328 protein-coding genes, 1 tRNA gene, 11 pseudogenes and 1 riboswitch (1 of these 341 running past the window's edge) are annotated in these 353,409 nt (G+C 60.7%); of the genes and pseudogenes, 182 read left to right on the top strand and 158 right to left on the bottom strand.

Features of this window, described 5'->3' with window-relative positions; genetic code table 11:
- The first annotated feature begins 275 nt into the window (after positions 1-275).
- The 6 genes from recC (at position 276) to ACR52_RS08550 (ending at position 11,930) form a co-directional block, all read left to right on the top strand.
- Positions 276-3,728, top strand: coding sequence for an exodeoxyribonuclease V subunit gamma (recC, locus tag ACR52_RS08575; protein WP_048722983.1), 3,453 nt, complete (start codon positions 276-278; stop codon positions 3,726-3,728).
- A complete protein-coding gene (gene recB, locus ACR52_RS08570; RefSeq protein ID WP_048722982.1) occupies positions 3,725-7,399 on the top strand; it encodes an exodeoxyribonuclease V subunit beta in 3,675 nt (1,224 codons plus the stop codon). Before recC ends, recB begins: the two co-directional genes overlap by 4 nt.
- Positions 7,396-9,465, top strand: coding sequence for an exodeoxyribonuclease V subunit alpha (gene recD / locus ACR52_RS08565; protein WP_048722980.1), 2,070 nt, complete (start codon positions 7,396-7,398; stop codon positions 9,463-9,465). The genes recB and recD overlap by 4 nt, the downstream gene beginning before the upstream one ends.
- A 143-nt stretch (positions 9,466-9,608) precedes the next feature.
- Positions 9,609-10,175 carry a YfiR family protein gene (locus ACR52_RS08560; protein WP_048722978.1) on the top strand — a complete coding sequence of 189 codons (567 nt, stop codon included), beginning with the start codon at positions 9,609-9,611 and terminating at the stop codon, positions 10,173-10,175.
- On the top strand, positions 10,172-11,434 hold the full coding sequence (locus ACR52_RS08555) for a diguanylate cyclase domain-containing protein (RefSeq protein WP_048722976.1): 1,263 nt from the start codon (positions 10,172-10,174) through the stop codon (positions 11,432-11,434). Before ACR52_RS08560 ends, ACR52_RS08555 begins: the two co-directional genes overlap by 4 nt.
- Positions 11,435-11,438: 4 nt before the next feature.
- Positions 11,439-11,930 (top strand): OmpA family protein, encoded by a 492-nt coding sequence (locus ACR52_RS08550; protein ID WP_048722975.1) that lies wholly within the window; start codon positions 11,439-11,441, stop codon positions 11,928-11,930.
- Positions 11,931-12,061: 131 nt separating this feature from the next.
- On the opposite strand, the pseudogene ACR52_RS08545 reads toward ACR52_RS08550, so the two are convergent.
- Positions 12,062-12,229: pseudogene (locus tag ACR52_RS08545) on the bottom strand (DUF3077 domain-containing protein); the annotation flags it as partial.
- 171 nt (positions 12,230-12,400) lie between these two features.
- Here ACR52_RS08545 and ACR52_RS30250 point away from each other — a divergent pair.
- The 3 genes from ACR52_RS30250 (at position 12,401) to ACR52_RS08535 (ending at position 14,622) form a co-directional block, all read left to right on the top strand.
- Positions 12,401-12,733, top strand: coding sequence for a hypothetical protein (locus ACR52_RS30250; RefSeq protein ID WP_152687600.1), 333 nt, complete (start codon positions 12,401-12,403; stop codon positions 12,731-12,733).
- 93 nt (positions 12,734-12,826) lie between these two features.
- Complete coding sequence (locus ACR52_RS08540) at positions 12,827-13,675, top strand: EamA family transporter (protein WP_048722971.1); 849 nt, start codon at positions 12,827-12,829, stop codon at positions 13,673-13,675.
- Complete coding sequence (locus ACR52_RS08535) at positions 13,675-14,622, top strand: LysR substrate-binding domain-containing protein (RefSeq protein ID WP_048722969.1); 948 nt, start codon at positions 13,675-13,677, stop codon at positions 14,620-14,622. The genes ACR52_RS08540 and ACR52_RS08535 overlap by 1 nt, the downstream gene beginning before the upstream one ends.
- 44 nt (positions 14,623-14,666) lie before the next feature.
- Here ACR52_RS08535 and ACR52_RS08530 read toward each other — a convergent pair whose 3' ends face one another.
- The gene (locus tag ACR52_RS08530; RefSeq protein WP_048722968.1) at positions 14,667-14,957 is read right to left on the bottom strand and encodes a DUF3077 domain-containing protein; all 291 of its coding nucleotides are present in this window, start codon (positions 14,955-14,957) and stop codon (positions 14,667-14,669) included.
- Between the two features lie 330 nt (positions 14,958-15,287).
- The gene (locus ACR52_RS08525; protein WP_048722966.1) at positions 15,288-16,235 is read right to left on the bottom strand and encodes a LysR family transcriptional regulator; all 948 of its coding nucleotides are present in this window, start codon (positions 16,233-16,235) and stop codon (positions 15,288-15,290) included.
- Positions 16,236-16,366: 131 nt separating this feature from the next.
- Between ACR52_RS08525 and ACR52_RS08520 the strand changes: the two genes are divergently transcribed.
- Together ACR52_RS08520 and mmsB are read left to right on the top strand one after the other, a co-directional pair.
- A complete protein-coding gene (locus ACR52_RS08520) occupies positions 16,367-17,884 on the top strand; it encodes a CoA-acylating methylmalonate-semialdehyde dehydrogenase (RefSeq protein ID WP_048722964.1) in 1,518 nt (505 codons plus the stop codon).
- 15 nt (positions 17,885-17,899) lie between these two features.
- Complete coding sequence (gene mmsB, locus ACR52_RS08515) at positions 17,900-18,787, top strand: 3-hydroxyisobutyrate dehydrogenase (RefSeq protein WP_048722962.1); 888 nt, start codon at positions 17,900-17,902, stop codon at positions 18,785-18,787.
- An 84-nt stretch (positions 18,788-18,871) separates the two neighbouring features.
- On the opposite strand, the gene ACR52_RS08510 is transcribed toward mmsB, so the two are convergent.
- Positions 18,872-19,216: a cupin domain-containing protein gene (locus tag ACR52_RS08510; protein ID WP_003230905.1), complete on the bottom strand. Its 345-nt coding sequence runs from the start codon at positions 19,214-19,216 to the stop codon at positions 18,872-18,874.
- 324 nt (positions 19,217-19,540) lie between these two features.
- Between ACR52_RS08510 and kynB the strand changes: the two genes are divergently transcribed.
- Both kynB and kynA read left to right on the top strand, forming a co-directional pair.
- A complete protein-coding gene (gene kynB, locus ACR52_RS08505) occupies positions 19,541-20,191 on the top strand; it encodes an arylformamidase (protein WP_048722960.1) in 651 nt (216 codons plus the stop codon).
- Positions 20,188-21,045, top strand: a complete 858-nt coding sequence (gene kynA / locus ACR52_RS08500) for a tryptophan 2,3-dioxygenase (RefSeq protein WP_048722959.1) — start codon at positions 20,188-20,190, stop codon at positions 21,043-21,045. The genes kynB and kynA overlap by 4 nt, the downstream gene beginning before the upstream one ends.
- A 98-nt stretch (positions 21,046-21,143) precedes the next feature.
- Here kynA and ACR52_RS08495 read toward each other — a convergent pair whose 3' ends face one another.
- The 4 genes from ACR52_RS08495 to antA form a co-directional block, all read right to left on the bottom strand.
- Positions 21,144-22,544, bottom strand: a complete 1,401-nt coding sequence (locus ACR52_RS08495) for an amino acid permease (RefSeq protein WP_048722958.1) — start codon at positions 22,542-22,544, stop codon at positions 21,144-21,146.
- A gap of 72 nt (positions 22,545-22,616) precedes the next feature.
- Positions 22,617-23,624 carry an anthranilate 1,2-dioxygenase electron transfer component AntC gene (gene antC / locus ACR52_RS08490; protein WP_048722957.1) on the bottom strand — a complete coding sequence of 336 codons (1,008 nt, stop codon included), beginning with the start codon at positions 23,622-23,624 and terminating at the stop codon, positions 22,617-22,619.
- 149 nt (positions 23,625-23,773) lie between these two features.
- Positions 23,774-24,265 carry an anthranilate 1,2-dioxygenase small subunit gene (gene antB, locus ACR52_RS08485; RefSeq protein ID WP_048722956.1) on the bottom strand — a complete coding sequence of 164 codons (492 nt, stop codon included), beginning with the start codon at positions 24,263-24,265 and terminating at the stop codon, positions 23,774-23,776.
- Entirely contained in the window at positions 24,265-25,656 is a 1,392-nt protein-coding gene (gene antA / locus ACR52_RS08480; protein WP_048722955.1) for an anthranilate 1,2-dioxygenase large subunit, read from the bottom strand. The genes antB and antA overlap by 1 nt, the downstream gene beginning before the upstream one ends.
- A 312-nt stretch (positions 25,657-25,968) precedes the next feature.
- Between antA and ACR52_RS08475 the strand changes: the two genes are divergently transcribed.
- Positions 25,969-26,964 carry an AraC family transcriptional regulator gene (locus ACR52_RS08475; protein WP_048723005.1) on the top strand — a complete coding sequence of 332 codons (996 nt, stop codon included), beginning with the start codon at positions 25,969-25,971 and terminating at the stop codon, positions 26,962-26,964.
- Between the two features lie 29 nt (positions 26,965-26,993).
- Here the strand turns inward: ACR52_RS08475 and ACR52_RS08470 are convergent, their stop codons facing one another.
- The gene (locus ACR52_RS08470) at positions 26,994-27,884 is read right to left on the bottom strand and encodes a LysR family transcriptional regulator (protein WP_048722953.1); all 891 of its coding nucleotides are present in this window, start codon (positions 27,882-27,884) and stop codon (positions 26,994-26,996) included.
- A gap of 114 nt (positions 27,885-27,998) precedes the next feature.
- Here ACR52_RS08470 and ACR52_RS08465 point away from each other — a divergent pair, with 114 nt between their 5' ends.
- The 3 genes from ACR52_RS08465 to catA are packed head-to-tail and all read left to right on the top strand — an operon-like array spanning position 27,999 to position 30,401.
- Positions 27,999-29,123 carry a muconate cycloisomerase family protein gene (locus ACR52_RS08465; protein ID WP_048722952.1) on the top strand — a complete coding sequence of 375 codons (1,125 nt, stop codon included), beginning with the start codon at positions 27,999-28,001 and terminating at the stop codon, positions 29,121-29,123.
- Positions 29,124-29,139: 16 nt separating this feature from the next.
- Positions 29,140-29,430 carry a muconolactone Delta-isomerase gene (gene catC / locus ACR52_RS08460; protein WP_048722951.1) on the top strand — a complete coding sequence of 97 codons (291 nt, stop codon included), beginning with the start codon at positions 29,140-29,142 and terminating at the stop codon, positions 29,428-29,430.
- Positions 29,431-29,471: 41 nt separating this feature from the next.
- The gene (gene catA, locus ACR52_RS08455; RefSeq protein ID WP_048722950.1) at positions 29,472-30,401 is read left to right on the top strand and encodes a catechol 1,2-dioxygenase; all 930 of its coding nucleotides are present in this window, start codon (positions 29,472-29,474) and stop codon (positions 30,399-30,401) included.
- A gap of 124 nt (positions 30,402-30,525) precedes the next feature.
- Here the strand turns inward: catA and ACR52_RS08450 are convergent, their stop codons facing one another.
- A complete protein-coding gene (locus ACR52_RS08450) occupies positions 30,526-30,999 on the bottom strand; it encodes an Lrp/AsnC family transcriptional regulator (protein WP_048722949.1) in 474 nt (157 codons plus the stop codon).
- Positions 31,000-31,143: 144 nt separating this feature from the next.
- Between ACR52_RS08450 and kynU the strand changes: the two genes are divergently transcribed.
- Both kynU and ACR52_RS08440 read left to right on the top strand, forming a co-directional pair.
- Positions 31,144-32,394 carry a kynureninase gene (gene kynU / locus ACR52_RS08445; RefSeq protein WP_048722947.1) on the top strand — a complete coding sequence of 417 codons (1,251 nt, stop codon included), beginning with the start codon at positions 31,144-31,146 and terminating at the stop codon, positions 32,392-32,394.
- Between the two features lie 178 nt (positions 32,395-32,572).
- A complete protein-coding gene (locus ACR52_RS08440; RefSeq protein WP_048722945.1) occupies positions 32,573-33,979 on the top strand; it encodes an amino acid permease in 1,407 nt (468 codons plus the stop codon).
- On the opposite strand, the gene ACR52_RS08435 is transcribed toward ACR52_RS08440, so the two are convergent.
- Entirely contained in the window at positions 33,925-34,821 is an 897-nt protein-coding gene (locus tag ACR52_RS08435; RefSeq protein ID WP_048722943.1) for a LysR family transcriptional regulator, read from the bottom strand. The two genes, ACR52_RS08440 and ACR52_RS08435, sit on opposite strands and share 55 nt — an antisense overlap.
- Positions 34,822-34,940: 119 nt before the next feature.
- On the opposite strand from ACR52_RS08435, the gene ACR52_RS08430 reads away from it, so the two are divergent.
- From ACR52_RS08430 to ACR52_RS08400, 7 genes are all read left to right on the top strand, one after another.
- Positions 34,941-35,705, top strand: a complete 765-nt coding sequence (locus ACR52_RS08430; protein ID WP_048722941.1) for a sulfite exporter TauE/SafE family protein — start codon at positions 34,941-34,943, stop codon at positions 35,703-35,705.
- 117 nt (positions 35,706-35,822) lie between these two features.
- Positions 35,823-36,413, top strand: a complete 591-nt coding sequence (locus tag ACR52_RS08425) for an NAD(P)H-dependent oxidoreductase (RefSeq protein WP_048722940.1) — start codon at positions 35,823-35,825, stop codon at positions 36,411-36,413.
- 30 nt (positions 36,414-36,443) lie between these two features.
- A complete protein-coding gene (locus tag ACR52_RS08420; RefSeq protein ID WP_048722937.1) occupies positions 36,444-37,340 on the top strand; it encodes a LysR family transcriptional regulator in 897 nt (298 codons plus the stop codon).
- A 158-nt stretch (positions 37,341-37,498) separates the two neighbouring features.
- A complete protein-coding gene (locus ACR52_RS08415) occupies positions 37,499-38,392 on the top strand; it encodes an NAD-dependent epimerase/dehydratase family protein (protein ID WP_048722935.1) in 894 nt (297 codons plus the stop codon).
- Between the two features lie 207 nt (positions 38,393-38,599).
- Positions 38,600-39,775 carry an AAA family ATPase gene (locus tag ACR52_RS08410; protein WP_048722933.1) on the top strand — a complete coding sequence of 392 codons (1,176 nt, stop codon included), beginning with the start codon at positions 38,600-38,602 and terminating at the stop codon, positions 39,773-39,775.
- Positions 39,768-40,448: a hypothetical protein gene (locus ACR52_RS08405; RefSeq protein WP_048722931.1), complete on the top strand. Its 681-nt coding sequence runs from the start codon at positions 39,768-39,770 to the stop codon at positions 40,446-40,448. Before ACR52_RS08410 ends, ACR52_RS08405 begins: the two co-directional genes overlap by 8 nt.
- 117 nt (positions 40,449-40,565) lie before the next feature.
- Positions 40,566-42,011, top strand: a complete 1,446-nt coding sequence (locus ACR52_RS08400; RefSeq protein WP_048722929.1) for a SulP family inorganic anion transporter — start codon at positions 40,566-40,568, stop codon at positions 42,009-42,011.
- Positions 42,012-42,040: 29 nt separating this feature from the next.
- Here ACR52_RS08400 and ACR52_RS08395 read toward each other — a convergent pair whose 3' ends face one another.
- The gene (locus ACR52_RS08395; protein WP_048722927.1) at positions 42,041-42,421 is read right to left on the bottom strand and encodes a lysozyme inhibitor LprI family protein; all 381 of its coding nucleotides are present in this window, start codon (positions 42,419-42,421) and stop codon (positions 42,041-42,043) included.
- Between the two features lie 194 nt (positions 42,422-42,615).
- Between ACR52_RS08395 and ACR52_RS08390 the strand changes: the two genes are divergently transcribed.
- From ACR52_RS08390 to ACR52_RS08375, 4 genes are read left to right on the top strand one after another with little or no spacing between them, the layout of a single operon-like run.
- Positions 42,616-44,019: a GntT/GntP/DsdX family permease gene (locus tag ACR52_RS08390; RefSeq protein WP_048722925.1), complete on the top strand. Its 1,404-nt coding sequence runs from the start codon at positions 42,616-42,618 to the stop codon at positions 44,017-44,019.
- Positions 44,020-44,031: 12 nt separating this feature from the next.
- The gene (locus ACR52_RS08385) at positions 44,032-44,892 is read left to right on the top strand and encodes a MurR/RpiR family transcriptional regulator (RefSeq protein WP_048722924.1); all 861 of its coding nucleotides are present in this window, start codon (positions 44,032-44,034) and stop codon (positions 44,890-44,892) included.
- Between the two features lies 1 nt (position 44,893).
- Positions 44,894-46,357 (top strand): N-acyl-D-amino-acid deacylase family protein, encoded by a 1,464-nt coding sequence (locus ACR52_RS08380; protein WP_048722922.1) that lies wholly within the window; start codon positions 44,894-44,896, stop codon positions 46,355-46,357.
- Between the two features lie 29 nt (positions 46,358-46,386).
- The gene (locus ACR52_RS08375; RefSeq protein WP_048722920.1) at positions 46,387-46,755 is read left to right on the top strand and encodes a glyoxalase superfamily protein; all 369 of its coding nucleotides are present in this window, start codon (positions 46,387-46,389) and stop codon (positions 46,753-46,755) included.
- A 244-nt stretch (positions 46,756-46,999) separates the two neighbouring features.
- On the opposite strand, the pseudogene ACR52_RS31685 reads toward ACR52_RS08375, so the two are convergent.
- Positions 47,000-47,593 (bottom strand): annotated as a pseudogene (locus ACR52_RS31685) (methyl-accepting chemotaxis protein); the annotation flags it as partial.
- 261 nt (positions 47,594-47,854) lie between these two features.
- Positions 47,855-48,919: pseudogene (locus ACR52_RS31680) on the bottom strand (methyl-accepting chemotaxis protein); the annotation flags it as partial.
- Between the two features lie 251 nt (positions 48,920-49,170).
- On the opposite strand from ACR52_RS31680, the gene ACR52_RS08365 reads away from it, so the two are divergent.
- Entirely contained in the window at positions 49,171-49,788 is a 618-nt protein-coding gene (locus ACR52_RS08365; protein ID WP_048722917.1) for an FKBP-type peptidyl-prolyl cis-trans isomerase, read from the top strand.
- A gap of 180 nt (positions 49,789-49,968) precedes the next feature.
- Here ACR52_RS08365 and ACR52_RS08360 read toward each other — a convergent pair whose 3' ends face one another.
- The 3 genes from ACR52_RS08360 to ACR52_RS08350 all read right to left on the bottom strand — a co-directional run bounded on the left by ACR52_RS08360 (position 49,969) and on the right by ACR52_RS08350 (position 51,798).
- Positions 49,969-50,226: a PA4570 family protein gene (locus ACR52_RS08360; RefSeq protein WP_017735021.1), complete on the bottom strand. Its 258-nt coding sequence runs from the start codon at positions 50,224-50,226 to the stop codon at positions 49,969-49,971.
- A 158-nt stretch (positions 50,227-50,384) separates the two neighbouring features.
- Positions 50,385-50,726 (bottom strand): zinc ribbon domain-containing protein YjdM, encoded by a 342-nt coding sequence (locus tag ACR52_RS08355; RefSeq protein WP_048722915.1) that lies wholly within the window; start codon positions 50,724-50,726, stop codon positions 50,385-50,387.
- A 103-nt stretch (positions 50,727-50,829) separates the two neighbouring features.
- The gene (locus tag ACR52_RS08350; protein WP_048722913.1) at positions 50,830-51,798 is read right to left on the bottom strand and encodes a polyprenyl synthetase family protein; all 969 of its coding nucleotides are present in this window, start codon (positions 51,796-51,798) and stop codon (positions 50,830-50,832) included.
- A gap of 239 nt (positions 51,799-52,037) precedes the next feature.
- Between ACR52_RS08350 and rplU the strand changes: the two genes are divergently transcribed.
- The 7 genes from rplU (at position 52,038) to ACR52_RS08315 (ending at position 57,788) form a co-directional block, all read left to right on the top strand.
- Positions 52,038-52,352: a 50S ribosomal protein L21 gene (gene rplU, locus ACR52_RS08345; protein WP_003230856.1), complete on the top strand. Its 315-nt coding sequence runs from the start codon at positions 52,038-52,040 to the stop codon at positions 52,350-52,352.
- Positions 52,353-52,386: 34 nt separating this feature from the next.
- A complete protein-coding gene (rpmA, locus tag ACR52_RS08340) occupies positions 52,387-52,644 on the top strand; it encodes a 50S ribosomal protein L27 (RefSeq protein ID WP_003176049.1) in 258 nt (85 codons plus the stop codon).
- Positions 52,645-52,837: 193 nt separating this feature from the next.
- On the top strand, positions 52,838-54,061 hold the full coding sequence (gene cgtA, locus ACR52_RS08335) for an Obg family GTPase CgtA (RefSeq protein ID WP_048722908.1): 1,224 nt from the start codon (positions 52,838-52,840) through the stop codon (positions 54,059-54,061).
- Between the two features lie 139 nt (positions 54,062-54,200).
- The gene (gene proB, locus ACR52_RS08330; protein ID WP_048722906.1) at positions 54,201-55,319 is read left to right on the top strand and encodes a glutamate 5-kinase; all 1,119 of its coding nucleotides are present in this window, start codon (positions 54,201-54,203) and stop codon (positions 55,317-55,319) included.
- Positions 55,320-55,335: 16 nt separating this feature from the next.
- The gene (locus tag ACR52_RS08325; protein ID WP_048722903.1) at positions 55,336-55,800 is read left to right on the top strand and encodes a CreA family protein; all 465 of its coding nucleotides are present in this window, start codon (positions 55,336-55,338) and stop codon (positions 55,798-55,800) included.
- Positions 55,801-55,901: 101 nt separating this feature from the next.
- Positions 55,902-56,384, top strand: a complete 483-nt coding sequence (locus ACR52_RS08320; RefSeq protein ID WP_048722902.1) for a glutathione peroxidase — start codon at positions 55,902-55,904, stop codon at positions 56,382-56,384.
- Positions 56,385-56,684: 300 nt separating this feature from the next.
- Positions 56,685-57,788 (top strand): NADH:flavin oxidoreductase, encoded by a 1,104-nt coding sequence (locus tag ACR52_RS08315; protein ID WP_048722899.1) that lies wholly within the window; start codon positions 56,685-56,687, stop codon positions 57,786-57,788.
- On the opposite strand, the gene ACR52_RS08310 is transcribed toward ACR52_RS08315, so the two are convergent.
- Together ACR52_RS08310 and cysZ are read right to left on the bottom strand one after the other, a co-directional pair.
- Positions 57,757-58,959 (bottom strand): glycosyltransferase family 4 protein, encoded by a 1,203-nt coding sequence (locus tag ACR52_RS08310; RefSeq protein ID WP_048722898.1) that lies wholly within the window; start codon positions 58,957-58,959, stop codon positions 57,757-57,759. The genes ACR52_RS08315 and ACR52_RS08310 overlap by 32 nt on opposite strands.
- Before the next feature lie 54 nt (positions 58,960-59,013).
- Entirely contained in the window at positions 59,014-59,778 is a 765-nt protein-coding gene (gene cysZ / locus ACR52_RS08305; protein ID WP_048722896.1) for a sulfate transporter CysZ, read from the bottom strand.
- 294 nt (positions 59,779-60,072) lie between these two features.
- On the opposite strand from cysZ, the gene trxB reads away from it, so the two are divergent.
- A complete protein-coding gene (gene trxB, locus ACR52_RS08300; RefSeq protein ID WP_048722895.1) occupies positions 60,073-61,035 on the top strand; it encodes a thioredoxin-disulfide reductase in 963 nt (320 codons plus the stop codon).
- Positions 61,036-61,223: 188 nt separating this feature from the next.
- Here trxB and ACR52_RS08295 read toward each other — a convergent pair whose 3' ends face one another.
- From ACR52_RS08295 to ACR52_RS08270, 6 genes are all read right to left on the bottom strand, one after another.
- Complete coding sequence (locus ACR52_RS08295; RefSeq protein WP_048722894.1) at positions 61,224-61,562, bottom strand: HopJ type III effector protein; 339 nt, start codon at positions 61,560-61,562, stop codon at positions 61,224-61,226.
- Positions 61,555-61,851 carry a DUF1244 domain-containing protein gene (locus tag ACR52_RS08290; protein WP_048722893.1) on the bottom strand — a complete coding sequence of 99 codons (297 nt, stop codon included), beginning with the start codon at positions 61,849-61,851 and terminating at the stop codon, positions 61,555-61,557. Before ACR52_RS08290 ends, ACR52_RS08295 begins: the two co-directional genes overlap by 8 nt.
- Before the next feature lie 77 nt (positions 61,852-61,928).
- Positions 61,929-62,300, bottom strand: coding sequence for a dihydroneopterin triphosphate 2'-epimerase (gene folX, locus ACR52_RS08285; protein WP_003194073.1), 372 nt, complete (start codon positions 62,298-62,300; stop codon positions 61,929-61,931).
- A 2-nt stretch (positions 62,301-62,302) separates the two neighbouring features.
- Positions 62,303-62,863, bottom strand: coding sequence for a GTP cyclohydrolase I FolE (folE, locus tag ACR52_RS08280; protein ID WP_048722892.1), 561 nt, complete (start codon positions 62,861-62,863; stop codon positions 62,303-62,305).
- Positions 62,864-62,883: 20 nt separating this feature from the next.
- On the bottom strand, positions 62,884-63,594 hold the full coding sequence (gene folM / locus ACR52_RS08275; RefSeq protein WP_048722891.1) for a dihydromonapterin reductase: 711 nt from the start codon (positions 63,592-63,594) through the stop codon (positions 62,884-62,886).
- Positions 63,595-63,651: 57 nt separating this feature from the next.
- The gene (locus ACR52_RS08270) at positions 63,652-64,212 is read right to left on the bottom strand and encodes an antibiotic biosynthesis monooxygenase (protein ID WP_048722889.1); all 561 of its coding nucleotides are present in this window, start codon (positions 64,210-64,212) and stop codon (positions 63,652-63,654) included.
- Positions 64,213-64,427: 215 nt separating this feature from the next.
- Between ACR52_RS08270 and ACR52_RS08265 the strand changes: the two genes are divergently transcribed.
- Positions 64,428-65,387: a MerR family transcriptional regulator gene (locus ACR52_RS08265; protein WP_048722887.1), complete on the top strand. Its 960-nt coding sequence runs from the start codon at positions 64,428-64,430 to the stop codon at positions 65,385-65,387.
- Between the two features lie 2 nt (positions 65,388-65,389).
- On the opposite strand, the gene ACR52_RS08260 is transcribed toward ACR52_RS08265, so the two are convergent.
- Complete coding sequence (locus ACR52_RS08260; RefSeq protein ID WP_048722886.1) at positions 65,390-65,995, bottom strand: hypothetical protein; 606 nt, start codon at positions 65,993-65,995, stop codon at positions 65,390-65,392.
- Between the two features lie 59 nt (positions 65,996-66,054).
- Entirely contained in the window at positions 66,055-66,522 is a 468-nt protein-coding gene (locus ACR52_RS08255) for a PAS domain-containing protein (protein ID WP_048722884.1), read from the bottom strand.
- Positions 66,523-66,651: 129 nt separating this feature from the next.
- On the opposite strand from ACR52_RS08255, the gene ACR52_RS08250 reads away from it, so the two are divergent.
- The 7 genes from ACR52_RS08250 to ACR52_RS08220 all read left to right on the top strand — a co-directional run bounded on the left by ACR52_RS08250 (position 66,652) and on the right by ACR52_RS08220 (position 76,820).
- Complete coding sequence (locus tag ACR52_RS08250) at positions 66,652-67,107, top strand: flavodoxin (RefSeq protein ID WP_048722883.1); 456 nt, start codon at positions 66,652-66,654, stop codon at positions 67,105-67,107.
- 412 nt (positions 67,108-67,519) lie between these two features.
- Positions 67,520-68,302 carry a class II aldolase/adducin family protein gene (locus ACR52_RS08245; RefSeq protein WP_048722882.1) on the top strand — a complete coding sequence of 261 codons (783 nt, stop codon included), beginning with the start codon at positions 67,520-67,522 and terminating at the stop codon, positions 68,300-68,302.
- On the top strand, positions 68,302-69,204 hold the full coding sequence (locus ACR52_RS08240; RefSeq protein ID WP_048722880.1) for an alpha/beta fold hydrolase: 903 nt from the start codon (positions 68,302-68,304) through the stop codon (positions 69,202-69,204). Before ACR52_RS08245 ends, ACR52_RS08240 begins: the two co-directional genes overlap by 1 nt.
- A gap of 167 nt (positions 69,205-69,371) precedes the next feature.
- Positions 69,372-70,283: an SDR family oxidoreductase gene (locus ACR52_RS08235; protein ID WP_048722879.1), complete on the top strand. Its 912-nt coding sequence runs from the start codon at positions 69,372-69,374 to the stop codon at positions 70,281-70,283.
- Positions 70,284-70,898: 615 nt separating this feature from the next.
- Positions 70,899-72,689, top strand: a complete 1,791-nt coding sequence (locus ACR52_RS08230) for a DUF1302 domain-containing protein (RefSeq protein ID WP_048722877.1) — start codon at positions 70,899-70,901, stop codon at positions 72,687-72,689.
- 26 nt (positions 72,690-72,715) lie between these two features.
- Entirely contained in the window at positions 72,716-74,074 is a 1,359-nt protein-coding gene (locus ACR52_RS08225; RefSeq protein WP_048722876.1) for a DUF1329 domain-containing protein, read from the top strand.
- A gap of 235 nt (positions 74,075-74,309) precedes the next feature.
- On the top strand, positions 74,310-76,820 hold the full coding sequence (locus tag ACR52_RS08220) for a LuxR C-terminal-related transcriptional regulator (protein WP_048722874.1): 2,511 nt from the start codon (positions 74,310-74,312) through the stop codon (positions 76,818-76,820).
- 4 nt (positions 76,821-76,824) lie between these two features.
- Here the strand turns inward: ACR52_RS08220 and ACR52_RS08215 are convergent, their stop codons facing one another.
- On the bottom strand, positions 76,825-77,703 hold the full coding sequence (locus ACR52_RS08215; protein ID WP_048722872.1) for a helix-turn-helix domain-containing protein: 879 nt from the start codon (positions 77,701-77,703) through the stop codon (positions 76,825-76,827).
- A 138-nt stretch (positions 77,704-77,841) separates the two neighbouring features.
- On the opposite strand from ACR52_RS08215, the gene ACR52_RS08210 reads away from it, so the two are divergent.
- Complete coding sequence (locus ACR52_RS08210) at positions 77,842-78,744, top strand: DMT family transporter (RefSeq protein ID WP_048722870.1); 903 nt, start codon at positions 77,842-77,844, stop codon at positions 78,742-78,744.
- 98 nt (positions 78,745-78,842) lie between these two features.
- On the opposite strand, the gene norR is transcribed toward ACR52_RS08210, so the two are convergent.
- Complete coding sequence (gene norR, locus ACR52_RS08205; RefSeq protein WP_048722868.1) at positions 78,843-80,387, bottom strand: nitric oxide reductase transcriptional regulator NorR; 1,545 nt, start codon at positions 80,385-80,387, stop codon at positions 78,843-78,845.
- A 147-nt stretch (positions 80,388-80,534) separates the two neighbouring features.
- Between norR and hmpA the strand changes: the two genes are divergently transcribed.
- Positions 80,535-81,716: an NO-inducible flavohemoprotein gene (hmpA, locus tag ACR52_RS08200; protein ID WP_048722866.1), complete on the top strand. Its 1,182-nt coding sequence runs from the start codon at positions 80,535-80,537 to the stop codon at positions 81,714-81,716.
- Positions 81,717-81,949: 233 nt separating this feature from the next.
- On the top strand, positions 81,950-82,456 hold the full coding sequence (locus ACR52_RS08195; protein ID WP_048722864.1) for a disulfide bond formation protein B: 507 nt from the start codon (positions 81,950-81,952) through the stop codon (positions 82,454-82,456).
- A 472-nt stretch (positions 82,457-82,928) separates the two neighbouring features.
- Here the strand turns inward: ACR52_RS08195 and ACR52_RS31570 are convergent.
- A pseudogene (locus ACR52_RS31570) lies at positions 82,929-83,219 on the bottom strand (hypothetical protein).
- 27 nt (positions 83,220-83,246) lie between these two features.
- Between ACR52_RS31570 and cyoA the strand changes: the two are divergent.
- The 6 genes from cyoA to ptaA all read left to right on the top strand — a co-directional run bounded on the left by cyoA (position 83,247) and on the right by ptaA (position 89,309).
- Positions 83,247-84,188: a ubiquinol oxidase subunit II gene (gene cyoA, locus ACR52_RS08190; RefSeq protein ID WP_048722863.1), complete on the top strand. Its 942-nt coding sequence runs from the start codon at positions 83,247-83,249 to the stop codon at positions 84,186-84,188.
- A 3-nt stretch (positions 84,189-84,191) separates the two neighbouring features.
- Positions 84,192-86,210: a cytochrome o ubiquinol oxidase subunit I gene (gene cyoB / locus ACR52_RS08185; RefSeq protein ID WP_048722861.1), complete on the top strand. Its 2,019-nt coding sequence runs from the start codon at positions 84,192-84,194 to the stop codon at positions 86,208-86,210.
- Between the two features lie 3 nt (positions 86,211-86,213).
- Entirely contained in the window at positions 86,214-86,840 is a 627-nt protein-coding gene (locus ACR52_RS08180) for a cytochrome o ubiquinol oxidase subunit III (RefSeq protein ID WP_048722860.1), read from the top strand.
- On the top strand, positions 86,840-87,181 hold the full coding sequence (gene cyoD, locus ACR52_RS08175; RefSeq protein WP_048722858.1) for a cytochrome o ubiquinol oxidase subunit IV: 342 nt from the start codon (positions 86,840-86,842) through the stop codon (positions 87,179-87,181). The genes ACR52_RS08180 and cyoD overlap by 1 nt, the downstream gene beginning before the upstream one ends.
- Positions 87,182-87,192: 11 nt before the next feature.
- Complete coding sequence (gene cyoE / locus ACR52_RS08170) at positions 87,193-88,080, top strand: heme o synthase (protein WP_029300217.1); 888 nt, start codon at positions 87,193-87,195, stop codon at positions 88,078-88,080.
- A gap of 146 nt (positions 88,081-88,226) precedes the next feature.
- Complete coding sequence (gene ptaA, locus ACR52_RS08165) at positions 88,227-89,309, top strand: pyoverdine biosynthesis transaminase PtaA (RefSeq protein ID WP_048722857.1); 1,083 nt, start codon at positions 88,227-88,229, stop codon at positions 89,307-89,309.
- Between the two features lie 132 nt (positions 89,310-89,441).
- Here the strand turns inward: ptaA and ACR52_RS08160 are convergent, their stop codons facing one another.
- The 4 genes and pseudogenes from ACR52_RS08160 to ACR52_RS08145 form a co-directional block, all read right to left on the bottom strand.
- On the bottom strand, positions 89,442-90,158 hold the full coding sequence (locus tag ACR52_RS08160) for a hypothetical protein (protein WP_048722855.1): 717 nt from the start codon (positions 90,156-90,158) through the stop codon (positions 89,442-89,444).
- Between the two features lie 70 nt (positions 90,159-90,228).
- A pseudogene (locus ACR52_RS08155) lies at positions 90,229-90,735 on the bottom strand (DUF6622 family protein); the annotation flags it as partial.
- Positions 90,736-90,797: 62 nt separating this feature from the next.
- A complete protein-coding gene (locus ACR52_RS08150; protein WP_048722852.1) occupies positions 90,798-92,051 on the bottom strand; it encodes a 2-aminoadipate transaminase in 1,254 nt (417 codons plus the stop codon).
- A gap of 89 nt (positions 92,052-92,140) precedes the next feature.
- Positions 92,141-93,034: a LysR substrate-binding domain-containing protein gene (locus tag ACR52_RS08145; RefSeq protein ID WP_048722850.1), complete on the bottom strand. Its 894-nt coding sequence runs from the start codon at positions 93,032-93,034 to the stop codon at positions 92,141-92,143.
- 144 nt (positions 93,035-93,178) lie between these two features.
- Here ACR52_RS08145 and ACR52_RS08140 point away from each other — a divergent pair, with 144 nt between their 5' ends.
- Positions 93,179-94,207, top strand: a complete 1,029-nt coding sequence (locus ACR52_RS08140; RefSeq protein ID WP_048722848.1) for an amino acid ABC transporter substrate-binding protein — start codon at positions 93,179-93,181, stop codon at positions 94,205-94,207.
- Between the two features lie 9 nt (positions 94,208-94,216).
- Here the strand turns inward: ACR52_RS08140 and ACR52_RS08135 are convergent, their stop codons facing one another.
- The 6 genes from ACR52_RS08135 to ACR52_RS08110 form a co-directional block, all read right to left on the bottom strand.
- Positions 94,217-95,230, bottom strand: coding sequence for a sensor domain-containing diguanylate cyclase (locus ACR52_RS08135; protein WP_048722846.1), 1,014 nt, complete (start codon positions 95,228-95,230; stop codon positions 94,217-94,219).
- A 141-nt stretch (positions 95,231-95,371) separates the two neighbouring features.
- Complete coding sequence (locus tag ACR52_RS08130) at positions 95,372-97,267, bottom strand: alkaline phosphatase D family protein (protein ID WP_048722845.1); 1,896 nt, start codon at positions 97,265-97,267, stop codon at positions 95,372-95,374.
- A gap of 111 nt (positions 97,268-97,378) precedes the next feature.
- Positions 97,379-97,582 carry a hypothetical protein gene (locus ACR52_RS08125; protein ID WP_048722843.1) on the bottom strand — a complete coding sequence of 68 codons (204 nt, stop codon included), beginning with the start codon at positions 97,580-97,582 and terminating at the stop codon, positions 97,379-97,381.
- Between the two features lie 334 nt (positions 97,583-97,916).
- Positions 97,917-100,160 (bottom strand): ATP-binding protein, encoded by a 2,244-nt coding sequence (locus ACR52_RS08120; protein ID WP_048722841.1) that lies wholly within the window; start codon positions 100,158-100,160, stop codon positions 97,917-97,919.
- Positions 100,157-100,771 carry a biliverdin-producing heme oxygenase gene (locus tag ACR52_RS08115; protein WP_048722838.1) on the bottom strand — a complete coding sequence of 205 codons (615 nt, stop codon included), beginning with the start codon at positions 100,769-100,771 and terminating at the stop codon, positions 100,157-100,159. Before ACR52_RS08115 ends, ACR52_RS08120 begins: the two co-directional genes overlap by 4 nt.
- 195 nt (positions 100,772-100,966) lie before the next feature.
- Positions 100,967-101,347 carry a response regulator gene (locus ACR52_RS08110; protein WP_048722836.1) on the bottom strand — a complete coding sequence of 127 codons (381 nt, stop codon included), beginning with the start codon at positions 101,345-101,347 and terminating at the stop codon, positions 100,967-100,969.
- Between the two features lie 182 nt (positions 101,348-101,529).
- Between ACR52_RS08110 and ACR52_RS08105 the strand changes: the two genes are divergently transcribed.
- Positions 101,530-101,904, top strand: coding sequence for a c-type cytochrome (locus tag ACR52_RS08105; RefSeq protein ID WP_048722834.1), 375 nt, complete (start codon positions 101,530-101,532; stop codon positions 101,902-101,904).
- Positions 101,905-101,908: 4 nt separating this feature from the next.
- Here the strand turns inward: ACR52_RS08105 and ACR52_RS08100 are convergent, their stop codons facing one another.
- Genes ACR52_RS08100 through ACR52_RS08080 form a run of 5 tightly spaced genes read right to left on the bottom strand, consistent with a single transcriptional unit; the run spans position 101,909 to position 106,628 of the window.
- Positions 101,909-103,927, bottom strand: coding sequence for an LTA synthase family protein (locus ACR52_RS08100; RefSeq protein ID WP_048722832.1), 2,019 nt, complete (start codon positions 103,925-103,927; stop codon positions 101,909-101,911).
- Positions 103,927-104,526 carry a hypothetical protein gene (locus ACR52_RS08095; RefSeq protein WP_048722830.1) on the bottom strand — a complete coding sequence of 200 codons (600 nt, stop codon included), beginning with the start codon at positions 104,524-104,526 and terminating at the stop codon, positions 103,927-103,929. The genes ACR52_RS08100 and ACR52_RS08095 overlap by 1 nt, the downstream gene beginning before the upstream one ends.
- Positions 104,526-105,794, bottom strand: coding sequence for a sialidase family protein (locus ACR52_RS08090; RefSeq protein ID WP_048722828.1), 1,269 nt, complete (start codon positions 105,792-105,794; stop codon positions 104,526-104,528). Before ACR52_RS08090 ends, ACR52_RS08095 begins: the two co-directional genes overlap by 1 nt.
- A 22-nt stretch (positions 105,795-105,816) precedes the next feature.
- The gene (locus ACR52_RS08085) at positions 105,817-106,362 is read right to left on the bottom strand and encodes a cytochrome b/b6 domain-containing protein (RefSeq protein WP_048722825.1); all 546 of its coding nucleotides are present in this window, start codon (positions 106,360-106,362) and stop codon (positions 105,817-105,819) included.
- Complete coding sequence (locus ACR52_RS08080) at positions 106,362-106,628, bottom strand: PepSY domain-containing protein (protein ID WP_048722823.1); 267 nt, start codon at positions 106,626-106,628, stop codon at positions 106,362-106,364. The genes ACR52_RS08085 and ACR52_RS08080 overlap by 1 nt, the downstream gene beginning before the upstream one ends.
- A 147-nt stretch (positions 106,629-106,775) precedes the next feature.
- Between ACR52_RS08080 and ACR52_RS08075 the strand changes: the two are divergent.
- Together ACR52_RS08075 and ACR52_RS30900 are read left to right on the top strand one after the other, a co-directional pair.
- Positions 106,776-107,393, top strand: a pseudogene (locus ACR52_RS08075) (response regulator); the annotation flags it as partial.
- Positions 107,391-107,828, top strand: a pseudogene (locus ACR52_RS30900) (two-component sensor histidine kinase); the annotation flags it as partial. The pseudogenes ACR52_RS08075 and ACR52_RS30900, both read left to right, overlap by 3 nt.
- On the opposite strand, the pseudogene ACR52_RS08070 reads toward ACR52_RS30900, so the two are convergent.
- From ACR52_RS08070 to ACR52_RS31170, 7 genes and pseudogenes are all read right to left on the bottom strand, one after another.
- Positions 107,712-108,473 (bottom strand): annotated as a pseudogene (locus ACR52_RS08070) (S-type pyocin domain-containing protein); the annotation flags it as partial. The pseudogenes ACR52_RS30900 and ACR52_RS08070 sit on opposite strands and share 117 nt — an antisense overlap.
- A gap of 345 nt (positions 108,474-108,818) precedes the next feature.
- The gene (locus ACR52_RS08065; protein ID WP_048722821.1) at positions 108,819-109,190 is read right to left on the bottom strand and encodes a PH domain-containing protein; all 372 of its coding nucleotides are present in this window, start codon (positions 109,188-109,190) and stop codon (positions 108,819-108,821) included.
- Between the two features lie 87 nt (positions 109,191-109,277).
- Positions 109,278-109,607 carry a hypothetical protein gene (locus tag ACR52_RS08060; RefSeq protein WP_048722820.1) on the bottom strand — a complete coding sequence of 110 codons (330 nt, stop codon included), beginning with the start codon at positions 109,605-109,607 and terminating at the stop codon, positions 109,278-109,280.
- A 446-nt stretch (positions 109,608-110,053) separates the two neighbouring features.
- Positions 110,054-113,776, bottom strand: a complete 3,723-nt coding sequence (locus ACR52_RS08055) for an ATP-binding protein (protein ID WP_048722818.1) — start codon at positions 113,774-113,776, stop codon at positions 110,054-110,056.
- A gap of 31 nt (positions 113,777-113,807) precedes the next feature.
- Positions 113,808-114,908 (bottom strand): ABC transporter substrate-binding protein, encoded by a 1,101-nt coding sequence (locus ACR52_RS08050; RefSeq protein WP_152687598.1) that lies wholly within the window; start codon positions 114,906-114,908, stop codon positions 113,808-113,810.
- Between the two features lie 511 nt (positions 114,909-115,419).
- Positions 115,420-115,665, bottom strand: a complete 246-nt coding sequence (locus tag ACR52_RS08045) for a hypothetical protein (RefSeq protein ID WP_048722813.1) — start codon at positions 115,663-115,665, stop codon at positions 115,420-115,422.
- Positions 115,598-115,958, bottom strand: a pseudogene (locus tag ACR52_RS31170) (hypothetical protein). Before ACR52_RS31170 ends, ACR52_RS08045 begins: the two are co-directional and overlap by 68 nt.
- A gap of 173 nt (positions 115,959-116,131) precedes the next feature.
- On the opposite strand from ACR52_RS31170, the gene ACR52_RS29230 reads away from it, so the two are divergent.
- Positions 116,132-116,308 carry a DUF3606 domain-containing protein gene (locus ACR52_RS29230; protein WP_082143115.1) on the top strand — a complete coding sequence of 59 codons (177 nt, stop codon included), beginning with the start codon at positions 116,132-116,134 and terminating at the stop codon, positions 116,306-116,308.
- A gap of 69 nt (positions 116,309-116,377) precedes the next feature.
- Here the strand turns inward: ACR52_RS29230 and ACR52_RS08040 are convergent, their stop codons facing one another.
- Positions 116,378-116,593: an Arm DNA-binding domain-containing protein gene (locus tag ACR52_RS08040; protein ID WP_048722811.1), complete on the bottom strand. Its 216-nt coding sequence runs from the start codon at positions 116,591-116,593 to the stop codon at positions 116,378-116,380.
- Between the two features lie 125 nt (positions 116,594-116,718).
- A tRNA-Leu gene (locus ACR52_RS08035) sits at positions 116,719-116,803 on the bottom strand.
- Between the two features lie 108 nt (positions 116,804-116,911).
- On the opposite strand from ACR52_RS08035, the gene queA reads away from it, so the two are divergent.
- The 6 genes from queA to ACR52_RS08005 all read left to right on the top strand — a co-directional run bounded on the left by queA (position 116,912) and on the right by ACR52_RS08005 (position 123,004).
- Positions 116,912-117,976, top strand: coding sequence for a tRNA preQ1(34) S-adenosylmethionine ribosyltransferase-isomerase QueA (gene queA / locus ACR52_RS08030; protein WP_048722810.1), 1,065 nt, complete (start codon positions 116,912-116,914; stop codon positions 117,974-117,976).
- Positions 117,977-117,981: 5 nt separating this feature from the next.
- Entirely contained in the window at positions 117,982-119,097 is a 1,116-nt protein-coding gene (gene tgt / locus ACR52_RS08025; protein WP_161799291.1) for a tRNA guanosine(34) transglycosylase Tgt, read from the top strand.
- A 43-nt stretch (positions 119,098-119,140) separates the two neighbouring features.
- The gene (gene yajC, locus ACR52_RS08020; protein WP_003175975.1) at positions 119,141-119,479 is read left to right on the top strand and encodes a preprotein translocase subunit YajC; all 339 of its coding nucleotides are present in this window, start codon (positions 119,141-119,143) and stop codon (positions 119,477-119,479) included.
- Between the two features lie 62 nt (positions 119,480-119,541).
- Positions 119,542-121,410, top strand: coding sequence for a protein translocase subunit SecD (gene secD / locus ACR52_RS08015; RefSeq protein ID WP_048722805.1), 1,869 nt, complete (start codon positions 119,542-119,544; stop codon positions 121,408-121,410).
- A gap of 9 nt (positions 121,411-121,419) precedes the next feature.
- Complete coding sequence (gene secF, locus ACR52_RS08010) at positions 121,420-122,334, top strand: protein translocase subunit SecF (RefSeq protein WP_048722804.1); 915 nt, start codon at positions 121,420-121,422, stop codon at positions 122,332-122,334.
- Positions 122,335-122,458: 124 nt separating this feature from the next.
- Complete coding sequence (locus tag ACR52_RS08005) at positions 122,459-123,004, top strand: glycine zipper 2TM domain-containing protein (RefSeq protein ID WP_048722802.1); 546 nt, start codon at positions 122,459-122,461, stop codon at positions 123,002-123,004.
- A gap of 104 nt (positions 123,005-123,108) precedes the next feature.
- Here ACR52_RS08005 and suhB read toward each other — a convergent pair whose 3' ends face one another.
- Positions 123,109-123,924, bottom strand: a complete 816-nt coding sequence (suhB, locus tag ACR52_RS08000) for a type III secretion system regulator SuhB (RefSeq protein WP_048722801.1) — start codon at positions 123,922-123,924, stop codon at positions 123,109-123,111.
- A gap of 145 nt (positions 123,925-124,069) precedes the next feature.
- Between suhB and trmJ the strand changes: the two genes are divergently transcribed.
- From trmJ to ACR52_RS07895, 21 genes are all read left to right on the top strand, one after another.
- Positions 124,070-124,840 (top strand): tRNA (cytosine(32)/uridine(32)-2'-O)-methyltransferase TrmJ, encoded by a 771-nt coding sequence (gene trmJ / locus ACR52_RS07995; RefSeq protein ID WP_048722799.1) that lies wholly within the window; start codon positions 124,070-124,072, stop codon positions 124,838-124,840.
- Between the two features lie 3 nt (positions 124,841-124,843).
- Positions 124,844-125,626, top strand: coding sequence for a serine O-acetyltransferase (gene cysE, locus ACR52_RS07990; protein ID WP_048722797.1), 783 nt, complete (start codon positions 124,844-124,846; stop codon positions 125,624-125,626).
- 302 nt (positions 125,627-125,928) lie between these two features.
- Positions 125,929-126,420 carry a Fe-S cluster assembly transcriptional regulator IscR gene (iscR, locus tag ACR52_RS07985; RefSeq protein ID WP_003210305.1) on the top strand — a complete coding sequence of 164 codons (492 nt, stop codon included), beginning with the start codon at positions 125,929-125,931 and terminating at the stop codon, positions 126,418-126,420.
- Positions 126,421-126,470: 50 nt separating this feature from the next.
- Positions 126,471-127,685 (top strand): IscS subfamily cysteine desulfurase, encoded by a 1,215-nt coding sequence (locus ACR52_RS07980; RefSeq protein WP_048722796.1) that lies wholly within the window; start codon positions 126,471-126,473, stop codon positions 127,683-127,685.
- A 99-nt stretch (positions 127,686-127,784) separates the two neighbouring features.
- Positions 127,785-128,171: a Fe-S cluster assembly scaffold IscU gene (gene iscU, locus ACR52_RS07975; protein WP_003209682.1), complete on the top strand. Its 387-nt coding sequence runs from the start codon at positions 127,785-127,787 to the stop codon at positions 128,169-128,171.
- Positions 128,172-128,199: 28 nt separating this feature from the next.
- Positions 128,200-128,523 (top strand): iron-sulfur cluster assembly protein IscA, encoded by a 324-nt coding sequence (iscA, locus tag ACR52_RS07970; RefSeq protein WP_048722793.1) that lies wholly within the window; start codon positions 128,200-128,202, stop codon positions 128,521-128,523.
- An 8-nt stretch (positions 128,524-128,531) separates the two neighbouring features.
- Positions 128,532-129,053 carry a co-chaperone HscB gene (gene hscB, locus ACR52_RS07965; protein WP_048722791.1) on the top strand — a complete coding sequence of 174 codons (522 nt, stop codon included), beginning with the start codon at positions 128,532-128,534 and terminating at the stop codon, positions 129,051-129,053.
- A 51-nt stretch (positions 129,054-129,104) separates the two neighbouring features.
- Positions 129,105-130,967, top strand: a complete 1,863-nt coding sequence (hscA, locus tag ACR52_RS07960; protein WP_048722789.1) for a Fe-S protein assembly chaperone HscA — start codon at positions 129,105-129,107, stop codon at positions 130,965-130,967.
- 3 nt (positions 130,968-130,970) lie between these two features.
- Positions 130,971-131,312, top strand: a complete 342-nt coding sequence (gene fdx / locus ACR52_RS07955; RefSeq protein WP_048722788.1) for an ISC system 2Fe-2S type ferredoxin — start codon at positions 130,971-130,973, stop codon at positions 131,310-131,312.
- 14 nt (positions 131,313-131,326) lie between these two features.
- On the top strand, positions 131,327-131,527 hold the full coding sequence (gene iscX, locus ACR52_RS07950; RefSeq protein WP_048722786.1) for a Fe-S cluster assembly protein IscX: 201 nt from the start codon (positions 131,327-131,329) through the stop codon (positions 131,525-131,527).
- Positions 131,528-131,615: 88 nt separating this feature from the next.
- A complete protein-coding gene (gene ndk / locus ACR52_RS07945; RefSeq protein WP_003175956.1) occupies positions 131,616-132,041 on the top strand; it encodes a nucleoside-diphosphate kinase in 426 nt (141 codons plus the stop codon).
- Between the two features lie 29 nt (positions 132,042-132,070).
- Positions 132,071-133,219, top strand: coding sequence for a 23S rRNA (adenine(2503)-C(2))-methyltransferase RlmN (rlmN, locus tag ACR52_RS07940; RefSeq protein ID WP_048722783.1), 1,149 nt, complete (start codon positions 132,071-132,073; stop codon positions 133,217-133,219).
- Positions 133,220-133,231: 12 nt separating this feature from the next.
- Entirely contained in the window at positions 133,232-133,990 is a 759-nt protein-coding gene (gene pilW / locus ACR52_RS07935; protein WP_048722782.1) for a type IV pilus biogenesis/stability protein PilW, read from the top strand.
- The gene (locus ACR52_RS07930) at positions 133,990-135,006 is read left to right on the top strand and encodes a RodZ domain-containing protein (protein WP_048722780.1); all 1,017 of its coding nucleotides are present in this window, start codon (positions 133,990-133,992) and stop codon (positions 135,004-135,006) included. The genes pilW and ACR52_RS07930 overlap by 1 nt, the downstream gene beginning before the upstream one ends.
- A gap of 2 nt (positions 135,007-135,008) precedes the next feature.
- Positions 135,009-136,118: a flavodoxin-dependent (E)-4-hydroxy-3-methylbut-2-enyl-diphosphate synthase gene (ispG, locus tag ACR52_RS07925; RefSeq protein ID WP_048722778.1), complete on the top strand. Its 1,110-nt coding sequence runs from the start codon at positions 135,009-135,011 to the stop codon at positions 136,116-136,118.
- Positions 136,119-136,141: 23 nt separating this feature from the next.
- On the top strand, positions 136,142-137,431 hold the full coding sequence (gene hisS / locus ACR52_RS07920) for a histidine--tRNA ligase (RefSeq protein ID WP_048722777.1): 1,290 nt from the start codon (positions 136,142-136,144) through the stop codon (positions 137,429-137,431).
- A 41-nt stretch (positions 137,432-137,472) separates the two neighbouring features.
- Positions 137,473-138,105, top strand: coding sequence for a YfgM family protein (locus ACR52_RS07915; RefSeq protein ID WP_048722776.1), 633 nt, complete (start codon positions 137,473-137,475; stop codon positions 138,103-138,105).
- On the top strand, positions 138,098-139,249 hold the full coding sequence (gene bamB / locus ACR52_RS07910; protein ID WP_048722774.1) for an outer membrane protein assembly factor BamB: 1,152 nt from the start codon (positions 138,098-138,100) through the stop codon (positions 139,247-139,249). The genes ACR52_RS07915 and bamB overlap by 8 nt, the downstream gene beginning before the upstream one ends.
- 139 nt (positions 139,250-139,388) lie before the next feature.
- Positions 139,389-140,858 carry a ribosome biogenesis GTPase Der gene (gene der, locus ACR52_RS07905; RefSeq protein WP_048722772.1) on the top strand — a complete coding sequence of 490 codons (1,470 nt, stop codon included), beginning with the start codon at positions 139,389-139,391 and terminating at the stop codon, positions 140,856-140,858.
- Positions 140,859-140,966: 108 nt separating this feature from the next.
- Entirely contained in the window at positions 140,967-142,115 is a 1,149-nt protein-coding gene (locus tag ACR52_RS07900; RefSeq protein WP_048722771.1) for a pyridoxal phosphate-dependent aminotransferase, read from the top strand.
- Complete coding sequence (locus ACR52_RS07895) at positions 142,103-142,894, top strand: amidohydrolase (protein ID WP_048722769.1); 792 nt, start codon at positions 142,103-142,105, stop codon at positions 142,892-142,894. The genes ACR52_RS07900 and ACR52_RS07895 overlap by 13 nt, the downstream gene beginning before the upstream one ends.
- 188 nt (positions 142,895-143,082) lie before the next feature.
- On the opposite strand, the gene leuA is transcribed toward ACR52_RS07895, so the two are convergent.
- The gene (gene leuA, locus ACR52_RS07890) at positions 143,083-144,762 is read right to left on the bottom strand and encodes a 2-isopropylmalate synthase (protein ID WP_048722766.1); all 1,680 of its coding nucleotides are present in this window, start codon (positions 144,760-144,762) and stop codon (positions 143,083-143,085) included.
- Between the two features lie 42 nt (positions 144,763-144,804).
- On the opposite strand from leuA, the gene ACR52_RS07885 reads away from it, so the two are divergent.
- A complete protein-coding gene (locus ACR52_RS07885; RefSeq protein ID WP_236692122.1) occupies positions 144,805-144,981 on the top strand; it encodes a hypothetical protein in 177 nt (58 codons plus the stop codon).
- Between the two features lie 103 nt (positions 144,982-145,084).
- Here ACR52_RS07885 and ACR52_RS07880 read toward each other — a convergent pair whose 3' ends face one another.
- Genes ACR52_RS07880 through ACR52_RS07870 form a run of 3 tightly spaced genes read right to left on the bottom strand, consistent with a single transcriptional unit; the run spans position 145,085 to position 148,210 of the window.
- Positions 145,085-145,906, bottom strand: a complete 822-nt coding sequence (locus tag ACR52_RS07880; protein WP_048722763.1) for a peptidoglycan DD-metalloendopeptidase family protein — start codon at positions 145,904-145,906, stop codon at positions 145,085-145,087.
- A gap of 3 nt (positions 145,907-145,909) precedes the next feature.
- Positions 145,910-147,289, bottom strand: coding sequence for an exodeoxyribonuclease VII large subunit (xseA, locus tag ACR52_RS07875; RefSeq protein WP_048722762.1), 1,380 nt, complete (start codon positions 147,287-147,289; stop codon positions 145,910-145,912).
- Positions 147,290-147,319: 30 nt separating this feature from the next.
- Entirely contained in the window at positions 147,320-148,210 is an 891-nt protein-coding gene (locus ACR52_RS07870) for a LysR family transcriptional regulator (protein WP_048722760.1), read from the bottom strand.
- A 99-nt stretch (positions 148,211-148,309) separates the two neighbouring features.
- On the opposite strand from ACR52_RS07870, the gene ACR52_RS07865 reads away from it, so the two are divergent.
- From ACR52_RS07865 to guaA, 4 genes are all read left to right on the top strand, one after another.
- Positions 148,310-149,077: a sulfite exporter TauE/SafE family protein gene (locus ACR52_RS07865; RefSeq protein WP_048722759.1), complete on the top strand. Its 768-nt coding sequence runs from the start codon at positions 148,310-148,312 to the stop codon at positions 149,075-149,077.
- A gap of 59 nt (positions 149,078-149,136) precedes the next feature.
- Positions 149,137-149,685, top strand: coding sequence for a hypothetical protein (locus ACR52_RS07860; RefSeq protein ID WP_048722757.1), 549 nt, complete (start codon positions 149,137-149,139; stop codon positions 149,683-149,685).
- A 261-nt stretch (positions 149,686-149,946) separates the two neighbouring features.
- A complete protein-coding gene (gene guaB / locus ACR52_RS07855; RefSeq protein ID WP_048722756.1) occupies positions 149,947-151,416 on the top strand; it encodes an IMP dehydrogenase in 1,470 nt (489 codons plus the stop codon).
- An 82-nt stretch (positions 151,417-151,498) separates the two neighbouring features.
- Positions 151,499-153,076, top strand: a complete 1,578-nt coding sequence (gene guaA, locus ACR52_RS07850; protein WP_048722754.1) for a glutamine-hydrolyzing GMP synthase — start codon at positions 151,499-151,501, stop codon at positions 153,074-153,076.
- A gap of 74 nt (positions 153,077-153,150) precedes the next feature.
- On the opposite strand, the gene treR is transcribed toward guaA, so the two are convergent.
- Positions 153,151-153,855, bottom strand: a complete 705-nt coding sequence (gene treR, locus ACR52_RS07845; protein ID WP_048722753.1) for a trehalose operon repressor — start codon at positions 153,853-153,855, stop codon at positions 153,151-153,153.
- 348 nt (positions 153,856-154,203) lie between these two features.
- Here treR and treP point away from each other — a divergent pair, with 348 nt between their 5' ends.
- The 5 genes from treP to ACR52_RS07820 all read left to right on the top strand — a co-directional run bounded on the left by treP (position 154,204) and on the right by ACR52_RS07820 (position 161,695).
- Positions 154,204-155,646 (top strand): PTS system trehalose-specific EIIBC component, encoded by a 1,443-nt coding sequence (gene treP / locus ACR52_RS07840; protein ID WP_048722751.1) that lies wholly within the window; start codon positions 154,204-154,206, stop codon positions 155,644-155,646.
- A 119-nt stretch (positions 155,647-155,765) separates the two neighbouring features.
- Positions 155,766-157,412, top strand: coding sequence for an alpha,alpha-phosphotrehalase (treC, locus tag ACR52_RS07835; RefSeq protein ID WP_048722748.1), 1,647 nt, complete (start codon positions 155,766-155,768; stop codon positions 157,410-157,412).
- A 73-nt stretch (positions 157,413-157,485) separates the two neighbouring features.
- Positions 157,486-158,706 (top strand): maltoporin, encoded by a 1,221-nt coding sequence (locus ACR52_RS07830; RefSeq protein WP_048722746.1) that lies wholly within the window; start codon positions 157,486-157,488, stop codon positions 158,704-158,706.
- Positions 158,707-158,873: 167 nt separating this feature from the next.
- Complete coding sequence (gene ptsP / locus ACR52_RS07825) at positions 158,874-161,405, top strand: phosphoenolpyruvate--protein phosphotransferase (RefSeq protein ID WP_048722744.1); 2,532 nt, start codon at positions 158,874-158,876, stop codon at positions 161,403-161,405.
- Positions 161,406-161,407: 2 nt separating this feature from the next.
- Positions 161,408-161,695 (top strand): PTS transporter subunit EIIB, encoded by a 288-nt coding sequence (locus tag ACR52_RS07820; RefSeq protein WP_048722742.1) that lies wholly within the window; start codon positions 161,408-161,410, stop codon positions 161,693-161,695.
- Positions 161,696-161,832: 137 nt separating this feature from the next.
- Here the strand turns inward: ACR52_RS07820 and mltF are convergent, their stop codons facing one another.
- Positions 161,833-163,293 carry a membrane-bound lytic murein transglycosylase MltF gene (gene mltF / locus ACR52_RS07815; RefSeq protein WP_048722740.1) on the bottom strand — a complete coding sequence of 487 codons (1,461 nt, stop codon included), beginning with the start codon at positions 163,291-163,293 and terminating at the stop codon, positions 161,833-161,835.
- 286 nt (positions 163,294-163,579) lie between these two features.
- Between mltF and purL the strand changes: the two genes are divergently transcribed.
- The 3 genes and pseudogenes from purL to ACR52_RS31565 form a co-directional block, all read left to right on the top strand.
- Positions 163,580-167,476, top strand: a complete 3,897-nt coding sequence (gene purL, locus ACR52_RS07810; RefSeq protein WP_048722738.1) for a phosphoribosylformylglycinamidine synthase — start codon at positions 163,580-163,582, stop codon at positions 167,474-167,476.
- A gap of 4 nt (positions 167,477-167,480) precedes the next feature.
- Complete coding sequence (locus ACR52_RS07805) at positions 167,481-167,792, top strand: NGG1p interacting factor 3 protein, NIF3 (RefSeq protein ID WP_048722736.1); 312 nt, start codon at positions 167,481-167,483, stop codon at positions 167,790-167,792.
- Between the two features lie 254 nt (positions 167,793-168,046).
- Positions 168,047-168,232: pseudogene (locus ACR52_RS31565) on the top strand (DUF6124 family protein); the annotation flags it as partial.
- Positions 168,233-168,389: 157 nt separating this feature from the next.
- Here the strand turns inward: ACR52_RS31565 and nagE are convergent.
- From nagE to ACR52_RS07770, 7 genes are all read right to left on the bottom strand, one after another.
- Positions 168,390-170,087 carry an N-acetylglucosamine-specific PTS transporter subunit IIBC gene (gene nagE / locus ACR52_RS07800; protein WP_048722734.1) on the bottom strand — a complete coding sequence of 566 codons (1,698 nt, stop codon included), beginning with the start codon at positions 170,085-170,087 and terminating at the stop codon, positions 168,390-168,392.
- Positions 170,088-170,113: 26 nt separating this feature from the next.
- Positions 170,114-172,624 carry a phosphoenolpyruvate--protein phosphotransferase gene (gene ptsP / locus ACR52_RS07795; protein ID WP_048722732.1) on the bottom strand — a complete coding sequence of 837 codons (2,511 nt, stop codon included), beginning with the start codon at positions 172,622-172,624 and terminating at the stop codon, positions 170,114-170,116.
- A 50-nt stretch (positions 172,625-172,674) separates the two neighbouring features.
- Positions 172,675-173,697, bottom strand: coding sequence for an SIS domain-containing protein (locus ACR52_RS07790; protein WP_152687597.1), 1,023 nt, complete (start codon positions 173,695-173,697; stop codon positions 172,675-172,677).
- Positions 173,678-174,784: an N-acetylglucosamine-6-phosphate deacetylase gene (gene nagA / locus ACR52_RS07785; protein WP_048722728.1), complete on the bottom strand. Its 1,107-nt coding sequence runs from the start codon at positions 174,782-174,784 to the stop codon at positions 173,678-173,680. The genes ACR52_RS07790 and nagA overlap by 20 nt, the downstream gene beginning before the upstream one ends.
- A gap of 51 nt (positions 174,785-174,835) precedes the next feature.
- Entirely contained in the window at positions 174,836-175,567 is a 732-nt protein-coding gene (locus tag ACR52_RS07780) for a GntR family transcriptional regulator (protein WP_048722726.1), read from the bottom strand.
- 263 nt (positions 175,568-175,830) lie between these two features.
- On the bottom strand, positions 175,831-176,334 hold the full coding sequence (locus ACR52_RS07775; RefSeq protein ID WP_048722724.1) for a L,D-transpeptidase family protein: 504 nt from the start codon (positions 176,332-176,334) through the stop codon (positions 175,831-175,833).
- Positions 176,335-176,371: 37 nt separating this feature from the next.
- Positions 176,372-176,920 carry an NUDIX hydrolase gene (locus tag ACR52_RS07770; RefSeq protein ID WP_048722722.1) on the bottom strand — a complete coding sequence of 183 codons (549 nt, stop codon included), beginning with the start codon at positions 176,918-176,920 and terminating at the stop codon, positions 176,372-176,374.
- Between the two features lie 147 nt (positions 176,921-177,067).
- Here ACR52_RS07770 and ACR52_RS07765 point away from each other — a divergent pair, with 147 nt between their 5' ends.
- From ACR52_RS07765 to purT, 5 genes are all read left to right on the top strand, one after another.
- A complete protein-coding gene (locus tag ACR52_RS07765) occupies positions 177,068-177,670 on the top strand; it encodes a CoA pyrophosphatase (RefSeq protein ID WP_033898592.1) in 603 nt (200 codons plus the stop codon).
- Positions 177,671-177,705: 35 nt separating this feature from the next.
- The gene (locus ACR52_RS07760; protein WP_048722717.1) at positions 177,706-178,230 is read left to right on the top strand and encodes a gamma carbonic anhydrase family protein; all 525 of its coding nucleotides are present in this window, start codon (positions 177,706-177,708) and stop codon (positions 178,228-178,230) included.
- The gene (locus ACR52_RS07755) at positions 178,227-178,442 is read left to right on the top strand and encodes a DUF1289 domain-containing protein (protein ID WP_048722715.1); all 216 of its coding nucleotides are present in this window, start codon (positions 178,227-178,229) and stop codon (positions 178,440-178,442) included. Before ACR52_RS07760 ends, ACR52_RS07755 begins: the two co-directional genes overlap by 4 nt.
- A gap of 184 nt (positions 178,443-178,626) precedes the next feature.
- Positions 178,627-179,094 carry a VUT family protein gene (locus ACR52_RS07750; protein WP_048722713.1) on the top strand — a complete coding sequence of 156 codons (468 nt, stop codon included), beginning with the start codon at positions 178,627-178,629 and terminating at the stop codon, positions 179,092-179,094.
- Between the two features lie 69 nt (positions 179,095-179,163).
- Positions 179,164-180,345: a formate-dependent phosphoribosylglycinamide formyltransferase gene (gene purT, locus ACR52_RS07745; RefSeq protein WP_048722712.1), complete on the top strand. Its 1,182-nt coding sequence runs from the start codon at positions 179,164-179,166 to the stop codon at positions 180,343-180,345.
- Positions 180,346-180,454: 109 nt separating this feature from the next.
- Here the strand turns inward: purT and ACR52_RS07740 are convergent, their stop codons facing one another.
- The 3 genes from ACR52_RS07740 to ACR52_RS07730 form a co-directional block, all read right to left on the bottom strand.
- A complete protein-coding gene (locus tag ACR52_RS07740) occupies positions 180,455-181,765 on the bottom strand; it encodes an MFS transporter (protein ID WP_048722709.1) in 1,311 nt (436 codons plus the stop codon).
- A 355-nt stretch (positions 181,766-182,120) separates the two neighbouring features.
- The gene (locus ACR52_RS07735; protein ID WP_048722707.1) at positions 182,121-183,359 is read right to left on the bottom strand and encodes a transporter associated domain-containing protein; all 1,239 of its coding nucleotides are present in this window, start codon (positions 183,357-183,359) and stop codon (positions 182,121-182,123) included.
- 12 nt (positions 183,360-183,371) lie between these two features.
- The gene (locus tag ACR52_RS07730) at positions 183,372-184,184 is read right to left on the bottom strand and encodes a cytochrome C assembly family protein (protein ID WP_048722704.1); all 813 of its coding nucleotides are present in this window, start codon (positions 184,182-184,184) and stop codon (positions 183,372-183,374) included.
- 234 nt (positions 184,185-184,418) lie between these two features.
- Between ACR52_RS07730 and ffh the strand changes: the two genes are divergently transcribed.
- The 6 genes from ffh to ACR52_RS07700 all read left to right on the top strand — a co-directional run bounded on the left by ffh (position 184,419) and on the right by ACR52_RS07700 (position 188,486).
- Positions 184,419-185,795 carry a signal recognition particle protein gene (ffh, locus tag ACR52_RS07725; RefSeq protein ID WP_048722699.1) on the top strand — a complete coding sequence of 459 codons (1,377 nt, stop codon included), beginning with the start codon at positions 184,419-184,421 and terminating at the stop codon, positions 185,793-185,795.
- Positions 185,796-186,045: 250 nt separating this feature from the next.
- Positions 186,046-186,297: a 30S ribosomal protein S16 gene (gene rpsP / locus ACR52_RS07720; protein WP_003238923.1), complete on the top strand. Its 252-nt coding sequence runs from the start codon at positions 186,046-186,048 to the stop codon at positions 186,295-186,297.
- Positions 186,298-186,302: 5 nt separating this feature from the next.
- Positions 186,303-186,839 carry a ribosome maturation factor RimM gene (gene rimM / locus ACR52_RS07715; protein ID WP_048722693.1) on the top strand — a complete coding sequence of 179 codons (537 nt, stop codon included), beginning with the start codon at positions 186,303-186,305 and terminating at the stop codon, positions 186,837-186,839.
- Positions 186,821-187,594, top strand: a complete 774-nt coding sequence (trmD, locus tag ACR52_RS07710; RefSeq protein ID WP_024077235.1) for a tRNA (guanosine(37)-N1)-methyltransferase TrmD — start codon at positions 186,821-186,823, stop codon at positions 187,592-187,594. Before rimM ends, trmD begins: the two co-directional genes overlap by 19 nt.
- A 45-nt stretch (positions 187,595-187,639) precedes the next feature.
- Positions 187,640-187,990: a 50S ribosomal protein L19 gene (gene rplS, locus ACR52_RS07705; RefSeq protein ID WP_003175895.1), complete on the top strand. Its 351-nt coding sequence runs from the start codon at positions 187,640-187,642 to the stop codon at positions 187,988-187,990.
- A gap of 82 nt (positions 187,991-188,072) precedes the next feature.
- A complete protein-coding gene (locus ACR52_RS07700; protein WP_048722639.1) occupies positions 188,073-188,486 on the top strand; it encodes an acyl-CoA thioesterase in 414 nt (137 codons plus the stop codon).
- Between the two features lie 477 nt (positions 188,487-188,963).
- Here the strand turns inward: ACR52_RS07700 and ilvD are convergent, their stop codons facing one another.
- The 3 genes from ilvD to ACR52_RS07685 form a co-directional block, all read right to left on the bottom strand.
- Positions 188,964-190,805, bottom strand: coding sequence for a dihydroxy-acid dehydratase (gene ilvD / locus ACR52_RS07695; protein ID WP_048722636.1), 1,842 nt, complete (start codon positions 190,803-190,805; stop codon positions 188,964-188,966).
- Positions 190,806-191,087: 282 nt separating this feature from the next.
- The gene (locus ACR52_RS07690) at positions 191,088-192,287 is read right to left on the bottom strand and encodes an MFS transporter (protein ID WP_048722632.1); all 1,200 of its coding nucleotides are present in this window, start codon (positions 192,285-192,287) and stop codon (positions 191,088-191,090) included.
- 146 nt (positions 192,288-192,433) lie between these two features.
- Complete coding sequence (locus ACR52_RS07685; protein ID WP_003213799.1) at positions 192,434-193,630, bottom strand: class I SAM-dependent rRNA methyltransferase; 1,197 nt, start codon at positions 193,628-193,630, stop codon at positions 192,434-192,436.
- Positions 193,631-193,838: 208 nt separating this feature from the next.
- On the opposite strand from ACR52_RS07685, the gene ACR52_RS07680 reads away from it, so the two are divergent.
- Together ACR52_RS07680 and mutM are read left to right on the top strand one after the other, a co-directional pair.
- On the top strand, positions 193,839-194,651 hold the full coding sequence (locus ACR52_RS07680; protein WP_173439217.1) for an HDOD domain-containing protein: 813 nt from the start codon (positions 193,839-193,841) through the stop codon (positions 194,649-194,651).
- 21 nt (positions 194,652-194,672) lie between these two features.
- Positions 194,673-195,485: a bifunctional DNA-formamidopyrimidine glycosylase/DNA-(apurinic or apyrimidinic site) lyase gene (mutM, locus tag ACR52_RS07675; RefSeq protein WP_048722624.1), complete on the top strand. Its 813-nt coding sequence runs from the start codon at positions 194,673-194,675 to the stop codon at positions 195,483-195,485.
- Positions 195,486-195,567: 82 nt separating this feature from the next.
- On the opposite strand, the gene ACR52_RS07670 is transcribed toward mutM, so the two are convergent.
- The 5 genes from ACR52_RS07670 to ACR52_RS07650 form a co-directional block, all read right to left on the bottom strand.
- Positions 195,568-195,819 carry a YfhL family 4Fe-4S dicluster ferredoxin gene (locus ACR52_RS07670; protein WP_048722619.1) on the bottom strand — a complete coding sequence of 84 codons (252 nt, stop codon included), beginning with the start codon at positions 195,817-195,819 and terminating at the stop codon, positions 195,568-195,570.
- Between the two features lie 376 nt (positions 195,820-196,195).
- On the bottom strand, positions 196,196-196,675 hold the full coding sequence (gene coaD, locus ACR52_RS07665; protein WP_048722617.1) for a pantetheine-phosphate adenylyltransferase: 480 nt from the start codon (positions 196,673-196,675) through the stop codon (positions 196,196-196,198).
- 114 nt (positions 196,676-196,789) lie between these two features.
- Positions 196,790-198,385, bottom strand: a complete 1,596-nt coding sequence (locus ACR52_RS07660) for a GMC family oxidoreductase (RefSeq protein WP_048722614.1) — start codon at positions 198,383-198,385, stop codon at positions 196,790-196,792.
- 42 nt (positions 198,386-198,427) lie between these two features.
- A complete protein-coding gene (locus ACR52_RS07655; protein ID WP_048722611.1) occupies positions 198,428-198,973 on the bottom strand; it encodes a hypothetical protein in 546 nt (181 codons plus the stop codon).
- A 28-nt stretch (positions 198,974-199,001) separates the two neighbouring features.
- Positions 199,002-200,429 (bottom strand): coniferyl aldehyde dehydrogenase, encoded by a 1,428-nt coding sequence (locus tag ACR52_RS07650; protein WP_048722608.1) that lies wholly within the window; start codon positions 200,427-200,429, stop codon positions 199,002-199,004.
- Positions 200,430-200,576: 147 nt separating this feature from the next.
- On the opposite strand from ACR52_RS07650, the gene ACR52_RS07645 reads away from it, so the two are divergent.
- Together ACR52_RS07645 and ACR52_RS07640 are read left to right on the top strand one after the other, a co-directional pair.
- Positions 200,577-201,248, top strand: a complete 672-nt coding sequence (locus ACR52_RS07645; RefSeq protein WP_048722605.1) for a TetR/AcrR family transcriptional regulator — start codon at positions 200,577-200,579, stop codon at positions 201,246-201,248.
- A 32-nt stretch (positions 201,249-201,280) separates the two neighbouring features.
- A complete protein-coding gene (locus ACR52_RS07640) occupies positions 201,281-202,135 on the top strand; it encodes a sulfurtransferase (protein WP_048722603.1) in 855 nt (284 codons plus the stop codon).
- Between the two features lie 99 nt (positions 202,136-202,234).
- Here the strand turns inward: ACR52_RS07640 and ACR52_RS07635 are convergent, their stop codons facing one another.
- The 4 genes from ACR52_RS07635 to ACR52_RS07620 all read right to left on the bottom strand — a co-directional run bounded on the left by ACR52_RS07635 (position 202,235) and on the right by ACR52_RS07620 (position 206,873).
- On the bottom strand, positions 202,235-203,233 hold the full coding sequence (locus ACR52_RS07635) for a hydrolase (RefSeq protein ID WP_048722600.1): 999 nt from the start codon (positions 203,231-203,233) through the stop codon (positions 202,235-202,237).
- 184 nt (positions 203,234-203,417) lie between these two features.
- The gene (rsmD, locus tag ACR52_RS07630) at positions 203,418-204,035 is read right to left on the bottom strand and encodes a 16S rRNA (guanine(966)-N(2))-methyltransferase RsmD (RefSeq protein ID WP_048722599.1); all 618 of its coding nucleotides are present in this window, start codon (positions 204,033-204,035) and stop codon (positions 203,418-203,420) included.
- The gene (locus ACR52_RS07625) at positions 204,035-205,525 is read right to left on the bottom strand and encodes a M16 family metallopeptidase (RefSeq protein WP_048722596.1); all 1,491 of its coding nucleotides are present in this window, start codon (positions 205,523-205,525) and stop codon (positions 204,035-204,037) included. The genes rsmD and ACR52_RS07625 overlap by 1 nt, the downstream gene beginning before the upstream one ends.
- Positions 205,518-206,873, bottom strand: coding sequence for a M16 family metallopeptidase (locus ACR52_RS07620; protein WP_048722593.1), 1,356 nt, complete (start codon positions 206,871-206,873; stop codon positions 205,518-205,520). Before ACR52_RS07620 ends, ACR52_RS07625 begins: the two co-directional genes overlap by 8 nt.
- Positions 206,874-207,211: 338 nt before the next feature.
- Between ACR52_RS07620 and ftsY the strand changes: the two genes are divergently transcribed.
- The 4 genes from ftsY to rpoH all read left to right on the top strand — a co-directional run bounded on the left by ftsY (position 207,212) and on the right by rpoH (position 211,271).
- Positions 207,212-208,600: a signal recognition particle-docking protein FtsY gene (ftsY, locus tag ACR52_RS07615; protein WP_048722590.1), complete on the top strand. Its 1,389-nt coding sequence runs from the start codon at positions 207,212-207,214 to the stop codon at positions 208,598-208,600.
- A complete protein-coding gene (gene ftsE, locus ACR52_RS07610; protein WP_003213784.1) occupies positions 208,597-209,268 on the top strand; it encodes a cell division ATP-binding protein FtsE in 672 nt (223 codons plus the stop codon). The genes ftsY and ftsE overlap by 4 nt, the downstream gene beginning before the upstream one ends.
- Positions 209,265-210,287 (top strand): permease-like cell division protein FtsX, encoded by a 1,023-nt coding sequence (ftsX, locus tag ACR52_RS07605; RefSeq protein WP_048722587.1) that lies wholly within the window; start codon positions 209,265-209,267, stop codon positions 210,285-210,287. The genes ftsE and ftsX overlap by 4 nt, the downstream gene beginning before the upstream one ends.
- A gap of 129 nt (positions 210,288-210,416) precedes the next feature.
- Positions 210,417-211,271, top strand: coding sequence for an RNA polymerase sigma factor RpoH (gene rpoH / locus ACR52_RS07600; protein ID WP_003176698.1), 855 nt, complete (start codon positions 210,417-210,419; stop codon positions 211,269-211,271).
- A gap of 106 nt (positions 211,272-211,377) precedes the next feature.
- Here the strand turns inward: rpoH and mtgA are convergent, their stop codons facing one another.
- Positions 211,378-212,100: a monofunctional biosynthetic peptidoglycan transglycosylase gene (mtgA, locus tag ACR52_RS07595; RefSeq protein WP_048722577.1), complete on the bottom strand. Its 723-nt coding sequence runs from the start codon at positions 212,098-212,100 to the stop codon at positions 211,378-211,380.
- Between the two features lie 74 nt (positions 212,101-212,174).
- Here mtgA and ACR52_RS07590 point away from each other — a divergent pair, with 74 nt between their 5' ends.
- The 4 genes from ACR52_RS07590 to trmB all read left to right on the top strand — a co-directional run bounded on the left by ACR52_RS07590 (position 212,175) and on the right by trmB (position 214,422).
- A complete protein-coding gene (locus ACR52_RS07590) occupies positions 212,175-212,555 on the top strand; it encodes a DUF423 domain-containing protein (protein ID WP_048722574.1) in 381 nt (126 codons plus the stop codon).
- Between the two features lie 71 nt (positions 212,556-212,626).
- Positions 212,627-212,827 carry a sulfur carrier protein ThiS gene (thiS, locus tag ACR52_RS07585; RefSeq protein WP_048722571.1) on the top strand — a complete coding sequence of 67 codons (201 nt, stop codon included), beginning with the start codon at positions 212,627-212,629 and terminating at the stop codon, positions 212,825-212,827.
- A gap of 65 nt (positions 212,828-212,892) precedes the next feature.
- Positions 212,893-213,687 carry a thiazole synthase gene (locus tag ACR52_RS07580; protein ID WP_017845016.1) on the top strand — a complete coding sequence of 265 codons (795 nt, stop codon included), beginning with the start codon at positions 212,893-212,895 and terminating at the stop codon, positions 213,685-213,687.
- A 9-nt stretch (positions 213,688-213,696) separates the two neighbouring features.
- The gene (trmB, locus tag ACR52_RS07575) at positions 213,697-214,422 is read left to right on the top strand and encodes a tRNA (guanosine(46)-N7)-methyltransferase TrmB (RefSeq protein ID WP_048722568.1); all 726 of its coding nucleotides are present in this window, start codon (positions 213,697-213,699) and stop codon (positions 214,420-214,422) included.
- A 164-nt stretch (positions 214,423-214,586) separates the two neighbouring features.
- On the opposite strand, the gene ACR52_RS07570 is transcribed toward trmB, so the two are convergent.
- The 10 genes from ACR52_RS07570 to ACR52_RS07525 all read right to left on the bottom strand — a co-directional run bounded on the left by ACR52_RS07570 (position 214,587) and on the right by ACR52_RS07525 (position 222,235).
- Positions 214,587-215,393, bottom strand: a complete 807-nt coding sequence (locus ACR52_RS07570) for a pentapeptide repeat-containing protein (protein ID WP_048722566.1) — start codon at positions 215,391-215,393, stop codon at positions 214,587-214,589.
- Positions 215,394-215,486: 93 nt separating this feature from the next.
- Positions 215,487-215,810 carry a DUF3392 domain-containing protein gene (locus ACR52_RS07565; protein ID WP_034116244.1) on the bottom strand — a complete coding sequence of 108 codons (324 nt, stop codon included), beginning with the start codon at positions 215,808-215,810 and terminating at the stop codon, positions 215,487-215,489.
- An 18-nt stretch (positions 215,811-215,828) separates the two neighbouring features.
- Positions 215,829-216,968 (bottom strand): radical SAM family heme chaperone HemW, encoded by a 1,140-nt coding sequence (gene hemW, locus ACR52_RS07560; protein WP_236692125.1) that lies wholly within the window; start codon positions 216,966-216,968, stop codon positions 215,829-215,831.
- A gap of 59 nt (positions 216,969-217,027) precedes the next feature.
- Positions 217,028-217,624, bottom strand: a complete 597-nt coding sequence (gene rdgB / locus ACR52_RS07555) for an RdgB/HAM1 family non-canonical purine NTP pyrophosphatase (RefSeq protein WP_048722559.1) — start codon at positions 217,622-217,624, stop codon at positions 217,028-217,030.
- Entirely contained in the window at positions 217,621-218,055 is a 435-nt protein-coding gene (locus ACR52_RS07550) for a DUF4426 domain-containing protein (RefSeq protein WP_048722556.1), read from the bottom strand. Before ACR52_RS07550 ends, rdgB begins: the two co-directional genes overlap by 4 nt.
- Before the next feature lie 21 nt (positions 218,056-218,076).
- Complete coding sequence (metW, locus tag ACR52_RS07545) at positions 218,077-218,697, bottom strand: methionine biosynthesis protein MetW (protein WP_048722553.1); 621 nt, start codon at positions 218,695-218,697, stop codon at positions 218,077-218,079.
- A 25-nt stretch (positions 218,698-218,722) separates the two neighbouring features.
- The gene (gene metX, locus ACR52_RS07540; RefSeq protein ID WP_048722551.1) at positions 218,723-219,865 is read right to left on the bottom strand and encodes a homoserine O-succinyltransferase MetX; all 1,143 of its coding nucleotides are present in this window, start codon (positions 219,863-219,865) and stop codon (positions 218,723-218,725) included.
- A 217-nt stretch (positions 219,866-220,082) separates the two neighbouring features.
- Complete coding sequence (locus tag ACR52_RS07535; protein WP_048722549.1) at positions 220,083-220,670, bottom strand: YggT family protein; 588 nt, start codon at positions 220,668-220,670, stop codon at positions 220,083-220,085.
- A gap of 26 nt (positions 220,671-220,696) precedes the next feature.
- The gene (gene proC, locus ACR52_RS07530) at positions 220,697-221,515 is read right to left on the bottom strand and encodes a pyrroline-5-carboxylate reductase (protein ID WP_048722546.1); all 819 of its coding nucleotides are present in this window, start codon (positions 221,513-221,515) and stop codon (positions 220,697-220,699) included.
- A gap of 33 nt (positions 221,516-221,548) precedes the next feature.
- Entirely contained in the window at positions 221,549-222,235 is a 687-nt protein-coding gene (locus ACR52_RS07525) for a YggS family pyridoxal phosphate-dependent enzyme (RefSeq protein WP_048722544.1), read from the bottom strand.
- A gap of 57 nt (positions 222,236-222,292) precedes the next feature.
- Between ACR52_RS07525 and ACR52_RS07520 the strand changes: the two genes are divergently transcribed.
- The gene (locus ACR52_RS07520) at positions 222,293-223,327 is read left to right on the top strand and encodes a type IV pilus twitching motility protein PilT (protein ID WP_048722541.1); all 1,035 of its coding nucleotides are present in this window, start codon (positions 222,293-222,295) and stop codon (positions 223,325-223,327) included.
- A gap of 138 nt (positions 223,328-223,465) precedes the next feature.
- Here ACR52_RS07520 and ACR52_RS07515 read toward each other — a convergent pair whose 3' ends face one another.
- Complete coding sequence (locus tag ACR52_RS07515) at positions 223,466-224,104, bottom strand: C40 family peptidase (protein WP_048722538.1); 639 nt, start codon at positions 224,102-224,104, stop codon at positions 223,466-223,468.
- 250 nt (positions 224,105-224,354) lie between these two features.
- On the opposite strand from ACR52_RS07515, the gene ACR52_RS07510 reads away from it, so the two are divergent.
- Positions 224,355-224,783 (top strand): NINE protein, encoded by a 429-nt coding sequence (locus ACR52_RS07510; protein WP_048722537.1) that lies wholly within the window; start codon positions 224,355-224,357, stop codon positions 224,781-224,783.
- A gap of 160 nt (positions 224,784-224,943) precedes the next feature.
- Here the strand turns inward: ACR52_RS07510 and ACR52_RS07505 are convergent, their stop codons facing one another.
- The 7 genes from ACR52_RS07505 to gshB all read right to left on the bottom strand — a co-directional run bounded on the left by ACR52_RS07505 (position 224,944) and on the right by gshB (position 231,067).
- Positions 224,944-226,215, bottom strand: coding sequence for a dihydroorotase (locus tag ACR52_RS07505; RefSeq protein WP_048722534.1), 1,272 nt, complete (start codon positions 226,213-226,215; stop codon positions 224,944-224,946).
- Complete coding sequence (locus ACR52_RS07500; protein ID WP_048722533.1) at positions 226,212-227,216, bottom strand: aspartate carbamoyltransferase catalytic subunit; 1,005 nt, start codon at positions 227,214-227,216, stop codon at positions 226,212-226,214. Before ACR52_RS07500 ends, ACR52_RS07505 begins: the two co-directional genes overlap by 4 nt.
- Before the next feature lie 24 nt (positions 227,217-227,240).
- Positions 227,241-227,747 carry a bifunctional pyr operon transcriptional regulator/uracil phosphoribosyltransferase PyrR gene (gene pyrR, locus ACR52_RS07495; protein ID WP_048722530.1) on the bottom strand — a complete coding sequence of 169 codons (507 nt, stop codon included), beginning with the start codon at positions 227,745-227,747 and terminating at the stop codon, positions 227,241-227,243.
- Between the two features lie 83 nt (positions 227,748-227,830).
- Complete coding sequence (ruvX, locus tag ACR52_RS07490; RefSeq protein WP_048722527.1) at positions 227,831-228,268, bottom strand: Holliday junction resolvase RuvX; 438 nt, start codon at positions 228,266-228,268, stop codon at positions 227,831-227,833.
- Positions 228,268-228,837, bottom strand: a complete 570-nt coding sequence (locus ACR52_RS07485; protein ID WP_048722525.1) for a YqgE/AlgH family protein — start codon at positions 228,835-228,837, stop codon at positions 228,268-228,270. Before ACR52_RS07485 ends, ruvX begins: the two co-directional genes overlap by 1 nt.
- A gap of 247 nt (positions 228,838-229,084) precedes the next feature.
- Positions 229,085-229,990, bottom strand: a complete 906-nt coding sequence (locus ACR52_RS07480; protein WP_048722522.1) for an energy transducer TonB — start codon at positions 229,988-229,990, stop codon at positions 229,085-229,087.
- A gap of 105 nt (positions 229,991-230,095) precedes the next feature.
- A complete protein-coding gene (gshB, locus tag ACR52_RS07475) occupies positions 230,096-231,067 on the bottom strand; it encodes a glutathione synthase (protein ID WP_048722520.1) in 972 nt (323 codons plus the stop codon).
- Between the two features lie 239 nt (positions 231,068-231,306).
- Between gshB and pilG the strand changes: the two genes are divergently transcribed.
- From pilG to ACR52_RS07445, 6 genes are all read left to right on the top strand, one after another.
- Complete coding sequence (gene pilG, locus ACR52_RS07470; RefSeq protein ID WP_010564379.1) at positions 231,307-231,714, top strand: twitching motility response regulator PilG; 408 nt, start codon at positions 231,307-231,309, stop codon at positions 231,712-231,714.
- A 46-nt stretch (positions 231,715-231,760) separates the two neighbouring features.
- On the top strand, positions 231,761-232,126 hold the full coding sequence (gene pilH / locus ACR52_RS07465) for a twitching motility response regulator PilH (protein WP_014720320.1): 366 nt from the start codon (positions 231,761-231,763) through the stop codon (positions 232,124-232,126).
- 12 nt (positions 232,127-232,138) lie between these two features.
- Positions 232,139-232,663: a chemotaxis protein CheW gene (locus tag ACR52_RS07460; RefSeq protein ID WP_048722507.1), complete on the top strand. Its 525-nt coding sequence runs from the start codon at positions 232,139-232,141 to the stop codon at positions 232,661-232,663.
- Positions 232,660-234,711 (top strand): methyl-accepting chemotaxis protein, encoded by a 2,052-nt coding sequence (locus tag ACR52_RS07455; RefSeq protein WP_048722504.1) that lies wholly within the window; start codon positions 232,660-232,662, stop codon positions 234,709-234,711. The genes ACR52_RS07460 and ACR52_RS07455 overlap by 4 nt, the downstream gene beginning before the upstream one ends.
- Positions 234,712-234,818: 107 nt before the next feature.
- Positions 234,819-240,638, top strand: coding sequence for an Hpt domain-containing protein (locus ACR52_RS07450; RefSeq protein ID WP_048722501.1), 5,820 nt, complete (start codon positions 234,819-234,821; stop codon positions 240,636-240,638).
- Positions 240,631-241,086 carry a chemotaxis protein CheW gene (locus ACR52_RS07445; RefSeq protein WP_048722499.1) on the top strand — a complete coding sequence of 152 codons (456 nt, stop codon included), beginning with the start codon at positions 240,631-240,633 and terminating at the stop codon, positions 241,084-241,086. Before ACR52_RS07450 ends, ACR52_RS07445 begins: the two co-directional genes overlap by 8 nt.
- Before the next feature lie 251 nt (positions 241,087-241,337).
- Here the strand turns inward: ACR52_RS07445 and ACR52_RS07440 are convergent, their stop codons facing one another.
- Entirely contained in the window at positions 241,338-241,733 is a 396-nt protein-coding gene (locus tag ACR52_RS07440) for a LysE/ArgO family amino acid transporter (RefSeq protein ID WP_236692121.1), read from the bottom strand.
- A gap of 120 nt (positions 241,734-241,853) precedes the next feature.
- On the opposite strand from ACR52_RS07440, the gene ACR52_RS29225 reads away from it, so the two are divergent.
- The 11 genes and pseudogenes from ACR52_RS29225 to madM all read left to right on the top strand — a co-directional run bounded on the left by ACR52_RS29225 (position 241,854) and on the right by madM (position 249,958).
- Positions 241,854-242,237, top strand: coding sequence for a polymorphic toxin type 44 domain-containing protein (locus ACR52_RS29225; RefSeq protein WP_082143112.1), 384 nt, complete (start codon positions 241,854-241,856; stop codon positions 242,235-242,237).
- Complete coding sequence (locus ACR52_RS07435) at positions 242,215-242,634, top strand: hypothetical protein (protein WP_048722496.1); 420 nt, start codon at positions 242,215-242,217, stop codon at positions 242,632-242,634. Before ACR52_RS29225 ends, ACR52_RS07435 begins: the two co-directional genes overlap by 23 nt.
- A 175-nt stretch (positions 242,635-242,809) precedes the next feature.
- A complete protein-coding gene (gene mdcA, locus ACR52_RS07430; RefSeq protein WP_048722493.1) occupies positions 242,810-244,480 on the top strand; it encodes a malonate decarboxylase subunit alpha in 1,671 nt (556 codons plus the stop codon).
- Positions 244,481-245,329, top strand: coding sequence for a triphosphoribosyl-dephospho-CoA synthase (locus tag ACR52_RS07425; RefSeq protein ID WP_048722492.1), 849 nt, complete (start codon positions 244,481-244,483; stop codon positions 245,327-245,329).
- Positions 245,329-245,628, top strand: coding sequence for a malonate decarboxylase subunit delta (locus ACR52_RS07420; protein WP_048722488.1), 300 nt, complete (start codon positions 245,329-245,331; stop codon positions 245,626-245,628). The genes ACR52_RS07425 and ACR52_RS07420 overlap by 1 nt, the downstream gene beginning before the upstream one ends.
- Positions 245,621-246,463 (top strand): biotin-independent malonate decarboxylase subunit beta, encoded by an 843-nt coding sequence (locus ACR52_RS07415; RefSeq protein WP_048722485.1) that lies wholly within the window; start codon positions 245,621-245,623, stop codon positions 246,461-246,463. Before ACR52_RS07420 ends, ACR52_RS07415 begins: the two co-directional genes overlap by 8 nt.
- On the top strand, positions 246,460-247,230 hold the full coding sequence (gene mdcE / locus ACR52_RS07410) for a biotin-independent malonate decarboxylase subunit gamma (RefSeq protein WP_048722482.1): 771 nt from the start codon (positions 246,460-246,462) through the stop codon (positions 247,228-247,230). The genes ACR52_RS07415 and mdcE overlap by 4 nt, the downstream gene beginning before the upstream one ends.
- A complete protein-coding gene (locus tag ACR52_RS07405) occupies positions 247,224-247,820 on the top strand; it encodes a malonate decarboxylase holo-ACP synthase (RefSeq protein ID WP_048722480.1) in 597 nt (198 codons plus the stop codon). Before mdcE ends, ACR52_RS07405 begins: the two co-directional genes overlap by 7 nt.
- Positions 247,817-248,716, top strand: a complete 900-nt coding sequence (mdcH, locus tag ACR52_RS07400; RefSeq protein ID WP_048722478.1) for a malonate decarboxylase subunit epsilon — start codon at positions 247,817-247,819, stop codon at positions 248,714-248,716. Before ACR52_RS07405 ends, mdcH begins: the two co-directional genes overlap by 4 nt.
- A gap of 67 nt (positions 248,717-248,783) precedes the next feature.
- A pseudogene (gene madL / locus ACR52_RS07395) lies at positions 248,784-249,192 on the top strand (malonate transporter subunit MadL).
- A gap of 1 nt (position 249,193) precedes the next feature.
- A complete protein-coding gene (gene madM, locus ACR52_RS07390) occupies positions 249,194-249,958 on the top strand; it encodes a malonate transporter subunit MadM (RefSeq protein WP_048722475.1) in 765 nt (254 codons plus the stop codon).
- 191 nt (positions 249,959-250,149) lie between these two features.
- Here madM and ACR52_RS07385 read toward each other — a convergent pair whose 3' ends face one another.
- Positions 250,150-251,064 (bottom strand): LysR family transcriptional regulator, encoded by a 915-nt coding sequence (locus tag ACR52_RS07385; RefSeq protein WP_048722471.1) that lies wholly within the window; start codon positions 251,062-251,064, stop codon positions 250,150-250,152.
- Positions 251,065-251,209: 145 nt separating this feature from the next.
- Between ACR52_RS07385 and trhA the strand changes: the two genes are divergently transcribed.
- Positions 251,210-251,827, top strand: coding sequence for a PAQR family membrane homeostasis protein TrhA (trhA, locus tag ACR52_RS07380; RefSeq protein WP_048722469.1), 618 nt, complete (start codon positions 251,210-251,212; stop codon positions 251,825-251,827).
- A 29-nt stretch (positions 251,828-251,856) separates the two neighbouring features.
- Here the strand turns inward: trhA and ACR52_RS07375 are convergent, their stop codons facing one another.
- On the bottom strand, positions 251,857-252,759 hold the full coding sequence (locus ACR52_RS07375; protein ID WP_048722467.1) for a LysR family transcriptional regulator: 903 nt from the start codon (positions 252,757-252,759) through the stop codon (positions 251,857-251,859).
- A gap of 107 nt (positions 252,760-252,866) precedes the next feature.
- Between ACR52_RS07375 and ACR52_RS07370 the strand changes: the two genes are divergently transcribed.
- Genes ACR52_RS07370 through ACR52_RS07360 form a run of 3 tightly spaced genes read left to right on the top strand, consistent with a single transcriptional unit; the run spans position 252,867 to position 255,396 of the window.
- Positions 252,867-254,108 carry a D-amino acid dehydrogenase gene (locus ACR52_RS07370; RefSeq protein WP_048722465.1) on the top strand — a complete coding sequence of 414 codons (1,242 nt, stop codon included), beginning with the start codon at positions 252,867-252,869 and terminating at the stop codon, positions 254,106-254,108.
- Positions 254,109-254,118: 10 nt separating this feature from the next.
- Positions 254,119-254,469, top strand: coding sequence for a RidA family protein (locus tag ACR52_RS07365; protein WP_048722463.1), 351 nt, complete (start codon positions 254,119-254,121; stop codon positions 254,467-254,469).
- 24 nt (positions 254,470-254,493) lie between these two features.
- Positions 254,494-255,396 carry a transporter substrate-binding domain-containing protein gene (locus ACR52_RS07360; protein ID WP_048722462.1) on the top strand — a complete coding sequence of 301 codons (903 nt, stop codon included), beginning with the start codon at positions 254,494-254,496 and terminating at the stop codon, positions 255,394-255,396.
- 149 nt (positions 255,397-255,545) lie between these two features.
- On the opposite strand, the gene ACR52_RS07355 is transcribed toward ACR52_RS07360, so the two are convergent.
- On the bottom strand, positions 255,546-256,265 hold the full coding sequence (locus tag ACR52_RS07355; protein ID WP_048722460.1) for a 16S rRNA (uracil(1498)-N(3))-methyltransferase: 720 nt from the start codon (positions 256,263-256,265) through the stop codon (positions 255,546-255,548).
- 178 nt (positions 256,266-256,443) lie between these two features.
- Positions 256,444-257,850 (bottom strand): adenosylmethionine--8-amino-7-oxononanoate transaminase, encoded by a 1,407-nt coding sequence (locus ACR52_RS07350; protein WP_048722456.1) that lies wholly within the window; start codon positions 257,848-257,850, stop codon positions 256,444-256,446.
- 273 nt (positions 257,851-258,123) lie between these two features.
- On the opposite strand from ACR52_RS07350, the gene ACR52_RS07345 reads away from it, so the two are divergent.
- The gene (locus ACR52_RS07345) at positions 258,124-258,675 is read left to right on the top strand and encodes a cytochrome b (RefSeq protein ID WP_048722454.1); all 552 of its coding nucleotides are present in this window, start codon (positions 258,124-258,126) and stop codon (positions 258,673-258,675) included.
- A 32-nt stretch (positions 258,676-258,707) separates the two neighbouring features.
- Positions 258,708-259,286 (top strand): YceI family protein, encoded by a 579-nt coding sequence (locus ACR52_RS07340; protein ID WP_048722451.1) that lies wholly within the window; start codon positions 258,708-258,710, stop codon positions 259,284-259,286.
- Positions 259,287-259,447: 161 nt separating this feature from the next.
- Here ACR52_RS07340 and ACR52_RS07335 read toward each other — a convergent pair whose 3' ends face one another.
- From ACR52_RS07335 to ahcY, 5 genes are all read right to left on the bottom strand, one after another.
- Positions 259,448-261,337 (bottom strand): DEAD/DEAH box helicase, encoded by a 1,890-nt coding sequence (locus tag ACR52_RS07335; protein ID WP_048722448.1) that lies wholly within the window; start codon positions 261,335-261,337, stop codon positions 259,448-259,450.
- Between the two features lie 222 nt (positions 261,338-261,559).
- Positions 261,560-262,351: a substrate-binding periplasmic protein gene (locus ACR52_RS07330; RefSeq protein ID WP_048722445.1), complete on the bottom strand. Its 792-nt coding sequence runs from the start codon at positions 262,349-262,351 to the stop codon at positions 261,560-261,562.
- Positions 262,352-262,414: 63 nt separating this feature from the next.
- Positions 262,415-263,497 carry a hypothetical protein gene (locus ACR52_RS07325; protein WP_048722442.1) on the bottom strand — a complete coding sequence of 361 codons (1,083 nt, stop codon included), beginning with the start codon at positions 263,495-263,497 and terminating at the stop codon, positions 262,415-262,417.
- 78 nt (positions 263,498-263,575) lie between these two features.
- The gene (gene metF, locus ACR52_RS07320; protein WP_048722997.1) at positions 263,576-264,421 is read right to left on the bottom strand and encodes a methylenetetrahydrofolate reductase [NAD(P)H]; all 846 of its coding nucleotides are present in this window, start codon (positions 264,419-264,421) and stop codon (positions 263,576-263,578) included.
- A gap of 181 nt (positions 264,422-264,602) precedes the next feature.
- The gene (ahcY, locus tag ACR52_RS07315) at positions 264,603-266,012 is read right to left on the bottom strand and encodes an adenosylhomocysteinase (RefSeq protein ID WP_048722439.1); all 1,410 of its coding nucleotides are present in this window, start codon (positions 266,010-266,012) and stop codon (positions 264,603-264,605) included.
- Positions 266,013-266,033: 21 nt separating this feature from the next.
- Positions 266,034-266,140, bottom strand: a riboswitch (S-adenosyl-L-homocysteine riboswitch).
- Positions 266,141-266,338: 198 nt separating this feature from the next.
- On the opposite strand from ahcY, the gene ACR52_RS07310 reads away from it, so the two are divergent.
- The 3 genes from ACR52_RS07310 (at position 266,339) to ACR52_RS07300 (ending at position 268,260) form a co-directional block, all read left to right on the top strand.
- A complete protein-coding gene (locus ACR52_RS07310) occupies positions 266,339-266,743 on the top strand; it encodes an acyl-CoA thioesterase (RefSeq protein WP_048722435.1) in 405 nt (134 codons plus the stop codon).
- 75 nt (positions 266,744-266,818) lie between these two features.
- A complete protein-coding gene (locus tag ACR52_RS07305; RefSeq protein ID WP_048722433.1) occupies positions 266,819-267,706 on the top strand; it encodes a formate/nitrite transporter family protein in 888 nt (295 codons plus the stop codon).
- Between the two features lie 167 nt (positions 267,707-267,873).
- A complete protein-coding gene (locus tag ACR52_RS07300) occupies positions 267,874-268,260 on the top strand; it encodes an MAPEG family protein (RefSeq protein WP_048722430.1) in 387 nt (128 codons plus the stop codon).
- 72 nt (positions 268,261-268,332) lie between these two features.
- Here the strand turns inward: ACR52_RS07300 and mltA are convergent, their stop codons facing one another.
- Entirely contained in the window at positions 268,333-269,517 is a 1,185-nt protein-coding gene (mltA, locus tag ACR52_RS07295; RefSeq protein WP_048722427.1) for a murein transglycosylase A, read from the bottom strand.
- A 128-nt stretch (positions 269,518-269,645) separates the two neighbouring features.
- Here mltA and ACR52_RS07290 point away from each other — a divergent pair, with 128 nt between their 5' ends.
- Positions 269,646-270,095: a c-type cytochrome gene (locus ACR52_RS07290; RefSeq protein WP_048722425.1), complete on the top strand. Its 450-nt coding sequence runs from the start codon at positions 269,646-269,648 to the stop codon at positions 270,093-270,095.
- A gap of 6 nt (positions 270,096-270,101) precedes the next feature.
- Here the strand turns inward: ACR52_RS07290 and ACR52_RS07285 are convergent, their stop codons facing one another.
- From ACR52_RS07285 to ACR52_RS07265, 5 genes are all read right to left on the bottom strand, one after another.
- Positions 270,102-270,497, bottom strand: a complete 396-nt coding sequence (locus tag ACR52_RS07285; RefSeq protein ID WP_048722423.1) for a DUF1090 domain-containing protein — start codon at positions 270,495-270,497, stop codon at positions 270,102-270,104.
- 71 nt (positions 270,498-270,568) lie between these two features.
- Positions 270,569-272,233 (bottom strand): NAD-dependent DNA ligase LigB, encoded by a 1,665-nt coding sequence (ligB, locus tag ACR52_RS07280; RefSeq protein WP_048722420.1) that lies wholly within the window; start codon positions 272,231-272,233, stop codon positions 270,569-270,571.
- A 95-nt stretch (positions 272,234-272,328) separates the two neighbouring features.
- Positions 272,329-272,679: a DUF1090 family protein gene (locus tag ACR52_RS07275; RefSeq protein WP_048722417.1), complete on the bottom strand. Its 351-nt coding sequence runs from the start codon at positions 272,677-272,679 to the stop codon at positions 272,329-272,331.
- 217 nt (positions 272,680-272,896) lie between these two features.
- Positions 272,897-274,087: a methionine adenosyltransferase gene (metK, locus tag ACR52_RS07270; protein WP_048722413.1), complete on the bottom strand. Its 1,191-nt coding sequence runs from the start codon at positions 274,085-274,087 to the stop codon at positions 272,897-272,899.
- 19 nt (positions 274,088-274,106) lie between these two features.
- Positions 274,107-275,102: an ArsR/SmtB family transcription factor gene (locus ACR52_RS07265; RefSeq protein WP_048722411.1), complete on the bottom strand. Its 996-nt coding sequence runs from the start codon at positions 275,100-275,102 to the stop codon at positions 274,107-274,109.
- Between the two features lie 260 nt (positions 275,103-275,362).
- On the opposite strand from ACR52_RS07265, the gene tkt reads away from it, so the two are divergent.
- The 6 genes from tkt to fba all read left to right on the top strand — a co-directional run bounded on the left by tkt (position 275,363) and on the right by fba (position 281,679).
- Positions 275,363-277,360: a transketolase gene (gene tkt / locus ACR52_RS07260; RefSeq protein WP_048722408.1), complete on the top strand. Its 1,998-nt coding sequence runs from the start codon at positions 275,363-275,365 to the stop codon at positions 277,358-277,360.
- 234 nt (positions 277,361-277,594) lie between these two features.
- Positions 277,595-278,650 carry an erythrose-4-phosphate dehydrogenase gene (gene epd / locus ACR52_RS07255; RefSeq protein ID WP_048722405.1) on the top strand — a complete coding sequence of 352 codons (1,056 nt, stop codon included), beginning with the start codon at positions 277,595-277,597 and terminating at the stop codon, positions 278,648-278,650.
- A gap of 26 nt (positions 278,651-278,676) precedes the next feature.
- Entirely contained in the window at positions 278,677-279,840 is a 1,164-nt protein-coding gene (locus tag ACR52_RS07250) for a phosphoglycerate kinase (RefSeq protein WP_048722402.1), read from the top strand.
- Positions 279,841-279,869: 29 nt separating this feature from the next.
- Positions 279,870-280,097: a lipoprotein gene (locus ACR52_RS07245; RefSeq protein ID WP_048722397.1), complete on the top strand. Its 228-nt coding sequence runs from the start codon at positions 279,870-279,872 to the stop codon at positions 280,095-280,097.
- Positions 280,098-280,157: 60 nt separating this feature from the next.
- Entirely contained in the window at positions 280,158-280,490 is a 333-nt protein-coding gene (locus ACR52_RS07240; protein ID WP_048722394.1) for an MliC family protein, read from the top strand.
- Between the two features lie 124 nt (positions 280,491-280,614).
- Positions 280,615-281,679: a class II fructose-bisphosphate aldolase gene (fba, locus tag ACR52_RS07235; RefSeq protein ID WP_048722391.1), complete on the top strand. Its 1,065-nt coding sequence runs from the start codon at positions 280,615-280,617 to the stop codon at positions 281,677-281,679.
- Between the two features lie 124 nt (positions 281,680-281,803).
- Here the strand turns inward: fba and ACR52_RS30220 are convergent, their stop codons facing one another.
- From ACR52_RS30220 to ACR52_RS07225, 3 genes are all read right to left on the bottom strand, one after another.
- Positions 281,804-282,646 carry a hypothetical protein gene (locus tag ACR52_RS30220; RefSeq protein WP_152687596.1) on the bottom strand — a complete coding sequence of 281 codons (843 nt, stop codon included), beginning with the start codon at positions 282,644-282,646 and terminating at the stop codon, positions 281,804-281,806.
- Between the two features lie 549 nt (positions 282,647-283,195).
- Positions 283,196-283,489, bottom strand: a complete 294-nt coding sequence (locus ACR52_RS07230; protein WP_048722388.1) for a hypothetical protein — start codon at positions 283,487-283,489, stop codon at positions 283,196-283,198.
- Positions 283,490-283,993: 504 nt separating this feature from the next.
- Complete coding sequence (locus ACR52_RS07225; protein WP_048722385.1) at positions 283,994-284,659, bottom strand: polysaccharide lyase family 7 protein; 666 nt, start codon at positions 284,657-284,659, stop codon at positions 283,994-283,996.
- Positions 284,660-284,971: 312 nt separating this feature from the next.
- Here ACR52_RS07225 and ACR52_RS07220 point away from each other — a divergent pair, with 312 nt between their 5' ends.
- From ACR52_RS07220 to ACR52_RS07210, 3 genes are read left to right on the top strand one after another with little or no spacing between them, the layout of a single operon-like run.
- On the top strand, positions 284,972-287,077 hold the full coding sequence (locus ACR52_RS07220; protein ID WP_048722380.1) for a putative bifunctional diguanylate cyclase/phosphodiesterase: 2,106 nt from the start codon (positions 284,972-284,974) through the stop codon (positions 287,075-287,077).
- A gap of 43 nt (positions 287,078-287,120) precedes the next feature.
- Positions 287,121-287,621, top strand: a complete 501-nt coding sequence (locus ACR52_RS07215; protein ID WP_048722377.1) for a M48 metallopeptidase family protein — start codon at positions 287,121-287,123, stop codon at positions 287,619-287,621.
- A gap of 17 nt (positions 287,622-287,638) precedes the next feature.
- On the top strand, positions 287,639-287,935 hold the full coding sequence (locus ACR52_RS07210; protein ID WP_048722374.1) for a winged helix-turn-helix domain-containing protein: 297 nt from the start codon (positions 287,639-287,641) through the stop codon (positions 287,933-287,935).
- A 9-nt stretch (positions 287,936-287,944) separates the two neighbouring features.
- Here the strand turns inward: ACR52_RS07210 and ACR52_RS07205 are convergent, their stop codons facing one another.
- On the bottom strand, positions 287,945-288,406 hold the full coding sequence (locus ACR52_RS07205; RefSeq protein ID WP_048722371.1) for a GNAT family N-acetyltransferase: 462 nt from the start codon (positions 288,404-288,406) through the stop codon (positions 287,945-287,947).
- Positions 288,407-288,607: 201 nt separating this feature from the next.
- Here ACR52_RS07205 and ACR52_RS07200 point away from each other — a divergent pair, with 201 nt between their 5' ends.
- Complete coding sequence (locus ACR52_RS07200) at positions 288,608-289,345, top strand: substrate-binding periplasmic protein (RefSeq protein ID WP_048722368.1); 738 nt, start codon at positions 288,608-288,610, stop codon at positions 289,343-289,345.
- A 232-nt stretch (positions 289,346-289,577) separates the two neighbouring features.
- Here the strand turns inward: ACR52_RS07200 and yccS are convergent, their stop codons facing one another.
- From yccS to betI, 10 genes are all read right to left on the bottom strand, one after another.
- Positions 289,578-291,761, bottom strand: a complete 2,184-nt coding sequence (gene yccS / locus ACR52_RS07195) for a YccS family putative transporter (RefSeq protein ID WP_048722365.1) — start codon at positions 291,759-291,761, stop codon at positions 289,578-289,580.
- A gap of 220 nt (positions 291,762-291,981) precedes the next feature.
- Positions 291,982-293,160 carry a BaiN/RdsA family NAD(P)/FAD-dependent oxidoreductase gene (locus tag ACR52_RS07190; protein WP_048722363.1) on the bottom strand — a complete coding sequence of 393 codons (1,179 nt, stop codon included), beginning with the start codon at positions 293,158-293,160 and terminating at the stop codon, positions 291,982-291,984.
- A gap of 136 nt (positions 293,161-293,296) precedes the next feature.
- Positions 293,297-294,634, bottom strand: a complete 1,338-nt coding sequence (dbpA, locus tag ACR52_RS07185; RefSeq protein WP_236692124.1) for an ATP-dependent RNA helicase DbpA — start codon at positions 294,632-294,634, stop codon at positions 293,297-293,299.
- A 130-nt stretch (positions 294,635-294,764) separates the two neighbouring features.
- Complete coding sequence (gene mdtD / locus ACR52_RS07180) at positions 294,765-296,192, bottom strand: multidrug transporter subunit MdtD (protein ID WP_048722359.1); 1,428 nt, start codon at positions 296,190-296,192, stop codon at positions 294,765-294,767.
- Between the two features lie 36 nt (positions 296,193-296,228).
- Positions 296,229-297,119 (bottom strand): alpha/beta fold hydrolase, encoded by an 891-nt coding sequence (locus ACR52_RS07175; protein ID WP_048722357.1) that lies wholly within the window; start codon positions 297,117-297,119, stop codon positions 296,229-296,231.
- Positions 297,120-297,386: 267 nt separating this feature from the next.
- Positions 297,387-298,703, bottom strand: coding sequence for a TldD/PmbA family protein (locus ACR52_RS07170; protein ID WP_048722354.1), 1,317 nt, complete (start codon positions 298,701-298,703; stop codon positions 297,387-297,389).
- Positions 298,703-300,145, bottom strand: coding sequence for a TldD/PmbA family protein (locus ACR52_RS07165; RefSeq protein WP_048722352.1), 1,443 nt, complete (start codon positions 300,143-300,145; stop codon positions 298,703-298,705). The genes ACR52_RS07170 and ACR52_RS07165 overlap by 1 nt, the downstream gene beginning before the upstream one ends.
- Positions 300,146-300,432: 287 nt before the next feature.
- Positions 300,433-302,136 (bottom strand): choline dehydrogenase, encoded by a 1,704-nt coding sequence (betA, locus tag ACR52_RS07160; RefSeq protein ID WP_048722350.1) that lies wholly within the window; start codon positions 302,134-302,136, stop codon positions 300,433-300,435.
- Between the two features lie 174 nt (positions 302,137-302,310).
- A complete protein-coding gene (betB, locus tag ACR52_RS07155) occupies positions 302,311-303,783 on the bottom strand; it encodes a betaine-aldehyde dehydrogenase (protein ID WP_048722346.1) in 1,473 nt (490 codons plus the stop codon).
- Positions 303,784-303,893: 110 nt separating this feature from the next.
- Positions 303,894-304,487, bottom strand: coding sequence for a transcriptional regulator BetI (gene betI, locus ACR52_RS07150; protein ID WP_010207128.1), 594 nt, complete (start codon positions 304,485-304,487; stop codon positions 303,894-303,896).
- A 389-nt stretch (positions 304,488-304,876) separates the two neighbouring features.
- Between betI and ACR52_RS07145 the strand changes: the two genes are divergently transcribed.
- A complete protein-coding gene (locus tag ACR52_RS07145) occupies positions 304,877-306,811 on the top strand; it encodes a BCCT family transporter (RefSeq protein ID WP_236692123.1) in 1,935 nt (644 codons plus the stop codon).
- A 174-nt stretch (positions 306,812-306,985) separates the two neighbouring features.
- Here ACR52_RS07145 and choV read toward each other — a convergent pair whose 3' ends face one another.
- The 3 genes from choV to ACR52_RS07130 form a co-directional block, all read right to left on the bottom strand.
- Positions 306,986-308,164, bottom strand: coding sequence for a choline ABC transporter ATP-binding protein (gene choV / locus ACR52_RS07140; protein WP_048722341.1), 1,179 nt, complete (start codon positions 308,162-308,164; stop codon positions 306,986-306,988).
- Entirely contained in the window at positions 308,161-309,006 is an 846-nt protein-coding gene (gene choW, locus ACR52_RS07135) for a choline ABC transporter permease subunit (RefSeq protein ID WP_048722338.1), read from the bottom strand. The genes choV and choW overlap by 4 nt, the downstream gene beginning before the upstream one ends.
- Positions 309,007-309,087: 81 nt before the next feature.
- Positions 309,088-310,035 carry a choline ABC transporter substrate-binding protein gene (locus ACR52_RS07130; protein ID WP_048722336.1) on the bottom strand — a complete coding sequence of 316 codons (948 nt, stop codon included), beginning with the start codon at positions 310,033-310,035 and terminating at the stop codon, positions 309,088-309,090.
- 572 nt (positions 310,036-310,607) lie between these two features.
- Between ACR52_RS07130 and ACR52_RS07125 the strand changes: the two genes are divergently transcribed.
- Together ACR52_RS07125 and gbdR are read left to right on the top strand one after the other, a co-directional pair.
- Positions 310,608-311,984, top strand: coding sequence for an L-serine ammonia-lyase (locus tag ACR52_RS07125; protein WP_048722334.1), 1,377 nt, complete (start codon positions 310,608-310,610; stop codon positions 311,982-311,984).
- A 540-nt stretch (positions 311,985-312,524) separates the two neighbouring features.
- Positions 312,525-313,628, top strand: a complete 1,104-nt coding sequence (gene gbdR, locus ACR52_RS07120) for a choline metabolism transcriptional regulator GbdR (protein WP_048722332.1) — start codon at positions 312,525-312,527, stop codon at positions 313,626-313,628.
- 147 nt (positions 313,629-313,775) lie between these two features.
- Here the strand turns inward: gbdR and ACR52_RS07115 are convergent, their stop codons facing one another.
- From ACR52_RS07115 to ACR52_RS07095, 5 genes are all read right to left on the bottom strand, one after another.
- Complete coding sequence (locus tag ACR52_RS07115; protein WP_048722328.1) at positions 313,776-314,039, bottom strand: hypothetical protein; 264 nt, start codon at positions 314,037-314,039, stop codon at positions 313,776-313,778.
- A 315-nt stretch (positions 314,040-314,354) separates the two neighbouring features.
- Positions 314,355-314,834, bottom strand: a complete 480-nt coding sequence (locus ACR52_RS07110; protein ID WP_048722327.1) for a thioesterase family protein — start codon at positions 314,832-314,834, stop codon at positions 314,355-314,357.
- Between the two features lie 105 nt (positions 314,835-314,939).
- Positions 314,940-315,905: an L-carnitine dehydrogenase gene (locus ACR52_RS07105; RefSeq protein ID WP_048722324.1), complete on the bottom strand. Its 966-nt coding sequence runs from the start codon at positions 315,903-315,905 to the stop codon at positions 314,940-314,942.
- A gap of 86 nt (positions 315,906-315,991) precedes the next feature.
- Positions 315,992-316,879: a BKACE family enzyme gene (locus ACR52_RS07100; protein WP_048722322.1), complete on the bottom strand. Its 888-nt coding sequence runs from the start codon at positions 316,877-316,879 to the stop codon at positions 315,992-315,994.
- Between the two features lie 88 nt (positions 316,880-316,967).
- On the bottom strand, positions 316,968-317,912 hold the full coding sequence (locus ACR52_RS07095; protein ID WP_048722319.1) for a choline ABC transporter substrate-binding protein: 945 nt from the start codon (positions 317,910-317,912) through the stop codon (positions 316,968-316,970).
- 206 nt (positions 317,913-318,118) lie between these two features.
- On the opposite strand from ACR52_RS07095, the gene ACR52_RS07090 reads away from it, so the two are divergent.
- From ACR52_RS07090 to ACR52_RS07080, 3 genes are all read left to right on the top strand, one after another.
- Positions 318,119-319,063 (top strand): GlxA family transcriptional regulator, encoded by a 945-nt coding sequence (locus ACR52_RS07090; RefSeq protein WP_048722995.1) that lies wholly within the window; start codon positions 318,119-318,121, stop codon positions 319,061-319,063.
- 68 nt (positions 319,064-319,131) lie between these two features.
- Positions 319,132-320,307 carry an ATP-binding protein gene (locus ACR52_RS07085; RefSeq protein WP_048722316.1) on the top strand — a complete coding sequence of 392 codons (1,176 nt, stop codon included), beginning with the start codon at positions 319,132-319,134 and terminating at the stop codon, positions 320,305-320,307.
- A gap of 235 nt (positions 320,308-320,542) precedes the next feature.
- Positions 320,543-320,971 (top strand): hypothetical protein, encoded by a 429-nt coding sequence (locus tag ACR52_RS07080; RefSeq protein WP_048722313.1) that lies wholly within the window; start codon positions 320,543-320,545, stop codon positions 320,969-320,971.
- 6 nt (positions 320,972-320,977) lie between these two features.
- Here the strand turns inward: ACR52_RS07080 and ACR52_RS07075 are convergent, their stop codons facing one another.
- Both ACR52_RS07075 and ACR52_RS07070 read right to left on the bottom strand, forming a co-directional pair.
- A complete protein-coding gene (locus ACR52_RS07075; RefSeq protein WP_048722311.1) occupies positions 320,978-321,394 on the bottom strand; it encodes a DUF3010 family protein in 417 nt (138 codons plus the stop codon).
- Between the two features lie 42 nt (positions 321,395-321,436).
- Complete coding sequence (locus tag ACR52_RS07070; RefSeq protein ID WP_048722309.1) at positions 321,437-321,838, bottom strand: lysozyme inhibitor LprI family protein; 402 nt, start codon at positions 321,836-321,838, stop codon at positions 321,437-321,439.
- A gap of 219 nt (positions 321,839-322,057) precedes the next feature.
- On the opposite strand from ACR52_RS07070, the gene ACR52_RS07065 reads away from it, so the two are divergent.
- The 6 genes from ACR52_RS07065 to etfB all read left to right on the top strand — a co-directional run bounded on the left by ACR52_RS07065 (position 322,058) and on the right by etfB (position 329,987).
- On the top strand, positions 322,058-323,035 hold the full coding sequence (locus ACR52_RS07065) for a dipeptidase (protein WP_048722307.1): 978 nt from the start codon (positions 322,058-322,060) through the stop codon (positions 323,033-323,035).
- Positions 323,036-323,248: 213 nt separating this feature from the next.
- Complete coding sequence (locus ACR52_RS07060) at positions 323,249-323,779, top strand: DUF5943 domain-containing protein (protein WP_048722305.1); 531 nt, start codon at positions 323,249-323,251, stop codon at positions 323,777-323,779.
- 16 nt (positions 323,780-323,795) lie between these two features.
- A complete protein-coding gene (gene dgcA, locus ACR52_RS07055; protein WP_048722303.1) occupies positions 323,796-325,856 on the top strand; it encodes a dimethylglycine demethylation protein DgcA in 2,061 nt (686 codons plus the stop codon).
- Between the two features lie 171 nt (positions 325,857-326,027).
- A complete protein-coding gene (dgcB, locus tag ACR52_RS07050) occupies positions 326,028-327,986 on the top strand; it encodes a dimethylglycine demethylation protein DgcB (protein WP_048722301.1) in 1,959 nt (652 codons plus the stop codon).
- Positions 327,986-329,206 carry an electron transfer flavoprotein subunit alpha gene (etfA, locus tag ACR52_RS07045; RefSeq protein WP_048722299.1) on the top strand — a complete coding sequence of 407 codons (1,221 nt, stop codon included), beginning with the start codon at positions 327,986-327,988 and terminating at the stop codon, positions 329,204-329,206. Before dgcB ends, etfA begins: the two co-directional genes overlap by 1 nt.
- Before the next feature lie 10 nt (positions 329,207-329,216).
- Positions 329,217-329,987: an electron transfer flavoprotein subunit beta gene (gene etfB / locus ACR52_RS07040; protein WP_048722296.1), complete on the top strand. Its 771-nt coding sequence runs from the start codon at positions 329,217-329,219 to the stop codon at positions 329,985-329,987.
- Positions 329,988-330,077: 90 nt separating this feature from the next.
- Here etfB and ACR52_RS07035 read toward each other — a convergent pair whose 3' ends face one another.
- From ACR52_RS07035 to gbcA, 14 genes are all read right to left on the bottom strand, one after another.
- Positions 330,078-332,012 (bottom strand): secretin N-terminal domain-containing protein, encoded by a 1,935-nt coding sequence (locus ACR52_RS07035; RefSeq protein ID WP_048722293.1) that lies wholly within the window; start codon positions 332,010-332,012, stop codon positions 330,078-330,080.
- A gap of 17 nt (positions 332,013-332,029) precedes the next feature.
- Positions 332,030-332,515, bottom strand: a complete 486-nt coding sequence (locus tag ACR52_RS07030; protein ID WP_048722290.1) for a hypothetical protein — start codon at positions 332,513-332,515, stop codon at positions 332,030-332,032.
- The gene (locus ACR52_RS07025; protein ID WP_048722289.1) at positions 332,512-333,048 is read right to left on the bottom strand and encodes a hypothetical protein; all 537 of its coding nucleotides are present in this window, start codon (positions 333,046-333,048) and stop codon (positions 332,512-332,514) included. The genes ACR52_RS07030 and ACR52_RS07025 overlap by 4 nt, the downstream gene beginning before the upstream one ends.
- Positions 333,049-333,054: 6 nt before the next feature.
- Positions 333,055-333,621 carry a hypothetical protein gene (locus tag ACR52_RS07020; RefSeq protein ID WP_048722286.1) on the bottom strand — a complete coding sequence of 189 codons (567 nt, stop codon included), beginning with the start codon at positions 333,619-333,621 and terminating at the stop codon, positions 333,055-333,057.
- Entirely contained in the window at positions 333,618-334,343 is a 726-nt protein-coding gene (locus ACR52_RS07015; protein WP_236692120.1) for a hypothetical protein, read from the bottom strand. The genes ACR52_RS07020 and ACR52_RS07015 overlap by 4 nt, the downstream gene beginning before the upstream one ends.
- Positions 334,324-335,961, bottom strand: a complete 1,638-nt coding sequence (locus tag ACR52_RS07010; protein WP_048722271.1) for a GspE/PulE family protein — start codon at positions 335,959-335,961, stop codon at positions 334,324-334,326. Before ACR52_RS07010 ends, ACR52_RS07015 begins: the two co-directional genes overlap by 20 nt.
- A gap of 4 nt (positions 335,962-335,965) precedes the next feature.
- Positions 335,966-337,150 carry a type II secretion system F family protein gene (locus ACR52_RS07005; RefSeq protein WP_048722269.1) on the bottom strand — a complete coding sequence of 395 codons (1,185 nt, stop codon included), beginning with the start codon at positions 337,148-337,150 and terminating at the stop codon, positions 335,966-335,968.
- Positions 337,147-337,611 carry a transglycosylase SLT domain-containing protein gene (locus tag ACR52_RS07000; protein ID WP_048722268.1) on the bottom strand — a complete coding sequence of 155 codons (465 nt, stop codon included), beginning with the start codon at positions 337,609-337,611 and terminating at the stop codon, positions 337,147-337,149. Before ACR52_RS07000 ends, ACR52_RS07005 begins: the two co-directional genes overlap by 4 nt.
- A 7-nt stretch (positions 337,612-337,618) precedes the next feature.
- A complete protein-coding gene (gene gspG / locus ACR52_RS06995) occupies positions 337,619-338,053 on the bottom strand; it encodes a type II secretion system major pseudopilin GspG (RefSeq protein ID WP_048722266.1) in 435 nt (144 codons plus the stop codon).
- A 281-nt stretch (positions 338,054-338,334) separates the two neighbouring features.
- Positions 338,335-339,858, bottom strand: coding sequence for a lytic polysaccharide monooxygenase (locus ACR52_RS06990; protein WP_048722263.1), 1,524 nt, complete (start codon positions 339,856-339,858; stop codon positions 338,335-338,337).
- A 51-nt stretch (positions 339,859-339,909) separates the two neighbouring features.
- On the bottom strand, positions 339,910-340,431 hold the full coding sequence (locus tag ACR52_RS06985) for a type II secretion system protein (protein ID WP_173439200.1): 522 nt from the start codon (positions 340,429-340,431) through the stop codon (positions 339,910-339,912).
- On the bottom strand, positions 340,418-340,798 hold the full coding sequence (locus ACR52_RS06980) for a type II secretion system protein (RefSeq protein ID WP_048722260.1): 381 nt from the start codon (positions 340,796-340,798) through the stop codon (positions 340,418-340,420). Before ACR52_RS06980 ends, ACR52_RS06985 begins: the two co-directional genes overlap by 14 nt.
- Positions 340,773-341,267: a type II secretion system protein gene (locus tag ACR52_RS06975; RefSeq protein WP_048722258.1), complete on the bottom strand. Its 495-nt coding sequence runs from the start codon at positions 341,265-341,267 to the stop codon at positions 340,773-340,775. Before ACR52_RS06975 ends, ACR52_RS06980 begins: the two co-directional genes overlap by 26 nt.
- A gap of 791 nt (positions 341,268-342,058) precedes the next feature.
- Complete coding sequence (gene gbcA, locus ACR52_RS06970; RefSeq protein ID WP_048722256.1) at positions 342,059-343,354, bottom strand: glycine-betaine demethylase subunit GbcA; 1,296 nt, start codon at positions 343,352-343,354, stop codon at positions 342,059-342,061.
- A 283-nt stretch (positions 343,355-343,637) separates the two neighbouring features.
- Here gbcA and gbcB point away from each other — a divergent pair, with 283 nt between their 5' ends.
- Entirely contained in the window at positions 343,638-344,738 is a 1,101-nt protein-coding gene (gene gbcB, locus ACR52_RS06965; RefSeq protein ID WP_048722255.1) for a glycine-betaine demethylase subunit GbcB, read from the top strand.
- 101 nt (positions 344,739-344,839) lie between these two features.
- Here gbcB and ACR52_RS06960 read toward each other — a convergent pair whose 3' ends face one another.
- Positions 344,840-345,040, bottom strand: a complete 201-nt coding sequence (locus ACR52_RS06960) for a hypothetical protein (protein WP_048722254.1) — start codon at positions 345,038-345,040, stop codon at positions 344,840-344,842.
- Between the two features lie 183 nt (positions 345,041-345,223).
- Entirely contained in the window at positions 345,224-346,264 is a 1,041-nt protein-coding gene (locus tag ACR52_RS06955) for a threonine aldolase family protein (RefSeq protein WP_048722251.1), read from the bottom strand.
- Positions 346,265-346,354: 90 nt separating this feature from the next.
- On the opposite strand from ACR52_RS06955, the gene ACR52_RS06950 reads away from it, so the two are divergent.
- The 6 genes from ACR52_RS06950 to ACR52_RS06925 all read left to right on the top strand — a co-directional run.
- Entirely contained in the window at positions 346,355-347,083 is a 729-nt protein-coding gene (locus tag ACR52_RS06950; RefSeq protein ID WP_048722248.1) for a TraX family protein, read from the top strand.
- A 161-nt stretch (positions 347,084-347,244) separates the two neighbouring features.
- Positions 347,245-348,498: a serine hydroxymethyltransferase gene (gene glyA / locus ACR52_RS06945; protein ID WP_048722244.1), complete on the top strand. Its 1,254-nt coding sequence runs from the start codon at positions 347,245-347,247 to the stop codon at positions 348,496-348,498.
- Between the two features lie 22 nt (positions 348,499-348,520).
- Positions 348,521-349,771 carry a sarcosine oxidase subunit beta gene (locus tag ACR52_RS06940; protein WP_010207084.1) on the top strand — a complete coding sequence of 417 codons (1,251 nt, stop codon included), beginning with the start codon at positions 348,521-348,523 and terminating at the stop codon, positions 349,769-349,771.
- A gap of 15 nt (positions 349,772-349,786) precedes the next feature.
- Positions 349,787-350,089 carry a sarcosine oxidase subunit delta gene (locus ACR52_RS06935; RefSeq protein ID WP_048722240.1) on the top strand — a complete coding sequence of 101 codons (303 nt, stop codon included), beginning with the start codon at positions 349,787-349,789 and terminating at the stop codon, positions 350,087-350,089.
- Positions 350,086-353,103, top strand: coding sequence for a sarcosine oxidase subunit alpha (locus ACR52_RS06930; protein ID WP_048722238.1), 3,018 nt, complete (start codon positions 350,086-350,088; stop codon positions 353,101-353,103). Before ACR52_RS06935 ends, ACR52_RS06930 begins: the two co-directional genes overlap by 4 nt.
- 161 nt (positions 353,104-353,264) lie before the next feature.
- Positions 353,265-353,409, top strand: the 5' portion of a protein-coding gene (locus ACR52_RS06925; RefSeq protein ID WP_048722236.1) for a sarcosine oxidase subunit gamma. 488 nt of this gene lie beyond the right edge of the window; the window shows 145 of its 633 coding nt (coding positions 1-145); it begins with the start codon at positions 353,265-353,267; the stop codon falls past the right edge of the window.

Raw genomic sequence — 353,409 nt, 5'->3', positions numbered from 1 at the left:
CCCCTGTTTGCTAACGCAAACAGGGGTTTTGTTTTGGGCGGTCCTGTAGGAGCTGAGCTTGCTCGCGATGGGCGTTAACGATAACGCGTACTCCCTGATACCCCGCGAAAGCCCAAAAATCCGATACCGCGCTCCCTCCTGAAACACCCGCTCTTGATCCTCATAACACACCATAACCGCCTGAGCGCCCTCCGAATCTTGCATCCCAAGACGCCAATAACTGCCTTCAGTGCTAAAGTCGCACCCTCGATTTTGCTTTTCCCAAGGAAGCCGTTATGCCGGATGCGACGTCCCTCAGCGCTGGATTCATGGTGGTTCACGGCAACCGCTTGGACGAGCTGCGTAGCCTGGTGGTCAGTTGGATGCGCCGCTACCCCCTGGCGCCTTTGGAAAACGAAATCGCCCTGGTACAGAGCAACGGCATCGCCCAATGGCTCAAACTGGCCCTGGCCGAAGATCCGGAAGATGACGATATGGGCGGCTGCGGTATCGCTGCCGCAATCGACGTACAACTTCCTGGCAGCTTCATGTGGCAGCTCTATCGCATGGTCTTGGGGCGTGACGAAATCCCGCCAAAATCCCTGCTCGATAAAGCCCCGCTGACCTGGCGCCTGATGCGCCTGCTCCCTGAACTCATCAATCAACCGCACTTCGAGCCGCTGCAACGCTTCCTTACCCATGACACTGACCTGCGCAAACGCTACCAACTCGCCGAGCGCCTGGCCGACCTGTTCGACCAATACCAGGTCTACCGCGCGGATTGGCTGGAAGACTGGGCTGCCGGCCGCCACCAATTGCGTAACGGTCGAGGTGAATCCAAACCCCTCAACCCCGCTAACTGCTGGCAGGCCGAACTATGGCGTGCGCTGCTGCTGGATGTGGGGGAAGAGGGCATGGCTGAAAGCCGCGCTGGCGTTCACCAGCGTTTTATCGAGCGCATCAATACCCTCGAACAAGCGCCTCTGGGCCTGCCTTCTCGAGTCATCGTTTTCGGGATTTCCTCATTGCCCGCCCAAGCGCTCGAGGCACTCGCCGGCCTGGCTCGCTTCAGCCAGGTCCTGCTCTGCGTGCACAATCCTTGCCGCCATCACTGGTCCGATATCGTGGCCGACAAGGACCTGCTACGTAACGAGTACAAACGCCAAGCGCGCAAAGCCGGCATGCCGGTCACCATCGACCCACAAACCCTGCATCAGCATGCTCATCCGCTACTCGCTGCTTGGGGCAAACAGGGCCGTGACTACATCAGCCTGTTAGACAGCTACGACGACCCCAACAGCTACCGTGCAGCTTTCCGCGATGGTCGCATCGACCTGTTCAGCGAGACCGAGCCCACCACGCTGCTCAATCAACTCCAGGACGATATCCTCGAGCTGCGCCCGCTCAACGAAACCCGCGACTTATGGCCAGCGGTCGATCTCCAGCACGACACCTCAATCCGCTTCCACATCGCCCACAGTGCACAACGCGAAGTGGAAATTCTCCACGACCAATTGCTCCAACGCTTCAGCGCCGATCCCGCGTTGCGCCCCCGTGACATCATCGTTATGGTCCCCGACGTCGACAGCTACGCGCCGCACATTCGCGCCGTGTTCGGCCAGTTGGAAAAAAGTGATCCGCGCTTCATCCCGTTCACCCTCACAGACCAAGGCCAACGCGGTCGCGATCCTCTGCTGATCGCCGTCGAACACCTGCTAAAACTCCCCGACAGCCGCTTCCCCGTCAGCGAAATCCTTGACCTGCTCGACGTCCCGGCACTGCGCGAACGCTTCGCCATCAAGGAGCGCGACCTGCCCACGCTGCACCGCTGGATCGAAGGCGCGGGTATCCGCTGGGGCCTCAACGCCGAGCAACGCGCGGGCCTCGGATTGCCAACACAACTGGAACAAAACAGCTGGCGATTCGGCCTGCGCCGTATGCTGCTGGGCTACGCGGTGGGTACAGGCGCAGCCTGCGAGGGTATCGAACCCTACGACGAAATCGGTGGTCTCGACGCAGCGCTGATCGGCCCGCTGGTTGCCTTGCTCGACGCGCTACAAGACGCCCATCAAGCCCTATCGCAACCAGCAGCCCCGAAGGAGTGGGGCGCGCGCCTGCAGCGTTTGATGCAGCTATTCTTCCTACCCAGCAGCGAGCACGATGACTACTTGCTGGGCCAGCTTGAACAGTTGAGAGAAACCTGGCTGGAAACCTGTGAGTCCGTCGGCCTGCAGGATGCGTTACCGCTCACCGTAGTCCGTGAGGCTTGGTTGGCAGGGCTGGACCAGGGGCGTCTCTCACAGCGCTTCCTCGCCGGAGCTGTCAATTTTTGTACCCTAATGCCCATGCGCGCGATCCCGTTTAAGCTCGTCTGCCTGCTCGGCATGAACGACGGCGACTACCCGCGTGCGCAACCGCCACTGGATTTCGACCTGATGGGCAGCGACTACCGTCCCGGCGACCGTTCACGCCGTGAAGACGACCGTTATTTGCTGCTCGAAGCCCTGCTCTCGGCGCGCGACCAGCTCTACATCAGTTGGGTCGGCCGCAGTATCCGCGACAACAGCGAGCGTCCGGCCTCGGTATTGATCGGCCAACTGCGTGATCACCTCGCCAGCGGCTGGCACCACGCAACAGACGAAGGGCCGCTACTGGACGCAATGACCCAGGAACACCCACTTCAACCTTTCAGCGCCCGTTACTTCCACGAAGGCGACCCGTTGTTCAGCTACGCCCGTGAATGGCAGTTGCTGCACGAAACTACAAATCTACCCCCTGACACCCAGGCATTGTCGCCTCATCAGCAAGAAGAACCTTTGAGCTTGGGCCAGCTACAGGACTTCCTGCGCAACCCGGTCAAACACTTCTTCAGCCAACGTCTGAAAGTATTCTTTGAAGCCGCCGAAGTCCCCCTGGCCGATGAAGAACCCTTCGTCCTCGACGCGCTGCAACGGTACAGCCTGAGCGACAGCTTGCTGAACGCCGCACTGAGTCAACCCGATCATCTCGACCAGGCCCTCAACGCCCAGGCGCTGCGCCTGCAAGGCAGTGGTCTGTTGCCAATGGTCGGTTTCGGCGAGTGCCTGCGTAACGAACTGATCGAACCTTTGCCTGATTTGCTGCAGCGCTACCAGCAACTCCTGGCCCTTTGGCCGACCCCACACACCAGTGCTGAACCGATCAGTTTCGAGCATCAAGGCATTCAGTTGGAAGGCTGGATCAGCGGTCTGCATCGACGCAGTGATGGCGGATTGTTAAGCGTCACCACCATCCCCAACAGCATCGGCTCGATCAAGACGCGTAAGTGGCATCGCCTGATTCGTCCCTGGGTCAATCACGTGGTGGCCTGTGCCTGCGGCCTGCCACTGAGTACCGGTCTGGTGGCCAGTGACGACACTTTGCTGCTGGCCCCATTGGATAAATCCACTGCCCAGGACATCCTCGGCAACCTGCTGCTGGCCTGGCACATTGGCATGGAAAAACCGCTGCCCGTTGCCGTCAAAACCGCCTTCGCCTGGCTCGGCCAAACCGACCCTGCCAAGGCCCAGGCCGCCGCGAGTAAAGCCTATGAAGGCGACGGCCTGACCACCGACGGCGAACGCCGCGAAACCCCGGCGCTCACTCGACAATTCCCTGATTACGCAGCCCTGACAGCGAGCGAAGAATTCGAAGGCTGGTGCGAAACCTTGTATCGACCCCAGATCAACGCCCCTTGGCGATCCCTCACCGGTGAGGAGGCCAACACATGAGCAGCAAACCCTTGGCCCTGGCCTTCCCGCTAAAGGGCAGCCAGCTGATCGAAGCCAGCGCCGGCACCGGCAAGACCTTCACCATCTCGGCGTTGTACCTGCGCCTGGTACTCGGTCACGGCGGTGACGAGTCGGGCTTTGGCCGCGAACTGCTGCCGCCGCAGATTCTCGTCGTGACCTTCACCGACGCTGCCACCAAAGAGCTGCGCGAACGCATCCGCATCCGCCTGGCCGAAGCCGCGCGGTTCTTCCGCGACGAAGTTGAACAACCCGACGCGTTGATTGCCGACCTGCGCGATCAATACTTGCCCGAACAGTGGTCCGCCTGCGCCAATCGCCTGGATATCGCCGCCCAATGGATGGACGAAGCGGCCGTCTCGACCATCCACAGTTGGTGCCAGCGCATGCTGCGCGAACACGCGTTCGACAGCGGCAGCCTGTTTACCCAAACCCTGGAAACCGACCACAGCGACCTGCTCGGCGAAGTGCTGCGTGACTACTGGCGACTGTTCTGCTACCCGATGCACGACGATGCGCTCAACTGGGTGCGCAACAACTGGGGCGGCCCGGCTGCGCTGATGCCGCGAGTGCGCGCGCTGTTCGGCAGCGAGCGGCCCACAGACGAAACCCGCGAGCCAGCGGCGTTGATCAACGCCTGCCTGCAAGAGCGCCGCGAAGCGCTGATAGCACTCAAAGCGCCCTGGCAGCAATGGGCTGCCCAATTGCGCGATATCTGCCTGCAAGCCGTCGCTGCAAAAGCCGTTGACGGGCGCAAGATGCAAGCCCGTTACTTCGAGCCCTGGTTCGAAAAAATCAGTGCCTGGGCCGCAGACGAAACCCTGGAACAACTGGACATCGGCACCGGCTTCACGCGCTTGACCCCCGATGGCATGGCCGAAGCCTGGAAGGGCGAGCCGCCGCACCACCCCGGCATCGACGCCATGGCCGGCCTCAAAGCCAGTCTCGAAGCCCTGCCAACGCCCGACGCTGCCGTGTTGCAGCATGCCGCCGGTTGGGTGGGCAATCGCTTCGAAGAAGAAAAACGTCGCCGCGCCGAAATGGGCTTCGACGACATGCTGATCCGCCTCAACGCCGCCCTGCAAGCAGACGGCGGCGAGCGCTTGGCCAGCGTGATCCGCGAGCAGTTTCCGGTGGCCCTGATCGATGAATTCCAGGACACCGACCCGGTGCAATACAGCATCTTCGACAGCATTTACCGCATCGAAGAAAACCACCTCGACAGCGGCCTTTTCCTGATCGGCGACCCCAAACAGGCGATCTACGCCTTCCGTGGCGCCGACATCTACACCTACCTGCGCGCCCGTCAGTCCACCACTGGCCGCCACCACACGTTGGGCACCAACTTCCGCTCCAGCCATGCGATGGTCGAGGCGGTGAACCATGTGTTCCAGCGCGCGGAGAAAGGTCGCGGCGCGTTCCTGTTTCGCGAGCCGAATGGCGACAACCCGGTGCCGTTCCACCCGGTGTTGTCCCAGGGCCGCAAAGAGCAATTGCACGTCGATGGTCAAACGCTGCCAGCGATGAACCTCTGGCACCTGCCCACTGATCAGCCGATTTCCAATGCGGTGTATCGCCAGCAACTGGCCGCTGCCTGCGCCACGCAGATTGTTGCGTTACTCAACGGTGGGCAACAAGGCAGCGCTGGTTTCCTGCAAGCGGATGGCCGCTTCAAAGGCGTGCTGCCGTCAGACATTGCCATCCTCGTGCGCGACGGCAAGGAAGCCCAAGCCGTGCGTGCTGAACTGGCCGCCCGTGGCGTGCGCAGCGTGTACCTGTCCGACAAGGACTCCGTGTTCGCCGCCCAGGAAGCCCACGACTTGCTGGCCTGGCTCAAGGCCTGCGCCGAGCCTGACGTCGAGCGCCCGCTGCGTGCCGCCCTGGCATGCGTCACCTTGAACCTGTCGTTGCCCGAACTGGAGCGTCTGAACCAGGACGAACTGGCGTGGGAAACCCGCGTCATGCAGTTCCGTGGCTACCGTGCGATCTGGCGCACCCAAGGCGTGCTGCCGATGCTGCGCCGTCTGCTCCACGACTTCAAACTGCCGCAAACCCTGATCGCCCGCAGCGACGGCGAACGTGTGCTGACCAACCTGTTGCACCTCAGTGAACTGCTGCAACAAGCCGCATCGGAGCTGGACGGTGAACAGGCGCTGATCCGTCATCTGGCCGAGCATTTGGCGCTGTCGGGCCAGGCTGGTGAAGAACAAATCCTGCGCCTGGAAAGTGATGAGCAATTGGTCAAAGTGGTGACCATCCACAAGTCCAAAGGCCTGGAATACGACCTGGTGTTTCTGCCTTTCATCTGCTCGGCCAAGCCAGTCGATGGCAGTCGCTTGCCGCTGCATTACCACGACGAAAACGGCAAATCCCAAGTCAGCCTGCGCCCGACGGCCGAGCTGATTGCCCAATCCGATAACGAACGTCTGGCCGAAGACCTGCGCTTGTTCTACGTCGCCCTGACCCGCGCGAAACATGCGTGCTGGCTGGGTATTGCCGACCTCAAGCGGGGCAACAGCAGCAGTTCCGTGCTGCACCTGTCGGCGCTGGGCTATTTGCTCGGTGCTGGCGCATCGCTGGGTGAATCCGCGGGCCTTGCGCGCTGGCTGCTGGATTTGCAGGAAGGCAGCTCCGCCGTCAACTACGGGCACGTACCCGAAGCACAAGACAGCGTATTCCACCCTCCGCGTAACCAAGCCACGCTGCTCGCGCCCTTGTTGCCCAAACGCAAGGCTGCCGAAAACTGGTGGATCGCCTCCTACAGTGCTTTGCGCATTGGCGACAGCATGAGCGCCGCCAGCCTCGAAGCGCCGGAAAGCCCACAGGCCCAGAAGCTGTTTGATGACGAACGCCTCGACCCCGACGCACCGCGTGAAGTGGTTGCGTCTGGCGGTGACATTCACCGTTTTCCACGCGGTCCTAATCCTGGGACCTTTCTTCACGGGCTGCTGGAATGGGCCGGCGAGGAGGGCTTCAATGTCACCTCTGACGCTATCGAAAAAGCCGTGGGCGCCCGCTGCAACCGCCGCAATTGGGAGGGCTGGATCGTCACCCTCAGCGGTTGGCTTGAGCATCTTCTGCAAACGCCGCTGCCTGTGGATAACGACCTGGTTACCCTCAGCGGTCTGCAGCAGTACCAGATCGAAATGGAGTTCTGGTTCGCCAGCCACAAAGTCGACGTGCTCGCCCTCGACAAGCTGGTGTGCCAGTACACCCACAACGGCGTCTCTCGCGTCGCCGCTGAACCGGTGCTGCTCAACGGCATGTTCAAGGGCTTTATCGACCTGACTTTCGAACACGACGGCCGCTACTACGTGGCCGACTACAAATCCAACTGGCTCGGGCCTGACGATTCGGCCTACACCCAAGAGGCCATGGAGCAGTCGATCCTCGAGCATCGGTATGACCTGCAATACGTCCTTTACCTGCTGGCCCTGCATCGCCAACTCAAGGCACGCCTGCCGGACTACGACTACGATCGCCATGTCGGGGGGGCGCTGTACCTGTTCCTGCGTGGCACCCAGGCCACAAGCCGCGGCGCGTATTTCACCCGGCCGCCACGGGAACTGATCGAGGGCCTGGACCTGCTGTTCCAGGGCAAATCGATCCCACCCAAAGCTGAGCCCGCCTGGGAACAAGGAGTGTTGCTATGAGCCTGTTGCCGCTACCGCTGGAGGCGCTGACACCCCTCAGCCGCGCCGCCGACCTGGTGCAACTGCTCGAGCGTTGGGTTGACCGAGGCTGGCTGCGCGCCCTGGACAAAGCCTTTGTAGGCTTCCTGCATGAACTCGACCCGCAGGCCGACCCTTTGGTGCTGCTGGCGGCGGCCTTGACCAGTCACCAATTGGGCCATGGCCACGTGTGCCTGGACCTGTTCGAAACCCTCAAGGCTCCGGATTTTGCCCTGTCGCTGCCGCCTGAAGGCGACGCACAAACCGGCGCCATGCTGTTGCCGTCGCAACTGCTGGACGGCCTGGACGGCGCCCACTGGTGCCATGCCCTGGCCGCGAGCCATCTGGTTGCCCTGGCCGTCGATGGCAGTGAATCTGCCCAAAGCCGCCCGTTGGTGCTGTCCGGCAAGCGCCTGTACCTGCGCCGGTACTGGACCTACGAACGGCGCATCGACAGCGCGTTGCGCCTGCGCCTGGCCACCCAAGAGACAGTCGCTGCCGATTTGCCCCAGCGCCTCAATGGCCTGTTCGATCAACCGCCGCCCGATGGCGTGATCGACTGGCAAAAACTCGCCTGCGCCCTGGCCACACGGGGTGCCTTCAGCATCGTCACTGGCGGCCCGGGCACCGGCAAAACCACCACGGTGGTGCGCCTGCTCGCGCTGTTGCAGGCGCCGGCGGTGGAAGCCGGCAGCCCGTTGCGCATTCGCCTGGCCGCGCCCACCGGTAAAGCCGCTGCGCGCCTCACCGAATCCATCAGCCAGCAAGTGCTGTCGCTGAAAGTGCCGGCCGGCGTGCGGGAAAAAATCCCGACCCAGGTCACCACTGTCCACCGTCTGCTGGGCAGCCGTCCGGGCACCCGCCACTTCCGTCATCACCTCGGTAACCCACTGCCGCTGGATGTGCTGGTGGTGGATGAAGCGTCGATGATCGACCTGGAAATGATGGCCAACCTGCTCGACGCATTGCCGCCCCACGCACGGTTGGTGCTGCTGGGCGACAAGGACCAACTCGCCTCGGTGGAGGCCGGCGCTGTACTCGGCGATTTGTGCCGCGACGCCGAAGCCGGGTGGTACAGCCCACCTACACGGCAATGGCTGCAAGCCGTCAGCGGCGAAGACCTCAGCGCCAGCGGCCTGCAGGAGGACCTCGACGGCAGCCATCCACTGGCTCAACAAGTGGTGATGCTGCGTTACTCGCGGCGTTTCGGCGAAGGCAGCGGCATTGGCCAACTGGCACGCTGGGTCAACCAGCAGAACGCCGAAGAGGCCCGCAAACTGTTGGCCGCCCGCAGTCATGGCGACCTGTTCTGCGTCAGCCTCAAGGGCGAACACGACCATGCCCTGGAACGGCTGGTGCTGGACGGGCAGGGCGGCGGCGCCGAAGGTTATCGCTATTACCTCAACCTGTTGCAAAGTGCGCGACCGCCCCTCGACACCCCGCGCGACGACCTCGCCTGGACCCACTGGGCGCAACAACTGCTGCAAGCCTTCGACGCCTTCCAGTTGCTCTGCGCGGTGCGCAAAGGCCCCTGGGGTGTCGAAGGACTGAACCTGCGCATCACCGCTGCGTTGCGCAAAGTGCGGCTGATCGAGGGTGATGAACAGTGGTACGAAGGCCGCCCGGTGCTGATGACCCGCAACGATTACGGCCTGGGCCTGATGAACGGCGATATCGGCATCGCCCTGAAACTGCCTGAAAGCGACGGCGGCCCTCAAGTGCTGCGCGTTGCCTTCCCTCGTAACGATGGCCAGGGCGGTGTACGTTTTGTTCTGCCCAGCCGTCTGAATGACGTGGAAACGGTGTACGCCATGACCGTGCACAAGTCCCAGGGCTCCGAATTTACCCACACGGCGCTTATCCTGCCGGATGCGCTCAACCCGGTGCTCACCAAAGAGCTGATCTATACCGGTATCACCCGGGCCAAGCGCTGGTTCAGCCTGATCGAACCCCGTGGCGGTGTGTTTGAGGAAGCGGTGCGGCGCAAGGTCAAGCGCTTGAGTGGGTTGATGCTGGAACTGGGGCATACGTCTGAAAAAACTGACTGATAGGTCATGCGATATTTCTGCTTCAGGCGTCTGATTTTTCTGAAAAAATAGCGGGACCCTTCGAAGCACTGCCTCGTGGGTTTTTTCGCCGCTGTGCTATCGTTGCGGCATCATCCCTCGATATCACCTGAGAGAATCGCTGCATGAACGTGGCCGTCTCGCCCACAGAGCGTAGTTTGAGCTGGAGACGCACGCTATTGGTGGCGGTTCTGTGCCTGCTCGCGCCCGGCGCATTTGCCCAGGCACCCAGCCCTGCCGATTCGCGCGCTCAGGCGGTCACCCAGGTGGTTCTCGGTATCCTCAGTTACGCCCGTTGGCCGGTGGAACCTGCGCAACTGCGCTTGTGCATCGTCGGGCCGACCCAATACACCGACGACCTGGTCAAAGGCACCACCCAGGCTACCGGCCGTCCGGTGGTGGTGCAGCGCCTGCTGGCTGGCCATCCCGATATCGTCAGCGCGTGTGACGCCGTGTACATCGGCAAACTCACCGGCGATGAGCGCAGCCGTCTGTTTGCCTCGTTGATCGGCCACCCGGTGCTCAGCATCAGCGAAGGCGGCGACCAGTGCACCGTAGGCAGTCTGTTCTGCCTGCGGGTGGGCGATGAGCAGGTGTCGTTCGAGGTCAACCTCGACTCTGTGGCCCGCAGCGGCGTGCGCATTCACCCCAGCGTGCTGCAACTGTCCCGCCGCCGGGCGCCTGAATCATGAAGGTCGATAAAGTGCGCCCGACCCTGGGCTCCGTTATCGGGCGGGGGCACCTGATCCTGGCGTTGGTGGCAGTGACCCTGGCCAGTGTCTCCCTGACCCTGCTCGGCGTGCTGGCGCTGCGTGTATACGCCGAGCACAACCTGCACCTGATCGCGCGCTCCATCAACTACACAGTGGAAGCGGCGGTGGTGTTCAACGACAGCACTGCGGCCACCGAAGCCCTCAGCCTGATCGCCTCCACCGAAGAAGTGGCCGAGGCCCAAGTGCTGGATGCCAACGGCAAGTTGCTGGCGCAATGGGTACGCCCGGAAACCGGCATGTTGTCGCGGGTCGAACTGTCACTGGCGCACACGCTGCTCGAACAGCCCATCAGCCAGCCGATCGTGCATCAAGGCCGAACCATCGGCAGCATTCACCTGACCGGCCATGGCGGCAGCCTTTTGCGCTTCCTGCTTAGCGGCCTGGCTGGGATTCTGATCTGCACCGCCCTCAGCGCCTGGGTGGCCTTGCACCTGGCGCGGCGCCTGTTGCGGGGCATCACCGGGCCGTTGCAAAGCCTCGCCGCCGTTGCCCACGCCGCCCGCAGCGAGCGCGACTTCGACCGCCGCGTGCCGCCGGCGCAGATCGCTGAACTCGATAGCCTGGGCAGCGACTTCAATGCCCTGCTCGGCGAAATGGAAGCCTGGCAGAGCCACCTGCAAAGTGAAAACGAAACCCTCACCCACCAGGCCAACCACGACAGCCTGACCGGCCTGCCCAACCGCGCATTCTTCGAAGGCCGCCTGATCCGCGCCCTGCGCAGCGCCGCCAAGGCCAACGAGCGCGTGGCGGTGCTGTTCCTCGACAGCGACCGATTCAAAGACATCAACGACAACTTCGGCCACGCCGCCGGCGATGCCGTGCTGGTGGCCGTCGCCGACCGCGTGCGAGCGCAATTGCGTGACGATGACCTGGTGGCGCGCCTGGGTGGCGATGAATTCGCGATCCTGCTGGCGCCCTTGCACAAGGTCGAAGATGCGCAGCGCATTGCCGACAAGATCCTCGCCAGCATGGACCTACCGATTGAGGTGCCAGGCAATACCCAAGTGCTGACCTCTCTCAGTATCGGCATCGCCATTTATCCCGACCATGGCGCCACCCCCGGCACCCTGCTCAACGCCGCCGATGCGGCGATGTACCAGGCCAAGCGCCTGTCCCAGGGTGGCCAGCAAACGGCGGAATCGGAAGCCCCCGTCGTCAATGTTCATCACAGGAGTTAAACCCTTGTTCTCGACCGCACGCGTTTTATTTTTCTCATTGCTGGTGGCCTGCCTGGCCCTCGGCGGCTGCCAGACTGCCCCACCCAAAGGCCTGACCCCGGCGCAAGTCGCCGTGCTCAAACAACAAGGCTTTGAACTCACCGACGAAGGCTGGGCGTTTGGCCTGTCGGGCAAAGTGCTGTTTGGCAGCGACGTCGAAACCCTCAACCAACCCAGTACCGACATCGTCGAACGCATCGGCAAGGCCTTGCTGGGCGTGGGTATCGAGCGCGTACGTGTCGACGGCCACACTGATACGTCGGGTAAAGAAACCTACAACCAGCAACTGTCCCTGCGCCGCGCCAAAAGTGTGGCTACGGTGCTGACCCGTGTGGGCGTGAAAGAAGAAAACATTCAACTGCGCGGCCTGGGCAGTAGTCAGCCCGTGGCCGCCAACGACACAGCGACGGGGCGCACCGAGAATCGGCGGGTGTCGATTGTGGTGATTGCGGACTGACCCTGCGGGCTGATCGTTCCCACGCTCTGCGTGGGAATGGCGCCCGGGACGCTCTGCGTCTGCTCTTAAAGTCTTGATGCAGAGCGTCACAAGATGCATTTCCACGCAGAGCGTGGGACCGATCTATTCGCTTAACTACTTGGCGTCATCGCCTGTGTCAGGTCATCCACCACGGCTTTGCCCATCTCACACAGGTAATGCGCAGCCCACGCATATTGCTCGCCGCGCACATCCATGGCGGCTTCCATCGCGAGTTTCTTGGAGTAGTAAAGCAGGGTGGAGGCGTGTTCCAGCGCTTCGCCGGGTTTGACGCACCATGACCTGACCCCAGCAACGACCGTCAAGTACTTCCCCTGTAGGAAAGGTCTGCCATGACGAATTTTGACGGCTAGGTTGATGAGATTTCGCTTTTTCGCAAGTGGTGGGCTTAGTTAAATGGCCGCTCCAACTAAGCCCCGTAAAGGATTGCGATGAACATAAATGTCAGTAATTTTCGCCAAGAGGTATCTAAAACCCGATGTTCAACAGTATTGGCTGATGAGTTACAAGGCGCACAAACAGACTTTCTGGAAAAGCAGCCGATATCTATCAGTAATCCTGAGGTACTTGCTCTCATTTATTCTGGCGCTGATGTAACAGTTGATTCGTCTATGTTCTCGACGTTGCAACGTGATAGTCAGGCAATCGCGGCCCGAGATTCGAAGAGCCAAGTTACGTTCCGAAATGCAACAGTGATTGGTCAGTTGGAACGGTTAGCGCTGTCGAAAAGTGCACCCAATGCTGTGCATTTTGACTTTTCTTGAGCGCTATCTCGATACCTGGATGAGCAAGGGTTTCAGATAGGGTCTGCCAAACATTCGAAGCCTTATTGTCTCCAAAAGAAAAAGCCGAGACCCATGGACAACTCCGAAATCGCGATCACGCTGGTCTTGATCTCTGCCTTTATGCACGCCACTTGGAACGCCGTAGTCCGCGCCGGTAGCAGTCGCTTCATGACCTTGGCCATGGTGGATGGCACCGCGTTGGTGATATGCCTGTTGGCGTTGCCGCTTGTTAGTGTGCCGAGCCTGGAGGTAGGGGGCTATATCCTCGTCTCCGTGTTGCTTAATACGGTCTATCGGCTATTTCTGATCAAAGCGTACGAAACGGGTGACTTCGGTCAGGTTTACCCTGTGATGCGTGGGGTGCCGCCAGTATTGGTCGCGCTATTTTCCTACTTTCTGTTGCACGAACAGTTGTCACTCCAGGCGCTGGTGGGAGTGTTGCTGATTTGTGTGGGAATTATCAGCCTCACCTTTGTGCGCAGGATGACGGCGCAGATGTTCAAGCCGATCCTGATGGCGGTTTGCGCCGGGGTGTTTATCGCGTCTTACACGGTAGTGGACGCCAAAGGTGTAAGAGCCAGTGAGACGGTGTTGCAATACATCATCTACCTGACGGCGTTCCAGAGTATTCCGATCCCGGTGCTGGCGTTTTGCAAGGAGCGTTCGGCCTTGGCTCATGCGATACGTGGGCATTGGCGAGTCGGCCTATTAGGCGGTGTTTTTTACCTGGCGTCATACGGATTGGTGTTGTTTGCGTTGTCGCTGGACGCGGTGGCCAAGGTCTCTGCGCTGCGGGAAACCAGTGTTATTATCGGCGCCATTATTGCCGCTCTATTCTTTCATGAGCGGTTCGGTTGGCGACGGATGCTTTCGGCATTCGTCATTGTTTGCGGGATCATCTTGATCAAAGTGAGCACCTGATGGCCCAGCGTCCGCCTCCCACACCGATGCTTCAAGCGTTCGTCAGCGCTGCGCAAACCGGTAGTTTTGCGCGTGCGGCCTCTGAGCTTAACCTCACCGCCAGTGCAATCAGTCATCAAATTGCAGGCCTGGAGGAGTGGTGGGGCGTGCAGTTGTTTGAGCGGCATTCACGCGGCGTCAAGCTGACGGCAGCGGGGCAGGCGTTGTTGCCGGTTACCGATGGGTTTTTCAAGGCGCTGGATGGGGTACTGCATTCACTCAATCCCGGTAAATCCCAACCGTTGTACCTCTCCTGCACGTCTTCCCTCTGTTCAACGTGGCTAATCCCCAGAATGCATGGCTCTCACACTGAGGCCTCGTTCAACCTTGATCTGGTATTGACTAGCGCCGACATGAATAGCGCCAGTTTGGAGGCTCATCAATACGACGTCGCGGTGGTGATGGGGTACGGTGAGTACCCGGATCATCATGTCGAATTGCTGATGCGAGACGCAGTGTTCCCCGTTTGTTCTCCCGAGTTTTTGCGGTTGAAGGGTGATATTGCGCTGGAGGATATCGCCCGATATCCGTTGATTCATCGGGTGGATGATCAGGTGTGTCCGGGGTGGGAAAACTGGTTTGCGTTTCAGGGGCTGGCGGCGTCGCCTTATCACCATGGGCCTCGATTTCCGGATTCGAGCCTAGCGATCAGTCTGGCGGTGAAGGGCGGAGGAATAGCGCTGGGTAGGACTGCATTGGTGTATGACCAATTGGAAGGCGGTGCGTTGGTTGCGTTGAATAGCCCCGTGATGATGTCGCCAGCGGCCTACTACATTATTTGCCGAAAGGGACGGCAGTCGGAGCCGGATATTGCTCGGTTAATTGATTGGCTCAAGATCAGTGCGGTTGAGTTTCTGCGGGACGTTCGGGCTCGGCATCCGCAAATAGCCGGGGCTGGCGCGGTTTAAATGTGGGAGGGAGCAAGCCAATCCCACATTTAAACGGTGTTCGCTTAACTGCTTGGCGTCATCGCCTGCGTCAGGTCATCCACCACCGCCTTGCCCATTTCACACAGGTAATGCGCCGCCCACGCATATTGCTCGCCGCGCACATCCATGGCGGCTTCCATCGCGAGTTTCTTGGAGTAGTAAAGCAGGGTGGAGGCGTGTTCCAGCGCTTCGCCGAGGGGCATGCCGGCGTTGACGCGGAACAGCGGTTTTTGGTTTTCGCCGTAGTCGCCGAAGGTGACGACGCCGAGGGTGGTGAGGGAGGACAGCGGTGGATCGGGGACGATTTTGCTCATGATGATTGCTCTCTGCTGAAGTAGAGCTGCCACATCACATCGCTAAACATGAAGAGGGTGGCAGCTGTGTGCAGGTTAGCGATCCGGGCCAGAGCGCATCCCGGGTAGACTCGAAAGTCTCCCGCACACAGCCGCCATAAAACGCTAAAAGCTGACTAGAGCCAGCCAATACTGTTGGGACAGTGTCACGCCTGAAACCCGGATCGCTAAACCCGGTCGCTGATGTGCAGCGACCCAGGGAGGCTAGTGACCCAAACGGTAAGGCGCAATAGGGTGGAGAGTCTCTAGGAAACGTCCTGCAATTTAAAGCGAATCGTCGCTGCTGGCCCTTTAATCCGCGAACTTGATCTCCCGCGTTTGCCCCATCAACAACCCCTGGTTCTGCTCCGTTACCTCCCGGATGTAATCCCACAACAACGTAATCCGCTTCAACTTTCTCAAATCCTCCCGGCAGTACATCCAAAATTGCCGCGTGATCGAAATTTGCTCCCCCAGCACCGGCAACAACCGCGGATCCTGCGCCGCCAAAAAGCACGGCAATATCGCCATCGACCGGCCCTGCTGCGCCGCCACGTACTGCGCAATCACGCTGGTACTGCGCAAGCTGGCGCTGGCGCCGGGCACTACGTTTGCCAGGTACAACAGCTCCGAGCTGAACGCCAGGTCATCCACATAGCTGATAAATGGATGCTCGGCCAAGTCGGCCGGGCGCTGGATGGGCGGGTGTTGGTCGAGGTATTCCTGGGTCGCGTACAGCTGCAGTTTGTAGTCGCACAATTTGCAGCACACGTAGGGCCCGTGTTCCGGGCGCTCCAGGGCGATGACGATGTCGGCTTCGCGCTTGGACAGGCTGATGAAGTGGGGCAGTGGCAGGATGTCCACCGAGATCGCCGGGTAGGTGTCGACGAAGTGGCTTAACTGCGGGGTGACGAAGAAGCTGCCAAAACCTTCGGTGCAGCCCATGCGCACATGGCCGGACAGCGCCACGCCGGAGCCGGACACTTGCTCGCACGCCATGTGCAGCGTGCTTTCGATGGACTCGGCATAACCGAGCAAACGCTGGCCTTCGGGGGTGAGCACAAAACCGCTCGTCCGGGATTTTTCAAACAGCAGGGTGCCGAGTGACACTTCCAGCGAGCTGATACGCCGCGACACGGTGGTGTAGTCCACCGCCAAGCGCTTGGCGGCGACGCTGGCCTTGCGGGTGCGGGCCACTTCGAGGAAAAACTTCAGGTCATCCCAGTTCAGGGAGCCCAGTGATGTGATGTTTTTTTGCATATTGGACCGGCTTTTATGTGCGTTCTTATTAGAAGTTTGCACATCTATACTCCAAAAACAGTCCGAACGCCTCATCCTCAAGGTGATTCAACGCCTTGGTTCTCTGCATAAATATAAGATTTGGAGACCACATGAACGCATCTGCCGACATTTCCGTGCAACAGGTCAAGTTGCTGATCAACGGTGAATGGGTCGAGTCCAAGACCACCCACTGGCAAGACATCGTCAACCCGGCCACCCAGCAAGTGCTGGCCAAAGTCCCCTTCGCCACTGCCGATGAAGTCAACGCTGCCATCGACGCTGCCCATCGCGCCTTCCAGACCTGGAAGCTGACGCCGATTGGCGCGCGCATGCGCATCATGCTCAAGCTGCAAGCCTTGATCCGTGAACATTCCAAGCGCATCGCCGTCGTCCTCAGCGCCGAGCAGGGCAAGACCATTGCCGACGCCGAGGGCGATATTTTCCGTGGCCTCGAAGTAGTGGAGCATGCGTGCTCCATCGGCACGTTGCAGATGGGCGAATTCGCTGAAAACGTCGCCGGTGGGGTCGATACCTACACCCTGCGCCAACCCATCGGCGTGTGCGCCGGCATCACCCCGTTCAACTTCCCGGCGATGATTCCGCTGTGGATGTTCCCGATGGCGATTGCCTGCGGTAACACCTTCGTACTCAAACCGTCCGAGCAAGACCCGCTGTCGACCGTGCTGCTGGTGGAGCTGGCGCTGGAAGCCGGCGTACCGGCCGGCGTGCTCAACGTGGTGCACGGCGGCAAGGACGTGGTGGATGCGCTGTGCACCCATAAAGACATCAAGGCTGTGTCCTTCGTGGGTTCGACCGCCGTCGGCACCCACGTCTACGACCTGGCTGGCAAACACGGCAAGCGCGTGCAATCGATGATGGGCGCCAAGAACCACGCCGTGGTGCTGCCGGACGCCAACCGCGAACACACCCTCAACGCGCTGGTCGGTGCCGGTTTCGGCGCAGCGGGCCAGCGTTGCATGGCCACCTCGGTGGTGGTGCTGGTGGGCGCGGCCAAGCAATGGCTGCCGGACCTCAAGGCGCTGGCGCAAAAACTCAAAGTGAATGCCGGCAGCGAAGCGGGTACTGATGTGGGCCCGGTGATTTCCAAGCGCGCCAAGGCACGCATCCTGGAACTGATCGAAAGCGGTGTGAAAGAAGGCGCCAAGCTGGAACTCGACGGCCGCGACATCCTGGTGCCGGGCTTTGAGCAAGGCAACTTTGTCGGCCCGACGTTGTTCTCGGGCGTCACCACCGATATGCAGATCTACACCCAGGAAATCTTCGGCCCGGTGCTGGTGGTGCTGGAAGTCGACACCCTCGACCAGGCCATCGCATTGGTCAACGCCAACCCGTTTGGCAACGGCACCGGCCTGTTCACCCAGAGCGGTGCAGCGGCGCGTAAATTCCAGAGCGAAATCGATGTAGGCCAGGTCGGCATCAACATCCCGATCCCGGTGCCGGTGCCGTTCTTCAGCTTTACCGGTTCCCGTGGCTCCAAGCTCGGCGACCTCGGCCCGTACGGCAAGCAAGTGGTGCAGTTCTACACCCAGACCAAAACCGTCACGAGCCGCTGGTTCGATGACGACACGGTCAACGATGGCGTCAACACCACCATCAACCTGCGCTGATTACGGGAGACGACCATGAAGATTGCATTTATCGGCTTGGGCAACATGGGCGCACCCATGGCCCGCAACCTGATCAAGGCCGGGCACGCGCTGAACCTGTTCGACCTGAACCAGGCCGTGCTCAAGGAACTGGCCGAGCTGGGCGGCAGCATCAGCGACTCGCCGCGTGATGCGGCCCAGGGTGCCGAACTGGTGATTACCATGCTGCCGGCTGCTGCCCATGTACGCAGCGTCTGGCTGAATGAAGACGGCGTTTTGGCCGGCATCGGCAAAGGCGTGCCGGCGGTGGATTGCAGCACCATCGACCCGCAAACCATCCGCGATGTCGCCGCTGCGGCGGCCAAGCAAGGTGTTGTTGTGGCCGACGCCCCGGTCTCCGGCGGCACCGGCGGCGCCAGTGCGGGCACCCTGACCTTCATGGTCGGCGCCACCCCGGAACTGTTTGCCACTCTGCAACCGGTGCTGGCACAGATGGGCCGCAATATTGTGCACTGCGGCGACGTAGGCACCGGGCAAATCGCCAAGATCTGTAACAACCTGCTATTGGGTATCAGCATGGTCGGCGTCAGCGAAGCCATGGCCCTGGGCGACGCGCTGGGTATCGACACCCAAGTGCTGGCCGGGATCATCAACAGCTCCACCGGCCGCTGCTGGAGTTCCGACACCTACAACCCATGGCCGGGCGTGATCGAAACCGCACCATCGTCGCGTGGCTACACCGGAGGTTTTGGCGCCGACCTGATGCTCAAAGACCTCGGCCTGGCCACCGAAGCCGCGCGCCAGGCCCACCAGCCGGTGATCCTCGGCGCCGTGGCCCAGCAGTTGTATCAATCGATGAGCCAGCGTGGGGAAGGGGGCAAGGACTTCTCGGCGATCATCAACAGCTATCGCAAGCCCAAATAATGGGGCGAGCAGGCTGACTGTGATGAGTGGGCTTCTTGTGGCAAGCCCGCTCGCCACAAGAAAACAGTTCACTGTAGAAGTGGCTCAAGCAAACACAAAATACTTACGCACCGTTTCGACCACTTCCCACGTCCCCTTCATCCCCGGTTCCACCACAAAGATATCCCCAGCCCGCAAATGGATCGGCTCCATCCCTTCAGGGGTGATCACGCAGTAGCCTTCCTGGAAATGGCAGTATTCCCACTTCACGTATTCCACGTACCACTTGCCCGGTGTGCAGATCCAGGTGCCCATGATCTTGCTGCCGTCTTCGCTGGTGTAGGCGTTGAGGTTGACGGTGTGCGGGTCGCCTTCGAGCTTTTCCCATTTGCAGGCATCCAGGACCGGCAAGGGGTGGGTGTCGCGCAGTACGGTGATGGGCTTGGACATGATGACTCCGAGGCAGGGAATGGAAAGATGCACCCTAAGGCCTTGAGCGTTGTGCAGATGGTCTGAACTCGACACCGGGATGTCCAGAAGCGCAGGCGGGTGTATTTGACATACCCAATCACCCATTCGCTGTTTCCTTGTATGCGCCCGCCTCGCTCCTACAGAATGGGATACCCAGTAAGCAACGTTTTGAAAGATCCAATCACCCATTCGCCATTTCCTCGCAGTAAGTGCGAAAGATTTCCCGCTTGGCGCCAGAATTCGCAAGAAAATTCGCAGCAGGCCCTCGTATCATTCACCCCAGTAAAGACCGAGAGCCTTGAAATGAACCCAATAAAAGCGTGGTGGGACATCAGCCCGCCCTTGAGCACGGCGACCCCGACCTGGCCGGGCGATACGCCGTTCCAGGAAGAGCGTGTGTGGCAGTTCGGCCCGGAGTGCCCGGTGAATGTGGGGCGCATTACCTTGTCGCCGCACACCGGCGCGCATGTGGATGCGCCGCTGCATTACAGCGCGGACGGCGCGCCGATTGGCGAGGTGTCGCTGGACGTGTACATGGGCCCATGTCGGGTGCTGCATTGCCTGGACAGCGGCGCGCTGGTGCAGCCACATCAGTTGGAAGGGCGTGTGGATAACTTGCCGGAGCGTGTGTTGCTACGCACTTATCCACAAGCGCCGTTGACCGAATGGGATTCGAACTTCACCGCCATCGCGCCGCAAACCATTGAGCTGCTTGCCAGCCTCGGTGTGCGTCTGATTGGTATCGATACGCCGTCGCTGGATCCGCAACAGTCCAAGACCATGGATTCTCACAACGCCGTAGCCCGCCATGGCATGGCGATTCTCGAAGGCATCGTGCTCGATGACGTCCCTGAGGGCGACTACGAACTGATCGCGCTGCCGCTGCGGTTTGCCAACCTCGATGCCAGCCCTGTACGCGCAATCCTGCGTCCGCTCAAGGAGCCCACTCGATGAGCCAGTGTCCCTTTTCTCCCGATTACCAACCGCCGGAAGAATGGCATAACGCCGAACTGAATTTTTCCGAGTCCATGAGCTACGGCGACTACCTGGACCTGGGCAAAGTCCTCAGCGCCCAGCACCCGCTGTCGCCGGACCACAACGAAATGCTCTTCATCATCCAGCACCAGACCTCGGAGCTGTGGATGAAGCTGATGCTCCACGAACTCAAGGCCGCCCGCGAACACGTGCGCATGGGCGAATTGCCGCCGGCATTCAAGATGCTGGCGCGGGTGTCGCGCATCTTCGATCAACTGGTGCACGCCTGGGCGGTGCTGGCGACGATGACGCCGTCGGAGTACAAGGCGATCCGCCCGTTCCTGGGGCAGTCGTCGGGGTTCCAGTCGTTCCAGTACCGTGAGATAGAATTCATCCTCGGCAATAAAAGCGCGGCGCTGTTGGGGCCTCACGCCCATCGGCCGGAGTTGTTGAACGAGTTGAAAGTCGCGATTGCCACACCGTCGCTGTATGACGAGGCGATCAACCTGATGGCCAAGGCTGGTCTGACGATTGACCCCAAGCGTGCTGAACGCGACCCGACGGCGGCCACGGTTCATGATGAGTCTGTGGAGGCGGCGTGGCGTGAGGTGTATCGCGATCCGAGCCGTTACTGGGACCGGTATCAGTTGGCCGAAAAGTTTATCGACCTGGAAGATTCGTTCCGCCAATGGCGCTTTCGGCATGTCACCACGGTGGAGCGCATCATCGGCTTCCAGCCGGGTACCGGCGGCACCGAGGGCGTGGGTTACCTGCGCAAGATGCTCGACACCGTGCTGTTCCCCGAGCTGTGGCGAGTGCGTTCCACGCTGTAATCAAATGTGGGAGGGGGCTTGCTCCCGATGGCGGTCGGTCAGTCTCTCTGTAAGTGACTGACACACTGCCATCGGGAGCAAGCCCCCTCTCACATGGGTTACTGCGTTACTGCAACCCTGGCTTTTTTGATCCGCAACCGGTACGCGATGTAGATGATCCCCACCCACACGGGCATCGCATACACCGACGGCCGCATATCGGGGATGGCCACCATCACGCCGATGATCATCAGCATGAACGCCAGGCACAGGTAGTTGCTGAACGGGAACCAGAAGGTCTTGAACGACGGCACCACACCTTGCTCGCCCATGGCCTTGCGGAACTTGATGTGGGTGAGGCTGATCAACGCCCAGTTGATCATCAGCGAGGCAACCACCAGCGCGAACAGCAACACCAGGGCGTCCTGCGGCGCGACGTAGTTGATGACCACGCACAGCAGGGTCACCAGTGCCGAAATCGCCAGGGCGCGCAGCGGCACACCTTGCTTGTTCAGCTTCATCAACGCTTTGGGCGCATCGCCCTGCTCAGCCAGGCCGAACAGCATGCGGCTGTTGCAGTACACGCCGCTGTTGTACACGGACAGCGCCGCGGTCAGTACCACGAAGTTAAGGATCTGCGCGGCGGTGTCGTTGCCAATCAGCGAGAAGATCTGCACGAACGGGCTGCCACTGTAGGCATCGCCCGATGCGCCGAGGGTTTGCAGCAGCTGATCCCACGGGTACAGCGACAGCAAGACGGTCAGGGCGCCGACGTAGAAAATCAGAATCCGGTAGACCACCTGGTTGATCGCTTTCGGGATCACTTTGCGCGGTTCGCTGGCCTCGGCGGCGGTGATACCCACCAGTTCCAGGCCGCCGAATGAGAACATGATGAAGGCCATGGACATCAACAGCCCCATGCTGCCATTCGGGAAGAACCCGCCGTGGTCCCACAGGTTACTGATGGAGGCTTGCGGGCCGCCGGTGCCGCTGATCAGCAGGTAGCAGCCGAGTACGATCATGCCGACAATCGCCACCACCTTGATGATCGCAAACCAGAACTCGGTTTCACCGAAGAACTTCACGTTCAGGGTGTTGATCAGGTTCACCGCGACAAAGAACACCAGCGCGCTGACCCAGGTCGGAATCTCTGGCCACCAGAACTGGATGTACTTGCCCACGGCCGTCAGTTCGGCCATGCCCACCAGTACGTAGAGCACCCAGTAGTTCCAGCCCGCCAGGAAGCCCGCGTAACCGCCCCAGTATTTGTGCGCGAAGTGGCTGAAGGAGCCGGCCACCGGTTCTTCGACGATCATCTCGCCGAGCTGGCGCATGATCAGGAACGCGATGAAACCGGCGATCGCGTAGCCCAGGATCATCGACGGCCCCGCCGACTTGAGCACGCCCGCCGAGCCGAGGAACAGCCCCGTGCCAATCGCCCCTCCCAAGGCAATCAGCTGAATATGCCGGTTCTTCAGGCCACGCTTGAGGCCTACCGGGTTAACCATGTCATCCGCCATTAACATTCCCTTCTACTTGTTTTTCTCAGGGTTGATTGCACGCCGCACCAGCCCCCCAGAAGTGCTGAGGGGTCAGATATTACTCTGCGTGAACTTTTCGTAATACAGCTGAACGCCATCAAGTGCCTGATCCGCCAGCCATTGCTGGATGGATTCGACCATTGGCGGCGGGCCGCACACGTACATATCCGCCGATCTGTCCCGTAATTCGGCCAGGTCGAAGTGTTGGGTGAGGTAGCCGCGTTTGCCCGGCCATTCGGGTGAGGCGTCGCTCAGCACTTCGGTGTAGCGAAAATGGGGCAGTTTCGACGCGTAGGCAGTGATGCGCTCGGCCTCGCATAAGTCCTCGGCGCCGCGTACACCGTAGTAGAGGTGCACGGGTTGATCGCAGCGATTGGCGGCCAGCTCATCGAGCATGCCGAGCAGCGCCGACAAGCCGGTACCGCCGGCCACCAGCACCAACGGTTGGGTGACGTGGCGCAGATAGAACGCACCCAGCGGCGCCTCCATCAGCAGGTGATCGCCGACCTGGCAACGCTGCCGCATGTAGTTGCTCATTACGCCGTCGGGCAGCAGGCGGATCAAAAACTGCAGCTGATTACCTGGCCGATTGGCGAAGGAATAGGAACGCCAGCTGTCGGTGCCGGGGACCGACAGGCGCGCGTATTGGCCGGGCAGAAAATCCAGTGGCTGATCCAGCTGCACCTGCAGGATCGCCGTGCTGGTCGACACTTGCTGCACCTTGCTCACTGTGCCGCGAACCTGCACCGGCCCAGGCGCATTGCACAGGCTCGAATCAAAGTCGAAGTAGAACGCCGCGTCGGACTTCACCCGGGTCTGGCAACTGAGCATCTTGCGTTGCTGCAGGTCGAGGCTGGAGAGGGCTTCTTCGTCGACATAATCCTGGGTGTAGTCGCCCGACTCGCAGCGGCCCTGGCAAGTGCCGCATACGCCTTCGCGGCAATCCAGGGGGATCTTGATGCCATTGCGCAGGGCGGCATCCAGCAGGACTTCATTGGCGCCCACCGGGAAAAACAGGGTCTTGCCGTCGGCAAAACTGAAGGCCACTTTGTGATTCATTTGTTTCTCTCCGCGTATACATGACGTGCGCATACCTTGTGGCGAGGGAGCTTGCTCCCGCTGGAGTGCGCAGCGCTCCCAAGCTTTTTGGGGCCGCTGCGCAGCCCAGCGGGAGCAAGCTCCCTCGCCACAGGGTGTGATGTGCCTGATCAAAGGTGATAGAAATCCAGCACCGAGTTGATGGTGTCGTTGAGCAGCAACGCGTGCTTACGCGTGATCAGCCAGCTGTCGCCATTCGGCTTCAGGCGGTACGTCGCATGCCCGTAAAACTGCTCCGACGTGGTCAGCCGATAGAACAGCGTGTGCCAGTTCAACCGCACCTCCAACGTGCCGTCCGCCTGCTCGGCAATGCGCACGTTATTGATCAGGTGCAACGTGCGCGGCATCGGCGTGGCTGACGCCGCCTTGCCAGTGCGTAGGCGGAACACGCGGTCTTCCAGGCCCGAGCGGTTGGCGTAATAGATCAACGACATCTCGCGCTTGGGGTCGCGGGTGTAGACGTGTTCCGAGTCCCACTGCGGCAGGTGGAATTCGCTCTGCGGGTCAAACAACTGCACATAGGCGTCCCAGTCCTGGGCGTCGCACAGTTCGGATTTGCGGTAGAAAAACTGCTCGATCTGGTACTGCAACTGGGCACTCATCACTCCACCTCCCGCAGCTTCAGCGCTTGTTGATCCAGGCCCTTGAGCAGGAATTGCTGCCAGTTGCGGTGCTGGTTGACGTACAGGCCCTCATGGGTGAATTCGGTGCCGGTCATGGCCGGTTGGATGCCGAGCGCTTCGCTGTTCGGCGTGGGGCCGGTCTGCCAACGATGGCTGCCGCGTGAGATATCGCTCCAGCGCTCCAGCCGGCCCTGGAAACCGCGCTGGGCTTCGCGGAATTCCACCAGGTCATCCGGCGTGCCCATGCCGGACACGTTGAAGAAGTCTTCAAACTGGCGGATGCGGTTTTCGCGGTCGGCGTCGGACTCGTTTTTCACCCCCAGGCACTGGCTGATGATCTCGGTCTTGTTCCACGCCACCGGGCGGATGATGCGCAGCTGCGAGCTGATCTGGTCGAGGAAAAACAGGCTCGGGTAGATATTCAGGTTGCGCAGGCGGTGCATCATCCACTCGGCCTTTGGCTGGCCGTGTTCGCACGCAAGGCGCGGCATGATGGTGGCGTAGCCGGAGCGCACGCTGGGGTTGGGCATGTCGCTGAACAACAGGCTGTGGCCATTGTTGAAGGCGAACCAGCCGTCATCGGTATTCGCGTCGCCGGCGCCGAGCTTGCTGTAGTCCAGCGTAGTGCCGGAGCCCGTGCCGTTTTCGGTATTCACCTGCTGGCGATGCTGCACCGTGGCCACGTAGTTGTAGTGCACGGTGCTGACGTGATAACCGTCCAGGCCGTTCTCGTTTTGCAGTTTCCAGTTGCCGTCGTAGGTGTAGGCGGACTTGCCCGGCAGCACTTCCAGCTCACCGGTGGCGGACTGGGCGACCATCATGTCGAAGAACACTTTGGCATCGCCGAGGAAGTCTTCCAGGCTGTCCGTGCCATTCACATTCAGGCTGATGAATACAAAGCCCTTATAGCTTTCGATGCGTGCCTTTTTCAGGCCGCGCGTGGCCTTGTCGAAACCCTCCGGGTATTCCCCCGGCGCCTTGACCTTCACCAGCCGGCCGTCGCTCTTGTAGCACCATGCGTGGAATGGGCAGGTGAAGGTCGACTGGTTGCCCTTGCCGACGCGAGTCAGCGTGGTGCCGCGATGCTGGCAGGCGTTGATCAGCGCGTTGAGTTGGCCTTCGCCGTCGCGGGTGATGATCATCGGTTGGCGCCCGGCGCGCATCGTAACGAAGTCGTGGTTGTTGGCCAGTTCGCTTTCGTGGCAGGCGTAGATCCAGTTCTTTTCGAAGATCAGTTCCATCTCCAGGTCGAACAGTTCCGGCTCGGTGAACATGTCGCGGGCGATGCGAAACACTTCATCCACAGGGCGAAAATCCAGGCAGCTTTCGATAAAGCTTTTCCACTGCTCGACGCTTCTTGCACCACTCATGGGAGGCACCTTTTTGATAGGGGCTAATCGGTGGTTTATTAGAGGCAGCGAGGCAGTGCGCGGGCTATCCGCTTAATGGGTGAAGGTGGGCCGGATAATTGGGCAGCAAATACCCACGGCGGTGCAGGGCGGTGACGCAATGCGCTACTGTCTTGCAAGGCCATTGTCGGAAAAGTCGGGTTCTTATCCACTTAGTCGACCGTTGCTATCCACCCAGTGACAATGCCGCTGGCGTGGCGTGGAACTTGCTGTCGAACAATAACGACGCGCCGTCAGAGCGCGCATATGCCTAACCGCCGTGGGTGCACCCTGATGAGTAGCCATACACGTGATATTCATATTCAACGCTTCGACCTGGAAGGCGCCTGCAGCTGGATGTCCGGCATCTGCGGGCCCCACCGCCTGGCGACGGCCACGCCCGAGCGCCTGCGTTTCCATCACAGCGCCAACGTGTTCAAGTCCCGCGCCACCACCCTGGGCGTGATCGAATACGGCACCGACGTGACCATCGACATCGAAGACGCCGAACACTTCAGCAGCTACAGCCTGAGCCTGCCCCTGGTGGGCGAGCAGGAGTTGAGCAAGAACGGTGAGCGCCTCAGTTCCAACCGTGACCAAGGCGTGATCATCTCGCCCAACGAGCACCAGGTGCTGGCGATTTCCGGCGACTGCCGCAAGCTGCAAGTGGTGATCACCCGCGCGGCGATGAGCGAGTCGCTGGAAGGCTTGCTGCAACGGCCGATTGAGGCGCCGCTGCGGTTTGAATCAGTGATGGACGCGGTGGACGGCGCCCCGGCGTCATGGTGGCGCATGGCGCGTTACTTCATCGCGGAGCTTGAGCGCAGCAGCGAGTTGTATGAGCAGGCGGCGTTTACCCGCGACCTGGAAAGCTCGCTGATCAAGGGGCTGATCCTCGCCCAGCCGAACAATTACTCCGAAGAACTGCGCGATGTACTGGGGGTGAAACTGCCGCATTACCTCATTCGTGCGCGCCAGTACATCCACGACAACGCCCGTGAAGCCGTGCACCTGGAAGACCTCGAGGCCGCCGCCGGCGTGTCGCGCTTCAAGCTGTTTGACGCCTTCCGCAAATACTTCGCCCTGTCGCCCATGGCCTACCTGAAAAAGCATCGGCTGGGTGCCGTGCGCCAGGAAATCCTCGAACACGGCTCCATTCGCACCATCTCCGAAATCGCGTTGAGCTGGGGTTTTACCCACCTGGGGCGATTTTCGGCGGAGTACCGGAAACTGTTCGATGAGTCGCCCAGCCAGACTCTGCAACGCAACGATGCCCGGCGCCAACGCTAGCCCCCTTGTAGGCGCTGGCAAGCCGGCTCCTACAAGGGAGGTGTTTGAATCAACTCTTCCACCAGTTGCAGACAATGGCTGAGCCCCGGCGATTGATCATTCACCCGTCGGCTCAGAATAATCGGCGAGGTCGCCGTGGCTTCCACGATCGGCGTGTAGCCGATATCCGCCCGGTGCAGCACCTGCACCGAAGCGGGCACCAGCGTCACGCCCATGCCTGCGCCGACCAGGCCGATGGCGGTCTGCAATTCGTTGGTCCACTGCGCCACCTTGAGGCTCAAGCCGTGGGCGTCGAACAACGCAATCACATGGTCGGCATAGCTGGGGCGTGGGTTGCCGGGGTAGAGCACAAAAGGCTCGGCTGCCAATTGGGCGAGCGTCGCGGGCGCGGCCAGCAACGGGTGACCGGCCGGCAGCACGGCCACCAGGCGATCCTCCACCAATACGCGCTGGACGATAGCCGGATCGTCGATCCGAATGCGCCCGAAACCCACGTCAATACGCCCGGCCTTGAGCGCTTCGACCTGCTGCAAGGTGGTCATCTCCGACAGCCCCAGCTCCAGCTCCAGCGCCTCATGGTTGCGCAACCGCCGAATCAACTCCGGCAGCACACCGTACAAGGTCGACGGCGCAAACCCGATGCCCAGCCAGGTTTTCTCGCCCTGGCCGATGCGCCGGGTGTTGTCGCAAACCTTGCCCAGTTGCTCCAGCAACACATTGGCGTGCTCATAGAAAAACCGCCCGGCCTCGGTCAGCCGCAGCGGTCGGCCACGTTCGAGCAAAATCACTCCCAGCTCATCTTCCAATTGCTGGATCTGCCGGCTCAACGGCGGTTGGGCGATGTGCAGGCGTTCGGCGGCGCGGGTGAAGTTGAGGGTCTCTCCCAGCACCTGGAAATAGCGCAGGTGACGCAGTTCCATGACGGCTCCTTTCATACCTTGGAGGTATTGTTCGAGACCCATTCTATATTGGAAGCCTTTAAAGATACGGCACAGAATCGGCTACAACCTATAAAGAACCCAACGGGTATTGCCATGCCGATTTGCGCCATCGAGTCGATCGAGACCGTCATCGTCGACCTCCCCACCATTCGCCCGCACAAGCTGGCCATGCACACGATGCAAAACCAGACCCTGGTGGTCATTCGCGTGCGTTGCGCCGACGGCCTTGAAGGCATCGGCGAAGCCACCACCATCGGCGGCCTGAGCTACGGCAACGAAAGCCCCGACAGCATCAAGGTCAACATCGACCGCCACTTCGCGCCGCTGCTGATCGGCCAGGACGCCAGCAATATCAACGCCGCCATGTTGCGCCTCGAGCGCAGCATTCGCGGTAACACCTTTGCCAAGTCCGGTATCGAAAGCGCCTTGCTCGACGCCCTCGGCAAACGCCTGAACCTGCCGGTCAGCGAACTGCTCGGCGGCCGCGTACGCGATGCCTTGCCGGTGGCCTGGACCCTGGCCAGCGGCAACACCGCGCAGGACATTGCCGAGGCCGAAAAGATGCTCGACCTGCGTCGCCATCGCATCTTCAAATTGAAGATCGGTGCCGCAGAAGTCAGCCACGACCTGGCCCATGTGATCGCGATCAAAAAGACCCTGGGCGACCGCGCCAGTGTGCGCGTCGACGTCAACCAGGCCTGGGATGAAGCCGTCGCCCTGCGCGCGTGCAAGGTGCTCGGCGACAACGGCATCGACCTGATCGAGCAACCCATCTCGCGCAACAACCGCAGCGGCATGGCCCGGCTCAACCTGTCGAGCCCGGCGCCGATCATGGCCGACGAATCCATCGAGTGTGTCGAAGACGCCTTCAACCTGGCTCGCGAAGGCGCAGCCTCGGTGTTCGCCCTGAAAATCGCCAAGAACGGCGGCCCGCGCGCGGTACTGCGCACGGCGGCGATTGCCGAAGCGGCGGGGATCGGCCTGTACGGTGGCACCATGCTCGAAGGTGGCATTGGCACCCTGGCCTCGGCGCATGCCTTCCTCACGTTGAACAAGCTGGCGTGGGGCACCGAACTGTTCGGCCCGCTGTTGCTCACCGAAGACATCCTCACCGAGCCGCCGGTGTACCGCGATTTCCAGCTGCATGTCTCCACCGCGCCGGGCCTGGGCCTGGCCATCGATGAAGAGCGTCTGGCGTTCTTCCGTCGCGATAAATAACCCGAGGACGCCTGCCATGTTGTTCCACGTAAAAATGACCGTGAACCTGCCCGTCGACATGAACCCCGAACGCGCCGCCGGCCTCAAGGCCGAAGAGAAAGCCTTGGCGCAGCGCCTGCAGCAAGAAGGCAAATGGCGCCACCTGTGGCGCATCGCCGGGCTCTACGCCAACTACAGCGTGTTCGATGTCGACAGCGTGCAAGAACTGCACGACCTGCTGATGCAACTGCCGCTTTACCCCTACATGACCATCGAAGTGAATGCCCTGTGCCGGCACCCTTCGTCGATCCATGAGGACGACCGCTAGGCTGGTTTTCAAACTAATAACTACAAGATGAGGAATGCACCATGTCCACCCGACTGTCCCAGACTGCCCACGCCCAACGCTTTCTCGAAGAAGCCAGCGGCAACCTTAACGACGGCGGCAACCCGCGCACCAAGGCGTTGATTTACCGAATCCTGCGGGACACGGTAAACATCATCGAAGACCTGGAAGTGACCCCGGAAGAGTTCTGGAAGGCGGTCAACTACCTCAACGAACTGGGCAAAAACCAGGAGGCCGGGTTGCTCGCTGCCGGGCTGGGCCTGGAGCATTACCTGGACCTGTTGATGGACGCCGCCGATGAAGAAACCGGCAAGTCCGGCGGCACCCCGCGCACCATCGAAGGCCCGTTGTATGTGGCCGGTGCACCGCTATCGAAATACGAAGCACGGCTGGACGATGGCCAGGACGACGCGGTTCCGCTGTTCATGCGTGGCCAGGTGCGCGACACCGATGGCAAGCCGTTGGCGGGCGCGATTGTCGATGTCTGGCAGGCCAACAGCGGCGGCACGTATTCGTGGTTTGATCCTGCGCAATCGGAGTTCAACCTGCGCCGGCGCATCGAGACCGATGCCCAGGGCAACTATCGTTTGCGCAGCATTGTGCCGTCGGGGTATGGCTGCCCGCCAACCGGACCGACTCAGCAGTTGCTCGACCAGTTGGGGCGGCATGGGCAGCGGCCGGCGCATATCCACTTCTTCATCTCGGCGCCGGGGCATCGGCACCTGACGACGCAGATCAACCTGTCGGATGACCCGTACCTGCATGATGATTTTGCCTATGCGACGCGCGATGAGCTGATCGCCGAGATTCGTTTCAGTGACGATCAGCAACTGGCGCATGAGTATGGCGTGCAAGGGCGGTTTGCGCAGGTTGACTTTGACTTCGAGTTGCAAGCCGCGGCTGCGCCGGTAGACCAGAAACGCATGCAGCGCGTGCGCGCCCTCGAAGACTGAACCCGGTCAAAAAACTGTGGGAGGGGGCTTGCTCCCGATAGCGGCTTATCAGTAAACATTTAAGTGACTGACACACTGCTATCGGGAGCAAGCCCCCTCCCACATTTGACCGACGGTGTTGCTGTTATTTGCGGATGACCAGGTCAAGCACCTCATCCCGATCCTTGATCTTCTGCAACACAATCTCCGACCGAATATCCATCACCCCCGCCGTGCGGTTCAGGTGGTTCACGATAAAGTCCGAAAAGTGCTTGAGGTTGCGCGCCTGCACCCGCAGCACATAGTTGCTGGCGCCGGTGATCACATAGGCGCTGGCCACTTCCGGCCAGCCTTGCACCTTCTTGATAAACGTCTCATGCCAATCCTCCACATCCTGGCGCAATGACAGGTGGACGATGGCCTCAAGCTCAATCCCCAGCCGCTCGGCATTCAACACCGCGCGATAACCGCTGATGATTCCCTCAGTCTCCAGCAAGCGCAAACGGCGCAGGCAGGCAGAGGGCGACAGGGCTACTTTTTCGGCGAGTTCCTGGTTGCTGATACGGCCATCCTGTTGCAGGAAATGCAGGAGGCGCAGGTCGGTGGCGTCGAGAATCATGGTTAGAATAAATCCGCGTGTTTTCGGTTTAAATTCGAATTTCCTACAGCTTAATTAGCCTGTTGCCCGCCACTTTGCACGAAAATTCTCTAAAGCTTCGTTCATTATTTGGTCCATCTTCACTCATAAAAAGCAGGATCGCTCATGACCACCCGAAGCCATTGCCACGCCCTCGACGCCCAGGACCCGTTGGCGCCATTGCGTCACCAGTTCGCGTTGCCTGCTGGCGTGATCTACCTCGACGGCAACTCCCTCGGCGCACGTCCGGTGGCCGCGTTGGCGCGGGCGCAGGCGGTGATCGCGGACGAATGGGGCAATGGCTTGATTCGCAGCTGGAACAGCGCCGGCTGGGCCGACCTGTCCCAGCGCCTGGGCAATCGCCTGGCCCCGTTGATCGGTGCGCGTGACGGCGAAGTGGTGATCACCGATACCACCTCGATCAACCTGTTCAAGGTGCTCAGCGCCGCGTTGACTGTGCAGCGTCAACGCACGCCTGCGCGCAAGGTGATCGTCAGCGAGGCAAGCAACTTTCCCACCGACCTGTACATCGCCGAAGGCCTGGCCGAACTGCTGCAACAGGGCTATTCCCTGCGCCTGGTGAACAGCCCGGACGAACTGCCCCAGGCCATCGACCAGGACGTGGCGGTGGTGATGCTCACCCACGTCAACTACAAGACGGGCTACATGTACGATATGCAGGCACTCACCGCCTTGAGCCACGAATGTGGCGCGTTGAGTATCTGGGACCTGGCACATTCGGCGGGCGCGGTGCCCATCGACCTGCATCACGCCAATGCCGATTACGCGATTGGCTGCACCTACAAATACCTCAATGGCGGCCCGGGCTCCCAGGCGTTCGTGTGGGTCAACCCTGCGCTGGTAGACGTGGTGCGCCAGCCGTTGTCGGGGTGGTTCGGGCACACGCGGCAATTCGCGATGGAGTCGGCGTATGCGCCGAGCGCCGGCATCGCGCGTTACCTGTGCGGCACCCAGCCGATCACCTCGCTGGCCATGGTGGAGTGCGGGCTGGATATTTTTGCCCAGACCGACATGGCCAGCCTGCGCAGCAAATCGCTCGCTTTGACTGACCTGTTTATCGCGTTGGTCGAAACCCGCTGCGCCGCCCATGAGCTGGCGCTGATCACCCCACGCGAGCACGCCAAGCGCGGCAGCCATGTGAGCTTCGAACACCCTGAAGGCTACGCGGTGATACAGGCCCTGATCGCCCGTGGCGTGATCGGTGATTACCGCGAGCCGCGCATCATGCGGTTTGGTTTTACCCCGCTGTACACCAGCTTTACCGAGGTGTGGGACGCGGTGGAAATCCTCGGCGAAATTCTTGATAACGCCACTTGGGACCAGCCGCAATTCAAGGTGCGCAACAGCGTCACTTAAGAGCACCACAAATCCAATGTGGGAGCTGTCGAGCCCGGCGAGGCTGCGATCGGATCACCGCGGTGTGCCTGACCGACCGAGGCGCCTGCATCGCAGCCTCGCTAAAGCTCGACAGCTCCCACAGGGGGCAGTGCAAGTAGCCAAATAGTGCAATCACAATAATAAAGGGGCACACCACGTGACCACGCCAGACAACGGCTTTGCAGAGATCACCCACCGCGAACTGGGCCTGAGGCGCCAGCTCACTTGCGGCCAGATGAGCATGATCGCCATCGGTGGCGCCATCGGCACCGGGCTGTTCATGGGCAGCGCCTACGCCATTGGCTATGCCGGGCCCAGCGTGTTGCTGAGCTACGCCATCGGCGCGTTGATCACCTTGCTGTTGATGGGCTGCCTGGCGGAGATGACGGTGGCGCATTCCACCTCCGGCTCGTTTGGCGCCTATGCCGAGTTCTACATCAGCCCGCTGGCTGGGTTCCTGGTGCGCTATGCCTACTGGGCGGCGATTGTGTTGGCGGTGGGCGCCGAGGTCACGGCGGTGGCGATGTACATGAAGTACTGGTTCGCCAACGTGCCGGAATGGGTGTGGATCGTGTCGTTTTCCAGCGTGTTGATTGCGCTCAATGCGATCAGCGTGAAGACCTTCGGCACCTTCGAATACTGGTTCTCGACGATCAAGATCAGCGCCATCGTCGGCTTCATCATCTTGGCGGTGTATGTGGTGTTCGGCTCCGGCAAGCCGGATTACGGCGTGCATAATTACACCGCCCATGGCGGCTTTTTCCCCCACGGCTTGAGCGGCATGTGGATCGCGGTAATCGTGTCGATCTTCAGCTACCTCAGCGTGGAAATGATCGCGGTTGCCGCCGGTGAAGCCGCCGACCCGGAGCAGGCAGTCAAGAAGGCCTTTCGCGCGACCATCGTGCGCCTGGTGGTGTTCTACCTGCTGACCCTGGCGTTGATGCTCGCCATTGTGCCTTGGAACCAGGCCGGCCAGAGCCAAAGCCCGTTCGTCACGGTGATGCAGACCATCGGTATTCCCGGTGCCACCGGGGTGATGAATTTCGTGATCCTGATCGCTGCGTTGTCGGCGATGAACAGCCAGCTCTACATCACCACGCGCATGATGTTCAGCCTCTCGCGCGCCGGTTTTGCGCCCAGTGCCATGGGCGCGTTGAGCAAGAGCGGCATCCCGCTGAACGCGTTGCTGCTGTCCAGCTCGGGCATCGCGTTGGCGACTTTGCTCAACGTGGTGTATCCGGAAAGTTCGTTCACGCTGATGATGGCGATCTCGATGTTTGGCGCGATCTTCACCTGGTTCATGATCTTCCTGACGCACCTGTTCTTCCGCCGCTATCGCAAGCGCCACGGCGGGGCGAAGTTGTCGTTCCAACTGCGGCTGTTTCCCTACAGTACGCTGCTGGGCCTGGTGCTGATGGGGGCGGTGATGATCACCACGTATTTCACCGAGGCGTTCAAGATGACGCTGGTGTTTGGCGTGCCGTTCCTGGTGATTCTGTCGGCGGTGTATTACGGATTTTTCCGCAAGGGCAGGGCCAAGGCGTCGAACAAGGCCTTGGCGTAACCGGGCAGCTGTTCGAACGAGCGCGCGCATAACAGTAGCTTTCGACAGGCCCAATCTTCTTGCAGAGGTTGGGCTTTGAAGCCCTGCGCCGACGGCCAACGCTCCAGCGCCGCCAGAGGCACGATCCCCAGGCCCGCGCCACGGGAAACCATGCGAATCACGCCATCAAAGCCATCGGCACGAATGCGCGTCTGCAAGCGAAACCCGGCGTGCAGTGCCTGTTCTTCCAGGTAAACCGCCAGTGCGCTGTTGGCGGACAGGCCCACATAGTCGTGTTGCAGGCTGTCGATAAAACTCACTGTGCTGGCCGCGAGCGGATGCTCCAGCGGCATGATCAGCACCAGCGGGTCGTCGCGAAACGCCAGGGTCTGCAGGCCGTGGGTGTCTACCGAATCGGAGATGATCCCCAGGTCCGCCGTGCCCTGGCGCAAGGCGTGAGTGATACGCAGGCTCGGCAGTTCCTGCAGGTCGATATCGAGGTTGGGGTGTTCGCGCAGAAAGTCCGCCAGCAGTTCCGGCAGGTATTCGCTGAGGGCGGTGGTGTTGCACAGCAGGCGCACCTGGCCTTTGACGCCCTTGGCGTACTCCGCCAGGTCCTGTTGCAGGTGATCGGCCTGTTGCAGCAACAGGCGCGCGTGCCGGGCCAAGGCCTTGCCCGCAGCGGTGGGGGTGACGCCACGACGGCCCCGTTCGAGAAACTCGATGCCCAGCGAGGCCTCCATCGCGCGGATGCGGGCGCTGGCGGCGGCCAGGGATAAATGGCTGCGGGCGGCACCGGCGGTGATGTTGCCGGTGTCGAGGATGTGCAGGTAGAGGCGCAAGTCGATCAGGTCAAAGTGCATGGCTGATTTCTCGGGTGACTGGACTGGCCCCGATGAGGCCCTCAGCCTCACATAAAACAAGAGGCTGCCTCAGTATATGGCGAATTTCCGTCCCCCTCGAAAACCCCCACAATCCCCCCATGAATACCTTCCCAGCGTTCTACCAAAACCTCGGCCTTACCCCGACTTTGCTGGTGTTCGCCACCTTCCTGCTGGCCGGCACCGTCAAGGGTGTGATCGGCCTTGGCCTGCCCACCGTCGCCATGGGCATGCTCGGCCTGGCTATGCTGCCGGCGCAGGCTGCGGCATTGCTGATCATTCCTTCGACGGTCACCAACCTCTGGCAACTGGCGTTTGGCGGCCATCTGAGGGCCTTGCTCAAGCGCCTGTGGCCGGTGTTGCTGCTGATTTTCCTCGGCACCGGGCTCGGCACGCTGTGGCTGGGCATGGACGGCGGGCACTGGGTGGTGCGGGCGTTGGGCGGGGCCTTGCTGGCCTACGCGTTGAGCGGACTGTTCTTGCCCACGTTCAACGTGAAGCCGGGGACCGAACGTTGGCTGGGGCCGTTGTGTGGGCTGATCACCGGCATCATCACCTCGGCCACCGGCGTGTTTGTGATACCCGCCGTGCCGTACTTGCAGGCGCTGGGTTTGAGTCGCGATCAACTGGTGCAGGCGCTGGGGCTGTCGTTCACCGTTTCGACGCTGGCGCTGGCCGCCGGGCTGGCCTGGCGCGGTACGCTGGGCGGCGGTGAAATCAATGCCTCGCTGCTGGCGCTGGTGCCCGCATTGCTGGGCATGTGGCTCGGCCAGGTGCTGCGCCAGCGCATCAGCGCCGTGCTGTTCAAACGGGTATTTTTCATTGGCATGGCGCTATTGGGAGGCCATCTGCTGATTAGCGGTTAACAATACAGAAGAATTCATGCGTTTCAGTCAAATGTATTTTGCCGTGCCGCTGCTTATTCCAAGAGATCCAAGCCGATAGTCTGCCCCCAGACATTTCTAACCCTTTGGATCCCTCCCATGAAAAAAGTCCTCCTGCTTAACGGCGGCAAAAAATTCGCCCACTCCGATGGCCGCTACAACGCCACCCTGCATGAAGCCGCCGTGGCGGTGCTGGACCGTGGCGGCGTCGACATCAAAGTTACCCACATCGACGAAGGCTACGACGTGGCCGAGGAAGTCGCCAAATACCTCTGGGCCGACGTGATCATCTACCAGATGCCCGGTTGGTGGATGGGCGCGCCGTGGATCGTCAAGCAGTACATCGACGAAGTTTTTACCGAAGGCCACGGCAGCTTGTACGCCAGCGATGGCCGTACCCGCTCCGATGCGTCGCAGAAGTACGGCAGCGGCGGCCTGGTCCAAGGCAAGCAGTACATGTTGTCGCTGACATGGAACGCACCGCAGCAAGCCTTCGACGACCCGACTGACTTCTTCGAAGGCAAGGGTGTGGACGCGGTGTACTTCCCGTTTCACAAGGCCAACGAATTCCTCGGCATGACCGCTCTGCCGACCTTCCTCTGCGTGGACGTGATGAAACGCCCGGCCATCGAGACCGACGTGGCACGCTACGAGGCGCATCTGGCGCAGGTGTTCAACCTCTCGGTGTAAGCTGCGATGAACCGATAAAGAGGACCGCCCGTGAAAGCCCGATCCGATGAGCTACAGATCTTCGTCAGCGTGATCGAGTGCGGCTCGATTTCAGCAGCGGCGGAGCAGGCCGGGCAGACGCCGTCGGCGGTCAGCCGCACCTTGTCACGCCTGGAAGCCAAGCTCGACACCACGCTGATCAACCGCACCACGCGGCGCATGGACCTGACCGAGGAGGGCAAGTACTTCTTCGAGCAGGCCAAGGTGATCCTGGCGCAAATGGAAGAGCTGGAAGAACGCCTGTCGTCACGCCAGAAAAACCCGGCCGGACGGCTGCGCATCAATGCCGCCGTGCCATTCATGCTGCACGGGATCGTGCCGTACATTGCCGAGTTTCGGCGCCTGTACCCGCAGATCCAGCTGGAGCTGAACAGCGATGACTTGATCATCGACCTGCTGGAGCAGAGCACCGACATCGCCATTCGCATCGGCGCCCTGGCCGACTCTACCTTGCATGCGCGGTCCCTTGGCTGCACGCCGCTGCATATCCTTGCCAGCCCTGAATACCTCAAGCAATACGGCACACCGACGACAGTCGCCGAGTTGGTCGATCACACGTTGCTGGGGTTCACCCAGACCGAAACCCTCAACCACTGGCCGTTGCGCCACGTGGAAGGCGACCGCTGGCTGATCCAGCCCGGCATAGCCGCCTCCAGCGGCGAAACCTTGCGGCAACTGGCGCTGGAAGGGCAGGGCATTTGCTGCCTGTCGAACTTCATGACCGTCAACGACATCGACGCCGGGCGCCTGGTGCCGGTGCTGGAGGCGTTCAACAGTGGTTATCGTCAGCCGATCCACGCGGTGTTCTACCGCAACTCGCAACTGGCCTTGCGTATCCAGTGCTTCCTGGACTTTATCCAGGCCAAGCTGGCGCGGTATGCCGGCTGATTCGTGATCGCTGCGCAAGATTGAATTGGGTAATAGGGACTTATTCATCAGGAGCAGCACCGTCATCATTTGGGCACTCATCGAGTTGCACCCATCGCAGCCTCGCTTGCGCTCGACAGCTCCTACACCCATCACTTACCCAGTCAGGAGAACACTCCATGAACGTATTCATTACCGGCGCAGCAGGTTTTATCGGTGGTTCCATCGCCACTGGCCTGGTCAACGCTGGCCACACCGTCACTGGCCTGGTGCGCAGCGCCGAACAAGCCGCTGAAATGACTGTCCTGGGCATTACCCCGGTGATTGGCACCCTGGACGACAGCGCGGTCCTGACTGAACAGGCGAAGAAGGCAGACGCGGTGATCAACGCCGCCAGCAGCGACCACCGTGCTGCCGTAGAAACCCTGCTCGCCGCCTTAAAAGGTTCGAACAAGCCGTTCCTGCACACCAGCGGTTCGAGCATCGTAGGGGATGCGTCGGGCGGCAAGGCCAGCGATGTCATCTATTTTGAAGACAACCTGCCGGAACCGACCGTCGACAAGGCCGCGCGGGTAGCCATCGACGACCTGATCCTGGCGGCGGCCAAAGACGGCGTGAATTCGGCGGTGATCTGCAACACCTTGATCTACGGCCACAGCCTGGGCGTGAAGCGCGACAGCGTGCAATTGCCACGTTTGCTCAAGCAGGCGCGCAAGAGTGGGGTGGTGCGCCATGTTGGGACTGGGCAGAACATCTGGTCCAACGTGCATATCGAAGACGTGGTGGCGCTGTACCTGCTGGCGCTTACGAAGAATGTACCGGGCACTTTCTACTTTGTGGAAAGCAGCGAAGCGGCGTTTATCGACATGACCACCGCTATCGCCCAAGTGCTGAACCTGGGTCAACCGCAGGATTGGCCACTGGCTGACGCCGAAGCCGAGTGGGGTTATGAAATGGCCAACTACGGCCTGGGCTCCAACAGCCGGGTGCGTGGCAAACATGCGCGTGAACTGTTGGGTTGGGCACCGAAGCGGACGTCCGTCGTCGATTGGATTCGCAACGAGATGGTGTGACATCTACAGCTAGATGCGTCGCCATACAAACGGTCGCCCTCGGGCGGCCGTTTGTGTTAATGGCGTACGAGAAGTATTTCCTGGATTGCGTGAACGACGCTGAGCCCTGAGAATGCAACCTCGACATTGAATGCGAGTATTCGATGGCACTTGTCATCAGGCTGATACGCACCGTAGTTTTTGGTGATGGAAGACTGGGAGTCTTGAATGATTAAAACCATAGTGATTAAAGGCTTCAAGTCCATTCCTGAGCTGACCCTCGAACTAGGCCGAGTCAATTGTTTCATCGGTGCCAACGGTGTTGGGAAGAGTAATATCCTTGAGGCGCTTGGTGTGTTGGGGGCGGCAGCAAATGGGGTCGTAGACTCGGAATCACTGACTCGTCGGGGCGTCAGAGACGGGTTGCCGCGACTGTTCAAGACTTCATTTACAGGCACCAGTATTCGGCCCGAAATTCATTTAAGTGCCAAAGGGCAGGCAGGCGAAGAGTATCGAACTTCAATTTTGAACCCGATTGAGAAGCCCGAGTCTGCCTGGAGTTTTAAGACCGAATACCTGCGGGATGAAAAAACCGAAATTTTGACCAGCGGCGTTAGAAGCAGCAAAAATATGAAGCCAACGGCGGGGCTCGCAGCATTAAAACTGGTTGATTTGCCTCCGGAGAACCTCGCCGGGAAGCTGATGCAAAACTTGCAGGACTATGCGATCTACAGTCCTAATACCCCTTCTTTGCGTGCAACTGTGGCGGATCCACAAACACGCATTCCATTGGGATTGGCCGGGGGGCGTCTGGCCGAAGCATTCGATGAACTCAAGAGTGTGTTGAGCAGCGATCCCGATTTAATGGATTCGGTATTGGAGTTGATCGATTGGGTTGTTGATATTGATGCGGTCTCTACCGCCGGCAGTCTGCTTTCTCCCTCTGTCCCTCGGGGCCAGCGAGTGTTGAAGCTGACAGACCGCTTCATGAGACCAGGTCGAAATACGTTGACTGCCTACGATGCCAGCGAAGGGGCTTTGTATGTATTGTTCAGTGCGATTTTATGCTTGTCACCCACTGCTCCAATGGTCGTGGCGATTGATAACTTGGATCAGGCGTTGAACCCACGGTTGGCAATGCGTTTGACAGAGAAATTGGCGTATTGGTTAAGAGTCAATGATGCACAACGCCAGTTGTTATTTACTACCCATAACCCCGCTGTACTGGATGGACTTGACCTTTCGGATGATGAGATCCGATTGTTTGCAGTCGACCGCAACAGTGAAGGCCACACCAGCGTCACTCGCATAGCGCCGACTGAAAAGCTCTTGGAGATGAACAAAAACTATCCACTCTCCCGGCTCTGGATGATGGGGCACCTAGGGGCTCTCCCGAATGTCTGATTTGCGTATCGCGTTAATCGCCGAAGGGAAAACCGATCTGGTCGTGATAGAAGCAGCGCTTAAAGCGATTTTGCAGGCGCCCTTTGTTCTGAAGTTAATACAGCCAGAAGCTTCGTCAAGAGAGCTAGGGGAGGGTTGGGGTGGCGTTGCCAAGTGGTGCCATCAAAGTGTCCAGCGTGGAGAGGGCGTACTGCATGATGACCCGACACTTTTCATGTATGACTTTTATATAGTGCACTTGGACGCTGACGTGGCGGGCATGACGTATGCCAATTCCGGACTTGAAGCACTGGCGTTGCAAAATAACTGGGGGCCGCTGCCCTGTCAGATGCCTTGTCCTAATGCACAGGATTCAGTTACTGCTTTGCGCACGGTTTTGTTGTCCTGGCTGGGGAATGTTGTTCCAACCAATAAAACGGTTATTTGTATTCCTTCCAAGGCGATTGAGTCCTGGTTGGCTGCGGCTGTCCTCCCTGCGGGGGCCGCTGTGCTGAAGGAACTTGAATGCCATTTGAATATGAAGAGCGTGCTGGCTCATTTGGCCAAGGGATCAAAAATCAAAAGTCGTCTCGACTACATTGCGAAAGCGCCATTGCTCCAGGCTCGGTGGGCGCAGGTCTGCCTGCTCTGCGCGCAGGCCGATATATTTGATCAGGATGTGAGGGCCGTGTAGCCCTCTGGAAACTGTTAAGATAGCGACGATTTTTCATACACTTCAAAGCGACCTTATCAGGTCGCTTTTATCATCTGTGATAGCTGAATCTATTCCTGATTTACTCTTGGGTACCCCATGAACCTCACCCGTCTGCGCGCCGATGCCCTGGCCGGCCTCACCACGTCTTTCGCCTTGCTACCCGAATGCATCGCCTTTGCCCTGGTGGCTCACCTCAACCCGCTGATGGGCCTCTACGGCGCTTTCATCATCTGCACCCTCACCGCGTTGTTCGGCGGGCGGCCCGGCATGGTCTCGGGCGCGGCGGGGTCGATGGCGGTGGTGATCGTCGCGCTGGTGGTGCAGCACGGCGTGGAATATCTGCTCGCCACGGTGTTGCTGGGCGGGCTGATCATGGTCGCCTTCGGCCTGCTGCGCCTGGGCAAGCTGGTACGCATGGTGCCGCACCCGGTGATGCTCGGTTTCGTCAACGGCCTGGCGATCATCATTGCCTTGGCGCAACTGGAGCATTTCAAGAGCGGCGAGACCTGGCTCAGCGGCACGCCGCTGTACGTGATGACCGGCCTGGTGCTGGTGACCATGGCCATCGTCTACCTGCTGCCGCGCATCACCCGCGCGGTGCCGCCCGCGTTGGTGGCGATCCTCGGCGTGGGCCTGGCGGTGTACCTGCTCGGCCTGCCGACCCGCACCCTCGGCGACATGGCCCACATCGCTGGCGGCCTGCCGACCTTCGCCCTGCCGCAGATTCCCTGGACCCTGGAAACCCTTGGCATCATCGCCCCTTACGCATTCCTGATGGCCATGGTTGGCCTGCTGGAAACCCTGCTGACCCTGAACCTTACCGACGAAATCACTGAGACTCGCGGCTACCCAGACCGCGAAAGTGTGGCCCTGGGCGCGGCGAATATAGCCTCGGGCCTGTTCGGCGGCATGGGCGGCTGCGCGATGATCGGGCAAACGGTGATCAACCTCAGTTCCGGCGGGCGCGGGCGTTTCTCCGGTGTGTTTGCCGGAGTGATGATCCTGTTGTTTATTCTGTTTCTGTCACCGCTGATCGAGCGGATTCCGCTGGCGGCGCTGGTGGGGGTGATGTTTGTGGTGTCCCAGCAGACCTTCGCCTGGGCGTCGCTGCGGGTGATCAACAAAGTGCCGTTCAATGACGTGCTGGTGATTCTTGCGGTAACCGTGATCACGGTGTTCACCGACCTTGCCACAGCCGTGCTCTGCGGCATCGTGATCGCTGCGCTGAATTTCGCCTGGCAACAGGCGCGTGAGCTGTATGCGGATGAGCATCTGGAAGCGGACGGCAGCAAGCTCTATAGGTTGCATGGCACGTTGTTCTTTGCGTCGACTACGCCGTTTTTGAACCAGTTCGATCCTGCGAGCGACCCTGCCCAGGTGACGCTGGATTGTCGTCACCTGAGCTTTGTCGACTATTCAGCGATTGCTGCATTGATGACCCTGCGCGAGCGCTACAGCAAGGCCGGCAAGCATTTGCGGGTGCTGCATTTGTCCGAGCGCTGCAAAAAACTGCTCAAGCGCGCCAAGGTTCATCACGACTGATCACATACCCCTTTAGGCGCGAGTGTGTATTACGGCCCGACCAGGTCTTCCAGTTCCTGAGCGCGGGTCTGGGTCATGTCCAGCACACAGCCGGAGCCGTTGACCTGATCGATGGTGCTGCCGGTCGCCGAGCCTGCGAAGGCGCAATTGGCGTCGCGGTATTTGATCCACAAGCGCTGCACATCTTGCAGTTGCTGCCTGCGCGCGCCTTCCTGGGCGGCTAGGGCGGTTTTGTAAGCCTTGTTCAGGCGCGCATCCTGCACCTTGGCTTCCTTGGCGTTGCACGTGACCATGTCGGCGGTCGTGTTGGCGCTGTCCATGCATTTTTTCAGCGCCGGGTTATCGGCGGCCGAGGCGACGGCGCACAGGGCTAGAAGCAGGGCGCTGGCAGCGAGGGATGTGCGAATCATGGTCGATTTTCCTGGGCATGAATGGATGCGCATTCTATGACTCGATGGTAGCGGCTGAGTTTCCGGCATTCTCTGATCTTCATGTAAGAACACCCTCTGAATTTTCATCCACGAGTGTCGGGCATATCCCAACGCGACAGCGCTTATCTGTGGGCGAAAATTACTTTCATAAAAATTGAAAATATTCATCGGTAATGATTTATGAGTTTCACAACCAACTCGACGTGACCCTTTCCGAGGAGTACCGCATGGCCGCATCACCGGGCTTCGGGCTATTGGCATACGCTGCCATCGCCATCATTGCTTTGATCGTGCTGATTGCACGTTACCGGCTCAACCCGTTTATCGTTATTACGCTGGTGTCCATCGGCCTGGCGCTGATGGCCGGGATGCCGGCGGATACCATCATGGGCTCCTACGAGGCGGGCGTCGGTAAAACCCTGGGGCATATCGCCCTGGTCGTGGCGCTGGGCACCATGCTCGGCAAGATGATGGCCGAGTCCGGCGGCGCCGAGCAGGTGGCGCGCACGCTGATCAACCGTTTCGGCGAGCGCAATGCCCACTGGGCCATGGTCTGTATCGCCTTTCTGGTGGGGCTGCCGCTGTTTTTCGAGGTCGGTTTTGTGTTGCTGGTGCCGATCGCCTTTACCGTGGCGCGGCGTGTCGGGGTCTCGATCCTGATGGTCGGCTTGCCGATGGTCGCCGGTTTGTCGGTGGTGCATGCACTGGTGCCACCGCACCCGGCTGCGATGATGGCGGTGCTGGCGTACAACGCCTCGGTCGGGCAGACCGTGCTCTATGCGATCCTCGTCGGTATTCCGACGGCGATCATCGCCGGCCCGCTGTACGCCAAGTTCATCGTGCCGCGCATTCACTTGCCGGCGGAAAACCCGTTGGAACGCCAGTTCATCGACCGCGAACCGCGCACCCGTTTACCGAGTTTTGCCCTGACCATGGGCACGATTTTATTGCCGGTGGTGCTGATGATGATCGGCGGCTGGGCTAACGTGATTTCAACGCCGGGCACAGGGCTTAACCAGTTCCTGTTGTTTATCGGCAACTCGGTGATCGCCCTGCTGGTAGCGACTCTGGTGAGCTTCTGGACCCTGGGCCTGGCACAGGGCTTCAACCGCGAGTCGATCCTCAGGTTCACCAATGAATGCCTGGCGCCGACCGCCAGCATCACCTTGTTGGTGGGCGCGGGCGGCGGGCTGAACCGCATCCTGGTAGACGCGGGCGTGACCCACGAAATTCTCGGCCTGGCCAATGCGTTTAACCTGTCGCCGTTGGTGATGGGCTGGCTGTTCGCCGCGCTGATGCGTATCGCCACCGGCTCGGCCACCGTGGCCATGACCACGGCGTCCGGTGTGGTCGCGCCTGTCGCGCTGGGCCTGGGTTATCCACACCCGGAACTGCTGGTGCTGGCGACCGGTGCCGGCTCGGTGATTTTTTCCCACGTCAACGACGGCGGCTTCTGGCTGATCAAGGAATACTTCAATATGACGGTGATCCAGACCTTCAAGACCTGGACCGTGCTGGAGACCTTGATTTCGGTGGTCGCGTTCGGTCTTACCTATGGTCTTTCGTGCATCCTGTAACCCGGAGACCTCATGGACATCCTCTACCAGATCCGCGCCCGCCAGGATTCCTTCAGCGCCGGCGAAGGGCGAATCGCCAAACTGATGCTGGATGACGTGGGCTTTGCCGCGTCGGCCAGCCTGGAAGAGTTGTCCCAGCGGGCCGAGGTCAGTACTGCTACCTTGTCGCGTTTTGCGCGCAGCGTCGGCTGCCGCGATCTGCGCGATTTACGCTTGCAGTTGGCCCAGGCCAGTGGCGTCGGCAGTCGTTTCCTCGATCCGACGGGGTTGCCGGAACAGTCGGCGTTTCACCGGCAGATTCTCGGCGACATCGAAGCGACGTTGCGTCAGCACCTGTCGGGCTTTAACCAAGCCAGCTTTGTCGATGCGGTCAACCTGCTGGGCCGGGCGCGGATGATCCACGCATTTGGTATGGGCGGCCCGTCGAGCCTGTGCAGCGATGAATTACAGGTGCGGCTGGTGCGTTTGGGTTACCCGATTGCGGCGTGCCACGACCCGGTAATGATGCGTGTGACGGCCGCAACGTTGGGCCCGGAACATGTGCTGATCGTGTGCTCGCTGACCGGCCTCACCCCCGAACTGCTCGACGTGGTGGCGCTGGCCCGCAACTATAACGCGCGCATCGTCGCCATCACCCTGGCCGACTCACCCCTGGCTCAGTTGGCGGATGTCTTGCTACCGCTGCAGCCGGCCGAAACCAGCTTTATCTACAAACCCACGGCGGCGCGCTACGGCATGCTGTTGGCCATCGACCTGCTCGCCACCGAGCTGGCGCTGGCCATGCCCGACGACAACCAGGAACGCCTGCGACGGATCAAGCTGGCCCTGGACGATTATCGCGGCGGCCCCGATAGCCTGCCGCTTGGAGACTGATATGAAGTACGACACGCTGATTCGCCAGGCGCTGATCATTGATGGCAGCAACACGCCCGGTTACGTCGCAGATGTGGGGTTGCGCGACGGGCGTATTGAAAAAATCGGCGATCTGTCGGCCGCCCATGGCGTGCATGAACTTGACGCAGCCGGCCGCGTGTTGGCGCCGGGGTTTATCGACGTGCACACCCACGACGATACAGTGGTGATTCGCCATCCGCAGATGCTGCCCAAGCTCAGCCAGGGCGTGACCACGGTGATCGTCGGCAATTGCGGCATCAGCGCTTCGCCGGTCAGTTTGCGCAGTGATCCACCGGACCCAATGAACCTGCTGGGCAAGCGTGAGGCGTTCGTCTATCCGCGTTTTGCCGATTACCGCGCTGCTGTGGAAAACGCCCACCCGGCGGTCAACGTTGCGGCGCTGATTGGCCACACTGCGCTGCGCAGCAACCATATGGACGACCTGCAACGCACCGCCACGCCCGATGAAATCACGGCGATGCGTGTGCAATTGCAGGAGAGCCTCGAAGCCGGCGCCCTCGGGTTATCCACTGGCCTGGCGTATGCCAGCGCGTTCAGTGCCGAGACCGATGAAGTGCTGCAACTCAGCGAAGAACTCACGGCGTTCGGTGCGATGTACACCACGCATTTGCGCAGTGAATTCGAGCCGGTGCTGGAGGCGATGGACGAAGCGTTTCTGATCGGCCGGCATGCCAGGGTGCCGGTGATCATTTCCCACCTCAAATGCGCCGGCGCGGGTAACTGGGGGCGTAGTCCGAAACTGTTGGCGTCGTTGGAAGCGGCTGCGAAAACACATCCGGTGGGGTGTGACTGTTATCCCTATGCGGCGAGTTCTTCGACCCTGGACCTCAAGCAAGTCACCGATGCCTTTCGTATCACCATCACCTGGTCGACGCCGCACCCGGAAGTCGGCGGGCGGGACTTGCAGGATATCGCGGCCGAGTGGGACGTTTCGTTGATCGATGCTGCACGTCGCCTGCAACCGGCGGGGGCGGTGTACTACGGGATGGATGAAGCCGATGTGCGGCGCATCCTGGCGCATCCGTTGTCGATGGTGGGGTCTGACGGGTTGCCTGAAGATCCGTTCCCTCATCCGCGTTTGTGGGGCGCATTTGCGCGGGTGCTGGGGCACTTCAGCCGGGATGTCGGGTTGTTCCCGTTGCACACGGCCGTACACAAGATGACTGGGTTGTCGGCGGCTCGGTTCGGCTTGTCCGAGCGCGGTGAAATTCGCGAAGGGCATTGGGCGGACCTGGTGCTGTTCGACCCGTTGCGCGTGCGGGATGTGGCAGATTTCAAAGAGCCTCAACGCGCGGCTGAAGGGATTGAGGGTGTGTGGATCAACGGGGTGTTGAGCTATAGCGATGGGCAGGCGAACGGTCAGCGCCCGGGGCGGTTTTTGGCGCGCAGCGGGGATTTGCGTGGCGGGTTTTCGACTCTATAGTGGGCGCTCTTTTACACGGAGCGGTCGCCATGCACTTAGGAAAAGTCACCCCCATTTTGCGAATTTTCGACGAGGCCAAGGCCCTGGAATTCTACGTCGAGTTCCTGGGGTTCAAGGTTGATTGGCAGCACCGGTTCGAGGCGAATTTTCCGCTGTATCTGCAGGTGTCGTTGGGGGAGTGCGTGCTGCATTTGTCCGAGCATCATGGCGATGCCTCGCCGGGCGCAGCGGTGCGAATTCAGGCGCAGGGAGTGGACGCTTATCAGCAGCAATTGCTGGGCAAGGATTACCGTTATGCCAAGCCTGGGGTTGAGGCAACGCCTTGGGGCTCGCGGGAGATGAGCATCAACGACCCGTTTGGGAATCGGGTGGTGTTTGTGGAGGAAGGCGAGGGCTGAGCGGTAAATCGCAGGCAATAAAAAACCGCCTTAGTAGGGCGGTTTTTTATTGCAATCCCAGTTTGCGGCTGGGGTTGCTATCTTACTGGAAGCGCTGACCCGCGTCCGAAGGCTCACGTGTTCCGGTAAGTGCGCTGGAGGTAAGGCCCAACTCAGGGAGGGCCGAGTATGTCTAAGTGTGTACTTGTGGCGAGGGAGCAAGCTCCCTCGCCACAGTGATCGCGCTCAGTCGGGATGTAAGTTTTTACACCCGGAAATGACTGACCATCTGCTGCAACTGGCTACCCAAACGCGCCAGTTCAATACTCGACTTGGCCGTCTCGTCGCTCGCGGTAGCCGTCTGCTCCGACACATCACGCACGTTGACGATACTGCGGCTGATCTCTTCAGCTACGGCACTTTGTTGCTCGGCAGCCGCTGCAATCTGCTGGTTCATCGACTGGATGTTCGACACCGTCCGGGTGATGTTTTCCAGTGACACACCGGCTTTGCGCGTCAGCTCTACGCTGCTGTCGGTCAGGCTGCGGCTGTTGTTCATCACGTTGGCCACTTGCTGGGTGCCGTTCTGCAAACCGGCCACCAGACCTTCGATTTCCTCGGTGGATTTCTGGGTGCGCTGGGCCAGGCCTCGCACTTCGTCAGCCACCACGGCAAACCCGCGACCGGCTTCACCGGCACGCGCGGCTTCAATCGCTGCGTTGAGCGCCAGCAGGTTGGTCTGTTCGGCCACGGCCTTGATCACGTCCATCACGCTGCCGATCTTGTTGCTCTCTTGTTGCAGGTGGGCCATGGCATCGGTGGAGCGCGCCACTTCGGCGGCCAGGCGTTCGATCTGGGCGATGGCTTCGGCCACCACCTTGTCGCCTGCGCGGGCTTGGCCATCGGCATCGGCAGCGGCCAGGGAAGCCTGTTCGGCATTGCGCGCAACTTCCTGCACGGTGGCGGTCATTTCATGCATTGCGGTGGCGACTTGATCGGTCTCGATCTTCTGGCTGTTGACGCCTGCGCTGGTCTGCTCGGTGACGGCCGACAACTCTTCGGCAGCACTGGCGATCTGGGTTACACCGTCGCGAATCCCGCTGATCAGCTCGCGCAGGGTCGTGCCCATGCGCTGGATGCCTTGTTGCAACACGCCCAGTTCATCGCGACGGGTGACCTGGATGTTGTGGCTCAAGTCGCCGGAAGCAATACGCTCCACCACGGCCAGGGTTTCCTGGATCGGGCGGGTGATCTGGCGGGTGATCACCCAGGCAGCGATGATGCCCACCAACAGGGCCAGCAAGGTGCTGATCAGTTGCAGGCTTCGGGCCTGGGCGCTTTCGGCGTCGCGACGTTCCAGTTGGATGTCGTACAGCTTGTCGCTGATGGTGACGATGTCAGCGCCTTGGGTGGTCATTTCGGCACGGGCAGTGACGATGTTGGCATTGGCGGCCTTGTAGCTCTGTACGGCACTGCGATAGGCGCCGAGGGCGCTTTCCAGCGAAGTCAGTGCGGTTTGCTGGCTGGCGCCGAATGCGGTGCTGAGGCCTTTCAAGCCACTGATGGCTTTTTCGATCTGCGCGGCGGCACGGGCTTCAGTGTCGGCATTGACGTTGCCGGTGTAGCCACGCACTTCATAGCGGGCCAACTGGAATTCGTATTTGGCATGGGTTACGGCTTGAAACTGGGTGAAGCGCTCCGGGCTGTCGGGCATCTGCTCCACGCTGGTGTTCAGCGCGTCGATCTGTGCGTTGGCAATGTCAGCCTTGTCGCCCATGACTTGGCGCGCCGCGTTACCGTTACGGTAGGCCTCACGCATTTTGTTCAGCGACTGCTGATAGGCGGTAATGACGGCTTTCTGTTCGTTGAGCAGCTTGACGTTTTCCGGGCTCTTGAAACTGTTCAGGAGCTTTTGCTGCTGGGCGGAGAAGGCATCCAGGCTGGTCTGTACGTTCTGCGCTACTGCCTCATCGCCATTGGCCAGCATGTACTGCAGGCGCACGATACGCAGCTTGGTCAGGGAGGCATTGAGCTGGGTGATGTCGCTCATCCAGTTGCTGCGGTCGATCAGGCTGCCAAGACTGGTCCAGCCGGTCAGCGCCAGGATCGACGTGAGGACAAGCACCAGGCCGAAGCCCAGGCCGAGTTTGAGGTTGACGCTGATGTTGCCGAACCAGCTATTCATCGAATGCTCCGCAAAAAGTGATGTCTGTCTGCTGGACGGTGTTGTTGTTTGAGCCAGCCAAGGTGTAGGGCTGTATCGGCGGAGGGGCGGGAAGCTGAAATGATTTTTTGCGCAAGGCGACGCGTGGCGCCCGGTAGCGGTAGACAGGCTGTGGCGCGGGCTCATCCGGCCCCCACATTCTGTGCTAGTCTGCTGGCCCTTTTAGTTCTGGGCCGCACGGGAAACCCGCGGCCCTACAGCGGAGCCTCTTCATGTCCGACGTTAATCTGTCCACCGACGAAACCCGCGTCAGCTACGGTATTGGCCGTCAGTTGGGCGACCAACTGCGCGACAACCCTCCACCGGGCGTAAGCCTGGACGCGATCCTGGCTGGCCTGACCGACGCGTTCGCCGGCAAGCCAAGCCGTGTTGACCAAGAACAAATGGCCGCAAGCTTCAAGGTTATCCGCGAAATCATGCAAGCCGAAGCGGCGGCCAAGGCTGAAGCGGCTGCTGGCGCTGGCCTGGCTTTCCTGGCTGAAAACGCCAAGCGTGATGGCATCACTACGCTGGCTTCCGGCCTGCAATTTGAAGTGCTGACTGCCGGTGACGGTGCCAAGCCGACCCGTGAAGACCAAGTGCGTACTCACTACCACGGCACCCTGATCGACGGCACTGTGTTCGACAGCTCCTACGAGCGTGGCCAGCCTGCAGAATTCCCGGTTGGCGGCGTGATTGCCGGCTGGACCGAAGCCCTGCAACTGATGAATGCCGGCAGCAAATGGCGTCTGTACGTGCCGAGCGAACTGGCTTACGGCGCTCAAGGCGTTGGCAGCATCCCGCCGCACAGCGTTCTGGTGTTCGACGTCGAGCTGCTCGACGTTCTGTAAGACCTGTTCATCAATGCGCCTGGCTTTGTGTGGAGCCGGGCTTGTTGTGGCGAGTGAGCTTGCTCCCGCTCGGCTGCGCAGCAGTCGTCGGCTGTTAGGGGCGCTTCGCACCCCAGCGCAAGCAAGCGTGCTCGCCACAACACGCCAGCTCCCACATGAGGCAGGTGTATTCAGGTTGGCTCATGGATGAAACTTGCCATGCAGCTCCGTGGCCGGGCGCAACGCTCGGGCATAGCAGAACAGAAACAAGTTACGCACCACCTCTTTCAGCACGCCAGGTTCACTGGAACTCAGGCCGTTGACGTCCAGATCGCCCTGGTCCTGCAGTTCATTCAGCGCTTCTTCTTCCAGCACAGCGCACACTTCCCCGGTTTCCCGATGCAGGATTCGCAGGTAAGGGTGTGGTCGGTCCAGCCAGGCATCTATCAAATAAGTCATGGTCGTTCTCCTTGATGAGTTCAATGAGAATAATTCTTATTCGTAGAATAGCAAGTGCCTATTGGCGATTTCCTGGTTTTTCTGTGTGGATATTGCGTTCGATCAATGGGGAGGGCGAAACGCCATCCCGCGACGGGCGCGGGATGGAAGCAGCTTATTCAGACCTTGCGGACGAATTCGGACTTGAGTTTCATCGGGCCGATACCGTCGATCTTGCAATCGATATCGTGGTCGCCGTCGCACAGGCGGATGTTCTTGACCTTGGTGCCGACCTTGACGACCAGGGAGGTGCCCTTGACCTTGAGGTCCTTGATCACGGTGATGGTGTCACCGTCCTGCAGGACGTTGCCCACAGAGTCTTTCTTCACGGTTTCATCGCTGGCCACTTCGGCCTCGCATGCGGCGGACCACTCATGGGCGCATTCCGGGCAGATCAGCTGGGCGCCGTCTTCGTAGGTGAATTCGGAATTGCATTTCGGGCAGGGTGGCAACGTGCTCACTAAAGCTCCTTGAGAGTCAGGGATGGCTAAAAGTCGCACATTATATAGGGTTTTGACGCGAAGGGGATTTTGTAGGAGCCGGCAAGCCGGCTCCACAGAGAGATCAATGAGTACGCGCGACCGCGAACTCACTCAGCTCAACCAGGGCGTCCCGGTATTCGCTGGCCGGGAGGGCTTCCAGGCACTTGATGGCGCGTGCCACGTAGTCCCGCGCCAGTTGTGCGGTGTAGTCCAGGGAGCCCGAAGCTTCCACGGCCTCACGGATGCTTTCCAGGTCTTCGATCCCGCCTTTCTGGATCGCCTTGCGCACCAGGGCTGCCTGTTCCGGGGTGCCTTCGCGCATGGTGTAGATCAGCGGCAGGGTCGGTTTGCCCTCGGCCAGGTCGTCACCCACGTTCTTGCCCAGGGTTTCGGCATCGCCACGGTAGTCAAGCAGGTCGTCCACCAGTTGGAACGCCACGCCCAGGTGGTCACCAAAGGTGCGCAGGGCTTCAGCCTGTTCAGCCGTGGCTTCGCACAGGGCGGCGGCACTGTGGGTCGAGGCTTCGAAGAGCATCGCGGTCTTGCCGCGAATCACTTCCATGTAGGTTTCTTCAGTGGTGCTGGCGTCGCGGACCTTCGACAGCTGCAACACTTCGCCTTCGGCGATAATGCGCGTGGCTTGTGAAAGAATCTTCATCACCGGCATCGAGCCCAGCTCGACCATCATTTCAAATGAGCGCGAGTACAGGAAATCGCCCACCAGCACGCTGGGCGCATTGCCCCACATGGCATTGGCGGTCTCGCGGCCACGGCGCATGCCGGACATGTCGACCACGTCGTCATGCAGCAGGGTGGCGGTGTGCAGGAATTCGATGGTGGCGGCCAGCAGGCGCAGGTCATCGCCTTCGCGGCCAAGGGCCTTGCCACACAGCAACACTAATAAAGGACGCAGGCGTTTGCCGCCCGCCGACGTAATGTAGTCGCCAATTTTGGAGACCAACGGCACTTTAGACGTCAGCTGCTGCTTGATGATGCCGTCGACGGCGCTAAAATCGTCCGCGACCGCGCGGTAGAAAGCTTGGGGTTGCATCAGCGACAGTCGCTCCAGAAGGGTTGCGCGGCATGCTAGGACCCTGACCCCGCAGTGTCAAGGCGCGATAGACGGCCACTTGCAACGTATCAAAGGCTTGCGTACAATCGCGCACCCTGAACTTCCTGGGCAGCACCTGCCTTACGCAATTGCATTCGGGACGTCCATCCCATGCAGCCATGCCAGCCAATACCTCTTCTTATAAAGCGCTGGGTGAGCAGGATTATCGGAGAAATACCATGTCGTACGCAGTAATTGTTACTGGTGGCAAGCAATACAAGGTCGCCCCAGGTGAATACCTGAAGATCGAAAAACTGGAAATCGCTACCGGCGAATCCGTTACTTTTGATCGCGTTCTGTTGGTCGCCAATGGCGATGACGTGAACATCGGCGCTCCAGTTGTTGCTGGCGCTACCGTTGTGGCTGAAGTGATTTCCCAAGGTCGTCACGATAAAATCCGCATCATCAAGTTCCGTCGTCGTAAGCACCACATGAAGCGTATGGGCCACCGCCAGTGGTACACCGAGATCAAAATCACCGGTATTCAGGCTTAATTTCAGCCTAATTCCTCACTAGGAGAATTGACTCATGGCACACAAAAAAGCTGGTGGTAGTACCCGTAACGGTCGCGACTCAGAAGCCAAACGCCTTGGCGTGAAGATGTATGGCGGCCAGAAGATCATTCCGGGCAACATCATCGTGCGTCAGCGCGGCACCCAATTCCACGCCGGTTACGGTGTTGGCATGGGTAAAGATCACACCCTCTTCGCGAAAATCGAAGGCGTGATCAAGTTTGAAGTAAAAGGCGCTTTCAACCGCCGTTACGTGAGCGTCGTCGCAGCTTAATTGCGCGATCGCTGGAAAAGCCCTGTCTCGCGACGGGGCTTTTTCGTTTGTGGGGTGAGTCTCTTGCAAAGCTGTTTGTAATGGACTCAAGCGCTGGATTTGCGGTCGTTGATTGAGGTCGCTGCGCTCATTTTTGCAAGAGTCTTATGTCTTGGTTTCTTAAGCTCGTCCATGCGACGAGAGGCGTTTTGTTATGAAGTTCGTTGATGAAGTATCCATCCGAGTAAAAGCTGGCGACGGCGGTAACGGTTGCATGAGTTTCCGTCGCGAAAAATTCATCGAAAACGGTGGCCCTAACGGCGGTGACGGCGGTGACGGCGGTTCCATCTACATGATGGCCGACGAAAACCTCAACACCCTGGTCGACTACCGTTACACCCGGCATTTCGATGCCGAGCGTGGCTCCAACGGCGGCAGTACCGACTGCACCGGCAAGAAAGGTGAAGACATGGTGCTGCGTGTACCGGTCGGCACCACGATCATCGACTCTGCCACCCAGGAAGTCATTGGCGACCTGACCAAGGCCGGCCAAAAACTGATGGTTGTGCAGGGCGGCTGGCACGGTCTGGGTAACACCCGATTCAAGTCCAGTACCAACCGTGCACCGCGCCAGACCACGCCAGGCAAGCCGGGCGACCAGCGTGACCTCAAGCTGGAAATGAAAGTACTGGCCGACGTAGGCCTGCTGGGCCTGCCAAACGCCGGCAAAAGTACCTTCATCCGCTCGGTATCAGCCGCCAAGCCGAAGGTCGCCGACTACCCGTTCACCACCCTGGTGCCAAACCTGGGTGTGGTCAGCGTTGACCGCTGGAAAAGCTTCGTGATTGCCGACATTCCCGGCCTGATCGAAGGCGCTTCCGATGGCGCAGGCCTGGGGATTCGCTTCCTCAAGCACTTGTCGCGTACCCGTTTGCTGCTGCACCTCGTCGACATGGCGCCACTGGATGACACCAGCGCACCGGACGCCGCCGAAGTGATCGTCAACGAACTGACCAAGTTCAGCCCGGCCCTGGCTGAGCGTGATCGCTGGCTGGTGCTGAACAAGTGCGACCAGATCCTCGAAGAAGAGCACGAGGAGCGCGTCAAGGAAATCGTCGATCGCCTGGAATGGACCGGTCCGGTCTATGTGATCTCGGCCATCGCCAAAGAAGGCACCGAGCGCCTGACGCGCGACATCATGCGCTACCTGGAAGACCGCGCCGACCGCCTGGCGGCCGACCCGGTATTCAAGGCCGAACTCGCCGAGCTCGACCAGCAGATCGAAGACGAAGCCCGTGCCCAGCTGCAGGCCCTGGACGACCAGCGTGCCCTGCGCCGCAGCGGCGTGAAGTCGGTCCATGACATCGGCGACGATGATTGGGACGAAGAAGACGTGGATGATGAAGATGGTCCGGAAATCATTTACGTGCGTGACTGATCCGTTGCGATAAACTTGAACGCCGCTCCCAGGAGCGGCGTTTTGGTATCCGGGTATACCAGCAGTCACGAATGTAGCCACGAATAACGTTATGGGCGGCGCTGGGTCGCGTGCAGCCCTCAATCTAAGGTTGATGATGATGCGGAGCAAAGTGACAGGTGCGCAGCGCTGGGTCGTAAAGATCGGAAGTGCGCTGTTGACGGCGGATGGCAAGGGGCTGGATCGCGCAGCCATGAGCGTCTGGGTCGAGCAGATGGTGGCCTTGCATGAGGCCGGTGTCGAATTGGTGCTGGTGTCATCCGGGGCAGTTGCCGCCGGGATGAGCCGCCTCGGTTGGACCGCGCGACCCAGCGCGATGCACGAACTGCAAGCCGCTGCCGCCATCGGTCAGATGGGCCTGGTGCAAGCCTGGGAGTCCAGCTTTGGCGAGCACGGCCTCCACACGGCGCAAATCCTGCTGACCCATGACGACCTGTCCGACCGCAAACGTTACCTCAACGCCCGTAGCACCCTGCGCGCCCTGGTGGAGCTCAAGGTGATCCCTGTGATCAACGAGAACGACACGGTGGTCACCGACGAAATCCGTTTCGGCGACAACGACACCCTGGCCGCGCTGGTGGCCAACCTGGTGGAAGCCGACCTGCTGGTGATCCTCACCGACCGCGACGGCATGTTCGACGCCGACCCACGCAACAACCCCGATGCCCAACTGATCTACGAAGCCCGTGCCGATGACCCGGCGCTGGACGCGGTGGCCGGCAGTGTCGGCGGCGCCCTGGGTCGTGGCGGCATGCAGACCAAGCTGCGTGCAGCGCGCCTGGCCGCGCGTTCCGGTGCGCACACCATCATCGTCGGCGGGCGCCTGGAGCGTGTGCTGGATCGCCTCAAGGCAGGCGAGCGCATCGGCACACTGCTGTCGCCGGAACGCGGCATGCTGGCGGCGCGCAAACAGTGGCTGGCCGGTCATCTGCAAACTCGTGGCACTTTGGTGCTGGATGATGGCGCCGTATCAGCGTTGTCCCAGGGCAACAAGAGCCTGCTGCCGGTGGGCGTCAAGTTGGTGCAGGGCAGCTTCCGCCGTGGCGAGATGGTGGTGTGCGTGGCACCGGACGGTCGTGAGATCGCCCGCGGCCTGGCCAACTACAGTGCCCTGGAAGCACAGAAAATCATTGGGCAGTCGTCTGATGCGATTGTCGGTCTATTGGGTTACATGGCGGAACCGGAACTGGTGCACCGCGATAACCTGATCCTGGTTTGAACGAAAGGAATACACGATGCGTTTGATGAAGGGATTGCTCGGCCTGCTGTTGGCCATGCCATTGCTGGCCTCGGCCGAAGAAATTGGCCAGGTGTCGACAGTGTTCAAGTTTGTCGGCCCCAACGACCGGATTGTGGTCGAAGCGTTTGATGACCCCAAGGTCGACGGCGTGACTTGCTACCTGTCCCGCGCCAAGACCGGCGGCGTGAAGGGTGGTCTGGGCCTGGCTGAAGACCGCGCCGAGGCATCGATTGCCTGCCGTCAGGTCGGCCCGATTCGCTTCAAGGGCGAACTCAAGGACGGCGACGAAGTATTCAAGGAGCGCACCTCGCTGGTGTTCAAGACCATGCAGGTGGTGCGCTTCCTCGACAAGAAGCGCAATACCCTGGTGTACCTGGTGTACAGCGACCGTTTGATCGAAGGCAGCCCGCAGAACGCCGTGACGGCGATTCCGATTTTGCCGTGGCCGACCGCTCAGTAATCCGCAGGCGAGTTTTGTAATCGGCGTCTATGATTGCAGGCTTGCGGGTTGTAATCTCGAAGTGCCGCAATGCGAAGAACATGGGATATCTGGAGTTCGTCATGAGTGCTTTCCACGACCTGAAACTCAAAGCTTTGGACGGACAAGAGCTGCCATTGGCGCCCTACAAGGGGCATGTTGTGCTGGTGGTCAACGTGGCGTCCAAATGTGGCCTGACCCCGCAATACGCTGCGTTGGAAAACCTCTATCAGCAGTACAAGGGCCAGGGCTTTACCGTGCTCGGCCTGCCGTGCAACCAGTTTGCAGGGCAGGAACCGGGCACCGAGGAAGAAATCCAGGCGTTCTGCAGCCTCAACTACGGAGTGACCTTTCCGTTGGGCAGCAAACTGGAGGTCAATGGCCCTGATCGTCATCAGCTGTACCGCTTGCTGGCGGGCGAGGGCGCCGAGTTTCCGGGGGATATCACCTGGAATTTCGAGAAATTCCTGCTGGGTAAAGACGGCCGGGTGCTCGCACGATTTTCGCCGCGCACTGCACCGGATGACCCAACGGTCGTTCAGGCCATCGAAAAAGCCTTGAGCTAACACTCCGGCAAAAAGGGGCTTTTGTGGCGAGCGGGCTTGCCCCGCGTTGGGCTGCGTAGCAGCCCCAATAACCTCGCCGCGGTTTTCCAGGCACTCCGAGGCTAATGGTTTTAGGGCCGCTTCGCGCCCCAACGCGGGGCAAGCCCGCTCGCCACAACAAGCCCGCTCGTCACGGGTTACTAGCGACAACCGGGTTCTCCGGCTTTTACCCCTTAATCACCCAGATCAATAGTGCTACTCGGCACCGCGCACTCCCCATATTATCCACATCATAAATTCCCTCTCCAGTGGAGTGCTCCCATGCCTGTCCAAGCCTTGTTCAAACCGTTCCAGCTCGGTGCACTGCAACTGTCCACCCGTGTGGTCATGGCGCCGATGACTCGTTCGTTTTCCCCGGGTGGCGTACCCAATTCCAACGTTATCGAATACTACCGCCGCCGTGCAGCCGCCGGTGTGGGCCTCATCATCACCGAAGGCACTGTGGTCGGCCACCAGGCCTCTAACGGCTACCCCAACGTGCCGCACTTCTACGGCGAAGCGGCCTTGGCCGGCTGGAAGAAAGTCGTCGATGCGGTGCACGCCGAAGGCGGCAAGATCGTCCCGCAGCTATGGCACGTGGGCAGTGTGCGCCGTATCGGCACCGAGCCTGACGCCAGTGTGCCGGCCTACGGCCCGATGGAAAAACTCAAGGATGGCAACGTGGTCGTCCACGGCATGACCACCCAGGACATCAAGGACGTCATCGCCGCCTTCGCCCAAGCCGCCAAGGATGCCCAAGGCATCGGCATGGACGGCGTGGAGATCCACGGCGCCCACGGCTACCTGGTGGACCAGTTCTTCTGGGAAGGCAGCAACCAGCGCACCGACGAATACGGCGGCAGCCTGGCCAACCGTTCGCGCTTTGCCATCGAGCTGATCCAGGCCACCCGCGCTGCCGTGGGGCCGGACTTCCCGATCATTCTCCGCTTCTCCCAGTGGAAGCAGCAGGACTACACCGCGCGTCTGGTGCAAACCCCCGAGGCGCTGGGTGAATTCCTCAAGCCGCTGTCTGACGCCGGCGTGGATATTTTCCACTGTTCTACCCGTCGCTTCTGGGAGCCAGAATTTGAAGGCTCCAACCTCAACCTCGCTGGCTGGACGCGTCAACTCACCGGCAAGCCGACCATCACTGTCGGCAGTGTCGGCCTGGATGGCGAGTTTCTGCAGTTCATGGTCAACACCGACAAGGTCGCGCAACCGGCCAGCCTGGAGAAACTGCTGGAACGCTTGAACAACGACGAGTTCGACCTGGTCGCTGTCGGCCGTGCCCTGCTGGTTGACCCGGATTGGGCCGTGAAGGTACGCGAAGGTCGTGAGGGTGACATCCTGCCATTCAGTCGTGAGGCGTTGACGACTTTGGTGTAAGCGGCGAGAGGACGGGCGGCACCTGCTCGTCCTCGCATACTCCGCGTAACTGGTTCTCGAACTGCTCGATAATCGCCGCCCAGCCCTGGCGGCTCGCATGCTGGCGGGCATTGAGCCGCGCCCGGCGTAACGTCTCGCGTTCTTCCAGCAGCCAGATGGCCGCATCACAAAACGCGTTCTCATCTCCGGGCATCGCCAGCACGCCGTTGTAGCCATGGCGAATATGCTGGGTGGCGGCAGCCTGGTCGTACGCCACCACACCGAGCCCGGAGGCCATGGCTTCCAGTACCACATTGCCGAAGGTTTCAGTCAGGCTGGGGAACAGGAACAGATCCCCCGAGGCATAGTGCCGAGCCAGTTCTTCGCCGCGCTGGGTACCGCAGAACACTGCGTCGGGCAACTCGCGCTCCAGCAGCGAACGTTGCGGACCATCGCCGACGATGATCAGCTTCAATCGGCGCCTTGGGTAAGTATCCTGCACGGCATCAAAGCAACGCTTGAGCAGGCCGAGGTTCTTTTCCTGGGCCAGGCGCCCCACATGCAGTACCGCAATATCGTCGTTTTCCAGGCCCCAGCTTTCACGCAAGGCATTGTCTCGCTTGACTGGGTGAAACAGCTGGCTGTCGACCCCGCGCGACAACATCCCCAGGCGTTCGAAATGCCGACGTTCCAGCTCCAGGTGCTGGCTGGCGCTGGGCACCAGGGTCAAGGTCGAACGGTTATGAAACCAGCGCAGGTAGTGCATGACCACGCGACTTAACAGGCTCAGACCGTACCTGTTGGAGTATTGCTGGAAGTTGGTGTGAAAGCCGCTGACCACGCTGATCCCCAGGCGCCGCGCCGCGCGCAGTGCCGACAACCCCAGTGGCCCCTCGGTGGCGATGTACAGCACGTCGGGCCGCTGGCGTGTCCAGCGTCGCAGCAATTTGTGCATCGACGACTGACCCCATTGCAGGCCCGGGTAACCGGGCAACGGCCAACCTCGGCACAGCAGCAATTCGTCGTCACTGGGCCGGCTCTGGTCGATGCCTTGGCGTGGGCGTACCAGTTCAACCTGATGGCCGCGCGCGCGCAAACCGTCGCACAGGCGGCCAAGGGTATTGGCCACCCCGTTGATCTCTGGCGGGTAGGTTTCGGTGATCAGGGTGATGTGGAGCGAGGCTGTCGTCATGACCCACAGTGTCGCTGTGGGCCATGTCGTCATTGTGTCATCGAGATGATGGATTTATGACTGGGTCACTTTGGGCACGGCCATCGCCTCGGCGCCTTGCTCGCGCACCCAGAACAATGTCGCCCCTGCCACTGCCGCCGGCATCATCAGCAGGTTGACCACCGGCACCAGCAGCACCAGGTAGACGCTGCCGCCGAAGCTCATGCTCTGCCAGCGTTTCTGGCGCAGCCAGGCGAGCATTTCGTTCCAGCCCAGCTTGTGGTTGTCCGCCGGGTAGTCGATGTACTGGATCGCCATCATCCACACACCGAACAGCAACCACAGTGGCGCAGCGACCAGGTTGACAACCGGAATGAACGACAGGATAAACAGGCCGATGGCCCGTGGCAGGAAGTAGCCCAGCTTGCGCATTTCCCGGGCCAGGGTGCGTGGGACCATTGCTGCAAGCTCAGCCCAACTGAACGGCGGGAAGTCATCGGTGCCACGCACCACCACTTCAACTTTCTCCGCGAGAAAGCCGTTGAACGGCGCGGCGATGATATTGGCGAGCATGGTGAAGGTGAAAAACACCATCAGTACCACCAGCACCACAAACAGCGGCCATAGCAGGTAATTTAAAAAGCTCAGCCAGCCTGGCAGCGTCGGCATCAAGGTGTCGACCCACAGGCTGAACTGATGGCCGGCGAAATAGATCAAACCGACGAACAGCACCAGGTTGATCGCCAGTGGCAGCAGCACAAACAGACGCAGGCCAGGGCTCAACACCAGTTTGAGGCCTTCGCGCAAATACTGCGGGCCGGAAAGAGCAGGGGCGGGCATGGGAAACTCCGAGCAGGATGACGAACGCGCCGACCTTACCGGCTTTGCATTCAGGGCGAAAGCGCTGGCAGTGTGACGACATCAACGGTAACAAAGGCGTCGATTAGTCGGGTCGACTGCATAGAGACCACCTATGAGCTGGATTGTTATTCCGTATTTCCTTAATCTTGCCCCCCTCGATACGCTGCACCCACTATTTTTCAGGGCCTGCGAGTTCAAGCCTTCCCCAAGTGCTTCGTGGTCCCTTTTTTATTCCAGCCGCCTTGTTGTCCGGGCGGTCGATAGGAGTGAGTCATGTCTGATACCCGTCATTCGCGAGTGATTATTCTCGGTTCCGGCCCTGCCGGTTACAGCGCTGCCGTCTACGCTGCCCGGGCCAACCTCAAGCCGTTGCTGATCACCGGCATGCAGGCGGGCGGTCAGTTGACCACCACCACTGAAGTCGACAACTGGCCCGGCGACGTCCACGGCCTGACCGGTCCGGTGCTGATGGAGCGTATGAAAGAACACGCCGAGCGCTTTGAAACCGAGATCGTGTTTGATCACATCAACCAGGTCGACTTCTCGAAAAAGCCTTACAGCCTGACCGGCGACAGCGGCGTGTACACCTGTGACGCGCTGATCATCGCCACCGGCGCCAGCGCCCGTTACCTGGGCCTGCCGTCCGAAGAAGCGTTCATGGGCAAGGGCGTTTCCGCCTGTGCGACCTGCGACGGTTTCTTCTACCGCAACAAGCCGGTTGCCGTGGTCGGTGGTGGCAACACTGCCGTGGAAGAGGCGCTGTACCTGGCCAACATCGCCAGCACCGTGACCCTGGTTCACCGCCGCGAGACCTTCCGCGCCGAGAAGATCCTGATCGACAAGCTGCATGCCCGTGTCGCTGAAGGCAAGATCATCCTCAAGCTCAATGCCACCCTGGACGAAGTCCTGGGCGACAACATGGGCGTGACCGGTGCCCGCCTGAAAAACAACGACGGCAGCTTCGACGAGCTGAAAGTCGACGGCGTGTTCATTGCCATCGGCCACACTCCGAACACCTCGCTGTTCGAAGGCGTGCTGGACGCCAAAGACGGTTACCTGGTGGTGCAAGGCGGCCGTGAAGGCAACGCCACTGCGACCAACATCGAAGGCATCTTTGCTGCCGGCGATGTGGCCGACCACGTGTACCGCCAGGCCATCACCTCGGCCGGCGCCGGCTGCATGGCGGCCCTGGACGCCGAGCGTTACCTTGACGGTTTGAAGGACGCTTCGTTCTGAACCCGTTGAAATGAAAAAAACCGGCGAAAGCCGGTTTTTTTTGCCCGAACCGATCGTTCCCACGCTCTGCGTGGGAATGCCGCCCCAGACGCTCCGCGTCCTAGTGACGGCGCAAGGCTTGGGTCTTGCGCAATGGTGACGCGGAGCGTCACGGGATGCATTCCCACGCAGAGCGTGGGAACGATCATTCAGCGACGGGTCAGCGGCTGTGCGGTGAACTTGACGCCCGCCAGGCCATGCGCGATCAACGCACGGATATTCCCATGGTCACTGCCCTCGGGCGTGGCCAGCACCGAACGGTAATGCTCACCAAACGCCAACAGCGCTTGCTGATCACTCAAACCTTCCAGCAGCGCCAAGCCCAGCGTCTTGCACGAACCTTCGTTCTGTCCGGCAGCGTTTTCCACAGCGCCATTGGTGAAAGCTTGCGGCTGGTAGTCGTAACCGGCGGCGACAAAGGCCAGGGTGTCGGCAAAGACGTGTTCGCCACTGTTGAGGCTGGCGCGCAGGGTGTTCAGGTCAATCATGGGTTTTTCCTTTGGCGAACGCTGCCTGTTGGTCGGCGCTGGCTTCTTTCTGGTATTGGGCTTTCCACTCGGCGTACGGCATGCCGTACACCACTTCACGGGCGTCATCGAGGCTCAGTTCGATCTGGCGCTCGTCGGCCTCGGCCTTGTACCACTTGGACAGGCAGTTGCGGCAGAAGCCGGAGAGGTTCATCAGGTCGATGTTCTGCACATCCTTGCGGCTGTCCAGGTGCGCCACCAGCCGGCGAAAGGCGGCGGCTTCGAGTTCTAGGCGTTGTTGGTCGGTCATGGTGGTCTCTTCGAGACAGCTTCAAGCGGGTTGGCTTCAAGCTGCAAGTTGGAATACGTGTGGGTTCTAGCTTGAAGCTAGCGGCTAGCGGCTAAAGTAATCGAAACCGACTCGGCAAAGCGCAGCGCATGGGGCTTGTCGACTTCGACTTCGGCGTACAGCACCGATTCGTTGCTCATCACCAAGTCCAGCAGTTCCTGGGTCAGGCGCTCCAGCAGGGCGAAGCGGTTGCCTTCCACATGGGCGATGATCGCCTTGGTGATGGTGCGGTAGTTCAGTGCGTGGTCGATATCGTTATCGCGCACGGCTTCCTGCGCGGCATACAGGATGGTCAGGTTGATCAACACATCCTGCTTGTTGAGGATCTCATCCTCGTTGATGCCGATAAAGGTGCGCAGGCACAGGTCCTTGACCCGGATGCGCGCCATGCCTGGTTGAAGTTGTGGCATTGCTACTTGCTCCGTCCAATCAGTTGCAGGAACTCCATGCGCGTGGTGTTCGACTCGCGGAAGGCGCCGAGCATCACCGAGGTGTTCATGGTTGAATTTTGTTTTTCCACGCCGCGCATCATCATGCACATGTGCTTGGCTTCGATTACCACGGCCACACCGGCGGCCTGGGTCACGTCCTGGATGGCGTCGGCGATTTGCCGCGTGAGGTTTTCCTGGATTTGCAGGCGCCGCGCGAACATGTCGACAATGCGCGCCAGCTTCGACAGGCCGAGCACCTTGCCGGTCGGAATATAGGCCACGTGGGCCTTGCCGATAAAGGGCAGCAGGTGGTGTTCGCACAGCGAATACAGCTCGATGTCCTTGAGGATCACCATCTCGTCGTTGTCGGAAGCGAACAGCGCACCGTTGACGATGGTTTCCAGGTTCTGCTCATAGCCATGACACAGGTACTGCATGGCTTTGGCGGCGCGCTTGGGGGTGTCGAGCAAGCCTTCGCGCTCTGGGTTTTCGCCCAGGCCCTTGAGGATCTCGCGGTAGTGGTGGGGCAGGGATAAGGTCATACAACATCCTCACAAACGGCTTACTTGATATGCCGCCCGCCGTTGACGGTCAGGGTGGTACCGGTGACATAGGGGTTGTCCAGCAGGTAACGCAGGCTCTGGTAAATCACCTCGGGCCCGGGTTCGATGCCCAGTGCCGACTTGGCCAGGACTTTGGTGCGGTAGGCCGCGTCGTCGCCGTCGTTGAACATCACCATCGCCGGGGCGATGCCGTTGACCTTGATCAGCGGCGCAAACTGCGCGGCAAACGACAGCGTGAGGCTGTCGAGCCCGGCCTTGGTGGCGCAGTAGGCGATGTGCTGGCGGCTGCCCTTGCGCACGACGTCATCGCTGATATGCACGATATCGGCAGGTGTTGAGCGTTGCAGCAAGGGTGAACAATGCAGGTTGATCAGGTACGGCGCAAGCATGTGCACGCTGAACATGTCGGTAAACGCTTGGCTTTCGTCGCCTGGGGTTTCTGCAACCCAGGCCGAGGCGTTGTGGATGATCGCACGCAAGCGTTGGGTGTGTGTGTTCAGCTCAGCGATAAACGCCAGAATCCCGGCCTCGCTGGAGAAGTCGGCAAATACACCGATTGCACCGCGCTCGCGCAACGCTTGCACGCCAGGGCGTTCGCTGCGGTAGCTGAAAATTACCGGCTGCCCCTCGTCCAGCAGGCGCTGGGCGCAATGCAGGCCGACGCGCTGGCCGGCACCGGTGATCAGGATCGGGGCAGGAGTGGAATTCATGGGGGGCTCGAATCGCTGGCAGACTGAAACTATACCAGCGACCGACCGTCCCTGTACTCACGCGGCGGCTTCGGCGACCTTGCGCGGTGGTGGCGTGGGATGCAGCCAGTTGGCCAGCAGGTGCGTCGACAGCGGGATAAACCAGTAAACCATCAGCGGCGTGAGCGCCATTGTGCTGACCAGCACGCGCGGGAACAGCTCCAGCTCGCTGAGCAGCGGGTTCAGGACGAAATTGAACAGCAGCGACACCGGGAAAAACGCCAGCCAGATCGCCACCGCCTGCTTCCAGCGCGGCGGTCGCGCACCCACGGCACCGAACCATCCATCGATGCCACGCACGCGATGCTCGGACGGGTCGGCAAACAGCTCGCTGCCGCGGCTCAACCACGTGGTGCGCGACGCGGAAAACTCCCAGGCATGCAGGGTCTGTTCGTCGGCGAAGCGGAAAATGATCTGGAATTCATCGTCATGGGGCGGCGGAGCGAGCACGCCTGAGCCCAGGTAACCGGGGAAGTCCGTGGCCAATTGCTCGCCTTCGCGCAGCCAGGCCATCAAGTCTTCGTAACGACCTTTGGCCACGCGACGCGCAACCATCAAGGTGACGGGAGAGGTAGACATTGTGTATCTCCAAATATACGAGTGCGCTGAACCGGGTAGGTGGCGCACGAACGAGGCTGCGGGGTGTTGCAGCGACGTAGAAAAAACAGGCAAGGATTATTCCTGTTTTGCAAAAATACGCCAGACACTTTGGTCGGTTCGCCTGGCGTCTTGAATCGGACAGGTGAATAAGCGTTAAATGGTATCCAAATTCACACGGACGTTTCCGACCTCAGATGCCCGAAATTACTGCTCCTCCTCGCGAAATCGTCCACGGTAGCCGCGCCGATACCGATGAGCTCTTTCCGATTCGCGAAGTCTCCAGATTGACAGGCATCAACCCGGTCACCTTGCGTGCCTGGGAGCGGCGTTATGGCCTGATCCAGCCCACGCGCACCGAAAGCGGGCATCGCCTCTACTCCAAAGCCGATATTGAGACCGTCAATCGTATTCTTGACTGGATCGAGCGCGGCGTTGCCGTCAGCAAGGTGGGCAAGATTCTCGCCCGTGACGAACAGCAGGCCGAGCAAATTCGCAGCGAAGGCGACGGGGGCGAAGAGGGTGAATGGGCACAGTGGCAAGCACTGTTGCGGCAGGCCATCAGCGCCTTTGACGACCGTCAACTGGAGCGGCTGTACGGCCAGATTGTGGCTACCTACCCTCTCAACGTGGCGTTCCAGGGCATTGTGATGCCGCTATGGAGCGAGTTGTTACGCCATCAGGGGCGTTTTGGTCAGGCCAGTGAATGGCTGTTTTTCGATGCTTTCCTGTGCGCGCACGCCGTGCAGCGTCTGCAACTGGCCTGCGCTTCGTCAGTTCCACGGGTGTTACTGGCAGCCATGCCAGGTGAATGCCGCAAGTTGGAATTGCTGGTGGCAGCGCTGTTGATGAGCCGCGATGACCTGGCAGTGAAAGTGCTGGGCATGGGCCAGCCGTTCGATGAATTGACCCTGGTGTGTGAAAAGACTCGCCCTCAGGCGCTGATCATCTTTTCCAACCATTCACACAACCATGACCTGGCCGGGCGTCTTGACCGCTTGGCGCTGACCCTGGATTGCCCGCTGTTTCTTGCCGGCGCCGCTTCGGACCTGGCCCAGGAAAACCTGGCAGGTTCCTCCGTCGGTTGCCTGGGCAATGAAGGGCGTTTGATGCAGCGCCGCTTGCAGCAGTTTCTGAGCGGTCGCCTGGATACCTGATTTCAGGCGTGTACTTCGGGGTGTATCAAGCGGTGCTGATGCAGGATGAACTGGCGCAGGCGTTCGGTTTCGTCCGCATCGCCCTGACTCAGGCGGTAGGCAAACAGGCCGCGGGCAGTTTCACGCTCCAGCGTGCCACGCAGCGCAATGCGCTCGTAGCCGGAGGGGCTGAACCACAGGGCAAATGTTTTGGGCGGCTTGATCCTGCCCCTGATTTCCACCAGTAGGCCCTTGAATGACACCTCATACACCCACAGAGCGCTCGGGTTGCCTCTGATGTTCTCCAGCGCGATCGGCGTTTCAAGTGCCAGGCGCCACGGGCGAATCATCGGCCCGTCTTCGAAAATGGTAGGCACCCCCAGGCGCAAGTGAACGGCGTGAAACTCGTCCTCCACCAAGTGCAGGGGGAAGGTGAGTTGCTGGTTTTCGAATTGCGCCTGAATGGTCAGGTGATCATGGGCGGCCAGCCGGGTCAGCAAGTCGCGAAGCTGCGCACCACCGTTGACGGTCAGGCTCGACGAAGCGTCCCGCAGGTTGAGCAGCGGGTTGTGCTGCATGCTCTGAATGAAATCCAGCTCATCCTGTGTCAGAAGCGTGTCGCGTTGCATCGCTTGTGCTCAATGGGGGAGTATTAAAACGCCATTATCCCCTCTACCGGCTCCGGTTTCTAAATTTTGTTGGATCCGCTCGTCGTTTTGAGCGCCGCCAGCTCGGCCTTGAGCTGGGCCAGTTCCGCTTCCAGCTGGGCTACACGCTGCTGAGCCTTGACCTGCAAGGAGACGTCCTTTTGTACGCCGACGAAATACGTTTGTTTGTCGGCCGCGTTGTACACCGTTGAAAGCGACAGCTCGTTCCAGAAGTGGCTGCCGTCCTTGCGGTAGTTGCGCAGGATTTCCCGGCAGGCACCCCCCTTCTCCAAGGCATCGCGAATCGCCATCAGGCCGGGTTGGTCACGGTCGCCCGACTGCAGAAAGCGGCAATCCTGATAGAGGATTTCGTCCAGGGTGTAGCCGGTCAGGCGTTCGAAGGCCGGGTTGACGTAGATCAGCGGCTTGTCCTTGCCTTCACGTTCGGCGACGACGATGCCGTCGTTGGAAGCGTTGACGACCATTTGCATCAGCTTGGCGTTAATCATTGAGCGGTCCATGGCTTGTTGTTGGAGCTGGCAGTTTATGACATGCCCTGAATGTTGCACGGCGCACGCCGAAATATTTGCGCCAGCTGCTAATATCCCAGGCTTTCGCTCAACTACAGGATCAGATTGATGAAAGTCGCCATCCTTTCCGGCTCGGTGTACGGCACGGCTGAAGAAGTCGCCCGCCACGCCGCTGACATCCTCACAAAGGCCGGTTTCGATGCCTGGCACAACTCGCGCGCCACCCTGGCGGACGTGCAGGCATTCGCCCCAGAGGCCTTTCTGGCGGTGACGTCCACCACCGGCATGGGCGAGTTGCCCGATAACCTGCAACCTTTGTACTCGGTCATTCGCGACCAGTTGCCCGCCGCCTGGCGCGGCCTGCCCGGCGCAGTGATCGGCCTGGGCGACGCCAGCTACGGCGATACGTTCTGCGGCGGCGGCGAGCAAATGCGTGAGCTGTTCGGCGAGCTGGGCGTGCACGAAGTGCTGCCAATGCTGCGCCTGGACGCCAGTGAAAGCGTCACCCCGGAAACCGACGCCGAGCCATGGCTGGCCGAGTTAGTCACTGCACTGCGCGCTTGACCGGGAATTCGCGCAACAACGCCAGCCAGGCCTGGGCGGCTTTCGCTGGCTGTCCATCACGTTGGGCGCCTGCATCTTCAGTCGCTGGGGTTATCTGCGCCCCGGTGGCTAGCCGCTGTCGCCGCTGATGTTGGCACCTGCATCGCTGCTGGCAGTGGCCGTGCCGATGAGTACCGCCTCTGCCGAGTAAGCCACCAACACCCAATGGCTGATACCCGGCGCATTCACGTTCGCCGGGCCTTTATTGGCGGCGCTTCTCTGACGCGACGTGTACGAATGTCAACTATTCTCTTGGCTGACCCGTTCGGTCATCAAGCTGGCTGCGAAGGCAAGTACTTGTGCCACGACGTCTGACTAGACTGGCCCTTCACCCAAAAAAACAATAAGAAAGTGCGCCAAGGAGGTCGTTGCCGTGAGCCTAGCCCCCGTTCTATCGCCACAGGATGTCAAAGCCCAGGTCAGCGCTGCCGAATGGCAAGCCCGTGTCGACCTCGCTGCCTGCTATCGCCTGGTGGCGATGCATGGCTGGGATGACCTGATCTTCACGCATATCTCGGCCAAGGTGCCGGGCACCGATGATTTCCTGATCAACCCGTACGGGCTGATGTTCCACGAGATCACCGCGTCGAGTCTGGTCAAGGTCGACCAGGCCGGCAACAAGCTGATGGACAGCCCCTACGAAATCAACCCGGCCGGCTACACCATCCACAGCGCGATCCACGAAGTACGCCACGACGTGGTGTGCGTGCTGCACACCCACACCGCCGCCGGTGTCGCGGTGGCGGCGCAGAGGCAAGGCGTGTTGCCGATCAGCCAGCAATCGATATTCGTGCTGTCGAGCCTGGCCTATCACGCCTACGAAGGCGTGGCGCTGAACCACGAGGAAAAAGCCCGCTTGCAGGCCGACCTCGGCGAAAAGAATTTTCTGATGTTGCACAACCACGGCCTGCTGACGTGCGGCAGCACCATCGCCGACACTTTCCTGATGATGTTCACCTTCCAGCGTGCCTGCGATATCCAAGTGCTGGCGCAAAATGGCGGCGCCGAATTGATTGCCATCGAGGCGCCGATTCTTGCCGGTGCCAAGGCGATGATGGCGGCTGTCACAAAGAGCGCCCAAGGTATGGGGGGGGCGCTGGCGTGGCCGGCGCTGTTGCGCAAATTGGACCTCCAAGACCCGGGGTATAAAAGCTGATGCCACTCACCGAGATCCCGCTCAGTGCCTGGCGCAAGCGCAGCCAGAGCTTCGTCTTTCGTGGCCGCACCATTCGCTACTGGGTGGCCGGGCAGGGCGAGCCGCTGCTGTTGATCCATGGCTTTCCCACGGCCAGTTGGGACTGGCATTACCTGTGGCAACCCCTGGCCCAGCGCAACCTGGTGATCGCTTGCGACATGCTCGGGTTTGGCGATTCGGCCAAGCCGTTGGACCACGGCTATTGCCTGCTGGAACAAGCCGACCTGCAACAGGCGCTGCTGGAGCACCTGTGCGTGCAGCAACCGGTACATGTGCTGGCCCACGACTACGGCGACAGCGTCGCCCAGGAATTACTGGCCCGGCATTACGAAGGTCGCTTCCAGATGGCCAGTTGCGTGTTCCTCAACGGCGGGCTCTTCCCCGAAACCCATCGCACGGCGCTGGTGCAGAAACTGCTGCTCAGCCCCGTGGGCTGGATGATCGGCCGCGCTTTTGGGCGCAATGCGTTGTCCGACAGCTTCAGCCAGATATTCGGCCCCGGTACACGCCCGAGTGAAAGCGCCTTGGATGACTTCTGGAGCCTGATCAATTGCAACGAAGGCACGCGCATCCTGCATAAATTGATCGCTTACATCCCTCAGCGCCGTCGTCTGCGCGAGCGTTGGGTGGACGCGATGCAGCGTTGCGAAGTGCCGCTGCGGGTGATTGACGGTGAGGTCGACCCGATTTCCGGCGCGCACATGGTCGAGCGTTACCACCAATTGGTGCCCCATGCCGACACGGTGCTGCTGGCCAATATCGGCCACTACCCGCAGATCGAAGCGCCGGTGCAGGTGCTCAAGCATTACCAGGCTTTTCGCGACCGGATCGTGCTCGCGGCACCGCGTGCGGCCTATTCCTGAGCGCCGGCCGCCCCTATAGGAGCGAGGCGGGCGGCTAGCCCTGCAGTGGGGGTGGCAATCATCCCCCTGCCTTATCGCGCACCATTCAGCCCTGGCCGTATTTATTGTGACCCAAGCCCTCGTGCCTGACACTCGGCCCATTCCCATTGTCGCCATTGGAGTTCGGTATGAGTGAGTCAGTGCAGTTCCAGGATAAGGTCGTGATCGTCACCGGTGCCGGCGGCGGGTTGGGCCGGGCCCATGCGCTGCTGTTTGCCAAACACGGGGCCAAGGTACTGGTCAATGATTTGGGCGGTTCGACCCAGGGCGAGGGCGCCAATGCGTCGGCCGCCGACCGTGTGGTGGCTGAGATCCGCGAGGCGGGCGGCATTGCCGAGGCCAACCATGATTCCGTCACCGACGGCGACAAAATCGTACAGAACGCCCTGGATGTTTTCGGCCGTATCGACGTCGTGGTCAACAACGCAGGCATCCTGCGCGATAAAACCTTCCACAAGATGGACGACAGCGACTGGGACCTGGTTTACCGCGTGCATGTCGAAGGCGCCTACAAAGTCACCCGCGCCGCCTGGCCTCATCTGCGAGAGCAAAGTTACGGTCGGGTGATTTTTACTGCGTCCACCTCGGGTATCTACGGCAACTTCGGCCAGTCCAACTACGGCATGGCCAAGCTTGGTCTGTATGGCCTGACCCGCACCCTGGCGCTGGAAGGGCGCAAGAACAACATCCTGGTCAACGCCATCGCCCCCACCGGCGGCACGCGCATGACTGAAGGGCTGATCCCGCCGCAGGTGTTCGAGCGCCTCAAGCCGGAGCTGGTCAGCCCGCTGGTGGTGTACCTGGGCAGCGAGGCCTGCCAGGAAACTTCCGGGTTGTTTGAAGTGGGCGGCGGCTGGATCGGCAAGACGCGCTGGGAGCGCAGCCTGGGTGTGGGCTTTGACCCCGAAGCCGGTTTTTCACCGGACGACGTGGCCGCGCACTGGCAGCAGATTTGTGACTTCGAAGGCGCTGCTCACCCCAAGGACACTATCGAAGCGTTGAAGGAGATGATGGCCAATTTGCAGAAGTTCAGCCTCTGATCGTTGTTTGAATACCAATGAATACTAGGGGGCGCTGAGGGCGCCCTGTTTTATTTCGGGCAAAAAAAAGCCGCTGCAAACGCAGCGGCTGAAGTAAGACGTTGGATCAAGGAGCGATAAATCAACGTCAGTGAACGCGGTTAAAAAATTGATACCAGTGATCAATTTATTCAAATCTGGCTTTTCTCCCGGGAGGTGGAAGAGGGCGGTTTGCCCTGAAAGCCAGGCAAGAATAGTCGCTTGTAACGGAATGAGTAATACCGGATCAGGACAAGGACTGTTACCAAACCGGCAACAGTCTTACGGCAATGATCGTTCCCACGCTCTGCGTGGTAACGCCCTCCGGGGACGCTCCGCGTTCCGCCAGGCGCGCACGACTCGGGCCCTGTGTACGTTGTGACGCGGAGCGTCACGGGCTGTATTCCCACGCGGAGCGTGGGAACAATCAGTCGCCCTGATAACGCTCTATCCAGCCGATCCATGGCTTCTCGCAAACCCCGGCCGGAGCGCCCGTTAATCCTTTCGAGCGACAGCACGAATACCTCCTTGGTGCGCTTATCGCTCCTGATGGGCGGCAGTAGGGTGGGGCCTTCTGTCACTCACCGGGGAAGACGCATGACAAAAACAACAATGCGCGCCATCTTCACGCCACAGGCGCTGGCCGCTGCGGTTGCGTTGGGTTGCTGTGCCCAGGCACAGGCTGTTTCATTCAACATTGGCGAGATCGAAGGGCAATTCGATTCCTCGCTGTCGGTCGGTGCCAGTTGGGGCATGCGCGACGCCGATAAAAAGCTGGTGGGCATTCCCAACGGCGGTACGGGGCAGGCGTCGACCGGGGATGACGGGCGGCAGAACTTCAAGAAGGGCGAAACTTTCTCCAAGATCTTCAAGGGGCTGCATGACCTGGAGCTCAAGTACGGCGACACCGGTGTGTTTGTGCGCGGTAAGTACTGGTACGACTTCGAGCTCAAGGACGAAGACCGCGAGTTCAAGCAGATCAGCGACCACAACCGCAAGGAAGGCGCCAAGTCCAGCGGGGCGCAGATCCTCGATGCCTTCGTCTATCACAACTATTCCCTGGGCGACCTGCCGGGCACCGTGCGTGCCGGTAAGCAGGTGGTCAGTTGGGGCGAAAGTACCTTCATCGGCAACTCGATTAACAGCATCAACCCCATCGACGTGTCCGCCTTCCGCCGCCCTGGCGCCGAGATCAAGGAAGGGCTGATTCCGGTCAACATGCTGTTCGCCTCCCAGACCCTCACCAACCAATTGACCGTGGAAGGGTTCTACCAGTTGGAATGGGACCAGACCGTGCTCGACAACTGCGGCACCTTCTTTGGTGGCGACGTGGCGGCGGACGGTTGCACCAACAACTACACGGTGGGCAGCCCGGCGATCCGGCCGTTGCAACCGGTGGCGGCCGCCTTTGGCCAGGGCTTTGGCGTGACCAATGAGGGCGTGATCGTGCGCCGTGCCGGTGACCGCGATGCGCGCGATTCCGGCCAGTTCGGCGCGGCCTTGCGCTGGCTGGGCGACGACACCGAGTACGGCCTGTACTTCATGAACTACCACAGCCGCACCCCGACCGTGGGCACGATTACCGCCAACACCAATCTGGCCACCATTGGCCGCATCATCAACGCAGCCAACGCCATCGCACCCGGCACCGGGGCGGGCCTGGCCCAGAGCACGATGCTCGGCCGTGGCCAGTATTACCTGGAGTACCCGGAAGACATCCGCCTGTTCGGCGCCAGCTTCTCCACCACCTTGCCCACCGGCACGGCGTGGACCGGGGAAATCAGCTACCGCCCGAATGCACCGGTGCAACTCAACACCACCGACCTGACCCTGGCGCTGGTCAACCCGATTGCCGGCAATGCTGCCTCGCCGATCCGCAGTTCGTTTGGCGCCGACAACACGGGCTATCGCCGCAAGGAGATCACCCAGATCCAAAGCACCATGACGCAATTCTTCGACCAGGTGCTGGGCGCCGAGCGCCTGACGCTGGTGGGTGAAGCGGCCATCGTCCACGTCGCCGGGCTGGAAGCGAAAACCAAGCTGCGTTACGGCCGCGACTCGGTCTACGGGCAGTACGGTTTCCAGGGCGACACCGACGGCTTCGTCACGTCCACTTCCTGGGGCTACCGCGCGCGGGCGATCCTTGATTACAACAACGTGATCGCCGGGATCAACCTCAAACCCAACCTGTCCTGGTCCCATGACGTCAACGGCTACGGCCCCAACGGCCTGTTCAACCAGGGCGCCAAGGCCATCAGCGTTGGCGTCGATGCGGACTACCGCAACACCTACACCGCCAGCCTGAGCTACACCGACTTTTTTGGCGGCGACTACAACACCCTGACCGACCGTGACTTCCTCGCCCTCAGCTTCGGCGTGAACTTCTGATTTGGCTAAAAGAAGGACAACACTCTATGCGTAAGATAATTGCGGTGATGGCTCTCAGCCTGCTGGCCGCCCACGTGATGGCGGCAGTGTCGCCGGAAGAAGCCGCCAAACTCGGCACCAGCCTGACCCCGGTCGGCGCCGAAAAAGCCGGCAACGCCGACGGTTCGATCCCGGCCTGGACCGGTGGTATCCCGAAAAACGCCGGCGCGGTGGACAGCAAAGGCTTCCTCGCCGACCCGTTCGCCAATGAAAAACCGCTGTTTGTGATCACCGCCGCGACGGTCGACAAGTACAAGGACAAACTCTCCGACGGCCAGGTGGCGATGTTCAAGCGCTACCCCGAGACCTACAAGATCCCGGTGTACCCGAGCCACCGCACCGTTAACCTGCCGCCGGACATCTACGAGTCGATCAAGCGCAGCGCGCTGAACGTCAAGGCGATCAACGACGGCAACGGCCTGGAGAATTTCACCGGCAACCGTTACTACGCGTTCCCGATTCCGAAGAATGGCGTCGAGGTGCTGTGGAACCACATCACCCGTTACCACGGCGGCAACCTGCGCCGCATCATCATCCAGGCCACCCCGCAGACCAACGGCAGCTACACAGCGATCCGCTTCGAAGAAGAAGTGGCGGTGCCGCAAGCCATCCCCGATATCGACCCGGCCAAGGCGGCCAACGTGCTGAGCTTTTTCAAGCAATCGGTGACGGCCCCGGCGCGCCTGGCGGGCAACGTGCTGCTGGTGCACGAAACCCTCGACCAGGTGAAGGAACCACGCCTGGCCTGGATCTACAACGCCGGCCAGCGCCGAGTGCGGCGTGCGCCGCAAGTGTCGTATGACGGCCCTGGCACCGCGTCCGATGGCCTGCGCACCACCGACAACTTCGACATGTTCTCCGGCGCCCCCGACCGTTACGACTGGAAGCTGGTGGGCAAGAAAGAGATGTACATCCCCTACAACAGCTACAAGCTCGATTCGCCATCGCTCAAGTACGACGACATCATCAAGGCCGGGCACATCAACCAGGACCTGACCCGTTATGAGCTGCACCGGGTGTGGGAAGTGGTTGGCACCGTCAAGCCGAGCGAACGGCACATCTATGCCAAGCGTCACATGTACATCGACGAAGACAGCTGGCAGGTCGCGCTGGTGGATCACTACGACGGCCGCGGCCAACTGTGGAGGGTCGCCGAAGGGCATGCGCAGTTCTACTACGACCATCAGGTGCCGGCGTATACCGTGGAAACCCTTTACGACATCATTGCCGGGCGCTACATCGCGCTGGGTATGAAGAACGAGGAGAAGAGTAGCTTCGTGTTCGGTTTTGCGGCGAAGGCGGCGGATTACACACCCGCGGCATTGAGGGCCTCGGGCGTTCGGTAGCACTGTCTTGTGTAGCAGCAAGCTTCCTGTGGCGAGGGAGCTTGCTCCCGTTGGGCTGCGAAGCGGCCCTAAGAATCTGGGAGCGCTTCTCACTCCAGCGGGAGCAAGCGCCCTCGCCACATTGGGTTCTATGCATGGTCATTAATCACCCCGCTGAATACTTCTTCAACAATCGCCGACCACAGGACTAGGGTAGGCGTCAGGTTGCATAACAATAAAAAAGCAGGATGCAGCAATGACCGCCATGACCCGCTGCCTGGACCGTCCTGGATTCATGCCACGGCTGTCCGCCCACCATCTGTTGCGCCCACGCCTGGCTGCGCCGTTGCTGGCGGCGCAGGTGCGGGTCAAGCTGCTCTGCGCGCCGGGTGGCAGCGGCAAAAGCGCGTTGCTCGCCGAATGCGCGTTGCAGGCGCCGGCGGGCTGCCTGGTCTATTGGCTGCCACTGAATGGCGTCGCCCTCAGCCCCCTCGATTTCTGCCAGCGCCTGGCGCAAAACCTTGGCCTGCCGTTTACCGATGAAGCCGCGCTGCTGCAGGACCTGAGCCGTTGGCAGGTGTCGGCCTGGCTGTTTCTCGATGATTTTTGCCGCTTTCCTGCGCCCCAACTGGACGCCTTGCTCGACCGCTTGCTCACCGCCAGCAGCCCCGCGCTGATCTGGTGGCTAGGTGCGCGGCGGCGGCCGGCGTGCAATTGGCCACGGCTGCTGCTCGATGACGAGTTGTTGGAATGCAGCGGTGCCGAGTTGGCGTTCAACGTGGATGAAGTCCAGGCTCTGCTCAGCCATGCATCCGGGCACAGCGTCGAGCGTGTCATGCAGTTCAGCGCTGGTTGGTGCGCCGGTGTGCGCATCTACCTGCTGGGTGACGGCCACCCCGACAAGACCTTGCTCGACTACCTGCAACACGAGTTGTTCAGCACCTTGCCCGCCGAACTGGCTGAGGCCTGGCTGGTACTGGCGCATTTGCCGCGTTTCAACCCGAGCTTGTGCGAGCACCTGTTCGGCTTTGGCGACGGTGATCAATACCTGCGGGATTTGCAGGTGCTTGGCGCATTTATCCAGCCCTGGGAAGATGCCACCGACTGGCTGCAAGTGTTCCCGCCGCTGGCGCACTTGCTGCGTGATGAACCCTGGCCGGCCAAACGCTCCTGGCATCGCCGCGCCTGCCAATGGTTCACCACCGAACAAGACTGGCAAGCTGCCTTCGAACAGGCGCTGCTGGCTGAAGAATACGAAGTGGCGGTCAGCCTGTTGCAGCACTTCAGTTTTGAAGACCTGTTCCGCCAGCAGAATGCCGTGCTGCTGTTGCGCCTGCATGAGCAGCATGGCGATGAGCTGATGCTCGGCTCGGCGCAACTGGTGGGCCTGGTGACGGCCGCGTTGCTGTTTGCCGGGCGCTTCGACCAGGCGGCGTTGTGCATCGATCAACTGGCGCGGTTTGCGCCACAACCGACGGCGGCGGCGCAGCGTTACCTGCTGGCGCGCTGGCAGGCGCAATGGGGGTGGCTGTTGCACTTGGGGGGCGAGGCCGAACGCTCCCGTGAGCATTTCCTCGAAGCGCTGCAAGCCTTGCCGGACAGCGCGTGGACGTCGCGCTTGATGTGCTTGTCGGGGCTGACACAACAAGCCTTGCTGCGCGGTGAACTGGACGTGGCCCAGGCCCTGAACCGCGACGCGCTGTGCCTGGCTCGCGCCCACGGTTCGCTGCTGTTGGAGGCCTTGCTCGAACTCGATCACGCGCAGTTGCTGGAGCAGCGTGGCGCGCCATATCGGGCGCAGAGCCTGCTGGAAAATGTGCAGGCGATGCTGCTCCAGCAACGTCTCAAGGCTGGGCCGTTGGTGGGACGCATCGCCCTGCGGCGCGGGCATCTGGCATTGCGCCAAGGGCACGACGCGCTGGCGGCCGAGTGTTTCGAAGCGGGGTTGACGATGTGCCTGCACAGCCAGGACAAGCGCGTGCTCTACGGCTATCTCGGCCTGGCGCTGCTGGCCGCCAACCGGGGCGATTACGCCGAGGCCTTTATCCAGCTACGTGATGCCGAGCGGTTGATGCAGCAGCGCCAGGTGCCGGAAACGGTGTACCGCGCGGTGCTGCTGTTGGTCAGCGGGCACTTCTGGTTGCAGCAGGGCCGCGCTGACTTGACGGCGCAAGCGGTGCGCCGCGTGCTGCGCCACTTCCGTGGTCCGGGCGCCAAGCAGGCACCGCCGGCCACGCTGGAGTTGATCCCGCGCCTTGAATATTTGCTGGTGTTGGCGGAAGTGAAGCTGGGCTGTGCCGATCAACCCCTGGCGCGGCTGAATGCATTGCTGGAGACCACCCGGCAACGCGGCATGTTGTGCCTGGAAACCGAATTGCTGCTGGTGCTTGGGGAAGTGGCCTGGCAACTGGGCGACCAGGCCCTGGCCCGTCGTACGCTGCAAACCGGGCTGGAACTGGCGGGACGCTGCCAGGTGCAGCAGGCGATCCGCGAGTTGCGTCTGCGCTCACCTGGCTTGTTGAGCGCGCTGGGCCTGGAACCGCAGGCCTCACCGACAGGCGCGGTGGAAAACCCCCTGAGCCAGCGCGAACTCGAAGTGCTGCAGTTGATCGCCCTGGGTAACTCCAACCTGGAAATCGCCGATCGGCTGTTTATCTCCCTGCACACCGTCAAGACCCACGCGCGGCGCATTCACAGCAAGCTGGGCGTGGAGCGGCGCACCCAGGCGGTGGCCAAGGCCAAGACATTGGGGCTGATGGGCTGTTGATGGGTTAGGCGGCGCAGAATGCCTGGCGGTAATCCCCTGGCGTCGCGCCCATGGCCTGGCGGAAACGATGGGTGAAGTGGCTCGCGCTGGAGAAACCGCACAGCAAGGCAATCTCGCCCAATGGCAGGCTGCCGCTGCGCAGCAAGGTTTGTGCTCGCGTCAGGCGCCGGGCCAACAGGTACTGATGGGGCGGCAGGCCGAAGCTTTGGCGGAACATCCGCGCGAAGTGATATTCGGACAGGGCGCACATGCCGGCGAGTTGCCCGAGGCTGATGGGGTCTTCCAGGTGCTGGTCGACGTACTCCACCAATAACCGCCGCTGGTACGCCGCCAGCCCGCCTTTCAAACGCAACCCGTCGCGCGCCCCCACTTGGCTGAGCAGGGTGTGGCTGAGCATTTCGTGGGCCAGGCTGCTGGTCAGCAAGCGTTCGGCGGGCTCGTGCCAGTTGAGGGCTATCAACTGGTGAAAGCGCCGGGCCTGGCGGGCGTCTTCGAGGAAGGTGCTTTCGCGCAGCTCCAGCGCGCGCGGTTCGCGGTCGAGGAGGGTGATGCAACCGAGGGCAAACTGCTCCGGGCTGAAATACACATGGGCCAGGCGAATTTCGCCGTTGATCACCCAGGCCGACTGGTGCTCGGCAGGCAGGATGCACAGCTTGTCGGGGCCGCCCTTGGTGCCCGGCTGGTCACGACGAAACGTGCCGGTGCCGCCGCCGACGTAGCACGACAACGTGTGGTGGCTGGGTGCCTGGTAATCCTGGGAATCGTGATGGTTGCTCCACAAGGCTGCAGACAAGCCGTCACCGAGCTCGGCGCAGGCTTCGAGGCGTGCGTTGGGCGAGCGGTTGAGCGCTTGGAAGACTTGCAGGGATTCGAGGTCTGACATGGTGGGTACTCTCCGACGCCTTGCATCCTACCTCGCGCGCTGGGCGCTGTGATCCCGTCACCCGACAAAAGCGCAAGAATGTGCAAGAGCCTTGTGGGGGTTGAAGGCGACACTGAGGCTCAACCACCGGAGCCCGTCATGAACCTTTCCCTGTATTTACTCACCGTGCTGATCTGGGGCACCACCTGGATCGCTCTCAAGTGGCAGTTGGGCGTGGTGGCGATTCCTGTGTCGATCGTCTATCGTTTTGGCCTCGCGGCACTGGTGTTGTTTGCGTTGTTGCTGCTCAGCCGCAAGTTGCAGGTGATGAACCGGCGTGGGCATCTGATCTGCGTGGCCCAGGGGTTGTGCCTGTTTTGCGTCAACTTCATGTGCTTCCTGACCGCCAGCCAGTGGATTCCCAGCGGCTTGGTGGCGGTGGTGTTTTCCACGGCGACCTTATGGAACGCCCTTAACGCCCGGGTGTTTTTCGGCCAGCGGGTGGCGCGCAATGTGTTGATGGGCGGCGGCCTCGGTTTGCTCGGTTTGGGCTTGTTGTTCTGGCCGGAGGTGGCGGGGCATACCGCCAGCCCGGAGACGTTGCTGGGCCTGGGTTTGGCGTTACTCGGGACGATGTGTTTCTCGGCGGGCAATATGCTCTCGAGCCTGCAGCAGAAGGCTGGGCTCAGGCCGTTGACCACCAATGCCTGGGGCATGGCGTATGGCGCGTTGATGCTGGCGACCTATTGCGCAGTGCGCGGTATTCCGTTCGACATGGACTGGAGCCCGCGGTACATCGGTGCGTTGTGGTACCTGGTGATCCCGGGTTCGGTGATCGGGTTTACCGCCTACCTGACGCTTGTCGGCCGCATGGGGCCGGAGCGCGCGGCGTATTGCACAGTGCTGTTTCCGGTGGTGGCGTTGAATGTGTCAGCGTTTGCGGAGGGGTATCAGTGGACTGCGCCGGCGTTAGCGGGGTTGGTGTTGGTGATGTTGGGGAATGTGTTGGTGTTTCGTAAGCCCAAGCTGCTTAACCCGGTCTTTGAGGCAAAACAGATTTAATGTGGGAGGGGGCTTGCTCCCGATGGCGGCGGGTCAGTTAATACATGTGTCGACTGACTCACTATCGGGAGCAAGCCCCCTCCCACATTTGATTGGGGTTATTTGAGGGCGAGGCGTTTGGCCATGCGGCTGAGGTTGGCGCGGTCCAGGCCGAGTTCGCGGGCGGCGCTGGCCCAGTTGTGCTGGTGGCGCTCCAGGCAGGCGCTGATGACCTGGCGCTGGTAGTGCTCGGTGGCCTGGCGCAGGTCGCCGGTGACGACGGCGGCCGTTTCGGCCTGCGCTTCGATCACCGGCGCGCTGACATCAGGCAAGTCCAGGTCCTGGGCGCTCAAGCTCAAAATCTTCGGACGCTCGCGACAGTTACCCAGTGCTTTCAGCGCGCTGCGTCCGATCAAATGTTCCAGCTCACGCACATTGCCTGGCCAGTTATAGGCCAGCAGCGCCGCCTGGGCATCGCTGGTCAGGCGCAGGCTGCCCAGGCCCATGCGCGAACGGTTCTGTTCCAGAAAGAACCCTGCCAATAACAGCACATCGCGCCCGCGCTCACGCAGCGCCGGCACTTGCAGCGGGTACACGCTCAGGCGGTGGTAGAAGTCGGCACGGTAGCGGCCATTACGTACCTCTTCGGCCAGGTCGCGGTTGGTGGCGGCGATCAGGCGCACGTCTACCTGATGCTCCTTGTCCGAGCCCAGCCGCTGCAACTGACCACTTTGCAACACGCGCAGCAGCTTGGCCTGCACGGTCAGCGACAGCTCACCCACTTCATCCAGAAACAACGTACCGCCATTGGCCAGCTCGAACTTGCCCCGGCGCTCGTTCAGCGCGCCGGTAAAGGCGCCGCGCACATGGCCGAACAGTTCGCTTTCCACCAGCGTTTCGGGGAGGGCGGCGCAGTTGAGGCTGATCAGTGGTTTGTCCGCTCGCGGCGACGCGGCGTGGATCGCCTGGGCCACCAGCTCCTTGCCCACCCCGGTTTCGCCGGTGATTAGCACCGTCAGGTCGCTGCCGCCCACCAGGTTGATCTCTTCCACCAGGCGCTTGTGGGTCTTGCTCTGGCCGATCATCTCCTTGTGCTGTTGGCCGCTGGCCTGGCGGTAGATCTCGGCGCGCTGGTGCTCGTCTTCAGCGCGCAAGGCCAGGCGTTCGATACGTTCGGCCACGTTGACCGTGGCGGCGGCGAGGCTGGCGAAGGCTTGCAGCGCATCCAGCTCAACCCGCTCGAAGCGCTCGGTATCGAGGGCATCAAGGGTCAGCAGGCCCCAGGGTCGGTCGTCGACGAACAGCGGGCAGCCCATGCAATCGTGCACTTCCAGGTGCCCGTGCAGGCCATCCACCAGGCCGTCGTAGGGGTCGGGCAATTCGCTGTCGCTGTCAAAACGCGTTGGGCCGGGGCTGCTGAGCAGCACCGCAAAACGTGGGTGCTCACTGACCTTGAAGCGCCGGCCCAGGGTGTCGGCGCTCAAGCCGTCCACCGCCAACGGCACCAGCGACTCACCGTCCAGGCGCAACAGCGCGGCGGCATCGCATGGTAGCAGGGCGCGCATGGCCTGCAGCAGGCGGCGATAACGCTCGCCTTCGGGCAGCTCGCGGGACAGGTCGGCGACCAGGGGCAGCAGGGTAGTGAGCAGCGATTGCGCAGTCATAATGACTCCTTGTAGTCCTTATGACTATAAGTCGTAGGAAGTCATACTGACTACAGTTTATTTAACTAATTGAAAATTAACGATTTATAAGTTGGCACGAATACTGAGTAAGCCAGGGTAATCATTAAAGAAGCCCAGGAGGCTCCCATGCTGAGTGCCCAAGACCGTGCCATCGTCAAATCCACCGTGCCCCTGCTGGAAAGCGGCGGTGAAGCGCTGATCACCCATTTCTACCGCATGATGCTGTCCGAATACCCCGAAGTCCGCCCACTGTTCAACCAGGCTCACCAGGCCAGTGGTGACCAGCCGCGCGCCTTGGCCAATGGCGTGCTGATGTACGCGCGGCATATCGACCAGTTGGACCAACTGGGCGACCTGGTGGCGAAGATCATCAACAAGCACGTGGCGTTGCAGATTCTGCCGGAGCACTACCCGATCGTCGGCACCTGCCTGCTGCGGGCGATTTCCGAAGTGCTGGGCAGCGAGATTGCCACGCCGGAGGTGATGAGTGCGTGGGGCGCGGCCTATGGCCAGCTTGCCGATATCCTTATCGGCGCTGAAGCCACTGTCTACGAACAGAAGGCCCAGGCGCCGGGCGGCTGGCGCGGTGCGCGGCCGTTCACGCTGGTGAAGCGCGTGGAGGAGAGCGCCGAGATCATCTCCTTCTATTTTGCCCCGGTGGATAAAGGCGCGATTCTCGCCGCCGCGCCCGGCCAATACATCGGCATGAAGCTGCTGCTGGATGGCGAAGAAGTGCGCCGCAACTATTCCCTGTCGGCCCTGAGCGATGCCGGCGAATACCGCATCAGCGTCAAGCGCGAAGCCGGCGGCCGGGTGTCCAACTACCTGCATGACCAGTTGCACGTCGGTGCGACCCTCGACCTGTTCCCGCCGTCGGGCGAGTTCACCCTGGCGGCCAGCGACAAACCGCTGGTGCTGATCAGTGGTGGGGTGGGCATCACGCCAACCCTGCCGATGCTCGAAGCGGCATTGGCCACCGAGCGCCCGGTGCACTTTATTCACTGCGCCCGTAACGGCGGGGTGCACGCGTTCCGTGACTGGGTCGACGGCTTGGCGGCCCAGCATCCGCAACTCAAGCGCTTCTACTGCTACGCCGAAGACGACGGCGTAAGCCCGGCGGCGGATACAGTCGGCCTGCTCAGCCAGGAACAACTGGCCGCGTGGTTGCCTGAGCAGCGTGACCTGGATGCTTACTTCCTTGGTCCTAAAGGCTTCATGGCCGCCATCAAGCGCCACCTGAAGGCCCTGGGCGTGCCCGAGAAACAAAGCCGCTACGAATTCTTTGGCCCGGCAGCAGCCCTGGAATAGTTTCGCGGGTACAACACAGTTCAAACTGTGGGAGGGGGCTTGCTCCCGATGACGGTGTGCCAGTCAGCATATAAGTGACTGACACACTGCTATCGGGAGCAAGCCCCCTCCCACATTTAGTTCTGCATTCCTCCCGATTAATCCGCAGTTAACCCCCCTCTGTTTAAACCGTCCCCTGTGTGTAAACTTGCCGCCATCAGGCGCAACCATAATTCAGGCAAAGGGATACGGGGATGAGTGACGAAATTCGGTTAGGCCGGGAGCGGCGCTTTCTGGTGTTGCTGGGCATCATCTGCCTGGCGCTGATCGGCGGAGCGCTGTACATGCAAGTGGTGCTCGGCGAGGCGCCGTGCCCGCTGTGCATCCTGCAACGTTATGCCCTGCTGTTGATCGCGGTGTTCGCCTTCATCGGCGCGGCCATGCGCACCAAAGGCGCGGTAACGCTGTTTGAAGGGTTGGTGACCCTCAGTGCCCTCGGGGGCGTGGCTGCGGCCGGCCATCATGTGTACACCCAGTTTTTTCCTCAGGTCAGCTGCGGCATTGATGTGCTGCAGCCGATCGTCGATGACCTGCCGCTGGCCAAGGTGTTTCCGCTGGGCTTCCAGGTCGACGGCTTCTGCAGCACCCCGTACCCGCCGATCCTCGGCCTGTCCCTGGCGCAGTGGGCACTGGTGGCATTCGTGCTGACGGTGATCCTGGTGCCGCTGGGCATCTACCGAAATCGCCAACGCAAGGCCTGAGCCTATGACTGAAACGCCCCGGTCCTTTGGAAAGAAGGCCGGGGCGTTTTTGTGTGTAGGGTTTTGTGAAGAGACCGTGACGCCGGACAATTTTGACGGTGCGCAGTGTGCGACATGTTGTCACACAGAAGCTGTCGCAGGACGTTTCTGACGCGCCGATTGGTCCTTTAAATTTGCGCAATCCGCTCAATTTGTGCTGTCAGTTCGTGGTTTGGGCTACGCCACGAAGGTCGCGCGGTTCGAGGCTTTGCGTGATGTCTGAATGCCTTGTTTTATGGGGACTTGGATGCGTTTTCCATGCCCTTACGGGCTGTAAGGGATGGGAGATCCTGACTAATAACACGGTAATTTTTGTGGTTTTTGTTGAGAATCCAACGCGATAAGATCGCGAACCTTTGCAATATTGGTGAAGGATTATTGCTGGAATCGATAAAAATTATTTCTTTATAAGACATGGTTTATACATCGCTAGCTAACTACAATCGCCCGCACTGAATGTCCGGTGCTGTTCAATATTTGAGCATTGGAGCGGTCGAGGGGCAGATGGATGGCTCTGTGCGACCCCAGGTTCCGGCAGCCTTTCAACTTTCCGCACCAAATGGAATTGGTCTGTAACAAGGCCTTTAACCACGAAATCGAATAAGAACTCACCGCAGGTCCGTGAAACGTCTCTTTATGGCGTGTCGGGCAGGCTCTTATTCAATCGAAGAGAAATGCCAACCCTTGGCAGGGTGAAGTGTTGGCGATCAAAACCCAACTGCATTGCGCAAGCTGCTTTAGAGGTCGTGAGATGAGTAAAAACAGGTACCCCCGATTACTAGGCTTTTTGCCGCTGCTTGGCATGATGTTAATGCTGGGAGGCTGCAAGTGGACCTTGATGGACCCAAAAGGACAGGTCGGTCTGGATCAACGAAACCTGATCATCACCGCCACCCTGCTGATGCTGCTGGTCGTGGTCCCTGTGATCATCATGACCTTCGCGTTCGCCTGGAAATACCGCGCGTCCAACACCAGCGCGACCTACGCGCCGAAGTGGTCGCACTCCACCAAGATCGAAATCGCGGTGTGGCTGGTACCGGTCCTCATCATCATCGCCCTGGGTTACATCACCTATAAGTCGACCCACGAGCTGGACCCTTACCGTCCGCTGGAATCCGACGTCAAGCCGATCAACATCGAAGTGGTCGCGCTGGACTGGAAGTGGCTGTTCATCTACCCGGACCTGGGTATCGCCACCGTTAACCAGATTCGGTTCCCTGAGAACACCCCGCTTAACTTCAGGATCACCTCCGACGCCGTGATGAATTCGTTCTTCATCCCAGCACTGGGCGGCCAGATCTACGCGATGGCAGGCATGCAGACCCGACTGCACCTGATCGCGAATGAAAAAGCTGAAATGGAAGGCATCTCCGCAAACTACAGCGGCGCTGGCTTCACCGGCATGAAATTCAAAGCGATCTCGACGAGCCAGGAAGATTTCAACGCCTGGGTAGCCGAAGTCAAGGCCGCACCTAAACAGCTTGATCAAGCTGAATACGACGCCCTGACCAAACCAAGCCAGAACAACCCAGTCGCCCTGTACTCCACGTATGAGCCGAACCTGTTTCAGAAAATCGTCGACAAGTACGAAGGTATGAAGCCAGGCAAACCGGTCAAGCACGAGAAGAAAGAAGTGGCCGCGGTTGAAGGTTCTGACACGGGCTCGCATTCAACTGCTGGGGCAGAGGAGTAAACGATGTTTGGTAAATTAAGTTGGGATGCGGTCCCGTTCCACGAGCCGATCGTGATGGTGACCATCGCCATGATCGCGCTGGGTGGTCTGGCACTGTTTGCGGCAATCACTTACTTCAAGAAGTGGACCTACCTGTGGACCGAGTGGCTGACTTCGGTCGACCACAAGAAAATCGGTGTCATGTACATCATCGTTGCCATGGTCATGCTGCTGCGTGGTTTTGCCGACGCCATCATGATGCGTACCCAGTTGGCCATGGCCACCGAGGGTTCGCCTGGCTACCTGCCGCCTGAACACTATGACCAGATCTTCACCGCCCACGGTGTGATCATGATCATCTTCATGGCGATGCCTTTCTTCACCGGCCTGATGAACCTTGCCTTGCCGCTGCAGATCGGTGCGCGTGACGTTGCCTACCCGTTCCTGAACTCCCTGAGCTTCTGGCTGCTGATGTCCGGCGTTGTGCTGGTCAACCTGTCCCTGGGCGTCGGCGAATTCGCCAAGACCGGCTGGGTTGCCTATCCGCCGCTGTCGGGCCTGGCCTACAGCCCTGGCGTAGGTGTGGACTACTACATCTGGGCGCTACAGTTATCAGGACTCGGGACGACGCTGACGGGGGTCAACTTCCTGGCCACCGTCCTGAAAATGCGCGCCCCTGGCATGAAACTGATGGACATGCCGATCTTCACCTGGACCTGCACCTGGGCCAACGTCCTGATCGTGGCTTCGTTCCCGATCCTGGCCGCTACCATGGCGCTGCTGTCGCTTGACCGTTACCTGGATTTCCACATTTTCACCAATGAACTTGGTGGCAATCCAATGATGTACGTGAACCTGTTCTGGGCATGGGGTCACCCTGAGGTGTACATCCTGATCCTGCCAGCGTTCGGTATCTTCTCTGAAGTGATCTCGACCTTTACCGGCAAGCGCCTGTTCGGTCACCACTCGATGGTCTACGCCTCCGGCGCGATCTCCGTACTGGGCTTCATGGTTTGGCTGCACCACTTCTTCACCATGGGTTCGGGGGCAAGCGTCAACGCCTTCTTCGGCCTGGCGACGATGCTGATTTCCATCCCTACGGGGGTGAAGCTATTCAACTGGCTATTCACCATCTACCACGGCCGTCTGCGCATGACGAGCCAGGTTCTTTGGACCCTGGGCTTCATGGTGACCTTCGCCATCGGCGGCATGACCGGCGTACTGCTGGCCATCCCGGGTGCTGACTTCGTATTGCACAACAGCCTGTTCGTGATCGCTCACTTCCACAACGTGATCATCGGTGGTGCGGTATTCGGTTACATCGCTGGTTTCAGCTTCTACTTCCCGAAAGCGTTCGGCTTCAAGCTGCACGAAGGTTGGGGCAAGGCTGCATTCTGGTTCTGGATCTCGGGCTTCTTCGTCGCATTCATGCCGCTCTATGCACTGGGCTTCATGGGCATGACCCGTCGTCTGAACGCTACTACCAACCCTGAGTGGGTGCCTTACCTGTACGTCGCCATGTTTGGTGCGCTGATGATCGCTGCGGGCATCGCCTGCCAACTGATCCAGCTGTACGTCAGCATCCGTGACCGTAAGCAGAACGCTTGCGACTCCGGCGATCCATGGAATGGCCACACCCTGGAATGGTCGACTTCGTCGCCGCCACCGTTCTACAACTTCGCCGTGATCCCTACCGCGAACACTATCGATGCGTTCACCGAAGCCAAGGAAGACGGTACTGCGTACCAGAAACCTGCGCATTACGAACCGATCCACATGCCAAACAACACCGCCACTGGCGTGGTGATGGGTGCGCTGTTGACCGTGTTCGGTTTCGCGATGATCTGGCACATCTGGTGGCTGGCAATCGTTGGCCTGGTGGGCACCATCGGCTACTTCGTGATCCATGCTGCACGTGATGATCAAGGCTACATGGTGCCGGTCGAAACGATCGAACGCATCGAAGCCGAGCAACACGCTCGTCTGGTCGCCGAGAAGAAAATCCCGGCCAACCGTGTAGAAACCTCGTTGGAACAGGCTTAAACCATGTCGAACTTAGTGACCAATGCTGGACACGCCCATGTCGATGACCATGGGCACGATGACCATCACCACGACTCGGGCCCGATAACCGTCTTCGGTTTCTGGCTCTACCTGATGACCGACTGCATCTTGTTTGCGTCGATCTTCGCGGTGTACGCGGTACTGGTAAACAACGTAGCGGGTGGCCCGTCGGGCCACGACATCTTCGAACTGCCTTACGTGCTCGGCGAAACCGCCTTGCTGTTGTTCAGTTCGATCACCTACGGCTTCGCCATGTTGGCCTTCTACAGGGGCAACAAGAAGGGCGTCCTGACCTGGTTGGGCCTGACCTTCCTGTTCGGCCTGGGCTTCATCGGCATGGAGATCAACGAGTTCCACCTGCTGATCTCCGAAGGCTACGGCCCTAGCCGTTCCGGCTTCCTGTCGGCGTTCTTCACGCTGGTAGGCACGCACGGTCTGCACGTTTCGGCCGGCCTGATCTGGATGGCGGTGATGATGTATCAGGTCAATAAACACGGCCTGACCAACACCAACAAGACTCGCCTGAGCTGCCTGAGCCTGTTCTGGCACTTCCTGGACGTGGTCTGGATCTGCGTATTCACCGTTGTCTACTTGATGGGGACCCTGTAATGGCTAATGCACACTCCCATGACCATGACAGCCATGATGAAAGCCACGGCAGCGTTAAGTCTTACGCTATCGGCTTCATCCTGTCGGTCATCCTGACGCTCATCCCGTTTGGTCTGGTGATGTACCCGACCCTGCCAAAGTCCATCACGTTGATGATCGTTCTGGCATTCGCGGTGATCCAGGTTCTGGTTCACCTGGTGTACTTCCTGCACCTGGATCGCTCCAAAGAGCAGCGCGATAACGTGATTGCGTTTGTGTTCGCAGGCTTAGTGATCCTGCTGCTGGTTGGCCTGTCGATATGGATCATGTTCAGCATCCATACGTTCATGATGGCGAAGTGAGGTAAGACCCGATGTCGCTTAAGCACTTTATCCAAATCACCAAACCGGGGATCATTTTCGGTAACGTGCTTTCTGTGGCAGGCGGCTTCTTCCTGGCCTCCAAGGGACATGTCGATCTGGCCATCTTCCTGGCAGCGATGATCGGCACTTCCCTTGTTGTGGCATCCGGTTGCGTGTTCAACAACTGCATCGACCGTGACATCGACATCAAGATGGAGCGCACCAAGAATCGCGTGCTGGTCCAGGGCCTTATCTCCCTGAAGCTGGCACTGATCTTCGCGACCGTCCTGGGTGTTGCCGGTGTGGCGTTGTTGTACACGGTGGCCAACCCGTTGGCGGCGCTGTTTGCCGTGATCGGTTTTGTCATTTACGTCGGCCTCTACAGCCTGTACCTCAAGCGCAAGTCGGTTCACGGCACGCTGGTGGGCAGCTTGTCGGGGGCGATGCCGCCGGTGATTGGTTATGTGGCTGTGACCAATAGCTTCGACATGGCCGCGCTGGTGCTGCTGGTGATGTTCAGCCTGTGGCAGATGCCGCATTCCTATGCCATCGCGATCTTCCGTTTCAACGACTACCTGGCTGCGTCGATTCCGGTTCTGCCGGTCAAGCGTGGCATCCAGGTGGCCAAGAAACACATCCTGCTCTACATCCTGGCCTTCCTCGTGGCGACCTTGATGCTGACCTTCAGTGGCTACGCCGGCATGAGCTACCTCGCCGTCGCCGCCGCCATGGGCATGTACTGGTTGTACATGGCCTGGACCGGCTACAAGGCGGTGGACGACACCGTCTGGGCGCGCAAGCTGTTCGTGTTCTCGATCTTCACCATCACCGCGCTCAGCGTGATGATGTCCCTGGATTTCCAAGTGCCGAAAGAGCTGTTGTTGACCTACGCTCACTGAGTGGTTTGAAGCAGTGAAAAAGCCCCGCCTTCGAGAGAAGCGCGGGGCTTTTTCTTGGGCGGCGGATTAAATTCCGCGACACCTTTCTCGTCATACCCCTCTGTACGAGCTGTGCGAATCCATCACCCGCCTACAAGGAGTTCACCATGGTCAGTGTAAGTCGTCGGTCCCTTCTCGCCCTGGGCGCGGCCTTGCCCTTGCTGGGGCGCCTGGATTGGGCAGTTGCCAGCCCAGCGCCGGCAAAGGCTGACAAGGTACGGCTCAACTACAACGAAAGCCCCTACGGCCCTTCAGGCGCCGCCCGCGAGGCGATGCAGCGCGGGATCGCCATCTCCGGGAGTTATCCCTACGGCCACATGTATGCCCTGGCCGAGCTGTTCGCCCAGCAGCAAGGGATTGCGTCAGAACAAGTGGCGGTCTTTTCCGGCTCGATGGCGGCCCTGCGCTACGCCGTCTTGGCGTTTACCAGCCAGACCCGCGGCCTGGTGATGGCCACGCCGTCCTACGAAGTACCGCGCCAGGCGGCCGAGTCGGGCAAGGCGCCGGTGCACGAAGTGAACCTCAATGCCGACCACGCGCATGACATCCCCGCCATGCTCGCCGCCGATCCCCAGGCGGGCATGCTCTACCTGTGCAACCCCAACAACCCGACGGGCACCATGACCCCGACCGAGGCCATCCGCCAGGCGCTGGCGAACAAGCCCAAAGGCAGCGTGCTGGTGGTGGATGAGGCTTATATCGACTTCTCCGACGCCCCCAGCTGCGTGAGTTGGGTCAAGGAACACGACGACCTGCTGGTGCTGCGCACCTTCTCGAAAATCTACGGCATGGCCGGTGCACGCCTGGGCCTGGCAATCGGCCACCCGGCGCTGCTGGAACGCCTGGCCGTGTTTGGCGGCGACAACGTACCGGCCGGCGCCAGCCTGCTCGGTGCCCGCGCCAGCCTGGAGGACATCAAGCTGCTGCCACAACGCAAGGCACTCAATGCGCAACTGCGCGATGAGACCGTCACTTGGTTAAAAGCCCGTGGTTTTACCTGCACGGCGTCGCAGAGCAACTGCTTCATGATCGACGTGAAGCAACCGGCAGAGCAGGTCATCGAGAAGCTTGCCGAGCAAGGCGTGATGATTGGACGGGTGTGGAAAAACTGGCCGCAGTGGGTGCGCGTGACGGTGGGGAACAAGCAGGAAATGGCACGGTTTCGCGAGGTGTTTGCGGCGCAAATCTAGCGCTTGAGTTGACATAGTGCATAACAATTGTGGGCGGGGGCTTGCTCCCGATAGCGGTTTATCAGTCACTTATGTAGCGACTGACACTCTGCCATCGTGAGCAAGCCCCCTCCCACATTGAATTCAGCAGTGTTATTGCTGCGCGATGCTATACCCATCAAACGCCGTCTGCTGCTGCAGCGCAGTAATCACGCTCTTGCGGCTCAGCGGCTGCTCGGCGCCCGAGTTATCCACAAAGCTTTCAACCTCCAGCTCGGCTTCATCGCCTTCACCCACAAAGCTGAACCCCAGGAATTCAAACGCCTCGCGGTCGACGTTCAGCCTGGAGCGCGGCGTGCGCAGCGGCAGGGTGACGCTGATGCCATCCTTGCTGATCACAAACACTTCGGCTTCTTTCTTGGGACGCGAAGCTTTGCCCTTGCCGGCGCTTGGGTTGCTGATGGCCTGGTGGGACTGGTTCAGCACCTTCAGGGCCAGGCCGTAGACCAGTTCCTGAAACTCCGGGTCGTCCTTGAAGCTGGACAGGATACGGCTGATGGAGAATTTGCTGCTGAGGTCTTCCAGAGCGGCACTGTCGGCGGCTTCGGCGTCCTTCAACTGCTTGAGCTGGCCCATCAGGTCGTAGGCCTGGTCATCGTCGAAGCTGTCGTGAGCCTGGCGGATGGCGATGCGCAACTCGCGGATCTGGTCGCTTTCCTTGGACGTGTGGAACGCGTCCAGCACCATCTCGCTGATGATCTTGGCGGCCGGCACATGCTGTGAAAGATTGATGGCGTTTTCGTATTCAGCTTTGGAGTGCAAGGCGACTACGGATTCTTCGGCGGAGTGTTCGGTGTGAGAATCGGACATTGAAATTTCACTACTTCAGTAAACAAGGACAAAAAAGCGTCGCGCATTTTCAGGGGGCTGGCGGATCAGGTCAAGGCAGCACTCTGCCCTCATCGCGGCGCAACGCCGCCAGCGCTCGATGCAGCCGCACGGCCCGCCCGCAAAACAGACCTACGGTAAACCCCGACACACCGCCGACCACCGTCAGCATCGATGGCGTGCTCAATAACAACGGATGCACGGCTTGCTGGTAGCCGAAGTAATACTTCACCGCAAAGAACAGTTGGGAGATCAGCAGGGTTTTCCAGGTGCCCGGCAACACCAGCGTGTCGCCATCTGCATCAAGCCTGGCGCCGTCGGCGTTGAACAGCAGCATGCCCAGCAGGCTTCCCATAATTGTGCCGCCGACCCACGGGCCGGTCGCCAGGACCGACGGCGCCAGCGACATCGCCGACCACACCACCAGCACCACCGGCAGGATCATCAGCGAGCGGCGATTCTCGCGACCGCCCAGGCACGCCTTGATGCCGTAGTAACAAATCCACAGATAAATTGCGTAAACCCAAACGGGCGTGCCCTGAAGCATATCGAGCATGGTGCGCTTCCGTACAGTATGGGGAGGTGGATAGTCGTTGAGCCTCCACGCGTTTGTCTATCGTTCTACGCGTCCAACTGCTTGAAGCACGCTTCGAGGATATCCAGGCCTTCCTCCAGCACCGCCGGCTCAATAGTCAGCGGTGCCAGCAGGCGGATGATGTGCCGTGATTTGCCGCTGGGCATCAGCAGTAAACCTGCGTCCCGTGCCAGGGCCAGCAACTGTGTCAGTTGCTTGGGCGCGGGCGTGCCGTCGGCGTTGGCCAGTTCGATGCCGCGCATGGCACCGACGCCGGTCAGGCGGCCGAGATAGGGCGACAGGTGCTGCGCACGCCAGGCCTCATAACGGCTGACGATGGCTTCTTCCTGTTGTGATCCCCAGGCTTTCAAGTGTTCATCCGTCATCACCTCCAGCGTGGCCAAGGCCGCCGCGCACGCGATGGGATTGCCTGAATAGGTACCGCCCAGCCCGCCTTTGGGTAAGTTGTCGAGCAACGCCTTGCGCCCCACCACCGCACCCAATGGCACGCCACCGGCGATGCTTTTGCCGAGCAGTATCAAGTCTGGTTCGATGCCCAGGCGCGAAAAGGCGAAACGCTCACCTGTGCGGCCGAAACCGGACTGGATTTCATCGGCGATCAGCAGGATGTTTTTCTCATCGCAGAAGCGTCGCAGGGCCTGGGCAAATTCTATATCCAGGGTCAGGAAACCGCCTTCGCCCTGTACGGGTTCGATGATGAAACAGGCGATGTCGTCGACGTCGATTTCCACGCTGAACAGGCGGTCCATCGCCTTGATGGCTTCGGCGCAGGTCACGCCGTTGTCGGCGCTGGGATAGGGCAGGTGATACACCGGGCCCGGCAGAACGCCGACTTTTTGCTTGTAGGGCGCAACCTTGCCATTGAGGTTAAGGGTCGCCAGGGTGCGGCCGTGGAACGCGCCGTCAAAGGCGATCACCGCCGTGCGGCCGGTGGCCCCGCGTACTATCTTGAGGGCGTTTTCCGCCGCTTCGGCACCGCTGTTGGTGAGCATGCCGCTGACCGCGTAGTCCACCGGGATGAACGCAGTCAGGCGCTCCATCAACTCAATGTAGGGCGCGTGGGGGGCGGCGTTGAAGGCGTAGTGGGTCAGCTTCGTCGCCTGCTCGCGAATCGCCTCCACCACCGCCGGATGGCAATGGCCGAGGTTGAGCACGCCGATGCCGCCGACAAAGTCGATATAGCGCTTGCCCGCAGTGTCCCAGACTTCGGCGTTTTTACCGTGGCTGAGGCTGATGGGGTGAACGATGGAAATCGACTGGCTGATGGTTTCGCGGCTCATGAATCTCGGACTCGGCAATGGCGGGCTTCTTTTTATCTAAGCTGCCCGCCCGGTCCTGCCGCAAACGAAATAAAGTCGCCGGGTCATTATTAAAAGTCGGGATGTGCGCGCACATAGTCGACCATCCAGTTCAGGAAGGCCTTCACTTTGGGGATCGCGCCGGCATGTTCGGCATGCGCGATAAAGTGCGCGCCGGCGCTGGGCATCGTGTAATCCCAGGGGATCATCAGGCTGCCGTTAGCCAACTCTTCAGCCACCAGATACTGCGGCACCAACGCCACGCCATAGCCCGATTGCGCCGCGCGGATGCACATGTAAAACGTGTCGAAGCGCGGCCCGTGGTAGCTGTTTTGCGAATGCAGGCCCTGCTCCAGGAACCACTCGTGCCAGGCCTCCGGGCGCGAGGTGCATTGCAGCAACGTGTGGCGGGAGGAGGCGTCGCTGCCTTCGGCGACAAATCCCGGCGCACACACCGGCACCACGGCTTCGCGAAACAGCTCGATGCAGGTCGCCCCCGGCCACGAACCCTGGCCGAAGAAAAACGCGATATCGGCCTTGGCCTGCAGTACGTCGAAGGGCTCCAGTTCGTTGCGCACATCCAAGTGAATCGTCGGGTGTTTTGCCGCGAAATCCTTGAGCTTGGGCACCAGCCAGCGGTCACCGAAAGTCGGCTGGGTGGCGATGCGCAGCACTTCGGTCTCGCCGCCGTAGGTGAGGATGTAGCGACTGGAAATATCCACCTGGGTGAGGATCTTGTGCACTTCGGCGAGGTACAGCGAGCCCGCCGGCGACAGGTACAAGCGTTGTCGCACGCGCTCGAACAGGTTGTGGCAGAGCATTTCCTCAAGCTGCGCCACTTGCTTGCTCACCGCACTCTGGGTGAGGTGCAGCTCTTCGGCAGCGCGGGTGAAACTCAGGTGGCGGGCAGCGGCTTCGAAGCACTGCAAGGCGGTCATCGAAGGGGTCAAGCGTTTTGAAATCATGCAGTTCATTCCAAATCGGAAGGAGCCTTTGCCTAAAGGTCGTTTGTGGCAGGCGGGTAAAGCCGTCGATACTGCCCGGCAACACTATAAACCGGCGTGGGCTGTGCGGCGCCGAATAATAAGGATCGACAGGGAGTGCCTTGCATGAAAAACCTCAAAATGACGTTGGCCGCCATTACCGCTGCGGCGGCCGTGAGCCTGGCCGGCAACGCCCACGCGGGCGTGACCCTGGACGCGATCCAGAAGAAAGGCTTTATCCAGTGTGGCGTCAGCGACGGTTTGCCGGGCTTCGGCGTACCGGATTCCAATGGCAAGATGACCGGCATCGATGTGGACGTGTGCCACGCGGTCGCTGCGGCCGTGTTCGGCGATGCATCGAAAGTGAAGTTCACCCAGTTGACCGCCAAGGAGCGTTTCACCGCGTTGCAGTCCGGCGAAATTGACCTGATCTCGCGCAACACCACTTGGACCAGTTCACGGGACTCGGGCATGGGCCTGGTGTTCACCGGCGTCACCTATTACGACGGCATCGGCTTTCTGGTGAACAACAAGCTGGGCGTGACCGGCGCCAAGCAACTCGATGGCGCCACCGTGTGCATCCAGGCGGGCACCACCACCGAACTCAATGTTTCCGACTACTTCCGCACCAGCGGCATGAAGTACACGCCGATCACCTTCGACACCGCCGACGAAAGCGCCAAGGGCCTCGAAGCCGGGCGTTGCGACGTGCTCACCACCGACCAGTCGGGCCTTTACGCCCAGCGCATCAAGATGGCCCACCCCGACGAGTTCGTGGTGCTGCCGGAGGTTATCTCCAAGGAACCGCTGGGGCCACTGGTGCGCAAGGGCGATGACGAGTGGTTCAGCATCGTCAAGTGGACCCTGTTTGCCATGATCAACGCCGAAGAAATGGGCATCACTTCGAAGAACGTTGAGGAGCAAGCCAAGACCACCAAGAACCCCGACGTTGCGCGCCTTCTGGGCGCTGACGGCGAATACGGCAAGGACCTGAAACTGCGCAAGGATTGGGTGGTGCAGATCGTCAAGCAAGTGGGCAACTACGGCGAAGTGTTCGAACGTAATATCGGCCAGGGCAGCGTGCTGAAGATCAAGCGCGGGCTCAATGCGCTGTGGAACAACGGCGGCATCCAGTACGCGCCACCGGTTCGCTGACCCAGGCAGCTACTCCGACACCACATCTTTCCCCGCCGCCTTGGACCGATACAACGCTTGATCGGCCCGCGCCATCAGGGCGGCAGGGGATTCACCCATACGGCGTTCCACCACACCCAGGCTCAGGGTGACCTTGAAGTCGCCCACGGCCGGCACGTCCCTTATCTTTTGACGAATCCGCTCGGCCAGCATCTTTGCTGTCTCCAGAGCGCTTTTGGGCAGGATCAGCATAAATTCATCACCACCCCAGCGCGCCAGCAAATCACCTGGACGCACGCAGGCTTCCAGCCCTTCCACCACCCGCACCAGGGTCTGATCGCCCACGCCGTGGCCGTGTCGGTCATTGATCGGCTTGAAATCATCGATGTCCATGGCCACCAGTGCCAACGGCAGGCGGAAACGCTCGGCACGGTCGCACTCTTCCAGCAGGAATTTCTCCAGGCGATAACGGTTGGCGACGCGAGTCAGGGCGTCACGCTCGGCCAGGAAACGGTTTTCATCGAGCTGCAATTGCAGTTGCTGGTTGACCCGCGACAGCTCACGTGTGCGCTCGGCCACCAGGGCCTCAAGGGACTGATTGCGCCGTTCAAGCTGCTCGATGGAGCACTTGCGCGTATGAATATCGCGATGGGCACCCACCATGCGTGCTACCGAGCCGTCGAGGTTACGCGCAAGGACGTAGCCACGGTCTTCGATCCACAGGTAAGTGCCGTCTTCCTTTCGGCAGCGGTATTCGGCTTGGTAGTGAGGTGTACGGCGGCTGATGTAGTCATCAAACACGGCCATCACTTGGGGGTAATCGTCGGGGTGGATCACGTTCTCCCAGGTGAACACGCTGTTCTCCAGGGAGTGGCGGGGGTAGCCAAGCATTTCGTACCAGCCCGGGTTGCGGTAAACGAAGCCCGTATTGGCATTCCAGTCCCAGATCCCGTCGCTGACCAGTTCCATGACTGCATGCAACATGTTGGCGTTGAGGTCGGAAAAATCACTCCTCAACGAATGGCTGCCGGATGTATCGTCCATCTGCGCGCTCCCTGCGTGGACTGGCTCTAGAGAGCAGTCCTTGTTGACGCCTATACTCCGTGGCTGGCGCTACTGTACATCGGGGTTTGCGCGCTTTATATAGGGCGGATGTGCTGCTTTAGGGGGGGTGGCTATAAGCCTTCATTCTGGCGCCACCATCCTCGTCCTCGGCTTCCCATCCGCGTTGTGCTGGTAAATCGCCTCCGGCTGGCCCTGTTCGTTAAAAAACACCTGGCCGATCCCCGCCGAATTCCATAACCGTTCACCTGCCTCGGCATGTTCCGGAATATGCGGTACCACCTGCATTTTGCGGCGGCGGGTGAACCAGTTGAGCGGGGAGCGGGGGGAGTAGAGCCAGCGGTTGAGGCGGTCGAACCATTCCAGCAGGCGTGGCGGGAATTCGTTCTTGATACCGCTGCTGGTGATCTGCCAGAGCTTCGGGCCGGCGTTGCGATGGCGGATCAGCACGGCGTAGACGAACGAGTAATGCACGTCGCCTGAAAGGATCACGTAGTTACCCGGCGTGCGGGAGTGGCGGAAGATGTTCAGGATGACCTGGGCGGCGCCGCGATGGGCCATCCAGTTTTCAGCGTCCACCAGCAACGGGTGGCCGCACCAGCTGAAGATCTTCTGCACGGTCTCGATCAGCTTGACGCCAAAGATCGGCGCGGGCGAGACGATGATGGCCGAGGGGTGGTCCAGCAGTTCCTGTTGCAGTTCGCTCAAGGCTTCCCAGTCCAGCAGGCCGGAGGGTTGCTTGAGGGTGAATTCGCTGCGCCAGCGGCGGGTACGTGTGTCGAGCACCACCAGTGCGGGGGTGGTAGGCAGTACGTAATGCCATTGCTGGAATTTCAGCAGCGTTTCGAGCAAATCATCCTGCGTGGCCGCGTCCAGATGGTTGTCTTGCGCCTGGGTCGCCAGTGCCTGGGTTTGGCTGACGAGTTTGCCGAACACGTCCGGCTGGTTACCCCAACCCTGGCACAGCAGGTAGGCCAACAGAGCGTTGCCGATGATGCGCTTGGAGAACGGATGGCCGTAGGCGGTTTCCTCCCATTGGGCGCTGAGGTTCCAGTCGTCGGTAATGTCGTGATCGTCGAAGATCATCAGTGTGGAAAGATGCGCGAACACGCGCGCGACGCCCGACAGGCCGTCGCGGAATTTGTCGATCTGAACCTGCTCGTGGGCATAACGCGGCTGTTCTTCGGCACTCAATGACGGCGGTTGTGGGGTGATCAGGGTCCAAGAGGTGGGCGACCATACCAGCAAGTACATCGCGATGACTTCGGCAAAGGTCACCAGGTGATTGTCTGCGGTGCTGCTGGTAAAAATCGGCTTCTTCACACCGCCGAAAAACCGCTCACGCAGGGTCTCGTTACTGTCCAGCGCCGGGAGCAGATTAGCGCGATGGTAATAGCTGGCGCGATGCTCGTAGAGGCTGGCGCTGTCGTCCACCACGGCGCCCTCCAGGTATTCGTCGAACAGGCCCAGGCGCATGATCAGCGCATGTATGGCACGCAACATCGGCCCGGCGACATCGTCGGCGTAGACCTGATCGCCGCTCATCATCAGCAAGGCCGGGCGTTCGGCTGGAGTGTGGGCGTCGGCCAGCAGGCGGTCGATGCACAGCAAGCCTTCGTCGGCGCTGTGGTGAGGTTTGCGGCATGAGCCATGCACCAATTGATGGATGCGGCTGTGCAACACGAAACTTGGGCTGTGGGCGTCGGGGTACAGCAGGTGCGGTGCCCACTCGGCGATGCCGGTGTCGTCGATCAACAGGTCATAGCTGATGGCCACGTCCTGGGGCAGGGCGTCTTCCAGCGTTATGTCGATTAGATGAATAAAGGCTTGGCGTCCCACCGGTACGACTTGGCACTGGCCTTGGTCCAGTGTGATGTCGCGGGTCTGTTCGGCGACGTGCAGCCTCAGTTTCAATGCCAGTTCGCGGGTACCCACTAGCCACAGTACCAGGCGCCGGGGTTCCAGGCGGCGTAGCAGCGGGCCAGCGAGAACGGCGGGCAGTATGTCGAGGGGCAGCATGCAGGAAAGGGGTCCAGTCAGGATTTAATCACCAAGATTAGCGCACCGAATGTCAGCGTTTTGTTAAGTCGTGGAATACGCAGGGCAGTGAACTGCCCCGCGTATGGCAGGTTAGAGCAGTCGGCCACCGCCCAGGCTGTCCAGGCCGCCGCCGTTATTCCTTTTCCTGTCGTTCGCAGCGGCGCCATTGATGTCCGAAGTCAGCTGCGATTGATCGGGCTCAATGCTGCGCTTCTTGCGTTGTGGCGCGGCATCATCCTGCTGTTGGGTGGGGTATTGAAGGTTGTTCATTGTTGGATTGATAGCGCCAAGCATGGGGAATGTCCTTCTGTGAGTAGAGAGAGTCGCTTCGCCGTTGAAAGCGAAGTGAGGGCAAACTTACAGAGGGGCAAGGAGGCCGAGCTATAAACGCCTCGCGGCAAATTATGACGGGGGCGTTTTACCCACCCTTAAAAGTCATCGCCGCCGCCTTTCGTGCACGCGTCAGGTTCGAGAGAGGTCGCGCCGTCCTTGCCTTCCAACACAAAAACCGCCCGGTTTTGCGCCACGATGTTGCGCAATGCGCCGTAGCAATGATATTGCCGGTGTGAGCGGTTTATTGTGGCGAGCGGGCAAGCCCATTCGCCACAGGGAGTGAGTACGGTGCCGGTCAGCTGTGTGGATCCCGGGTCACCTTCGGCACCGTAAAGCGGAACTCGCTGCCTCGCCCCAACTCACTTTCCGCCACAATTTCCCCGCCATGGGCCTGGATGATGCCTTGGGTGATATACAGCCCCAGCCCGCTGCCAGTGGGGTTGTTTTCGGTCTGGGTCCAGTAGCGGTCAAACACATGGGGCAGTTGGTCGGGGGCAATCCCTTCTCCGGAGTCACGCACCGAAAACACGATATTTTCACCATTGCTGATGGCGCTGATGCCGATATGGCCCAGGCGCGGGGTGAACTTGATGGCGTTGCCGATCAGGTTCGACAGCACCTGGAACATGCGCTCCGGGTCGCCCTTGATTTGCAGGCCTGGCTCGGCGTTAAACGACAAGTCGATGCCTTTTTTCATCGCCAGCGGTGCCAGCAAGGAATAGGCCTCTTCGAACATCTGGCCGACGTCCAATGCCACCGGTTTCACCACATAACGTCCGGCCTCGATTTTCGAGATGTCGAGCAAGTCTTCGAGCAGCACATTCATGCGCCCGGCCGCTTGTTGCATGGTGTCGATCGCCGAGGAAATCCGCCGCGACGTGTGTGGGCCGTCGGAGCTGAAGGCCTGTTGCATCATGCCGCAGAGCATGGAGATGACCGTCATCGGGTTGCGCAGGTCGTGGGACACCACGGCCACCAGCTCATCGCGGGCACGCACGGCTTGTTGCTCACGTAGCACCTGGCGGGCCAGGTCATTTTCCAGGGCTGAGCGGCGCAGGTCGTTGGCGGCAAACCGGTCACCATGGCTCCACTGGGTGGAGATACCGGCCATTTCCACTTTCCAGATTTCAAGCGAAGTGCTTGGGCGCAGGCGCAGGCCTTTTCCGGAGTTATCCAGGGCCAGGAGTTTTTCCGGATTGCCGCACCAGTTGAGGCTTTCCTTCACTTCTGGACGAAACCACAGCACCCCGTTGTCTACGGGCTTTGGCAGACTCATGGCCAAGACGCCACTGGCCACCTGTTGAAATTCGGTAGCCGGTGGGTAGACCGAAGCCAGGTTATGGCTGGAAAAAACCGGCTCTCCACTCTCTTGCAACCAGGTGTGCAGGGCGAGTATCTGCGCTGGCTCCGGGCAGTTGCCGTAGCAGAGCAGTTGTTTGTCTTCGATGATTGCAACGCCTGCGGACAGGGTCAGGTCCATCAGCACTTGTGGCTGTTGGGCAAGGCCGTTGAACACGTTCTCCTCAGAAGCTTTCATTGCCTGATCCAGCAGTGCCAGCGCCTCGACTTTTTCTTCACGCTGGCGACTCAGGTCCAGGGCTTCCATGGCACTGATCTGCAATGACAGCACCTGGCCGATAGTCTGGCAGGCGATGCGCAGCTCGCTGGGCACCAGCAGTGGCTCGCGGTTGCCGCAGCTGATCAGGCCCCAGAGTTTGTCGCCCTTCATCAGCGAAATACTCATGGACGACAGCACGCCCATGTTTTGCATGTATTGGCAGTGAATCGGCGACACGCTGCGCAGGGTGGCAAAACTCATGTCAAGGGGCTGGCCGGTGTCCGGGCGCAATCGGGGTAGCAGCGGCACCGGCTCGTAGGCGGCATTCGGGATGATACGTAGCCAGTTGGTGCGGTACAGCTCGCGGGCTTGCTCGGGAATATCGGACGCTGGGAAGAACAGGCCGTTGAACAATTCCATCGACGGGGCAGACGCTTCGGCGATCACCTGGCCGTGGCCTTCGTCTTCGAAGCGGTAGATCAACACCCGGTCATAACCGGTCATGGCCTGGATTTCAGTCACGCTGATTTCATACAGCACTTGCAGGGTTTTCGCCGATTGCAGGCGTTGCAGCATCTTGCCCAGGTCACTGGTGCGGCCATTGAGTGCCCGAGGCTTGAAGTTCTCCAGCAACGGCTCGAACTCCAGCACCAGCACGCCTTGATGGCGATGCAGCATGCCGTTAAACGTCGCGCCATTGAAGGTCACGTGCAGCGGCGGCGCGTCGATGAAGTTGTCGTGCTCGACCATGCTTCCCACAGCGGCCGCTGATTCTGCGTCCAGCAGCGCGCGCAGCGGCTGGCCCAACAACGCCTCGGGCGCATGGTTGAACAGGGTAGCGACGTTGGCGCTGACCTGGATGATGTTCAGCTCGGGCTCCAACAACGTCAGCAGCACACCGTGAGGCTGGATGGCGCCAGGGATACGAATGGGCTCGTCCGCACAATTGGTAAACAGCTCTTCAAAATCATCGGGTTTCATAGCAATACCTGCTGGCCGTCGAGCCATTGCTCAAAGCAGCTGAATGTCGAACGAGCTGCATCCACTCCGCGCTGTTTGGCTGGCGTGTCCAGCGGCAGGCGGCCCAGGTAGTCTAGAAAATCCTTCCAGCGCCGACCGGTCTCGGCGCCGTACACGTTGAGAAACGCACCGCCGTTCTCTGCGTCCAGGCCCAGGCGCTGGGCCATTTCCCGGCGCAGCACCTGGCCACCCAAGGTGGCGCCTTCCAGCACATAAAGTGCACCGAGGCAGGCTGCTGGCGTGTCGAGGGGGGGCAGGTTTGAACAGCGGGGTAGGGCGTTGATGGCGTCTTCATTCAGGCCGAGCGCATGAAGATCGGTCACCAGGGTCGGCGTTTTCACGCGCATGACTTGATCGAATCCCTCTGGGATAAGGTCGCTGTCGTACAACGCGGCTTCCATCGGGCGGTAAAACCCGTAATACGCCTGGATCAAACGCTTGTACCCGTCGGCATCCAGATGCTCGGAAAAAAACGGCAGACGCTTTTCCAGCGCAACGTGCAGCAAGGCAGTGCCTGCGCGCAACGCTTCGAGCAACGAGGGCGCACTTGCGTCATGGGCCTGTGAATGCATTCAGTGAGCTCGAAATGTGGGCCTTTCGACCATGAATGACGCTTGGATATGGGCTGCGATTCTACACAGCTGATTGCCATCAGTTGAACGCTAATGGCGAAAAGGCTGGCTGGCGGATCAGAAAAGTCCCACCTTGCCCCATTAATGACAGCAGCGCTTGAAGCGAAGTTCGCTAAAAGTGATATCGCGACGCTATCAATGCATCGACGAACCCTGTTGAGTCAATGCGGTTTGCACACATTCCAGCAAGTGCTCAGTGCTCCACGGCTTGGGCAGAAACCGCACCGAACCGCCCAGTTGCGCCGCCAGCTTGGTATTACCGGAGGTCAACAGCACTGGCACCGAGGGCCAACGGTGTGCCACTACTTTGCTCAAGTCATAACCGTTCAGTAAGCCCGGCATCTGGATATCGCTGACAATCAGGTCCACCGGTTCATCCTCGCGCTCCAGGTAAATCATCCCTTCATCCGCCGAAGGAAATGACGTGACCAGCGCGCCGAAATCCTCCAGTACATCCACCATTAACGACCGAATGATCTCGTCGTCTTCCAGCACTAAAATCGATGGCTGAGCCATGATCCTTACTCCACCATCAGGGTTCAGTAGGGTGGAGTGGGGTGGGCTTGAATAGGTTCTATTGAATGTTTTTTTAGCGATGGGTGGTCGTTTTAGAGCGGTTGCGCAGCAGTTGCCAGAAGCGGCACAGTGGGGCTGATACAGGCATAATTGGCCGATTGTTGCCCGACGTGGAGCCATTCATGAAGTACGCCTTACTCGCCCTCGCCTTGTTTTTCAGCACTTCCCCGGCTTTCGCGGCCGGCGATGCCGAGGCGGGCGGCAAGCTCTTCACCAAGACCTGCGGCGGCTGCCATAGTGTAGGGGAAGGCGCGCGCGGCGGCTTCGGGCCAGAGCTCAACGGCATTATCGGAAGGCCTGCCGGGATGACCGCCGACTACCAGTATTCCGACGCGATGAAAAACTCCGGGGTGGTGTGGACTCGGGAGAAACTCGCGGCCTATATCGAAGCGCCGAAGAAAGTGGTCAGCGGTACGCGCATGATCTTCTGGGGCATCAGCGACCAGGAGAAGATTGAAAATATCCTGGCCTATCTCGAGACGTTCCAACCCAAGTGATCCCTCAGCGCACATTTCTGAACAGCATCAACCGCGCACTTTCATGCAACCCGCGGGTCAGCGCCTGCAAACGTTGAAACTCCTCGGGATGTTGCGCGGCCACATCGTCACGCGGGGTTTGCGAGGCCAGGTCATGCAGGGTCGGTGAGCTGCCGTCATGTTGCATCTGCAACAGGAAGTCCTGGGTCACGCCGCCGATGATCGGGAAGGTACCTTCGCGCAACACCAGCGGCACCATGCGCTCGCCCTCCGGCGCTGCTTGCTGGATATCCCGGCCCATCGCGCCATTGCGAAAGGGGATGCCCGCCATGCCGGCTACCGTGGGTAGCAGGTCTGCCAACCCGACCGCTTCGTTGATCACCCGGGGTTGCAGGCCGGGTGCGTGGATCAGCAGCGGCACGTTGTTGCTTTCCAGGCCCAACTGTTCGAAGGCCGGTGCCATGTGCGGGATCTGGCTGATGCGGGTGTTATGGTCGCCGAAGAACACAAAAATGCTGTTGTCGTAGTAGCCGCCCGCCTTGGCGATTTCCATCAGGCGGCCGATGTTGTAGTCCAGCAGGCGCACGGCGTTGTATTGCTCGACGCTGCGTGAGCCGGCCGCCTGAGCTTGCTCCAGCGTTACATCCCTGACCTGGAAGCCATCGTTGTGTTTGGGGATGGTGAAAGGCCGATGGTTACCGGAGGTTTGCAGGTAAGCAAAAAAGGGCTCGTCCTTCGGTACCGCGCGCAGCAGTTCGTCACCCTCCTTGAACAGATCCAGGTCGGAAATGCCCCACACGTCCACCCGTGGCGAGCGCCAGTGGCTTTCTTCAAACAGTTGCACGCCGTCGATGCTCTGGCGGATCAACGCATTGATATTCGCCCAGCCGGCGTTGCCGCCGATCATGTAGAACTTCTGGTAGCCCTCGAATGCGTTGATCAGCGTGTGCTGCCGGGTGATCAGCGGGTTGCGCGTGGCGGTCTCTTGGCGGGTGACGTCGGGCACGCCGGTGATGCTCGCCCACACGGTCTTGGCAGTGCCGGTCACGGGCACGTAGAAGTGTTTGAAGAACCAGCTTTGCGTCGCCAGTTTGTCCAGGTTCGGCGTGGGGTTGAGCGGGTTGCCATAGGCGCCCACGGCGCTGGTGCCGAGGGATTCGAGCATCACGAAAATCACGTTGGGCGGCCGATCACCTGCCAGTCGATAGGGCTGCACGCCTTGTTCGCGGACGAAGTTCAGTCGTTGGGGATCAGGCTGGCCGACCCCCAGATACGCGGCGACTTGCGGGTAATGCTCGCGCACTTTGGCTTCATCGAATTGCGATTGGCCGACCTTGAGCGTGTCATACAAAAACAGCACCGGGTTCAGGCCTGCGGCGGCGACCTGGCTGTTGCCGGAAAAGAACGCGTCGCTCCAGCGCAGAGGCACCGGGTTTTCAAGGTTGAGGTTGGCAACGCGGCCGAGCAGGGTCAGTAGCACGGCAACTACACCGAGTACTGAAACTGCGGTCAGGGTCAATTTGCCGATTGCTTTGGGCTCAGTGTCCAGGGTCAACCGCTCAAGGCAGACCAGCGCCCACACCCACAACGCCACCGCCGCCAGCCAGCAAGCCGTTATCCACAGCACGGGGTAGGTTTCCCACACCATCTGTTGAGAAATCTGCGCGTCTTGCAGGTAGCGCAACACTGTCGCATTGATGCGCACGCCGAGGTAGGCGTAGTGGCCGAAGTCGATGATGTACACCAGGCCGACCACGGCCAGCACCACGACCAGGTAACCGCGCGCCAGCCAGCGCAACGCGGGCAGCGTCGTCAGGTTCCAGCGCGGAAACCAGGCAAGCAGCGCCAGCGGCAGCAGGATCAATACCGCCAGGCGCAGGTCGAAACGCAGCCCGATGCCCAGGGTTTCCAGCAGCGCCGGCGTGCGCAGGTCTACCCCGGAAAACACCAGCACAAACACCAGCCGCAGCGCGACCAGCAAGGCAAACACCAACCCGATCGCGCCCACGCCGTAGCGCAGGCGACGTGATTGCAACGCCCCCATCATTGACCTCTGTGCCATTTCAAAAGAGGGCGCCAGGCGGCGCCGATCAACAGCCACGTGCCGGCAACCAGGCAATAGCCGGTCAGCAACGGGTCGACCAGATAGTCCCAGTAATTTTCCGAAGCCTTGAGCCGCAGCGCGAAGGCCAGGGTGCCGACCGCCAGCATCCATACCGCCAACTGATTGCGCAGCGCCACCATCAACAGCGCCATTGCACCCACCAGCACAATCATCGGCCGAGGGTTGAAGCCCCAGCGGTAGGGATCGAAATAGGTCAGGCCCAGGGTGGCGGGGTACAACAACAGGCTCAGCGCGCCAAACAACATCAGCAGTTGCACCTGATGTTGACGGCCAAGCGGCTGCACTACCCCCAGTCGGCACAACCCGACCCACGCCAACAACACCAGGGTGCTGATCGCCAGGTCATCCGTAAAACTTCGCACATAGGCCGCCAATGGCAGCTCATTGACCGGGATAAAACTCACCGCCACCAGCACCGGCAACAGCCATGGACGCCAGGGCGCGGTAAAGCGCAGGGCACAAAGCGCCACAAACCCCAGCAGTACGAAACTCAAATGGGCCTGCCAAAACCACAGCATTACAAACGCTCCGCCAGCCAGGCTTCGTTGAAGCTGACATGTTTGATAAAGGTGTTATTCCACGAGTACACCAGGTGGTACATGCCGTCCGGGCTGCGGCTGAAGTACGGGTACTCGTATTCGAATTCGCAGCCACGGGGTTTGCATACCCGATAATCCAGGCTACTGAGAAAGCGCTGCTCCAGTGGCAGGCGTCGTGCACCGCTGGAAGCACGAAAGCCTTCGCCGATGATGTCTTTGTAAGCCTCGGGGGAAAACGGTTGGCCAAGCGGGTCGGGCGATTGGTCCAGCTCCACCACTGTGCGCCACTGAGTGAACTGGGCGTCGGTGCCGTAGAGGCTGAGCTTGAAGCGGCCGTCTTGCAGGTCATTGAGGGCCACCAGCAAACCGTCGTCCACCGTGCCCACCGCCGCCAGCGACGAATTGGGGTTGGCCGGCTCCAGCGGGTACGGCTCGCTCCAGGTTTGCCCGGCGTCTTCGGTACGGCTGGCGAGGACGCGGTGATGAGTTTCACCGGCATAACGCAGCATCGCCACGGCGCGCTGGCCATCCAGCGGCACGATGGTCGGTTGCAGGGAATTCTTGCCCCGGCTGATGCGGAATTTATCGATCACCGCACCATCGGCGCTCAAGTACAGGTACTCGGCAAACTTGCCCATGAACTCGTGGTACACCGGCAGGCCGATGGAGCCGTCGGCGTGAAACACCGGCGCGGCGCGCACCAGGGTACTGATGTTGAAGAACGGCGAGGTCACCAGTTGCCGGGGCGCCGACCAGCTCGCGCCGAGGTCGTTCGAGACCATCAGGTTGATCGCACTGGTCGCCCAGCCGCCGACGGACACCGACACGTAAAACATCCACAGGCGTTGATCCGGCCCCAGGGCGATTACCGGGTTGCCCAGTTTGCGAATATAGCGCTGGGTGCCGTCGCGAGTGCTTTCCCGCGTGGCCAGCACGTGCTCGGCGCCCCATTCGCCGCTGCGTGCATCAAAGCGCGCGGTGCGCACCTGCACATCGGCGGCACCTTCGCGCGAACCTGCGAACCACACGGCCATCAAGTCGCCGCCGGGCAGCGCGGTGACCGATGAAGAGTGCACAAAGTCATTGAGCTGCGAGGACACAAAACGGCTGGTGTATTGCGCTGCTGTCGCCACCTTCGAGGTGTTCGGGCCCACTTGGGCAAACGGCGCCAGGACATGGGGTGGATGGCTTTGCCAGGCGGCGAAAAATACCGCGAGCAAGCTGCAGATCAGTAAGGCGGAGCGCATAGGGAACCTGTCGGTAAAGGGATTACTGCGCACGCTCATCCGGCAGGCGCTTCCTGCGACCGGTGAGCATCGATAACGGCAGGTTGTCCCGCACCTGAATACTTTCATACACCGCTGCCAGCACATGGACACACACCAGCCCCAGCAACACGTTGGCCGCGGTCTCGTGGATTTGCAGCGGCCAATCGGCGCCCCATAAGGCATCGATTTCCTGCATCAAAAAGCCGCTGACGCCGATCACCACTAGTGCCAACAACATCAGCAGCATCACTAAGGCACCGAGGGGCGAATGGCCCAAGCGATGCAGTGGACGACCCTTTAGCAGCGAGCGCACGTGGGCACCTAGCCGATTCGGTGTAGGCCAAAAGTCCGCCCAGCGCGCACTGCGCGGGCCGACGAATCCCCACACTGTTCGTACCAGCAGCCAGCCCATGGCGTAGTAGCCCAGCCAGACATGCCAGTCATCGCCCGCTTCGTTAAAGAAGTAATTGGCGACAAAGACCCCGGCGATGGACAGATGAAAAAGCCTCACCAGCGGGTCCCACAGGCGCAGGGATTCGCCTGGCATCAGCCCTTGATCTCAGTCTTCACGGCCTTGCCGGTAACCGGGTCGTGGTAGATCTCGACCTTGCGCTTGTCCTTATCGAAGCCGTAGATTTCGTAGCAGTTGCCGTCGGTGACCTTGAACTTGCTGATCTCGTAGCCTTCGGCCTTGAGCTTGTCCTGGAAGGCCTTTTCGTCTTGCCATTGCGAGCGTTCAGCCGTGGTGCATTGCGGGCCGGCGACGGCCAGGGGGCTTGCGATAATCAGGGACAGCAGGAGAATTTTGCGCATGGAAAAGCTCTCAGCGTATGTGGGAGGTTTCACAGTGCAAAACCAACCTTAGCGCAACCTTAGTTGGCAACGAGCCGTAACATCTTTCCCGAAATAACCCCCGACAGAACCCGGCATGATGCCGCCGTTTCCTACAGAGATTCTGCTATGCGCCTACTCCTTGTCGAAGATGATCGTGCCCTCGGCCAGGGGATTCGCGTGGCATTGGGCGCCGAAGGCTACACCCTGGATTGGCTGCAGGATGGCCTCAGCGCATTGCACGCCCTGCGCAGCGAATCCTTCGATTTACTGTTGCTCGACCTCGGCCTGCCACGCCTTGACGGCCTCGACCTGTTGCAGCAACTACGCGCCGAGCAGCACGACCTGCCGGTGCTGATCCTCACCGCCCGCGACGGCACCGCCGAGCGCATCGCCGGGCTGGATGCGGGTGCTGACGACTACCTGATCAAACCGTTCGACGTGGAAGAACTCAAGGCGCGCGTGCGTGCGCTGTTGCGCCGCAGCCAGGGCCGCGCACAGCCGATGCTGGAACATGCGGGCGTCAGCCTCGACCCGGCCACCCAGCAAGTGCGGTATCAGGACGAGGACATCATCGTCACCCCGATGGAGTACCAACTGCTGCACCAACTGATGGTGCGCCCCGGCAAAGTGGTGACGCGTGAGCGCCTGTCCCGCGCGCTGTAAGGCTGGCAGGACCGCGTCGAGAGCAACACCCTGGAGGTACTTATCCACAACCTGCGCAAAAAACTCTCCACCGAACTGATCCTCGACGCGCCACCGGCGACCCTCGGTTCCCACGACCTTATGGACAATGGCAACGACTGGTGCGCTTTCCTTCTCGCCGACCCGCAGCAGGGCCTGTTGATATGGGTGGGCGAGCGCGACGACATTCGCCAGGACCTGATCCAGCGCATCGTTCGGCACACACTGTGGCCCACGTTGATCGGTGTGCCGCTGCTGGCGCTGTTGATCTGGCTGACCATCGGCTGGGGCCTAAAGCCCCTGCGCGCCATGGTGTTGTCGATTCGTGGACGTAACACCGAGACCCTGCAACCGCTGCACCTCAAGCCTTTGCCCTCCGATCTTCTCCGTCGGCGGATAGATCCACACCACCGGCGCTTGCGGCGCAGCCTCCAACGCGGGGATGCCAAGGGTGTTGCCCGGGTCAATCGCAGGCGTCCAGATCAGCTCCACGCCCTCACCCAGATCCGCCACAAACTGTTCGCCACGGACTTGAAACTGCACTACGTCAATCATCTGCCAACTGGCATGGTTGCCCGTGTAAAACCCATACCCCTTGAGCGTGCCGTCCTCACGCTGCTCGATATGCAAACGCATCTGCGAGCGCGCCCGTTGCAGGGAGCGTAATTGTTCCTCGCTGTAGAGCGCGCTATCGCCCAACTCCGAAGGCCAAACCAGCGCCACCAAACCCGCCAGCAGACCACCCACCATGGTGCCGGCAGCTGCGGCCGTCGCTTCCAGTACTGCCGACCGCAACGCCAACTGACCCAGCCCGACAGGCAAGGCGCTGCCGCTGATCTTGCTCAATGCAACAACGCCCTGGCTGTCCACCTCGCGCCCGCCCAGCAGGCTGAAATGGCCGTAATCCTTGATCAGCTCCAGCGGCACAAAGCCGGTAGGACTGGTGTAGCGAATGATGCCGTTGGGCAGTTGGCAGGGTTTGGTGAAGACGCAGCCAACAGGTTTGGCTGGAGCAGGTTTTGGGGCAGGGGGAGGGTCGAATAATTCGATAGGCGGGAAATAGGGGGCAGGTTTCGGCTGCCGGGTCAGGATTCGCCGTTTGAGTTGTTCTTCTTCTGTGATGGGATAAAAGCGTTCTGACATGACCGGCTCACTTCCTTGTGCGAAGGAGTGAGCCTACGAGGGGCTGCCGGAGGGTGAAATGGGCTTTGTTCGATGCTGGATGTGGGAAAAATCAGCTGGTTTGCAACGAATTCGAAAGCGGGCTGGAACGCTCTCATCTACCCGTGGCCGGTGAGTACGTCTTGTCCTGCGGCTAAAGCCTACAGGTACGTAGGACTGCTCTGGTTTTCATCTGGCCGCCTCTGAGGCAGCAAGCGTTCCCTCCGTCACTACCAACCGGCGACCGGCGACCGGACTTGAGAATCCGAGAAACAGCATAGGCAGTAAAAAGACCTTGGGACGGCAAGGTCTTTTTTTGTCCGCCAATCAGGTCAGCAGGTGCTTGGAAATCAGTCGGGAGATTTCGACGATTGAGGTTTTGCCGGTGAATTCGAATTTCACTTTGCCGAGCGACGAAAAGTAGATTTCCAGCTCTGAGTCCAGGTCGAACGTGCCTGACGTTTCCACCGAGTACGCCACGATATTTTTGTACGGAAGCGACGTGAAGTCTTTCTTGCTGCCGGTGATGCCTTGCACGTTCACGGCGATGATGCGTTTGGTGGTGAAGACCACGCCGTCGCGCATGGCTTTGTAGGCGTCGACCACTTCTTCGCCGTCCAGCAGCAGGGACGCTACACGTTCGGCGTATTCGTTGTTTTGTTTGAGTTTGAAGAAGCCTTTGTTGTTGAAGTCGATCATGGGACGGTCCTTGTGGGGTGTCAGTGAGGGCGCGCTATCGTTGGCGGCCATCGCGAGCAAGCGTGTTCCTGCAAAAAGCAGGTCGCGTTACTGGATGGCTTTCAGGTAGTCCTTGAGTGCGCCGAGTGGGGCGTTCAGTTCCTCTAGCGTAGAGGCTTGTTGGGCATTCAGTGCGAGCCTGTGCAGTTCACGCCCCAGCACAGTATCGGCACCGCCTAACGCACTTAATGCCTGGGCGATGCATTCATCGAGCTTGACCAGAATCCCTGCCAAATCCCCCTGCCGCACCAACAGCCCAAACACTTCCCGCTCATACCCATCCATCACCAGATCGTCGCGCAGCAACGGGCTACCATCCTCGGTCTCATGCACGAGTTTCAGGGCGAACAGCGCAGCCGCTTCAAGCATCAATTCCATGGTCCCGCTACCTCCACTGTCACTTTCCGGCAGGCGAAAAAAAGACCTTGAATTTCAAGGTCTTTCTTTAAGATGGTGCCCGAGCGAGACTCGAGTAATAGCATAACTATATAATTAACATGGTTTTATACGTATGTACACTTCGGTTGTACCGTAAAGGGTACACCCTGCCTGCCTCCAATAAGGACGTGTGTGGATGGAAGCCGGCACGTAGGGCAAGCCCGCTTCCAGCGAGGGCTGCGCTTTGGCCAACGCTTCCTGTCCCGATAGGCCGAATACAGCTCGCAAGTGAACGCAGCAGCCGCACCTGGCGGTGCGTCGCCGAACAGCGCCGCCTCGACGTCGTTGAAATCGGGATGCTCGAGCACCAGAGATGCGAGGATTCTGCGGAAATACCCATAGATCGCGGGCATATCGTCGACCAGTAGGGGGTGCCGGTTCGGTGTTTATCGCTTATTCTGCGGAGCATCAAGAGGGATATCGAGGGTGAAGGTTGCGCCCTGTCCAGCCCCATCGCTGTGCACGGTCAAGCTGCCACCCATTTCCTGCGCGGCTAGCGCGCAGCTGTGCAGGCCGAAACCGTGACCGTCTTTGCGAGTAGTGAAGCCATGCGAAAAGATACGCGCCAGGGACTCTGGCGCAATCCCATTGCCGTTGTCGGTCACCGTAATACGCAGTACTGATCCGTCAGCGAGGGAGGCGTCGAGCGTGATGCACGGGCTGCGATCGCCCACGCCGTCCAACGCCTGCTTGGCGTTGCTGATCAGGTTCACCAGAATCAGCAGCACCCGGTGCCGATCCAGCGAGAGCAGGGGCAAGTCGGCAATCTCCTTGACCACCGTCACCTCCTGGCGCGCCAGTGATCCGGCACTCATGCGCAAAGCATCATCGATTAACTCTGGGACCGGCACTGTTTCGACGACACTGACGGCAACGGCATAGGACTGCTGGGCAGCGACAATGGTTTTGATGTGGTCAACGCCCTTGGTGAGTCGCCCGAGTTCTTCGATGATGCCCTGTTGCTCTGCCGTCACCACCTCCGCCAGCTTGAGCAGGTAGCCGGGCAGCATCTTTCCTTTGTGGTCTCTGGTGAGAAAGTCGCTCAGGTCATTGACGTGTTCGTTCATCAGCTGAGCCACCTTGCCCAGCCCCTGGGCTTTGGAGGTGCGCATCTGGCTGCTGACCAGTTCTGCCGATACGTTCACGCTGTTGAGGACGTTGCCGACGTTATGCAGCACAGTAGTGGCGATTTCGGCCATGCCCGCCTGACGGGATTTTGCATGCAGTTCGGTTTGCACCTGGCTCATGCGTATCGCCGCGCGTACGCGAGCCTTGAGCTCCAGCGGCGAGAAGGGTTTGGCAATATAGTCATCGGCGCCACTCTCCAGCCCGGAAACGCAGGCCTCGCTGCCGCCGCGGGCGGTCAGCAGGATCACGGGTAAATGGGCGAAACCGGCGCTGGCTTTGATTCTGGCTGTCAGGCCAAAGCCGTCGAGCTCCGGCATCATCACATCCGAGACGACGACATCGATTGGTCGATGCTGCAGGAGTGCCCAGGCCTGCTCTCCATCAGCTGCGGTGGCGACGATGTAGTCGTTGTGCAAAAGTTCGCTGAGGTAGCTAAGCATTTCCGGGTTGTCGTCTACCACTAGCACCCTGGACTGCAAGGCGTGTTCCGGGTGCTGCTCGTCGTCTGCGCCTTCCGTCGAAGCTCGTTCGTTGCTGCTGCCATGGCGGCCGTCGTCGAAACGCAGGTGGCGCTGCTCGGTTGTGCTCGTTGTGCTCGGTGACGATAGCTCGTGCATATTGCTGGCTTCGGTCGGCAAGGTGTTTTGCTCAGCCCCCAGCGGAAGTCGAACAAAGAAGCACGACCCCCGTCCGGGCTCGCTGTTGACGCCGACTTCGCCCCCCATCAGTTCGACCAGATCCTTGACCAGGGCAAGACCGATGCCTGTGCCGCTGTAGTGGCGCGTGGCGGAATTGTCGATCTGGGAAAAACGCTGGAACAGCAGCGGCAGTTTGTCTGGCGCAATGCCAATCCCCGAGTCTTGCACCGAGAGTTCAAATCGCTCGCCATCAAGCGGAGTTACTGCCAGGTGCACAGTGCCGCCAGCAGGCGTGAACTTGATGGCATTGCTCACCAGGTTGAGAAGAATTTTCTCGAAGTGTCGGGGGTCCAGGAAAACCGTGCCGAGCGCGGGATCGATGCTGCAGGTTAACGTGCAGCCTTTGCCCTTGGCCACCATGGCGGCATCCTCGGCCAGCACGCCAACCGCCTTGTTCAAGTCAATTGGCGCCGGGAACAACTCAAACTTGCCCGCTTCGGCCTTGGAAAAATCGAGGATGTCGTTCACCCGGTTCATCAAGCGCAGCGCGTTGCGTTGGGCGCGGTCGATTTGCACACGCCAGTCCGCCGGCGGGATGGTCGCCGCCGAGAGCTGCTCCAGGGGGGCGAGAATGAGGGTCAGAGGGGTGCGCAGTTCGTGGCTGACCGTGGCAACGAAATCGCTCTTTGCCTGGTTAGCCGTATCGGCCTGGTTGCGCGCCTCAATGAGTTCGACGGCCTGCGCTTCCAGCGCTTCGGTCTGCTGGTGCAGCGTGTCGGTCCGTTCGGCGACCATTCTTTCCAAAGAGCCCTGGACTTGCTGTCGTTCAGCTTCGGCCTCGGCCTCCAGCACCCGGATGCGCAGGGCGTTCTCCTGGAACACCCGTACGGCGCGGGTCATTATCCCAATCTCGTCGCCGCGTCCGGCGCTGGCGATCTCGGCGTTCAGGTCGCCGGCCGCAAGCCGGCGCATGACCAAGGCCAGGGCCACGATGGGCTGCGCGACAAACCGCGACGTGCTCCAGGCGATGGCGCCGGCCAGCAGGATGGCGACGGTACCCGCGACCACCGTCGCAAGCATGCCGCGATCATTGTGGACCAAGGCGTCGGAGCGCGCTTCGCCAGCGAAGCGCGCAACCAACAGGCCGGCGCTCCGTGCCTCGTTGCGAACTTGGTCGCGCGCGCCGCTCAACGAGTTGCTCGCCTGATGGAACCTGGCGAATGCCGCCCGGTAGCCGGCAATCTGATCGTTGACAGTCAAGGGCGTAGCCTTGGCTTGCAGCCCCACGGTCGAAGGGAGAACGCGCGCGAGACGGGAGAGCTCGTCCAGAATGTCGCCGACAGAGCCGGCGACCTCGGCCGACGGTGACAGGCGAAACGACAAGGTCTGTGCCTCCAGGGTGGCAACGCGCTCGGCGAAACGCTTGGACAACGCGGCTGCATTGTTCAGCAAACCGGTTTCTGCCTGAATGTCGTTTGCGTCGTGGGCAACGTTCTCGTTCACTTCATCCAGCATCGCCTCGAGGCGATCGGCCACATCCGCGACGGCGGCGAGATGCAGCAAAGCCTCATCTCCCCGGTGTTTGGGCGCCTCGCCAAGGTGCTCGACCGCCAGGCTGACAGCAGCGACTGCCGTCGCCAACTGGTCCAGGGTCTCTCCCTCCTGCGGCGTCCCCATCACCTCACGCAATTGCTCGACCACGGGCGGGAGTGCCGCGCAGGCGTTCCGCGCTGCAGTGGCGGCCGCCCCATCGCCGGTCACCAGCATCTTGGCCACATTGGCGGTGAGGATCCGTTCGCCGTTGCGGAGGATATCCAGGATGCGATGGGCGCTTTTGATGTTGCTCACCCGCGCTTCGTGGTCAGTGGCGCGGGAATCAAGCCCCTTCAGCCCATCGGCGATGCCCTGTTCGACGAGGATCGTCGCCTCTCGCATCCGGCCGTAGTGGGCGGTCATGTTCTCCGTTTCGCCATCCATGGTCAGTGTCGCCGCCCGCAAGGCGGCGATCGCCGCGGCGAGCCTCTCCAGACTGCCCTTGAGCGATTCCGCCTCAGCCACCGGAATGGCGGTGAGGCCGGCGATAGCAGTCGCCACCATGCCTTCGGCCTGGAGCAGGCTTTCCTGGTCGCGGGTTGCGATGAAGTTTTCCACCCGCTCGGTGGCCCCGTTGACCGACGCCAGAATTTCCGCGGAATGGCTGGCAGAATCCACTGCCCGTACCATGCCTCGCAGGCCGTAGAGGTTCACTAGCGATACCGCCAGCATCAGGAACACCAGTGCGGCGACCGCCAGGCCAATTTTGACGGCAATGGGCCTGTCCCTGGCTGGTTTGAATGTCAACATAGCGCCTCGCATCCTCGCTCCCATCCCGCCACTACTGCGTCATAACCTCCGGCAAAGGCGCCGGCGGCGCGGTATTGTTGATGGCCGCGTCGATCATCGCCGCAACGGAAGCCTGGCTGTAGAAAGGATTGGCGGCGCCGCCCACGGGAATAGTGGCGAGCCAGGCGTCCAGGTCTTTCGCATCGATGCGTACCAGCGGCACCTCGACGAACTTTGGCACCTGCTTGCCCGCCAGAATCTGCTGGGCCACCCAGAAACCCACTTGGGAGACGCTCGGGGAGGCGGAGACCGAGACGGTCTCGTAGCCATTGGCATCGCGTTCCTGTTTCCACAGGGCGAGTTCGTCCTGACGGTTCCCCATCACGATGATCGGCAAAGGGCGTCCCGCCGCCTTGAACGCCATGGCCGCGCCATAACCGTCGCCCCCCTGAGTAGCGACGGCATCAATGCTGGGCAGCGACGGCAGCGCCAGCGCCACCTCCTTGCGTGCGACGGAAGCCGTCCAGTTCCCGTACACGGTCTTGGCGAACCTCAAACCCGGATAGTCGCCGGCGGCCTTGCGAATGCCGTCGCTGATGTTTTTATCGGTGGCATCGCCGGCAATGCCGCGGATCTCTAGCAGCGTTCCGTTCCCCTTGAGGCGCTCGGCGACATAGTCCATTTCCACGCGGCCCATGGCGGACCAGTTGTAGTCCACTGTATAGACGCAGCGTTCGGTGACCAGGCTGGCCATGACGACCACCACGATGCCGGCGTTGCAGGCATCCCGGATCACCCCGTTGAGGGCCGTGTCGGACGAGGCCAGGATGACGATGGCGCTGACTCCCTTGACGATCATGTCCTGGATATGGGCCGCTTGTTCCGACGCCGAGTTATTGGCGCTGACCACCGGAGCCTCCCGGATCAAGCCATCCTTTTGCGCTTGGAGCGCAATCTCCTGCCAGTTCCGCACCATCACCTTGCGAAAATCGCTGCCCGCGTAGGAGTTGCTGAAGGCAATGATATTGCTTGCTGTAGGGCCGCCGGCGATGCCGCCGTCGGCAGCTTGGGCTGGATTGGCGGCAACCATCGCTAGCCCGGTCAGGCAGCCGGCGAAGCGCCACAAGATTTTGTGGATCGGTTTAGTGTTCATGCTGTTCTCCATCGTGCGTGGGATTTACCACCAGTACTCCGCCTGCACCTGCCGACAGCCTGGACCGATCAGATGAGCCACCTTGCCCAGTTATTCCTGCGGCACTTTGCGTTCGTTAGTCTGGAACGTTGACCCGGTGCTGACTTGGTCAAGTCGCCAGAGAGAAGCTTGCGTCGCTGAAAAATGCAGTAGAAATATCCCCCCCTACAGGACCCCGCACCCTGTGAATGTTGATCTGCGCCCCTCTTTACTTGTGATGCATTTGTGGCGATTGCCGTTGGGGTCAAATGGATATTTATCTCAACCGCTGCAGGGCGCAGCTGTGGAAACCAACACTGGGTAAAGATTCGATTCGGATTACTCATAAGGTGCAGCGTTCACTCTATTAATCTTCAGTAGTGTGGCAAACGCCGGGCCGTCTACTGCCTTGCTAAAATAGTAGCCTTGGCCTACTCGCACTGGTGAGCTTTCAAAAATTCAAACTGTTCGTTGGTTTCTATGCCTTCGACGGTCATACCAATGCCAACATCGCGGGCGAAACTGATGAGGCGTGCAGGGTTGTAGCGCTGGCCGGATCCCGGGAGGTGTTGTCGATGAAAGCCACTGCGGCACTGCCGAACAAAGCTTCTTCAGCGGACGCCAAGCCATTTTTGGCATGCGCGGCAAGACCGAGAGTCTCGCGGAAATTCTCACGGACTGACGGAGTATCGCCAATGACCAAAGTGCGCCGATTGACACGCGTTACCAGACTGCTCATTCGGCCATTTCAATAATAGAACCGGGCATGAAGAGCTAAGCACATACAGACTCCTTTCCTTGGCGGCCGACAACTGAAACCAATACATTGCTTGCAGTAGCGATGAGCATAGTCTCAACGTATCCGCTTCGTTGGAAAGGTGACGTCAATCCGAAATCAATGACCTTTCTGCGCCATCGTTGTTGAATGGCCGCTTGCATGAGTCGGGCTTGCCGTAGGTGGCGTTGCTGCCTGGCTTGCGAACCGCTTAGCACGCCGTTCAGGAACAGTGCCATATCGAAGGGATTGGTCACGCTCTGCCTCCAATGTAGGCCGCAACCACATCTATCCGGTAATCACCGAGCTCAAGGCTGATCTGTTGGCGCGCCGGTTGCGTAGGGCTTCTTTGAGTCGAAACATGGCGCACACTCGGAGGAGTGTCCGTCTGTGCCCAGCCATTGATATCAACCACAAAAGGAGAAGTAAAATGTCGGACGATCTCACTAAGCGCCGCCCGCAGGATGCATCAAAAATCAATGTGCATGAGCCTTACGAGCTGAATTACTGGTCTGATCACTTCAATGTGTCTAAGGAGAAGATCAAGGGCGCAGTCCAGAAAGTTGGCGTAATGGTTGACAAAGTAAGGGCGCATTTAACCAAGTGATTACCTGAGCGGAGGATCGTAAGGTATTCCGCTTTTTCATCGATAGGCAGCCGCGGCGGATCGCCCGAGCTACAGCGTTGCGCTGCTGCGGCCGGAGTCCGCTTTGAATTGGTACCCGTACTCCGCGTCTCGCCTGAAGGTGCTGAGCCCGGCCTCCTGCTGTAGCAGTTTGTCATCGCGGCGTTTGGTGCCGGGGTTGGCGCCTTGCTTGAGTAGGTTGTGGCATTCGGCAGCTCGCTCACGAGCTTCCTGCAAGGAGATATGCGGATACACGCCGAGTGACATGCGCGCCGCAGGGATACAGCGGATAAGAGGATGCAACGGTAGATAGCCAGGCACAAAAAAACCGGCTCAAGTGGCCGGTTTCTCTGGTGCTGAGAGTCTGGTAGAGACTTTCAGATACTGCTATATGGTGCCCCGAGGGAGACTCGAACTCCCACTCCTTTCGAAAACGGATTTTGAATCCGCCGCGTCTACCAATTCCGCCATCAGGGCTCAATGGCGGCGAAGTATAGAGATGAGATTACCGTTGGTCAATCACGTTTCATGGTCAATTTTGACTATTTCCGCTAGACTTCCCGGCCCTGCTAGACGAACCCCATCATGCGCGTTGCTGACTTTACTTTTGAGCTCCCTGATTCGCTGATCGCTCGCCACCCTTTGGCCGAGCGTCGCGCCAGTCGACTGCTTACCCTGGATGGGGTGAGCGGTGCCCTCGCACACCGTCAATTCACTGATTTGCTTGAGCATTTGCGCCCGGGCGATTTGATGGTTTTCAACAATACCCGGGTGATTCCGGCACGACTGTTTGGCCAGAAAGCCTCCGGCGGCAAGCTGGAAATACTGGTGGAACGGGTGCTCGACAGCCACCGCGTGCTGGCCCATGTGCGCTCCAGCAAGTCGCCGAAGCCGGGCTCGATGATCTTGATCGACGGCGCTGGCGAAGCCGAGATGGTTGCGCGCCATGATGCGTTGTTCGAGCTCAAGTTTGCCGAGGAGGTGTTGCCGCTGCTGGAGCGCGTCGGCCATATGCCGTTGCCTCCTTATATAGACCGCCCCGACGAAGACTCGGACCGCGAGCGCTATCAGACGGTTTACTCCCAGCGCCTCGGTGCGGTGGCAGCGCCGACTGCCGGGCTGCATTTCGACCAATTGCTGCTGGATGCGATTACCGCCAAGGGCGTCGAAACCGCCTATGTGACCCTGCACGTGGGGGCCGGCACGTTTCAGCCGGTGCGTGTGGATAACATCGAAGACCACCATATGCACAGTGAATGGCTGGAAGTCAGCCAGGAGGTGGTCGACGCAGTTGAGGCGTGCAAGGCGCGCGGCGGGCGAGTGGTGGCAGTGGGCACCACCAGCGTGCGCTCCCTGGAAAGCGCGGCGCGCGATGGCGTGCTCAAGCCGTTCAGTGGCGACACCGATATCTTTATCTTCCCGGGCCGGCCGTTTCATGTGGTCGATGCCCTGGTCACCAACTTCCATTTGCCGGAATCCACGCTGTTGATGCTGGTGTCGGCATTTGCCGGTTATCCGGAAACCATGGCCGCTTATCAAGCCGCCATCGACAATGGATACCGTTTTTTCAGCTACGGTGATGCGATGTTTATCACGCGTAATCCGGCGCCGACTGCCCCTGAAACAGTGGCCCCTGAGGAACAACTATGAGTCGTATGTCGTTTGAATTGCTGGCCACCGACGGCAAAGCCCGTCGTGGTCGCCTGACCTTCCCGCGTGGCACTGTCGAGACTCCGGCATTCATGCCAGTGGGCACTTACGGCACCGTAAAAGGCATGATGCCGCGCGACATCGTCGCCACCGGCGCCGAGATCATCCTCGGCAACACCTTCCACCTGTGGCTGCGCCCGGGCACGGAAGTGATCAAGAGGCACGGCGACCTGCATGACTTCATGAAGTGGCAAGGCCCGATCCTCACCGACTCCGGTGGTTTCCAGGTGTTCAGCCTGGGCGCCATGCGCAAGATCAAGGAAGAGGGCGTGACCTTCGCTTCGCCGGTGGACGGTTCCAAAGTGTTCATGGGCCCGGAAGAGTCGATGCAGGTGCAGCGCGACCTCGGCTCCGACATCGTGATGATTTTCGACGAGTGCACGCCGTACCCGGCTGACGAAGATGTCGCGCGGATTTCCATGGAGCTGTCGCTGCGTTGGGCCCAGCGCTCGAAGAACGCCCACGGCGACAACACCGCGGCGCTGTTCGGTATCGTCCAGGGCGGCATGCATGAAAGCTTGCGCAAGCGCTCGCTGGAAGGCCTCGACAAGATCGGCTTTGACGGCCTGGCCATCGGCGGTTTGTCGGTGGGCGAGCCCAAGCACGAGATGATCAAGGTGCTGGATTACCTGCCAGGCCTGATGCCCGCTGAAAAACCTCGTTACCTTATGGGCGTTGGCAAACCGGAAGATCTCGTAGAGGGTGTGCGCCGCGGTGTGGACATGTTCGATTGCGTGATGCCAACCCGCAATGCCCGCAATGGGCATCTGTTCATTGATACAGGCGTGCTGAAGATCCGTAACGCGTTCCATCGCCATGATGATTCGCCGCTGGATCCGACCTGTGATTGCTACACCTGCCAGAACTTCTCCCGTGCTTATCTGCACCATCTGGACAAATGCGGGGAAATGCTGGGTAGCATGTTGAATACCATCCACAATTTGCGTCACTACCAAGTCCTGATGGCTGGTTTGCGCGAGGCTATTCAACAGGGTACATTGGCCGCCTTTGTCGATGCCTTCTACGCCAAGCGCGGCCTCCCTGTGCCGCCCTTGGACTGAGTTTTCCGACCCTAAGATTCACTATTTGCAACTGGAGTGCTAAATGAGCTTTTTTATCTCTAACGCCATGGCTGACGCCGCTGCGCCTGCTGCTGCCGGCCCTATGGGCGGTGGTTTCGAGTGGATTTTCCTGGTCGGCTTCCTGGTCATCTTCTACCTGATGATCTGGCGTCCACAGGCCAAGCGCGCCAAAGAGCAGAAAAACCTGCTGGGCAGCCTGCAGAAAGGTGACGAAGTTGTGACCACCGGCGGCATCGCTGGCAAGATCACCAAGGTTTCCGACGCTTTCGTGGTACTGGAAGTCTCCGACACCGTAGAAATGAAGTTCCAGAAGGGCGCCATCGCAGCCACGTTGCCTAAAGGCACGCTCAAAGCGATCTAAGTAACAACCTTTACCAATCGACGGGGCGCGCAAGGCGCCCCGCGTTATAAGCGGGCGGCGTGATGCTGAACAAATACCCTCTGTGGAAATACGTACTGATCCTGGCGGTGCTGGCGATCGGTTTTATTTATTCCGCTCCCAATCTCTATCCTGATGACCCTGCGATCCAGATCACTGGCGCCAGCACTTCGCTGCAAGTCAATCAGGCTGACCTGGAGCGCGCGAGCAAAGCGCTCACCGACGCGGGTATCCAGGTTAAAGCGGCAACGTTGGCAGCTGATGCGAAGGGCGGCTTGTTGCGCCTGACCAAGCAAGAAGACCAATTGCCGGCTAAAGATGTCGTGCGCAAGGTGATGGGTGATGACTATGTTGTCGCGCTCAACCTGGCGCAGACCACGCCAGCCTGGTTGCGCAGCATTGGCGCACACCCGATGAAGCTGGGTCTGGACTTGTCCGGTGGCGTGCACTTCCTGCTGGAAGTCGACATGGACAAAGCCCTTGACGCACGCCTGAAAGTCTACGAAGGCGACGTGAAGAGCCTGCTGCGTAAAGAGAAGCTGCGTTATCGCAGCCTGCCGCAGCTCAACGGTGCCATCCAGCTGGGCTTTGCTGACGAAGCTTCCCGCGAACAGGCCCGTGCCCTGATCCGCAAGAGCTTTACCGATTTCGATATCGTGCCTGCCGACCTCAATGGTCAGGCTGTACTGCGTCTGGCGATGACCCCGGCCAAGCTGGCGGAAATCCGCGAATACTCCATCAAGCAGAACTTGACCACGGTACGTAACCGCGTCAACGAGCTGGGTGTGGCCGAGCCGATCGTTCAGCGTCAGGGTGCCAACCGCATCGTGGTTGAGCTGCCGGGCGTACAGGACACTGCTGAAGCCAAGCGTATCCTCGGTAAAACAGCCAACCTGGAATTCCGTCTGGCCGCCGAGCCGGGTGCTTCCCGTGCCACGTCCGAAGAGTTCGAGTTCCGCGAAGGCAACCGTCCATCGGCGCAGATCGAGCGTAGCTTGATCATCACCGGTGACCAGGTGACTGACGCCAAGGCCGGTTTCGGCGAACACGGTACGCCTGAAGTGAACATCCGTCTGGATGGTCATGGCGGCGAATTGATGAGCCGCGCTACGCGCAGCAACGTCGGTCGCAGCATGGCGGTGATCTTCATCGAGCAGCGTCCAGTCACCACCTACACCAAGCAAATGGTCAACGGTGTCGAGAAAGACGTGCCGGTGCAGACCTTCAAGGAAGAGAAGAAGATCATCAGCCTGGCGACCATTCAGTCGCCGCTGGGTGCTCAATTTCGTATCACCGGCCTGAACGGCCAGGGCGAATCGTCCGAGCTGGCGCTGCTGCTGCGTGCCGGTGGTCTGGCGGCGCCAATGTACTTTGTTGAAGAACGCACCATTGGCCCGAGCCTGGGTGCGGACAACATCACCAAGGGCGTGGACGCTGCACTGTGGGGCATGCTGTTTGTGTCCCTGTTCATCATCGCCATCTACCGCTTCTTTGGCATCATCGCCACCGTCGCCCTCGCGGGTAACATGGTTATGTTGCTGGCCTTGATGTCGCTGCTGGGTGCAACGCTGACCCTGCCAGGTATCGCCGGTATCGTACTCACCATGGGTATGGCGGTGGACGCCAACGTGCTGATCTTCTCGCGGATTCGTGAAGAGATCGCGGCGGGCATGACTATACAGCGCGCAATCAACGAAGGCTTCGGCCGGGCATTTACCGCGATTCTCGACTCCAACCTGACCACTCTGTTGGTCGGCGGGATTCTCTTTGCCATGGGCACAGGCCCGGTCAAAGGTTTCGCGGTGACCATGTCCCTCGGTATCTTTACCTCGATGTTCACGGCCATTCTGGTGACCCGCGCAATGGTCAACCTGATCTTTGGCGGGCGTGACTTCAAGAAGTTGTGGATTTAAGGGGCTGCCATGTTACGTACAATCAACTTCATGGGCGTTCGCAATATTGCGTTCGGCGCCACCGTGCTCCTTACCGTTCTGGCGTTGTTCAGCTGGTTCCATAAGGGCCTGAACTACGGTCTGGACTTCACCGGCGGTACGCTCATCGAGCTGACCTACGAGAAGCCGGCCGACGTCACCCTGGTGCGCAACGAGCTGGTCAAGGCTGGCTATCACGAAGCCATCGTGCAGAGCTTTGGTGCAACCACTGACCTGCTGGTGCGTATGCCAGGCGAAGACCCACAGCTGGGTCACCAGGTAGCCGAGGCCTTGCAGAAGGTCGGCGGCGACAACCCTGCGTCGGTCAAGCGCGTCGAGTACGTGGGCCCGCAAGTGGGTGAAGAGCTGCGCGACCAGGGTGGCCTCGGCATGCTGATGGCGCTGGTCGGTATCATGATCTACCTGGCGTTCCGCTTTCAGTGGAAGTTCGGCGTCGGTGCTATCGTTTCGCTGATCCACGACGTGATCGTGACCGTGGGTATCCTCGCGTACTTCCAGATCACTTTCGATCTGACCGTGCTGGCTGCCGTGTTGGCGATCATTGGTTACTCCCTCAACGACACCATTGTGGTATTCGACCGGGTTCGTGAGAACTTCCGCGTACTGCGCAAGGCGACGTTGATCGAGAACATCAACATCTCCACCACCCAGACCCTGCTGCGGACCATGGCGACGTCGATCTCCACCTTGCTGGCGATTGGCGCACTGATGATCTTTGGTGGCGACAACCTGTGGGGCTTCTCCCTGGCGCTGTTTATCGGCGTTCTGGCAGGTACCTACTCGTCGATCTACATCGCCAACGTGGTGCTGATCTGGCTGAACCTCAACAGCGAAGACTTGATCCCTCCTGCCGCTACCGGCAAGGAGGTTGACGACCGCCCTTGATGGGGTGTCGTTGACTTGCTGTTACAAAGAAGGCACGAGGATTGAACTCGTGCCTTTTTTTTTGCTCCAAGGCTGGGTATAGCGCGGATCGTTCGGTCCGTTTGTGATGGTCAGGAGGTTCAACGTGAACAAGTCGTTACTGGTTGGTGCGGTATTGGGTGCTGTCGGTGTGACTGCCGGGGGTGCTGTTGCCACCTACAGCCTGGTAAAAAGCGGCCCTGAGTATGCGCAAGTGCTGGCGGTGCAGCCGGTGAAAACCCAGATTAAAACCCCTCGCGAAGTCTGCAAGGACGTCGCTGTAACCCGGCAGCGGCCGGTGCAGGATCAGCATCAAATTGCCGGTACCGTCGTCGGCGCCCTGGCGGGTGGCCTGCTGGGTAACCAGATCGGTGGTGGTAATGGCAAGAAACTGGCCACCGTGGCCGGTGCGGTCGGTGGCGGTTACGCCGGTAACAAGGTTCAGGAAGGCATGCAGAACCGCGATACCTACACCACCACGCAAACCCGTTGTAACACCGTCAACGACATCAGTGACAAGGTTGTCGGCTATGACGTGCGTTACAACCTTGATGGCAAGGAAGGCTCGGTGCGCATGGACCGTGATCCGGGCGGCCAGATCCCGGTTGATAAAGAGGGTCGCTTGATCCTCGGTCAGAACCAGCCGCAATAATCGCAGGCGGGTGTGATTCAAAATGTGGGAGGGGCGGTGCGGAGTTGCCCAAATCCCAGGCATAAAAAAAGCACCCCTTGGGGTGCTTTTTTGTGCCTGCTCGCTTAGCGCTTGAGCGAAGCCGGCAGGTGCGGCTGGATCGCCGTCAGCACTGCCTTGAAGCATTTGGTGTTGCCGGCAACCACGTGGCCTTTTTCAAGGAAGTCGTGACCACCGGTGAAGTCGCTCACCAGGCCGCCCGCTTCCTGGATCAGCAGGGCGCCTGCTGCCATGTCCCACTCGGACAGGCCCGACTCCCAGAATGCATCAAAACGACCGGCAGCAACGTAAGCCAGGTCCAGGCTTGCCGAGCCGGCGCGACGGATGCCGGCGGTCTGGCCGACGAGGGCGCGGAACATGCCCAGGTAGTTTTCCAGGTTGTCCATCTGGTCGTCACGGAACGGGAAGCCGGTGCCCAGCAGGGCGCCGTCCAGGCTGGTGCGACCGCTCACGCGCAGGCGACGACCATTGAGCTGGGCACCGCGACCACGGCTGGCGGTGAATTCTTCCTGGCGGACCGGATCCAGCACAACGGCGTGTTCCAGGCGGCCGCGGTATTTGCAGGCAATGCTTACGGCAAAGTGTGGGATGCCGCGCAGGAAGTTGGTGGTGCCGTCCAGTGGGTCGATGATCCACAGGTAGTCTTCGCCTTCGCCGCTGCCTTTGTGCAGGCCGGTTTCCTCACCGAGGATGCCGTGGGTAGGGTAGGCCTTGCGCAGCGCGTCGATGATTTTCTGTTCGGCGGCGCGATCCACCTCGGACACATAATCCTTGGCGTCTTTTTCGTCGACCTTGATGGTATCCAGGCGCTCGATGGAGCGGAAGATCAATTCACTGGCGCTGCGGGCGGCGCGCAGCGCGATATTCAGCATGGGCTGCATGGATGTGTCACCTAAGGTTGTTAAAGAAAGCCGAGCATTCTAGCAGAAACTTTCTTCAGGTGAAGGACGACGTTAGCTTTCATGGCATAACCTTAGGCTGTTCTGTAAGATTTGCTCCCCTTTCCTGTGTCCGAGAGCGCCTCCCTTGCTGCAAAACATTCGTGTCGTCTTGGTCAATACCAGTCATCCCGGCAACATCGGCGGGGTGGCGCGAGCCATGAAAAACATGGGGCTGACGCGCCTGGTCCTGGTCGAACCGCGCGTGTTCCCGCACCACGAGGCCGATGCCCGCGCATCCGGCGCCAATGACATCCTGGAAAAAGCCAAGGTCGTCGCGACCTTGGAAGATGCCTTGGTAGGCTGCAACCTGGTGCTCGGCACCAGCGCCCGTGATCGTCGTATCCCCTGGCCGCTGCTGGATCCGCGTGAGTGCGGGACCAAAGTGGTGGAGGAGGCCGTCGGCGGCGCTGAGATCGCCCTGGTGTTTGGCCGCGAAGACTCCGGCCTCACCAACGAAGAGCTGCAGCGATGTCATTACCACGTGCACATTCCTTCAGACCCTGAGTTCAGCTCGCTGAACCTCGGGGCGGCGGTGCAGGTGTTGAGTTACGAAGTGCGCATGGCCTGGCTGGCCGCTGAAGGCCAGCCGAGCAAGGTAGAGAAGGATGAAGTGGCATCGACCAAGAGTGGCGAGCTGGCCACCATGGACGAGCTGGAGCGGTTCTATGAGCACCTGGAGCAAACCCTGGTGGCCATCGAATTTCTCGATCCGGAAAAACCGCGGCACTTGATGGCGCGCCTGCGCCGCCTGTACGGGCGCAGCTCGGTCAGCCGAGCGGAAATGAATATATTGCGTGGCATCCTCACGGAAACCCAGAAAGCGGCCCGTGGCGAGCTTCTTAAGCGGAAGGATTAAAAAATGTTCGAGCGTTTGCGAGAAGATATCCAGAGTGTTTTCCACCGTGACCCGGCGGCGCGCAACGCCTTTGAAGTGCTGACCTGCTATCCGGGCATGCATGCGATCTGGCTCCATCGTCTGTCCGGCGCCTTGTGGGGCATGGGCTGGAAATGGCTGGCGCGGGTGGTCTCGAACTTCGGTCGCTGGTTGACCGGGATCGAGATTCATCCAGGTGCCAAGGTGGGGCGTCGCTTTTTTATCGACCATGGCATGGGCATTGTCATCGGCGAGACCGCTGAAATTGGCGACGATGTGACCCTTTACCAGGGCGTGACTCTGGGCGGTACCAGCTGGAACAAGGGCAAGCGCCATCCCACCCTGGAGGACGGTGTGGTGGTGGGGGCGGGCGCCAAGGTGCTCGGCCCGTTCACCGTGGGTGCGGGTGCCAAGGTGGGCTCCAATGCCGTGGTGACCAAGGCGGTGCCGGCCGGTGCAACCGTGGTGGGCATTCCTGGCCGAATCATCGTCAAGCGGGAAGTCGGCGATGAGCAGGAGGCCAAGCGCAAGGCCATGGCCGAGAAGATCGGCTTCGATGCCTACGGTGTCAGCGAAGACATGCCGGACCCGGTGGCTCGCGCCATCGGTCAACTGCTCGACCACCTGCAGGCAGTGGACGGCAAGTTGGACGGCATGTGCGGCGCGCTGAAGGAGTTGGGCAGCAGCTATTGCGCCAAGGATCTGCCTGAACTGCGCGAAGAAGACTTCGCCGAGATCAAGAACGAAAGCGCCACAAAGGCGGGTTAAAGTCTCACGGGCCCCGCAAATCCCTTGTGGGAGGGGGCTTGTTCCCGATTGCAGAGGGCCAGTCGCCGGATTTACTGACTGATCCACTGTATCGGGAGCAAGCCCCCTCGCACATTTTGATCTCCATTGGTCTCGTAAATCCTGCCAGGCCCTGTTCCCGCTGTTCGTCCCCACCCCACCCTGCTATTATTCGCGCGCCCTTTTTGCGGGTATTCCTGACTAAAGTACTAGGTCTTATAGTTGACTTAAATACTCGGGAATCGCATACTTGCTCCCATTCTGAAACACCTTGGTACTTGTCCATGAGACTGACTACAAAAGGCCGATACGCGGTAACCGCCATGCTTGACTTGGCCTTGCACGCGCAAAATGGGCCGGTGTCCCTGGCCGATATCTCCGAGCGCCAAGGCATTTCCCTGTCCTACCTCGAGCAGTTGTTCGCCAAGTTGCGCCGTAGCAATCTGGTCTCCAGTGTTCGTGGTCCAGGTGGCGGTTATCAACTGTCCCGCGACATGCAGGGCATCCAGGTAGCCCAGGTGATCGACGCGGTGAATGAATCGGTCGATGCCACCAAATGCCAGGGTTTAGGTGACTGCCACGCCGGCGACACCTGCCTGACGCACCACTTGTGGTGTGACCTGAGCCTGCAGATCCATGAGTTTTTGAGTGGTATCAGCTTGGCTGATCTTGTGACTCGCCGTGAGGTGCAAGAAGTAGCCCAGCGTCAGGACCAGCGCCGTTGCAACACCAAGGCGCCGCGTCTGGACAAGATTGAAGCGTCCGCCGTCGAGTGACAGCCGAAGAGCTAACGGCACGCCAGCCAGCCTGATTTAGGAGAAAGTCCATGAAATTGCCGATTTACCTTGATTACTCAGCGACCACCCCGGTTGATCCGCGTGTCGCGCAAAAGATGAGCGAATGTCTGCTGGTTGACGGAAACTTCGGCAACCCGGCGTCCCGTTCCCACGTATTCGGCTGGAAGGCCGAGGAAGCGGTCGAGAACGCTCGTCGCCAAGTCGCCGACCTGGTCAATGCCGACCCGCGCGAAATCGTCTGGACCTCCGGTGCCACCGAGTCCGACAACCTGGCAATCAAGGGTGCGGCGCATTTCTACGCGACCAAAGGCAAGCACCTGATCACCACCAAGATTGAGCACAAGGCTGTCCTCGACACCATGCGCCAACTGGAGCGTGAAGGTTTCGAGGTCACCTACCTCGAGCCCACCACCGACGGTATCGTTACCCCGGCGATGATCGAAGCGGCGATGCGTGAAGACACCATCCTGGTTTCCGTGATCCACGTGAACAACGAAATTGGCACCATCAACGACATCGCGGCCATCGGCGAGCTGACCCGCTCCAAAGGTGTGCTGCTGCACGTCGACGCGGCCCAGTCCACCGGCAAGGTCGATATCGACCTGTCGAAGCTGAAAGTCGACCTGATGTCGTTCTCGGCCCACAAGACCTACGGCCCTAAAGGCATCGGCGCCCTCTACGTGAGCCGCAAGCCTCGCGTGCGCATCGAAGCCGCCATGCATGGCGGCGGTCACGAGCGCGGCATGCGTTCGGGCACCCTGGCGACCCACCAGATCGTCGGCATGGGTGAAGCTTTCCGTGTAGCCAAAGAAGACATGGCTGCCGAAAACGTGCGCATCAAGGCCCTGAGCGACCGCTTCTACAAGCAGGTCGAGAACCTTGAAGAGCTGTACATCAATGGCAGCATGACTGCCCGTGTACCGCACAACCTGAATTTGAGCTTCAACTACGTCGAAGGCGAGTCGCTGATCATGGCGCTCAAGGACCTGGCGGTTTCGTCCGGTTCGGCCTGCACCTCGGCCTCCCTTGAGCCGTCCTACGTTCTGCGCGCCCTGGGCCGCAACGACGAACTGGCGCATAGCTCGATCCGCTTTACGTTCGGCCGCTTCACCACTGAAGAGCAAGTCGACTACGCCGCGCAGAAAGTCTGCGAAGCCGTGAACAAGCTGCGCGTTCTGTCGCCGCTGTGGGACATGTTCAAGGACGGTGTCGATATTTCCAAGATCGAGTGGGCGGCACACTAACTATAGAAGCCGCCACCCCAGCTCTGTAGGAACGTGGCGGAAAACGCAGGCGTTTTTACAGGGTTCCAGAGCGGCCCTGATGAGTGAGGATTCAGTACCATGGCTTACAGCGAAAAGGTCATCGACCACTACGAAAACCCGCGCAACGTCGGCAAGATGAACGCGGAAGACCCTGATGTCGGCACCGGCATGGTCGGCGCCCCGGCGTGCGGCGACGTTATGCGCCTGCAGATCAAGGTCAACGAAGCTGGCGTTATCGAAGACGCCAAATTCAAGACTTACGGCTGCGGTTCGGCCATCGCCTCCAGCTCCCTGGCAACCGAATGGATGAAAGGCAAGACCCTGGATGAGGCTGTGACTATCAGCAACACCCAGCTCGCCGAAGAACTGGCCCTGCCGCCAGTGAAAATCCACTGCTCGGTACTCGCAGAAGACGCCATCAAGGCGGCTGTTCGCGACTACAAGCAGAAGAAAGGCTTGATCTAAGCATTTGGCGACGAGTAAGGAGTCAACGATGGCTATCAGCATGACAGAAGCGGCTGCGCGGCACGTGCGACGCTCCCTGGATGGGCGCGGTAAAGGTGAGGGGATTCGTCTGGGTGTTCGCACCACGGGCTGTTCCGGCCTTGCCTACGTGCTGGAGTTTGTCGACGAGGTGGTTGAGGAAGACCAGGTGTTCGAAAGTCACGGCGAGAAAGTGATCATCGACCCTAAAAGCCTGACCTACCTGGACGGTACCGAGCTCGATTTCGTCAAGGAAGGGTTGAACGAAGGCTTCAAGTTCAACAACCCCAACGTACGCGGTGAATGTGGCTGCGGCGAAAGCTTCAACATCTGAGGCTATTTGTGGGCACTCCTTGTCATTTCGCATTATTCGAGATGCAGCCGAGCTTTCGGCTGGACCTCGAGCAGCTTGCCACGCGCTATCGAGAATTGGCGCGTGGGGTGCATCCGGACCGCTTCGCTGATGCTTCCGAGCGTGAGCAACGCTTGGCACTGGAGCAGTCGGCCAGCCTCAACGAAGCCTATCAGACGCTCAAAAGCCCCCCCAAGCGCGCGCGTTACCTGCTCGCGATGAACGGTGGCGAGTTGCCGCTGGAAGTCACGGTGCACGATCCGGACTTCCTGATGCAGCAGATGCAGTGGCGCGAAGAGCTCGAAGACCTGCAGGACGAAGCCGATGTGGCGGGTGTCGCGGTGTTCAAGCGCCGTCTGAAAACGGCCCAGGATGAGCTCAACGAAAGCTTCGCAGCCTGTTGGGATGATGCAGCGCAACGTGAACAGGCCGAACGCCTGATGCGGCGCATGCAGTTCCTCGACAAGCTCACCTACGAAGTGCGCCAGCTAGAAGAGCGCCTCGACGATTAACCCAGTGCTGCCCGTGATGCACGCCTGATAGACAGATAAGACCTGATTACCATGGCCCTACTGCAAATCGCCGAACCCGGCCAAAGCCCCCAACCGCACCAGCGTCGTCTGGCTGTGGGGATTGACCTGGGCACCACCAATTCCCTGGTTGCTGCCTTGCGCAGTGGCCTGTCCGAGCCGCTGCCCGACGCCGATGGCCAGGTGATCCTGCCGTCCGCCGTGCGCTATCACGCCGATCGCACCGAAGTGGGCGAGTCGGCCAAGCTGGCTGCGTCTACCGATCCTCTGAATACCGTGCTGTCGGTCAAACGTTTGATGGGTCGTGGTCTGTCCGACGTCAAGCAGTTGGGCGACCAGTTGCCATACCGCTTTGTCGGTGGCGAATCGCACATGCCGTTCATCGATACCGTCCAGGGCCCGAAAAGCCCGGTGGAAGTGTCGGCCGATATCCTCAAGGTGCTGCGCCAGCGTGCGGAAACTACCTTGGGTGGCGAGTTGGTCGGGGCAGTGATCACCGTTCCTGCGTATTTCGACGATGCTCAGCGCCAAGCCACCAAGGACGCGGCGAAACTTGCCGGCCTCAATGTGCTGCGCCTGCTCAACGAGCCGACGGCAGCGGCTGTGGCGTATGGCCTCGACCAGCATGCCGAAGGCCTGGTCGCGATTTACGACCTGGGCGGCGGCACCTTTGATATTTCGATCCTGCGCCTGACCGGCGGTGTTTTCGAGGTACTGGCCACCGGTGGCGATACGGCCCTGGGCGGCGATGACTTTGACCACGCCATTGCGGGCTGGATCATCAGCAGCGCCGAGTTGTCCGTCGACCTGGATCCGGGTGAGCAGCGTAACCTGCTGCAAACTGCGTGTGCCGCTAAAGAAGCACTGACTGACGCTGCTTCTGTAGACGTTTCCTACGGTGCCTGGTCGGCCCAGCTGACACGCGAAGCCTTTGATTCGCTAATCGAACCGATGGTTGCCCGCAGCCTCAAGGCCTGCCGTCGCGCCGTACGTGATTCCGGTATCGAGCTGGAAGACGTGGCCGCCGTGGTCATGGTTGGCGGTTCTACCCGTGTGCCGCGTGTGCGCGAAGCAGTCGCCGAAGCGTTTGGTCGCCAGCCGCTGACTGAAATCGATCCGGATCAAGTGGTGGCCATTGGTGCCGCGATCCAGGCCGATACCCTGGCCGGCAACAAGCGCGACGGTGGCGAGTTGTTGCTGCTTGATGTGATTCCGCTTTCCCTGGGGCTGGAAACCATGGGCGGACTGATGGAGAAGGTGATTCCACGTAACACCACCATCCCCGTCGCCCGCGCCCAGGATTTCACCACTTACAAAGACGGCCAGACGGCCATGAAGATTCATGTGCTGCAAGGCGAGCGCGAGCTGATCAGCGATTGCCGGTCCCTTGCGCGCTTTGAATTGCGCGGTATTCCGGCCATGGTCGCGGGTGCTGCGAAGATTCGAGTGACCTTCCAGGTCGACGCCGATGGTCTGCTCAGCGTCGCCGCGCGTGAATTGGCGTCGGGCGTTGAATCCAGCATCCAGGTCAAACCGTCCTACGGCCTGACCGACGGCGAAATCGCCAAGATGCTCAAGGATTCGTTCCAGTATGCCGGCGACGACAAGGTCGCCCGCGTGTTGCGTGAGCAGCAAGTGGATGGCCAGCGCCTTCTCGAAGCGGTGCAGGGTGCCCTGGATACTGACGGCGAGCGTTTGCTGGACGCTGAAGAGCGCATGGTGATCGACCTGCAAATGCAGGAACTGGCTGAACTGATGAAAGGCAACGATGGTTATGCCATCGAACAGCAGACCAAGCGCTTGTCGCAGGTCACTGACGCCTTTGCCGCCCGCCGCATGGATCAGACGGTAAAAGCCGCACTGGCCGGGCGCAACCTGAATGAAATCGAGGAATAATTAATGCCGCAGGTCATTTTTCTGCCACACGCCGAGCATTGTCCGGATGGTATGGTCGTGGAGGCTGAGACCGGCAAGTCCATCCTCGAAGTTGCCCATGACAACCACATCGAGATTGAGAGCGCCTGTGGTGGTGTCAACGCCTGTACCACCTGTCACTGCATCATCCGTGACGGTTTCGACAGCCTTGAAGAGGCTGATGAGCTGGAAGAGGACTTCCTGGATCGAGCCTGGGGCCTGGAAGCGCAATCGCGCCTAAGCTGTCAGGCCAAGGTCGGGACTGAAGACATTACCGTCGAAATTCCGAAATATTCGCTCAACCATGCTGCCGAAGCGCCGCACTGACGGGTAGAACTTTTATGAGTTACGGTTGGAATGATGTACAGCGCATTGCTGAAGAACTGGCTGAAGCCAAGCCGGACGTGAGTCCGCTGACGGTCAACTTCGTCGACCTGCAGCGCTGGATCATGGAGCTGCCTGATTTCGACGATACCTCTGGCCGTTGTGGCGAGAAGGTGTTGGAGAAGGTTCAGGAACTCTGGATCGAAGAAATCGACTGATCATCCCCGCAGGTTAGGCAATACCCAAGAACCCGCGTATAATTCGCGGGTTTAATTTTTCGTAAATTACCGTTTCTGGAGTTACACCATGGCTGTTCAACGTACTTTCTCCATCATCAAGCCTGACGCTGTTGCAAAAAACGTCATCGGCGAGATCACCACTCGTTTCGAAAAAGCCGGCCTGAAGGTTGTAGCTTCGAAACTCAAGCAACTGTCCAAGGCTGAGGCTGAAGGCTTCTACGCTGAGCACAGCGCTCGTGGCTTCTTCGGCGACCTGGTTGCCTTCATGATCTCCGGCCCTGTTGTTGTTCAGGTTCTGGAAGGCGAAAACGCTATCGCTCTGAACCGTGAGCTGATGGGCGCTACCAACCCTAAAGAAGCGGCTGCCGGCACCATCCGTGCTGACTTCGCTGAGTCCATCGACGCCAACGCTGTTCACGGTTCCGACTCCGAAGCCGCTGCTGCTCGCGAAATCTCGTACTTTTTCGCTGCTACTGAAGTAACCGCTCGCTAAGCATCGGCTTAAAGAGTGAGGGTGAATCCATGACTACATCGACTGTTAAAACTAACCTGCTGGGTCTGACCCAACAGGAAATGGAAAAATTCTTCGACTCAATCGGGGAGAAGCGTTTCCGTGCCGGTCAGGTAATGAAGTGGATTCACCACTTTGGTGTCGACGATTTCGACGCCATGACGAACGTCAGCAAGGCCCTGCGCGACAAGCTAAAGGTCATTGCCGAAGTTCGTGGTCCCGAAGTGGTCAGCGAGGACATTTCCACCGATGGCACCCGTAAGTGGGTGGTGCGCGTGGCGTCCGGCAGCTGCGTCGAGACCGTATACATTCCCCAGGGCAAACGCGGCACCTTGTGCGTTTCGTCCCAGGCAGGCTGTGCCCTAGACTGCAGTTTCTGCTCCACCGGCAAGCAAGGCTTCAATAGCAACCTCACCGCCGCCGAAGTCATCGGCCAGGTGTGGATTGCAAACAAATCCTTTGGCAGCGTCCCGGCGACCGTCGACCGTGCCATCACCAACGTGGTGATGATGGGCATGGGTGAGCCGCTGCTGAACTTCGACAACGTAATTGCGGCCATGCACCTGATGATGGACGACCTGGGCTACGGCATCTCCAAGCGCCGTGTGACCCTGTCGACCTCCGGCGTGGTGCCGATGATCGATGAGCTGGCCAAGCACATTGACGTCTCCCTGGCGTTGTCGCTGCACGCACCCAATGACGCATTGCGTAACCAATTGGTGCCAATCAACAAGAAGTATCCGCTTAAGATGCTGCTCGAATCTTGCCAGCGTTACATGGCGACCTTGGGCGAGAAACGTGTGCTGACCATTGAGTACACCATGCTCAAGGACATCAACGACAAGGTCGAGCACGCGGTCGAGATGATCGAGTTGCTCAAGAACACCCCGTGCAAGATCAACTTGATTCCGTTCAACCCGTTTCCCCATTCTGGCTACGAGCGGCCGAGCAACAACGCCATCCGCCGTTTCCAGGATCAACTGCACCAGGCCGGTTACAACGTCACCGTACGCACCACCCGTGGTGAAGACATTGACGCCGCCTGTGGCCAATTGGTAGGACAGGTGCTGGACCGCACCCGTCGCAGCGAGCGTTATATCGCCGGTCGTGAACTGAACGCCGCCGACGATTTGCCGCTAATTGCTGTGAATCGAATCTGAGAGAGGATCTCTATGCCGTTGCGCCTTGCGCTGCTCTTGCTTTTTACCGGTCTCGCGGCCGGTTGTGTTTCATCGGGCTATGAGAGCCCATTGCAAACCGGCAAGGGCCGTGACGAGGCGCGAGTTGCCTATGTGCAACTCGGTTTGGGTTATCTGCGCCAAGGCATGAGCGAGCAGGCCAAGGTGCCGTTGAAAAAGGCCCTTGAACTGGACAGCGGCGATGCCGACGCCAATGCCGCACTGGCGCTGGTGTTCCAGGCCCAGGCCGAGCCTGAACTGGCCGACCAGTATTTCAACAAGGCCCTGGCTTCCCGTCCTGCCGACCCGCGGCTGCTCAATAACTACGGCAGCTTCCTGTTCGAACAGAAACGCTATGACCAGGCATCCGCTTATTTCCTGCAGGCCAGCACCGATACCCTCTATCCTGAGCGCTCGCGCGTCTACGAGAACCTTGGGGTGACCTCGATGCGCCTCGGTCAGCGCGACAGCGCGCGCCGGCAACTGGAAAAAGCCTTGCACTTGAACGGTCGTCAGCCACGCGCGTTGCTCGAAATGGCTGAGATGTCTTACGAAGACAGGCATTATGTGCCGGCACGTGACTATTACGAGCGTTTTAGCCTGCTCAGCGGGCAAAATGCACGTAGTCTATTGCTCGGTGTGCGCCTGGCGACGGTTCATGAAGAACGCGACACGGCCGCACGTTTTGGCCAGCAACTCGAACGACTCTATCCCGGTACGCCGGAATATCAGCAATACCTGTCGGAGCAATGATGAAAGCGGCGCACCCGGAAGTTGTAGCAGCTAATCGCGTAAACCCAGGCGACACCTTGCGCCAGGCCCGCGAAAGCAATGGTTGGTCGCTGGCAGAAGTGGCCCTCAAGCTCAATTTGACCACCACGTCCCTGGGCAACCTGGAAGCCGGCGCGTTCGATAAGTTGCCTGGGCATACCTTCGCCCGCGGCTACATCCGCGCCTACGCCAAATTGCTGGGCATCGAACAGACCATCTTGGTCCAGGAATTCGACCAGTTCACCGGTACAGATTCCCAGGGCAGCAACGTCCATGGCTTGGGTCGCATCGAAGAACCGGTGCGGGTTTCCCACACGATATTGCGAATTGTCAGCCTGCTGCTGCTGATCGCGGTGATCGGCGGTGGTTTTGTCTGGTGGCAAGACCAGGCCTCCCAGCGCACCAAGGACTTGACCAGCAACGCCATGGAGCACGTCGAAGTCGAAAGCGCCGACGGCACCACTCAAATTCATCCGCTGGATGAGCCGGAAGACCAGGCCGTTGCTGAAGGCCAGGCCGCGCCAGAAGCGCCCGTCACCGCCGAACAGCCAGCGCCCGAAACTGCGCCGGCTTCGACGGCTGCCTTACCCGCTCCGGCCATACCGGTGACTCCGGCTGCACCCGCTCACACCCCGGTTGCGCCGGTTGCCCAGGCTCATACGCCTGCCGCGCCGGTGCAGGCCCCAGCGACTCCCGCTCCAGCCGCCCCGGCTGTGCCAGCGATTTCGCCGCCTACCACCCCTGCGTTGATCGCCGGTGACGGGCGCGTACAGATTACCTTCGTTGCTGATTGCTGGACGCAACTCACCGATGGCAACGGCAAAGTGCTGTTCAGCGGTTTGAAGCGTAAGGGAGATACGCTCGACCAGGGCGGCAAGCCTCCTTTGACGCTGCGTCTGGGCTTTGCCCGTGGCGCGCAAGTGGCCTACAACGGCCAGCCTGTGGACGTGGCGCCGTTCACCAGTGGCGAGACCGCTCGCCTGAAGTTGGGACAATAGTCATGCACGGCGAATCTCCAATCAAACGTCGCGTATCGCGCAAGATCTGGGTCGGCTCGGTGCCGGTGGGTGGCGACGCCCCCATCGCGGTACAGAGCATGACCAACAGCGACACCAACGATGTCGCCGCCACCGTCGCCCAGATCAACCGTCTGGAGTCGGCCGGCGTAGACATCGTGCGGATTTCCGTTCCGGACATGGATGCTGCCGAAGCCTTCGGCCGCATCAAGCAACTGGTCAAGGTGCCGCTGGTTGCCGATATTCACTTCGACTACAAGATCGCATTGCGCGTTGCCGAATTGGGCGTCGATTGCCTGCGCATCAACCCGGGCAACATCGGTCGCGAAGACCGTGTGCGTGCCGTGGTGGATGCTGCCCGTGACCGCGGCATTCCGATCCGTATCGGCGTCAACGCCGGCTCCCTGGAAAAAGACCTGCAAAAGAAATACGGCGAGCCGACCCCGGCAGCGCTGGTCGAGTCGGCCCTGCGCCACGTTGAACACCTTGAACGCCTGAATTTCCAGGACTTCAAGGTCAGCGTAAAGGCCTCCGACGTGTTCATGGCGGTAGAAGCGTACCGCCTGCTGGCCAAGGAAATCGTGCAGCCGCTGCACCTGGGTATCACCGAAGCAGGTGGTTTGCGTTCAGGCACAGTGAAATCTGCGGTGGGTCTCGGTATGCTGCTCGCCGACGGGATTGGCGATACTATCCGCATCTCCCTCGCGGCAGACCCGGTAGAGGAGGTGAAGGTCGGTTACGACATTCTCAAATCCCTGCATTTGCGTTCCCGTGGTATCAACTTCATTGCCTGCCCGAGTTGCTCGCGGCAGAACTTCGACGTGGTGAAAACCATGAACGAACTGGAAGTGCGCCTCGAAGACCTGCTGGTGCCGCTGGATGTTGCGGTGATCGGTTGCGTGGTCAACGGCCCGGGCGAAGCCAAGGAAGCCCATGTGGGCTTGACCGGCGGTACTCCGAACCTGATTTACATCGACGGCAAGCCGTCGCAGAAGTTGACGAATGACAATCTGGTGGATGAGCTCGAAAGGTTGATCCGCCAGAAAGCGGCCGAAAAGGTCGCCGCTGACGCAGCGCTGATCGCGCGCGGCTGATTGAACGAATTTAAGGATTTGATGTGAGCAAGTCTCTGCAAGCCATTCGTGGCATGAATGACATACTGCCGGAGCAGACGCCCCTGTGGCGCTACTTCGAGAGCACGGTTGCGCGCCTGCTGGATAACTACGGTTACAAGCAGATCCGCATGCCGATCGTCGAATTTACCGAGCTTTTCAAGCGCTCCATCGGTGAAGTGACCGACATCGTCGAAAAAGAGATGTACACCTTTGAAGACCGCAACGGCGATTCCCTGACCCTGCGTCCCGAAGGCACTGCTGCGTGCGTGCGCGCCGTGCTAGAACACGGCCTTACCGGCGGTGGTCAGCCACAGAAGTTGTGGTATATCGGCCCGATGTTCCGCCACGAGCGCCCACAAAAAGGTCGTTATCGCCAGTTCCACCAGATCGGCCTGGAAGTGTTCAACCTCGACGGCCCGGACATCGACGCCGAGCTGATCGTACTGACTTGGCGCCTCTGGGGCATGCTGGGCATTCGCGACGCGGTAAAGCTTGAACTCAACAGCCTGGGCACCAGTGAATCCCGGGGCCGTTATCGCGTTGCCCTGGTCGAGTACCTGTCTGCCCACCTGGACAAGTTGGACGAGGACAGCCAGCGCCGTCTGAAAACCAACCCGTTGCGCGTCCTGGATACCAAGAACGCTGACACCCAAGCCGTACTGGTCGACGCGCCGAAAATGGCCGACTACCTGGATGACGAGTCCCGTACGCACTTCGAGGGCCTCAAGGCTCGTCTGGATGCGGTCGGTATTCCGTATGTGATCAACCCGAAACTGGTGCGCGGCCTCGATTACTACAGTAAGACGGTATTCGAGTGGGTCACCGACAAGCTCGGCGCCCAAGGTACCGTGTGCGCCGGTGGCCGTTACGACGGCCTGGTTGAGCAAATGGGTGGCAAGCCCACCACGGGCGTTGGTTTTGCCATGGGCATCGAGCGGCTGATCCTGCTGCTGGAAACCCTGGAGCAGGTCCCGGAAGAGATTTCCCGTCAGGTGGACGTTTACCTGTGCGCCTTTGGCGAGGCTGCCGAACTGGCTGCCCTGACCCTGAGCGAAAAAGTACGCGACCAACTGCCGAACCTGCGCCTGCAGATCAATGCCGGCGCCGGCAGCTTCAAGAGCCAGTTCAAGAAGGCCGACAAGAGCGGTGCGCTGTATGCATTGATCCTCGGCGATGACGAATTGGCCCAGCAAGTGATAGGTTTCAAACCCCTGCGTGGCCAGGGCGAGCAACAGAACATTGCCTTTGATGCGCTCGCTGCGCACCTGGCCACCTGCGTCGTGCAGGGTTGAAGCTGTCGAACAGCCGAATTTAGCGATTAAGGAGTATTGGGGTGTCGAGTACTGATGATGATCAACTGGCCGATTTCAAGGACTGGTGGCAGCGTAACGGCAAGCCCTTGGTTACCGGCGGTCTGCTGGCTTTAGTGGTGGTGTTCGGCTGGCAAGCCTGGCACAAGTATCAGGCCAACCAGTCCCAGGGCGCCTCGATCCTCTATCAGCAATTGCTGGAAACCACGCTGACGCCGGACGGCAAGCCTGATCCTGCACGAGTGGCAGACCTGGCCAGCAAACTGAAAAACGAATTTGGCGGTAGCACCTACGCCCAATACGGCAGCCTGTTCGTCGCGAAAGTCGCGGTTGATACCGGCAAGCTGGATGACGCAGCCAACGAACTGAAGGCTATCGCCGACAAGCCGACCCTGGGTGAAATCGCACGTCAGCGCCTGGCTCAGGTACTGGCGGCTCAGAACAAGACCGACGAAGCACTCAAACTGCTCGACGGTGATGCTGACAAGGCATTTGTAGCCACTCGCGAAGAGCTCAAGGGCGACCTGTTGGTCCAATTGGGTCGTACCGACGAAGCCAATGCTGCGTACAAAAAAGCCAAGGCGGCGCTGTCTGATGAAGCGGCAGTCGGTGGCTTACAAATCAAGCTGGACGACTTGGCCAAAGGGGATGCGTGACGTGATCCGTTGGAAACATGCAGCATTGCTGGCTCTGGCCGTTTTGGCCGCGGGTTGCAGCAGCAACAGTAAAAAAGAACTGCCTCCTGCCGAGCTGACCAGCTTCAAGGAAGAAGTGGTCCTGCAAAAGCAGTGGAGCCGCTCCATCGGTGACGGTCAGGGCGACACCTACAACATGTTGGTACCGGCAATCGACGGTGACAACATTGTGGCCGCCGACGTAACCGGCGTGGTGATCTCCATGGATCGCATGAACGGCGACGTGAAGTGGAAGAAAGACCTCGAGTTGCCAGTGTCCGGCGCCGTAGGCGTGGGTTACGGCCTGGTGATGCTCGGCACGCTGAAAGGCGAAGTCGTGGCACTGGATTCCAGCACCGGTGAAGAGAAATGGCGCGCTCGCGTGACCAGTGAAGTGCTCGCACCGCCTGCCACCAACGGCGATATCGTCGTGGTGCAAACCCAGGACGACCGTGTAATCGGCCTTGACGCCAGCACCGGCGCACAGCGCTGGTTGTACGACAGCACCCCTGCGGTGCTGACGCTGCGCGGTACCAGTGGTCCGGTTGTGACCAACAATCTGGCCGTTGCAGGCCTGTCGACCGGTAAAGTGGTCGCCCTCGACACCCAGAACGGCGTGCCTGCCTGGGAAGCCCGTGTGGCAATCCCGCAAGGTCGTTCCGAGCTGGACCGCGTTGTGGACATCGACGGCGGCTTGCTGCTGTCGGGGGAAACCCTGTACGTCGCCACCTACCAGGGCCGCGTTGCTGCGTTGGACCTGCAGACCGGCCGCGTCAACTGGCAGCGTGATGCTTCCAGCTACGCCGGTGTCGCCCAAGGGTTTGGCAGCGTCTACGTAAGCCTGGCGTCTGGCACCGTTGAAAGTGTCGACGAGCGTTCCACCACTGCACTGTGGAGCAACGACTCGCTGGCCCGCCGTCAACTGTCGGCTCCGGAAGTGTTCTCCAGCTACGTAGCGGTAGGCGACTTCGAAGGTTACCTGCACCTGCTGAGCCAGGTAGACGGTCGCTTCGTAGGTCGTGAGCGTATCGACAGTGACGGCCTGCGTGCCCGTCCGCTGGTCGTGGGTAACATGCTTTATGTGTTTGGTAACAGCGGCAAGCTGGAAGCCCTGACCATCAAGTAAAGGTTTGACTATGCTTGGGGTAAAACCCAGGCGGCCCCGCTTCGGTGGGGCATGCGGCATTTGAATATGCTGCCCCGAGCACCAGCCGCTGCCTTGCAGCGGCTTTTGTATTTTCTGAAATAACGAAGTGGAGAGCCGCATGGTTCCCGTAATCGCCCTGGTGGGCCGACCTAACGTCGGCAAGTCCACCTTGTTCAACCGCCTGACCAGGACTCGCGACGCCATCGTCGGCGACTTGTCTGGTCTGACCCGTGATCGCCAATACGGTGAGGCAAAGTGGCAAGGGCGCTCCTACATTATTGTCGACACCGGTGGTATCTCCGGTGACGAACATGGCATGGACGAAAAGATGGCCGAGCAGTCGCTGCTGGCCATTGAAGAAGCCGATGTCGTGTTGTTCCTGGTGGACGCCCGCGCGGGCTACACCGCCGCCGACCAGATGATTGGCGAGCACCTGCGCAAGCGCAACAAGCGTTCCTATGTGGTCGCCAACAAGATCGACAACATCGATCCTGAGATGGCCCGCGCCGAATTCAGCCCGATGGGCCTGGGCGACGCGATCCCGATCGCCGGTGCCCACGGTCGCGGCATCACCCAGATGCTGGAAATCGCCCTGCGCGACTTCCCGAAGGATGACGCCGAAGAAGTTGAAGGCGAAGAAGAGATCGTTGCCGAAGGTGAGGAAGCCAAGCGCATTCCTGGCCCGAGTGAAAAAGACGGTATCAAGATCGCGATCATCGGCCGCCCGAACGTCGGCAAGTCGACCCTGGTCAACCGCATGCTCGGTGAAGACCGCGTCATCGTCTACGACGAGCCCGGCACCACCCGTGACAGTATCTACATCCCGTTTGAACGTAACGACGAGAAGTACACGCTGATCGACACCGCTGGTGTGCGCAAGCGCGGCAAGATCCACGAAGAAGTTGAAAAGTTCTCCGTGGTGAAAACCCTGCAGGCGATCAAAGACGCCAACGTGGTGATTTTCGTGATGGACGCCCGCGAAGGCGTGGTGGACCACGACCTCAACTTGCTGGGCTTTGCCCTGGAAGCCGGTCGCGCCCTGGTCATCGCGATCAACAAGTGGGACGGCATGACGCCGAGCGAGCGCGATTTCGTCAAAATCGAGCTGCAGCGTCGACTGTTCTTCGTCGAGTTCGCCGATATCCACTTTATCTCGGCACTGCACGGCACCGGCGTGGGCAACCTCTACGCGTCCGTACAGAACTCGTTCAAGTCCGCGGTTACCCGCTGGCCGACCAACCGTCTGACCCAGATCCTCGAAGACGCTGTTGGCGAGCACGCGCCGCCGATGGTCAACAACCGCCGGATCAAACTGCGTTACGCCCACTTGGGTGGTGCCAACCCGCCGATTATCGTGATCCACGGTAACCAGATCGAGAAAGTGCCGAAGTCCTACGTGCGTTACCTGGAAAACACCTACCGTCGTGTCTTGAAACTGGTCGGTACGCCGATCCGTATCGAGTTCAAGGGTGGCGAGAACCCGTACGAAGGTAACAAGAACAGCCTCACCGACCGCCAGGTAAACAAAAAGCGCCGGATGATGACGCACCACAAGAAAGCCGACAAAAAGCGTCGCGACAAACGCTGATCCTGATCGGTTAAAAAAGGGCTCTTTCAGAGCCCTTTTTTGTGCCTGGCGGTTGACCCCTTGGCGCGCGCAGCTTAAAACTTGGGGCTCACCGCAAGGGGCGCACCGATGATCACCAGTAAGCTGCCGAATGTCGGCACCACCATCTTCACCACCATGTCGCAACTTGCCGCCGAAACCGGTGCGCTCAACCTGTCCCAGGGCTTTCCCGATTTTAATGGCCCCCAGGCTTTGCTCGATGCAGTGGGCAAACACGTCGCCAGCGGTCATAACCAATATTCCCCGATGACCGGCTTGCCGGCGCTGCGTCAGCAAGTGGCGGCCAAGATCGCCCGCAGCTACGGTGCCAAGGTCAATCCCGACAGCGAAGTCACCATCACCCCCGGCGCGACCGCCGCGATCTTCTGCGCGATCCAAGCGGTGATTCGCAGCGGCGACGAGGTCATCGTTTTCGACCCCTGCTATGACAGCTACGAGCCTTCGGTGGAGTTGGCCGGTGGCCGCTGCGTGCATGTGCAACTGAGCCTGCAAGGCTTTGCGCTGGACTTCGAGAAAATCAAAGCCGCGCTGTCGCCACGCACGCGCATGATCATCCTCAACTCCCCGCATAACCCGACCGGTGCCCTGATCAGCCGCGCCGAACTGGACCAGTTGGCTGAGTTGATCCGAGACCGCGACATCTATCTGGTCAGTGACGAGGTTTACGAACACCTGGTATTCGACGGTGTGCCCCACGTCAGCGTGCTGGCCCACGAAGAGCTGTACCCGCGAGCATTTGTGGTCAGCTCCTTCGGCAAGACCTACCACGTCACCGGCTGGAAAACCGGTTATGTGGTTGCACCACCGGCCCTGACTGCCGAACTGCGTAAGGTGCACCAATACGTCAACTTCTGCGGCGTGACTCCGTTGCAGTTTGCGTTGGCCGACTTCATGGCCGAACACCCTGAACACGTCGACGAACTGCCGGCGTTCTATCAGGCCAAGCGCGACCTGTTCTGTAACCTGCTGGCCCCATCGCGTTTCAGCTTCACCCGGGTGACCGGCACCTATTTCCAGTTGGTGGATTATTCGCAGATCCGCCCGGACCTGGATGACGTCGCCATGTCGCTGTGGATGACCCGTGAGCACGGCGTGGCGACCATCCCCGTCTCGGTGTTCTACCAGAACCCACCCCAAGCCCAGCGCCTGGTGCGCCTGTGCTTTGCCAAACGCGAGGAGACGCTGCAACAAGCGGCTGAAAAACTATGCGTGATCTGAATGCATTGCCCGACCTCAATATCGCCCTGGTCCAGACCAGCCTGGCGTGGCACGACCGCCAGGCCAACCTCGAACATTTCGAACTGCTGCTGGAGCAGGCAAGCGGCGTCGATCTGATCGTGCTGCCAGAGATGTTCACCACCGGTTTCTCCATGGAGTCAGCCACTCTTGCCGAGCCGGAAAACGGCCCGACCCATCACTGGCTGCTGGCTCAGGCGAAGAAGTACAACGCGGTGATTACCGGCAGCGTGATCATCCAGGCCACCGATGGCAGCCACCGCAACCGCCTACTGTGGGCGCGGCCGGATGGCGAGGTGCTGCATTACGACAAGCGCCACCTGTTCCGTATGGCCGGTGAGCATGATCACTACACCCCCGGCGAGCGCCAGGTGCAGTTCGAGTTGAAGGGCTGGCGCATTCGCCCGCTGATTTGCTATGACTTGCGTTTTCCGGTGTGGAGTCGTGATGCTCAGGACACTGATTTGCTGCTGTACACCGCCAACTGGCCGGGGGCGCGGCGTCAGCACTGGAACCGCTTGCTCCCTGCACGGGCTATCGAAAACCTATGCTATGTGGCGGCAGTGAATCGGGTCGGTACGGACGGCAAGGGCTTTGTCTACACCGGCGACAGCCAAGTGCTGGATTTCCAGGGTGAGACCTTGCTCAGTGCTGGGGAGGCGGATGGGGTGTTTCAGGTGTGCCTGGACGCGGCCGAACTGGCGGCTTACCGCACGCGATTCCCGGCGAACCTGGATGCCGATAGCTTCCAATTCATCTGACAGATCGTTCCCACGCTCCGCGTGGGAATGCAGCTCAGGACGCTCTGCGTCCGCTCTTAAAGGCGTGACGCGGAGCGTCACAGGAGGCATTCCCACGCAGAGCGTGGGAACGATCGGTCGGGTGGGAGCGATCAGTAAAAAGGCCCCTGGATTCTCATCCAGGGGCCTTTTGTATTGCGGCGTTACGCTTACGCCGCTTTCGCTTCCAACTGGCTCAACGAGCGGTTCAGCGCGCTGAACACCGCCTTGAAACTGGCAGTGGTGATGTTTTCATCAATGCCCACGCCATGCACCGGACGCTCACCGTTCACACGCAGTTCGATGTAGGCCGCTGCCTTGGCGTTGGTACCCGCGCCGATCGCGTGTTCGTTGTAGTCCATGATCTCCACGCCAATCGGCAGGCCGGCCACCAGTGCTTCCAGCGCGCCGTTGCCCTTGCCGTGCCAGCGCAGGTTGGTTTCGCCCTGGCCTTTGCCGGCGACTTCCACTTCCACCGAGCTGTTGCCGTTTTCTTCCTGCAGGCGATGGCTGACCAGCGCGTACGGAGTGTTGGCCTGCAAGTATTCACGTTGCAGCAGGGCGTAGATCTGCGGTGCGGTCATCTCCAGGCCAACGCGGTCGGTTTCGGCCTGTACTACTTGGCTGAATTCGATCTGCATGCGGCGCGGCAAGCTTATGTCGTATTCCTGTTCCAGCAGGTAGGCGATGCCGCCTTTGCCCGACTGGCTGTTCACGCGGATCACGGCTTCGTAGCTGCGGCCGATGTCGGCCGGGTCGATCGGCAAGTACGGCACTTCCCACAGCGCGTCGGATTTCTGCTGGGTAAAGCCCTTGCGGATCGCGTCCTGGTGGGAGCCGGAGAACGCGGTGTGAACCAGGTCGCCCACATACGGGTGACGTGGGTGCACCTGGATCTGGTTGCACTCTTCGACGACTTTGCGCACGCCGTCAATGTCGGAGAAATCCAGCTGCGGGTTGAGGCCCTGGGTGTACATGTTCAACGCCACGGTGACCAGGTCGACGTTACCGGTACGCTCGCCGTTGCCGAACAGGCAGCCTTCGACACGGTCGGCGCCGGCCATCAGGCCCAGCTCGGTGGCGGCGACGCCAGTGCCACGGTCGTTGTGGGTGTGCAGGCTGATGATCACGCTGTCACGACGGTTGATATGGCGACCGAACCACTCGATCTGGTCGGCATAAATGTTCGGCGTGGCGCATTCAACGGTTGCCGGCAGGTTGAGGATCATCTTGTGCTCAGGCGTCGGGTTCCACACCTCGATCACCGCGTCACACACTTCCTTGGCGAACTCCAGTTCGGTAGCGCTGAAGGTCTCCGGGGAGTATTCGAAAGTCCACTGGGTTTCCGGCTGCTGGGCGGCGTATTTGACGAACAGCTTCGCGGCGTTGACCGCGATGGCCTTGATCCCGTCCTTGTCCTGGTTGAACACAATGCGACGGAAGGAAGGTGAGGTGGCGTTGTACAAGTGCACGATGGCTTTCTTGGCGCCGCGCAGGGATTCGAAGGTACGCGCGATCAAGTCTTCACGGCCCTGGGTCAGCACCTGGATGGTGGTGTCCTCGGGGATGTGATTGTCTTCGATCAGGGTGCGCACGAAGTCGAAGTCGGTTTGCGAAGCAGCCGGGAACGAGGCTTCGATTTCCTTCACACCGACGGCTACCAGGGTCTTCCAGAAGCGCAGCTTTTTCACCGCGTCCATCGGCTCGATCAGCGACTGGTTGCCATCACGCAGGTCAGAGCTGCACCAGATCGGCGCGGTGGTGATGGTTTTCGACGGCCAGGTGCGGTCCGGGATATCGATGGTCGGGAACGCGCGGTACTTCGAAGACGGGTCTTTGAGCATGCTCATCGGGAAATCCTTTGTTTAGGGGCCGAGAAAAGGCGGCCTGCCGTGGAACTGTTATTGGGGATGAAGCGCTGGACGAGGCAGATCGATTCAGCCTGGCAGTCGTGCGCTGACGAGGCACAGGCAGCGGTGCTGGCGAAGCTGAATGAGGGTATGAGAGGTTTTCATAAGCTCAACCCTAACCTCAGAGGTGAAAGATGGCAAGCAGTCGAGAAAAATTGAGAGAAGTTCTGTTATTGGTGTTGAAAGCGAGACTTTATGGTTGGGAATAGGCTGGCTTCTGGTTTTAATTGCGCGACCGTTATCGGGCGCGCAATCGGGCCATTCAGGGCTGGAACGCGCCGATAAAGATCGCCGGGTCCACTCGTGCATCGTTCAGGCTGACATTCCAGTGCATATGCGGCCCGGTCGCACGGCCGGTCGCGCCGACCTTGCCCACTACCGCGCCGCGTGCCAGTTGCTGGCCCACGCTCACGTCGATCTTCGACATATGGCAGAACATGCTGATGAAGCCCTGGCCATGGTCGACGAACACGGTATTGCCGTTGAAGAAGTAGTTGCCGGTCAAAATCACTTTGCCGGCCGCTGGGGTCTTGATCGGCGTGCCTGCGGGCACCGCAAAATCCAGGCCGGAGTGGGGGTTGCGCTCTTCGCCGTTGAAGAAACGGCGCACGCCAAACTTGCTCGACAGGGGCCCGTTCACCGGTTTGTCCAGCACCAGGTTGCTTGGCAGGTTCGGGCTGAAACTGCGGTAGGCCTTGATCTGCACTGCCAGCTCGGCCTCGATGCGCTTGAGCTGCGCCGGGGCGGGGTTGACCTGGCTTTTGTTTTTCAAGGTGATGCGCTGTTCTGGGTACTTTTTGTAGCCAACGATAAACGGCAGGTTGTGCCCGCCGCTGCTGATGCGCTCAGTGCCCGGTTTAACGGTCAACGGGATACCGACAATCGCCAGCCAGTTGGCCTGTTCCTTCACCACCAGCACTGGCTTGCCCTGGTAGGTGGCTTTCGGCGCGGCGGCCGAAGCGCCCAGGTCGACGACCGCAACGCCGCCCGGCACCGGTTTGTTCAGGGTGCGGCTGATGTAGCTGTCGGCGTGGGCGTTGAAGGCGAGGCACAGAAGCATCAACAGGCTAAATAGACGTGGCATCAATCAATCCAATAACGAAAGGGTGACAGGTGTCAGATGGTTGTCTTCCACCCGCACTTGCAATTGGCCTTCACCGAGGCGTGCGGTCAGGCGCTGGCCGGTGTGGGTTTGCGCGGCGTTGCGAATGGCCTGGCCGCGTTCGTCCAGCAGGATGCTGTAGCCACGACCCAGGGTCGCCAGCGGGCTGACCACTTGCAGCGTCTGCACCTGGCTTTGTAGCTGCAGGCGACGTGCCTTGAGGCCTTCGCGCATGGCGCGGGGCAGGCGGTCGGCAAGGCTGTCCAGGCGCTGGCGCAGCAGGGCCAATTGGCGACCGGGGTGCTGGCCGGCGAGGCGGGTTTCCAGGCGGATCAAACGTTCGCGACGGGTGTTGAGGCTGCGTTCGAAGGCGCGGCGCAGGCGCATGTCCAGGTCGTCCAGGCGCTGTGCCTGCTGACGCAGCCGCTCGCCGGGGTGACGCAGGCGGCGGGCCATGCCTTCCAGGCGCAGACGGTCGTGGGTCAGGCGATTGCGCATCAGCATCACCAGGCGGCGGTGCAGGCTTTCGACCTGGCGCACCAGGTTGCTGGAGTCCGGCGCCAGCAGTTCAGCAGCGGCAGACGGCGTAGGGGCGCGCACGTCAGCCACAAAGTCGCTGATCGACACATCGGTTTCGTGGCCGACGGCACTCACGATTGGCGTGACGCAGGCATCTACCGCGCGGGCCACGGCCTCTTCGTTGAAGCACCAGAGGTCTTCCAGCGAACCACCGCCACGGGCCAGGATCAGCGCGTCAAACCCACGGGAATCCGCCAGCTTCAACGCGCGCACGATCTGCACAACGGCTTCGCGGCCTTGCACGGCGGTGGGGATCAACGTCAATTGCACTTGCGGCGCACGGCGGCGGAACACGCTGATGATGTCGCGGATCACCGCACCGGTCGGCGAGCTGATAATGCCGATGCGCTGCGGATGGGCCGGCAGGGCCACCTTGCGTTCGGCACTGAACAGGCCTTCGGCGCTGAGTTTTTCCTTCAAGGCATCAAAGGCCAGGCGCAACGCGCCATCACCGGCCGGTTCCACGGTGTCGAGGATCAACTGGTAATCGCCACGGCCCTCGAACAGCGAGACCTTGCCGCGTACCTTGACCGCCAGGCCATCCTTCAACGCCTGGCGCACCCGCGCGGCGTTATTGCGAAACAGCGCGCAACGCACCTGGGCGCCGCTGTCCTTGAGGGTGAAATACACGTGGCCGGAGGCCGGGCGGGCGAGGTTGGAGATCTCGCCTTCGACCCAAATATTGGTGAACACGTCTTCCAGCAACACCCGCGCGCGGCCGTTGAGCTGGCTGACAGTCAGGACTTCGCGGTCCAGGCCCAGGCGGGCGAAGGGATCTTTAATCATGGGGAGAGATCTTTAATCATGGGCGGCAGTTTATAGGCATTCGCGTAAGGTTTGACAGAATTGCTCCACCAGCGCGCTCGGTGACTGCGGGCACGCCAGGGCCACGGTGCTGAGGCAGTCCGGGTCGGCCAGGGGCAAAAAGTGCACGTTGGCAGGCGCGATGTCCTGTATGGATTTTGGTAACAAGGCAATACCGAACCCGGCCTGGATCAACTGCAACTGCGTGGTCTTGCGCGACATTACCCGCGCCGCCTTGGGGAAAAATCCGGCGCGCATGCACAACTCGGCTGACAGATAACTCAGGCCGCCGCGCTGGGGATGGGGGATCGAGATAAACGCCTCATCCTTGAGTTGCTCAAGTTCGACAGGCGTATCGCTGCGCGCCAGCGGGTGATTCGGTGGCACCGCCAGCAACAGTCGCTCACTGTATAAAGGCACCACGCGAACGCCTTCGCGCTGGCGCAATACCGGCAAGCGCAACAGGCCGATGTCCAGGCGACCGTCGGCAATGTCTTCCAACTGCGCTTCGGAGGACAGTTTGACGATGTCCATCGACACGCCGGGGCAGCGCTCCAGCCATGTGCTGATCCCTTGCAGCAACGCGCCGCTCATCGGCACGGTGCTCGAATGGCTGAGGCGCAGGGTGCCGAGTTGGCCGTTGCCGACCTGGGTTGCCATTTCACTGGCTTTGAGCAGTTCGCCCAGCAGGTTGCGTGCCCGGGGGTAAAAGGCTTCACCGGCGGCCGTCAGCCGGGGCTGGCGCGCGGTGCGCTCGAACAACGGGGTTTTCAGCTGGGTTTCCAGCTCCTTGATCTGTCGGCTCAACGCCGATTGCGCCACAAACAGGCGTTCGGCGGCGGCACTGAAGCTGCCGCTGTCGGCGATTTCGACGAAGTAGCGCAGTTGGCGAGTGGAAATCACGCGTCATGCCTTTTCGAGATGGGTGGGGGGCTTTGAAGATATTAGTCGCAACCCTCGCTGATGGCTAAAGTGATGGACATCTCTTTTAAGGAATAACCCATGAGCCCGGTTGAGCTGATGAGTCAGTGGTCGTTTGGTGGTGTGGATTGGCTGGTGATCGGCCTGGGCATCGTCGTGGCGTATATCGTGTTTGGCATCGCCGGCTTCGGTACGGCACTGGTGGCGGGGCCGATTCTGATTGTGTTTATGCCGCTGTCGAAGATCATCCCGCTGCTCGTGCTGCTGGATTTTGTCGCGGCCTTTGGCAACCTGCTGCAATCACGACGGGACGTGGATAAGCCGGAGTTGTTGCGGCTGTTGCCGTGCATGGCTATCGGCTGCACCCTGGGCGTGGTGTTTTTGCTCAATTTGCATTCGGATCTGTTGCTGCTGTTGATGGGGCTGTTTATCAGCGCCTATGCGATTTACAGCCTGGCGGTGAAAGCCCGGCCGACGCAATTGGCGGCGGGTTGGTCAATTCCCATGGGCACCGTCGGCGGCCTGTTTGGTGCGCTGTTCGGCAGTGGCGGCTTTTTATATGCGATCTACCTGAACAGCCGTTTGCCCAAGGACGCGGCGCGCGCCACCCAAAGCGCGCTGATCAGTTGCAGCACCGTGGTGCGCCTCAGCCTGTTCCTGGTTGCCGGGGTGTATGCTGACTGGCCGCTGTTGCTGTTGGCGCTGTGCCTGCTGCCGGCGATGGCCCTGGGGCTGTGGTGCGGGCGCAGGCTGACGATGCGCATGTCCCGTGAAGCCTTTATACGGCTGGTGACCTGGCTGGTATTGGCCAGCGGCATTGCTTTGATCGGGCGGTACTTGAGCACTTGACCTGCGGGTGCCAGGGATTAAGCTGCCCGCCGCAGAAATTTATTTGGCACCGTGACCCCATGAATTCCCAAAGCATCCTTGTCCCGAAAATTTCCACCTTGCCCGTCCACGAACCCCGCGCCCGGGCGATCGTGCGTTGGCTGGTGCGCAAGAACATCATCAAGGAAGAGCTGACCACTTGCGGGCGCACCGGCAACCGCATGGCGTACGCGCTGGCCGACGGTGCCCGTGCCGTGGTGTTGCACCCCGAGGCGCTGCCGTTCAACGAGCCGATCAATGGCCTGGAGATCATCTACAAGCGCTGTATCTATACGCCGGCCAAGGGCTTTCTCGAAGAAGCCGGCTGCCCGGAATGCCTCAAGGAAGTCGGTGAGGCGCTGTTCGAAAGCCTGGAAGACTGGATGCCCGGCCACACTGATAACTTCACCTGCCCTTTGTGCGGTCATGAAGACGACATCAATGGCTTCCTGTTCCTGCAGGAATGCGGGTTTTCCAACCTGGGATTTATCTTCAACAACTGGGCAGAGGCGGGGTTCAAGCAGAGTTTTATCGACGAGTTTGCCGATTGGCTCGATCAAAAAATCAGCTGGGTCAAAGTCGAATTGTAGGCTTGTGATCGTTCCCACGCCCCTGCGTGGGAATGCATCCAGTGACGCTCCGCGTCACCCTTGCGCAGTGCTTAAGCCTTGCGCCGACAGCGGGACGCGGAGCGTCCAAAGAGGCATTCCCACGCGGAGCGCAGGAACGATCAGGGCCTCGAAAGTCTCCTTCTATCACTATTCCCAAATATGTCAGAGTTTTACATTGAGACCTGAGGGGTGTCTGAGTATAATGGCGCGCTTCCATTTTCCCGCTCGGGAGCCCCCGCGATGCTGCGTATCAGCCAAGAAGCTCTGACATTCGACGACATTCTCCTAGTGCCCGGTTATTCCGAGGTACTTCCTAACGAAGTCAGTCTCAAGACCCGCCTAACCCGTGGCATCGAGCTGAATATTCCCCTGGTTTCCGCTGCCATGGACACCGTCACCGAAGCCCGTCTGGCCATTGCCATGGCTCAGGAAGGCGGCATCGGCATTATCCACAAGAACATGACCATCGAGCAGCAAGCTGCCGAAGTGCGTAAGGTCAAGCGTTACGAAGCCGGTGTGGTCAAGGACCCGATCACCATCGAGGCCGACGCCACCATTCGTGACCTGTTCGAACTGACCAGCCTGCACAATATCTCCGGCGTTCCGGTGCTGCACGATGGCGACCTGGTCGGCATCGTCACTTCCCGTGACGTGCGTTTCGAGAATCGCCTTGAAGTCACCGTCCGCGAAGTGATGACGCCTAAAGAGCGCCTCGTCACTGTCAAGGAAGGCGCCGACAAGAACGACGCACGCGAGCTGCTGCATAAGCACCGCATCGAGCGCGTGCTGATCGTCGATGACAAATTCGCCCTCAAAGGCATGATGACCGTCAACGACATCGAAAAAGCCAAGGCTTACCCGCTGGCCAGCAAGGATGACCAAGGTCGTCTGCGCGTTGGCGCTGCGGTCGGTACCGGTAAAGACACCGGTGACCGTGTCGCTGCCCTGGTCGCTGCCGGTGTGGACGTGGTGGTGGTCGACACTGCTCACGGCCACTCCAAAGGCGTGATCGACCGCGTTCGCTGGGTCAAACAGAATTTCCCTGACGTACAGGTGATCGGCGGCAACATCGCTACCGGCGCTGCTGCCAAGGCCCTGGCCGAAGCGGGCGCCGACGCAGTCAAGGTCGGTATCGGCCCTGGCTCGATCTGCACCACGCGTATCGTCGCTGGTGTGGGCGTGCCGCAAATCAGCGCCATCGCCAACGTCGCCGCGGCCCTTGAAGGCACCGGTGTTCCGTTGATCGCCGACGGCGGCATCCGTTTCTCCGGTGACTTGTCCAAGGCCATCGTAGCCGGTGCTTCCTGCGTAATGATGGGCTCGATGTTCGCCGGCACTGAAGAAGCGCCGGGCGAGATCGAACTGTTCCAGGGCCGTTCGTACAAGGCTTACCGCGGCATGGGTTCGCTGGGCGCCATGTCCCAGGCTCAAGGCTCTTCCGACCGTTACTTCCAGGACTCTTCGGCAGGCGCCGAGAAGCTCGTACCGGAAGGCATCGAAGGCCGTGTTCCTTACAAGGGCACCCTGAGCGCCATCATCCATCAATTGATGGGCGGCCTGCGTTCCTCGATGGGCTACACCGGCAGCGCCGACATCGAAGAAATGCGCACCAAGCCAGAGTTCGTACGGATCACCGGCGCCGGCATGGCTGAGTCCCATGTCCACGACGTGCAGATCACCAAGGAAGCGCCAAACTACCGCGTAGGTTGAAGCTTCCAGCAAAATGTTAAGTAACCGGGGCTGTCTTATTCAGCCCCGAGTTGTTTCTGATTCATTAGACGAGACTGATCTCATGGCCCTCGACATTCACGCCCACCGCATCCTGATCCTCGACTTCGGTTCCCAGTACACCCAGCTGATCGCCCGCCGCGTGCGTGAAATCGGCGTGTACTGCGAACTGCATCCGTTCGACATGGACGACGAAGCGATCCGCGAATTCGCACCGAAAGGCGTCATCCTCGCCGGTGGCCCCGAGTCCGTGCACGAAGCCAACAGCCCGCGCTGCCCGCAAGCCGTATTTGACCTGGGCGTGCCCGTCTTTGGTATCTGCTACGGCATGCAGACCATGGCCGAGCAACTGGGCGGCAAGGTTGAAGGTTCCGAGCTGCGTGAATTCGGTTACGCCCGTGTCGACGTAGTCGGCAAGAGCCGCCTGCTGGACGGCATCGAAGACCACGTCGACGCCGACGGCCTGTTCGGCCTCGACGTGTGGATGAGCCACGGTGACAAGGTCACCAAGATGCCGGAAGACTTCCACATCCTGGCCAGCACCCCGAGCTGCCCGATCGCCGGTATGTTCAACGACGAGCGCGGCTACTACGGCGTGCAGTTCCACCCGGAAGTGACCCACACCAAGCAAGGCGGTCGCATCCTGTCGCGCTTCATCCTCGACATCTGCGGGTGTGAAGCCCTGTGGACCCCGTCGAAAATCGCTGAAGACGCCATCGCCAACATCCGCGCCCAGGTCGGTACCGACAACGTGCTGCTCGGCTTGTCCGGCGGTGTTGACTCCTCCGTGGTCGCTGCGCTGCTGCACAAAGCTATCGGTGACCAACTGACCTGCGTCTTCGTCGACAACGGCCTGCTGCGCTTGCACGAAGGCGAGCAAGTGATGGCTATGTTCGCCGAGAACATGGGCGTCAAGGTGATCCGCGCGAACGCTGAAGATCAGTTCCTCAACAACCTGGCCGGCGAGTCCGACCCAGAGAAGAAGCGCAAGATCATCGGTCGCACCTTCATCGACGTATTCGATGCCCAGGCCAAACACTTGGACAACATCAAGTACCTCGCCCAGGGCACCATCTACCCTGACGTGATCGAGTCGGCCGGCGCCAAGAGCGGCAAGGCCCACGTGATCAAGTCCCACCACAACGTGGGTGGCCTGCCTGAGGAAATGAACCTCAAGCTGGTAGAACCGCTGCGCGAACTGTTCAAGGACGAAGTCCGCCGTCTGGGCCTGGAACTGGGCCTGCCGTACGACATGGTCTACCGCCACCCATTCCCGGGCCCGGGCCTGGGCGTGCGCATCCTCGGTGAAGTGAAGAAGGAGTACGCCGACCTGCTGCGTCGCGCCGACCACATCTTCATCGAAGAACTGCGCAAGGCCGACTGGTATCACAAAGTCAGCCAGGCCTTCGTGGTGTTCCAGCCGGTGAAATCGGTTGGCGTTGTAGGCGACGGCCGTCGTTACGCGTGGGTTGTGGCCTTGCGTGCGGTGGAAACCATCGACTTCATGACCGCCCGTTGGGCACACCTGCCATACGAACTGCTGGAGACTGTCAGCGGTCGTATCATCAATGAAATCGAAGGCATTTCGCGCGTGACGTATGACGTGTCGAGCAAGCCGCCGGCGACTATTGAGTGGGAATGATCCTGCCGTAGCAGGTAAGTGCTGAATAACAAAACCCCGGCCATGTGCCGGGGTTTTGTGTTTCTGGCGTTTGTTTATCGCCGCGCAATATCCGAAAAGTAAAACTTATCCAGCGTATGCCGCGACTCGGTGTACTCGAACTGCCGCCCATCGTGCAAAAACGTCTGGTTGCTCACTACGATCACGTGGCTTTGGCCGTCGAGGTCGAGGTGTGCCTGGTCGTCCTTGCTGCGGGGCAGGGCTTCGATGGTGCGTTGGGCGTAGCTGATCTGCAGTTGCAGTGTCTCTTCGATAAACGCGTAGATCGACTGCTCGGCAATCGAGCGGTCGAGCCCGGGGATCACGTCGGTGACGAAGTGGTTGATGTCGAGGATCACCCGTTTGCCGCCGATGCGCCGTACCCGTTTGATGCGGGTGATCAGGGTGCCGGGTTCGGCTTCAATGTGTTGCTGCAGTGAACCTTCCAGCGGGAACTGGGTGAACTCGACGACTTCGGTGCGTACGTCATCGCCCAAGTCGGCGTGGGTTTCGTGAAAGCTGACGATGCCGCCCAGTTGGAACTCGATGGGGTTCGGCGAGAGCACGAAGGTGCCCTTGCCGTGGATTTTTTGCGCAAACCCGCGCTCCTGCAGCTGCTCGATGGCCCGACGTACGGTGCCACGGCTCGCTTGGTAGGCGTCCATCAATTCGGTTTCGGAGGGAAGGCGCGTGCCGCGTTGCAGGCGTTCAGTGGTGATGCTGGCAAGCAGATCGGTATAGATCTGGTTGTATTTGCTCATGGGGATGGCTCTGTGCCCGACTTGATGAAGGTGAACTGCGCATTCAAGGCAGGAACCTTAGTGGCACCGGTGGGGTTTGTCCATTAGACCCACGGATTTCTGCGGCCTCTGTAGGAGCGAGGCGGGCGGCTAGCCCTTGCTCGCGAAGCACTCAAGGGCGCCGCGTGTTTGCAGTGTGCACGCGTCATCGTTAACGACCTTCGCGAGCACGCTCGCTCCTACATTAATTAAACAAAATGTAACTCGTACAGACGAGTTGTTGCTTTAACTCGTACAGACGAGTAATTTTGCCCTCGGCGTGCTGCCAATGACTGCCCCCAAATAAAAAAATCAAAGTGGAAAACAAGCATGAGCCACGACTATTCGAATATTGCCCGCGAGATTCTCGAGAACCTCGGGGGCCGCGACAACCTTGAGCAAGCTGCCCACTGTGTGACCCGTCTGCGCCTGGCGCTCAAGGACCCGAGCCTGGTCAACAACGGCGCGTTGAGCCAGGTCGATCTGGTCAAGGGCTCGTTCTTCACCGGCGGCCTGTTCCAGGTGGTGATCGGCCCTGGCGAAGTGGAAAAGGTCTACGCCGCCCTGCGCGAACAGACTGGCCTCGCCGCCGCCACCATCGCCGACGTCAAGAAGAAGGGCGCCGACAAGACCAACGCCATGCAGCGTCTCGTGCGCGTGTTCTCCGACGTGTTCATGCCGATCCTGCCCGCGCTGATCATTGCCGGCCTGCTGATGGGCATCAACAACCTGATGGGTGCCAAGGGCATGTTCATTGCGGACAAGACCTTGCTGGAGGCCTATCCGAACCTGGATGGCCTGTGGAGCCTGATCAACCTGATGGCCAACACCTCGTTTGTGTTCCTGCCGGCGCTGGTGGGCTGGTCGGCCGCCAAGCGGTTTGGCGGCAGTGAAATCCTCGGCATCGTGCTCGGCCTGATGCTGGTGCACCCTGACCTGCTCAACGCCTGGAACTACGGCAAGGCGGTCGCCGGCCTCGACGGCCAGAGCCTGCCGTATTTCGACATTTTCGGCTGGTTCAAGATCGAGAAAGTCGGCTACCAGGGGCAGATTCTGCCGATCCTGATGGCCGCCTATGTGATGAGCGTCATCGAGAAATGGTTGCGGGCCCGTGTGCCCAACGCGATTCAACTGCTGGTTGTGCCGATCACCACCATCGTCGTTACCGGTGTGCTTGCACTGGCGATCATTGGCCCGGTGACCCGTCACCTTGGCATCCTGATCACTGAAGGCGTGGTCACCCTGTTTGACCTGGCACCGATGGTCGGCGGGGCGATTTTCGGGCTGCTGTATGCGCCGCTGGTGATCACCGGCATGCACCACATGTTCCTCGCTGTGGACCTGCAACTGATCTCCACCCAGGGCGGCACGTTTATCTGGCCGATGATCGTCATGTCCAACCTTGCCCAGGGCAGCGCCGCGCTCGGCGTGTTCTACATGACCCGCAATGCACGGGATAAAAGCATGGCCTCGACCTCGGCGATTTCCGCTTACTTCGGCATCACTGAGCCGGCGATGTTCGGGGTGAATTTGCGCTTCAAATTCCCGTTTTATGCGGCCTTGCTGGGCTCGGCCCTGGGCAGCATTTTCCTCTCGCTGAACAAGGTGCAGGCGTCGGCCATCGGTGTCGGCGGCTTGCCCGGTTTTATCTCGATCATTCCGCAATACATCCCAAGCTTTGTGATCGGGATGGCCGTGGCGATTGTCGTGCCGTTTGTTCTGACCTGTGCGTTGAGCATGAAGATCGTTCGGCCTGGATACAGGGTCGCCTGATCTACCGCTCCCGCGGGCAAGCCCGGCTCCCACAGGGGAATGCATTCCAAATGTGGGAGCGGGTTTGCTCGCGATGAGGCCCTCAAGGCCAGCACCAAAATCTACTGAAGGAGCCCACCATGCAAGACTGGCAACACTCGGTGATCTACCAGATCTACCCCAAAAGCTTCCACAGCCACGCGGGTAACGCCACCGGTGACCTGCTGGGTATCGTGGACAAACTCGATTACCTGAAATGGCTGGGCGTGGACTGCCTGTGGATCACGCCGTTCCTGCGCTCGCCGCAACGCGACAACGGCTACGACATCAGCGACTACTACGCCATCGACCCGAGCTACGGGACCATGGCCGACTGCGACCTACTGATCAGCGAAGCGGCCAAGCGCGGCATCAAGTTGATGCTCGACATCGTGGTCAATCACACGTCCATCGAGCATGAGTGGTTCCAGCAGGCACGCAGCAGCCTCGACAATCCGTACCGTGATTTCTATATCTGGCGCGACCAGCCGAACAACTGGGAATCCAAGTTCGGTGGCTCAGCCTGGGAATACGAGGCGCAAACCGGCCAGTACTTCCTGCACCTGTTCGATCACACCCAGGCCGACCTTAATTGGGACAACCCCCAGGTGCGCGCCGAGGTGTTCAAGTTGATGCGCTTCTGGCGCGACAAGGGTGTGGGTGGTTTCCGCCTGGACGTGATCAACCTGATCTCCAAACCCGCCGATTTCCCCGAAGACAACAGTGACGGCCGCCGCTTCTATACCGACGGCCCCAACGTGCACAACTACCTGCAGGAAATGCACCGCGAAGTCTTCGAAGGCCATGACCTGATCAACGTTGGCGAGATGTCGTCCACCAGCCTGGAACACTGCATCCGCTACTCGCGGCCGGAGTCGAAAGAGCTGTCGATGACCTTCAACTTTCATCACCTGAAAGTGGATTACCCGAACCTGCAGAAGTGGGTGCGTGCCGACTTCGATTTCCTGCAACTCAAGCAGATTCTTTCCGACTGGCAACTGGGCATGCAGGCCGGTGGCGGCTGGAATGCGCTGTTCTGGTGTAACCATGACCAGCCGCGGGTGGTCTCGCGGTTTGGTGATGACGGCGAGCACCGCGTGGTCTCGGCCAAGATGCTCGCCACTGCGTTGCACTTCCTCCAGGGCACGCCGTTTGTATATCAGGGCGAAGAGTTGGGCATGACCAATCCGGGCTTCGACACAATCTCGCAATACCGTGATGTCGAGACCCTCAACATCTACCGCCTCAAGCGTGAAGCCGGTGAGTCGGAGGCGTCGAGCATGGCGGCGATCATGCAGAAATCCCGTGATAACGGGCGCACGCCGATGCAGTGGAACGCGCAACCCAATGCAGGTTTCAGCCGCGGTGAGCCGTGGATCGGTGTCCCGGCCAACGCGGCGCAGATCAATGTCGACAGCCAGCTGGATGACCCGGATTCGGTGCTGCATCACTACCGTGCGCTGATCGCCTTGCGTCGCCACGAACCGCTGATTCAAGAGGGCGTATACCGCCAACTGTTGCAGGACCACCCCCAGGTTTGGGCGTACCTGCGCGAAGGCCACGGCGAGCGCCTGTTGGTGCTGAACAACTTCTATGGCCAGCCCTGCGAAATCCAGCTGCCTGGCCACCTCATCAACGCGGCGAGTGAGCAACGCCTGCTGATCAGCAACTACCCCGACTGCCCGGTGCGCACAGCCACGGTCGTCTTGCGTCCCTACGAATCTTTCGTCCTGTACCTGAAGGACTGAAACACCGCGATCTCCTACAGGGCGCGCGCGGGGCAAAAAAGTAAGAAAAAAATAAAAATAAAAGGAGCGACTCATGAAAACAACAATAAAGCTGGGCCTCGTTGCATCGTGCCTGAGCCTGCCATTCGGCGCCCAGGCCCTGGAATTTGCCGGTTACTTGCGCAGCGGCGCCGGGACGTCCACCGGCAGCGGCCCACAGCAATGTTTCCAACTGCCGGGGGCGCAAACCAAATACCGCCTGGGTAACGAATGCGAGCAGTACGCCGAACTGGAATTGCGCCAGGACCTGCTGACCCTCGACGATGGTTCGGTGTTCAGCGTCGATGCCATGGCGTCGCTGTACAACAAGTACGACCGCGAGTTGAAGTTTCAGGGGGAAAACAACGGCTCGGCACGCATGCCGCAGATGTATGCGCAATGGTCCAACCTGCCCAGCCTCAACGGCGGCTCGCTGTGGGCTGGTCGGCGTTACTACAAACGTAACGACATCCATATTTCCGACTTCTACTACTGGAACCAGAGCGCCACGGGCGGCGGTATCGAAGACGTGCTGATCGGCGACCTGAAATACAGCTACGCCATCTCCCGCAAGGACAACCTGTACCAGAAGGAATACGCCACCCGTCACGATTTCAACGTGGCGGGTTTCAAGACCAACCCCGGCGGCCAACTGGAACTGGGCTTGAGCTACATCGAAAAAGCCGGCGGGCGTGATGCCAATAGTGGCTGGGCGCTCACGGCGCAGCACGTGCAAAAACCTTTCCTCGGCGGCCAAAACAAGTTCGCCCTGCAGTATGGCGAAGGCCCCGGCACCGGTTTGGATTACACCGGCAACACGGCGCTGGACAACAGCAGCAAAAGTTATCGCGCCGTGGAGTTTTTTGACTGGCAGGTGACCCCACGGTTTGGCGGGCAGATCGAGGCGGTGTACCAGAAAGACATTCGGCCCGGCAGCCAGGACCAAACGTGGATGTCCATCGGCGTGCGTCCGGCATATGCCATCAGTGAACAGTTCAAACTGGTCACCGAACTCGGACACGATCAGGTCGATGCCACTGGCGGCACGCGCAAGCTGAGCAAATTTACCTTCGCGCCAACCTGGTCGCCCAAAGGCCCGGATTTCTGGGCGCGGCCGGAAGTGCGTTTGTACTACACCTATGCAACCTGGAACGAAGCGGCCAAGCGTGCGGCGAATGAACTGGCGGCGGGTTCGGCGTTGTCCGACACCGGCTCTTACGGCACGGCGCGGCATGGGTCGAACGTTGGTGTGCAAGTCGAATACTGGTGGAAATAACCCTCCGGCCGTACGCGGGCTAAATGTGGGAGCGGGCTTGCTCGCGATTGCGGTGGGTCAGTAAATGCATGTGTTGCCTGATACACCGCCATCGCGAGCAAGCCCACTTCCACATTAGATGTTCGTCGCCCTTATGATTTTTACAGAACAGAACAGCAGGTGAAGTCATGACCACATCCCAACCCCTGGAACTGCTGGCGCCCCTGTCCGGGGCGCTGCTGGCGCTGGATCAGGTGCCTGATCCCGTTTTTGCCAGCCGCTTGATCGGCGACGGCCTGTGCATCGATCCCACTTCGCAGACCCTCTGCGCGCCGTTGGCCGGGGTGATCAGCAATATCCAGGACAGTGGTCATGCGGTGAGCGTCACCGACGACAACGGCGTCCAGGTGCTGATGCATATCGGCCTGGACACCGTGAACCTGGCGGGCAAGGGCTTCACCCGATTGGTCAAGGAAGGCCAGCGGGTGGAGGCCGGGCAGCCGCTGATTGAATTCGATGCCGACTACGTGGCGCTCAACGCCCGTAGCCTGCTGACGTTGATGCTGGTGGTCAGCGGTGAACCGTTTACGCTGCTGACACCGGGCGACGGCCTGGTGGAGTTGGGGCAGCCGCTGGTGCGGGTGTCGCCCAATGAGTGCGTTGAGGGCGCGGACGAGGAGGAGGGCGATGCACTGTTCTCCAAGCCGCTGACCTTGCCGAACGTCAACGGTTTGCACGCGCGCCCAGCGGCAGTGTTTGCTCAAGCGGCGAAGGGTTTCAGCGCGAGCATTTATCTGCATAAGCAAACCCAGAGCGCCAACGCCAAATCGCTGGTTGCGATCATGGCCCTGCAAACCGTGCAGGGCGACACCTTGCAAGTCAGCGCGGCAGGGGAGGATGCCGACGCCGCGATCAAGGCGTTGGTGGCGTTGTTGGCCGAGGGGTGTGGCGAGACGGTAGCGGCACCGGCCGAGGTCGTTGAGCCGGGTGCGCTGGTGTCATCGGCGAGCGTGCTGCGCGGCGTGTGTGCGTCGCCGGGTTCTGCGTTTGGCCAAGTGGTGCAAGTGGCGGAGCCTGCGCTGGCGATCACCGAAGCGGGTGGCGGTGAAACGCTCGAACGCGCCGCCCTGGAGCGTGGCCTGCTGGTGGCAACCGAGGCGCTGCAAGCCTTGCAAGCCAAGGCGGCTGGCAGCGCCCAGGCGGAGATTTTCCGCGCCCATCAGGAATTGCTCGAAGACCCGACCTTGCTGGAACAGGCCCATGGCCTGCTGGCCGAAGGTAAAAGCGCCGCGTTTGCCTGGAACAGCGCCACGGTCGCTACCGCCAAGTTGTTCAAGAGCCTAAGCAATGCCTTGCTCGCCGAACGTGCGGCGGACCTGGCTGATGTCGGCCAGCGCGTGCTGAAAATTATCCTCGGTATTCAGGACAGTGCATGGGACCTGCCTGAGCGCGCGATCCTGATCGCTGAGCAACTGACGCCGTCGCAAACCGCCACCCTCGACACCCGCAAGGTACTCGGGTTTGTCACGGTGGGTGGCGGTGCCACCAGTCACGTCGCGATCCTCGCTCGCGCCCTCGGGCTGCCGGCCATTTGCGGTGTGCCTATACAGGTGTTGGCGCTGGCCAATGGTAAGCAGGTGCTACTGGATGCCGATAAGGGTGAATTGCATCTGGATCCTGATCTCGCTGAGATCGAGCAATTACAGCTTGCCCACCAGCAGCAGGTCCTGCGGCGCCAGCGCGACCTCGCGCAAGCCTCTCTGGCTGCCGTCACCCGCGATGGCCATCACGTCGAAGTCACGGCCAACGTCGCCTCATTGCAGGAGGTCGAGCAATCCCTGACCCTGGGCGGCGAAGGCGTCGGCCTGCTGCGTTCGGAGTTCTTGTACCTGGACCGCAATCGCGCGCCGAGCCCCGAGGAGCAAGCTGGCACCTACAGCGCCATCGCCCGAGCCTTGGGGCCGGAGCGCAATCTGGTCGTGCGCACCCTGGACGTTGGTGGCGATAAACCGCTGGCGTATGTGCCGATGGAAAGCGAGACCAACCCGTTCCTGGGCTTGCGCGGTATTCGCTTGTGCCTGGAGCGCCCCGAGCTGCTGCGCGAACAGTTCCGTGCAATCCTCGCCAGTGCCGGGCTGGCGCGCCTGCATATCATGTTGCCGATGGTCAGCCTGCTCTCGGAGTTGCACCTGGCCCGCAAGATCCTTGAAGAAGAAGCGCGGGCGCTTGGGCTCACCGAACTGCCGAAGCTGGGCATCATGATCGAGGTGCCGTCTGCGGCCTTGATGGCGGACGTGTTTGCGCCCCATGTGGACTTCTTCTCCATCGGCACCAACGACCTAACCCAATACACCCTGGCGATGGACCGCGATCACCCGCGCCTGGCCAGCCAGGCCGACAGCTTTCACCCGGCGGTGCTGCGTCTTATAGCCACCACGGTCAAGGCCGCCCATGCCCATGGCAAGTGGGTCGGCGTGTGCGGTGCGTTGGCATCTGAGGCATTGGCGGTGCCGGTGTTGGTCGGGCTGGGGGTGGATGAGTTGTCGGTCAGTGTGCCGCTGATCCCGACCATCAAGGCCACCGTGCGCGAGCTGGACGTTGCTGACTGCCAAATCATCGCCCGCCAGGTGCTGGGCCTGGAAGAAGCCGCGCAAGTGCGCGAGGCCTTGCGGCTGTATCACGCGGCCACCGTTGAAACCTCACCTGTCGTGGAGCACTGAGCATGTTCGAGAAGTTGCAGCGGGCGTTCTGGAAAGCCCTGACCCCGGATTTGATTGCCGAGACCGTCGCGGCGCCTGTGACAGCGGGCGAGGCCCTGTTGTCCGCCGATGTGCTGAGTGCGTTGGGCGGCGTGGATAACCTCAAGTCGCAGCAGCGCGTGGCGCTGACGCGAGTGCGCGTGCAACTGCAGGATGCGGGGCGTTTGGATGCGCTGGCGTTAAAGGCGGCGGGTGTGCCGGGCGTGATGGTGTTGGCGGGTGGGACCGTACACCTGATCACGGGTCTTTGAAGCCAGTGGAGATCCAAATGTGGGAGGGGGCTTGCTCCCGATATCGGCCTGACATTCAACACTTCTGTTGACTGACCCACTGCTATCGGGAGCAAGCCCCCTCCCACATGGGTTTTGTGGTGGTTGGAGATGCGTGTTTAGAGCTGCGGGTTTTCTTCCGGTGGCTTGGTCTTGTCCACACCCGGCACATGCAGTTTGCCTTCCACCACCTGGTTGCCTTCCAACTGCGGCTGGGTCACCCAGGTGAGGATGTCGTAGTAACGGCGTATGTTCGCCACAAAGTGCACCGGCTCGCCGCCGCGCGCATAGCCGTAGCGGGTTTTGCTGTACCACTGCTTCTGCGACAGGCGCGGCAGCATTTTCTTCACGTCCAGCCACTTGTTCGGGTTCAGGCCTTCTTTCTTCGCCAGGATGCGCGCGTCGTCGAGGTGGCCGGTGCCGACGTTATAGGCGGCGAGGGCGAACCAGGTGCGGTCCGGCTCGGCGATCTTGTCGTCGAGCTCATCCTTGATCTTGGCCAGGTACTTGGCGCCACCCATGATGCTTTGCCTGGCGTCCAGGCGGTTGGATACGCCCATGGCCTGGGCGGTGTTCTGGGTCAGCATCATCAGGCCGCGCACGCCGGTCTTGGAGGTGACCGTCGGTTGCCACAGCGACTCCTGATAGCCGATCGCTGCCAATAGTCGCCAATCGACCTTTTCTTCCTTGGCGTAGGCCCTGAAGTGCTTTTCGTATTTGGGCAGGCGTTGCTGCAAGTGCTGGGCGAAGGTATAGGCGCCGACGTAACCGAGTACATCGACGTGCCCGTAATAGCGATCTTTCAGACGCTGCAGGGTGCCGTTCTTCTCGACCTTGTCCAGGTAGCTGTTGATCTCGTTGAGCAGGCTGTTGTCTTCACCAGCGGCCACGGCCCAGCTCTGGTTGCTGGCGTTGCCGAGGTCGAAGGCGACGCGTACGTTGGGGAAGTACACCTGGTTCATCGCCACTTCGTTGGAGTCCACCAGGGTCAGGTCGATCTGCCCTTCGTCCACCATGCGCAGCAGGTCGACCACCTCAACAGCGTCGGACTCTTCGTATTCGATCGCAGGATTCTGCTTTTTCAGTGCCGCCAGTTGCTCGGCGTGGGTGCTGCCCTTGAGCACCATGATCTTCTTGCCCACCAGATCGGCCGCATTGGTTGGGCGCGACTGGCCGTTGCGATAGATGATCTGCGGGGTGACTTCCAGATAAGGGTGGGAGAAGCGCACCTGCTGCTGGCGCTGCTCACTGCTGACCAGGCCGGCGGCGGCGAGCACCGGGCCGTTGGGTTTGCCCAGTTGGCTGAACAGGTCATCGAGGTTGTCGGCGGTCTCGATCTCCAGTTTCACCCCCAGGTCATCGGCGAAACGCTTGACCAGTTCGTATTCGAAACCGGTTTCACCGTTGCGGTCCTGGAAATACGTGGCCGGGCTATTCCGGGTGACCACCCGCAATACGCCATCCTCCTTGATTCGCTCGAGCGTGCTGGGTTTATCAACACAGGCGCTGAGCATCAGGAAGAGTCCGGTTGCGATGAGCCATTTGGCACAGCGCGGGCGCAAAGCAGTTGGGGAGAACATCTGCGCAGTATACGCAAACGGCCCACGGCGCCATATCTCGACAGCGTGGGACTTGTCTGCTAGCGCCGCCAAAACTGTGCTGCAGCCCGCAGAAACGTGGCCTGGGGGCCGATTGTGACGGTTAAAATAACTGCGCCCAATGCCCTCGATCACGCCCTGATACCGTGCAATCCGTGCCAACTGACGTTCGGCAGCGGCCAGTGGTAGCGTTTCGGGTGCCGTTGGCGGCGGTTTACGCTAGAATGCACGGCCTCAAAGCACACCCCTTCCCGAGGCTGTCCCGAAGATGTTGATCCTGCGCGGCGCTCCTGCCCTTTCTGCCTTTCGCCACAGCAAACTCCTTGAGCAACTGAGCCAGAAGGTTCCAGCTGTTACAGGCCTGTATGCTGAATTTGCTCACTTCGCCGACGTTACCGGCGTCTTGACCGCCGACGAACAGCAAGTGCTCGCACGCCTTCTGAAGTACGGTCCCAGCGTTCCCGTTCAAGAGCCGACCGGCCGCTTGTTCCTGGTTCTGCCACGGTTCGGCACCATTTCGCCCTGGTCGAGCAAGGCCAGCGATATCGCCCGCAACTGCGGCCTGGAAAAAATCCAGCGCCTGGAGCGCGGTATTGCCTTCTACGTCGCTGGCCAGTTCAGCGACGCCGAGGCTGAGCTGATCGCCAGCAGCCTGCACGACCGCATGACCCAGATCATCGTCAGCCAGCTGGAACAGGCTGCCGGTCTGTTCAGCCACGCCGAGCCCAAGCCGCTGACCGCGATTGACGTGCTCGGCGGTGGCCGCGTCGCCCTCGAGAAGGCCAACACCGAATTGGGCCTGGCCCTGGCCGAAGACGAGATCGACTACCTGGTCGACGCCTTCAACGGCCTCAAGCGCAACCCGCACGACATCGAACTGATGATGTTCGCGCAGGCCAACTCCGAGCACTGCCGTCACAAGATTTTCAACGCCAGTTGGGACATCGACGGTGAGAACCAGGAAAAAAGCCTGTTCGGCATGATCAAGAACACCTACGTGATGCACAGCGAAGGTGTTCTGTCCGCTTATAAAGACAACGCCTCGGTGATCGTCGGCAGCGTTGCCGGCCGTTTCTTCCCGGACCCTGAAACCCGCCAGTACGGCGCGGTGCAGGAGCCGGTGCACATCCTGATGAAGGTTGAAACCCACAACCACCCGACCGCGATTGCCCCGTTTCCGGGTGCAGCCACTGGTTCCGGCGGCGAAATTCGCGACGAAGGTGCTACCGGCCGTGGCGCCAAGCCAAAGGCCGGCCTGACCGGTTTCACCGTGTCCAACCTGCAGATCCCGGGCTTCGAGCAGCCGTGGGAAGTGCCGTACGGCAAGCCTGAGCGAATCGTCACCGCGCTGGACATCATGATCGAAGGCCCGCTGGGCGGCGCTGCGTTCAACAACGAATTTGGTCGTCCGGCGCTGACCGGTTACTTCCGTACCTTCGAACAGTCCATCACCACCCCGCGTGGCGATGAAGTGCGCGGCTACCACAAGCCGATCATGTTGGCCGGCGGCATGGGCAACATTCGTGAAGAACACGTCAAGAAAGGCGAGATTTTGGTCGGCTCCAAGCTGATCGTCCTCGGCGGCCCGGCCATGTTGATCGGCCTGGGCGGCGGCGCGGCTTCCTCCATGGCCACCGGCACCAGCTCGGCCGACCTGGACTTCGCTTCCGTACAGCGCGAAAACCCGGAAATGGAACGCCGTTGCCAGGAAGTCATCGACCGTTGCTGGCAGTTGGGTGACAAGAACCCAATCAGCTTCATCCACGACGTCGGCGCCGGTGGTTTGTCCAACGCCTTCCCGGAACTGGTCAACGATGGCGAGCGTGGTGGCCGTTTCGAACTGCGCAACATTCCAAACGACGAGCCGGGCATGGCCCCGCACGAAATCTGGAGCAACGAATCCCAGGAACGTTACGTGCTGGCCGTTGGCCCTGAAGACTTCGCGCGCTTCCAGGCCATCTGCGAACGCGAGCGTTGCCCGTTTGCCGTGGTTGGCGAAGCCACTGCCGAGCCGCAACTGACTGTCACCGACAGCCACTTCGGCAACAATCCGGTGGACATGCCGCTGGAAGTGCTGCTGGGCAAAGCCCCGCGCATGCACCGTTCGGCCGTGCGTGAAGCCGAGCTGGGCGATGATTTCGACCCAAGCGCGCTGGAGCTGGCTGACAGCATCGAACGTGTGCTGCATCACCCGGCCGTGGCGAGCAAAAGCTTCCTGATCACCATCGGCGACCGCACCATCACCGGCCTGGTTGCCCGTGACCAAATGGTTGGCCCATGGCAGGTGCCGGTGGCCGACGTTGCCGTCACCGCCACCAGCTTCGACGTCTACACCGGTGAAGCCATGGCCATGGGCGAGCGCACGCCGCTGGCCCTGCTGGACGCTCCGGCGTCGGGCCGCATGGCCATTGGTGAAACCCTCACCAACATCGCGGCTTCGCGTATCGGCAAGCTGTCCGACATTAAACTGTCGGCCAACTGGATGTCCGCTGCCGGTCACCCAGGTGAAGACGCGCGTCTGTACGACACAGTTAAAGCAGTCGGCATGGAGCTGTGCCCGGAACTGGGTATCACCATTCCGGTGGGCAAGGACTCCATGTCCATGGCCACCCGTTGGAACGATGAAGGCGTGGACAAGAGCGTCACCTCGCCGCTGTCGCTGATCGTCACCGGTTTCGCACCGGTCACCGACATCCGCCAGACCCTGACCCCGCAACTGCGCATGGACAAGGGCACCACCGACCTGATCCTGATCGATCTGGGCCGTGGCCAAAACCGCATGGGTGCCTCGATCCTGGCGCAAACCCACGGCAAGCTCGGCAAGCACGCGCCGGACGTCGATGACGCTGAAGACCTCAAAGCCTTCTTCGCTGTGATCCAGGGACTCAACGCCGACGGCCACTTGCTGGCTTACCACGACCGTTCCGATGGCGGGCTGCTGACCAGTGTTGTAGAGATGGCGTTTGCCGGTCACTGCGGCCTGAACATCGTGCTCGACAGCGTTGCCGAGGACGCCTCTGAAATCAACGGCATCCTGTTCAACGAAGAACTGGGCGCCGTGATCCAGGTTCGCCAGGACGCTACTCCGGATGTACTCGCACAATTCAGCGCCGCTGGCCTGGACGACTGCGTGGCAGTGATCGGCCAGCCGATCAACAACGGCGAAATCAATATTTCCTTCAACGGCGACACCGTGTTTGCAGGCCAGCGTCGTCTGCTGCAACGTCAGTGGGCCGAGACCAGCTACCAGATCCAGCGCTTGCGTGACAACGTTGTCTGCGCCGAGCAGGAATTCGACGTGATCCTGGAAGAAGACAACCCGGGCCTGAGCACCAAACTCAGCTTCGACGTCAACCAGGACATCGCCGCGCCGTACATCAAGAAAGGCATCCGCCCACAGGTTGCCGTACTGCGTGAGCAGGGCGTCAACGGTCAGGTAGAAATGGCGGCCGCGTTTGACCGTGCCGGCTTTAATGCGATCGACGTGCACATGAGCGACATCCTCGCCGGTCGCGTTGACCTCAACGAGTTCAAAGGCCTGGTGGCCTGCGGCGGTTTCTCCTACGGCGACGTGCTGGGTGCCGGTGAAGGCTGGGCCAAGTCGGCCCTGTTCAACAGCCGTGCCCGCGACGCGTTCCAGGGCTTCTTCGAGCGCAACGACAGCTTCACCCTGGGTGTGTGCAACGGTTGCCAGATGATGTCCAACCTCAGCGAATTGATCCCGGGCAGCGAGTTCTGGCCGCACTTTGTGCGCAACCGTTCCGAGCAGTTCGAAGCCCGTGTCGCCATGGTGCAGGTGCAGGAGTCCAACTCGATCTTCCTGCAAGGCATGGCCGGTTCGCGCATGCCAATCGCCATCGCCCACGGTGAAGGCCACGCTGAATTCTCCAGTGAAGAAGCCTTGCTGGAAGCCGACCTGTCCGGTTGCGTGGCCATGCGTTTCGTCGACAACCACGGCAAGGTCACCGAGACCTACCCGGCCAACCCGAACGGCTCGCCGCGCGGGATCACCGGCCTCACCAGCCGCGACGGTCGCGTCACCATCATGATGCCGCACCCGGAGCGTGTCTTCCGCGCCGTGCAGAACTCGTGGCGCCCGGAAGAGTGGGACGAGGACGGCGCCTGGATGCGCATGTTCCGCAACGCCCGTGTGTGGGTGAACTAAGGCGGTGTACAAGCTCAGCTTCTTTGTGCCCGACAGCCATGTGGAAACGGTGAAAACCGCCGTCTTCGCAGCCGGCGGCGGGCGCATCGGAGACTACGACAACTGCGCCTGGCAAGTGCTGGGCCAGGGCCAATTCCGCGCGTTGGACGGCAGCCAGCCGTTTCTCGGGCAAGTGGGCCAGGTTGAAGTGGTTGAAGAATGGAAGGTTGAGTTGGTGGTGGCGGATGAGCTGATCGTGGCCGTTGTGGCTGCGTTGAAGCTGAGCCATCCGTATGAGACACCGGCGTATGAAGTGTGGCAGTTGGCGGATTTTTGATTCGCCCGCTGCAGAAACAAGAAACCCGCTGGGCCAGTTTGGTCAGCGGGTTTTTTGTTGGCTGTGAGAGCCTCATCGGGAGCAAGCCCCCTCCCACATTTGACCGAGTTCCAACGTTGAAATGCAGTCAGATGTGAGAGGGGGCTTGCTCCCGATGGCGACCGCCCAGACACCTCAGACTTTTCCGACAAGTCTTTCAGGTTGCCCCCCGGAACTCGCCTCACTAACCTTCGCCTGCCGACCACGCCTTCACCAGCGAAACCCTGCTCGTCAATACTTCCCAAGACCTTGCATCAGTACAGGCGCTGGCAGGCCATCTGGCTTTTGAAGTTGACGGCCCGCAACGTGATGCGGTGCGGGGGATTTATCGGATGCTGGAAGGAATCCAGTTGATGGTGGATCGAGTGTTGGATCTAAAGGAAGTACCCATAAGCAACTGATCCGCACAAACTCTGTGGCGAGGGAGCTTGCTCCCGCTGGGGTGCGAAGCGCCCCCCCCCAAACCTGCCACAGAGTTCTTTCTGAAAAAAATGGCTGTTCTGAACAAGGGGCTGCTGCGCAGCCCAGCGCGAGCAAGCTCCCTCGCCACAGGGGGGATCAGGCGTTGATCGGGCGGGTAACCAACCGCTCCAGCGCCTCACCCAGCCCGGATGCCTTGTCACCAATCAACAGGTGCCAAACACCGCTATCGAGTTGGCTTATGCCTTGGCAACCCAGCGCCGTTAGTTGAGCTTCGGACAACACCGAATCATCCCCCAACTCCACCCGCAACCGGGTCATCGCCACCGCTTCCAACTGCCGCACATTCGCCCGGCCACCCAAGGCATTCAGCCATTTCTCGGCTTCTTGCAGATTCACCGCAACCGGCTTATCCACAGGCGCAATCGACGCAGGCGCTGTAGCAACAAACGATGGCATGGCGAGGCGAATCTCATCAGCAATGCTATCGGCCATCGGCCCGACCACGACCTGCAAACTCCCGCCGTTCCCCGGCCGAACCACAGCCATGGCACCCAGTGCTTTCAGCTCTGCATCCACGGCCTTGTTGCGATCAAGCATGTCCAAGCGCAGTCGCGTCGTACAGGCACCCACGCTCAGCAGGTTATCCGCACCGCCCAATGCCCGGATGTAAGCCGTGGCCCGCTGGTTATCACTCATCACCTCAGCCTGTACCACCGGGATGTCTTCCCGGCCCGGCGTCTTCAGGTTGAAACGACGGATGCAGTAGCTGAACACCGTGTAGTAGATAGCCGCATACGCCAGCCCCACCGGCACCACCAGCCAGCCGTTGGTGGACTTGCCCCAACCCAGCACCATGTCGATAAACCCACCGGAGAAGGTAAAGCCCAGGTGGATATTCAGCATATTGGTCACGGCCATCGACAGGCCTGTGAGCAGCGCGTGGATCAGGTACAAGAACGGTGCGAGGAACATGAACGCGAACTCAATCGGCTCAGTCACACCGGTCAAAAACGAGGTCAGTGCCATCGACAGGAAAATCCCGCCCATCACCTTGCAGCGTTCCGGCAGCGCGTTGCGGTACATCGCCAGGCACGCGGCAGGCAGGCCGAACAGCATCACCGGGAACATGCCGGTCATGAACTGGCCGCCTTTGGGGTCGCCGGCGAAGTAGCGGGTCAGGTCGCCGGTCACTACGGCACCGGTCACTGGATCGGTGAACGTGCCGAACACGAACCACGCCATGTTGTTGAGGATATGGTGCAGGCCGGTGACGATCAGCAGGCGGTTAAACACGCCAAACACGAACGCACCCAGGCTGCCGCTTTCCATCAGCAGTACGCCGAAGCTGTTGATGCCGTGCTGGATCGGCGGCCAGATCAGGCCAAAGATCACGCCTAGCCCGACCGCACTGAACCCGGTGACAATCGGCACAAACCGTCGCCCGCCAAAGAACGCGAGGTACTCCGGCAGTTTGATGTCCTTGAAGCGGTTATACAGCCCACCGGCCATCAAGCCGCTGGCGATACCGGCGAGCATGCCCATGTTGATGGTCGAGTCCATCACCTTGAGGGTGGAGACCATCACCAGGTAACCGATCGCCCCGGCAAGGCCAGCCGTGCCGTTATTGTCGCGGGCAAACCCGACGGCGATGCCGATGGCGAAGATCAGCGCGAGGTTGGCGAAGATCGCCTGCCCCGCGTCGTGCATCACCGCGATGTTGAGCAGGTCGGTGTCGCCCAGGCGCAGCAGGAGGCCGGCGATCGGCAGGATTGCGATCGGCAGCATCAGTGCACGGCCCAGGCGTTGCAGGCCTTCGATAAAGTGTTGGTACATGGCGTGTCTCCCTTTTCTTGTTATTGTCAGCTCATCGGCCAGTGGTGTTGACAGGCTTGGCGAACGGCCTTGGCGCTGCTCAGGTCGAGCAGGCCTTGACTCAGTTGCCGGCATTGCGCCGCGTCCAGGTGACGGACGCGGTCCTTGATTTCTCCGATTTGCAGCGGGCTGACCGACAGCTCGCTGACGCCCAGGCCGACCAGTACCGGCGTGGCCAGCGGGTCAGAGGCCAGGGCGCCGCACACACCCACCCAGCGCCCGTGTTTGGCCGCACCGGCGCAGGTCTGGGCGATCAGCCGCAGCAAGGCCGGGTGCAGCGCATCGACCCGCGCGGCAAGGCCGGCGTGGTCACGGTCCATGGCCAGGGTGTACTGGGACAAGTCATTGGTGCCGATGGACAAAAAGTCCGCATGTTTGGCCAGTTGCTCGGCCATTAGCGCGGCGGCAGGCACTTCGATCATTACGCCCAGCTCGGGGCGTTGGGTCAGCTCCAGCTCTGCGCACAACTCATCCAGGCGCTGGCGGATCTGCAGCAATTCGTCGACTTCGCTGACCATCGGCAGGAGGATGCGGCAACGCCCCAACGGGCTGACTTGCAGCAGCGCGCGCAGTTGCTGGTCAAGCAGGTCAGGACGCACCTGGGCCATACGAATACCGCGCAGGCCCAGTACCGGGTTGGCCTCAACGGGCAGTGGCAGGTAGTCGAGTTGCTTGTCGCCGCCCACATCGATGGTGCGGATGATTACCGACTTGTCACCCATGGCGTCGAGCACGGCTTGATAGGCGTGACGTTGCTCCTGCTCGTCCGGCGCGGTGCGACGGTCGACAAACAGGAATTCGGTGCGCAGCAGGCCGACGCCATCGGCGCCGTTTTCAAACGCCACTTGGGCTTCGGCACTGGAGGCCACATTGGCGGCGACTTCGATACTGACGCCATCGGTGGTGCGCGCCGGCAATTGGGCCTGGGCCTGTTGCTCCTGGCGCCGTTGTTTTTGCACGTCGCGAATCTGGTGCACCTCGGCATGGCGCGCCTCGCTGGGCGCCAGTTCCAGGCGACCGTTTACGGCGTCGAGTACCACCCGCTGGCCATGGGGAACATCGAGCACTTCTGCGCCCAACGCCACCACACAGGGCAAGCCCTTGCCCCGGGCCAGGATCGCCACATGGGAGGTGGCGCCGCCCTCGGCCATGCAAATGCCGACGGCCTGTTGCGCACTCAGTTGCAACAAATCCGACGGGGTCAATTCGTGAGCGCTGACAATCGCGCCAGCGGGTAATTCGACGTGCCAGGCCTCACCCAGCAGCGCACGCAGCACCCGCTGTTGCAGGTCCCGCAGGTCGTTGGCACGTTCGGCAAACAGCGGCTTGCCCAGGGCCAGCAATACCGCGCATTGCGCCTGTATCGCGTCGCGCCAGGCATGGGTGGCGGCGCTGCCTTTTTCGATTGCGTGGGTGGCGGCTTCCAGCAGGGCCGGGTCTTCGAGCAGGGCGAGGTGGGCGGCGAAGATTTCTTCCTCCTCGACGGCCTTGCGCTGGCGGGCGTGGTCCAGGGTGATACGGATTTCGCCGCGCACCTGCTCCAGGGCAGTGTCCAGGCGTTGCAGTTGTTCGTCGGCGAAATGGTTGCCGCTGTCTTCCGGCAACTCGATGCCGGTCAGGCGGAACAGCGGCCCGCAAACCAGGCCCGGCGCAGCGCACACACCCTGCAAGACATCGATTTCAGTGTTTGCCCGGCGTGGAGTAACAACAATGGGCGCGTGATGCTCTTCGCTGACGGCCACGGACAGCGCGGCGACCAATGCCTGCAAGGCCTCCTTGCAATCCTTGCCCCGACAGGTGACGCGTACCTCATCCCCTTCGCCAATCCCCAGGCTCATCAGACCAATCAAACTGTCGCACGACGCCGACTTATCGCCGACGTGCAACTGGGCCTGGCTGCTGAAACCCTGGGCGGTCTTGCGGATCAGCGCGGCGGGGCGTGCATGCAAGCCGCCGCGATGGGTGACGCGTACGCTGGCGCGCGCTTCAGTGACCGAGTTATCCACAGCCGTTTGAGCCGGCGCTGTCGAGCGCGCCACCACCTGCAACAACGGCTCGCCGACCTTCACCCTGCTCATGGCGATGGGCGTCAGCGCGTAGGCGTCGCTGTTGGTCAGAATGATCAAACTGACCAGGCTTTTGCACTGCCGCGCAATGCGGTCCAGATCGAACTGCACCAGCGGCTGGCCCTGGCTCACCCGCGCGCCTTCCTTGACCAGCAATGCAAACCCTTCGCCATTCAGCTCAACCGTGTCGATGCCCACATGCATCAGTAATTCGGCCCCGTTGTCGGCGCGAACCGTCAGCGCATGGCCGGTGCGGGCGACATGGATGATCACCCCGTCACACGGCGCGTGCAGGCAGTCATTCAGCGGGTCGATGGCAATGCCTTCGCCCATGGCGCCGCTGGCGAACACTTCGTCGGGAACAGTGCTCAGGGGCAGTACCGGCCCGCTGAGGGGGGCGCTGAGGGTCAGTTCATTATTGTTGTTGGACATGGGCACGGTACTCATCAGGAAATCGCGGCAAACCACTCAGTGGGTGCGGGTCAGTGGGTGCGGGTCACTTTGCTCAGGTGGCGCGGCTGGTCGGGGTCCATGCCCCGTGCGACCGCCAGGCCGGCCGCCATCACGTAGAAACTCTGGATGGCCAGGATCGGGTCCAGGGTCGGGTGTTCGGCACGGCTCAGGGTCAAGTCGCGCTCGGCGATATCGTCCGGCGCGGCCAGCAATACGCGAGCGCCGCGTTGGCGCATCTCGGCAGCCAGGCTCAACAGGCCGGCTTGCTCGGCGCCGCGCGGGGCGAACACCAGTAGCGGGTAGTTCGCGTCGATCAAGGCCATCGGCCCGTGGCGCACTTCGGCGCTGCTGAAGGCTTCGGCCTGGATCGCCGAGGTTTCCTTGAGCTTGAGCGCGGCTTCCTGGGCGATGGCAAAACCGGCGCCACGGCCGATCACCATCAGTTGCTGGCAGTCGCGCAGGGCGTCGATGGCTTTGCTCCAGTCCTGTGTGGCGGCTTCGCGTAGCCCATCGGGCAGGGCCTGGCAGGCTTGCAGCAAGTCGGCCTCCTGGTTCCAGTGGCCGATCATCAGGGCACTGGCGCTGAGGGTGGCGATAAAGCTTTTGGTCGCAGCGACGCTTTGCTCCGGCCCGGCGCACAGCGGCACGTGGAATTCACAGGCGGCTTCCAGGGGCGAGTCTTCGGCATTGACCAGCGAGATGCTCAAGGCCCCGCGTTTACGCAGCAGGCGCAGGCTGTTGACCAGATCCGGGCTTTGCCCCGACTGGGAAAAACCGAACGCCACCTGGCCGCTGACTTTCATCGGAGCCTGCAACAAGGTCACCACCGACATCGGCAGCGACGCCACCGGGATGCCCACGTGCTGCATGGCCAGGTAGGCGAAGTAACTGGCGGCGTGATCCGAACTGCCCCGGGCAATCGTCATTGCCACTTGCGGCGGCTGGCGGCGCAGGCGGCCGGCGATTTCTTGCAGCATTGGGTCGAGGCGTTGCAGTTGTGCGGCGACTGCGTCACAGGAGGCCAGCGCCTCTTCAAGCATTTTTGAAGTCAATGGTTTCTCCTTCGACCATTACGTCGGTGAGGTGCAGGGAGCGGTCCAGGCGTACGCAATCGGCAAAGCTGCCGGGTTGCAGGCGGCCACGTTCTTCCAGGCCCAAGTAGTCCGCCGGAAATTGCGACAGGCGTTGTGAGGCTTCGCTGATGGGCAGGCCGATTTTCACCAGGTTGCGCAGTGCCTGATCCATGGTCAGGGTGCTGCCGGCCAGGGTGCCGTCGGCCAGGCGTACGCCGCCCAGGCATTTGGTCACGGTGTGGCTGCCCAGCTTGTATTCACCGTCGGGCATGCCGGCGGCGGCAGTGGAGTCGGTGACGCAGTACAGGCACGGGATAGCACGCAGGGCCACGCGCATGGCGCCGGGGTGGACGTGGAGCAGATCCGGGATCAGTTCCGCGTATTTGGCATGGGCCAAAGCGGCGCCAACGATGCCCGGCTCGCGGTGATGCAGCGGGCTCATGGCGTTGTACAAGTGCGTGAAACTGGTGGCACCGGCGGCGAGGGCGGCGACGCCTTCTTCATAGCTGCCCAGGGTGTGGCCGATCTGCATGCGCACGCCGCGTTGGCTGAGGGCGCGGATCAGCACGTCATGCCCGGCGATTTCCGGGGCAATAGTAATGACGCGGATCGGCGCCAGGCGCAGGTAGGCTTCGACTTCTTCCATCAACGCGGTGTGGGCGAAGTTGGGTTGTGCGCCGAGTTTTCCCGGGTTGATGTAGGGACCTTCCAGGTGCACGCCGAGTATGCGGGCGCTGCCTGTGGGGCGCTGCTCGCAGAAGGTGCCGAGTTGGCCGAGCACGCTGGAGATTTCTTCCACCGGCGCGGTCATGGTGGTGGCCAGCAGCGACGTCGTACCAAACCTCACGTGGGTGCGGGTGATGGTCTCGAACGCCTCGACACCTTCCATGATGTCTTTGCCACCACCTCCGTGCACGTGCAGGTCGATAAAGCCTGGCAGCAGGTAGGACAGTTCGTTTTCAGCCGGGTCGCACGGCGTGCCTTCAATGGCGGTGACCTTGCCGTGCTCGTGCACCAGGCGGCCGCGAATCCAGCCGTGGGGCGTGAGGATATTGTCTTCGGACATGGGCAGTTCTCTAAGGCCGCATTCGCGGCAAAGTCATATCGGCGCGGCTTTCTAACGTCGAAGCTCAGCGACGAAGTCGTAGTAGTCGTTGCGGCAGTAGGTGTCGGTGATTTCAATCGGCGTGTTGTCGGCGGTGTAGCCGACACGGGTCATCAGCAGCATCGCGGTGCCGGGGGCGATGCCCACCAGTGCGGCAAACTCGTTCGAGGCGTTGATTGCCTGGATATGTTGCAGGGCGCGCACGATGGGTTTGCCGATGCTCTCCAGGTATTCGTACAGCGAATTGCCGATGGCTTGCGGATGCGGCAGCACCGAGGCGGGCATGGCGGTCATCTCAATCGCCATCACCGTGTCGTCGGCTTTGCGCAAGCGCTTGAGCCGCGCGACCTTGTCGGTAGGCGACAGCGCCAGGCGGATCAGCTCTTCATGGGTCGGCGGGGTGATGTCGCGCTCCAGCCACTGGGAGCTGGGCACAAAACCCTTGAGGCGCAACATCTCGCTGAAGCCCGACAGGCGCGACAGCGGCTGTTCCAGGCGCGGGGTGATAAAGGTGCCGGAGCCTTGGCTACGACGGATCAGGCCCTGGGCAAATAAGACTTCCAGCGCTTTACGGGCGGTGACCCGCGAAATGCTCAACTGCTCGCTGAGGGCGCGTTCCGACGGCAGGGCCTGCTCGGATTTCCACTGGCCGGCATGAATCGCCGCTTCCAGGCTACGGGCCAGTTGCAGGTACAGCGGCGTGGATTGTTTGTCGTCGGGACGCAGCGTCAGAATGGGATTCATCGTTAAGGTTTCCGATGCGGTTATTGGAGTGTTGTCGCCCGGTAATGGCCGGAAATTAATACCACTTAAATACCATGTCAATGCTGCCAAAACGGTGCAAGCACAGGTTTCTTGGCACTGTAGGGGTGCTTGGTATCAAGTGGTATTAGAGAGGTCTTTGTCGCGCGCAGAAGTGCACAGCCCGTGGGGTGAACTGGTATTCACCGTGGAGTGCCGAGAGGGGGTGGGAATTAATTTCGAGTTATTTTACGAACGGTCCGGGATTACGGGCGAATCTCGATCATGGTGCCGTCCTTGACCAGGTTCCAGACTTCGCGCATGTCGACGTTGCGCATGCCGATGCAACCGTCAGTCCAGTCCAGGGTGTGGAACCACTGCTCCGGGTATTCCTCGGTGTCGGGGGTGCCGTGGATCATGATCATGCTGCCGGGCTTCACGCCTTCGCGACGGGCACGGGCGGCGTCGCTGATATTCGGATAGGAGATGTGCATGGCCAGGTTGTAGCGGTCGCTGATCTTGCGCCGGTCGATCCAGTAGAAGCCTTCCGGCGTGCGGCGGTCGCCTTCGATCAGTTTGGTGCCCTTGGGGTTTTTGCCCAGGGAAATGCGATAGGTCTTGAGGGGCTTGCCGTCGTTGATCAGTTGCAACTGATGGGCGGACTTGAGGACCAGGATTTTCTCGACTGTTTTGCCGCCCAGGGTTTCCACGGTAGAGGCTGACGACAGCGTGGCGAACGACAGGCAGAGCAGAGCAAGCAACCAACGCATTAACACGATATCCCTTTGAAGGCCGTCTGCCGGATTGTTATTGGGCGGGCTTTGCCAGTGGCGGCACGGCTTCGCTGCGCACCGGAAACGACTGAAGCCTGCGGTCCGCGAAAAAGCATTCTAAGGTACGCCCGACCGTGCGGAAAGCCAGCTCGGACCAAGGGATATCGGCCTCGTTGAACAGCTTCACTTCAAGGCTTTCGGGGCCTGCGGCAAAGTCCAGGTCGATCAGCTCGGCGCGGTAGAAGATATGCACCTGGCTGATGTGCGGCACGTCGATCAGGGTATAGATGCTCAGGTTGCGCACGCGGGCACAGGCCTCTTCCATCGTCTCGCGCACGGCGGCCTGTTCCACGGTCTCGCCGTTTTCCATGAAGCCTGCTGGCAGGGTCCAGTAACCCAGGCGCGGCTCGATGGCGCGGCGGCACAGCAGCACCTGATCGCCCCACACCGGCACGGTACCGGCGACGATGTTGGGGTTTTGATAGTGAATGGTCGAGCAGTGATCACACACAAAACGCAGGCGCCCGTCGCCTTCGGGAATGCGTTGAGTAACCGGTTTACCGCACTGGCTGCAGAAGTTCATGCTGGGGTTCCTGGAAAGTGCGTGCATCTTGGCTCGGTGCCAGGCTTTCCTGCAAGTTGTCGTTTCGCGACATGGCTGGGGTTTTGGGGTTGGGCACCCGTACGCTTTGGTGCATGATGCAAGGTAGCCAACAGACCGAGATGACTCATGCTGGACGAGCTACTTCGCCGGGTAAGCAATCACACCCCCCATACGCTGGAAACTGACGGGCGTTTCCCCGAGGCCGCGGTGCTGGTGCCGATTACCCGCAGTGATGAACCTGAGCTGATCCTGACCCTGCGCGCCAGCGGCCTGTCGACCCACGGTGGCGAAGTGGCCTTTCCCGGCGGGCGCCGCGACCCCGAAGACCCGGACCTGATCTTTACCGCGCTACGTGAGGCCGAAGAAGAAATTGGCCTGCCGCCCGGCCTGGTCGAGGTGATCGGCCCGTTGAGCCCGCTGATTTCCCTGCATGGCATTCGCGTCACGCCCTATGTGGGCGTTATTCCCGATTACGTCGAATACCTGGCGAATGATGCCGAAATCGCCGCCGTCTTCAGTGTGCCCCTGGATTTTTTCCGACAGGATCCGCGCGAACATACCCACAGAATCGATTACCAGGGCCGCAGTTGGTACGTGCCCAGTTATCGGTTTGGTGAATACAAGATTTGGGGCCTGACGGCGATCATGATCGTCGAGCTGATCAACCTGCTCTATGACGACGCCCAGATCAGCCTGCACCAGCCGCCCAAGAGCTTCATCAATATCTAAGCCATCGTGTGAATGGCGAGCCGTGAGGACACAGCATGAAATACCGCCTGGGCGACGCCCGCGTCGAGACTCATCCACAGAGCTGGGTGGCACCCAATGCCACGCTGGTGGGCAAGGTCAAGCTGGAGGAGGGCGCCAACGTGTGGTTCAACGCGGTGTTGCGTGGCGACAACGAACTGATCCTGATCGGCAAGAACAGCAACGTGCAGGACGGCAGCGTAATGCACACCGACATGGGCTACCCGCTGACCCTCGGCACCGGCGTGACCATCGGCCATAACGCCATGCTGCATGGTTGCACCGTCGACGATTACAGCCTGATCGGCATCAATGCGGTGATCCTCAACGGCGCCAAGATAGGCAAACACTGCATCATCGGCGCCAATTCGCTGATCGGCGAAGGCAAGGAAATTCCAGATGGCTCACTGGTGATGGGCTCGCCGGGCAAGGTGGTGCGCGAGTTGACCGAGGCGCAGAAGAAGATGCTCGAAGCCAGCGCCGCGCACTATGTGCATAACGCGCAGCGTTACGCGCGTGACTTGGTCGAGCAGGAAGAATGAACCCGCTAGAGCGGCCCGTTGCCTCGCCGTGCGTAAATATTTGCGCACTGGATGATGACGATATTTGCACCGGCTGCCAGCGTACGGTGGATGAGATCACGCGTTGGAGCCGCATGGACAATACCGAGCGCCGTGTGGTGTTGGGGTTGTGCCATGAGCGGGCGTTGGCGAGTGGGTTGGTGTGGATGATGCCTGCGAAATCTGACGCTTAACTGTGGCGAGCGGGCTTGCCCTGCGTTGGGCTGCGAAGCGGCCCTAAAACCTCACACTGTGGTTAACCTGAAAAAACTCGGCGCTCTTAATTGGGGCCGCTTCGCAGCCCAACGCGGGGCAAGCCCGCTCGCCACAATGAGTGCTGTGCATTACCCTATGCGCCTTGTCCACAGGTCCATTTCCATGCTCTTCCTGATCGCCTACATCAGCAGCGTCGTGCTGATTAACTTCGCCTTTTCCACCGCTCCGCACCTGGACGTCATCTGGTCCGCCTGGGGTGGCCTGGTATTTATCCTGCGCGACATGGTGCAAACCCGCTTCGGCCACGGCGCGATCATCGCCATGCTGGCGGCGCTGGTGCTGTCGTACATCACCTCAGACCCAGCCATTGCCCTGGCCAGCGCCACGGCGTTCGCGGTGTCCGAGTGCATCGACTGGCTGGTGTTCAGCATCACCAAGCGCCCGCTCCACGACCGCCTGTGGATAAGTTCGGCGCTGAGCATTCCCCTCGACACTTTTATCTTCTTCGGCCTGATTGGCGCGCTGACCCCGGCGGTGGCGGGCACCGCGCTGGTGTCGAAATTCGCCGGGGTCACGGTGGTGTGGCTGATCATGGCCTGGCGTATTCGCAGACGGGCCGTCGCCAACTGAAGCCAATCTTTACAGTTCATGTAAAATGCCGGCCTTTCTCCCCATGATCCGCTCCCCTGAGGACCTGAGATGACCCGAATCGGAACTCCATTGTCGCCAACCGCGACCCGCGTTTTGCTGTGTGGCTGCGGTGAGCTGGGCAAGGAAGTGGTAATCGAACTGCAACGCCTGGGCGTTGAAGTGATTGCCGTGGATCGCTACGCCAACGCGCCGGCCATGCAGGTGGCCCATCGCAGTCACGTGATCAACATGCTCGACGGCGCCGCCCTGCGTGCCGTGATCGAAGCGGAAAAGCCGCACTTCATCGTGCCGGAAATCGAAGCCATCGCCACCGCGACCCTGATGGAACTGGAAGCCGAAGGCTTCACCGTGATCCCGACCGCGCGTGCCACGTCGTTGACCATGAACCGCGAAGGTATCCGCCGCCTGGCTGCTGAAGAGCTGGACCTGCCGACCTCGCCGTACCACTTCGCCGACACCTTCGAAGACTACAGCAAGGCCGTGCAAGACCTGGGCTTCCCGTGTGTGGTCAAGCCGGTGATGAGTTCGTCGGGCAAAGGCCAGAGCCTGCTGCGCAGCGCTGACGATGTGCAGAAAGCCTGGGACTACGCCCAGGAAGGCGGCCGTGCCGGCAAGGGCCGGGTGATCATCGAAGGCTTTATCGACTTCGACTACGAAATCACCCTGCTGACCGTGCGTCACATCGGCGGCACCACTTTCTGCGCGCCAGTCGGCCACCGTCAGGAGAAGGGCGACTACCAGGAATCCTGGCAGCCGCAAGCCATGAGCCCGATTGCCCTGGCGGAATCCGAGCGCGTCGCCAAAGCCGTGACCGAATCCTTGGGTGGCCGTGGCCTGTTTGGCGTGGAGCTGTTCATCAAGGGCGATCAAGTGTGGTTCAGCGAAGTGTCGCCGCGCCCGCATGACACTGGCCTGGTGACCCTGATTTCTCAGGATCTGTCGCAGTTCGCCCTGCACGCTCGCGCGATCCTGGGCTTGCCGATCCCGTTGATCCGTCAGTTCGGGCCTTCGGCTTCGGCGGTGATCCTGGTGGAAGGGCAGTCGACCCAGACCGCCTTCGCCAACCTGGGCGCGGCCTTGAGCGAACCGGATACGGCGTTGCGCCTGTTCGGCAAGCCGGAAGTGAATGGTCAGCGTCGGATGGGTGTGGCGTTGGCGCGGGATGAGTCGATTGAAGCGGCTCGGGCCAAGGCGACCCGTGCTTCTCAAGCGGTTGTTGTAGAGCTGTAATACAGAACCTGTAGGAGCGAGCTTGCTCGCGAAGGTATTTCAGGCGCATCGCTGCGTCGGATGTACCTTTTTCGCGAGCAAGCTCGCTCCTACAGGCGATAGCGATCTATCAGGCGACCTTGTTCAAGTCGTTATCCCGCGTCTCTTTCAGGCACAGCACAGCAATCAAGCTGAGCAACGCTGCCGCCGACACATACCCGCCGACATAACTCAGGCCACCCATCGCCACCAGCTTGGTCGCGAAGAACGGTGCCGCCGACGCCCCCACGATCCCGCCCAGGTTATACGCCGCCGAAGCACCGGTATAACGTACGCGCGTCGGGAACAATTCCGGCAGCATCGCGCCCATCGGGGCGAACGTCACGCCCATCAGGAACAATTCCAGAGCCAGAAACAGCGCAACGGCCCAGGTTGAACCGTGGGTCAGCAGCGGCTCCATGGTGAAACCCGACAGAATGGCCAGCACCGCGCCGACAATCAGCACCGGCTTGCGCCCGTAGCGATCACTGGCCAAGGCCGCCAGCGGCGTGGCCAGCCCCATGAACAGCACTGCAAAGCACAGCAGCCCGAGGAAGGTCTCGCGGCTGTAGCCCAGGGTCGAAACCCCGTAGCTCAAGGAAAACGCCGTGGTGATGTAGAACAACGCATAGCACACCACCATCGACGCCGCGCCCAGCAGCACCGGCAGCCAATGCTGGCTGAACAGTTCTACCAATGGCACTTTCACCGGTGCTGTCTTGGCGACGGCATTGGCGAACACCGGCGTTTCATGCAACTTCAGCCGTGCATACAGGCCGACCATCACCAGCGCGGCGCTGAGGATGAACGGAATACGCCAGCCCCAGCTGCGAAATTGCTCGTCATTCAGGCTGATGGCCAGGATCAGGAACAAACCGTTGGCCGCCAGGAACCCGATCGATGGGCCGAGTTGCGGGAACATGCCGAACCATCCGCGCTTGCCCTTGGGCGCGTTCTCGGTGGCCAGCAGCGCCGCGCCGCCCCATTCCCCGCCAAGGCCCAGGCCCTGGCCGAAGCGCAGCACGCACAAGAGGATGGGGGCCCAGGCGCCGATGCTGTCATAGCCCGGCAGCAAGCCGATCAGCGTGGTGCACACGCCCATCAGCAGCAACGAGGCCACCAGGGTCGACTTGCGGCCAATGCGGTCGCCAAAGTGGCCGAACAACGCCGAACCCAGCGGCCGGGCGATAAACGCGATACCGAAGGTCAGGAACGACGCCAGCATCTGCGCGGTGCCGGAGGTCTGCGGGAAGAACACCGGGCCGATCACCAGCGCCGCAGCGGTGGCGTAAATGTAGAAATCGTAGAACTCGATGGCGGTGCCGACGATGCTTGCGGTGGCGACGCGGGCGGTCGAGTTGGTCGGGGCGGCGGTCGCAGCCTCGTTATAGGTGGTGCTCATTGAGGTATCCCTGACGGTCGTTGCGCGTTTGGACGCGGATTATTATTGGTCGAACACCCATGGATCAGGGTTGTGCGCGGGGTGGCTCGGGATGGGAGCGAACACCGGTCAGACACGATAAAGCGGTGCCTGGACGCGCGGAGTGCGGGTAGCACGCGGTCGGGCGGGGCTTGGGTAAGCCGCCCCGATTATAGGAAGGGGTTTGCGGATCCAACAAGTGGCTTGCGAACATCTCTGGGGTGGTGCTCGGACTCATGCAGGCGCTGGCTTGCCAGCGATGCAGCCGACTCGATCTCTCCGGGATACCGAGGCTATCCTATCGCTGGCAAGCCAGCTCCTACATTGACCGTGGGGTTTAGGTCGCCACTGGCACGCGGCTGGTGTGCCAGATCAGCACCTTGGCGACGCGGTTGTCCTCGGTCTCGAGGATTTCCAGGCGGTAGCGGCCGATCTTCAGGCACACCGCGCAGTCCGGAATGGTTTCCAGCGCCTCGGTCACCAGGCCATTGAGGGTCTTGGGGCCGTCGCTGGGCAGGTGCCAGCCGAGGCTCTTGTTCAGTTCGCGGATCGATGCGGCGCCGTCGATGATGTAGCGACCGTCCGTCTGCACTTCGATATGCGGATTGTCCGCACTCTGTTCGCTTTCGAATTCGCCGACGATTTCTTCGAGAATATCTTCCAGGGTGACGATGCCCAGCACTTCGCCGTATTCATCCACCACCATGCCCAGGCGTCGCTGCTGCTTGTGGAAGTTCAGCAGTTGCAGTTGCAGGGGCGTGCTTTCCGGGACGAAGTAGGGCTCATGGCAGGCGGCGAGCAGCGCCTCTTTGGTCAGGCTCGCGTCCGGTAGCAGGTGCTGGATCTGCCGGGTGTTGAGTACGGCTTCGACCTGGTTGATGTCGCTGTGGAACACCGGCAGGCGGGTGCGTTCGGACGTGCGCAGTTGTTCGATGATCTCTTCGACCGAGTCATCCAGGTTGATGCCGTCCACTTCGCTGCGTGGCACCAGGATGTCGTTGACCGTGATGTTGTCCAAAGCATGGATGCCAGGCATGCCGGGCGTGCGGTTTTCGTCGGTCTCGGGCTCCGGTTCGTCATCATGGTCGGGTAACGGTTCGTCGCTCTTTTTCACCATGCCGGACTTGCGCGCGAACGGGCGCAACAGCAACAGGCTGATACCGTTGAGCAGCCAGGCCAGTGGATAGAGAATTTTTAGCGGTACGCCCAACAGCGTATTACCAAAGCCCAGCACGGCTTGCGGATGACGGGTAGCCAGGGCGCGGGGCAGGTAGTCGGCCAGTATCAGCAGAAGGGTGCAGGAGATCAACCAGCCGAGCCACGGACCGTTCAGCGCCCAGGCGTAGATCGCGAGCAGCGTGCAGAGAATCACCACTGCGGCGCGGCACAAGCTGTTGCAGAGGATCAAGCTATGGCGCGGGAAACTCAGGCGGGCCGCGGCCTTGTCGCCCTGGCGTGTGCCGGGGCGCAGAGCCAGCAGGTGTTGTTGTGCGGCTTCAATGGCGGTAAACAGCGCCGCCCATAACACCAGCAGGGCGATTACCGCGAGCATCGGCCCAAGGGGCAAGTTGTCCATGATCGCTGCCCGTCAGATATGCAGGATGTATTCGCGAACCAGCTTGCTGCCGAAATAGGCCAGCATCAGCAGGCAGAAACCGGCCAGGGTCCAGCGGATTGCCTTGTGCCCGCGCCAGCCGAGGCGGTTACGGCCCCACAGCAACACGCTGAACACGATCCAGGCCAGGCACGCCAGCAGGGTTTTGTGTACCAGATGCTGGGCGAACAGGTTCTCGACGAACAGCCAGCCGGAAATCAGTGACAGCGACAGCAGCGTCCAGCCGGCCCACAGGAAGCCGAACAGCAGGCTTTCCATGGTTTGCAACGGCGGGAAGTTCTTGATCAGCCCGGACGGGTGCTTGTGCTTGAGCTGGTGGTCCTGCAGCAGCAGGAGCAAGGCCTGGAACACCGCAATGGTGAACATGCCATAGGCGAGGATCGACAGCAGGATATGCGCCAGGATGCCCGGCTCTTCATCGATCACCTGCACCGTGCCGGTGGGGGCAAATTGCGCCAGCAGCACCGTGAGCAGGCCCAGGGGAAATAGCAGCACCAGCAGGTTTTCCACCGGGATGCGTGCGCAGGCGATCAGCGTCAGGGCGATCACCGCGGCGGCGATCAGGCTGGCGGCGCTGAAAAAATCCAGGCCCAGGCCGACGGGCGTCATCAAATGGGTGAACAGGCTCGCGGCGTGCGCCAGCAGAGCGAGGACGCCAAGGCCTGCCAGCAGGCGTTTGTCGGCCTTGGCACATTGCGCCAGGCGGGTGCCCTGGTAGAGGGTCGCAGCGGCATACAAAAGAGCGGCGGCGAGACTAGGTAGCAAACTGGGTGACAAAGGGAGCATAAATCCTGTTAGGCAAGCCCGAAAGGCGCTGAGTTTGGCATACACCTGCGTTCCACGAAAGACTCCAGAGCCAGACAGCGGGTGTGCATGGACGCAGTCTTCGCTATAATCCGCGACCTGCCCACGCCGCAGGCTCGCCGAGCGCTGTTTTTAATAGCGATTTACCACAGCCTGGGCCGCCGTTACCTCGGTCTACCAATGCACTTCGATGAATAGGGCCTGAAAGGATCGCGCATGTTTGAAAACCTGACTGACCGTCTCTCGCAGACGCTGCGCCACGTAACCGGCAAGGCCAAGCTGACCGAGGACAATATTAAAGACACCCTGCGCGAAGTGCGCATGGCGTTGTTGGAAGCCGACGTGGCCTTGCCTGTGGTCAAGGACTTCGTCAACGCGGTCAAAGAGCGCGCGGTCGGCACCGAAGTGTCGCGCAGCCTGACCCCGGGCCAGGCCTTTGTGAAGATCGTCCAGGCCGAACTCGAAAGCCTGATGGGCGCGGCCAACGAAGACCTGAACCTCAGCGCCGTGCCACCGGCCGTCGTGCTGATGGCCGGTCTGCAAGGTGCGGGTAAAACCACCACGGCCGGCAAGCTGGCGCGCTTCCTTAAAGAGCGCAAGAAAAAAACCGTGATGGTGGTGTCCGCCGACGTGTACCGTCCGGCGGCCATCAAGCAGTTGGAGATGCTTGCGGGCGAAGTGGGCGTGACCTTCTTCCCGTCGGACCTGAGCCAGAAGCCGGTCGACATTGCCAACGCTGCTATCAAAGAAGCAAAACTGAAATTCATCGACGTGGTCATCGTCGATACCGCCGGCCGCCTGCACATCGACGAAGAGATGATGGGCGAGATCAAGGCGCTGCATGCCGCGATCAACCCGGTCGAGACACTGTTCGTGGTCGACGCCATGACCGGCCAGGATGCTGCCAACACCGCCAAGGCCTTTGGTGATGCACTGCCGCTTACCGGTGTGATCCTGACCAAGGTTGACGGCGATGCCCGTGGCGGTGCGGCGCTGTCGGTACGTGCCATCACTGGCAAGCCGATCAAGTTCATCGGTATGGGCGAGAAGAGCGATGCGCTCGAACCGTTCCACCCTGAGCGGATCGCTTCGCGTATCCTCGGCATGGGTGACGTGCTCAGCCTGATCGAACAGGCCGAAGCGACCCTCGACAAGGACAAGGCCGATAAACTGGCCAAGAAGCTGAAGAAGGGCAAGGGTTTCGACCTCGAAGACTTCCGCGACCAGCTGCAACAAATGAAGAACATGGGCGGCCTCGGCGGCTTGATGGACAAGCTGCCGAACATCGGCGGTGTGAACCTGGCGCAGATGGGCAATGCCCAGGGCGCGGCAGAGAAGCAATTCAAACAGATGGAAGCCATTATCAACTCCATGACCCCGGCCGAGCGCCGCGACCCTGAGCTGATCAGCGGTTCGCGCAAACGTCGGATCGCCATGGGTTCCGGTACCCAGGTGCAGGACATCGGTCGCTTGATCAAGCAGCACAAGCAGATGCAGAAGATGATGAAGAAGTTCTCCGCAAAAGGCGGAATGGCCAAGATGATGCGCGGCATGGGCGGTATGTTGCCCGGCGGCGGCATGCCCAAAATGTAAAAATCTCGAGCGGGAGCGTGCTCCTGTTCCGACCCACAGGGACGTGGGATCTCCAGCAAACCCGCCATTGGCGGGAGCTGACTCGCCGTTTTAACCGACGGCTCTATAGCAGATCTGAGTGGCACGCCGATAGGCGCCAGAAAAAGACATTTGCAAAAGTCCGGATATTCCTTAGAATATGCGGCCTTTCGGGCACCTATGCCCGCTGTGCATTTAGATTTGCAGCACCGACTACAGGAACGATGTTCACATGCTAACAATCCGTCTTGCCCTTGGCGGCTCCAAAAAGCGCCCGTTTTACCACTTGACCGTAACTGACAGCCGCAACCCACGTGACGGCTCTCACAAGGAACAAGTAGGTTTCTTCAACCCGATCGCTCGTGGTCAAGAAGTCCGCCTGTCCGTGAACCAAGAGCGCGTAGCCTACTGGCTGAGCGTTGGTGCACAGCCTTCTGAGCGTGTTGCTAAGTTGTTGAAGGACTCGGCTAAGGCCGCAGCCTGAGCAATATGAACGCGACGCCAGCTGTTGCTGATGATTTGATCGTTATCGGCAAGATTTACTCTGTTCATGGCGTTCGCGGCGAAGTGAAGGTGTATTCCTTTACTGATCCGACTGAAAACCTGTTGCAGTACAAAACCTGGACGCTCAAGCGCGAGGGTAGTGTGAAACAGGTCGAGCTGGTCAGTGGACGCGGGAACGACAAGTTCCTGGTCGCAAAGCTCAAGGGTCTTGATGATCGTGAAGAAGCTCGTCTTCTGGCGGGTTATGAGATCTGCGTGCCGCGCAACCTGTTCCCTGAATTGACCGACGGCGAGTACTACTGGTACCAGCTGGAAGGTCTGAAGGTTATTGATCAACTCGGGCAATTGTTCGGGAAAATCGATCATCTTCTGGAAACCGGCGCCAATGATGTAATGGTGGTCAAGCCTTGCGCTGGCAGCCTGGATGATCGCGAACGCCTGTTGCCGTATACCGAGCAATGCGTGTTGGCCATCGACCTGGCAGCGGGCGAGATGAAGGTGGAATGGGACGCGGACTTCTAAGCGTGGCTAATTTGCGCATTGAAGTGATCAGTTTGTTTCCCGAGATGTTTTCCGCCATCAGCGAGTACGGCATCACCAGTCGGGCGGTGAAACAGGGGCTCTTGCAGCTCACCTGTTGGAACCCGCGAGACTACACGACGGATCGACATCACACTGTGGATGATCGCCCATTTGGCGGTGGCCCTGGCATGGTGATGAAGATCAAGCCCCTGGAAGACGCGTTGGTTCAGGCCAAGGCTGCTGCCGGGGAGAAGGCGAAGGTAATTTACCTGTCCCCTCAAGGCCGTCAGCTGAAACAGGCTGCGGTACGCGAACTGGCGAATGAGGAAGCATTAATCCTGATTGCCGGTCGCTATGAAGGCATTGACGAGCGTTTTATTGAAGCTCATGTCGATGAAGAGTGGTCGATTGGGGACTATGTCCTGTCTGGCGGCGAGCTGCCGGCGATGGTCCTGATAGATGCGGTTACACGACTGCTGCCTGGAGCTTTAGGGCATGCGGACTCCGCGGAGGAAGATTCCTTCACGGATGGTTTGCTGGATTGCCCGCACTACACCCGACCGGAGGTGTATGCGGATCAGCGTGTTCCCGACGTATTGCTAAGTGGCAATCACGCACACATCCGGCGTTGGCGTTTACAGCAGTCCCTTGGTCGGACCTATGAACGACGCGCCGATCTTCTGGAAAGCCGCTCGCTTTCTGGAGAAGAGAAGAAGCTGCTCGAGGAATACATCCTCGCGCGGGACGATAGTTAACAACGTATCGATGGTAGGTCCGACGACTTACCTTAGGAGCACAGCATGACTAACAAAATCATCCTTGCACTCGAAGCAGAGCAGATGACCAAAGAGATCCCTACCTTTGCCCCGGGCGACACTATTGTCGTTCAGGTGAAAGTGAAGGAAGGCGACCGTTCGCGTCTGCAAGCGTTCGAAGGCGTGGTAATTGCCAAGCGTAACCGTGGTGTGAACAGTGCTTTCACTGTTCGTAAAATCTCCAACGGTGTTGGCGTAGAGCGTACTTTCCAGACCTACAGCCCGCAAATCGACAGCATGGCCGTTAAACGTCGCGGTGACGTACGTAAAGCCAAGCTGTACTACCTGCGTGACCTGTCCGGTAAAGCAGCTCGCATCAAGGAAAAACTGGCTTAAGTCCAGCTTCCCGATGCAGAAAAAAGCAGCCTACGGGCTGCTTTTTTGTGCCTGAAATTTGTCTATTTTCCGGTATTCGTCCATGACCACCCGCCTCGAAGAAATCCAGCGCCGCACCGACCTGTCCGTGACCCACGTGACCAAGGCCGTGTTTCCGCCGACCACCAATCACCACAACACCCTGTTCGGCGGCACCGCCCTGGCGTGGATGGATGAAGTCTCCTTCATCACCGCGACGCGTTTCTGCCGCTTGCCGCTGGTGACGGTCTCCACTGATCGCATCGACTTCAATCACGCAATCCCTGCCGGCTCCATCGTCGAGCTGATTGGCCGTGTCATCAAGGTCGGCAATACCAGCCTCAAGGTCGAGGTGGAAGTGTTTGTCGAGAGCATGAGTGCCGATGGCCGCGAAAAAGCGATCCAGGGTGTGTTCAGCTTCGTCGCCATTGATGTCGACAAGCGCCCAGTGCCGGTGCTGCCTGGGTTTGTGGACTGATCCTGAACCGAGTCGCTTTTGTGGCGAGGGAGGTCCCACTACCTCTTCGACGTAGCGCTGTCGCGCAGCAAACTGGGACCTCTGTGGCGAGCGGGCTTGTCCCGCGTTGGGGTGCGAAGCGCCCCTGATGAAGACGAATGCGGTGTATCGGGCACTCCTCTGCGCCTGGTTTTGGGGCTGCTGCGCAGCCCAACGCGGGACAAGCCCGCTCGCCACAAGAATGCGGTCGCTTGAAATTGTTTATGCAAGACTCAAAACTTTAGGGTGAAATTTTAACCCTTTAAAATCATTAAGTTATTTTAAGTTTGATAAGGCCTTGCTCCCGTTGGGCTGGGAAGCAGCCTTGAAGTTTTTGGAGCGCTTCGCACTCCAGCGCGAGCAAGCTCCCTCGCCACAAGTTATTGTTCGCCCTTTCTATTTCTTAACTGAACGGCATTGCGCACATGGCGGGGCATTTTTATGCGTATGGATTAGGCCTTACAGCCCATCCAGCATCGCCTTGTTACGCACAGCACCCTTATCGGCGCTGGTCGCCAGCAGGGCATAAGCCTTCAACGCGGTGGTGACTTTACGCGGACGCTTCTCCACCGGCTTCCAGCCTTTCTTGTCCTGCTCGACCCGGCGTGCGGCGAGTTCTTCGTCGCTGATCAACAGGTTGATCGAGCGGTTCGGAATGTCGATCAGCACCTTGTCGCCGTCCTGCACCAGGCCAATTGCGCCGCCGGCAGCGGCTTCAGGCGAAGCGTGGCCGATGGACAGGCCCGAGGTGCCGCCGGAGAAGCGGCCGTCGGTCAGCAGGGCGCAGGCCTTGCCCAGGCCCTTGGATTTCAGGTAGGACGTCGGGTAGAGCATCTCTTGCATACCTGGGCCGCCTTTCGGGCCTTCGTAGCGGATGATCACGATGTCGCCTTCTTTCACTTCGTCGGCGAGGATGCCGCGTACCGAGCTGTCCTGGCTTTCGTAGATCTTGGCGCGGCCTTCGAAGACGTGGATCGACTCGTCCACACCGGCGGTTTTCACCACACAGCCGTCGAGGGCGATGTTGCCGTACAGCACGGCCAGGCCGCCTTCTTGCGAGTAGGCGTGCTCGACACTGCGGATACAGCCGTTTTCACGGTCGTCGTCCAGGGTGTCCCAACGGGTCGACTGGCTGAACGCCGTCTGGGTCGGGATGCCCGCCGGGCCGGCCTTGAAGAAGGTGTGCACGGCTTCGTCGTCAGTCTGGGTGATGTCCCACTTGGCGATGCCTTCGGCCAGGGATTTGCTGTGCACGGTCGGCAGGTCGGTGTGCAGCAGGCCGCCACGGGCCAACGAGCCGAGGATCGAGAAAATCCCGCCGGCGCGGTGCACGTCTTCCATGTGGTACTTCTGAATGTTCGGCGCGACCTTGCACAGTTGCGGCACGTGACGGGACAGACGGTCGATGTCGCGCAGGTCGAAATCGATCTCGGCTTCCTGGGCGGCGGCCAGCAAGTGCAGGATGGTGTTGGTGGAACCGCCCATGGCGATGTCCAGGGTCATGGCGTTTTCGAACGCCTTGAAGTTGGCGATGTTGCGCGGCAACACCGACTCATCATTCTCGCCGTAGTAACGCTTGCACAGCTCGACGATGGTACGGCCGGCCTGCAGGAACAGCTGCTCGCGGTCGCTGTGGGTGGCCAGGGTGGAGCCGTTGCCCGGCAAGGCCAGGCCCAGGGCTTCCACCAGGCAGTTCATCGAGTTGGCGGTGAACATGCCGGAGCACGAACCGCAGGTCGGGCACGCGCTGCGCTCGTATTCCGCGACCTTCTCGTCAGAAGCGCTGGAGTCGGCGGCGATCACCATGGCGTCGACCAGGTCGAGGCCGTGGGAAGCGAGTTTGGTCTTGCCGGCTTCCATCGGACCACCGGACACGAAGATCACCGGGATGTTCAGGCGCAGGGCGGCCATCAGCATGCCTGGGGTGATCTTGTCGCAGTTCGAGATGCACACGATGGCGTCGGCGCAGTGGGCGTTGACCATGTACTCCACGGAGTCGGCGATGATCTCGCGGCTCGGCAGGGAATACAGCATGCCGTCATGGCCCATGGCGATGCCGTCATCCACGGCGATGGTGTTGAATTCTTTCGCTACACCGCCGGCGCGCTCGATCTCGCGGGCGACCAGTTGGCCGAGGTCCTTGAGGTGGACGTGGCCGGGTACAAACTGGGTGAACGAGTTGGAAATCGCGATGATCGGCTTCTTGAAGTCGTCATCTTTCATCCCCGTGGCGCGCCACAGTGCGCGGGCGCCGGCCATGTTGCGGCCGTGGGTGGATGTTTTCGAGCGGTAATCTGGCATGGAGCACTCCGGGCGGCTAATCAGGTACTAAGGGGAGTGAGCTTCTATTGACGTCTGGAACACTCAGAAAATGGCCGTGTGTCCGGAAGTTGCCTCAAACGTTACGGGATCGCCGCGCGCATTGGCCTTGAGCTCATAAACCCGCCGGGGGATGACTGGCGATGAATAGGGCCGATTCTACACCGCTGGCGGCTGGAGGGAATGGCCGAAACCGTGAAGATAGCCGCTACGGGACGTGCGGGCGCAACGCAGCCGCCCGCCTCGCTCCTACAGTGGAAAGCGTCAGCGCCCGACCCGCGCATTCGTCAGCCAGCCCCACAGGCTGAAAACGATGAAACTCACGGCAATCGTCATCAGCAAATGGCTGCCGGTTTGCGCAAGTGCGGCGCTGCTGATGGCGGCCGTGAGAAACATGATGCTGTTGCCCGCCGACGCCGCCGTACCGGCGCTGCTTGAGAACAACAGCATCGCCGCAGAAATCGCGGCGGGCCGAACCAGGGTAACGGCCAGGGCGCTGATCAGCATCGGGATCAGCAGCGTCACGGTAGTGATCGCCTCAAGGCTGACGATCAGCGTTAACAGCACACCGGCGACGAGCAGTAACCCCAGGCCGATATTGATTTGCCGGGACAGCGCGATGCGTTTTTGCAGGTACGAGGCTGCCACGCCGCCCAGCAGATAAGCCACGCCATACACCATCAGCACCAGCGCGTACTGGTATTCGGAGAGTTTCAGCGCATCCATGAAGATCAGTGGCGTCACGCTGATCAAGGCGAAGTAAAAGGCGAACACCAGCGCGGCTATCCACCAGTAGCGCAGGAAGTCCCGATTGCCGGCGACGGCTTTGAGTGTGCCGATAATCGACACCGGGGCGCGGTGCGGGCTCGCGGACTTGGACGGCAGGATGCAAAACGCATGAATCAACATGCCCAGGGCCATCAGGGCGAATCCGTAGAAGCTGCCCTGCCAGTCGAATGTGGTTTGCAGCCAGGAGCCGATCAGCGGCGAGAGTGCGACAAACGAACCGCTCAGGGTCATGTAGTAGAGACGCACACGGGCGCGGTCCTGTTCGTCGAACAGGTCTTCCACCAGCGCGTGGCCCAGCACGAAGAAACCGCAGCCCATGGCCTGTACCGAGCGAAACAGCAGGAAGGTCAGGTAGTCCGACGCCAGTGCGCAACCTATTGCCCCCAGGATCGACAACGTGATGCAGCCGAGCAGGACTTCCTTGCGGCCCCATTTATCCGAGAGCGGGCCGGCGACCAGTTGGGAGATGGAGAAGACCAGCGTGAACAAACTGATGGAGAGTGCGATATCGGCGCTAGGCGTGTCGAACCTGGCAGCCAGCGCGGGGAACGAGGGCAGCAGAATGTTGATCGGGAAGAAGCTGATCAGGGAAATGCAGGTGATGAGTATGAAGCGGGAGAGTTGTTGACGCTTGGCGTCGCCACTGAGCGCGGGCGAGCAGGTGGACTCAGACATTGTTGTTATTTTCCGGAGTAAAACCAGAAACCGATACTAGTCTGCGAAACGTGGAATTCAATCAAAACTATTGTGGGAGGGTTCCTGTAGTGGTGTGGGTTGCCATTGTAGGAACGGGCAAGCCCGTTCCTACAATGATCCAGCCATCAGCTATTGGGCAACAACCGGCACGTAATGCTCTTGATGTACCGCGTCTCGGCAATCGCAGGGTGCACCGGGTGATCAGGCCCCTGGCCGCCGCGTTCGAGCATCTGGATATTGCGGTCCAGGTGGCGGGCGCTGGTCAGCAGGATGTTTTGCAGATCGTCTTCCGGCAGGTGCATGGAGCACGATGCGCTGACCAGGATGCCGTCTTTGCTGAGCAGGCGCATGGCTTGCTCGTTCAAGCGGCGGTAGGCGCCTTCGCCGTTTTTCATGTCTTTTTTGCGTTTGATGAAGGCCGGTGGGTCGGCGACGATCACGTCGAAGCGCTCTTCGCTGGCTTTCAGTTCTTTCAGGGCTTCGAAGACGTCGCCTTCGATGCAGGTCATCTTCTCGGCAACGCCGTTCAGCGCGGCATTGCGCTCAACGCCGTCGAGGGCGAAGGCCGAGGCGTCGACGCAGAACACTTCACTGGCGCCGAACGCTGCAGCTTGCACGCCCCAGCCGCCGATGTAGCTGTACAGGTCGAGCACGCGTTTGCCTTTGGCATACGGGGCCAGGCGGGCGCGGTTCATGCGGTGGTCATAGAACCAGCCGGTTTTTTGGCCCTGGATCACCGGGGCTTCGAATTTCACGCCGTTTTCTTCCAGCGCGACCCACTCCGGCACCAGGCCGAACACGGTTTCGACGTAGCGGTTGAGGCCTTCGGCGTCGCGCGCAGCGGAGTCGTTCTTGAACAGGATGCCGCTCGGCTTGAGCACTTGGGTCAGGGCGGCGATCACGTCTTCTTTATGGGCTTCCATGGTCGCTGAAGCGATCTGCACTACCAGGATGTCGCCGAAACGGTCGACCACCAGGCCTGGCAACAGGTCGGAATCACCGTAGACCAGGCGGTAGAACGGCTTGTCGAACAGGCGATCACGCAGCGAAAGGGCGACGTTGATGCGGTGTACCAGCAGCGACTTGTCCAGCGGCAACTTGATGTCGCGCGACAGCAGGCGGGCGCAGATCAGGTTGTTCGGGCTCATGGCCACGATGCCCAGGGTCTTGCCGCCGGCTGCTTCGAGGATGGCCTGGTCGCCTGCCTGGAAGCCGTGAAGTGGGGTAGCGGCCACGTCGATTTCGTTGCTGTAGACCCACAGGTGGCCGTTGCGCAAACGACGATCGGCGTTGGCTTTGAGACGCAGGCTTGGCAGGGACATGACGTCGCTCCGGAAAAAAGAGCGGGAGTATAGCGTGTTGCATTACATTCCGCGGCTTGGCCTGATGGACTGTAGGAGCGAGGGGTGGTTTTTTGAGGTGTCGATCAGGTTCGTATCGGGGTTAGAATCCCTGCCTAGCCCAGAGTGTGTACTTATGTCCCAAGAGCTTACCGCCGAGCAGATTCAACAAGTCCTACAAGGCATCAGCGTGCCGCCCCAACCGCAAATCATGGTGGATTTGCAGATGGAGCAGTACATGCCCGACCCGGACCTGGAAGTGATCGCGAAGTTGATTGCCCAGGACCCGGGCCTGTCCGGCGCTCTGTTGAAGATCGTCAACTCGCCGTATTACGGCCTGAGCAACAAAGTCGCCTCGATCCAGCGCGCGGTGAACCTATTGGGCAGCCGCTCGATTATCAACCTGATCAACGCCCTGTCGATCAAGGGTGAGATGAGTGACGACACCATCGTTACCCTCAACCGCTTCTGGGACACGGCCCAGGATGTGGCAATGACCTGCCTGACCCTGGCCAAGCGCACCGGCTCTCAGGCGGTGGACGAAGCTTATGCCCTTGGCCTGTTCCACGATTGTGGTGTGCCGCTGATGCTCAAGCGCTTTCCCAATTACATGGCCGTGCTGGAGGAGGCTTATGGCAACGCCGGCCCGGACTGCCGCGTAGTCGACACCGAAAACAACGCGTTCAACACCAACCATGCGGTGGTCGGCTACTACACCGCCAAGTCCTGGCGCCTGCCGGAGCATGTGACCGACGCCATCGCCAATCACCACAATGCCCTGGCGATTTTCAGCGATGATTCTCACCACCGGCCACAGCTGAAAAACCTGCTGGCGATCCTGAAAATGGCCGAGCACATTTGCGCGTCCTACCGGGTGCTGGGTAATCAGTCGGTCGACCATGAGTGGAACGCTATTGGCCCGCTGGTGCTGGATCACATCGGCTTGTCGGATTACGACTTCGAGAGTTTGAAGCAGTCGATCCGCGAACTGGGCGCGCACTGACCCTTTATTCACGAGGTACACATGCCTGAGTTACCGGAAGTCGAAACCACCCGGCGCGGGATTGCGCCGCACTTGGAAGGCCAGCGGGTCAGCCGCGTGGTGGTACGTGAGCGGCGCCTGCGCTGGCCGATCCCGGAAGACCTGGATGTGCGCCTGTCGGGCCAACGCATCGTGCTGGTGGAGCGGCGGGCCAAGTACCTGTTGATCAATGCTGAAGTGGGTACCTTGATCAGCCACCTGGGTATGTCGGGCAACCTGCGCCTGGTGGAAGTCGGCCTGCCGGCGGCCAAGCATGAGCATGTGGACATCGAGCTGGAGTCGGGCCTGGCCCTGCGCTACACCGACCCCCGGCGTTTCGGCGCGATGCTCTGGAGCCAGGACCCGTACAACCACGAATTGTTGATTCGCCTGGGGCCGGAGCCATTGACCGACCTGTTCGATGGCGAGCGTTTGTTTAAGCTGTCACGTGGGCGTTCGATGGCGGTGAAGCCGTTCATCATGGACAACGCGGTGGTGGTGGGCGTGGGCAATATCTATGCGACGGAAGCGTTGTTTGCGGCGGGGATCGATCCGCGTCGCGAGGCCGGCGGTATTTCACGCGGGCGTTATTTGAAGCTGGCGATTGAGATCAAACGCATTCTGGCGGCAGCCATCGAGCGGGGCGGCACGACTTTGCGGGACTTTATCGGTGGCGACGGGCAGCCGGGGTATTTCCAGCAGGAATTGTTCGTCTATGGCCGGGGAGGCGAGGCGTGCAAGGTGTGTGGGGCGGAGTTGCGCAATGTGGTGCTGGGGCAGCGGGCGAGTGTGTTTTGCCCGAAATGTCAGAGCTGATTGTTGTGTGAAGGCTGATTACGCCATCGGGAGCAAGTCGAATCGTCGCTCCCGATGAGGCCCTGACAGGCGCTGCGAGTCCTCAGGCCTTACCGGTAATGACGCGGTATTTGGCCATCAACTGCTCTTCCGTTTCCGGATGGGCTTCATCCAGCGGAATACAATCCACCGGGCACACCTGCTGGCACTGGGGTTCGTCGTAGTGGCCGACACACTGGGTGCACAGGTTGGGGTCGATCACGTAGATCTCTTCGCCTTGGGAAATCGCGGCGTTCGGGCACTCGGGTTCGCAGACGTCGCAGTTGATGCAATCGTCGGTGATGATCAGGGACATGGAAACTCCTGCCAGGGCACTCTGCCAAGGCATCTGAAAACTAATGCGCGCAATTGTGCCGCATTGGCGTCGGCAGTGCGAGCGCACATGACCTGTGGTTGGTGCGCTTGTGTGGCTAGGGTGTGTATGTGTCGAGTGGGCCTATTGTGGCGAACGGGCTTTTCGTGGCGAGCGGGCTTGCCCCGCGTTGGGCTGCGAAGCGGCCCCAATTCAAGACACCGTGCGCTTTCAGGTAAAACCGCGCCGCCTGGTTTCAGGGCCGCTGCGCGCCCCAACGCGGGGCAAGCCCGCTCGCCACAGACAAGCCAGGCTCACCACAATAAGCCAGGCTCACCACAGCCAAACCAGGCTGATCACAACAAGTCTGCACCTGGTTTTACTTCTTGAAGCGCAAAGTCAGCGCATCAGCCACAGCTGGATGAACGAACTTGGTGATATCTCCGCCCAAAGCGGCGATTTCGCGCACTAACGTCGAGGAAATGAATGAGTAACGTTCCGACGGCGTAAGGAACAGGCTTTCGACGTCCGGCGCCAGTTGGCGGTTCATATTGGCCAGCTGGAATTCGTATTCGAAGTCCGACACCGCACGCAAGCCACGCAGGAACACATTGGCGTTCTGCTCCTTGGCGAAATGCGCGAGCAGTGTCGAAAAGCCCATCACTTCAACGTTGGGCAGGTGTTTGGTGACCTCACGCGCCAGCTCCACGCGCTGTTCCAGGGGAAACAGCGGGTTTTTCTTGGGGCTGGCCGCGACCGCGATGATCACATGGTCGAACAAGCGCGAGGCGCGTTCGACCAGATCGCCATGGCCTTTGGTAATCGGGTCGAAGGTACCTGGGTACAACACTCGGTTCATCGCGTCGTCCTGGCGGAGTCCGTTGGGGAACCGGATGGTATCGCAGCCATCCCGGTCGGCCAAGTCAACTTATGCAGAAGAAAGCAGTATAGACATGGAGAATACCGTGTTTTTTCATGCCGTTTTCAGACGTTCGGCCAAAGCTGTCGCCAGTTGGGCGGTCAATCCATACACCGATAATTGCGGATTAGCCCCAATGCTCGTGGGGAATAACGAGCCATCGTGAATCGACAGATTGCGCAGTTGGTGGTGACGCCCGAGGCTGTCGGCCACTGCATTTTCAGGGTCTTCGCCCATCGCACAGCCGCCCATCACATGGGCGCTGCCCAGCGTCGTTCGATGCAGTTCCAGGCTCAGACCGTCAATCATGCTGCGCGCCTCGGCCAGAGTGTTCACGTAGCGCGCATCGTGATGTAACGGCTTGACCGACCTGGCGCCCGCCGCGAACTGAATCTCGGCCATGCTGTGGAAGGCCCGGCGCAGGCCGTCCCAGGCGTAATCCGACACCTGGTAGTCGAGCACCGGCGTACCGTCCCCGCGCAGATCCACGCTGCCGCCCGAACTGTCGGGGTGGAAACCGTCTCGCAACAACGCCAGCATCGCGTGGGTGTTGGGCAATCGGTTCATATCCAGGGCGTTCTGCGTGCCGTAGCCGCCGAACAAGGTGCTGGCCAATCCTGGATGTAAGGGTGGCGCCTCAAGCTTGTAGGACATTTTGCCGGTGGTGCCGTCCTGCCATTGGAAGTGATCGGAATAAATCGACTGCGGCGCGCCGTAGAACGGGTTGATCACCTCGTCGAACAACCCGGCGGAGAAGTTCACCAGGTGCAAAAACGTGCGTTTGCCCAGCCGCGAATGCGGGTCGGGGGCGTCCGAGCGCATCAGCAGCGCCGGGCTGTTGATGCCGCCGCCCGACAGCACATAGTGCTTGGCCTTGACCGTGATCTTGCGCCCGGTGGGTGCCACGCAGCGTTCATCCATGGCCACACATTCCAGGCTGCTGATAGTGTCACCGCTGTACTTCAAACGTTCGGCGCGGGCCAGGTACAGCAGCTCTCCGCCTTTTTCCAGGGTGGAAGGGATGGTGGTCACCAGCATCGATTGCTTGGCGTTGACCGGGCAGCCCATGCCGCAATAACCCAGGTTGAAGCAGCCGCGAACGTTGCGTGGGATGACGTGCCAGCTGTAGCCGAGTTTTTCGCAGCCCTTGCGGATCACATCATTGTTGGCGTTGGGCGGTATGGCCCAGGGCGCGATGCCCAGGCGCTGCTCCATTTTCTCGAACCACGGAGCCATCTCGGCACTGCTGTGGCCCTTGACTGCATATTCACTGGCCCAGTGGGAAAGGGTGGCGTCCGGGGTGCGAAAGCTCGAAGTCCAGTTGATCAAGGTGGTGCCGCCCACCGCCCGGCCCTGCAGGATGGTGATCGCGCCGTCCTTGCTCATGCGGCCGATGCCCTCCTGGTACAGGCTGGCATAGGCCTCGTCTTCGAGCAGCTTGAAGTCGCTGCTGGTCTTGAGCGGACCTTCTTCGATCAGCAACACCTTGTAGCCGGCGGCGCTGAGTATTTCGGCGGTGGTGCCGCCACCGGCACCGCTGCCGATGATCGCCACGTCGGCTTCCAGGGTCAGGTCGCTGTCGAGGGCGGCGCCGTTGTGGGTTTTCCAGCCACGGGCGAGGCCGTCACGAAACAGATCAGGTACGGGCATAAACAAGCACTCTTATTGTTATGGGGGCGCCTACAGGGTTTGTCAGATCTTCGGCGGGCCGGGGTAGCCACAGTGGGCCCAGGATTGCGGCCGGAAGTACCAGGCCATGATCACCAGTTTGAGCAGCGAGCCCTGGCCCATGCGCAACAGGTTCAGGTAGCTGTTTTCCCAGCGATGCAGGAAGTTGCGGATCTGCTCGCCGCTGGCGTTTTCCCAACTGCCCCAGATGCCGGTCAGCGGGCCGCGGGTGATACCCATGCCGAGCACATCGAAGAGTTGCTGGGTGAGCTTGAACATCTCCGGCGACAGATGCTGCAGGCTGTAATCGAGTTTTTTCAGGGTGTCTTCGATGCCGCTGGCGACTTCCTGAGCGCTGGCCACGCCCTCCAGCAACACCGGGATTACCGCGCGCAAAAACGGCAAATCACTGCTGCGCAACATGGCAAAGCCGCTGGCTGGGGTGCTGCTGGAACAGCCGCTGAGGCTGGCACCAAGGCCAGCGGTGGCCAGGAAGGCGCTGGCGCACAGGCCAATTTTCAGGACGCCGCGCCGCGACAGCGTGGGTGAATCAGTCAGGCTGGGGTTCATTGTTATTGTTTTCCCGAGGGTGGCTTTATCAGCGAACGAACAGCTTCTGGATCAACTTCTGGATCGATTTGCCGTACGGCGGGTAGATCAATTTCGCCGCGTTCAGGCGCTGTTTCACCAGCACACCCTTGGCCTTGCTGAACGTCAGGAACCCCTCATGCCCGTGGTAGTGGCCCATGCCCGACGGGCCGATACCGCCAAACGGCATGTCATCCTGGGCTACATGCAGCAAGGTGTCGTTCAGGCACACACCACCGGAATGGGTCTCGTGGAGTACGCGGTTCTGTTCGCCCTTGTTGTAGCCGAAGTAATACAGGGCCAGTGGGCGAGGGCGCTGGTTGATGTAGGCAAAGGCCTGGTCGATGCCGCGATAAGGCACGATCGGTAGCACTGGGCCGAAAATTTCGTCCTGCATCACGGTCATGTCATCGCTGACATTCAGCAACAGGCTGTGGGCCATGCGCCGTGCCTGGCCCTGGTCGTAAAGCGGGATCAGAGTGGCGCCTTTGTCGGTGGCGTCCTTGATGTAGGCATTCAGCCGGGCCAGTTGTCGTTCGTTGATGATGGCGGTGTAGTCCGGGTTGTCGGCCAGCTTCGGATAGAACCCTCGAATTGCCTGGCTGTAAGCCTCGACGAAACCGTCGACGCGGTCTTCCGGCACCAGCACGTAGTCCGGCGCCACGCAGGTTTGCCCGGCATTCAGGGCTTTACCGAAAGCGATGCGCTCGGCGGCGTCCTTGAGTGGCACATCCGCCGAGACGATGGCCGGCGACTTGCCACCCAGCTCCAGGGTGACCGGCGTGAGGTGTTCGGCCGCAGCGCGCATCACGTGCTTGCCAATGCTGGTAGCGCCCGTGAACAGCAGGTGGTCGAAGCGCAGTTTGGAAAACGCCATGCCCACTTCTGCCTCGCCCAACACCACGCACACCAAGTCCTCGGGGAAGATTTTCGCCAGCAGTCTCTTGAGCAGGTCACCCGTAGCGGGCGTTGATTCGCTGAGCTTGAGCATCACCCGGTTACCCGCCGCCAACGCACCCACCAGCGGACCGATGGCCAAGTACAGTGGGTAGTTCCAGGGCACGATCACCCCGACCACGCCCAGCGGTTGATAAATGACTTTGGCCGAAGCGGGTTGGAAGGCGATGCCTACAGCGCGGCGGGAAGGTTTCATCCAGCCCTTGAGGTGCTTGCTGGCATAGTGAATGCCATGCAGGCTGGGCATCAGTTCGGCGAACAGGGTTTCGTCAGCGCTACGGTGGCTGAAGTCCTGGCTGATCGCGTTGATCAGTGCCTGGCGTTCATCACTGAGCAAGTCCCTCAAGGCCTTGAGCCATTGCTGACGTTGCGCGGCCGGCGGCATCGGGTTGGCCGCATAGGCGCTTCGCTGGGTGTCGAACAGGTGCTGGAGCTGATCCAGCGCCTGGGAATCTTGTAGGTAGGCAACGTTGGCAGACATGGCACAGTTCCCGATTGTTATAGGTCTGCCTGGATTTTTAGAGTCATTGCTCTAAATTGTCAAATAACATTGCAGCAATATGCAGATTTATCCTGACAAGGATAGGCCGTAAGATGCCTCTTCACGTGTATAGAAGCTGATTCCCCTATGGCACCACGAGTAAAGACCAACGAGCGCATTGTGCAAACCAGCCTCGAGCTTTTTAACCAGCAGGGCGAGCGCAGTGTCAGTACCAACCACATCGCCGCCCACATGGAAATTTCGCCGGGCAACCTGTACTACCACTTCCCCAACAAGCAGGCGATCATCGCCGTACTGTTTCGCGAATACGAAGCGCTGGTGGACAGTTTTCTGCGCCCGCCCCAAGGCCGCGCGATCACCGTCGAAGACAAGCGTTTCTACCTGCAGGCCTTACTGGCCGGCATGTGGCGCTACCGTTTCTTGCACCGCGACCTTGAACACCTGCTGGAAAGCGACCCGGAACTGGCCACTGGCTACCGGCGTTTTTCCCAGCGCTGCCTGATCCAGGGCGGCGCCATCTACCGAGGGTTTGTCGATGCCGGCATCCTCAATATGGACCCGGTGCAAACCGAAGCCCTGACCCTGAACGCCTGGATCATCCTCACCTCGTGGGTGCGTTTCCTGTGCACCACCAATGAAAATTCCACCCATTTGAGCGCCGAAGCGATCAAGCGCGGGGTGTATCAGGTACTGGTGCTGGAGGCGGGTTTTGTCACGCCCCAGGCGAAGGAGGCGGTGGATGCCTTGTTCAAAGAGTTTTACGTGCCGTTGAACCAGGCACTGGAAGAAGTGAAGTAGACCTTTCCCACATGCATTCGTAGGAGTTCGTCATGCCGCTTGCCCAACTGATTAGCCCCCAGCAATTGGCCGAGCGCCAGAAGTCGGCCGGGCTTGTGATCCTGGATTGTCGATTTGCCCTGGAAGACCCGGATTACGGGCGTTGCAGCTACGCCGAAGGGCATATCGAGGGCGCGCACTATGCCGACCTGGAATGCCACCTCAGCGGGCCGGTGATCAAGGGTGTGACCGGTCGTCACCCATTGCCGGCGGCGGATGTGTTCGCTAAGCAACTGCGGGCCTGGGGCGTCAACGCTGGCACCGACGTAGTGCTCTATGACGACGGCCCCGGCGCCTATGCGGCGCGGGCGTGGTGGTTGCTGGCCTGGCTGGGCAAGCGTGACGGCGTGTTTATTCTGGATGGTGGCCTAAAGGCCTGGCACGCCGCCGGTTTCCCCTTGAGCCTGGATGCGCCGGTGATTGAGCCGGGCACCTTTGCTGGCAAGCCGGATAATCACTTGCTGCTGGATGCCGAACACCTGCAGAAACGCCTGGGCCAACCAGGCCTGACCCTGATCGACGCCCGCGCCCAGCCGCGCTTTCGCGGCGAATTGGAGCCCATCGACCCGATTGCCGGGCATATCCCCGGCGCGCAATGTGCGGCGTTCAACGAAAACCTGGGCAGTGACGGCCGTTTCCTGCCAGCCGAACAGCTCAAACAGCGCTTTGCGGTTAAGTTGCAGGACCGCTCGCCGGATGAATTGGTGGCGTACTGCGGTTCCGGCGTGACGGCATGCCATAACCTGTTCGCGCTGAGTTTGGCGGGTTATCCGTTGGGCAAGTTGTATGCAGGGTCGTGGAGCGAGTGGATTACCGATCCGACGCGGGAAATCGCTACCGGCGACTAAACGCGCAACCCACTGTAGGCGTCCGGCTTGCCGGCGATGGAGTCCTCAAGCCAGGCGCGTTAGCCAATGGACCCATCGTCGGCAAGCCGGGCTTACAGACTAGGGTGTGGATTGCGTCAGCAGCCAGGCTGGAATTCGTCGTTCCAGGTAATAGCCGGGGTGTTTGATTGAGCCATCGACGAAACCGACATGCCCACCTTTCGCTGTCAGCTCAAATTCAGTGCAATCCGACAACTCGCTGGCCTCGGGTAGGCTGTGGGCGAACACGAACGGGTCATCGGCGGCCTGGATGATCAAGGTCGGCGTGCGGATATCGCCCAGGTAATAGCGGCTCGACGCGCGGCGGTAATAGTCCTCGGCACTGAGGTAACCATGCAGCGGCGCGGTGACGCGGCCATCGAAGTCCCAGAACGTACGCATCTTCTCCAGTGAGCCCAGGGACTCCAGGGTTTTCAGCGCGTCTTCACGGCCATCCTGCAAAAACTGGCGTTGCTTGACGCGTATATACGCCAGCATTTCGCGCATAAAGTGTTTTTGATACACCCGCGAGAAACCCAGCCCGATGCGATCTGCGCACTGGTCCAGGCGAAACGGCACCGACACCGCCGCCGCGCCTTGCAGCCCCGAGGCCTCACCGGTTTCCCCCAGGTGCTTGAGCAGCACATTGCCGCCCAGCGAATAACCCACCGCATACAGCGGCGCCAACGGCCGTTTGGCGCGCAGGTGCGCAATCGCCGACGCCAGGTCTTCACTGGCACCCGAGTGATAGCTGCGCGCCAACAGGTTCGGCTCGCCCGAGCAACCGCGCCAGTTCAAGGCCGCACTGGCCCAGCCCTGGGCGGCGAGGACTTTTTGCAAACCTGCCACGTAGGGCGAGTTGGATGAACCGGTCAGGCCATGCAGCACCAGCACCAACGGTGCCTGTGCGTCGTGGGGGCCGTGCCAGTCGAGGTCGAGAAAGTCGCCATCTTCCAGCCACAGGCGTTCGCGCTGGCGTTCGAGATGGGTGGTGGGACGCCACAGCGGCCCCCACAGTGTTTGCAGGTGGGGGTTGCCGAGGCCGAAGGCGGGTTTGAACAGGTCGGAAGAGGGGGTCATGAAATTCTCTGTGGCGAGCGGGCTTGTCCCGCGTTGGGCTGCGGAGCAGCCCTAAAACCTGCCACCGCGATTTTTCTGAAAGAACGCGGTGACTGTGCTGGGGCTGCTTCGCAGCCCAACGCGGGGCAAGCCCGCTCGCCACAACAAGCCCGCTCGCCAAGAGAGGCCAGCTTGTCACACAGGTTTATGCAGCGCTCTCGACCAAACGGTGCCACAACGCGTAATACACCCGCCCGGACTTCTGCTCCCGGTGCAGGCGCCAACTGCCTGGCAAGCCGAGGGTAGAAGGCGCAGTCTCACTTTCAGTGTAGATCCACGAGTCCGCCGCCAGCCATTGACGCTCTTCCAGCAGTGCGCACACGGTAGGCAACAGGTTTTGGTTGAACGGAGGGTCGAGGAATACCACGTCGTATTCGCTGGCCGGCTGGGTTTCCAGGTAGCGCAACGCGTCGGCGGTCTGGACCTGGCCGTTGGTGCAGCGCAGGGTGCCCAGGTGTTCCTTGAGGCTGGACACCGCCACATTGCTGGCATCCAGCGCCTGGGCCTGGGCGGCGCCACGGGACAGCGCCTCCAGGAACAGCGCGCCACTGCCGGCGAACGGGTCAAGCACCTTGGCCCCGGCAATATAAGGCGCGAGCCAGTTGAACAGGGTTTCGCGCACGCGATCCGGCGTTGGGCGCAGGCCCACCACGTCGGGGAAGCTCAGCTTGCGGCTGCCCCATTCACCGCCAATGATGCGCAGTTGGCCCACACCGTTATGCACGTTGTGGACAGGTTTTTTCGGGCGAGATGAACTGGCCATTAATGCTCCGGAACCCCGAGCGGCTGCTCGGCAGGTTTATCAGTGGGGGGCGGTAGTGGCTTTTGCGCAATCGTCGGGCCGGCGGTCACGATGACCATCTTGTCGGCGCTCAAGTGTTTGTTCAAGGCAGCCTTGACCTGCTCTGCGGTCAGGGCCTGGGATTGTTTCATGAAATCTTCCAGATAGCTCAGCGGCAGGTTGTAGAAACCCATGGCGCCCAGCTGCCCGACGATATCGGCGTTGCTCGCTGTGGACAGCGGGAAGCTGCCGGCCAGCTCGCGCTTGGCGTCATCCAGCTCTTTCTGCGTCGGGCCGGTCTTGAGGTAATCCGCCAGCACGTCTTCAACCAGGCGCAGGGTGCCGCCGCTCATTTCAGCGCGGGTCTGCAGGTTGATCATGAACGGGCCGCGCACCTGCATCGGTGAGAAACCGGAGTAAACGCCGTAGGTCAGGCCGCGCTTCTCGCGTACTTCGCTCATCAAGCGGGTGCCGAAGCCACCGCCGCCGAGGATCTGGTTGCCCAGGGACAAGGCTGCGTAGTCCGGGTCGGCGCGGTCGATGCCCAGCTGGGCGAACAGCAGGTGCGTCTGTTTGGACGGGAACTCGATATGGCTCAGGCCGGCTTTTGGCTCGGTCGGCTGGGCAATTTTCGCCAGCGCCGGGCCTTTGGGCAGTGATGCAGAAACCTTGGCCGTCATGGCTTCGGCTTCAGCGCGAGTCAAGTCGCCCACCACTGCAATCACCGCATTGCCCGCCGCATACGCTTTGGCATGGAACGCCTGCAACTGCGCGAGGCTGATCTTTGGAACGCTTTCGGGCGTGCCTTCGCTCGGGTGGGCGTAAGGATGATCACCGTACACGCGCTTGAAGAGCTCAAGGCTCGCCAGTTTGCCGGGGTTCTGCTTCTGGTATTCGAAGCCGGCGAGGATCTGGTTCTTGATCCGCGCCAGGGAATCAGCCGGGAAAGTCGGCTGGCCGATCACCTGGTCAAACAGCGTCAGGGCGGCATCGCGCTTGTCGCTGGCACTCAGGCTGCGCAGGGATACCAGCGCCATATCGCGGTAAGCGCCATTGCCAAAGTCGGCGCCCAGGCCTTCAAAGCCACTGGCGATCTGGCTGACGTCCTTGCCCGGCACGCCTTCGTTGAGCATGGCGTTGGTCATCAGCGCCAGGCCCGGTACGTTGCCGTCCTGGCTGCTGCCGGCGGCGAACAGGATGCGCACGTCGAACATCGGCAGTTCATGGGCTTCGACGAATAGCACCTTGGCGCCTTCGGCGGTGGTCCAGGTTTGCACGTCGAGCTTGCGGTTGGTCGGCGCCTTGCCGTCCAGCTCCGCCAGGGATTGCAGTTTGTTAGCCGATTGGGCCTTGTCCAGTGCCTGGCTGGCGACGGACTCGCTAGGGCGCAGGAAATACACGGCGCCCGCCGCAATCAAGGTGACTGCGATCAGGCCGGGCAGGATCAGGCGGCTGTTTTTGCGATCACTCATGAGCAGTCTCCTCAGGCAAAACATGGGCGACGCTGAGACGTTCGCGGGTGAAATAGGTGCGCGCAGCCTTCTGGATATCTTCCGGGGTCACGCTTTGCAGGTCGGCGAGTTCGGTGTCCATGAGTTTCCAGGACAGGCCCACGGTTTCCAGGGAGCCGATGGCCGTGGCTTGGCTGGTGATGGAGTCACGCTGGTAGACGAGCCCGGCAATGACCTGGGCGCGGATACGCTCCAGTTCTTCGGCAGTCGGCGGTTTGGCTTTCAGCTCGTCAAGCAGGCGCCACAGGCCGGCTTCAGCTTGGGCGACGGTTTTCTTTTTCTGCTGGTTCGGCGTGGCCGTCAGCATGAACAGGCTGTCGCCCCGGGTGTAGGCGTCGTAGTTGGTGGACGCGGCGGATACCAACTCTTCACCGCGCTCCAACTGCTCCGAGATACGCGCGCTGTAGCCGCCGTCCAGCAACGCCGAAATCAGGCGCAGGGATTGTACGGAGCGTTTGTCTTCAGCGGTGGCCAGGCCAGGCACGTTGAAACCCAGGATCACGCTCGGCAATTGGGTCTGCACATGCAGGGTCAGCAGGCGTTCGCCGGGCTCGGCCAGTTCCATCGGGATCTTGGCGGGCGGTACGTCACGCTTGGGGATCGGGCCGAAGTAGCGCTGGGCCAGGTTCTTCACCTCGTCTGGCGTCACGTCGCCGACTACCACCAGGGTGGCGTTGTTCGGCACATACCAGGACTGGTACCAGTGACGCAGCTCGTCGACCTTCATGCGGTCCAGGTCGGCCATCCAGCCGATGGTCGGCGTGTGGTAGCCGCTCGCCGGGTAGGCTATCGCCTTGAAGCGCTCGTAAGCCTTGGACATCGGGTTGTCGTCGGTGCGCAGGCGGCGTTCTTCCTTGATTACCTCGATCTCGCGGCTGAACTCGTCGGCGGGCAGGCGAAGGCTGGCCATGCGGTCGGCTTCGAGTTCGAAGGCCACACCCAGGCGGTCACGGGCCAGCACCTGGTAGTACGCGGTGTAGTCATCGCTGGTGAACGCATTTTCTTCGGCGCCCAGGTCGCGCAGGATCAGCGAGGCTTCGCCGGGGCCGACCTTGGCGCTGCCCTTGAACATCATGTGCTCCAGAGCGTGGGACAAACCGGTCTGGCCCGGGGTTTCGTAGCTCGAACCGACCTTGTACCAGACCTGGGAAACCACCACCGGCGCGCGATGGTCTTCGCGCACGACCACTTTGAGGCCGTTATCGAGGGTGAATTCATGGGTGGGTTGTGGATCGGCAGCCAAAGCTGAAAGAGGCAGACAAACTGTGCTGAACAGCAGGCCTGCGGCGCGGCGGGCTAGAGCATTCATTCGTTTTTAAACCTGTTGGACTGCCCGCTTGGTCTTAGCGTCGGCGGGCGAGGAGGTGCTAGGATACTGATCCGGTTTACCGACGGCCACTGCGGCCGTCATCTCGTTCCGGATTCAGTCGTAGGGAAGTTGGAATTGGCGCCGGGTTTCCCCGACGATCTTCCGCTTTTCGCCGATTTTATCGTTTCAGTCCTATATTGAATCGATTTGTTGAGGCCTTTATTTACGCCTTACAAAATGTTGCGCATGAACAAGCGGGCTTTAAAGCAGTCTGTTCTGCATCGAATTTTATTTACCGAGGCGCCCTGGCGCATCGCTACCTTGAGATAGCCGTCTCCATGTTTGGTTCCAACGACGACAAGAAGACCCCAGCTGCGGCTGGCGAGAAGAAAGGCCTGTTCGGATGGCTGCGCAAAAAGCCGCAGGAAACCGTCGTCGAACAGCCGCAGGTTCAACCTGAGCCGATCCCTGAACCTATAGTAGAAGCCGAACCAGTTGCCGAAACCCCGGCGCCGGTAGTGTTGCCCATGGCTGAGCCGGTGTTGCAGCCGGTGGTTGAGGCTGAGCCTGAACCGGAGCCGGAGCCGGAGCATAAGCCATGGCTGGAACTGCCGGTGGCCGAAGAACCGGTGGCGCTGGTTGAAGATGTGCAGGCCGAACACGTGGCGCCGCCGATTCCGGTCGTTGTCGAAGAGCCCGCGCCGGTGGTTGTCGAACCAAAACCAGCCCCTGCCATGATTGCCGCTCCCGCTATCATCGAAGAGCCTGCCGAATCCACCGAATCCACCGAATCCAGCAAAACCGGCTTCTTCGCCCGCCTCAAGCAAGGCTTGAGTAAAACCAGCGCCAGCATCGGCGAAGGCATGGCCAGCCTGTTCCTCGGCAAAAAAGTCATTGATGACGAGCTGCTGGAAGACATCGAAACCCGTCTGCTGACCGCCGACGTGGGCGTCGAAGCCACCGCTGTGATCATCCAGAGCCTGACCCAGAAGGTCGCGCGCAAGCAGCTGACCGACGCCGACGCACTCTACAAATCCCTGCAGGCCGAGCTGGCCGCGATGCTCAAACCGGTGGAAGCGCCGCTGGTGATCACCCCGAACAAGCCGTTCGTGATCCTGGTAGTTGGCGTCAACGGCGCCGGCAAGACCACCACCATCGGCAAGCTGGCCAAGAAGCTGCAGTTGGACGGCAAAAAAGTCATGCTCGCCGCCGGCGACACCTTCCGCGCCGCCGCCGTGGAGCAGCTGCAAGTCTGGGGTGAGCGCAACAAGATCCCGGTGATCGCCCAGCACACCGGCGCCGACTCGGCCTCGGTGATCTTCGATGCCGTGCAAGCCGCCAAGGCCCGTAATATTGATGTGCTGATCGCGGATACCGCCGGTCGCCTGCACACCAAAGACAACCTGATGGAAGAACTGAAAAAAGTGCGCCGCGTGATCAGCAAGCTCGACGCTGACGCCCCGCACGAAGTGTTGCTGGTGCTGGACGCCGGTACCGGCCAGAACGCCATCAGCCAGGCCAAACAATTCAACCAGACGGTGCAACTGACCGGCCTGGTATTGACTAAGCTCGACGGCACGGCCAAAGGCGGCGTGATCTTCGCCCTGGCGAAACAGTTCGGGTTGCCGATTCGTTACATCGGCGTCGGTGAAGGCATCGACGACCTGCGCACCTTTGAAGCCGAACCCTTTGTACAGGCACTGTTTGCCGAGCGGGAGCGTTCATGATTCGATTCGAACAGGTCGGTAAACGCTATGCCAACGGGCATGTCGGCTTGCATGAGCTGAGCTTTCGAGTGCGTCGCGGCGAATTCTTGTTCGTGACCGGCCACTCGGGCGCCGGCAAAAGTACGCTGTTGCGCCTGCTGCTGGCCATGGAACGCCCGACCACCGGCAAGCTGCTGCTGGCGGGCCAGGACCTGGCCACCATCAGCAATGCGCAGATTCCCTTCCTGCGCCGCCAGATCGGCGTGGTGTTCCAGAACCACCAACTGCTGTTTGATCGCACGGTGTTCAACAATATTGCCCTGCCGTTGCAGATTCTCGGGCTATCCAAGGCCGAGATCGTCAAGCGTGTGGATTCGGCCCTGGAGCGCGTGGCGTTGTCGGACAAGACCGACCTTTACCCCGGCGACCTGTCTACCGGCCAGCAACAGCGCGTCGGCATCGCCCGCGCCATCGTGCACCGCCCGGCGTTGCTGCTGGCGGACGAACCTACCGGTAACCTCGACCCGCGCCTGGCGGCCGAGATCATGGGCGTGTTCGAAGACATCAACCGCCTGGGCACCAGTGTGCTGATCGCCAGCCACGACCTGGCGCTGATCGCGCGTATGCGTCATCGCATGTTGACGTTGCAACGCGGCCGCCTGATCGGTGACGGGGAGGCTGGCGTATGAGTGCGACACGCAGCCCTAAAGTCTCCGAGCGCGTGGCGCCGAAACCGGCCGACCCGCAACCGAAAAAGAAAAAGCACGACGAAGATGACGGCCCGGACTTCAGCACGCTGCTGCGCGCCTGGATCGAAAGCCATCGCGCCAGCCTGCTGGACAGCCTGCGTCGCCTGGGCAAGCAGCCGATCGGCAGCTTTTTTACCTGCCTGGTGATGGCCGTCGCCCTGAGCTTGCCGATGGGTTTGTCGCTGCTGCTTAATAATGTCGAGCGCCTGGGCGGTTCCTGGCAGCGTGCGGCGCAGATTTCGCTGTACCTGAACCTGGATGCCAGCGCCAAAGACGGCGAGGCCCTGCGCGACGACATCAAGAACCTGCCGGGCGTGGCGCAGGCTGAGTACATCAGCAGCGATCAGGCCCTTGAGGAGTTCCAGCAACAGTCCGGGCTGGGCGAGGCGCTTAAAGAGCTGCCGCAGAACCCGCTGCCGGGCGTGGTGTTGGTGACGCCAAATGAAGTCGACAAGCCAGCCCTTGAAGCCCTGCGACAAAAACTCGCAGAGATGCCCAAGGTGCAGCAGGCGCAACTTGATCTAGTCTGGGTGGAGCGCCTGGCCGCAATCCTCAAGCTGGGTGACCGTTTTGTGTTCGGTTTGACGGTGCTGTTGGTGTCTGCATTACTTTTGGTGATAGGTAATACCATTCGTCTTCATATTGAAAACCGTCGCACCGAGATAGAAGTGATTAAACTGGTCGGCGGCACAGACAGCTATGTGCGTCGTCCTTTTCTGTACATGGGCGCGCTTTATGGCTTTGGTGCAGGGATTTTGTCCTGGGGCGTACTGGCGTTTGGCCTTGACTGGCTGAACGACGCGGTGGTCGGGCTTGCCGGTTTGTATGGCAGTGATTTTGCCTTGGCCGGGGTACCGGTTGCCGATGGTCTGTCGCTCTTGCTTGGCGCAGTATTGTTGGGGTATATCGGTGCTTGGATTGCGGTCGCACGGCATTTACGTGAGCTGGCACCGAAGTAGTTAATGTCAGATTAATGTGGTTTCGTTTGTATTGACCGTATCAGTGGTTTAGGGAACTTGTCCTACGGTTCCCGGTCAATTTTCGCAGTGCTGAACTGCACGAGTTATGTGAGTCGGAGGTTTTTTCGTATGACCACTTCTTTGCAACCTGCTTATGCCTTGGTCCCGGGTGCGAACCTGGAAGCCTATGTGCACACGGTTAACAGCATTCCATTGCTGACGCCCGAGCAGGAGCGTGAACTGGCCGAGAGTCTCTACTATGAGCAGGATTTGGGGGCGGCTCGGCAGATGGTGCTCGCCCACCTGCGTTTTGTTGTACATATCGCCCGTAGCTATAGCGGCTACGGCCTGGCCCAGGCTGACCTGATCCAGGAAGGCAACGTCGGCCTGATGAAGGCTGTAAAGCGTTTCAACCCTGAAATGGGTGTGCGTCTGGTGTCGTTTGCCGTGCACTGGATCAAGGCGGAAATCCACGAGTTCATCCTGCGCAATTGGCGCATCGTGAAAGTGGCGACCACCAAGGCCCAGCGCAAGCTCTTCTTCAACCTGCGCAGCCAGAAGAAACGCCTGGCGTGGCTGAACAACGAGGAGGTCCACCGCGTGGCCGAAAGCCTCGGCGTGGAGCCGCGTGAAGTGCGCGAGATGGAAAGCCGCCTGACAGGCCATGACATGGCCTTCGACCCGGCCGCCGAAGCGGACGACGACAGCGCCTTCCAATCGCCGGCCAACTACCTGGAAGACCACCGGTACGACCCGGCGCGTCAACTGGAAGATGCCGATTGGAGCGACAACTCCAACCACAACCTGCACGAAGCGCTGGAAGTGCTGGACGACCGCAGCCGTGACATCCTCTACCAGCGCTGGCTGGCGGAAGAAAAAGCCACGCTGCACGACCTGGCGCAGAAGTACAACGTGTCGGCCGAGCGGATTCGTCAGCTTGAGAAAAGCGCGATGAACAAGCTTAAGTTGTCGATCGCCGCCTAAACATGTGGGAGGGGGCTTGCTCCCGATAGCAGTGTGTCAGTGACATATCAGTGCCTGACACGCCGCCATCGGGAGCAAGCCCCCTCCCACATTTTTTTGTATTGTGTCAGTCGGACCAGGGCGCTTTGCGCGAGTTATTCAGTTCCACCAGATAACCGTCGCCACCCAATTGGCTCATCTGCTGGCGAATCCAGGCGGCCCGCCGCGCCACATACGCCGTCGGATGGCTGGCACTCCACACTCGTGGATTAGGCAGCACCGCCGCCAGATAGCTGGCCTGTTGTCGCGAAAGCCCTTTGGCACTGACCCCGAAGTGATGCCGCGCGGCTGCCTCTGCGCCAAACACGCCTTCATCCCATTCCACGCTGTTGAGGTACACCTCAAGAATCCGCTGCTTGGGCCACAGCACCTCGATCAGCCCGGTAAACCAGGCCTCCAGGCCTTTGCGCAAGTAACTGCGACCGGCCCACAGGAACAGGTTTTTCGACACCTGCTGGCTCAAGGTGCTGGCGCCACGAATCGAACCGCCGCGTTCGTTATGCAAAAGCGCCGCCTGGATCGCGCCAAAATCAAAGCCCCAATGTTGGGGGAAACGCTGGTCCTCGCCCGCCATCACCGCCACCTTGAGGTCGTCGGAGATCTCGTCCCACGGCACCCAGGTGCGCTGCAAGTCAATCGGCTCGCCGTCGAACCAGGATTCGACCTTGCGCTCAACCATCAACGCAGTGAAGGGGGGCGGCACGACACGGAACAGCAGCACCAGCAAAACGCTGCCGATGGCAAACCATTTCACGACGTTGAGAAAGCGTTTGTAGAGGAGATGCAGCATAGAGATGGCTTGGCCGAACCCGTTGAGCGGGCCATTATACAGACCCTGCCCGATGAGTCTGACTGGAGTTCCCCATGCTGCGTAGCTTTCTGATGCTGGCTGCCTTTTTCGGCTTCACCGGTGTCGCCCTTGGCGCCTTTGCCGCCCACGGCCTGAAAAACCGCCTGAGCGCCGAATACCTGGCGATTTTCCACACTGGCGTCACCTACCAACTGGTGCACACCCTGGCGTTGTTCGGCGTAGCGTTGCTCGCGGCGCACCTGCCAGGCCGTCTGGTGACCTGGGCGGGCGTGTCGTTTGTCGTCGGCATCCTGCTGTTCTCCGGCAGCCTGTACGCGCTGACCCTGACCGGTATCAGCAAACTCGGCATCATCACGCCGTTCGGCGGCCTCGCCTTCCTGCTGGGCTGGTTCCTCCTGGGCCTGGCCGCATGGCGCTTGCAGCTGACCGCTTGACGCTTGGAGCTGACCTTTAGGTCCCAATCGGGCTAGAATGTTGGCCCCTAAAAACGATGGCGGCCCGTGGCATGCGCATTCAGTTGAACGGCGAATCCCTTGAACTGCCCGACGGTGAAACCGTTGCGGCCCTGCTGACCCGCCTGGACTTAACCTCGCGCCGCGTCGCAGTGGAGCTCAACCTGGATATCGTCCCGCGTAGCCTGCACGCCGAGACCGCGCTCACCGAAGGTGACCAGGTCGAAGTGGTGCACGCCATCGGCGGCGGTTAGTCGGTCGCGCCGCTCTTAGGCGGCCCAGAATTCTGCAGAACCTCACCCCATTACGAGGATTTCCCATGAGCATCGTTCGTAGCGACAAGCCCTTCGTCCTGGCCGGTCGTACCTACCAGTCCCGTCTGCTGGTCGGCACCGGCAAGTACCGCGACATGGAAGAAACCCGCCTGGCCATCGAAGCCTCGGGCGCCGAGATCGTGACCGTGGCCGTGCGCCGCACCAACATCGGCCAGAACCCGGGCGAACCGAACCTGCTGGATATCCTGCCGCCAGACCGCTACACCATCCTGCCGAACACCGCCGGTTGCTACGACGCCATCGAAGCCGTGCGCACCTGCCGCCTGGCCCGTGAGCTGCTCGACGGCCACAACCTGGTGAAGCTGGAAGTGCTGGCCGACCAGAAAACCCTGTTCCCCAATGTGATCGAAACCCTCAAGGCCGCTGAGACCCTGGTCAAGGAAGGCTTCGACGTGATGGTCTACACCAGCGATGACCCGATCATCGCGCGCCAACTGGCCGAAATCGGCTGCATCGCCGTGATGCCGCTGGCCGGGCTGATCGGTACGGGCCTGGGGATCTGCAACCCGTACAACCTGCAGATCATCCTCGAAGAAGCCAAAATTCCGGTGCTGGTGGATGCGGGTGTGGGCACTGCCTCCGACGCCACCATCGCCATGGAACTGGGCTGCGAAGCGGTGCTGATGAACTCGGCCATCGCCAATGCCCAGCAACCGATCATGATGGCCGAAGCCATGAAACACGCCATCGTCGCGGGCCGCCTGGCCTACCTCGCCGGGCGCATGCCGAAAAAACTCTACGCCAGCGCCTCCTCGCCGCTGGATGGTCTGATCAAGTAAGAGCCATTGATGACTGAATCAAACGAAACGCCGAACACCGTGGAAGAAGGCGACGAGTCCAAGCACCGCCGCATCAAGAGTTTTGTGATGCGCGCCGGCCGCATGACTGAAGGCCAACAAAAGGGCCTGGAGCAAGGTACGCCGCTGTTCGTGCTGCCGCTGGCCGACGCGCCGGTGGACTATGACCAGGTGTTCGGTCGTTCGGCCCCGCGTTCCCTGGAAATCGGCTTCGGCATGGGCCACTCCCTGCTGGAAATGGCTGCGGCCTCGCCGGAACAGGATTTCATCGGTGTGGAAGTGCACCGGCCGGGTGTTGGCGCGCTGCTCAATGGCGTGCTCACCCAGGGCCTGACCAACCTGCGGGTCTACGACTGCGATGCGATTGAAGTGCTTAACCGCTGCATCGCCGACAACAGCCTCGACCGCCTGATGTTGTTCTTCCCGGACCCGTGGCACAAAAGCCGTCACCACAAGCGCCGCATCGTCCAGGCTTCCTTCGCGGAACTGGTGCGCAGCAAGCTGAAAGTGGGCGGCATCCTGCACATGGCCACCGACTGGGAACCGTATGCGCAATACATGCTGGAAGTAATGGACGTAGCCCCTGGCTACCGCAACCTGGCCGAAGACGGCAAATGTGTGCCACGCCCGGTTGAGCGTCCGATCACCAAGTTCGAGCGCCGTGGCGAGCGGTTGGGGCATGGCGTGTGGGATTTGAAGTTTGAGAAGCAAAAATAAATTGCCACTTGTGATATGGCTAAGTAGTATCAGAGCCCAACGAGCTGGTTGCTGGTAACGGGGTTCATTCCCCGGGGCGGTACGCATCGGGAAGTCGGTGTCACCCCGTTAACTGTCGTTCTTCGGCAGGAAGAGTGGTTCAATTCCCTCCTCGTTATAATTATTTAACTTAAAACATCGATCTGTATATGGTCGGTGTTTTTTGCCGTGAGTAACATTTTTCTCGTGAGATTTTTAGCTCCTTTAAAGTTTACGGAGCGCAAGTCCGCATCTTTGAAATTCACCCCTTTGCAGTCGACGCCCTTGAATATCGCGCTCCTTAGGATGGCATCGCTGAAGTCTGCCCGTTCTATTTTGCATGTTGAGAAATCTGTACCTGACAAAGTTGCACCACAGAATTTTGATCTATTTAGGTTTACGTTTTCCAATGTTACATGCTTAAATTCAGCTTTAATGAAATTTGCAGCATCACATTTACAGTCGGTTAATGTCGTATTTGATAGTGTTGCATTTCTGAAGTTTACTGCAATCATGTTTTTGTCTGTTAGCTTCAAGTTCTCAATATACATGCCTTGCAAATTTGCTTCAAAGCAGGGGAAGTCTTGGGAATCTAAAGCTAAGAGTCGCTTAATTGTGGTCAACGTTCTGTGTGGGCAGTCGCTGCCTTCATAAAGGCGAAGGTCTGCTAGGGTTTCTTTGTGCCTGGTGATCGCAGCGGAACGGTCAGAATTCGCTTTCGCTTCCTTGTCTCTCTGTTCGGTTCTGCGCTCGAACCAATATAGAACGATACCGACAAGAAACAAATCTATAATGGTTCCGTGTGCTCCGGCCAATATGTTTTCGAAAAAGCTTTTTGTGTAAAGTCCCCATGTGGTGTTGGGTAAAACTAAGCTTGAAAGTTTTGCCCAGAATCCTGTGGCTAAAATAACTACTGTTGAGAAGATGGCTAAAATAATTATAGGAGTGCGCATTTATTGAAATCCATTTCACAATTTTTGTGGTTAAGTCTTTTCTAAAGTTGTTGATAGCGGCCTAAGTCAAACCGAGCTGCATTTCTGACGATATCAACGCCGGTCGGCGACTACGCCAATCAACACCAGCACCACCAACAACACCGGCGCCAGGCTGTAGTTATTGAACTGGCTCAACCCCCGCACAATCCACGGCGTAGCGTAGATCAACGCCGCGCCGCTGCCGATCATGCACAGCAGCGCCATCAACGGTACGCGCAAGGCGCCGGCGATGCTGCCCAGGCGGGCTTCGACCCAGCCCTTGATGTCGGCGCCGAACAGCACCAGCAAACAGCCCACAAGCGCCAGAGAGATCTCCGACAGGTTGCTACGGCTCCAACGGGATACGGTGGCCAGCAGGTCGAGTACCAAATCCATTCGATTTCCTTAGAGCGATCAGCTCAAAAACTTCTGCAACAGGTCATTGAGAAAGAGTTGCCCGCGGTCGGTCGCCGCCAGGCGTGACGGTTCGACCTGCATTAAGCCACTTTGTTCTGCCTCGCGACGCGCCTCATCGAGGCTCGCCAGGTCGAGGCCGGTGCGTTCGGCGTAGAGCTTGGCGTCGACGCCTTCAGTGAGGCGCAGGGCGTTCATCAGGAACTCGAACGGCAGTTCCTCGTTGGTCAGTTCTTTCGCCCCGGCCTGGAAGCTTTTGGCCGGGTTGAGGTAGTCCTTGGGGGCGCGGGTTTTCCAGGCGCGCACAATGCGCCCGTCCGGATGGCTGAGCTTGCCGTGGGCACCAGCGCCGATGCCGATAAAGTCGCCAAAGCTCCAGTAGTTCAGGTTGTGCCGTGCCGGGCGGCCCGCTTGGGCATAGGCCGACACTTCGTATTGTGCGTAACCGTGTTCGGCGAGCAGTGCCTGGCCGGCTTCCTGGATGTCCCACAGGGTGTCGTCTTCCGGCAGCACGGGCGGTTGGTTCCAGAACACGGTGTTGGGTTCCAGGGTCAGCTGGTACCAGGACAAGTGCGTCGGCTTGAGCGCGATAGCCTGGCGCAGGTCGCTCAGGGCGTCGTCCAGGGACTGATCGGGCAAACCGTGCATCAGGTCCAGGTTGAAATTGTCGAACCCGGCCTGGCGGGCCATGCCGGCGGCGCGCACAGCTTCGTCGCCGTTGTGGATGCGGCCCAGCGCTTCAAGCTTTTCCTGCTGGAAGCTCTGGATGCCGATGGACAGCCGGTTGATCCCCAGCTTGCGGTACGCGACGAACTTCTCTTGCTCGAAGGTCCCGGGGTTGGCTTCCAGGGTGATCTCGATGTCGCCGGCAAACGGAATGCGCGCTTCCACACCCTTGAGCAAGCGGCCCAGTGCCGCAGCGCTGAACAGGCTCGGCGTGCCGCCACCGAAGAAGATCGAACTCAGTTCACGGCCATACACCGCGTGCAGGTCCTGATCGAGGTCGACCAGCAGGGCGTCGACGTACTCTTCTTCCGGCAGCACTTTGCTGGCGGTGTGGGAGTTGAAGTCGCAATACGGGCATTTGCGCACGCACCATGGGATATGGATGTACAGCGCCAAGGGCGGCAAGTGGGGCATGGCCGCCCGTGGTGTTTGCGCGCCGCCGTGAATCAGCGGCTGCGCAGAGGTGTTCTGGGTCATTTCAGGCCCAGACGCTGGCGCAGCAAATCCATTGCACGGGCGCGGTGGCTGATCTGGTTCTTGTCGGCCGGGCTCAGCTCTGCGCTGGAGACATTACGCTCCGGCACCCAGAACAGTGGGTCATAACCAAACCCGTGTTCGCCGCTGGCGGCATGCAGGATACGGCCATGCCACAGGCCTTCGCAGAGGATCGGCAGCGGGTCATCGGCGTGGCGCACCAGGGCCAGCACGCAGACGAATTGTGCGCCACGCTCGGCGTCCGGCACGTCCTTGAGGGCGTCCAGCAGTTTGGCGTTGTTCGCCGCGTCGCCCTTGCCGTCGGCATAACGCGCCGAATAGATACCGGGCGCACCACCGAGGAAATCCACTGCCAGGCCCGAGTCATCCGCCAGCGCCGGCCGGCCGGAGATGCGTGCGGCATTACGCGCCTTGAGAATGGCGTTTTCGACAAACGACAGGCCGGTTTCTTCCGGCTCGACCTGGCTGAATTCGCCGATCGAGCGCAGTTGCACGGAGTCGCCGAGCATGGCCTGGAGCTCTTTGAGCTTGCCGGCGTTATGGCTGGCCAGTACGAGTTGATTAAGGTTCATCATTCCGCCGGAAACAGTTCCTGGTTGAATTGGAAACCATGGGCTTTGCCACCGGTTTCAACATTGATGGTGAACACTCGCACTTCCTGTTGTGGAACGTTGTAGGGCGCGAGGTAATAGATCGCACCTTTCTCGGTGATCTGCTTGAACGTCAGGATCTCGCTCTTGCCGCTCAAGTCTTTGATTGTGCCAGTCACTTGTGCAGCCACCGGGTTAACGCCCTTGATCACCGAAACATTGATCAAACCCTTGTTCTTGCTGCGCACCACGCCTATGGCCTGGGCTGTTTCGGGTTGCAGGAAGCTGGAGGTAAAGGTGTTGTAGTGCACCGTAATATCGCCAAATTCTTTCTGGCGCTTACTGTCGATAGCGTCCGCAGCCACGGCGCTGGCGCCCAGGCACGCGGTGAGTAGAAAAACAGCCAGGCGATTCATGATCGTCCCTCTTGAAAATGTTTAGACGGCAATCTTGTGGTCCGTCAGGCCAGGACTGCTGACCCGGTAAATCCCGATCTCACCCAACAAGTTGGGCCATAGTTTACTTGCCCAGCCGTGGCGGTGCTGTTGATCGACGGCAAGGCGGTTGATTACCTTGGCTTCCCGTGCGCCGCACAAGGCTTCGAAGTCTTCGAAGGTGCAGAAGTGGATGTTCGGCGTGTTGTACCAGGTGTAGGGCAGGAAGTCCGATACCGGCATCCGGCCCTTGGTGGCCAGGTACCAGCGGCAACGCCAGTGGCCGAAGTTGGGGAAGGTGATGATGCACTGGCGGCCCACGCGCAGCATTTCATCGAGGATACGGTCCGGGTAGTGCACCGCCTGCAGGGCCTGGGTCATCACCACGATGTCGAAGCTGTTGCTGGCAAAGTTGCCGAGGCCCTTGTCCAGGTCCTGTTCGATCACGTTGATGCCCTTGGCCACGCACTGGGCGATGTTGTCCGGGTCGTTTTCCAGGCCGTAGCCGGTGACTTGCTTGTTGTCGCGCAGCCAGCTCAGCAGTTCGCCATCACCGCAGCCAAGGTCGAGCACGCGGCTGCCGGCGGGTATCCAGTCTTGGATGATGTCCAGGTCGGCTCTCATGGCGTTCTCCCAAAGCGTAAGCAATTCATATAAGCGTTATGCGGTTCATGTAGTTGCGAAAGGCCTGCAAGTAACGCGGGATCGGAATCAGGAAGGCGTCGTGGCCTTGCGGTGCGTCGATCTCCAGGTAGCAAACGTCTTTCTTGGCAGCCATCAAGGCATCCACCAATTCCCGCGAACGGGCCGGCGAGAAGCGCCAATCGGTGGTGAACGACATCACGCAGAACTTGGCCGTGGCGCCCTCGAAGGTTTTCGCCAGGTCGTCATCAAAGTTCGCCGCCGGGTCGAAGTAGTCCAGGGCCTTGGTCATCAGCAGGTAGGTGTTGGCGTCGAAACGCCCCGAAAATTCTTCGCCCTGATACCGCAGGTAGCTTTCCACCTGGAACTCGACGCTGTGGAAGTCGTAGTTGAGCTTTTCGCTCTTGAGGCCACGGCCGAATTTTTCGCCCATTGAATCGTCGGACAGGTAGGTGATATGCCCGACCATCCGCGCCAGCATCAAGCCACGCTTGGGGATCACACCCGCTTCCTGGAACGAACCACCGTGGAACTCGGGGTCGGTGAGGATCGCCTGGCGGGCCACTTCGTTGAAGGCGATGTTCTGCGCCGACAATTTGGGGGCCGAGGCGATGGCCAGGCAATGGCGCACGCGGTCCGGGTAGGTGATGGTCCATTGCAGGGCCTGCATGCCCCCCAGGCTGCCACCGATCACGGCGGCCCACTGGTTGATGCCCAACAGGTCGGCGAGGCGGGCCTGGCTGTGCACCCAGTCTTCCACGGTGAGTACCGGGAAGTCGGCGCCGAAGGGCTTGCCGGTTTCCGGGTTGAGGCTGCTGGGGCCGGTGGAACCGTTGCAACCGCCGAGGTTGTTCAGGCTGACCACGAAGAATTTGGTGGTGTCGATGGGCTTGCCGGGGCCGATGCAACTGTCCCACCAGCCAGGCTTGCGCTCGTCAATGCTGTGGAAACCGGCGGCGTGGTGATGGCCGGACAGGGCGTGGCAGATCAGCACGGCGTTGCTCGCCGTGGCGTTCAGTTGGCCGTAGGTTTCATAGATCAGGTCATAGGCAGGCAGCGAACGGCCGCAGGCCAGGGCCAGCGGTTCGCCGAAGTGCGCCACTTGGGGCACGACCAGTCCAACAGAATCGGGGGGGAAGGCAGTTGGCATCGACCCTGCTCTCGTTTAAATGAGGCGTAAGTCTAAAGACCGCTGCACCTAGCGGCAAGCAAACCCTGACCCACATGATCGTTCCCACGCTCTGCGTGGGAATGCCTGCTTGGACGCTCCGCGTCCGGGGGGCAACGCCTGGGTTCAGACCTGCGTAACTGTGACGCGGAGCGTCACGGGATGCATTCCCACGCAGAGCGTGGGAATGATCATCAGGTCAGATCAGCCCGAACAGCTCTTTGGGCATGAACGCATAGAAAGCCAGACGCGGAATCACCCAGCTTTGCAGCAGCTGGATCGCGATAAACGCGAAGATCGGCGAGATATCCAGGCCGCCCAGGTTAGGGATCAACCGACGGAACGGTGCCAGCACCGGCTCGGTAATCTGCGCGACCAGTTCGGCGCCCGGGCTACGGCTGCCGGGGGCGACCCACGAGAGGATCACGCTGATGATCATCGACCAGAAAATGATCTTCAAAAACAGCGAGAACACGCCGATCAACGCCCATGGCAGCAGCAGCAGGGTGAAGGCCTGGTAGCCGTTGAGCATCAGGATCACCACGAACAGCAAGACCTGCAGCAGCAGCGCCAGTACCAGCGACGACATGTCCAGGCCGAACAGGCTTGGGATCACCCGGCGCAGTGGCTTGAGCAGCGGTTGGGTGGCCTTGACCACGAACTGGCACAACGGGTTGTAGAAGTTCGCCCGCACCAGTTGCAGGATAAAGCGCATCAGCACGATCAGCAGGTACAGGCTGCCCAGGGTCTGGATGATGAAAATGGCAGCGTCATTGATTCCGAGCATCTAAGAATTTCCTTCGTAAGGGACGACTATTTGCCCAGCTGCTCGGCCATTTCAGCCGAACGATGTGCTGCGGCACCCAGTGCTTTTTCCACCAGGGCTTCAAAGCCCCCAGCCTGGAATGATTCGATGGCCGCTTGCGTGGTGCCACCAGGCGACGTGACGCGACGGCGCAACTCGGCGGCGTCCACGTCGCTGCCGACGGCCATTTTCGCGGCGCCCAGGGCAGTTTGTTCAGCCAGTTGCTCAGCGACTTCGTGAGGCAGGCCGAGTTTCACGCCGGCGGCGGTCATGGCTTCGATCAGCAGGAAGAAGTACGCCGGGCCGCTGCCGGACACGGCGGTGACCGCGTCCAGTTGCTGCTCCTGTTCCAGCCACAAGGCCAGGCCCACGGCGGACAGCAGTTCCTGGGCCTGATCACGCTGTTCGGCGGTCACTTCGGCAGTGGCGTACAAGCCGCTGACGCCCTGGCTTACCAGCGCCGGTGTGTTGGGCATGCAGCGCACAATCGGTTGGGCACCGAGCCAGCTTTTCATGCTGGCGCAGGTGATGCCGGCGGCGATGGATACCACCAGCTGGTGCGGTTGCAGGTTTGGGCGCAGGCTCTCGCACACGGCCTTCATGGCCTGTGGCTTGACCGCCAGCACGATCACGTCGACGCCGTTGATGGCCTCGGCGTTGTCGGCGAAGGTTTCGATACCGTGCTCGGTGCTGACGCGGGCGCGGGTGTCGGCGCCCGGGTCGCTGGCGCGGATCTGCGCAGCTTCCAGGCCCTTGGCCCGCAGGCCGCCGATCAGGCTGGCCGCCATGTTACCGGCGCCGATGAAGGCAATACGCGTGTTGCTCATGACAGGTCCTTACTCAGAGGGAAGTCAGCCATTTCAGGGCTGGCCGTAGTCGCGGGCGCCAAACAGGGCGGTACCGATCCGCACCCAGGTGGCGCCTTGGGCGATGGCCGACTCAAGGTCATGGCTCATGCCCATGGAAAGTGTGTCGAGTGGCAGGTTCAGGCTGTTTTGCAGGTCGCGTACGGCGGCGAACGCTGCGTCTTGTGCGGCTCGGTCTTCAGTCGGCTCAGGAATCGCCATCAAACCACGCAACTTCAGGCGTGGCAGGGCGCTGATCGCGTTGGCCAGGGCAGGCAGGTCGGCGGGCGTACAGCCGGACTTGCTGGCTTCGCCACTGACGTTGACCTGAATGCAGATATTCAACGGCGGCAGGTCGGCCGGGCGTTGTTCGGACAGGCGTTGTGCGATTTTCAGGCGGTCCACGGAATGCACCCAGGCGAAATTCTCGGCGATCGCGCGAGTCTTGTTCGATTGAATGGGGCCGATGAAGTGCCAACTCAAGGGCAGGTCGGTTAATTCGGCCTGTTTGCCCAGGGCCTCCTGCAGATAGTTTTCGCCGAAATCGTGCATTCCGGCGGCATAGGCTTCGCGCACGGCTTGTGCGGGTTTGGTCTTGCTCACGGCCAGCAGGTGGATGCTGCTTGCGTCACGTTGCACGGCGTCGGCTGCGGCGCGGATGCGCTGGCTAACCTGGCCGATGTTGTCTGCTATCGTCGACATTCAAGATGCGCCCGTGGATATGGAGTCCGCGGCATTCTACTGGAAATGGAAAGCCCTATGGATATCACTGAATTGCTCATGACGAGCGTGCACCGGGGCGCCTCCGACCTGCATCTGTCGGCCGGCCTGGCGCCAATGCTGCGGGTAGATGGCGAGGTGTGGCCCCTGGATTGGCCGGTGCTGGCACCTACGCAAGTGGCGGACTTATTGAGGCCTTTGCTCAACCAATACCAACAAAAGGATTTCGAAACATCTCTTGAAACGGATTTTGCCTTCGAGCTGCCGGGTGTTGCGCGCTTCCGGGTGAACGTATTTCAGCAGGATCGCGGCATGGGCGCTGTGTTTCGCACCATCCCCGCCGAAGTCCGCAGCCTCGAAAGCCTCGGCCTGGGAGAGGTGTTCCAGCGTATTGCCCAGTTGCCGCGCGGGCTGGTGCTGGTGACCGGGCCTACCGGGTCCGGGAAATCCACCACCCTGGCGGCGATGATCGATTACCTCAACCAGCATCGGCGCCAGCACATCCTCACGCTGGAAGACCCCATCGAATTTATCCACAAGCCCAAAGCAGCCCTGATCAACCAGCGTCAGGTGCACCGCGACACCCACAGTTTTTCAGCGGCGCTGCGTTCGGCACTGAGGGAAGATCCGGATGTGATTCTGGTGGGCGAACTGCGCGACCTGGAAACCATCCGCCTGGCCCTGACGGCGGCAGAAACCGGGCATTTGGTCTTCGGCACCCTGCACACCACCTCGGCGGCGAAAACCGTGGACCGGCTGGTAGACGTGTTCCCGGCGGGGGAAAAGGCCATGGTCCGTTCGATGCTCTCGGAGTCGCTGCAGGCGGTGGTGTCCCAGGTGCTGGTGAAGAAACTCGGTGGCGGACGGGTGGCAGCCCACGAAATCATGTTGGGCACACCGGCCATGCGCAATTTGATCCGCGAAGACAAGGTGGCACAGATGGTCTCGGCGATTCAGACCGGTGGCGCGTTGGGGATGAAGACGCTGGATATGAGTTTGAAGGCGTTGGTCACGGAGGGCGTAATCAGCCGGGAAGAGGCGCGGGGGCAGGCGCGGGTGCCAGGGGATATCTGAGGGTTTGTGGACGGCACAAATCAAATGTGGGAGGGGGCTTGCTCCCGATTGCAGTGGGTCAGGTACAGATAAGCTGACTGATCCACCGCTATCGGGAGCAAGCCCCCTCCCACATTTTTACTGCATTCCAGCTTTGGATCAGCGCTGGACTACCCGCAGGTTGTTGTTCTGCTCTTTCGGCAATACACGCTTGGCAATCACGTAGTTCTTGTCCCAGAACGGCTTCTTCAGCGTGTCAATGCTCACCGATTTGCCACGGCGCGGTGCGTGGATAAAGCGGTCGTTGCCCAGGTAGATGGCAACGTGGTTGACCTGGCGGCTCTTGAGCTTGAAGAACAACAGGTCGCCGGGTTTCAGGTCCTTGCGATCGACTTTTTGCCCGTGGCCGCTGGCCATGGCGTTGGAAGTACGCGGCAAATCCACGGCGGCAACGTCGTTGAATGCATATTTCACCAAGCCGCTGCAGTCGAACCCTTTACTTGGGCTGCTGCCGCCCCAACGATAAGGAGTGCCGAGCACGTTAACGGCGCGGCTGAGGACGGTGCTGCTTTGCTTGGTGTTGACGGTCATCAGGCCTGGGGTTGCTTTACCGTGGGCCTTGCTCAGTTGAGTCGGGCGGTTGACGGTCAGCTTTACCGATTTGGCAGTGCTTGGCGTGCTGTGAACTTTAGGGGTGAAACCGTTAACGTTAGGAAGTCGTTGCTCACGATTGGTGGCGTGGGCGGCCAGTGGCATTAATAGGCAAATGGTTAGCCATGTCTTGAAAAATGGTCGCATTAGGCGTGGCTCTTATGGGTTTGCGCGCAACTTTATAACAGCTTTTTGTGTCGTTCTGAGGCCGTTTGTCGACTGAACCTTGGGGTCAAATTCAGGAAAAACGCGACGAATCGCAGCAATTGTCCTACACAAGTCAGGTGGCATAAGGCTTTCAGGGGAGGGAAGATACCATTGGCCGTACGTCGGGCGCCTGTAAAAAAGTCACAAAGAAAGTGAAAATATTTATCTATCGAAGCAAAAGAGGTCCGCGATGAACACCTATCAACAGATTGGTCCGCAGCAAGATACCCACAGCAAGGTAATCGGTTACCTGCTCTGGATTTTCGGTTTTACCGGCGCGCATCGCTTCTATTACGGCAAACCCGTGACGGGCACGATCTGGTTTTTCACCTTGGGCTTGTTGGGAATTGGCTGGTTGATCGACCTGTTCCTGATCCCGGCCATGGACCGTGAAGCGGACCTGCGTTTTACCGCCGGGCCTATCGAATACAACGTGGCCTGGATTCTGTTGGCGTTCCTGGGTGTGTTCGGTGTGCACCGGATGTACCAGGGAAAATGGATCACTGGTCTGATCTACCTGCTGACCGGTGGCTTGTTCCTGGTGGGGGTGCTGTACGACTTCTGGACGTTGAATACGCAGGTTTCGATCCGCAATGCCGAGCGCAATAGCGGACGCTGAAGCTCTCGAACTCTACAGAGAACTAAAATGTGCGAGGGGGCTTGAATGATCGTTCCCACGCTCCGCGTGGGAATGCATCCTGTGACGCTCCGCGTCACGACTTAAGAGCGGACGCAGAGCGTCCAGGGCGGCGTTCCCACGCAGAGCGTGGGAACGATCATTAAGCCTGGTAGCTGATACGCCCATCCACCAAGGTGTAACGCACCGTCGCCGGCAGGCTATGGCCGATGAACGGGCAGTTTTCACCCTTCGACAACCAATGCTCCCCGGCAATCGTGGAGCTGGCCGGATCAAACAGCACCAGGTCCGCCGCAGAACCCACCGCCAGCTTGCCCGCCGGCAGGCGCAAGGCCTCGGCCGGGCCACCGCTCAGGCGCGCCAGCAGCGTCGGCAGGTCCAGCAAGCCGTCTTCCACCAACGTCATCGCCAGCGGTAGCAACAGCTCAACGCTACTGATGCCCGGCTCGGTTGCGCCAAACGGCGCCAACTTGGCATCGCGCTCGTGGGGTTGGTGGTGACTGGAGATCGCCGAGACCACACCCGACTTCACTGCCGCGCGCAAACCGTCACGGTCGGCGCGGGTGCGCAGCGGCGGCTGCACGTGATACAGGCTGGAGAAATCGATCAACGCTTCGTCCGTCAAAATCAGCTGGTACAACGCCACATCGGCTGTCACCGGCAAGCCACGGGCCTGGGCCTGGGCGATCAGGGCTACACCTCGTGCGCTGGTCAGCTGGCTGAAGTGCGCACGCACGCCGCTTTGTTCCACCAGCAGCAGGTCACGGGCCAGGGCCACGGTTTCAGCGGTTTCCGGGATGCCCGGCAGGCCGAGGAAGCTGGCGACGGCGCCTTCATGGGCCAGGCCACCTTCCGCCAGGTCGCGGTCCTGGGAGTGGAAGATCACCGTCAAATCGAAGGTGGCCGCGTATTCCAGGGCACGGCACAGGGTACGGGTGCTGCGAAAGCTCTCCAGGCCATTGCCGAAGGCCACGCAACCGGCGTCGCGCAGGGCGATCAGCTCGGCCAGTTGTTCACCTTCCAGGCCTTTGCTCAGGGCGCCGATGGGGAACACTTTGCAATTGCCGGCTTCACGGGCGCGATCCAGGATCAGCTCGGTCACGGCCGAGGTGTCCAGCACCGGTTTGGTGTGCGGCGGGCAGCACAGGCTGGTCACACCACCGGCGGCGGCTGCGCGGGTTTCGCTGGTGATGTTGCCTTTGCGGCTGTAGCCCGGCTCGCGCAGGGCGACGTTCAGGTCCACCAGGCCAGGCGCGGCCACCAGGCCTTTGGCATCGATGGTCTCGCTGGCGCTGAAGCCTGCGGGGGCGGCGCCGATGGCGATGAGCTTGCCGGCTTCCAGATGCAGATCGGTAACTTGGTCCAGGCCACTGGCCGGATCGATAACGCGGGCGCCGAGAATGCTGAGCTTCACTGGGCCTTCTCCTGCTCGAATTGACGTTGTGCGGTTTGTCCGCTCATGGCCATGGACAACACGGCCATGCGCACGGCGATGCCGTAGGTCACCTGGTTGAGAATCACCGACTGGTTGCCGTCGGCCACCGCCGACTCAATCTCCACCCCACGGTTGATCGGCCCCGGGTGCATCACGATGGCATCTGGCTTGGCCCCGGCCAAACGTGCGGTGGTCAGGCCGAACAGGCGGTAGAACTCGCCCTCGCTCGGCAGCAGGCCGCCGGACATGCGTTCGCGTTGCAGGCGCAGCATGATCACCACGTCCACATCCTTGAGGCCCTCGGTCATGTCGGTGTAGACCTTCACGCCGTACTGCTCGATACCGATCGGCAGCAGGGTTTTTGGCGCGATCACGCGGATGTCCGGGCAACCCAGGGTTTTCAGGGCCAGCATGTTCGAGCGCGCCACCCGCGAGTGCAGAATGTCGCCGACGATGGCCACCGAGAGGTTTTCAAAGCTGCCCTTGTGCCGACGGATGGTGAGCATGTCGAGCATGCCCTGGGTCGGGTGGGCGTGGCGGCCGTCGCCACCGTTGATGATCGCCACCTGCGGGCACACGTGCTCGGCGATGAAGTGCGCTGCGCCGGAGTCGCCGTGGCGCACGACGAACATGTCGGCGGCCATGGCTTCGAGGTTGCGCAGGGTGTCGAGCAGGGTCTCACCCTTGCTCGCCGACGAGGTGGACACGTTCAGCGTGATCACGTCGGCCGACAGCCGCTGGGCCGCCAGTTCAAAGGTGGTACGGGTGCGCGTGGAGTTCTCGAAGAACACGTTGCAGATGGTCTTGCCGCGCAGTAGCGGGACTTTCTTCACCGCCCGGCCACCGACTTCGAGGAACGAGTCGGCCGTGTCGAGGATTTCGGTGAGCAGTTCGCGGGGCAAACCGTCGAGGGACAAGAAGTGTTGCAGCTGGCCCTGAGCATTGAGCTGCAGCGGGCGCTTGGCATCTAAAGGCGTCATCGCGGGGACTCTTTACAAGGCGGTTTAAAGGGCAAGGTCTTGCAGTTCGAGTTCGAGCGGCGTGGGACCGGACAATTTTACCCGCTGGTGGGCTTCCAGCGACAGCGTGGCGCCGACCACATCCGGGCTGATCGGCAATTCGCCAGCTTCCAGGTCGAGCAGGCAGACCAGCGTCACACTGGCCGGGCGGCCGTAGTCGAACAGTTCGTTCATCGCGGCGCGGATCGTGCGGCCGCTCATCAGCACGTCGTCGATCAGCACCAGGTGCTGGCCTTCGATCTCGAACGGCAAGGCCGAAGGGCGCACTTGCGGGTGCAGGCCGTTCTGGCTGAAGTCGTCGCGGTAGAAGGACACGTCCAGCGTGCCCAGGGGCGAATCGCTGCCCAACGCCTCCAGCAATGCCTGGGCCACCCACACGCCGCCGGTACGAATGCCGATAAAGCGCGGCTCGCTGATGGCACGGTGTTGCAGATGGGCGGTGAGGCTTGTCGCCATCTGGCTGATCAGTTCGGCGGGATTGGGCAGGCTCATGGTGGCTCCTTCAAGGCCTTGCGCGGCGGGGGTGCGTGCAAGGTCCGGGATCAAACGTAAAAAGACGCGGCAAGCCGCGTCAGTCAGGATTCAAATAAAGCGGTGTTTTCATCCAGCCAACCCTGCAACAGCAAGGCGGCGGCGATGGCGTCCACCGGATTGTCGCGGTAGCTGCCCTTCTGTCCGCCACGGCCTTTGCGCTCACCCTTGGCTTCGAAGGTGGTCAGGCGCTCGTCGTGGGTATAGAAGGGCAGGTTGTAGCGGCCGTTGAGGCGGCGGGCGAACTTTTCGGCGCGCAGGCACATGTCGCTGGGGGTGCCGTCCATGTTCAGGGGCAGGCCGACCACGACTGCGTCGGGTTTCCACTCCTTGATCAGGGCTTCGACCTGGTTCCAGTCCGGCACGCCGTTCTGGGCCTTGAGGGTGCACAGCTCGCGGGCCTGGCCGGTGATCACCTGGCCGACCGCTACGCCGATCTGTTTGGTGCCGTAGTCAAAACCGAGGATCAGACGCAAGGCCATCAGGCGTGCCCCGCCTGGCTGGTCAGCAGGCTGAGGTTGACCCGCAGCTTGGCGGCGGCCGCTTCCAGGCGTAACTCGCTTGGGGTATTGAACAGGATGTCGGCGTCGTAGGGGCAGGTCAGCCAGGCATTGCTGGCCAGTTCGGCCTCCAGTTGCCCGGCTTCCCAACCGGCGTAGCCGAGGGTGATCACGCTTTGCTCGGGGCCATTGCCGTCCGCAATGGCGAACAACACGTCCTGGGAGGTCGACAACGACACACCGTCCAGGTCTACCGTGGCCTGAAACGTCGGCCCGGTGGGGTGCAGCACAAAACCGCGGTCGGTCTGCACCGGCCCGCCGATGTAGATCGGTACGTGTTGGCAACTGGCTGGCGGGTCGATGTCCGGGCGCAGTTGCTCAAGGATATCGGCCAGGTTCAGCTCTTGCGGACGGTTTACCACCAACCCCATGGCACCATTGGCCGTGTGCTCGACGATGTAGGTCAAGGTCTGCGCAAAGTTCGGGTCGGCCATATGGGGCATGGCGATCAGGAATTGGTGCTTGAGGTAGGTCGGGTCGACATTTTTCATGCCCGCTAGTGTGGCGTTGGAGGGGCGAACTGACAAGCTGGGAGTGATCGCTGTCTGCTTTCTTTAAACTGCGGCAGACGATAATTGTGGCGAGCGGGCTTGCCCCGCGTTGGGCTGCGAAGCAGCCACAGTAAGTCAGTCTCGGTGTGTCAGGCATACCAAGTTGGCAGGTTTGGGGCCGCTTCGCCGCCCAGCGCGGGGCAAGCCCGCTCGCCACAGAGGCCGGTTGCCACACGTTAAGCGGGTGTCAGTTACTGGACAGGCGATCGCCCTTGGCGAACTTCCAGGTACGAATGATCTCCAGGCGATCCACATCATTCAAATCGCCGGTAAACGGGGCAAAGGGCGCAGCCAGGCGCACGATGCGCTGGGCGGCTTGATCCAGCAACGGCTGGCCAGATGACTCCAGCACTTGCACTTCATATAACGTGCCGTCGCGGTTGATCGACACCAACAAGCGCAAATTGCCATATATCTGCTGGCGACGGGCCTCGTCCGGGTAGTTGAGGTTGCCGATTCGCTCGACCTTCTTGCGCCACTCGTCCTTATACCAGGCCCCCTTGTCACGCATGGTGGATGCCGCGTTCAGACGGTAGATGCGCGGGCGCTTGGCATACAGTTGCTGTTCGTGGGCCAGTTCGGCTTCGAGGCTGGAGATTTCGTCGGAGAGTTGCGAACTGTCGAAGGTCGGTGCCGGTTTCACAGGCTCGGGTTGCGGCTCGGTCCGGGTTTTCTCGGTCTTGGTCGGGGCTTTCTGCGGTTTCGGCGCGACAGTCGTCACGGCGGCCTTTGGCGCTGCCTGCTTGACCTCGGGCTTGGGCGTCGGCGGCGGGGAGACCTTATTGACCTTGTTGTCCTGGAACGGCGCCACTTCGGTGGTCTTGGGGATGGCTTTCTTGTCGAGCGTGCCGCTGCCTTGCTGGTTGTCCTGGGCGAGAAAGTCGGCCTTCTCGGGCTTCTTTTCGCTTTTGAACGTGGCGAGGGTGATTTCCAGGGTTTTGCTGATCTGCTTGGGTTCGGCGAAGGTAAAGCCCAAACCGAGGATCAATGCCAGGTGAATCAATGCCGCCAGGAACAGGGTAAATCCGAGCCGATCAGCCGGGCGCACGCCGCGTTCGGAGAGTTCGGGGGGCAGATCGGACGGAGGGAGCATAAAAAAACCAACATCACGCGTTTCGTAGGTGCCGCATGATAGCGCAATGTTGGTTTTTAGCTTCAAGCTACAAGTTACAAGCTGCAAGCCTAAACGCGGTTCGCCTTAAACTTGCCGCTTGGAGCTCGCAACTTGCAGCTTTTCGGCAATCACGGCCATTAGCATTTCGCCGATATTGGTGCCGAAAGCATTGTCGATCTCACGAATACAGGTCGGGCTGGTGACGTTGATTTCGGTGAGGCTCTCACCAATCACGTCCAGGCCTACAAACAGCAGGCCTTTTTCGCGCAGGGTCGGGCCGACCTGGGAGGCGATCCAGCGATCCTTGTCCGACAACGGTCGCGCTTCCCCTCGACCGCCGGCCGCCAGGTTTCCGCGTGTTTCGCCCGCTGCCGGGATGCGCGCCAGGCAGTAATCCACTGGCTCGCCGTCGATCATCAGGATGCGCTTGTCGCCGTCCTTGATCGCTGGAAGGTAAGCCTGGCCCATGATCTGCTGGGTGCCCAGGGCCGTCAGGGTTTCGAGGATCACCGACAGGTTCGGGTCGCCTGCGCGATGACGGAAGATCGAAGTGCCACCCATGCCGTCCAGCGGCTTGAGGATCACGTCGCCGTGCTTGGCGGCGAATTCACGCAGCACGTCGGCGCGGCGGCTGACCACGGTCGGCGGGGTGCACTGCGGGAACAGCGTGGCGAACAGCTTTTCATTGCAGTCGCGCAGGCTCTGGGGCTTGTTGACGATCAGCACGCCAGCGCGCTCGGCCTGCTCCAGCAGGTAGGTGGAGTAGACGAACTCCATGTCGAACGGCGGGTCCTTGCGCATCAGAATCACGTCGAGGTCGCTCAGCGGGCTGTCGATCTCGTCCTGCAACTCGAACCACTTCTCAGGGTTGGCAAACACCTGCAGCGGGCGCATGCGCGCGCGGGCCTCGCCGTCGCCCTGGTAAAGGTCACGCTGTTCCATATAGAACAGGGTCCAGCCGCGGGCCTGGGCGGCCAGGAGCATGGCCAGCGAGCTGTCCTTTTTATAGGAAATGCTGGCGATAGGGTCCATGACAATGCCGACGCGAACGCTCATGGGGGATTTCCTCTAGCAAATTAGGGCGCATAAAAGTGGCGTCAGAGTGGCGCTGCGGCTGTTGTGGGTCAAGGAAAAACCACCTGGCGGGTCCCTCGATAGATTGCTCCCCGAGACTGTGCTAAAAAGACTGCCACGGCGCAGCAGCCCTTGAATTCCAAGGCTTGCGGCGCTCATCCTGTGCAACATCAGGCAGTACACACCGAAAACCGATTCGCTGTGGCGATGGTAGAGCAGATATGGAACAGCATTCCAACGCCTTGAGAGTGATGGTGATCGACGATTCGAAAACGATCCGCCGCACCGCCGAAACGCTATTGAAGAACGTGGGGTGCGACGTCATCACGGCCATCGACGGTTTCGATGCCCTGGCCCGGATTGTGGATCATCACCCGCACATTATTTTTGTCGACATCATGATGCCGCGCCTGGATGGCTATCAGACCTGCGCCCTGGTGAAGAACAACCCGGCGTTCAAGTCGATCCCGGTGATCATGCTGTCCTCCAAGGACGGCCTGTTCGACAAGGCTAAGGGGCGCATCGTCGGTGTCGATCAGTTTTTGACCAAACCTTTCAGCAAGGAAGAACTGCTGGGCGCAATCAAGGCCTACGTGCCGGGGTTCGCCGCAGTAGAACAAGCACACTGACGCCACCTCACAAGGGCTGGCGCCGACCAATGTAGTGGGGAAAACCATGGCACGCGTTCTGATCGTCGACGATTCGCCGACTGAAATGTACAAACTCACCGGCATGCTGGAAAAGCACGGCCACCAGGTCCTCAAGGCCGAGAACGGTGCGGACGGCGTGGCCCTGGCCCGCCAGGAAAAGCCCGACGCGGTATTGATGGACATCGTGATGCCGGGCCTCAATGGCTTCCAGGCCACGCGCCAGCTGTCCAAGGAGCCGGAAACCAACGGTATTCCGATCATCATCATCACCACCAAAGATCAGGAAACCGACAAGATCTGGGGCGCACGCCAGGGCGCCAAGGATTACCTGACCAAGCCTGTGGACGAAGAAACTTTGATCGCCACCCTGAACAAGGTGCTGGCCGGCTGACGACACGCCATCATGACCGAGTCGCAAACCGCCTTCGAGTTGCTGCTGGACATCGACCGCCGTTGTCGCCTGTTGGCCGCCGACCTGCCGTCCCAGGAAACCCGCCTGCATCGCTGGAGCGGGATCGCTTTTCGCCTGGGGACAAACGGGTATGTGGCGCCGATGGGCGAGGTCGCCGAGGTGTTGCATGAGCCGCGCTGCACCTTGATGCCGGGAGTCAAACCCTGGGTCAAGGGCGTGGCCAACCTGCGCGGGCGCTTGCTGCCGGTGTTGGACCTGGGCGGGTTTCTCGGCCTTGAACTGTCCAGGGCGCGCAAGCAACGGCGGGTGCTGGTGGTGGAATACAACGACTTGTTTGTCGGGCTGCTGGTGGACGAGGTGGTGGGTATGCAGCATTTCGCACAAGACGCGTTGCAGGCGAACGCCATTCCCGGCGCGCCGTTTATCCAGGGCCAGTTCGACGGCGATCAGTCGTGGCAGGTCTTCAGCCCCTTCGCTCTGGCCCGGGCCCCAGGCTTCATGGATGTTGCCGCATGACCACCGTTACTACACCCAAACTCCAGGCCGGCTCGCGCAGCCGCTCACAGATCATCGTGCTGTTTATAGCGTTGATCGTGTTCATCATGCTGCTGTTCGCCAACTTCGCGTACCTCAACACCCAGTCCACCTACGACAAACAGTACATCGGCCACGCCGGTGAGCTGCGTGTGCTGTCCCAGCGCATCGCCAAGAACGCCACCGAAGCTGCCGCCGGCAAGGCCGCCGCGTTCAAGCTGCTGGGGGAGGCGCGCAATGACTTCGCCCAGCGCTGGGGCTACCTGAAAAAAGGCGACCCGCAAACCGGCCTGCCCGCCGCGCCAAGCGCCGTACGCGCCGAAATGCGCGCTGTGCAGACCGACTGGGAAGCGCTGCTGAAAAACACTGACGCCATTCTCGCCAGCGAACAGACTGTGCTGTCCCTGCATCAAGTGGCCGCGACCCTCGCCGAAACCGTGCCGCAACTGCAGATGGAATCGGAAAAAGTCGTCGACATCCTCCTGCAACGCGGCGCCCCGGCCAGCCAGGTTGCGTTGGCCCAGCGCCAGTCGTTGTTGGCCGAGCGTATCCTCGGTGCGGTCAACACCGTGCTCGCCGGCGACGAAACCGCCGTGCAGGCCGCCGATGCCTTCGGTCGCGACGCCAACCGCTTCGGCCAGGTGCTCACTGGCATGCTCCAGGGCAACCCCGGGTTGCGCATTACTCAGGTCGAAGACCCCGACGCCCGCGCGCGGCTGGCGGAAATCTCGGAGTTGTTCGAGTTTGTCTCCGGCTCCGTGGATGAAATCCTCGAGACTTCGCCGCAGCTGTTCCAGGTACGCGCGTCGGCCAGCAATATTTTCAACCTGTCGCAGACCTTGCTCGATGAGGCCTCGCAGCTGGCCACCGGCTTTGAAAACCTGGCGGATGGGCGCAGTTTCGACACCATCGGCGGTTATGTCCTGGGTTTGCTCGCGCTGGCCTCCATCATCCTGATCGGCCTGGTGATGGTCCGCGAAACCAACCGCCAATTGCATGAAACCGCCGAGAAAAACGAGCGCAACCAGAACGCGATCATGCGCCTGCTCGACGAGATCGAAGACCTGGCCGACGGCGACCTCACCGTAACGGCCTCGGTGACCGAAGACTTCACCGGCACCATCGCTGACTCGATCAACTATTCCGTCGATCAACTGCGCGACCTGGTCGCCACCATCAACCTCACCGCCGGGCAAGTGGCCGGGGCCGTGCAGGAGACCCAGGCCACCGCCATGCACCTGGCCCAAGCCTCCGAACACCAGGCCCAGCAAATCGCCGAAGCATCTACCGCGATCAACCAGATGGCTCAGTCCATCGACCAGGTCTCGGCTAACGCCGCCGAATCCTCGGCGGTGGCGGAGCGTTCGGTGGAGATCGCCAACAAGGGCAACGAGGTGGTGCACAACACCATCCACGGCATGGACAACATTCGCGAGCAGATCCAGGACACCGCCAAGCGCATCAAGCGCCTGGGCGAGTCGTCCCAGGAAATCGGCGACATCGTCAGCCTGATCGACGACATCGCCGACCAGACCAACATCCTCGCCCTCAACGCCGCGATCCAGGCGAGCATGGCCGGGGATGCCGGGCGCGGGTTTGCGGTGGTGGCCGATGAAGTGCAGCGGCTGGCCGAACGCTCGTCGGCGGCCACCCGGCAAATCGAAACCCTGGTGCGGGCGATCCAGACCGACACCAACGAAGCCGTGATTTCCATGGAGCAGACCACCACCGAAGTGGTGCGTGGCGCGCGGCTGGCGCAGGACGCGGGGGTGGCGCTGGAAGAGATCGAAGGCGTGTCGAAAACCCTGGCAGCGCTGATTCAAAGTATCTCTAACGCGGCGCAGCAACAAACGTCGTCAGCGGGGCAGATTTCCCTGACCATGAACGTGATCCAGCAAATCACCACGCAGACGTCGTCGGGCTCGACCGCCACCGCTGAAAGCATCGGCAACCTGGCAAAAATGGCCAGCCAGTTGCGCAGGTCGGTATCGGGTTTCACCCTGCCGCCGCCCAAGCAAGTCGATGATTGAAATGCGATCTAAATGTGGGAGGGAGCAAGCCCCCTCCCACAGTTGATCTCCATTGGCTTTGAGATCTCGGCAAGACAAGCAACTCATGAATTCTAAGCGGAGCAGTTATGGTTGATCGGCACGACTACGTGGCCCTCGAATGGGTCAAGGACGACATTGCCGAAACCCTGAAGCAGGCCCGTTCGGCGCTGGACACGTTTGTCGAAACCACCGACGGCGAGGCACTCGGCGAGTGCCTGGCCTGCATCCACCAGGTGCATGGCGCGCTGCAAATGGTCGAGTTCTACGGCGCAGCCTTGCTGGCCGAAGAGATCGAAGAGCTGGCCTTGGCGCTCCAGGCCGAGCGCGTCGGCCAGCGTGATGAAAGCATCCGCTTGCTGCAACAAGCGCTCAACCAACTGCCGCTGTACCTCGACCGCGTGCACAGCGCCCGCCGCGACCTGCCGCTGGTGGTGTTGCCGCTGCTCAACGACCTGCGCAGCGCGCGGGGTGAAAGCCTGCTGTCGGAAACCAGCCTGTTCAGCCCGCAACTGCTGTCGATTGCGCCGCTGCCCGATGAAGCCCTGGCCCATCGCGCAACGTCTGACCTTAAAGACCAACTGCGCCAGTGGCACCAATTGCTGCAACAGGCCCTGGCCGGGCTGCTGCGCGAAGACCACGGCCCGAGCAACCTGGAAGACATGGCGCGGGTGTTCGCGCGCCTCGAAGCGCTGTGCCAGGGCGCGCCGCTGTTGCCGTTGTGGCAAGTGACTTCGGCGCTGGTCGAGGGCATGCTCACTGGCGTTATCGCCAACAGCCCGGCGCTGCGCAGCCTGCTCAAGGCCAGCGACAAGCAACTCAAGCGCTTGCTGGCCCAGGGCATCGGCGGTATCAACCTGCCAGCGCCGGATGAACTGCTCAAGAGCCTGTTGTTCTATGTCGCCAAAGTCACCCGGCCGACGCCGCGCATGCAAAGCCTGAAGGAACGCTACGGCCTGGACGAAGCCCTGCCTGACAGCGCCGTGGTCGATGCCGAGCGCGCACGCCTGGCAGGGCCAGACCGCAACGCCATGGGCTCGGTGCTCGGCGCGTTGTGTGAAGAGTTGGTGCGGGTCAAGGAGCGCCTCGACCTGTTCGTGCGCAGCGACCGTCAGCACGCCAGCGACCTGGATGCGCTGCTGGCGCCCCTGCGACAGATCGCCGATACCCTCGCGGTGCTTGGCTTTGGCCAGCCGCGCAAAGTCATCATCGACCAGCTTGCGGTCGTGCTGAGCCTGGCCCAGGGGCAGCGCGAACCCAATGACGCCGTGCTGATGGACGTCGCCGGCGCCTTGCTCTACGTCGAAGCCACCCTGGCGGGCATGGTCGGCACGGTGGAGCCGGAAAGCCGCGAAGAGAGCCGCCTGCCCACCACCGACCTGACCCAGATTCATCAATTGGTGATTCGCGAATCCTGCCAGTGCCTCAAGCAAGCCAAGGAGCTGGTGATCGACTGCGTCGAGGCCCACTGGGACCGCCAGCGCCTGGAGTCCCTGCCGGAGCTGCTGAGCCAAGTGCGCGGCGCGCTGGCGATGATCCCGCTGCCACGGGCGGCGAGCCTGATGCGCGGTTGCACCGATTACGTCGATGAACAGTTGATGATTCATGACACCCCGCCATCCGAGGCCCAGTTGGCGTATTTTGCCGACGTGATCAGCAGCCTGGAGTACTACCTCGAACGCATGCTCCAGGACCCCGACGCCGCTGGCGAACGGGTGCTGGAACTGGCCACCCAGAGCTTGGCCGCGCTGGGTTACCTGCCGGCGGCGAAACCCTGGCGCCAGGCGCTGGTGGCACCGGACGGCGTGCTGTCCACCGAGGTCGCACCGAGCCAGTCCCAGTTCGACGCGCTGGCCAGCCCCACCTCGCGCCTTAATCCGCCCGCGCTGCAACGCCCCGGCAGTTTGCTGCCGCCGCCGCCGGGTGAAGAACCGATCGACGATGAATTACGCGAAGTCTTCCTCGAAGAAACTGACGAAGTTCTTGAAGCGTTGCACCGGTACCTGCCCAACAGTGCCGATAAAACGGCTCAGGGCGAAATGCGCCGCGCCTTTCACACCTTGAAAGGCAGTGGCCGAATGGTGCGCGCCCTGGTACTGGCGGAGCTTGCGTGGGCGCTGGAAAACCTGCTCAACCGCGTGCTGGAACGCAGCGTGGCCCCAGGCCTCGACGTGCAACAGGTGCTGGATGAGGCGGTGGCCCTGCTGCCGGAATTGATTGCCGACTTCGCCACTGACGACCAACGCCAACGCGATGAAGTCGACGCCCTGGCTGCGCGCGCCCATGCGCTGGCCAGCGGTGCCGACATGCCTGCCGTCGAACCCCATGACCCGATGTTGCTGGAGATCTTCCGCAACGAAGCCCAGAGCCACCTCGACAGCCTCAACCACTTCCTGCAGCAGGCCGCTGAACACATGCCGCTGCAAGTCAGCGATGAATTGCAGCGCGCCCTGCACACCCTCAAGGGCAGCGCCTACATGGCCGGCGTGTTACCCATCGCCGAACTGGCGCGTCCGCTCGATCACCTGACCCGCGAATACAAGGCCCACCGCCTGCCGCTGGACCTGGACGAAGTGGAGTTGCTGCTGGATGCCGAAGGCCTGTTTCAGCGCGGGCTGCGCCAGCTGGAGAACGATCCCCTGGTGCCGATCAAGGGCGCGGCGGACCTGATCGGCCGTACGCAAAGCCTGCTCGATCACCAGCTTGAAGCCCTGCTCGACGCGCCGAACACTGGCCTGCGTATCAAGCGTGATCCGCAGTTGATCACCAACTTCCTCGCCCAGGGCATGGACATCCTGCTCGACGCCGAAAGCCTGCTGCGCCGTTGGCAGCAACACCCCGGCGAACGCCAGGAACTGACTGCACTGCTGGACGAATTGACCACGCTGGGGGAGGGCGCACACATCGCCGACCTGCACCCTATCGACGAACTTTGCGAGGCCTTGCTCGACCTGTACGGCGCTGTGGAAGAGAGCAGCCTGGCGGTCAGCGAGCGGTTTTTCCATGAGGCCGAACAGGCCCATGAAGCGCTGATCAGCATGCTCGACCAACTGGCGGCCGGCCAGGAAATCAGCCTAGCGCCGGCACGGGTGCACGCCCTGCGCGAGCTGCTGGATGATGCCCTCGACCCGTCTGCCACCGGCCTGATCAAAAGTGACGGCAGCCGCGCCCTGAGCATCTCCGAACTGGGCGCCGCCACTGCCCGGCTGGATCAGGACACGGCGATGGACGACGAGATCGTCGAGATCTTCCTGGAAGAAGCCGTGGATATCCTCGACAGCGCCGGTCAGGCCCTCAAGCGCTGGTTGCTGGAACCCGACAGCGTGGCACCGTTGTCCTCGTTGCAACGGGATTTGCACACTCTCAAGGGCGGCGCGCGCATGGCCGAAATCGGCCCTGTGGGCGACTTGGCCCACGAACTGGAATGCCTTTACGAAGGCTTGGTGGACCGACGCATCAGCTACTCCGCTGCGCTGTCCCAAGTGCTGATGGCCAGTCACGAGCGGCTGGCCTTGCAGCTCGAGGAGCTGCAACACCACCAAACCCTGAGCGACTCCCATGACGTGATCGCCCAACTGCGCGAGCTACGTCAGGGCAGCGCGCCAGCGGCACCGGCTGCTGCCCCGCAAGCGTCGAGCGCCGATCCCGAGCTGCTGGAGATCTTCCTCGAAGAAGCCGCCGATATTCTCGACAGCTCAGGCAGCGCGTTGCTGCGCTGGCAGGCCGAGCCCGGCAATCGCCAGGAAGTGGAAACCCTGCTGCGCGACCTGCACACCCTCAAGGGCGGCGCGCGCATGGTCGAGATCGGGCCAATTGGCGACCTGGCCCATGAGCTGGAGTTTCTCTACGAGGGACTGTCCGCAGGTTTGCTGGCGCCTTCCGTCGAACTGTTCGCCTTGCTGCAAGGCTGTCATGACCGCCTGGCGCAGATGATCGATGCCGTGGCCGACGGCCTGCCGGTGGGCTCGGTGGAGAAGCTGATCGAGCGGATCAAAAGCCTGGTGCACCCGAGCAATGAGCCGGTGGTACCCGTGGCGTTGCCAGCGGGCAAGACCGAAGCAGCGGTTGATCCTGCCGCCGACATGGTGAAAATTTCCGCCGATTTGCTCGACGACCTGGTCAACCTGGCTGGGGAAACTTCGATCTTCCGTGGCCGTATCGAGCAGCAAGTCAACGACGCACGCATTGCTCTCCACGAGATGGAAACCACGATCGAGCGTATGCGCGACCAACTGCGCCGCCTCGACACCGAAACCCAGGGCCGCATCCTCAGCCGTCAGCAGGCCGAGGCCGAACGCCTGGGCTATGAAGAATTCGACCCGCTGGAAATGGACCGTCATTCGCAGTTGCAGCAGCTGTCTCGCGCCTTGTCGGAGTCCGCCTCCGACCTGCTCGACCTCAAGGATACCCTCGAACGCCGCAACCAGGATGCGCACGACCTGTTGCAGCAACAGGCACGCATCAATACCGAGTTGCAGGAAGGCCTGATGCGCACGCGCATGGTGCCGTTTGAACGCATGCTGCCGCGCCTGAAGCGTATCGTGCGCCAAGTGGCGGGCGAGTTGGGCAAGGACGTGGAATTCATCGTCGGCAATGCCGAAGGCGAGATGGACCGCAACGTGCTGGAACGCATGGCGGCGCCACTGGAACACATGTTGCGCAACGCCGTCGATCATGGCCTGGAATCCCGTGAGGCGCGGTTGCTGGCCGGCAAGCCTTCGATAGGCCGGATCACGTTGGACTTGACCCACGAAGGCGGCGATATCGTCTTCGACATGCGCGACGACGGCGCCGGTGTGCCCCTGGAAGCGGTGCGGCGCAAGGCGATCAAGCGTGGCCTGCTCGGCCCCAATCAAGAGATCAGCGACCGCGACGTGTTGCAGTTCATCCTGCAACCGGGCTTTTCCACCGCTGAAAAAATCACGCAGATTTCCGGGCGCGGCGTGGGCATGGACGTGGTGCATGAAGAAGTGCGCCAGCTCGGCGGCTCGATGTTCATCGATTCGACGCCGGGCGTGGGCGTGCACTTTCGCATTCGTTTGCCGTTCACCGTGTCGGTCAACCGGGCGCTGATGGTGCAATGCGCGGACGACCAATACGCGATCCCACTCAACACCATCGAAGGCCTGGTGCGCGTGCTGCCCCATGAGCTGGCGGGGCACTATCTGCAGGACCCGCCGCGTTATGAGTACGCCGGCCAGCGCTACGAACTGTTCTACCTCGGCGACCTGTTGCATACCGTCGGCCGTCCGAAACTGCTCGGCCAGTACCAACCGGTGCCGGTGCTGCTGGTGCAATGCAATGAGCGACGCGTGGCGGTGCACGTGGATGCCATGGCCGGTACGCGGGAGATCGTGGTCAAAGGCCTGGGCCCTCAATTTTCCGGGGTTCAGGGGTTGTCCGGCGCGACCATTCTGGGGGATGGCCGTGTGGTGCTGATCATCGATCTGCTCGCGCATATCCGTGCGCGGCAACCGGCGTCGCCGGACCAGTTGGCCGACGCACCGCTGATCCTCAACGACCCCCTGAAAAAGCGCCCGCTGCTGGTGCTGGTGGTGGACGATTCGGTCACCGTGCGCAAAGTCACCAGCCGCCTGCTGGAGCGCAACGGCATGAACGTGCTCACCGCCAAAGACGGCATCGACGCCATCGCCCTGCTCGAAGAACACACCCCTGACCTGATGTTGCTCGACATCGAAATGCCGCGCATGGACGGCTTCGAAGTCGCCATCCAGGTGCGCAACGACCCACGCCTTATGCGCATGCCGATCATCATGATCACCTCCCGAACCGGCCAGAAACATCGCGACCGTGCCATGGCCATTGGCGTCAACGACTACCTCGGCAAGCCGTATCAAGAGTCGGTGCTGCTCGAAAGCATTGCCTATTGGAGCAAGTCCCATGCTTGACCACCGCACCAGCCAACTCACCGGCCTGTTGTTGCCCCTGGCCGACCGCCACCTGGTGCTGCCCAACGTTGCTATCGCGGAGTTGATCGACTTCCAGCGCGGCGAACCGGCCAGCGATGCGCCGCCGTGGTATCTGCGGCAGGTAACGTGGCGGGATCAGCAAGTGCCGCTGATCAGCTTCGAAGCAGCCTGCGGTGAGGCCAGCGTGACCGGCGAACGCTCGCGGATCGTGGTGTTGAACACGCTCGGTGGAAGGCCGACGCTGAAGTTTATAGCGATGGTGATCCAGGGAATTCCCCGCTCGTACAAGCTCGACAGCCAGTTGAGTTATGTGGACGTGCCGCTGTGCCCGTTGGAGCTGGCGGCAGTGCAGGTGGGGGAGCAGGTGGCGAAGGTGCCGGATTTGATGGGGCTTGAAGCCCTGTTGGTAGAGTCCGGCTTCGCCTGATCACTATGGCTGACACACCGCCTATTGTGGCAAACAGGCTTGTTGTGGCGAGCGGGCTTGCCCCGCGTTGGGCTGCGAAGCGGCCCCAAAATCTGCCAACTCGGTATACCTGATACTCCGCATTCATCTTACTGGGGCTGCTGTGCAGCCCAACGCGGGGCAAGCCCGCTCGCCACAGAAGGCGTGTCTGTCATGAGAGTGATGGGCTGCCTTCGGATTTTTCCTGCAAGATTTTGGGCCGTGCATGAACTTCAGAGAGGATGCAGCACCAGAAAATCAGCAATCAGCATTCCTGCCAGGTACACCATCAAAATCGCCACACTCGCGTCCAATAAACGCCAGACCTTTGCCGAAAGAAACAGCCCCGTCAGCCGTTGACATCCCAACGCCAAAACCACAAACCACACCAGCGACGCGGTCATCGCTCCGCTGGCAAAGGACGCTTGTTGGCTGACGGGCTTTGCCGCACCAATAGAGCCAATCAGCACCACGGTATCAAGCCAGGCATATGGGTTGGCAAATCCAAGTATCACCGCCGTGCGTATCAAGCCCCGTTGTGAGGTGAGGTTGCTTTGAGTATCTGGCATCGACTGGTTACGCATGCAAGCCAATAACCGCTGCCAACCGAACCACAACAGTTTGAGCACACTAATGTCGGAATCGGATGAGTGTGCTGTAGGCGAGTTCTGCATTTTGATTAAGCGGGTATTCAGGCCTGAGTGGAGTGGCTAGTTTCTGCGCTCCTCACTGCCAGCAAGGACTCGCAAATGGCCGTACCGTTAATGCCGCCTGGTGTTTCAATTCTTGAAAACATGGCGATATCCAGATGCAAACGCATTCATCTCAGGCCCGGCTCGGCATTCGCTTATTCCTGGTTTTATTCCCAGGTCCGTGCGGCCGGTCCTTGGAACTACAAGAAGCGGGGGCGTCAGTACGAGGCTTTTGGTAACTTCAATTACGGTGCAACGGGCACCGTGCTAGGGATTCCAGAGCATGCGCTGTTGAGGGCAGCAGGTGTTGCTCAAACCATCGCAAAAACCACACTTCCGGATTTTGGAACATGGTGGGGAGGTGATCCTTTTGGCGATGACCCGCGAGGTCAATATTGGATAAGGAGAGGTATTGAGTATGCGATTTCTCAAGGCCATTAAGGGACTCATACCGGTTCTGTGTAATTGCCTACTAGTGGTCTGCCTGGTTTATATCGGTGGCAGTTGGATTATGTCGTCGGGAACACCGGATTTGGATGAAGTGGTGTTGAAGCACTCCTTGGGCAACGGCACCTCGATCTATGGTGCGCGGGACGGCCAGGGTGGTGCGACGGTGGGGTTTTCCTACAGGTACTACGTTCATAAGGACTTGGGGAGTGATCAGGAAATACTATCGGCATTGGTATCGGCACATCCCTTTTTGAAAACCAAAGAGCCTTTTGTTCAGGTGAGTAAGCATGAGGGTGTTCTTGTTTTGGATATTCAGGGAGAGGTGTATGAGTATCACAGCTATGCCCTCGAGGGCTTTGGTGCGGTCAAGGTACAGATGGCGTTGTGATGGGCCATCCTCCCTAAGCGCACTCACCTGCAATCTGGCCTTCGACCTGGATACCGCCCCTCCCACACTCTGATCTTCATTACTCCAACCGTAACGATCCACCGCCGAGCTTGATTGATACCCCCCTGTTTCACTCCTAAGGTACAGCCCACGACACCAATCCCGTGGAGCGACCATGACAATAACAATCACCCCCGACTCGCGCTGGACGCGGCGGCGCGACGAGAAGCAGCGGCGCCTCGGGCGGGTCTTGCACTATGCAGACGGGGCTGTGCTGCCCAGCGACAAAATCGTCGAGGCCCTCGAAGCCCTGATCCTCCCCGGTGACCGCGTGGTGCTTGAGGGTAACAACCAGAAGCAGGCCGACTTCCTGTCGCGCTCCCTGGCGAAGGCCGACCCGGCCAAGCTCCACGATTTGCACATGATCATGCCCAGCGTCGGCCGTTCCGAGCACCTGGACCTGTTTGAAAAGGGCATCGCCCGCAAGTTGGACTTTTCCTTCGCCGGCACCCAATCCCTGCGCATCAGCCAATTGCTCGAAGACGGCCTGCTGGAAATCGGCGCGATCCATACGTACATCGAACTCTACGCGCGGCTGGTGGTGGACCTGATCCCCAACGTGGTGCTCTCCGCCGGTTTCATGGCCGACCGCGCCGGCAATATCTACACCGGCGCCAGCACCGAAGACACCCCGGCACTGATCGAGCCCGCCGCGTTCAGCGATGGCATCGTGATCGTGCAGGTTAACCAGTTGGTGGACGACGTCACCGATTTGCCCCGCGTCGATATCCCCGCCAGCTGGGTGGATTTTGTGGTGGTGGCCGACAAGCCGTTCTACATCGAACCGCTGTTCACTCGTGACCCGCGACACATCAAGCCGGTGCATGTGCTGATGGCGATGATGGCGATCCGTGGCATCTACGAAAAACACAACGTGCAGTCTCTGAACCACGGCATCGGCTTCAACACCGCCGCCATCGAGTTGATCCTCCCCACCTACGGCGAATCCCTCGGCCTCAAAGGCAAGATCTGCCGCAACTGGACCCTCAACCCGCACCCCACGCTGATTCCCGCCATCGAAAGCGGCTGGGTCGAAAGTGTGCATTGCTTCGGCACTGAACTGGGCATGGAAAACTACATCGCCGCACGTCCGGATGTGTTCTTCACCGGCCGCGACGGCTCCATGCGCTCCAACCGGATGTTCTGCCAACTGGCCGGCCAATACGCGGTGGACCTGTTTATCGGCGCGACGCTGCAAGTGGATGGCGACGGGCATTCTTCTACCGTGACCCGTGGCCGCCTCGCTGGTTTTGGCGGCGCGCCGAACATGGGCCACGACCCGCGCGGGCGTCGTCATAGCACTCCCGCGTGGCTCGACATGCGCCATGACGATGCGCCGCAAGCCTTGCTCGAACGCGGTAAAAAGCTCGTCGTGCAGATGGTCGAAACCTTCCAGGAAGGCGGCAAGCCCACCTTCGTCAACACGCTGGATGCGGTGGAAGTGGCGCGCAAAAGCGGCATGCCCTTGGCGCCGATCATGATCTACGGCGACGACGTCACCCACCTGCTCACCGAAGAAGGTATCGCTTACCTGTACAAGGCACGCTCCCTGGAAGAGCGCCAGGCGATGATCGCCGCCGTCGCCGGGGTGACCGCCATCGGCATGCGCCACAACCCCAAGGACACCGCACGCATGCGCCGCGAAGGCCTGATCGCCTTGCCCGAAGACCTCGGCATTCGCCGCACCGACGCCACCCGCGAGTTGTTGGCCGCCAAGAGTGTGGCCGACCTGGTGGAGTGGTCCGGTGGCTTGTACAGCCCGCCCGCCAAATTCAGGAGCTGGTAAATGCGCGCCCTTAAACTGCATGAACTCACCCTGGCCGATCGCCTGGCGGATATCGCCGTGGATGCGCTGATCGATGAAGCGGACCTGTCTCCTAAACCGGCCTTGGTGGACCGTCGCGGTAACGGCGCCCACAGCGATTTGCACGTGGGCCTGATGCACGCGTCGGCATTGTCGTTGTGGCCGATGTTCAAGGAAATGGCTGAAGCCGCGATTGAATGCGGCGAAGTCGGCTTGCCCCTGCGCGAAGCCCTCGGGCGTATCGGTCGCGAAGGCGAGCAGGCGATGCTCAGCACCACCCACGGCGTGAACACCCATCGCGGTGCGATCTGGGCCCTCGGTTTGCTGACCGCCGCAGCGGCTCTGGAACCACAATCCACCCGCGCCAGCGCACTCACCTTGCGTGCCGCCAAGCTGGCCCTGCTCAACGACCGCTATGCCCCGCAACCCCTGAGCCACGGTGCACAAGTCGCCCAACGCTACGGCGCACGCGGCGCCCGTGAAGAAGCGCAACTCGGCTTCCCATCCGTGCTGCAACGCGGCCTTCCACAACTGCACAAAAGCCGCCAGCAAAATGCCGGTGAACAGAATGCGCGCCTGGATGCCTTGCTCGCGATCATGACGGACCTGGCCGACACCTGCGTGCTCTACCGCGCGGGCACTGAGGGCCTGCACGCCATGCAACACGGTGCCCAAGCCGTGCTGGATGCCGGCGGCAGCGCAACCCTCGCCGGTCGTCGCCAGTTGCACGAACTCGACCACCAACTGCTGGCCCTGAATGCCTCCCCCGGCGGTGCCGCCGACTTGTTGGCCGCCTGCCTGTTTATCGACCGCCTCGACGGAGCGTTGTGATGGAAACCTTATCCTTTGAATTTCCCGCCGGGCAGCCGCCCAAAGGCCGTGCGCTGGTGGGTTGCGTCGGTTCGGGCGACCTGGAAGTGCTGCTGGAACCGGGCACGGCGGGCGTGCTGACCATCCAGGTGCAGACCTCGGTGAATGGCGCCGAACAACGCTGGCAGCACCTGTTCGAGCGCATCTTCCAGGAGCAGACGCCTCCGGCCTTGAACATTGATATTCACGACTTCGGCGCCACCCCAGGCGTGGTGCGTTTGCGCCTGGAGCAGGGTTTCGAGGAGATCGGCCATGACTGACTTGCTCAGCAAACACAGCTTCGTTGAACTGGGCGCTCGGCAGCGAGCCAAGGCCTTGTTGGACAGCGGTACTTATCGAGAACTGATCGACCCGTTCCAGCGTGTCATGTCGCCCTGGCTCAGCCGTCAGGGCGTGGTGCCCCAGGCCGACGACGGTGTGGTAATCGCCAAAGGCAGCATCGCCGGTTTGCCGGTGCTGATCGCCGCTATCGAAGGCAACTTTCAGGGCGGCAGCCTCGGTGAAGTCGGCGGTGCGAAAATCGCCGGGGCACTGGAACTGGCGGCCGAAGACAACCGCAAGGGCATCCCGACCCGTGCCGTGCTGCTGTTGGAAACCGGCGGCGTGCGCTTGCAGGAAGCCAACCTGGGCCTGGCCGCGATTGCCGATATCCACGCGGCGATTGTCGACTTGCGCCAATACCAGCCGGTGATCGGCGTAGTCGCGGGCAGTGTCGGTTGTTTTGGCGGCATGTCCATCGCTGCCGGGCTGTGCAGCTACCTCGTCGTCACCCGCGAGGCGCGGCTGGGCCTGAATGGCCCGCAAGTGATCGAGCAGGAAGCGGGCCTGGAAGAATACGACTCCCGCGACCGCCCGTTTATCTGGAGCCTCACCGGCGGCGAGCAGCGCTTCAACAGCGGCCTCGCTGACCGTTATGTGGCGGACGATGTGGCGCTGATCCAGCAGACCGTCAGCGCGCTGTTGCAGCAAGGCCTGCCCGCACAACAACGCAGCCGCCAGGCCGATGTCTACCTGGCGCGCCTGGCTGAACTGGACACCGCACCGCAAATCGACCCGGCGACGGTTCGCGACCTGTATCAGGGAGAACGCTCATGAGAGGCTTGCAGTGGTTCAACGCATTGAGCGCCGGCGCCACGCCTGTGGCCGGTTTGCCGGACTCGCTGAGAGTTGCCGATGGCGTATTGGGTGAACAGGCAGTGCGCTTTATTGCCGTGGTCGCCGATGCGCAAAATCGCTTCCCTCGCGCTCGTAATGGCGAAGTCGGCTTGCTCGAAGGCTGGGGCCTGGCCAAGGCCGTGGATGAAGCCATCGCGACGGGCGACAAACGCCCGCTGATCGCCATCGTCGATGTCCCCAGCCAAGCCTACGGCCGCCGCGAAGAAGCCCTCGGTATCCACCAGGCCTTGGTCGCCGCCGCCGACAGCTACGCCCGCGCCCGCCTGGCCGGGCATCCGGTGATCGCGCTACTGGTGGGTAAGGCCATGTCCGGCGCGTTTCTCGCCCATGGCTACCAGGCCAACCGGCTGATAGCCCTGCGTGATCCCGGCGTGATGGTGCATGCCATGGGCAAAGCCTCGGCGGCGCGGGTGACCCTGCGCAGCGTCGAAGAGCTCGAAGCCCTGGCCGCCAGCGTACCGCCGATGGCCTATGACATCGACAGCTATGCCAGCCTGGGTTTGCTCTGGGAGACTTTATCGGTCAGCCAAATTGAACAGCCGACGGCGGACGACGTGGCACGTGTCAGCGATTGTCTGGTGAATGCGATCAAGGGTATCGATGGCAGTGATTTGAGCGGTCGCCTGGGGGCGACCCATCGCGCCGCGTCCAGCCATGTACGCCAACTGCTGCGGGAGCAATGGTGAACGCCCACGACTTGCTCTGGGGCATGACCCCGGCGCATCTGCCCGCCGACGCACCGGCCTGGGTGCTGGAGGCCATTGGTGCCGGCCATCCGGTGGTGGTGCGTCGCGCCATCGCCGAGCCGGGCCATGTTGCGGTGGGCGTGCGCGGGCGTTTGCGTGAACAGCGGTTTGCCGCCCAGATGCCTCTGCCAGCGGTGCAACGGCGTGTGGCGCCGGAAGCCTTGCGCGGCGTGATCTCGCCACGGGATTTACCGGCGTTGCGCACACTCGACCAATTGCGGGCGGTACTGGCACAGGAGAGCTGGGGCGTCACGGGCAGTGCGGGTTTCGAGTTGGCCACGGGCATCGAGGCGCTGCATGCCCAGAGCGATCTGGATTTGATTCTGCGCACGCCCCTGCGACTTGAGCGCGGCGATGCGCAGGATCTGCTGGCGATCCTGGACACGGCGGAGTGCGCCGTGGACCTGCAACTGCAGACCCCGTTTGGTGCCGTCGCGTTGCGCGAATGGGCCAACGGCTCACGCCGGGTACTGCTGAAAACCGTCAGCGGTGCGCATCTGGTCGTTGATCCCTGGCAGGCCGTGGCATGAGCAGCCTCCTGGTATTTCCGGGGCAGGGCGCCCAGCGTCCTGGCATGCTCCAGGCGCTGCCTGCCGACGTCCTGGAAGAAGCCAGTGATGCCTTGGGCGAAGACGTACGCCTGCTCGATTCAGCCCAAGCTTTGGCTAGTACACGTGCCGTGCAGTTGTGCCTGCTGATCACCGGCGTGGCCCACGCCCGCCTGCTGCAACACACACCGGATTATGTCGCGGGCCTGTCTATCGGCGCCTACCCGGCAGCCGTCATCGCGGGTGCTTTGGCGTTTGCTGATGCGTTGAAGCTGGTCAGCTTGCGCGGCGAACTGATGCAGCAGGCTTATCCACAGGGCTACGGCATGACCGCCCTGATCGGCCCTGAGTTATCCACCGTCGAACGCCTGCTGGAAGATATCCACAGCTCGCAAACGCCGGTGTACCTGGCCAACATCAACGCCGATAACCAGACCGTTATTGCCGGCAGCAACGAGGCGATGCGACTTGTCGCGGAACGCATCAAAGGCAACGGCGTCGCCAAGCGCCTGGCCGTCAGCGTACCGTCCCATTGCGCGTTGTTGGAGCAACCTGCCGAGGCACTGGCGCAGGCGTTCGTCACGCTCAAACCGCCGCGCATCACCTACCTGAGCAGCACCCGCGCACGGCCGATCCACAACCCTGAGCAACTGCGCGACGACCTCGCCTTCAACATGTGCCGCGTCGTCGACTGGCGCGGTACGGTACAAAGCGCCTATGAGCGCGGCGTGCGCCTGCAAATCGAACTGCCCCCGGGCAGCACGCTCACCGGCCTGTCGCGCCGGGTCTTCGAACAAGGCACGGTGATCGCCTGCGAAGGCGCGCGCCTGGACACCCTGCAGGCCTTGCTGGAAGAGGAGGGCCGCCGCCACCGATAAAGCACCACCCAAGGCTTTCGAAGCACAAAAACAACAATTTCGATCGAGCACTTTGAGGACAACAACAATGATTATTTACGGTGTGGCATTGCTGGCGATCTGCACGCTTGCAGGCGTGATCATGGGCGACATGCTCGGCGTGTTGCTCGGCGTCAAATCCAATGTGGGCGGGGTGGGGATCGCGATGATCCTGCTGATCTGCGCGCGCCTGTGGATGCAAAAAACGCGGTGGCGGCATGACCAAGGACTGCGAAATGGGCGTGGGCTTCTGGGGCGCCATGTACATCCCCGTGGTCGTCGCGATGGCTGCGCAACAGAACGTGGTCACCGCCCTGCACGGCGGCCCGGTTGCGGTGCTCGCAGCAATTGGTTCGGTGGTGCTCTGTGGTTGCACCATTGCCCTGATCAGCCGCACTCACAAGGGCGAACCGTTGCCCGATGAAGAGCCGCTGATCGCTGCTGCGGGAGGCCGCTGATATGTGGGACCTCATAGAAAAAGGTTTGGAACATAACGGCCTGGTCACTGCCTTCGCTTTCGTCGGTGTGGTGATGTGGGTTTCCGTGGTGCTGTCCAAGCGCCTGACCTTCGGGCGCATCCACGGGTCGGCGATTGCCATCGTAATCGGCCTGGTATTGGCGTGGGTCGGCGGCACCATGACCGGCGGGCAAAAAGGCTTGGCGGATATAACACTGTTCTCCGGTATCGGCCTGATGGGCGGCGCTATGTTGCGCGACTTTGCCATCGTTGCCACGGCCTTTGAAGTACAAGCCACAGAGGCGCGTAAAGCCGGGATGATCGGCGTGATTGCGCTGCTGCTGGGCACGATCCTGCCGTTTATTGTGGGTGCGAGCATGGCCTGGGCGTTTGGTTATCGCGATGCGATCAGCATGACTACCATTGGCGCGGGTGCCGTGACCTACATCGTTGGCCCGGTGACGGGCGCAGCGATTGGCGCGACCTCGGATGTGATGGCGTTGTCGATTGCCACCGGGTTGATCAAGGCGATTCTGGTGATGGTCGGCACGCCGGTAGCGGCACGCTGGATGGGCCTGGATAACCCGCGTTCGGCGATGGTATTTGGCGGGTTGGCCGGGACCGTGAGTGGTGTGACCGCAGGCCTTGCGGCGACGGATCGGCGGTTGGTGCCGTATGGCGCGTTGACCGCGACGTTCCATACCGGGCTGGGGTGTTTGTTGGGGCCTTCGCTGCTGTACTTCATCGTGCGCGGGATAGTCGGCTAATCCCAAACGCCAGGGCGAACGAGCTTCCTGTGGCGAGCGGGCTTGCCCCGCGTTGGGCTGCGCAGCAGCCCCCATAAAGCTGAATACGGTACATCAGGCACACCCCGGTGGCTGGTTATGGGGCTGCTGCGCAGCCCAACGCGGGGCAAGCCCGCTCGCCACAGGTATTGGCTGATATCCAAAAATAGAGGTCAGAGCTGCCGATTGGCATACATCCGACACTCCGCCAACAACGCCAGCAAGTTCGGGTCGCGCTCCTTGGCCTTCAAGAACACCACACCAATATGCTGCTGCAACCGGTACCTGGGTTGCAGCGGTATCAGCTTCACGCGGTTCTCATACACCGCCGCAATCCGTCCCGGCAGCAATGCATAACCCACCCCCGAACTGACCATGCTCAACAGCGTGAAGATGTCGTTGACCTGCATCGCCACCTTCGGCTCGAACCCCGCCTGCTTGAACACACGGTTGCCGTCCTGGTGAGTAGCAAAGCCTTGGGTGAGGGTGATGAAGGTGGCGTCGCGTACGTCCGCCAGGTCGATTTCCTGGTCGCGGTTGAAGGGCGAATCGGCCGGGGTGGCGAGGAAGATGTCGTCGGAGAACAGCGCGATCTGTTCGCAGTCGGGATCGTTGGCGTGTTCGTCGAGGGAGATGAGGATCGCGTCGACTTCCATGTTCTTGAGCTTGTAGAGCAGGTCGAAGTTGGAGCCCAGGATCAGGTCGATGTTGAGTTCGCTGCGGCGGATTTTCAGGCCCATGATCAGTTGTGGCACGGTCTTCACCGTCAGCGAATACAGCGAGCCCAGCTTGAAGCGCTCGGCGGAGAAACCGGCGGCTTCGCGGGTCAGGCGTACGCTGTCGACCACGTAGGCCACCAGTTTTTGCGCGCGCTCTTCGAGCACGTAGGCGCTTTCCAGCGGGGTGAGGTTGCGGCCTTCGTGTTTGAACAGCGGGCAGCGCAGCGCATTTTCCAGGGAGTGAATGGCGCGGTGCACGCTGACGTTGCTGGTTTGCAACTCGGCAGCGGCGCGGGCCAGGTTGCCGGTGCGCATGAACGCCAGGAAGATTTCCAGCTTCTTGAGGGTGAACTCTTCGTCGATCAGCATGGCCGTGGGCTCTTGTTCGAATGCCCACGATTGTGCCCGCAAAACTGCGCGGCGTCGCCGGAACGTCATAAGGCGCTTGCACTCTTATGCGCAAGGCTGGACGCTTGCCAGCCAGCGTTTAACGGTTACAGGAGGTCGGTGACAGATGTACCACGGAGAACGATTCAACGCCTGGAGCCATTTGCTCGGTGCAGTCGCTGCGTGTATTGGCGCGGTGTGGATGTTGGTGGTGGCGAGCCTGGATGGCAGCCCCTGGAAGATCGTCAGCGTGGCGATTTATGGCTTCACCTTGCTGGTGCTGTACAGCGCGTCGACCGTGTACCACAGCGTGCGCGGGCGGCGAAAAGAGATCATGCAGAAGGTCGATCACTTTTCGATCTACCTGTTGATCGCCGGCAGCTACACGCCGTTTTGCCTGGTGACATTACGCGGGCCATGGGGCTGGACGCTGTTCGGCATCGTGTGGGGGCTGGCGGTGATCGGCATCCTGCAAGAGATCAAACCACGCTCTGAAGCGCGGATTTTGTCGATTGTGATCTACGCGGTGATGGGCTGGATCGTGCTGGTGGCGGTTAAGCCGCTGATCGCCGCGCTGGGCACGGCGGGGTTTATCTGGCTGGCGTCGGGCGGGGTGCTGTACACCGTCGGCATCATCTTTTTTGCCCTGGAGGATCGCCTGCGGCATTCCCATGGCATCTGGCATCTGTTCGTGATCGGCGGCAGCCTGCTGCATTTTGTGGCGATCATGCACTACGTCCTCTAACCAACCCCTTTAGGAGCCGGCGCCTACCGTTATAGGCGTTCGAGTAGTTCACGCGCGCGATTGCCGAAAATCTGCAGCAGGTTGGCCAGCATATGCGGCGGCGGTTCGTCGGCGCGGGTCAGGGCGTACAGGGTGATCGGCAGCGGCGGGGTGAGCGTGCGAATGCAGGTGGTTGCCGTCGACGCGCCGAGGGCAGTGAAGGGGTCGATAACCGTCAGGCCGGCACCGGATTCGACCATGGCGCGGGCCAGGGAGTAGGTCTGCACGGAGATCGTCACCCGCGGCGGCGGGTCGACGTTTTCCAGATAGCTGTCGAGCTTGGCCGCCAGCGGGTCGGCGCTGGACAGGCCAATCAACGGCGTGCCCGCCAGATCGGCCAGCGGCAATGGCCGGCTCAATTCAGCGTCGGACCAATAGCCCTTGGACGCCAGCGCCACCAGCACGCCGTTGGCCAGTACTTGGGTAGTCAATCCAGGATGGCCGGAGAAGTTGAGCGTCAGCGCCAGGTCGATCTCGCGCATCAGCAGCTTCTGCACCAGCTCACGGCTGTGGTCGCTGGACAGCTCGCAGGCGATGTCCGGGTAATCGCGCTTCCATTCCAGAATCGCAGGCGGCAGCAGTGACAGCGCCAGTGCCGGAATCGCCCCAATGCGCACGCTTTGCCCCGGTGCGCGGCGCAAGCTTTTAGCCAGGCGCCGCACGCCTTGCAAGCTCTCGGTGACCTTCTCGACTTCGCTTTCCAGCGCCAGGGCTTCCGGCGTGGGCTGCAATTTGCCACGCACCCGCAGAAACAGCGGGAAACCCAGCTGCAATTCGGCGTGCTGCAGCACTTTGGTCACCGCCGGTTGCGAGACGTGCAGCAACTGCGCGGCGGCGCTGACGGAGCCGGTCTGGCGGATGGCCTGGAAGATTTCGATATGACGCAAGCGCATGGCAAGTCCATAACCTTTGTTTATGGGTGACCCATCTTTATTCATTGTCGGCGGCCTGTCACCTGCGCCTACGCTTGGCCTCTCTTAATCAACGGCAGGGGGCTGGGATGGCCAGGCAGGTTTGCATCATCGGCGGTGGGGTCATCGGCTTGGCAAGCGCTTATGCCTTGGTGCGTGCCGGCCATGAAGTGACGGTGATCGACGCGCGCGAGAGCCTGGGCAGCGAAACCAGTTTCGCCAATGGCGGCCAACTGTCCTACCGCTACGTTGCGCCGCTGGCCGACGCCGGGGTGCCGCTGCAAGCCATTGGCTGGCTGTTGCGCGGTGACTCGCCCTTGAAGCTGCGCCCGCGCCTCGACCCGCAGCAATGGCGCTGGATGGCGGCCTTCCTCGGCGCCTGCCGTGGCTCGATCAACCAACGCAATGCCGCCCACCTGCTGCGACTGGCGTCCCTGAGCCAAGGCACCTTGCAGCAATGGCGCGAAGACGACCGCCTGGACGGCTTCGACTGGCGGCGCAACGGCAAGTTGGTGACGTTTCGCAACGCCAATTCCTTCGAACATGCCCGCAGCAAGGTCACGGACATTCTGCAACAGCAGGTGCTCTCGGCCGCCGACTGCGCACGCCTTGAGCCGGCGCTGGCCGGTGATGGTTTTGTCGGCGGCATCTACACACCGAACGAAGAAGTCGCGGATTGCCATGGGTTCTGCCAGCGATTGGCGGTGCGGCTTGAAGCGTCGGGCCGATGCCGTTTTGTGTTGGGGCGCAAGGTCACCGGGATTCGTCACGCCGACGGCGCAGTGCAGGCCATCGAGCTGGGTGATGAGGTGATGCCGGTTGATCAACTGGTGTTGGCGGCCGGGCATCGCAGCGCTGAATTGGGCTTGCCGGGGTTGTCGCTGCCGCTGTACCCGCTGAAGGGCTACAGCTTGAGCGTGCCGATTGGCGCGCAGCATCAGGCGCCGAACGTTAGCATCACGGACTATGACCGCAAGATCGTTTACGCGCGCATCGGTGAGCAATTGCGGGTGGCGGCCATGGTGGACATCGTCGGTTTCGACGCGAGCCTGGAGCCCAAGCGTTTGGCGCTGATGAAACGCCAGGCTGTGGAGACATTTCCTCTGGCTGGCGACTACGCCCATGCGGTCGAATGGGCTGGCATGCGCCCGGCCACCCCGACCGGGGTGCCGCTGATCGGCGCCAGTGTGTACCGCAACCTGTGGCTGAACCTGGGCCACGGCGCCCTCGGTTTTACTCTGGCCAGCGGCAGCGGCCAACTGTTGGCCGAACTAATCGGCCACCACATTCCTTCCATTGATATGCAGGGCCTGACACCCCGCGCGGCCTGAGGATGTACCTATGACCATCAACCGAATCAGCAGCAACGAACGTCTATCCGGCGCGGTGACCTTCAAGGACCTGGTGTTCCTCTCGGGGCAGGTGCCGGGCGATGGCCAGGACGTGGCAACCCAGACCCGCGAAGTCCTGGCCAAGATTGATACGCTGTTGGCTCAGGCCGGCAGCGACAAGGATCATCTGCTCAACGCGACCATTTACTTGAAAGACATCGCAGAAGGGTTCGCACCGATGAACGAGGTGTGGTCCGCGTGGTTGTCGCCTGGCATGGCACCGACGCGCACCACGCTGCAAGCGGAGCTGGCGCGGCCGAGTGTGCGGGTGGAAATCAGCGTGATTGCCGTACGTAAATAACTCAAAGACCAACGGAGAATAACAATGAAAAAGATCCTGTTGACTGGCTGCACCCTGGGGCTTTTGTTGGGTACACAGGTTCAGGCGGATGAACCCGCTCTGAACGGCGCGTTGAGCAAGATCGCCAACGCCAAGTCCATCACCCTGGGTTACCGCGATGCGTCGGTGCCGTTTTCGTACGTGGGCGATCACAGCGGCAAGCCCATGGGTTACTCGGTGGACCTGGCGAACAAGATCGTCGAGCGCATCCAGCAGAAAACCGGGGTGGCGAACCTCAACGTGAAGTACAACCTGGTGACCTCCCAGACCCGTATCCCGCTGGTGCAGAACGGCACCGTCGACCTGGAATGCGGCTCCACCGGCGTGACTGCCGAGCGGCAGAAACAGGTGGCGTTTTCCTATGGGTTTATCTACGTGAAGGGCCAGCTACTGACGGCCAAGGACAGCGGCATCCAGGGTTTCGCCGACCTCAAGGGCAAGAATGTGGTGACCACCGCCGGCACCACCAACGAGCGCTTTCTTAAAAGCTACAACGCCGAGCACAAGAACAACATGTTCGTGATCAGTGCCAAGGACCACGGCGAAGCGTTCAAGATGCTCGAAACGGGGCGCGCGGTGGCGTTCTATATGGATGACGCGTTGCTCTACGGCGAACGCGCCAAGGCCCAAGACCCACACAAATGGGTGGTGGTGGGTGAGGAGCAATCGCGGGAAATCTACAGCTGTATGGTGCGCAAGGACGACCCGCAGTTTCTCGCGGTGGTCAACGATGCCTTGGGCGAGCTGTACCGCACGGGGGAGATCAACGGGATTTACCAGCGCTGGTTTGAACAGCCGATTCCGCCGAAGGGCTTGAACCTGGAATTCCCGATGACCAGCGAGCTCAAGGCGATTATTGCCAAGCCCGTCAGCGATCCGGTGGAGTGATCACCGGATGACTGATCGTTCCCACGCTCTGCGTGGGAATGCCTCCTGTGACGCTCTGCGTCACGACTTTAAAGCAGACGCGGAGCGTCCAGGGCTGCATTCCCTCGTGGAGCGTGGGAACGATCGGTCATCAGTCGATCAGTGGGGGGTTAGAAGTCGCCCCAAAGTTGTTGGGCCACGGCCAGCGCCACCACCGGCGCGGTCTCGGTACGCAACACACGCGGGCCGAGGCGGGCGGCATGGAAGCCGGCGCCTTGGGCTGCTTCGACTTCACTGTCGGTCAGCCCACCCTCAGGCCCGATCAGGAACGCCAGGCTCGACGGCTTGGCATGGCTGATCATAGGTTCGGCTACTGGGTGCAGCACCAGCTTCAAATCCGCCTCGGCCTGTTTCAACCAGTCCGCCAACAACAGCGGCGGGTGAATCACCGGCACCGTCGAACGTGCGCATTGCTCGCACGCGCTGATCGCCACCTGACGCCAGTGCAGCAGGCGCTTGTCGGCGCGTTCGTCCTTGAGGCGTACTTCGCAGCGGTCGCTGAAAATCGGCGTGATCGCGTTGACGCCCAGTTCGGTGGCTTTCTGAATCGCCCAATCCATGCGCTCGCCCCGGGACAGGCCCTGGCCCAGGTGAATGTGCAGTGGCGATTCGGTTTGGCCGGTGAAGCTCTGCGTCAGTTGTACGGTGACGCGTTTTTTACCGACCTCCAGCAGCGTGCCGAGAAACTCCTGGCCGGAACCGTCGAACAGTTGCACGGCGTCGCCTTCGCCCATGCGCAACACACGGCTGATGTAATGCGCCTGGGCTTCGGGCAACTCGTGGTCGCCGAGGCTGAGCGGGGTGTCGGTGAAAAAACGGGACAGTCTCATTTCTGTTCTCTGGGCAATTTTGTGTAGGAGCGAGATTACTGTGGCGAGGGAGCTTGCTCCCGTTCGGCTGCGTAGCAGTCGCCGGCTTTTGGGGGCGCTTCGCACTTGAGCGCCAGCCCGGCCCAGCGGGAGCAAGCTCCCTCGCCACAGAAGCCGGCTTCTTCAAGGGGTTAGGTGATTAGCCGGGATCGCGAAAGTCGGGGTGGAAGTCTTTTGGCACGGCAACACTGACTTTGCTGTTGGTGGCGATATCGATCCCTTCGCTGGCAACGATGGCCAAAAAATCGATCTGCTCCGGCGTAATCACATACGGCGGCAGGAAATACACCACGCTGCCCAGCGGCCGCAACAACGCGCCGCGCTCCAGGGCGTGTTCGAACACCTTCAAGCCACGGCGTTCCTGCCACGGGTAGGCGGTCTTGGTGGCTTTGTCCTGGACCATTTCGATGGCCAGTACCATGCCGGTCTGGCGCACTTCCGAGACGTGCGGATGATCGACCAGATGCGCGGTGGCCGTGGCCATGCGCTGGGCCAGGGCCTTGTTGTTTTCGATGACGTTGTCTTCTTCGAAAATATCCAGGGTCGCCAAGGCCGCCGCGCATGCCAGCGGGTTGCCGGTGTAGCTGTGGGAGTGCAGGAAGGCACGCAGGGTCGGGTAATCGTCGTAGAAGGCGTCGTAGACATCATCGGTGGTGACCACCGCCGCCAGCGGCAAGTAGCCGCCGGTGAGGGCTTTGGACAGGCACAGGAAGTCCGGGCGGATGCCGGCCTGTTCGCAGGCGAACATCGTGCCGGTGCGGCCGAAGCCCACGGCGATTTCGTCGTGGATCAGGTGCACACCGTAACGGTCACAGGCTTCGCGCAGCAGCTTGAGGTACACCGGGTGGTACATGCGCATGCCGCCGGCACCCTGAATCAGCGGCTCGACGATGACGGCCGCGACGGTGTCGTGGTTGTCTGCCAGGGTCTGCTCCATGGCCAGGAACATGTTGCGCGAGTGTTCTTCCCAGCTCATGCCTTCGGGGCGCAGGTAGCAGTCCGGGCTCGGCACTTTGATGGTGTCGAGCAGCAGCGCTTTGTAGGTCTCGGTGAACAGCGGCACGTCGCCCACCGACATCGCGGCGATGGTCTCGCCGTGGTAGCTGTTGGTCAGGGTGACGAAGCGTTTTTTGTTCGGCAGGCCGCGGTTGAGCCAGTAGTGAAAGCTCATCTTCAACGCGACTTCGATGCACGACGAACCGTTATCGGCATAGAAACAGCGGGTCAGGCCTTCGGGCGTCATTTTTACCAGGCGCTCGGACAGCTCGATTACCGGCTGGTGGCTGAAACCGGCGAGGATCACGTGCTCCAGTTGGTCGACCTGGTCCTTGATGCGCTGGTTGATGCGCGGGTTGGCGTGGCCAAACACGTTGACCCACCAGGAACTCACGGCGTCGAGGTAGCGCTTGCCTTCGAAGTCTTCCAGCCAGACGCCTTCGCCGCGCTTGATCGGGATCAGCGGCAGTTGCTGGTGGTCTTTCATCTGGGTGCAGGGATGCCACAGCACCGCGAGGTCGCGTTGCATCCACTGGTTGTTCAAGCCCATCGGTTATCTCCTCGAAGCGGTCCTGCGGCCGGCGCAGGTAAAACAATCGCGCAAGCCTATGCAATGGGCGGCTATGTCACAACCCGTTACGTGTGAATTCGCAGTAAACGCAGGACGGTCTGTCACGTTTCTTCTGGATAGTCCTTAATCCTTGGTTAATTTACGCTTCATAACCTCAAGATCACATTTCTCGATATTTCAAAGCGAAATTTTCCGCTTTAATTCGATAGGTAAAACGCTAGTCTTGGGCGCAGTTCTTACGGGATTAAGTGCATGCAGTTACGTAATTCACCGGCCCGTTACGGCTGGGTCAGCATGGTTTTGCACTGGGGCGTGGCCCTGGTGGTGTTCAGTCTGTTCGCCCTCGGCTTGTGGATGGTCGGCCTCGACTACTACAGCGCCTGGCGCAAAGACGCCCCGGACCTGCACAAGAGCATTGGCATCACACTGTTCGCCATCATGCTGGTGCGTATCGTCTGGCGCCTGATCAGCCCGCCGCCACCGCCGCTTGCCAGTTATAGCCGCATGACCCGACTCGGTGCCGCGTTTGGCCACGCGTTCCTTTATGTCGGCTTGTTTGCCGTGATGATTGCCGGTTACCTGATTTCCACCGCAGACGGTGTCGGTATCCCGGTGTTTGGCCTGTTTGAAATTCCTGCCGTGGTTTCCGGGCTACCGGACCAGGCAGACACCGCCGGCGTGGTGCATCTGTACCTCGCCTGGGTGTTGGTGGTTTTCGCCGGCTTGCACGGCGTGGCTGCGTTGAAACACCACTTTATTGATCGTGATGTGACCCTGACACGAATGCTGGGGCGCAAAGCCTGATGTTCAACCTCGACTCACAAGGAATAGAAAACATGTTGAAAAAGACCCTCGCCGCTCTGGCAATCGGTACAGCGCTGCTGTCTGCAGGCCAGGTGATGGCTGCTGACTACAAGATCGACAAGGAAGGCCAGCACGCCTTCGTCGACTGGAAAATCAGCCACTTGGGCTACAGCTACATCCACGGTACGTTCAAGGATTTCGACGGTACCTTCAGCTGGGACTCTGCCAAGCCTGAAGCCAGCAAAATCGCAGTCGACTTGAAAACTGCCAGCCTGTGGTCCAACCACGCTGAGCGTGACAAGCACATCGCCAGCAAGGATTTCCTCGACGTTGCCAAGTTCGCCGATGCCAAGTTCGTGTCGACCGCTGTTAAGTCCACCGGCGAGAAAACCGCTGACGTGACCGGCGACCTGACCTTCCACGGCGTCACCAAGCCTGTGACCTTCAAGGCCACGTTCAACGGTGAAGGCAAGGATCCATGGGGCGGCGAACGTGCTGGCTTCAACGCCAAAACCACGCTGAACCTGAACGACTTCGGTATCAAAGGCCCAGGCCCGTCTTCCCAGACCGTGGACCTGGACATCTCGCTGGAAGGTGTCAAAGCGAAATAAATTCGCTGGTTATCTGAAAAACCGGATCGTGAGATCCGGTTTTTTTTGCCTCCGCAGAACCCTGTGGCGAGCGAGCTTGCCACAGGGTAAGTCGGCACTCTGCAAGACAAAAAATGCCCCGCATCTTTCGATGCGGGGCATTTTTTATGGCGCTTTGAAAATCAGCGATTGCGGGTCAGCAATGCTGGCTTTTCACCACGAGGACGGCCTGGCAACTGATCCAGTTGCTCCGGTGTCGGGAAGCGGTCAGCTTTCGACTCCTTGTGGATAATCTTTGGCGCCGGGCCACCGCGCGGGTTCTGCACGGCTGGCTCGGACGAACGTGGCTGGTCGTCACGGGCGGGGCGGTTGTTGCTGCGCGAGTCTTCGCGACGGGCCTGGCCGTCACGTGGCGCGCCGTTACGCGGGCCGCTGCGCTTGGCAGGTGGCGTACCGGTGGTGCCGCCGCTGCTGTTGCGTGGACCATTCTGACGACCGCCCTGTGGCTGGCTGCCGCGCGGTGCGCCAGTGCCTGCGGTGGCGGCTGGTGCCGGAGCACCTGGGCGACGGCCACGGCCTTGGGCCGGTTTGGCCTGTGGCACGTAGTCAACGCGGTTACCGAAGTTATCCACGTCGTCGTCGAGGAACTCGTCCGGAGCGCGGTCAGCGTTGGCGCGTGGTGGCTGGCTCGGCTGGCGTTGTTCGCGGGCCGGGGTGCCTTCACGGGGCTTCTGCTCACGGGCTGGGCGTTCGCCACGGCCGTTGGTTGGCGCTTTTTCCTTGCCGCCCTTGTCCTTGCCCTTGTCGCGACGACCACCGCCACCACCGCCGCCGTTCGGGCCATCGCCCTTCGGACCGCGTGGGTTGCGTGGGTTACGCACGTCTGGACGCTCGCGCACTTCAGGCTTCTCGGCCTCAACGGCGCTGGCATCGAAGCCCATCAGGTTGCCGTCGGCAATTTTCTGCTTGGTCATGCGTTCGATGCTTTTCAGCAGTTTTTCTTCGTCCGGTGCGACCAGGGAAATGGCCTCGCCCGAACGACCGGCACGGCCGGTACGGCCGATACGGTGCACGTAGTCTTCGTCGACGTTTGGCAGCTCGAAGTTGACGACGTGTGGCAGTTGGTCGATATCCAGGCCGCGCGCGGCGATATCGGTGGCCACCAGGATGCGCACTTCACCGGCCTTGAAGTCAGCCAGGGCTTTGGTGCGGGCGTTCTGGCTCTTGTTACCGTGGATCGCGACGGCGGTGAGGCCGTGCTTGTCCAGGTATTCGGCCAGGCGGTTGGCGCCGTGCTTGGTGCGGGTGAACACCAGTACCTGTTCCCAGGCACCGGCGGTGATCAGGTGCGCCAGCAGCGAACGCTTGTGGCTGGCGGCCAGGCGGAATACACGCTGCTCGATACGCTCGACCGTGGTGTTCGGCGGCGTGACTTCGATGCGCTCGGGGTTGTGCAGCAGCTTGCCGGCGAGAGCGGTGATGTCGTTGGAGAACGTTGCCGAGAACAGCAGGTTCTGACGTTTGGCCGGCAGGCGGGCGAGGACCTTTTTCACGTCATGGACAAAGCCCATGTCGAGCATGCGGTCGGCTTCGTCCAGCACGAGGATTTCCACGTGGGACAAATCGACGCTGCCTTGGCCGCACAGGTCGAGCAAACGACCCGGGCAGGCTACCAGCACGTCAACACCACGGGACATGGCCTGAACCTGAGGGTTCATGCCGACGCCGCCGAAGATGCAGGCACTGACGAACTTCAAGTCGCGGGCATACAGCTTGAAGCTGTCGTGCACTTGAGCGGCGAGTTCGCGGGTTGGGGTCAGGACCAGTACACGCGGTTGGCGCGGGCCGTGACGCTGGGATTTGTCCGGGTGACCGTTGGGGAACAACCGCTCCAGAATCGGGAGGGCGAAGCCGCCGGTTTTACCAGTACCTGTCTGAGCCGCGACCATCAGGTCGCGACCTTGCAACACGGCGGGAATAGCCCGCTGTTGCACCGGAGTAGGCTCGGTATAGCCCGCTGCCTCGATGGCGCGGACTAAAGCCTCGGAGAGACCGAGGGAAGCAAAGGACATGAGTAATCCTGTTTTAGTTAGGGCTTGGCCCAAAGGGATAATCTTGCCAGGCGTGAATGGCGCTTAGGGGAGCGCAATCCCGTCCGGTCCTGCTGCGTCTGGCGGGCACTCCACCGGCTCGCGCGGGCTGTAAAGCTGCGCAGTAGCGGGGTTGGGTGCCTTTTTCAAGACCTCAGCGGCCGGGCGTAAGCCTGGCGGGAAGGCCGGAGTATAACAGAGCAATCACCGCGCGCTGCTTTCCTGCTGCTCAACGGTGTGTCCGGATGCCGTAATGGCTTGGATTCCACCATATTTTGCGCTCAAGGCGGCGTAAGCCGGCTCTTGTTTGAAGCGTTTGAGCTCGGCGGCAAAGCGCTGTACCAGCAGGTCCATGCCCGCACCACGGCGTACGGCGAGGAATTGCGGCTGGCGGCTGACCACGACCGGCGCCTCGCTGACCGTGCCTTCCAGGCCCAACGCCTTGATCACATGCTGACCCACGCGCCGGTCGGTGATCAGAAGATCAATGCGCCCGAGCATCAGTTTGCCGAAGTTGGCCTCATGACTTGGCGCCGGTTCGCGGTCGAACAGGCTGGAATCGCTGAACTCGGCGCCATAGAGGTAACCCGGCGAGGTGCCTACGGTCATGCCGCGCAGGTCGTCGAGGGTCTGGACCGGGTGAGGGCGGTCGTTGGCGTAGAACAGCACGAACTCCACCTCCGACAGCGGTTCGCTGGGATAAAGCAGCAAGGCGTCGCGGTCATGGCTGTGGAAAATATCCAGCGCACCGTCTGCATGGCCTTGGTCGAGCATCGCCAGGCAGCGTTTCCAGGGCAGGAATTGCCATTGCACCTCGACGCCGAGGCGCTGGAACACGATCACTGTCGTTTCGTAGTCCAGCCCGCGCATGGTGCCTTTGTCGTCGTACACGTAGGGCGCCCACGGTTCGGTGACAATGCGCAGTTTCTCGCCGTAAGCGGCCAGGCTCAGGCAAGTAAAAAGGGCAGCGGTCAACAACTTGAGAATGACGGGCATGCCCTGAGGTTACGACGCTGCGGGATTAAAGAGAAGCTCTGGCACAAGCATCTGCGGGCGCCGCTATTTGGCCGGCGACGTCATCAGGTGTTCGTAGATCGCTGCGCGTCGCTCGCCCAGAATCAGGCGTACAACCGGGTTGGCGAACCAGTGTTCCAATTGGTGGGCGTCGAGCGGGTGTTTCTGTCGCTCTTCCTGGTTCTGTCGCGCCTTGTCCCACCACACCGGGCCGCACGCTTGGTCGAATTCGTTCTTGTGTTCGTAGCAACCGTAAAGGATTTCGCGGATGAACTGCTGCTGGTGCTTGGGCAGGACCAGGGTGATCAGCTTGTACATCAGGCGCTGCGCGCGCGGCGGGCGGGGCAGGTGGGCGGAGACCTGGCGTGTGTCGGCCAGTGCCAGCGCGCTGGTAGGGTCGGCCGCGTGCTTGGCGATCCACGCCTTGACCTTGGCGCGAAACAGCTGCTTGCGGCTCCAGTAATGGTGGATCAGGTCCGGGCACTCGCGCACCTTGACAGTGCGGTAGGCGGCGATCGACAGGCAGAACTCTTCCAGGGTGTAGGCGCCCTGGGCATGTGGGAACAGTTCGTCCATCAGTTCGATCGAGCGATCGAGAATGTGCGCGTCCTGCTGGGTGAGGCCCATGACGCCGGAATTGAGGGTCATCATGTCATCGTCCGCCACGCCCATGTCCAGCAAACGCTGGTGCAGGGCGGTGTAGAGGATGCTTTCGTGGTTGTCGCCGTACTTTGTGTAGAAGGCGTTGCACAGCAGCGTGCCGGGTTGCACGCGCTCGAACAGGGTCATCGGCGAATGGTGGAAGAATGTGTCGGTGTCGATCAGCATCGCCACCGGCGATTCTTCCAGCACCTGGCGCAGCACTACGTGCTTGGTGCGGAAGTGATAGCCGTGGGGCTCGCTCCAGCGTTTGCGGGTGGCTTCGTCCAGCGGGCGCACGCGCACGGGCAGCAGGCGATAGGGTTCGGGGTTGTCGCTGAATACCTGGATGTCCGCGCCGGCGTCCGGGGTGTCCTGCAGAAAGGCCAGCGCACTGGCGATGCTGAAGACGGCTTCCTGGTGGTAGGTCTCGGAGCCGAAAACCAGGTAGACCAGTTGCGGTCGGGAGGTCGGGGACGCTGTATTCATGGACTGCTGGATTCCGTGGGCATGTAAAACGACAAAGGCCCTCGTAGTGACGAGGGCCTTGGCACAGCCGGACAAGCTTTAGCGTGGCAGCTTTAGGTTGTTCCAGATGGCAAGACTGGGTTCAGCTTGGTTCAGGGTATAGAAGTGCAACCCTGGCGCGCCACCTTGCAACAATTGTTCACACATCTCGCTGATGACCTGCTCGCCGAACGCCTGGATGCTCTTGACGTCGTCGCCATAGGCTTCCAGTTGCTTGCGCACCCAGCGTGGTATCTCGGCACCGCAGGCATCGGAAAAGCGCGCCAGCTTGCTGTAGTTGGTGATCGGCATGATGCCCGGCACAATCGGGATATTCACACCCATGGCCTGTACACGCTCGACGAAGTAAAAGTAGCTGTCGGCGTTGAAAAAGTACTGGGTGATCGCGCTATCGGCGCCAGCGTTGGCTTTGCGCACGAAGTTTTGCAGATCGTCTTCGAAGTTACGCGCCTGGGGGTGCATCTCCGGGTAAGCCGCCACTTCGATGTGGAAGTGATCGCCGCTTTCTTCGCGGATGAAACTCACCAGGTCATTGGCGTAGCGCAGCTCGCCGCTGGCCATGCCCATGCCGGATGGCAAGTCGCCGCGCAGTGCAACGATGCGCTTGATGCCGGCTTGCTTGTACTGGGTCAGCAGGCTGCGCAGATCGGCCTTGCTGTCGCCCACGCACGACAAGTGCGGAGCGGCGGGAATTTTGACTTCACTTTCCAGCTGCAACACGGTGTTGATCGTGCGATCACGGGTCGAGCCGCCGGCGCCGTAGGTGCAGGAGAAGAAGTCGGGGTTGTAGCTGGCCAACTGCTTGGCAGTTGCCATCAATTTTTCATGCCCAGCATCGGTCTTGGTCGGGAAAAACTCGAAGCTGTAGCGACGGTCTTGGGACATGGTCATACCCTTGGGAACTCGAAAGCCGGTTGGGGCCGGGTTGTTCGTATGCCTGTTACACCGCGATCGCTGGCAAGCCAACGCCTACAAGGATTGTGAGTACCCTATAGGCGCTGGCTTGCCAGCGATGCAGTCAACCCGGTGCAACAGCCCGCCCCGAGGGGAGCGGGCAACCGGCATATCAGTAGCGGTAAGCGTGCGGCTTGAACGGACCTTCGACGGTCACACCGATGTAGTCGGCCTGGGTCTTGGTCAGTTGAGTCACTACGCCGCCGAAGCCGCGGACCATTTCCAGGGCCACTTCTTCGTCGAGTTTCTTCGGCAGGACTTCCACGGTCAGGCGTTCGGCTTTCTGGGCTGGCGACAGGTCGGCGTATTTCTGGCCGAACAGGAAGATCTGGGCCAGGACCTGGTTGGCGAACGAGCCATCCATGATGCGGCTTGGGTGGCCGGTGGCGTTGCCCAGGTTTACCAGGCGGCCTTCGGCCAGCAGGATCAGGTAGTCGTCGTTCTGCGGATCAAAGCTGCCAGCACCGGTACGGTGAACCTTGTGTACCTGAGGCTTCACTTCTTCCCATGCCCAGTTCTTGCGCATGAAAGCGGTGTCGATCTCGTTGTCGAAGTGGCCGATGTTGCACACCACGGCGCGCTTTTTCAGGGCCTTGAGCATGTTCGAGTCGCACACGTTCACGTTGCCGGTGGTGGTCACGATCAGGTCGATCTTGCCCAGCAGGGCCTTGTCGATGCTCGCTTCGGTGCCATCGTTCTGGCCGTCGATGAACGGCGAAACCACTTCGAAACCGTCCATGCAGGCTTGCATGGCGCAGATCGGGTCAACTTCGGAAACTTTAACGATCATGCCTTCCTGACGCAGGGACTGGGACGAACCCTTACCCACATCACCGTAGCCGATTACCAGGGCTTGCTTGCCCGACAGCAGGTGGTCGGTGCCGCGCTTGATGGCATCGTTCAGGCTGTGACGGCAGCCGTACTTGTTGTCGTTCTTGCTCTTGGTCACCGAGTCGTTGACGTTGATGGCCGGGATTTTCAGCTCGCCCTTGGCCAGCATGTCCAGCAGGCGGTGTACGCCAGTGGTGGTTTCTTCGGTCACGCCGTGGACGCGGTCCAGGATGGCCGGGTACTTCTTGTGCAGCAGCTCGGTCAGGTCGCCGCCGTCATCGAGGATCATGTTGGCATCCCATGGCGCGCCATCTTTGAGGATGGTTTGCTCCAGGCACCACTCGTACTCTTCTTCGGTCTCGCCTTTCCAGGCGAATACCGCGATACCGGCAGCAGCGATAGCGGCAGCGGCCTGGTCTTGAGTCGAGAAAATGTTGCAGGACGACCAACGCACTTCGGCACCCAGGGCAACCAGGGTTTCGATCAGCACGGCAGTCTGGATGGTCATGTGGATGCAGCCGAGAATCTTCGCGCCCTTGAGCGGTTGCTCTGCGGCGTATTTGCGACGCAGGCCCATCAGGGCAGGCATTTCGGATTCGGCGATAAAGGTTTCGCGACGGCCCCAGGCAGCGAGGGACATGTCGGCGACTTTGTAGTCGTTGAATTCTGCAGGCGTGATTACAGCGCTCATGAAGAGCCTCCATTCGTAGTGTGCGAATGGGCGCCGTTGTGCGTTTAGTATCAGGCCAGGTCAACCAGGCCGGACAACGCCCCATCCGAGCCTGACAGGCCTAGCCTGCTGCAGCGCCCCTCGGACAGGTGGCGGGAGAACGGTATCAACTGAAGATGACCGTTTTGAAGCGGGGACGATTATAGCTGTGTGCGCCAGACTTCCCAAGCCTTTCTGTCGGCTGCATGAAGATCACTCATGGGGTTGATAGGCAACGGCTCATAGAGCTTGGGCCTGGGCTCTGCCATGATGTCGGCCATCATTCGGCAATACGCTTTGGAGTGACCATGAACTTCCACACCCGCAAATGGGTAAAACCTGAAGACCTCAACCCCAACGGCACCCTGTTCGGCGGCAGCCTCCTGCGCTGGATCGACGAAGAAGCGGCCATCTACGCGATTGTCCAGTTGGGCAACCAGCGCGTGGTGACCAAGTACATCTCCGAAATCAATTTTGTCAGCGCCTCGCGCCAGGGCGACATCATCGAACTGGGCATCACCGCCACCGAGTTTGGCCGTACCTCCATCACCCTGACGTGTGAAGTGCGCAACAAGATCACCCGCAAAAGCATCCTGACTGTGGAAAAAATGGTTTTCGTCAACCTCGGCGAAGACGGATTGCCGGCGCCCCACGGGTGTACCGAGATCAAGTACGTGAAAGATCAGTTCCAGGAAGAGGGCATCGTCGAATAATCCTGTTGTTGGCCAGTGAACGCTCTTGATGGGCGACAGGTCGTACCTGAACACAGCCCCCGTTCAGGTACCACCATGGCCACGCAAGAAGAAGGCAAAACCCCAAATCTGTCGCAGGAAGAGCAGCACGACGTCGACAAGAACCAGCCGCCCCGCGCGGCGGTGCTGCATGAAATCATCCGCACCCAGGGCGACCAAGAGCTTGAGCGGAATGTGGCTGCGTTGTGGTGGTCGGCGCTGGCTGCGGGCCTGACCATGGGCCTGTCGCTGATGGGGATGGGCCTGCTCAACTCGCGCCTGCCTGATGGCGAAGCATTCAAAGTGATCGCCAGCTTCGGTTACTGCGCGGGCTTCCTGGCGGTGATCCTGGCGCGCCAGCAACTGTTCACTGAAAACACCCTGACCGCCGTGCTGCCGGTGATGAGCAAGCCAACCCTGGCCAATGCCGGGCGCCTGTTGCGGCTGTGGACGGTGGTGCTGGTGGGCAACCTGTGCGGCACCTTGTTGGTGGCGTACGTGATGCTGCACCTGCCTATCTTTGATACCAAGACCGACATGGCCTTTTTGGAAATCGGCCGCAAGGTCATGGAAAACGACCCCGGCCAGATGTTCGCCAAGGGCATCGTCTCCGGTTGGATGATTGCCACCATGGTGTGGATGATCCCGTCGATGGAAAGCGCCAAGATGTGGATCATCATCCTGATCACCTACCTGATGGCGTTGGGGGATTTCACCCATATCGTCGTGGGTTCGGCGGAGGTGTCCTACCTGGTATTTGCCGGCGAACTGCCGTGGAAGGACTTCTGGCTGGTGTTCGCCGGGCCGACGCTGGCGGGCAATATCATTGGCGGCAGTTTTATCTTCGCGCTGATCAGCCATGCGCAGATCCGCAGCGAAAGCAGCTTGCCGGGCAAGGCGACTGCGGACCCGAGGCATCCGCAGCAGCTCAACAAGGATCAGTGAGCATCACTTCAATCTGGTGCTGCTTGATGCTCTTGATCATCGGGTAGGCCGGGCGAAAGCGCGATAGAACCTTTCGGCGCATGACGTGCTCATAGCGTGTGAGTGCGGCTTGGAGTTTTTAGTGCTAAAACTCAAATCGGTGTTTAAAACTACAAAAGGAATGAGTGATGACTGTCGCTTTCTGGTGTGTGTTGATTGCAATCTTTCTGCCGTACCTGTGCACAGGTGTGGCCAAATTCAGCGGCGGCAAGTTCGGGCCCAGGCAGAACCACGACCCACGCTCCTTCCTCGATACCCTCGAAGGCTTCGCCAAGCGCGCCCACAGTGCGCAACTCAACAGCTTTGAAGTGACCCCGGCGTTTGCAGCGGCGGTGATCATTGCGCACATCGCCGGCACCGCGTCGCTGGTGACCATCAATGTGTTGGCGGTGCTGTTTATCACCAGCCGCCTGCTGTACATCATCTGCTACCTGGCGGACTGGGCGATGCTGCGTTCGCTGGTGTGGTTTGTGGGGATGGCGTTGATTGCGAGTTTCTTCTTTGTCTCGATCTAATCCACACACTCAGATCGTTCCCACGCAGAGCGTGGGAACGATCGGCGTAGAGCGTGGGAACGATTGGTGGCGTCAAGAACCGGCGGGCGCGTCGGGCACCTGCGGCAACGTCGCGCCTTTGGGCCACAACATCCAGATCTGCCCCTGCTGCTTCATATTCCCCGCCAGTTCACCCGCTGCATCACCGGTGCCCCAGAACAGGTCCGCGCGCACTTCGCCGGTAATTGCACCGCCTGTGTCTTGCGCCGCGACAGGCCGCACAATCGGCGCACCATCCGGCCGCGTCGTCGATAGCCACAACAGGCTGCCCAGCGGAATCACCTTGCGGTCTACCGCCACGCTGTAGCCGGCGGTCAACGGCACGTTGAGCGAACCGCGCGGGCCTTCGTTGCTGTCGGGGCGGGCACTGAAGAACACGTAGCTGGGGTTGCTCGCCAACAGTTCCGGAATACGCTGCGGGTTCGCCTTGGCCCAGGCACTGATGGCGCCCATGGTCACGTCTTCCTTTTTCAACTCGCCTTGCTCCACCAGCCAGCGGCCGATCGGGCGATAGGGATAACCGTTCTGGTCGCCATACCCGACGCGCAGTTGGCGCCCACCTGCCAGTTGAATCCTGCCCGAGCCCTGGATTTGCAGGAATTGCAGGTCCATCGGGTTGGTCAGCCAGGCAATCGGCTTGGCGGTGGAACCCTGGCCGTTGATAGTGCTGGCGTCGTCGTAAGGCTTGAGCACACGACCTTCGAGGCGACCGCGCAGGCGCTTGCCCTTGAGTTCGGGGTAGATGCTTTCGAGGTTGACGATGATCAGGTCATCCGGCACGCCGTACACCGGCACATGGGCGGTGGCGGTTTGGGTCAGGCTACCGGGGTAGACCGGCTCGTAGTAACCCGTGATCAAGCCGTTCGGGGTGTTGTCGGCCGAACGCAGGCCAAACACATCCAGGCGCTCCTTGAGAAAGCCGCGAACCGCCACGGCATTGGCCGGTACGCTGGCTGCTGCTGCGCAGGTCGCGCCCCACACCGGGTCGGCCTTGAGACGTTGGCAGGCGCTGCGCCAGGATTCAAACCCGGCCAGCAGGTCGCTGTCGGAAACGGTTGGCAGGGCTTCCCACGGTGCGCTCACATAGGTGGCGACAGCGTGGGGTTTTACGGTTTCATCTTTGCCGGCGTCTTTGCCCGCATCGCAGCCGGCCAGCAGCGCGATCATCGGCAGAGCCCACGCCAGGCGGCGGCTCCAGGGTTTCAAGGTGACATTCATACAAGCACTTCCTGAAGCGATTGCCCGTGCTTCAACGCATTCGGGCAACCCTTGTTATTAATAGGGCTATTGGTCTTTGCGGGCGGGGCGAGGATACTGGCCGCCGTTTCCCGTGACCCTGAGCCACCATGACTTTCAAAAGACTGACCGTTGTATTGCTGGCCTGCCTGGCACTGTCCGCCTGTGGCGGTGTTGATCCCAATTCTCCCCTGGGCCAGCGCAAGGCGATCTTCAAGCAGATGCTCAAGACCGGCGAAGACCTGGGCGGCATGTTGCGTGGGCGCATCCCGTTCGACGGTGCGACATTCGCCGAAGGCGCGGTCAAGCTCGATGCGTTGTCCCATGAACCGTGGAAGCATTTCCCAAGCGTGCGCGAAGAGGATCACACCAGCGCCAAGGACGACGTCTGGCAGAAACAGGCGCAGTTCCAGGAGCTTGCCCGCAACCTTGAAGCGGCCACCGGTGAATTGGTGATCGCCAGCCAGGTGCAGCCCTACAAGGCCAGCAACCTGGGGCCTGCGGTGCAGAAAGTCGAAGATGCCTGCAGCGCTTGCCATAAACAATTCAGGGACCACTGACCGGGTTTACTGGTCGAGTTCTTCCACGGCGTCCTGCAGGTCTTTGCGCGACTGGGCGAGCTTGTCCTTGCGCTTGTTGATCTTGTCCGCGTCGCCCTTTTTCATTGCCTTGTCGAGGTCGGCCTGACGGCGGCTGACGTCATGCTTGGCATCGAGCACCTTGTTTTCCCGCTCTTTCTTCAAAGAGGCGTCGTTGCAGTTGGCGGTGACTTCGCTCAGGGCTTTTTCCAGGCCGGCTTGTTGTTCACTGTTGCCGTGGGCCTTGGCCTGTTCGATCTGGATGCTGATGGCCTGGCGCTTGGCAGCGCAGCCGGTGAGCGGTTGTGCTTGTTCGGCCGCGAGCAGCGGCGTGGCCATGAAGCTTGCGACGGTCAACAGGGCAAGGGGGGCTAGAAATTTCATGTGTGGGCTCCAAAGTCGCAATCTGAAGGCAGGGTGAATTCTGCCGTCGTTTAAAAGTGGCCGGGTCGGGTTCAAAACCCGTCTATCCCGGCCACGCGTAGTGTCTCAGCCAACGCCTGTACCTGCGGGTCGCGAAAAAAAGCGCTTAGTTGCGCTGCGCGGCCCGGGCCGATGCCATCAGTGGCCAGCCAGGCTTGGGTGTCTTTGGCCACCAGCGTTTGCCAGTTTCCTTCCAGGTTGCTGCGTGCCGCAGGCGCTACGCCCAAGGCCTTGAGCCATTGTGCAAAGGGCCGTTGCCGAGCGCTGTGAATGCTGTCGAGCACCCGCGCACGGCTGCGATCACCGAAGCCATCAATGTTAGCAAGCTCTGCCGCATCCAGGGTTAACCAATCGAGAAAGCCTGCGATTAGACCGGCCTGGATCAATACGTTCCAGGTCTCGCGGCCCATATGCGGCAAGGCCAGGCCATCGTTGCCGCTCAGCCAGGTCAGGCGCGCCAGTAATTGCTCCTCACAGCCGGGGTCCAGCTGCCAGCAGCTCAAGGCGTGAAAATCCTTGGCCGAGGGCACTTGCACGGCCATCCTGGTTTCGTTGCGCAGGATCACCCCGTCCAATCGGGGAATCACTTGGCCGGCGAGGCTGATGGACACTTGGTCGCCGGGGCGGATGTCCAGCGCCTGCCAGCGGTTCAGCGAGCCTGCGCTGACCCGGCGGATCTGCCGATCATCCAGCCGCACCGGCTCCAGCTCCAGCATGGGCGTGATGCGCCCGGTGCGGCCGATGGTGAATTTAACGTTGCGCACCAGTGCCAGCGCCTTGGCGACGGGGTACTTCCAGGCGACCGCCCAGTAAGGCGCGCTGACCTTCCAGCGCTGCGCGGGTGCCCGTATGGATTGGTGCAGCACCACCCCATCGCTGGCGAACGGCAGTGGGTGGTTGTACCACCAGTTACGCCAGTATGCGGCGTCGCTGATGGTTTGGAGCGGCTGGCTGTAGCGCTGGCTGTCCGGGAAGCCCCAGCGCGCCAGGGTTGCCAGGCGACCGGTGAAATCTGCCGGGCCGTCGGGCCAGGCCCAGACAAACAGGCCAATTCCGCCGGCGTCGGCGTCGCTCAGCTGTAGGCGGTTCATCAAACCGGCCACCTTGCTGCGAGCATTGAGCCCGCCGCGTGCCGATTGCACGTGAGCGTCGAGGCGCCAATACAATTCGCCTTGCAGCACCAGGTCGATGGGCTCAGGCAATTGCTGGACGATGCCGGGGATTTTGCTGGCGGAGGCGGTCCAATCCTGGCCGAGCAGGCCATCGCCTCGGCTGATGACTTGGCTCAATCGTCCCTCGCGATACACCAGCGTCACGGCGACACCGTCGACCTTGGGCTGAATCCAGACGCCTTGCCGCGTGCTCAGCCATTCCTCGACGGCCGGTTCATCGAGCAGTTTCCCCAGGCCCGTGTGGGCGACCGGGTGAGGCACGGAGCCCCGTGAACTCGCCAACGGGTTGTCAGCTACCGCAGTGGAGGCTGGAAAGCATTGGCGCCAGCGCGCCATGCGTTCGCGGGCCTGGTCGTAAAGCTCGTCGCTGACGGGGGATTGGCCGAGCCGGTGGTAACTGTCATCCCAGAGGCTGACGTGTTCGGCCAGGGTGCTGGCCTGGGATCGGGCCTCATCAGGGCAGTCATCCGCCCACGCCAAAATGGATAAAGCACTGAGTAAAAGAGCAATCAGTAAGCGCATCATGAGCATCCTTGCTCGGAAGGGGCGCCCAGCCTAAGTGATCCACCCGGCCACAAAAAAGCCCCGACAGTGCGGGGCTTTTTACAGGGTGTTTCTGTTTACTTGAACAGACCGCCCAAAGCCTTCACGGCGTCGTTGTTTTCAGCCTTGGCCTGCTGCTTTTGCTGCTTGGCGTCGGTTTTGGCCTGGGATTCAGCAAGTTTGTTGCAACCTTTGTTGACCTGTTCCAGCGCCGCTTCAAAGGCCTTCACTTTCAAGGTGTCGTTCTTGGCGTTGGCGGCATCGATCTTGGTTTGCAGGTCTTTGGCTTGCTGCTGGCAGTCGCCGGAATTGCCGCCACCCAGTTGGGAGCTCAGTGCACCACTCAGTGCGCTCAGGTCGGCGGCATTGGCCGGCAGGGCGAAGAGGCAGAGCAAAAGGGCAGCGGGGGCGAGTGTGGAAATACGCATGAAAACCTCAATGTTCGATTGCCTGCGCGCTTATGGCTCCCGGGCTGGCGCAGTGCAATATCCAAGTAAGGTGAGGGCCCGAGAGGGCGCGGATTCTAGAGGGCCATTATTTGGCCTGCAAGGTTTGGATCCAATAAATGTGAAGCTCGCCGCGAATCACCCGGCAATAAAAAGCCCCGCCGGGCAAACCCGGCGGGGCTTTGGGTGCCGCAAGCGATTACAGACCGGCAGCGATACGCAGGTCGTTGGCGCGGTCGGTTTTTTCCCAGGTGAAGGTGGTGAAGGTGTCGTCGCCGACCGTCTTCTGTGCCGGGGTACGGCCGAAGTGGCCGTAGGCCGCGGTTTCCTGGTACATCGGGTGCAGCAGGTCGAGCATGGTGGTGATCGCGTAAGGGCGCAGGTCGAAGATCTCACGCACCAGCTTGACGATCTTGTCGTCGCTAATTTTGCCGGTGCCGAAGGTATTCAGCGAGATCGACGTAGGCTGCGCTACACCGATGGCGTAGGACACTTGAATCTCGCAGCGCTCGGCCAGGCCGGCTGCCACGATGTTCTTGGCCACGTAACGACCAGCATAGGCAGCCGAACGGTCAACCTTGGAGGGGTCTTTACCAGAGAACGCGCCACCGCCGTGACGGGCCATGCCGCCGTAGCTGTCGACGATGATCTTGCGACCGGTCAGGCCGCAGTCACCCACTGGGCCACCGATGATGAACTGGCCAGTCGGGTTGATGTGGAACTGGGTGTCCTTGCTCAGCAGTTCAGCAGGCAGCACGTGCTTGACGATCAGCTCCATCACGCCTTCGCGCAGGTCGGCGTAGGAAACGTCCGGGTTGTGCTGGGTCGACAGTACGACAGCGTCGATGCCGACGACTTTGCCGCCTTCATAACGGCAGGTCACCTGGGACTTGGCGTCCGGGCGCAGCCAAGGCAGCAGGCCGCTTTTGCGGGCTTCGGCCTGGCGCTTTACCAGTTGGTGCGAAAAGGTGATCGGCGCCGGCATCAGCACGTCGGTTTCGTTGCTGGCGTAGCCGAACATCAGGCCCTGGTCGCCGGCGCCCTGATCTTCAGGCTTGGCGCGGTCGACACCCTGGTTGATGTCGGGGGACTGCTTGCCGATGATGTTCATCACGCCGCAGGTCGCGCCGTCGAAGCCGACGTCGGAGCTGTTGTAGCCGATGTCGGTGATCACATCACGAACGATCTGCTCCAGGTCGACCCAGGCCGTGGTGGTGACTTCGCCGGCGATGATCGCCACGCCCGTTTTCACCAGAGTCTCGCACGCCACACGGGCGAACTTGTCTTCAGCAATGATGGCGTCCAGCACCGCATCAGAAATCTGGTCGGCGATTTTGTCCGGATGCCCTTCAGACACGGACTCGGAGGTGAAAAGGGAGTATTCGCTCATCTCGATGTTTTCCTGATATTTACCGATGGTGAGTGTCGCCAGCCGGTCGCTGAAAATGGCGGACCTGGATCTGGAAACCATTACGTAAACCTACATAGAGGCTTTCCCCGGGAACGAGTCCCGCAGCGGTGGCCCAACGGGCCAGATCGTCCTGTTCAAAACCCAACCAGAGATCACCGCAGGCCTCCCTGGCCCAATTCTGGTTGTGGCTGCATAAATCTGTGACCAGCAGGCTACCGCCGGGTTGCAGCAATTTCGCCATCTGCTTGAGGGCGTCGGCGGGGGCGGCAAAATGGTGCAAGACCATGTTCAGCACCACACAGTCGGCCTTGATCGTCGTGCTGCTCAAGGCGTCGGCCAGTTGCAGGGTGACATTGCCCAACGCCTCGCGTTCGCACAGCTGGCGTGCCAGCTCCAGCATGGCCGGGCTATTGTCCAGCGCCGTGACCTGCTTGAAGCGCCGCGCCAGTTCTGGCAGGAAACCGCCGTCGCCCGGGCCGACTTCCAGCGCAGTGGCCTCATCACTGAAGCTCAACTTGTCCAGCAGCGCCAGTACGCTTTCGCGGTATTGGGGCAGGCCGGCGATCAGGTCCTGCTGGGCGCGAAACTTCTCGGCAACCCGTGAGAAAAAGTCCTGGCTGGCCGCGGCACGTTGCCCGTGCACCTGACCGATACGCGACTGTACGTCGTGGGGCAGGTTCAGATTGTCGACTTCTTCGAGCAGCGCGGCGTGCAGCTTGCCGCCGAGCAACTCGGTGTGGGGCAGGGCGCGACGGTAAAAAATCGCATTGCCTTCACGCCGGGTGGCAACCAGGTCGGCCTGGGCCAGCACCTTCAAGTGATGGCTCATGCCGGACTGGCCGATGGCGAAGATCTGCGCCAGCTCCAATACACCGAAGGAATCGTTGGTCAGCGCACGCAATACGTTCAGGCGCAACGGATCACCAGCGGCCTTGCACAAGGTTGCCAGCTCATCGCCATCGTCGGGACGCAGGGAGGGCACAGGTAGATTCATAAGGCCAGCAGTCTAGTGACGGGGTGGAGTCCCTGCAACACCAATATCAAAAAGTTTTGATATTGGTCGATAAGTGGCGGTTATAAGCAGCCGCTATAACCTTTAGACGAACCGGTTAAAGGTTTCTGCAGGCGATTGCCGCGCAAACCTCAGGAAAAACACCCTCAAGTGACTATCTGTCATTGCCCGAAGACGGTCGCTGAGGGAAAATGCCGGTCCTTTTTTCCGTTTCTTTTATTCACTCTCGCAGGAGAACAGCGATGCCCAGCCGTCGTGAGCGTGCCAACGCCATTCGTGCCCTCAGCATGGATGCCGTGCAAAAAGCCAACAGCGGCCATCCCGGTGCCCCGATGGGCATGGCGGATATCGCCGAGGTACTTTGGCGTGACTACCTGAAACACAACCCGAGCAACCCGTCCTTCGCCGACCGTGACCGCTTCGTGCTGTCCAACGGCCACGGCTCGATGCTGATCTACTCGCTGCTGCACCTGACCGGCTACGACGTCACCATCGATGACCTCAAGAGCTTCCGCCAGCTGCACAGCCGCACCCCGGGCCACCCGGAATTCGGCTACACCCCAGGCGTCGAGACCACCACCGGTCCCCTGGGCCAAGGCCTGGCCAACGCCGTTGGTTTTGCGCTGGCTGAAAAAGTCCTGGGCGCACAGTTCAACCGCCCTGGCCACAACATCGTCGACCACCACACCTATGTGTTCCTGGGTGATGGCTGCATGATGGAAGGCATTTCCCACGAAGTCTCGTCCCTGGCCGGCACCCTGGGCCTGGGCAAGCTGATTGCCTTCTACGATGACAACGGCATCTCCATCGATGGCGAAGTCGAAGGCTGGTTCACCGACGACACCCCGAAGCGTTTCGAAGCCTACAACTGGCAGGTGATCCGCAACGTCGACGGCCACGATCCTGAAGAAATCAAGACCGCCATCGATACCGCCCGCAAGAGCGAGCAGCCGACCCTGATCTGCTGCAAGACCACCATCGGCTTCGGTTCGCCGAACAAGCAAGGCAAGGAAGACTGCCACGGCGCCCCTCTGGGTGACGCGGAAATCGCCCTGACCCGCGCCGCGCTGAAGTGGAACCACGGCCCGTTCGAAATCCCGGCCGACATCTACGCCGAGTGGGATGCCAAGGAAAAAGGCCTGGCTGCCGAAGCCGAGTGGGACCAGCGTTTTGCTGCCTACTCCGCCGAATTCCCTGAGCTTGCCAACGAACTGGTGCGTCGCCTGGCCGGTGACTTGCCTGCCGACTTCTCGGAAAAAGCCTCGGCCTACATCGCCGAAGTCGCGGCCAAGGGCGAGACCATCGCCAGCCGTAAAGCCAGCCAGAACACCCTGAACGCCTTTGGCCCGCTGCTGCCTGAGATCCTCGGGGGCTCGGCTGACCTGGCCGGTTCCAACCTGACCCTGTGGAAAGGTTGCAAAGGTGTCTCGGCCGAAGACGCCAGCGGCAACTACATGTACTACGGCGTGCGCGAGTTCGGCATGAGCGCCATCATGAACGGCGTGTCCCTGCACGGCGGCCTGGTGCCTTACGGCGCGACCTTCCTGATGTTCATGGAATACGCGCGTAACGCGGTACGTATGGCGGCGCTGATGAAGAAGCGGGTGATCCATGTGTACACCCACGACTCCATCGGCCTGGGCGAAGACGGCCCGACGCACCAGCCGGTCGAGCAACTGACCAGCCTGCGTACCACGCCGAACCTGGACTGCTGGCGCCCAGCCGACGCGGTCGAGTCCGCCGTGGCCTGGAAGCACGCCATCGAACGCAAGGACGGCCCTTCGGCGCTGATCTTCTCGCGTCAGAACCTGCAGCACCAGGTGCGTACCGACGCGCAAATCGCCGACATCAGCCGTGGCGGCTACGTGCTCAAGGACTGCATCGGCGAGCCGGAGCTGATCCTGATCTCCACCGGTTCCGAAGTCGGCCTGACCGTTCAGGCCTACGACAAGCTGACCGAGCAAGGCCGTAACGTGCGCGTGGTCTCCATGCCATGCACCAGCCTGTTCGAAGCCCAGGACGCCGACTACAAGCAATCGGTATTGCCGTTGCAGGTCAGTGCACGTATCGCCATCGAAGCGGCTCACGCTGACTACTGGTACAAGTACGTGGGCCTGGAAGGCCGCGTGATCGGCATGACTACCTACGGTGAGTCGGCGCCGGCGCCAGCATTGTTCGAAGAGTTCGGTTTTACCCTGGAAAACATCCTGGGTCAGGCTGAAGAGCTGCTGGAAGACTAAAGCGCGAACGCGGTGGCCACAGGGTCACCGCACCCTTTGTAGGGGCGAGCTTGTTGTGGCGAGGGAGCTTGCTCCCGCTGGAGCGCGTAGCGCTCCCAAACCGGTCATCGAGATGTATCTGATGTATCTCGATCGTTCGGTCTGGGGCTGCTTCGCAGCCCAGCGGGAGCAAGCTCCCTCGCCACACAAGCCAGCGCCTACAGTGGTTTGTGTCGCCCCCACTGCGAGAACCCCATGCCTCAACCGCGTCCCTACAAAGTTGCACTCAACGGCTACGGCCGCATTGGTCGTTGCGTCTTGCGTGCTCTGTTCGAGCGAGGGGCGGCAGCCGGGTTTGAGATTGTTGCGATCAACGATTTGGCCGACATGGCCAGCATCGAATACCTGACACGCTTTGACTCCACCCACGGCCGGTTCCCCGGCGAAGTGCGGGTCGAGGACGATTGTCTGCATATTAATGGCAACTGCGTGAAGGTCCTGCGCAGTGCCACTCCCGAGGGCATCGACTGGGCGGCGCTGGGCGTCGACCTGGTGTTGGAATGCTCCGGTGCCTATAACACCCGTGCCGATGGCCAGCGTTTTCTCGACGCCGGTGCGCCGCGTGTGCTGTTTTCCCAGCCGATGGCCAGCGAGGCGGATGTCGACGCCACCATCGTCTACGGCATCAATCAGGACTGCCTGACCGGCAATGAACTGCTGGTGTCCAACGCCTCCTGTACCACCAACTGCAGCGTGCCGTTGTTGCGCCTGCTGGATCAGGCGATCGGCCTGGACTACGTGTCGATCACCACGATTCACTCAGCGATGAACGACCAGCCAGTGATTGACGCCTATCACCATGAAGACCTGCGTCGCACACGTTCGGCCTTTCAGTCAGTGATTCCGGTGTCCACCGGCCTGGCACGCGGCATCGAACGACTGCTGCCGGAACTTGCCGGGCGAATTCAGGCCAAAGCCGTACGGGTGCCGACGGTGAACGTGTCCTGCCTGGACATCACCATGCAAACCGTCAGTGACACCGATGCGACTGAGGTCAACCGGATTCTGCGCGACGCCGCCACCAGCGGCCCGCTCAAAGGCTTGCTGGCCTACACCGAGTTGCCGCACGCCAGTTGTGATTTTAACCATGACCCGCATTCGGCGATTGTCGATGCCAGCCAGACCCGCGTTTCCGGCCCGAGGCTGGTGAACATCCTGGCCTGGTTCGACAACGAATGGGGGTTTGCCAACCGAATGCTGGATGTCGCGGAACACTATCTGCACATCGCCTCTGCTAAATCTGCCCTTTAAAATAGCCAATTCAGGAACTGCCACCCATGACCGTGTTGAAGATGACCGACCTCGATCTGCAAGGTAAGCGCGTACTGATTCGCGAAGACCTCAACGTCCCAGTCAAGGACGGTGTTGTCACCAGCGATGCGCGAATCCTGGCCTCGCTGCCGACCATCAAGCTGGCCCTGGAAAAAGGCGCGGCCGTGATGGTCTGCTCCCACCTCGGTCGCCCGACCGAAGGTGAGTTCTCCGCTGAAAACAGCCTCAAGCCTGTAGCCGAATACCTGAGCAAGGCCCTGGGCCGTGACGTGCCATTGGTGGCTGACTACCTGGGCGGCGTTGACGTGAAGGCCGGCGACATCGTGCTGTTCGAAAACGTGCGCTTCAACAAGGGCGAGAAAAAGAACAGCGACGAACTGGCCCAGCAATACGCGGCCCTGTGCGACGTGTTCGTGATGGACGCTTTCGGCACTGCTCACCGCGCCGAAGGTTCGACCCACGGCGTGGCCAAGTTCGCCAAGGTTGCTGCTGCTGGCCCATTGCTGGCTGCTGAGCTGGACGCACTGGGCAAGGCCCTGGGCGCCCCGGCGCAGCCAATGGCCGCCATCGTGGCCGGCTCGAAAGTGTCGACCAAACTGGACGTGCTCAACAGCCTCAGCACCATCTGCAACCAGTTGATCGTCGGCGGCGGCATTGCCAACACCTTCCTGGCCGCAGCTGGCCATCCGGTGGGCAAGTCGCTGTACGAACCCGACCTGCTCGACACCGCCCGCGCCATCGCTGCCAAGGTCAGCGTGCCGCTGCCGGTAGACGTGGTCGTGGCCAAGGAATTCGCCGAAAGCGCCGAAGCCACCGTCAAGCTCATCGCTGACGTGGCCGCCGACGACATGATCCTGGATATCGGCCCGCAAACTGCGGCCAACTTTGCTGAACTGCTGAAGTCGTCCCAGACCATTCTGTGGAACGGCCCGGTCGGCGTGTTCGAGTTCGATCAGTTCGGCAACGGCACCAAAGTGTTGGCCCGGGCGATTGCTGAAAGCTCGGCATTCTCCATCGCCGGCGGCGGTGACACCCTGGCGGCCATCGATAAATATGGCGTTGCTGACCAGATCTCCTACATTTCTACCGGTGGCGGCGCATTCCTGGAATTCGTCGAAGGCAAGGTGCTGCCTGCCGTTGAAGTCCTGGAAAGCCGAGCCAAGGGCTGAGGCTCGGGATCAGGAAAAGGAGCATTCCCATGATCAAGTCGTTCGCACTGGTGATTGCAGCGGGCCTGTTGGCCGGCTGCGGCAGCACGCCAAGCGCGGAGCCTGCGGCTGGAAAGCCGGGACCTGTGCAGAAAAAGAGCTGCTATCAGGCTGACTGGCAAGCCGAAACCATGCCGGTGATCAACAAGCGCATCGGCAACGAACGGCTGGAGAAATACGACTCCGCGCCCAACGGTCAGGAACAGGGTTGCCCTTGACGGGTCTGATCAACTAACCGACTGCAACGCAGGCTTTGAGCCTGCGTGCGAGGATTGGCAATGAAAGGCGTTTTCGCCCTGGCAGCACTGGCTTTACTGGCCGGTTGCAGCAACATGAACATGTTTAACAAGGCAGAGCCTGCCGACAAGTGGATCACCTGGACCTGCGACAGCAAGGCCGAGGTCAACTGGCGCTTTGCCAACCAGGCCCGTTCCGAGGTGGATGTACGCCTCGGCGGTTCGGACCAGGTTTACCGTCTCAAGCAGGACGTGGCGGCTTCGGGCGTGCTGTACAGCAACGACCAGTTGGCGTTTCACACAAAGGGTGAGGAAGGCCTGATTTACTGGGTTGCCACCGATGATTTGATCGGGCGGGGCTGCAAAGCTCAATAAGCCGGACAGCAATAACGATTCAGCAAGTCAGGTATTGAAACCCTGACGTGCAATAACTTGAATAGCAGCCGCCGCTACGGCAGGCTTGCACGATTAACGACCCTCGACCGGGAGAGACAACACAATGGCACTTATCAGCATGCGTCAAATGCTGGACCACGCAGCCGAGTTCGGCTACGGCGTCCCAGCCTTTAACGTCAACAACCTTGAGCAGATGCGCGCCATCATGGAAGCCGCTGACAAGACCGACTCTCCAGTGATCGTCCAGGCTTCGGCCGGTGCCCGCAAATACGCCGGTGCGCCGTTCCTGCGCCACCTGATCCTCGCTGCAATCGAAGAGTTCCCGCACATCCCGGTGTGCATGCACCAGGACCACGGCACCAGCCCTGACGTTTGCCAGCGCTCCATCCAACTGGGCTTCAGCTCGGTGATGATGGACGGCTCCCTCGGCGAAGACGGCAAGACCCCGACCGACTACGAATACAACGTACGCGTCACCCAGCAAACCGTGGCCTTGGCTCACGCTTGCGGCGTCTCGGTTGAAGGCGAACTGGGCTGCCTGGGTTCCCTGGAAACCGGCATGGCCGGCGAAGAAGACGGCATCGGCGCCGAAGGCGTGCTGGATCACAGCCAGATGCTGACCGACCCGGAAGAAGCTGCCGACTTCGTGAAGAAGACCCAAGTCGACGCCCTGGCCATCGCCATCGGCACCAGCCACGGCGCCTACAAATTCACCAAGCCACCTACTGGCGACGTGCTGGCCATCGACCGCATCAAGGAAATCCACAAACGTATCCCCAACACCCACTTGGTGATGCACGGTTCTTCCTCGGTACCGCAAGAGTGGCTGGCGATCATCAACCAGTATGGCGGCGACATCAAAGAAACCTACGGCGTACCGGTTGAAGAAATCGTCGAAGGCATCAAGTACGGCGTGCGCAAGGTCAACATCGACACCGACCTGCGTCTGGCATCCACCGGCGCAATGCGTCGCCTGATGGCTACCAACCCAAGCGAGTTCGACCCGCGTAAGTTCTTCGGCGCGACCGTGACGGCGATGCGTGATGTGTGTATCGCGCGTTATGAAGCGTTTGGCACTGCCGGTAATGCTTCGAAGATCAAGCCGGTCTCGTTGGAAGCGATGTACCAGCGTTATTTGAAAGGTGAGTTGAACGCTAAGGTGAACTGAGCCTGAAGCGTTAATAAAAAACCCGCAGAGATGCGGGTTTTTTTTAACCAGAGGTCGGGCGTTGTTGACATGTAATATTTAACTATCTTTGATGTGTACTTCTGTACTTGCATGGCTATCGTTTTTATGTGGAGGGCGTTAGTTCCAGGTTGCCCATAGTGAATTGGCTGGACATAGAATAAGCTGTTGCGATTGGCGGGGCTAATACAACTATGACAAGAATGTTGCGTGCTGAGAAGGTGACTTGTAAGGGCATCGTTGGGTTGGGGGCTAACGTTCTTTGGTCTAATATATTCCCCGCGCCGTCTTTGGCATATACAGTACATTCGGCTTGGCTGAGGTAGTAGAAGCTGACTTTGGAAACGTTGACAATAGTGTTGTCGTCTTTAGATTTGCACAAGCCTAAACTGAACAATGAAGTGCCATCACTTACTAATTTGGGGTAGTAGTTTAGGCAAACGACACTCCCTTCAAGCTTTCCTTTAAAGCTGCTTGAGGTTGTCGGCCAGAATTCCCTTGCATCTCTAATGCACCCCGTGTTTTTACTATTGTAGTAAAAAGAGATGTTGTTTTTTGTTATAAGTCTCCAATTTTGTTCGAAGACCTGGCCGGTAAGGCTCGTGAAATCCTCTCGTACGCCCAATGTAACAGTAAAGCTCCATGAGGCTATGCCTCCTGGCGATGTTACGACAGGGTTACTTAGCGATTCGGTAAATGTGACCACCGTATTGCCGGCCGGTAGGCTGGTCAGATTGGCTGACCATTTGGTATCTGAACCTATAAGTACACTTGCTGTAGAAGGCGTTTGTTTAATTCCGTCGGTCGTTACGGTGATATCCAATGTCACTCCGGGCAGACCGGCGCCAGTGAAGGAGACACTACCTCCCGAAACGGCTCCATTATTGGCTATGTTGTTTCCAGCACTGTCTTTAACGGTTGCTATCGTGGGCGGTAGAGGGCTGGGCATGGCACTGTTCCTTGTTCAGGTGTGGGTGATCCACTAGTGGGATAACTTTTTATTCCTTGCGCTGTGAACAGTAGCAGCCTTTTTTTTATCGTTGACCTGTGATAGTTGACAGTTTTTTATGCCAATGCGCTATTTGCGTGTTTGAGATTTGATATAAAGATTTGAGGTGAAGGGGCGGATTCATCTAAATAAAATTTAAGCTAGCGCCCGAGCCATGTAGACGCCCGGCCATACGTAGAAATGTCCGTTAAACGGACATTTCAGGATTTTCCTTCAAAAAAGTCCCATACAGGTGGCAATTGTGGCGTCATGGCAAATATTCCTCGTATCCAGAAGGACTACCGCCGCTCGCTGCGAAACGAATGGGTGGTAGCTATGATCGTTCCCACGCTCCGCGTGGGAATGCCGCCCCGGACGCCCCGCGTCCCAATGCCGGCGCCTATCTCAAGCTCTGGGCAAGGTGACGCGGAGCGTCACGGGATGCATTCCCACGCGGAGCGTGGGAACGATCAACGATCAAAATACCGTAGAGCTGTGGCTGGGGTTTGATCAGCTTGTGGGTGGAGTATCGAAACCCCGGTGTTCAATGACCCGGAACACGTCGCTCACGTCTTGCACCAGGATGCGCGCGATATTGGTCACGTTGTTCAGGTCGCGCTCGGCGAAGTCCGGCAGGCTGGAGCAGGCCATCAGGTTGAGGTGTTCGAGGGCGGCGTTGAGGCGTTCGCGCAGGCAGGCGTGGAGGTCCGGCAGTGGGGCATCGCTGTCGATCAGGAGTACGGGTGTGTCGGTCGCGGTTTCGGTGCAGGGGATGAAACGGCGGGGTGGTAGTTGTTGCTTCATGGCAAATATTCCTCGTATCTAGAAGGACTACCGCCGCTCGCTGCGAAACGAATGGGTGGTAGCTATGTGCGGGTTCGCAGACCGAGGATACGAGGAACCCGGCAGATCCGAAGATCTCCCACACACAGCCACCATAAAATTGACTCCGGGCGCGGGCGCCCGTCGTTGTTTTCATGATGCTTGGTCACACACGTATCGTTAGGGCTGCGAAACCCTATCGCTGTTCAATGCCAGCGACGCGGCGAACTATAAGCGGCGACCTGCTTCCCCGCAACGGTCGTGTAGGACCAACCTCTGTTGTCCAGCCAGTGGAGTTCAAATGTAGGAACCGGGCTTGCCCGCGATGGGGGGTGTCAGTCACTGGATGGATTGGCTGACACACCGCCATCGCGGGCAAGCCCGGCTCCCACAGGGATTGGCGGTGCGTTTAAAATGTCGGATCAATCAGCGAATAATCTTTGAAACCGACGGACAGTGCCTACTTGAAGTGAGGCTAATCCGCACTCAATCGTGATCAATATCCAGCTTGGCAAACGTCACCCGCGCGCCTTCCTTGCTGTTGCCACTGTTGTCCTGCACATATGCCCCCGCCTTGAAGTACAACGGCTTGGCGCCCCACGCCGCACCGATGCGTTCGTTCCACTGGGCATCGGCCGCTTCGACGGTTAGCAGCCCGGCTTTATTGAGGTTGATGACGTAGGTAAAACTCTTCTCCAGCGGTACGTTCGAGGCGACGATGATCACACGGCTTTCGTCTTCATCCGGGCGCATGCGCACCTTGGCGACGATGTTGCCGGTCTGGGTTTTTTCCTTGAATTGGTATTCCAGCTTGATCATCGGTTTTTGGCTGTCGTATGCGTGGATCTGGCCGATCACGACTTTACCGGTGGAGGGTACCTGGTTGACGGTCAGCGTGGCACGCAGGTAGTTGTCGGCGTCGGGGTACGTCCAGTTGCGCAGGCGGCCGTCGGCGTAGGTTTCGCGCAGTTCGCTGCGCGGGTAAACGGCGTTTTCGGTACGGGTGCCGGTGACGGGTGTCCAGAATTGCACGTCGCTGCCTTCGGCCTGGAAATATTGGTCGTTGAAACCGCTCATCAGTTTCGGGGTGTCGATCGTCGCGGGGGGCGAGCCGACCGGAATGCTCAGGTTCCAGGTGGAAAGGTCAATCATGACGTAGGCCTTTTTACAGAGTGGTGTAGGCTTCGGCCCTTGGGCCAGACAGCTTCTTTATAGGCGGTGGTAACCAACTTGTTAATTGTTTACTGGCGAATTATTGGCGCCAGAGGAATGTCAAAAAGCCATGTTTCCCATAAGCCGTGGGCTGTGGGGTTCGACCGTTAGTCGGCTTCCTGAGCTTTGGCGCAATGATGGCACCCACGTCACTTCTGATTTTTCGGATCCGAGGCTAGAGTGAGGCCTCAGAGTTTGTCCGGGTTTGCTGTCAGAAGTGACCGGGGTAACTCCTTAAGGAAGAGACGTAGCATGGAATGCGCTCCACACCACGGCGATGGCGGTTCGGTTCTTTTGGTGGTCGATGACTACCCGGAAAACCTGGTCAGCATGCGCGCACTTTTACAGCGTGATGATTGGCAGGTGATAACCGCCGTTTCTGGCCTGGAAGCCCTGGAATTACTGCTGCAACACGAAGTCGACCTGGTGCTGCTCGACGTGATGATGCCCGGCATGGACGGCTTCGAAGTCGCCCGCTTGATGCGCGGCAGCCAGCGCACCCGCATGACACCGATCATCTTCCTTAGCGCCAACGCCCAGTCACCCGCCGCCGTGCTGGAAGGCTATGCCAGCGGCGCCATCGACTACCTGTTCAAACCCTTCGACCCCAATATTCTCAAGCCCAAGGTCCAGGCGTTGCTGGAGCACCAGCGCAATCGCCGGGCGTTGCAACGCCTGAGCCATGACCTGGAATCCGCCCGGGCCTTCAACGCTTCGGTGTTGGATAACGCCGCCGAAGGCATCCTGGTCGTGAGTGAAGACGGCGTGATCGAGTACGCCAACCCGGCGATTTCACGCCTGCTCAATGCCACGACCCATGAGTTGCTGGGCCAGGAGTTTCTGCGGTTCCTGCAAAAACCCCATGTGCCCGCCTGGCAGGAATCGCAGATGTACGCCGGTTACCGCCAGGGCGAAACCTGGCGCCTGCACGATGCGATCCTGCGGACCAGCCGTGGCCAGCAGGTGCCGGTGGCGTTGTCCTGCGCCCCGTTGCCCGCCGAGCAGAAGGCCATGGTGGTGACGGTGCTGGACATGTCCGAAGTGCGGCACCTGCATCAACAGCTGGAGTTCCAGGCCGTCACCGACCCGCTGACCGGCCTGCTGAACCGACGGGGGTTCCATCAGGCGGTGGAAAACAGTTTGCTGCGCAGTGAGCGGGACGAGGAGTGCCTGGTGTTGCTGTACCTGGACCTTGACGGCTTCAAGCGGGTCAATGATTCACTGGGGCATGACGCCGGGGATCGGGTGCTGCGCTGGGTGTCGGAGCAATTGCAGGGTTGCCTGCGTTCCTGCGACATTCTCGGACGCATCGGCGGCGATGAATTCACTGTGTTGTTGGCGTTGGAGTTTCCGGAGCAAGCGGCGAAAATTTCGGAAAAACTGATCGAGCGGGTATCGATTTGCCATCAGGTCGACGGTTTGGATGTGATGCTCGGGGTCAGCATCGGCATCGCCACCTTCCCGGACTGTGGCTCCGATTTGAACGGTCTGCTGCGTGCGGCTGACATCGCCATGTACGAAGCCAAGCGCGCGGGGCGTCAGCAATATCGCTATTACGATCAGGAAATGAACGGTCGTGCCCGATCGCGACTGATGCTTGAAGACAGTGTGCGCAACGCGATCCAAAACAAGGAATTCACCTTGGTCTACCAGCCTCAAGTGTCCCTGGAGGACGGCCGTTTGCGCGGGGTCGAGGCGCTGTTGCGCTGGCAGCACCCGAGCGTCGGCGACGTGCCGCCGGGGCTGTTTTTGCCGCTGCTGGAGGAGGCCCGGCTGATCAGCCAGTTGAGCGCCTGGATTTATCAGCAAGTCGCCGCGCAGCGCCAGGCCTGGCAAGCCACCTTCGATGATGAATTGGTGCTGAGCGTGAGCCTGAGCAGCAGCCAGTTCAATATGCCCAACCTGGCAACCCAGCTGCAGCAGGTGCTTGAGCGACATGGGTTGCAGGGGCGGCAGTTGGAGGTGGAAATCAGCGAAGACAGCCTGATGAGTAACCTGGAAGAGTCCGCCAAGCAGCTCACACTGCTGCGTGGCATCGGCGTGCGTATCGCCCTGGATGACTTCGGTTCGGGCAACTGTTCTTTGGCCCACCTGCGCGACCTGGCGTTCGACACGCTCAAGCTTGACCCGCAATTGGTCGCGCACCTGCCGGGCTCGGCCCGGGATGCTGCGATGGCCCGTAGCATTATCGAGTTGTGCGGGCATTTTGGCGTGCTGGTGGTCGCCGAAGGCGTGGAGACGCTGGAGCAATCCCAGTGGCTCAAGGCCAACGGTTGCACGTTTATCCAGGGGGCATGGGCGGCGCAGCCGTTGATGGCCGAGGAAGTGGCCGACTGGTCGCGCGCCCGCGTGCGTTGAATTCGCTACACTGGCGCCCATCCGAACCCTGTTGCAGACCCCAATGACCGCGCTGAAATACCTCCAGGCCTACCCCCCAGCCCTCCAGGAGCAAGTGCGCCAACTGATCGCCAAGGACCAGTTGGGCGCCTATCTGGAGCAGCGTTACCCTGAACGCCACGCCGTGCAGAGCGACAAGGCTCTGTACAGCTACGCCCTGGCCTTGAAGCAGGAACACCTGCGGAACGCGCCGGCCATCGACAAAGTGCTGTTCGATAACCGCCTGGACCTTACCCATCGCGCCTTGGGTTTGCACACCACGATTTCCCGGGTGCAGGGCGGCAATCTGAAGTCCAAGAAAGAGATTCGCATTGCCGCCTTGTTCAAAGAGGCTGCGCCGGAATTTCTGCGCATGATCGTGGTGCACGAACTGGCGCACTTCAAGGAATCGGACCACAACAAGGCGTTCTATAAACTCTGTGAATACATGATGCCGGGCTACCACCAGGTGGAATTCGACCTGCGGGTGTACCTCACGTATCGCGATCTGCAAGGCAAGCCCTAAACACAAGGCGACCGACCATGGATGTGAGCAAGACCAAAAGCAGTTTCTACCGTCGCCTGTACGTGGCGTATTTGATCGACAGCCAGCAGGCCAGCAGCGTGCCGGCGTTGACCGACGTGACGGGCATGCCCCGGCGCACGGCGCAAGACACCATCGCGGCATTGGCCGACCTGGATATCGTGTGTGAGTTTGAACAGGAAGACGGTGCCCGCAACCATGCCGGGCACTATCGGATCCGCGATTGGGGGGCGATTGATCGGGGCTGGATCGAAGCGAACCTTTCCCAGATCAAGCGGGTTCTGGGTTACCCCTGACGCTTGCCTTCAGATCGGTAAGGCCTTGCGCATACCGATGTGGGGAATGTCGTCTTCCAGGTATTGCTCACCGTCCACGACAAATCCGTACCGCCCGTAATACCCCTGCAAATGCGCCTGGGCTGACAGAAAGATCGGTGTATCCGGCCAGATATCGTCAATCTGCTTGAGCGCCTCCTCCATCATCTGATGCCCCAGCCCGGTACCTCGTGCCACCTGCGCCACGATCACCCGGCCGATCACCACATCGCCGCCCTGTGATTCCGGGTCCAGCAGGCGCAGGTAGGCCACCAGTTCATCGCCTTGCCAGGCCATCAGGTGGTGGGTATCGCCGCCCAGGTCCTGCCCGTCGAGGTCCTGATAGACGCATTTTTGCTCGACAACGAAGACCTCGTTGCGCAGGCGCAAAATGGCGTACAGCTGCTCCTTGCCCAGGTCAGTGTGATGTTTGCAGACCCAATCGACTGTCATGGTGCACTCTCTTATAAATGGCTGTTTTGGATAGTAAGCGCGGCAGGCGTTTCTGTCTAAATCGGCTATTTTTGTGGATGACGTCAAATAGCCATCATTGTGTGCGTTCGCCGCCAGGTTCTTTGTGTAATCTGAGCTACTGTTAGATCCTCAGGCACTGCCTGAGCTAAGGCCACCGCCTGCCTGCCAAGGATTTTAAGCATGCCGCGACTCTCTCGTGCCGTTGCTTTGATTGGAGTGTTGTTGCTGGCCCAGCCAGCGTTTGCAGAGCGTCTGCGCCTGGTAGCGGATGCTTGGCCACCTTTTACCGATTCCACCTTGATCAATGGCGGGCTGGCCACTGATATCGTCAGCACTGCCCTGGCCCGCGCCGGTTACGCGAGTGATTTCGAACAGGTGCCCTGGGCCCGTGCGCTGATGGGAGTGGGCGATGGGCGCTATGACGTGCTGGTCAATGCCTGGTACGACGAAGCTCGCACGCAGTTGGGACAATTTTCCGGTGAGTACCTGCTCAATCGTGTGCGGTTTATCAAGCGCCGTGACGACCCCATCCAATTCCAGAACCTGGCGCAATTGCACGACTCTAGCATCGCGGTGGTGCGCGGTTATGCGTATTCGGCAGCGTTCGACCAGGACGCGCAGCTGAAAAAAATCCCTGTGCATAACTTCGCCATGGCCGTGCGCATGCTCGCGGCTGACCGAGTGAGGCTGACGCTGGAGGATGAATATGTTGCGCGCTATTACCTGGCGCGCGAATCGGCGCGGGTGCGCAATGCGGTTGAGTTTTTACCCATGCCGCTGAGTGAGAACAGCCTGCACATTCTGGTCAGCCTGAAAAATCCCCAGCATGAGCAGATCGTCGCCGGCTTCGACCGTGAGATTGCCAAGATGAAAGTTGACGGCAGTTATGCGCGTTTGATGAAACAGCACGGGATGTAGCGCATTTTGTGGTGAGCAGGTTTTTCGTGGCAAGCGGGTGTCCTGTGGCGAGCGGGCTTGCCCCGCGCTGGGCTGCGAAGCGGCCCCATCAGGGCCTCCCCGTTCTTTCAGGTAGAACTCATTGGCAGGTTTTGGGGCTGCTTCGCAGCCCAACGCGGGGCAAGCCCGCTCGCCACAGGAAGCCCGCTCGCCACAATTAGTGCATTTGCCACAAAAGCCCTTCAGCCATAGCTCAAGCCGCGCTGGTGTCTTTGATCAAATGCGCCGCCAGCGTCCGCAACGGCCCCAACTGCCGGCAAATCAACGCCAACTGCGTCTGCACCAACCGTTGCCCTTCATCAATCTCATCCGGCATCTGTTCCAGCTCTGCCGCCAGCGCCTCTTCAGCATCGCTTTGGATGGCAATCGGCTGCTTGTTGGCCAACCCCGTGGCGATCTCATCAATGCTCAGCGCCAGGATATGGCCGGCGCCGTTGATCAACTGCTCGCGCACCTCGGCCGGCAGCTGGGTTTCCCGATGCGCGCCGAGGCCCGACAGGTAGCTGAGCAAGGTGTGCGATAGCACCAGGAAGCGGAAGCCCACATCGGCTTCCTTCCTGAAGTGCCCCGGCTCCATGAGCATGTTTGCCAGGGTGGTGGACAGGGCTGCGTCGGCGTTGTGCGCATTGCGCCGGGCCAGGCGATAGGCCAGGTCGTCGCTCTTGCCGGCGGCGTATTGCTGCATGATCTGGCGCAGGTAGATGCTGTTGCAGGTCAGGGTGTTGGCCAGCACCTTGTTCAGGCGGCGGCCTTGCCAGTCCGGCAGGAAAAATACCACTGCCAGGCCGGCAATCACGCTGCCGAGCAAGGTGTCGAACAGCCGTGGCAGGAACAGCCCGTAACCATCGCCCACCTGATTGAAGCAGAACAGCACCATCAGCGTAATCGCGGCGGTGGCCAGGGTGTAGCGGGTGGTGCGGTTGATAAAGAACACCAGGCCGGCGGCGATGGCGAACATCGATTGCACCAGGGGGCTTGGGAACAGGTCGAACAGCGCCCAGGCTACGGTCAGGCCGATGGCCGTGCCGATGATCCGCTGGCCCAGCTTGCGCCGCGTGGCGCCGTAGTTGGGCTGGCAGACGAACAGGGTGGTCAGGATGATCCAGTAACCCTGGGACGCGTGGATCGCATGCAAGGTGCCATAGCCGATGGTCAACGCCAGTGAGAGGCGCAAGGCGTGGCGGAACAGCAGGGAAGTCGGCGTCAGTTGCGTGCGCAGGCGTGTCCACATTTCCTTGAGGTTACGTGGGGCGCGGTCGAGCAGGTTGCTGTCGGTGGCGTCGGCCAGCGCGTCGGGGTTGCTGGCGTCGCCCAGCAGGCGGTCGAGGGTCGACAGGTTGGCCGCCAGGGCGCGCAACGAGCGCAGCAGGCCGCGCCAGGCCGGGTTGCTCTGGATGCGCAGGTGTTCGAGGGAGGCGTTCAGGTCGCCCAGGGCTTCGGCGAAGCTGCCGTCATAAATGAACGGCTGACGCAGCTGGATCGACTCGGCCAGGGTTTGGCAGGCCTTGCCTTGCTGACGCAGCAGGCGTTGGCAGCGGAACAGCACGTCACTGTGGAAGAAGGCGTCGGCCAGAGCGTTGTAGGGGTAGTGGGACGAGCTGGCGCGTTCGTGGATGTCCTGGGCGAGGAAGTACAGCTTGAGGTAGCGACTGACCTTCGAGCCCGGTCGGCCATTGCCGACACGGTGCAGGATGATTTCCTTCGCCGCATTGAGTGCCGCCACCACCCGGCCATTTTGCTGGGCCAATTCCAGGCGGCGTGCTTCCACATCCAGTTGGCGGATCGGTTCGAACAACGAGGATTTGAGCTTGAGGTAACGCCCCAATTCGCGGAACAACCGCGCCAGGCTCTGCTGCACCGGCTGGTTGGAAAACAGCACCTGCCACAGCACCGACAGCGCCCCGTACCAGGCGGCACCGGCCACCAGCAGTAAGGGTTCGTGCCAGAAATCGCTGACGGCGCCACCGCGCTGGTCCACGCCGATCATGGTGTAGACCGACAGAATCAAGGTGGCCGAGGCAATCGCGCCGTAACGCTCGCCGAGGGCGCCGAGCATGGTCAGGCCGAAACTGGCCAGGGCCAGGGCAATCGCAAAAATCCAGGGGTAAGGGAACAGCAGCTCCACCGACAGCGCGGCGATGCTGAAACACACCAGCGTCACGGCGAGGGCATTGAGGCGGCCTTGCCAACTGTCATCGGTCTCGGCCAGGGCGCTGGCGATAATCCCCAGGAACAGCGGGATCAGCAGCGTCATTTCATCCTGATACCAGCACAGCGCCATGCTGCCGGTGAGGGCGATAAATACCCGAACGCTGTAGCTGAATTTATCCAGCGCCCACAGGCGCCGCATGGACTGCTTGAACGAGGTCGATGACATGAAGTCTGGAGTCTTCCGGAGCGGTGTCGCTAAATTGAGCTATCAAGGACGCCACGGCAAGGGTGGTGATCACATCTGACAGCAAATTATTCTCAGGCATACCGCAAATCAAAATGTGGGAGGGGGCTTGCCCCCGATTGCAGTGTGTCAGCCAGAACATCTGTGACTGATACACCGCTATCGGGGGCAAGCCCCCTCCCACATTTTTTACTGCGTCGTGTCAAACAAACTGCGCAGCAGCGTAGCCGGAGGCCCAGGCCCATTGGAAATTGAACCCGCCCAGATGTCCGGTCACATCCAACACTTCACCAATAAAGTACAAGCCCGGGCTTTTCAGCGATTCCATGGTCTTGGACGACACTTCGCGCGTGTCCACCCCGCCCAGCGTCACCTCGGCCGTGCGATAGCCTTCGGTGCCCGCCGGCACCAGTTGCCAGCTCGCCAGTTTGTGGGCGATATCGGCCACTTCGGCGTGGGTGTACTGCTTCATCGGCTTGGACTCGAACCAGGTTTCCGCCAGCAGGTTGGCCATTTTCTTGGTGAAGATCTCACCCAGCAGGGTTTTTAGCTCGCTGTTGGGACGCTCGACCTGCTGCTGTTGCAGCCAGGTGTGGGCGTCGTGGTCGGGTAGCAGGTTGATCTCGACCGTGTCGCCGGATTCCCAGTACGAGGAAATCTGCAAAATCGCCGGCCCGCTGAGGCCGCGGTGGGTAAACAGGATGTTTTCGCGAAAGCTCTGGTCGTTGCAGCTCACCAGGCAATCCACGGATGTGCCGGATAACTCGCCGCACAATTCCTTGAGCTGGTCGGTGATGGTGAACGGCACCAGCCCGGCGCGGGTCGGCAGCAGTTCATGGCCGAACTGTTTGGCCACCTGATAACCAAAACCGGTGGCGCCCAGGGTTGGGATCGACAAGCCACCGGTGGCGATCACCAGGGATTCGCAGCGCAGCTCACCCAGGGTGGTTTGCAACTGGTAGCCGCTGTCGAGCCTGGCGATTTCCTGGATAGACGTGTCCAGGTGCAGGCTCACGCCGGTCTGGATGCACTCATCCAGGAGCATGCCGAGGATGTCGCTGGACTTGTTATCGCAGAACAGCTGGCCGAGCTTCTTCTCGTGGTACGGCACGCCGTGCTTGGCGACCAGCCCGATAAAATCCCACTGGGTATAGCGGGCCAGGGCGGACTTGCAGAAGTGCGCGTTGTGCGAGAGGAAGTTGGCAGGCTCGGTGTACATATTGGTGAAATTGCAGCGGCCACCGCCGGACATCAGGATCTTTTTGCCGGCCTTGTTAGCGTGGTCGATCAACATCACCTTGCGCCCACGCCCGGCGGCGGTCAGCGCACACATCAAGCCTGCGGCGCCGGCGCCAATGATCACAACTTCGGTCGAGCGCAAAACGGTGTCCTCATACAAATTCTGATTTGGAATGCAGTCAAAAATGTGGGAGGGGGCTTGCTCCCGATGGCGGACTGAAGTGCGCCATCGGGAGCAAGCCCCCTCCCACATTGGATCTCCAGTGAATGGGAGATCGTTACAGGATACGCACGCGCAACGAGCGGCCTTTGATCTTGCCGTCATTCAAACGCTGCAACGCCTGCTTGGCGACGCTGCGCTCCACGGCCACGTAGGCCTGGAAGTCGAAAATCGCGATCTTGCCCACCTGCGCGCCTGGAATGCCGGCTTCACCGGTCAGTGCACCGAGGATGTCGCCCGGACGCACTTTGTCTTTACGCCCGGCGGCGATGCACAGGGTGCTCATGACCGGCAGCAGCGGGCCACCGCTCTGAGGCTTGAGGTTGTCCAACTGGTCCCAGTTCAGCGGCGATTTCTGCAACTGCTCGATGGCCTGGGCGCGGTGCGCTTCGGACGGCGCCACCAGGCTGATGGCGATGCCGGTCTCACCGGCGCGGCCGGTACGGCCTACACGGTGAATGTGAATTTCCGAGTCGCGGGCCAGTTCGACGTTGATCACCATGTCCAGCGAGTCAATGTCCAGGCCTCGGGCGGCAACGTCGGTGGCGACCAGTACCGAAGTACTGCGGTTGGCGAACATCGCCAGCACCTGGTCACGGTCGCGCTGTTCCAGGTCGCCATGCAGGCCGACGGCGGAAATGCCTTTGGAGGTCAGGTGATCCACGGTTTCCTGTACTTGCTGCTTGGTAAAGCAGAACGCAACGCAGGAGGCCGGGCGGAAGTGCGCCAGGACTTTGGTCACGGCTTCCATGCGCTCTTCAGGGGATATTTCGAAGAAGCGCTGCTCGATCTGGTCGTCGGAGTGGAACGCTTCGGCCTTCACTTGCTGCGGCGCGCGCATGAACTTGGAGGCCAGCTGCTTGATACTCACCGGGTAGGTGGCCGAGAACAGCAGGGTCTGGCGGCGGGCCGGGGTCTTGCTGATGATGTCTTCGATAGCGTCGTAGAAACCCATGTCGAGCATGCGGTCGGCTTCATCGAGGATCAGCGTGTTCAAGCCGTCCAGCACCAGCGAACCTTTGCGCAGGTGTTGCTGGATGCGGCCCGGCGTGCCGACGATGACGTGGGCGCCGTGCTCCAGGGAAGCGATCTGCGGGCCGAGGGACACGCCGCCGCACAGGGTCAGTACCTTGATGTTGTCTTCGGCACGGGCCAGGCGACGGATTTCCTTGGCGACCTGGTCGGCCAGTTCACGTGTTGGGCACATCACCAGGGCCTGGCAGCCGAAGTAGCGCGGGTTGATCGGGTTCAACAGGCCGATGCCGAAGGCGGCGGTCTTGCCGCTGCCGGTCTTGGCCTGGGCAATCAGGTCCAGCCCCTTGAGGATCACCGGCAAGCTTTGCGCCTGGATCTGCGTCATCTCGGCATAACCCAGCGAGTCGAGGTTAGCCAGCATGGCGGCGGAGAGCGGCAAAGTATTAAAAGCGGTGGCGATGGTAGTCACGGGACTGGCTCTGCAAAACAAAATGTCGCGCAGTGTACCAGCCCCGTGGGACTTTCCCTGCAAGTTCTCGACGAGACGCCTGCTAGTGCTCGATGTCGTGTTCGCGGCTGACCACCCGTTTGCCGTCTTTTGGCGACAATTGCAGGAAGATCGCCGCTGCCAGCATCGCCATGATGCCCACGGTGAGGAAGGTCAACTGGAACGCGCCGAGCACGCTTTCTACGCCATCGTTGCCGGTTTCGGCTGTAAACCCGCCGAGCAATGCACCTGCGCAGGCTACTCCCAGGCTCAGGGACAATTGCGCCACCACCGAGAGCAAACTGTTGCCGCTGCTGGCCTGGGCGTCGTCGAGGTCGATCAGGGTGACGGTGTTCATTGCGGTGAACTGCAAGGAGTTGATCGCCCCCAGCACTGCCAGCATCCCCAGCAGCAGCGGGTAGGGCGTGTTCTCGGTGACCAGGCCCATGCTTGCGAGCATCAAGCCGAGTGCAAGGGTGTTGCCGGTCAGCACCACGCGATAACCCAGGCGCTCGATCAGCGGCCGGGCGACGGACTTGGCCAGCATCGCCGCCGCAGCCAGGGGCAGCATGCTCATCCCGGCTTGGGACGGTGAATAGCCCAACGCCACCTGCAGCAGCAAAGGCACCAGAAACGGCAAGGCGCCGCTGCCCAGGCGCGCAAACAGGTTGCCCAGGATACCCACGGCAAAGGTGCGGGTCTTGAACAGTGCCGGTGAAAACAGCGGGTTTTCGATATGCCCGGCGCGCAGCCAATAAGCCGCCAAACACGCCAGCCCGCCGAACAGCAGCAACATCACCCGCAGGTGCGGCAGGTGCAGTTCGCCCAGGCCTTCCATGGCGATGGTGATCAGCACCATCGCCGCGCCGAACAGCAGAAAACCAATGCCATCAAAACGCGTGCGTTCGCTGCCGCGCAGGTCGGGGATGAACTTCCACACGGCGTAGCAGCCGATCATGCCCACCGGCAGGTTGATCAAAAAGATCCAGTGCCAGGTCAGGTATTGCACCATCCAGCCGCCCAGAGTGGGGCCGAGCAACGGGCCGAGCAGCCCGGGAATGGTGATAAAACCCATGATCCGCACCAGCTCGGAGCGGGGATAAGCGCGCAGTACCACCAGGCGCCCGACGGGCAGCATCAGCGCACCGCCCAAGCCCTGGATCACCCGCGCGCCCACCAGCATGGTCAAACTGCTCGATAACGCGCACAGCAAGGAGCCGATGCTGAACAGCATGATCGCGCCGAAGAAGATTTTTTTGGTGCCGAAGCGGTCGGCGATCCAGCCCGACGCCGGGATCAGCAAGGCGACGGTGAGCATGTAGGCGATCACCACCCCTTGCATGCGCAGCGGGTTTTCCGCCAAGTCCCGGGCCATGGCCGGCAGTGCCGTGTTGAGAATCGTCCCATCCAGCGATTGCATGAAGAAGGCAATCGCGACCACCCAGGGTAGCCAGCGGGCTGTCTTGGCGTCGAGAGGGGCGCGGTTGGGCATGGTTTACCTTTTTGTTAGCAGGCTATGTGTCGGCGATTATGCGCCATCCGTCGCTCCTTTTCCCACTGGCGGTTCGTCTAAATCCGACAGCGTTGCGTGCTCCCCCACCAGGAAATCCAACAGCGCACGGTGAACCGCCAGGGCGGCTTCGCGCGACTCCAGGTCCAGCAGATGGCCGGTATGTTCAGCGACGGCAAAGCTGCTGCGCCCCACGTATTGCTTGAACAGTTGGGCATCGGCGGCGGGGGTGTATTCGTCCAGCGCGCCGTTGAGGAAATGCACCGGCGTTTCAATCTGCGTGAGTTGCGGCAGGTAGTTGCCGTCGCCCAATGCCAGTACCTGGTGGATATGAAAGCGCGCCTGGCGGTACTCGTTGGTGGCCATGTTCGACAGGTGGCGATGGTTGTTGCGTTTGAGCCGGGGCGACAGGTACTTGCCCACCGTTTCGTTGAGCAAGTGGCCGACGGCGGATTTGTCATCGGCCTCGATCAGCACGCGCACCCGTTCCACGTAGTCGAGCATCGCCGGGTTGAGATTGGGCGCCAGGGCCATCACCACCGAGCTTTCGATGGACGGCGGGTTTTGCGCGAGGGTCAGCAGCGTGGAAATGCCGCCCCAGGAGGCCGATACCAAGTGGTTGACCTCAAAGCGTTCGACCAGGGCGCGAAGGATCTGCACCTCGTCGTCCTTGGTCACCAAGTCGAGGTCGGTGTTGTGCTCGCGCGAATAGCCGGAGAACGGCAGGTCGAACAGCAGCACATTGAAATGCTCGGCCAGGCATTTGCGGGTGCGGGCGAAGGACCGCGTGGTGGACAGCGCGCCATTGACCATCAGCACGGTTTTCTTGTGTGGGTCGAAACCCAACTGCTCTACGTGAACGTTGTAGTGCTTGAACAGCTTCTCTATGACAAAACTTCCATGGTTCATGTCAACGCTCCAGCTTGCCCAGATCCCGAGCAAGGTCGTGCAACACGTGCGGACACGTGGGGTTGGTGGCGGGGTGCCACTAACCTTTATAGCGAGGATTCTGGAGGGGAACAACAGGCCGAACGGCCAAAATAAGGAAGAAGAGAAGCTTCGTCGCAACGCAGGGGATTTCCCTGTAGGAGCCGGCTTGCCGGCGATGGCGTCCTTAAGAACAGTGCCCCGTTCGAGGGCCTCATCGCCGGCAAGCCGGCTCCTGCAGGGGTGGGGTTACAGGGTTAGCGTCAGGCGTTTGACCAGGGCCCCCGGCAACAGATTGGAAGCGGTGTTGCGCTGGCCGTAAGTGCTGGCCGACAGCAGCAGCTCCCGATCAGCCGTCAGGGCTTCGAGCTGGGAACCGAGCAGCTGATAGACGCTGTCATCAAAGCGCATCGTGCTGACCGGCGCCTTGATCTCGCCGTCCTCGACCCAGAACGTGGCGAAACGGGTCATGCCGGTCAGGCGTGCCGCTGGCAGGTCGGAGTAGTTCAGGTACCACAGGTTGCTGATGTACAGCCCGGTGCCCAACTGCTTGAGGATATCGGCCTGGGCCAAGGTGCCCGCCGCCACTTGCAAGGCGGTGGGGGATTCGTCGCTGCTGGCGCCGTTGGCGCTGAGGCCATATTCGGCGGCGCTGCGGGAATTCACCAGTTGGCCGCAGGCCTTGCCCGCGTTGATCAGCCGAACATCACCGCGCGGGTAGCCTTCCGTTGAGAACGCCTGGCTCAGGGAGCCGCTGATCTGTTCGTCCACCGTCAGTAGCGGGCTGAGGTGTTGTTCGCCGGCGTATAACCGTTGCAGCGAGCTGCCTTTGCTGGCGATGGCCTGGGCGGAAAAACCACCCCAGGTGATGATGCTGATGATCTCTTCCAGCGCCGCCGGGGCCAGGTAGGCGCGGTATTGGCCGGGCGCCAGCGTGTGCAGCGGGCGGCCGAGGAACTCCAGTTGTTCACGGGCCAATTGGACGCGAGCAGCGAACTCGGCACTGTCCCACGTGTGCCCGGCGTAGCTGGCTTTCACCGCTTCACCATTGGCGTGGAACAGGCTGAAGTCGAAGTTGAAGCTATTGGCCTGATGCCAGCCGAACGCCCCATTTGAACTGGCAAAGCCACGGCTGATCGGGCCGGCAGCGTAGAAGCCCACCAAGTCGACACCTTCTGCCGCCTGACTGATTTCTTTCAGCACCTGGGCCAGGTCGGGCAGCGGCCGGGCCTGTTCGTTGTGGCTTTGCCAAGCGTTGTGGTTCAGCAACAGGTACGGGTCGTGAGGCAGCAACGGCAAGGTTTCGCGCAGCTGTTGCAGGCCGGCGGCGAGGCGTTGGCGGTCTAGTGCAGGTGTGCCGGCAAGGGTGATGCCGAGGTCGGCATGGCGGCCGTTGTTGATCAGTTTGAGATTCAGGCTGGCCTGTTGCACCTGCCCGGCTTGACGCACCTTGGCGTGGTTGAAACGCACGAATTCGGACGATTCAGCGGCGTAGCCCAGGTGAAATTGTTCTTTGTCGGTGGTGGCCTGCTTGAGCCACTCCACCAATGCCTTGAAGGTGTTCATCAGGCATCTCCCCCAAATACGTCAACGTTACTGAACACACAGGCCGGCGTCGCATGGCCGACGCGGATGACCTGGTTGGGTTCGCCTTTGCCGCAGTTCGGCGTGCCCAGCACCTTGAAGGTGCTGGCGTCGCCCACGGCGCTGAGGTTGCGCCAGAACTGCGCGGAAATCGCGCGGTAGTTGGGGTTTTTCACCACGCCCTTGAGCTCGCCGTTTTCAATCAACTGGCCCCATTCGCAGCCGAACTGGAATTTGTTGCGCGCATCGTCAATGGACCACGAGCGGTTGGTCGACATCAGGATGCCGTTTTCGATACCGCCAATCAGTTGCGCCAGGCTCTTGTCGCCGGCTTCGATATTCAGGTTGGCCATGCGGTCGATCGGCGGGCGGTTCCAGCTGCTGGCGCGGCTGTTGGCCACGCCGCTCATGCCGGAGCGAAATTGCGACAGCGCGCCGCCCAACGGCTTGACCAGCAACCCTTCGCGGATCAGGAATTGTTTGCTGGCTGGAGTGCCGTCGTCGTCATGGCTGTAGCTGGCGAGCTGTTCGGGAATGTCCGGGTCGAACGTCACGTTGAGCAACGGTGAGCCGTATTGCAGATGGCCGAAGTCGCTGGCTTTCACAAAACTGGTACCGGCGTAATTACGCTCATCCCCCAGGATGCGGTCGAGTTCCAGGGGATGGCCGATGGATTCGTGGATCTGCAGGATCATCTGGTCGGGCATCAGCAGCAGATCGCGCGTGCCCTGGGGCGTGTTCGGCGCGAGCAGCAGTTGCAGGGCTTCGTCGGCGATGCGCGGTGCAGCACCGACCAGGCCGAAGCGGTTGATCACGTCAAAGCCGCCTTGCTGGCCGAAATTGCTGCCGCCGAGGGTGCGGGTCTGGCTGTCGTTGCCGTCGTAGGCCGTGACGTTGACGCCGGGGAACACAAAACGCTGGGCCTGGCGCAGTTCGGCGCCGGCATTGTTGAGGTAGATCTGCTCGACGTGGGTCAGGCCGAGGCTGACTTCCCAGTTCACCAGGCGATCGTCCTGGGGCACCGCGGCGGATTCATCGCCGAGCAGTTGGTAGCAATCGCTCAGGGAGGGGAAGGCTTGGGCAAGGTTGGGCGACAGGTAGTCGGCGACGTCGCTGGAGACGTGTTGGTCGCGCAGGTCGAGCAGGGCGTGGGGCAATATCTGCCGGGCTTGCTGTTCGGCACGCTCAAGGGCGGCTTGCAGGCCGGCCAGGGAAATATCGTGGGTGGCGGCGTAGGCTTCGACACCGTTGACGCGCACGGTGAGCATGGCGCCTTCGTCGTGGTTCAGGTGTGGCGGTTCAGCGACGTTTTTGCGTACCGAGAGGTAGTGGCCGGACTCGCGCACGTAGCGCAGGGAGAAGAAGTCGGCGGTGGTGCGCAGGGCACTGAAATGCTTTTTGAGGGTGGCGTGGTGTTCGAACATGGGGCCTTCCTTGTGGGCGGCTCATCGCGGGCAGGCAACAGAGTAGGCCTGGGGCGAGGAGCGGATCAAGGACAGGCGATTCTTTGTGGCAAGTGCCCCGTTGTGGCGAGCGGGCTTTATGTGGCGAGCGGGCTTGCCCCGCGTTGGGCTGCGCAGCTGCCCCAAAAATCCTGGGAGCGCTGCGCACTCCAACGCGGGGCAAGCCCGCTCGCCACAACAAGCCCGCTCGCCACAGGGGAGGGGTTTTGATCGTTCCCACGCTCTGCGTGGGAAAGATCAGTGGGGGGTTATTGCGTCAACGGGCCCACTTCACGCATCGGCTTGCCACGCACTGGCGCATCGCCTGCCACGTAGTAGTCGGCGGTGCTGCGCGACAGTGACTGGCGGCCACGGATCTTGTCGGCGATTTTCTCGGCGATCATGATCGTTGGCGCGTTCAGGTTGCCGGTGGTGATGATCGGCATGATCGACGCATCGACCACACGCAGGCCTTGCATGCCATGCACACGGCCTTCGCCATCCACTACGGCCATCTCGTCGGTGCCCATCTTGCACGAGCAGGACGGGTGGAACGCGGTTTCGGCGTGCTCGCGGATGAACGTGTCGAGTTGCTCATCGGTTTGCACGTCAATACCTGGGCTGATCTCGCGGCCACGGTATTGGTCCAGCGCCGGCTGCTGCATGATTTCACGGGTCAGGCGGATGCCATCGCGAAATTCCTGCCAGTCCTGCTCGGTGGCCATGTAGTTGAAGAGGATGCTCGGGTAGTCCCGTGGGTTCTTCGACTTCAGTTGCACGCGGCCACGGCTCGGTGAACGCATGGAGCCCATGTGCGCCTGGAAACCGTGTTCTTTCACACCGTTGCTGCCGTTGTAGTTAATCGCGACCGGCAGGAAGTGGTACTGGATGTTCGGCCAATCGAATTCTGGACGCGAACGGATGAAACCACCGGCTTCGAACTGGTTGCTGGCGCCGATGCCGGTGCCGTTGAACAGCCACTCGGCACCGATGGCCGGCTGGTTGTACCAGAGCAGCGACGGGTACAGCGACACCGGTTGGGTGCACGCGTATTGCAGGTACAGCTCAAGGTGGTCCTGCAGGTTTTCGCCGACGCCGGGCAGGTCATGGACCACCGGGATGTCGAGGCTTTCGAGCAGTTTGGCAGGACCCACGCCGGAGCGTTGCAGCAGTTGCGGCGAGGCGATGGCGCCGCTGCACACCAGCACTTCCTTACGGGCGCGGGCTTCCACGCGCTCTTCGGCGGCGCCGATCAGGTAACGCACGCCGACCGCACGCTTGCCTTCGAACAACACTTTGTCGGTGAGGGCGTGGGTGACGATGGTCAGGGTCGAACGCTTCTTGGCGGTGTCCAGGTAACCGCGTGCGGTGCTGGCGCGACGGCCGTTCGGCGTGACGGTACGGTCCATCGGGCCGAAGCCTTCTTGCTGGTAGCCGTTCAAGTCTTCGGTGCGCGGGTAACCGGCTTGCACGCCGGCTTCGACCATGGCGTGGAACAGCGGGTTGTTGCCGGCTTTGGGCGTGGTCACGCTGACCGGGCCTTCGCCACCGTGGTAGTCGTTGGGGCCGATGTCCCGAGTTTCAGCTTTTCTGAAATAGGGCAGGCAGTCCAGGTACGTCCAGTTTTCAAGCCCTGGAAGTTTTGCCCAGTTGTCGTAGTCCATCGCGTTGCCACGGATGTAGCACATGCCGTTGATCAAGGACGAGCCACCCAGGCCCTTGCCGCGACCGCATTCCATCCGGCGGCCGTCCATGTGTGGCTCTGGATCGGTTTCGTAGGCCCAGTTGTAGCGACGGCCTTGCAGCGGGAATGCCAGGGCGGCGGGCATCTGGGTACGGAAATCGAGACGGTAGTCAGGGCCGCCGGCTTCCAGCAGCAAAACGGTGACGCCTTCGTCTTCGGTCAGACGGGTCGCCAGGGTGTTACCGGCGGAGCCGGCACCCACAATGATGTAATCGTATTCTTGGGACATAAATGCACCCTCGTAAAATGTGGTTCAGGCTGATTTTGTGGCGAGGGAGCTTGTTGTGGCGAGCGAGCTTGCTCGCGCTGGAGTGCGTAGCGCTCCCAAGATTTTTGGGACTGCTACGCACTCCAGCGGGAGCAAGCTCCCTCGCCACAAAGGCGCACCCCTGGCTCCCGGGGGTTAGAACACCGAGGCGTAGTCGCCCAGCTCAACCTGTACCGATTTGATGCGGGTGAAGTTATTCAGCGAGCTGATCCCGTTCTCACGGCCAACACCCGACTGCTTGTAGCCGCCCACCGGCATCTTCGCGTCGGACTCGCCCCAGGCGTTGATCCAGCAGATACCGGCTTCCAGCTGATGAATCACGCGGTGGGCGCGGTTCAGGTCCTTGGTCACCAGGCCGGCGGCGAGGCCGAAGTCGGTGTCGTTGGCGCGACGGATCACTTCTTCTTCAGTCTCGTAGGTGAGGATGCTCATCACCGGGCCGAAGATTTCTTCACGGACGATGGTCATCTCGTCGGTGCAGTCGGTGAACACGGTCGGTGCCACGTAGGCGCCTTTGGCGAAGTCGCCGTCGGTCAGGCGGTCGCCGCCGCACAGCAGGCGGGCGCCTTGCTCTTTGCCCTTGGCGATGTAGCCCAGCACGCTTTCCATGTGGGCGAAGCTGACCAGCGGGCCGAAGTTGGTGTTGTCGTCTTGTGGGTCGCCAATGCGGATGCGCGCAACGCGCTCGGCGATCTTGGCTTCGAAGGCCGCTTGCAGGTGCTTGGGTACGAACACGCGAGTGCCGTTGGTGCAGACCTGACCGGAGCTGTAGAAGTTGGCCATCATCGCAATGTCGGCGGCGCGATCGAGGTCGGCGTCTTCGAACACGATCAGCGGGGACTTGCCGCCCAGTTCCATGGTCACTTCCTTGAGCGAGGAGCTCGAAGCGCTGGCCATGACTTTTTTGCCGGTGTCGGTGCCGCCAGTGAACGAGATTTTCTCGATGCGCGGGTGCTCGGTCAGCCAGGTGCCGACTTCACGGCCGCTGCCGGTCAGTACGTTGAACACGCCAGCCGGAACGCCGGCTTCGGTGTAGATCTCGGCCAGTTTCAGGGTGGTCAGCGAGGTGACTTCGCTTGGCTTGAAGATCATCGCGTTGCCGGCAGCCAGGGCCGGGGCGGATTTCCACAGGGCGATCTGGATCGGGTAGTTCCACGCGCCGATACCGGCGACTACGCCCAGCGGCTCGCGGCGGGTGTAGACGAACGAGGTGTCGCGCAGCGGGATCTGCTCGCCTTCGATGGCGGGCACCAGGCCTGCGTAGTATTCCAGTACGTCGGCGCCGGTAACGATGTCGACGTACTTGGTTTCGGAGAAAGCTTTACCGGTGTCCAGGGTTTCCAGGGCAGCCAGTTCATCGTTGCGCTCGCGCAGGATGTCGACGGCACGACGCAGGATGCGCGAACGCTCCATGGCGGTCATCGCGGCCCAGATCTTCTGGCCTTTTTCAGCGCTGACCACTGCACGTTCAACGTCATCGAACGTTGCGCGTTGCACTTGGGCGAGAACTTCACCGTTAGCCGGGTTGATGGCTTCGAAGGTGGCATCGCTGCCAGCGTCGCTGTAGCCGCCGTCAATGTAGAGTTTTTGCAGGTCGAAACGGGCCATAAAGTCCTCGCAAGTGCATAAGTGGTTGGCGTTACCCGCCGAAAAGTGGGCCATGAGGTTCTGGCAACACTGAGCGGCAGACGTTCAGGGGTTGAGCGTTTATAGGTGCTCTAACTCACCTGCTTGGCCAATTGGAAATCCATGTATTCGTAAGCGATCCGCTGCGCCTGCTCCGTGTCGAAAGCGTCTCCCGACAGGGCACCGCGCAACCACAAACCGTCGATCAGGGCTGCCAGGCCTCTGGCTGCTTTGCGTGCGTGCGGCAGCGGCAGCACTCGGCGGAACTGGCAGCACAGGTTGGAATACAGACGTTGATCGTTGATCCGCTGCAACCTGTGCAATGACGGGTGATGCATGCTGGTGGCCCAGAAGGCCAGCCAGGTTTTCATTGCCGGTCCGTTGACCTGGCTGGCGTCGAAGTTGCCCTCGATGATCACCCGAAGGTGCGCCCGTGGGCTGTCGTCCTTCAGCGCAAGCCTGCGTTCGTGGACGTTCTCGATCAGCACATTCATCAAGTACCGCATCGTCGCGGCGATCAGGCCGTTCTTGTCCTGAAAGTAGTGACTGATGATGCCGTTCGAGACACCGGCCAAACGGGCGATCAGCGCAATGCTGGCATCTCCCATTCCGACCTGATCGATGGCCGTCAGCGTGGCTTCGATCAACTGCTGGCGGCGTATGGGTTGCATACCGACCTTGGGCATGTAGCACCTCTCCTTAGGCCTGCGACGGGCGATGAACGTTCGTCGACTTGGTGGCCAGTCTATTTTGTTTTGATTGAACGTTCAATCAACAAAGAATAAGCTCTGCGACAAATGGTCGCTGCCTACAGGTATTTCCTACACGTGGGCGGCGACATCTGACACCTGCGAAAACCCTTGAAACAGGCCACATAAGGGCCTGGCACCGCCTCGGCGGGGCGCAGGGATTTTCGGGGTGTCTTTATAACACCCGTCCGTCGACTGCCGAAAAATCGATGTCCCGGGATAACCGTTGCCTTGTGTTTCTCTCTCGCACTGCCTGGAGCATCTGCGCCATGAGTTCTGCCTCTCTTATAAAGACCCCGCCGGAAAAGGTACGGGTCAACGGTTGGGTGTTCTACACCTCTACCGCGCTGATTCTGTTGTTGACTGCCATCCTGATCATCGCCCCGCAGGAGGCCGGGCGCATGCTCGGTGTCGCACAGGCGTGGCTGTCGAAAAGCTTCGGCTGGTACTACATGGTGGTCATCGCCGCCTACCTCGTGTTCGTGTTGGGCCTGGCGTTTTCGTCCTACGGCAAGTTGAAACTGGGCAGCAAGGACGACACCCCGGACTTCAGCTACGGCGCTTGGGCGGGCATGTTGTTCTCGTCGGGCATCGGCATCTCGCTGCTGTACTTCGGCGCTTCCGAGCCGTTGGACCACTACTTCAACCCGCCAGAAGGCGCGGCCGCCAGCAATGGTGCGGCACGCCAGGCGTTGCAGCTGACCTTCCTGCACTGGGGCCTGCACGGTTGGGCGATCTATGCCTTGGTCGGCCTGGCCGTGGCGTACTTTGCGTATCGCCATAACCAGCCGCTGGCCTTGCGCTCGGCGCTGTACCCGCTGGTGGGCGAGCGTTGGGTGAAAGGCGCAGCCGGCCACGCGGTGGACGGTTTCGGTATGTTCGTGACGCTGCTGGGTTTGGTGACCAACCTGGGGATTGGCTCGATGCAAGTGTCGTCCGGGCTGGAAAACCTGTTCGGCATGGAGCACAGCAACACTAACTTGCTGATCGTGATCATCGTGATGAGCACCGTGGCGACCATCGCCGCCGTGTCGGGCGTGGAAAACGGCATTCGCCGCCTGTCCAACCTCAACATCGTGCTGTTCAGCGGCTTGCTGATCTTCGTGCTGCTGTTCGGCCCGACCCTGCACCTGCTCAACGGCCTGGTACAGAACACCGGTGACTACCTCAACGGCATCGTGCTGAAAACCTTCGACCTCTATGTGTACGAAGGCGACGGTGACAAAACCGAGCGCTGGATGGGCCTGTGGACCCTGTTCTACTGGGCCTGGTGGATTTCCTGGGCGCCGTTCGTGGGCATGTTCATCGCGCGTATTTCCCGGGGGCGCACGGTGCGGGAACTGGTGGCCGGCGTGCTGCTGATTCCGCTGGGCTTTACCCTGGCGTGGCTGTCGATCTTCGGTAACTCGGCTTTGGACCTGGTGCTGAACCACGGTGCAGTAGAGTTGGGCAAGACGGCGCTGGAACAACCGTCCATGGCCATCTACCAACTGCTGGAGCATTACCCAGCGTCGAAAATCGTCATCGGCGTATCGATCTTCGTGGGCTTTGTGCTGTTCCTGACCCCGGCGGATTCCGGCGCGGTGATGATGGCCAACCTTTCTTGCAAAGGCGGCAATGTGGATGAAGACGCGCCGCACTGGTTGCGCATCTTCTGGTCGGCGGTGATCACCCTGGTGACCATCGGCCTGCTGTTTGCCGGCAACTTCGAAGCCATGCAAACCATGGTTGTGCTGGCGGGGCTGCCGTTCTCGGTGGTGCTGATTGTGTTCATGTTCGGTTTGCACAAAGCGATGCGCCAGGACGTGGCGATGGAGTTGGAGCAGGCGCAACTGGCCGAACGTGGCCGTCGTGGTTTCAGCGAACGGTTGAACGCGCTGGACTTGCAGCCAAGCCAGGGCACCGTGCAACGTTTTATGGACAAGCATGTAACCCCGGCGCTGGAAGACGCCGCGACGGCGTTGCGTGACCAGGGCCTGGAAGTGCAGACCTTGCTCGGCAAATCCAAGCGCTGCATCGGCGTGCGCATCGAGATGGAAGAGGGCAACCCGTTTGTCTACGAAGTGAGCCTGGATGCTTATTCGTCGGCACCGGACGACTTGCCTGAAGAAGAACGCACCCGTTACTACCGTGCCGAGGTGTACCTGCACAACGGGCCTCAGGAATACGACCTGATGGGCTTCGCCCAGGAACAGATCACCCGGGACGTGCTCGATCAGTTTGAAAGCCATCGGCAGCTCCTTGGCCGTGTCTATAGCTGATAGTTGAAAGGCCGGTGGTGTCGTCACTGACACCACGGGGTCAAAAAATGTGGGAGGGGGCTTGCTCCCGATGGCGGTGGTTCAGTCAATTAATCAGGTGACTGACACACCACCATCGGGAGCAAGCCCCCTCCCACATTGACCCTGTTTCTTCAATGGGTCTTGCAGTGTCTGTTAACCCAGGTTCTTGCCCAAGAGGGCGTGGTAGAGCTCACTGTCGCCCAAGATCCCCACCACCTGGTTGTTGTCATGCAACACCAGCTTGTTCCCGGTGTGATACCGAATCTGCAACGCATCGCGCATGCCGATGTTCGAATCCACCAACGTCGGGACCCGGCTCAAACCTTCCACGGGTTGCCCTGGCGCCCAGTTCTGCAAGTTCATCACCACGCCATTCTGGCGGGCGCCCTGGATGGTGTTGCCTTCGGCCAGGTCCAGCCATGAGTCGCCGCTCGGGTCGAGGCACACCGAGCCGTTCACGCGTTTGCAGTTGTCCAGCGTGCGCATCAGGCTGCGCCCGCACAGTACGTTCAGCGGGTTGGTATGCGCGACGAAGGTGCGCACATAGTCATCCGCCGGGTTCAGCACGATCTCTTCCGGCACGCTGTACTGGATGATCTTGCCGTCTTTCATGATCGCGATACGGCTGCCCAGTTTGAGCGCCTCATCGAGGTCGTGACTCACGAACACGATGGTCTTGCTCAGCTTGCGTTGCAGTTCCAGCAGCTCGTCCTGCAGGCCTTGGCGGATCAGCGGGTCAAGGGCGGAGAAGGGTTCGTCCATCAGCAGGATATCGGCGTCCATCGCCAACGCACGGGCCAGGCCGACGCGCTGCTGCATGCCACCGGAGAGTTCGTCGGGCTTCTTGTTGCGCCACTGGGTCAGGCCCACCAGTTCGAGTTTTTCATCCACCAGCTTGCGCCGCTCTTTCTCCGGGCGGCCCTGCATTTCCAGGCCGAAGCTGATGTTCTCGCGCACCGTCAGCCAGGGCATCAGGGCGAACTTCTGGAACACCATGGCGATGCGCTTGGTGCGCATCATTTTAAGCTCGGCCGGGGTGCAGGACGCGATGTCGATCTGGCGACCTTCATGTTCCACAAACAGCTGGCCACGGCTCACGGTGTTGAGGCCGTTGATGCAGCGCAGCAAGCTCGACTTGCCGGAGCCCGACAGGCCCATCAGCACGCAGATTTCGCCTTTTTCCACATCCAGGCTGGCTTTTTCAACGCCGACAATCTGCCCGGTTTTTTTCAGGATTTCGTTACGGCTCATGCCCTGGTCCAGCAGCTTGAGCGCTTCGCGTGGGTCTTTGGAGAAGATCACATCGACATTGTCGAATCGGATAATGCTCATGCATCACCCCCTACTTTGGCGTCGGGTTGTTTGCAGATACGGTCGAGCATGATGGCCAGCAATACGATCGCCAGGCCGGCTTCAAAGCCCAGGGCGATGTCGGCGGTGTTCAGTGCGTTGACCACCGGCTTACCGAGGCCGTCGGCGCCCACCAGGGCCGCAATCACCACCATCGACAACGACAGCATGATGCATTGGGTAATGCCGGCGGCAATGCTCGGCATGGCGTGGGGCAGTTCAATGCGCGAGAGTAGCTGACGGCGCGAGCAGCCAAAGGCCTTGCCGGCGTCCATCAACTCTTGCGGAACGTCTCGGATACCCAGGTAGGTCAGACGGATAGGCGCGGCAATCGCGAACACCACCGTGGAAATCAGCCCGGGCACCACACCCAGCCCGAAGAGGGTCAGGGTAGGGATGAGGTAGACGAAGGTCGGAACGGTCTGCATCAGATCGAGAACCGGCCGCATCAGGGTGTAGAACATCGGTTTGTGCGCGGCAACAATGCCCAGCGGCACGCCGATGACCACGCAGACCAGGGTGGCGAACAACACCTGCGCGAGGGTTTCCATGGTTTCCTGCCAGTACCCCAGGTTGAGGATCAGCAGGAAGGAGGCGATGACAAAAACCGTCAGCCCCCACTTACGTTGAATAAAGTGAGCCAGCAGCGCAATCAGACCGATCAATGCCAGCGGATTGAACCAGGTCAGCGCGAACGTCACGCCGTGGATCATCGTTTCCAGTGTCGATGCGATCGCGTCGAAGTAGTTGGCACCGTGTTGGGTCAACCAGTCGACGAAGGCAGCGATGTACTGGCCTAGTGGGATTTTCTGTTCAGTCAGCATGGTAGTGAATGTCCACATGCGAAGAGGGAAAACATCCCGGGGCAGCGCACCACCCCGGGGTCAGCACTGCTACTGAGTTAGTTACTTGGCGAGGTACGCTTTGACGGCCTCCAGACCGGGTTTGCCGTCGACGGTGGTGACACCGGCCAGCCAGGTGTCGAGCACTTGCGGGTTCTTCTGCAGCCAGGCCTTGGCCGCGGCGTCGGGCTTCATCTTGTCGTCCAGGACGTTACCCATTAGGGTGCTTTCCATGGTCAGGGTGAACGACAGGTTTTTCAGCAACTGGCCCACGTTGCTGCATTCCTGGGTGTAGCCCTTGCGCACGTTGGTGTAGATGGTGGCCTGGCCGTAGTTGGGGCCGAACGAATCGTCACCCCCGGTCAGGTACTTCATCTTGAAGCGGGTGTTCATCGGGTGCGGTTCCCAGCCGAGGAACACGATGGCCTGGCCGCGCTTGGAGGCGCGTTCCACTTGGGAAAGCATGCCGGCTTCGCTGGACTCGACCACTTTGAAGCCGGCGGTTTTCAGGCGGAAGGCATCTTTGTCGATCAGCGTCTGGATGGTGCGGTTGCCGTCGTTGCCAGGCTCAATGCCGTAGATCTTGCCGCCCAGCTCCTCCTTGAATTTGGCGATATCTTTGAAGTCTTTCAGGCCCTTGTCGTACAACGCCTCGGGGACTGCCAGGGTGTACTTGGCGTTCTCCAGGTTGGCGCGCACGGTTTCCACGGTGCCGGCATCACGGTACTGCTTGATGTCGTTTTCCATGGTCGGCATCCAGTTGCCGAGGAAAATGTCCATGTTCTTGCCGTCGGCCAGGGACTTGTAAGTCACTGGTACCGAAATCATCGTGGTGCGGGGCTTGTAGCCCAGACCCTTGAGGACTTCGCTGGTGGTTGCGGTAGTGACGGTGATGTCGGTCCAGCCGACATCGGAGAAATTGACGGTCTGACACTGTGCCGGTTCTGCAGCGTGCGCCACGACTGGCAGACTCAGCATGGCGGCCAACAACAACGAGGGTGAACCTTTCATGGGGGTAGACTCCTGTGTCTTTTCTGGCGGCATTCGCCGCGCTTTATGGTGTTGCGGTTGGGGCGTGCGACGACAGCTCTGGCACGGTGCCTTGCAAACGAGTCGAGACTGATCATGTACCAGTGAAAATCTGACGCCTACAGGGGGCGTCGTATCCAGTACAGGCATGGTCGTATCCAGTGTCGGTGACGTCGCTTATAGGTTTTTCCCAGGGCAAAACCGCAGGGTTTGCCCATTTGCACCGCTAAAAACGGCCAAAACAGCGCATTGCACGTGAGCGACGCTTGTGAGCATGAGTGCGTCGGTGTGAGACGCCGTGAGGGCAGCCAAAAGCTTGATGATGCCGCCATCTGGGCCGGTAGCTCGCGTAACCCTTTATTGATCCCAGTTTCGGCGCCAGGCACCCATAGCCTGCGTTGCTGCTCCTCGCCATAGCGCAGCTATGACTCGTCGCAGCGCCTTGTCTATGGGCACCTGGCATCCGAACTTGAACTCAATAAAAGGGTCACGCGAGCTACGAGCGTAGCAGCTCATTCGAGCCTGGCCCGTGCTTATCGAGGAGTTCCACGGCAATGGCTATCAGCGTTTTCGACCTGTTCAAGATCGGCATCGGGCCTTCGAGTTCTCACACCGTCGGCCCCATGCGCGCCGCGGCGTTGTTCGTCCAGGCACTACGCGTTCGTGAACTGTTGGAACAAGTCAGGGGTGTCGAAGTTCAGCTCTACGGCTCTTTATCGGCCACCGGCATCGGTCACGGCAGCGACACCGCCACCATCATGGGCCTGATGGGTGAATGGCCGGACGCGATCGATCCGTCGCAAATTGGCCTGCGTATCAGCACCCTGCGCGAGACCAATACGCTGCTGTTGGACGGCCGCCTGCCGGTGCCCTTTGTATGGGCGCGGGACATGCGCCTGCTCGACGAAAACCTGCCGTTCCATCCCAATGCCATGACCCTGGTGGTGACCGGCGATAACGGTGAATTGCACCGCGATACCTACTACTCGGTGGGCGGCGGTTTTGTCGTGGACGAAGCCCAGGCCCGCAGCGGTGTGGCGGACATGGACCGTACCGAACTGCCCTATGATTTTTCCAGCGCGGTAGAGCTGTTGCAGTTGTGCAAGACCCACAACCTGCGCGTTGCCGAGCTGATGCTGGCGAATGAAAAGGTTTGGCGCTCCGAAGACGAAATCCGCAGCGGCCTGATGAAGCTCTGGCGCGCCATGCAGGCGTGCGTCGAGCAGGGCCTCAAGCACGAAGGCATCCTGCCTGGCGGCTTGAACGTACGCCGCCGCGCGGCAAAGTTGCACCGTAGTGTGCAGGAGCTGGGCAAGCCGAATGTGATCGGCTCGACCTTGAGTGCGATGGAATGGGTCAACCTGTTCGCCCTGGCGGTGAATGAAGAAAACGCGGCCGGTGGGCGCATGGTCACCGCGCCGACCAATGGGGCGGCGGGGATCATTCCGGCAGTGCTGCATTACTTCATGAAGTTCAGCGACGAAGTCACCGAAGCGAACGTCGTCGACTACCTGCTCAGCGCAGCGGCGGTCGGGATTTTGTGCAAGAAGAATGCGTCGATCTCCGGTGCCGAAGTCGGTTGCCAGGGCGAAGTGGGTTCGGCCTGCGCCATGGCTGCGGCCGGGCTTGCCGAGATCCTCGGTGCCACACCGGAGCAGTTGTGCAACGCCGCCGAAATCGGCCTGGAACATAACCTCGGCCTGACCTGCGACCCGGTGGGCGGGCTGGTGCAAGTGCCGTGTATCGAGCGCAACGCGATTGCGGCGGTGAAGGCGATCAATGCGGCGCAGATGGCCCTGCGTGGCGACGGCCAGCATTTTATTTCCCTGGACCGGGTGATCCGTACCATGCGCGATACCGGGGCGGATATGCATGACAAATACAAGGAAACGTCGCGGGGTGGGTTGGCGGTGAGTACGGTGGAGTGCTGACTTGCTTTTGTACCGATCGACCGATCGTTCCCACGCTCTGCGTGGGAATGCCTCACTGGACGCTCCGCGTCCGCTCTTAAGGTCGTGACGCAGAGCGTCACAGGATGCATTCCCACGCAGAGCGTGGGAACGATCAGTGTTGCTCATAAAGTGAACACCCAAACCAAAAGCGCCACCTTTTAGCGCGTCGCAAACAGATAAGTAGCTCCCAATCGATTTTCCTCCCGACCACCCGTCACCTGTGCGTGCGGTGACAGACTTTTCCTACGCTCTCAAAGAGCCTTCCCACAAGTGCTACCGAACTGCTCACGCCCCTTGAGTCGGCTCACTCCTACGTCAAATCCGGGTCATATCCCGCACTCCGCGCGGGGGCTTATATAGACGCGTCATCAGGTCGTTTTCAGGAGTTATTGAATGGCCATTCAATTTTAGGCATGGCATTTGCTCTATCAATACAAAGCCTCTCTCCCGCTGGAGAAGAGCGCAATAACAAGAGCCTCGCCTGAGGCCATCACCCGCTTTGTGTGAGGAGATACCGCGATGACGTCGTTCAACTCCGGGGCTCAACCCCAGAACCGTGCGCCTCAATCCATCGGCTTTTTGCTGCTGGACAATTTCACGCTGATTTCCCTGGCCTCCGCAGTGGAACCCCTGCGCATGGCCAATCAGCTGTCCGGCCGCGAGCTGTATCGCTGGTCAACCCTGAGTGTCGACGGCAACCAGGTGTGGGCCAGCGACGGTCTGCAAATCACCCCCGATGCTTCCATGCACAAAGCCCCGGCCCTGGACACGGTAATCGTGTGCGGCGGCGTGGGTATCCAGCGCACCGTCACCCGCGAACACGTGTCGTGGCTGCAAAGCCAGGCGCGTCAGTCGCGTCGCCTCGGCGCCGTCTGCACTGGCAGCTGGGCCCTGGCCTGCGCGGGTTTGCTCGACGGGTTTGATTGCAGCGTGCACTGGGAATGCCTGGCGTCGATGCAGGAAGCGTTCCCGCGTGTAGCCATGAGCACCCGCCTGTTCACCCTCGACCGCAACCGCTTCACCAGTTCCGGCGGCACCGCGCCGCTGGACATGATGCTGCACCTGATCAGCCGCGACCACGGCCGTGAATTGTCGGCAGCGATCTCCGAGATGTTCGTCTACGAACGTATCCGCAACGAACAAGATCACCAGCGTGTGCCGCTCAAGCACATGCTCGGCACTAACCAGCCGAAGCTGCAGGAAATCGTCGCGCTGATGGAAGCCAACCTGGAAGAGCCGATCGACCTGGATGAACTGGCGGTGTACGTCGCGGTATCGCGTCGCCAGCTGGAGCGCTTGTTCCAGAAATACCTGCACTGCTCGCCGTCGCGCTACTACCTCAAGTTGCGCTTGATCCGTGCGCGGCAGCTGCTCAAGCAAACGCCGATGTCGATCATCGAAGTGGCGTCGGTGTGCGGGTTTGTGTCCACGCCGCACTTCTCCAAGTGCTACCGCGAATACTTCGGCATCCCGCCACGGGATGAGCGTGTAGGTTCCAACACCGCCCAGCAAGTGGCGATGATGCCGATTCCGCAGGCACTGGTGTTGTCACCGTTGTCGGGGCCGATGTCGGCGTTGAGTCAGGCGCGCAATGAGTCGACTTTCGCGAGCGTAAGGCTGTAGACCTTGTGGCGAGCGGGCTTGCCCCGCGTTGGGCTGCGAAGCGGCCCTAAAACCTGCCGGCGGGGTATGCCTGACACACTGCGGTGCGTCTTATTGGGGCCGCTTCGCAGCTCAACGCGGGGCAAGCCCGCTCGCCACAGGAATCGTTCAGGCGCCGGAGTTTTGTTTGAACTGCACCAACGCCGGCAACAGCTGCTTGTCGATCGCCTGCCTCACCGCCGGCAAAATCGTCGCGCTGCCGGTGTACATCTGCTCAACCATGCCTTTTAGCGCCTGGGCGCGCGCTGCGCTCAAACCCCGCACCGCACACTCGCAGGCCTGCTCGGCGGTGGCGCCGCTGGACACCTCGAAACCCAACGAGCGCAGCTGGCTCAGCAGGTCATCCTGGTCAATCAAATCCGCGTGCATCATGACGTTTATCCTGGTGAAGGGAGCGGGGGATTGACCTGGATTCTGGTAGGCCCCACGCCGGTCGGCAAGGGCAGAATGTGCGAATGGCTCGGATGGCTATGAACAGGTCGTTTTCGGGCCAATTGCCGATTGCATGAATAGGCACACTGAGCCCAAGCAAGCAGCTTGAAGGTTTGGTCACCCTCGGGACGCACGGCTCACACAAAGCACTCTGCCCCGATCCAGTCACGGCTGGATCGGGGCTTTTTTTGCCTGGGTTTTGTGGTGGCTGCGCCACGGTCTACCACCAGCAGCGGCGGTTTGCATGGCGACTCCTTATGATTTTTTGGGCGGCAACCCAATCACTCGGCCGAGCAGGGCGGGGCGTGGAAGGTCGGTCTGCTCGATGCTGATGGCCGAGAGTCTGGCCAGCGTAGCCTCGGTGAAGGGCGCCGAATGCGGGCCGGCGAGGTGGACGTGCAGCAGCATCTGCTCGTTGCCGGCCAACTCCTTTGCGTCTCCCACAAGGTGCAGGCTGTGATAGAGGTGCAGGCGCTTGGCGTCGTGGGCGATGAGGTGTGTGTGCACTTCCACGTCCGCGTCCAGTTTCACTTCATGCAGATAGCTCAAGTGCAACTCAAGGGTGAACAAAGAATGGCCGCTGGCCTCGCGGTTTTCGCTGGTAAGACCCAACGTGTCCATCAGCGCGTCGGTGGCGTAGCTGAAAATCAGCAGGTAGAACGCGTCGCGCAAGTGGCCGTTGTAGTCGACCCATTCCGGGAGGATTTTGGTGGTGTAGGTGGTCAGTGTGGGCATGGCTGAAATTCCAATGTGCACGCGGTCAACTGTAGGAGCCGGCTTGCCGGCGATAGCGTCCTTAAGGCATACACCGCCATCGCCGGCAACTCGGCTCCTACAAGGTTATTCGGCGAAGCTCATGCCGTGTTTTTGCTTGGTCGTCTTCACCGCCTCCAGCACCGCCAGCAGGCAATCATCACGATAGCGCTCCAGCGCCGAAATGCTGTGGCTACCCAACTGCTCGCTCGTGCCATCGACCACGTCGTCGATCAACTTGTCGGTCAGCTCCGGCGCCGGCAGGTACGTCCACGGCAACTGCAATGCCGGGCCGAACTGCGCCATGAAGTGCCGCATCCCTGCATCGCCGCCTGCCAGGGTGTAGGTCAGGAACGTGCCCATGAACGACCAGCGCAACCCTGCGCCAAACCGGATCGCATCGTCAATCTCGCCGGTGGTGGCCACGCCGTCATTCACCAGGTGCAACGCCTCACGCCACAGCGCTTCGAGCAGGCGGTCGGCGATAAAACCGGGGACTTCCTTGCGCACATGCAACGGGCGCATGCCGAGGGATTCATACACCTTGATCGCCGCCTGAATCGCTTCCGGCGCCGTGTTCCGGCCGCCGACCACCTCCACCAGCGGCAGCAGGTAAACCGGGTTGAACGGGTGGCCCACCACGCAACGTTCAGGGTGGGTCGAGCCCTCGTAGAATTCACTCGGCAACAGGCCCGAGGTGCTCGAACCAATCAGCGCATTCGGCTTGGCCGCCGCGCTGATCTTGCCGTGCAGTTCCAGTTTCAGCTCCAGGCGCTCCGGGGCGCTTTCCTGGATGAAGTCGGCGTCTTTCACGCATTCTTCAATCGTCGCAACAAAGCGCAGGCGGTCTTGCGATGCGCCCGGTGCGAGGCCCTGTTTCTCCAGGGCACCCCAGGCATTGGCGACGCGTTTGCGCAGGGCTGCTTCTGCACCCGGTGCCGGGTCCCAAGCGACCACATCGAGGCCGTGGGCGAGGGCGCGCGACACCCAGCCACTGCCGATAACACCGCTGCCCAAGGCGGCGAAGGTTTTGATATCTGTAATAAAACGCATGGCGACATTCCTGAATAATGGGGTGAACCCCTGTGGGAGGGAGCAAGCCCCCTCCCACAGGTTTTGATCCGGTTTTGACAGGGGGGTTAGCCGCGTTTTTTGAGGCCCATCTTGATGCGGCCTTCGGCAGGGGTCATGACCCGCGCGCCCAGGCGGCTGAGGATTTCACTGGCGCGTTCCACCAGTTGGCCGTTGGTGGCGAGCACGCCTTTGTCCAGCCACAGGTTGTCTTCCAGGCCGACCCGCACGTTGCCGCCCAGCAGCACCGCTTGCGCCGCCATTGGCATCTGCATGCGACCAATACCAAAGCCCGCCCACACCGCATTGGCCGGCAGGTTGTCGACCATGGCTTTCATGGTGGTGGTGTCGGCCGGCGCGCCCCATGGGATGCCCAGGCAGAGTTGGAACAGCGGGGTGTCGAGCAGGCCTTCCTTGATCATCTGCTTGGCGAACCACAGGTGGCCGGTGTCGAAAATTTCCAGCTCGGCCTTTACGCCCAGCTCTTGAATGCGTTTGGCGCCAGCGCGCAGTTGCGCCGGTGTGGACACGTAAATGGTGTCGCCATCGCCGAAGTTCAGGGTGCCGCAGTCCAGGGTGCAGATTTCCGGCAGCAGCGCTTCCACGTGGGCCAGTCGGGTCAGCGGGCCGACCAGGTCGGTGTTGGGGCCGAACTCCATGGGGTTCTCGCCGCTGCCGATCTCCAGGTCGCCGCCCATGCCGGCGGTGAGGTTGACGATAATGTCGATGTCGGCTTCGCGAATGCGCTCCATCACTTCGCGGTACAGCGCGACGTCGCGACTGAACTTGCCGGTTTCGGGGTCACGCACATGGCAATGCACAACGGTGGCGCCGGCCTTGGCAGCTTCCACGGCGGCTGCCGCGATTTGTTTCGGGGTGACCGGCACGTGTGGGCTTCTGGCGGTCGTGTCGCCAGCACCGGTGAGTGCGCAGGTGATGATGACGTCGTGGTTCATGAGGCGGGTTCCTTACAGGCATGATTTGAAGGGCGTGGCGATGCCGTTCGCAGCCAGGAGCGGCTGCGACACGGTGATGCGAATCAGGTTATTTGCTGGTCAATTGCAGGTTTTCGGCGGCCGGTTTGCCGTCAAAGGTCGTCACACCTTCAAGCCAACGTTTTTGGTCTTGCGGGTGATCCTTGAGCCACTGCTTGGCGGACTCGAAAGCGTCCTTGTGATCCAGCAACGGCTGCATCATCCGGCTCTCGTCGGCGGCGGTGAAGGTCAGGTTGGTCAACAGCTTGTGCACGTTGGGGCACTGCTCGGCGTAGGTCGGCGAGGTCACGCTCCACACCGTTGCCATGCCTTCGTTCGGGCCCAGGGCGTCGTCGCTGCCGGTGAGGTAAGTCATCGCCACGTTGACGTTCATTGGGTGCGGCGCCCAGCCGAAGAACACCACGGCTTCCTTGCGGCGCACGGCGCGGTCGACGGCGGCGAGCATGCCGGCTTCACTCGACTCCACCAGTTGGAATTTGCCCAGGCCGAACTGGTTCTTGGCGATCATCGCCTTGATCTGGGTATTGGCGCCTGAACCTGGCTCGATGCCGTAGATCTTGCCGCCCAGCTCTTTCTCGAACCTGGCGATGTCGGCGAAGGTTTTAAGGCCCTTGTCCGCCAGGTAAGTCGGCACGGCGAGGGTCGCGCGGGCGTCTTCCAGGCTCGGTTTTTCGAGGACCTTGACCTGTTTGGCGTCGACGAACGGGGTGATGGTCTGCGTCATCAGCGGGTTCCAGTAGCCGAGGAACATATCCAGGCGCTGGTCGCGGATGCCGGCGAAGATAATTTGCTGGGACGCGCTGGTTTGTTTGGTCTTGTAGCCGAGGCCGTCGAGCAAAACTTGAGTCATGGCGCTGGTGGCGATGACGTCGGTCCAGTTCACCACGCCCATGCGCACGTTCTGGCAAGAGGCCGCGTCGGCGGCCAGTACGTTGGTACTCAAAATGGCGCTGGCGCTGAGTGCGAGCACGCAGCGGCTGATCAGTCGGTTCATGGTGGATCCCTCGGCAGGTCGTTATTGTGGGGGCCGGCGTCTTTGTGCGCCGTGAGGCTGATGTGCAGGGATAAGCTACGCAGCTTGTGGCGCGACAAAACGCACGGCGGCGACCCGCTCTTGCACTGCAGCGACCTGCCCCCTTGAATCCGCCCATGAACGGGAGTATCACAGTGCCACGCTGCCCGTCCTACGAGAGCGCCACCATGTCCCAGGATTTCTACTTTTTGCTGATGCCGGGTTTCTCGGCCATCGGTTTTATCTCTGCGCTTGAACCACTGCGGGTGGCCAACCGCTTTCGTGGCGAGTTGTACCGCTGGCACGTCTTGAGCGCCGATGGCGGCGCGGTGCTGGCGAGCAATGGCATGTCGGTCAACGCCGACGCCGCGCTGGAACCGCTGAAAAAAGGCGCGACGCTGATGGTGGTCGCCGGCTTCGAACCGTTGAAGTTCGCTACCCCCGCACTTGAACACTGGCTACGCCGTCTCGACCACGAAGGCGTCACCCTCGGCGCCATCGACACCGGCGCCTGTGTACTCGCCGAAGCCGGCCTGCTTGACGGCCATCGCCTGACCCTGCACTGGGAAGCCATCGACGCCTTCAAGGAGTCCTATCCCCAGCTCACCGTCACCCAGGAACTGTTCGAGATCGACCGCCGCCGCATCACCTGCGCGGGCGGCACCGCGTCCATCGACCTGATGCTCGACCTGATCGCCCAGGCCCACGGCCCGGAGCTGGCTATCCAGGTCTCCGAACAATTCGTGCTCGGCCGCATCCGCCCGCGCAAAGACCACCAGCGCATGCAAATAGCCACGCGCTACGGCATCAACAATAAAAAGTTGGTGCAAGTGATCGGTGAGATGGAGCAGCACACGGAGCCGCCGCTGAGCACGTTGGCGTTGGCCGAAGCGATCAAAGTCACCCGGCGTCAATTGGAGCGGCTGTTTCGTCTGTACCTGAACGACACGCCGAGCAACTTCTACCTCGGCGTGCGCCTGGAAAAAGCCCGGCAGTTGTTGCGCCAGAGCGATCTGAGCGTGCTGGAAGTGAGCATTGCGTGCGGGTTTGAATCGCCGTCGTATTTCACCCGCCGTTACCGGGCGCGGTTTGCCAAGTGCCCGAGGGAGGATCGGCGACGGGAGGTGGTTTGACGGGCAATTATAGTCAATTATACTCATGGCTATAATTTATAGTCCTTTCCATAATTGAGTATAAAACTATGTCCAAGAACAGCGGCTTCGTGTTCCGCCGCCCCGCTCTGGCAAGCAGTATTGCCGATGGCCTGGTGGGGGCCGGTATTCAGGATTTCACCTCTGGCCTTTTTCTCGCGGCGCCGCGCCGCACAGGTAAAAGCACCTTTTTGCGTGAAGACCTGATCCCGGAGTGCCAGACCCGGGGTTGGCTGGCCGTGTATGTCGATCTGTGGGCCGACAAGGAAAAAGACCCTGCCGACCTGATCTCCGGTGCCATTGCCGGCGCCCTGGTGCCCTTCGAAAAGGGCATCCGCAAACTTGCCAAGAACATTGGCATAGAAAAACTCAGCTTCCTGTGGACCTTGTCTTGGGACTTTACCAAGCCCCAACTTCCGGCTGGAGCGACCTTGACCCAGGCATTGGAATTGCTCCACAGCGCTGCCGGCAAAACCGTGGTACTGGTGATTGATGAGGCTCAGCATGCGCTCACTACCGAAGCGGGCATCAACGCGATGTTTGCGCTTAAGGCCGCTCGGGATCAGCTCAATCAAGGACGTGAAGGCGAAGGCAGCGGTTTGCGTCTGGTATTTACCGGTTCCAATCGCGACAAGCTTGCTCATCTGGTACTGGTTAAAAGCCAGCCGTTCTTCGGTTCCAGCATCACGCCGTTTCCGCTGCTAGGCAAAGAATTCACCCAAGCCTACACCGCGCACCTCAACGCTCACTTGGCCAAGACCAATCAATTCAACGCGGCCGATATCGACGAAGCATTCGAGTTGGTGGGCCGTCGCCCCGAAATGCTGCGCACCATCATCGGTGAAGTAGCTCTGGAACTGGGCGAGGCGAGCCACTTGGGCCAACTGCTGCACAGTCGTGCCGAACTGCTGCGCGCAGGCGTATGGAGCGAATTCGAAAGCGCCTGGAACGCCCTCACCATTCCCCAGCGTGCGGTGCTGGAGGTGATGGTGGCGCGTTCGCAGAGCAACGAACCCTTCGCGCCGTTTACCGACAGCACCCTCACGGCTGTCAGCAAGGCGCTGGAAGATATGGGCAGCGACGTGGTGCCGGGCACCCAGACTATTCAGGCCTGTATCGATGCCCTGCGCGACAAGGAACTGGTGTGGAAGTCGAGCCGGGGCGGCTATGCGCTGGAAGACAAGTCCTTTGGTGATTGGCTCAAGGCATGCAAAGCCGGTTCGTGATTTCTGTAAGGCAGCTTCGGATTTGATGTGGGAATTGTCCTTTTCTTTCTCGTTGGCTTTGCCTTCCCGGGGGGGACTGCTAACGTCCAGAGCTCTCTGATTGACGGATTTTAGTGTGGGTTAGTTGCCATTTAAGTACTTGAACTCAATGAGTTCGCTCAACTAACGAGTCACGAAAACACGGTTTCAGAGGGCGAGCCAGTAGGTTCTTATTACCTGACAACAAGAGGTCAACATGCTGAAAAACATAGTTGCTGTTATCGCGTTTGCCTGCGCTCCCGCCTGGGCTGCCAAAACCCCTGAACCCTTCACCGGCATCGATTACAGCGGGCGTTATGAATGCAATGGCAAAGACAGCCATATCGGCGCCTTCAAGGGCGTTGTCGATATGCAACTCAACGCCAAACAAAGTACCGGTAAATACGGCGCTTATTCTTTCATCCTGACGCTGGAAGACAAGTCCCGTTATGACGGCTTCGCTGCTGCCACTTCGGATATATTGGCCGTGTACTTCGCCCACACCGATCCCGCGTTAAAAGACTATGGCATCGGTGTCGCGCAACTTGTTCCAACGCCGGAAGGTAAAGCGTCCTTCATCAAATACTATTACGGCCCTGAATATGAAGGCGGCGGGCACGGGATGGAGCATTGCGTCAGAAGCTAACGCGCGTTACTTCTTCATCAACGCTGAGCACGCGGCCTTGTAGGCTTCATGCTGATACTTGTTCAGCGTTGCCGGCAGATCAAACGTGTGTTTCTTGTTCTGCGCATTGATGGTCTGCGGCGACAGCAGCGTCACCTCAACACCCTCCAGCAACTGAAACACCCCTTCAATCTTGAACGTGGTCGGGCCACCGGCGAATTCACCTTTCTTGCTGCGCTTTTTGATCGCGATGCGGGTGATGCTGTTTTCCCGCACGAACGCGCTCACCTGAGCGGCGAAGGCTTTGACGTTGGCCGCTTCATCGTCGTCTTCGAGGGCGATTTTCTTGGTAGCCAGGGCGACATGGGTCAACGTCTGGTTGTCCAGGGCGGCGAGGGCGATGATGGCTTCGCTGCCTTTGATTTCGATGCCGCAGATAGTCATGGAAGGCCTTGTGTCAGAGGAAAAGATGCGGAGGATTGTCGCTTATTCCTGCCCAATCGACTCCAAAAACTCCGACCGCTCATCACTCATCCGCGCCAGGCAATCATTCTGCGCAATCGCATACGCCTTCGTACCGGTCACCGCCGGGAAGGTATCCACCGCGCAGTCCGCATCCCGTAATTTTTCCCACTTCTGCTGAGCATCCTTCAGACGAGCGGTAATGTCGGCCAGCTTGGTCTTGTCGCTGCCGTAGGTCGAACCCATGCGTTCGAGCAGGCCCTGGTAGTTATCCTTGAGCAGCTGTTCAGCGGTGGTTTTGTTGTAAGAGGCGCATTCCAGGGTTTGCTTGTCGTTTTCGATGCCATCGCACGGCGTGCTGTCGGTGTCTTCGGCGGCGTGGACGCCGGTTGCGATGAGTGCCAAAGCCAGGAAAATCGATTTCATTGCGCCGTCTCATATCAGGTGATGCGGGAATTCTGGCTCAAGCGTAAGACAAAGAACAGTCGCCAGTCAGACCAGTCATAGCAGCCTTTGTCGTGGATTGACGCTTTCGGCAATTCCCTTGTCGTTTTTGCACCCGGCTCCGTCAGCCCCTGGGCATATGCTGGCCCCAAAGCGCCGGCAGACGATTCGGCGCATGAATCGCCAATAAGGGGACGCCTGATGAGCCCAGCGCAATTGCACGCCGACAGCATCGTTATCGACGGGCTGATCATTGCCAAGTGGAACCGCGACCTGTTCGAGGATATGCGCAAAGGGGGCCTCACCGCCGCCAACTGCACCGTGTCGGTGTGGGAAGGGTTCCAGGCCACTATCAATAACATCGTGGCCAGCCAGACCCTGATCCGTGAGAACAGTGACCTGGTGATCCCGGTTAAAACCACTGCCGATATCCGCAAGGCCAAGGAGCTGGGCAAGACCGGCATTATCTTTGGCTTCCAGAACGCACATGCGTTTGAAGACCAGCTCGGCTACGTCGAGATCTTCAAGCAGCTCGGCGTCGGTGTGGTGCAGATGTGCTACAACACCCAGAACCTGGTTGGCACCGGTTGCTACGAGCGCGACGGCGGCCTGTCGGGCTTTGGTCGCGAGATCGTCGGCGAAATGAACCGTGTCGGCATCATGTGCGACCTGTCCCACGTGGGCTCCAAAACCTCCGAAGAAGTCATCCTCGAATCGAAAAAGCCGGTGTGCTACTCCCACTGCCTGCCGTCCGGCCTGAAAGAGCACCCGCGTAACAAGTCCGATGAAGAACTGAAGTTCATTGCCGACCACGGCGGCTTTGTCGGCGTGACCATGTTCGCGCCGTTCCTGGCCAAGGGCATCGATTCGACCATCGACGATTACGCCGAAGCCATCGAATACACCATGAACATCGTTGGCGAAGACGCCATCGGCATCGGCACCGACTTTACCCAGGGCCATGGCCAGGATTTCTTTGAAATGCTGACCCATGACAAGGGCTACGCCCGCCGCCTGACCAGCTTCGGCAAGATCATCAACCCGCTGGGCATCCGCACCGTGGGCGAGTTCCCCAACCTCACCGAGACCCTGCTCAAGCGCGGCCACAGCGAGCGCGTGGTGCGCAAGATCATGGGCGAGAACTGGGTCGACGTCCTAAAAGACGTCTGGGGCGAGTGAATAACTCTGGAGCCTACTCCGCTCGTCGATAGCTGCGTCAGGTCCTCGCGCCAAACTCGCCGTACGTCCCGTACTGTCTCGCTTGTCGCTCCGGTCCTTGCTTGCTCTCGACGTGCTCGCTACGGCTCCAAAGTCATTCACACGGCTTGTTTATAAGAGCAAAGCCAACGCTTTGCTAAGCACTGACCACGAATTTTCTGGAGTTAAGTTTCCATGGCCAAGATCGCCCCGCAATTGCCAATCGAAGTCGACAGCGAAACCGGTGTCTGGACCTCCGACGCCCTGCCGATGCTGTACGTGCCGCGCCATTTCTTCGTCAACAACCACATGGGTATCGAAGAAGTACTGGGCGCCGACGCCTATGCCGAAATCCTTTACAAGGCCGGCTACAAATCCGCCTGGCACTGGTGTGAAAAAGAAGCTGAATGCCACGGCCTGGAAGGCGTTGCGGTGTTCGAGCACTACATGAAGCGCCTGTCGCAACGCGGCTGGGGCCTGTTCAAGATTCAGGAAATCGACCTCGACAAAGGCACCGCCAGCGTCAAGCTCGAACACTCGGCGTTCGTCTACGTGTACGGCAAGGTCGGGCGCAAGGTCGACTACATGTTCACCGGCTGGTTTGCCGGCGCCATGGACCAGATTCTGCAGGCGCGCGGCAGCAACCTGCGCACCGTAGCCGAGCAAGTCTACGGCGGCTCCGAAGAGGGCCACGACGACGGCCTGTTCACCGTCAAGCCGTTGTAAGTCGAGGAACCCTGCCATGGCTTTCGAAGCAATGTTTGCGCCGATCCAGATCGGCAAACTGACCATTCGCAACCGCGTGCTCAGTACCGCCCACGCCGAGGTGTATGCCACCGACGGCGGGATGACCACCGACCGCTATGTGAAGTACTACGAAGAGAAAGCCAAGGGCGGGATCGGCCTGGCAATCTGCGGCGGGTCTTCCAGTGTCGCCATCGACAGCCCGCAAGGCTGGTGGAAATCGGTGAACCTGGCCGACGATCGGATCATCCCGCACTTCCAGAACCTGGCCGATGCCATGCACAAGCATGGCGCCAAGATCATGATCCAGATTACCCACATGGGCCGTCGCTCGCGCTGGGACGGCGAGCACTGGCCAACGCTGCTGTCGCCGTCGGGCATCCGCGAGCCGGTGCACCGTGCGACCTGCAAGACCATCGAGCCGGAAGAAATCTGGCGCGTGATCGGCAACTACGCCAGCGCCGCCGCGCGGGCCAAGGCCGGTGGCCTGGACGGCGTGGAGCTGTCGGCGGTGCACCAGCACATGATCGACCAGTTCTGGAGCCCGCGGGTCAACAAGCGCACCGACGAATGGGGCGGCAGCTTCGAAAACCGTATGCGTTTCGGCCTGGAAGTGTTGAAGGCGGTGCGCGCTGAAGTCGGCCCGGACTTCTGTGTCGGCATTCGTTTGTGCGGTGATGAATTCCACCCGGACGGCCTGTCCCATGAGGACATGAAGCAGATCGCCAAGTATTACGACGACACCGGCATGCTCGATTTTATCGGCGTCGTGGGTTCAGGTTGCGACACCCACAACACCCTGGCCAACGTGATCCCGAACATGAGTTATCCACCGGAGCCGTTTTTGCACCTGGCCGCCGGTATCAAGGAAGTGGTCAAGGCCCCGGTGCTGCACGCGCAGAACATCAAGGACCCGAACCAGGCCACGCGCATTCTTGAAGGCGGCTACGTGGACATGGTCGGCATGACCCGCGCCCACATCGCCGACCCGCACCTGATCGCCAAGATCAAAATGGGCCAGATCGACCAGATCAAGCAATGCGTCGGCGCCAACTATTGCATCGACCGCCAGTATCAAGGCCTGGATGTGCTGTGCATCCAGAACGCCGCGACGTCCCGTGAATACATGGGCGTGCCGCACATCATCGAAAAATCCACCGGGCCGAAACGCAAGGTGGTGGTGGTCGGTGCCGGTCCTGCCGGGATGGAAGCCGCGCGCGTCGCCGCCGAACGTGGCCACGACGTGACCCTGTTCGAGAAAAAAGAGTTTATCGGTGGGCAAATCACCACCGCCTCCAAAGCCCCGCAGCGCGACCAGATTGCCGGGATCACCCGCTGGTTCCAGCTGGAGCTGGCGCGCCTGAACGTCGACCTGCGCCTGGGTGTGGCGGCGAATGCCGAGGCAATCCTCGACCTGCGCCCCGACGTGGTGGTGCTGGCAGTGGGCGGGCATCCGTTCCTGGAGCAGAACGAACACTGGGGCGCGGCTGAAGGCCTGGTGGTCAGCAGCTGGGACGTGCTCGACGGCAAAGTTGCGCCGGGCAAGAACGTGCTGGTGTACGACACTATTTGCGAGTTCACCGGCATGTCGGTGGCGGATTTCCTCGCGGACAAAGGCAGCCAGGTGGAGATCGTCACCGACGACATCAAGCCCGGCGTGGCCGTGGGCGGTACGTCGTTCCCGACCTACTACCGCAGCATGTACCCGAAGGAAGTGATCATGACCGGCGACATGATGCTGGAAAAGGTCTACCGCGAAGGCGACAAGCTGGTGGCGGTGCTGGAGAACGAATACACCGGCGCCAAAGAGGAGCGTGTTGTCGATCAGGTCGTCGTCGAAAATGGCGTGCGTCCGGACGAAGAAATCTACTACGCCCTCAAGGGCGGCTCGCGCAACAAGGGCCAGATGGACATCGAAGCCTTGTTCGCGATCAAGCCGCAGCCATGCCTGAGTGAGGCGGGGGACGGGTACTTGCTGTTCCGCATTGGTGACTGTGTAGCGCAGCGCAATACCCACGCTGCGATCTATGACGCCCTGCGCTTGTGCAAGGATTTCTGACCCGACACCGAACCAAAGTGGACTCGGTCAAAATGTGGGAGGGGGCTTGCTCCCGATAGCGGTCGGTCAGCTACAGATGTATCAACTGACAGTCCGCTATCGGGAGCAAGCCCCCTCCCACATTCAGGGCCCGTTTCACAGTAGATCTGTGTGGTCTTTGGGAGCTTCACCATGTTGAATACCTTGCTTCCTATTCTCCTGTTCGCCGCCCTGGGCCTCGCCGTCCTCGGCGCCCTGCGCCGGGTGAACCTGTGGCGCCGTGGCCGAGCCTCCAAGGTCGACTTGCTGGGCGGCCTGCTGGCCATGCCCAAGCGCTACATGGTCGACCTGCACCACGTGGTCGCCCGCGACAAATACATCGCCAACACCCACGTCGCCACGGCGTTGGGCTTTGTGCTGTCGGCATTGCTGGCGATCCTGGTGCACGGTTTCGGCCTGCATAACCGCGTCCTCGGCTACGCGCTGTTGCTGGCGTCGGTGCTGATGTTCGTCGGCGCCACTTTCGTCTATCTGCGTCGGCGCAACCCGCCGTCGCGCCTGTCGAAAGGCCCGTGGATGCGCCTGCCGAAAAGCCTGATGGCGTTTTCGGTGAGCTTCTTTCTGGTGACGCTGCCGGTGGCCGGGATTCTGCCGGCGGACTTCGGTGGCTGGCTGCTGGCCGCGCTGCTGAGCGTGGGCGTGCTGTGGGGCGTGTCGGAAATGTTCTTCGGCATGACCTGGGGCGGCCCGATGAAGCACGCCTTCGCTGGTGCACTGCACCTGGCCTGGCACCGCCGCGCAGAACGCTTTGGCGGTGGCCGTTCCACCGGTTTGAAACCGCTCGACCTGAACGACAAAAGCGCGCCACTGGGCGTGGAAAAACCCAAGGATTTCACCTGGAACCAACTGCTCGGCTTCGACGCCTGCGTGCAGTGCGGCAAGTGTGAGGCGGCGTGCCCGGCGTTCGCCGCCGGCCAGCCGCTGAACCCGAAAAAACTCATCCAGGACATGGTCGTCGGCCTGGCCGGCGGCACCGATGCCAAATTCGCCGGTAGCCCTTATCCATCGATTGACGGCGGTGGCAAACCCATCGGCGAACACGGCGGCAACCCGCATCAGCCGATCGTCAACGGCCTGGTGGACGCCGACACCCTGTGGTCGTGCACCACCTGCCGCGCCTGCGTGGAAGAGTGCCCGATGATGATCGAGCACGTCGACGCCATCGTCGACATGCGCCGCCACCTCACCCTGGAAAAAGGCGCCACCCCGAACAAGGGCGCCGAAGTCCTGGAAAACCTGATCGCCACCGACAACCCCGGTGGTTTTGCACCGGGCGGTCGCCTGAACTGGGCGGCGGATTTGAACCTGCCATTGTTCAGCGAAACAGGCAGCGCCGACGTGCTGTTCTGGGTCGGCGACGGTGCCTTCGACATGCGCAACCAACGCACCCTGCGCGCCTTCGTCAAAGTGTTGAAAGCGGCCAAGGTCGACTTTGCCGTGCTCGGCCTGGAAGAACGCGACAGCGGTGACGTCGCGCGCCGTCTGGGCGATGAAGCCACCTTCCAACTGCTCGCCACACGCAATATCCAGACCCTGGCCAAGTACAGTTTCAAGCGCATCGTCACCTGCGACCCTCACAGTTTCCATGTGCTGAAAAACGAATACGGCGCCTTCAACGGTGACTATGTGGTGCAGCATCACAGCACCTTCATGGCCGAGCTGATTGGCGACGGTGCACTGAACCTGGGGCAGCACAAAGGCACTAGTGTGACCTACCACGACCCGTGTTATCTGGGCCGCTACAACGGCGAATACGAGGCACCGCGTGAAGTGCTGCGCGCGCTGGGGATTGAGGTCAAGGAGATGCAACGTTCCGGCTTCCGCTCGCGCTGCTGCGGTGGCGGTGGCGGGGCACCGATCACCGACATTCCCGGCAAGCAACGTATTCCCGATATGCGCATGGAAGACATCCGCGAAACCGGCGCCGAACTGGTGGCCGTGGGCTGCCCGCAATGCACGGCGATGCTCGAAGGCGTGGTTGAGCCGCGCCCGTTGATCAAGGACATTGCCGAACTGGTCGCCGATGCTTTGCTTGAAGATGCAGCGCCAATCAAATCTCCTCTAAAGCGTGAACCTGCGGAGGTGCATTGATGAGCGACATTATTCGCCGCGACCCACGGGCTGAATGGATCGCCCGCAACCGTCTGCACCCGCTGCATGCAGCGATGCAGCCGGTGCAACACAGCTGGATGGGCCCGAACGGCCTTATCCGCAAGAACGTGCACGGGGTCGGTTTTATCGGCCCCAACGGCATCAAGCGCATCGACCGCAGTGGCGCCCAGCAGGGTGGCGCGGCCAAGCGTACGGCGGCGGTGCAAGTGCAGTTGCCGCTGCATCAGGTGCCAGCGCCTGCGTTCTACATCAACGTGGTACCGGACATGGTCGGCGGCCGCCTGAGCAGCCACGACCGCGACTTGCTCGGCCTGGCGCGACAACTCGCCGGCAGCGACGGCGCGGTGCTGGCGGTGGTGTTTGGCGAGCATAAGGAAAGCGCCTTTGCCACAGCGGGCGTCGATCGCTTGCTGGTGCTGGAAGGTCGTGAGTTCGACGGTTATTCACCGGAGCAACGTGTCCAGGGCCTGCGGGCTGTGGATAACCAGTTCAACCCGCGCCACTGGCTGCTGCCGGACAGCCGCAGCGGTGGCGGCGAGCTCGGTCGACGTTTTGCCGCCAGCCTCAAGGAGCGCCCGGCAACACGCGTGTGGCAGATCAAAGGCGAGGAGTGCATCGGCCGCGCCGGTGCCGGTCAGGAAGACCTGGCGCGGCCGCTGCCACGCCTGATCCTCGCCGCCGTGGAATGCGCCGAACCCGTCAGCGACACCCGCCACGAAGTCTTGCCCGTGGAGTTATCCACAGCCCTGGCGCGCAGCCTGCCGCGCATCGAAGATTTGGGCGCGGTGGCGGTGGACCCGGCGGCAATTCCCATGGCCGAGGCCGAGTTTATTTTCTCCGGCGGCAACGGGGTCAAGGACTGGGCGTTGTTCCACCAGACCGCCGCTGCCCTGGGTGCTACCGAAGGCGCCTCACGGGTGGCGGTGGACGATGGCTTTATGGCGCGTGATCGTCAGGTCGGCGCCAGCGGCACCTGGGTCACGGCACGGGTGTATGTGGCCGTGGGGATTTCCGGGGCGATCCAGCACCTGCAAGGCATCGGTGCCTGCGACAAGGTGGTGGCGATCAACCTCGACCCGGGCTGCGACATGATCAAGCGTGCCGACCTGTCGGTGATCGGTGAAAGCGCCGCGATTCTGCAAGCCTTGATCGCGGCGGTCGAGACATACCGCAACGGCGCCAAGCGCGATGCGGCTTAAGGATATGGCCATGACGACGAATGTAATCAGCCTGGTGTCCATCGGTGCTCACCCGACTTCCGGTCGCCCACGCCGCGCCGAACAGGATGCACGCGCGGTCGAGTTGGGCCTGCAAATGGCCGGGGACACGTTGCAGGTGCTGCACGCCGGCAACATCGCCGAACCGACCCTGCGCAGCTACCTGGGCATGGGTTTGCCGCAGTTGCATGTGCTCGAACAACCGGCCGGCGCCGATGCCCTGCCGGTGCTCAGCGACTATCTGCGCGAAGCCGGCGCCCACGTGGTGCTCACCGGCAGCCAGGCAGAAACCGGCGAAGGCTCGGGCATGTTGCCGTTCCTGTTGGCCGAGCAACTGGGCTGGCCGCTGATCGTCGGGCTGGCGCAAGTGGAGTCCATCGAGGGTGGCGTGGCCCATGTGCTGCAAGCCTTGCCGCGCGGTCAACGGCGGCGCTTGAAGGTGCGTCTGCCGTTTTTGGCGACGGTGGATAACGCCGCACCCAAGCCTCGGCAAAGTGCCTATGGCCCGGCGCAGCGTGGCGAGTTGGCGGCCCATGAAGTCGAGGTTGAAGAAGACGAGTTATTCACCGGCGCGGTGCTCAAACCGGCCAAGCCACGGCCCAAGCGCCTCAAGGTGATCAAGGCCAAGAGCGGCGCCGACCGCATGAAAGCCGCCACGGCCAAGGCCAGCGGTGGCGGTGGGCAAGTGCTTAAGGGTGTGAGCGCCGAAGAAGGTGCACAGGCGATTCTCAAGTTGCTGATTGAAGAAGGCGTAGTCCGCTGACCCACAAACACTGCAAAACAGATGTGGGAGGGAGCAAGTCGAATCGTCGCACCGCCCCTCCCACATTTTGATCTCCATCAGTTCGTGAAATTAAGGCAGTGCCGGTGCCGGTATCGGCTCAGGCTTGGGCACCAAATCCGGCAACGGTGGCGGCAATGGTTGCCAGGTTGCATCGGGCTGTTGCATCGGCGGCGGCAACGCGGCGGCAGCGTCATCGCCCCGCGTGGACTTGAGCACCATATTGCTGGTGGTATCGCGCAGGATCATGCCCTCGGTCGAGCTGCGTGCCTCGGTGCCGCTGTGGAAGGTGCTGATCTGGGAAATCGGCAGGTCCAGGTTGCGTTCGATCCTGGGTGTCAGCAGCAGGATGATCTCGGTTTTCTGCCGGTTATTCTGGTTGGTGCCAAATAGCTTCTTGCCAATCCACGGGATCTGGCTCAACCACGGCAGGCCTGAGCCCTCATCGACATCTGCCGTGCGGATCAGCCCCGAGACGATCTGGGTTTCATTGTTGCGCGCGGTCAGCAGGGTTTTGGTCGCGCGTGAGCCCAGTTCGAAGGTGGCCGGTATATTTTCCGAGCCGGGAATGCGCTTGGTGATATGGCTCATTTCCACGTTCAACTCCAGGTTCACTTCATCGCTCAGGCTGATGTTCGGCTTGACGGTGATCTGCAGCCCGACGTCCTGGTAAGACACCGATGAGGTGGTGATCTGGTTGGCGGTAGTCGTGGTGACCACGGGGATTTTGTCGCCGATATTCACTTGGGCCTCTTCGCGGTTGCGTACGCGTACCCTGGGGTTGGCCAGGGTCACGGTGTTGCCGCTGCGTTGCAGCATATTGATGCGCGCCGAGGTGCTGCCGGCGTCCAGCAAGATGTTGTCGCCGTTGATCCCGCGCAACGCGCTGATCGGAATGCCCGCCAACCCGGCCGGAACGTTGGCCAGGTTACCCACCGACAAACCGATGCTCTCCGGGTACTGGATACCCAGGTTCAACTCGTCCGCCAGGCTGACTTCCAGCACCTGAATGTCGATGGTCACTTCCGACTGCGCGATATCAATGGCTTCCACCAGTTTTTCCACGGCGCTCAGGGTGTCCAGGCCGTCACGCACGATCACCGCATTCAGACGCTCGTCCACCAGCACTTCCTTGGGCTTGAGGATCTGCTTGATCTCCGCGCCGACGACCTTGGGGTCGCCATGGCTGAGGTAGAACGTGCGCACCGCCAGCTCGCGGTATTCGCGCTCTTTGTCCGGGCGTGAGGGGTACACGAGAATGGTGTTGGTGTTGAGCACTTTCTTCTGCAATTGCTGAGTTACCAGCAGCAAGTTGAGCGCGTCCTCTGCGGTGGTTTTGCTCGCGGTCATGCTGGCGGAGGCGCTGGGATTGACGTCTTTGTCGATGACAAAATTTACCCCGGACAACCGTGCAATGGTCTCGAAAATCGTGCTTAGGCTTTGCGCGCTGAACTCCAGGCTGACCGGTTTGCGCATCGCTTCGCTGAGGTCGGGGCTGAGGTAATCGGCGCTCACCAGTTGGCGGGTGAGGGCGTTGCGCAAATCGAGGGCCGCACGGTAGTTGGGCTTTTGCGCAATGACCTGGCGCACCAGGTTCAGCGCCTCCACCGGGTTGGATTTCTGCATCGCAAAGGCCCGTTCCAACTGCGGGCGCAGTTGTTTCATCGCCTGGATGCTCTGGATTTCCTGACGCGCGCCGAGGTTGCTGGGGTCGTACTTGAGGATGGTTTGCAGTGCGTGGATGGCGGCCGCGTCATCGCCACGCATCAACGCTGTGCTTGCCTCACGGCTGTAGTGGGCGACCAGCAATTCCAGCCGACTGAATTGGGCCGTGCGCAGCTGCACGTCGTCGGGGTCTTCCCGGGCTTCGGCTTGCAGCACTTCGACCGAGCGCACGAGGTCGCCCTGTTGGCGCAGCTCGTCGCTTTGTTTGATCGCGCGTTGGGTTTCGCAGCCACCCAGCAGCATCAGCATGAGGCTCAGGGGAATTAACGGACGTATCGCCATGATCGTGTCTTCCCCGGTCAGTGAGTGTCGAGCCGCAAGGTGCTGGCATGCTTGAGCGGCATGTAGGTCAGTACCACGGTGGTGTCGGTGAGTTTGTCCAGCCGGTAATGCGCGTCGAGCATCTTGCCCGGCACGATGCGCCCCGGTATCGAGCAGCGGTTGCACAGGGTGTACTGGTTGCCATTGCCGTGCAGCACGACGATTTTCGATTGGTTCTCAAAGCGCCACTGCGCGCTCACGGTGAAGGGCAACGGCGGTGGTTTGGGCGGCGAAGTGTCGACCGGTGTAGGGGGCGGCGCTGGCGTCCAGGTCTGGGCGGGGAACAGGTCGACCACGCTGGCCGTGGCTGCGACGGGCGAGGGGGGCGCTGCGGGCTCAGTCGGCCTGGCGACTACAGCCGTTGGCGCGCTGTCGAGGTCGTCCGAAGTGTCCTGCCATAACAGCCAGCCGCAGCCGATCAAGGTCAGCAATAGCAGCCCGCGCAAATAGAATGGCAGCGTCATTCCACCACCCCCAGCACACTCACCTTGAGGCCGATGCTCAGCAGGCCGCTGGTGATTTCCTTGCGCTCCAGGGTCACGCTTTCGATGCGCACTGCCGTTTCTTTCGCGACGTCCGACAAGGTTTCGCGCAACAGCAGGTAGGGGCCGGTGAGCGGGATGTCGACGTCCAGGCGTTGCAGCCCGGTGTCGCCGGGCGCCGAGTAGGCCAGGGTGGTCTGTTCGATGATAAAACCGCGTCGCGTGAGGATGCCCAGCAGTTGTTCCAGGCGGGGGGCAAAGTCGGCTGCGGTGGGTAATTGTTCGACCACCGCCGGTTCGGTGACCTGGACCTGCTGGGGCTGTTCGGCGATACCCGCCTCGAGTTCCTGGCGCCGCTGTCTGTCGGTGATACCTGCCGGGTGAATGACTGCGGCTTCGATCACCAGTGCCGTCGCTATCACGCCCAGCGCCAGCAGGCCCCAGAAGCCCAGGCGTTGCTGCCATTGCAGCAAGTGCCAACGCAGGCGCGGCAGGTAGAGAGTGAGTGCGTCCATGGGCGGCTACCCTGCGCCAATCACGAGTTTGACCTGCACCGGGTGCTGTGGGTCGTTGGTCTTGCGGGCACTTTGTTGCAGGTTCACGTGTACCCCTGGCTGCGCCTTGAGCCGTTCGACAAACCGAAAGGCGTCCACCAGCCCCTTGGCTTCCAGATCCAGGTGCACCTGTTGGGCCTGGGTGTTGACCTCCACGCGTGTCAGGGCGATTTCCCGGGACCAGGCCTGGGCCACGGCATCCATCAGCGCGAAGGGCGTCGCGGACTGTTGGGCGAAGGCCGCTACCTGTTGTTTTTGCCGGGGTGACAGGCGAATGGCAGCCTGGATCAACAGCTCCTGCTGGCGGGTCAGCTGGATGAAGTGTTGCTCTCGTTCATCGGTCTGTTGTTGCTGTTGCTCCATGCGTTGCCAGTGCTGCCACGTGTTGACGATCAGCACGGCGGCTACCAGCCACAACACGAACAACAGGGCGCGGGAGGTGGCGCCGGGGTGCTGGAAGTCGATGCTCGGTGCACGCGGCGTGCGCGCGTATTGCCAGCTGCTGGCGAGGCGAGATTTCAGGCGGGCAATCATAGTGACGGCTCTTGCAGCCACGGATGCAGTGGCCCCAGCCAATGTCCAGCAGGGCTATTGGCGACGACTCGGGTGTTGGGCGCATGCCGCTCCACCAGCAGGTCTGCGGTGAACAGGTTGTCGTTCAAGGCACTGCCAGGTTGGGTTTGCAGCACGCACACTTGATCGGCCACGCCCTGTTGCAGGTACAGGCAACTCAGGCCCTCGGTTTCAGGCAACGCCAGTACGCAGTCGTCGGGCAACTGCCGCCAGTATTGCTGCGCTACTGCCGTCAGCAATGGCGTACACGTCACCAGGGGCAAGCGGTGCAGCTTGAACAGGTCGCGCAGGTCTCGCAGCAAATCCCGTGGGGTCGCCACCGCCAGGCGTGCGTGGCCGAAGGTGCTGTTGGCGACCTGTATTTGCCACTGCTCGGCGTCGATGCTCGCTTGCTGGCTGAACGTCGCCTCGGCGAATCCTTGCCAGTCGTCCGCGCTGCACAGGCCGGTTTGCCACGGCAACATCAGGTAGTGCACATGGGGGAATCCCAACAGCACCGTGGCCCGGTCCAGGAACCTTACGCGGCCCCGAGGAGCCTGTTCCAGCAATTCGGCGCAGGCGCCCAGTGGCTCGCCGTGGTGCTGCGCGCGCCAGACCGGGGCGCCACGCCAGCGCGGGCGCGCGGCCCAGTCGGCGCCGGCACTCTGCAGCCACACCACGTGCTCAATAAAGGGAAATGACACGGTGGATCTCCTTGAGCGTGGTGTCGCCCTGGGCCGCGTGGGCCAGGGCGATATCGCGGATGAACACGTGGCCGGCCTCGCGTGCGAGTTCGCGCAGGGTGGAGGCCGAGCTGCGGTTGAGCAGGCCCTCCTTGATGCTGTCGGTCAGGGTCAGCACTTCCGCCAGGGCGAGCCGGCCGTGGTAGCCGGTGTGGCGGCAGGCCTCGCAGCCTTTGCCTTGGCGGTAATGGCCTTGTTGGAGTTGGCTGTCGGGCAGTTGGGCAAGCCGGGCGATGTCCGGGTCGGGTTCGGCATCCACGGCGCACTCCGGGCAGATCCGCCGCACCAGGCGCTGGGCGACCACGCCGTTGAGGGCTTCGACAAAACTGGCCGGGTCCACGTCCATGTAGGTAAAACGCTCCAGCACACTGAACGCGCTGTTGGCATGCACCGACGACATCACCAAGTGCCCGGTCAGTGCCGCCTGCACTGCAATCCCCGCCGTTTCGCCGTCGCGAATTTCCCCCACCAGAATCGTGTCCGGGTCATGCCGCAGGATCGAGCGCAGGCCACGGGCAAACGTCAGGCCCTTCTTGTCATTCACCGGAATTTGCAGCACGCCGGGCAGCTCGTATTCCACCGGGTCTTCGATGGTGATGATCTTTTTTTCGCCGGTATTGGTCTCCGACAGGGCGGCATACAACGTGGTGGACTTACCGCTGCCGGTCGGCCCCGTCACCAGCAACATGCCATAGGGCTCGCTGGCCAACACACGGATGCGGGCGATGGTGTCGGCGGCCAGGCCGAGGTTTGCAAGGCTCAGGGATTCGCCGCGTTGCGACTTGTCGAGAATCCGCAGCACCGCATCTTCGCCGTGGATGCTTGGCATGATCGATACTCGAAAATCCACCTCGCGGCCCTGGATTCTCATCTTGAAGCGCCCGTCCTGGGGCACGCGCCGCTCGCCGATATCCAGCTCCGACAACACCTTGATCCGCGACAGCGCCTGCTCGGCCATGTCTACGCCGCTGGCCTGGCCCATCTGCTGCAATACGCCGTCGATGCGGTACTTGATCACCAGACCCTGGGGCGTGGTTTCCACGTGGATATCACTGGCGCGACTTTGCAGGGCGTCGAAGAGCATGGAGTTGACCAGGCGCACCACCGGGTTGTCGTCGCGGGCGATGCTGCTCAGGGAAATTTCCTGGGCCGCTTGGCCGACCCGGGCGTTTTCGTCGTCCTCACCGAAAGGCTGCATGACCCGCTGGCTGGCTTCGGCGAGGGTCAATTGGGCCCTCACCGCGCCAGGCAGGCTCATGGCCAGGGGCAGTCGACGCAAGGTCTTGGAGGACTGCAGCCAGTGCCGGCTGGTCAGCGTGAACGGGTCTGCGAGTACCAGGCACGGTTGGCCCAGGTAATCCACCGGCAGCACGTTGTGGATCAAGGCCTGGGGTAATGCCAACAGGTCGAAGCGCCAGTGTTCGCCGAGGTGTTCAGGGGCGATGGCGAGCAGGCCCAAGGGTTGGGCGATGGTGTTTAGCTGGTCGGGGGCTTTATCCAGAACCTCCAGCAAGTAGGCCGACAGGGTCATGCCCCGTTGCGTTGCCAGCGCCTGCCATTGCCGTGTCTGCTCGCTCATCGCGTTACCCCTGAATGGAACCGGCCAGTTCGAAAATCGGCATGTACAACATGAACACGATCAAGCCGATCAGCCCGCCGACCACCAGCATCAGCAGCGGCTCGAAGACCTTGCTGAACAGCTCGATGGCGCGCTCCAGCGCTTCATCGTGAAACTGTGCAATGCGTTCGCACATGGCTGCCAGTTCGCCGCTTTGCTCACCCACCCGCAACAGCCGTTCGGCGACGGCGGTGGTCAGTTGATGGCGCGCGAGTGAGGTGGACAGCGGTTGGCCGGACTGGATGTCGGTCAAGGCCTGGCGCAGGGCACCCTGCCGCTCGGCGGGTAGCAGCGCGCCAGACATTTCCACGGCGGTGACCACTGGCATCCCGCCCATCAGCAACATGCCGGCGGTGCGGTAAAAGCGCGCGAGGATAAACAGCGTGCGCTGGGCGCCCAGGCTGGGGATTTTCCAGAACAGGTTGGCGGCGCGGCGCTTGAACGCGGCGCTGCGAAACAACAGCACCCACCCCGTAATTACCACCACCAGGCCCAGCAGCAGCTCCATGCCGCGCGTCTCCACCAGCGCGCCCCACCACACCATGAAGCGCGCGGTGGCGGGCAGGTCGGCCACGGCGTCGAACACCGAGGCGAAGCGCGGGATCACGAAAAACAGCAGGAACAACAGGATCAACGCGCCCACGCTCAGCACCACCAAGGGGTACATCAGGGCGCCGCTGACGCGCTTTTTGACAGTTTCCAGGTGCGCTTCAAAATGGTGGTAGCGGCGCAGGGCCACGGCCAATTGGCCGCTGTGTTCCGAGGACGCCACGGTGGCGATCAACAGCGCAGGAAAGGTTTGCGGTTTGAGTTGCATCGCCTTGGACAGTGAGTTGCCCTCATACATCGACGCCAGCAAATCGCTCATCACCTGCCGGTTGATGCCTGGCGGCGCCTTGTCTCGCAGGGTTTCCACCGCTTCGACCAGCACCAGGCCGGCGTCCAGCAGCACCACCAGTTCCTGGATAAACAGGCCCAGGGCGAATGTTGCCCGCCGGCTGGGCAATTTCAGTTGGCGCCGTGCTTTGAGCGAGATCACTTGTGCGCCGTCGGCTAGCAGTTGCTGGCGCGCGTGGGCCATGTCGACGGCTTGCAGGCGCAAGGTGTGCAAATGGCCGTCGCGGATGATGCGGGCGTCTATGTCGATCATGGCGTTTGCCTTGTCAGTTGCTGGCGTTGCTGCTGCAACTCACCGTAATAGCGCCACACCGCCAGCGCGTAACGCGAGCGCCGTGCTTGTCGATCCGGTTTGGCCCCGGCGTTATAGGCGCCGACGGCATGCCAGCCATAACCTTGCTCGCGGATAAAACCGGCGAGGATCCACGCGCCTACCATCACGCTGGTACAGGGCTGAGTGATCAGGTGCTGTTCGGTGATGCCAAACCGGGCCAGCGCGGGCAAATGACGGCTGTTGATTTGCATCAAGCCAATGTCCTGGCTGCCGTCGCTATTGATATTGCGGGCAGTGGGGTTGAGGCCGGATTCGACCTTGGCGATGGCGTACAGCAAAAGTGGGTCGACGTGATACCGGCTGGCTGCCAACTGCCAGCAGTTGGCTTGGGCGGTGCCCGTGAGGCACAGCACGATGAGGGCGATGGGCAGCCGGTACATGGCCGCGTCACAGGCCGAACACGATGTCGGCGTTGGTGCCTTCACCGCCGGCCTTGCCGTCACGTCCCAGGGAGATGAGGTCTATCTCGTTGGGCGGCGTGCCGGGGTTTTTGTATTCGTAAGGCTTGTTCCACGGGTCTGGCGGCGCGGCCTTGGGCAGGTACGGGCCGTGCCAGTTGGGTTCACTGGCGGGGCGTTCGGTCAGGGCGCCCAGGCCGAGGGTTTCGGCGGGGTAATGGCCGTTGTCCAGGCGGTACTGGTTCAAGGCATCGCCCAGGGACTTCATCTGGCCCTTGGCGGTTTGCACCTTGGCCATTTCCAGGCGGTCAAACATCTTCGGCCCGACGTAACCGGCGAGCAGGGCGATGATCAGCAGGACAACCAGCAGCTCCAGCAAAGTGAAGCCGCGTTGAGGGGTGTGGATAAGTGGGGATGCGCGCATGGAGATACCCTGTTGGGAGTGCCAAGGTAAGGCGGTTGTGTGTAACTCTCCCGGCCCGTATTTTTGACGGGCACCGCCGGTAGAACTTCGATCACATTTTTCTTGCTCGACGGTTGAAGATTTAGACCCTTCAACGCACTAAGCGCGCTTTAACTATAGCGTTCGTCGCTATAGGAACAGGGCTGTCGATATAACGTTTTGCTCTTGGCTTGAGTGCTCAATCGAATAGTGAAAAAAACGCCGCACATCAGTGCGGCGTCATCTTGTCTAACAGTCACTCACTACGGAACGGGGTCCCAGGCCTCTTTCCAGGCAGTACCCGAACCCGGCTCATAAGCCCATCTCACTCCCGCACACCAAGCGGTGTAAGGGTGGGGTTTGCATTTATAGTTGTTGCCGTTGTTGGTCACGATATCGCCGTCTTTATAGGCGGTGCCTTCTTTATACGCAGGGTAATCACCACCACCACTGGGAGGTGTCACGGTAAAGTCTTGCTCGGCTTGGCTGGTTTTCTTGTTTTTCTGATCGTAAACATTCAGCCTTACTTTGAATGTGGTTGGCTCAGTGACGGTATAGGCTTTGCCGCTAACGGTGCTGCCGTTTTGTGCCCCCGTCATCCCGGAGACCGCCCATTGATAGAGCAACTGTCCGTTACTTCCAGACGATCCCGTGCCACTGAACGTAAAAGCTTGCCCCGACTTCAATGATGTGGGACCCGTAATCCGTGCCACGGGCGGCGCCGGATTAACAGGGCCCGGGCCCCCGTCTGGAATAATCGACATTGCCTGGGTGTAACTTTTGTTAGTGGCATAGGTCGAGTTGATCAGCGGTGTTTCCTGGTTGAACTTGACAGTCTGACCTTCCAACTCACCAATTCTGGCGATAGAAGCGTTGACCTGATCGGCTATTTCTTTACCCCATTTGCCTGGCGCCAAATTGGCAGTGCTGATCTTTTGTGTGATATCTACCAGCTCTTTTTGCGCCCCATCGTCCCCAAAGATTCGGAAATGCACGGATTCGCCTGGCTTGACGGCTAGCATATCGCCACCAATAAATGGACCAATATTGTTAAGAGGGTCTGGTACTCCGCCCCTTTGGAATCTCACATCCGAGCATGAAATGAAGAACTCACCATTGGGGTCGTCTCTCACCCAGATGCCTACTATCAGGCCGTCGCCCGAAGCGCTGCTGGGGATGGAGCGAGTGATCAAAAAAAAGCCTTGGGCCGGTATGAGGGCAGGCGGTTTGGGGTCTGTGCTCGCTACGGTAAATCTTTCGGATTGTCCCAGCTGTTCCAGGTCGTTCCATTTCAACATATCAGTGGCGCTGTTAAATCCAGGCCTGGTCATAAACGCATAGAACGTGCTTGGCACATGGGGCGCAGTACCAATTAAGCGCATCGTCAATGATTGCCCTGGTGTCACATCAGTCTTCGTCCAGTAAGGTGTTGGCTGATCCAGGCTGGCTTTTTTCGGATCACCTGCAGCGCATATCTTGCCATCTTTGATGATGCCCTTGATCTGATCCAGTGTCGGATGTTCGATATGTGGAATGTGCGCCACCTCATTCCATTGTTGGGCGGCAAATGCTTTCTCAGCAGGTGTATTGAATATTTTGGCCGACTCTCGACAGCCTTTGTCGACGATTGCGGAGCCATCTTCTGCTTGCCAGTATCCTCCCGTCACCTGGCAGTTCACCGCGCGGGCGGGCGGGCTATCCAGTGCCCCGTGTGCCCAACTTAAGGCCGGCGCCAGACATACGGCCGCCATCGTCCATTTGAAAAGTCGTTTCGTGTACTTATTCATGCTCTAGTCCACCTTCAATTCAGATAAACAAGTTCCGAACTGCTGGAACGATCAGTGTGTTAAGTGCGTTGGCGTCAACTGAACTCCCATAGGGGTGACGCGGGTTGAAGGGTTACTCTGCCCAGGGCCATACAGAAACACCCACCCTTGATAACTGCCTTGTCCTGTGAAGCTATGGTTGTTGGCTGAAAAGTTGCCGTGCTTGAACGGTGTGCCCTTGGCCTGGCTGAACACACCCATGATGGTTTCACCCGGGCCCGCTACCACGCCCCACTCGGTGCTGCCGGTCAGCGGGTCGCGGTAAACCCTGCGCAGGTAGCGTTTGACGGTCGGTTGGCGACGGTCGAGCACCAGGTCTTCGAGGGATTTCGGAAAGGTATTGCCGGCCTTGTAGTACAGGCCAATCGCCCGACGGATTTCATTGCCGCGGGCGAGCAATTCCAACTCGCGCTCGCGCTGCAGCACGCTGGACCACAGGGTGCCCACTTCCATCAGCATCACCGCCACCACGGCCACCGTCACCAACATGCCCATGAACACCGAGCCGCGCTGGCGCTGCTTACCAATCCGCATAGGCGCTCCCGTCTTTCGCAGTGCCGGGTGCACCGCTGCGCACATCGCCCAGGCCTTGTTCGTCGGAGGGTTGCAGTTGCCAGGTGTCGCGCTTGCCGGTCAGTGGGTCCAGGGGGACTTCACGCAAGTAGCGACGCTCCACCAGGGCTTGCAGGGAGTCGGGGTTGCCGCCGTGGTCTTCGCGGTATTGGTCGAGGGCCTGGCGGATGGACGACAGGTTATGGCGCAGCACGGTTTCCTGGGCCTTGGCGTGCTGGCGAAAATACTGGGGCGTGACCAGGGTCATGAGGGTGGCGATGATCGCCATGACCACCAGCAATTCGATCAGGGTAAACCCCCGATTACCACTGGCTGTATAACGTTCCATTCAAACTCTCCCGGGTGTTTCGGGATGAAACGTCAAATACATCTTCTCCCTCTTGTGGGTTCTCGGCTGTGCTCTTGTAACTGCGCAGTTGCCAGGTTTCTGCGGGCGCACGTTCAGGGCACTCGCAGACAGGGTCGCGAGGAATACGTCGCAGAAAATAGAGTGTGTTGCCTTGCAAGTTGGTTTTATCCGTCACGCCCTCAACCAATACTTGCAAGGTGGGCGGATAACCACTGTCGCTGATGCTCTTTTCGATACGGCCGTCGTCGGCGGCCTCTTTGTAGGAATCGATCGCGCGCCGTATTTCCCGCAACGAACGTTGCAAGTCGAGTTCCCGGTCGCGTTTACCCATCAACGCCGTCAGCGGATAAGCAACTGTCGAAAGCGTGGCCAGCAAGGCCAGCGTCAGTAGTAATTCAATCAGCGTAAAACCTTTGGCGCAGTGATGGCTGGGCGTGCCCTGCCACATCACTGGTCTACCTCTCTGTGTCGCGCCAAGGACTTCTGCATTTACCCAGGCCAATGGATGTAACTGCACGGGTGAGTGTAGATGAACTTTAACGATGAGTATTTTTTGTACAACGAACCACCAAGCGGTGGTTTTACCCACAATCGCTGTGAGCCTGGCTGTGGATAAGGTGTTTGCGGTTGTCCACAGGGCACGTAATTAAGGGGCTGTAGCCTGCTGTACGAAAAACAACCAGGCTAAGTCGCGGTTTTTACGAGAGTTTTCATGTGGATAAGGCTTGAGGCTACCGTTGACTTGCCCCCAAAGTCTGTTGGCGGTTCTGTGGATAAGATGTTCGCTATCGACTGCAGGCCACGGAATACGTGGGGTTGGTAAGGTTGATTAAAATTCGATCAATAATGCGTTTTTGAGGCTGAAAACCTTTGGGGCGCCGTATTTATGGCATCGAGAAGCGGTTTTCCACAGCCGGAGCAAAGTTGCCCACAAACTCTGTTGGTGTTTCTGTGGATAAGGTGTTTGCGTACCGCTACAGGTCACGTAATACGTGGCTTGCGTAGCTGTGATCAAAAAATGATCAGTTGTGCGCAAATTCGTACAGCCTGAATAAGTCACGGATTTTCTTCATTTAATTTCGAGCAAGCAACGCAGTTGCCCACAATTGCTGTGGGTGGACCTGTGGATAAGTTGTTGGCGGATGGGCGAGACGCTACTGGGCTGCGGCTTGTGATATTGATGGTTAAATTTCATACACCACCACCCTGCAGGAGCCGGCTCCTGCAGGGGGTGGGGGGTTATTCGTGGGCGGCAACGCCTTTGAGATACGGCGCGGGCGCCGCCCCCAGGTTATTCAACAGGCGTTCGCTGTACCAATCCACGAAATTCACCACACCAAACTCATAGGTCTGGGAGTACGGCCCTGGCTGGTAGGCGGTGGAGTTAATCCCGCGCTGGTTCTCTTCGGCCAGGCGACGGTCCTGGTCGTTGGTGGCGTCCCAGACCTGGCGCATGCGGTCCACGTCGTAATCCACGCCTTCCACCGCGTCCTTGTGCACGATCCACTTAGTGGTGACCATGGTTTCCTGGGCACTGATCGGCCACACGGTGAACACGATGATGTGGTCGCCCATGCAGTGGTTCCACGAGTGTGGCAGGTGCAGGATACGCATCGAGCCAAGGTCCGGGTTCTGAATGCGGCCCATCAACTTCTTGCAGCCCTGCTTGCCGTCGAGGGTCATCGACACGGTGCCCTTGAGCAGCGGCATGCGCACGATGCGGTTACGCAGGCCGAAGCTGGCGTGGGCGTAAGGGATCTTCTCGGCATCCCACGCGGCGGCCGACGCGGCGACGTGGTCCTTGAAGGCCTGGTCGGCACGCGGGTCGGTGACGTCGTCCCATTCCAGCAGGGTTTTCAGCAACTCGGGGTGCGACGCGTTGCAGTGGTAGCACTCGCGGTTGTTTTCCAGCACCAGCTTCCAGTTGGCCTTTTCGAACAAGGTGGTGGTAATCGCCACCTTGGTGTTCTCCATGTCGTACGGTTCCATGTAGTGGTTCAGCGTCGACAGGAAGTCATCAATGGCCGGCGGGTTCTCGGCCAGGCTGATGAAGATATAGCCGCCGGCGGTCTTCACGTTCACCGGCTTGAGGCCGTATTGCTTCATGTCGAAGTCGGCGCCCATCTCGGTGCCGGCGAACAACAGGCGCCCGTCGAGTTCGTAGGTCCACTGGTGGTAATGGCAGACCAGCTTGGCGACCTTGCCCTTGTCGCTGGTGCACAAGCGCGAGCCGCGGTGGCGGCAGACGTTGTGGAAGGCATGCACCACGCCTTCGGCGCCACGGATCACGATGATCGGGTTCTTGCCGATCTGCAGGGTCAGGTAATTGCCCTTGGTGGGGATTTCGCAGGTCATGCCGGCGATCAACCACTCTTTCTGGAAGATCTCCTGCATGTCGATATCAAACAACCGCTCATCAGAGTAGAACGGCTGCGGCAGCGAAAAGGTGCGCTCGCGCTCTTGCAGCATTTGCGCGGTGGCCTTGCGTGCGGGTTCCAGCGGATCGCCCAAGCTTAAGGTTGCGGTGACGTCCATCGTGTGTGTCCTCATGGCCATTCTGTGTGGCCGGCGAAAAGTGGCTACGGTTATTGCTGTGCAAGGCGTAAAGAAAGCGTCGTTATGTGCAGCGAGTGTGGGCCCGGCGCTGCCCGCAACCTTGTCCATTAGCGACATGGCCCACTCTGATCCCGACGCGCAACCCCCGTGGTATGGGGGCTGGTCGCGATAAGTATGTGAATGTCGCAGATAGGTAAATGGGTGGTTCGCGCGTTACGCAGAATCGCCACCATAAGGCCGAATATCGGCGGTGGAGAACAGCATGTCCAACAGCTTCCTGAATCCGGTAACGACCCAGACCTGGGCCAATGGTCGGCACATCGTCCGTTGCGTCAAAGTCATCCAGGAAACCTGGGATGTGCGCACCTTCTGTTTCATGGCTGACCAGCCGATCCTGTTCTTTTTCAAGCCAGGGCAGTTCGTCACCCTGGAGCTGGAAATCGACGGCCAGCCGATCATGCGCTCCTACACCATTTCCAGTTCGCCGTCGGTGCCTTACAGCTTCTCGGTGACGATCAAGCGCGTGCCGGGCGGCAAGGTCTCCAACTGGCTGCATGACACCCTGCATGAAGGCCAGGAGCTGGCGGTGCACGGGCCGGTCGGGCTGTTCAACGCCATCGACTTCAGCAACCCGAAGGTGCTGTACCTCAGTGGCGGCGTCGGCATCACGCCGGTGATGTCCATGGCGCGCTGGTATTACGACACCAACGCCAACGTCGACATGACCTTTATCCACAGCGCCCGCTCGCCGAAAGACATCATCTACCACCGCGAGCTGGAGCACATGGCGTCGCGGATCGACAACTTCAGCCTGCACCTGATCTGCGAGAAACACGGCCTGGGCGAGCCTTGGGCCGGGTATCGCGGCTACCTGAACCACAAGATGCTTGAACTGATGGTGCCGGACTTCCTGGAGCGCGAAGTGTTTTGCTGCGGCCCCACGCCGTACATGAACGCGGTGAAGCGCCTGCTGGAAGCTGCCGGCTTCGACATGACGCGTTATCACGAAGAATCCTTCGGCGCCACGCCGCCGGAAGCCCGTGCCGATGCGGTCGAGCAAGCCGAACAAGCCGCCGACGCACCGGAAATCGACCTGGCGGACCTGCACCAAGTGGAATTCATTGCCTCGGGCAAAAGCATTCGCGTCGCGCCGGGTGAAACCGTCCATGCGGCGGCGGCCAAGCTTGGGCTGTTGATCCCGAAAGCTTGCGGCATGGGAATCTGCGGGACATGCAAGGTGATGAAGCTGGGCGGGGAGGTCGAGATGGACCACAACGGCGGGATCACCGAGGAAGACGAAGCCGAGGGCTACATCCTGTCGTGCTGCAGTGTGCCTAAGGGGGATGTTCGCATCGAGTTCTAACCCGTTCACCTGAGCGTTCCCACGCAGAGCGGGGGAGCGATCAGAGGCCAGCTGCGCGTCGGAGGTCATGAGGCTCCGGCGCGGGCCTTAAGCGTTAACGGTTACTGGGCGTAGATATGGACGACGAAGTGCTGGCCTGATGCTGTCAGTTCATAGGCTTTATCGTAGATCTTCAACGTTCTCGATGGCTCTTTGATGGTGTCGCCGACTTTTGCGAATTTCCTGAACTCATTCCAGTCAATGACCGTAGTAGCGTCAGTGCCTTCGCTTTGCAGGTTGTTGCCGTAGCTTTTATATTCCATGGTCTAGCCCTCTGCTGGATTTCCGTTTCCGGCCGAACATTCGGCAGGCAGTTGTTCCCGAAAGGGGGCCTCTGCAGCGGCCTTTTCCTTTCGGGTTCCAAGAGGCTAGTCAAGGAAAGCGCAGTGCGCTGCTGTCAGAAATATCAAAAAACAGTCTCGGCATTCCGCCAGTACTCGCCAGGTTCAGGCGCTCATCACTGTCCGAATATCCGCGGCTAATTCTCTTACCCGCTCTTCATCCGTATCCCACGCACACATGAACCGCGCGCCGCCTTTGCCGATGAAGGTGTAGAAGCGCCAGCCCTTGGCCGTCAGTGCGGCGATGGCCGGTTCCGAGAGCTGTAGGAACACGCCGTTGGCCTGTACCGGGAACATCAACTCCACGCCGGGAATGTCCGCCACCAGGCTGCTGAGCAGCTGTGCGCAATGGTTGGCGTGACGTGCGTGCTTGAGCCAGGCGTCGTTTTCCAGCAGGCCCACCCAGGGGGCGGAGAGAAAGCGCATTTTCGAGGCGAGTTGGCCGGCCTGTTTGCAGCGATAGTCGAAGTCTTCCGCCAGCTTGTGGTTGAAGAACAGGATCGCTTCGCCCACGGCCATGCCGTTTTTCGTACCGCCGAAGCACAGCACGTCCACACCGGCTTTCCAGGTCAGGTCGGCAGGGGAGCAGCCGAGGAAGGCGCAGGCGTTGGAGAAGCGCGCGCCGTCCATGTGCAGGTTCAGGCCGAGCTCTTTGCAGGTGGCGCTGATCGCGCGGATTTCTTCCGGGGTGTAGACGCTGCCCACTTCGGTGGCCTGGGTCAGGGTCACGACGCGCGGCTTGGGGTAGTGGATGTCCTGGCGCTTGAGCGCGATCTCGCGGATCGACTCCGGGGTCAGTTTGCCGTTTTCGGTGCGGGCGGTGAGCAGCTTGGAGCCGTTGGAGAAAAACTCCGGCGCGCCGCATTCGTCGGTTTCGACGTGGGCGGTTTCCGAGCAAATCACGCTATGGTAGCTCTGGCACAGCGAGGACAACGCCAGGGAGTTGGCGGCGGTGCCGTTGAAGGCGAAGAACACTTCGCAGTCGGTTTCGAACAGATTGCGGAAACCGTCGGCGGCGCGGTGGGTCCATTCATCATCGCCGTAGGCACGTTGATGGCCGTGGTTGGCTTGTTCCATGGCGGCCCAGGCTTCCGGGCAGATGCCGGAATAGTTATCGCTGGCGAATTGTTGGCTCTTGTCGGTCATGGCCCATTCCTGTGGTCGATGTTGGTGCGCACTGTAACCAAGATTGTCCGGGGTGCGCACGCACTGTAAATGCAAAGTCACTGGGGAATTATGCACGGTACTCAAACGTTGCCTGTCGGACGCGTCCGCGATGGCGCTCTGGATTTGCTCAAGTGGCTGGCGCTGTTGAGCATGGTGCTGGACCACCTGCGTTATGTCGGCTTGAGCCTGGATGGCCTGTATGTGCCGGGGCGCCTGGCGTTCCCGTGGTTTTGCCTGGCGATCGCGGCCAACCTGCATCGGGTCAAGGATGCGCCGGTGACCGGCCAATGGCGTTATTTGGGCTGGTTGCTGCTGTTCAGTGTGATCAGTGAAGTGCCGTACCGGATGTTTATCGACGATGCCGATACGTTGAACGTACTGCCGACGTTGGCGCTGGGCCTGCTGGTTGCCCGAGGATGGCAGCAGAAGGCGCTTGTTGATCGAGGATTGGCGATTATTGCCCTCGCGATTGCCGCTGTATTCTCGACGCAGCTGATGTTCGGTTTTTTCGGTGTATTGCTGCCGCTGGCGATGCTGCTGGTGTTTAGCCGGCCATGGTATTTCAGCGTGTTGCCGGGGGTGGTGTGTGTGGCTGCCAATCAATGGCAGGTTCTGCTCAATAGCGGCAGCCCTGTCGCGATGCTCGGGTTGGCCACCTGCCTGATCGCGCCATTGATCGGACTGGTCATGTTACGACACGCCCAAAACACCTCGCCACCGCCCATGCGCCGCTGGGCGTATGCGCTCTATCCCGTGCATTTCCTGCTGCTGCTACTCCTTCGCAAGTTCATCGCCTAACCCCTCCCACATTTGTTCTGTGTTGTTAGAGCAATGTCGTAAACGCACCTTTGCGTGGCGTCCGTAGGCATTTGACCTGCCTGCGCCAGCCCTACCATCGCATCAAAGGGCTATGCCGCCGTGCGCGGGCCTCAACAATACGAAAGGCTGGGAGAGACGCGATGTTCAGCAAGACAGACCAGATCCAGGGTTATGACGATGCACTGCTGGCGGCGATGAATGCCGAGGAGCAGCGTCAGGAAGATCATATCGAGCTGATCGCGTCGGAAAACTACACCAGCAAGCGCGTGATGGAAGCCCAGGGCAGCGGCCTCACCAACAAATACGCCGAAGGCTACCCAGGCAAACGCTACTACGGCGGCTGCGAGCACGTGGACAAGGTCGAAGCCCTGGCCATCGAGCGTGCCAAGCAGTTGTTCGGCGCCGATTACGCCAACGTGCAGCCGCACTCCGGCTCATCCGCCAACAGCGCGGTGTACCTGGCGCTGATTAATGCGGGTGACACCATCCTCGGCATGAGCCTGGCCCATGGCGGCCACCTGACCCACGGCGCCAAGGTGTCGTCCTCGGGCAAGCTGTACAACGCCGTGCAGTACGGCATCAACACCGACACCGGCCTGATCGACTACGACGAAGTCGAGCGCCTGGCCGTCGAGCACAAGCCGAAGATGGTCGTTGCTGGTTTCTCTGCTTACTCCAAAACCCTGGATTTCCCACGCTTCCGTCAGATCGCCGATAAGGTCGGCGCGCTGCTGTTCGTCGATATGGCTCACGTCGCCGGCCTGGTTGCCGCCGGTTTGTACCCGAACCCGCTGCCCTACGCCGACGTGGTCACCACCACCACCCACAAGACCCTGCGCGGTCCGCGTGGCGGGTTGATCCTGGCCAAGTCCAACGAAGAAATTGAGAAAAAACTCAACTCCGCCGTGTTCCCTGGCGCCCAGGGCGGCCCGCTGATGCACGTCATCGCCGGCAAGGCCGTGTGCTTCAAGGAAGCGCAGGAGCCGGGCTTCAAGGTCTATCAGCAGCAAGTGATCGACAACGCCCAGGCCATGGCCAGCGTATTTATCAAACGCGGCTACGATGTAGTGTCCGGCGGCACCGACAACCACCTGTTCCTGGTCAGCCTGATCCGTCAGGGCCTCACCGGCAAAGAGGCGGACGCCGCCCTCGGTCGCGCCCACATCACCGTCAACAAGAACGCCGTGCCGAATGACCCGCAGTCGCCGTTCGTGACCTCGGGCCTGCGCATCGGCACGCCGGCGGTGACCACGCGCGGTTTCAAAGTGCCGCAATGCATCGAACTGGCTGGCTGGATCTGCGACATCCTCGATAACCTCGGCGATGCCGATGTCGAGGCCAATGTGGCCAAGCACGTGTCTGCCCTGTGCGCTGATTTCCCGGTTTATCGCTGAGCGCGGTTTTGGAGTAATGACTATGCAACGCTACTCAGGCTTCGGCCTCTTCAAGCACTCACTCAGCCACCACGAAAACTGGCAGAAAATGTGGCGCACGCCGACCCCTAAAAAGGTCTACGACGTGGTCATCGTCGGCGGCGGCGGGCATGGTCTGGCGACCGCCTACTACCTGGCCAAGGAGCACGGCATCACCAACGTGGCCGTGGTCGAGAAAGGCTGGCTGGGCGGCGGTAACACCGCGCGCAACACCACCATCGTGCGGTCCAACTACCTGTGGGACGAGTCGGCGCACCTGTATGAGCACGCGATGAAACTGTGGGAAGGCCTGTCCCAGGACCTGAACTACAACGTGATGTTCTCCCAGCGCGGTGTCTACAACCTGTGCCACACCCTGCAAGACATCCGTGATTCCGAGCGCCGCGTCAGCGCCAACCGCCTCAATGGCGTCGACGGCGAGTTGCTGAATGCCAAGCAAGTGGCCGATGAGATTCCGTACCTCGACTGCTCGAAAAACACCCGCTACCCGGTACTCGGCGCCACCGTGCAACGTCGCGGCGGCGTGGCCCGTCACGATGCCGTGGCCTGGGGCTTTGCCCGCGCCGCCGACGCCTTGGGCGTGGACTTGATCCAGCAGACCGAAGTGATCGGTTTTCGCAAGGAAAATGGCGTGTGCATCGGCGTGGAAACCAACAAGGGTTTTATCGGTGCCAAGCGCGTCGGTGTGGTCACGGCCGGTAACTCCGGGCACATGGCCTCGCTCGCCGGGTTCCGCCTGCCGATCGAATCCCACCCGCTGCAAGCGTTGGTGTCGGAGCCGATCAAGCCGATTATCGACAGCGTGATCATGTCCAACGCCGTGCACGGTTACATCAGCCAGTCCGACAAGGGCGACCTGGTGATCGGCGCCGGTATCGACGGCTACAACGGCTACGGCCAGCGCGGTTCGTACCCGGTGATCGAACACACCATCCAGGCCATCGTCGAGATGTTCCCGGTGCTGTCGCGCGTGCGCATGAACCGCCAGTGGGGCGGCATCGTCGACACCACGCCGGACGCCTGCCCGATCATCTCCAAGACTCCGGTACCGAACATGTTTTTCAACTGCGGTTGGGGCACCGGTGGCTTCAAGGCCACTCCGGGCTCAGGCAACGTATTTGCCGCCAGCCTCGCCAAAGGTGAAATGCACCCATTGGCGGCACCTTTTTCCATCGACCGTTTCCACAACGGTGCGCTGATCGACGAACACGGCGCTGCGGCCGTCGCCCACTAACAGGAGAAATTCCCTATGTTGCATATCTTCTGTCCTCACTGTGGCGAACTGCGCTCCGAAGAGGAATTCCACGCGTCCGGCCAAGCGCACATCCCGCGCCCGCTGGACCCGAATGCCTGCACCGACGAGCAGTGGGGCGACTACATGTTCTTTCGCGACAACCCCCGTGGCCTGCACCACGAGCTGTGGATTCACGCCGCCGGTTGCCGCCAGTACTTCAACGCGACCCGCGACACGCTGACCTACGAAATTCTTGAAACCTACACGATAGGCACCAAGCCGCAATTCACCGCCAAGGCTTCTGGAGAGAAGGTATGAGCCAGATCAATCGCCTGTCCAACGGTGGCCGGATCGACCGTAATAAAGTCCTGACGTTCAGCTTCAACGGCCAGAGCTACAAAGGCTATGAAGGCGACACCCTGGCCGCTGCACTGCTGGCCAACGGTGTCGATATCATCGGTCGCAGCTTCAAGTACTCGCGCCCACGCGGCATCTTTGCTGCAGGCTGCGAGGAGCCAAACGCGGTGCTGCAGATCGGCGCCACCGAAGCCACCCAGATTCCCAACGTGCGCGCCACGCAACAGGCGTTGTACCAGGGTTTGGTCGCCACCAGCACCAACGGCTGGCCGAGCGTCAACAACGACATGATGGGCATCCTCGGCAAGGTCGGCGGCAAGCTGATGCCGCCGGGTTTCTACTACAAAACCTTCATGTACCCGCAATCGTTCTGGATGACTTACGAGAAGTACATCCGCAAGGCGGCCGGCCTTGGCCGCTCGCCGACCGAGAACGACCCGGACACCTATGACAACTTCAACCGTCACTGCGACGTGCTGATCGTCGGCGCGGGCCCTGCCGGCCTGGCCGCTGCACTGGCCGCCGCGCGCAGCGGTGCCCGCGTGATCATCGCCGATGAGCAGGAAGAGTTTGGCGGCACGCTGCTCGACTCCCGCGAAAGCCTCGACGGCAAGCCGGCTGCTGAGTGGGTTGCCAGCGTCATCGCCGAACTGAAAGCGCTGCCGGAAGTGGTGCTGCTGCCGCGCGCCACGGTCAACGGCTACCACGACCATAACTTCCTGACCATTCACGAGCGCCTCACCGATCACCTCGGCGACCGTGCGCCGATTGGCGTGGTGCGCCAGCGTATTCACCGTGTACGGGCCAAGCGCGTGGTGCTGGCGACCGGTGCGTGCGAACGTCCGCTGGTGTACGGCAACAACGACGTGCCGGGCAACATGCTCGCCGGTGCGGTCTCGACTTATGTGCGCCGCTATGGCGTGGCGCCGGGTAAAAAGCTGGTGCTGTCGACCAACAACGACCACGCCTACCGTGTTGCGCTGGACTGGTTCGACGCCGGCCTGACCGTTGTGGCCGTGGCTGATGCTCGCCACAACCCACGTGGCGCGCTGGTGGAAGAAGCCCGCGCCAAAGGCATTCGTATCCTCACCGGCAGCGCTGTGATCGAAGCGCGTGGCAGCAAACACGTGAGCGGCGCCCGCGTTGCTGCCATCGATGTCAAAGCGCACACAGTCACCAGCCCCGGCGAATGGCTGGACTGCGACCTGGTCGCCAGCTCCGGTGGTTACAGCCCGGTGGTGCACCTGGCTTCGCACTTGGGCGGCAAGCCGACCTGGCGTGAAGACATCCTCGGTTTTGTACCGGGCGAAGCACCACAGAAGCGCGTGTGCGTCGGTGGCATCAACGGCGTCTACGGCCTGGGTGATTCCCTGGCGGACGGTTTTGAAGGGGGCGTGCGCGCCGCCAGCGAAGCCGGTTTTGCGCCGGTGGAAGGCACGCTGCCAAAAGCCTTGAGCCGTCTGGAAGAGCCGACGCTGGCGCTGTTCCAGGTACCGCATGAGAAAGCTACCGCACGGGCGCCGAAGCAGTTTGTCGACCTGCAAAACGATGTCACTGCCGCCGCCATCGAACTCGCCACCCGCGAAGGTTTCGAGTCGGTCGAGCACGTCAAACGCTACACCGCGCTGGGCTTTGGCACCGATCAGGGCAAGCTGGGTAACGTCAACGGCTTGGCCATTGCCGCGCGCTCGCTGAACGTGACCATCCCGCAGATGGGCACCACCATGTTCCGTCCCAACTACACGCCGGTGACCTTCGGCGCCGTTGCGGGCCGGCACTGTGGGCATATCTTCGAACCGGTGCGCTACACCGCGCTGCACGCCTGGCACGTCAAGAACGGCGCCGAGTTTGAAGACGTCGGCCAGTGGAAACGCCCGTGGTACTTCCCGCGCAACGGTGAAGACCTGCACGCCGCCGTCAAACGCGAATGCCTGGCCGTGCGCGACAGCGTCGGCCTGCTGGACGCCTCGACCCTCGGCAAGATCGACATCCAGGGCCCGGATGCCCGCGAGTTCCTCAACCGCATCTACAGCAACGCCTGGACCAAGCTCGACGTGGGCAAGGCGCGCTACGGCCTGATGTGCAAGGAAGACGGCATGGTCTTCGACGACGGCGTGACCGCCTGCCTCGCCGACAACCACTTCCTGATGACCACCACCACCGGCGGTGCCGCCCGCGTATTGCAGTGGCTGGAAATCTATCAACAGACCGAATGGCCGGACCTCAAGGTGTACTTCACCTCGGTCACCGACCACTGGGCGACCATGACCCTGTCTGGCCCCAACAGCCGCAAGCTGCTGGCGCAAGTCACCGACATCGACCTGGACAAGGACGGTTTCCCGTTCATGACCTGGAAAGAAGGCCTGGTCGGCGGCGTGCCGGCGCGGGTGTTCCGCATCTCGTTTACCGGGGAACTGTCGTACGAAATCAACGTACAGGCCGACTACGCTATGGGCGTGCTGGAACAGATCGTCGCGGCGGGCAAGCCATACAACCTGACCCCGTACGGCACTGAAACCATGCACGTACTGCGGGCCGAGAAGGGCTTCATCATCGTCGGCCAGGACACTGACGGCTCGATGACCCCGGACGACCTGAACATGGGCTGGTGCGTGGGCCGTACCAAACCGTTCTCGTGGATCGGCTGGCGCGGGATGAACCGTGAAGACTGCGTGCGTGAAGAGCGCAAGCAACTGGTGGGCCTGAAGCCGATCGACCCGAACGTGTGGCTGCCGGAAGGCGCGCAATTGGTGTTCGATCCGAAGCAGACGATCCCGATGAAGATGGTCGGTCACGTCACCTCAAGTTATGCCCACAACTCCCTCGGCTATTCGTTTGCGATGGCGGTGGTGAAGGGCGGTTTGAAGCGCATTGGCGAACGGGTGTTTTCGCCCCAGGCAGATGGCAGCGTGATCGAGGCGGAGATTGTGTCCTCAGTGTTCTTTGACCCGAAAGGTGAACGCCAGAACATCTGACACCTGATCGTTCCCACGCAGAGCGTGGGAACGATCCATAGACCGAGTCGCCTGGATCGCGAGCAAGCCCCCTCCCACAGGGGAACGCATTCCAAAATGTGGGAGGGGGCTTGCTCCCGATGACGGCAGTAGTCGCACAACAGAATTCAGACAGGTGCTATATGACAGCAGCCAATGTTTACCAGCAACGCCCAACCACCGGCGCCAAGGCCGAGTCGTCGCTGCACCATGCCGACCTCGCCAGCCTGGTGGGCAAGGGCCGCAAGAACGCCGGCGTGATCGTGCGTGAAAAGAAATTACTCGGCC

The organism is Pseudomonas fildesensis (assembly GCF_001050345.1).
In the GTDB taxonomy this organism is placed as follows: Bacteria; Pseudomonadota; Gammaproteobacteria; order Pseudomonadales; family Pseudomonadaceae; genus Aquipseudomonas; species Aquipseudomonas fildesensis.
The sequence above is the reverse complement of the archived record's forward strand: the minus strand, read 5'-3'. Positions and strand labels throughout refer to the sequence as shown.

What these genes read in the sequence shown, in the direction of transcription:
- recC (WP_048722983.1), top strand. Translation starts at nt 276, where the DNA reads ATGCCGGATGCGACGTCCCTCAGCGCTGGATTCATGGTGGTTCACGGC.
- recB (WP_048722982.1), top strand. Translation starts at nt 3,725, where the DNA reads ATGAGCAGCAAACCCTTGGCCCTGGCCTTCCCGCTAAAGGGCAGCCAG.
- recD (WP_048722980.1), top strand. Translation starts at nt 7,396, where the DNA reads ATGAGCCTGTTGCCGCTACCGCTGGAGGCGCTGACACCCCTCAGCCGC.
- ACR52_RS08560 (WP_048722978.1), top strand. Translation starts at nt 9,609, where the DNA reads ATGAACGTGGCCGTCTCGCCCACAGAGCGTAGTTTGAGCTGGAGACGC.
- ACR52_RS08555 (WP_048722976.1), top strand. Translation starts at nt 10,172, where the DNA reads ATGAAGGTCGATAAAGTGCGCCCGACCCTGGGCTCCGTTATCGGGCGG.
- ACR52_RS30250 (WP_152687600.1), top strand. Translation starts at nt 12,401, where the DNA reads ATGAACATAAATGTCAGTAATTTTCGCCAAGAGGTATCTAAAACCCGA.
- ACR52_RS08540 (WP_048722971.1), top strand. Translation starts at nt 12,827, where the DNA reads ATGGACAACTCCGAAATCGCGATCACGCTGGTCTTGATCTCTGCCTTT.
- ACR52_RS08535 (WP_048722969.1), top strand. Translation starts at nt 13,675, where the DNA reads ATGGCCCAGCGTCCGCCTCCCACACCGATGCTTCAAGCGTTCGTCAGC.
- ACR52_RS08530 (WP_048722968.1), bottom strand. Translation starts at nt 14,957, where the DNA reads ATGAGCAAAATCGTCCCCGATCCACCGCTGTCCTCCCTCACCACCCTC.
- ACR52_RS08525 (WP_048722966.1), bottom strand. Translation starts at nt 16,235, where the DNA reads ATGCAAAAAAACATCACATCACTGGGCTCCCTGAACTGGGATGACCTG.
- ACR52_RS08520 (WP_048722964.1), top strand. Translation starts at nt 16,367, where the DNA reads ATGAACGCATCTGCCGACATTTCCGTGCAACAGGTCAAGTTGCTGATC.
- mmsB (WP_048722962.1), top strand. Translation starts at nt 17,900, where the DNA reads ATGAAGATTGCATTTATCGGCTTGGGCAACATGGGCGCACCCATGGCC.
- ACR52_RS08510 (WP_003230905.1), bottom strand. Translation starts at nt 19,216, where the DNA reads ATGTCCAAGCCCATCACCGTACTGCGCGACACCCACCCCTTGCCGGTC.
- kynB (WP_048722960.1), top strand. Translation starts at nt 19,541, where the DNA reads ATGAACCCAATAAAAGCGTGGTGGGACATCAGCCCGCCCTTGAGCACG.
- kynA (WP_048722959.1), top strand. Translation starts at nt 20,188, where the DNA reads ATGAGCCAGTGTCCCTTTTCTCCCGATTACCAACCGCCGGAAGAATGG.
- ACR52_RS08495 (WP_048722958.1), bottom strand. Translation starts at nt 22,544, where the DNA reads ATGGCGGATGACATGGTTAACCCGGTAGGCCTCAAGCGTGGCCTGAAG.
- antC (WP_048722957.1), bottom strand. Translation starts at nt 23,624, where the DNA reads ATGAATCACAAAGTGGCCTTCAGTTTTGCCGACGGCAAGACCCTGTTT.
- antB (WP_048722956.1), bottom strand. Translation starts at nt 24,265, where the DNA reads ATGAGTGCCCAGTTGCAGTACCAGATCGAGCAGTTTTTCTACCGCAAA.
- antA (WP_048722955.1), bottom strand. Translation starts at nt 25,656, where the DNA reads ATGAGTGGTGCAAGAAGCGTCGAGCAGTGGAAAAGCTTTATCGAAAGC.
- ACR52_RS08475 (WP_048723005.1), top strand. Translation starts at nt 25,969, where the DNA reads ATGAGTAGCCATACACGTGATATTCATATTCAACGCTTCGACCTGGAA.
- ACR52_RS08470 (WP_048722953.1), bottom strand. Translation starts at nt 27,884, where the DNA reads ATGGAACTGCGTCACCTGCGCTATTTCCAGGTGCTGGGAGAGACCCTC.
- ACR52_RS08465 (WP_048722952.1), top strand. Translation starts at nt 27,999, where the DNA reads ATGCCGATTTGCGCCATCGAGTCGATCGAGACCGTCATCGTCGACCTC.
- catC (WP_048722951.1), top strand. Translation starts at nt 29,140, where the DNA reads ATGTTGTTCCACGTAAAAATGACCGTGAACCTGCCCGTCGACATGAAC.
- catA (WP_048722950.1), top strand. Translation starts at nt 29,472, where the DNA reads ATGTCCACCCGACTGTCCCAGACTGCCCACGCCCAACGCTTTCTCGAA.
- ACR52_RS08450 (WP_048722949.1), bottom strand. Translation starts at nt 30,999, where the DNA reads ATGATTCTCGACGCCACCGACCTGCGCCTCCTGCATTTCCTGCAACAG.
- kynU (WP_048722947.1), top strand. Translation starts at nt 31,144, where the DNA reads ATGACCACCCGAAGCCATTGCCACGCCCTCGACGCCCAGGACCCGTTG.
- ACR52_RS08435 (WP_048722943.1), bottom strand. Translation starts at nt 34,821, where the DNA reads ATGCACTTTGACCTGATCGACTTGCGCCTCTACCTGCACATCCTCGAC.
- ACR52_RS08430 (WP_048722941.1), top strand. Translation starts at nt 34,941, where the DNA reads ATGAATACCTTCCCAGCGTTCTACCAAAACCTCGGCCTTACCCCGACT.
- ACR52_RS08425 (WP_048722940.1), top strand. Translation starts at nt 35,823, where the DNA reads ATGAAAAAAGTCCTCCTGCTTAACGGCGGCAAAAAATTCGCCCACTCC.
- ACR52_RS08415 (WP_048722935.1), top strand. Translation starts at nt 37,499, where the DNA reads ATGAACGTATTCATTACCGGCGCAGCAGGTTTTATCGGTGGTTCCATC.
- ACR52_RS08410 (WP_048722933.1), top strand. Translation starts at nt 38,600, where the DNA reads ATGATTAAAACCATAGTGATTAAAGGCTTCAAGTCCATTCCTGAGCTG.
- ACR52_RS08405 (WP_048722931.1), top strand. Translation starts at nt 39,768, where the DNA reads ATGTCTGATTTGCGTATCGCGTTAATCGCCGAAGGGAAAACCGATCTG.
- ACR52_RS08400 (WP_048722929.1), top strand. Translation starts at nt 40,566, where the DNA reads ATGAACCTCACCCGTCTGCGCGCCGATGCCCTGGCCGGCCTCACCACG.
- ACR52_RS08395 (WP_048722927.1), bottom strand. Translation starts at nt 42,421, where the DNA reads ATGATTCGCACATCCCTCGCTGCCAGCGCCCTGCTTCTAGCCCTGTGC.
- ACR52_RS08390 (WP_048722925.1), top strand. Translation starts at nt 42,616, where the DNA reads ATGATTTATGAGTTTCACAACCAACTCGACGTGACCCTTTCCGAGGAG.
- ACR52_RS08385 (WP_048722924.1), top strand. Translation starts at nt 44,032, where the DNA reads ATGGACATCCTCTACCAGATCCGCGCCCGCCAGGATTCCTTCAGCGCC.
- ACR52_RS08380 (WP_048722922.1), top strand. Translation starts at nt 44,894, where the DNA reads ATGAAGTACGACACGCTGATTCGCCAGGCGCTGATCATTGATGGCAGC.
- ACR52_RS08375 (WP_048722920.1), top strand. Translation starts at nt 46,387, where the DNA reads ATGCACTTAGGAAAAGTCACCCCCATTTTGCGAATTTTCGACGAGGCC.
- ACR52_RS08365 (WP_048722917.1), top strand. Translation starts at nt 49,171, where the DNA reads ATGTCCGACGTTAATCTGTCCACCGACGAAACCCGCGTCAGCTACGGT.
- ACR52_RS08360 (WP_017735021.1), bottom strand. Translation starts at nt 50,226, where the DNA reads ATGACTTATTTGATAGATGCCTGGCTGGACCGACCACACCCTTACCTG.
- ACR52_RS08350 (WP_048722913.1), bottom strand. Translation starts at nt 51,798, where the DNA reads ATGCAACCCCAAGCTTTCTACCGCGCGGTCGCGGACGATTTTAGCGCC.
- rplU (WP_003230856.1), top strand. Translation starts at nt 52,038, where the DNA reads ATGTCGTACGCAGTAATTGTTACTGGTGGCAAGCAATACAAGGTCGCC.
- rpmA (WP_003176049.1), top strand. Translation starts at nt 52,387, where the DNA reads ATGGCACACAAAAAAGCTGGTGGTAGTACCCGTAACGGTCGCGACTCA.
- cgtA (WP_048722908.1), top strand. Translation starts at nt 52,838, where the DNA reads ATGAAGTTCGTTGATGAAGTATCCATCCGAGTAAAAGCTGGCGACGGC.
- proB (WP_048722906.1), top strand. Translation starts at nt 54,201, where the DNA reads ATGCGGAGCAAAGTGACAGGTGCGCAGCGCTGGGTCGTAAAGATCGGA.
- ACR52_RS08325 (WP_048722903.1), top strand. Translation starts at nt 55,336, where the DNA reads ATGCGTTTGATGAAGGGATTGCTCGGCCTGCTGTTGGCCATGCCATTG.
- ACR52_RS08320 (WP_048722902.1), top strand. Translation starts at nt 55,902, where the DNA reads ATGAGTGCTTTCCACGACCTGAAACTCAAAGCTTTGGACGGACAAGAG.
- ACR52_RS08315 (WP_048722899.1), top strand. Translation starts at nt 56,685, where the DNA reads ATGCCTGTCCAAGCCTTGTTCAAACCGTTCCAGCTCGGTGCACTGCAA.
- ACR52_RS08310 (WP_048722898.1), bottom strand. Translation starts at nt 58,959, where the DNA reads ATGACGACAGCCTCGCTCCACATCACCCTGATCACCGAAACCTACCCG.
- cysZ (WP_048722896.1), bottom strand. Translation starts at nt 59,778, where the DNA reads ATGCCCGCCCCTGCTCTTTCCGGCCCGCAGTATTTGCGCGAAGGCCTC.
- trxB (WP_048722895.1), top strand. Translation starts at nt 60,073, where the DNA reads ATGTCTGATACCCGTCATTCGCGAGTGATTATTCTCGGTTCCGGCCCT.
- ACR52_RS08295 (WP_048722894.1), bottom strand. Translation starts at nt 61,562, where the DNA reads ATGATTGACCTGAACACCCTGCGCGCCAGCCTCAACAGTGGCGAACAC.
- ACR52_RS08290 (WP_048722893.1), bottom strand. Translation starts at nt 61,851, where the DNA reads ATGACCGACCAACAACGCCTAGAACTCGAAGCCGCCGCCTTTCGCCGG.
- folX (WP_003194073.1), bottom strand. Translation starts at nt 62,300, where the DNA reads ATGCCACAACTTCAACCAGGCATGGCGCGCATCCGGGTCAAGGACCTG.
- folE (WP_048722892.1), bottom strand. Translation starts at nt 62,863, where the DNA reads ATGACCTTATCCCTGCCCCACCACTACCGCGAGATCCTCAAGGGCCTG.
- folM (WP_048722891.1), bottom strand. Translation starts at nt 63,594, where the DNA reads ATGAATTCCACTCCTGCCCCGATCCTGATCACCGGTGCCGGCCAGCGC.
- ACR52_RS08270 (WP_048722889.1), bottom strand. Translation starts at nt 64,212, where the DNA reads ATGTCTACCTCTCCCGTCACCTTGATGGTTGCGCGTCGCGTGGCCAAA.
- ACR52_RS08265 (WP_048722887.1), top strand. Translation starts at nt 64,428, where the DNA reads ATGCCCGAAATTACTGCTCCTCCTCGCGAAATCGTCCACGGTAGCCGC.
- ACR52_RS08260 (WP_048722886.1), bottom strand. Translation starts at nt 65,995, where the DNA reads ATGCAACGCGACACGCTTCTGACACAGGATGAGCTGGATTTCATTCAG.
- ACR52_RS08255 (WP_048722884.1), bottom strand. Translation starts at nt 66,522, where the DNA reads ATGATTAACGCCAAGCTGATGCAAATGGTCGTCAACGCTTCCAACGAC.
- ACR52_RS08250 (WP_048722883.1), top strand. Translation starts at nt 66,652, where the DNA reads ATGAAAGTCGCCATCCTTTCCGGCTCGGTGTACGGCACGGCTGAAGAA.
- ACR52_RS08240 (WP_048722880.1), top strand. Translation starts at nt 68,302, where the DNA reads ATGCCACTCACCGAGATCCCGCTCAGTGCCTGGCGCAAGCGCAGCCAG.
- ACR52_RS08235 (WP_048722879.1), top strand. Translation starts at nt 69,372, where the DNA reads ATGAGTGAGTCAGTGCAGTTCCAGGATAAGGTCGTGATCGTCACCGGT.
- ACR52_RS08230 (WP_048722877.1), top strand. Translation starts at nt 70,899, where the DNA reads ATGACAAAAACAACAATGCGCGCCATCTTCACGCCACAGGCGCTGGCC.
- ACR52_RS08225 (WP_048722876.1), top strand. Translation starts at nt 72,716, where the DNA reads ATGCGTAAGATAATTGCGGTGATGGCTCTCAGCCTGCTGGCCGCCCAC.
- ACR52_RS08220 (WP_048722874.1), top strand. Translation starts at nt 74,310, where the DNA reads ATGACCGCCATGACCCGCTGCCTGGACCGTCCTGGATTCATGCCACGG.
- ACR52_RS08215 (WP_048722872.1), bottom strand. Translation starts at nt 77,703, where the DNA reads ATGTCAGACCTCGAATCCCTGCAAGTCTTCCAAGCGCTCAACCGCTCG.
- ACR52_RS08210 (WP_048722870.1), top strand. Translation starts at nt 77,842, where the DNA reads ATGAACCTTTCCCTGTATTTACTCACCGTGCTGATCTGGGGCACCACC.
- norR (WP_048722868.1), bottom strand. Translation starts at nt 80,387, where the DNA reads ATGACTGCGCAATCGCTGCTCACTACCCTGCTGCCCCTGGTCGCCGAC.
- hmpA (WP_048722866.1), top strand. Translation starts at nt 80,535, where the DNA reads ATGCTGAGTGCCCAAGACCGTGCCATCGTCAAATCCACCGTGCCCCTG.
- ACR52_RS08195 (WP_048722864.1), top strand. Translation starts at nt 81,950, where the DNA reads ATGAGTGACGAAATTCGGTTAGGCCGGGAGCGGCGCTTTCTGGTGTTG.
- cyoA (WP_048722863.1), top strand. Translation starts at nt 83,247, where the DNA reads ATGAGTAAAAACAGGTACCCCCGATTACTAGGCTTTTTGCCGCTGCTT.
- cyoB (WP_048722861.1), top strand. Translation starts at nt 84,192, where the DNA reads ATGTTTGGTAAATTAAGTTGGGATGCGGTCCCGTTCCACGAGCCGATC.
- ACR52_RS08180 (WP_048722860.1), top strand. Translation starts at nt 86,214, where the DNA reads ATGTCGAACTTAGTGACCAATGCTGGACACGCCCATGTCGATGACCAT.
- cyoD (WP_048722858.1), top strand. Translation starts at nt 86,840, where the DNA reads ATGGCTAATGCACACTCCCATGACCATGACAGCCATGATGAAAGCCAC.
- cyoE (WP_029300217.1), top strand. Translation starts at nt 87,193, where the DNA reads ATGTCGCTTAAGCACTTTATCCAAATCACCAAACCGGGGATCATTTTC.
- ptaA (WP_048722857.1), top strand. Translation starts at nt 88,227, where the DNA reads ATGGTCAGTGTAAGTCGTCGGTCCCTTCTCGCCCTGGGCGCGGCCTTG.
- ACR52_RS08160 (WP_048722855.1), bottom strand. Translation starts at nt 90,158, where the DNA reads ATGTCCGATTCTCACACCGAACACTCCGCCGAAGAATCCGTAGTCGCC.
- ACR52_RS08150 (WP_048722852.1), bottom strand. Translation starts at nt 92,051, where the DNA reads ATGAGCCGCGAAACCATCAGCCAGTCGATTTCCATCGTTCACCCCATC.
- ACR52_RS08145 (WP_048722850.1), bottom strand. Translation starts at nt 93,034, where the DNA reads ATGATTTCAAAACGCTTGACCCCTTCGATGACCGCCTTGCAGTGCTTC.
- ACR52_RS08140 (WP_048722848.1), top strand. Translation starts at nt 93,179, where the DNA reads ATGAAAAACCTCAAAATGACGTTGGCCGCCATTACCGCTGCGGCGGCC.
- ACR52_RS08135 (WP_048722846.1), bottom strand. Translation starts at nt 95,230, where the DNA reads ATGGACGATACATCCGGCAGCCATTCGTTGAGGAGTGATTTTTCCGAC.
- ACR52_RS08130 (WP_048722845.1), bottom strand. Translation starts at nt 97,267, where the DNA reads ATGCTGCCCCTCGACATACTGCCCGCCGTTCTCGCTGGCCCGCTGCTA.
- ACR52_RS08125 (WP_048722843.1), bottom strand. Translation starts at nt 97,582, where the DNA reads ATGCTTGGCGCTATCAATCCAACAATGAACAACCTTCAATACCCCACC.
- ACR52_RS08120 (WP_048722841.1), bottom strand. Translation starts at nt 100,160, where the DNA reads ATGAAACCCGATGATTTTGAAGAGCTGTTTACCAATTGTGCGGACGAG.
- ACR52_RS08115 (WP_048722838.1), bottom strand. Translation starts at nt 100,771, where the DNA reads ATGCATTCACAGGCCCATGACGCAAGTGCGCCCTCGTTGCTCGAAGCG.
- ACR52_RS08110 (WP_048722836.1), bottom strand. Translation starts at nt 101,347, where the DNA reads ATGGCTCAGCCATCGATTTTAGTGCTGGAAGACGACGAGATCATTCGG.
- ACR52_RS08105 (WP_048722834.1), top strand. Translation starts at nt 101,530, where the DNA reads ATGAAGTACGCCTTACTCGCCCTCGCCTTGTTTTTCAGCACTTCCCCG.
- ACR52_RS08100 (WP_048722832.1), bottom strand. Translation starts at nt 103,927, where the DNA reads ATGGGGGCGTTGCAATCACGTCGCCTGCGCTACGGCGTGGGCGCGATC.
- ACR52_RS08095 (WP_048722830.1), bottom strand. Translation starts at nt 104,526, where the DNA reads ATGCTGTGGTTTTGGCAGGCCCATTTGAGTTTCGTACTGCTGGGGTTT.
- ACR52_RS08090 (WP_048722828.1), bottom strand. Translation starts at nt 105,794, where the DNA reads ATGCGCTCCGCCTTACTGATCTGCAGCTTGCTCGCGGTATTTTTCGCC.
- ACR52_RS08085 (WP_048722825.1), bottom strand. Translation starts at nt 106,362, where the DNA reads ATGCCAGGCGAATCCCTGCGCCTGTGGGACCCGCTGGTGAGGCTTTTT.
- ACR52_RS08080 (WP_048722823.1), bottom strand. Translation starts at nt 106,628, where the DNA reads ATGCGCAAAATTCTCCTGCTGTCCCTGATTATCGCAAGCCCCCTGGCC.
- ACR52_RS08065 (WP_048722821.1), bottom strand. Translation starts at nt 109,190, where the DNA reads ATGATCGACTTCAACAACAAAGGCTTCTTCAAACTCAAACAAAACAAC.
- ACR52_RS08060 (WP_048722820.1), bottom strand. Translation starts at nt 109,607, where the DNA reads ATGGAATTGATGCTTGAAGCGGCTGCGCTGTTCGCCCTGAAACTCGTG.
- ACR52_RS08055 (WP_048722818.1), bottom strand. Translation starts at nt 113,776, where the DNA reads ATGTTGACATTCAAACCAGCCAGGGACAGGCCCATTGCCGTCAAAATT.
- ACR52_RS08050 (WP_152687598.1), bottom strand. Translation starts at nt 114,908, where the DNA reads ATGAACACTAAACCGATCCACAAAATCTTGTGGCGCTTCGCCGGCTGC.
- ACR52_RS08045 (WP_048722813.1), bottom strand. Translation starts at nt 115,665, where the DNA reads ATGAGCAGTCTGGTAACGCGTGTCAATCGGCGCACTTTGGTCATTGGC.
- ACR52_RS29230 (WP_082143115.1), top strand. Translation starts at nt 116,132, where the DNA reads ATGTCGGACGATCTCACTAAGCGCCGCCCGCAGGATGCATCAAAAATC.
- ACR52_RS08040 (WP_048722811.1), bottom strand. Translation starts at nt 116,593, where the DNA reads ATGTCACTCGGCGTGTATCCGCATATCTCCTTGCAGGAAGCTCGTGAG.
- queA (WP_048722810.1), top strand. Translation starts at nt 116,912, where the DNA reads ATGCGCGTTGCTGACTTTACTTTTGAGCTCCCTGATTCGCTGATCGCT.
- tgt (WP_161799291.1), top strand. Translation starts at nt 117,982, where the DNA reads ATGTCGTTTGAATTGCTGGCCACCGACGGCAAAGCCCGTCGTGGTCGC.
- yajC (WP_003175975.1), top strand. Translation starts at nt 119,141, where the DNA reads ATGAGCTTTTTTATCTCTAACGCCATGGCTGACGCCGCTGCGCCTGCT.
- secD (WP_048722805.1), top strand. Translation starts at nt 119,542, where the DNA reads ATGCTGAACAAATACCCTCTGTGGAAATACGTACTGATCCTGGCGGTG.
- secF (WP_048722804.1), top strand. Translation starts at nt 121,420, where the DNA reads ATGTTACGTACAATCAACTTCATGGGCGTTCGCAATATTGCGTTCGGC.
- suhB (WP_048722801.1), bottom strand. Translation starts at nt 123,924, where the DNA reads ATGCAGCCCATGCTGAATATCGCGCTGCGCGCCGCCCGCAGCGCCAGT.
- cysE (WP_048722797.1), top strand. Translation starts at nt 124,844, where the DNA reads ATGTTCGAGCGTTTGCGAGAAGATATCCAGAGTGTTTTCCACCGTGAC.
- iscR (WP_003210305.1), top strand. Translation starts at nt 125,929, where the DNA reads ATGAGACTGACTACAAAAGGCCGATACGCGGTAACCGCCATGCTTGAC.
- ACR52_RS07980 (WP_048722796.1), top strand. Translation starts at nt 126,471, where the DNA reads ATGAAATTGCCGATTTACCTTGATTACTCAGCGACCACCCCGGTTGAT.
- iscU (WP_003209682.1), top strand. Translation starts at nt 127,785, where the DNA reads ATGGCTTACAGCGAAAAGGTCATCGACCACTACGAAAACCCGCGCAAC.
- iscA (WP_048722793.1), top strand. Translation starts at nt 128,200, where the DNA reads ATGGCTATCAGCATGACAGAAGCGGCTGCGCGGCACGTGCGACGCTCC.
- hscA (WP_048722789.1), top strand. Translation starts at nt 129,105, where the DNA reads ATGGCCCTACTGCAAATCGCCGAACCCGGCCAAAGCCCCCAACCGCAC.
- fdx (WP_048722788.1), top strand. Translation starts at nt 130,971, where the DNA reads ATGCCGCAGGTCATTTTTCTGCCACACGCCGAGCATTGTCCGGATGGT.
- iscX (WP_048722786.1), top strand. Translation starts at nt 131,327, where the DNA reads ATGAGTTACGGTTGGAATGATGTACAGCGCATTGCTGAAGAACTGGCT.
- ndk (WP_003175956.1), top strand. Translation starts at nt 131,616, where the DNA reads ATGGCTGTTCAACGTACTTTCTCCATCATCAAGCCTGACGCTGTTGCA.
- rlmN (WP_048722783.1), top strand. Translation starts at nt 132,071, where the DNA reads ATGACTACATCGACTGTTAAAACTAACCTGCTGGGTCTGACCCAACAG.
- pilW (WP_048722782.1), top strand. Translation starts at nt 133,232, where the DNA reads ATGCCGTTGCGCCTTGCGCTGCTCTTGCTTTTTACCGGTCTCGCGGCC.
- ACR52_RS07930 (WP_048722780.1), top strand. Translation starts at nt 133,990, where the DNA reads ATGAAAGCGGCGCACCCGGAAGTTGTAGCAGCTAATCGCGTAAACCCA.
- ispG (WP_048722778.1), top strand. Translation starts at nt 135,009, where the DNA reads ATGCACGGCGAATCTCCAATCAAACGTCGCGTATCGCGCAAGATCTGG.
- bamB (WP_048722774.1), top strand. Translation starts at nt 138,098, where the DNA reads ATGCGTGACGTGATCCGTTGGAAACATGCAGCATTGCTGGCTCTGGCC.
- der (WP_048722772.1), top strand. Translation starts at nt 139,389, where the DNA reads ATGGTTCCCGTAATCGCCCTGGTGGGCCGACCTAACGTCGGCAAGTCC.
- ACR52_RS07900 (WP_048722771.1), top strand. Translation starts at nt 140,967, where the DNA reads ATGATCACCAGTAAGCTGCCGAATGTCGGCACCACCATCTTCACCACC.
- ACR52_RS07895 (WP_048722769.1), top strand. Translation starts at nt 142,103, where the DNA reads ATGCGTGATCTGAATGCATTGCCCGACCTCAATATCGCCCTGGTCCAG.
- leuA (WP_048722766.1), bottom strand. Translation starts at nt 144,762, where the DNA reads ATGAGCATGCTCAAAGACCCGTCTTCGAAGTACCGCGCGTTCCCGACC.
- ACR52_RS07880 (WP_048722763.1), bottom strand. Translation starts at nt 145,906, where the DNA reads ATGCCACGTCTATTTAGCCTGTTGATGCTTCTGTGCCTCGCCTTCAAC.
- xseA (WP_048722762.1), bottom strand. Translation starts at nt 147,289, where the DNA reads ATGATTAAAGATCCCTTCGCCCGCCTGGGCCTGGACCGCGAAGTCCTG.
- ACR52_RS07865 (WP_048722759.1), top strand. Translation starts at nt 148,310, where the DNA reads ATGAGCCCGGTTGAGCTGATGAGTCAGTGGTCGTTTGGTGGTGTGGAT.
- ACR52_RS07860 (WP_048722757.1), top strand. Translation starts at nt 149,137, where the DNA reads ATGAATTCCCAAAGCATCCTTGTCCCGAAAATTTCCACCTTGCCCGTC.
- guaB (WP_048722756.1), top strand. Translation starts at nt 149,947, where the DNA reads ATGCTGCGTATCAGCCAAGAAGCTCTGACATTCGACGACATTCTCCTA.
- guaA (WP_048722754.1), top strand. Translation starts at nt 151,499, where the DNA reads ATGGCCCTCGACATTCACGCCCACCGCATCCTGATCCTCGACTTCGGT.
- treR (WP_048722753.1), bottom strand. Translation starts at nt 153,855, where the DNA reads ATGAGCAAATACAACCAGATCTATACCGATCTGCTTGCCAGCATCACC.
- treP (WP_048722751.1), top strand. Translation starts at nt 154,204, where the DNA reads ATGAGCCACGACTATTCGAATATTGCCCGCGAGATTCTCGAGAACCTC.
- treC (WP_048722748.1), top strand. Translation starts at nt 155,766, where the DNA reads ATGCAAGACTGGCAACACTCGGTGATCTACCAGATCTACCCCAAAAGC.
- ACR52_RS07830 (WP_048722746.1), top strand. Translation starts at nt 157,486, where the DNA reads ATGAAAACAACAATAAAGCTGGGCCTCGTTGCATCGTGCCTGAGCCTG.
- ptsP (WP_048722744.1), top strand. Translation starts at nt 158,874, where the DNA reads ATGACCACATCCCAACCCCTGGAACTGCTGGCGCCCCTGTCCGGGGCG.
- ACR52_RS07820 (WP_048722742.1), top strand. Translation starts at nt 161,408, where the DNA reads ATGTTCGAGAAGTTGCAGCGGGCGTTCTGGAAAGCCCTGACCCCGGAT.
- mltF (WP_048722740.1), bottom strand. Translation starts at nt 163,293, where the DNA reads ATGTTCTCCCCAACTGCTTTGCGCCCGCGCTGTGCCAAATGGCTCATC.
- purL (WP_048722738.1), top strand. Translation starts at nt 163,580, where the DNA reads ATGTTGATCCTGCGCGGCGCTCCTGCCCTTTCTGCCTTTCGCCACAGC.
- nagE (WP_048722734.1), bottom strand. Translation starts at nt 170,087, where the DNA reads ATGTACCAACACTTTATCGAAGGCCTGCAACGCCTGGGCCGTGCACTG.
- ptsP (WP_048722732.1), bottom strand. Translation starts at nt 172,624, where the DNA reads ATGTCCAACAACAATAATGAACTGACCCTCAGCGCCCCCCTCAGCGGG.
- nagA (WP_048722728.1), bottom strand. Translation starts at nt 174,784, where the DNA reads ATGTCCGAAGACAATATCCTCACGCCCCACGGCTGGATTCGCGGCCGC.
- ACR52_RS07780 (WP_048722726.1), bottom strand. Translation starts at nt 175,567, where the DNA reads ATGAATCCCATTCTGACGCTGCGTCCCGACGACAAACAATCCACGCCG.
- ACR52_RS07775 (WP_048722724.1), bottom strand. Translation starts at nt 176,334, where the DNA reads ATGCGTTGGTTGCTTGCTCTGCTCTGCCTGTCGTTCGCCACGCTGTCG.
- ACR52_RS07770 (WP_048722722.1), bottom strand. Translation starts at nt 176,920, where the DNA reads ATGAACTTCTGCAGCCAGTGCGGTAAACCGGTTACTCAACGCATTCCC.
- ACR52_RS07765 (WP_033898592.1), top strand. Translation starts at nt 177,068, where the DNA reads ATGCTGGACGAGCTACTTCGCCGGGTAAGCAATCACACCCCCCATACG.
- ACR52_RS07760 (WP_048722717.1), top strand. Translation starts at nt 177,706, where the DNA reads ATGAAATACCGCCTGGGCGACGCCCGCGTCGAGACTCATCCACAGAGC.
- ACR52_RS07755 (WP_048722715.1), top strand. Translation starts at nt 178,227, where the DNA reads ATGAACCCGCTAGAGCGGCCCGTTGCCTCGCCGTGCGTAAATATTTGC.
- ACR52_RS07750 (WP_048722713.1), top strand. Translation starts at nt 178,627, where the DNA reads ATGCTCTTCCTGATCGCCTACATCAGCAGCGTCGTGCTGATTAACTTC.
- purT (WP_048722712.1), top strand. Translation starts at nt 179,164, where the DNA reads ATGACCCGAATCGGAACTCCATTGTCGCCAACCGCGACCCGCGTTTTG.
- ACR52_RS07740 (WP_048722709.1), bottom strand. Translation starts at nt 181,765, where the DNA reads ATGAGCACCACCTATAACGAGGCTGCGACCGCCGCCCCGACCAACTCG.
- ACR52_RS07735 (WP_048722707.1), bottom strand. Translation starts at nt 183,359, where the DNA reads ATGGACAACTTGCCCCTTGGGCCGATGCTCGCGGTAATCGCCCTGCTG.
- ACR52_RS07730 (WP_048722704.1), bottom strand. Translation starts at nt 184,184, where the DNA reads ATGCTCCCTTTGTCACCCAGTTTGCTACCTAGTCTCGCCGCCGCTCTT.
- ffh (WP_048722699.1), top strand. Translation starts at nt 184,419, where the DNA reads ATGTTTGAAAACCTGACTGACCGTCTCTCGCAGACGCTGCGCCACGTA.
- rpsP (WP_003238923.1), top strand. Translation starts at nt 186,046, where the DNA reads ATGCTAACAATCCGTCTTGCCCTTGGCGGCTCCAAAAAGCGCCCGTTT.
- rimM (WP_048722693.1), top strand. Translation starts at nt 186,303, where the DNA reads ATGAACGCGACGCCAGCTGTTGCTGATGATTTGATCGTTATCGGCAAG.
- trmD (WP_024077235.1), top strand. Translation starts at nt 186,821, where the DNA reads ATGGGACGCGGACTTCTAAGCGTGGCTAATTTGCGCATTGAAGTGATC.
- rplS (WP_003175895.1), top strand. Translation starts at nt 187,640, where the DNA reads ATGACTAACAAAATCATCCTTGCACTCGAAGCAGAGCAGATGACCAAA.
- ACR52_RS07700 (WP_048722639.1), top strand. Translation starts at nt 188,073, where the DNA reads ATGACCACCCGCCTCGAAGAAATCCAGCGCCGCACCGACCTGTCCGTG.
- ilvD (WP_048722636.1), bottom strand. Translation starts at nt 190,805, where the DNA reads ATGCCAGATTACCGCTCGAAAACATCCACCCACGGCCGCAACATGGCC.
- ACR52_RS07690 (WP_048722632.1), bottom strand. Translation starts at nt 192,287, where the DNA reads ATGTCTGAGTCCACCTGCTCGCCCGCGCTCAGTGGCGACGCCAAGCGT.
- ACR52_RS07685 (WP_003213799.1), bottom strand. Translation starts at nt 193,630, where the DNA reads ATGTCCCTGCCAAGCCTGCGTCTCAAAGCCAACGCCGATCGTCGTTTG.
- mutM (WP_048722624.1), top strand. Translation starts at nt 194,673, where the DNA reads ATGCCTGAGTTACCGGAAGTCGAAACCACCCGGCGCGGGATTGCGCCG.
- ACR52_RS07670 (WP_048722619.1), bottom strand. Translation starts at nt 195,819, where the DNA reads ATGTCCCTGATCATCACCGACGATTGCATCAACTGCGACGTCTGCGAA.
- coaD (WP_048722617.1), bottom strand. Translation starts at nt 196,675, where the DNA reads ATGAACCGAGTGTTGTACCCAGGTACCTTCGACCCGATTACCAAAGGC.
- ACR52_RS07660 (WP_048722614.1), bottom strand. Translation starts at nt 198,385, where the DNA reads ATGCCCGTACCTGATCTGTTTCGTGACGGCCTCGCCCGTGGCTGGAAA.
- ACR52_RS07655 (WP_048722611.1), bottom strand. Translation starts at nt 198,973, where the DNA reads ATGAACCCCAGCCTGACTGATTCACCCACGCTGTCGCGGCGCGGCGTC.
- ACR52_RS07650 (WP_048722608.1), bottom strand. Translation starts at nt 200,429, where the DNA reads ATGTCTGCCAACGTTGCCTACCTACAAGATTCCCAGGCGCTGGATCAG.
- ACR52_RS07645 (WP_048722605.1), top strand. Translation starts at nt 200,577, where the DNA reads ATGGCACCACGAGTAAAGACCAACGAGCGCATTGTGCAAACCAGCCTC.
- ACR52_RS07640 (WP_048722603.1), top strand. Translation starts at nt 201,281, where the DNA reads ATGCCGCTTGCCCAACTGATTAGCCCCCAGCAATTGGCCGAGCGCCAG.
- ACR52_RS07635 (WP_048722600.1), bottom strand. Translation starts at nt 203,233, where the DNA reads ATGACCCCCTCTTCCGACCTGTTCAAACCCGCCTTCGGCCTCGGCAAC.
- rsmD (WP_048722599.1), bottom strand. Translation starts at nt 204,035, where the DNA reads ATGGCCAGTTCATCTCGCCCGAAAAAACCTGTCCACAACGTGCATAAC.
- ACR52_RS07625 (WP_048722596.1), bottom strand. Translation starts at nt 205,525, where the DNA reads ATGAGTGATCGCAAAAACAGCCGCCTGATCCTGCCCGGCCTGATCGCA.
- ACR52_RS07620 (WP_048722593.1), bottom strand. Translation starts at nt 206,873, where the DNA reads ATGAATGCTCTAGCCCGCCGCGCCGCAGGCCTGCTGTTCAGCACAGTT.
- ftsY (WP_048722590.1), top strand. Translation starts at nt 207,212, where the DNA reads ATGTTTGGTTCCAACGACGACAAGAAGACCCCAGCTGCGGCTGGCGAG.
- ftsE (WP_003213784.1), top strand. Translation starts at nt 208,597, where the DNA reads ATGATTCGATTCGAACAGGTCGGTAAACGCTATGCCAACGGGCATGTC.
- ftsX (WP_048722587.1), top strand. Translation starts at nt 209,265, where the DNA reads ATGAGTGCGACACGCAGCCCTAAAGTCTCCGAGCGCGTGGCGCCGAAA.
- rpoH (WP_003176698.1), top strand. Translation starts at nt 210,417, where the DNA reads ATGACCACTTCTTTGCAACCTGCTTATGCCTTGGTCCCGGGTGCGAAC.
- mtgA (WP_048722577.1), bottom strand. Translation starts at nt 212,100, where the DNA reads ATGCTGCATCTCCTCTACAAACGCTTTCTCAACGTCGTGAAATGGTTT.
- ACR52_RS07590 (WP_048722574.1), top strand. Translation starts at nt 212,175, where the DNA reads ATGCTGCGTAGCTTTCTGATGCTGGCTGCCTTTTTCGGCTTCACCGGT.
- thiS (WP_048722571.1), top strand. Translation starts at nt 212,627, where the DNA reads ATGCGCATTCAGTTGAACGGCGAATCCCTTGAACTGCCCGACGGTGAA.
- ACR52_RS07580 (WP_017845016.1), top strand. Translation starts at nt 212,893, where the DNA reads ATGAGCATCGTTCGTAGCGACAAGCCCTTCGTCCTGGCCGGTCGTACC.
- trmB (WP_048722568.1), top strand. Translation starts at nt 213,697, where the DNA reads ATGACTGAATCAAACGAAACGCCGAACACCGTGGAAGAAGGCGACGAG.
- ACR52_RS07570 (WP_048722566.1), bottom strand. Translation starts at nt 215,393, where the DNA reads ATGCGCACTCCTATAATTATTTTAGCCATCTTCTCAACAGTAGTTATT.
- ACR52_RS07565 (WP_034116244.1), bottom strand. Translation starts at nt 215,810, where the DNA reads ATGGATTTGGTACTCGACCTGCTGGCCACCGTATCCCGTTGGAGCCGT.
- hemW (WP_236692125.1), bottom strand. Translation starts at nt 216,968, where the DNA reads ATGCCCCACTTGCCGCCCTTGGCGCTGTACATCCATATCCCATGGTGC.
- rdgB (WP_048722559.1), bottom strand. Translation starts at nt 217,624, where the DNA reads ATGATGAACCTTAATCAACTCGTACTGGCCAGCCATAACGCCGGCAAG.
- ACR52_RS07550 (WP_048722556.1), bottom strand. Translation starts at nt 218,055, where the DNA reads ATGAATCGCCTGGCTGTTTTTCTACTCACCGCGTGCCTGGGCGCCAGC.
- metW (WP_048722553.1), bottom strand. Translation starts at nt 218,697, where the DNA reads ATGAGAGCCGACCTGGACATCATCCAAGACTGGATACCCGCCGGCAGC.
- metX (WP_048722551.1), bottom strand. Translation starts at nt 219,865, where the DNA reads ATGCCAACTGCCTTCCCCCCCGATTCTGTTGGACTGGTCGTGCCCCAA.
- ACR52_RS07535 (WP_048722549.1), bottom strand. Translation starts at nt 220,670, where the DNA reads ATGCTCGGAATCAATGACGCTGCCATTTTCATCATCCAGACCCTGGGC.
- proC (WP_048722546.1), bottom strand. Translation starts at nt 221,515, where the DNA reads ATGAGCAACACGCGTATTGCCTTCATCGGCGCCGGTAACATGGCGGCC.
- ACR52_RS07525 (WP_048722544.1), bottom strand. Translation starts at nt 222,235, where the DNA reads ATGTCGACGATAGCAGACAACATCGGCCAGGTTAGCCAGCGCATCCGC.
- ACR52_RS07520 (WP_048722541.1), top strand. Translation starts at nt 222,293, where the DNA reads ATGGATATCACTGAATTGCTCATGACGAGCGTGCACCGGGGCGCCTCC.
- ACR52_RS07515 (WP_048722538.1), bottom strand. Translation starts at nt 224,104, where the DNA reads ATGCGACCATTTTTCAAGACATGGCTAACCATTTGCCTATTAATGCCA.
- ACR52_RS07510 (WP_048722537.1), top strand. Translation starts at nt 224,355, where the DNA reads ATGAACACCTATCAACAGATTGGTCCGCAGCAAGATACCCACAGCAAG.
- ACR52_RS07500 (WP_048722533.1), bottom strand. Translation starts at nt 227,216, where the DNA reads ATGACGCCTTTAGATGCCAAGCGCCCGCTGCAGCTCAATGCTCAGGGC.
- pyrR (WP_048722530.1), bottom strand. Translation starts at nt 227,747, where the DNA reads ATGAGCCTGCCCAATCCCGCCGAACTGATCAGCCAGATGGCGACAAGC.
- ruvX (WP_048722527.1), bottom strand. Translation starts at nt 228,268, where the DNA reads ATGGCCTTGCGTCTGATCCTCGGTTTTGACTACGGCACCAAACAGATC.
- ACR52_RS07485 (WP_048722525.1), bottom strand. Translation starts at nt 228,837, where the DNA reads ATGAAAAATGTCGACCCGACCTACCTCAAGCACCAATTCCTGATCGCC.
- ACR52_RS07480 (WP_048722522.1), bottom strand. Translation starts at nt 229,990, where the DNA reads ATGCTCCCTCCGTCCGATCTGCCCCCCGAACTCTCCGAACGCGGCGTG.
- gshB (WP_048722520.1), bottom strand. Translation starts at nt 231,067, where the DNA reads ATGAGCGTTCGCGTCGGCATTGTCATGGACCCTATCGCCAGCATTTCC.
- pilG (WP_010564379.1), top strand. Translation starts at nt 231,307, where the DNA reads ATGGAACAGCATTCCAACGCCTTGAGAGTGATGGTGATCGACGATTCG.
- pilH (WP_014720320.1), top strand. Translation starts at nt 231,761, where the DNA reads ATGGCACGCGTTCTGATCGTCGACGATTCGCCGACTGAAATGTACAAA.
- ACR52_RS07460 (WP_048722507.1), top strand. Translation starts at nt 232,139, where the DNA reads ATGACCGAGTCGCAAACCGCCTTCGAGTTGCTGCTGGACATCGACCGC.
- ACR52_RS07455 (WP_048722504.1), top strand. Translation starts at nt 232,660, where the DNA reads ATGACCACCGTTACTACACCCAAACTCCAGGCCGGCTCGCGCAGCCGC.
- ACR52_RS07450 (WP_048722501.1), top strand. Translation starts at nt 234,819, where the DNA reads ATGGTTGATCGGCACGACTACGTGGCCCTCGAATGGGTCAAGGACGAC.
- ACR52_RS07445 (WP_048722499.1), top strand. Translation starts at nt 240,631, where the DNA reads ATGCTTGACCACCGCACCAGCCAACTCACCGGCCTGTTGTTGCCCCTG.
- ACR52_RS29225 (WP_082143112.1), top strand. Translation starts at nt 241,854, where the DNA reads ATGGCCGTACCGTTAATGCCGCCTGGTGTTTCAATTCTTGAAAACATG.
- ACR52_RS07435 (WP_048722496.1), top strand. Translation starts at nt 242,215, where the DNA reads ATGCGATTTCTCAAGGCCATTAAGGGACTCATACCGGTTCTGTGTAAT.
- mdcA (WP_048722493.1), top strand. Translation starts at nt 242,810, where the DNA reads ATGACAATAACAATCACCCCCGACTCGCGCTGGACGCGGCGGCGCGAC.
- ACR52_RS07425 (WP_048722492.1), top strand. Translation starts at nt 244,481, where the DNA reads ATGCGCGCCCTTAAACTGCATGAACTCACCCTGGCCGATCGCCTGGCG.
- ACR52_RS07420 (WP_048722488.1), top strand. Translation starts at nt 245,329, where the DNA reads ATGGAAACCTTATCCTTTGAATTTCCCGCCGGGCAGCCGCCCAAAGGC.
- ACR52_RS07415 (WP_048722485.1), top strand. Translation starts at nt 245,621, where the DNA reads ATGACTGACTTGCTCAGCAAACACAGCTTCGTTGAACTGGGCGCTCGG.
- mdcE (WP_048722482.1), top strand. Translation starts at nt 246,460, where the DNA reads ATGAGAGGCTTGCAGTGGTTCAACGCATTGAGCGCCGGCGCCACGCCT.
- ACR52_RS07405 (WP_048722480.1), top strand. Translation starts at nt 247,224, where the DNA reads ATGGTGAACGCCCACGACTTGCTCTGGGGCATGACCCCGGCGCATCTG.
- mdcH (WP_048722478.1), top strand. Translation starts at nt 247,817, where the DNA reads ATGAGCAGCCTCCTGGTATTTCCGGGGCAGGGCGCCCAGCGTCCTGGC.
- madM (WP_048722475.1), top strand. Translation starts at nt 249,194, where the DNA reads ATGTGGGACCTCATAGAAAAAGGTTTGGAACATAACGGCCTGGTCACT.
- ACR52_RS07385 (WP_048722471.1), bottom strand. Translation starts at nt 251,064, where the DNA reads ATGCTGATCGACGAAGAGTTCACCCTCAAGAAGCTGGAAATCTTCCTG.
- trhA (WP_048722469.1), top strand. Translation starts at nt 251,210, where the DNA reads ATGTACCACGGAGAACGATTCAACGCCTGGAGCCATTTGCTCGGTGCA.
- ACR52_RS07375 (WP_048722467.1), bottom strand. Translation starts at nt 252,759, where the DNA reads ATGCGCTTGCGTCATATCGAAATCTTCCAGGCCATCCGCCAGACCGGC.
- ACR52_RS07370 (WP_048722465.1), top strand. Translation starts at nt 252,867, where the DNA reads ATGGCCAGGCAGGTTTGCATCATCGGCGGTGGGGTCATCGGCTTGGCA.
- ACR52_RS07365 (WP_048722463.1), top strand. Translation starts at nt 254,119, where the DNA reads ATGACCATCAACCGAATCAGCAGCAACGAACGTCTATCCGGCGCGGTG.
- ACR52_RS07360 (WP_048722462.1), top strand. Translation starts at nt 254,494, where the DNA reads ATGAAAAAGATCCTGTTGACTGGCTGCACCCTGGGGCTTTTGTTGGGT.
- ACR52_RS07355 (WP_048722460.1), bottom strand. Translation starts at nt 256,265, where the DNA reads ATGAGACTGTCCCGTTTTTTCACCGACACCCCGCTCAGCCTCGGCGAC.
- ACR52_RS07350 (WP_048722456.1), bottom strand. Translation starts at nt 257,850, where the DNA reads ATGGGCTTGAACAACCAGTGGATGCAACGCGACCTCGCGGTGCTGTGG.
- ACR52_RS07345 (WP_048722454.1), top strand. Translation starts at nt 258,124, where the DNA reads ATGCAGTTACGTAATTCACCGGCCCGTTACGGCTGGGTCAGCATGGTT.
- ACR52_RS07340 (WP_048722451.1), top strand. Translation starts at nt 258,708, where the DNA reads ATGTTGAAAAAGACCCTCGCCGCTCTGGCAATCGGTACAGCGCTGCTG.
- ACR52_RS07335 (WP_048722448.1), bottom strand. Translation starts at nt 261,337, where the DNA reads ATGTCCTTTGCTTCCCTCGGTCTCTCCGAGGCTTTAGTCCGCGCCATC.
- ACR52_RS07330 (WP_048722445.1), bottom strand. Translation starts at nt 262,351, where the DNA reads ATGCCCGTCATTCTCAAGTTGTTGACCGCTGCCCTTTTTACTTGCCTG.
- ACR52_RS07325 (WP_048722442.1), bottom strand. Translation starts at nt 263,497, where the DNA reads ATGAATACAGCGTCCCCGACCTCCCGACCGCAACTGGTCTACCTGGTT.
- metF (WP_048722997.1), bottom strand. Translation starts at nt 264,421, where the DNA reads ATGTCCCAAGACCGTCGCTACAGCTTCGAGTTTTTCCCGACCAAGACC.
- ahcY (WP_048722439.1), bottom strand. Translation starts at nt 266,012, where the DNA reads ATGAGCGCTGTAATCACGCCTGCAGAATTCAACGACTACAAAGTCGCC.
- ACR52_RS07310 (WP_048722435.1), top strand. Translation starts at nt 266,339, where the DNA reads ATGAACTTCCACACCCGCAAATGGGTAAAACCTGAAGACCTCAACCCC.
- ACR52_RS07305 (WP_048722433.1), top strand. Translation starts at nt 266,819, where the DNA reads ATGGCCACGCAAGAAGAAGGCAAAACCCCAAATCTGTCGCAGGAAGAG.
- ACR52_RS07300 (WP_048722430.1), top strand. Translation starts at nt 267,874, where the DNA reads ATGACTGTCGCTTTCTGGTGTGTGTTGATTGCAATCTTTCTGCCGTAC.
- mltA (WP_048722427.1), bottom strand. Translation starts at nt 269,517, where the DNA reads ATGAATGTCACCTTGAAACCCTGGAGCCGCCGCCTGGCGTGGGCTCTG.
- ACR52_RS07290 (WP_048722425.1), top strand. Translation starts at nt 269,646, where the DNA reads ATGACTTTCAAAAGACTGACCGTTGTATTGCTGGCCTGCCTGGCACTG.
- ACR52_RS07285 (WP_048722423.1), bottom strand. Translation starts at nt 270,497, where the DNA reads ATGAAATTTCTAGCCCCCCTTGCCCTGTTGACCGTCGCAAGCTTCATG.
- ligB (WP_048722420.1), bottom strand. Translation starts at nt 272,233, where the DNA reads ATGATGCGCTTACTGATTGCTCTTTTACTCAGTGCTTTATCCATTTTG.
- ACR52_RS07275 (WP_048722417.1), bottom strand. Translation starts at nt 272,679, where the DNA reads ATGCGTATTTCCACACTCGCCCCCGCTGCCCTTTTGCTCTGCCTCTTC.
- metK (WP_048722413.1), bottom strand. Translation starts at nt 274,087, where the DNA reads ATGAGCGAATACTCCCTTTTCACCTCCGAGTCCGTGTCTGAAGGGCAT.
- ACR52_RS07265 (WP_048722411.1), bottom strand. Translation starts at nt 275,102, where the DNA reads ATGAATCTACCTGTGCCCTCCCTGCGTCCCGACGATGGCGATGAGCTG.
- tkt (WP_048722408.1), top strand. Translation starts at nt 275,363, where the DNA reads ATGCCCAGCCGTCGTGAGCGTGCCAACGCCATTCGTGCCCTCAGCATG.
- epd (WP_048722405.1), top strand. Translation starts at nt 277,595, where the DNA reads ATGCCTCAACCGCGTCCCTACAAAGTTGCACTCAACGGCTACGGCCGC.
- ACR52_RS07250 (WP_048722402.1), top strand. Translation starts at nt 278,677, where the DNA reads ATGACCGTGTTGAAGATGACCGACCTCGATCTGCAAGGTAAGCGCGTA.
- ACR52_RS07245 (WP_048722397.1), top strand. Translation starts at nt 279,870, where the DNA reads ATGATCAAGTCGTTCGCACTGGTGATTGCAGCGGGCCTGTTGGCCGGC.
- ACR52_RS07240 (WP_048722394.1), top strand. Translation starts at nt 280,158, where the DNA reads ATGAAAGGCGTTTTCGCCCTGGCAGCACTGGCTTTACTGGCCGGTTGC.
- fba (WP_048722391.1), top strand. Translation starts at nt 280,615, where the DNA reads ATGGCACTTATCAGCATGCGTCAAATGCTGGACCACGCAGCCGAGTTC.
- ACR52_RS30220 (WP_152687596.1), bottom strand. Translation starts at nt 282,646, where the DNA reads ATGCCCAGCCCTCTACCGCCCACGATAGCAACCGTTAAAGACAGTGCT.
- ACR52_RS07230 (WP_048722388.1), bottom strand. Translation starts at nt 283,489, where the DNA reads ATGAAGCAACAACTACCACCCCGCCGTTTCATCCCCTGCACCGAAACC.
- ACR52_RS07225 (WP_048722385.1), bottom strand. Translation starts at nt 284,659, where the DNA reads ATGATTGACCTTTCCACCTGGAACCTGAGCATTCCGGTCGGCTCGCCC.
- ACR52_RS07220 (WP_048722380.1), top strand. Translation starts at nt 284,972, where the DNA reads ATGGAATGCGCTCCACACCACGGCGATGGCGGTTCGGTTCTTTTGGTG.
- ACR52_RS07215 (WP_048722377.1), top strand. Translation starts at nt 287,121, where the DNA reads ATGACCGCGCTGAAATACCTCCAGGCCTACCCCCCAGCCCTCCAGGAG.
- ACR52_RS07210 (WP_048722374.1), top strand. Translation starts at nt 287,639, where the DNA reads ATGGATGTGAGCAAGACCAAAAGCAGTTTCTACCGTCGCCTGTACGTG.
- ACR52_RS07205 (WP_048722371.1), bottom strand. Translation starts at nt 288,406, where the DNA reads ATGACAGTCGATTGGGTCTGCAAACATCACACTGACCTGGGCAAGGAG.
- ACR52_RS07200 (WP_048722368.1), top strand. Translation starts at nt 288,608, where the DNA reads ATGCCGCGACTCTCTCGTGCCGTTGCTTTGATTGGAGTGTTGTTGCTG.
- yccS (WP_048722365.1), bottom strand. Translation starts at nt 291,761, where the DNA reads ATGTCATCGACCTCGTTCAAGCAGTCCATGCGGCGCCTGTGGGCGCTG.
- dbpA (WP_236692124.1), bottom strand. Translation starts at nt 294,634, where the DNA reads ATGCTGGCTAACCTCGACTCGCTGGGTTATGCCGAGATGACGCAGATC.
- mdtD (WP_048722359.1), bottom strand. Translation starts at nt 296,192, where the DNA reads ATGCCCAACCGCGCCCCTCTCGACGCCAAGACAGCCCGCTGGCTACCC.
- ACR52_RS07175 (WP_048722357.1), bottom strand. Translation starts at nt 297,119, where the DNA reads ATGAACCATGGAAGTTTTGTCATAGAGAAGCTGTTCAAGCACTACAAC.
- ACR52_RS07170 (WP_048722354.1), bottom strand. Translation starts at nt 298,703, where the DNA reads ATGAACACCTTCAAGGCATTGGTGGAGTGGCTCAAGCAGGCCACCACC.
- ACR52_RS07165 (WP_048722352.1), bottom strand. Translation starts at nt 300,145, where the DNA reads ATGTTCGAACACCACGCCACCCTCAAAAAGCATTTCAGTGCCCTGCGC.
- betA (WP_048722350.1), bottom strand. Translation starts at nt 302,136, where the DNA reads ATGTCCCAAGAATACGATTACATCATTGTGGGTGCCGGCTCCGCCGGT.
- betB (WP_048722346.1), bottom strand. Translation starts at nt 303,783, where the DNA reads ATGGCCCGTTTCGACCTGCAAAAACTCTACATTGACGGCGGCTACAGC.
- betI (WP_010207128.1), bottom strand. Translation starts at nt 304,487, where the DNA reads ATGCCCAAGGTCGGTATGCAACCCATACGCCGCCAGCAGTTGATCGAA.
- choV (WP_048722341.1), bottom strand. Translation starts at nt 308,164, where the DNA reads ATGAGCATTATCCGATTCGACAATGTCGATGTGATCTTCTCCAAAGAC.
- choW (WP_048722338.1), bottom strand. Translation starts at nt 309,006, where the DNA reads ATGCTGACTGAACAGAAAATCCCACTAGGCCAGTACATCGCTGCCTTC.
- ACR52_RS07130 (WP_048722336.1), bottom strand. Translation starts at nt 310,035, where the DNA reads ATGAAAGGTTCACCCTCGTTGTTGTTGGCCGCCATGCTGAGTCTGCCA.
- ACR52_RS07125 (WP_048722334.1), top strand. Translation starts at nt 310,608, where the DNA reads ATGGCTATCAGCGTTTTCGACCTGTTCAAGATCGGCATCGGGCCTTCG.
- gbdR (WP_048722332.1), top strand. Translation starts at nt 312,525, where the DNA reads ATGACGTCGTTCAACTCCGGGGCTCAACCCCAGAACCGTGCGCCTCAA.
- ACR52_RS07115 (WP_048722328.1), bottom strand. Translation starts at nt 314,039, where the DNA reads ATGATGCACGCGGATTTGATTGACCAGGATGACCTGCTGAGCCAGCTG.
- ACR52_RS07110 (WP_048722327.1), bottom strand. Translation starts at nt 314,834, where the DNA reads ATGCCCACACTGACCACCTACACCACCAAAATCCTCCCGGAATGGGTC.
- ACR52_RS07105 (WP_048722324.1), bottom strand. Translation starts at nt 315,905, where the DNA reads ATGCGTTTTATTACAGATATCAAAACCTTCGCCGCCTTGGGCAGCGGT.
- ACR52_RS07100 (WP_048722322.1), bottom strand. Translation starts at nt 316,879, where the DNA reads ATGAACCACGACGTCATCATCACCTGCGCACTCACCGGTGCTGGCGAC.
- ACR52_RS07095 (WP_048722319.1), bottom strand. Translation starts at nt 317,912, where the DNA reads ATGAACCGACTGATCAGCCGCTGCGTGCTCGCACTCAGCGCCAGCGCC.
- ACR52_RS07090 (WP_048722995.1), top strand. Translation starts at nt 318,119, where the DNA reads ATGTCCCAGGATTTCTACTTTTTGCTGATGCCGGGTTTCTCGGCCATC.
- ACR52_RS07085 (WP_048722316.1), top strand. Translation starts at nt 319,132, where the DNA reads ATGTCCAAGAACAGCGGCTTCGTGTTCCGCCGCCCCGCTCTGGCAAGC.
- ACR52_RS07080 (WP_048722313.1), top strand. Translation starts at nt 320,543, where the DNA reads ATGCTGAAAAACATAGTTGCTGTTATCGCGTTTGCCTGCGCTCCCGCC.
- ACR52_RS07075 (WP_048722311.1), bottom strand. Translation starts at nt 321,394, where the DNA reads ATGACTATCTGCGGCATCGAAATCAAAGGCAGCGAAGCCATCATCGCC.
- ACR52_RS07070 (WP_048722309.1), bottom strand. Translation starts at nt 321,838, where the DNA reads ATGAAATCGATTTTCCTGGCTTTGGCACTCATCGCAACCGGCGTCCAC.
- ACR52_RS07065 (WP_048722307.1), top strand. Translation starts at nt 322,058, where the DNA reads ATGAGCCCAGCGCAATTGCACGCCGACAGCATCGTTATCGACGGGCTG.
- ACR52_RS07060 (WP_048722305.1), top strand. Translation starts at nt 323,249, where the DNA reads ATGGCCAAGATCGCCCCGCAATTGCCAATCGAAGTCGACAGCGAAACC.
- dgcA (WP_048722303.1), top strand. Translation starts at nt 323,796, where the DNA reads ATGGCTTTCGAAGCAATGTTTGCGCCGATCCAGATCGGCAAACTGACC.
- dgcB (WP_048722301.1), top strand. Translation starts at nt 326,028, where the DNA reads ATGTTGAATACCTTGCTTCCTATTCTCCTGTTCGCCGCCCTGGGCCTC.
- etfA (WP_048722299.1), top strand. Translation starts at nt 327,986, where the DNA reads ATGAGCGACATTATTCGCCGCGACCCACGGGCTGAATGGATCGCCCGC.
- etfB (WP_048722296.1), top strand. Translation starts at nt 329,217, where the DNA reads ATGACGACGAATGTAATCAGCCTGGTGTCCATCGGTGCTCACCCGACT.
- ACR52_RS07035 (WP_048722293.1), bottom strand. Translation starts at nt 332,012, where the DNA reads ATGGCGATACGTCCGTTAATTCCCCTGAGCCTCATGCTGATGCTGCTG.
- ACR52_RS07030 (WP_048722290.1), bottom strand. Translation starts at nt 332,515, where the DNA reads ATGACGCTGCCATTCTATTTGCGCGGGCTGCTATTGCTGACCTTGATC.
- ACR52_RS07025 (WP_048722289.1), bottom strand. Translation starts at nt 333,048, where the DNA reads ATGGACGCACTCACTCTCTACCTGCCGCGCCTGCGTTGGCACTTGCTG.
- ACR52_RS07020 (WP_048722286.1), bottom strand. Translation starts at nt 333,621, where the DNA reads ATGATTGCCCGCCTGAAATCTCGCCTCGCCAGCAGCTGGCAATACGCG.
- ACR52_RS07010 (WP_048722271.1), bottom strand. Translation starts at nt 335,961, where the DNA reads ATGAGCGAGCAGACACGGCAATGGCAGGCGCTGGCAACGCAACGGGGC.
- ACR52_RS07005 (WP_048722269.1), bottom strand. Translation starts at nt 337,150, where the DNA reads ATGATCGACATAGACGCCCGCATCATCCGCGACGGCCATTTGCACACC.
- ACR52_RS07000 (WP_048722268.1), bottom strand. Translation starts at nt 337,611, where the DNA reads ATGTACCGGCTGCCCATCGCCCTCATCGTGCTGTGCCTCACGGGCACC.
- gspG (WP_048722266.1), bottom strand. Translation starts at nt 338,053, where the DNA reads ATGCGCGCATCCCCACTTATCCACACCCCTCAACGCGGCTTCACTTTG.
- ACR52_RS06990 (WP_048722263.1), bottom strand. Translation starts at nt 339,858, where the DNA reads ATGAATAAGTACACGAAACGACTTTTCAAATGGACGATGGCGGCCGTA.
- ACR52_RS06985 (WP_173439200.1), bottom strand. Translation starts at nt 340,431, where the DNA reads ATGCGGATTGGTAAGCAGCGCCAGCGCGGCTCGGTGTTCATGGGCATG.
- ACR52_RS06980 (WP_048722260.1), bottom strand. Translation starts at nt 340,798, where the DNA reads ATGGAACGTTATACAGCCAGTGGTAATCGGGGGTTTACCCTGATCGAA.
- ACR52_RS06975 (WP_048722258.1), bottom strand. Translation starts at nt 341,267, where the DNA reads ATGTGGCAGGGCACGCCCAGCCATCACTGCGCCAAAGGTTTTACGCTG.
- gbcA (WP_048722256.1), bottom strand. Translation starts at nt 343,354, where the DNA reads ATGGACGTCACCGCAACCTTAAGCTTGGGCGATCCGCTGGAACCCGCA.
- gbcB (WP_048722255.1), top strand. Translation starts at nt 343,638, where the DNA reads ATGTCCAACAGCTTCCTGAATCCGGTAACGACCCAGACCTGGGCCAAT.
- ACR52_RS06960 (WP_048722254.1), bottom strand. Translation starts at nt 345,040, where the DNA reads ATGGAATATAAAAGCTACGGCAACAACCTGCAAAGCGAAGGCACTGAC.
- ACR52_RS06955 (WP_048722251.1), bottom strand. Translation starts at nt 346,264, where the DNA reads ATGACCGACAAGAGCCAACAATTCGCCAGCGATAACTATTCCGGCATC.
- ACR52_RS06950 (WP_048722248.1), top strand. Translation starts at nt 346,355, where the DNA reads ATGCACGGTACTCAAACGTTGCCTGTCGGACGCGTCCGCGATGGCGCT.
- glyA (WP_048722244.1), top strand. Translation starts at nt 347,245, where the DNA reads ATGTTCAGCAAGACAGACCAGATCCAGGGTTATGACGATGCACTGCTG.
- ACR52_RS06940 (WP_010207084.1), top strand. Translation starts at nt 348,521, where the DNA reads ATGCAACGCTACTCAGGCTTCGGCCTCTTCAAGCACTCACTCAGCCAC.
- ACR52_RS06935 (WP_048722240.1), top strand. Translation starts at nt 349,787, where the DNA reads ATGTTGCATATCTTCTGTCCTCACTGTGGCGAACTGCGCTCCGAAGAG.
- ACR52_RS06930 (WP_048722238.1), top strand. Translation starts at nt 350,086, where the DNA reads ATGAGCCAGATCAATCGCCTGTCCAACGGTGGCCGGATCGACCGTAAT.